Origin of the sequence: Peribacillus simplex NBRC 15720 = DSM 1321 (genome assembly GCF_002243645.1) — a bacterium.
Classification (GTDB): Bacteria; Bacillota; Bacilli; order Bacillales; family DSM-1321; genus Peribacillus; species Peribacillus simplex.
This window is the reverse complement of sequence record NZ_CP017704.1, coordinates 2,790,687-3,252,059: the sequence shown is the minus strand read 5'-3', so window position 1 is coordinate 3,252,059 and position 461,373 is coordinate 2,790,687. Positions and strand designations below refer to the sequence as shown.

The 461,373-nt window shown below is 41.7% G+C and carries 430 protein-coding genes, 23 tRNA genes, 3 rRNA genes, 1 other RNA gene, 4 pseudogenes, 7 riboswitches and 1 other annotated feature (2 of these 469 running past the window's edge); of the genes and pseudogenes, 136 read left to right on the top strand and 325 right to left on the bottom strand.

Features of this window, described 5'->3' with window-relative positions; genetic code table 11:
• A protein-coding gene (gene rsiV, locus BS1321_RS15670; RefSeq protein WP_063234928.1) for an anti-sigma-V factor RsiV crosses the window boundary here: on the bottom strand, window positions 1-572 show its 5' portion. The gene continues 298 nt to the left of window position 1, outside the view; 572 of the gene's 870 nt are visible here — the first part of the coding sequence; the start codon lies at window positions 570-572; its stop codon lies beyond the left edge, outside the window.
• A complete protein-coding gene (locus tag BS1321_RS15665; RefSeq protein ID WP_063234927.1) occupies window positions 557-1,072 on the bottom strand; it encodes an RNA polymerase sigma factor SigV in 516 nt (171 codons plus the stop codon). Before BS1321_RS15665 ends, rsiV begins: the two co-directional genes overlap by 16 nt.
• A 185-nt stretch (window positions 1,073-1,257) precedes the next feature.
• Between BS1321_RS15665 and BS1321_RS15660 the strand changes: the two genes are divergently transcribed.
• Window positions 1,258-2,664, top strand: a complete 1,407-nt coding sequence (locus BS1321_RS15660) for a polysaccharide deacetylase family protein (RefSeq protein ID WP_063234926.1) — start codon at window positions 1,258-1,260, stop codon at window positions 2,662-2,664.
• A gap of 99 nt (window positions 2,665-2,763) precedes the next feature.
• Here BS1321_RS15660 and BS1321_RS15655 read toward each other — a convergent pair whose 3' ends face one another.
• A complete protein-coding gene (locus BS1321_RS15655; RefSeq protein WP_063234925.1) occupies window positions 2,764-3,483 on the bottom strand; it encodes a YebC/PmpR family DNA-binding transcriptional regulator in 720 nt (239 codons plus the stop codon).
• 260 nt (window positions 3,484-3,743) lie between these two features.
• On the opposite strand from BS1321_RS15655, the gene BS1321_RS15650 reads away from it, so the two are divergent.
• On the top strand, window positions 3,744-4,469 hold the full coding sequence (locus BS1321_RS15650; protein ID WP_063234924.1) for a DUF4261 domain-containing protein: 726 nt from the start codon (window positions 3,744-3,746) through the stop codon (window positions 4,467-4,469).
• A 68-nt stretch (window positions 4,470-4,537) separates the two neighbouring features.
• Here BS1321_RS15650 and eutC read toward each other — a convergent pair.
• The 6 genes and pseudogenes from eutC to BS1321_RS15620 all read right to left on the bottom strand — a co-directional run.
• Window positions 4,538-5,263 (bottom strand): annotated as a pseudogene (eutC, locus tag BS1321_RS15645) (ethanolamine ammonia-lyase subunit EutC); the annotation flags it as partial.
• A 32-nt stretch (window positions 5,264-5,295) separates the two neighbouring features.
• Window positions 5,296-6,660 (bottom strand): ethanolamine ammonia-lyase subunit EutB, encoded by a 1,365-nt coding sequence (locus tag BS1321_RS15640; protein ID WP_063234923.1) that lies wholly within the window; start codon window positions 6,658-6,660, stop codon window positions 5,296-5,298.
• A gap of 18 nt (window positions 6,661-6,678) precedes the next feature.
• A complete protein-coding gene (locus BS1321_RS15635; RefSeq protein WP_063234922.1) occupies window positions 6,679-8,085 on the bottom strand; it encodes an ethanolamine ammonia-lyase reactivating factor EutA in 1,407 nt (468 codons plus the stop codon).
• 18 nt (window positions 8,086-8,103) lie between these two features.
• Window positions 8,104-9,375: an ethanolamine utilization protein EutH gene (eutH, locus tag BS1321_RS15630; RefSeq protein ID WP_063234921.1), complete on the bottom strand. Its 1,272-nt coding sequence runs from the start codon at window positions 9,373-9,375 to the stop codon at window positions 8,104-8,106.
• A gap of 145 nt (window positions 9,376-9,520) precedes the next feature.
• Window positions 9,521-10,105: an ANTAR domain-containing response regulator gene (locus tag BS1321_RS15625; RefSeq protein WP_063234976.1), complete on the bottom strand. Its 585-nt coding sequence runs from the start codon at window positions 10,103-10,105 to the stop codon at window positions 9,521-9,523.
• 9 nt (window positions 10,106-10,114) lie between these two features.
• Window positions 10,115-11,491: a sensor histidine kinase gene (locus tag BS1321_RS15620; RefSeq protein WP_063234920.1), complete on the bottom strand. Its 1,377-nt coding sequence runs from the start codon at window positions 11,489-11,491 to the stop codon at window positions 10,115-10,117.
• Window positions 11,492-11,850: 359 nt separating this feature from the next.
• Here BS1321_RS15620 and BS1321_RS15615 point away from each other — a divergent pair, with 359 nt between their 5' ends.
• Window positions 11,851-13,302 (top strand): YfcC family protein, encoded by a 1,452-nt coding sequence (locus tag BS1321_RS15615; protein WP_063234919.1) that lies wholly within the window; start codon window positions 11,851-11,853, stop codon window positions 13,300-13,302.
• 74 nt (window positions 13,303-13,376) lie between these two features.
• On the opposite strand, the gene BS1321_RS15610 is transcribed toward BS1321_RS15615, so the two are convergent.
• Complete coding sequence (locus tag BS1321_RS15610) at window positions 13,377-14,120, bottom strand: SDR family oxidoreductase (RefSeq protein ID WP_063234918.1); 744 nt, start codon at window positions 14,118-14,120, stop codon at window positions 13,377-13,379.
• Between the two features lie 163 nt (window positions 14,121-14,283).
• Between BS1321_RS15610 and BS1321_RS15605 the strand changes: the two genes are divergently transcribed.
• Window positions 14,284-14,403: a DUF4023 family protein gene (locus BS1321_RS15605; protein ID WP_061465287.1), complete on the top strand. Its 120-nt coding sequence runs from the start codon at window positions 14,284-14,286 to the stop codon at window positions 14,401-14,403.
• A gap of 50 nt (window positions 14,404-14,453) precedes the next feature.
• Here the strand turns inward: BS1321_RS15605 and BS1321_RS15600 are convergent, their stop codons facing one another.
• The 4 genes from BS1321_RS15600 to brnQ form a co-directional block, all read right to left on the bottom strand.
• Window positions 14,454-15,149, bottom strand: a complete 696-nt coding sequence (locus BS1321_RS15600) for a hypothetical protein (RefSeq protein WP_063234975.1) — start codon at window positions 15,147-15,149, stop codon at window positions 14,454-14,456.
• 230 nt (window positions 15,150-15,379) lie between these two features.
• Window positions 15,380-17,296: a vWA domain-containing protein gene (locus BS1321_RS15595; RefSeq protein WP_063234917.1), complete on the bottom strand. Its 1,917-nt coding sequence runs from the start codon at window positions 17,294-17,296 to the stop codon at window positions 15,380-15,382.
• Between the two features lie 15 nt (window positions 17,297-17,311).
• The gene (locus BS1321_RS15590) at window positions 17,312-18,160 is read right to left on the bottom strand and encodes an ATP-binding protein (protein WP_328103885.1); all 849 of its coding nucleotides are present in this window, start codon (window positions 18,158-18,160) and stop codon (window positions 17,312-17,314) included.
• A 150-nt stretch (window positions 18,161-18,310) separates the two neighbouring features.
• The gene (gene brnQ, locus BS1321_RS15585; RefSeq protein ID WP_063234915.1) at window positions 18,311-19,642 is read right to left on the bottom strand and encodes a branched-chain amino acid transport system II carrier protein; all 1,332 of its coding nucleotides are present in this window, start codon (window positions 19,640-19,642) and stop codon (window positions 18,311-18,313) included.
• A 342-nt stretch (window positions 19,643-19,984) separates the two neighbouring features.
• Between brnQ and BS1321_RS15580 the strand changes: the two genes are divergently transcribed.
• The gene (locus BS1321_RS15580) at window positions 19,985-20,551 is read left to right on the top strand and encodes a sugar O-acetyltransferase (RefSeq protein WP_063234914.1); all 567 of its coding nucleotides are present in this window, start codon (window positions 19,985-19,987) and stop codon (window positions 20,549-20,551) included.
• A 44-nt stretch (window positions 20,552-20,595) separates the two neighbouring features.
• On the opposite strand, the gene BS1321_RS15575 is transcribed toward BS1321_RS15580, so the two are convergent.
• Entirely contained in the window at window positions 20,596-21,240 is a 645-nt protein-coding gene (locus BS1321_RS15575) for an SDR family oxidoreductase (protein ID WP_063234913.1), read from the bottom strand.
• A 360-nt stretch (window positions 21,241-21,600) separates the two neighbouring features.
• Here BS1321_RS15575 and BS1321_RS15570 point away from each other — a divergent pair, with 360 nt between their 5' ends.
• The 3 genes from BS1321_RS15570 to BS1321_RS15560 all read left to right on the top strand — a co-directional run bounded on the left by BS1321_RS15570 (window position 21,601) and on the right by BS1321_RS15560 (window position 23,454).
• Window positions 21,601-21,864 (top strand): CD3324 family protein, encoded by a 264-nt coding sequence (locus tag BS1321_RS15570; protein ID WP_063234912.1) that lies wholly within the window; start codon window positions 21,601-21,603, stop codon window positions 21,862-21,864.
• A gap of 159 nt (window positions 21,865-22,023) precedes the next feature.
• Entirely contained in the window at window positions 22,024-22,659 is a 636-nt protein-coding gene (locus BS1321_RS15565; RefSeq protein ID WP_063234911.1) for a FusB/FusC family EF-G-binding protein, read from the top strand.
• Window positions 22,660-22,884: 225 nt separating this feature from the next.
• Window positions 22,885-23,454, top strand: a complete 570-nt coding sequence (locus BS1321_RS15560; RefSeq protein ID WP_063234910.1) for an MEDS domain-containing protein — start codon at window positions 22,885-22,887, stop codon at window positions 23,452-23,454.
• A 444-nt stretch (window positions 23,455-23,898) separates the two neighbouring features.
• On the opposite strand, the gene BS1321_RS15550 is transcribed toward BS1321_RS15560, so the two are convergent.
• Window positions 23,899-24,987 (bottom strand): amidohydrolase, encoded by a 1,089-nt coding sequence (locus BS1321_RS15550; protein ID WP_081113025.1) that lies wholly within the window; start codon window positions 24,985-24,987, stop codon window positions 23,899-23,901.
• Window positions 24,988-25,487: 500 nt separating this feature from the next.
• Here BS1321_RS15550 and BS1321_RS15545 point away from each other — a divergent pair, with 500 nt between their 5' ends.
• From BS1321_RS15545 to BS1321_RS15520, 6 genes are read left to right on the top strand one after another with little or no spacing between them, the layout of a single operon-like run.
• A complete protein-coding gene (locus tag BS1321_RS15545) occupies window positions 25,488-26,816 on the top strand; it encodes an LLM class flavin-dependent oxidoreductase (RefSeq protein WP_063234908.1) in 1,329 nt (442 codons plus the stop codon).
• Window positions 26,817-26,869: 53 nt separating this feature from the next.
• Window positions 26,870-27,403, top strand: a complete 534-nt coding sequence (locus tag BS1321_RS15540) for a GNAT family N-acetyltransferase (protein ID WP_063234907.1) — start codon at window positions 26,870-26,872, stop codon at window positions 27,401-27,403.
• Window positions 27,404-27,422: 19 nt separating this feature from the next.
• Window positions 27,423-28,223: an amino acid ABC transporter substrate-binding protein gene (locus tag BS1321_RS15535; RefSeq protein WP_063234906.1), complete on the top strand. Its 801-nt coding sequence runs from the start codon at window positions 27,423-27,425 to the stop codon at window positions 28,221-28,223.
• A gap of 24 nt (window positions 28,224-28,247) precedes the next feature.
• Window positions 28,248-28,919, top strand: a complete 672-nt coding sequence (locus tag BS1321_RS15530) for an amino acid ABC transporter permease (protein WP_063234905.1) — start codon at window positions 28,248-28,250, stop codon at window positions 28,917-28,919.
• A gap of 4 nt (window positions 28,920-28,923) precedes the next feature.
• Window positions 28,924-29,691: an amino acid ABC transporter ATP-binding protein gene (locus BS1321_RS15525; protein ID WP_063234904.1), complete on the top strand. Its 768-nt coding sequence runs from the start codon at window positions 28,924-28,926 to the stop codon at window positions 29,689-29,691.
• A gap of 5 nt (window positions 29,692-29,696) precedes the next feature.
• On the top strand, window positions 29,697-31,037 hold the full coding sequence (locus BS1321_RS15520; protein ID WP_063234903.1) for an MmgE/PrpD family protein: 1,341 nt from the start codon (window positions 29,697-29,699) through the stop codon (window positions 31,035-31,037).
• Between the two features lie 255 nt (window positions 31,038-31,292).
• On the opposite strand, the gene BS1321_RS15515 is transcribed toward BS1321_RS15520, so the two are convergent.
• Complete coding sequence (locus BS1321_RS15515) at window positions 31,293-32,774, bottom strand: glutamate synthase subunit beta (protein ID WP_063234902.1); 1,482 nt, start codon at window positions 32,772-32,774, stop codon at window positions 31,293-31,295.
• Window positions 32,775-32,790: 16 nt separating this feature from the next.
• On the bottom strand, window positions 32,791-37,341 hold the full coding sequence (gltB, locus tag BS1321_RS15510; RefSeq protein ID WP_063234901.1) for a glutamate synthase large subunit: 4,551 nt from the start codon (window positions 37,339-37,341) through the stop codon (window positions 32,791-32,793).
• Window positions 37,342-37,474: 133 nt separating this feature from the next.
• On the opposite strand from gltB, the gene BS1321_RS15505 reads away from it, so the two are divergent.
• The 3 genes from BS1321_RS15505 (at window position 37,475) to BS1321_RS15495 (ending at window position 39,739) form a co-directional block, all read left to right on the top strand.
• Window positions 37,475-38,377: a glutamate biosynthesis transcriptional regulator GltC gene (locus BS1321_RS15505; RefSeq protein ID WP_063234900.1), complete on the top strand. Its 903-nt coding sequence runs from the start codon at window positions 37,475-37,477 to the stop codon at window positions 38,375-38,377.
• A 137-nt stretch (window positions 38,378-38,514) separates the two neighbouring features.
• Entirely contained in the window at window positions 38,515-39,009 is a 495-nt protein-coding gene (locus tag BS1321_RS15500; protein ID WP_063234899.1) for a spore coat protein, read from the top strand.
• A 130-nt stretch (window positions 39,010-39,139) separates the two neighbouring features.
• Entirely contained in the window at window positions 39,140-39,739 is a 600-nt protein-coding gene (locus tag BS1321_RS15495) for a hypothetical protein (RefSeq protein WP_063234898.1), read from the top strand.
• A gap of 609 nt (window positions 39,740-40,348) precedes the next feature.
• Here the strand turns inward: BS1321_RS15495 and BS1321_RS15490 are convergent.
• From BS1321_RS15490 to BS1321_RS15445, 10 genes are all read right to left on the bottom strand, one after another.
• Window positions 40,349-40,987 (bottom strand): hypothetical protein, encoded by a 639-nt coding sequence (locus tag BS1321_RS15490; RefSeq protein WP_063234897.1) that lies wholly within the window; start codon window positions 40,985-40,987, stop codon window positions 40,349-40,351.
• Window positions 40,974-41,615, bottom strand: coding sequence for an ATP-binding cassette domain-containing protein (locus BS1321_RS15485; protein ID WP_063234896.1), 642 nt, complete (start codon window positions 41,613-41,615; stop codon window positions 40,974-40,976). The genes BS1321_RS15490 and BS1321_RS15485 overlap by 14 nt, the downstream gene beginning before the upstream one ends.
• 11 nt (window positions 41,616-41,626) lie before the next feature.
• Complete coding sequence (locus BS1321_RS15480; protein WP_063234895.1) at window positions 41,627-42,349, bottom strand: DUF2705 family protein; 723 nt, start codon at window positions 42,347-42,349, stop codon at window positions 41,627-41,629.
• The gene (locus BS1321_RS15475; RefSeq protein ID WP_063234894.1) at window positions 42,342-43,073 is read right to left on the bottom strand and encodes a WxPxxD family membrane protein; all 732 of its coding nucleotides are present in this window, start codon (window positions 43,071-43,073) and stop codon (window positions 42,342-42,344) included. The genes BS1321_RS15480 and BS1321_RS15475 overlap by 8 nt, the downstream gene beginning before the upstream one ends.
• Window positions 43,063-43,659 carry a hypothetical protein gene (locus BS1321_RS15470; RefSeq protein WP_144479250.1) on the bottom strand — a complete coding sequence of 199 codons (597 nt, stop codon included), beginning with the start codon at window positions 43,657-43,659 and terminating at the stop codon, window positions 43,063-43,065. Before BS1321_RS15470 ends, BS1321_RS15475 begins: the two co-directional genes overlap by 11 nt.
• 254 nt (window positions 43,660-43,913) lie before the next feature.
• On the bottom strand, window positions 43,914-44,399 hold the full coding sequence (locus tag BS1321_RS15465) for a DUF2712 domain-containing protein (RefSeq protein ID WP_063234892.1): 486 nt from the start codon (window positions 44,397-44,399) through the stop codon (window positions 43,914-43,916).
• A gap of 299 nt (window positions 44,400-44,698) precedes the next feature.
• On the bottom strand, window positions 44,699-47,866 hold the full coding sequence (locus tag BS1321_RS15460; protein ID WP_063234891.1) for a S8 family peptidase: 3,168 nt from the start codon (window positions 47,864-47,866) through the stop codon (window positions 44,699-44,701).
• A 339-nt stretch (window positions 47,867-48,205) separates the two neighbouring features.
• Window positions 48,206-50,620: a leucine--tRNA ligase gene (leuS, locus tag BS1321_RS15455; protein ID WP_063234890.1), complete on the bottom strand. Its 2,415-nt coding sequence runs from the start codon at window positions 50,618-50,620 to the stop codon at window positions 48,206-48,208.
• A 53-nt stretch (window positions 50,621-50,673) separates the two neighbouring features.
• Window positions 50,674-50,905, bottom strand: a binding site (T-box leader).
• Between the two features lie 155 nt (window positions 50,906-51,060).
• A complete protein-coding gene (locus BS1321_RS15450) occupies window positions 51,061-51,324 on the bottom strand; it encodes a DUF2524 family protein (RefSeq protein WP_034310579.1) in 264 nt (87 codons plus the stop codon).
• Window positions 51,325-51,419: 95 nt separating this feature from the next.
• A complete protein-coding gene (locus BS1321_RS15445; protein ID WP_063234889.1) occupies window positions 51,420-51,926 on the bottom strand; it encodes an SMI1/KNR4 family protein in 507 nt (168 codons plus the stop codon).
• 168 nt (window positions 51,927-52,094) lie between these two features.
• On the opposite strand from BS1321_RS15445, the gene mnmL reads away from it, so the two are divergent.
• From mnmL to BS1321_RS15430, 3 genes are all read left to right on the top strand, one after another.
• Window positions 52,095-53,054: a tRNA modification radical SAM protein MnmL/YtqA gene (gene mnmL, locus BS1321_RS15440; protein WP_063234888.1), complete on the top strand. Its 960-nt coding sequence runs from the start codon at window positions 52,095-52,097 to the stop codon at window positions 53,052-53,054.
• Window positions 53,051-53,623: a tRNA 5-(aminomethyl)-2-thiouridylate-methyltransferase MnmM gene (mnmM, locus tag BS1321_RS15435; protein ID WP_063234887.1), complete on the top strand. Its 573-nt coding sequence runs from the start codon at window positions 53,051-53,053 to the stop codon at window positions 53,621-53,623. Before mnmL ends, mnmM begins: the two co-directional genes overlap by 4 nt.
• 137 nt (window positions 53,624-53,760) lie before the next feature.
• Window positions 53,761-54,156 (top strand): hypothetical protein, encoded by a 396-nt coding sequence (locus tag BS1321_RS15430; protein WP_063234886.1) that lies wholly within the window; start codon window positions 53,761-53,763, stop codon window positions 54,154-54,156.
• A gap of 70 nt (window positions 54,157-54,226) precedes the next feature.
• On the opposite strand, the gene BS1321_RS15425 is transcribed toward BS1321_RS15430, so the two are convergent.
• Entirely contained in the window at window positions 54,227-55,030 is an 804-nt protein-coding gene (locus BS1321_RS15425) for an alpha/beta hydrolase (protein WP_063234885.1), read from the bottom strand.
• A gap of 210 nt (window positions 55,031-55,240) precedes the next feature.
• Here BS1321_RS15425 and BS1321_RS15420 point away from each other — a divergent pair, with 210 nt between their 5' ends.
• Window positions 55,241-55,759 (top strand): gamma carbonic anhydrase, encoded by a 519-nt coding sequence (locus BS1321_RS15420; protein ID WP_063234974.1) that lies wholly within the window; start codon window positions 55,241-55,243, stop codon window positions 55,757-55,759.
• Window positions 55,760-55,982: 223 nt separating this feature from the next.
• On the opposite strand, the gene metK is transcribed toward BS1321_RS15420, so the two are convergent.
• Entirely contained in the window at window positions 55,983-57,176 is a 1,194-nt protein-coding gene (gene metK / locus BS1321_RS15415) for a methionine adenosyltransferase (RefSeq protein WP_063234884.1), read from the bottom strand.
• Window positions 57,177-57,339: 163 nt separating this feature from the next.
• Window positions 57,340-57,502, bottom strand: a riboswitch (SAM riboswitch).
• A gap of 430 nt (window positions 57,503-57,932) precedes the next feature.
• On the opposite strand from metK, the gene pckA reads away from it, so the two are divergent.
• Window positions 57,933-59,522 (top strand): phosphoenolpyruvate carboxykinase (ATP), encoded by a 1,590-nt coding sequence (pckA, locus tag BS1321_RS15410; protein ID WP_063234883.1) that lies wholly within the window; start codon window positions 57,933-57,935, stop codon window positions 59,520-59,522.
• 400 nt (window positions 59,523-59,922) lie between these two features.
• Here pckA and BS1321_RS15405 read toward each other — a convergent pair whose 3' ends face one another.
• From BS1321_RS15405 to BS1321_RS15395, 3 genes are read right to left on the bottom strand one after another with little or no spacing between them, the layout of a single operon-like run.
• Window positions 59,923-61,224, bottom strand: coding sequence for a nucleotide sugar dehydrogenase (locus BS1321_RS15405; protein WP_063234882.1), 1,302 nt, complete (start codon window positions 61,222-61,224; stop codon window positions 59,923-59,925).
• 41 nt (window positions 61,225-61,265) lie between these two features.
• A complete protein-coding gene (locus tag BS1321_RS15400) occupies window positions 61,266-62,582 on the bottom strand; it encodes a glycosyltransferase (RefSeq protein ID WP_063234881.1) in 1,317 nt (438 codons plus the stop codon).
• A gap of 24 nt (window positions 62,583-62,606) precedes the next feature.
• Window positions 62,607-63,812, bottom strand: coding sequence for a glycosyltransferase family 4 protein (locus BS1321_RS15395; RefSeq protein ID WP_063234880.1), 1,206 nt, complete (start codon window positions 63,810-63,812; stop codon window positions 62,607-62,609).
• Between the two features lie 196 nt (window positions 63,813-64,008).
• Here BS1321_RS15395 and wecB point away from each other — a divergent pair, with 196 nt between their 5' ends.
• From wecB to BS1321_RS15380, 3 genes are all read left to right on the top strand, one after another.
• A complete protein-coding gene (gene wecB / locus BS1321_RS15390) occupies window positions 64,009-65,145 on the top strand; it encodes a non-hydrolyzing UDP-N-acetylglucosamine 2-epimerase (RefSeq protein WP_063234879.1) in 1,137 nt (378 codons plus the stop codon).
• Window positions 65,146-65,405: 260 nt separating this feature from the next.
• A complete protein-coding gene (locus BS1321_RS15385; protein ID WP_063234878.1) occupies window positions 65,406-65,576 on the top strand; it encodes a hypothetical protein in 171 nt (56 codons plus the stop codon).
• 150 nt (window positions 65,577-65,726) lie between these two features.
• Window positions 65,727-66,134, top strand: a complete 408-nt coding sequence (locus BS1321_RS15380; RefSeq protein WP_063234877.1) for a VOC family protein — start codon at window positions 65,727-65,729, stop codon at window positions 66,132-66,134.
• Between the two features lie 73 nt (window positions 66,135-66,207).
• Here the strand turns inward: BS1321_RS15380 and BS1321_RS15375 are convergent, their stop codons facing one another.
• The 4 genes from BS1321_RS15375 to BS1321_RS15360 form a co-directional block, all read right to left on the bottom strand.
• Window positions 66,208-66,978: a sulfite exporter TauE/SafE family protein gene (locus BS1321_RS15375; RefSeq protein ID WP_063234876.1), complete on the bottom strand. Its 771-nt coding sequence runs from the start codon at window positions 66,976-66,978 to the stop codon at window positions 66,208-66,210.
• 42 nt (window positions 66,979-67,020) lie between these two features.
• The gene (locus BS1321_RS15370; protein WP_063234875.1) at window positions 67,021-67,485 is read right to left on the bottom strand and encodes a 2-thiouracil desulfurase family protein; all 465 of its coding nucleotides are present in this window, start codon (window positions 67,483-67,485) and stop codon (window positions 67,021-67,023) included.
• A gap of 435 nt (window positions 67,486-67,920) precedes the next feature.
• Window positions 67,921-68,163, bottom strand: coding sequence for a DUF2584 domain-containing protein (locus BS1321_RS15365; RefSeq protein ID WP_063234874.1), 243 nt, complete (start codon window positions 68,161-68,163; stop codon window positions 67,921-67,923).
• A gap of 38 nt (window positions 68,164-68,201) precedes the next feature.
• Window positions 68,202-68,993 carry an alpha/beta hydrolase family protein gene (locus BS1321_RS15360; RefSeq protein WP_232522695.1) on the bottom strand — a complete coding sequence of 264 codons (792 nt, stop codon included), beginning with the start codon at window positions 68,991-68,993 and terminating at the stop codon, window positions 68,202-68,204.
• Between the two features lie 180 nt (window positions 68,994-69,173).
• On the opposite strand from BS1321_RS15360, the gene BS1321_RS15355 reads away from it, so the two are divergent.
• The 3 genes from BS1321_RS15355 to BS1321_RS15345 are packed head-to-tail and all read left to right on the top strand — an operon-like array spanning window position 69,174 to window position 71,709.
• The gene (locus BS1321_RS15355; protein ID WP_094246702.1) at window positions 69,174-70,130 is read left to right on the top strand and encodes an ABC transporter substrate-binding protein; all 957 of its coding nucleotides are present in this window, start codon (window positions 69,174-69,176) and stop codon (window positions 70,128-70,130) included.
• 27 nt (window positions 70,131-70,157) lie between these two features.
• Window positions 70,158-70,928 (top strand): ABC transporter ATP-binding protein, encoded by a 771-nt coding sequence (locus BS1321_RS15350; RefSeq protein WP_063234871.1) that lies wholly within the window; start codon window positions 70,158-70,160, stop codon window positions 70,926-70,928.
• Window positions 70,918-71,709, top strand: coding sequence for an ABC transporter permease (locus tag BS1321_RS15345; protein ID WP_230160637.1), 792 nt, complete (start codon window positions 70,918-70,920; stop codon window positions 71,707-71,709). Before BS1321_RS15350 ends, BS1321_RS15345 begins: the two co-directional genes overlap by 11 nt.
• Window positions 71,710-71,806: 97 nt before the next feature.
• On the opposite strand, the gene ytkD is transcribed toward BS1321_RS15345, so the two are convergent.
• Window positions 71,807-72,277, bottom strand: coding sequence for an RNA deprotection pyrophosphohydrolase (gene ytkD / locus BS1321_RS15340; protein ID WP_063234869.1), 471 nt, complete (start codon window positions 72,275-72,277; stop codon window positions 71,807-71,809).
• 114 nt (window positions 72,278-72,391) lie between these two features.
• Window positions 72,392-72,742, bottom strand: a complete 351-nt coding sequence (locus tag BS1321_RS15335) for a hypothetical protein (protein WP_063234868.1) — start codon at window positions 72,740-72,742, stop codon at window positions 72,392-72,394.
• Between the two features lie 226 nt (window positions 72,743-72,968).
• Between BS1321_RS15335 and BS1321_RS15330 the strand changes: the two genes are divergently transcribed.
• Window positions 72,969-73,235, top strand: coding sequence for a DUF6154 family protein (locus BS1321_RS15330; RefSeq protein WP_375781431.1), 267 nt, complete (start codon window positions 72,969-72,971; stop codon window positions 73,233-73,235).
• Between the two features lie 95 nt (window positions 73,236-73,330).
• On the opposite strand, the gene BS1321_RS15325 is transcribed toward BS1321_RS15330, so the two are convergent.
• Entirely contained in the window at window positions 73,331-73,771 is a 441-nt protein-coding gene (locus BS1321_RS15325; RefSeq protein WP_063234866.1) for a Dps family protein, read from the bottom strand.
• A gap of 124 nt (window positions 73,772-73,895) precedes the next feature.
• On the opposite strand from BS1321_RS15325, the gene ytzI reads away from it, so the two are divergent.
• The gene (gene ytzI / locus BS1321_RS15320; RefSeq protein WP_081113018.1) at window positions 73,896-74,051 is read left to right on the top strand and encodes a YtzI protein; all 156 of its coding nucleotides are present in this window, start codon (window positions 73,896-73,898) and stop codon (window positions 74,049-74,051) included.
• Between the two features lie 37 nt (window positions 74,052-74,088).
• Here the strand turns inward: ytzI and BS1321_RS15315 are convergent, their stop codons facing one another.
• The gene (locus BS1321_RS15315; RefSeq protein ID WP_063234865.1) at window positions 74,089-74,562 is read right to left on the bottom strand and encodes an S-ribosylhomocysteine lyase; all 474 of its coding nucleotides are present in this window, start codon (window positions 74,560-74,562) and stop codon (window positions 74,089-74,091) included.
• Between the two features lie 209 nt (window positions 74,563-74,771).
• Between BS1321_RS15315 and yidD the strand changes: the two genes are divergently transcribed.
• Together yidD and BS1321_RS15305 are read left to right on the top strand one after the other, a co-directional pair.
• Window positions 74,772-74,993, top strand: a complete 222-nt coding sequence (gene yidD / locus BS1321_RS15310; RefSeq protein ID WP_375781434.1) for a membrane protein insertion efficiency factor YidD — start codon at window positions 74,772-74,774, stop codon at window positions 74,991-74,993.
• A 121-nt stretch (window positions 74,994-75,114) separates the two neighbouring features.
• The gene (locus BS1321_RS15305; RefSeq protein WP_063234973.1) at window positions 75,115-76,062 is read left to right on the top strand and encodes a metal ABC transporter solute-binding protein, Zn/Mn family; all 948 of its coding nucleotides are present in this window, start codon (window positions 75,115-75,117) and stop codon (window positions 76,060-76,062) included.
• Window positions 76,063-76,112: 50 nt separating this feature from the next.
• On the opposite strand, the gene BS1321_RS15300 is transcribed toward BS1321_RS15305, so the two are convergent.
• On the bottom strand, window positions 76,113-77,177 hold the full coding sequence (locus BS1321_RS15300) for a DctP family TRAP transporter solute-binding subunit (protein WP_063234863.1): 1,065 nt from the start codon (window positions 77,175-77,177) through the stop codon (window positions 76,113-76,115).
• A gap of 140 nt (window positions 77,178-77,317) precedes the next feature.
• On the opposite strand from BS1321_RS15300, the gene BS1321_RS15295 reads away from it, so the two are divergent.
• Window positions 77,318-78,928, top strand: a complete 1,611-nt coding sequence (locus BS1321_RS15295; RefSeq protein ID WP_063234862.1) for an ATP-binding protein — start codon at window positions 77,318-77,320, stop codon at window positions 78,926-78,928.
• Entirely contained in the window at window positions 78,921-79,616 is a 696-nt protein-coding gene (locus BS1321_RS15290) for a response regulator (protein ID WP_063234861.1), read from the top strand. The genes BS1321_RS15295 and BS1321_RS15290 overlap by 8 nt, the downstream gene beginning before the upstream one ends.
• 53 nt (window positions 79,617-79,669) lie before the next feature.
• Here BS1321_RS15290 and BS1321_RS27535 read toward each other — a convergent pair whose 3' ends face one another.
• From BS1321_RS27535 to BS1321_RS15255, 8 genes are all read right to left on the bottom strand, one after another.
• The gene (locus BS1321_RS27535) at window positions 79,670-79,819 is read right to left on the bottom strand and encodes a hypothetical protein (protein WP_155726498.1); all 150 of its coding nucleotides are present in this window, start codon (window positions 79,817-79,819) and stop codon (window positions 79,670-79,672) included.
• Window positions 79,816-80,175, bottom strand: a complete 360-nt coding sequence (locus BS1321_RS15285) for a hypothetical protein (protein WP_063234860.1) — start codon at window positions 80,173-80,175, stop codon at window positions 79,816-79,818. The genes BS1321_RS27535 and BS1321_RS15285 overlap by 4 nt, the downstream gene beginning before the upstream one ends.
• Window positions 80,176-80,338: 163 nt before the next feature.
• Window positions 80,339-81,442: an o-succinylbenzoate synthase gene (gene menC, locus BS1321_RS15280; protein ID WP_063234859.1), complete on the bottom strand. Its 1,104-nt coding sequence runs from the start codon at window positions 81,440-81,442 to the stop codon at window positions 80,339-80,341.
• Window positions 81,442-82,920, bottom strand: coding sequence for an o-succinylbenzoate--CoA ligase (locus tag BS1321_RS15275; protein WP_063234858.1), 1,479 nt, complete (start codon window positions 82,918-82,920; stop codon window positions 81,442-81,444). Before BS1321_RS15275 ends, menC begins: the two co-directional genes overlap by 1 nt.
• Before the next feature lie 86 nt (window positions 82,921-83,006).
• Window positions 83,007-83,819, bottom strand: coding sequence for a 1,4-dihydroxy-2-naphthoyl-CoA synthase (gene menB / locus BS1321_RS15270; protein WP_370029151.1), 813 nt, complete (start codon window positions 83,817-83,819; stop codon window positions 83,007-83,009).
• Between the two features lie 2 nt (window positions 83,820-83,821).
• Window positions 83,822-84,646: a 2-succinyl-6-hydroxy-2,4-cyclohexadiene-1-carboxylate synthase gene (menH, locus tag BS1321_RS15265; RefSeq protein WP_063234857.1), complete on the bottom strand. Its 825-nt coding sequence runs from the start codon at window positions 84,644-84,646 to the stop codon at window positions 83,822-83,824.
• Window positions 84,643-86,394 (bottom strand): 2-succinyl-5-enolpyruvyl-6-hydroxy-3-cyclohexene-1-carboxylic-acid synthase, encoded by a 1,752-nt coding sequence (gene menD / locus BS1321_RS15260; RefSeq protein WP_063234856.1) that lies wholly within the window; start codon window positions 86,392-86,394, stop codon window positions 84,643-84,645. Before menD ends, menH begins: the two co-directional genes overlap by 4 nt.
• Complete coding sequence (locus tag BS1321_RS15255) at window positions 86,387-87,796, bottom strand: isochorismate synthase (protein ID WP_063234855.1); 1,410 nt, start codon at window positions 87,794-87,796, stop codon at window positions 86,387-86,389. The genes menD and BS1321_RS15255 overlap by 8 nt, the downstream gene beginning before the upstream one ends.
• 299 nt (window positions 87,797-88,095) lie before the next feature.
• On the opposite strand from BS1321_RS15255, the gene BS1321_RS15250 reads away from it, so the two are divergent.
• A complete protein-coding gene (locus BS1321_RS15250; RefSeq protein WP_063234854.1) occupies window positions 88,096-89,016 on the top strand; it encodes a 1,4-dihydroxy-2-naphthoate polyprenyltransferase in 921 nt (306 codons plus the stop codon).
• 145 nt (window positions 89,017-89,161) lie between these two features.
• Entirely contained in the window at window positions 89,162-89,911 is a 750-nt protein-coding gene (locus tag BS1321_RS15245; RefSeq protein ID WP_063234853.1) for a TraR/DksA C4-type zinc finger protein, read from the top strand.
• 41 nt (window positions 89,912-89,952) lie between these two features.
• Here the strand turns inward: BS1321_RS15245 and BS1321_RS15240 are convergent.
• From BS1321_RS15240 to BS1321_RS15125, 24 genes are all read right to left on the bottom strand, one after another.
• Window positions 89,953-90,024 (bottom strand) — tRNA-Glu (locus BS1321_RS15240).
• 3 nt (window positions 90,025-90,027) lie between these two features.
• Window positions 90,028-90,118: transfer RNA gene (locus BS1321_RS15235), tRNA-Ser, on the bottom strand.
• Window position 90,119: 1 nt separating this feature from the next.
• A tRNA-Asn gene (locus BS1321_RS15230) sits at window positions 90,120-90,194 on the bottom strand.
• Between the two features lie 12 nt (window positions 90,195-90,206).
• A tRNA-Ile gene (locus tag BS1321_RS15225) sits at window positions 90,207-90,283 on the bottom strand.
• A gap of 5 nt (window positions 90,284-90,288) precedes the next feature.
• Window positions 90,289-90,362: transfer RNA gene (locus BS1321_RS15220), tRNA-Gly, on the bottom strand.
• Window positions 90,363-90,366: 4 nt separating this feature from the next.
• A tRNA-His gene (locus BS1321_RS15215) sits at window positions 90,367-90,442 on the bottom strand.
• A 17-nt stretch (window positions 90,443-90,459) separates the two neighbouring features.
• Window positions 90,460-90,535: transfer RNA gene (locus BS1321_RS15210), tRNA-Phe, on the bottom strand.
• A gap of 23 nt (window positions 90,536-90,558) precedes the next feature.
• Window positions 90,559-90,634, bottom strand: a tRNA-Asp gene (locus BS1321_RS15205).
• Window positions 90,635-90,640: 6 nt separating this feature from the next.
• Window positions 90,641-90,714, bottom strand: a tRNA-Met gene (locus BS1321_RS15200).
• A gap of 103 nt (window positions 90,715-90,817) precedes the next feature.
• A tRNA-Ser gene (locus tag BS1321_RS15195) sits at window positions 90,818-90,910 on the bottom strand.
• Between the two features lie 21 nt (window positions 90,911-90,931).
• A tRNA-Ile gene (locus BS1321_RS15190) sits at window positions 90,932-91,008 on the bottom strand.
• A gap of 10 nt (window positions 91,009-91,018) precedes the next feature.
• Window positions 91,019-91,095, bottom strand: a tRNA-Met gene (locus BS1321_RS15185).
• 28 nt (window positions 91,096-91,123) lie between these two features.
• Window positions 91,124-91,199: transfer RNA gene (locus BS1321_RS15180), tRNA-Ala, on the bottom strand.
• A gap of 17 nt (window positions 91,200-91,216) precedes the next feature.
• A tRNA-Pro gene (locus BS1321_RS15175) sits at window positions 91,217-91,293 on the bottom strand.
• Between the two features lie 11 nt (window positions 91,294-91,304).
• Window positions 91,305-91,381 (bottom strand) — tRNA-Arg (locus BS1321_RS15170).
• 9 nt (window positions 91,382-91,390) lie between these two features.
• Window positions 91,391-91,479: transfer RNA gene (locus BS1321_RS15165), tRNA-Leu, on the bottom strand.
• A gap of 12 nt (window positions 91,480-91,491) precedes the next feature.
• Window positions 91,492-91,566: transfer RNA gene (locus BS1321_RS15160), tRNA-Gly, on the bottom strand.
• 8 nt (window positions 91,567-91,574) lie between these two features.
• Window positions 91,575-91,656 (bottom strand) — tRNA-Leu (locus BS1321_RS15155).
• 8 nt (window positions 91,657-91,664) lie between these two features.
• Window positions 91,665-91,740 (bottom strand) — tRNA-Lys (locus tag BS1321_RS15150).
• 20 nt (window positions 91,741-91,760) lie between these two features.
• Window positions 91,761-91,836: transfer RNA gene (locus BS1321_RS15145), tRNA-Thr, on the bottom strand.
• A 10-nt stretch (window positions 91,837-91,846) separates the two neighbouring features.
• Window positions 91,847-91,922, bottom strand: a tRNA-Val gene (locus BS1321_RS15140).
• A gap of 11 nt (window positions 91,923-91,933) precedes the next feature.
• Window positions 91,934-92,049: ribosomal RNA gene (gene rrf / locus BS1321_RS15135) — 5S ribosomal RNA — on the bottom strand.
• Between the two features lie 118 nt (window positions 92,050-92,167).
• Window positions 92,168-95,100: ribosomal RNA gene (locus BS1321_RS15130) — 23S ribosomal RNA — on the bottom strand.
• 176 nt (window positions 95,101-95,276) lie between these two features.
• Window positions 95,277-96,827, bottom strand: a 16S ribosomal RNA gene (locus tag BS1321_RS15125).
• Together the 16S, 23S and 5S rRNA genes with 21 tRNA genes alongside form the textbook arrangement of a ribosomal RNA operon.
• Before the next feature lie 439 nt (window positions 96,828-97,266).
• Between BS1321_RS15125 and BS1321_RS15120 the strand changes: the two genes are divergently transcribed.
• The gene (locus BS1321_RS15120; protein ID WP_034310479.1) at window positions 97,267-97,452 is read left to right on the top strand and encodes a hypothetical protein; all 186 of its coding nucleotides are present in this window, start codon (window positions 97,267-97,269) and stop codon (window positions 97,450-97,452) included.
• A gap of 32 nt (window positions 97,453-97,484) precedes the next feature.
• Here BS1321_RS15120 and BS1321_RS15115 read toward each other — a convergent pair whose 3' ends face one another.
• On the bottom strand, window positions 97,485-98,390 hold the full coding sequence (locus tag BS1321_RS15115; RefSeq protein ID WP_094246617.1) for a DMT family transporter: 906 nt from the start codon (window positions 98,388-98,390) through the stop codon (window positions 97,485-97,487).
• Between the two features lie 144 nt (window positions 98,391-98,534).
• Here BS1321_RS15115 and BS1321_RS15110 point away from each other — a divergent pair, with 144 nt between their 5' ends.
• Window positions 98,535-99,242, top strand: a complete 708-nt coding sequence (locus BS1321_RS15110; protein ID WP_063236278.1) for an MgtC/SapB family protein — start codon at window positions 98,535-98,537, stop codon at window positions 99,240-99,242.
• 115 nt (window positions 99,243-99,357) lie between these two features.
• A tRNA-Ala gene (locus BS1321_RS15105) sits at window positions 99,358-99,430 on the top strand.
• A 249-nt stretch (window positions 99,431-99,679) separates the two neighbouring features.
• On the opposite strand, the gene BS1321_RS15100 is transcribed toward BS1321_RS15105, so the two are convergent.
• The 4 genes from BS1321_RS15100 to BS1321_RS15085 all read right to left on the bottom strand — a co-directional run bounded on the left by BS1321_RS15100 (window position 99,680) and on the right by BS1321_RS15085 (window position 102,930).
• A complete protein-coding gene (locus BS1321_RS15100; protein WP_232522809.1) occupies window positions 99,680-99,916 on the bottom strand; it encodes a tyrosine-type recombinase/integrase in 237 nt (78 codons plus the stop codon).
• A gap of 197 nt (window positions 99,917-100,113) precedes the next feature.
• A complete protein-coding gene (locus BS1321_RS15095) occupies window positions 100,114-100,569 on the bottom strand; it encodes a hypothetical protein (RefSeq protein WP_063236279.1) in 456 nt (151 codons plus the stop codon).
• Between the two features lie 14 nt (window positions 100,570-100,583).
• A complete protein-coding gene (locus tag BS1321_RS15090) occupies window positions 100,584-101,195 on the bottom strand; it encodes a helix-turn-helix domain-containing protein (RefSeq protein ID WP_063236280.1) in 612 nt (203 codons plus the stop codon).
• 526 nt (window positions 101,196-101,721) lie between these two features.
• Complete coding sequence (locus BS1321_RS15085; RefSeq protein WP_063236297.1) at window positions 101,722-102,930, bottom strand: aminotransferase-like domain-containing protein; 1,209 nt, start codon at window positions 102,928-102,930, stop codon at window positions 101,722-101,724.
• A 576-nt stretch (window positions 102,931-103,506) separates the two neighbouring features.
• Here BS1321_RS15085 and BS1321_RS15080 point away from each other — a divergent pair.
• Entirely contained in the window at window positions 103,507-103,737 is a 231-nt protein-coding gene (locus BS1321_RS15080) for a helix-turn-helix transcriptional regulator (RefSeq protein ID WP_063236281.1), read from the top strand.
• An 809-nt stretch (window positions 103,738-104,546) separates the two neighbouring features.
• On the opposite strand, the gene BS1321_RS27530 is transcribed toward BS1321_RS15080, so the two are convergent.
• Window positions 104,547-104,711: a hypothetical protein gene (locus BS1321_RS27530; protein WP_155726545.1), complete on the bottom strand. Its 165-nt coding sequence runs from the start codon at window positions 104,709-104,711 to the stop codon at window positions 104,547-104,549.
• Window positions 104,712-105,119: 408 nt separating this feature from the next.
• Between BS1321_RS27530 and BS1321_RS15075 the strand changes: the two genes are divergently transcribed.
• The 4 genes from BS1321_RS15075 (at window position 105,120) to BS1321_RS15060 (ending at window position 110,621) form a co-directional block, all read left to right on the top strand.
• Complete coding sequence (locus tag BS1321_RS15075) at window positions 105,120-106,037, top strand: proline dehydrogenase family protein (protein ID WP_063236282.1); 918 nt, start codon at window positions 105,120-105,122, stop codon at window positions 106,035-106,037.
• A gap of 57 nt (window positions 106,038-106,094) precedes the next feature.
• Window positions 106,095-107,636 (top strand): L-glutamate gamma-semialdehyde dehydrogenase, encoded by a 1,542-nt coding sequence (pruA, locus tag BS1321_RS15070; protein WP_063236283.1) that lies wholly within the window; start codon window positions 106,095-106,097, stop codon window positions 107,634-107,636.
• 210 nt (window positions 107,637-107,846) lie between these two features.
• Complete coding sequence (putP, locus tag BS1321_RS15065; RefSeq protein ID WP_232522808.1) at window positions 107,847-109,268, top strand: sodium/proline symporter PutP; 1,422 nt, start codon at window positions 107,847-107,849, stop codon at window positions 109,266-109,268.
• Window positions 109,269-109,400: 132 nt separating this feature from the next.
• Window positions 109,401-110,621 (top strand): PucR family transcriptional regulator, encoded by a 1,221-nt coding sequence (locus BS1321_RS15060; RefSeq protein WP_063236285.1) that lies wholly within the window; start codon window positions 109,401-109,403, stop codon window positions 110,619-110,621.
• 134 nt (window positions 110,622-110,755) lie between these two features.
• Here the strand turns inward: BS1321_RS15060 and BS1321_RS15055 are convergent.
• The 6 genes and pseudogenes from BS1321_RS15055 to BS1321_RS15030 all read right to left on the bottom strand — a co-directional run.
• Window positions 110,756-111,032 (bottom strand): annotated as a pseudogene (locus BS1321_RS15055) (sodium:alanine symporter); the annotation flags it as partial.
• Window positions 111,033-111,056: 24 nt separating this feature from the next.
• Window positions 111,057-112,709: a glycerol-3-phosphate dehydrogenase/oxidase gene (locus BS1321_RS15050; protein WP_063236286.1), complete on the bottom strand. Its 1,653-nt coding sequence runs from the start codon at window positions 112,707-112,709 to the stop codon at window positions 111,057-111,059.
• A 308-nt stretch (window positions 112,710-113,017) separates the two neighbouring features.
• A complete protein-coding gene (gene glpK, locus BS1321_RS15045; protein WP_063236287.1) occupies window positions 113,018-114,508 on the bottom strand; it encodes a glycerol kinase GlpK in 1,491 nt (496 codons plus the stop codon).
• Between the two features lie 21 nt (window positions 114,509-114,529).
• Complete coding sequence (locus BS1321_RS15040; protein WP_063236288.1) at window positions 114,530-115,354, bottom strand: MIP/aquaporin family protein; 825 nt, start codon at window positions 115,352-115,354, stop codon at window positions 114,530-114,532.
• Window positions 115,355-115,580: 226 nt separating this feature from the next.
• Complete coding sequence (locus BS1321_RS15035; RefSeq protein ID WP_048683275.1) at window positions 115,581-116,123, bottom strand: glycerol-3-phosphate responsive antiterminator; 543 nt, start codon at window positions 116,121-116,123, stop codon at window positions 115,581-115,583.
• 174 nt (window positions 116,124-116,297) lie between these two features.
• Entirely contained in the window at window positions 116,298-116,726 is a 429-nt protein-coding gene (locus BS1321_RS15030) for a hypothetical protein (RefSeq protein WP_063236289.1), read from the bottom strand.
• Window positions 116,727-116,902: 176 nt separating this feature from the next.
• Window positions 116,903-117,004, top strand: a riboswitch (SAM riboswitch).
• Window positions 117,005-117,086: 82 nt separating this feature from the next.
• Between BS1321_RS15030 and BS1321_RS15025 the strand changes: the two genes are divergently transcribed.
• From BS1321_RS15025 to BS1321_RS15015, 3 genes are all read left to right on the top strand, one after another.
• A complete protein-coding gene (locus BS1321_RS15025; protein WP_063236290.1) occupies window positions 117,087-118,190 on the top strand; it encodes a 5-methyltetrahydropteroyltriglutamate--homocysteine S-methyltransferase in 1,104 nt (367 codons plus the stop codon).
• Between the two features lie 211 nt (window positions 118,191-118,401).
• Complete coding sequence (locus tag BS1321_RS15020; protein ID WP_057278291.1) at window positions 118,402-118,704, top strand: ArsR/SmtB family transcription factor; 303 nt, start codon at window positions 118,402-118,404, stop codon at window positions 118,702-118,704.
• Between the two features lie 156 nt (window positions 118,705-118,860).
• Window positions 118,861-120,036 carry an MFS transporter gene (locus BS1321_RS15015; RefSeq protein ID WP_063236291.1) on the top strand — a complete coding sequence of 392 codons (1,176 nt, stop codon included), beginning with the start codon at window positions 118,861-118,863 and terminating at the stop codon, window positions 120,034-120,036.
• Window positions 120,037-120,137: 101 nt separating this feature from the next.
• On the opposite strand, the gene BS1321_RS15010 is transcribed toward BS1321_RS15015, so the two are convergent.
• The 3 genes from BS1321_RS15010 to BS1321_RS15000 form a co-directional block, all read right to left on the bottom strand.
• On the bottom strand, window positions 120,138-120,662 hold the full coding sequence (locus BS1321_RS15010; protein WP_063236292.1) for a hypothetical protein: 525 nt from the start codon (window positions 120,660-120,662) through the stop codon (window positions 120,138-120,140).
• A 275-nt stretch (window positions 120,663-120,937) separates the two neighbouring features.
• Window positions 120,938-122,038 (bottom strand): CaiB/BaiF CoA transferase family protein, encoded by a 1,101-nt coding sequence (locus BS1321_RS15005; RefSeq protein ID WP_063236298.1) that lies wholly within the window; start codon window positions 122,036-122,038, stop codon window positions 120,938-120,940.
• A 233-nt stretch (window positions 122,039-122,271) separates the two neighbouring features.
• Window positions 122,272-123,753: an amino acid permease gene (locus tag BS1321_RS15000; RefSeq protein WP_063236293.1), complete on the bottom strand. Its 1,482-nt coding sequence runs from the start codon at window positions 123,751-123,753 to the stop codon at window positions 122,272-122,274.
• A gap of 443 nt (window positions 123,754-124,196) precedes the next feature.
• Here BS1321_RS15000 and BS1321_RS14990 point away from each other — a divergent pair, with 443 nt between their 5' ends.
• The gene (locus tag BS1321_RS14990; RefSeq protein ID WP_063236295.1) at window positions 124,197-125,822 is read left to right on the top strand and encodes a M4 family metallopeptidase; all 1,626 of its coding nucleotides are present in this window, start codon (window positions 124,197-124,199) and stop codon (window positions 125,820-125,822) included.
• A 154-nt stretch (window positions 125,823-125,976) separates the two neighbouring features.
• Here the strand turns inward: BS1321_RS14990 and BS1321_RS28175 are convergent, their stop codons facing one another.
• The gene (locus tag BS1321_RS28175; protein ID WP_063236593.1) at window positions 125,977-126,264 is read right to left on the bottom strand and encodes a hypothetical protein; all 288 of its coding nucleotides are present in this window, start codon (window positions 126,262-126,264) and stop codon (window positions 125,977-125,979) included.
• Window positions 126,261-127,208: an IS110 family RNA-guided transposase gene (locus BS1321_RS14985; RefSeq protein WP_232522694.1), complete on the bottom strand. Its 948-nt coding sequence runs from the start codon at window positions 127,206-127,208 to the stop codon at window positions 126,261-126,263. The genes BS1321_RS28175 and BS1321_RS14985 overlap by 4 nt, the downstream gene beginning before the upstream one ends.
• Before the next feature lie 683 nt (window positions 127,209-127,891).
• On the opposite strand from BS1321_RS14985, the gene BS1321_RS14980 reads away from it, so the two are divergent.
• Window positions 127,892-128,290, top strand: a complete 399-nt coding sequence (locus tag BS1321_RS14980) for an SET domain-containing protein (protein WP_063234132.1) — start codon at window positions 127,892-127,894, stop codon at window positions 128,288-128,290.
• Between the two features lie 201 nt (window positions 128,291-128,491).
• Here BS1321_RS14980 and BS1321_RS14975 read toward each other — a convergent pair whose 3' ends face one another.
• Window positions 128,492-128,680 carry a hypothetical protein gene (locus tag BS1321_RS14975; RefSeq protein WP_063234131.1) on the bottom strand — a complete coding sequence of 63 codons (189 nt, stop codon included), beginning with the start codon at window positions 128,678-128,680 and terminating at the stop codon, window positions 128,492-128,494.
• 91 nt (window positions 128,681-128,771) lie between these two features.
• Window positions 128,772-130,007: a beta-N-acetylhexosaminidase gene (nagZ, locus tag BS1321_RS14970; protein ID WP_232522693.1), complete on the bottom strand. Its 1,236-nt coding sequence runs from the start codon at window positions 130,005-130,007 to the stop codon at window positions 128,772-128,774.
• A 181-nt stretch (window positions 130,008-130,188) separates the two neighbouring features.
• Between nagZ and BS1321_RS14965 the strand changes: the two genes are divergently transcribed.
• Window positions 130,189-130,542: a hypothetical protein gene (locus BS1321_RS14965; RefSeq protein WP_063234130.1), complete on the top strand. Its 354-nt coding sequence runs from the start codon at window positions 130,189-130,191 to the stop codon at window positions 130,540-130,542.
• Between the two features lie 329 nt (window positions 130,543-130,871).
• Here the strand turns inward: BS1321_RS14965 and BS1321_RS14960 are convergent, their stop codons facing one another.
• Window positions 130,872-131,312, bottom strand: coding sequence for a peptidylprolyl isomerase (locus BS1321_RS14960; RefSeq protein ID WP_063234129.1), 441 nt, complete (start codon window positions 131,310-131,312; stop codon window positions 130,872-130,874).
• 162 nt (window positions 131,313-131,474) lie between these two features.
• Here BS1321_RS14960 and BS1321_RS14955 point away from each other — a divergent pair, with 162 nt between their 5' ends.
• The gene (locus tag BS1321_RS14955; protein WP_063234128.1) at window positions 131,475-132,467 is read left to right on the top strand and encodes an NADPH:quinone oxidoreductase family protein; all 993 of its coding nucleotides are present in this window, start codon (window positions 131,475-131,477) and stop codon (window positions 132,465-132,467) included.
• Between the two features lie 37 nt (window positions 132,468-132,504).
• Here BS1321_RS14955 and BS1321_RS14950 read toward each other — a convergent pair whose 3' ends face one another.
• The 3 genes from BS1321_RS14950 to BS1321_RS14940 form a co-directional block, all read right to left on the bottom strand.
• Window positions 132,505-133,971: a PAS domain-containing sensor histidine kinase gene (locus tag BS1321_RS14950; RefSeq protein WP_063234127.1), complete on the bottom strand. Its 1,467-nt coding sequence runs from the start codon at window positions 133,969-133,971 to the stop codon at window positions 132,505-132,507.
• Between the two features lie 146 nt (window positions 133,972-134,117).
• Window positions 134,118-134,546: a cell wall hydrolase gene (locus BS1321_RS14945; protein ID WP_063234126.1), complete on the bottom strand. Its 429-nt coding sequence runs from the start codon at window positions 134,544-134,546 to the stop codon at window positions 134,118-134,120.
• Window positions 134,547-134,769: 223 nt separating this feature from the next.
• Window positions 134,770-135,039: a DUF1292 domain-containing protein gene (locus BS1321_RS14940; RefSeq protein ID WP_063234125.1), complete on the bottom strand. Its 270-nt coding sequence runs from the start codon at window positions 135,037-135,039 to the stop codon at window positions 134,770-134,772.
• 322 nt (window positions 135,040-135,361) lie between these two features.
• On the opposite strand from BS1321_RS14940, the gene BS1321_RS14935 reads away from it, so the two are divergent.
• Entirely contained in the window at window positions 135,362-135,748 is a 387-nt protein-coding gene (locus tag BS1321_RS14935) for a VOC family protein (RefSeq protein ID WP_230160594.1), read from the top strand.
• Window positions 135,749-135,974: 226 nt separating this feature from the next.
• Here the strand turns inward: BS1321_RS14935 and rpsN are convergent, their stop codons facing one another.
• From rpsN to purT, 9 genes are all read right to left on the bottom strand, one after another.
• Entirely contained in the window at window positions 135,975-136,244 is a 270-nt protein-coding gene (gene rpsN / locus BS1321_RS14930) for a 30S ribosomal protein S14 (RefSeq protein WP_063234123.1), read from the bottom strand.
• A gap of 594 nt (window positions 136,245-136,838) precedes the next feature.
• Entirely contained in the window at window positions 136,839-136,988 is a 150-nt protein-coding gene (rpmG, locus tag BS1321_RS14925; protein ID WP_034310390.1) for a 50S ribosomal protein L33, read from the bottom strand.
• A 22-nt stretch (window positions 136,989-137,010) separates the two neighbouring features.
• Entirely contained in the window at window positions 137,011-138,204 is a 1,194-nt protein-coding gene (locus tag BS1321_RS14920; RefSeq protein WP_063234122.1) for a GTP-binding protein, read from the bottom strand.
• Between the two features lie 427 nt (window positions 138,205-138,631).
• Window positions 138,632-138,802 (bottom strand): hypothetical protein, encoded by a 171-nt coding sequence (locus tag BS1321_RS27525; protein WP_155726482.1) that lies wholly within the window; start codon window positions 138,800-138,802, stop codon window positions 138,632-138,634.
• 166 nt (window positions 138,803-138,968) lie between these two features.
• Window positions 138,969-139,349, bottom strand: coding sequence for a nucleotide excision repair endonuclease (locus BS1321_RS14915; protein WP_174524179.1), 381 nt, complete (start codon window positions 139,347-139,349; stop codon window positions 138,969-138,971).
• Window positions 139,350-139,554: 205 nt separating this feature from the next.
• Window positions 139,555-139,707: a YpzG family protein gene (locus BS1321_RS14910; RefSeq protein ID WP_081112966.1), complete on the bottom strand. Its 153-nt coding sequence runs from the start codon at window positions 139,705-139,707 to the stop codon at window positions 139,555-139,557.
• A 103-nt stretch (window positions 139,708-139,810) separates the two neighbouring features.
• Window positions 139,811-140,458 carry a DUF4352 domain-containing protein gene (locus tag BS1321_RS14905; protein ID WP_063234120.1) on the bottom strand — a complete coding sequence of 216 codons (648 nt, stop codon included), beginning with the start codon at window positions 140,456-140,458 and terminating at the stop codon, window positions 139,811-139,813.
• A gap of 22 nt (window positions 140,459-140,480) precedes the next feature.
• Entirely contained in the window at window positions 140,481-141,848 is a 1,368-nt protein-coding gene (locus BS1321_RS14900) for an alkaline phosphatase (RefSeq protein ID WP_094246615.1), read from the bottom strand.
• A 663-nt stretch (window positions 141,849-142,511) separates the two neighbouring features.
• On the bottom strand, window positions 142,512-143,669 hold the full coding sequence (gene purT / locus BS1321_RS14895; protein ID WP_063234118.1) for a phosphoribosylglycinamide formyltransferase 2: 1,158 nt from the start codon (window positions 143,667-143,669) through the stop codon (window positions 142,512-142,514).
• A gap of 275 nt (window positions 143,670-143,944) precedes the next feature.
• On the opposite strand from purT, the gene BS1321_RS14890 reads away from it, so the two are divergent.
• Entirely contained in the window at window positions 143,945-144,271 is a 327-nt protein-coding gene (locus BS1321_RS14890) for a hypothetical protein (protein ID WP_232522692.1), read from the top strand.
• A gap of 443 nt (window positions 144,272-144,714) precedes the next feature.
• Here the strand turns inward: BS1321_RS14890 and BS1321_RS14880 are convergent, their stop codons facing one another.
• The 3 genes from BS1321_RS14880 to katA all read right to left on the bottom strand — a co-directional run bounded on the left by BS1321_RS14880 (window position 144,715) and on the right by katA (window position 148,139).
• Window positions 144,715-145,908 (bottom strand): M14 family metallopeptidase, encoded by a 1,194-nt coding sequence (locus tag BS1321_RS14880; RefSeq protein WP_063234116.1) that lies wholly within the window; start codon window positions 145,906-145,908, stop codon window positions 144,715-144,717.
• Window positions 145,909-146,139: 231 nt separating this feature from the next.
• Window positions 146,140-146,292, bottom strand: coding sequence for a hypothetical protein (locus BS1321_RS14875; protein WP_155726481.1), 153 nt, complete (start codon window positions 146,290-146,292; stop codon window positions 146,140-146,142).
• Between the two features lie 392 nt (window positions 146,293-146,684).
• Entirely contained in the window at window positions 146,685-148,139 is a 1,455-nt protein-coding gene (katA, locus tag BS1321_RS14870; protein WP_063234114.1) for a catalase KatA, read from the bottom strand.
• Between the two features lie 620 nt (window positions 148,140-148,759).
• Here katA and BS1321_RS14865 point away from each other — a divergent pair.
• The 4 genes from BS1321_RS14865 to BS1321_RS14850 all read left to right on the top strand — a co-directional run bounded on the left by BS1321_RS14865 (window position 148,760) and on the right by BS1321_RS14850 (window position 153,298).
• Window positions 148,760-149,650 (top strand): TetR/AcrR family transcriptional regulator, encoded by an 891-nt coding sequence (locus BS1321_RS14865; RefSeq protein WP_063234113.1) that lies wholly within the window; start codon window positions 148,760-148,762, stop codon window positions 149,648-149,650.
• Window positions 149,651-149,902: 252 nt separating this feature from the next.
• Window positions 149,903-150,250, top strand: a complete 348-nt coding sequence (locus tag BS1321_RS14860) for a phage holin family protein (RefSeq protein WP_063234112.1) — start codon at window positions 149,903-149,905, stop codon at window positions 150,248-150,250.
• A gap of 206 nt (window positions 150,251-150,456) precedes the next feature.
• Window positions 150,457-151,614: an endonuclease gene (locus BS1321_RS14855; RefSeq protein WP_063234111.1), complete on the top strand. Its 1,158-nt coding sequence runs from the start codon at window positions 150,457-150,459 to the stop codon at window positions 151,612-151,614.
• Window positions 151,615-151,930: 316 nt separating this feature from the next.
• Window positions 151,931-153,298, top strand: coding sequence for an amino acid permease (locus tag BS1321_RS14850; RefSeq protein WP_063234110.1), 1,368 nt, complete (start codon window positions 151,931-151,933; stop codon window positions 153,296-153,298).
• Window positions 153,299-153,343: 45 nt separating this feature from the next.
• Here the strand turns inward: BS1321_RS14850 and BS1321_RS14845 are convergent, their stop codons facing one another.
• The gene (locus BS1321_RS14845; RefSeq protein ID WP_063234109.1) at window positions 153,344-154,207 is read right to left on the bottom strand and encodes a DUF4349 domain-containing protein; all 864 of its coding nucleotides are present in this window, start codon (window positions 154,205-154,207) and stop codon (window positions 153,344-153,346) included.
• A 142-nt stretch (window positions 154,208-154,349) separates the two neighbouring features.
• On the opposite strand from BS1321_RS14845, the gene BS1321_RS14840 reads away from it, so the two are divergent.
• A complete protein-coding gene (locus tag BS1321_RS14840) occupies window positions 154,350-154,808 on the top strand; it encodes a TspO/MBR family protein (RefSeq protein WP_063234108.1) in 459 nt (152 codons plus the stop codon).
• 66 nt (window positions 154,809-154,874) lie between these two features.
• On the opposite strand, the gene BS1321_RS14835 is transcribed toward BS1321_RS14840, so the two are convergent.
• The 4 genes from BS1321_RS14835 to BS1321_RS14820 all read right to left on the bottom strand — a co-directional run bounded on the left by BS1321_RS14835 (window position 154,875) and on the right by BS1321_RS14820 (window position 160,923).
• Window positions 154,875-158,693 (bottom strand): bifunctional 2',3'-cyclic-nucleotide 2'-phosphodiesterase/3'-nucleotidase, encoded by a 3,819-nt coding sequence (locus tag BS1321_RS14835; protein ID WP_063234107.1) that lies wholly within the window; start codon window positions 158,691-158,693, stop codon window positions 154,875-154,877.
• A gap of 319 nt (window positions 158,694-159,012) precedes the next feature.
• A complete protein-coding gene (locus tag BS1321_RS14830) occupies window positions 159,013-159,471 on the bottom strand; it encodes a DinB family protein (RefSeq protein WP_063234106.1) in 459 nt (152 codons plus the stop codon).
• 41 nt (window positions 159,472-159,512) lie between these two features.
• Window positions 159,513-160,340 carry a GNAT family N-acetyltransferase gene (locus BS1321_RS14825; RefSeq protein ID WP_063234105.1) on the bottom strand — a complete coding sequence of 276 codons (828 nt, stop codon included), beginning with the start codon at window positions 160,338-160,340 and terminating at the stop codon, window positions 159,513-159,515.
• 418 nt (window positions 160,341-160,758) lie between these two features.
• A complete protein-coding gene (locus BS1321_RS14820; RefSeq protein ID WP_081088496.1) occupies window positions 160,759-160,923 on the bottom strand; it encodes a YvrJ family protein in 165 nt (54 codons plus the stop codon).
• 156 nt (window positions 160,924-161,079) lie between these two features.
• On the opposite strand from BS1321_RS14820, the gene BS1321_RS14815 reads away from it, so the two are divergent.
• Window positions 161,080-161,703: a sigma-70 family RNA polymerase sigma factor gene (locus tag BS1321_RS14815; protein WP_063234104.1), complete on the top strand. Its 624-nt coding sequence runs from the start codon at window positions 161,080-161,082 to the stop codon at window positions 161,701-161,703.
• Window positions 161,696-161,914 (top strand): hypothetical protein, encoded by a 219-nt coding sequence (locus tag BS1321_RS14810; RefSeq protein ID WP_063234103.1) that lies wholly within the window; start codon window positions 161,696-161,698, stop codon window positions 161,912-161,914. The genes BS1321_RS14815 and BS1321_RS14810 overlap by 8 nt, the downstream gene beginning before the upstream one ends.
• A 54-nt stretch (window positions 161,915-161,968) precedes the next feature.
• Here BS1321_RS14810 and BS1321_RS14805 read toward each other — a convergent pair whose 3' ends face one another.
• The 3 genes from BS1321_RS14805 to BS1321_RS14795 all read right to left on the bottom strand — a co-directional run bounded on the left by BS1321_RS14805 (window position 161,969) and on the right by BS1321_RS14795 (window position 166,136).
• Complete coding sequence (locus BS1321_RS14805) at window positions 161,969-164,338, bottom strand: penicillin acylase family protein (protein ID WP_063234102.1); 2,370 nt, start codon at window positions 164,336-164,338, stop codon at window positions 161,969-161,971.
• Between the two features lie 318 nt (window positions 164,339-164,656).
• Window positions 164,657-165,094, bottom strand: a complete 438-nt coding sequence (locus tag BS1321_RS14800; protein WP_063234101.1) for a hypothetical protein — start codon at window positions 165,092-165,094, stop codon at window positions 164,657-164,659.
• 178 nt (window positions 165,095-165,272) lie between these two features.
• Window positions 165,273-166,136 carry an STAS domain-containing protein gene (locus BS1321_RS14795; protein ID WP_063234100.1) on the bottom strand — a complete coding sequence of 288 codons (864 nt, stop codon included), beginning with the start codon at window positions 166,134-166,136 and terminating at the stop codon, window positions 165,273-165,275.
• Window positions 166,137-166,281: 145 nt separating this feature from the next.
• Between BS1321_RS14795 and BS1321_RS27520 the strand changes: the two genes are divergently transcribed.
• A complete protein-coding gene (locus BS1321_RS27520; protein WP_155726480.1) occupies window positions 166,282-166,425 on the top strand; it encodes a hypothetical protein in 144 nt (47 codons plus the stop codon).
• 106 nt (window positions 166,426-166,531) lie between these two features.
• On the opposite strand, the gene BS1321_RS14790 is transcribed toward BS1321_RS27520, so the two are convergent.
• The 4 genes from BS1321_RS14790 to BS1321_RS14775 all read right to left on the bottom strand — a co-directional run bounded on the left by BS1321_RS14790 (window position 166,532) and on the right by BS1321_RS14775 (window position 170,823).
• Window positions 166,532-166,861: a hypothetical protein gene (locus tag BS1321_RS14790; RefSeq protein WP_063234099.1), complete on the bottom strand. Its 330-nt coding sequence runs from the start codon at window positions 166,859-166,861 to the stop codon at window positions 166,532-166,534.
• A gap of 99 nt (window positions 166,862-166,960) precedes the next feature.
• Window positions 166,961-168,154, bottom strand: coding sequence for an MFS transporter (locus BS1321_RS14785; protein WP_063234098.1), 1,194 nt, complete (start codon window positions 168,152-168,154; stop codon window positions 166,961-166,963).
• 146 nt (window positions 168,155-168,300) lie between these two features.
• Window positions 168,301-169,620 (bottom strand): APC family permease, encoded by a 1,320-nt coding sequence (locus BS1321_RS14780; RefSeq protein ID WP_063234097.1) that lies wholly within the window; start codon window positions 169,618-169,620, stop codon window positions 168,301-168,303.
• 375 nt (window positions 169,621-169,995) lie between these two features.
• Window positions 169,996-170,823, bottom strand: a complete 828-nt coding sequence (locus BS1321_RS14775) for an undecaprenyl-diphosphate phosphatase (RefSeq protein ID WP_063234096.1) — start codon at window positions 170,821-170,823, stop codon at window positions 169,996-169,998.
• A 153-nt stretch (window positions 170,824-170,976) separates the two neighbouring features.
• Between BS1321_RS14775 and BS1321_RS14770 the strand changes: the two genes are divergently transcribed.
• Complete coding sequence (locus BS1321_RS14770) at window positions 170,977-171,720, top strand: glycerophosphodiester phosphodiesterase (RefSeq protein ID WP_157732813.1); 744 nt, start codon at window positions 170,977-170,979, stop codon at window positions 171,718-171,720.
• A 60-nt stretch (window positions 171,721-171,780) separates the two neighbouring features.
• Here the strand turns inward: BS1321_RS14770 and BS1321_RS14765 are convergent, their stop codons facing one another.
• Window positions 171,781-171,984: an alpha/beta-type small acid-soluble spore protein gene (locus BS1321_RS14765; protein ID WP_063234094.1), complete on the bottom strand. Its 204-nt coding sequence runs from the start codon at window positions 171,982-171,984 to the stop codon at window positions 171,781-171,783.
• Between the two features lie 165 nt (window positions 171,985-172,149).
• On the opposite strand from BS1321_RS14765, the gene BS1321_RS14760 reads away from it, so the two are divergent.
• Both BS1321_RS14760 and BS1321_RS14755 read left to right on the top strand, forming a co-directional pair.
• Window positions 172,150-173,436, top strand: coding sequence for a glycoside hydrolase family 18 protein (locus BS1321_RS14760; protein WP_063234093.1), 1,287 nt, complete (start codon window positions 172,150-172,152; stop codon window positions 173,434-173,436).
• Window positions 173,437-173,698: 262 nt separating this feature from the next.
• Window positions 173,699-174,691 (top strand): potassium channel family protein, encoded by a 993-nt coding sequence (locus tag BS1321_RS14755; protein WP_063234092.1) that lies wholly within the window; start codon window positions 173,699-173,701, stop codon window positions 174,689-174,691.
• Here BS1321_RS14755 and BS1321_RS14750 read toward each other — a convergent pair.
• From BS1321_RS14750 to BS1321_RS14735, 3 genes are all read right to left on the bottom strand, one after another.
• A complete protein-coding gene (locus BS1321_RS14750; protein WP_063234091.1) occupies window positions 174,688-175,092 on the bottom strand; it encodes a YugN-like family protein in 405 nt (134 codons plus the stop codon). The two genes, BS1321_RS14755 and BS1321_RS14750, sit on opposite strands and share 4 nt — an antisense overlap.
• Before the next feature lie 243 nt (window positions 175,093-175,335).
• Window positions 175,336-176,682 carry a glucose-6-phosphate isomerase gene (locus tag BS1321_RS14740; protein WP_063234089.1) on the bottom strand — a complete coding sequence of 449 codons (1,347 nt, stop codon included), beginning with the start codon at window positions 176,680-176,682 and terminating at the stop codon, window positions 175,336-175,338.
• Between the two features lie 147 nt (window positions 176,683-176,829).
• Window positions 176,830-177,993, bottom strand: a complete 1,164-nt coding sequence (locus BS1321_RS14735) for an iron-containing alcohol dehydrogenase (protein WP_063234088.1) — start codon at window positions 177,991-177,993, stop codon at window positions 176,830-176,832.
• 205 nt (window positions 177,994-178,198) lie between these two features.
• Between BS1321_RS14735 and BS1321_RS14730 the strand changes: the two genes are divergently transcribed.
• Window positions 178,199-178,432 (top strand): DUF378 domain-containing protein, encoded by a 234-nt coding sequence (locus BS1321_RS14730; protein ID WP_063234087.1) that lies wholly within the window; start codon window positions 178,199-178,201, stop codon window positions 178,430-178,432.
• Window positions 178,433-178,568: 136 nt separating this feature from the next.
• Here the strand turns inward: BS1321_RS14730 and yugI are convergent, their stop codons facing one another.
• Entirely contained in the window at window positions 178,569-178,973 is a 405-nt protein-coding gene (gene yugI, locus BS1321_RS14725) for a S1 domain-containing post-transcriptional regulator GSP13 (protein WP_063234086.1), read from the bottom strand.
• Window positions 178,974-179,318: 345 nt separating this feature from the next.
• Here yugI and BS1321_RS14720 point away from each other — a divergent pair, with 345 nt between their 5' ends.
• Both BS1321_RS14720 and BS1321_RS14715 read left to right on the top strand, forming a co-directional pair.
• On the top strand, window positions 179,319-180,662 hold the full coding sequence (locus tag BS1321_RS14720; protein ID WP_063234085.1) for a sodium-dependent transporter: 1,344 nt from the start codon (window positions 179,319-179,321) through the stop codon (window positions 180,660-180,662).
• Window positions 180,663-180,803: 141 nt separating this feature from the next.
• The gene (locus BS1321_RS14715; RefSeq protein WP_063234084.1) at window positions 180,804-181,157 is read left to right on the top strand and encodes a helix-turn-helix domain-containing protein; all 354 of its coding nucleotides are present in this window, start codon (window positions 180,804-180,806) and stop codon (window positions 181,155-181,157) included.
• A gap of 161 nt (window positions 181,158-181,318) precedes the next feature.
• On the opposite strand, the gene BS1321_RS14710 is transcribed toward BS1321_RS14715, so the two are convergent.
• Both BS1321_RS14710 and BS1321_RS14705 read right to left on the bottom strand, forming a co-directional pair.
• A complete protein-coding gene (locus tag BS1321_RS14710; RefSeq protein WP_063234083.1) occupies window positions 181,319-182,488 on the bottom strand; it encodes an aminotransferase in 1,170 nt (389 codons plus the stop codon).
• Entirely contained in the window at window positions 182,485-182,985 is a 501-nt protein-coding gene (locus tag BS1321_RS14705) for an Lrp/AsnC family transcriptional regulator (protein ID WP_063234082.1), read from the bottom strand. Before BS1321_RS14705 ends, BS1321_RS14710 begins: the two co-directional genes overlap by 4 nt.
• A gap of 306 nt (window positions 182,986-183,291) precedes the next feature.
• Here BS1321_RS14705 and BS1321_RS14700 point away from each other — a divergent pair, with 306 nt between their 5' ends.
• Window positions 183,292-184,134, top strand: a complete 843-nt coding sequence (locus tag BS1321_RS14700; protein ID WP_063234081.1) for an alpha/beta fold hydrolase — start codon at window positions 183,292-183,294, stop codon at window positions 184,132-184,134.
• 36 nt (window positions 184,135-184,170) lie between these two features.
• On the opposite strand, the gene BS1321_RS14695 is transcribed toward BS1321_RS14700, so the two are convergent.
• Complete coding sequence (locus BS1321_RS14695) at window positions 184,171-184,431, bottom strand: DUF1871 family protein (protein WP_063234080.1); 261 nt, start codon at window positions 184,429-184,431, stop codon at window positions 184,171-184,173.
• A 102-nt stretch (window positions 184,432-184,533) separates the two neighbouring features.
• Here BS1321_RS14695 and BS1321_RS14690 point away from each other — a divergent pair, with 102 nt between their 5' ends.
• The gene (locus tag BS1321_RS14690) at window positions 184,534-185,709 is read left to right on the top strand and encodes a MalY/PatB family protein (protein WP_063234079.1); all 1,176 of its coding nucleotides are present in this window, start codon (window positions 184,534-184,536) and stop codon (window positions 185,707-185,709) included.
• Window positions 185,710-185,748: 39 nt separating this feature from the next.
• Here BS1321_RS14690 and BS1321_RS14685 read toward each other — a convergent pair whose 3' ends face one another.
• Window positions 185,749-186,504: a TraR/DksA C4-type zinc finger protein gene (locus BS1321_RS14685; RefSeq protein WP_063234078.1), complete on the bottom strand. Its 756-nt coding sequence runs from the start codon at window positions 186,502-186,504 to the stop codon at window positions 185,749-185,751.
• Window positions 186,505-186,645: 141 nt separating this feature from the next.
• Here BS1321_RS14685 and BS1321_RS14680 point away from each other — a divergent pair, with 141 nt between their 5' ends.
• The gene (locus tag BS1321_RS14680) at window positions 186,646-187,503 is read left to right on the top strand and encodes a manganese catalase family protein (protein WP_063234077.1); all 858 of its coding nucleotides are present in this window, start codon (window positions 186,646-186,648) and stop codon (window positions 187,501-187,503) included.
• 40 nt (window positions 187,504-187,543) lie between these two features.
• Here the strand turns inward: BS1321_RS14680 and BS1321_RS14675 are convergent, their stop codons facing one another.
• The 4 genes from BS1321_RS14675 to BS1321_RS14660 all read right to left on the bottom strand — a co-directional run bounded on the left by BS1321_RS14675 (window position 187,544) and on the right by BS1321_RS14660 (window position 189,795).
• Window positions 187,544-188,158, bottom strand: a complete 615-nt coding sequence (locus tag BS1321_RS14675; RefSeq protein ID WP_063234076.1) for a PH domain-containing protein — start codon at window positions 188,156-188,158, stop codon at window positions 187,544-187,546.
• Window positions 188,159-188,198: 40 nt separating this feature from the next.
• Window positions 188,199-188,675, bottom strand: coding sequence for a GNAT family N-acetyltransferase (locus BS1321_RS14670; protein WP_063234075.1), 477 nt, complete (start codon window positions 188,673-188,675; stop codon window positions 188,199-188,201).
• Window positions 188,676-188,844: 169 nt separating this feature from the next.
• On the bottom strand, window positions 188,845-189,069 hold the full coding sequence (locus BS1321_RS14665) for a hypothetical protein (RefSeq protein ID WP_063234074.1): 225 nt from the start codon (window positions 189,067-189,069) through the stop codon (window positions 188,845-188,847).
• A gap of 135 nt (window positions 189,070-189,204) precedes the next feature.
• Complete coding sequence (locus tag BS1321_RS14660) at window positions 189,205-189,795, bottom strand: peptidylprolyl isomerase (protein ID WP_063234073.1); 591 nt, start codon at window positions 189,793-189,795, stop codon at window positions 189,205-189,207.
• Between the two features lie 178 nt (window positions 189,796-189,973).
• Between BS1321_RS14660 and kapB the strand changes: the two genes are divergently transcribed.
• Entirely contained in the window at window positions 189,974-190,360 is a 387-nt protein-coding gene (gene kapB, locus BS1321_RS14655; RefSeq protein WP_063234072.1) for a kinase-associated lipoprotein KapB, read from the top strand.
• A gap of 40 nt (window positions 190,361-190,400) precedes the next feature.
• Here the strand turns inward: kapB and kapD are convergent, their stop codons facing one another.
• The gene (gene kapD, locus BS1321_RS14650) at window positions 190,401-191,024 is read right to left on the bottom strand and encodes a 3'-5' exonuclease KapD (protein WP_063234071.1); all 624 of its coding nucleotides are present in this window, start codon (window positions 191,022-191,024) and stop codon (window positions 190,401-190,403) included.
• Between the two features lie 270 nt (window positions 191,025-191,294).
• Between kapD and BS1321_RS14645 the strand changes: the two genes are divergently transcribed.
• A complete protein-coding gene (locus tag BS1321_RS14645; RefSeq protein WP_063234070.1) occupies window positions 191,295-193,154 on the top strand; it encodes a transglycosylase domain-containing protein in 1,860 nt (619 codons plus the stop codon).
• A 35-nt stretch (window positions 193,155-193,189) separates the two neighbouring features.
• On the opposite strand, the gene BS1321_RS14640 is transcribed toward BS1321_RS14645, so the two are convergent.
• Window positions 193,190-193,747 (bottom strand): DUF5366 family protein, encoded by a 558-nt coding sequence (locus tag BS1321_RS14640; protein WP_063234146.1) that lies wholly within the window; start codon window positions 193,745-193,747, stop codon window positions 193,190-193,192.
• A gap of 332 nt (window positions 193,748-194,079) precedes the next feature.
• Between BS1321_RS14640 and BS1321_RS14635 the strand changes: the two genes are divergently transcribed.
• The 7 genes from BS1321_RS14635 to mnhG are packed head-to-tail and all read left to right on the top strand — an operon-like array spanning window position 194,080 to window position 199,808.
• Window positions 194,080-196,485: a Na+/H+ antiporter subunit A gene (locus BS1321_RS14635; RefSeq protein ID WP_063234069.1), complete on the top strand. Its 2,406-nt coding sequence runs from the start codon at window positions 194,080-194,082 to the stop codon at window positions 196,483-196,485.
• Window positions 196,482-196,904, top strand: coding sequence for a Na(+)/H(+) antiporter subunit B (locus tag BS1321_RS14630; protein ID WP_063234068.1), 423 nt, complete (start codon window positions 196,482-196,484; stop codon window positions 196,902-196,904). Before BS1321_RS14635 ends, BS1321_RS14630 begins: the two co-directional genes overlap by 4 nt.
• Window positions 196,904-197,245, top strand: coding sequence for a Na(+)/H(+) antiporter subunit C (locus tag BS1321_RS14625; RefSeq protein ID WP_063234067.1), 342 nt, complete (start codon window positions 196,904-196,906; stop codon window positions 197,243-197,245). The genes BS1321_RS14630 and BS1321_RS14625 overlap by 1 nt, the downstream gene beginning before the upstream one ends.
• On the top strand, window positions 197,238-198,719 hold the full coding sequence (locus tag BS1321_RS14620) for a Na+/H+ antiporter subunit D (protein WP_063234066.1): 1,482 nt from the start codon (window positions 197,238-197,240) through the stop codon (window positions 198,717-198,719). Before BS1321_RS14625 ends, BS1321_RS14620 begins: the two co-directional genes overlap by 8 nt.
• Window positions 198,720-198,725: 6 nt before the next feature.
• The gene (locus BS1321_RS14615; protein WP_063234065.1) at window positions 198,726-199,202 is read left to right on the top strand and encodes a Na+/H+ antiporter subunit E; all 477 of its coding nucleotides are present in this window, start codon (window positions 198,726-198,728) and stop codon (window positions 199,200-199,202) included.
• A gap of 11 nt (window positions 199,203-199,213) precedes the next feature.
• The gene (locus BS1321_RS14610; RefSeq protein WP_370023645.1) at window positions 199,214-199,486 is read left to right on the top strand and encodes a Na(+)/H(+) antiporter subunit F1; all 273 of its coding nucleotides are present in this window, start codon (window positions 199,214-199,216) and stop codon (window positions 199,484-199,486) included.
• Window positions 199,470-199,808 (top strand): monovalent cation/H(+) antiporter subunit G, encoded by a 339-nt coding sequence (mnhG, locus tag BS1321_RS14605; RefSeq protein WP_063234064.1) that lies wholly within the window; start codon window positions 199,470-199,472, stop codon window positions 199,806-199,808. Before BS1321_RS14610 ends, mnhG begins: the two co-directional genes overlap by 17 nt.
• A 53-nt stretch (window positions 199,809-199,861) precedes the next feature.
• On the opposite strand, the gene BS1321_RS14600 is transcribed toward mnhG, so the two are convergent.
• From BS1321_RS14600 to BS1321_RS14575, 6 genes are all read right to left on the bottom strand, one after another.
• A complete protein-coding gene (locus tag BS1321_RS14600; protein ID WP_063234063.1) occupies window positions 199,862-200,581 on the bottom strand; it encodes an MOSC domain-containing protein in 720 nt (239 codons plus the stop codon).
• Between the two features lie 97 nt (window positions 200,582-200,678).
• Complete coding sequence (locus tag BS1321_RS14595; RefSeq protein WP_094246698.1) at window positions 200,679-201,077, bottom strand: hotdog fold thioesterase; 399 nt, start codon at window positions 201,075-201,077, stop codon at window positions 200,679-200,681.
• Window positions 201,078-201,193: 116 nt separating this feature from the next.
• The gene (locus tag BS1321_RS14590) at window positions 201,194-201,757 is read right to left on the bottom strand and encodes a 5' nucleotidase, NT5C type (RefSeq protein ID WP_063234061.1); all 564 of its coding nucleotides are present in this window, start codon (window positions 201,755-201,757) and stop codon (window positions 201,194-201,196) included.
• A 15-nt stretch (window positions 201,758-201,772) separates the two neighbouring features.
• On the bottom strand, window positions 201,773-202,870 hold the full coding sequence (locus tag BS1321_RS14585) for an FAD-dependent monooxygenase (RefSeq protein ID WP_063234060.1): 1,098 nt from the start codon (window positions 202,868-202,870) through the stop codon (window positions 201,773-201,775).
• Between the two features lie 23 nt (window positions 202,871-202,893).
• Window positions 202,894-203,988, bottom strand: a complete 1,095-nt coding sequence (gene ribD / locus BS1321_RS14580; RefSeq protein WP_063234059.1) for a bifunctional diaminohydroxyphosphoribosylaminopyrimidine deaminase/5-amino-6-(5-phosphoribosylamino)uracil reductase RibD — start codon at window positions 203,986-203,988, stop codon at window positions 202,894-202,896.
• A gap of 13 nt (window positions 203,989-204,001) precedes the next feature.
• Window positions 204,002-204,751: a GTP cyclohydrolase II gene (locus BS1321_RS14575; protein ID WP_063234058.1), complete on the bottom strand. Its 750-nt coding sequence runs from the start codon at window positions 204,749-204,751 to the stop codon at window positions 204,002-204,004.
• Window positions 204,752-205,005: 254 nt separating this feature from the next.
• On the opposite strand from BS1321_RS14575, the gene BS1321_RS14570 reads away from it, so the two are divergent.
• Complete coding sequence (locus tag BS1321_RS14570) at window positions 205,006-205,401, top strand: YuzC family spore coat inner layer protein (protein ID WP_063234057.1); 396 nt, start codon at window positions 205,006-205,008, stop codon at window positions 205,399-205,401.
• 59 nt (window positions 205,402-205,460) lie between these two features.
• On the opposite strand, the gene BS1321_RS14565 is transcribed toward BS1321_RS14570, so the two are convergent.
• Window positions 205,461-206,966, bottom strand: coding sequence for a leucyl aminopeptidase (locus tag BS1321_RS14565; protein WP_063234056.1), 1,506 nt, complete (start codon window positions 206,964-206,966; stop codon window positions 205,461-205,463).
• Between the two features lie 270 nt (window positions 206,967-207,236).
• Here BS1321_RS14565 and BS1321_RS14560 point away from each other — a divergent pair, with 270 nt between their 5' ends.
• Together BS1321_RS14560 and BS1321_RS14555 are read left to right on the top strand one after the other, a co-directional pair.
• The gene (locus BS1321_RS14560) at window positions 207,237-207,719 is read left to right on the top strand and encodes a divergent PAP2 family protein (RefSeq protein ID WP_063234055.1); all 483 of its coding nucleotides are present in this window, start codon (window positions 207,237-207,239) and stop codon (window positions 207,717-207,719) included.
• A gap of 9 nt (window positions 207,720-207,728) precedes the next feature.
• A complete protein-coding gene (locus BS1321_RS14555) occupies window positions 207,729-208,532 on the top strand; it encodes a cobalamin-binding protein (protein WP_063234054.1) in 804 nt (267 codons plus the stop codon).
• A gap of 62 nt (window positions 208,533-208,594) precedes the next feature.
• Here the strand turns inward: BS1321_RS14555 and BS1321_RS14550 are convergent, their stop codons facing one another.
• From BS1321_RS14550 to BS1321_RS14535, 4 genes are all read right to left on the bottom strand, one after another.
• Complete coding sequence (locus BS1321_RS14550) at window positions 208,595-209,287, bottom strand: 3D domain-containing protein (protein ID WP_063234053.1); 693 nt, start codon at window positions 209,285-209,287, stop codon at window positions 208,595-208,597.
• Window positions 209,288-209,417: 130 nt separating this feature from the next.
• The gene (locus BS1321_RS14545; RefSeq protein WP_063234052.1) at window positions 209,418-209,735 is read right to left on the bottom strand and encodes a YuiB family protein; all 318 of its coding nucleotides are present in this window, start codon (window positions 209,733-209,735) and stop codon (window positions 209,418-209,420) included.
• 107 nt (window positions 209,736-209,842) lie between these two features.
• The gene (locus BS1321_RS14540) at window positions 209,843-210,322 is read right to left on the bottom strand and encodes an NUDIX domain-containing protein (RefSeq protein ID WP_063234051.1); all 480 of its coding nucleotides are present in this window, start codon (window positions 210,320-210,322) and stop codon (window positions 209,843-209,845) included.
• 226 nt (window positions 210,323-210,548) lie between these two features.
• Window positions 210,549-211,763, bottom strand: coding sequence for an NAD(P)/FAD-dependent oxidoreductase (locus BS1321_RS14535; RefSeq protein WP_063234050.1), 1,215 nt, complete (start codon window positions 211,761-211,763; stop codon window positions 210,549-210,551).
• Window positions 211,764-212,235: 472 nt separating this feature from the next.
• Here BS1321_RS14535 and BS1321_RS14530 point away from each other — a divergent pair, with 472 nt between their 5' ends.
• A complete protein-coding gene (locus BS1321_RS14530) occupies window positions 212,236-213,228 on the top strand; it encodes an NAD(P)/FAD-dependent oxidoreductase (protein WP_063234049.1) in 993 nt (330 codons plus the stop codon).
• A gap of 154 nt (window positions 213,229-213,382) precedes the next feature.
• Window positions 213,383-214,024: an SDR family oxidoreductase gene (locus tag BS1321_RS14525; RefSeq protein ID WP_063234145.1), complete on the top strand. Its 642-nt coding sequence runs from the start codon at window positions 213,383-213,385 to the stop codon at window positions 214,022-214,024.
• Between the two features lie 72 nt (window positions 214,025-214,096).
• On the opposite strand, the gene BS1321_RS14520 is transcribed toward BS1321_RS14525, so the two are convergent.
• Entirely contained in the window at window positions 214,097-214,459 is a 363-nt protein-coding gene (locus tag BS1321_RS14520; protein WP_063234048.1) for a HesB/IscA family protein, read from the bottom strand.
• A 138-nt stretch (window positions 214,460-214,597) separates the two neighbouring features.
• Here BS1321_RS14520 and BS1321_RS28760 point away from each other — a divergent pair, with 138 nt between their 5' ends.
• Together BS1321_RS28760 and BS1321_RS14510 are read left to right on the top strand one after the other, a co-directional pair.
• The gene (locus BS1321_RS28760; RefSeq protein ID WP_081112963.1) at window positions 214,598-214,783 is read left to right on the top strand and encodes a DUF2225 domain-containing protein; all 186 of its coding nucleotides are present in this window, start codon (window positions 214,598-214,600) and stop codon (window positions 214,781-214,783) included.
• Window positions 214,771-215,139, top strand: a complete 369-nt coding sequence (locus BS1321_RS14510) for a DUF2225 domain-containing protein (protein WP_063234047.1) — start codon at window positions 214,771-214,773, stop codon at window positions 215,137-215,139. The genes BS1321_RS28760 and BS1321_RS14510 overlap by 13 nt, the downstream gene beginning before the upstream one ends.
• Before the next feature lie 53 nt (window positions 215,140-215,192).
• On the opposite strand, the gene BS1321_RS14505 is transcribed toward BS1321_RS14510, so the two are convergent.
• Window positions 215,193-215,429 (bottom strand): YuzB family protein, encoded by a 237-nt coding sequence (locus BS1321_RS14505; RefSeq protein ID WP_063234046.1) that lies wholly within the window; start codon window positions 215,427-215,429, stop codon window positions 215,193-215,195.
• A 289-nt stretch (window positions 215,430-215,718) separates the two neighbouring features.
• Between BS1321_RS14505 and BS1321_RS14500 the strand changes: the two genes are divergently transcribed.
• Window positions 215,719-216,786 (top strand): NAD(P)/FAD-dependent oxidoreductase, encoded by a 1,068-nt coding sequence (locus BS1321_RS14500; RefSeq protein WP_063234045.1) that lies wholly within the window; start codon window positions 215,719-215,721, stop codon window positions 216,784-216,786.
• A gap of 90 nt (window positions 216,787-216,876) precedes the next feature.
• Here BS1321_RS14500 and BS1321_RS14495 read toward each other — a convergent pair whose 3' ends face one another.
• On the bottom strand, window positions 216,877-217,206 hold the full coding sequence (locus BS1321_RS14495) for a YuzD family protein (protein ID WP_063234044.1): 330 nt from the start codon (window positions 217,204-217,206) through the stop codon (window positions 216,877-216,879).
• Between the two features lie 167 nt (window positions 217,207-217,373).
• On the opposite strand from BS1321_RS14495, the gene BS1321_RS14490 reads away from it, so the two are divergent.
• Complete coding sequence (locus BS1321_RS14490) at window positions 217,374-217,610, top strand: NifU family protein (protein WP_034310199.1); 237 nt, start codon at window positions 217,374-217,376, stop codon at window positions 217,608-217,610.
• Between the two features lie 194 nt (window positions 217,611-217,804).
• On the opposite strand, the gene thrB is transcribed toward BS1321_RS14490, so the two are convergent.
• From thrB to yutH, 5 genes are all read right to left on the bottom strand, one after another.
• Window positions 217,805-218,749, bottom strand: a complete 945-nt coding sequence (thrB, locus tag BS1321_RS14485; RefSeq protein ID WP_063234043.1) for a homoserine kinase — start codon at window positions 218,747-218,749, stop codon at window positions 217,805-217,807.
• Window positions 218,746-219,807, bottom strand: a complete 1,062-nt coding sequence (gene thrC / locus BS1321_RS14480; RefSeq protein ID WP_063234042.1) for a threonine synthase — start codon at window positions 219,805-219,807, stop codon at window positions 218,746-218,748. Before thrC ends, thrB begins: the two co-directional genes overlap by 4 nt.
• A complete protein-coding gene (locus BS1321_RS14475; RefSeq protein WP_063234041.1) occupies window positions 219,804-221,102 on the bottom strand; it encodes a homoserine dehydrogenase in 1,299 nt (432 codons plus the stop codon). The genes thrC and BS1321_RS14475 overlap by 4 nt, the downstream gene beginning before the upstream one ends.
• 189 nt (window positions 221,103-221,291) lie before the next feature.
• Complete coding sequence (locus tag BS1321_RS28170) at window positions 221,292-222,206, bottom strand: L,D-transpeptidase family protein (protein WP_232522691.1); 915 nt, start codon at window positions 222,204-222,206, stop codon at window positions 221,292-221,294.
• Window positions 222,207-222,311: 105 nt separating this feature from the next.
• Window positions 222,312-223,313: a spore coat putative kinase YutH gene (yutH, locus tag BS1321_RS14465; RefSeq protein WP_063234040.1), complete on the bottom strand. Its 1,002-nt coding sequence runs from the start codon at window positions 223,311-223,313 to the stop codon at window positions 222,312-222,314.
• 205 nt (window positions 223,314-223,518) lie between these two features.
• Between yutH and BS1321_RS14460 the strand changes: the two genes are divergently transcribed.
• The gene (locus tag BS1321_RS14460) at window positions 223,519-224,016 is read left to right on the top strand and encodes a phosphatidylglycerophosphatase A family protein (RefSeq protein ID WP_063234039.1); all 498 of its coding nucleotides are present in this window, start codon (window positions 223,519-223,521) and stop codon (window positions 224,014-224,016) included.
• 60 nt (window positions 224,017-224,076) lie between these two features.
• Here the strand turns inward: BS1321_RS14460 and BS1321_RS14455 are convergent, their stop codons facing one another.
• Both BS1321_RS14455 and BS1321_RS14450 read right to left on the bottom strand, forming a co-directional pair.
• Entirely contained in the window at window positions 224,077-224,844 is a 768-nt protein-coding gene (locus BS1321_RS14455; RefSeq protein WP_063234038.1) for a TIGR01457 family HAD-type hydrolase, read from the bottom strand.
• A 23-nt stretch (window positions 224,845-224,867) separates the two neighbouring features.
• A complete protein-coding gene (locus tag BS1321_RS14450) occupies window positions 224,868-225,305 on the bottom strand; it encodes a DUF86 domain-containing protein (protein ID WP_063234037.1) in 438 nt (145 codons plus the stop codon).
• A 371-nt stretch (window positions 225,306-225,676) separates the two neighbouring features.
• Here BS1321_RS14450 and BS1321_RS14445 point away from each other — a divergent pair, with 371 nt between their 5' ends.
• Entirely contained in the window at window positions 225,677-225,943 is a 267-nt protein-coding gene (locus BS1321_RS14445; protein ID WP_063234036.1) for a DUF3055 domain-containing protein, read from the top strand.
• 66 nt (window positions 225,944-226,009) lie between these two features.
• A complete protein-coding gene (locus BS1321_RS14440; RefSeq protein WP_063234035.1) occupies window positions 226,010-226,300 on the top strand; it encodes a hypothetical protein in 291 nt (96 codons plus the stop codon).
• Window positions 226,301-226,327: 27 nt separating this feature from the next.
• Here the strand turns inward: BS1321_RS14440 and BS1321_RS14435 are convergent, their stop codons facing one another.
• Window positions 226,328-226,603 (bottom strand): YutD family protein, encoded by a 276-nt coding sequence (locus BS1321_RS14435; RefSeq protein ID WP_034310177.1) that lies wholly within the window; start codon window positions 226,601-226,603, stop codon window positions 226,328-226,330.
• Between the two features lie 113 nt (window positions 226,604-226,716).
• On the opposite strand from BS1321_RS14435, the gene BS1321_RS14430 reads away from it, so the two are divergent.
• The gene (locus tag BS1321_RS14430) at window positions 226,717-227,379 is read left to right on the top strand and encodes a YhcN/YlaJ family sporulation lipoprotein (RefSeq protein WP_063234034.1); all 663 of its coding nucleotides are present in this window, start codon (window positions 226,717-226,719) and stop codon (window positions 227,377-227,379) included.
• A 39-nt stretch (window positions 227,380-227,418) separates the two neighbouring features.
• Here BS1321_RS14430 and lipA read toward each other — a convergent pair whose 3' ends face one another.
• Window positions 227,419-228,333, bottom strand: a complete 915-nt coding sequence (lipA, locus tag BS1321_RS14425; RefSeq protein ID WP_063234033.1) for a lipoyl synthase — start codon at window positions 228,331-228,333, stop codon at window positions 227,419-227,421.
• Window positions 228,334-228,520: 187 nt separating this feature from the next.
• Here lipA and BS1321_RS14420 point away from each other — a divergent pair, with 187 nt between their 5' ends.
• Together BS1321_RS14420 and yunB are read left to right on the top strand one after the other, a co-directional pair.
• Window positions 228,521-229,510: a M23 family metallopeptidase gene (locus BS1321_RS14420; RefSeq protein ID WP_375781418.1), complete on the top strand. Its 990-nt coding sequence runs from the start codon at window positions 228,521-228,523 to the stop codon at window positions 229,508-229,510.
• A gap of 85 nt (window positions 229,511-229,595) precedes the next feature.
• A complete protein-coding gene (gene yunB / locus BS1321_RS14415; protein ID WP_063234032.1) occupies window positions 229,596-230,345 on the top strand; it encodes a sporulation protein YunB in 750 nt (249 codons plus the stop codon).
• Window positions 230,346-230,367: 22 nt separating this feature from the next.
• Here yunB and BS1321_RS14410 read toward each other — a convergent pair whose 3' ends face one another.
• The 11 genes from BS1321_RS14410 to BS1321_RS28900 form a co-directional block, all read right to left on the bottom strand.
• Window positions 230,368-231,465, bottom strand: coding sequence for an HD-GYP domain-containing protein (locus BS1321_RS14410; protein ID WP_063234031.1), 1,098 nt, complete (start codon window positions 231,463-231,465; stop codon window positions 230,368-230,370).
• A 178-nt stretch (window positions 231,466-231,643) separates the two neighbouring features.
• Window positions 231,644-231,946 carry a YunC family protein gene (locus BS1321_RS14405; RefSeq protein ID WP_063234030.1) on the bottom strand — a complete coding sequence of 101 codons (303 nt, stop codon included), beginning with the start codon at window positions 231,944-231,946 and terminating at the stop codon, window positions 231,644-231,646.
• Between the two features lie 61 nt (window positions 231,947-232,007).
• Window positions 232,008-233,393, bottom strand: coding sequence for a bifunctional metallophosphatase/5'-nucleotidase (locus tag BS1321_RS14400; protein WP_063234029.1), 1,386 nt, complete (start codon window positions 233,391-233,393; stop codon window positions 232,008-232,010).
• 16 nt (window positions 233,394-233,409) lie between these two features.
• A complete protein-coding gene (locus BS1321_RS14395) occupies window positions 233,410-234,237 on the bottom strand; it encodes a sulfite exporter TauE/SafE family protein (RefSeq protein ID WP_063234028.1) in 828 nt (275 codons plus the stop codon).
• An 84-nt stretch (window positions 234,238-234,321) separates the two neighbouring features.
• Window positions 234,322-235,170 (bottom strand): DUF72 domain-containing protein, encoded by an 849-nt coding sequence (locus BS1321_RS14390; RefSeq protein ID WP_063234027.1) that lies wholly within the window; start codon window positions 235,168-235,170, stop codon window positions 234,322-234,324.
• A 193-nt stretch (window positions 235,171-235,363) separates the two neighbouring features.
• The gene (sufB, locus tag BS1321_RS14385; protein ID WP_061465485.1) at window positions 235,364-236,761 is read right to left on the bottom strand and encodes a Fe-S cluster assembly protein SufB; all 1,398 of its coding nucleotides are present in this window, start codon (window positions 236,759-236,761) and stop codon (window positions 235,364-235,366) included.
• A gap of 55 nt (window positions 236,762-236,816) precedes the next feature.
• Window positions 236,817-237,245, bottom strand: a complete 429-nt coding sequence (gene sufU, locus BS1321_RS14380) for a Fe-S cluster assembly sulfur transfer protein SufU (protein WP_034310148.1) — start codon at window positions 237,243-237,245, stop codon at window positions 236,817-236,819.
• Entirely contained in the window at window positions 237,235-238,464 is a 1,230-nt protein-coding gene (locus BS1321_RS14375) for a cysteine desulfurase (protein ID WP_063234026.1), read from the bottom strand. Before BS1321_RS14375 ends, sufU begins: the two co-directional genes overlap by 11 nt.
• Window positions 238,464-239,765: a Fe-S cluster assembly protein SufD gene (gene sufD, locus BS1321_RS14370; RefSeq protein WP_063234025.1), complete on the bottom strand. Its 1,302-nt coding sequence runs from the start codon at window positions 239,763-239,765 to the stop codon at window positions 238,464-238,466. The genes BS1321_RS14375 and sufD overlap by 1 nt, the downstream gene beginning before the upstream one ends.
• Before the next feature lie 15 nt (window positions 239,766-239,780).
• On the bottom strand, window positions 239,781-240,566 hold the full coding sequence (gene sufC / locus BS1321_RS14365) for a Fe-S cluster assembly ATPase SufC (RefSeq protein WP_034310141.1): 786 nt from the start codon (window positions 240,564-240,566) through the stop codon (window positions 239,781-239,783).
• Between the two features lie 453 nt (window positions 240,567-241,019).
• The gene (locus BS1321_RS28900) at window positions 241,020-241,160 is read right to left on the bottom strand and encodes a YuzK family famiily protein (protein ID WP_472673127.1); all 141 of its coding nucleotides are present in this window, start codon (window positions 241,158-241,160) and stop codon (window positions 241,020-241,022) included.
• Between the two features lie 517 nt (window positions 241,161-241,677).
• Between BS1321_RS28900 and BS1321_RS28165 the strand changes: the two are divergent.
• Window positions 241,678-242,025: pseudogene (locus tag BS1321_RS28165) on the top strand (IS5/IS1182 family transposase); the annotation flags it as partial.
• Window positions 242,026-242,136: 111 nt separating this feature from the next.
• Here the strand turns inward: BS1321_RS28165 and BS1321_RS14355 are convergent.
• The 11 genes from BS1321_RS14355 to BS1321_RS14305 all read right to left on the bottom strand — a co-directional run bounded on the left by BS1321_RS14355 (window position 242,137) and on the right by BS1321_RS14305 (window position 254,137).
• The gene (locus BS1321_RS14355) at window positions 242,137-242,973 is read right to left on the bottom strand and encodes a MetQ/NlpA family ABC transporter substrate-binding protein (protein WP_063234024.1); all 837 of its coding nucleotides are present in this window, start codon (window positions 242,971-242,973) and stop codon (window positions 242,137-242,139) included.
• A 15-nt stretch (window positions 242,974-242,988) separates the two neighbouring features.
• Entirely contained in the window at window positions 242,989-243,657 is a 669-nt protein-coding gene (locus BS1321_RS14350; protein WP_063234023.1) for a methionine ABC transporter permease, read from the bottom strand.
• A complete protein-coding gene (locus BS1321_RS14345; RefSeq protein ID WP_063234022.1) occupies window positions 243,650-244,684 on the bottom strand; it encodes a methionine ABC transporter ATP-binding protein in 1,035 nt (344 codons plus the stop codon). Before BS1321_RS14345 ends, BS1321_RS14350 begins: the two co-directional genes overlap by 8 nt.
• Window positions 244,685-244,851: 167 nt before the next feature.
• Window positions 244,852-244,964, bottom strand: a riboswitch (SAM riboswitch).
• 118 nt (window positions 244,965-245,082) lie between these two features.
• Window positions 245,083-246,393 carry an O-acetylhomoserine aminocarboxypropyltransferase/cysteine synthase family protein gene (locus BS1321_RS14340; protein ID WP_174524175.1) on the bottom strand — a complete coding sequence of 437 codons (1,311 nt, stop codon included), beginning with the start codon at window positions 246,391-246,393 and terminating at the stop codon, window positions 245,083-245,085.
• A gap of 101 nt (window positions 246,394-246,494) precedes the next feature.
• Window positions 246,495-246,600, bottom strand: a riboswitch (SAM riboswitch).
• A gap of 145 nt (window positions 246,601-246,745) precedes the next feature.
• Window positions 246,746-247,054, bottom strand: coding sequence for a thioredoxin family protein (locus BS1321_RS14335; protein ID WP_063234141.1), 309 nt, complete (start codon window positions 247,052-247,054; stop codon window positions 246,746-246,748).
• A 3-nt stretch (window positions 247,055-247,057) separates the two neighbouring features.
• Window positions 247,058-247,423: a toprim domain-containing protein gene (locus BS1321_RS14330; RefSeq protein WP_063234021.1), complete on the bottom strand. Its 366-nt coding sequence runs from the start codon at window positions 247,421-247,423 to the stop codon at window positions 247,058-247,060.
• A gap of 91 nt (window positions 247,424-247,514) precedes the next feature.
• The gene (gene gcvH / locus BS1321_RS14325; protein WP_034310122.1) at window positions 247,515-247,898 is read right to left on the bottom strand and encodes a glycine cleavage system protein GcvH; all 384 of its coding nucleotides are present in this window, start codon (window positions 247,896-247,898) and stop codon (window positions 247,515-247,517) included.
• 95 nt (window positions 247,899-247,993) lie between these two features.
• The gene (locus BS1321_RS14320) at window positions 247,994-248,350 is read right to left on the bottom strand and encodes an arsenate reductase family protein (protein WP_063234020.1); all 357 of its coding nucleotides are present in this window, start codon (window positions 248,348-248,350) and stop codon (window positions 247,994-247,996) included.
• Between the two features lie 289 nt (window positions 248,351-248,639).
• Complete coding sequence (locus tag BS1321_RS14315) at window positions 248,640-250,427, bottom strand: acyl-CoA dehydrogenase family protein (RefSeq protein WP_063234019.1); 1,788 nt, start codon at window positions 250,425-250,427, stop codon at window positions 248,640-248,642.
• A 69-nt stretch (window positions 250,428-250,496) separates the two neighbouring features.
• Window positions 250,497-251,675 (bottom strand): acetyl-CoA C-acetyltransferase, encoded by a 1,179-nt coding sequence (locus BS1321_RS14310; protein ID WP_063234018.1) that lies wholly within the window; start codon window positions 251,673-251,675, stop codon window positions 250,497-250,499.
• 71 nt (window positions 251,676-251,746) lie between these two features.
• Window positions 251,747-254,137 carry a 3-hydroxyacyl-CoA dehydrogenase/enoyl-CoA hydratase family protein gene (locus tag BS1321_RS14305; RefSeq protein WP_411836533.1) on the bottom strand — a complete coding sequence of 797 codons (2,391 nt, stop codon included), beginning with the start codon at window positions 254,135-254,137 and terminating at the stop codon, window positions 251,747-251,749.
• 202 nt (window positions 254,138-254,339) lie between these two features.
• Here BS1321_RS14305 and BS1321_RS14300 point away from each other — a divergent pair, with 202 nt between their 5' ends.
• Window positions 254,340-254,474: a YuzL family protein gene (locus BS1321_RS14300; RefSeq protein ID WP_072273724.1), complete on the top strand. Its 135-nt coding sequence runs from the start codon at window positions 254,340-254,342 to the stop codon at window positions 254,472-254,474.
• A 49-nt stretch (window positions 254,475-254,523) separates the two neighbouring features.
• Here the strand turns inward: BS1321_RS14300 and BS1321_RS14295 are convergent, their stop codons facing one another.
• Entirely contained in the window at window positions 254,524-255,441 is a 918-nt protein-coding gene (locus BS1321_RS14295) for a proline dehydrogenase family protein (protein WP_063234016.1), read from the bottom strand.
• A 149-nt stretch (window positions 255,442-255,590) separates the two neighbouring features.
• On the opposite strand from BS1321_RS14295, the gene BS1321_RS14290 reads away from it, so the two are divergent.
• Entirely contained in the window at window positions 255,591-255,869 is a 279-nt protein-coding gene (locus BS1321_RS14290; RefSeq protein WP_063234015.1) for a hypothetical protein, read from the top strand.
• 13 nt (window positions 255,870-255,882) lie between these two features.
• Entirely contained in the window at window positions 255,883-256,218 is a 336-nt protein-coding gene (locus BS1321_RS14285; protein WP_063234014.1) for a spore coat protein, read from the top strand.
• Window positions 256,219-256,300: 82 nt separating this feature from the next.
• Here the strand turns inward: BS1321_RS14285 and BS1321_RS14280 are convergent, their stop codons facing one another.
• The 5 genes from BS1321_RS14280 to BS1321_RS14260 all read right to left on the bottom strand — a co-directional run bounded on the left by BS1321_RS14280 (window position 256,301) and on the right by BS1321_RS14260 (window position 261,124).
• Entirely contained in the window at window positions 256,301-257,473 is a 1,173-nt protein-coding gene (locus BS1321_RS14280) for an FtsW/RodA/SpoVE family cell cycle protein (RefSeq protein ID WP_063234013.1), read from the bottom strand.
• A 147-nt stretch (window positions 257,474-257,620) separates the two neighbouring features.
• The gene (locus BS1321_RS14275) at window positions 257,621-258,502 is read right to left on the bottom strand and encodes a metal ABC transporter permease (protein WP_063234012.1); all 882 of its coding nucleotides are present in this window, start codon (window positions 258,500-258,502) and stop codon (window positions 257,621-257,623) included.
• Window positions 258,499-259,425, bottom strand: a complete 927-nt coding sequence (locus BS1321_RS14270) for a metal ABC transporter permease (protein WP_063234011.1) — start codon at window positions 259,423-259,425, stop codon at window positions 258,499-258,501. The genes BS1321_RS14275 and BS1321_RS14270 overlap by 4 nt, the downstream gene beginning before the upstream one ends.
• Before the next feature lie 7 nt (window positions 259,426-259,432).
• Window positions 259,433-260,188, bottom strand: a complete 756-nt coding sequence (locus BS1321_RS14265) for a metal ABC transporter ATP-binding protein (RefSeq protein WP_063234010.1) — start codon at window positions 260,186-260,188, stop codon at window positions 259,433-259,435.
• A 12-nt stretch (window positions 260,189-260,200) separates the two neighbouring features.
• Complete coding sequence (locus BS1321_RS14260; RefSeq protein WP_063234009.1) at window positions 260,201-261,124, bottom strand: metal ABC transporter solute-binding protein, Zn/Mn family; 924 nt, start codon at window positions 261,122-261,124, stop codon at window positions 260,201-260,203.
• A gap of 721 nt (window positions 261,125-261,845) precedes the next feature.
• Here BS1321_RS14260 and BS1321_RS14255 point away from each other — a divergent pair.
• Window positions 261,846-262,808, top strand: a complete 963-nt coding sequence (locus BS1321_RS14255; protein WP_063234008.1) for a LacI family DNA-binding transcriptional regulator — start codon at window positions 261,846-261,848, stop codon at window positions 262,806-262,808.
• Window positions 262,809-263,063: 255 nt separating this feature from the next.
• A riboswitch (Lysine riboswitch) is annotated at window positions 263,064-263,248 on the top strand.
• A 96-nt stretch (window positions 263,249-263,344) separates the two neighbouring features.
• A complete protein-coding gene (locus tag BS1321_RS14250) occupies window positions 263,345-264,796 on the top strand; it encodes an amino acid permease (RefSeq protein WP_063234007.1) in 1,452 nt (483 codons plus the stop codon).
• Window positions 264,797-264,846: 50 nt separating this feature from the next.
• Here BS1321_RS14250 and BS1321_RS14245 read toward each other — a convergent pair whose 3' ends face one another.
• From BS1321_RS14245 to BS1321_RS14215, 7 genes are all read right to left on the bottom strand, one after another.
• Window positions 264,847-266,526: a glycoside hydrolase family 13 protein gene (locus tag BS1321_RS14245; RefSeq protein WP_063234006.1), complete on the bottom strand. Its 1,680-nt coding sequence runs from the start codon at window positions 266,524-266,526 to the stop codon at window positions 264,847-264,849.
• Between the two features lie 85 nt (window positions 266,527-266,611).
• Window positions 266,612-267,694 carry a Ger(x)C family spore germination protein gene (locus BS1321_RS14240; RefSeq protein WP_063234005.1) on the bottom strand — a complete coding sequence of 361 codons (1,083 nt, stop codon included), beginning with the start codon at window positions 267,692-267,694 and terminating at the stop codon, window positions 266,612-266,614.
• Window positions 267,691-268,791 (bottom strand): GerAB/ArcD/ProY family transporter, encoded by a 1,101-nt coding sequence (locus BS1321_RS14235; RefSeq protein WP_063234004.1) that lies wholly within the window; start codon window positions 268,789-268,791, stop codon window positions 267,691-267,693. Before BS1321_RS14235 ends, BS1321_RS14240 begins: the two co-directional genes overlap by 4 nt.
• Window positions 268,792-268,814: 23 nt before the next feature.
• Entirely contained in the window at window positions 268,815-270,323 is a 1,509-nt protein-coding gene (locus tag BS1321_RS14230; RefSeq protein WP_230159857.1) for a spore germination protein, read from the bottom strand.
• Window positions 270,324-270,484: 161 nt separating this feature from the next.
• The gene (locus BS1321_RS14225; protein WP_063234002.1) at window positions 270,485-271,009 is read right to left on the bottom strand and encodes a YhcN/YlaJ family sporulation lipoprotein; all 525 of its coding nucleotides are present in this window, start codon (window positions 271,007-271,009) and stop codon (window positions 270,485-270,487) included.
• Window positions 271,010-271,063: 54 nt separating this feature from the next.
• Entirely contained in the window at window positions 271,064-271,384 is a 321-nt protein-coding gene (gene sugE, locus BS1321_RS14220) for a quaternary ammonium compound efflux SMR transporter SugE (protein WP_063234001.1), read from the bottom strand.
• Between the two features lie 48 nt (window positions 271,385-271,432).
• A riboswitch (guanidine-I (ykkC/yxkD leader) is annotated at window positions 271,433-271,531 on the bottom strand.
• Between the two features lie 40 nt (window positions 271,532-271,571).
• Entirely contained in the window at window positions 271,572-271,901 is a 330-nt protein-coding gene (locus BS1321_RS14215; protein WP_063234000.1) for a DUF948 domain-containing protein, read from the bottom strand.
• 119 nt (window positions 271,902-272,020) lie between these two features.
• Between BS1321_RS14215 and BS1321_RS14210 the strand changes: the two genes are divergently transcribed.
• Together BS1321_RS14210 and BS1321_RS14205 are read left to right on the top strand one after the other, a co-directional pair.
• A complete protein-coding gene (locus BS1321_RS14210) occupies window positions 272,021-272,200 on the top strand; it encodes a hypothetical protein (RefSeq protein WP_063233999.1) in 180 nt (59 codons plus the stop codon).
• A gap of 416 nt (window positions 272,201-272,616) precedes the next feature.
• Entirely contained in the window at window positions 272,617-273,237 is a 621-nt protein-coding gene (locus tag BS1321_RS14205; protein ID WP_063233998.1) for an RraA family protein, read from the top strand.
• A gap of 62 nt (window positions 273,238-273,299) precedes the next feature.
• On the opposite strand, the gene ltaS is transcribed toward BS1321_RS14205, so the two are convergent.
• The 5 genes from ltaS to BS1321_RS14175 form a co-directional block, all read right to left on the bottom strand.
• Entirely contained in the window at window positions 273,300-275,267 is a 1,968-nt protein-coding gene (gene ltaS / locus BS1321_RS14200) for a lipoteichoic acid synthase (RefSeq protein ID WP_063233997.1), read from the bottom strand.
• 1,123 nt (window positions 275,268-276,390) lie between these two features.
• Entirely contained in the window at window positions 276,391-277,335 is a 945-nt protein-coding gene (locus BS1321_RS14190; protein ID WP_174524176.1) for a siderophore ABC transporter substrate-binding protein, read from the bottom strand.
• Window positions 277,336-277,547: 212 nt separating this feature from the next.
• The gene (locus BS1321_RS14185) at window positions 277,548-278,306 is read right to left on the bottom strand and encodes an iron ABC transporter ATP-binding protein (RefSeq protein ID WP_063233995.1); all 759 of its coding nucleotides are present in this window, start codon (window positions 278,304-278,306) and stop codon (window positions 277,548-277,550) included.
• A complete protein-coding gene (locus BS1321_RS14180) occupies window positions 278,300-279,247 on the bottom strand; it encodes an iron chelate uptake ABC transporter family permease subunit (RefSeq protein ID WP_063233994.1) in 948 nt (315 codons plus the stop codon). The genes BS1321_RS14185 and BS1321_RS14180 overlap by 7 nt, the downstream gene beginning before the upstream one ends.
• Entirely contained in the window at window positions 279,240-280,190 is a 951-nt protein-coding gene (locus BS1321_RS14175) for an ABC transporter permease (RefSeq protein ID WP_063233993.1), read from the bottom strand. The genes BS1321_RS14180 and BS1321_RS14175 overlap by 8 nt, the downstream gene beginning before the upstream one ends.
• Before the next feature lie 265 nt (window positions 280,191-280,455).
• On the opposite strand from BS1321_RS14175, the gene BS1321_RS14170 reads away from it, so the two are divergent.
• From BS1321_RS14170 to shc, 3 genes are all read left to right on the top strand, one after another.
• Window positions 280,456-280,797 (top strand): DUF1450 domain-containing protein, encoded by a 342-nt coding sequence (locus tag BS1321_RS14170; protein WP_230159839.1) that lies wholly within the window; start codon window positions 280,456-280,458, stop codon window positions 280,795-280,797.
• A 219-nt stretch (window positions 280,798-281,016) separates the two neighbouring features.
• Window positions 281,017-282,666, top strand: a complete 1,650-nt coding sequence (locus tag BS1321_RS14165) for a M14 family metallopeptidase (protein WP_063233992.1) — start codon at window positions 281,017-281,019, stop codon at window positions 282,664-282,666.
• Between the two features lie 168 nt (window positions 282,667-282,834).
• Window positions 282,835-284,730 carry a squalene--hopene cyclase gene (gene shc, locus BS1321_RS14160; protein WP_063233991.1) on the top strand — a complete coding sequence of 632 codons (1,896 nt, stop codon included), beginning with the start codon at window positions 282,835-282,837 and terminating at the stop codon, window positions 284,728-284,730.
• A gap of 225 nt (window positions 284,731-284,955) precedes the next feature.
• Here the strand turns inward: shc and BS1321_RS14155 are convergent, their stop codons facing one another.
• The 17 genes from BS1321_RS14155 to BS1321_RS14075 all read right to left on the bottom strand — a co-directional run bounded on the left by BS1321_RS14155 (window position 284,956) and on the right by BS1321_RS14075 (window position 301,609).
• A complete protein-coding gene (locus BS1321_RS14155; protein ID WP_174524174.1) occupies window positions 284,956-285,438 on the bottom strand; it encodes a tetratricopeptide repeat protein in 483 nt (160 codons plus the stop codon).
• A 309-nt stretch (window positions 285,439-285,747) separates the two neighbouring features.
• Window positions 285,748-286,296, bottom strand: coding sequence for a PepSY domain-containing protein (locus BS1321_RS14150; protein WP_063233989.1), 549 nt, complete (start codon window positions 286,294-286,296; stop codon window positions 285,748-285,750).
• Window positions 286,297-286,361: 65 nt separating this feature from the next.
• Window positions 286,362-287,717, bottom strand: a complete 1,356-nt coding sequence (locus BS1321_RS14145; RefSeq protein ID WP_063233988.1) for a sensor histidine kinase — start codon at window positions 287,715-287,717, stop codon at window positions 286,362-286,364.
• A complete protein-coding gene (locus tag BS1321_RS14140) occupies window positions 287,714-288,409 on the bottom strand; it encodes a response regulator transcription factor (protein WP_063233987.1) in 696 nt (231 codons plus the stop codon). The genes BS1321_RS14145 and BS1321_RS14140 overlap by 4 nt, the downstream gene beginning before the upstream one ends.
• Before the next feature lie 440 nt (window positions 288,410-288,849).
• Window positions 288,850-289,371, bottom strand: coding sequence for a peptide-methionine (S)-S-oxide reductase MsrA (gene msrA / locus BS1321_RS14135; protein ID WP_063233986.1), 522 nt, complete (start codon window positions 289,369-289,371; stop codon window positions 288,850-288,852).
• 105 nt (window positions 289,372-289,476) lie between these two features.
• On the bottom strand, window positions 289,477-290,085 hold the full coding sequence (locus BS1321_RS14130; protein ID WP_034310044.1) for a response regulator transcription factor: 609 nt from the start codon (window positions 290,083-290,085) through the stop codon (window positions 289,477-289,479).
• Window positions 290,086-290,097: 12 nt separating this feature from the next.
• Window positions 290,098-291,219, bottom strand: a complete 1,122-nt coding sequence (locus BS1321_RS14125) for a sensor histidine kinase (protein ID WP_063233985.1) — start codon at window positions 291,217-291,219, stop codon at window positions 290,098-290,100.
• A 94-nt stretch (window positions 291,220-291,313) separates the two neighbouring features.
• The gene (desA, locus tag BS1321_RS14120; protein ID WP_063233984.1) at window positions 291,314-292,372 is read right to left on the bottom strand and encodes a Delta(5) desaturase DesA; all 1,059 of its coding nucleotides are present in this window, start codon (window positions 292,370-292,372) and stop codon (window positions 291,314-291,316) included.
• 303 nt (window positions 292,373-292,675) lie between these two features.
• Complete coding sequence (locus BS1321_RS14115; protein WP_063233983.1) at window positions 292,676-293,383, bottom strand: response regulator; 708 nt, start codon at window positions 293,381-293,383, stop codon at window positions 292,676-292,678.
• Window positions 293,380-294,972: an ATP-binding protein gene (locus BS1321_RS14110; protein WP_063233982.1), complete on the bottom strand. Its 1,593-nt coding sequence runs from the start codon at window positions 294,970-294,972 to the stop codon at window positions 293,380-293,382. Before BS1321_RS14110 ends, BS1321_RS14115 begins: the two co-directional genes overlap by 4 nt.
• A 79-nt stretch (window positions 294,973-295,051) precedes the next feature.
• Window positions 295,052-296,578 carry a tripartite tricarboxylate transporter permease gene (locus tag BS1321_RS14105; RefSeq protein WP_063233981.1) on the bottom strand — a complete coding sequence of 509 codons (1,527 nt, stop codon included), beginning with the start codon at window positions 296,576-296,578 and terminating at the stop codon, window positions 295,052-295,054.
• Window positions 296,579-296,596: 18 nt separating this feature from the next.
• Complete coding sequence (locus tag BS1321_RS14100; protein WP_063233980.1) at window positions 296,597-297,052, bottom strand: tripartite tricarboxylate transporter TctB family protein; 456 nt, start codon at window positions 297,050-297,052, stop codon at window positions 296,597-296,599.
• A 58-nt stretch (window positions 297,053-297,110) separates the two neighbouring features.
• Window positions 297,111-298,133 carry a Bug family tripartite tricarboxylate transporter substrate binding protein gene (locus tag BS1321_RS14095; RefSeq protein WP_063233979.1) on the bottom strand — a complete coding sequence of 341 codons (1,023 nt, stop codon included), beginning with the start codon at window positions 298,131-298,133 and terminating at the stop codon, window positions 297,111-297,113.
• Window positions 298,134-298,292: 159 nt separating this feature from the next.
• Window positions 298,293-299,219 carry an AEC family transporter gene (locus BS1321_RS14090; protein ID WP_063233978.1) on the bottom strand — a complete coding sequence of 309 codons (927 nt, stop codon included), beginning with the start codon at window positions 299,217-299,219 and terminating at the stop codon, window positions 298,293-298,295.
• A 154-nt stretch (window positions 299,220-299,373) separates the two neighbouring features.
• Window positions 299,374-300,246 carry a LysR family transcriptional regulator gene (locus tag BS1321_RS14085; RefSeq protein WP_063233977.1) on the bottom strand — a complete coding sequence of 291 codons (873 nt, stop codon included), beginning with the start codon at window positions 300,244-300,246 and terminating at the stop codon, window positions 299,374-299,376.
• A 148-nt stretch (window positions 300,247-300,394) separates the two neighbouring features.
• A complete protein-coding gene (gene fdhD / locus BS1321_RS14080) occupies window positions 300,395-301,177 on the bottom strand; it encodes a formate dehydrogenase accessory sulfurtransferase FdhD (protein ID WP_375781420.1) in 783 nt (260 codons plus the stop codon).
• A 69-nt stretch (window positions 301,178-301,246) separates the two neighbouring features.
• A complete protein-coding gene (locus BS1321_RS14075) occupies window positions 301,247-301,609 on the bottom strand; it encodes a Na-translocating system protein MpsC family protein (protein ID WP_063234138.1) in 363 nt (120 codons plus the stop codon).
• A gap of 332 nt (window positions 301,610-301,941) precedes the next feature.
• Between BS1321_RS14075 and fdhF the strand changes: the two genes are divergently transcribed.
• Window positions 301,942-304,881, top strand: a complete 2,940-nt coding sequence (fdhF, locus tag BS1321_RS14070) for a formate dehydrogenase subunit alpha (protein WP_063233975.1) — start codon at window positions 301,942-301,944, stop codon at window positions 304,879-304,881.
• Window positions 304,882-304,899: 18 nt separating this feature from the next.
• Window positions 304,900-305,376 carry a helical membrane plugin domain-containing protein gene (locus BS1321_RS14065; protein WP_063233974.1) on the top strand — a complete coding sequence of 159 codons (477 nt, stop codon included), beginning with the start codon at window positions 304,900-304,902 and terminating at the stop codon, window positions 305,374-305,376.
• A gap of 560 nt (window positions 305,377-305,936) precedes the next feature.
• On the opposite strand, the gene BS1321_RS14060 is transcribed toward BS1321_RS14065, so the two are convergent.
• From BS1321_RS14060 to secG, 6 genes are all read right to left on the bottom strand, one after another.
• Window positions 305,937-306,905, bottom strand: a complete 969-nt coding sequence (locus tag BS1321_RS14060) for a nuclease-related domain-containing protein (protein WP_063233973.1) — start codon at window positions 306,903-306,905, stop codon at window positions 305,937-305,939.
• A gap of 214 nt (window positions 306,906-307,119) precedes the next feature.
• Window positions 307,120-307,481: a transfer-messenger RNA gene (ssrA, locus tag BS1321_RS14055) on the bottom strand.
• A gap of 123 nt (window positions 307,482-307,604) precedes the next feature.
• A complete protein-coding gene (gene smpB / locus BS1321_RS14050) occupies window positions 307,605-308,072 on the bottom strand; it encodes an SsrA-binding protein SmpB (protein WP_057912049.1) in 468 nt (155 codons plus the stop codon).
• 67 nt (window positions 308,073-308,139) lie between these two features.
• Window positions 308,140-310,497, bottom strand: a complete 2,358-nt coding sequence (rnr, locus tag BS1321_RS14045) for a ribonuclease R (RefSeq protein WP_063233972.1) — start codon at window positions 310,495-310,497, stop codon at window positions 308,140-308,142.
• 33 nt (window positions 310,498-310,530) lie between these two features.
• Window positions 310,531-311,277, bottom strand: coding sequence for an alpha/beta hydrolase (locus BS1321_RS14040; protein WP_063233971.1), 747 nt, complete (start codon window positions 311,275-311,277; stop codon window positions 310,531-310,533).
• Between the two features lie 140 nt (window positions 311,278-311,417).
• A complete protein-coding gene (secG, locus tag BS1321_RS14035; protein WP_063233970.1) occupies window positions 311,418-311,651 on the bottom strand; it encodes a preprotein translocase subunit SecG in 234 nt (77 codons plus the stop codon).
• A gap of 176 nt (window positions 311,652-311,827) precedes the next feature.
• Between secG and BS1321_RS14030 the strand changes: the two genes are divergently transcribed.
• The gene (locus BS1321_RS14030) at window positions 311,828-312,370 is read left to right on the top strand and encodes a hypothetical protein (protein ID WP_063233969.1); all 543 of its coding nucleotides are present in this window, start codon (window positions 311,828-311,830) and stop codon (window positions 312,368-312,370) included.
• 55 nt (window positions 312,371-312,425) lie between these two features.
• Entirely contained in the window at window positions 312,426-313,247 is an 822-nt protein-coding gene (locus BS1321_RS14025; protein WP_063233968.1) for a M15 family metallopeptidase, read from the top strand.
• A 75-nt stretch (window positions 313,248-313,322) separates the two neighbouring features.
• On the opposite strand, the gene BS1321_RS14020 is transcribed toward BS1321_RS14025, so the two are convergent.
• The 10 genes from BS1321_RS14020 to BS1321_RS13975 form a co-directional block, all read right to left on the bottom strand.
• Window positions 313,323-313,661: a hypothetical protein gene (locus BS1321_RS14020; protein WP_232522690.1), complete on the bottom strand. Its 339-nt coding sequence runs from the start codon at window positions 313,659-313,661 to the stop codon at window positions 313,323-313,325.
• A gap of 266 nt (window positions 313,662-313,927) precedes the next feature.
• The gene (gene eno / locus BS1321_RS14015) at window positions 313,928-315,223 is read right to left on the bottom strand and encodes a phosphopyruvate hydratase (RefSeq protein ID WP_063233966.1); all 1,296 of its coding nucleotides are present in this window, start codon (window positions 315,221-315,223) and stop codon (window positions 313,928-313,930) included.
• Between the two features lie 30 nt (window positions 315,224-315,253).
• Window positions 315,254-316,789: a 2,3-bisphosphoglycerate-independent phosphoglycerate mutase gene (gene gpmI / locus BS1321_RS14010; RefSeq protein WP_063233965.1), complete on the bottom strand. Its 1,536-nt coding sequence runs from the start codon at window positions 316,787-316,789 to the stop codon at window positions 315,254-315,256.
• Window positions 316,782-317,543, bottom strand: a complete 762-nt coding sequence (gene tpiA, locus BS1321_RS14005; protein ID WP_063233964.1) for a triose-phosphate isomerase — start codon at window positions 317,541-317,543, stop codon at window positions 316,782-316,784. The genes gpmI and tpiA overlap by 8 nt, the downstream gene beginning before the upstream one ends.
• 46 nt (window positions 317,544-317,589) lie before the next feature.
• Complete coding sequence (locus tag BS1321_RS14000) at window positions 317,590-318,774, bottom strand: phosphoglycerate kinase (protein ID WP_063233963.1); 1,185 nt, start codon at window positions 318,772-318,774, stop codon at window positions 317,590-317,592.
• Between the two features lie 249 nt (window positions 318,775-319,023).
• Window positions 319,024-320,031, bottom strand: coding sequence for a type I glyceraldehyde-3-phosphate dehydrogenase (gene gap, locus BS1321_RS13995; protein WP_063233962.1), 1,008 nt, complete (start codon window positions 320,029-320,031; stop codon window positions 319,024-319,026).
• Between the two features lie 32 nt (window positions 320,032-320,063).
• Entirely contained in the window at window positions 320,064-321,098 is a 1,035-nt protein-coding gene (locus tag BS1321_RS13990; protein ID WP_063233961.1) for a sugar-binding transcriptional regulator, read from the bottom strand.
• A gap of 139 nt (window positions 321,099-321,237) precedes the next feature.
• Entirely contained in the window at window positions 321,238-321,480 is a 243-nt protein-coding gene (locus BS1321_RS13985; RefSeq protein WP_230159818.1) for a glutaredoxin family protein, read from the bottom strand.
• Window positions 321,481-321,494: 14 nt separating this feature from the next.
• Entirely contained in the window at window positions 321,495-322,832 is a 1,338-nt protein-coding gene (gene rpoN / locus BS1321_RS13980; protein WP_232522689.1) for an RNA polymerase factor sigma-54, read from the bottom strand.
• Window positions 322,833-323,149: 317 nt separating this feature from the next.
• Window positions 323,150-323,221: transfer RNA gene (locus BS1321_RS13975), tRNA-Arg, on the bottom strand.
• 289 nt (window positions 323,222-323,510) lie between these two features.
• Between BS1321_RS13975 and clpP the strand changes: the two genes are divergently transcribed.
• Window positions 323,511-324,119 carry an ATP-dependent Clp endopeptidase proteolytic subunit ClpP gene (clpP, locus tag BS1321_RS13970; protein ID WP_063233960.1) on the top strand — a complete coding sequence of 203 codons (609 nt, stop codon included), beginning with the start codon at window positions 323,511-323,513 and terminating at the stop codon, window positions 324,117-324,119.
• 97 nt (window positions 324,120-324,216) lie between these two features.
• Here clpP and BS1321_RS13965 read toward each other — a convergent pair whose 3' ends face one another.
• The 15 genes from BS1321_RS13965 to BS1321_RS13895 all read right to left on the bottom strand — a co-directional run bounded on the left by BS1321_RS13965 (window position 324,217) and on the right by BS1321_RS13895 (window position 337,792).
• On the bottom strand, window positions 324,217-324,474 hold the full coding sequence (locus BS1321_RS13965; protein WP_048688029.1) for an HPr family phosphocarrier protein: 258 nt from the start codon (window positions 324,472-324,474) through the stop codon (window positions 324,217-324,219).
• A 20-nt stretch (window positions 324,475-324,494) separates the two neighbouring features.
• Entirely contained in the window at window positions 324,495-325,448 is a 954-nt protein-coding gene (whiA, locus tag BS1321_RS13960) for a DNA-binding protein WhiA (protein ID WP_054398715.1), read from the bottom strand.
• Window positions 325,449-325,515: 67 nt separating this feature from the next.
• Entirely contained in the window at window positions 325,516-326,502 is a 987-nt protein-coding gene (locus BS1321_RS13955; protein WP_063233959.1) for a gluconeogenesis factor YvcK family protein, read from the bottom strand.
• Complete coding sequence (rapZ, locus tag BS1321_RS13950; RefSeq protein ID WP_063233958.1) at window positions 326,477-327,391, bottom strand: RNase adapter RapZ; 915 nt, start codon at window positions 327,389-327,391, stop codon at window positions 326,477-326,479. Before rapZ ends, BS1321_RS13955 begins: the two co-directional genes overlap by 26 nt.
• A 45-nt stretch (window positions 327,392-327,436) precedes the next feature.
• Window positions 327,437-327,895, bottom strand: a complete 459-nt coding sequence (locus BS1321_RS13945; protein ID WP_063233957.1) for an NUDIX hydrolase — start codon at window positions 327,893-327,895, stop codon at window positions 327,437-327,439.
• 554 nt (window positions 327,896-328,449) lie between these two features.
• Entirely contained in the window at window positions 328,450-329,397 is a 948-nt protein-coding gene (trxB, locus tag BS1321_RS13940) for a thioredoxin-disulfide reductase (protein WP_063233956.1), read from the bottom strand.
• 103 nt (window positions 329,398-329,500) lie between these two features.
• Complete coding sequence (locus BS1321_RS13935; protein WP_063233955.1) at window positions 329,501-331,003, bottom strand: tetratricopeptide repeat protein; 1,503 nt, start codon at window positions 331,001-331,003, stop codon at window positions 329,501-329,503.
• A gap of 213 nt (window positions 331,004-331,216) precedes the next feature.
• Complete coding sequence (gene hisIE, locus BS1321_RS13930) at window positions 331,217-331,873, bottom strand: bifunctional phosphoribosyl-AMP cyclohydrolase/phosphoribosyl-ATP diphosphatase HisIE (RefSeq protein ID WP_063233954.1); 657 nt, start codon at window positions 331,871-331,873, stop codon at window positions 331,217-331,219.
• Window positions 331,870-332,628 carry an imidazole glycerol phosphate synthase subunit HisF gene (gene hisF / locus BS1321_RS13925; protein WP_063233953.1) on the bottom strand — a complete coding sequence of 253 codons (759 nt, stop codon included), beginning with the start codon at window positions 332,626-332,628 and terminating at the stop codon, window positions 331,870-331,872. Before hisF ends, hisIE begins: the two co-directional genes overlap by 4 nt.
• Window positions 332,629-333,363: a 1-(5-phosphoribosyl)-5-[(5-phosphoribosylamino)methylideneamino]imidazole-4-carboxamide isomerase gene (hisA, locus tag BS1321_RS13920; RefSeq protein ID WP_063233952.1), complete on the bottom strand. Its 735-nt coding sequence runs from the start codon at window positions 333,361-333,363 to the stop codon at window positions 332,629-332,631.
• Window positions 333,360-333,992, bottom strand: coding sequence for an imidazole glycerol phosphate synthase subunit HisH (hisH, locus tag BS1321_RS13915; RefSeq protein ID WP_063233951.1), 633 nt, complete (start codon window positions 333,990-333,992; stop codon window positions 333,360-333,362). Before hisH ends, hisA begins: the two co-directional genes overlap by 4 nt.
• Window positions 333,993-334,580 carry an imidazoleglycerol-phosphate dehydratase HisB gene (gene hisB / locus BS1321_RS13910; protein ID WP_063233950.1) on the bottom strand — a complete coding sequence of 196 codons (588 nt, stop codon included), beginning with the start codon at window positions 334,578-334,580 and terminating at the stop codon, window positions 333,993-333,995.
• A gap of 92 nt (window positions 334,581-334,672) precedes the next feature.
• Window positions 334,673-335,959 (bottom strand): histidinol dehydrogenase, encoded by a 1,287-nt coding sequence (gene hisD / locus BS1321_RS13905; RefSeq protein ID WP_063233949.1) that lies wholly within the window; start codon window positions 335,957-335,959, stop codon window positions 334,673-334,675.
• 26 nt (window positions 335,960-335,985) lie between these two features.
• Window positions 335,986-336,615, bottom strand: coding sequence for an ATP phosphoribosyltransferase (gene hisG / locus BS1321_RS13900; RefSeq protein ID WP_063233948.1), 630 nt, complete (start codon window positions 336,613-336,615; stop codon window positions 335,986-335,988).
• Window positions 336,608-337,792 (bottom strand): ATP phosphoribosyltransferase regulatory subunit, encoded by a 1,185-nt coding sequence (locus BS1321_RS13895; protein ID WP_063233947.1) that lies wholly within the window; start codon window positions 337,790-337,792, stop codon window positions 336,608-336,610. The genes hisG and BS1321_RS13895 overlap by 8 nt, the downstream gene beginning before the upstream one ends.
• A 494-nt stretch (window positions 337,793-338,286) precedes the next feature.
• Between BS1321_RS13895 and BS1321_RS13890 the strand changes: the two genes are divergently transcribed.
• From BS1321_RS13890 to BS1321_RS27515, 3 genes are all read left to right on the top strand, one after another.
• The gene (locus BS1321_RS13890) at window positions 338,287-339,345 is read left to right on the top strand and encodes a processed acidic surface protein (RefSeq protein ID WP_063233946.1); all 1,059 of its coding nucleotides are present in this window, start codon (window positions 338,287-338,289) and stop codon (window positions 339,343-339,345) included.
• A 1-nt stretch (window position 339,346) separates the two neighbouring features.
• Window positions 339,347-339,985, top strand: coding sequence for a class D sortase (locus tag BS1321_RS13885; RefSeq protein ID WP_174524173.1), 639 nt, complete (start codon window positions 339,347-339,349; stop codon window positions 339,983-339,985).
• Between the two features lie 70 nt (window positions 339,986-340,055).
• Window positions 340,056-340,199, top strand: a complete 144-nt coding sequence (locus BS1321_RS27515) for a YwzD family small protein (RefSeq protein WP_155726479.1) — start codon at window positions 340,056-340,058, stop codon at window positions 340,197-340,199.
• A gap of 36 nt (window positions 340,200-340,235) precedes the next feature.
• Here BS1321_RS27515 and BS1321_RS13880 read toward each other — a convergent pair whose 3' ends face one another.
• The 10 genes from BS1321_RS13880 to BS1321_RS13830 form a co-directional block, all read right to left on the bottom strand.
• Window positions 340,236-340,754 carry an acyltransferase gene (locus BS1321_RS13880; RefSeq protein ID WP_063233944.1) on the bottom strand — a complete coding sequence of 173 codons (519 nt, stop codon included), beginning with the start codon at window positions 340,752-340,754 and terminating at the stop codon, window positions 340,236-340,238.
• Entirely contained in the window at window positions 340,751-341,419 is a 669-nt protein-coding gene (gene ppaX, locus BS1321_RS13875) for a pyrophosphatase PpaX (protein WP_063233943.1), read from the bottom strand. Before ppaX ends, BS1321_RS13880 begins: the two co-directional genes overlap by 4 nt.
• Window positions 341,409-342,353: a nucleoside recognition domain-containing protein gene (locus tag BS1321_RS13870; protein WP_063233942.1), complete on the bottom strand. Its 945-nt coding sequence runs from the start codon at window positions 342,351-342,353 to the stop codon at window positions 341,409-341,411. Before BS1321_RS13870 ends, ppaX begins: the two co-directional genes overlap by 11 nt.
• Before the next feature lie 27 nt (window positions 342,354-342,380).
• The gene (lgt, locus tag BS1321_RS13865; protein WP_063233941.1) at window positions 342,381-343,193 is read right to left on the bottom strand and encodes a prolipoprotein diacylglyceryl transferase; all 813 of its coding nucleotides are present in this window, start codon (window positions 343,191-343,193) and stop codon (window positions 342,381-342,383) included.
• 26 nt (window positions 343,194-343,219) lie between these two features.
• Window positions 343,220-344,155, bottom strand: a complete 936-nt coding sequence (gene hprK, locus BS1321_RS13860) for an HPr(Ser) kinase/phosphatase (RefSeq protein ID WP_063233940.1) — start codon at window positions 344,153-344,155, stop codon at window positions 343,220-343,222.
• A gap of 358 nt (window positions 344,156-344,513) precedes the next feature.
• Window positions 344,514-345,614, bottom strand: coding sequence for a DUF4097 family beta strand repeat-containing protein (locus BS1321_RS13850; protein WP_063234135.1), 1,101 nt, complete (start codon window positions 345,612-345,614; stop codon window positions 344,514-344,516).
• 230 nt (window positions 345,615-345,844) lie between these two features.
• The gene (gene uvrA, locus BS1321_RS13845) at window positions 345,845-348,724 is read right to left on the bottom strand and encodes an excinuclease ABC subunit UvrA (RefSeq protein ID WP_063233938.1); all 2,880 of its coding nucleotides are present in this window, start codon (window positions 348,722-348,724) and stop codon (window positions 345,845-345,847) included.
• 6 nt (window positions 348,725-348,730) lie between these two features.
• Window positions 348,731-350,716, bottom strand: a complete 1,986-nt coding sequence (gene uvrB / locus BS1321_RS13840; RefSeq protein WP_063234134.1) for an excinuclease ABC subunit UvrB — start codon at window positions 350,714-350,716, stop codon at window positions 348,731-348,733.
• Between the two features lie 218 nt (window positions 350,717-350,934).
• Window positions 350,935-351,165 (bottom strand): CsbA family protein, encoded by a 231-nt coding sequence (locus BS1321_RS13835; protein WP_034309928.1) that lies wholly within the window; start codon window positions 351,163-351,165, stop codon window positions 350,935-350,937.
• Between the two features lie 190 nt (window positions 351,166-351,355).
• On the bottom strand, window positions 351,356-352,963 hold the full coding sequence (locus BS1321_RS13830; RefSeq protein WP_063233937.1) for a catalase: 1,608 nt from the start codon (window positions 352,961-352,963) through the stop codon (window positions 351,356-351,358).
• Window positions 352,964-353,170: 207 nt separating this feature from the next.
• On the opposite strand from BS1321_RS13830, the gene BS1321_RS13825 reads away from it, so the two are divergent.
• Entirely contained in the window at window positions 353,171-355,393 is a 2,223-nt protein-coding gene (locus BS1321_RS13825) for an MMPL family transporter (protein ID WP_081112968.1), read from the top strand.
• Between the two features lie 195 nt (window positions 355,394-355,588).
• Complete coding sequence (locus BS1321_RS13820) at window positions 355,589-356,122, top strand: YceI family protein (RefSeq protein ID WP_063233935.1); 534 nt, start codon at window positions 355,589-355,591, stop codon at window positions 356,120-356,122.
• A gap of 56 nt (window positions 356,123-356,178) precedes the next feature.
• Here the strand turns inward: BS1321_RS13820 and BS1321_RS13815 are convergent, their stop codons facing one another.
• Both BS1321_RS13815 and BS1321_RS13810 read right to left on the bottom strand, forming a co-directional pair.
• Entirely contained in the window at window positions 356,179-357,234 is a 1,056-nt protein-coding gene (locus BS1321_RS13815; RefSeq protein ID WP_063233934.1) for a FecCD family ABC transporter permease, read from the bottom strand.
• Window positions 357,231-358,235 carry a FecCD family ABC transporter permease gene (locus BS1321_RS13810; RefSeq protein ID WP_063233933.1) on the bottom strand — a complete coding sequence of 335 codons (1,005 nt, stop codon included), beginning with the start codon at window positions 358,233-358,235 and terminating at the stop codon, window positions 357,231-357,233. Before BS1321_RS13810 ends, BS1321_RS13815 begins: the two co-directional genes overlap by 4 nt.
• A 190-nt stretch (window positions 358,236-358,425) precedes the next feature.
• Between BS1321_RS13810 and BS1321_RS13805 the strand changes: the two genes are divergently transcribed.
• A complete protein-coding gene (locus tag BS1321_RS13805) occupies window positions 358,426-359,412 on the top strand; it encodes an ABC transporter substrate-binding protein (protein WP_063233932.1) in 987 nt (328 codons plus the stop codon).
• Between the two features lie 452 nt (window positions 359,413-359,864).
• Window positions 359,865-360,854, top strand: a complete 990-nt coding sequence (locus tag BS1321_RS13800; RefSeq protein ID WP_063233931.1) for an ABC transporter substrate-binding protein — start codon at window positions 359,865-359,867, stop codon at window positions 360,852-360,854.
• Window positions 360,855-360,936: 82 nt separating this feature from the next.
• Here BS1321_RS13800 and BS1321_RS13795 read toward each other — a convergent pair whose 3' ends face one another.
• The 9 genes from BS1321_RS13795 to secA (BS1321_RS13755) form a co-directional block, all read right to left on the bottom strand.
• The gene (locus BS1321_RS13795; RefSeq protein ID WP_063234133.1) at window positions 360,937-362,130 is read right to left on the bottom strand and encodes a PDZ domain-containing protein; all 1,194 of its coding nucleotides are present in this window, start codon (window positions 362,128-362,130) and stop codon (window positions 360,937-360,939) included.
• A gap of 213 nt (window positions 362,131-362,343) precedes the next feature.
• Entirely contained in the window at window positions 362,344-363,768 is a 1,425-nt protein-coding gene (locus tag BS1321_RS13790) for a S41 family peptidase (RefSeq protein ID WP_063233930.1), read from the bottom strand.
• Between the two features lie 141 nt (window positions 363,769-363,909).
• Window positions 363,910-365,307, bottom strand: coding sequence for a murein hydrolase activator EnvC family protein (locus BS1321_RS13785; RefSeq protein ID WP_063233929.1), 1,398 nt, complete (start codon window positions 365,305-365,307; stop codon window positions 363,910-363,912).
• A 95-nt stretch (window positions 365,308-365,402) separates the two neighbouring features.
• A complete protein-coding gene (gene ftsX, locus BS1321_RS13780) occupies window positions 365,403-366,296 on the bottom strand; it encodes a permease-like cell division protein FtsX (RefSeq protein ID WP_063233928.1) in 894 nt (297 codons plus the stop codon).
• Window positions 366,286-366,972, bottom strand: a complete 687-nt coding sequence (gene ftsE, locus BS1321_RS13775) for a cell division ATP-binding protein FtsE (protein ID WP_063233927.1) — start codon at window positions 366,970-366,972, stop codon at window positions 366,286-366,288. Before ftsE ends, ftsX begins: the two co-directional genes overlap by 11 nt.
• A 292-nt stretch (window positions 366,973-367,264) precedes the next feature.
• Window positions 367,265-367,606: a cytochrome c551 gene (cccB, locus tag BS1321_RS13770; protein ID WP_063233926.1), complete on the bottom strand. Its 342-nt coding sequence runs from the start codon at window positions 367,604-367,606 to the stop codon at window positions 367,265-367,267.
• A gap of 49 nt (window positions 367,607-367,655) precedes the next feature.
• Complete coding sequence (locus tag BS1321_RS13765) at window positions 367,656-368,471, bottom strand: YitT family protein (protein WP_373459006.1); 816 nt, start codon at window positions 368,469-368,471, stop codon at window positions 367,656-367,658.
• Between the two features lie 201 nt (window positions 368,472-368,672).
• Window positions 368,673-369,771, bottom strand: a protein-coding gene (prfB, locus tag BS1321_RS13760; protein ID WP_230159762.1) for a peptide chain release factor 2 whose coding sequence is annotated in 2 segments (ribosomal slippage) — window positions 368,673-369,707 and window positions 369,709-369,771 — 1,098 coding nt in all. Because the reading frame shifts where the segments join, the coding sequence is not laid out codon by codon here.
• 171 nt (window positions 369,772-369,942) lie between these two features.
• Window positions 369,943-372,456: a preprotein translocase subunit SecA gene (secA, locus tag BS1321_RS13755; protein ID WP_063233923.1), complete on the bottom strand. Its 2,514-nt coding sequence runs from the start codon at window positions 372,454-372,456 to the stop codon at window positions 369,943-369,945.
• Window positions 372,457-372,875: 419 nt separating this feature from the next.
• Here secA (BS1321_RS13755) and BS1321_RS13750 point away from each other — a divergent pair, with 419 nt between their 5' ends.
• A complete protein-coding gene (locus BS1321_RS13750; protein WP_063233922.1) occupies window positions 372,876-373,199 on the top strand; it encodes a helix-turn-helix domain-containing protein in 324 nt (107 codons plus the stop codon).
• Window positions 373,200-373,347: 148 nt separating this feature from the next.
• Here BS1321_RS13750 and BS1321_RS13745 read toward each other — a convergent pair whose 3' ends face one another.
• From BS1321_RS13745 to flaG, 6 genes are all read right to left on the bottom strand, one after another.
• A complete protein-coding gene (locus tag BS1321_RS13745; protein WP_081112956.1) occupies window positions 373,348-373,488 on the bottom strand; it encodes an anti-repressor SinI family protein in 141 nt (46 codons plus the stop codon).
• Between the two features lie 31 nt (window positions 373,489-373,519).
• Window positions 373,520-373,605: riboswitch (cyclic di-GMP riboswitch) on the bottom strand.
• A gap of 670 nt (window positions 373,606-374,275) precedes the next feature.
• On the bottom strand, window positions 374,276-374,833 hold the full coding sequence (hpf, locus tag BS1321_RS13740; protein WP_063233921.1) for a ribosome hibernation-promoting factor, HPF/YfiA family: 558 nt from the start codon (window positions 374,831-374,833) through the stop codon (window positions 374,276-374,278).
• 252 nt (window positions 374,834-375,085) lie between these two features.
• Window positions 375,086-375,430, bottom strand: a complete 345-nt coding sequence (gene fliT, locus BS1321_RS13735; protein ID WP_063233920.1) for a flagellar protein FliT — start codon at window positions 375,428-375,430, stop codon at window positions 375,086-375,088.
• On the bottom strand, window positions 375,430-375,831 hold the full coding sequence (gene fliS / locus BS1321_RS13730) for a flagellar export chaperone FliS (protein ID WP_063233919.1): 402 nt from the start codon (window positions 375,829-375,831) through the stop codon (window positions 375,430-375,432). Before fliS ends, fliT begins: the two co-directional genes overlap by 1 nt.
• A gap of 24 nt (window positions 375,832-375,855) precedes the next feature.
• Window positions 375,856-377,367 (bottom strand): flagellar hook-associated protein 2, encoded by a 1,512-nt coding sequence (locus BS1321_RS13725; RefSeq protein WP_063233918.1) that lies wholly within the window; start codon window positions 377,365-377,367, stop codon window positions 375,856-375,858.
• 14 nt (window positions 377,368-377,381) lie between these two features.
• Window positions 377,382-377,744, bottom strand: a complete 363-nt coding sequence (flaG, locus tag BS1321_RS13720; RefSeq protein ID WP_063233917.1) for a flagellar protein FlaG — start codon at window positions 377,742-377,744, stop codon at window positions 377,382-377,384.
• A gap of 177 nt (window positions 377,745-377,921) precedes the next feature.
• Here flaG and BS1321_RS13715 point away from each other — a divergent pair, with 177 nt between their 5' ends.
• On the top strand, window positions 377,922-378,764 hold the full coding sequence (locus tag BS1321_RS13715; protein ID WP_063233916.1) for a DNA endonuclease: 843 nt from the start codon (window positions 377,922-377,924) through the stop codon (window positions 378,762-378,764).
• A gap of 722 nt (window positions 378,765-379,486) precedes the next feature.
• Here the strand turns inward: BS1321_RS13715 and hag are convergent.
• The 15 genes from hag to BS1321_RS13635 all read right to left on the bottom strand — a co-directional run bounded on the left by hag (window position 379,487) and on the right by BS1321_RS13635 (window position 392,451).
• Window positions 379,487-380,416: a flagellin Hag gene (gene hag, locus BS1321_RS13710; RefSeq protein WP_063233915.1), complete on the bottom strand. Its 930-nt coding sequence runs from the start codon at window positions 380,414-380,416 to the stop codon at window positions 379,487-379,489.
• Between the two features lie 141 nt (window positions 380,417-380,557).
• Entirely contained in the window at window positions 380,558-380,791 is a 234-nt protein-coding gene (gene csrA / locus BS1321_RS13705) for a carbon storage regulator CsrA (protein WP_063233914.1), read from the bottom strand.
• Window positions 380,791-381,234 carry a flagellar assembly protein FliW gene (gene fliW, locus BS1321_RS13700; protein WP_063233913.1) on the bottom strand — a complete coding sequence of 148 codons (444 nt, stop codon included), beginning with the start codon at window positions 381,232-381,234 and terminating at the stop codon, window positions 380,791-380,793. Before fliW ends, csrA begins: the two co-directional genes overlap by 1 nt.
• 114 nt (window positions 381,235-381,348) lie before the next feature.
• Window positions 381,349-382,524, bottom strand: a complete 1,176-nt coding sequence (gene tnpB / locus BS1321_RS13695; protein WP_094246613.1) for an IS200/IS605 family element RNA-guided endonuclease TnpB — start codon at window positions 382,522-382,524, stop codon at window positions 381,349-381,351.
• Between the two features lie 88 nt (window positions 382,525-382,612).
• Window positions 382,613-383,254: a DUF6470 family protein gene (locus BS1321_RS13690; protein ID WP_069981778.1), complete on the bottom strand. Its 642-nt coding sequence runs from the start codon at window positions 383,252-383,254 to the stop codon at window positions 382,613-382,615.
• A 44-nt stretch (window positions 383,255-383,298) separates the two neighbouring features.
• Window positions 383,299-384,177, bottom strand: coding sequence for a flagellar hook-associated protein FlgL (gene flgL, locus BS1321_RS13685; protein WP_063235713.1), 879 nt, complete (start codon window positions 384,175-384,177; stop codon window positions 383,299-383,301).
• 15 nt (window positions 384,178-384,192) lie between these two features.
• On the bottom strand, window positions 384,193-385,752 hold the full coding sequence (flgK, locus tag BS1321_RS13680; protein ID WP_063235712.1) for a flagellar hook-associated protein FlgK: 1,560 nt from the start codon (window positions 385,750-385,752) through the stop codon (window positions 384,193-384,195).
• Between the two features lie 30 nt (window positions 385,753-385,782).
• Window positions 385,783-386,271 carry a flagellar protein FlgN gene (locus BS1321_RS13675; protein ID WP_063235711.1) on the bottom strand — a complete coding sequence of 163 codons (489 nt, stop codon included), beginning with the start codon at window positions 386,269-386,271 and terminating at the stop codon, window positions 385,783-385,785.
• 77 nt (window positions 386,272-386,348) lie between these two features.
• Window positions 386,349-386,612 (bottom strand): flagellar biosynthesis anti-sigma factor FlgM, encoded by a 264-nt coding sequence (gene flgM / locus BS1321_RS13670; protein WP_063235710.1) that lies wholly within the window; start codon window positions 386,610-386,612, stop codon window positions 386,349-386,351.
• A gap of 219 nt (window positions 386,613-386,831) precedes the next feature.
• Window positions 386,832-387,245 (bottom strand): TIGR03826 family flagellar region protein, encoded by a 414-nt coding sequence (locus BS1321_RS13660; protein ID WP_063235708.1) that lies wholly within the window; start codon window positions 387,243-387,245, stop codon window positions 386,832-386,834.
• Window positions 387,246-387,343: 98 nt separating this feature from the next.
• Entirely contained in the window at window positions 387,344-388,036 is a 693-nt protein-coding gene (locus BS1321_RS13655; protein WP_063235707.1) for a ComFC family protein, read from the bottom strand.
• A complete protein-coding gene (locus tag BS1321_RS13650; RefSeq protein ID WP_063235717.1) occupies window positions 388,029-389,420 on the bottom strand; it encodes an ATP-dependent helicase ComFA in 1,392 nt (463 codons plus the stop codon). The genes BS1321_RS13655 and BS1321_RS13650 overlap by 8 nt, the downstream gene beginning before the upstream one ends.
• A gap of 123 nt (window positions 389,421-389,543) precedes the next feature.
• Window positions 389,544-390,386, bottom strand: coding sequence for a DegV family protein (locus BS1321_RS13645; protein WP_063235706.1), 843 nt, complete (start codon window positions 390,384-390,386; stop codon window positions 389,544-389,546).
• A gap of 191 nt (window positions 390,387-390,577) precedes the next feature.
• Window positions 390,578-391,261, bottom strand: a complete 684-nt coding sequence (locus tag BS1321_RS13640; protein WP_063235705.1) for a response regulator — start codon at window positions 391,259-391,261, stop codon at window positions 390,578-390,580.
• A 47-nt stretch (window positions 391,262-391,308) separates the two neighbouring features.
• Window positions 391,309-392,451 (bottom strand): sensor histidine kinase, encoded by a 1,143-nt coding sequence (locus BS1321_RS13635; RefSeq protein ID WP_063235704.1) that lies wholly within the window; start codon window positions 392,449-392,451, stop codon window positions 391,309-391,311.
• 617 nt (window positions 392,452-393,068) lie between these two features.
• On the opposite strand from BS1321_RS13635, the gene BS1321_RS13630 reads away from it, so the two are divergent.
• Both BS1321_RS13630 and BS1321_RS13625 read left to right on the top strand, forming a co-directional pair.
• Window positions 393,069-393,704, top strand: coding sequence for a YigZ family protein (locus BS1321_RS13630; protein ID WP_063235703.1), 636 nt, complete (start codon window positions 393,069-393,071; stop codon window positions 393,702-393,704).
• A 178-nt stretch (window positions 393,705-393,882) separates the two neighbouring features.
• Window positions 393,883-394,905 carry an LCP family protein gene (locus BS1321_RS13625; protein WP_063235702.1) on the top strand — a complete coding sequence of 341 codons (1,023 nt, stop codon included), beginning with the start codon at window positions 393,883-393,885 and terminating at the stop codon, window positions 394,903-394,905.
• A gap of 221 nt (window positions 394,906-395,126) precedes the next feature.
• On the opposite strand, the gene BS1321_RS13620 is transcribed toward BS1321_RS13625, so the two are convergent.
• The 3 genes from BS1321_RS13620 to BS1321_RS13610 all read right to left on the bottom strand — a co-directional run bounded on the left by BS1321_RS13620 (window position 395,127) and on the right by BS1321_RS13610 (window position 398,139).
• Window positions 395,127-396,185 (bottom strand): glycosyltransferase family 4 protein, encoded by a 1,059-nt coding sequence (locus tag BS1321_RS13620; protein ID WP_063235716.1) that lies wholly within the window; start codon window positions 396,183-396,185, stop codon window positions 395,127-395,129.
• An 88-nt stretch (window positions 396,186-396,273) separates the two neighbouring features.
• Window positions 396,274-397,377 (bottom strand): glycosyltransferase family 4 protein, encoded by a 1,104-nt coding sequence (locus BS1321_RS13615; protein ID WP_063235701.1) that lies wholly within the window; start codon window positions 397,375-397,377, stop codon window positions 396,274-396,276.
• An 18-nt stretch (window positions 397,378-397,395) separates the two neighbouring features.
• On the bottom strand, window positions 397,396-398,139 hold the full coding sequence (locus BS1321_RS13610; protein ID WP_063235700.1) for a WecB/TagA/CpsF family glycosyltransferase: 744 nt from the start codon (window positions 398,137-398,139) through the stop codon (window positions 397,396-397,398).
• 111 nt (window positions 398,140-398,250) lie between these two features.
• Between BS1321_RS13610 and BS1321_RS13605 the strand changes: the two genes are divergently transcribed.
• Genes BS1321_RS13605 through BS1321_RS13595 form a run of 3 tightly spaced genes read left to right on the top strand, consistent with a single transcriptional unit; the run spans window position 398,251 to window position 402,403 of the window.
• The gene (locus tag BS1321_RS13605) at window positions 398,251-399,681 is read left to right on the top strand and encodes an O-antigen ligase family protein (protein ID WP_063235699.1); all 1,431 of its coding nucleotides are present in this window, start codon (window positions 398,251-398,253) and stop codon (window positions 399,679-399,681) included.
• A gap of 4 nt (window positions 399,682-399,685) precedes the next feature.
• Window positions 399,686-401,212 (top strand): murein biosynthesis integral membrane protein MurJ, encoded by a 1,527-nt coding sequence (murJ, locus tag BS1321_RS13600; protein WP_063235698.1) that lies wholly within the window; start codon window positions 399,686-399,688, stop codon window positions 401,210-401,212.
• A 24-nt stretch (window positions 401,213-401,236) separates the two neighbouring features.
• The gene (locus BS1321_RS13595; RefSeq protein WP_063235697.1) at window positions 401,237-402,403 is read left to right on the top strand and encodes a glycosyltransferase family 4 protein; all 1,167 of its coding nucleotides are present in this window, start codon (window positions 401,237-401,239) and stop codon (window positions 402,401-402,403) included.
• Window positions 402,404-402,440: 37 nt separating this feature from the next.
• Here the strand turns inward: BS1321_RS13595 and tagH are convergent, their stop codons facing one another.
• The 5 genes and pseudogenes from tagH to BS1321_RS13570 all read right to left on the bottom strand — a co-directional run bounded on the left by tagH (window position 402,441) and on the right by BS1321_RS13570 (window position 410,366).
• Entirely contained in the window at window positions 402,441-403,238 is a 798-nt protein-coding gene (gene tagH / locus BS1321_RS13590) for a teichoic acids export ABC transporter ATP-binding subunit TagH (protein ID WP_063235696.1), read from the bottom strand.
• 17 nt (window positions 403,239-403,255) lie between these two features.
• Window positions 403,256-404,053 (bottom strand): ABC transporter permease, encoded by a 798-nt coding sequence (locus tag BS1321_RS13585; protein ID WP_063235695.1) that lies wholly within the window; start codon window positions 404,051-404,053, stop codon window positions 403,256-403,258.
• A 3-nt stretch (window positions 404,054-404,056) separates the two neighbouring features.
• A pseudogene (locus tag BS1321_RS13580) lies at window positions 404,057-405,247 on the bottom strand (CDP-glycerol glycerophosphotransferase family protein); the annotation flags it as partial.
• Between the two features lie 154 nt (window positions 405,248-405,401).
• Entirely contained in the window at window positions 405,402-406,940 is a 1,539-nt protein-coding gene (locus tag BS1321_RS13575) for a glycosyltransferase family 2 protein (RefSeq protein ID WP_063235693.1), read from the bottom strand.
• A 96-nt stretch (window positions 406,941-407,036) separates the two neighbouring features.
• Complete coding sequence (locus BS1321_RS13570) at window positions 407,037-410,366, bottom strand: CDP-glycerol glycerophosphotransferase family protein (protein WP_063235692.1); 3,330 nt, start codon at window positions 410,364-410,366, stop codon at window positions 407,037-407,039.
• A gap of 956 nt (window positions 410,367-411,322) precedes the next feature.
• On the opposite strand from BS1321_RS13570, the gene tagD reads away from it, so the two are divergent.
• The 4 genes from tagD (at window position 411,323) to BS1321_RS13550 (ending at window position 415,424) form a co-directional block, all read left to right on the top strand.
• Window positions 411,323-411,721: a glycerol-3-phosphate cytidylyltransferase gene (gene tagD / locus BS1321_RS13565; protein WP_063235691.1), complete on the top strand. Its 399-nt coding sequence runs from the start codon at window positions 411,323-411,325 to the stop codon at window positions 411,719-411,721.
• Complete coding sequence (locus tag BS1321_RS13560) at window positions 411,714-412,877, top strand: CDP-glycerol glycerophosphotransferase family protein (protein ID WP_063235690.1); 1,164 nt, start codon at window positions 411,714-411,716, stop codon at window positions 412,875-412,877. Before tagD ends, BS1321_RS13560 begins: the two co-directional genes overlap by 8 nt.
• 294 nt (window positions 412,878-413,171) lie before the next feature.
• Window positions 413,172-414,212 carry a C40 family peptidase gene (locus tag BS1321_RS13555; RefSeq protein ID WP_063235689.1) on the top strand — a complete coding sequence of 347 codons (1,041 nt, stop codon included), beginning with the start codon at window positions 413,172-413,174 and terminating at the stop codon, window positions 414,210-414,212.
• 285 nt (window positions 414,213-414,497) lie between these two features.
• A complete protein-coding gene (locus tag BS1321_RS13550; protein WP_063235688.1) occupies window positions 414,498-415,424 on the top strand; it encodes an LCP family glycopolymer transferase in 927 nt (308 codons plus the stop codon).
• Window positions 415,425-415,473: 49 nt separating this feature from the next.
• Here BS1321_RS13550 and BS1321_RS13545 read toward each other — a convergent pair whose 3' ends face one another.
• From BS1321_RS13545 to secA (BS1321_RS13530), 3 genes are all read right to left on the bottom strand, one after another.
• Entirely contained in the window at window positions 415,474-417,240 is a 1,767-nt protein-coding gene (locus BS1321_RS13545; protein ID WP_063235687.1) for an LTA synthase family protein, read from the bottom strand.
• Between the two features lie 243 nt (window positions 417,241-417,483).
• A complete protein-coding gene (locus BS1321_RS13535) occupies window positions 417,484-417,945 on the bottom strand; it encodes an SLAP domain-containing protein (protein ID WP_063235685.1) in 462 nt (153 codons plus the stop codon).
• Window positions 417,942-420,323 (bottom strand): preprotein translocase subunit SecA, encoded by a 2,382-nt coding sequence (secA, locus tag BS1321_RS13530; RefSeq protein ID WP_063235684.1) that lies wholly within the window; start codon window positions 420,321-420,323, stop codon window positions 417,942-417,944. Before secA (BS1321_RS13530) ends, BS1321_RS13535 begins: the two co-directional genes overlap by 4 nt.
• A 260-nt stretch (window positions 420,324-420,583) precedes the next feature.
• Here secA (BS1321_RS13530) and BS1321_RS13525 point away from each other — a divergent pair, with 260 nt between their 5' ends.
• Window positions 420,584-422,017, top strand: a complete 1,434-nt coding sequence (locus BS1321_RS13525; protein WP_169803989.1) for an alkaline phosphatase — start codon at window positions 420,584-420,586, stop codon at window positions 422,015-422,017.
• A 249-nt stretch (window positions 422,018-422,266) separates the two neighbouring features.
• Here BS1321_RS13525 and BS1321_RS13520 read toward each other — a convergent pair whose 3' ends face one another.
• The 3 genes from BS1321_RS13520 to BS1321_RS13505 all read right to left on the bottom strand — a co-directional run bounded on the left by BS1321_RS13520 (window position 422,267) and on the right by BS1321_RS13505 (window position 428,439).
• Complete coding sequence (locus tag BS1321_RS13520; protein ID WP_063235683.1) at window positions 422,267-424,336, bottom strand: SpoIID/LytB domain-containing protein; 2,070 nt, start codon at window positions 424,334-424,336, stop codon at window positions 422,267-422,269.
• A gap of 262 nt (window positions 424,337-424,598) precedes the next feature.
• Window positions 424,599-426,605: a penicillin-binding transpeptidase domain-containing protein gene (locus BS1321_RS13510; RefSeq protein ID WP_063235681.1), complete on the bottom strand. Its 2,007-nt coding sequence runs from the start codon at window positions 426,603-426,605 to the stop codon at window positions 424,599-424,601.
• Between the two features lie 397 nt (window positions 426,606-427,002).
• Window positions 427,003-428,439: a hypothetical protein gene (locus tag BS1321_RS13505; protein WP_063235680.1), complete on the bottom strand. Its 1,437-nt coding sequence runs from the start codon at window positions 428,437-428,439 to the stop codon at window positions 427,003-427,005.
• Window positions 428,440-428,898: 459 nt separating this feature from the next.
• Here BS1321_RS13505 and BS1321_RS27510 point away from each other — a divergent pair, with 459 nt between their 5' ends.
• On the top strand, window positions 428,899-429,042 hold the full coding sequence (locus BS1321_RS27510; RefSeq protein ID WP_155726526.1) for a hypothetical protein: 144 nt from the start codon (window positions 428,899-428,901) through the stop codon (window positions 429,040-429,042).
• Between the two features lie 28 nt (window positions 429,043-429,070).
• Here the strand turns inward: BS1321_RS27510 and BS1321_RS13500 are convergent, their stop codons facing one another.
• Entirely contained in the window at window positions 429,071-429,388 is a 318-nt protein-coding gene (locus BS1321_RS13500; RefSeq protein ID WP_063235679.1) for a hypothetical protein, read from the bottom strand.
• Between the two features lie 543 nt (window positions 429,389-429,931).
• Between BS1321_RS13500 and BS1321_RS13495 the strand changes: the two genes are divergently transcribed.
• From BS1321_RS13495 to BS1321_RS28160, 3 genes are all read left to right on the top strand, one after another.
• The gene (locus tag BS1321_RS13495; RefSeq protein WP_063235678.1) at window positions 429,932-430,825 is read left to right on the top strand and encodes a helix-turn-helix domain-containing protein; all 894 of its coding nucleotides are present in this window, start codon (window positions 429,932-429,934) and stop codon (window positions 430,823-430,825) included.
• A 536-nt stretch (window positions 430,826-431,361) separates the two neighbouring features.
• Window positions 431,362-432,987, top strand: coding sequence for a hypothetical protein (locus tag BS1321_RS13485; RefSeq protein WP_063235676.1), 1,626 nt, complete (start codon window positions 431,362-431,364; stop codon window positions 432,985-432,987).
• Complete coding sequence (locus BS1321_RS28160) at window positions 432,980-435,952, top strand: DEAD/DEAH box helicase (RefSeq protein WP_063235675.1); 2,973 nt, start codon at window positions 432,980-432,982, stop codon at window positions 435,950-435,952. The genes BS1321_RS13485 and BS1321_RS28160 overlap by 8 nt, the downstream gene beginning before the upstream one ends.
• Window positions 435,953-436,115: 163 nt before the next feature.
• Here the strand turns inward: BS1321_RS28160 and BS1321_RS13475 are convergent, their stop codons facing one another.
• The gene (locus BS1321_RS13475; protein ID WP_063235674.1) at window positions 436,116-436,724 is read right to left on the bottom strand and encodes a LysE/ArgO family amino acid transporter; all 609 of its coding nucleotides are present in this window, start codon (window positions 436,722-436,724) and stop codon (window positions 436,116-436,118) included.
• Between the two features lie 124 nt (window positions 436,725-436,848).
• Here BS1321_RS13475 and BS1321_RS13470 point away from each other — a divergent pair, with 124 nt between their 5' ends.
• Entirely contained in the window at window positions 436,849-438,294 is a 1,446-nt protein-coding gene (locus BS1321_RS13470) for an aminotransferase-like domain-containing protein (protein WP_063235673.1), read from the top strand.
• A gap of 144 nt (window positions 438,295-438,438) precedes the next feature.
• Here BS1321_RS13470 and BS1321_RS13465 read toward each other — a convergent pair whose 3' ends face one another.
• From BS1321_RS13465 to ssb, 8 genes are all read right to left on the bottom strand, one after another.
• Window positions 438,439-438,855, bottom strand: coding sequence for a hypothetical protein (locus tag BS1321_RS13465; protein WP_063235672.1), 417 nt, complete (start codon window positions 438,853-438,855; stop codon window positions 438,439-438,441).
• A 212-nt stretch (window positions 438,856-439,067) separates the two neighbouring features.
• Entirely contained in the window at window positions 439,068-442,805 is a 3,738-nt protein-coding gene (locus BS1321_RS13460) for a S8 family serine peptidase (protein ID WP_094246612.1), read from the bottom strand.
• A gap of 207 nt (window positions 442,806-443,012) precedes the next feature.
• Entirely contained in the window at window positions 443,013-443,915 is a 903-nt protein-coding gene (locus tag BS1321_RS13455) for an ABC transporter permease (protein ID WP_063235671.1), read from the bottom strand.
• A gap of 12 nt (window positions 443,916-443,927) precedes the next feature.
• On the bottom strand, window positions 443,928-444,932 hold the full coding sequence (locus BS1321_RS13450) for an ABC transporter permease (protein ID WP_063235670.1): 1,005 nt from the start codon (window positions 444,930-444,932) through the stop codon (window positions 443,928-443,930).
• Window positions 444,933-445,047: 115 nt separating this feature from the next.
• Window positions 445,048-446,664, bottom strand: coding sequence for an ABC transporter substrate-binding protein (locus BS1321_RS13445; protein ID WP_063235669.1), 1,617 nt, complete (start codon window positions 446,662-446,664; stop codon window positions 445,048-445,050).
• Between the two features lie 42 nt (window positions 446,665-446,706).
• Window positions 446,707-447,675 (bottom strand): ABC transporter ATP-binding protein, encoded by a 969-nt coding sequence (locus tag BS1321_RS13440; protein WP_063235668.1) that lies wholly within the window; start codon window positions 447,673-447,675, stop codon window positions 446,707-446,709.
• Window positions 447,656-448,660 carry an ABC transporter ATP-binding protein gene (locus tag BS1321_RS13435; RefSeq protein WP_148358363.1) on the bottom strand — a complete coding sequence of 335 codons (1,005 nt, stop codon included), beginning with the start codon at window positions 448,658-448,660 and terminating at the stop codon, window positions 447,656-447,658. Before BS1321_RS13435 ends, BS1321_RS13440 begins: the two co-directional genes overlap by 20 nt.
• Before the next feature lie 546 nt (window positions 448,661-449,206).
• Window positions 449,207-449,569 carry a single-stranded DNA-binding protein gene (gene ssb, locus BS1321_RS13430; protein WP_063235666.1) on the bottom strand — a complete coding sequence of 121 codons (363 nt, stop codon included), beginning with the start codon at window positions 449,567-449,569 and terminating at the stop codon, window positions 449,207-449,209.
• A gap of 358 nt (window positions 449,570-449,927) precedes the next feature.
• On the opposite strand from ssb, the gene BS1321_RS13425 reads away from it, so the two are divergent.
• Complete coding sequence (locus BS1321_RS13425; RefSeq protein WP_063235665.1) at window positions 449,928-450,362, top strand: YwpF family protein; 435 nt, start codon at window positions 449,928-449,930, stop codon at window positions 450,360-450,362.
• Between the two features lie 115 nt (window positions 450,363-450,477).
• On the opposite strand, the gene BS1321_RS13420 is transcribed toward BS1321_RS13425, so the two are convergent.
• The 8 genes from BS1321_RS13420 to BS1321_RS13385 all read right to left on the bottom strand — a co-directional run bounded on the left by BS1321_RS13420 (window position 450,478) and on the right by BS1321_RS13385 (window position 457,065).
• A complete protein-coding gene (locus BS1321_RS13420; RefSeq protein WP_063235664.1) occupies window positions 450,478-450,768 on the bottom strand; it encodes a hypothetical protein in 291 nt (96 codons plus the stop codon).
• A gap of 308 nt (window positions 450,769-451,076) precedes the next feature.
• Window positions 451,077-451,505: a 3-hydroxyacyl-ACP dehydratase FabZ gene (fabZ, locus tag BS1321_RS13415; protein ID WP_034315755.1), complete on the bottom strand. Its 429-nt coding sequence runs from the start codon at window positions 451,503-451,505 to the stop codon at window positions 451,077-451,079.
• A gap of 127 nt (window positions 451,506-451,632) precedes the next feature.
• Complete coding sequence (locus BS1321_RS13410) at window positions 451,633-451,887, bottom strand: DNA-directed RNA polymerase subunit beta (RefSeq protein ID WP_063235663.1); 255 nt, start codon at window positions 451,885-451,887, stop codon at window positions 451,633-451,635.
• Window positions 451,888-452,055: 168 nt separating this feature from the next.
• A complete protein-coding gene (locus BS1321_RS13405) occupies window positions 452,056-452,898 on the bottom strand; it encodes a flagellar hook-basal body protein (protein ID WP_063235662.1) in 843 nt (280 codons plus the stop codon).
• A gap of 52 nt (window positions 452,899-452,950) precedes the next feature.
• Window positions 452,951-453,790, bottom strand: a complete 840-nt coding sequence (locus BS1321_RS13400) for a flagellar hook-basal body protein (protein WP_063235661.1) — start codon at window positions 453,788-453,790, stop codon at window positions 452,951-452,953.
• Window positions 453,791-454,069: 279 nt separating this feature from the next.
• Window positions 454,070-455,071, bottom strand: coding sequence for a rod shape-determining protein (mreB, locus tag BS1321_RS13395; RefSeq protein WP_063235660.1), 1,002 nt, complete (start codon window positions 455,069-455,071; stop codon window positions 454,070-454,072).
• Between the two features lie 308 nt (window positions 455,072-455,379).
• Complete coding sequence (gene spoIIID / locus BS1321_RS13390) at window positions 455,380-455,652, bottom strand: sporulation transcriptional regulator SpoIIID (protein ID WP_034315767.1); 273 nt, start codon at window positions 455,650-455,652, stop codon at window positions 455,380-455,382.
• Window positions 455,653-456,087: 435 nt separating this feature from the next.
• Entirely contained in the window at window positions 456,088-457,065 is a 978-nt protein-coding gene (locus tag BS1321_RS13385; RefSeq protein WP_094246611.1) for a stage II sporulation protein SpoIIQ, read from the bottom strand.
• A 152-nt stretch (window positions 457,066-457,217) separates the two neighbouring features.
• On the opposite strand from BS1321_RS13385, the gene BS1321_RS13380 reads away from it, so the two are divergent.
• On the top strand, window positions 457,218-457,643 hold the full coding sequence (locus BS1321_RS13380; protein WP_063236473.1) for a VanZ family protein: 426 nt from the start codon (window positions 457,218-457,220) through the stop codon (window positions 457,641-457,643).
• 20 nt (window positions 457,644-457,663) lie between these two features.
• On the opposite strand, the gene spoIID is transcribed toward BS1321_RS13380, so the two are convergent.
• The 4 genes from spoIID to BS1321_RS13360 form a co-directional block, all read right to left on the bottom strand.
• Window positions 457,664-458,701 (bottom strand): stage II sporulation protein D, encoded by a 1,038-nt coding sequence (spoIID, locus tag BS1321_RS13375; protein WP_232522788.1) that lies wholly within the window; start codon window positions 458,699-458,701, stop codon window positions 457,664-457,666.
• A 205-nt stretch (window positions 458,702-458,906) separates the two neighbouring features.
• Window positions 458,907-460,208, bottom strand: coding sequence for a UDP-N-acetylglucosamine 1-carboxyvinyltransferase (murA, locus tag BS1321_RS13370; RefSeq protein ID WP_034315774.1), 1,302 nt, complete (start codon window positions 460,206-460,208; stop codon window positions 458,907-458,909).
• A 32-nt stretch (window positions 460,209-460,240) separates the two neighbouring features.
• Window positions 460,241-460,990 (bottom strand): YwmB family TATA-box binding protein, encoded by a 750-nt coding sequence (locus tag BS1321_RS13365; RefSeq protein ID WP_063236472.1) that lies wholly within the window; start codon window positions 460,988-460,990, stop codon window positions 460,241-460,243.
• A gap of 157 nt (window positions 460,991-461,147) precedes the next feature.
• Window positions 461,148-461,373: the 3' portion of a DUF1146 family protein gene (locus BS1321_RS13360; RefSeq protein ID WP_034315776.1), read on the bottom strand. The gene runs 17 nt beyond the window's last position; only the last 226 of its 243 coding nucleotides appear in the window; its start codon lies off the right edge, out of view — the gene reads right to left on this strand; its stop codon occupies window positions 461,148-461,150.

Below are 461,373 nucleotides of genomic sequence, written 5' to 3'. Positions count from 1 at the left end.
GTTAATAGCACTTCGTTTTTCTTGTCGACTGTATCGAATTGACTTTCTGTAGAACTGGAAGCCTGAATCGTATCCGTATAACGCTGTACGGATAATATCGTTTCATTATCAGTCAATATCACATATCCGCTTTCCACCGAGATATTGCCCTTTTCCCCTTCCTTCAGTTTTGACATGGAGTCAGTGAATTCCTTATAAAGCTGCTTGCTTTCCGATAAATATTTATCATTCAAGCTATCTTCGAGCTGTTTATTCTCCAGACCGGATATAGCTGGTGTTTTGATTACTGCCGAGGAATTATTCGCTTCTTCTTTCCATTCGACGAAGGTAATCACTTCGATGACCTTATCGACTATCGGAATATCACTCATGGCTTTCGCCACTGCCGGACTGATGTTTACGGAAGCTGTCACAATCAGAAGCGCTGCAGCCGCTGATACGAGGATATTCCCGCCAACCCTTGGCTTCCTCCTGGGCTTTTCATTCAAGGCTGCTTGAACGACATCATTCAATTCCTTTGGTATCGGTGTTTTAAGATATTCTTCCCGCAGATCTTTTAATTTTTTTTCCATCTTTTCGTTTCCTCCCGTTCAGTCATGTTGATCCGCAATAGTTGCAGCGCTTTATATAATCTCGTTTTAATCGTGCTTACGTTCTCTTCCAGCGCTTCCGCTATCTCTTCCAACTTCAGGTCCTCAAAGAAACGGAGAACGACTACCGTTTTGTACTTGACCGAAAGTCCTTCCAGGGCCTTTTGCAAATCCAGGTCAGGATAGTGATCTTCCTCACCGCTGCGTAAGTATTCTATTGTTTCGTCATCGGCGACGGTCAGTTTCTTTTTCTTCCGCAAAACATCCAGTGCCGTTCGGACGATGATCTTATATAACCAACTATCTATAGAAGCAGCGTCTTTGATTTTGCTGCTGGAGGCTAGCGCTTTCCTGATCGATTCCTGCACGATATCAAGGGCATCCTCTTGATTTTTGACATAGTAAAAAGCAAGTCTGTACAAATTTTCTTGCCGTTCGGTTATCCGGGCCGCTATTAATTGATTCATATCTAGATTTTTCATTGCATGATAGAGCTCCTTACATTTAAATTACGTATCCTAGGTACAAAGGATAGACGCTCGTACAGCCATAAAAGTTTGAAAATGAACGAGGAAATATATAAATATAAAAAAATGAAATTTTTTACAAACTTTTAAGACTTTTGGCGCGTCTATATAGTAGAATGATTATCGAGGTGGAGTGCATCATGAGGAAATTAAATTATAAAAAAGTCTTTATTTTTCTATTTTGTCTAACAGCTGCTGTGGGAACATTGGGGTTAGCCATCAAAAGCCTTGCTTTTGATAAGAAAAGAACCGTTTCGGCCTATACAACCGATAAAAATTACCCAGAAGCCGATATACAAACGTATGTGAAAGATAATACGAAAGGCGGATATTCAGCCAGCAGACCCGTTCTGCATTTAGAAAATATCGACAAACAGCTAGAAGCCTACATAAAGAAAGAAATTAAAGATTATGAAAAGAAATGGAAAGCATCCGACGGAAAAGCTTCCGAGCTTAACCTCACCTATACGATCCTCCATTTCAGCAAACAGACCATTACGATTTCCTTCGATAAATATGAGCAAGTGGAAGGAAAGAAGCAGTCTGGATCCCAGATCTTCACTTATGATATTCCATCTCAGCAAAAGCTCTCTATAGAAGACATCTTTGCCACGGATACTGATTATTTATCCGTTTTATCCGATATTGTTTTTGAAGAGTTGACGGAGAAGGAAGAAGAAGGCATTTCAAACAGTCTCATTAAAAAGGAAAACAAACTGAAGGCAGCCAACTTCAATTCTTTTTCAGTCTTGAAAAATACGCTTGTATTCTACGTTAAGACTGATGATTCAACTAAGACCCATACAATAGCCATCAAGAAGGAACTTTTTAAAGATAGTTTGCTAGATTCATATCAAAGTCAAGATTTGAATGAGGATCGTGTAAAGGAATGGCAGCCGAAACATATCGTCGCCAAACTACCCGTGCAAAATGAATGGATCGACCCTTCAAAAAAGGTCATTGCCTTGACGTTCGATGACGGGCCACATCCAAGTCATACCATGTCCATTCTTGAAGACCTGAACAAGTATGATGGACACGCGACGTTTTTCGTGCTTGGAAGCCGCGTTCAGCACTATCCGGAAGTTTTGCAAAAAATGCTGCAGCAAGGAAATGAGATCGGCAACCATTCATGGGATCATCCGCAGCTGACGCGCTTAAGCAAGAACAAAATCAAAAGTCAAATCGAAAAGACCCAAGACGCTGTAGAAAAAGCTACAGGTGCTGAGCCAAATCTCGTCCGTCCCCCATATGGAGCGATTAACAATAATGTTCGTGAATACATGGAGGATATGAAAGTCACACTTTGGGATGTCGATCCCGAAGATTGGAAAGAACGCAATGATAAAAAAATCGTAAATAAAGTGATGAGCAAAGCCAAAGATGGCAGTATCATATTAATGCATGATATCTATCAAACTAGCGCCCAGGCTGCAGGAAAAATCATCAAACAACTGCATGACCAAGGTTATCAACTCGTCACAATTTCGGAATTGGAAAAGGTAAAGAAAGACCGTGAACTTTCCGGAATCACCATAAATGAATAATCAAAAGGAAAGAGCCTGTTTCGTGATTCGGAACAGGCTCTTTGCATTCAAATAAAATAAGCAGGCCTTTGATCATATAGCAAAGGTCTGCTCGTTTTTTCATTCACCAAGATCTACATTGTGATAAACTTGTTGAACATCTTCCAAATCTTCCAATGCATCAATCATTTTTTCGAATTGTGCTTGTGCATCTTCTGGAAGGGTCAGGTCATTTTGTGCAAGCATCGTCAGCTCTGCCACTGTAAAATCGCTGATTCCTGCATCCTTGAATGCTTGTTGTACAGCATGGAATTGCTCAGGTTCGGCATAAACGATGACACTTTCTTCTTCTTCAATGATATCACGTACATCAACGTCCGCTTCCATTAACAGTTCAAGAACATCATCAGCCGTTTTACCTTCAATCCCGATGACAGCCGTAGCATCGAACATATAAGCAACAGATCCGCTGACACCCATATTCCCGCCATTTTTCCCAAATGCGGCACGTACATCAGATGCCGTCCGGTTCACGTTGTTTGTCAATGCATCCACGATGACCATTGAACCATTTGGACCGAATCCTTCATAACGAAGTTCGTCATAGTTTTCTTCAGAACCGCCTTTGGCTTTTTCAATCGCACGGTCAATGATCGTTCTTGGAACATTGTACGTTTTCGCACGTTCAAGTACGACCCTTAATGCCTGATTGGACTCTGGATCTGGTTCACCTTGTTTTGCCACTACATATATTTCCCGTCCGAACTTAGCATAAATTCGACTAGTATTAGCATCTTTTGACGCTTTTTTTTCTTTAATGTTATTCCACTTACGACCCATTATATTCCACTCTCTTTCATCAATGATATATACGAATAGATTATTAAGATACTGCCCTACGAGAAAACCCACCAGGGGAATTCCTTTGAAGTTAGGCTATACGTTTACTAGATTATATTATACATCAATTGTATAATTTTGAAAAAGTCCTGTACATCCCTCACTGGCATTTATCGGAGCTTAGCGCAAATTTTTATGAAATACTATGGAAAAGATCAGTAGTGGTATAGTATGAAGTGATCGGAAAGGAGAGATGATCCATGAAGGACAACCAAATCATCATCGGGATACCCGGTAAATGGAAGGACCGGACAGAATTGATTCAAACGGTCGCTTCCCAAAGCGAAGGGTATCTGCTAGCCGGGAATGTTTTTCATAACAAGGATAAGAACATTACTTTTCAGGCGGAGATCCATGATTATGAACCCACTTTAAAAGATAGCTTTTCTTACGCCAGTAAAGACGCCTTTTCAGAGAGTGCATTAGAGGAAATCAATCATCATACCTTTACCGTTTATATAATAGCCGATGTATCCGATACCGGAACTGTTATCGATTTGATCGATGCCGGGGCTGCGATCCTAAGGGCAGGCGGAATGGCAGTGAAAATAGAAACGGCAGGAATTGCCCATTCAAAGGAAGATTGGCAGCATCTTCATCATAGCCCGGATATTCTCTCGGTATATGCCCATTTTGTCACGATCATCGGGGAGGAAGATTATTATTGTTCATTCGGAATGAAAGCTTTTGGTCTTCCGGATGCCGTGACACTTAACACAATGAGTCCGAAAGAGGCGGCTGCTCTGCTTAACACATTTAATTATTACCATTTAGGTGAACGGCCTCTCTTTAAGGATGGCGAAACCTTTAGCATTCAACAAGATGCACCCGACTTTATATTGACTGGCCTTCAGGACTTTAGATATGAAGAGGACCTTCCCTTCTACAACCCGTTTGGATTATGGAATTTAGGGACAAGTAAATAGAGGAGCAATTCGCTCCCCCCTTTTTGAGGACAAACTGAGAGGAGCTATTCGCTCCTCCTTTTATTTTTTCAACCGAGTTTTTCACGCTTTTCTTCTTCATGTTCTTTCTTCACGAGGGACATGCCGCTCGCTTGGTATTTGAGGATCTTTTGAATGACCGTCCCAAGATGTGCTCCAGCTTCAACGGGGGGGATCCCTCCTTTATGGATGTTGGAAATGACCATCCTCTCTGCTTCGATTGTGCCCAAACGTGGTTTATAGCAAATATAAGCGCTCAATGATTCAGCACTGACTAGACCAGGCCGTTCACCGATCAATAGGACAATGACCTCAGGTCCAAGGATTTCACCGATATCATCCATCACGGCAACCCGGCCCTTTTCAATATAAAAAGGTGTACCTGTATCCAGACCTGCCACCACCAAAGATTGTTTGAAAGATAAATAGACGTCCTCCACATTTTCTTCGATCGCCTTGGCACTTAAGCCATCGGAAATGATGATTTGAACCGTTGGGACCTTTATGCATTTGGCTTCTATCACCCGCTTTGCTTCATCCGAAAGCTTCCTACCATAGTCCGGACGCCGTAAATAGACTTCCTTATCATCGGCCTTCGTTTTCACTTTGAATAAATCCAAGCGTTTCAAAAGAATATCACTGACCTCACCATATACAGCATCGACGGCCGCCGCATGGTCAAAACGGAATTTCAGCCAAGAATCCGTTTTCGGCCGGGTGCCTGACCTGCCTACCCCTATCCGCGCAGGGGTTTTCGCTATCAAGGCATCCAAATCTTCCTTATTATTCATTCCCATATCATCCACTCCTAATGGTTAAATATAGTTGGATCACCGGCACGCTTCGTTAATTTTCCATTCTCCATAATCCCCATCTTCTCCAGCCAAGCTTCATATAATGGGGCAGGCCGCTTATCCAGCGTTTGCCTCAAAGTCGCTATGTCGTGGTAACTCAAAGACTGATAGTTTAACATGCAGTCATCCCCCATCGGAGTTGCGATGATGAAATTCACACCAGCCGCCGTTAAAAGTACACCCAAGTCCTCAATATCATTTTGATCCGCCTTCATATGATTCGTATAGCAAATATCCACACCCATCGGCAGTCCATGCATTTTTCCCATGAAATGATCTTCTAACCCGGCGCGGATGACCTGCTTGCTGTTATATAGATATTCAGGTCCGATGAATCCGACGACCGTATTGACAATGTACGGATCAAAATAGCGGGCAAATCCATAGTTCCTGGCTTCAAGCGTGACCTGATCGATTCCGAAATGCGCTTCCGCCGATAACTCTGAGCCTTGACCCGTTTCAAAATAAAGGTGCTGCGGGCCAGTGCCGGTCCCATAGGCCTTCGCGACCTCATTAGCTTCTTCGAGCAATTGAACGTTAATTCCAAAAGAACGATTGGCCGTTTCCGTTCCGGCTATGCTTTGAAAGATCATATCAGCAGGCGCACCCTGCTGTACGGCCTTAATTTGCGTGGTCACATGCGCAAGCACACAATTTTGGGTCGGGATGTTCCACTTCTGGATGACATCCTGTGTCGCATGAAGCAGCCGCTTTACGCTTTCGACTGAATCATCGACAGGGTTGATTCCAATGAGTGCATCCCCGATTCCATAGGAGAGTCCTTCTTTTAAAGAAGCCAGCATGCCATCCACATTGTCAGTCGGGTGGTTAGGCTGAAGGCGCGAAGCAAGCGTTCCTTTGTATCCGATCGTGCTATTATTCTTGGTGAGCACTTCGATTTTATTGGCTGCATGGATAAGGTCGAGGTTCGACATTAACTTGGCTGCCGCAGCAATCATTTCACTATTCAATCCCCTGCTTAATCTCTTTAAATCCTCGCCGGTCGTTTCGTCACTCAAAATATATTCACGCAGCTCGGCAACGCTCCAATTCTTCACAGATTGATAGATGGTTCCATTGATGAGACCATCTATGATCCGCGACACCTCATCCTCTTCCGGGGAGAGCAGGGGATAGTTCCTAATGTCCGCCAAAGTCAATTCGCTAAGCACCGCTTTCGCAGCAATCCGTTCTTGAACCGAATCTGCTGCAATTCCCGCAAGCCTATCTCCTGATTTCTCTTCATTCGCTTTGGCCAAGACTTCTTTCAACGATTTGAATTGATGGATTTCCCCAAAATATTGAGTGGATAATTTCATCGTATAATCCTCCTTTTCCTAACTGTGAAAGGTTAGCGTTTTTACTACAACCGGAACCACCCCTGTCCGCAGCAGCCTTCCTATATCTAAATAATCACCATGTTCCACTTCTGTCTGATCAATGCAGATGACCGGAAGATCCGGTTGGTTTGCTAGAATGGTTTGACCAAGTGCCTTCCCATAATCACTATCCATGACAATGATCAGAGGCTGCTGCCGATTCGGTTTTTGCTTTAGTGCCTCGGTAAAAGCGACTGCGAGCTGGTGGATGTCCCGAAATGATTGGTAAGGTAAATTCGTTAAATAAAACGCAAAGTTTAGGCCCTCCTGCTGGGGATCGTATATCGTGATCGCATCCTGAACAGCTTGTGCCATTCTCGCGGTTACATCATCAAGCACACCATGAAAATCGAGCCGATAGACTGGGATATTACGAACTGGCAGATGAGAATCATTCACCTCGATGGTAGCTCCGCTGATTTCAGTTGTATGTGCTCCTGCTCCAAGGACAGTCGCCCGAACCGTTTCAACGGGCTGTTCCCACTCCCATGCAGTCAATTCTTCATTTTCCTTAATAGAGGCGGCAAGCATCATGCCGATATCCCGGAAGCTTTTATCCTCCCGTTCTTCATGATAAATGCAATCACTGACACCTCCTGAGAACATCAACACATCTATTGGTCCGGTCCAAGATGGCTCCTTCCCCACTAATAGAAGTTCATCTTCTTTTGTGAATGAACCAGCCAAAAACCTCGAAAGCACCTCCGCCATTTCATTTGCGATGATTGCCCCATCACCAATCAAAGGAGAGAACCCCTTTGATTTCAGCCAATTCCCTATTGAAGGAGCAACATTCACCTTCGCTCCCTCCCACTCCACCAAACGGCCTCCTACATGCAGCGTGCAAGTTCCACAAAGCATGCCAGAACGGTATACGGCAATATTCGCCGTTCCCCCGCCAATGTCTATGTTCGCTACAGTCTTTCTTGTCTTAATGGAATGTTGATAGGCGCCGGATCCCTTGGCGGCAATGATTCCCTCCAAATCCGGACCGGCTGCCGCTACAAGAAATTCCCCCGCCGCTTTAGATAACCGGTATACCATTTCTTCTGCATTTTGTTTGGTTGCCGTTTCCCCCGTGATGATGACAGCCCCTGTTTGTATGTTTTCGATCGTAATCCCTGCTTGATGGTATTCACTTTCCACCATTCTTTGAACAGCCGGTATATCAATTACCGTCTCGGATAAAAGCGGGGTCCTGAATATGGGACTTCGATACAGAATTTCCTTATCGGTAATTTCGATTTTTGGCACCTGTCCGCCACCCGCCACATTCCTAAGCGAAAGCTCGCTGATAACAAGTTTCGTCGTACTGGTGCCAATATCAATTCCCGCACTGATGATTCGTTCCACCTGTTCATTCATTAAAATCACACCCCAGTTTTACACCACTTGGATTTCATTGCTTTCTTCCTCCTCGTTTTTCGTTTTATATTCATTAATGCCGATAACTCCTGCTGCACGATCCTTTTCCTCTAATTCCAAAGCTTTCGGAACGGACAGCCAGTAAGCAAGACCGATTCCAATCGCTCCGGCAGATAGCTTACCGACAATGATCGGTAATATTAAGGAGGGCTGAAAGTTGGCTGTGAATGATAAATGATCGCCTAATAGGAAGGCCGCACACACAGCGAAGGAAATGTTTATGACCTTATCCTTCGGCGGCATATCTTTAACAAGCCTGAACATCGCTAATATATTGGCAACCGTGGCTAATATCCCAGCACTCCCCGCTTTGCTCAATCCGATTTTTCCGCCCATCGCTTCAAGCGGCTTGCCTGCATATTTTTGAATCAGGTAAATCATTGGAAAAGCACCTGCCAGCATTATCCCGATATACCCCGCCGTTTCCAGGGCACGGAACTGGTCAGCCTTATCGGCCATGATCGGATGGAACCCCCAAGCACCAAATACATTGGAAAACAGTCCGGTGAAAATTTCCACGATCGAAAACACGAGTACAAGTTTAATCGCTGCATCCAATATTTTTCCAAACCACATGAAACCTTTGATCATCAAATCCGGCAGGAAATAAAGACCTAACGCGAGCAATACCACAAAAATAAGAAGGGGGGAAAGATTCAGGGCAATTTCCAAATAGCTCAATGCGAATTCGTATGTAGAATCCGCATTCGTGGAAATCACTTCGCGGATTTTCGAATTCGTTGCCACTACCAGCACGCTTGAGATAAAAGCGCCAATCGGAATCGTCAGGATTCCTGACATAACACCAAGTGCCATGTATTTATGATCACGCTTCTCCAGCATCGCAAGCCCCATTGGAATCGAGAATACAATCGTTGCCCCAGACATAAAGCCAACAATCATCGCCATGATCCAGCCTTCATATGATTCCTGCAGCTCGGCAGCTAATTGGTAACCCCCCATATCCGTTGCCAAAATCGTTGTTGCGGCGAGGGCAGGATCTGCACCGATCGCAGCGAAAACCGGGCCGCATACTGTATTGATGAACCATGATAAATAAGGGATCGAGGCCATGATTCCAGCTGCCGGGATAAATATATGGCCAACGGTATGCAAACCTTCCATGAACTGTTTCCCCAAGCCTTGCTCACTGTCTTTAATCGATGCAATAGCACCGACAACGGCACACACCATAATGATATAAATTACGAACTTACCTACCATCTCCATACATATTCCCCCTGAATTCCGATTTGATTTGGCCTATCGACTTTAAAAAAAGGGTATAAAAAAGACGCCTCTTATAGCCCAAACTTAGGTTTTTCGGCAGAAATGCCTACCTACAACCAATTTGGTCCATCAAAGCGCCATTGCTTCATCTATTTACTTGTTTTTGATCATTTGCAATGATTCGGCGTGCCACCGTCTCCATGGAAAGCTGCTTATCCATACTTAGCCTTCTCAACTTATTGTAAGCGATTTCCTCTGTTACATTCTTCCTTTTCATGATGATTCCTTTTGCCTTTTCAATGACTTTACGATTTGTGAGCGTTTCATCCAATTGAGCATTTCGTTCCTGATACTTCTTTGTATTGGCTGCTTGCAGCAAAGCTATTTCCACTGCCGGAATCAAATTCGCCTCCGTAATTGGCTTTACAAGATATCCGACGATATTCGCGCGCTTCGCCTCGTCGATATAGTCACGCTGGCTGAATGCAGTTAAAAGCAGGACCGGAATCTGAAAGGTATTGGATATCACATCGCTAGCCTTAAGCCCATTCATTTTAGGCATTTTTATATCCATCAAAACGAGATCCGGCTGTAGTGCATGCGCCAATTCAATCGCCTTCTCGCCGTTACGGGCATGTCCAACCACATCGAAACCTGCATCCTTGAGCATAATCGTTATATCAAGCAGAACAATCGATTCATCCTCCACGACCAAAATCCTCTTGACCACTTCTCCCACCTACCTCTTGTATGGAAATCTTACAGAAGCCAGGGTACCTTCTTTAATCTGATGAATCGAAAACTCCCCTTCCAAATCATTTTCCACCGTCATGCGGATGATATCCAGCCCCAAAGAAGGTTTCGAAGCCTGAGAATATCCGATGCCATCATCTCTTACTTGAATTTCCAATTCAGGACCATCCTTTTGAAAGCATACGGTAATCTTCCCTTCCGTCCCTTCCTTGAAAGCATGCTTCACACAATTTTGAATGAGCTCATTCACCACCAGCGCGACAGAAATGCCAATGTCGGAATCAATGGAATGAAGCTCACCACCACTATATTCAATGCTTAGGCTTTGACGGGCATGATCCTCCGTATAAACAATCATATCGCCTATTTTCCTAATAAGCTCCAGCAGATCCACATGGTCGACCTGACTGCTTGCCAAAATGATTTCATAAACCGAGGATATGCTTAACACCCGATTCAAACTGACCAATAAATGAGGCTTGCTTTCTTCAGGTGCTCCTAACCTCATTTGCAGCCGAAGTAAACTGGCAACTGTCTGCAAATTATTCTTCACCCTATGATGAATTTCACGAATGGCTACCGACTTGCTAATCAGCTCTCTCTCTTTATCCCGCAGTTCAGTCAGGTCCCGGATAATGATGAACGTTTCATTGGAATTCTTGTTGCCCAAATGGAATTTCTTTATTTGGAAAATCTTTTTACCAATGTTCATTTCCTTCATTAAAATGTCCTCTTTTGAAGCAAGAACATCGGCAAGGCCAGGAAAATAATCGAAAATGGATTCACCTAAGACACAGTCCGTCAAACATATTTCCGATACTAAATTAATGGCAGCAGGATTCGTATAAACAAGTCGGTTCTGGTTATTAATCAGGAAAATGGACTCCTCGATAAATTCAGGAACTAAGGAATTTTGTTGATCTTGCCTATCAAACTGATTTGACGTTTCAGGTTCTTCATGAATCACCTTTTCCATGATCAAAACGGCGATGACCCGATTGCATTCCCCCTTGATTGGAACGACACTTTGCTGGACCATTGCCCCCTCTTGAGTCAACGCCCGATTCACGAACATGTCCTTTCCGGTGCGCAATACATAAAATACTGCCGGTTCAAAAGCCTCATAGGCAAATTTCCCGACAACCGGATGATCATAAACCGATTTCACGGACTGTCCGCATGCCTCTGCCACGACAATGGCATGCTTCCCTTCACGCACCGGACAATCAATGAACACATTCGCTTTATTCAAATTGGCTATCAACGATAAATTCGTTGATAGATTTTCAAGAATTTGAATATCCTTGTCCAGTAAGTGTGTATGCAACTCACATAATTCTCGGACAGTCATTGTCCGTTCCATAGGCAAAACCCCAATAAACGTTTATTCGGATATTATTATTGATTATTATAGATACCGCCCCTATTTTTGTCAATATTCAAAATATTCGAATGTGATGTATTCTTACATTAGATAGCGATATTTAAATAGTATTCCCCTATAAAAAATCATCCCTAAAATAGCCCTTTTATCTATTTTGCATTTTTGTTCAACGAACTATTTTTCCATATCATCTAATTTGTCCAATTGTTTTTAGTGAATATGAACAATGACAATCCATTATCATTAAATTAATATGTAATAAATAGATACATTCAATGTCATTTAACATAACACCTGTAAGAACATGCTAATAAACTAAAGATGAAGGGGGAAAAATAATGGCATTAGAAAATGATTCAAAAAAAATTGTCCGTATCGATGAAGTGACTAAATTCAAAAAAAAGAAGTTTAATATGCCGCATATTTATGTCATATTATTCGTATTTATCTTCCTTGCAGCACTCGCAACTTATTTCGTTCCTGCTGGTGTTTATGAGCGAATTCCAGGTCCTGAGGATCGATTGACGATTGATCCAAATTCCTATCGACTCGTTGAACAAACACCTATTACTCCAGTAGACTTCATGACAGCTATACCAAAAGGCTTGGTAGCTGCAGGAGAGATCGTTTTTTTCACATTCATCATCGGAGGAATATTTTCAGTACTACGGAAAACAGGACTTATTGAAATAGGAGTGGATAGATTAGCAAGGCGATTTTCAACAAAAAGCATGATGTTAATTCCTATCCTCACAGTAGTATTTGCTATTATTTGCAGTTTGATTGGAACACAGGAATTAAGTTTAGTGTATGTACCTGTCATCCTTCCCCTAATGATTGCCTTAGGATTTGATTCTATGGTTGCCGTCTCTGTAGCTTTAGTCGCAACTACTGCTGGATTCATGACAGGCTTTCTTAACCCCATTAACACTGGGTTAGGTCAAAAAATTGCAGGTCTTCCCCTTTATTCCGGTATCGAGCTAAGGATTATCGCTTTTATCATTTTTGTTACTGCAGGGATGGCTTACATTATGCGGTATGCTAAAAAGGTTAAAAATAATCCAAAGTGTAGTTTTGTATTTGATGAGGATCAAGCCAAACGGACACTTTACTTAAATAAGCCAGGATCTGAAATATATAAGGTGAATAAAAAACAGAAAATTGCATTAATTTTAACGTTCGGTTTCTTGTTTCTACTAATATATGGCGTTTTAGCAAAAGGTTGGTTTATGTTGGAAATGGCAGGCCTCTTCATTATCATGGGAATCGTTGTCGGTTTAGTTGCCGGGTTAAACTTATCGGAAATTTGCGAAGGATTTAATGACGGATTTCGAGAAGTTTTGGTCGGTGCCATGATTGTGGGTGTTGCAAGAGCTGTCTCTGTTGTTATGGAGGATGGTCAAGTAATGGACACGATCGTTCATAGTCTCGGTAATCTTGTCGGCGACTTCCCCGCTGTATTTAGCGCTCTTGGCATGTTCATTGTACAAATGTTATGTAGTCTTTTAATTCCCTCCGGCAGCGGTCAGGCCTTAGTTACCATGCCCATCATGGCTCCATTGGCCGACATCATCGGTGTTACAAGACAAACAGCCGTGTTAGCTTTTCAGCTGGCAGACGGAATCGGCAATATCTTATATCCAACATCTGGGTATTTCATGGCTACCCTTGCTTTAGCAGGAGTCGCCTGGCAAAAATGGGTTCGCTTTTACCTGCCTTTGTTTTTTATCTGGTTCCTCTTATCTGGGGCTTTCTTGATCATCGCTCAAACCATTCACTGGAATGGTTAAATTCAAATTAAAGATATTACAAAATACTAAAGCAACGTTGGATTATTACGTTGCTTTAGTTGAATTACAAGCTATTAAACGAATCCACCATTTACCCTAATCGTCTGACCCGTAACCCACTGGGCTTGTTCACTCACCAAAAACGATACCACATTGGCGATGTCTTCCGTTTCACCTAAACGCCCGAAGGCATTCATTTTTTTCATTCCTTCGATTTGCTGCTCCGATTTCCCTACATTAAACAACTCTGTGTTAACCGGTCCTGGAGCAATTGCATTGATCGTAATCCCTTTTGGACCGAACTCTTTGGACAGATGTCTCGTGAATTGTTCAACTGCCCCCTTTGTGCCTGCATACACGCTGTATGAAGGAAACATTTGGCCTATTACAGAGGTTGAAATATTGACGATCCTGCCATCGGCCTCCATATATTTCAGGGCTTGTTGGCAAGCGAAGAATGTCCCCTTCACGTTCACTGCAAATTGTTTATCAAAGTCTTCCTCCGTTGCTTCGGAAAGTGGTTTATTTATCATCAGTCCCGCATTGTTCACTAAAATATCGATTTTCCCAAACGTATTGACCGTTTCCTCGAAAAGATTTTCAATATGGGAAACCTGGCTGATATCGGCTTGGATAGCAACAGCTTCCCCGCCCTTTTCCTTAATGCACTCAACAACTTCATCTGCTTTATGTACACTGCCTGAATAGTTGATCACCACTTTTGCACCCAAATCTGCAAGCTGTTCTGCTATGGCGCGACCGATCCCTCTTGATGAACCTGTGACCAATGCAACTTTTCCATCCAACCGATTTTCCATTCATTTCCCTTCTCTCTTTTCTGGTTTCATTTCATAAAAAAAGCTTTTCACCCCATATATTACCACCTTCCCTTTTTACAAGGTAGTAAGATCCCTGGCATACTCATGAAATTCACCACTTCTGGTTATAGTAAAGAAGAAAATATCGGAGGAGGTACATTCCATGAAAAGTTCAAAGGAATTCGTTGAAAGCATTCAAGAGCAGCAGAAAAAGGAAGAAGGCAATTTCCGCCGCCAAGGCAATGGGAATCCCGCTCAGAAATTACCGAATAAAAAACATTAATGAAGCCCATCTTCAAAGATCCCAGCCTTAAAATGAGGCTGGGATTCTTTTCAGTCCGATGTACTTTCTTTTTTCTTCATTACTTCGATTTCTTTTGAAAATGTATCCTCTATCTCTTTTTTATTTCCATATAAAAAGAGGTTATCCCCTAATTTAATTTTATACTCATATAACTCTTTCCTGATTTTCACTTCACCTCTTCCAATAAATAAAATATTGATGTCGGCTCCATGTGATATGACATCAATCGCTTTGACATCTATGAATTCGGAGTCCTCATAAATATCGATTTCCATGACCACGTCTTCATCTTCTAAAAACAGGACCTCCTCTATCGGGTGTTCCCATAATTCATAATGATTGTACATTTCACTGTGCATCTTATTCGATATTCTATTATTTAGGAACGGAGCTTTCACTAAAACGGTTAAGACCACCAATATTCCAATAATGATGCTTAACTCCATCAAGCGTAGATCATCTGTAAGCAATGTACTAATCGATGAAATGATGACAGCAAGTGAAAAAGCACCAAATAAAATTAAAAACATGCTTATTTTCCTTCGAACAGGATGATCAATAATGGATTTTGACTCGTCAGTCGTAAAACCAGTACCTGTCAGCATGGAGATAACCTGAAATCTTGCCACTGTGCTTTTTAATCCAGTCGATTTCAGCAAGGTCACCGATATTTCAATAACAAGAACAATGATTATAAAATAAAGCAACATAAATACTAAATTCATCAAAACCATCACTTCCTCATCTATCGTTTACCCACATCCCGCCAAAAGAAATCACATTCGTTTTTCTTTTCAAGTTTCCATCAATATATTCACTTACTGCGAATAACGCTGACATTATATAAAAAAACACAGTAAGATCGATTGGATCCTACTGCGTTTTTTACTATATACAAATCAGGATGCATTTTTTCCCGTTCTAATCTTATGCTTTCCGTCTGGAACTTGATTTCTCAAATGGTCTTCAACAGCAGTTTTTTTAACAGCGGTGTAAATTGCTCTGGCAAATCCGCTACACTCGGAATCATTAGGCGTTCTTTGCCATAGATGTTTTTCATCGTCATTTCTTCACTTTCATCGATGCCTCCATCCGCTAAAAACAGGCCGATGACTTCTATGCCTTTTTTCCTGGCTTCCGAAACAGCAAGATGTGTATCGACAATGCCATTTTGATCATAATCGCTTGCTGCCGGCTCACCATCGGAAAATACGAGCAAGAATCGGTTCTTTTCCCGTCTTTTTTCCAATTCCATTGTGGCAACCCTGATACTGTATCCGTCCCGGTTGTCTTCCTCTGGTTCAAGCTGCATGATTTTAGCTCCTGAGTTTAGATAAAGAGAATCGGAATGGGACTGGATCACATGGAAGTAGTTCGGCTGATATCCTTCTCTCACTTCATTTGCATCTTCCCAAAATCCCACGATCGAGTGGGGGATCCTTAATTTTTTCAGTACTTCATGAAACAGGACGACCCCTCGTTTCGTTTCATCCATTTTGTTATGCATGGAAGCCGAGCAATCGATAAGCAATGTGAATACGGCATCCATTTCATTTGAATCCTGGTTCTTTTTATAAAAGACCCTTGGATTTTCTTCAAATACAAGCGGCAGTAATTTCTTCGATAAACGGCCAAAAGCCAAATCTTTTCTTGGTGCGTTCTTTTTATTTTCCAGCGTCTTTTCAATTGTACTGGAGAGTTTTCTCTTGAACGGCTCGATATCCGCAACAAACTCACGGTAGCGTTTCTCTTCCGAAAGTGTTGGTATTTTTGCTTCTTTGATTACCTGAACGACGTCTTTATTTTCTTCACCAAATGGATGTTCACCACTTTTGCCCATATTGGTTTGTTTCTTCTCCAGCGTTTCTTGCTGATTGTATTCCTTTTGTTGACTTTCCCCTGATGAACCCTGGATCGAAGCCAGTGCTTGGTCGGCATCTTCCGCTTCACGCGCACCTCCGCCCATCATACTTGTTTTCGTTCCCTGCTCCAATTCAAATTGAAGAAAAGTCGAATTACTCTCACCGTTCTTATTCTCCCGGTGCCAAGTCGAGAATTTTTCATCAATGAATTCACTTTTATCTTCATCAATATCTTCTGTATCATCGTTCAACAGTTCATCATTTCTAGTCAGTTCATCAAATAAGGTATTTGCCTTATACTTCTCCACATTCGCAATGGGGAAGATGAAATATTCATTCATCGTATCCTCGTATCGATCGTTCACACGGAAAACGATTTGCTCGCAAATCCTCGTGATATCACTGGTTTTAGTGGCTTCAAAGACAGAATGGATGAACGGTTTGAGTTTCTCAAGTTCTTCCAGCTGCCTTACATTGGCTCTTGGAAAAATCGGATCCGGTCTGTCAGATTGAAGCAGTAAATATATGAGGCAGTATAATTCATCCAGTGCAAAACTTCTTGTGACATTCGTCGCCAATTGGCTTTCGAAATATTGTTTAAGGTAAGCACCCCTTACCGAAAACCATTTTTTCGTGCCTGGCCTTTCTTTCTTCACCAATTCTTCCAATCGCAAATCTTCCAGTAAAGCGAATAATTGGGCTGCAAACTTCGGAAGTGAACTTTCCCCGATAATGTCCTGGTACTCCTTCATGCTCTGGATTGTTGAATGATGCAGCGTACCTATCGTCCTAAGGAGCACGTCCGTTTTCAGCCCCGCTTCCTTCACTTCCCTATTTCCATTTTCCCAAAAATGGCTGGCTGTGACCTTATTCTCGATCAGATCAATGAAGGAGCCATAATTGTATTCGAATTCCAGCTCAGGAATGCCGGATAACACAGTCGAGAGATCCTGAAGCTGTAAAAAAAGAGCCGTATCTATTATTGAATCATTGAACCGGATATACTTCATGAGGCATTCTCCTAGTTAGAATAATGTGTCAGCCAAGTTCTTCACAAACTCACGCTCCCGCTCCTCGTCCAACTTATCCACAATGGAACGAAGAATCGCCCGTTTTGGCGGGATCAACACACTTAGATCGCAAGCATCAAGCAAAGCCCTGATCGATGCCGCATCTTCAGCTACCTTCCCTTGATTCACGGCATTTATCAAATCACTCGACAGTTTAACGAACAATTCGATACTTCTTGGGTCCTTCAACTTTGTATTCGTTTCTATCAATTGTCTTAACTGCTCCCCTTCGATATAAGGAACTTCAATTACGACAAACCTATTTTTTAGCGCTTCATTCAGCGGCACTGTACCGACATACCCTTCGTTGATTGCAGCAATCACATTAAAGCCTTCTTTTGCCGTTATGACTTCATTCGTGAACGGATTCGTTATCGTCCTTCTGTAATCAAGCACACCATTGATAAGCGGCAGAGTTTCCGGTTTTGCCATGTTTATTTCATCTATATATAGGAAGTGACCGTGATTCATCGAATTGGTCACTGGTCCAGGTACGAATTCTATCACTTGTTTTTCTTCTTTGTAAGCCAACGTCTTGAAGCCCAATAAGCTTTCGGCATCCAAGTCGACTGAGCAGTTGACACTGAACATCGGCTGGTTGAATAAATTTGATAATGTCTCGGCAAACTTTGTCTTCCCTGCCCCTGTCGGACCCTTCAAAAGGATATTCTTCCCCATGCTTAAGGCCGTGATGGCATCTACCATCAACTCCATTTCGGGAGGCAGATATCCGCCGCTCCTGATCAATTCCTCAAATTGAACAGGATTCTTTTTGCTTGCTTGTAATATATTTGCGATTTCCATTGGTAATCTATTGATCATTGTGTTCCTACACCCCTTTCTGAACATTTTAAGGCTCTTTCCCATTAAAAACAAACACTAAGAAAAGGAGCTGTCATCAAGACAGCTCCTTTCATGATTCGAAGTTCATTCTCATATAGTGAATGATGACCCTTAATAAGCTTCCTTAGGGTCGCCTTTTATTAGGTATATCATATAGCCCAATACACCGCCGATGATGGCAGGAATCACCCATCCTACCCCTACACTATATAGTGGAAGGTATTGAGTGAAAAGGTCCGAGACAACTTCCATTTTAATGCCTGATGCCACTATTCCATCCATAACGCTAATGATGGCCGTTAATAATAAGCTTCCTAAATATACCTCCGATTTCCCTTTGAAAAAGGAATGGAAGAACGTAAGAACAATCAAAACGATCGCCACGGGATAAAGCGCCGTTAACACAGGCACTGTAATGGAAATGAGCTTGGCCAAACCTACATTGGCAACTGCCGCACTAAAAACAGAGAAGATGACGACATATGATTTATACGATACAGTAGGCAGTATTTTATTGAAATACGTAGAACAAGCCGTTATCAAACCGATGCTTGTCGTTAGGCATGCAGCGATCACAATCAACCCTAACAGCACAGCACCAGCCGGTCCGAAAAAATGATTCGAGGCTTGAGCCAAAACGTCTCCGCCATTACCCAGTTGACCCAGTTTCTCCACACTTGTTGCCCCGACATAAGTTATGGACGTATAAACGATCACCAACAAAGTGGCAGCTATTAAGCCGGCTTTCATACAGAAGCCCAACACTTCTTTTCTTGATGTTATCCCTTTATCTTTGATTGCATTAATGACAATGATCCCAAATGCAAATCCGGCCAGCGTATCCATAGTCAAATATCCTTCTTTAAATCCATTGAAGAAAGAATTATCTGAATATTTTGCCGTTGGTGACTGGATTTCACCCATTGGGTTAATAATTGCGACCACAATGAGAATCCCGATGAAAATCAATAATAACGGTGTTAATATTTTTCCGACGATATCCAGCATTTTTGATGGGTTGATTGATAATAAACAGGCAATTCCAAAGTATATGATCGTGAATATCAGCAATGGTAAAAAACCGACATCATTAGATAGGAAAGGTTTAATCCCTATTTCGTAGGATACACTTCCCGTTCTAGGAAGCGCGAAAAGCGGCCCCAAAGATAAATAAAGAACGACCGTGAAAATGATGCCGAATAACGGGTGTGCTCTGCTTGCAAGCGATTGAACATCATTTTTTCCTGAAAAACCAAATGCCAATATTGTAATGAATGGCAATCCAACACCAGTAATGATGAATCCTAAACTGGCCGACCATAAATTGGTCCCAGCGGATTGACCGAGCATGGCAGGGAAAATTAAGTTTCCTGCACCAAAAAATAAAGCAAAAAGCATTAATCCTGTTACAATGACAAAAGAAAGTGGTGCTTTCTGTGACATATAGAGCCCTCCATTGTTTTGATTATCTTAACGAAGAAAAGAGTTGTCCATCAATTTCCAGTAAAAAAGTGACATGAACCTTCAAACTGTTCTATCTATCTGTTAAAATGTACCTTCATGAAACTATGAATCATCTATAACACTCCTTACTATAAAATCAGGCGGAATGTTTGTCAAAGCTATTTCATTAATTATTCGGAAAAATCTTTCTTTTCTTACTATTTCCCAAAAAACTGAGAGAGGGATAGAAAAGTTGAGTAAAAAGTACTGCAATTTATTTTGCGGGAAAAATATTTTAATATTTATCCAAACTATATAAAAACAAGAAAATAGGAGGTAAACATGAATACTGAAAAAGAAAAGATGGTGAGCGGGGAACTTTACATCGCCGCTGATCCGGAATTAATAAAAGATAGGGAAAATGCCAGAAAGTTGACCCGGTTATACAATCAGACAACTGAAAGTGAAGGGGACGAACGAACTGCACTGCTGAAACAGCTTTTAGGTTCCACTGGGCTAAATGTATATATTGAACCCACTTTCCGTTGTGACTATGGATACAACATTTCTGTCGGGGAAAACTTTTATGCTAATTTCGATTGTGTCATTTTGGATGTTTGTGAAGTGAAAATTGGCAGGGACTGCATGTTGGCTCCCGGAGTGCATATCTATACAGCCACACATCCGCTGGATCCCTTTGAACGCAGTTCTGGAGTGGAATACGGAAAACCGGTTACGATAGGGGATCATGTATGGATTGGCGGAGGGGCCATCATCAATCCTGGCGTAACAATAGGGAATCATTCCGTCGTCGCTTCAGGGGCCGTCGTAACAAAGGATGTTCCTGAAGGCGTAGTTGTCGGCGGAAACCCAGCGAAGGTCATCAAGCATATTGAAGGAATTAAATAAGGCAGAGCTCACTCCCCCTGAGTGGCTCTGCCTCCTTTTTTTCGTTATATTTCCCTTAATGCTTCCGCGATTGCAGTATCACCAGAGATTAAATCAAATGAACGCTTGTAGGTATTTTCTTCAGTTAAAGAAGCAAGAATAGTTCGAGCCACATCTTCACGGGCAATCGAACCTCTTTCCAATTCTTCGGCGGCGGTCACTTTGCCCGTTCCCGGTTCATTCACCAGACCCCCTGGCCGAATGATGGTATAATTTAAATCGCTTTGTAACAATGCCCTATCCGCATAGTGCTTGGCCACATAATACGGTTTGATGGCTTCATTCCAGTTTTCGCGATTATTGGCCTGAAATGCACTCACCATGATGAATCGGTTGATTCCCAAGTTTTCTGCCGCTTCAATCGTTTTAACAGCACCATCCAGATCAATCAACAGCGTTTGATCAGCACCGGTGCTTCCACCGGATCCTGCTGTAAACACGATGGCATCACAGCCTTTTGCCGCATTCGCAATCTCATCCACTGATCCAGTTAAACTGACGACCGCAGATTCAATTCCATTTTTCTCTAAATGCTTACTTTGTTCTTCTTTACGAACCATTGCCCGTACACTATGTTCCGGGCTATCTTTTAATAAATCCACAAGATGTTTACCGATCTGCCCATTTGCCCCAACTACGAATACTTTCATAAAGGTCAGCTCCCATAATGGTTAGTTTGGTTTTCCAATCAAATTATTTCATGGAGTCAGAACATTATCAAACAATCAGCCCGTCGATTCAGCTTTAACATTGGAAAAAGTTTGGCAACCACCCTTATATATTTTATAATAAGAACAATACGTGTTCTTCAGAAACACAAAGGGGAGGTGTAAAGATGGCAATAAGAATGTTAATGCCACCTTCTGCAGCGTCTCATGCAAAGCCTAGTATTGGAGGCGATACTTTGCATGGGGTTGAATTAAGCTAAACTTAATCGCCCGCCTTATCATTTCTAATATTCGGCTTTGCACCTTATTTCATTCTTAATAAAGAATAAGGGGCTGGCAGAAATGAAATATGTAAAAGCGACGGCCGTTTTGCCTGAAAAGCTGATCGTTGAAATTCAAAAGTATGTGCAAGGTGAAACCATATATATCCCTAAACCTGAAAAGGACCATCACAAATGGGGAACCCGTTCGGGATCAAGGGAATTGATTGATGACCGGAATGCCTCTATAAAATATGCATTCAAAGACGGGCATACCATCCATCAATTAGCCGAGGAACATTTTCTCTCCGTGGAAACCATCAAGAAAATCGTTTATTCTAAATAGATTTGCATCAGTAGCACTGATAATGATATCAGTGCTATTCGTATGCCCAGTATGTTTCTTAGTCGTTTTCCCCCTTTTAAAGCAGATGCGATTTCTGTAAGGTAAATAGAAACGGTATCATGTGACAAGTATCGAGCAACAGAAACAGGAGTGAAGAAAATGGAACCTTTTATCAGGAGCGAGCAGTATAACTTCATAAAATCTCAAACACAGATTCTCATAAATGGACACGCGACTGCCAACGATAAGGATGTGATCAACACCCTGAAAACAGTCGCCAAAGAAAGAGCACTAAGCTTATTCAGTGACTTGAGCGAAGAGCAAAAACAATTGCTGGATCCAGTGGATACCATAAAAGATCCCGCACAAGCCGAAGCCTTTCTCTTACAGGTAAAACCATTTGTGATCCCATTTAAAGAAGTAACCGAAAAAACGATAAAAAAATTGTTTCCTAAAGCAAAGAAATTAAAAACCCCTTTGTTGGAGAACATCGATTTGAGAGAGATTTCATATTTGGGATGGGATGATGTCGGATCCGGAAAGAAATTCATCATTGCACCCCATCATAATAAACTCACCGGATTGCATGGAACCATTAAACCTTCAAACAAAAAAGGGATCTGTGCCATATGCAGCCGATTTGAAGAAACAGGGATGTTCATGTCTGAAACAAAAGGAACCGTCCAAGGGACATTCATTAAAAAAGGGAATTATATTTGTCTGGACAGTATGAAATGCAACCAGAACATAACCACTTTGGATAAAATGACCGACCTAATCGAGCGGCTGAAATAATACGGAAAAGCAATCCTTCAATGGCGAAGGATTGCTTTTTAGGCGTGTTCAAACATCTCCTGAGCACGTGATTGATCTGTTGTGAATGCCGTCAAAGAACATGCTTAAGAACCCGGCAGTTTAGATATATTCCTTCTCCCTTCTCCCGCTAAAAAAATTCTCATTTTGTCCTGCTTAAAGAATTCAAGTATAATTAAAGAGATACATGAAAGAAGGAATGATATATTGAAAAGCAAAATGAATCAGTTGTTCAAAGACCAAAAGAGCGTTCATGTGCTGTATTCCTATAATGAAATGGAAAATTACATTATACAAGTTTTGAATTTTATCCAAGACGGCATCGCGGCAGGAGATTATATTATTCTTATTGAAAATGACCGTATTTACCCCATTATTCATAAAGAACTGAGCACTCGGTTAACGAAAGATCAAATGGAGTTCATTCACTTTGTGAACAACTTCGATTTCTATTGCTCAAGCGGCAGTTATCATCCTCCTGCAATCGAAGAGTACTTTAATAAAACGGTACAACCCTATGTGGATAATAAAATCTCTTTCCGATCATGGGCACATGTGGAATGGGCAACCATGGAAGAGCCGCTGCATATCATAGAGGATTTTGAGAGAACAGTAGATGAAGCTGTAAATCAGCTGTCGTTTCCATTAATTTGTGCTTACAAAGGTGAGAGGATGCCAGACTACCTCAAAACCATATTGTTGGAAACACATCCTTATGTTCTAAAAGACGATGATGTCATCATCTCTGAACAATACTTGCCATCTAGTTTGAAATAATAAACAACACGCTTAGTAATTCTCCTAAGCGTGTTGTTTTCCGTTGCATTATTGAATTATCATCGTGAATACCTCGTGTATTTATACGGAAGTCATTCACCGATTTTCACCTTGACCCTTCCCCATAAACAGTCAGTATGACAAAGCAGTCTTTTGCATAATCCGAGATTAATTCCCGACACATTCCACACAGGCTAACCACTTTTAAAGCACTGTCTTCATTATCGGAATAGGGATGCTTAACCGCCACGATTGTCTCAAATCCCTTTTCGCCGTCCGATGTCACCTTCCCAATTGCAATGGCTTCTGCACATACGGTTATCCGCCAATATATGCTTCAATATGTACGGCAGCAACGATTTTTCCTGACTTCGTTTTTAATGCAGCACCAACATGATGCCTATTTTCCTCGTAAATGATCGGCCCTTCTCCTCTTCTAATATTTCATTTAGGGATTTTTTTTAACGCTTCTAAAGCCAATAAGCGGAAATAAGAAGCCGCTGGAAAAAGTGCCGTTTCATCTACTATAAACTTAGGGTGATGCAGGTCATACGGACCGCCTGAACCTATCATCACGAAAGCACCTGGTATTTTTTCTTGGTAAAAAGCGAAGTCTTCCCCTATGGAGCTAGCTTCTAACGTTTTTGTCGTGTAACCTGCTGTGTCTCCAACCTGAAGCGCCAAATCTGCCCATTCAGGAGTATTATCAACTGATGGGGGGCCTGGATGCCATGATAATTCAACATTTGCATTGAATGTTTCGCTTATACCGTGCAGGACTTGTTTCATACGTTTCTGAATGAACTCTCGTTGAGTTTTACTGAAGGTGCGGACGGTTCCTTCCAAATATGCACTATCTGGGATAACATTCCATGTTGAGCCACTATGAATTTGAGTGATGCTCAAAACCGCGGACTCTTTTGGCGCCACATTTCGGCTGATGATGGTTTGCAACGTTGAGATAATATGTCCTGTTATGATAATCGGATCATTTCCCTCTTCCGGTTTGGCCGCATGTGAGCCAGTTGCTTTAACATGCACTTCAAAGCGATCGACTCCCGCTGTCAGTGCTCCATGTTTTGTCCCTAGCTCCCCAACTTTCAATGTCGGATCATTATGAAGACCAAAAATCACATCCACATCATCCAACACACCGGTTTCCATTAAAGCACTTGCACCATGTCCCGTTTCCTCCGCAGGTTGAAATATCAACCGAATCGTTCCGGACAGATCTCTTTCTTCTTTTTTCAATAAAAAAGCAGTCCCCAAAATGACAGAAGTGTGAAAATCATGACCACATGCATGCATCACGCCGACATGCGTTGAAGGAAAATCCACCTCAGATTGCTCCAAAATTGGTAAAGCATCAATATCGGAGCGAAGTGCTATCGTAGGTCCCGGCTTGCTGCCTTTTATCTCAGCTACGACACCAGTTTTTAATGAAAAATCAAGGATCTTAATATTTTGAGATTGAAGCGCTTCTTTAATTTTTTTAGTCGTTTCAAATTCTTGATTTGATAATTCAGGTGTCATATGAAGATCACGTCTGAATTCCAATAGATAATTTTCCAATTCTACATTGCTTTTAGTCACCGGTTGTCCATCTCCTTAAAAATCCGAATATTAAAGAACGAAAGCTATCCAAGCAATATCAAATGAAACAGCTATCAAATAAGCTATTTGATAAACGTGTAAAGCATGAGTTCTAATTTAAGTCGCATCGCAAGCATCATAACTATGAATTCCCTGAAATGAAAAGTGTTTATTTCGAATATTCAGCATTGACAATTTATTATACAAGATGCTACCATGTGAAGTAATTTACTATATTATAGTAACGTATCAATACAAAAAAGGATTAAATTTCTATAGTAGAAAATAAGTAAAGACATACATACACATTGGTCGGAAGGAACCCTCTTCTAAACTGGAAGCGGGTTTTATTTTAACATTAATTCATAGTAAACCAGTAAGGATATACTATTATACATCCCCTGCGTTTAAAAGTGAAGACACAAAGGAGCATTTGACATATGAAAAAGAAAACAGTAAAACTGGGTGTATTTTTGGCCGGAACAGGACATCACGTTGCTTCTTGGAGACATCCTAACGCCAATCCGAAAGCAAATATGGACATCGATTATTTTAAGGGGTTGGCGCAGACTGCCGAAAAAGGTTTATTTGATTTATTATTCTTGGCAGATAGTTTGTCAGTTGCAAAGGACTCGCATCCTAATATTCTGACTCGATTCGAGCCATTGACTTTGTTATCTTATCTAGCCTCGGCGACTTCCAATATTGGTTTGGTTTCAACGGCCTCCACCACCTACGAAGAACCCTTTAATGTTGCTAGAAAATTTGCTTCTTTAGACCATATTACCTCCGGCCGTGCTGGATGGAACGTAGTCACAACGTCCCTTGCCTCCACTGCAGTAAACTTCAATAAATCTGAACATTTAGAACATAGTCTCCGTTATAAAAGGGCGACTGAATTTGTTGAAGTTACCAAGAAATTATGGGACTCATGGGAAGACGATACGTTGGTTATCGATAAAGAAACAGGCCAATTCATTGATGAAAGCAAGTTTCATGAAATCAATCATCAAGGTGAGTTTTTCTCTGTAAAAGGACCATTAAATATTTCTCGCTCACCTCAGGGGCATCCGGTCATTGTACAAGCAGGTTCTTCTGGCGATGGTCAATTGCTTGCAGCAAAGCACGCAGAGATTGTCTTTACCGCCCAGGAGAACAAGGAGGACGCGGTTTCATTTTACCATGAGTTAAAAGGTCATTTGGCCACTTTTAATCGGGAGAAAAGCAGCTTGAGTATTATGCCAGGTTTGTTCCCGATTGTGGGACAGACTGAGAAGGAAGCCCAAGAAAAGTACGAGGCATTGCAGGAGCTGATCATTCCCGAAATAGGATTGGCTGTTATGGGAAGGTATTTTGGAAATGTGGATTTTTCAAATATCCCTTTGGATACACCGTTTGCTGATATTTCGTTACCAAATAATGTAGATAGCATCCAAAGTAAATATGATTTGATCGTTAAACGGGCGACCAATGAAAATTTGACGTTACGTCAGACATATCAGTGGGTTGCAGGATCACGTGGACATCATATCGCAATTGGAACACCAACGCAGATTGCGGATAAGATTGAAGATTGGGTGAATGGAAATGCAGCTGACGGCTTTAATATTATGCCAGCCCTCTTGCCTGATTCTTTAACGGATTTTGTTGATCTTGTTGTCCCTGAACTGCAATCAAAAGGAATTTTCCGTACGAAATATGAAAGTAACACATTACGAGGGAATCTTGGCCTGGATAAACCGGTCAACCAATATTCTCATAAGCTTTAACTCAAGGACAGAATCACCCAACCGAAGAAGAATTAGTGTATAGGAGGCGCAAGATGAGTCAAATATTTCGTGAAGTACGTGAAGAAGATGTGGATAAATTCCTTCATTTAACATTGGATGCTTATGCGAGTATAAGAGAGTTGGATATTCACTTCTCTGCGGCAACGGCCACGAGAGAGGAAGCAATTAAGCACATATCCGAAAATAAGGTATATGTTCTGGAGGAAAATGGGACATTTATTTCCACCGTATCGATTCGGTTACCGTGGGGCCCCAATCCTGGCCCGCTCGTATTGCCGCACATAGGCTGGTTCGCTACTAACCCTGCATACAAGCGTCAAGGCATAGGGAAAAAGGTTCTGTCATGGCTCGAAGAAGAAATTTTGAAGAAGCAGCTGAGAGCCCCCGCGGTTACACTCGGAACCGCGGATAATCATCCATGGCTAAAAGAAATGTACGAAAAAAGTGGATTTGAAGAGATAGGTCAAAAAGATTTAGGCAAAGGTCATCTCACGATATATTTGAGGAAAATCTTGCAACCGGAACAATATCAAGCTTGGACTGAAAAATATAATCAAACTATTTAAAAATAGGAGGAAAATAACGATGAAAAAAATACTTTCCCTTGGACTCTCTTTACTTTTCATATTAGTACTTGCAGCATGTGGCAATTCAAAACAAGAGGATACGGCTAAAGATTCCGAACAAAAAACAATCAAAGTGGGGTCAACTGGCCAAAGCTACCCAAATGGTTATCAAGAGGATGGTAAATTAACAGGTTTTGACGTAGAACTTACAGAACGCATCGCTAAGGATTTAGGATACAAGGTAGAGTGGGTCACTTCTGATTTCAGTGGGATAATGGGGCAATTGGGATCAGGTAAATTGGACACCGTTGCGAATGCCGTTGCCATTACAACAGAACGACAAGAGCAATTTAATTTTACAGAGCCATATAGTTATTATGGTGCACAAATTGTATCAAGCACAAAAAACAATGATATTAAAAGTTTGGATGATCTTAAAGGCAAAACCGTTTCCGGTGTGTTGGGGTCTAATAACGTTGCAAACCTAGAAAAATATGATAAAAACGGCGATATCAAAATACGAACCTATGAAACTCGGGATGGCGCAATGCAAGATGCCATTAACAACCGTGTAGATGGATATATCAATTCCCGCCCAATCCTAGTTGCAGAAATAAAGAAAAATGATCTTCCGTTAAAACTAGTCGGTGATCCAGTGGCCTATGAAAATGTAGGATATCCATTTCCCAAAACAGAAAAAGGTAAAAAATTAAATGAAGAATTCACGACAGAAATAAAAAAACTTAAAGAAGATGGTACATTAGCGAAGCTTTCCAATAAATATTTTGGTGAAGATATCACCACGAATTCCGGCGAATAAGCATAGCGGAGGTTTTAAAGCATTATGAATTTTGATTTACAATATATGTTGGAAATTTCCCTACAAATCGCAAAATTTATTCCAATCACTCTGGTTTTAGCCATCATATCGATGGTTTTAGCCATTATTATCGGACTTGTAGTAGCCTTAATAAGAAATAGTAATATTTTTGGAATCACCCATTTGGCAGGCTTATATATCTCTTTATTTCGAGGAATGCCAACATTGGTACAATTATTCATCATTTACTACGGTTTACCACAGTTATTCCCGTCGTTGTCAACGATGGAAGCAATCACGGCGGCGATCATTGGATTTAGTTTGAAAGAATCCTCTTATTTAGCAGAAATTTTCCGAGCTGGATTGAATTCCGTGGACAAAGGTCAGATGGAAGCTGGCCTTGCAACTGGCATGAAAAGAGTGCAGATTTACTCGCGAATCATTTTACCACAAGCTGCTTTAAATGCATTGCCAGCAACAGGGAATACGTTTATATCTTTGATTAAAGAAACGTCCCTTGCCTTTACATTAGGAATTACGGAACTATTTGCAGAGGGGAAAATGATTGCATCCGCTAACATGCGCTTTTTCGAGACGTATTTGGTGGTTGGCTTGATTTACTGGCTATTGGTTATTCTTTATTCTTGGATACAAAAATATCTGGAGATTTGGCTCAGCAAACCACTTAGAAGGTGATCATATGATAAAAGTAAGAAACTTAACCAAATATTTTGATGATAAACAAGTATTGAACGATATTAACTTGGATATAAGAACCGGGGAAGTTGTCGCCATTATTGGGCCATCCGGTTCTGGAAAATCAACGTTATTACGCTGTCTGAACTTGTTGGAAAAGCCCAACAGCGGCACCATCGAAATCAAGGATGTAAAATTGGATACCCAAAAATATAAAGAGAGAGACGCGTACCAATTAAGACAGCAAACAGCGATGGTATTCCAACACTATAACCTTTTTAAAAATAAAACAGCTTTAAAGAACGTGATTGAAGCATTGCTTGTCAGCAAAAAGATGAAAAAAGAGGAAGCCATTCAAATCGGCGTGGATTTATTGAAACGGGTTGGCTTAGAAAAACAAGCCAACCAATACCCCGCTACCTTATCTGGTGGACAACAGCAGCGTGTTAGCATCGCTAGAGCATTAGCTGTAAAACCACATGCCATTCTATTTGATGAGCCTACCTCCGCTCTAGATCCCGAATTGGTTAATGAGGTTTTACAAGTAATACGGGAGTTAGCGAAAGAGGATACCACAATGGTGATCGTGACGCACGAAATGCAATTTGCGAAGGAAGTTGCTGACCATGTCATATTCATGGCAGATGGACATATTATCGAACAAGGCACCCCAGAACAAGTTATTGAGCATTCCCTTAATCCGCGAACCCAGCGTTTTTTACGGCAAATGGGAGATGAAACGGACGGATCTGCCAGGCAAATAAGGAAGTGAAGTGCATGAACACGGAAAGGTTATCTGAAATGATTTATCATTCCACTCCGTTGGTAAATGAAGTAGTATTACAGGCTGCAATCGAAGGACTTCTTGATTATCTTGCTGTTTCCTATCAAACAAAATCCGAAAAGGAAATTACGATTTTAAAGCAAATCATTTTGGAAGAAGGCGGAAATGGGACGAGTTACTTGATTGGAAGTCACATACATGCAACAAGATCCCAAGCAGCACTCTTCAATGGCTTTCAAGCCCATTTACTAGATTATGATGATGTACATTCAGATGTACGAGGTCATCCAAGCGCAGTCATCTTGTCTGCTTTATTAGCAGTTGGAGAACCTGAAATGTCCGGGAAACGCTTTTTAGCTGCCTATGTGGTTGGTGTGGAGATCATGGCTCGGTTTGGAGAGGCTATGAATCCCTATCATTATACAAAAGGTTGGCATAATACAGCTACACTTGGCGTAATAGCTGCAGCTGGTGCGGTTGCCTATTTACGGGAATACTCACCACGCTTAATAGCTGAAACCATGAGTCTTGCCGCTACCCAATCGGCGGGTTTACGACTCCAATTTGGTACTGTGGTAAAGCCGCTCCATGTAGGGATTGCTGCTAAAAACGCTGTGGACTCCGCCGATTGGATTCGGATGGGTTTACATAGCAACCCCGACTTTTTGAACGATAAGAATGGTTTCTTTGAGGTATATGCAGAAAATAGAGTTCCAGATTTGACGGTGAACTGGGGAAAGACATGGCGGATAGTAACACCAGGATTATGGTTTAAACAGTACCCTTTTTGTTCTGCTGCGGCACATGGCGCTGATGCAGCTGTCTTTTTACATAAGACGTATGATTTGTCGGAAGATGATATTGAGTCGGTGAGTGTTTGCTTTCCTCCAAATGGTGATTCCGCTTTGATCCACCATAACCCATCGACTGGTGAAGAAGGAAGATTTTCGATTGAGTATATTGTATGGCTCGCACTAACAGGCAAACCCCTGACCTTTGCTTCTTTTGAATCGAAACCTATTCCCCATTCATGGAGAGAATCCTTTCAAAAAGTAAATAGAGAGACGGATGCAACGATCAAGCCTTCCAAAGCAGCACTCCCAGTGGGACGATTTACAATTGTGACCGTGACCACAACGAATGGGGATGTACTTTCGAAACGAATCGATACACCTAAAGGAAGTCCTGGAAATCCATTAACAAAATCCCAGCTAAAAGAAAAATTGCATAAAGCCGTAGGAGATGAAGTAGAGACAGAAAAAATAATAGCAGCTGTCCATGCACTGAATCACACATCCCTTGGTGTTCTTCAAGAAGCTGACTATAGAAACTAGTAAATTAGGCGAACAGTATTTATATACTGCTCGCCTAATTTGTATACCATCAATCCTTGACGTCCCTCTTCTTTAGCAAGGTATCTTTACTCGTGTGTTTCGGCGTTTAATCGTGAGTTTCGACCGTTTACTCGTGAGTTTCAAACTCGTGAGTTTAGCCATTTTACTCGTGAATTCCGGGCATTTACTCGTGAGTACCACATTTCCCATCACAAAAAAAGAAGCACCATTATGGCACTTCTTTATTTAAAATAATTAAGGCAATACCGTTGCGCCCATCAAGTAGCGGTCAACTTCCCGCGCTACTTCACGGCCTTCATTGATTGCCCAAACGATGAGGCTTTGCCCTCTCCTTGCATCTCCGGCAGCGAAAACTCCTTCGACATTCGTTCTGTACTCGCCATAAACGGCATCAATTTTTTGATTGACTGTTTCTACGCCAAATTGAGTTAATAGCGGCATTTCCGTTCCTTCAAATCCGATTGCGATGAAAACGAATTGTGCAGGCCATACTTTTTCAGTTCCTGGAACTTCCCTGAAAATGTACATTCCGTCATCGCCTTTGATTTTTTCCATTGAGATTGTGTGCAGTTCTTTAACGTTGCCATTTTCATCGGCTACGATTTTTTTTGTTTGGATTGAATATTGACGCGGATCTGCACCGAATTTCGCTTCCGCTTCTTCATACGCATAATCAAGGGAAAAAACATTCGGGTAGGCTGGCCACATATTATCGGATGTACGGGCCGTCGGAAGGATTGGATGCTTCCCGAATTGTACGACGCTCTTACATTCCTGGCGAAGGGCAGTCGCGACACAGTCAGCTCCTGTATCCCCGCCGCCGATGACGATGACGTCCTTCCCCTTAGTGTCTAAAAACTTGCCGTCTTCAAAATTGGAGTCCAACAGGCTTTTAGTCGAAGTCGTCAAGTAATCCATTGCAAGGTGAATGCCTGTTGCTTCACGTCCTTCAATTTTCAGGTCACGCTGCTTTTGGGCACCTGTGCAAAGGATGACTGCATCATATTGATCTTGCAGTTCTTCAGCTGAAATATCTTTGCCTACTTCTGTATTGGTAATGAAGTCGATGCCTTCCTGGGTCAATAATTTGATTCGGCGTGCAACGACATCTTTTTCAAGTTTCATGTTCGGGATGCCGTATGTCAACAGCCCGCCTGCACGGTCTGAGCGCTCATAAACCGTGACCGAATGACCTGCTTGATTCAACTGGTCGGCACTCGCCAATCCTGCCGGGCCTGAACCGATGATGGCAATTTTCTTGCCGGTCCTGCTTTCAGGGATGCGAGGCGTGATCCAGCCATTTTCAAATCCTTTATCGATGATGGTCCGTTCAATGTTCTTGATGGTAACGGCAGGATCGCTTATCGCCACCGTACAAGACCCTTCACAAGGGGCCGGGCAGACGCGCCCGGTGAATTCAGGGAAATTATTCGTTTTCGATAAACGGTCCAATGCTTCTTTCCATCTGCCGCGGTATACCAAATCATTCCACTCCGGGATCAGATTATGAATCGGACAGCCTGTCGTTACCCGGTTCAATTCCATGCCCATATGGCAGAAAGGGGTGGCGCAGTCCATACACCGCGCTCCCTGTGTACTTAACTTTTCATCAGAGAAAGGAGCTGTATATTCTCTCCAGTCGCTTAAACGAGTGAGAGGATTCCGGTCTTTTGGTTTTTCTCGCGGATAATCCATAAATCCTGTTGCTTTTCCCATCTTTCTCTCCCCTTCCTTACTGCATCACAGCTTGTTTAGTGATTTTTTTATCTTGAACGGCATTTGCTTGAAACGCACTCATGATTGCTTCTTCATCCGTTAGTCCTGCACGCTTCTGCTCATTGATGCTTTTCATCATCCGTTTGTAATCTTTCGGAATGACTTTTACGAATTTTTTAGCGAAATCCTCCCAGTTCTCCAGTACATACGATGCTTTGGCACTCTCTGTATAATGAAGGTGGCTGTAAAGCATTTCTTTTACCTCGTTTGCATCATCCATATTCTCAAGCGTCTCGAATTCTATCATTTCGCCATTGCATAATGCCTTGAATTCTTCTGCATCATCAGCAAGTACATAAGCGATGCCGCCTGACATGCCTGCCGCAAAGTTTTTGCCGACGTCGCCCAGGATGACCACGCGTCCGCCTGTCATATACTCACAGCCATGATCTCCAATTCCTTCAACGACGACATTGACTCCACTGTTCCGTACTGCGAATCGTTCTCCCGCACGGCCATTAATGTAGGCCTCGCCGCTTGTTGCACCGTATAAGGCGATATTTCCGGCAATTACATTGTCCCCAGCCTCAATCTGATTGCCAGCAGGTGCCGTGACAATGATCTTTCCGCCAGATAAGCCTTTCCCAACATAGTCATTGACATCACCTGTCAAATACATCGACATCCCTTTTGGAATGAACGCACCGAAGCTCTGGCCCGCCGATCCCGTAAAACGAAGTGTGATCGTATCTTCAGGCAACCCCTCTTCCCCATAGCGTTTGGATACTTCACTGCCGACAATCGTTCCGACCACACGGTTCACGTTTGTAATCGGGAAGCTGACATCCACCTGGGTTTGATCATTTAAAGCAGGCTCCACAACTGGTAAAATCTCACGTATATCCAAGGATTCTTCAATTTTATGGTTTTGAGGAAGTTGATACGTACGTATCCCCTCCGGTTGGAAAAGAAGTGTCGTCAAGTCCAGATGCTTCGCTTTCCAATGGTTTTGTGCCCGCTCGCTCACTTGTAAAACATCAGTGCGGCCGACCATTTCTTCCAGTGTTCTAAAACCAAGCTCAGCCATCGTTTCCCGCACTTCCTCAGCGATGAAGCGCATGAAATTCACGACATGATCAGGGTCTCCAGTGAATTTGCTGCGAAGCTCAGGGTTTTGAGTAGCTACCCCGACTGGACATGTATCCAAATGGCAAGCACGCATCATGACACAGCCAAGGACCACAAGCGGTGCTGTAGCAAAGCCGAATTCTTCCGCTCCAAGGATAGCTGCCATGACCACATCGCGTCCCGTCATTAACTTTCCATCCGTTTCAAGGACTACACGGCTGCGCAGGCCATTCAGCATCAATGTTTGATGTGCTTCGGCAAGGCCCAGCTCCCAAGGAAGACCTGTATGTTTGATACTCGTTTTTGGTGATGCACCCGTACCGCCATCATACCCGCTGATAACAATGACATCTGCGGCTCCTTTGGCCACACCGGCCGCAATTGTGCCTACGCCTGCTTTTGACACAAGCTTGACGCTGATCCTGGCATCACGGTTCGCATTTTTCAAATCATGGATCAGCTGTGCCAGATCTTCAATCGAATAGATATCATGATGCGGAGGCGGTGAAATCAGGCCGACACCTGGTGTGGAACCACGGACCTCTGCGACCCAAGGATATACTTTGTTTCCAGGCAGCTGGCCGCCTTCACCCGGCTTTGCACCTTGCGCCATTTTGATTTGAAGTTCATCGGCATTAACAAGGTAATGGCTTTTCACTCCAAAACGACCGGACGCAATTTGTTTAATTCCGCTGCGGCGGTCATCGCCGTTTTCATCCAGTTGGTAACGGCTAGGATGCTCCCCGCCTTCACCGCTATTGCTTTTTCCGCCTAAACGGTTCATCGCAATCGCTAATGTTTCATGTGCTTCCTGACTCAATGAACCGAATGACATCGCACCCGTTTTGAATCGGCTGACGATGGATTCCACGGATTCCACTTCATCTATGGAAATGCTTTGGCGTTTTTGATCGAACGAGAATAAATTCCGTAAAAACCCGAGTCTCTCTTCATTCGCCAAGTTTGAATATTGCTTAAATAAATTATAATCGCCTTTCCGGCAGGCCCATTGCAGTGTATGGATCGTTTTAGGATTGAAAGCATGATGTTCCCCTGTTTTTCTCCATTGAAAATCACTTCCGCTTTCAAGAGTTTGGTCAAGGGAATCGGCTGCAGCTTTCCTATGGCGAATCAACGCTTCATCTGCGATCGTTACCAAATCGATCCCACTAAGCTGCGATGCCGTACCGCTGAAATAGCGCTCGATCACTTCAGCACCGATTCCGACCGCTTCGAAAATTTGTGCGCCGCGATAACTTTGAATCGTTGAAATCCCCATTTTCGACATCACTTTTACGATGCCTTCTGTCAACGAGCGTACATATTTCCTTACCGTTTCTTCGTAGCTGATGGCCAAACTGCCTTCCAATACCGCCTGCTTATATGTTTCATAAGCAAGGTACGGGTAAATCGCATCCACTCCATACCCGATTAGGGACGCATAATGATGGACTTCCCTTGTTTCCCCCGATTCAACGATAATGCTCACTTTCGTACGGTTCCCATGACGGATTAGCTCTTGATGAAGGGCGCTCGCAGCCAGCAGGGAAGGAATCGCAGCTTTTTCTTTGCTCATATCCTTGTCAGATAAAATCAAAAGGCTGACACCATCAGCGATCGCTTGTTCCGCTTCACGGCAGATGCGATTGAGTTCGCTCTCTAAATCTTCTGAAAATAAAGTGTGAATGACTTTGCTCCTGAATTCAGGATAGGCATTTTCTTTCAACTGCTGCATTTGACCTGGCGTCAAAACAGGTGAATCCAATTGAATGCGGCGGCTATTCGTTTCATCCGGTTTCAGCAAATCTCCTTCCGCACCCAGAAATGTCATCGTTGACGTGACGATCTGTTCACGAAGCGAATCGATTGGCGGATTGGTTACCTGTGCAAAGGATTGCTTGAAATAATTGAAAAGCGATTGCGGGCGATCTGATAAGACCGCTAACGGAATGTCATTCCCCATGCTGCCCAGTGGATCTTTGCCTTCATTAATGACCGGCAGTAAATATTTTTGGACATCTTCATACGTGTATCCGAACGCTTTTTGCCTGAATAACAAATCACTCAATGGCTCCCCTTCGAGCACAGGTTCTTCGTCACTTAATTGAACAAGCTGTTCGTCCAGCCATTGCTGGTAAGGATTTTCCTGAGCCATTTCCGACTTGATCTCTTCATCGGAAACAATACGGCCTTCCTCTAAATCTATTAAAAGCATTCTGCCTGGGCTTAAACGATCTTTATATAATACATTCTCCGGCTCCACATCGATCACGCCGACTTCAGAGGAGAAAATGATGTAATCATCTTTTGTCACATAATACCTTGCCGGCCTCAAACCATTTCGATCCAGGATGGCACCGATTTGCTTGCCATTCGTAAAGGATATGGCCGTCGGACCATCCCATGGCTCCATGAGCATGCTATGATATTCGTAAAATGCCTTCTTTTCCTTCGTCATATGCGGATTTTCCGTCCATGGTTCAGGAATGAGCATCATCGCCGCATGTGCCGGTTTACGCCCGGCAAGCACGAAGAATTCAAGTGCATTATCAAGAATCGAGGAATCACTGCCGTCTATATCCAGAATAGGCAGGACTTTTTTCAGGTCATCCCCGAATGCTTCAGAAACAAACTGCTGCTCACGAGCTTTCATCCAATTCACATTACCTCTAAGCGTATTGATTTCGCCATTATGGATCAGGTAACGGTTAGGATGTGCCCGTTCCCAACTAGGAAAAGTATTCGTGCTGAAGCGGGAATGCACTAAAGCGAAAGCCGAAACGAAAGACTCCTGTTGAAGGTCAAGATAAAAAGCATCCACCTGCTCTGGCGTCAACAATCCTTTGTATACGATCGTAGCACTTGAAAGGCTGGCAAAATAAAAACGATTGCCGCGTTCACGAGCCCAGTTTTCAGCTTGTTTTCTGATAATGAACAATTTACGCTCAAAAGCTAAATCATCGGTCATCTCATCGCTGGCCCCGATGAATACTTGGCGGATCGTCGGACATGTCTCCTTGCCGACCTCCCCGATTTTCGTTGCATCAACAGGAACCGTTCTCCAGCCTAATAGCGTTTGGCCCTCTTGTTCGATAAATGCATTCAAACGAGCTTCAATTTCATTCCGTTCATCATCATTGTTAGAGAAAAAGAGCATGCCTACACCATAGCGTCCTTTTGCCGGCAAGTTCATTTCCGGGCATGCCAGCCTGAAATATTCATCAGGAATCTGCACCATTAATCCTGCGCCATCTCCTGTAAGGGGATCGCTGCCCTGTCCGCCGCGATGATCTAATTGGCACAGCATATTCAGTCCTTGTTTGACGATGTCATGTGTAGCAAGCCCTTTTAAATGAGCGTATAAACCGATCCCACATGCATCATGTTCAAATTCAGGATGGTAGAGCCCTTGTGCTTTTGGTATTTGATTGTATGTCATATTAATCGCCCCCATCGTATTCTTACACCGTTATGTCACTTACATTTATTCTAGGTTTTCAAATCGATATAAACAATATATAATTCTAATAGAATCTATCTCAATTTGAGATGAATGGCAGGAGGATGAATAAATGGAACTACGACAATTACGTTATTTTGTTGAGGTCGCCGAGAGAGAACACGTCTCTGAAGCCGCAGAGCACCTGCATATTGCACAATCAGCAATCAGCCGACAAATCTCCAAACTGGAAGATGAGCTTGGCGTACTTTTATTCGAGAAAATCGGCCGGAATATCCAGTTAACTCCAATTGGTAAGATTTTCTTGATTCATGCCAAAACGGCGATACAGGCGATAGAATATGCCAAATATCAAATTGAGGAGTTTTTGGACCCTGAACACGGAAGCATTAAAATCGGGTTCCCGACCAGTCTTTCCACCCATTTACTGCCTACAGTCATTTCCGCTTTTAAAGATGAGCAGCCGAATATCGGCTTCCACTTAAGACAGGGATCTTATTCCTCTTTAAAGGAAGCTGTCAAAAATCGCGAAATCGGATTAGCCTTCCTTGGACCGATTCCGACAAACGATCCAGATATCGAAGGTCATATCCTGTTCACGGAAAACATTTCCGCTTTACTGCCCATAACTCACCCATTAGCTGAAAGGCAGAGTCTGCGTCTAAGTGACTTACGAAATGATCCCTTCGTCTTGTTTCCAAAAGGATACATCTTTCACACTATCGCTCTCGAAGCATGCAAAGCAGCCGGTTTCACACCGAACATCGCCTCGGAAGGTGAAGACATGGATTCCATAAAAGGGCTCGTATCTGCGGGAATCGGAGTCAGTCTGCTCCCTGACAGTACCTTTTATGAAGTCATTCCAAGACTGACTGTCAAAATTCCGATCGATACTCCCGAAGTCAAACGGACTGTCGGCATCATCACTCCCAAAAATAGGGACTTGGCTCCATCAGAAAAACTTTTTTACCAATTTGCCAAAAAGTTCTTCTCTGTTCTCGAGCAATATCAATAAAACATGGCGATCCTTCTAAACTGTGAATGTGAATCGAAGATGGGACAGCTCTTCCTATAAATGATTTCACTAAACAACTTACAAATAGCCCACTGTTCGAATAACGTATCAAGATTATTCGTTCAGGAGGAATTTAAATGAAACCCACCCATTCACATCTTGCTTGGCATGAAACACTCGAGCTTCATGAATTGGTCGCCGCCCAGTCCAATGCCCTAATGAAATTTAAAAAAGCTTATCCAAAGATAAAAGACCCCATTTTAAAAACGATATATAGGCAAACGATTGATACCCTTACCCAAAACATCATGGAGCTTCTGAAATTTTACCCATTGACGCCTAAGACAGGCCGGGATGACGATGTATTAAGGGATGACGCATCGGCCGCTGCTGCCGGGGAATTGCTTGGCTTTGCCAAATCATCCATCAAAAGTTATGCACTTGCCATTACTGAAACAGCCACACCTTCTCTTCGAAAAGTATTTAAGAAACATTTAAATGGTGCCATCGATACCCATGCCAAGATTTTCAACTACCTTTATGAAAGAAACCTCTATCCTGCTTACGACTTGAACCAATTGCTTCAAAGTGACGTCGATGTTGCCAATAAGGCTCTTTCCCAACCATTCTAAATGCAACAAAAAGGCAAGCATACGATTGCTTGCCTTTTTCACCGCGTTCCGATTCCGGTTTTCATTATAATGTTATAATATATAACAATTGGTTTTAATTAGGTGAAAAAATATTAAAGAGGTGAAAATCATGAAAAAGATCTTTTTATCCATCATCCTATCCCTGCTCTCACTTTCTTTAGTCGCCTGTAAGGCTAATGATCCAAAATCCGAGAATAACCTTTCAGTTCCTGAGCTGACAGCAAGGGAAAAGGCCATCCTGGAGAATACAGCTGAACATTCCTTTCTTATCGATTTCAATATTGATGATACATACAAGGAGATGTCCGTCTGGGTCGAAAAATATGAATTTGGTAAACTTGTTGAAGATGAAAAAGGCCGCATGACAACTGGGGTTGAAAAGAATGGGACAATCATCTTCACCACCTCCAAAACGGATGAGGAACAAGATCAATCGATGTTCAATATCAGCATTCAAAACGATGATGGTATAACTACGGCTACTTATCCTGAAACCATTGATGAAAAGGATTCGAGCGTGTCGGGCAGTGCTGGCCAACTCAATATAAACAGTACAAACAAGCTTGCATTGGCGAGTATATGCTACTCAAGCGGAAATGAAGGCATACGTTCACTTTCCACTGATTTTTATGGTGATATGGATGGCCATATGGAAGAGTTAAAGGAATACGATGTTGTCTACCTCCTGAGAAGTGAATTCACTAAATGAGCTGACATATGCAGGTGCAAGTTGAATCAAAACTTGCACCTGCACAGTTTGTTTTAGCACGATGATACTGCAAAACTGGAATGTTCAACTCTATGATTTCAAGAAAATAAATGAGGCATTTGAAGAATCAAAAAAGGCTTACCATCAAATTAGTGAAGTGAAAAAGTCCAAGCAAATGCTGGTTTTGCTCATTCGATATATGAGCAAGTCCAAATTATGGGTATGGAAAAATTTTAATAAAGTAAATTTTTCTATATTTTAAAAAGGGGTTGAAGGTAGAGGTATTTGGGTGTAATCTTTAAAAATAAAAAAACGGAAAGAAGATTATAAATTTGAAGAAAATCATCCTCCTCTTTGCAGCAGTAGTCATTGCGAGCTCTCTCGGACATCAAATAACCGGCGGATATAATGACCCTCGAAAATCCCGCCCTAGGTATATACATTTAAAATAAGGAATCCGCTTTTAGCTTGATTCCTTATAATTTCAAGTCAATAAATATTAACATTTTAAGAAACGATCATGGGATTTGAATCTGTGCATAAAGACAATATTGATTGATAGGATTTCAAACTTATCTTTCAATTAAGCTTGTATTAAATACACTTAAATTACTCATTATTTCTCTCCAATATCAGATCACCCTCATTTGATATATAACCATCTTTCCCCATTTTTTCGATATATATGTTATACCCATTTTTCAGTTCAATTTCGATTGGCTTTTTTACTTTTTCATCAATTTCCCATTGAATGGTTTGCAAACTTTCGGTTTCCGTTCTATCCTTTATATCGACAAACACTCCGATCGTATCGGATGTCCCTGATAGTACATACTTCCCAGCTTGTATTTCTGTACCGACCTTATAATAACCGGGATCTTTAATGATGATTTTTTGACCCTTTTTCTCTACTTCTTCAAATTCAGAAGGCTTGAATTCTAATTTTCCTTTAATCGAGAAATTTTCATTCATATGAAAAGGCACCGCATGCAAAACATCATTTTTATGCATTTTATCACCAAAAAACTCCGATTCCTTATCGAGAGATTTAATATCATAATAGCCCTGATCGATATCTTTCCCAACAATAATTTTCTGTGATTGTAACACCTTATAGGAAGCAGTATTATTTTCAGTATTTCTGGTATCTTCACTATCAGATGAAGAAACAAAGTACACTTTATATATAAGGAATCCGCCTACTAATACTAGTAAGCTTAATACTGCTATACTTTTATTTAGAGTCAAGAACGATTCCTCCATTATCCATTTTTATATATTCATCCGCTAATGCTTCTAAATCCTGTTTATGATGACTTGTCAAAATGATGAGTGCCCCGCGCTCTTTTTCTTCATTCAAGATTTGATAAACTTGAATGACACCTTCTTCATCAATTGCATTTGTTGGTTCATCCAATAATAAAATATCCGGTTTTTCAAATATCGCTTGGGCGACACTTAATCGTTGTTTCATTCCTAACGAAAACTTTCCTACCTTCATTTTTGAATCAGGATCAAGACCGACTCTTTTTATCGCCAATTTAATATCCTCATCAGTGGCGATGTTCCTGATTTTTGATAATATTTTCAGATTTGTATAGGCGTTATACTGGTGAAGCAGGGAAGTGTTTTCAATAATGACACTAATGTTAGAAGGAAATGAAAACTCCTTATGAAGAATTTTTTCGTCTATTGAAATTTCACCTGAGCTCGGCATGATTAACCCTGCAATCGCTCTAAGCAGCATCGTTTTACCAGAGCCATTTCTTCCATACAAACCATAGATTTTCCCGCCGCAAAACTCATAATTAATATCATGTAAGAGCGTCTTCTTCTTCTTCCGTTTATTTAAAGAGCTAATTCGTATTTTTGTCATTTTGCACCTCATTAATTTAAATCCATTTTCTTTAATCGTATAAATGATAAAACACTTAAAATGATTATTACTACGGTTAAAACCATATAAGCAATTACCGGCGATAATCCAACTGATTCAGGTAGATCCACCCTTACATACATTCCGAAATTGGGAATCAAAAAATATAAAATCCACGTCAGCTTTTGTACAGATAAAAGAACTCCGCCTAATGTAACAGAAAAAAGCACATAAACATTTATCAGCAATAAAGATACTTGTTCCGTTAGGTAAAGCTCGAGTGCCATTTGAATAAAAATAAGGACAAAATTAGACATAATATATAGACCTGCAATACAAATAAATGATTGGAAATCATGATAAAAAAAGGCCTGGTCCTCATTATTTATATAAGCGAATACGATAGAGACAAGAAGTTGGAACAAAGATAACCCAGATATAAGGATCATTAACTTCGTGATTCTGCTAATCCCAAGTCTCACCTTGCTTTTTTCCCTGATCATCAGGTATATCCCATAACCGGAAATATATTGCCTCAAATAACCTAACGACAAAAAACTCACCATAGAAAAGAAGATATACCATGCTCCCAATAGAACAAATTTATTATTAATCGGAACTCCGCTAACGATCATGAATCCCGTAAGATCGGCTTTAGAGCCATCAAAATGATTAAATAAAAAAATTTGCAAACTGATTACAAACAACATGGTTAAGAAGATTCGGTTAGTCATTTGAAACCTCAACAATGAAATCTTTTTTCTCGATGGCAAATAGCCCAAGTAAAATCATTACAATAGATAGCAATAACTCTTTTCCAATCATGATCAACGATTGATGCCCTGACATTCCGCTGCTTAAAAAAGGATCTATAATATTTAATGCACTGGCAGGTGTCCAATGAATATTCAGATAACTCTTCATCATATATAAGAGAAAACATATAAAAAAGGTCCCTGCCATCGCAATGATTGAATTGGAAAAATCAAAAATGAAATAATAAAGCATTCCAATCGAGAAATAAATACACGTTAATAGTGCTAGATTAAGAAGGCATATGTTCCAATAATTTGAAGAGATAAAATGAAATCTATCGAATAAGAAAACACCTGCGAAATTAATCAATAAAATGCTGAATGCATATATAAATGAACTTATAAAAACTTGGATTGTCCTTCTCCGATAAATGTGGACTCTTGATGTTAATCGAACCATTATGTGCGGATGCTCATCTTCAATAAAAAAGCGATAAAATAGTAATAAAGGGATAATATAAGTCATCATCAAATTTTTACTCGAGAGATAGCCATCTACACTCGCACTTACATCAATGATTAATGGATACGATGGGTCTACTTGCTTTATTTTCAGATAATGAATATTATAGATCATCCATAAACATCCAAATAAAAGTAAAAGCAGCATTGATAAATATACTTTTTTTTGATTAGACTTCATCACTTTTCACCTTATAAATGAACCCGACCGTGATTATCGCTAAAAAAAGGATTGTAGATTTAAAGAAAATAAAAATGAAATCTTCTAAGTTCACTTCGTTAAAAGGTTGGATAATCAATGCTAATGAATGATGTAATCCCAAAATTTGCGAGAACCAAAAAACAAAGCTTAATGGATACGTATACTTCATATCAGGGAAACACCAACTAAGGACGGTAGCCATCCCTGCGCATAAACTAGTGAAAAAACCAAAAAAGATTATATAAATGACATTACTAATAGTAGGCATTGAATTAACAAGGATATATAAAGTATTTTCTGGGAACAGGTCTGGTGCCAACCCCTTGTCAAATTCACCATTCATAAACACCAAATATGCAATAAACATGTTCAATAACAAGCAACAAACAATGACTAAAAAGGAAAACGACATATTTCCGAATAGCATGGTTTTATAATAAGAGAATCGCCCTTTTTTGGTCGCGACGATATATCGGTATCCTGTTCTGTATTCTTGGATATAACTATCAGCACACATAATTAATAGAAAAATGGGCAAAAACCATATTAGGATTATTTGCATCATATGGCCTAATGAACTTCCCGCTAAAAAAGTGGCTAAATGGGGTGCTAACGATTCTGATGAATACAGTGTTGATGAAAAATTCCCCAAAAGAATAAATATATCAATAATAACAATCGCAACAATACATAACACTATGAACTTTGTTTTTTTATTATTTCTTAATCTATAGTAATAACTATTCATATTGTCTCCCTTTAGGAAGCCACCTTGAATAAAGAATCATCCAAGATGGCTTCACCATGATCATCATTTTTTTATTTATTATACTCAGTGGTGTAATAAGTATTATACTGTGAAGGTAATATTCTCCCCGTCTCCTCATCCCAATATCCGTTTACGGAATAGCTGCTAGAACTTAAATTATTATTCTCTGCCGTTAATCTTACATTAGCGGCATTAGCACCTGAATTGCCTTTAATATAATAATTACGCCCACTATTTGAACCGCCACTCCCTGCTTTAACATCCACTGTAGGAGATACATTCGTACCATTGCTTTTTTCCAACCAATAAGTAGTTAAAGTATTAGTTCCTTCTGTTGATTTATACATTCTCACTTTCCATGTATTCCGTTCCGTAGTCGTTTGGCGATACTCTGTACCTGTGTACGAGTTAGCTTGCTCTTTCTTAATCGTAAAGGAATATGACGTATTGTCATTCCCAGCTTCAACCGAAAGCGTTCCTAAGCCAATTGAACAAGCTAGAATAGTACCTAATGCTATTACTCTTCCTTTTTTCATTTTATTTCCTCCTGAATTTAGGTATTACTGCACTTTGACTTTTACTCTCTCTCTTCTCCTTTTCTCTAATAAAGATTTATCGTACAAGAAAAAAGCGAAGGTTTTATTTCAGAATTAAAACGCGAAACTCCATATCTGACATCATGCAATGACAACGCACAGATGAATACTCTTAAATAAAGCTTGGCAAAAGACACGCTCATGGCAAAAACACCGCTCATCATCGAGCGGTGTTTTCATTCGTTTTCTCAAAAAAAAGCCGTTTAACATGTAAGTTAAACGGCCTTCACCTCTTATTGCTATTTAGATTTTTTAACTGTTACTTTTGTTGCTTTTCCTGTATTGCCCGCTTTGTCTTTTGCTGAGACGTATAATGCGGACCCTGCTTTTTTCTTGCTGATTTTGATGGAGAAGTTCCCCTTACTATCAGCTTTTGCAGTTCCGATGTTTTTATTGTTGTACTTTACGGTAACAGTTGAACCGATTTCCGCTTTACCAGTTACTTTTGTTGCTTTGTCGTTTACTTCATTCACTTTCGGTGCACCTGGAGCGGTTTTATCTTTAACCGTTACTTTTGTTGCTTTTCCTGTATTGCCCGCTTTGTCTTTTGCTGAGGCATATAATGCGGACCCTGCTTTTTTCTTGCTGATTTTAATGGAGAAGTTCCCCTTTTTATCAGCGGTTGCAGTTCCGATGTTTTTATTGTTGTACTTCACGGTAACGGTTGAACCGATTTCCGCTTTACCAGTTACTGAAGTAGCTTTATCGCTTACTTCATTCACTTTCGGTGCATCTGGGGCTGTTTTATCGAGAACAGTCACGGTTGCCGCCTTGCTTTCACGTTTTGCTAAGTCTGTAGCTGTGACTGAAAGTTTAGTGCCAGCCTTTTGCTTGCTGATTTTCACTTTGAAATTCCCTTTGCTGTCCGTGTTACCTGAACCGATCACTTTTTTCGCACTGTTTTTGACCGTGACTTTCACCTCGGCTTGCGATTGACCCGTTACATACACGTCTTTGTCACTGACAGGCTTAACAGTTGGATTTTTAGGGGTTGCACCTTTATTCACGAATACTTTAATCGAAGATACTGCTAGTTTAGCAGAATCAGAGATATTCACAGTAAGCATCTGCTCCGCTTTTTGGACCGGAATTTTGATTGTGAACGTTCCGTTAGCTGCAGCTGTTGTTTTACCTAGTGATTTACTTCCGCTTTTCACTTCGATTGCCGAACCTTTTTTAGCCGATCCAGTCAGTGTTGTTTTGTTATCGAATACAGGATTGACTTTCGCTTGTAGATCCACTGCACTTAGTGCACTGTACGCATTCAATCTTCCATATCCTGATACTAAATCTTTACCGACAGGCAGTTCTTCTTCTGGTAAGATGATTTCCCCATCTTCATCTTCATATTCCTCATAAGGGTATGCATTATCTTCTTCTTCAAATTTCACATATTCCGATGTCTCATGAAGGATTTCCCTTACTTCATTCACTTTCAACCCAGGGTTTCCGGATAATAACAAGGCTGTAGCTGCCGCAACATGCGGAGCTGCCATTGATGTACCATCCATGTAGGTAACATTCCCATTAGGTACAAGACTCGGTATGCCTGTCCCTGGAGCGACCATGTCCAATTTCGATCCATAATTGGAATAATCGGATACTAAATCAAGGGCATTGGTTGCACCGACGGATATCGCGTATTTAGATGATGCAGGATAAGATAGACCATCCATCCCATCATTACCGCTTGCTACGACAACCATTACATTCTTGGCAGCGGCATGTTTCAAGGCATATTCAATCGTCCTGCTATATTCTCCGCCCAAGCTAAGGTTAATGACCTTTGCACCATGATCCACGGCATATTTAATGCCTAGTGCAATTTTCTCATTGTCTCCAAACCCTGAAGAGTCCAAGACCTTCACAGGCATGATTTTAGCTACTGGATTGATTCCTTGCATGGAATAACCATTATCTGCTTTGGCAGCGATAATTCCGGATACATGTGTACCATGGCCATTGTCATCGACTGCATCTACTTTCTTATCAATGAAATTCTTGCCTAAGTCCATGCGAACCGTATCTTTCAAATCCGCCAGTGAATCATCGACACCTGTGTCGATAACCGCTACCAATGTATCTTTTAAATTACGCTTCTTAATAAGGTTCTGCAGTTTTTCGTTATCGATGTCCGCTCCCTTTATGCCTTCTTCCCCACCGGCGTTATCTAAAGACCATTGATACGGTGATTGAATGTCGGCAGAAAGTGCTTTGTACGTTTTTACCGCTTCGATATATTCCACTTCTGGAAGTTTTTCGATAGTGGATAGAGCTGCTGTGCTCATTTTAGCTTGGTTCTTTAACTCTACGACATACATATCATCATACAGAACCTCTTGTTGCTTAGGTGCCGATAATGTTCCAAATCCTTTTCCACTTACCTTGGATTGGACAGCGCTTAATGACTTCCCAGGTTTAAGTTTGACGATATATTTGTTCTTTATATTTTTCGAAGCCGGAAGTTCGATTCCCGCTTTACTTGCGATATCGACGATTCTTTCACCCGCAAGCTTATCAAGATTGATTTTCTTTGCAATGCCGTCCATATCCTTTTTCAATCCAGCTGGAGCGACGTCTGCCGACTTATTGAATAAGGCCTTAATCGCTTCTTGCTGCTTGTTGCTAATGACTGCCGTGCTGCTTGCTCCATTTTCATTAAGATCCTCAATAAGGGGCTTAATCTCGACTAAGTGATTATATACCGCTTCCCTTGCCGTTTTATTACCAGCAAGATGAAGAGCCAGGAATGGCGAAGCCTTATAGTATAAAGAGGAAAGGGTGCGTCCCTCAGACGACTTCGTGAGAACTTCATCTCTAAACACGCGGAGTGTTTTCAACATGGATTCTCCCGTTTTCTTATCGTTTACACTCACTTCAACCGGGCATGATTCGAGTTCTTCGCCTTCGTCCCCGGCAGATGGCGGCAATGTCACTGAATGCGCATTGATGGAGTATTCAGCTACATTTTCCGCATCCGGGATAGGATTTCCCTCATCATCCGTATCGCCGAAATATTCAACTTTAACATAATATGTGCCTTCCCAAGCATATGGGAAATCGACTACAGCTTTTTCATCAGGATAAGAAGAGACAAAATAATTGCTCTCATCTTTTTCTGCTTTTTCTTTATCTTGATATACGGAAATATTCAAGATTTTGTCCGAATTGACTTCGAATTCAATATGGGAGAACTTTTGTATTTCCTCTGTTGTGGGACTGATTTGATACCATTGAACATCCGGTTTTTCAAACTTCCCGTCCAGAGTGTCCCCATTTTTAATCGTTTTTACATTTTCAATGGGTGTTACAGCTGCAGCTTGAGAATTTAGCGGAACCATCAAGCTGAAAATCAGTGCAAAAATTAGTACACACGCCGTAATTCGACTCACATTCTTAAATTTCACGTTTTTCCCTCCAATAATTGGTTAAAAAATAACAGTACTATACCAAACTATCACACTGTAAAATTTTATCAACCAATTTTTTCCCTTTTTTATGTCAAACGCTTGATTTATTTGGCCATTGAGCCGAAAAATGATTCCCATGTACCAATTAAGCTAGATATTTGAGTTCCGATGGGCATCTCATGACGATAATAAATTCCAACATTCGGCAGATTCATATTAATAGATTTAAATCGGTGAAAATCCTAACATGACCTAATCCCTACGTTCAGCCAATTTCTGCAAAAAAAAGCTGTCCCAGCAGTAAAAACATGCGGGACAGCTTCCAATCATTTTTATTTAGTTTGCGACGATATTGACTAATTTGCCTGGTACGGCAATCACTTTACGAATGGTTTTCCCATCGATTTGTTCTTTGATGGAATCATCACCCATCGCGATTTCTTCCAGTTTTTCTTTCGTAGTGTCAGTCGGCACCATTAATTTCGTTTTGACTTTTCCGTTGATTTGGATGACGATTTCGACTTCGTTATCCACTAACTTCGCTTCGTCGAAAGCCGGCCATGTTCCGTACGTGATGCTCTCGGAATGGCCCAGTTTAGACCAAAGTTCCTCGGCGATGTGCGGTGCAACTGGTGCAAGCAGCTTTACGAAGCCTTCGATATACACCTTAGGAAGCGAATCAGCTTTATAAGCATCATTAATGAATACCATCAATTGTGAAATCGCCGTATTGAATTTCAATTCCTCATAGTTCTCAGTCACTTTTTTAACAGTTTGATGATAGACTTTTTCGAGCTTGCCCGTGTCATCCGTCTCTGTCATCTTATCTGTGATCGCACCGTCATCGTTGACTAATAAACGCCAGATACGGTCAAGGAATCTGCGGGAACCGTCCAATCCATTTGTGGACCAGGCAATCGAAGCATCCAATGGTCCCATGAACATTTCGTACATGCGAAGTGTATCGGCACCATGACTTTCAACGATATCATCCGGGTTCACGACATTCCCTTTGGATTTACTCATTTTTTCATTATTCTCGCCAAGGATCATTCCTTGGTTAAATAGGTTTTGGAATGGTTCCTTCGTTGGCACGACACCGATATCGTACAGGAATTTATGCCAGAAACGAGCGTAAAGCAAGTGAAGCACCGCATGCTCAGCGCCGCCAATATAAATGTCGACCGGCATCCATTCTTTTAATTTTTCAGGATCTGCAAGTGCTTCCTTGTTGTCAGGATCGATATAACGAAGGAAGTACCAGCTGCTTCCTGCCCACTGTGGCATCGTGTTTGTCTCACGGCGCCCTTTACGTCCGTTTTCATCCGTTACATTCACCCATTCCGATATGTTCGCAAGTGGTGATTCGCCTGTACCTGAAGGCTTGATGTCCGTAGCTTTCGGTAAAATCAATGGAAGCTCTTCTTCCTTAACTGCAGACATCGTGCCGTCTTCCCAATGGATGATTGGAATCGGTTCACCCCAGTAACGCTGACGGCTGAATAACCAGTCGCGAAGGCGGTATGTTACTTTCTTCGTGCCGATTTCTTTTTCTTCCAGCCATTTGATCATGGTGGAAATGCCTTCTTCTTTATTCAATCCATCAAGGAATTCCGAATTCACATGAAGTCCATCGCCTGTATATGCTTCACTTGTCACATCTCCGCCAGCTACGACTTCCTTGATCGGCAAGTCGAACTTGACTGCAAATTCATAATCACGCTCATCATGGGCAGGAACGGCCATGATCGCTCCTGTTCCGTAGCTGATCAACACGTAATCGGCAATCCAAATCGGCATTTTTTCGCCGTTTACCGGGTTAATGGCATAAGCCCCCGTGAACACGCCTGATTTATCCTTTGCCAAGTCTGTTCTTTCCAAGTCGCTTTTATGTTTCACTTCATCTAAATAGGCTTCAACTGCCGCCCTTTGATCAGCCGTCGTAATTTTATCGACAAAGTGATGTTCAGGTGCCAATACGGCATATGTTGCACCGAATAACGTATCCGGACGAGTCGTGAACACCGTGAATGATTCACCAAAGCCATCGATATTGAATGTAACCTCCGCTCCCTCGGAACGGCCAATCCAGTTACGCTGCATATCCTTGATGTTTTCCGGCCAATCCACATCATTCAGATCGTCGATTAAGCGGTCTGCATACGCCGTGATACGAAGCATCCATTGTTTCATCGGACGGCGCTCAACCGGATGGCCCCCACGCTCACTTTTCCCATCGATGACTTCTTCGTTAGCCAATACCGTGCCAAGTGCCGGACACCAGTTAACGGCCACTTCATCAATATATGCAAGGCCCTTTTCATATAATTTCAAGAAGATCCATTGCGTCCATTTGTAATAGTCGGGATCTGTCGTGTTTATTTCGCGGTCCCAGTCATAAGAAAAACCAAGGGCTTTGATTTGGCGGCGAAACGTGTTGATGTTGTGCTCCGTGAATTCAGCAGGATCATTTCCCGTATCGATCGCATATTGCTCTGCCGGAAGTCCAAAAGCGTCCCAGCCGATCGGATGCAATACATTATATCCCTGCGCCCGTTTCATCCGTGCTAGAATATCGCTTGCGGTATAACCTTCCGGGTGCCCAACATGAAGACCGGCCCCTGAAGGATATGGGAACATATCCAGCGCGTAGAATTTACGTTTGCCGCTTTCTTCACCCGTTTTGAATGTCTTATTGCCTTCCCAATACTTTTGCCATTTCGTTTCTATGCTTCTATGGTCAAAACTCATTTGATTTCCTCCTAATTTCCGTATAAAAAACAATAAAAAACCCCTCATCCCAAAATAGGGACGAGAGGATTATGTATATCTTCCCGCGGTACCACCCACATTGGCGATAGCTAAAATCCGCCCAGCTTAAAACATCCGTAACATGGATTAAAACGCCAGGCATTACTTTTTACCTTCACACCCGGAACTCCAAGGCGAGTTCACGACCATCCCAGGTTGACTTGCACCATCCGTCAACTCTCTTTACTGGTTTAAACCGTTACTATTCCTCATCATAGTCTTTATGAGAATATTTCATTTTATTTCATTCTAGTCAATTTCACCGATAAATGCAATAGCCGTACATAAACATTATCGACAGGTTTTTCATTATATATGCGAATTCAGGAAAATTCGTGCAAAAAAAGGGAGCTATGCATTCATAGCTCCCTTGCTTCCCTTTAATGTCGCAGTAAAATCATTTCATTCCTCAATTCATTCAACTGCTGCTTCATCCGCGAAAGCATTTCTCGTTGCTGGTCATTCGAACTGGCATACAATCGTTCCATATCCGTCAAAGCCTCTTCGATATACCTTTGCGAATTTTGAAATTGTTCATCATCATAATGCTCCTGCCGTGAGGCCTCGTTAAATTCAAACTCTGCAAAATGGAGAGCCCCTTCACATTGCTCTAAAAAATGATCGACGGATTGTCTGGTTGCCATTTCAAACCCTCTCCTTCGCGTCTCATTTGGATGATTCGGAATCATCTTTTCTAGTTTGAGCAAATAACGGGTGAATTATCATTTTTTTTGAGAAATCAACCTTTATCCCAAAACTTCTCACCTTGATGGGAAATGAACTGCTCGATCCATTCGGCAAAGCCCATATGGAGCTTCTCGCCTTCTTCAAAATCATCGATATGGCCTTTTACCATTAAATACTCCTTATCGCCTTTAGCGACGGCTTCCCCATCGATGACGATATTATCTTGATAAATGCAGGCCACTTTATAGCATCCCTCGTAGGAATTTTCATATGTGTAATTTATAATATCATCAAGGCTGTATAAATCATTTTCCCCGCCCGATTCGACATTATCGAACAGACGGCATCCATTGGTTATTTTTAAAAACTCCTTATAATCCTCGGGCAGAAGCAGTCCGGTTTTCTTTTCAAAGGAATGAATTTGTTCATCCGAAGCAGGTGAATTGAAGGTGCAAGTGGCTTTGTATATGAACCCATCTTCATTTACTTCGATCACCTGATTATTTTCGGCTAATTTCTTTTTCATTTGATTAATCGCTTCTTCAACTTGACCGGTCATGTCCATCAGCTCCCGATAGGATATAGTCATTCAAAGATATACTGGAAATAGCAGCAAAATGTTTAGCCTTCAAGTATACAGTATACGCTTTTTTTTCAAAAAAAGACCTAGCTGCGAGAATGTTGTATAATATATGTTGCGATTTATTTTATTTAGGAGGTTGCTGATTTGAATCAAGCAAACCCGTTTATATATGCAACGGATAACAAACGATATCATACATGGAATTACCACCTTAGGGAACATTTTGGTCATAAGGTTTTTAAAGTTGCTCTTGATGGCGGTTTTGACTGTCCGAACCGTGATGGCACCGTCGCACATGGCGGCTGTACCTTCTGCAGTGCCTCAGGCTCTGGTGACTTTGCTGGCAGCAGGGTTGAACCCCTCGACGTCCAGTTTAAGAAGATCAGCGAACGGATGCATCATAAATGGAAAGATGGAAAATATATGGCCTATTTCCAAGCGTTCACGAATACGCATGCACCCGTGGCAGAGCTTCGTGAGAAATATGAAAGTGTATTGACCCAGGAAGGTGTCGTCGGACTCTCGATCGCGACGCGCCCGGATTGCCTTCCAGAAGATGTGGTCGAGTATTTAGCGGAATTGAACGAACGCACTTACCTTTGGGTGGAACTAGGTCTCCAGACGGTCCATGAAAAGACAGCGACGATGATCAACCGTGCCCATGACTTCGATTGCTACAAAGAAGGCGTCGACAAACTGCGCAAACACGGCATCCGCGTATGCTCCCATATCATTAATGGCCTTCCTCAGGAAGATTACGGCATGATGATGGAAACAGCCCGTGAAGTCGCCAAACTCGATGTGCAGGGGATAAAGATCCATTTACTTCATTTATTAAAAGGGACACCGATGGTCAAACAATATGAAAAAGGCCTGCTCGAGTTTCTTGACCGTGACGATTATGTCAGCCTGGTATGTGACCAGCTGGAAATAATCCCTCCAGAAATGATCGTTCACCGCATTACGGGTGACGGTCCGATCGATTTGATGATCGGTCCAATGTGGAGCGTCAATAAATGGGATGTCTTGAATGCCATTGACGCCGAATTGAAACGCCGCAACAGCTGGCAGGGGAAAAATCATCACATGGAGGTACAATCATGAAGCTTGATCGAATTTTGCCATTCGCCAGGATTCTGCTGGAAAAAGCGGTCCACCCCGGGGATATAACTATAGATGGGACGATGGGCAACGGCTTTGATACGGTCTTTCTTGCAGGACTTACAGGTGTAGACGGACATGTCTATAGCTTTGATATTCAGGAAGAAGCGATCCAAACCACAACGGCGAAACTGAACGCCGAGAATTTACAAGAGCGCTGCACCCTCATTCACGATGGGCATGAACATTTAAGCAAATACATCAGGAACGAACATTCCGGAAAGATCACGGGTGCCATTTTCAACCTAGGCTACCTTCCTGGCGGAGACAAATCAATCATCACCCAAGCCGATACGACGATATCAGCCATTGAACAGCTGTTCGAATTGCTGGCGCCTGAAGGCATCATCATCCTCGTCATTTACCATGGTCATCCAGGGGGATCGGCAGAACGGGATGCATTGATGGATTATGTACAGAACTTCCCTCAACAGAAAGCCCATATCCTTAAATACGGGTTCATCAACCAAGCAAACAATCCGCCATTCATTGTCGCGATTGAAAAGAGATGATGACTTTTGACACCGTTCTATACGAACGGTGTTTTTTCAATCCACACTCGCATGCAGCAGAATTACCAATCATAACTTTTTGAATTTTTCGTCTACAATGATTATAATGATAGAAAATAGATAAGAGGGTGCAGAAAATGAAACATTTGCCTACTTCAATACTGACGGATATACTGACTGAAAAAATCAAAAGGAATTCAAGTGAGCAATACGGGAATTTTGTCAGCTCGCTTAACTCGTTGACAGAAAAACAAAAAACCATGGAGGACCTCAAACAATTCGATCATCATTTTGATAAGTTCCTGCCACAGCTCGATTTAATGATTTCCACCCAAAACCATGAAGCAATCATGAATATGAAAGCGACGCTTTTGGACCTATTCGCCAATGATTTGACCTTCAAATCCATTTATCTTCTATCGATCGCATTATCCAATAAAAAAGAACTTACACATTTAAACCAATTTATGTATCCGGTTACTTTCTGGGCACCGGTCATCAAATCGAATGAAATGCTTAAAAACGCAGGCTGAACCAAATAAAAACAAGCCGCCGAGATCTAACTTCGGCAGCTTTTTCATTTATCGTGACAGTATGTACTGATCAAACGACATACCCTAAAATCTTTAAACGGTTTTCAACAAAACTCAGCGCATATTGAAATACATCATCACGCTCTGGTTCATTGAAGATTTCATGATAAAGCTTCGGCCATTCCTTATATTGCTTTTCACTGGCCAAGTTATAATTAAACCACTCACGAACCGCCTTCTTATTCACGATTCGGTCATCTCCGCCCTGCATGACCAAAAGCGGCACATCCTGAAATTCAGGAATCTCTTCAAAAGCATCCTTCATGGCCTGTGCCAACTCGCGATACCAGCGAATCGAAACCTTTGTGATATATAATGTATCGTTTCTATCGGATTCACGAACTTCCGCACTTCTCGTCGCCATTTCAGGTGTCAATCCGGAATCTACCCTGAACATAGGCATCACGAAGTTCAAACCATGCGAGATGGTTGTAAGGAACTTCCGCGGCTTCGTCACGAGGCCCAAGCATGGAGAAGAAAGAATCACCCCTGCAATGTCCCATTCCTCTTCCTGAAGAAGGCGTATCGAAATCAAACCACCCATGCTGTGTCCAAGTAAAAAGACCGGCAACGAATATTCGTAAGCCTCTTCTATCCAGCTTTTCACTTCGTCCAAATACTCATCAAAGGAATCGATATGTCCCCGGTAGGCGCGAGTTGTCATACCCTGCCCTGGAAGGTCGCCCATGACGACATGGTATCCAGCTGAAAGCCACATTTGTGTTACCCACTTATAACGTCCGTGATGTTCCATTGCCCCATGAATGATGACAATGACGCCCTTTGCGTCTCCTTCTGTCTCCCATTTCCACATTCGAAATCCCCCTTTCACTTTTCACTTGTTGTGTACGATCCATGATAGTTAAAATAATATATATAAATTATAACCATATTCGTGATTTTCGACAAAAAAGAAATCTAACAAGTTGTACATTGCTATTATAAATAGCCAAGTGTATTTGCATACGGTATATTAAAATAATACATAAAAACATTCACTTCGGAAAGGAAATGATTGAAAATGATTATTTATCCGTATAAAGGCAAAGAACCTGAAATTGCTGAAAGCGCTTATATTGCTGAAAATGCTGTCGTGACTGGTGATGTCAAAATTGGCGACGAAACATCAATTTGGTTCAATTCCGTCATTCGCGGTGATGTATCCCCAACCATCATCGGGAAAAAAGTCAGTATACAGGATAACAGCGTCCTGCACCAAAGCCCAAATAATCCATTGATCATCGAGGATGAAGTAACCATTGGCCACCAGGTCATTTTACATAGCTGTAAAATCCGTAAAGGAGCTTTGATCGGCATGGGATCGATTGTACTTGATGAAGCCGAAATCGGCGAAGGGGCCTTCATCGGTGCCGGCAGTCTCGTTCCCCAAGGTAAAGTCATTCCACCGAACATGTTGGCATTCGGGCGCCCAGCTAAAGTCATTCGCGAAATCAACGAAGAAGATCGCCAGGATATGGAACGCATCGTACGCGAATACGCCGAAAAAGGACAATACTATAAAACGGCGGAACGAATAAAGTAACTCACGAGCAATTGACTGAAAGTTACGAGTATTGTACTCAAACTCATGAGTAAAAGTTCCAAACTCATTAGTAGTTGACCCAAACAAACTTGTAATCGCCCCTAACTCACGAGTATTGCACGTAATTTGAATTTCTTTGGGATTTCTTGAATTATTCCCGCTGACGGCAAAATTAATCCATAAAAAAGGTGCCCCGCTATTGCGGGACACCTTTTTTTATGGATTACGCTTGTGCTTTTAATGTTTCTGCTTTGTCCGTGCGTTCCCATGGAAGATCGACATCTGTACGGCCAAAGTGTCCGTAGGCAGCTGTTTGTTTGTAGATTGGGCGACGAAGGTCAAGCATTTTGATGATTCCAGCTGGACGAAGGTCGAAGTTAGCGCGAACTAAGTCAACAAGGACTTCTTCGCTAACTGTACCAGTTCCGAAAGTATCAATAGAGATTGATACAGGCTCTGCCACACCGATTGCGTATGCCAATTGAACTTCCGCTTTGTCGGCAAGGCCGGCTGCCACGATGTTTTTCGCAACGTAACGAGCAGCGTATGCAGCAGAACGGTCAACTTTAGTAGCATCCTTACCAGAGAATGCACCGCCGCCGTGACGAGCGTATCCGCCGTAAGTATCAACGATGATTTTACGTCCAGTAAGACCAGCATCACCTTGAGGTCCGCCAATTACGAAACGGCCAGTCGGGTTGATGAAGTACTTAGTTTCAGCATCGATCAATTCAGCTGGAACGACTGCTTTGATCACATGTTCTTTTAGATCGGCTTGAATTTGTTCAAGCGTAATTTCTGCATCGTGCTGTGTAGAGATAACGATCGTATCTACACGTACAGGAAGGTTATTCTCATCATACTCCACAGTTACCTGTGTTTTACCATCAGGGCGTAAGTAAGGAAGAGTTTCATCTTTACGTACTTGAGCCAAGCGGAATGAAAGTTTATGCGCCAATGAAATCGGAAGCGGCATAAGCTCTTCTGTTTCATTACAAGCAAATCCGAACATAAGACCTTGGTCCCCTGCACCGATTGCATCGATTTCTTCCTCTGACATGTTTCCTTCACGAGCTTCCAATGCTTTATCGACACCAGCTGCGATATCGGCAGACTGCTCATCAATGGAACTCAATACGGCACAAGTTTCAGCATCGAAACCGTATTTCGCACGTGTGTAGCCAATTCCTTTAATCGTATCACGAACGATACGCGGAATATCCACGTAAGCGGACGTTGTAATTTCACCGGCAACAAGTACAAGACCTGTTGTTACACTAGTTTCACACGCTACACGTGCATTTGCATCCTTAGCAAGGATAGCATCTAAAATGGAATCTGAAATCTGATCACAAATTTTGTCCGGATGGCCCTCTGTAACAGATTCAGAAGTAAATAGACGTTTCTTTGACATCATATTTCCTCCTTGGAAGTTAGTATGTTGTAGGCATAAGCCTGTTTTTTACGGAACTCGTTTCCCTCATTAGTTTCAACTATAGACACAGAATTACTTATAAAAAACACAAAAACCTTCCCTGGCAAATGAGGAAAGGTTTAAAATTCTGTCTTCTATCCTTTCACTCTTATCGTTCAAGGGTTTTTTACCTTGCTCAGGTTAGCACCATCACCACTATTCCTTGAAGACCTTCGCTTTATTTTCGGCGATCGATCTTGGAGTCAAGTTCAATATGGCAGGTTGCTGGGTTTCAAAGGGCCTGTCCCTCCACCAACTCGGGATAAGAGAATCCGTACAATTTAAGATATTATCGTATCTAGCTGGAATTTGTCAATGCTTTTCTAAAAAGAACATTTCCACTCAGAATGGCGTTCATTTAAAAAAACATGTTGATACAACGTCCTAGAAGGGTTTACAATGCAAAATACGAATAGAAATGTTGTAAATTGCCATTAATAATAAAGTATTGAGCATACGAAAAGGAACGACATCCTGACTTTCCCAATAGACATGTATTGCTTACTTACTTCCTATTAAAATAAAATTTTCTTCATGAAAGTATATGCGATAATCCTGACTCGGTTCCTGCCGGATTAAAATGATTAACGCGACCAACTGAAAATAATCACAAATTAAAAGAAATAGTATAGACTAATTAAATGAATGTGTTATACTAATTGTAATCTAAAAACTTAAACAAAGGAAGGTACCTCATATATGAATTCTGTAGATGTTTCTAATGAGTTACACCAATTATTAACAGGAAACAATGTGCAAACTCAACTTTCAGTTCCTCAATTGGTCGAAAAAGTATTAAGCAGAAGTGAAGGCGTTTTAACATCAACCGGCGCGGTAAAAGCTGAAACTGGCAAATATACTGGTCGATCACCTAAGGATAAATATATCGTGGAAGAAGCATCAGTTAAAGATAAAGTTGATTGGGGTTCAGTGAACCAGCCAATTTCCGAAGATGTGTTCAATAAACTATATAATAAAGTAGTTGACTACCTAAAAGCAAAAGAAGAGATCTTTGTTTTTAAAGGTTTCGCTGGTGCAGACGAATCATCACGTCTTCCAATCCGTGTTGTTAATGAATATGCTTGGCATAACCTTTTCGCCCATACTTTGTTCATCCGTCCAAACGAAGAGGAACTAAGAGGTCACGAAGCAGAATTCACAATCCTTTCTGCACCTAACTTCAAAGCAGACCCAGAAGTGGACGGAACTTCATCCGAAACTTTCATCATCGTTTCATTTGAACGCCGTACAATCCTGATCGGCGGAACGGAATATGCAGGAGAAATGAAAAAATCGATCTTCTCGATCATGAACTACTTACTTCCAGAGGCTGGAATCCTTCCAATGCATTGCTCTGCTAACGTAGGACGTGAAGGGGACGTCGCTTTATTCTTCGGACTGTCCGGTACAGGCAAAACAACTTTATCCGCAGACACTAGTCGTAAACTGATTGGTGATGACGAGCACGGCTGGTCTTCTAACGGTGTATTCAACATCGAAGGCGGCTGCTATGCGAAAACGATTAATCTTTCACGTGAAAAAGAACCACAAATTTTCGATGCGATCCGTTTCGGTGCCGTACTGGAAAATGTTGTTGTTGATCCGGATACACGTGAAGCGAACTATGATGACAGTTCATTGACTGAAAACACTCGTGCTGCTTACCAAATGCAAGCGATCGATAACATCGTGAACCCAAGTATTGCAGGACACCCTAATACAATCATTTTCTTAACAGCTGATGCTTCAGGCGTTCTGCCTCCAATCAGCAAGCTTTCGAAAGAACAGGCAATGTTCCATTTCCTAAGTGGATACACTAGTAAATTGGCTGGTACTGAAAGAGGCGTAACTTCACCGGAAGCTACATTCTCCACTTGCTTCGGTTCACCTTTCTTACCGCTTCCCGCTCAACGCTATGCTGAGATGCTTGGTGATAAAATTGACGAGCACAATGCAAAGGTATACCTTGTCAACACTGGATGGACTGGCGGAGCATACGGAACTGGAAGCCGTATGAAACTTGCTTACACTCGTGCGATGGTACAAGCGGCACTTGAAGGTGAATTAGCGAACATCGAAACGATCAAAGATGAAATCTTCGGTTTGGATATTCCTCTTCATGTTCCTGGGGTTCCAGACGAAGTGCTTCAACCAATCAAGACTTGGGCAGATCCTGCCGCTTATAAACAAGCAGCAACAGCCCTCGCCGCTCAATTCCGTGCAAACTTCAAGAAATTCGGCAGTGTTCCAAGTGAAATCGAAGAACTTGGCGGACCGACAGCTCAATAAATTGTACACAAAAGGACCAAGCTCTTGCTTGGTCCTTTAAGTTTTTCGACAAGAAATGTTTCTTCCCGAAACATGATTTTAAACCAAGACTAGGTTATCCTACATGGTTTTTTTACTGTAATCCTTATTGGATTGAAGATAATTGCGACACTCCTGCCGAATAACTGGCTAGCCAAGCCCCCGCTAGATGCTTTCGGCGAGGAGGCTTGGCGGAAAGGGAGCGGATTTCCGAAACCAACTGGAACGCTTTTACATTCTGAAAGGACCAAGCTCTTGCTTGGTCCTTTTCTTCATTGGTTTAATGCCCGTCCCTCCAGTCAGATCATGATATTCAAAAAGGGCGCTGTCATGGTCAGCGCCCCCTTAATCCTTATTCCATTATCTATGTCTGTCCAAATTTTTAGATGATCGCTTTATTCCTGGCTTTTTTCATGGACATCGTTTTGTATTGATATATATTGCCCAGGTTGGCCACCGGTACATCGGTTTTAGTTGCATCAATGCAATTGCGTGTATCCAAAATCAATTTATTGCTCATGAGATTCGATAGCTTATCATAATCCATCTGTTTAAATTCATCATGGTCAGTCAGGACAAGTATCAAGTCTGCATCATTTACAGCGTCTTCAACTGATACGACTGGCATCTTTCCAGATTGGACATGCGGGTCATGCAAGGCTACATCCATGTTTTCCATCCCCATCAAGATATTGACGACATCAATGGCGGGACTTTCACGAATATCATCTACATTTCCTTTGTATGCAAGACCGAAAACAGCTACTTTTGGCTTCCGGATCCCCTCTAGCATCATCCTTACACAATTAACGATATAATAAGGCATCGATACGTTGGTATCACGGGCCAATTTAATGATTTTCGCATACTCTGGTGACTTTGCAACGACGAAATACGGATCGACCGCTAAACAATGGCCGCCAACTCCTGGTCCTGGTTGGTGTATATTGACTCGAGGGTGTTTGTTTGCCATTGATATGACATCCAAAACATTGATGTCCAGTTCGAAACAGACTTTCGTCAGCTCATTCGCAAGGGCGATATTAACATCCCTGAAAGTGTTTTCCATCAGTTTGGACATTTCAGCCGTTTTCGCATCCGTCTGAATGATCTCCCCCTGAACAAAGGTTTTGTAAACAAGACTTCCTTTATATGAGCATGTTTCCGTGATGCCCCCGACGATACGGTTATTATGAACCAACTCTTCAAGAATCCTTCCAGGTAAAACACGTTCCGGACAATGAACGAGGAAAATGTCCTTTCCGATGGTAAGGCCCGTCCTCTCGATCATCGGTCTAATATGATCATCCATGCTTCTTGGCGCAATCGTCGATTCGATAATGATGACATTCCCTTTTTTGATGAAAGGAAGAATGTTGGAGGTTGCATCCATGACATGAGTTAAATCACAGGATTGATGCATGTCCTTTTTATTTGGAGTAGGCACCGCGATAATGAAAACATCCGCATGTTCCGGGCTTAACGCAGCTCGGAACTTATTGGAAGTAATCACTTCTTCTAATACCTCATCCAATCCAGGTTCTTCGATATGGAGCCTGCCGCTATTCAAATTGGAAATAATCTCAGGATGGATATCCACGCCGACAACATCGACACCGTGTTTCGCAAACATTAAAGATGTTGGAAGTCCTATATAACCAAGTCCGATTGTACAAAGTTTCATATAAACCACTCCTATCTATTTTTCTGCTGCACTCAAATTTGTTAGGCTGTTTGATAGATTTCGATAAAGATTTCCTTCTCTTGTTTCCAATTGTATTTTTGCCGCGCCTTCAGGCAGTTATTGCTCATTTCCGCCCTTTTTTCAGGATGTTTCAATAAGTAATTGACGCCTTCGGCAATTGATTTTGGATCATGTGAATCGACGCACACACCGATTTTTTCCGTATCGACAACCTTTTGAATTTCAGGAAAGCTGCAGGCAACCACAGGCACACCGCTCATCATGTATTCAAACAATTTATTTGAAGATGCGGAGTAGTGATTAAAGCAGACATTATTCAATATCTGAAAACCTAAATATGCATTTTTTGTATAATGAAGCAGCTCGTCGACCGGAACCTTCGGCAGGAACTTCACACGATGCTCCAGATTCATGTCGCTTACTTTTTTCATTAATTCATCCTTGATCCTTCCATCTCCGATAAAAACTACCGTCCCGCCCTCGATCATCGGTACAGCATCAACCAATTGCTCTAACCCTCTTCCCATTTGAACGCCGCCTTGGTATAACAATATCGGTTCATTCTCTGGCAAATCGAGCAGCTCATGCAAATTCACGGCCGTACTTTCCTCAGGATTGGTTGGAATCGGGTAGTTATGGACCACCTTGGGATACAGACCATATAAGTCTTCGTTATACTTAGCTCTCGTATGGTTTTCGGCAATCATTTCATCGACGAATATTAATAGGAATTTCTCCATCATCCCGTAAATTCGGCTATTATATCCCGTTCTACTCGTTTGTACCTCATGCGAGTCATAAATCAATTTTTTTCTTCTCAACCATTTACTGCTAATCGCTCCCTGCATGAGCGTATTCAAGTCATTCGAATGATAAAAATCATATTTCCTTTTCCGGCCATGATAGATCATTTGACCAAAAATGTAGCTCCTTGTTAATAGTGTCGGCAGCTTCGTTTTAGTGATGATAAGGGTGCCCATCGCAAGGAGCGCAAGGGAACCGAACAGTATTGCCGATCCCAACCAACCGTTGATCAAGTTCAAATTCCACAACGTATTCCAGACCAATAAGGCCAATAGAACGATTTCAAACTTCTTTTTCTTTAATTTACCTACGACCCTGAGAATCCTATTAAGCGCCTCCCAGCGGTTATTCACCCTAGTGACAGAGAAACCATTTTGGTGCTTCTCCTTTTTGGGCAAATCCTTGATCTTCCAGTTATGAATGGCAATTAAATCGACTTCATAACCCGCTTCAGTAAGTGCTGTGCATTCTCTTAGAACCCTCGCATCGTTCGTAAAGTGATTCCACACGAACATACATACTTTCTTCGCCATGTTGTCCTCCACTTCCGGATTTTTTCAGCCTGACGCTTCCATCACATTGATGAGACCTTTAATATTTTTAGACCATTGAAAATGTTGTTTAGCATACCGATGGCCGTTTTCTCCCAGTTCTTCACGAAGTGCTGAATCTGAGGCCATGGTCAATATATGCTGACAGATTTCATCAACATTTCTGCTCTCTGCCACCAACCCGCATTTCGCCTCTGAGAGTATCTTCTTGGCCCTGCCGTCCACATCACCGACAATGGGTTTTCCGACACACATATAATCGATGATTTTACCAGGCAGAACCTTATTGAAGACTTCTTTTTCAACCAAGCTCACATAGGCAATATGGGACGTTGAAACTTCATGAAGAGTCACTCTTCGATTCATCGCATTAATCATTTTTATATTAGTCAGCCCTCTAGAGCTTATCTCCTTCTCCACTTCGGATATTCGATATCCATATCCAATCATCGAGAACTCGATTTGTTTATGTTCCCTTAGCTTTTCAGCTACGGCTATCAGTTTTCTCAAGTCCTGAGCCAGTCCGATATTCCCCGCATAAACGACCTTGATTACTTTTTCCGATACGGGTGTAAGCAAATTCCTTAACGTCAGCTCATCCGCAGTAAGCGAATTAGGGATGAATTGGATGGTCTCTTCCTTGACTCCCTTTGCAACGATATAATCCCTGAAACCAGGACTATTGATGATAATAAAATCTGAATGCCGATATAGCTTCCTTTCCAGGAAGAAAGCGATTTTCAAAACCCACTTATTAGTAAATACTCCTACACCTATCAACGATTCCGGCCATAAATCCCTGACATCGGTAATGAGTTTCGCCTTCATCTTTTTCTTGGCGATCAACGCTGCCAATGTTGGGAAGATCGGCGGGGTCGTGGCAAACACATAATCATATTTTTTTTCGAGACGGATGATTGTATAAATGAAAAGCCACATCGCTTCAAGATAATGAAGCAACCGCTTCCCCATATTGCTTGTATACCTCTTCACTTTGTCCGGTTTAATCCTGATGACATCTTCTTCAATGCTGTCTTCATCCCAAAACTTTGTATCTTGATATAAACTTTGATTAGGATAACTCGGCTTCAATGTGATGACCGTTACTTCAAATCCGTTTCTTTTCAAATGGAGATATATATTTTTCATTCTATTTCCCGCACTTCCGATTTCCGGATAAAAGTTTTGCACGATCATCAGGACGCTTTTCATATTCGCCTATCACCTCTATTCTGCTTTGCTTTACTTCCTGCTTTATATTGTAAATGCCAGATATTAACTGAAGGTTAAAGAAATATAAAGTCCTCATTAATATTGTAAAAATTCTGTAAATTATTGTTTCGTTTTTATATTTCCCATGAACTTCCCGTTATAATGGGGGAGACATTCAGAAGAGGAGGAAATGAGCATGCCTAAACAACGTATAAAGGTCATGACCGTATTTGGTACAAGACCAGAGGCTATCAAAATGGCACCAGTCGTTTTGGAACTGAAAAAGCATCAAGAAGAAATAGAAACCATCGTGGTGGTCACCGCCCAGCATAGGGAAATGCTCGACCAAGTCTTGCAATGTTTTCAAATAAAGCCAGATCACGATTTGGATATGATGAAGGATAGACAAACATTAGAAGAGATTACAACGCGAGGCATTGAAAAATTGAGTTCCCTCATGAAAGATATAAAACCAGATATCGTCCTCGTACATGGCGATACAACGACAACTTTCATCGCGAGCTTGGCCGCGTTCTATAATAAGATACAGATTGGTCACGTTGAAGCTGGTCTTCGTACTGGTAATAAGTATTCTCCATATCCTGAAGAAATGAATAGGCAGCTGACAGGCGTTTTAGCTGATTTGCATTTTGCCCCAACAAATCAGGCGGCAGAGAATCTAATTTTGGAAAATAAAAAGAGTGATTGTATCCATATTACTGGCAATACGGCTATCGATGCTTTGAAAACAACCGTACGGAAAGACTATGAACATCCCATTCTATCTGGTTTGAATGGAGATCGTATGTTATTGATGACAGCGCACAGACGAGAAAATATCGGAAAACCAATGGAAGAAATATTCCGTTCCGTCAAACGGCTGCTTGAAGATCACACGGATATCCAAGTTGTTTTCCCACTTCATAAAAACCCAGTAGTCCGTGAAATTGCTTACCGGATTTTTGGTGAAACGGAAAGACTTCACTTAATAGAGCCGCTTGAAGTGCTTGATTTTCATAATTTTGCGGCGCACGCCCATCTAATATTGACAGATTCCGGAGGGGTGCAAGAAGAAGCTCCCTCACTTGGTGTTCCTGTCCTTGTGTTACGCGATACGACGGAACGGCCAGAAGGAATTGAGGCTGGTACCCTTTTATTGGCGGGAATTGAGGAAGAACGAATTTATCAATTAGCAACAGACTTACTTACAAATGAAGAAACCTATAAAAAAATGGCGACAGCTTCCAACCCGTACGGTGATGGATTCGCTTCAAGGCGGATAGTTGAAATCCTATTAAAGCATTGCGGAATGAAATCCCCTCTTCCATTATGAAAAAAGCTCAAGAAAAATAAGATAATGAGAAAAGCCTGTCACGTAAGCGGCAGGCTTTTTCTATTCAGTCAGACTTTGAAACGGCTACTTCCTTTTTCATTTGCCCTTTCATTAGCGCCAGATTAAAGCAGTGAGTAGAAAACTAATCCTAATTCGAATTTGAAAATGTTAGATCCATATGTGATAGTTTGGGCAGATTAAAGTTTCATTGAAGTCTATCGCATTAGATTGAAAACTTTAAATTGCTTGGAGGTGTTTAAATGTTTGGGGAAGATCCCAAGTGTGTTAATTGTGGCAAAGAAATTAAAGGAGACGAAGTCGTTCTTGTGAAATTGCGTTATCCAAAGCGTAAAGGGATGACTGAAATAAAGGCATATTTAAAAAATGAAGGAAGTTTCATCTGCGAAGCTTGTTTTGATAAGGAAATATGATTTTAATTTTTTTTATAGGGAACTGAAGATGATTCACATTCGAAAATGCAGCTAAGCCATCAGTGCCTGCATGCTTTTCCCAGTGAATATAAAGGAGGATAAGATCTCCCTGTCGAATTGATAGTCATGACACGAAGCAGGAGGATTAGTATGAAAAATCAAGTTACCCCCTATTTAATTTTCGATGGTCAAGCAAAGGGCGCATTAGCCTTTTATGCAGAAGTATTTCATGCAGAGATTACCGATATGCAAACCTACGGGGAAGCTGATTTCCCAACACCTGAGGAAGCGAATGACCTTGTTTTGCATGCCAAAATCAAAAAAGGCGATATGTTGATCATGGTATCTGATACGTTTCCAGGCAATCCCCTTGAAGTCGGGAATAATGTAGCGCTGGTCCTTGAATGTGAAAGCGACTCGGAAATCCAGCATTTATATGATGTTATGTGTGAAAAAGGATTATCCTTAATGGAACTGCAAGATACCTTTTGGGGAGCAAAGTATGGTAAGGTCAAAGATCAATTTGGCATTCACTGGGACTTGAATTTCACAAAATGAATGTAAAAATGGCCGAAAATACAATTTGTATCCCCGGCCATTTTTAATAGGAATCATTCGCTGAAACCATCCATCATAACACATGAAAATAATTAAGGACATTTTTCCCAATCAATAAAATCGTGACGCAAATGAATAATATACGTACATAGGAAGCGCCTTTTTTAATTGCGAAATTCGTTCCTACCAATGCTCCTGCGACCATTGCAAGACCCATCGGTATTCCATAGGTAAAATTGACGGTCCCCATAGATAAGAAAATGATAAGTGCGGCAATATTGCTTCCAAAATTCAATATTCTTGCATTCCCGGCAGCCTGGACAAAATCAAACCCAATGATCAAAAATGAAAATAATAAAAAGGAACCTGTGCCTGGTCCAAGAAAACCATCATAAAAACCAATCGCAAATATTATGACTATCAAAAGAATCATTTTCTTCCTTTTCAGCCCTTTATACTTTGCATCTTTACCCCAATCCTTTTTTACCAACGTATAAATTGCGACAATAACCAACAAAATCAAAATGAGGGGCTTCAGTATCTCTGCGGAAACGAAATGAACAACGTATGCTCCTAACGCCGCTCCAATTACAGTAATCGGAAACAGCTTGATGACGAATTTGAAATCCACTTTTCCAGCCCGAATGAATGAAATCGTACTCGTTAAAGATCCCATTGTACCCGCCAGCTTGTTAGTGGCAAGTGCCGCTGAAGGCGAAATCCCCGTGAACAATAAAGCCGGAATGGAAATTAAACCGCCCCCGCCCACAACGGAATCGATGAATGCGGCAATAAAACCCGCAAGTACTAAAAATAGCAAAGTATAGAGATTGATATCCTCCATGTATTCCCCTTCTTTCAAAAGCACCTTCTAAAATGCCATTACTCATTTTTCATCCAGATAATCGAATAACCTTTCCTCTGAAATGACCGTGAATCCATGCCGCCTAAGCAAAGCCGCGGTCACTCCATTCCCGACCTTCTTCTCCCCCTTGAATTCCCCATTATAAATCGTGGCACTCCCACAGGATGGACTATTTTCTTTTAAAACGACTAACGTCGCCCCTACCTCCTGGGCTTTCAATAACGTAAGATTCGCTCCCTTTATGTACAATTCCGTTACATCCCTGCCCGACTTTTCGATGATCTTCGCTTTTCCATCAAGGACATCCCCACCTTCACCGCCAACTATCTCAGCAGGTTCCCTCGGTGTCGAAAAACCCCCAAGCAACTCAGGACAAACCGCTATAGCCTTTTTCCCCCTCATTAATTCCATAATTCCATCATCCAAGCTGTGTGTACCATTGTATCTCACCTCAAGACCCGCTAAACAAGAACTCACCAAAATCATCAAATCACCCCACCCGATGCGCTTTACACCATTTTACCACTCTTTTAGTGACAATCATTTCGAAGATTGAATATCCAGGATTTTGCGCTGACAAGTCGTAGGTTGGATTATTGGTGCGGAGGTCGAAATATGGGCGTGTCGGTCGAATTAGTTGGTGCATTGGTCGATTTATAGGCGTGTAGGCTGAATTATTGGTGCACAGGTCGATTTATGGGCGTGTCGGTCGAATTAGTTGGTGCATTGGTCGATTTATGGGCGTGTAGGCTGAATTATTGGTGCACAGGTCGATTATTGGCGTGTAGGGTCGGATTAGTTGGTGCATTGGTCGATTTATAGGCGTATACGGCCAAATTAGTTGGCGCATCTGATCAAATTCTGCAACACAATTAACAAAAGCGCTTGCTGCGAGACGATTCCCGGCAAGCGCTTGTCTATTTAGTTAGTTGAGTTCAGTGATAGTAGTTGGTACGTAATGATGGTCTTTCCACTTGTCCATTCAATTTTTTGGATAACGGCTGTTCCGCTTGAGTCAGATTGAATCGTCTTGCGGACATCGATTGGAATATCGATAGGGTATAACCTGTAACCATCTTTCGACAGCCGAAAAATGTTTTCTTCTTCACGGGTTTCGTTCCCTTTTGTAACGATCATGGTATTCAGCTCCATAGGCATGCCCATGTGTATCTCCTCCTCTTGCCAATATATACTTCATTCTATCATTTTTCGGTTTTACTTTTCATCCAAGATGTTAAATCTTCGACTACTTTTCTATTCACGGCCGGTGGGAAGTAATGCGTGAATTGAGGGAAATACCAGCTTTCGACCTCTTTGTCGTGCATTTTCAATCTTTTTTCCAAACGGTACGCGTGTTCAATGGCGACATTGTCATCTTTTTCACCATGAATGATCAGGATGGGTACATTCAAATCTTCAATCGCAAACAATGGCGTACGGTATTCATATTGATCAGGGCATTTTTTAGGTGTTCCGCCGATGACCCGCTTCATCATCCGTCGCATATCGACACGTTCGACATATGTTAAAAACATATCCGACACACCTCCCCATGTGACAATCGACGCGGCATTCCTGCAGTATATCCCAGTCCAAAGCGCCATGATGCCGCCACGGGAAAATCCGAGGATATGAATGTGGTCCTTGTTCACTCGGGGGTGCTGTTCAAGAAGATTGAATCCTGATATCGCATCGAATCTATCTTCGCCTCCAAAATCCTCATCTCCCTCTCCGCCTTGATTTCCACGGTAAAAAGGGGCAAAAACGATGAAACCTTCTACGGCATACTGCACGATCCTTGCGGGCCTCACCTTGCCGACATTTTTAATCCCGCCGCGTAAATATAAGAAGGCATCATGTATTTCGCCATCAACCGGTTCAGCAAGCAACCCCTTTACCTTCAAGCCTTGTGATATGTATGTAACTGAATAAAGATGGATTTGTGGATGCGGTGATGGAAACCGCCGTTTTGAAATAATCGTTCCGTTCTCCAATTTCCACTCTCCTTTCTCTTTAATCTTATTGTAAAACATCCGCTTGTTTTTATCCCCCAAGAGGCATTCACATTTTTTTCTTCCGTTCATACGATAATGTAGGCAAAATACCTATATATCAAGGAGGAAGGAATTTTGAAAAAATGGTATAAAGCAGGTGTCGTATTTTTACTTCTGTGCATGCTGGTGATCCCGCTTGGAGCATGCGGCAACAAGGAAAAGGAAACAACGAAAGTCAGGGTGGCCGAAGTAACCCGCTCCCTTTTCTATACACCGCAATATGTAGCGATTGAAAAAGGATTTTTTAAAGATGAGGGTCTAAGCATTGATTTGAAAACGACGGCAGGCGGCGACAAGACGATGACCACGCTTCTGTCCGATGGGGCGGATATTGCTCTCGTTGGCTCTGAAACATCGATTTACGTTCGGGCACAAGGTTCGAACGACCCCGTCATCAACTTCGCTCAATTAACACAGACGGATGGAACGTTTCTTGTTTCACGTGAAAAAATTGAAAACTTCAATTGGGATATGCTGAAAAACTCTACATTCCTAGGCCAGCGAAAAGGCGGGATGCCGCAAATGGCCGGCGAGTTCGTATTGAAAAAACATAACATTGACCCGAAAAATGATTTGAACCTCATCCAGAATATTGATTTTGCGAATGTCGCAACTGCCTTCGCTTCCGGAACCGGCGATTTTGTTCAATTGTTCGAACCAACGGCAAGTGTGTTTGAAAAAGAAGGAAAAGGCTATATCGTCGCTTCTTTCGGCACCGAGTCCGGGCATCTTCCCTATACAGTTTATATGGCTAAGGAAAGCTATTTGAAAGAAGACAAAGAGACTGTCGAAAAATTCACGAGGGCATTGAAGAAAGCACAGGATTGGGTTCAGGAAAATGATGCTGCCGAAATCGCTGAAGTCATTCAGCCGTATTTTGAAGATACCAATATCGAGACGATGGAAACAGTTATCAATCGCTACAAAGAACAAGGATCCTTTGCCACGGACCCCATTCTTGATGAAGAAGAATGGAACAATCTGCAAAACATCATGGATGAAGCAGGCGAGCTGCCTTCACGTATAAGCCATGAAGAGCTGGTCAATACCGATTTTGCTGAAGAAGTCACAAAATAGCATAGCTAAAGGTAAGGAGGATGTCCGATGAGCTTTTTAAAAATCCAAGACATTCACCATACTTATTTTTCAAATCAGACGGCAGCGACCGCACTAGCGGACATTTCCCTCGACATTGAAAAAGGTGAATTCGTCTCTTTTCTAGGTCCGAGCGGCTGCGGAAAAACCACCCTGCTTTCCATCATCGCCGGGCTATTTCCGCCCACTGCGGGAAAGATCCTGCTCGAAAACAAACCGCTGAAAGCCAACAGTGACCTTTCAATTGGCTATATGCTGCAGCAGGATTATCTATTTCCATGGAAGACGATAGAAGAAAATATATTATTAGGATTGAAACTGATTAAAAAAGATGAAGGCCTTGAGAGAATAAAAACGCTGAAACTTTTAAGTGACGTTGGATTGGGAGGCACCGGAAAATTATATCCGCGCGAACTCTCAGGAGGAATGAGGCAAAGGGCTGCACTGGCACGGACACTGGCGGTCGACCCAAAAATCCTTTTGCTTGATGAACCATTTTCGGCTCTTGATTACCAAACGAAGTTGAAGCTTGAAGACCTTGTATTTGAAACCCTGAAATCCTTCGGAAAGACAGCCGTGCTCGTCACCCATGATATCGGTGAAGCCATTGCAATGAGTGACCGCATCTATCTGTTTTCCGCAAACCCGGGAAGCGTGCACAAAACATTCAAGGTGCCCGATGAACTGCGTGAGCTCACGCCTTTCCATGCACGCAACCACCCACAGTATCCGATGCTATTCCAAACGATCTGGAAGGAGCTTGAGAGCCTTGAATATTGAACAGCTTCATAACCAATATAAAACCTCATTAAAAAAAGAAAACAGGCTCATTCGCTTTTATCAGATCCTGATTTTCATCGTTTTTTTCAGCAGTTGGGAACTTTTATCCAGGATGGAAGTGATCGATCCGCTCATCTTCAGCTCCCCAACAAAAGTATGGCATCTTTTCATACAGAAATTAGGTGATGGAACACTGCTATCCCATTCCGGAGTGACGCTATTCGAGACTGTTCTCGGCTTTATCATAGGGACACTGCTTGGAACGATCCTGGCATCCCTGCTTTGGTGGTCGCCAAGATTATCCAAAACACTTGACCCCTATCTCGTCATTTTAAATGCCATGCCGAAAGTGGCACTCGGCCCCATCATCATCGTAGCATTCGGCCCTGGCTTTCCATCCATCATCTCGATGGGGGCGATCATCTCCATCATCATCACCACCATTGTCGTCTACACAGCATTTCGCGAAGTGGACCCGAACTACCTGAAGGTACTCCAAACTTTTGGCGCCACAAGAACACAAGCTTTTCGGGAAGCCATATTACCCGCCTCCTTCCCAACGATCATCTCGACTTTGAAAGTGAATGTCGGCCTCTCCTGGGTCGGCGTCATCGTAGGGGAATTCCTTGTTTCGGCGAAAGGACTCGGCTACCTCATCATTTATGGCTTTCAAGTTTTCAACTTCACCCTCGTAATGCTTGCCTTGATGATCATTGCCGTCTTTGCCACAATCATGTATCAACTAGTCGAACTGCTCGAGCGAAAATTAATCAAAGACTAACCAAACTGCCGATAACCCTCGGCAGTTTTTCATACATGCTGAGATAAAACATGAATTTAGTTTAGTTTGGGCGATTTACTCGTGAGTTCCCGGCGATTCACTCGTTTCTCAGCAAAATACCATCATCCAGTCTGGATAAGCTCAACGGTACAATCTCATCTTTCATGATGAAGCTAAACTCCTCACCGAGTACATCCGGCAATGCTTCCAAAAAAATCGGACCTTCCGTTTCCAGGTAATTCTGTTTCTCCTCTACTTCACGCAATGCAGCATAGTATATTGATTTAACGAATGGCTTCACTGGATCATGTACTTTATATTGTCCCAAAAATTGCAGTTGGCCCACCACACCTCCTGTTTCTTCATACACTTCCCGTATGGCCGTCTCTTCAATCGATTCCCCAGCTTCCCGCTTTCCTCCGGGGAACTCCAATCCCCGCTCACTGTGTTTGGTCAATACCCACCTGCCCTTATATCTGCTAAGCACAAAAACATGCCAAGACTCTCCAAAGACAGGATCCTCGGAGAATTCCACCTTATATCCGTTCTTATCAAGAAAACGTTTCATTTTTCCCCTTCTCTCCATATAAGAAATAGTGCTATGACCCTTCATTCATTATATGGGTTAAAAAAACCACTATCCAGCCAGAATCTGCAACACATCAAAAAAAACGATGGACCCTCAATATTCGAGGCCATCGTCTGTTGGTTTTGCCTGTAAAATCCCCATGCTTTCTATATGCCGTCTTCCTTCTTCAGTACCCAGAGCATGAATCATCTCGTAAATTTTTTGGAGAGTGATATCCTGTTTATCATTTTCACGGTCAAAATGATATTGAAGGTATGGGACATGTGCCCGGTAAAAATTTTCTTCCCCCTCTGAATAATTATAATCAAATAATTCACGTAATTTGATGATTTCATTATCTGTCGCCTCGATCTCGAAATTCCATGGAGAACTTTCCCTATCTTGTGTTATCTGTCCATTTGGAATCCAAATGTAATATTTTTTCCTTTTTTCAGACACATTCATCCGCCCTTTCCATATTTCCTACGCTTATTTTTCACGTATTTCCCTACTTCATACAATGGAAAATTTTGTTTACAGAAGAACAAAGATGTTAAATAATAGATTAAAGTATCTTTCAAAGGGTAAAACATATAATAAGCCCAAGCATCCCTTAAGATTTTTATATGCACCCAGAGGTTTTTTTGATAACCTACATATAAAGAGATAACGGATTTCTAATAAATGTGAGGTGAGAGTTTTGAAGTTAATTGAAGAATTATACAATATGTACCGTGATAAGTTGACTGGTGATGAAGAAGATATTGATATGCTTACTTTTGCGGTTCTGGAACAGCTTGACCGCAAGGAAATTTTCGAATTGCTTCAAGAGATGGATGATCAAGAACTAACCAATCTAATGGGCCTTTACATTATTGAAACGTTAAAAGGGAAGTTCGCTCAAAATAGTATGAACGACACGAAACCTACACATTTTCCGCCTAGGAATATTCATTAATACATACCTTGTCAGGTGTCCCTCTTTTGATGGATGCCTTTTTTATTGTTTTAACCAAAAAAAAAGCCCTACCGAAGCAGGGCTTTTCCTATATCTTAATGTCCTAAATACGCACGCAGCATCCAAGCATGTTTGTTTAAGCTTTTCTTCATGCCTGTCAGCATATCAGCCGTAACCGGATCTTCTGTTTCGGCAACTTCGATGATTTCCAGGAACTCTTCGGAAAGCTTCTCAAAATCATTGATGACGCTTTGAACCATATCTTCTGTATTTTCCTTACCTGTCGCTTCTTCAATCGTAGTTAATTCCATGTACTCTTTAAGGGTAGCAACCGGCTTTTCACCAATGGCCAATAGTCTTTCAGCCAATTCGTCATAGTTGGATGTCACTTCTTTGTATAATTCTTCTAATTTTTGGTGAAGTTCAAAGAAGTGCGGTCCATTCACGAACCAGTGGTAATTATGAATTTTCGTATAAAGAACACTGAAATTTGCAATTTCCTTATTTACTAAAGTTCCTAATTTTTTCTGAGCCATAAATATCTACCTCCGTAAGTTGGTTATACCTTTATAATTCCCTCTATTCGAAAATTGAAACATTATCTGACTCGGTTCTTATGCTAAAATGAATCTAAATTGTGAACGTTAGGAGCTGTAAAGTATGATTACGGTTTTAGTTATCTCCATTATTGTGATTCTGATTGTATTGGCCTTATCGGTCCTAACAATCGGAAAAGGTTACAGCTACAAGCATACAGTGGATCCGGTCGATCCTTTGCCTGAGGATGAGGGGAAAAAAGAAGAACCCGAAAAATAAAAAAAGTTCCTGTCACAAATGGACAGGAACTTTTTTATTAACCGAAAACTTTATGAAGATCTTCTTTATCTTGTGTAAGCCAGAAATTCATTAATTTCTTAGCTCCTTCAAGATCATGCAATTTTGCTTGGCCGCATTGTTTTTCGTTTGCAGCAGGAATTTCTGTAATTGTAACAGCATCCTTGAATGTATCTTCAAGAACATCGATGATTTCCGTCACTGTCGGCTCGCCGCTGACCACAAGGTAATATCCTGTTTGACATCCCATTGGTGAAATATCGATTATATCAAAGTGATCGTAGCGCTCGGAATGCTTACGGATATTGAATGCAAGCAAGTGTTCCAGGGTATGGATCGTATCCGGCTTCATCGCTTGTTTATTCGGTTGGCAAAAACGGATATCAAATTTATTAACAACACCATCTGTTCCTACCTTATGGACACCGCAATGTCTAACATATGGGGCTTTAACAGCATTATGATCTAATTCAAAGCTTTCAACTGAAGGCATTTAATTCACTCCTTAATTGTATGTCATATCTATTTTACCTTGAATAACAATATATTTCATCCTTTAAAATTAATTCTCATTATATCAATCGGATTACCAATATGCTTATTCCTTTTTTACCCTTATTGGAAATTTAGAAAATATGCTATAATGGAGGGTAGTGAATTTACTCGAAAAGAGATGAAAGCATTGTGTTGAAAAAAATATTAATGGGAATCATCCGTTTTTACCAAGTTGCCATTTCTCCATTAAAACCGCCTACCTGCCGTTTTTACCCAACTTGTTCCCATTATGGTTTGGAAGCGATCAATCGTTTCGGACCTATTAAAGGAAGCTGGTTAGCACTCATCCGGATTCTTAAATGTCATCCGTTTCATCCAGGAGGCATTGATCTTGTGCCTGAAAAAAAAGAAAAAAGTGAGGACCATTAGAAAAAACCCTTGCTTTCTTTTGCAATCTTTTGTATCATACAGAAGTCAAATCGTAATCATTTCGTTTTTACCACATAAAATTCAAATCGTAATCAATACGAATTATAAAGGAGCATTTCATATGAAAATTCGAGCATTGCTCTCACTTTTCCTTGTTACTGCGCTATTTCTGTCAGCCTGCGGCAACTCAAAGGGAGAATCGAGTAAAGAAACCAAGGATGCCTTAGATATATATACCACAGTTTACCCTTTACAATACTTCACGGAGGCCATTGGCGGGGAGTACGTAAACGTCGAGACGATTTATCCTCCCGGAACGGATGAACATTCATTCGAACCTTCTCAAAAAGATATTGTAAAAATGGCTGAGTCAGACCTATTTTTCTATATTGGCTATAATCTTGAAGGCTTTGTAACCAAGGCTGAACCAATTCTAAGCAAAGAAGGCGTCAGTACAATCGCGGTGGGGGAAACGGTTCATCTTGATGAAGGTGAGCATACACATGAAAACGAACATGCTCATGAAGAAGACGGTCATGACCATGGAGGCGTCAATCCGCATTTGTGGTTAGATCCCATCTATTCCATTGACATGGCTAAAACCATCAAGGACGAATTAACAAAAAAAATGCCGGAACAGGAAGAATATTTCAACAGCCAATTCAATAAGCTTTCCGAAAAGCTTAAGGCACTTGATGAAAAATTCGCGACGACGATCGAGTCGGGCCGTACCAATAAGATCATCGTTTCCCATTCTGCATATGGTTATTGGGAGGAACGCTACGGATTGGAACAAATTGGCGTCACAGGACTAACATCTTCAAACGAACCTTCTCAAAAGGAACTGGGGAAAATCGTAACGATGGCTGAAGAAGAAGACTTGAACTACGTCATCTTTGAGCAAAATATCAGTTCTAAACTAACCGAGATCATCCAAAAGGAAATGGGAGCGAAATCACTTGAGCTCCATAACCTTTCCGTGTTGACGGATAAAGATATTGAAGCCGGTGAAGATTACTTCAGTTTAATGGAAAAAAATATCAAGACACTGCAAACTGCATTGCAATAGGAAAAAAGCGGGCCCTTTTGGGTCCGCTCCTTTTTTTCCCTGTCATTTAGTTAGTCCTTTAAATGCTTCTCACGGATTTTTTCCATTTTCGTAATCAATTCTGTTCCAATCGTTGATTCGAATTCCGGATAGATGACGGTCATCTCATCCATCCATTCTTTCTTTTCTTCATCTGACAGTGTATAGATATCGATATTCGATTTTTGCTGGATTTCCGTAAGCTGTTCCTGATTCAATTCATTTGATTTGATCCATAGCCATTTCGTTGTATCATCCATCGCCCGTTGGATTTGCTGCTGAATATCCAACGGGAGTTTGTTCCAAAACGGCTTGTTTATCATGACTACATACCCTAAATAGCCATGATCACTGATCGTTAAATATTTTTGCACCTCATATAATTTCTTGGAATAGATATTCGAAATCGTATTTTCCTGGCTGTCCGTTTCATTGATTTCAAGGCTTTTAAACGTTTCATTAAACTCCAGCTCAGAAGTTGTCGCCCCAAAATGCTTGAATTGGCTTTCCAGGACTGCACTTGGCATGATTCTAAAATTCTTCCCGGCAAAATCACTTGGATGCCGTATCGGTTTACTGCTTGTAATCTGCTTAAAGTTATTCGACCAAAATGCAAGTCCCTCGATATCGATGGTATTCAGCTGCTTTAGCAGCTCTTCCCCCACTTCCCCATTTAACGCTTCCTGCAAGGCAGCGTCCGTTGGAAAGACGTAAGGAAGGTCCAATAGCATCCATTTCTTTGATATGCTCGTAATTTTAGATGTAGTTGGAGCAATCATCTGCACCTTGTTTTCTTGTAATGCTTCGATTTCTTCATGATCACTATATAATGACTGATTAGGATAAACTTCAATTTTGACACGATGATCTGTATATTCATCGACTAGTTTGGCAAATCGGTTCGCAGCTAGCCCTTTAGGTGTATTTTCGGCAACGACATGACTGAACTTAATCACGATTTGATCCTTCATCCCGACCTGCTCCTCATCCTTCGGCAAATTGAAACCAAAGCTTGTAAAGAACGACTGAAACGATATATACACTGCTATCAACAGCCCCAAGCCAATTAATAAGAAGTACCCCCATAATGCACGCATACCGACAACTCCTCACCGCTCACTTCACATTATCACTATTCTATCACAGCTTTTTACTGTCGTAATACAATGCGTGAAAAATAGCGAAAAGTGATAGAAATTCTGTTACTATAAAGTATAGAAGTAATGGAGGAAAAACAATGGATAAATCCTTTCATATGCCCATTCAAATTAAAATCACCCTGCTATCATTCGTAATCGTCGCTTTTTCGATACTAATAGGCGGGATTTTTATATTCGGAAATATCGTTTCGGTCAGGGAAGATGAAATCGGCAAACGATCCATGATCACTGCCCATACCATTGCCGAACTCCCTGAAGTACAAAAATTGGTCCGTGAGCCTGAAGGATGGACGCAGCTTAATCCGATTATTGAAAACTTAAGGAAAATCCATCAAGCTGATTATATAGTTGTGCTCAACAATCAGCATATACGCTATTCACATCCAGTGTTCAGTCAATTGGGAACCCCCTCGGGCAGCAGCGACGAAAGCGCTGCGTTCGCTGAACACGAATACCTTTCAAAGGCTGCTGGCGAACTTGGCATTTCCGTCCGCGCCTTTGTCCCAATCCTTGATAAAGATAGAGAGCAAATCGGCGTCGTACTGGTTGGGAATATCTTGCCTACGATACCGGAATTAATCAAGGACCTGAAAGGCGAAATAGCGATTATCCTGGTCCTTACACTTCTATTCGGTGTATGCGGCTCATGGCTCATGGCAAGAAGGATAAAAAAAGAGACCTTCCAACTTGAACCACATGAAATTTCACGGATGTTGGTTGAAAGGACAGCCGCTTTCAATGCCATGCATGAAGGGGTCATCGCCATAGATAATAATCAGACAATCACGATTTTCAATGAAAAGGCTAAGCAAATATTTAATATTAACGGTGCGGTCATTGGTAAGAATATCAATGATATTATACATGATACCCGTCTCCCGGAAGTACTGGACCGGACATCTCCCATCTTCAATCAGGAAATCTCCGTTCAAAACAGGAATATTGTAAGCAACCGGGTACCAATAAAGATTGCGGATAAAACGATTGGTGCCGTGGCCATATTCCAGGATCGCACCGATGTGACGAAGCTAGCTGAAGAGTTGACTAGTGTCAAAGCATTCGTTGAAGCCCTGCGTGTTCAAAACCATGAACATATGAACAAACTTCATACGATAGCAGGATTGATCCAGCTAGGTAATCTTGACGAAGCGCTGCATTACATTTTTCAGATCACGGAAGAACAGGAGGAATTGACCAGGTTTTTAACGAAGCACATTCACGATGATAATTTAGTGGGGCTGATATTAAGTAAGATCTCCTTGGGACGGGAACTCGGAATCGAGCTCATCATGGACAAGCACACTAAATTGGACCTTTTCCCCGCTGATTTGGATCATCACGATTTTGTTTTGATAATTGGAAACTTGATTGAAAACTCATTCGCAGCGCTAAAGCATTGTTCAGAGGAAACAAAACAGGTTTATCTATCCATCTACCAGGATGAACGTCATTGTCAAATCGTGCTTGAGGATAATGGGCCCGGCATTCCCGAGGACATTCATAAAGATATATTCGAGTATGGTTTTACAACAAAAGGTGCGGAAGGATCAGGAATTGGTCTTTATCTAATAGACCAAATTGTAAAGAAAGCGAACGGCGAAATGAAATTCACGACACGCCCTAACGAAGGAACAAGCTTTTTTCTTTCTTTTCCGATGCACGATATAGAGGAGAACCAAAATGACTAACGAAATTCGTGTACTTTTAATTGAAGACGACCCAATGGTCCAAGAGGTCAACAAACAATTCATCGAGCGTCTGCCTGCCTTTAAAGTCGTTGATACAGCTTCCAATGGGCTTGAAGGTCTGGAAAAAATCAGGCAGTCTAAACCCGACCTTGTCATTTTGGACATCTTCATGCCATCTTTAAACGGGGTTGATACACTTTATCAAATCAGAAAAGAGCAAATTGATGTGGATGTCATCATCATTTCAGCGGCAAATGATCAGAAAACGATCAGAAAAATGATACAGAACGGGGCTTTTGACTATTTAATTAAGCCATTTAAATTCGATAGGCTAAAACATACTCTGGAACAATACTTTGCTTTTCGGATGGAGGTTGAACCTGACCATCAAATTTCTCAAAATCAGCTCGACCGAATTCTCTTTCAAAATAAAACAGTTTCTGAAGCGAGCCCGAAATATGATGTTCCCAAAGGATTGAATGGCGCGACTCTTGAGCAAGTGACGAAGTTCATAAAGACCCAGCCTGGGTCACTATCTGCAGAAGAAGTGGCTGATGGGATTGGAATCGCCAGAGTTACAGCAAGGCGCTATCTTGAATACTTGCATGGCGAAGAGGTCCTTCAGCTTGACGTACAGTATGGCAGCATAGGCCGTCCAGTCAATAGGTACCGGCTTAAAAAACCTTAAAGCTCTTGGGGACCGGCCAGAACCGAAACGGTTCCCTTTTTACTTTTATTCATTTACGCACCTGTTTTCCGGTCATATAGGCCCCACTTTCTCTTCAAAAGAAACAGCTCGCACTCTTCCAATGCCGTCACTTCTTTAATGACAAAGTCCGGCATGCCTCTTCTTAGTAGAATTTCCGCAATAAGGTACGGTTTTTTCTTCATACACTCTCCCCTCCCTTTTCCTTGGTTGCCATTCTTTTAATTTCATTATACAAAATAATCCAATAAAGAAAAAATAGACAAAGCCCCAATTTCCTAAAAAAATATGATTTATCCGCCCATTTAAATGATTTTTCTAAAATCTGTAGACAAATTAAAAAAAGTTCCAGGTTGATTTCAGAAATCCGCTCCCATTCCGCCGACTGTCTGCCAAGCCGCATCAAAGCAAGCGCCTGTGGTGTCTCAGCTAGCCCGTTATTCGGCAGGAGTGTCGCAAATTTCTTCAATCCAATGAAGGGTTCACTTATATAAAACCATGAAGGCGGAGCCAGACCAATCGAACCTTCTTTTGTCGACAAACTAATATTTGTTATTTATCCTATTAAGATCATTTTCCAAAAGGGTGGGGTGTCCGTCCAAAAAAATACTAATGGGTGAGTTACATAGACAAGGGGGCAAAAGGATAAAGAGGATTATCAATATTTGATCAAAAGAGGTGGTATTGCACCTCCTTTGATGTTTTCACTTGTACTGTTTACTATATGTAGTCAATTCCTTTAGCCGCTTTTCATTGATGGCAAAACCGATTCCGGCTTTATCAGGTACTTGGATCATGCCATTTTCGACAATGACTTCAGGATCGATTATATCTTCATCCCAATAACGGGATGAAGATGATATATCCCCGGGAATCGTGAACCCTTTTAATGTGGCAAGTGCAATATTATGTGCACGTGAAATGCCAAATTCAATCATACCGCCGCACCAAACGGGCACACCATTTCCCAGGCATAGATCATGGATTCTTACAGCTTCCATCCAGCCGCCGACTTTAGCCATCTTAATGTTGATCACCCCACAACTCTGGAGCGACAGCGCACTTTTGGCATCATGAAATGAATTTATGCTTTCATCAAGGCAAATGGGTGTCTGCAGCTGTTTCTGCAAAAATGAATGTTCCACAATGTCGTCATGTCCCAGCGGCTGCTCAATCATCATCAGCTTAAACACATCAAGCTTCTGAAGATGTGGGATGTCATCAAGAGTGTAAGCTGAATTGGCATCTGCCATTAGCGGGATATCGGGATAGGCCCGACGTATTTCCGCTAAAAACTCCAGATCATTTTGAGGATTGATTTTTATTTTATAACGCTGATAACCAGATCCGGAAAAATCCTCGATTTGGCGCATCGTATCTTCAATATCATTGGATGCAACAACTACACCAGCGGCCACTTCACTTCGTTCGCCGCCAAACAGCCTTCCGAGGTAAACTCCTTTCTGCTTCGCATATAAATCGAGGATTGCCTGCTCTAAAGCTGACTTCGACATCGCATTCCGTCTAATTCCGCTCCATAAGTTCGGCAGCTCATCAGGATGACTGATCTGACTGGCCAATGTCAGCGGGATTAAGAAGTCACCCAACATATGGAAGCATGTTTTGATCGTTTCCTCGGTATACCAAGGACTTGTAAAAGGGACAGCTTCCCCGTATCCAATCAATCCGTCTTCATCCATGGCTTCGACAATTATCACTTCCCGGTCGCTTACCGTTTCGAGATGCGTCTTGAATGGCCGCTTTAAAGGGGCCTTAATGAGCTTTAAGGAAATGGAGGATAACTTCATTACCATTCCCCCATTTCCTTCTTCAGTTCCCGTCTCAGAAGCTTGCCTGCACCATTCCGCGGAAGCTCCTCCCAAAAAATAACGTTTCGGGGAATTTTATAGGATGCCAAGTACTCTCTGCAATATTCCAGCAGTTCGCTCTCATCAAGCTCTGCACCTTGATGCAAGACGACAAAAGCGAGTGGAACCTGTCCCCATTTTTCATCGTCAGTCCCCGTCACTCCCGCTTCGAAAACATCAGGGTGCTTACTAAGGACATTTTCAATCTCGGCCGGATAGACATTTTCACCGCCGGAGATGATTAAATCTGAGCGTCGGTCAAGCACATATAAAAAGCCTTCCTCATCGAGATAACCAAGGTCCCCAGTATAAAGCCATCCATCGGTAATGGCCTGCTGTGTAGCGTCCATCCGATTAAAATAGCCTTTCGTCACATTCGGACCTGAAACCACGATTTCACCCACTGCACCCGGTTCACACATAGTGCCGTCTTTCTCTATCCGTAACTGCGAAGGAAACAAAGGCTTTCCAGCTGATCCGATTTTTGTCATGCTATACTCCGGTGCCAGCGTCACAATCTGTGAAGCCGTTTCGGTCATCCCATATGATTGATAGACAGGAATCCCTTTCTCTTTACATGCTTCAAGTAAATGAACGGGTGCTGGGCCGCCGCCCAACAGGATACAGCGAAAGGTTTTTGGATAGCTTGTTCCCTTCAAATCCTGCACCATCCTATTCAGCATCGCCGTCACGACCGAAATGATTGTCACGCCACTTTCCTGGATGCTCCGGTTTGTTTCCCGTTCATCGAACCGTTCCTCCAAAACGACCTTCATGCCATAAATCACATTTTTCATCAGGATGGATAAGCCGCTAATATGAAAGATCGGAACCGCACAATACCAAGAATCCTCCTCATGCAATCCAAGGTTCAGAACCGAACCTACGGCACTCCACCAATGGTTGCCGAATGTTTGGATCACGCCTTTTGGATTTCCTGTCGTACCTGATGTATACATGATCGTAGCGGTATCCTCAAGGTAAAACTCTTGAAGAATCTCTGCCGTGCCTTCATTCGGCAATTCTTCCATTAAATGAAGGTTCAAATCCGGGAGAATCCCACCAATATCAGAGAGTTTGCCGGAGAAGAATCCTTCTGAAACCAGATAGGCAGTTCCACTATCCTCGATCTGCCAGGACAGCTCTTTTGACGTTAGCTTATTATTCAGCATCACAATCTTCACACCGAGATAAAATAGTGCATGGATAACGACAACACCATCTATATGGTTACGGAGCAAAACCGCGCATGAATCGCCAGCTCCCAGACCAATGCTTGCCAACTTGCCAGCCATCTTCTCCGATAATGTATGCAGTTCAAGAAAGCTATACGTATGACCTTCAAACTCAATTGCCGGGCGATCCGGTGAAAGATGCGCCCGATTTTTCAGCCAGTTCGGCAACTTTTCTTCTGCCATTGCTGCTTACCCTCTTCCATTTTGATATAGAAAACAGCCCGGCGATTTTCCGCCAAGCTGTCAGTCTCATCGATTCACGCGTTTCATTAAGGGAAACGAGGGAATTGCCCAAAGTCCGGAGTGCGTTTTTCTTTGAATGCATCGCGGCCTTCTTTTGCTTCTTCTGTTGTATAGTATAAAAGTGTAGCGTCACCAGCCAATTGTTGAAGACCTGCAAGGCCATCAGTATCAGCGTTCATTGCCGCTTTCAAGAAACGAAGTGCAGTCGGGCTCTTCTCAAGCATTTCTTCACACCATTTAACCGTTTCCGCTTCTAATTGGTCTAATGGTACAACCGTGTTGACCAATCCCATATCCAATGCTTCCTGTGCGTTGTATTGACGGCATAGGTACCAGATTTCACGCGCCTTTTTATGACCCACGATACGTGCAAGGTAGCCAGAACCATAACCAGCATCAAAGCTTCCCACATTCGGTCCAGTTTGTCCGAAAATTGCATTGTCAGCAGCAATCGTCAAGTCACATACCACGTTCAAGACATTACCGCCACCAATTGCATATCCTGCAACCATGGCTACCACTGGTTTTGGAATTACGCGAATCAAACGTTGCAAATCAAGAACATTTAGACGCGGAATGTTATCTTCACCCACATATCCGCCATTTCCGCGTACTTTTTGGTCTCCGCCTGAACAGAATGCTTTGCCGCCTACACCTGTTAAAATAATGACACCAATGCTGGAATCATCACGAGCCCTTGCGAATGCATCAATCATTTCAGCAGTCGTTTTTGGCGTGAATGCATTATGTACATGTGGTCGGTTGATGGATACTTTCGCAATCCCGTTATATTTTTCATACAAAATCTCATCATACTCACGTATTGTTTCCCATTGTATCGTCACCTTAATTCCTCCTTCTTTCGCTTTAAAAACTCACTTATTATTTTACCAAACTTTTCTCCAACTTCCACATGAATCGCATGTCCCGCATCATTTATTATTTTCCATTCGGCGCGCTTCAGCTTTTTTTTCATCGAGTCCGCAATTTCACAAAACTTCCGGTCAAGTTCACCGGTTACAAGGAGTACAGGAAAATCAAGGGTTTGCAGTTGTTCCCAGTATGAAGCCTGGCTGCCGGTCCCCATACCAAGAAGACTATTGGAAAGGCCGGAAGGGTCATTTGCCAACCGCTGTTCCCGAATGGACGACCTGGCTTTGGCCGACAATCGTTTTTGACTTTCAAACAGCGGGATGTTTTCCCATTGATCCACAAACGCTTCCATGCCATTTTCAAGAATCCGTTCGGCAAGCTTCTTATCATTTCCCCTTCGGATTTCCCGTTCCTCTTCTGTTAAAAGGCCTGGTGAAGCGCTCTCCAAAATCAATGTATCAACATACTCAGGATACAAACAGGCAAATCCCAATCCGAGCCTTCCGCCCATTGAGTATCCAAGGATATGGGCTTTTGGGAAATGTAGCACATCCAAAATATACTTGATATCCTCAGCCACACGCTCCATCTCATACCTTCGATAATCGGCTGGTGACGCAGACATGCCATGACCGATGATATCGACCATTATCATGGTATACCTGTCACTCAGTAACGGAATGAGGAATTTCCATGTATCCCGATTTCCCGTAAATCCATGCAAAAGTACAAGAGGATCTCCATTTCCCGTTATTTCAACAGCATAATTGACATCCTTGCTGACAATATTCATGATATTTCCCTGTCTAACACCATTTTTATTTCCTGGGAAACAAAACTCCACAAATTTCGATGCTTTTGTAAATTGGACTCTCTTTCTGTCGGTACTTCGATGATTTTCAGACCTTGAATTTCGAATGACTCTGTAAATACCTTCTCTAACTCATCCCAACTTTGCACCTTGTTGTATTTACCGCCATAAAGCTGGGCAGTATGGGAAAAATCAAGCCCATGAGGCGTGCCGAATAGCGTTTCGAAATGTTCCCTCTCATTCGCCTGCGGCAAGAAGGAGAATATGCCGCCGCCATCATTATTAACTAGCAATATCGTGATATTTTGTTTTTGAAGTTTTGCCGCAAGCAAGCCATTCATATCATGGAAAAAGCTTAAATCCCCGATTGCCAGCACAGTATTTTTCGATACCGTGCTTACGCCAAGCGCAGTGGAAACGACACCATCGATGCCATTCGCCCCGCGATTTGCAATGGTTTTGATTCCTTTTCCATTATTCAAAAAGAAAGTATCCAAATCACGTATGGGCATACTATTCCCGACAAACAGCGTGGATTCCAATGGCATCATATCAGCAAGCAGGGCGAACAGCTTGCCTTCACTTAACTCCGCTTCATCCCTGACGGAGGCTAAGGCATCCTTTGTCGCTCCGTTGACGGTTTGCCATAAACCAAGCCATTCATCATCAGGGAAAGAAGTAATTTTATCAGCAATTCGCTGACAAAAATCCTTCTCTTCGCTGTAAATCATATTCGTTGCCAATCCAGCTGGTTCGCGCCAGCCTGCTCCGCCATCGACGACCAAAGTGATTGCCTGTTTTTGTTTTTTCATAAATAACAATAAGGGTTTAGAAACAGGCATTGCCCCGAAACGCAAGATCACTTCCGGCCTGAAAGCCGCCTTTGCCGCTTCATCGCGTAGAAACGTATCGTACGCATCAATTACGACGGCTTTGTCGTGACTTCCGCTCCTTAACTGTGAAAGAGGATCAGCCAGTACCGGAAAAGCAAGTTTTTCAGCTAATGCGACGATGGCTTCCTTCATCTCTGGATGCGGTAATTCGCCACATACAATCATACCTTGCTTAGCTTGTGACAATGTAGTTGCAACTGCTTCTATTTGTGATGCGGACAGTGACCGTTCGCCACTGTCAATCAAAACTGCAGGCTTCATTTTATTTTGCCTGTACTCCTTTGCTTGTTCCAGGTCCGGAATCAATGGTTCACGAAGCGGGAAATTCAAATGTACAGGCCCTGCAGGTTCAGTTGCCGCTGTAGCCACTGCCCTTGCACCGACCGTTCTGGCATACCGCATCATCCCATCCGTGCTTTCAGGAAGTGCCATTTCGACAAACCACTTTACATGTCTCCCATAAAGATGTATCTGATCGATCGCCTGCGGGGCTCCGACATCACGCAACTCATGCGGGCGGTCAGCAGTAAGTACAATAAGCGGCACTCTTGAATAGAAAGCCTCAATGACGGCTGGATAATAGTTTGCAGCTGCTGTACCGGACGTACAAAGAAGTCCGACAGGTACTTTTAAGGCCTTAGCCAAACCAAGGGCAAAAAAAGCAGCCGAACGCTCATCCACATTAATATGAATTTCAATATCAGGATGTTCCACTAGCAGTAAAGCTAGGGGCGTGGATCGTGAGCCTGGGCTCACCACCACATGCCTCACCTCATTTTGTGCCAGCTCATCGACGAATGAAGCAGCATACGCTGTCAATGCATCTCGGTCATTCATTAAGATTTCCTCCTAAAGCACTTAACATCGGATTGAATTTAATCCCCGTTTCCCGGAATTCACTTTCGGGAGTCGAATCTTCCACTACTCCGCATCCGGCAAAGAGCGATGCCTCATTGTTCTGTATTAGGGCAGAACGTATCCCTACAGCGAATTCCCCGTTTCCATACGTATCCACCCAGCCTAAAGGACCAGCGTAAAAGCCGCGTTCAAGACCTTCCATTTCCCGAATTCGGACAACGGCCTTATCTTTTGGAAGTCCGCCCATAGCAGGTGTAGGATGGAGATTCTCGACGAATTCAAAAATCGTGACACCTTCCTTTGATAGACCGCGGACCGGTGTGTATAAATGCTGGATATGACGGTTTTTCATAAGTTTCGGTTCGGCCGGAACCATCACCTTTTCGCATACAGAATCAAAAGCATTAGAAATCATCGACACGACATATTGATGCTCTTGTAAATTCTTTTGGTCATGAAGCAATTCTTCACCAAGACGAACATCTTCTTGCTCATCTTTCCCTCGCCCCATCGATCCAGCAAGACAGGTAGAAAAAACTTCATTTCCCTGTTTCTTAATTAAACGTTCAGGGGTGGCACCGACAAAACAGTCACCACCAGCCTCCAAACTGAAAATATAGCTTAATGGCTGCTCAGCAATCAATTGTTCAAGCACTTTCCCTGAATCGATGGAACATTCAAAAACAAGTCGAAGCTCCCTTGCCAAAACGATCTTGTCGAGATCTGTCGTCTTGATTTCCTGAACAGCCTCTGCGACCGTCCGCTTCCATTCCTCAGGTTCGACTTCCCTCTGTCTAACCAGGGAATTTGCCCCCAATCCATTGCTATCCAAGCTTTCGAAAAGGAAAGCTTCCCGTTCATTTATCATATCTATGAAGAGTTTTTCTGAATCATCAGGCGAACAAAGTAAGTTTGTCGTCAAGTAAGCTTGTTTCCCCACTATTGACAGCATGAAGGCAGGTATATAAAACAGGTTGTCCCCGAACTGATTCCAAAGGAGCGTACTGTCATTTTCATAATCAAAAGAAAAGCCCCCAAACAGTAAGGGACCTGTCGCTTCTAAATCGGTCACCCCTGTTTTGACAGCAGTATTCTGCAGTTTGATCCAGCTCTTTTCGACTTCTCTATAACGTTCGGCATTCGATGCCGCTTTGAGTTTCTTAACATTGCCTAAACCGGTGATGGTTATTTCCTTTGCAGGGTCCTCCCAGAAAAAGCGTTCACCCGCGTACCGTTCTCTTCCAGCTTGATAAAATGAAAGGGGGTTGTTGCAATTAATTTTCTTAATATGACTGAATAGAACTTGATCATTCAAGTCCTTCGCCTTTTGTATAGCTGAAGCCAGTCCCTGAAACTGTTCAGTTTCCTCTGAGATAGCCAAAAAAATCCCCCCAAATGTACATTTTAAAAGCTTTTTAACCTATTTAAAGATACACCTCCATTCAACCTCATGTCAATAAAACGCCCCTTTACCGAACGATTCTTTCCTGCTTTTTTCCTTATTATATGAATCTTAGCGAATGTAGAGAAATATCCTTGATTTTGGAAATTGATCATCCATTAATTCCTATTATCACCCTTACCCACTTTTCCTGTATTTATTAGGATAACCTTTTGTGCAACATTTCAATATTTGTTATAATTTCGAGAGAACCAATAATGATTTTGAGGAGAGAAATAATGCAAACAGAATATGACGGACTTCCCCTTAAACGGACCTGGAAGATTTGGTGGGAGTTAATTCGTCCACATACACTAACCGCAGCTTTTGTCCCAGTTTTACTTGGAACTGTGATTGCACTTTTGGAAGATGGAGTGAATTGGTTACTATTCGCTGCCATGATGATTGCAAGTATCCTGATTCAAGCTGCAACCAATTTATTCAATGAATACTATGATTTCAAGAGAGGCTTGGATACAGAGGAATCCGTAGGCATCGGCGGCGGGATCGTCCGTCATGGGATGACCCCCAAACTAATCATGACCTTGGCCCTTGGCATGTATGCCATCGCCTTGTTACTAGGCATCTATATCTGTGCCGCATCATCTTGGTGGCTTGCTGCAGTAGGACTGGTTTGCATGCTTGTCGGCTATCTTTATACAGGCGGTCCCCTGCCCATTTCATATACACCATTCGGGGAACTTTTTTCTGGATTGTTCATGGGCTTTTTGATAATTCTGATCGCCTTTTTCATTCAAACCGGTTTTGTTTCTTCAACAGCCATCTTAATTGCCATTCCAAGTGGAATATTGGTCGGGTTGATCAACTTATCCAATAACCTACGTGACCATGATGGGGATAAGGCACATGGCCGAAAAACGATGCCAGTAGTGATGGGCAGGAAAAACGCCCTGACATTCATGGCAATCATGTTCGCCTTCTCTTATCTATGGCTTGTTGGACTAGTCCTTACTGGTAGCGTAACGGCATGGATTCTCCTTGCCTTCCTAAGCATCCCAAAAGCCATGGCCGCAATCAAAGGCTTCGTAGGTAAAACGCAGCCGATCACGATGGTGCCAGCAATGAAAGCCACGGCCCAAACGAACACCTTCTTTGGCTTACTCATGGCCATTGGATTATTCATCAGCTATCTTATATAATCTCCAAGGACTGAGCTCATCCGCTCAGTCCTTTTTCCTATCATCGTTCCATATTGTTTTCCTATACTCCGATTTGGGTAATAGATAATACAACCATCTTACCAATAAAAAATGAGATTTGGATTTTAAAAGGAGTGAATCGGATATGGCAACAAAACAACAAACGCAAAAATTCAAAAATGAACTGCTTCAAGAAAAAAATGAGCTAAGTAATCGAATTCAAAATGATGAACAATCCGTTCTGGATAAAAGCCAGACGGAATCGGTAGGGGAATTATCATCCTATGATAATCATCCTGCTGACCTAGGAACCGAATTATTCGAGATGGAACGGAATCAAGCACTCGATGAGCATGCACAATCCGAAATGGAGAAAATCGATGAAGCTTTGAAAGCCATAACAGAAGGTTCGTATGGCCGTTGTAAAACCTGTAATATGGAAATCCCCATCGAGAGGCTAGAAGCGATCCCAAGCACCCTCTACTGTGTCGAGCATGCCCCAGAACGGCCACTTTCACAAGAAAGGCCAGTGGAAGAGGATATACTGATTCCATCCAAGGGTGATCATTTTGAAAATCGTCATGGAATCGAAATAGTTGATAAAGAAGATAGCTTTGGTGAAGTTGCCAAATTCGGTACATCCGAAACGCCATCTGATTATACCGGCGATCATGGCAATTATAATGATCTTTATAAAACCGAGGATGAAACGAACGGATTTCCTGAAGACTATGAAGGATTTGCCGCAAATGATATCGAAGGAAAAAATAGAGTGGATATACCGAACAAAAAGCAAAAGGAATATGAAGATACACTGAAAGAAGAAAATATAGAATCCAATCTTGGAGACATTCCCTATAAACAAAAAGATAGTTATATCAATGAAAAGAAATGAAAAAAAGAAGCATACATGAATGTATGCTTCCCTTTTTGTTATGACCCGTACGGGATTCGAACCCGTGTTACCGCCGTGAAAGGGCGGTGTCTTAACCGCTTGACCAACGGGCCAACTGGCGGAGAAGGAGGGATTTGAACCCTCGCGCCGCTCGCGCGACCTACACCCTTAGCAGGGGCGCCTCTTCAGCCTCTTGAGTACTTCCCCATGGCTCCGCAGGTAGGACTCGAACCTACGACCGTTCGGTTAACAGCCGAATGCTCTACCACTGAGCTACTGCGGAACAATATGAATATGGTGGGCCTAAATGGACTCGAACCATCGACCTCACGCTTATCAGGCGTGCGCTCTAACCAGCTGAGCTATAGGCCCATATTTGGAGCGGGTGAAGGGAATCGAACCCTCATCATCAGCTTGGAAGGCTGAGGTTTTACCACTAAACTACACCCGCGAAATGGGGCGACTGATGGGAATCGAACCCACGAATGCCTGAACCACAATCAGGTGCGTTAACCACTTCGCCACAACCGCCGTAATATTATAAGATATGGTGGCTCAGGACGGAATCGAACCGCCGACACAAGGATTTTCAGTCCTTTGCTCTACCGACTGAGCTACTGAGCCACAAATGTATTGAATTTAAAGAATGGCGGTCCCGACGGGAATCGAACCCGCGATCTCCTGCGTGACAGGCAGGCATGTTAACCGCTACACCACGGGACCTAATAATTGCGGGGACAGGATTTGAACCTGCGACCTTCGGGTTATGAGCCCGACGAGCTACCGGACTGCTCCACCCCGCGACGGTAATAATGAAACGATTCGCATCAAGTTTTCGTGTATATTGTTTCGTCCGCTTCCTTTATGTAAGGCTGTTTCAAAACAACTTGCTGCTTTTTAAAAAAATGGAGGAGGTAGAGGGATTCGAACCCCCGCGGGATTTGACTCCCCTGTCGGTTTTCAAGACCGATCCCTTCAGCCGAACTTGGGTATACCTCCACGGCTTTAAAAAAATGAATATGGTGGACCTTGTAGGACTCGAACCTACGACCGGACGGTTATGAGCCGTCTGCTCTAACCAGCTGAGCTAAAGGTCCTTATATTTATTGGTAGCGGCGGAGGGGATCGAACCCCCGACCTCACGGGTATGAACCGTACGCTCTAGCCAGCTGAGCTACACCGCCAATATAATATAAGTATCTGATTGAAAAATGGTGGAGCCTAGCGGGATCGAACCGCTGACCTCCTGCGTGCAAGGCAGGCGCTCTCCCAGCTGAGCTAAGGCCCCATTCATTAAAAATCACGTGGTCGGGAAGACAGGATTCGAACCTGCGACCCCTTGGTCCCAAACCAAGTGCTCTACCAAGCTGAGCTACTTCCCGCAATAAAAACATGGTGCGCCCGGCGGGAGTCGAACCTACAACCTTCTGATTCGTAGTCAGATGCTCTATCCAATTGAGCTACGGGCGCATATTAAGATGGTGCCGAGGACCGGAATCGAACCGGTACGGTAGTCACCTACCGCAGGATTTTAAGTCCTGTGCGTCTGCCAGTTCCGCCACCCCGGCACATACGAAAAGTGGAGCGGAAGACGGGATTCGAACCCGCGACCCCAACCTTGGCAAGGTTGTATTCTACCACTGAACTACTTCCGCATGAAAGATGCGGGTGAAGGGACTTGAACCCCCACGCCTTGCGGCGCCAGATCCTAAGTCTGGTGCGTCTGCCAATTCCGCCACACCCGCATATAAAATGGTGAGCCATGAAGGATTCGAACCTTCGACCCTCTGATTAAAAGTCAGATGCTCTACCAACTGAGCTAATGGCTCGTGCTTGTACTATCTTAAAATGGTGCCGGCAAGAGGACTTGAACCCCCAACCTACTGATTACAAGTCAGTTGCTCTACCAGTTGAGCTACACCGGCAGGTGTAAAATGGTGGAGGATGACGGGATCGAACCGCCGACCCTCTGCTTGTAAGGCAGATGCTCTCCCAGCTGAGCTAATCCTCCATATAAAACCTGCTTGGCGACGTCCTACTCTCACAGGGGGAAACCCCCAACTACCATCGGCGCTGAAGAGCTTAACTGCCGTGTTCGGAATGGGAACGGGTGTGACCTCTTCGCTATCGTCACCAAACAATGTTAACATTTTTTCAAGACATATATTATTATAACGTCTTTTTGAGAAAATGCAAGAAGAAATTTTCATTCCTTCAAAACTAGATAATAAGAAGGTATTTCATTTTTTTAAAGCGTTGGTTAAGTCCTCGATCTATTAGTATCAGTCAGCTCCACATGTCGCCACGCTTCCACCTCTGACCTATCAACCTGATCATCTTTCAGGGATCTTACTAGCTTGCGCCATGGGAAATCTCATCTTGAGGGGGGCTTCATGCTTAGATGCTTTCAGCACTTATCCCGTCCGCACGTAGCTACCCAGCTATGCCTTTGGCAAGACAACTGGTACACCAGCGGTGCGTCCATCCCGGTCCTCTCGTACTAAGGACAGCTCCTCTCAAATTTCCTGCGCCCGCGACGGATAGGGACCGAACTGTCTCACGACGTTCTGAACCCAGCTCGCGTACCGCTTTAATGGGCGAACAGCCCAACCCTTGGGACCGACTACAGCCCCAGGATGCGATGAGCCGACATCGAGGTGCCAAACCTCCCCGTCGATGTGGACTCTTGGGGGAGATAAGCCTGTTATCCCCGGGGTAGCTTTTATCCGTTGAGCGATGGCCCTTCCATGCGGAACCACCGGATCACTAAGCCCGACTTTCGTCCCTGCTCGACTTGTAGGTCTCGCAGTCAAGCTCCCTTGTGCCTTTACACTCTACGAATGATTTCCAACCATTCTGAGGGAACCTTTGGGCGCCTCCGTTACTCTTTAGGAGGCGACCGCCCCAGTCAAACTGCCCACCTGACACTGTCTCCCACCCCGATAAGGGGCGCGGGTTAGAATTTCAATACAGCCAGGGTAGTATCCCACCAACGCCTCCACCGAAGCTAGCGCTCCGGCTTCTCAGGCTCCTACCTATCCTGTACAAGCTGTACCAAAATTCAATATCAGGCTGCAGTAAAGCTCCACGGGGTCTTTCCGTCCTGTCGCGGGTAACCTGCATCTTCACAGGTACTATAATTTCACCGAGTCTCTCGTTGAGACAGTGCCCAGATCGTTACACCTTTCGTGCGGGTCGGAACTTACCCGACAAGGAATTTCGCTACCTTAGGACCGTTATAGTTACGGCCGCCGTTTACTGGGGCTTCGGTTCAAAGCTTCGCTTGCGCTAACCTCTCCCCTTAACCTTCCAGCACCGGGCAGGTGTCAGCCCCTATACTTCGCCTTGCGGCTTCGCAGAGACCTGTGTTTTTGCTAAACAGTCGCCTGGGCCTATTCACTGCGGCTTTTCTGGGCTATTCACCCTAAAAAGCACCCCTTCTCCCGAAGTTACGGGGTCATTTTGCCGAGTTCCTTAACGAGAGTTCTCTCGCACACCTTAGGATTCTCTCCTCGCCTACCTGTGTCGGTTTGCGGTACGGGCACCTTACATCTCACTAGAGGCTTTTCTTGGCAGCGTGGAATCAGGAACTTCGGTACTATATTTCCCTCGCCATCACAGCTCCGCCTTAATGGAAACGGGATTTGCCTCGTTTCCGGCCTAACTGCTTGGACGCGCATATCCAACAGCGCGCTTACCCTATCCTTCTGCGTCCCCCCATCGTTCAAACGATGTATAGGTGGTACAGGAATATCAACCTGTTGTCCATCGCCTACGCCTTTCGGCCTCGGCTTAGGTCCCGACTAACCCTGAGCGGACGAGCCTTCCTCAGGAAACCTTAGGCATTCGGTGGAAGGGATTCTCACCCTTCTTTCGCTACTCATACCGGCATTCTCACTTCTAAGCGCTCCACCAGTCCTTCCGGTCTGACTTCAACGCCCTTAGAACGCTCTCCTACCATCGACACCATACGGTGTCAATCCACAGCTTCGGTGATACGTTTAGCCCCGGTACATTTTCGGCGCGGAGTCACTCGACCAGTGAGCTATTACGCACTCTTTAAATGGTGGCTGCTTCTGAGCCAACATCCTGGTTGTCTAAGCAACTCCACATCCTTTTCCACTTAACGTATACTTTGGGACCTTAGCTGGTGGTCTGGGCTGTTTCCCTTTCGACTACGGATCTTATCACTCGCAGTCTGACTCCCAAGAATAAGTATTTGGCATTCGGAGTTTGACTGAATTCGGTAACCCGTTGGGGGCCCCTAGTCCAATCAGTGCTCTACCTCCAATACTCTCATCTTGAGGCTAGCCCTAAAGCTATTTCGGAGAGAACCAGCTATCTCCAGGTTCGATTGGAATTTCTCCGCTACCCACACCTCATCCCCGCACTTTTCAACGTGCGTGGGTTCGGGCCTCCATTCAGTGTTACCTGAACTTCACCCTGGACATGGGTAGATCACCTGGTTTCGGGTCTACGACCTCATACTCATTCGCCCTATTCAGACTCGCTTTCGCTGCGGCTCCGTCTTATCAACTTAACCTCGCATGAAATCGTAACTCGCCGGTTCATTCTACAAAAGGCACGCCATTACCCATTAACGGGCTTTGACTACTTGTAGGCACACGGTTTCAGGATCTATTTCACTCCCCTTCCGGGGTGCTTTTCACCTTTCCCTCACGGTACTGGTTCACTATCGGTCACTAGGGAGTATTTAGCCTTGGGAGATGGTCCTCCCTGCTTCCGACGGGATTTCTCGTGTCCCGCCGTACTCAGGATCCACTCAGGAGGGAACGAAGTTTCAACTACAGGGTTTTTACCTTCTTTGACGGACCTTTCCAGATCACTTCATTTACCCCGTTCCTTTGTAACTCCATGTTGAGTGTCCTACAACCCCAAGAGGCAAGCCTCTTGGTTTGGGCTAATTCCGTTTCGCTCGCCGCTACTCAGGAAATCGCATTTGCTTTCTCTTCCTCCGGGTACTTAGATGTTTCAGTTCCCCGGGTCTGCCTTCAGTACCCTATGTATTCAGGTAAAGATACTGTTCCATTACGAACAGTGGGTTTCCCCATTCGGAAATCTCCGGATCAAAGCTTACTTACAGCTCCCCGAAGCATATCGGTGTTAGTCCCGTCCTTCATCGGCTCCTAGTGCCAAGGCATCCACCGTGCGCCCTTTCTAACTTAACCGTTAAAAAAGATCTTACAGATGCTTTGAAAAAAATTAATTGCCTTCTATCTATTATCTAGTTTTCAAGGAACAAAGCAGAAAGAATCCATCACATCGTGATGTTTGTCTTTCCTATTTGAATGAATTACTCATTCAAAACTGAACAAAACAAAAGCGCTCTCGTAATTATCCTTAGAAAGGAGGTGATCCAGCCGCACCTTCCGATACGGCTACCTTGTTACGACTTCACCCCAATCATCTGTCCCACCTTAGGCGGCTGGCTCCATAAAGGTTACCTCACCGACTTCGGGTGTTACAAACTCTCGTGGTGTGACGGGCGGTGTGTACAAGGCCCGGGAACGTATTCACCGCGGCATGCTGATCCGCGATTACTAGCGATTCCGGCTTCATGTAGGCGAGTTGCAGCCTACAATCCGAACTGAGAATGGCTTTATGGGATTCGCTTACCTTCGCAGGTTTGCAGCCCTTTGTACCATCCATTGTAGCACGTGTGTAGCCCAGGTCATAAGGGGCATGATGATTTGACGTCATCCCCACCTTCCTCCGGTTTGTCACCGGCAGTCACCTTAGAGTGCCCAACTGAATGCTGGCAACTAAGATCAAGGGTTGCGCTCGTTGCGGGACTTAACCCAACATCTCACGACACGAGCTGACGACAACCATGCACCACCTGTCACTCTGTCCCCCGAAGGGGAAAGCCCTATCTCTAGGGTTGTCAGAGGATGTCAAGACCTGGTAAGGTTCTTCGCGTTGCTTCGAATTAAACCACATGCTCCACCGCTTGTGCGGGCCCCCGTCAATTCCTTTGAGTTTCAGCCTTGCGGCCGTACTCCCCAGGCGGAGTGCTTAATGCGTTAGCTGCAGCACTAAAGGGCGGAAACCCTCTAACACTTAGCACTCATCGTTTACGGCGTGGACTACCAGGGTATCTAATCCTGTTTGCTCCCCACGCTTTCGCGCCTCAGTGTCAGTTACAGACCAGAAAGTCGCCTTCGCCACTGGTGTTCCTCCAAATCTCTACGCATTTCACCGCTACACTTGGAATTCCACTTTCCTCTTCTGCACTCAAGTTCCCCAGTTTCCAATGACCCTCCACGGTTGAGCCGTGGGCTTTCACATCAGACTTAAGGAACCACCTGCGCGCGCTTTACGCCCAATAATTCCGGACAACGCTTGCCACCTACGTATTACCGCGGCTGCTGGCACGTAGTTAGCCGTGGCTTTCTGGTTAGGTACCGTCAAGGTACCAGCAGTTACTCTGGTACTTGTTCTTCCCTAACAACAGAACTTTACGACCCGAAGGCCTTCTTCGTTCACGCGGCGTTGCTCCGTCAGACTTTCGTCCATTGCGGAAGATTCCCTACTGCTGCCTCCCGTAGGAGTCTGGGCCGTGTCTCAGTCCCAGTGTGGCCGATCACCCTCTCAGGTCGGCTACGCATCGTCGCCTTGGTGAGCCATTACCTCACCAACTAGCTAATGCGCCGCGGGCCCATCTATAAGTGACAGCGTAAACCGTCTTTCCATCTTCTCTCATGCGAGAAAAGAACGTATCCGGTATTAGCTCCGGTTTCCCGAAGTTATCCCAGTCTTATAGGCAGGTTGCCCACGTGTTACTCACCCGTCCGCCGCTAATCTCAGGGAGCAAGCTCCCATCGATTCGCTCGACTTGCATGTATTAGGCACGCCGCCAGCGTTCGTCCTGAGCCAGGATCAAACTCTCCGAAGAAATGTTTGACTTGCTCATTTGCTTTTTTGATAGTGTGTGCTCACTTAAAATTTAACGTTGGCGCTTTGTTTTGTTCAGTTTTCAAAGAGCAATTTGTTGTCGTTTCTCTCAGAAGCGACTCCTATAATGTAACACATTCTGTCACGTTTCGTCAACAACTTTTTAAAAAATGTTTTTCAACAACTTGTTAGCTGTTTGAGTTGCTGTCTTAGCGACAAGAAATAATATACCATGTACTAAAAATGTTTGCAATACGTTTTTTAAAACTTTTTCAAAAAAAAACATTTTCACCTATTTCCTTCTATATATTCTTTACATCATCATCACACCCTTTCCCCTGCTATACGGGCCAAGCTCATGTTTTATGAATAAACGAAGCATATTTCCAAAGAAAAACAAATATTCATATATAGATATCTTTTTTCCATGAGGTGAAGCAATGAATCTGCCATTAATCGGATTACTCATTTCTTACAGTATGGCCCTTTACTTATTCAGTACCGCTTTTTATGAAGCCATCAAGTTCAGCAGAGAAAAAGGTAAGGTGAATGGTACGACGTTTTTATTCAGCTTTACTTTTGCTTTGATTTTCACACGGATCACCTATTTGTTTCACCCCTATTAAATAAAAGCAGTAAGTCGGGAGACTTACTGCTTTTATACGGAGACTTTCGCTTCTTTATGTACCTTGCTTTTCTTTTCATCCTTTAAGAACATCATCAAACCACCCAATATGATGGTACCTCCCAGGACCTGCGTCCAGAGTATCGGTTCATCTAATATGAAGTAAGCCAGAATTGTCGCTCCCACCGGTTCAAGTAAGATTCCCATCGAAAGCGTCGAAGTGCTTAACCACTTTAGTGACCAATTGAATAAAGAATGCCCTAATAAAGTCGGGAAAATGGCAAGCAAAACGAAATAGAGCCAATCGGAAGCAGGATAAGGCGCCAATGCCTCTCCCTTAAAGATCACATAAAAAAACAATGCGACAGCGCTGATTGCATACACGACAAATGTATATGTTATAGAAGAGATGCGTTTTCGAACATTTTGACCAAACAGTAAATAACCAGTTACCAGCGCACATGCGACAAGCGAAAGAATATCTCCCCAAAGTGCCATACCGCTGATTCTCAAATCGCCCCAGCTAATGACAAGGCTGCCGGCAATCGCAATGATGCCGCTCAATATCGCCTTCATTGAAAATCTTTCTTTAAAAAACAGGTACGCTCCGGCAAAAGCGAATAAAGGCTGGAGTGTGACAAGCACAGTTGAACTCGCGACCGATGTGTAATTAAGCGATTCAAACCATAAAATAAAATGAAAAGCCAAAAACACTCCTGCCGCAATCGAATACAGCCAATCCTTTTTTTCAATGAATTTAAGTTCATGACGGTATTTCACCAAGAAAACCGGCAACATAAGAAGGACAGTAAATAATAAACGGTAAAAGGCGATAATACCCGATGGAGCGGTCGCCAATTTAACAAGGATAGCCGAAAACGATACGGATGCCACACCGATCGCCAACGCTACATAGGGATTCACTTTTGGCATTTGCACTTAAATTCCTCCTTTCAACGAAATACGTTTCATAGAACTCTATTCTACTATGTTAAAATTATTAGGGTAGTTATTTTTGAAAAACGGGTATATGGCAACAGACGATCTTATTCTTCGATAATAATTTGGAAGTGGTGAATCAAAATGGAATGGACATTCGACCCTCAATCGGAACTGCAAATCCTTATCAAATTGGGGATTTCAGCTCTCCTTGGACTAATTATCGGACTAGAGCGAGAAATGAAACGAAAACCCGTTGGATTAAAAACAAGCCTGGTCATTTCAATCGTCAGCTGTTTATTAACGATCGTTTCCATGGAATCCGCTTATAAGTTCCCGGGGAGCAACGATGTAAATATTACAATGGACCCCTTGCGTTTAGCTGCTCAGATCGTTTCTGGCGTCGGCTTTATCGGTGCAGGCGTCATTCTCCGGCGGGACAACAACAGCATATCCGGTTTAACGACAGCCGCCATCATCTGGGGAGCTGCGGGAATCGGGATCGCCGTTGGAGCTGGATTTTTTCTCGAGGCCATAGCCGGCGTAATCCTATTGATCATAAGTGTCGAATTGGTGCCCGTACTCGTCACCTGGCTCGGACCTATGAAGTTACGGCAAAAAGAAATCTTTCTGCAGCTGGTCGTGCAAAATAAAGATGACATTGGCGTCGTACTGAAAAAAATCAAAGACGAAAAAATATTCATCAAAAACCTTAGAATCAAAGATGTGGCAAATGACAACCACCTTTTGACACTTAAAGTTCTGGTCGACCATAAAGTTAGAACATCGGAAGTGTATTATACCGTCTCCAATCTTAAGGAAATTGCACGGGTAGAGATCGAAAATGTATAATAAAAAAAACCGTTTGACTACCCTCAAACGGTTTTTTTATCATTTTTGCAAAAATCTCATATTTTATATTGACTTTTCACCAAAATCCGATAAAATAATTATTGTACCTCAATTCGGGGCATTAGCTCAGCTGGGAGAGCGCTACGCTGGCAGCGTAGAGGTCAGCGGTTCGATCCCGCTATGCTCCATATATATAGAACGACATGAAACCTTGAGAAATCAAGGTTTTTTCTATGTAACAGATTATTGGATTTTTTATGTTACAGATAGTTTGGGGACTGTTATTGGATTTTAAGAGATTTTAGAAGTAAATTACGCTTCTAGGTCTCTTTTTTTGTTACTGATAAACAAATCTTCGAAATGATTCGCTACTTTTCTATCCGCTTCCTGTAAAGCATGTCCATAAGTATTCATAGTCGTTCTAATGTCAGCATGTCCTAAACGATTGCTGTTATTTTTGCGTGCACTCCTTTGTTGATTAATAATGTAGCTGAAGTATGACGGAAATCATGAAAACGTATATACCGCACGTTATTTCTTTTTATAAACCTTCTCCACCATGTTGTAACATTGGATGGATGCATTGGCTTACCATTCCAAGAGGTAAACAAAGTCCCCTCCTTTCCATCTTTTCTGAACCCATCAGCTTCAAGAGATTTTACAAAGCTTAAAATATGCGTTTTTCTCTCGTCTCCCCATTGTCCACGAGGTCAAAATCTTTCAATGTAACGGTGAAGGTTACTGCTCATACAATATCCCCTCTTTAATTTCTCCGTACCGAAAAATGCTGTTAAGAATGACTTATTTATCGCTCAAGTCCATTGTTCAACGTCATCACTCAGAATATTCCAGACTTGATACGGCTACTGAACTAAACAGTTTTACTCTTACCCTTACCTTTTTCCTTCTCTCGTAGTTCTTCGTGCCATTTTTTAAATCCAGTAATATGTTCATCAAGAAGTTGACGATAACCAAACCATGTATGTGATTCAACTTTCGATGTATAATCACTTAAATTTTTCCAATCAGATATTAATTCAATAGTAGATTCTATATATTTTTCCTCTTTAGCTGCTATATCAATTAAATTAGTTAAAACCCTTTTTGTCCAATTTGATGTTTCGTATTTATTATCCGAAGATTCTTCATTTGGTATTCCAATCAAATCGAAAATATGGTCAACCATCTCATTCATTCCAGTATCAAAAACCTCAACAGCTTTTGACATCACTGGTTCATTTAAGAAAACTCTTTTAAATGATTTTTGTTTTTCATAATAATTTGATAATGACTCAATTACATTTTTTAATATTTCTTTCTGCTCCATATGTAACTCCTCTTTTATTCTTCTTTTGCCCCACGCCAAATAGCAAATTGTTCTTTACTTTCAGCCTTCTGTTCATTTGATAACTTGTGCCAAATATAAAACTCATAAATATGATGCATATACGTACTATGAACCCCCCCACCAGAAAGCAGTTCATCCATCATCCTATTTCGAATATCTTGCTGAATTAAAAAGGGGAAAAACTCCAAGCAGTACCCCGCTTCTTCTAAATTACGAATATTAGCATGCCCCTTTGTATCTGGGTTAAATAATTTACTTTCAGTTTTTGATCTATTAATGGCTTCAGATATGGTTTCATCATCATATCCATGATAATCAAGTATGTAGTGGTCTATCCTTTGATAACCTTCCATATCACCTTTGTATACCAAAAGTTCATCATAAGATTCCCCTAAAATCCTGGAGAGTATTATTAAATCGATTTTATCAGGCAGAGATTTCCCACAATAATAATTAGAAATCGTTTTTGAATCTCTTCCTAAAATTTTTCCTAATTGTGATTGTGAGAAACCTGCGTTCTGTACTAAGAATTTAATTCTTTGTCCAGTTGCCTTAATATTAATCTCGTCCAATTGTGAAAAGTCTTCTTTTTTTTCACTTGTCAAGCTATGAGCCTCCTTAAAAGTAGATATCAGTATTATAGTTACATTTTGTTGGCAAAAGAAGTAGAAAAATTCTTTCTAGAGTCATTAAATTTCCTTCATTTTATCTTTGAGATTGTTAAGATAGTTTCAAACTCAATCTGTTATAATCCGAAACAATGTCTATCTCTAGCAGCGTAGAGGTCAGCGGTTCGATCCCGCTATGCTCCATATCCGAAAACCCATGCGTAGCAAGGTTTTTTTTCTTTGGCTTTTTATAAAAATAAACGTGCGGATTATACTTTGGTCAAAAACATTCATTAGTTCCTTTCAAGAATTAATCTTCATGGTGATCATTTAAATCATCACAATCTACATATACACATTTTTTTGTGTGCTTCAGTTGGGCTTTGTCTACGGTGCCTTATCATTTCAGGAAGTTTGAAACAATTTGCGATAAAATCATCGCGAAAGAGATAAAGAATCCTTTTAAAACAAAAACCTACCCCCTTTAAGGAAGTAGGCGCATTCAAATATTTTAAATTTAAAACTAACAATCCTTCAGGACATTAAAAAAAGATGCGATAAGCTGTCCAAGTCTTCTAGTACCCTCGATTATTTCTTCCTCATTAGCATAACTGAACGAGAGGCGGAGAAACTCGGTTCCATCGTTTTGATCCAAGAAAAAGTATTTCCCTGGAACATATGAAACACCCTCAGCTAGAGCCTGTGATAATAAATGCGACGTATCAATACCTGGAATTTTCACCCATGCAAAGTAACCACCATCTGGTACATACCAGGAAACGGATTCTGGAAGAAATTTTTCCATCGAACGGATTAACGTAGTACATTTAGAACGATACACATCTTTTAGAAGGTCGAGTCGTTTCTCAAAATCGGTGTTTTCTAAGTATACAGCCATTGTACTTTGAGCAAATGGATGGTCTAAATCTTTTTTAAACCACTCTAAAGCCTTAATGAATTCACTTTCTCCTGCTATCCATCCAATCCGCATTCCTGGCGCAACAACCTTGGATAATGACCCAACTTGGAGGACTCGCCCGCATTTATCAATAGATTTTATTGGCACCGGATTTTTATCGAAGGATAATTCTCCGTATGCATCATCCTCTAGAATGAGGAAATCAAACTCGATGGAAAGCTCCATTAAATGCTTCCGGCGCTCAATTGTCATAGTCGTCCCAGTTGGATTTTGAAAGGTTGGGATTGTATATAGAAAACGAGGGAGGGTTAGACCTGTACGTTTCCTTTCATCCAGCATTTCTTTTAATCGGTATGTTTGGAGACCTTGTTCATCTATAGGTATACTAATAATCTGCTTCGTATAGTTTTGAAAAATCTCTAAAGCCTCCATATAGGTGGGAGACTCTACCGCTACGACCGCTTTATCATCAAGAAGAATGCGGGCAATAAGATCAATCCCCTGGCAAGCTCCAGATGTAATCAAAAGCTGTTCTTCCGAAACGCAAATTCCACGCTCTCCCAATCTTTTCTGGATTTGGTGCTTTAGTCTTGCTATTCGTGGACTTCCGAGATAATGGAGCGGCAAATCCTGCTCCTCATCAAGAAGTCTGGCTACAGATACCTTGAGCTCCTCAGCAGGAACAAGAGCAGGATCAGGATAGCCTGAACTCAAGCGAATACAACCATCTGGCAGATCTGGCATCCATGCACCGGGCGGATCATTCTTAAGTGCCGCTTTAATGTTTTCAGAAAAAAAAGATTCAACATTCACTTCAACCATACACCCTTTCCTTCAATCGAGCCTTGATTGATTCTCACAATTTTTGTAGATAGCTGTTTTTTAAGAGACAAATCATAAAATTCCATCCGTTAGCCTTTGATCTCCATCCGCATTAATGTAAAGGTAGACTGACTTATTGGTAATAAAGAATTACCATATTCACTTCTTCATCACCCTCACTTTCCATACAAAGCTAGGCCAATTGTTACCTTCAAACAAAAATTATCTTTCTTATTTACTGTTTGTCTTTTTTTAATATATTTTTAAATATTCTGATACCTTATGTATTATAACATTTTTCACTAATCATTATTTACTACTATTATTATTCTTTTTTAAGATGCATGGAGGAATAGAAACATAGTTCATTCTAAAACTTGCCCCTTCGCTATTCATACAATTTCCGAGGGTAAAAACACGCCGATATACGAAACTATACTTTAACACTAAATTCTCGTACTAAGCAGAAACCTTGACGTCCGTGATACCAAATATTTGCGAAACTATGTGTATATTTTTGTGAAAGTTGGACGAGACTGTTAGTAAATAATTCTAGGAGGTTATCAAATGTTTAGATTCGGGAAGAGAAAGCTGCGGAGCAAGGTCGGTAAATTAATCGATAAGCACGGATATTCACAAGAGGAGTTTGTAAGTGCGTCAGGAATCTCACGCAATACGATAAGCAGAGTTTGCAGCGATCCTAAGTATGTGCCGTCAGCCGGAGTATTAAAGAAAATCATGAAGGCGGTTCGAAGTATAGATGCCAACGCAAAGGCAGATGACTATTTTAATATTTAAGGAGACAGCAAATGTTCGTATTAGGAACACGCATCCTCACCCTTATAATACTCTTGATAAGCCTCGGTCATTAATCCATCAAGGGCCAGTGGGTCGCTGTTCCTTCACTTCCTTTTCAGGTATATTCTATAAATCGGAATAGACATAAACCGTAGTACCCCCCATATTTATACTGCTTCGCAAATGGTGCTCCATAAAAAAAACAGGTTTCAGACAGTAGACAAACTCGATAATAATTGAGTTTGCCGAAATGGTTATTTTCCACTCCAGGCACTCGCTATCCGGTCCGCACTTGGACGCGCTTTTCCCGCAGGAGTCTCGCACACCCATTCCAATCAACTTTGCTTTTAAAATTTAGATGGAACTCCTTTTGTCTGTGATTGATGTATATCAGATCAAAGTTGATCGAATTATTATGATGCTTAGTCTTCATCCATCATATAAAATGCTCCCATAATTTAAGCTTCCTTTCGCTGGAATGACGTCATCCAGCTGCTGCATGTCCTTAACTTCCCAAGCATATCCTCCCACTTTGAAATCACCTAAAAAGAAAAATTGGTTATATTTTTTCACTTTTTTATTCGGATGAAATCAACTGCAATTTTTAAATAAAAAAACTGTAGACAACCTCGCTTTTCCTTCAAATTTATCTACAATCTAAAAACCCCCACTTCCATTAGAAGCGGGGGTTTTCGGATGATATGTATATCTTGCCGGTTCTTTTGTCCCTTTTAGCCAGACCTGCAGAGATTTCTTTAAATAAGGGCTTGTTATCGATTAGGGACAAAAGGTTATGTATTCCGCTTGAACTATTTTCGACTAACCATTTTCTTTATGAACTGAACCACAGGTGACACAATGGATTCATGTACATTCGTAAGGGCATAACCGATCAGCCCCATTATTACCAAAACCATTATTAAAGCTATTATCAAACCTGATGTTTCTCTAAGTTCTTCAAGTACAGCATCCATTCCTTATCCTCCCCGGCTTGCTGATGCGACTTATTTTACGGTTTTACATCCATTTTACTTCTGAAAGCTTCATTTATCGTTTTTTCTTGGACATTGATCCATTCTGTTAAATAAGGTTCATTATATCGCATTGGATGATTATGGTCGAGATGCCACTTTTAAACGTATTTATTGATGTCATTCACATCATTGTTTCCTGCTAAAGGCTTTACCTCTAGCGTTTCTCTTTAAGTTAAAATATAAACCTTCGTTTAATCCGATCATACAAGAAAAAATGTAAACCTTTTCATTTGTCCAAAACCGACAAACAAATGACAGAATTATTGTTTTTTTAGAACATTGAGAATATTGTCGAAAAATCGTAAGCTTAATTTATTGAAATACATCTTCTTAGGGGGTGCGCTTTATATGGAAGCCATTACAAGGGACTTTTTCTTATTTTTATCTAAAAATAATCTGCTTAATAATATTGCTAAAAAAAGCGGAGGAAATTTTGCTGCTGGAAAGATCATTGGGGGAACTGATTTCCAAAGTTCCATTAAATTCATTAAACAACTTAATAATAGCGGCTTGTCGGTTACAGTTGACCATCTTGGGGAATTCGTTGATTCTAAGGAAGTGACTCAGGAACGGACGGCAGAATGCATCGAAACCATCGAAATGATCAGCAGGGAAAAACTTGATTCACAGGTTTCTCTGAAGATGACTTCTTTGGGACTTGATATCGATCATAAACTCGTGATTGAGAATATGACGAAAATTCTTGATACAGCCGAAAAACATAAAGTCATGGTCACGATCGATATGGAAGATGAAGTTCGCTGTCAGGCAACAATCGATATCTTTAGACAGTTCAAAGAAAAATACAGCTGCATAAGCACTGTTCTACAAGCATATTTATTCCGCACAGAGAAAGATTTGGAGGACCTTGGCCAATATAAACCATTCCTGCGTCTCGTAAAGGGTGCCTACAAGGAATCTCCCGAGGTGGCTTTTCCCGAAAAGAATGATGTAGATGAAAACTATAAAAAGTTGATTAAGCAAAGTCTTCTTAACGGTAATTATACGGCCATTGCCTCACATGATGACAAAATCATCGAATATACAAAAGAGCTGGCTAAGAAGTTTGACATCCCAAATACACAATTTGAATTTCAAATGCTTTATGGCATGAGAAACAAAACTCAATACGAATTGGTCAAGCAAGGTTACAAAATGCGCGTCTATGTACCATATGGTCTGGATTGGTATGGATACTTCATGAGAAGGCTTGCAGAAAGGCCATCCAATATTGCCTTTGCTTTCAAAGGGATGGTCAGAAGCTAAATATACATTCAACATTATTAATTGCTACAAAAAATCTATTAAAAGGTGTGATTATCAATGATTTCATATAAACACGAACCATTTGTTGATTTTACAAACGAGGAAAACAAAAAGGCATATCAGGAAGCACTTCAAACTGTTGAGGGCTACTTAGGGCAAGACTACCCTCTTTATATCGGGGCAGAGAAAGTGACGACTGATGAGAAAATCGTTTCATATAACCCTGCAGATAAGCAAGAGGTCATCGGCCGAGTATCGAAAGCGAACAGGGATCTTGCTGAAAAAGCCATGCAGGAAGCTGTTACCGCTTTTGGAAGCTGGAAAAAAGTGAAGCCGGAAATCCGTGCTGACGTATTGTTCAAAGCTGCTGCCATCATTCGCAGACGCAAGCATGAATTCTCTGCGTTATTGACGAAAGAAGCGGGAAAACCTTGGAATGAGGCTGATGCGGATACAGCGGAAGCGATCGATTTCCTTGAATTCTATGCCCGTCAAATGCTGACGCTTAAAGATGGTGTGCCTGTTCAAAGCCGTCCGGGTGAATTTAACCGCTATGATTACATTCCATTAGGGGTAGGCATCATCATTTCTCCTTGGAACTTCCCATTTGCGATCATGGCAGGTACAGCTGTTGCCGCTATCGTTACTGGTAACACAATCCTGTTGAAACCAGCTTCGACAACTCCTATCGTTGCTGCAAAATTCGTTGAAGTGATGCTTGAAGCCGGCCTACCAGCAGGTGTATTGAATTTCGTTCCTGGAAGCGGAGCCGAGGTGGGCGACTACCTAGTTGACCATCCTAAAACACGTTTCATTTCCTTCACAGGTTCACGTGATGTAGGTCTGCGCATTTACAAACGTGCTTCAGAAGTGAACGAAGGCCAAATTTGGCTGAAGCGTGTCATCGCTGAAATGGGCGGAAAAGATACGATCGTCGTTGACAAAGAGGCAGATCTTGAATTGGCTGCTCAATCGATCGTGAAATCTGCATTTGGCTTCTCTGGACAAAAATGTTCTGCTTGCTCCCGTGCTGTCATTGTAGAAGATGTATACGATCAAGTATTAGACCGCGCTGTTGAATTAACAAAACAACTAACAGTTGGTAATCCTGTAGAAAATCATTTCATGGGACCAGTTATCGATCAAGCTGCTTTTGACAAAATCATGAGCTATATTGAAATCGGGAACCAAGAAGGACGCATTCTGACTGGAGGAGAAGGAGATAGCACTAAAGGCTACTTCGTTCAACCGACAATCGTTGCTGATGTCGATCCGCAAGCACGCTTGATGCAAGAAGAAATCTTCGGACCAGTCGTTGCCTTCACAAAAGCTAAGGACTTTAACGAAGCTCTTGAGATTGCCAATAACACTGAATATGGTTTGACTGGGGCTGTCATTACGACAAATCGCCTTAACATGGAAAAAGCACGCGAAGAATTCCATGTGGGGAACTTGTATTTCAACCGCGGCTGTACTGGTGCAATCGTAGGTTATCAGCCATTCGGCGGGTTCAACATGTCAGGAACCGATTCCAAGGCAGGCGGACCGGACTACTTGCAGCTTCATATGCAAGCCAAAACAACATCAGAAACATTCTGATAATGTTCGATTAAGCAATTTGAAGATGATTTGAATCCCCTATGGTTATGTATCCTCCATTCTGGATACGGAAACCAAAATGAGGTTAAATGGAGGAAGTGACAAATAGGTTGCTTCCTCTTTTAAAACAAAAAATTATAAATTTCAACCTGAAGGGAGTCTTTTATGGATTACGCATTAATAATTTCGATCAGCATTTACATGGCTGGCATGCTTTTCATCGGTTACTTCGCTTACAAAAGGACTTCCAATTTAAATGATTATATGCTGGGCGACCGGGGTCTTGGACCAGCTGTCACTGCTTTAAGCGCCGGTGCTGCGGATATGAGCGGTTGGCTTTTAATGGGGATGCCTGGTGCCATGTTCGCAACAGGACTAAGTTCCATCTGGATCGTAATCGGCCTTACGTTAGGAGCCTATGCGAACTGGCTGTATGTTGCACCAAGATTAAGAACCTATACGGAAGTCGCCAATAACTCCATTACGATCCCCGCTTTCCTGGAAAATCGTTTTGGCGAGGGTTCACGGATCCTAAGGCTCATTTCCGCTTTGGTTATCCTGATTTTCTTCACCTTTTACGTTTCTTCCGGAATGGTATCCGGCGGAGTCTTATTCCAAAGTACATTTGGCCTTGATTACCATACAGGCCTATGGATCTTAACAGGCGTCACCGTTGCCTATACTTTATTCGGCGGATTCCTGGCAGTAAGCTGGACAGACTTCGTTCAAGGAATCATCATGGTCGTTGCCTTGGTTCTTGTACCGATCGTCACCCTTTTCCATGTTGGCGGTTTCGGTCCTTCCATAGATACGCCACGTTCCATTGATCCAGCTCTATTGAATATTTTCACGGGGACGAGCTTTTTAGGAATCATCTCATTATTTGCTTGGGGATTGGGTTACTTCGGACAGCCGCATATCATTGTCCGCTTTATGGCGATCAGTTCTATTAAGGAAATCAAGAAAGCCCGTACTATCGGGATGGGCTGGATGATTTTCTCCAGTATCGGTGCCATGCTGACTGGATTCATCGGTATCACGTATTTCCATCAGAACAACCTTAAGTTAGATGATCCAGAAACGATTTTCATAGAGTTAGGTGAAATACTATTCCACCCACTTATCACTGGTTTCTTGATTTCAGCGATACTGGCAGCCATCATGAGCACGATTTCTTCGCAGCTTTTGGTTACGGCCAGCTCTTTAACGGAAGATATGTACAAAACTTTCTTCCGTCGTTCCGCTTCAGATAAAGAGCTTGTTTTCCTGGGCAGACTTTCCGTACTGGCCATATCCATCATAGCGCTCATTCTCTCTTGGGAACAGAATGACACGATCCTTGGACTTGTTGGCTATGCATGGGCTAGATTCGGATCTTCATTCGGTCCATTGGTCATACTAAGCCTCTGCTGGAAACGGATGACAAGATGGGGAGCTTTAGCAGGGATGATCGTAGGTGCAGGGACTGTAATTTTCTGGTCCATGGCAGGATTATCCGATACGCTTTATGAAATGATTCCTGGTTTTGGCGCAAGCTTGATTGCCATCATCCTGGTCAGTCTTCTTACAGCGAAACCATCAAAAGAAGTAGAAGCGCAATTCGATGAATTCGAAAGAACATTAAAACAATAATAACCCCCCTAAAAGGAACGGTATTTTTCATATACCGTTCCTTCTTTTTTCTTCCCCCTATACACATCATTACTTTAAAAGTATTATTAAACTAACTTGTCATATACTTCAAAAAATAACAGGGGGCCATATATGTCATTAGAAAAAATCCTGACTCTTACAAACATCAACGATATAACGGATATGGTCAGCACTTATTTAAAAAAACCAGTCGTCATCGAAAATGACCAATTTTTATTGCTGGCATATAGTTCATATTATATCGAACACTTCGACCAAGCCAATCGGCAAACCATCTTCACAAAGCATTGGCCGATTCCAATTCTGGAAAAATTCATGGATGAAGGCATTGTCGAACAGCTTAAAACCGTGGAGCATCCATTTAGGGTGAAACAAATCGAGGAAATCGGATTAAATCAAAGAGTCGTTGTAAGCGCCGTTCACAAAGGACAGGTCTTCGGATTCATTTGGGTCCAAGAAACGGAAATGATGACTGATTCCGATTTGGAATTCTTACATGAAGTTTCCCATCATATCGGCAAGCTCCTTTATCAGAAGAAACAGATAAACATGAAAAAAGATGAAGAAAAAAATGAGTTTTATCAAAAGGTCATTGACGAAGTCTATCAAACAGAAAACCAAATAAAATGGGAAGCTGCTAATATGAGTCTTCTCATTCCGGAAACTTTCCTTGTCAATGTCTTTACCATTGCTCAATCCGATGCGGAACATTTCGATGAATTAGCGGATACAGTCAGTCTATTCGCCAATGCATTAAATCATTTTACCCATGTATTCACAAACCAATTGAAGATCATCGTCTTGATTGGCAGCAACGGAAAAGGGAAAGACCTGCTTACCGATAGCGCCAATGATTTAACGAACACCGTTCTTTCCCAATTCAATGACAAAAAGGTATTCCCGGGAATCGGAAATGAGTATTCTTCGATTCTTCAATTAAGAAAATCCTATCTCGAAGCCCTGGAAGTGATCAACGCAGCCAAGTTCATCGGCAAACCTGAACAGCTTCCTTTCCAATATAGCAAGCTTGGGATTTTCCGTTACCTCGAAATGATCTCCAACCATCATACTAAAACGAATTATATCAATACGGATTTAGAGATGCTTCAAAAGAAGGACCAGGAAAGCCAGACCAAACTCCTTCAAACACTGGAAATATATTTGTTGAACAATTGCCGGATCAAACCGACAGCTGAACAGCTATACATTCATACCAACACATTGAAATATAGATTGAATCAAATAACCGATCTCACCTCAATCGATTTTGATGACTTTCATTCGAGAATGCAACTATACATCGATTTACAGCTTATAAAGCAGAGATCTTAAAGAACGTCCCCGGTTTTTGAGTTTTGGAGATTCAATAAGCTAAGGAGAGAAGAAACGCGGCTAGGTCTGCCGTTTTCCTCTCTCCTTATATATGTTTCACCTATTATCTTTCTAAAGGGTAACAGTTTCTTATATTAAATTAATTTAAGGGCATTTTCTTTGTCGCCGGTGTATTCACGCTCCCAGAAATCAGCGTTTTTTTATGCCTAAAGCTTTTGGATTGAAAACCGGATCGACCCCTGCCTTCGTAATAAGCGCCGATTTAGCCAGAATTGAAATGGCAATGACATTGAGCCATACCATTATGCCTAATCCAGCTCTGCCGTACGGATCGATCCGTAATAACTGGGCCGCCAAGATGATGAGCGAAAGAAGAAAAGGGCTATTGAAAAAACGCCAGCGATTCCGCCGGCGTCATGTTTTTTTGCATATAGGTCAAGATACTCTAATCGCACCCAATATTTCCTGTTCCAATTGATTGGTTCTCTCCATTTTTGTTGATTCCGTCCATCCAAAATATCCAGCCATATAATCGATCACTGCATGTTTATGCGTTTGGACTAAATCTATATCGAATAATAGCGTCCCCGTCCTGCGGAAGAAGAAATCCACTGGAGTTGCGGCCATTTCATGATCTAGTGCGTATTTCAGCTGTACGAACAATTTCTTTGGAACGCCACTGCTTGCTCCTCCGTCTCCTTCGCTTTTTGCGATATCGAATAACACAGATGCGTTGGACCCGTACATGGCCAATATCTCTTCGGAGTCCTTAACATCGAGTCCTGATTCAACTCCCATTTGAATATGTTGCTTGATATAATCGGAGAAGTTGCTTGATCCCCCGACATCACCTCCGGAAATCGGCATGCCTTTAGTGCTGCTGGCTGGGTAAGTTTTATTGTATTGCTGGGCAAGCTTCCCTGCCAAAAGGTCAACCGTCGTTTTGGCCATTTTGCGATAACCGGTCAATTTCCCTCCCGCAATCGTGATAAGGCCAGAATCGGACTCCCATATTTCATCTTTCCTTGATATCTCAGAAGGATCTTTTCCTTCTTCAAGAATCAACGGCCGTACCCCAGCCCAGCTTGATTCGATATCATCATCCGTAATGTTCACTTCTGGAAACATATAATGTATGGACTTTAATAAATAGGCACGGTCTTCAGAAGTAACGGTCGGCACTGCAGGATCCCCATCATAAAAAGTGTCCGTAGTCCCTACATAAGCTTTACCAGCTCTCGGGATGGCAAAAATCATCCGGCCATCAGGCGTATCAAAATAAAGCGCCTGCTTCAAAGGGAATTTCGATTGGTCGATGACCACATGAACACCCTTGGATAACTTCAGCGTTTTCCCTTTTTTCGATTGGTCCTTCTCACGAATGGAATCCACCCACGGACCTGCTGCATTAATAACTTTGTCTGCGTATATTTCAAAAGAATCACCTGAAAGTAAATCTGCAACTAGGACGCCGTTCACCTTTCCATTTTCATATAACAATTTATCTACTTTTGTATAATTTATCGGTGCGGCACCTTTATCGACAGCCGCCTTCATGATTTCAATCGTAAGACGTGCATCATCTGTCCGATATTCAACATAGTAGCCTCCGCCCTTCAGTCCCTCTTTCTTAACGAGAGGCTCCCGTTTTAGTGTTTCATCCGCCGAAAGCATTTTCCTGCGTTCAGCTTTTTTAACCCCCGCAAGGAAATCATATACCCGAAGTCCAATGGAGGTACTGAATTTCCCGAAGGTGCCTCCTTTATGCATCGGTAACAGCATCCATTCAGGCGTGGTCACATGCGGTCCATTTTCATAAACGATTTCTCGTTCTTTACCAACCTCGGCAACCATTTTTATTTCAAATTGCTTCAAGTACCGCAATCCGCCATGAACAAGTTTTGTCGAGCGGCTTGAAGTACCTGCTGCAAAGTCCTGCATTTCAACTAATGCCACTTTCATTCCGCGGGTCGTTGCATCCAGGGCGATCCCTGCACCGGTAATTCCCCCACCAATGACAACCACATCATATTTTTCTTTTTTCATAAGTTCGATCGTTTCTTCCCGATACATATTTGAAAACCTCATGCCTGACTCCTCCTTTAAGTATTGCATTCTATTTTTTTTCGTGAATTTGTGCTGTTAACTTGTCAATTCAATTCGTGCTGTTTACTCGTGAATTCGGTCATTATATTCAATTGGTTCATTTGTTCGCATAGTTTATATAGATATTAATATCCCTAATCCGCCATTAAAAACAAAAAAAGAGACCATAAATGCACATTATCGAATTAACGATAACGCATTCATGGTCTCTCCTGTTCTCCGGCCGAGTTATTAACTTGATTTCATTATAGCATACTCCAGCTCATTTGAGAAAGAATACATCTTGTTTTTTATTTAAACGCCATAGCGGCATGTACAGCTTTTTTCCAGCCTTCATATAATTTTTCACTATCTTGCTCTTCCATGGATGGTTTAAAGGTTTTGTCTACTGCCCATTGCCGGGAGATTTCTTCTTGATCCTTCCAATACCCGACAGCAAGGCCAGCTAAGTATGCAGCACCTAATGCTGTAGTTTCGTTTATGGTAGGCCTCTCGACTGGCACCCGTAATAAGTCGCTTTGGAATTGCATCAAGAAGTCATTCTTGACTGCCCCGCCATCCACTCTTAATGTCTGCAGCTCGATTCCTGAATCCGCCTCCATTGCATCAAGGACATCCTTCGTTTGATACGCAAGTGATTCAAGTGTGGCACGAATGAAATGTTCTTTGGATGTGCCGCGCGTCAAACCAAAAACGGCTCCCCGCACTTCGCTGTCCCAATATGGAGTTCCAAGTCCTACAAAAGCCGGTACAACATATACTCCATCCGTACTTTCCACCCGTTTTGCATAGGCTTCGCTGTCCTTGGCATCATGAAGCATCCGCAGACCATCGCGCAGCCATTGGATTGCGGAGCCAGCTACGAATATACTGCCTTCCAGTGCATATTCGACCTTCCCATTCAATCCCCAAGCAAGGGTCGTCAATAGTCCGTGTTCGGAACTGACGGCTTTTTCACCTGTATTCATGAGCATGAAACAGCCTGTTCCATACGTATTTTTAGCCATTCCTTCATTAAAGCAAGCTTGGCCGAATAATGCTGCCTGCTGATCACCGGCTGCCCCGGCGATCGGAACTGATTGGCCGAAGAAATGATATTCGATCGTACGTGCATACTCCTCAGATGAAGGCCTTACTTCCGGTAGCATTGACTTTGGTACAGTCAATATCTCAAGCAGTTCTTCATCCCATTTCAGTTCATGGATATTGTACATCAATGTCCGGGATGCATTGGAATAGTCCGTTACATGAGCCTTGCCCCCTGATAGCTTCCAGATCAGCCAAGTATCGATGGTACCGAATAACAGCTTGCCTTCTTCCGCCTTTTGTCGTGCCCCTTCTACATTATCGAGGATCCATTTCACTTTCGTTCCGGAAAAATATGCATCTATCAACAATCCCGTTTTATCCCGGAATAGATCATTAAGTCCCTTTTCCTTCAAATCATCACAGATTTCACTTGTTTGCCTGGACTGCCATACAATCGCATTATAAACAGGGGTACCTGTTTCCTTATCCCAAACGACTGCCGTTTCACGCTGATTAGTGATCCCGATACCAGCAATTTGCTCTGGCTTTACACCGGATTCAGATAGTACACCGGCAATCACCGCCAGGATCGATCCCCAAATCTCATTGGCGTTATGCTCGACCCAGCCTGGTTTAGGAAAATGCTGCGTGAATTCCTTTTGAGAGGAATGGACGATTTCCCCCTTTTCGTTAAATAAAATCGCCCGCGAACTTGTTGTTCCTTGATCTAATGATAAAATGTATTTTTCCATTGTGTGTGCCCCTCCTTTTAATTAACTAGCGATATTTCTGCTTTCCAATTCATGTGACTGTTTTTTACCAAAAGCATAGGCTAATATCAATAGTACCAGGCTTGCACCTAAAACAGACCAAAATCCTGCTGTTATTTCCCCCATAAAGAAGGCTTTATAACAAACGGCACCAAGTGAACCTCCAACAATCGGTCCAACGACCGGAATCCATGAATAGCCCCAATTGGAATTGCCTTTACCCGGTATCGGCAGCAAAAAGTGTGCGATGCGCGGCCCCAGGTCGCGGGCCGGGTTAATGGCGTATCCGGTCGTTCCCCCAAGTGACATCCCGATCACGACAATCAATAACCCGACTGCGAATGGGTTTAGACCCTCTGTAAAATCATTGGCACCTATAAATAATAAACCAAGAATAAGGATGAAAGTTCCAATCATCTCACTTAATAGATTTGAAAATGTGTGCGGGATCGCAGGTGAAGTCGCAAACACACCAAGCTTCGTTCCTGGATCATCAGTTGCTTTCCAGTGTGGCAAATAGTGCAGGAATACTAGAGTTGCGCCCAGGATTGCGCCAATCATTTGGGCCACGATGTAACCGGGCACATCACTCCAAGGAAACTCTCCAATAATGGCAAACCCTACTGTGACCGCCGGGTTTAAATGCGCCCCGCTTATGGAACCCACTGCAAAAACACCCATGGTAACAGCCAATCCCCACGCTATCGTGATAACGATCCAACCGGCATCCTTTGCATAGGAACCCTTTAAGGATGAACCCGCCCCAATACCTGCTCCGAATAAAACTAATATCATCGTGCCTAACACTTCTCCCCAAAATGGAGTCATGATAAAACCCCTCCCCTGATAAATGTTTAAACCTTTACAACAAATAAAAGGAGATCCACAGCAGAACTATCTTCATAAAAAAATTATGAATAGATCTGTTGTGAATCTCCTAGTCTCCGTCACATATATTAACTTGTACTGTAAAATATACTAGGTTATGAAAACGCTGTCAATATTTTGTGAAAAATTAATCTATTTTTCTGTAATTTTTTTCAATTCGTCCCTATCAGACGATATCCCATAATTCAGTTTTGGAAGTGGTGATTGACGACGCTCCAGCATCAAGGGCGTTCAGGACTTCATCCGAAGTACGTATGAGTCCACCTGCAAAAATGGGTGTCTGCAATCGTTCCTTCACTTCTTTTATCATCCATGGCATGGCGCCCGGCAATACTTCGATATAATCCGGCTTGGTTTTCTGCACCAGCTTATAACTTTTCTCAAGCGCATGTGAGTCTATTAAAAAGATTCGCTGGATGGCAATGACCCCTTTTTGCTTCGCTTTCAATATAACGCTTGATTTAGTCGAAATCAGCCCATAGGGATTATACTCCTGACAAATAAACTCTGTCGCGTACTCATCACTTCTTATGCCATGAATCAAATCGACATGATAAATCATTTTCTTATTATGCTGCTTTGCCATCATACTTACATTTTTCAATTGTGATATATGCAAATCAAGAAACACACCTATTTCATAGGAACTTTCTAGAAATCTTTCGAAATCCTTCATGCTTGCTGAAGCAGGCAAAATCTTCTGATCCATTATTATCCTCCTCATTCCCAGAAAAACTCAAAACTTCAAGTCATTTAGTATATTTTAAAGAGCTTGATTTATCAAACACATTTTTTTTCATGTCCAATGTCACCATAACACTAACATACCTGGCACTCCCTTTATAGATTGCAGTTAAGGATGTATGTAAAATATCCCCTTAAATCATAAAGAAAGTTTCATTTTCAATGCACCTTCGACAAGTTCATACGATTTAATTGTGCCCACCGGAATTATTCTCACGATGTTCCAAGCATTAACATTCATTTTGATCGTTCTATTTTCAAATTCAAAAAACGGCGGTCTGTTAAATATCCTTTGGTTGATGAAATTCCTGTCAATTGGTTCCATTTCCACTAATCCAAATGAAATCGTTCTATTTTCGACGTGTACCGGTTTTAATGTAATCCGGAAAGCTACGTTTTTCTTAAACATCATTTTTTTCACATCCATCGTTCCGGAAAGCACGATATGCTTTGGCGTAATCTCGACTTTAATATCGTGACCATCTGATTTCATTTTTACAATTCTCTCTATCATGGCTTCTGTTACCGATATCGGTATGCCATTTTTGAATGGACTGAATGTACTCATCCTCGCATTCCCCTCCTGCCATGCATATGAAATGTCGGTTATAGCATATGCCGGGTTCCCCGATGCAGTTAACATTTTCTGCCCAAATTAATAATTGGTATATTCAAAATCTTCCACCTTCAACGCTTGTCCTTTGTACAAACTACCTGTATAGTCATACTTAATTTAATAGACAACTCTTATCCAGAGAGGTGGAGGGACTGGCCCTATGATACCTCAGCAACAGACTATTCATGTACTGTGCTAATTCCAGAAGTGTAAAAACTTGAAGATAAGAAGAGTATATAGCTTTGTTGCCAACACCTCTTCTTATTTTTAAGAAGAGGTTTTTTATTTTTAAAAGGAAAGAAGGAATACAACATGTCAATCACATTAACGAAAGCACCATTCAGGGCCGATCACGTCGGAAGTTTATTAAGACCGGAACGTTTACATATTGCCAGAAAGCAATTTAGGGAAGGTACCCTTTCAGCAGAGCGGCTTCGTGAAGTTGAAACCGAAGAGATCAATCGGATTGTCGATAAACAAATTGAAGTTGGATTAGAGGCCGTTACGGACGGTGAGTTCAGACGAACATGGTGGCACTTTGACTTCCTCGAACATTTAAATGGCATCGAGGGATATGTGACTGAAAAAGGTCTCACATTCGATGGTGTGGAAACAGAGAGATATAACGTTCGCAATACCGGGAAGGTTTCATTCAATCCTGAACATCCCTTCATTCGTGATTTCATTGAATTAAACAAAATCGTGAACGGACGTGCCGTTGCCAAGCAAACGATTCCCAGTCCGAATCAATTATTTGCTGCTGGCATTCATAATGAAGACATCTACCCTGATATTGAAGACTATGCAAATGATATCATCAAAGCCTATCAGCATGCTTTGAAAGCATTTTATGAAGCAGGTGTGCGTTATCTTCAATTGGATGATGTATATATTGCCAGACTTTCAGCTCCAGATTTCCAGTTCAAAGATGGAAAATATACGAGGGAACAATTAATTGATCTAGCACTTCGAGTCATTAATGGCGCATTGGAAGGCAAACCAGAAGACCTTGTCGTCACTACACATCTATGTCGTGGAAACTACCAGTCGACATGGGCGTTCGAAGGAAGTTATGCCCGTATCGCCCCAACTTTATTGGCAAAAGAAAAAGTCGATGGATTCTTCTTGGAATACGACGATCAACGCTCAGGGGACTTCAAACCATTGGAATACATACCAAATGGCGGAGCCCGTGTCGTCCTAGGAGTCGTCACTTCAAAAGATGGAGAAATCGAAAACAAGGAAGCTGTTAAGGCACGCATTAAAGAAGCCTCGCACTTCGTTCCTCTCGAGCAATTATGCTTAAGCCCGCAATGCGGCTTCGCCTCTACCCATCACGGCAACAAGCTAACGGAAGAACAGCAATGGGAAAAGCTGAAATTCGTCGTTGATGTAGCAAAAGAAATATGGGAATGATTTTTTTCCGGAGACTTTAATTCTGATTTACAGGATTCGAATAACCTAATCGGCAGCACTTATTAGGGAGCCGATTAGGTTCTTGCAATAATACATTTCCATTCCTTTACTGACTCCTTTGAATAACGGTATCAAGTTTTGCTATTTATGAAACTAAAGATGAATGTTAAAATCATTTGACATATCGATAATTCTCGATATAATGAAATGTATGAAAACAATCGAGATATTTAAAGCATTATCCAATGAATCCAGGTTGCAAATCTTACAATGGCTCAAGGCGCCTGAACTCCACTTCACCCCTCATGAGGGAATAGACATGAAGGAAACCGGCGTTTGCGTTAGTCAGATTACGGAAAAATTAAACATGACCCAGTCCACGGCCTCTCAATACCTCTCGATGCTTCTTAGAGCAGGATTGATTAAAACGGAGCGGATAGGAAAGTTTACGTATTACAAACGAGATGAAGATGCAATCTCAAAAATTACTGATTTCTTGAAAGAAGAAGTATGAAAATGAACCTGATCCGTACCTTAGAGGGTTGGGTTCATTTTTCTCCCTAACAGTTCGATATTTCGCGATATGTTTATTTTTTTATTCATACACATTAACATATTACGATATGTCTTTATATAAAATTAATAATCATTAATGAGGAGTGAATCTATTTTGCTTAATACATGGAAAATTTACATGTTGGCGATAATCAGTTTTTTAGTAGGAACATCCGAATTCATCATATCCGGAATTTTGGATAAGATTGCGGATTCTCTTGGAGTGACCCTTGCTGCCGCAGGACAGCTCATTACAATTTTCTCCCTTGTCTACGCAATCGGTACACCCATTCTTATGGCTTTGACAGCAAGTTTAGACAGACGAAAATTAATGTTGTATTCCCTTGGACTATTCATAGTGTCCAATCTGCTTGCCTTTCTATTACCAGGCTTTGGACCGTTTGTATTTGCACGCATAATCATGGCACTTGGTGCAGGATTGGTTGTAGTCACCGCTCTGAATATTGCCGCTAAGCTTGCTCCGCCAGATAAACAAGCAAGTTCTATTGCGACAGTTGTCATGGGGTTTACAGCTTCCCTTATCATTGGCGTACCTCTCGGAAGAATCATGACGGATGCATTCGGGTGGAAATCCGTCTTTGGCGGAATCGCCCTATTCGGCCTGATTGCCATGATCGTTTTATTCTTTACCATTCCTCCTACCAAAGGGGATAAACCAGTACCACTTCTCCGGCAGCTGGCCCTTCTTAAAAAAAGGAAAGTTGCCCTTGGATTATCGATAACCTTCTTCTGGCTTGGCGGATACTCGATAGCTTATACCTATCTATCCCCTTACCTGCTATCCGTATCAGGGATAAGTGACTCTCTACTTAGCACGGCCTTGCTTATATTCGGTATCGCAAGCCTGATCGGATCAAAGTTTGGCGGATATAGTACGGATCGATGGGGTGTATCATTTACACTAATTGGCGGTATGGCGCTGCATATTGTGATGATCATCATGTTATCCATCGTTACGAATTCATTGATGGGCGTTTTGACAATCCTTACATTATGGTCGTTCGCAGCATGGTCATCAGGGCCGACACAGCAATATCATTTAGCGACCCTTGAGCCTGAATCATCAGGAGTCATGCTCGGTCTGAATCAGTCGATGATGCAATTGGCCATGGCGGCCGGTGCTGGAATTGGTGGTGTTGCTGTAGAACAAGTATCCCTTGCATCCATAACCTGGATCGGTGCAACAGGGGTTGCCATTGCCATGGTCATTGTTCTGGTCCTTTCGAGTTCATCGTCAAGCAGTAAAATAGCACAGTCCATAAAATCCTAGACCGTTATATATACATTCATCATAAGGCTAGATTTTAGCCTTATGATAAATCCTAAAGCTGAAAGCAACAAAAAAAGAACGCCCACCAGCACGTCCCCTTTTTACTTGCAGCTATCTTCATCATCCATTTTCTTCACAAATATATCATCCGTCACCCTATCTTCCAGCTTGTTCCTCAATGCCAATTCCGCAGCCTTCCCATCACTAGGCGACCCGTCCGAGAAATACATCGGAAACAAGGAGAAAAACAAAACATAAAAAGAAAAATAGATAAATTGATACCAGATTACCGAGCTGTCCAGGATATTCTGATACACTAAGCTATATATGATCAGCATGCTGACTAAATTAAAGATAGCCCCCCCTAAATAAATCAGCGTATTCGTCAATCGATTATCATGTTTCAATCCCTTGAACTCGCAAGTCCCATTCCAAAAATAATATTTCCTCACCTCTATGTTCCGAAAGGCGAAAAGTTTATTACCACAACCAATCAAGATTTTCTTTTCTGATCCCCCAAAGATCGTAACAAAGAAAATATGCCCGCTCAAATGTATCAGCGTAACGATCGGCATGATCAAAAAAAAGGAAAATAGAAATTTAATGATATCAGAGAGACCAAACATGTTTAATCAACCCTCCTTACCAGAGCAATTTTCTCAAAAACCCTTTTACAGGGATGTTACTCTGATACCCTGTCCAAAATAGATATAACTGGCAAATTTTCACAGTGGTAATATATTGCTTTCCACAAGTGATAAGAGGATAATTTGTTCTCTTTCTGCTTAATACGAGCTGTTTCCAACTTATTTAGTCCTTCCACCTCTTTTTTTCGGCCTTCAAAAAGACAGGCTATCTCTTTCCAAAAAACTCGGAAAAGTGATAGCCTTTACATAATTATTTAGCGATTGGGGGTGTGAAGAATTTCTGCGTTGTTTTGTCCTGGCCTCAAGCCTGCATGTTTATATTCAGGGGTGAAAACCGATGTTTTGATTGGGCAGGCGATTTGCTTCTGGGCATTTCCTTTTCCGTCAGGTACCTCGACGATCATTCCCCTCTCCTTCAATTGGGGATGTTCGGCCGCTTCAGTGAAGGTCAGCACTGGTTCTGCGCAGGCCTCGAAATCAGCGAATATTTCCTGCCATTCATGAAAATCTCTTTCAAGAAAAGCAAGTCGGATGGCCGTTTTAAACCTGGTTCCGCTTTCTTCATCGCTTTTCATGCTCAGTTCATACAATTCGGGTGCACCGATCGCTTCACATAATGCTTTTCGAAAAGGGGGCTCAAGGCTTCCTACCGAAAAATAGCGTCCATCTTTCGTTTCATAAAAGTCATAAAAGGACCCTCCGTTTAACATCAGTTTTTCTGGTTCAAGCTCGAGGCCCCCTTGTAAATTCAGAGGTGCGGATATGGCATTCAAGGCAAAACTGCAGTCGGTCATGCTGATGTCGATGGCTTGGCCTTCTCCTGTTCTTTCCCTGTGAATGACTGCAGATAATATACCGATAACAGCATGCAGTGAGCCTCCGGCAAGATCTGCTATTTGGGTTCCGTTTTTTGCCGGGCCGTCCTCTTTCGTACCGGAATAGCCTGATAAGCCTGCAATCGAAATATAATTGATATCATGTCCCGGTCGGTCTTTATAGGGACCAGTCTGGCCGAAGCCCGTGATGGAACAGTAAATCAGCTTCGGATTGATCCATTTTAATGCCTCATACCCCAGTCCTAGGCGTTCCATGACACCTGGCCGGAATTGTTCAATGACGATATCGTATTCCTTCACTAGATTTTTAACAGATTCGATGGACTCAGATTGTTTTAAATCAAGTGTGATCGACTTCTTCGATCTGTTAAGATATTGGTTCACACCCCATGAATCCATTGCTCCCGGCCTCTCTACTTTCAAAACGTCCGCTCCTAAATCCGCTAGCATCAAAGTGGCAAATGGGCCTGGCAGTAACGTTGAAAAGTCCAATACTTTTAAATGAGTCAATAAGGTCATCAGCCGTGCACCTTCCCTTTCCATTGGAAATATTAAAAGCTTTCCCCGTCGTTCTGTACATGCAATTTAGCAGAGTTTACGATTATCATATAACACCTCCTACAATATTTGTATAAATTTCCATTTAATAAAAATAAAAAGCTAGGAATCAGCTTCCTAGCTTTTTATAATGAGCCTATAGAAAACAAGTAAAAGCCGGACACATTGTCCGGCTGATTTTACTTTAAGCTTGTTCATTCATATTTTTTGTCAAAGTCAAATTCGACTTCATCAAGTTTAACGAATTTAGTTTTTCTTACCAGTTTATATCCAAGCCATAGACCAAGGAAAAGCGGGATTCCCAGGTATGCAGCTACAACACTGCCCCAATCGATGTGGTCTGAGAAAAAGGCTTGGATATTTTGGGACAGGATGACGATCATCCCAATTAGAATGGCAAAGATCGGTCCAATCGGGAACCATAATGCCTTATATGGCAGCTTCTCCAATGAATGGCCTTGTGCGATGAATGCTTTCCGGAAACGGTAATGGCTGATGGAAATGCCCAGCCAAAAGATAAATCCTGTAATTCCAATGGCATTCATTAACCAAATATACACTTTACCATCACCGAATACGGAGGCTAAAAAGGCCAGCATGCCGATGGAACATGTCAAAATCATTCCTGCAACCGGTACTCCGCGTTTATTAAGTTTTGCAAAAACACGAGGTGCTTGCCCATCTTTTGCCATTGAATATAACATACGCGTAGATGCATATAGACTAGAGTTACCTGCAGACAATACCGCTGTTAAAATGACGGCATTCATAAGCGAAGCAGCAAAGGCCACTCCAGCTTTTTCAAAAATGAGCGTGAATGGGCTTACCATGACGTTATCACCTTGTAAACTTGAATTCGTATAAGGGATAAGCAGTCCTATTACAGCGATTGCCAATACGTAAAAGAGCAGGATTCTCCAGAAGACACTTTTAATAGCCTTCGGTATATTCCGTGCAGGATCTTCACTTTCCCCGGCAGCCACGCCGACAATTTCGGTACCTTGAAAAGAAAAGCCAGCCGCTATGAACACGATGAAGACACCCATGAACCCACCCGGGAAAGGAGCGTCATCGACGGTGAAGTTTTTAAAACCTACTGCTTCGCCGCCCATAATGCCGACGATCATTAGCAGCCCAACGATTATAAAAATAACGATGGCTGTTACTTTTATGAAGGAAAACCAGTATTCCCCTTCACCATATCCTTTAACGGATAAATAGTTCAATAGGAAAATGAGCACCAAGAATGATGAACTCCACAACAATGATGGACTATTCGGAAACCAGAATTTCATGATCATTGTCGAGGCTGCCAACTCTGCGGCTATCGTCATCGACCAATTGAACCAATACGTCCATCCCAAGGCAAAACCAAATGCCGGATCGACGAATTTCGATCCATAGGTACTGAAAGAGCCGCTTGTCGGCATAAAGGCTGCCAATTCCCCTAAGCTCGTCATCACAAAGTACACCATTGCCCCAACTAAGGCATAAGCAAGTAATGCGCCGCCTGGCCCAGCTGTATGAATGGCTGCCCCGCTGCTGAGGAACAGCCCGGTGCCAATAGCCCCGCCAATGGAAATCATCGTTAAATGGCGAGATTTTAAACCGCGCTTTAGTTCTTGTCCTTCTTGCTGTGGAGGATGCAAGATGTCATTTTCTTGTTTTGGTATCATAAATTTTCATCCCTTTCTATATAAGCGCTTTCATATATGGGGAAATCCATTTAATAAATTTTCCTATTTCATAGACTTTCAAATAGATCTAATTTACAATTCGAATTCCTTTTCTGAATATATGCAATTTTCATGCCAGGTTTACAAAAACGCAATTTTCAACAAATTATCAAAAAAAACGCCTTCAATAGACAAATTTTTTTGCACTTTACGCCACGTTTTTTTGCACATTATGCCATGTTTTTTTGCACTTTTATTCATTTGGTTCAATTTAAATACATTCCAAATATTACTAAAAGAATATATTCAAAGAATATTTCTATCAAAATCCATTTTTCTCCATTTTATTCCTTTAAATGTCATATTTTTTGCGAGTTTTCTCCATTTGATAATAATATGAAACGATGTGAAAATGAGGTATTCTCATGAAGGAGTTGAGTGTTATGAAAGGTAAGGTATTTTTAGGAACTGCACTATCCATCGGTCTATTATTTTCTGCTATTCCCCACCAAGAAGCTTTAGCGGCAAAAAATGTGTTAAGTGTTGAAAAGTACAATAAGCATAAGGATTCGCTAGAATACAAGTCTGGGAAACTTACGGACCCATCAAAGCAAACGGCAGAAGATATCATTCTTACCTTTTTTGATGAAAACAAAAAGTCTTACAAGCTAGAAAAGCAAAAGGCGAAAGACTCCTTCACGATCGAGAAAGAAAGCAGGGATGAACTGGGCAATACCGTCCTTAAATTGCAACAAACCTATAAGGGCGTGCCTGTATGGAATTCCACACAAGCAGTATTGATTGACGCTAAAGGTGTATTGACCGTCGTGTCCGGTACGGTTGAAGCCAATCTAAACACAAAATTAGGGAAAAAGGCTAAAAAAGGCATCAGTAAATCCGAAGCTATCAAAATAGCTGAAGCGGATCTTGGGTTCACTCCTGCCTACGACCAATCACCTGAATCTGACCTATATGTATACGCAAATGAAGGCAAGGCCGATTATGTATATAAAGTCAATTTGAAATTCTTAAGTCCGGAACCAGGAAATCATAATTATTTCATTTCAGTCAAAACGGGGGAAATCCTGAATAAATATAATACACTAGATGAAGTGACGGGGACCAATTCCGTCGGAACGGGCACCGGCGTCTTAAACAACACCGTGTCACTGAACACTACCTTATCCAGCGGCAAATACTATTTACAAGACAATACACGTGGCAAAGGCATCTACACATATAATGCCAATAACCGTTCAAGATTGCCTGGTACACTCTTTTCCAACACAACAAATGCTTTTACTGCTTCTACCGATAAAGCTGCGGTGGATGCCCATTATTATGCGGGTAAAACCTATGATTATTACAAATCCACATTTGGTCGGAACTCTTATGATGGAAATGGAACCATCCTGAAATCAACCGTTCATTATGGCTCAAGATACAATAATGCTTTCTGGGATGGCACCCAAATGGTTTACGGTGATGGAGATGGCACGACGTTCATCCCATTGTCCGGCGGTCTCGATGTCGTTGCACATGAACTGACGCATGCCGTGACTTCCTCGGAATCGAACCTTACCTACCAATATGAATCCGGTGCTTTGAACGAAGCGATATCTGATATTTTTGGCACCGTTGTCGAATTTAAGAATCAAAGTGCCAAAGCCGATTATTTAGTCGGAGAAGATATTTACACACCTAACATTTCCGGTGATGCACTCCGCTCGATGGCTAATCCAACATTGAATGGTGACCCTGACCATTATTCGAACCGTTATACAGGAACGGGTGATAATGGCGGAGTCCACACGAACAGCGGAATCATTAATAAGGCAGCTTATTTAATCTCTGCAGGCGGAACCCACCATGGCGTGACCGTATCCGGAATCGGCATCGATAAACTAGGAACCATCTTTTACCGGGCAAACACAACTTATTTAACTTCCTCGTCGACTTTTTCACAAGCCAGAGCGGCGGTCATACAATCGGCCTCTGATTTATACGGTTCAAGCAGTGCAGAAGTCACGGCTGTCAAAAATGCCTTTACAGCTGTCGGTGTGATTTAAGAGTTTTATCTATATGAACGACACCTCCCTAGCTTCACTTCTAGCGGAGGTTTTTTTTGTATGAAAATATATTCGTAAAAGGCCATACAAAATAAGCCCACCATATTCTAATTTTTTGAAGGACGTAAATGTGCCATATCGTTATATTAACTGGTTATGCAGTTTGTTGTTCAGATGGAGCGATTGTATAGCCTTTCTTTTTTAGGTATTCGATCATTTTTAATTCTTTGTTATTTTGTTTTTCTTCAAGGTAATTTGAACCTAGTTCATGATAGGGTTCTCCTGTTTTTAAGATGTTATAAGCGATCGTTAATAGTAAATGAGCAGAAGCGATTCGTCCCTTCATTTTTCCCTGGCGTTTGGTAATCCTTTTTCGATGTGAAGCAATTCGATTATTTTGCCTTGATGTCGCTAGTACACACTCTACAGCCATCGTTTTCAAAGCTTTGTTACCTTGTGTGGTTTTACTCGTTTTTTTTTACCAGCACTTTCGTAATTTCCGGGACTCACACCAGCCCAAGAGGCAAGATGTTTAGCCGACTTAAATACGGACATATCAACGCCCATCTCTGCAATAAAAGTAGCTGCGGCAGCTTTGTTAACACCAGGTATACCATCCAATAATTCTACTTCCTTACGATATGGGGACAGGAGTTGATCGATTTGTTTTTCCAATTCTTCTATGGCTTTTTCTAAATAACTCATATGCTCCCAATGGTAACGCAACATATCACGGTGATGACGGCGAATACGACCATTAATTGCATTTGCAATGTCAGTAATACTTGCTTTTGTTCGCCAATCCACCATTTTTCGAAGACCATCGGTCTCTATTTTTTCACCGTTTAGAATCGCTTCAAGGATACGGCGTCCCGATACACCAAAAATGTCTGATAATACGGATGTTAGCTTGATATTAGCATCTTGAAGAATTTTGTGAATGCGATTCTGCTCTGAAGTGCGATGATGAATCAATTTTTTTCGATAACGAGTAAGATCTCGTAAATCACGAATATCCTCCGGTGGAACAAAATTACTTTCAATAAGTCCACATCTTAGAAGCTTGGCAAGCCATTCGGCATCTTTCACATCAGTTTTACGACCTGGAACATTTTTGACATGTCTGGCATTGGCAAGAACAAGGTGAAAAGAACCCTCAAGTATATTCCATATTGGTTTCCAATAGACTCCGGTACTTTCCATCACAATATCGGATACCTGAAGGGTAGCTAGCCAATCACTTAAAGCCAAGAGTCCCGTTGTTGTAGTTGAAAACGTTTCAATAGAGGTTTTTGGCTTTTTATCTAATGGACCAAATAATACACAGGCTACTACTGTTTCTTGGTGTACATCTAGGCCAGCACACCGTTCAATCATTGCTTCCATAGGAGAATCACCTCAAAAAAAATTAACAATACATATGACAGGAGATTTGTTACAAAAATTTTTGTATACGTACTAGCAGTACACTAAATGGTTCTTCAATACTGTCACAACCAGTTTCTTATACAGGGTATCTTCCTTAAGATCCACCAAAAAAAGTTCAGCCTGGTTGTATTGTTATCATCCATTATCGTCAAGGAGTTAAAGGGTTAGACTCTATTTTGAGTTTAGATTTTCGTAGTAGATGGTGGCGGCGAGGAGCGCCGTCATAGGAGTTTCTTATGTATTGTAATGGATAAACCAATTATTCACATTCATCTTGGAATAACAATGGATTTTCCGATACATCATAATAAACAGTAAAAATCGGACTCACAGGTTATACTATATTCCTTCATGATGGTGCTTCCCGCTCCACGAAGATGGTCTGCTTTCGTCCTTCTGAGGATTTATTCGAACCATCACTACCTTTTTTCGACCCTCTGAGGATTATTTTGGCCGTTCGCTACCTTTTTTCGGCCTTCATGTGCAGAATTCCGTCCTACGGTAGAGGTAGAGCATCAATAAAAAATAATCCTGTTGTTTGCTAAAAATGATTAATTCCGTAAAATAGTTGCTTTTCTCCTTATTAACTGTCAAGCTTAGATGATCTGGACTATATTGAATAGAACAAGTAGGTGACGAACATGATTGAAGTTAAAACTTCCACACTCAGTGATGGTGAGTTCAATAGAGGCGTATTCGCAACACGAGATATTAAAAAAGGTGAGCTTTTGCATGAGGCACCTGTCATTGCTTATCCAAACGAGGAGCATGTTTTCATAGAGAAGACATTGCTGGCTGATTATGCGTTTGAATATGGAATTAACCATACTGCCATGCTTTTAGGTTATGGCATGCTGTTTAATCATTCTTATACACCCAACGCTACGTATGACATAAACTTCAAGAATCATACGTTTGATTTCTTTGCTTACACCGACATAAAAGCAGGAGAAGAAATCCTGATTAATTATAATGGTGAAGTCGATAATGAGGATCCGCTTTGGTTCAATAAAGAAGATGACGGTGAAGAAGAAGCTTAATGATCATTGATCATTCATGAAAGCACTTGTACTTTTGAAAACCTGTCCAAGGTTTTTCGAAAGAATCGGGTGCTTTTCCTTTTTCCCTTCACCGGCTTGATGAATTCACTGCTGGATTTTAATCGTTTTAATTGTTTACCAATAGGATGTTAAGCAACAAAAAAAGCCCCATTAAGAACAACTTAATGGGGTTATTTCACCTTAACGTACGGATGGGTTACTTGATTTTGTTTTGGTTATTGATTGGAATTGGCTCTTAACCTTATCAATGGTTTCTGGTGTGGCCAAGGATCTTATTTGACCCATGGTTTTTTCACGGGTTTTCTTATTGCGCATTAAGAATGCGGCTGCTCCTATCAGGACGGTTCCAAGCATTTTGTTTGATGGCATGTTAGTTTCCTCCTTCAAGTTAGTCATATATAGTATTCCCTCTATCAGCTGATTTAAACAAAAGCATCCTTTTGAGAGATTGGTTTCGCTTTTATTTATCCTCGCTCAGGCTTTCGATATACTTTATGCTTTCGGGATTTTTCACGACTTTTTCAGCTTGGTCCGGGTCAGCTTTCGTTTGCTTCATATTGTTAAGTTTATATGTCAGCACTCTTTTCACTGACTCGTTTATTCTATCCATTGGAACTTCCCCTGCCTTTACTGCTTGCAGTAATCCGTTATATACCTCAAGCTCATGGGAATATTCATGACAGACAAGTAATAAATCAGCTCCTGCAAGGATTGCCTGCTTCCCCATATCTTCATAGGAGAAATACTTGTTCACAGCACCCATTTCCAAATCGTCGGTAACGACTAGTCCTTCATATTTGAGTTTCCCCCGAAGTAGGTCCTCTATGATGATTTTAGAAAGGCTTGCTGGTTTTTCTTTATCATAGGCTGGATATTTAATGTGGGTCACCATCACGAAAAACTTTTGGTTATCCATTTCACTTATGATTTGCTTGAAAGGATAAATATCCGAGTTTTCCAGATCAAGTTGGTTTGCCTCCACGGAAGATGTTTCGACATGCGGATCGATTTCGCTGCGTCCGTTTCCTGGAAAGTGCTTCAGTGCACCAGTTATCGATACATCGTTCAATCCTTGAATGGCTTTCTTTCCGTATTGATAAACCTTTTCCGGATCTTGCCCAAATGAACGCTTGTCCGTTTTCGATAGATCAAGTACAGGGGCGAAATTAATGTTAATCCCCATGGAGCCCAGTTCTGTCCCATTCAATTTGGCCACTTTGTATATGTCCTCAACAGATGCATTTTTTCCAATGTCCTGTTGTGCAGGGAGGGGCGATACCCGTTCCTTCATCCTGATGATGTCCCCGCCTTCCTGATCGATGGCCACCATCAACGGAAGCGAATGTGTACTTTGATCGGCCGTTTGTTGAAGCGAATTGGATAACCTGGCCACTTGTTTAGGGGATTTCATATTACGGTCAAAATAAATGACGCCCCCTATATGTTTTTGTTCGATAAGCTCTGTAATTTCACTGCTCTTTTCAGTTCCCTTGAAACCAACCATCATAAGCTGTCCGATTTTTTCTTCAAGCGTCATTTCTTTCAGCAATTTTTCTATTTTTTCATGACTATCCACATCGGCATCTTTCCCTTTTTCCGCTCTGGAATTCACATCCATATTCAACTGAATGAACACCACTGAAAAAGCGAGGATTGCGATAAGGAACAGACCCCAATATATTTTTTTATTCTTCATGCTTTGACCTTCATTGACATTTTCTCTGTCCTTCCTTGTTTGTCCTTTTATTGATTTCGTTGCACACTTCTTAATCATGTTCAAAAACGGACAATTCTATATCATCATTGCGTATTTTTTTGCATAAAGCATTAGCCACGTACCATACTACAAACAAAGCCTAATTAAAAGGAGACCCCCCATGAACGGAATCTTGAAGAATATTGCTGTCACCTTCAGTCATGCAGTCGACTATGCAAAAGAAAAAATAACAGCCATTACAGGAACAACCTCTGTTACGATAGCGGAATTGAGTGAGCGAATCATCAATCAGCCTGAAACAAAACTAATCAGCAAGGACCTTTTAGGAATACCTTTTTCTTTTTATCATTTACAAAAAGAAGACGTTACGTATTATTTGGAAATGAAAAGCTCACAGGTTCTCCAGTTGGATGTTCAAGCGCATAACCATACGATTGTGTCTTACAGGTCTTATCGAGATAATTCCAACTTGCCCACGGCCATTAGATTTCCTAAAACCCTTCTATCCGAATGACTCTGGTACAAAAAATAAAAAAGCTGATATCCCCGGCATATGGGGTTATCAGCTTTTTTTAATCTATAAGGAGAAAAAACGGTCTCTTTCGCTTGAAATCCATTTCTCGGCATCTTCTTCATCCTTTTTAACCAAGCGGTTAACGAGGATATCATGTCAAATGTAATTTTCGAGAAAATTGATATGAATGGGATCATCTGTGTTAAACGCCGTTTCACTGAAAGCATTACACCAAAGTGACTCTATATTCCCCCGGTTTTCGCAAAAAATGCCTCCATGGATATGGCAAAAAAAAAGAGGGAGCATAATGCCCCCTCTTTTCGCTTTCATCATTCAGCGTCAAAAACTTCTACTTTTTCCATTTTGTCGCCATTTTTCATAGCTTTGGCTGTTTCAAGTCCAGATGTCACTTTACCGAATACTGTGTGAACACCGTTAAGATGCGGTTGTGGTTCGTGCACGATAAAGAATTGGCTTGAGCCCGTATCTTTTCCGGCATGTGCCATCGATAGGCTTCCTGCCTCATGTTTGTGAGGGTTGCCTTCTGTTTCACATTTGATTTGCTTGCCGCTTCCGCCTGCACCTGTACCTGTTGGATCTCCGCCTTGGCTTACGAAACCAGGGATGACACGGTGAAAGACTACACCATTATAAAAGCCTGTATTTGCTAAGTTTTCGAAGTTAGCCACTGTGTTCGGTGCTTCGTTCGGGAAAAGGTCGAATTCGATCTTTTCTCCATTTGCCATAAGTATGTATCCTTTTTTAGCCATGTAAAACATCTCCTTTAATATGAACTGAATCAAATCTAATAGTACCATTTTTAGTAGCAGAAAGAAAAGCAAGCGCTACTTATTTAGAATTGTATCATTATACATTCCGATATTTTTTCTTTTATAATGGGATAGATACATTATTAAAAGGGGGAAAGAACCATGATACAGCAATTTGATGCATTAGTCGTGAACAAGCAAGATGATCAATTCACCGTTAACATTCAGCAACTATCACTTGATGATCTACCTCAAGGCGAAGTGCTCATCCGTGTCCATTATTCCGGTGTGAACTATAAAGATAGCCTTGCCAGCATTCCTAATGGAAACATTGTCAGCAGCTATCCTATCGTTCCGGGAATTGATATGGCTGGTGTCGTCGTTTCATCTGAGGATTCGCGCTTTAAAGAAGGGGACGAAGTCATTGCGACCTCCTATGGGATTGGCGTTTCGCAATCCGGCGGCTACAGTCAATTTGCCCGTGTTCCGGCTGAGTGGATCGTCCCGCTTCCTGATGGCCTTACAATGAAGGAGGCAATGATCATCGGTACGGCCGGTTTCACTGCAGCCTTATCGGTTCTGAGATTGGAAGAAAATAACCTCACCCCTGAGCAAGGGAGCATTCTCGTCACTGGTGCAACTGGCGGGGTTGGCAGTTTCGCTGTCTCGATCCTTTCCAAACTTGGCTATTCCGTGGAAGCGAGTACTGGAAAAGAATCGGAACATGGTTACTTGAAGGAAATCGGTGCGAAGACTATTGTCTCGCGGGAAGATGTATATGATGGCAAGCTGCGGGCACTGGGCAAACAGAAGTGGAGCGGTGCGGTGGATCCCGTCGGCGGTGAACCGCTAGCGTCGGTCCTTAGCCAAATCAAGTATGGCGGAGCTGTTGCGGTCAGTGGATTAACGGCTGGTACAAGCCTTCCTGCCACTGTCTTTCCATTCATCCTAAGGGGTGTTAATCTACTTGGGATCGATTCGGTCAATTGCCCGATGGATACAAGATTGAAAGTTTGGCATCGCCTTGCTACCGACTTTAAACTCGATCATTTAGAACAGCTCGTTCAACAGGAAATTACACTTAAAGAATTGCCTGACGTCCTTCCTACCCTATTAAAAGGGGAAGCTAGAGGCAGAACGATCGTTAAGCTATAAACCAAAAAGTGACGAGAGCATGGCTTCTCGTCACTTTTCATTGTGAACTTTCATTGATAGGGAGACTGATATCTACAATCGTCCCTTCTCCCACTTCGCTGCTGAAATGAATTTCCCCATTATGCTCATGGATTATTTTAGTACTGACCATGAGCCCAAACCCAGTTCCTTTTTCAGAGGTGCTATAAAAAGGCTGCCCTAGATGCTTCATGCGCTCAGTTGAGATTCCGCAGCCTTGATCAATGAATCGGATCATTGCAGAGTCTCCTTCATGGTTTAACTGTATATGAAGTTTGCCGCCATTCGGCATGGCTTCTATCGCATTATTGACGACATTCGTGAATACTTGTTTTAACTGATTCGGTTCGCCAAAGACAGATGCCGAATCCATATTATATTCCTTGATGATTTCAACATCATTCAAAATCGCTTGAAACTCGGCTACCGTAATCACACTATCCAATATATCGTTAAGCTGAATGAATTCACAAACCTTCACTTCAGGCTCTGCTAAACTTAAAAATTCATTGGCAAGGGTTTCGATTTTTTCAACTTCACTGACCGTCATTTCAAGATAGTCCTTTTGCTCAGGGTCTTCTCTTAATAATTGTAAAAATCCTTTGACCGCAGTTAATGGATTTCTAATTTCATGTGCGATGCCTGCAGCCATCTGTCCTACCGCCGATAACATATTGGATTTACAGAGCAGCTCTTCGGTCTTTTTACGCTCCGTAATATCCCTACAGAATACCTGTATGGCTGGTTGACCTTTATAAATAATCGGAAGACCGAGTGTTTCTCCATAAAATACTTGTCCGTCAAGCCGAATGAACTTTTGTTCCAGTAAACCAACCGCCTGATGATCGTCCCTCATGATCTCGATTCTTTTTTGTACACTTTCCCGGGACTCCAGGTGAACGAACTGAAAAACCGATTTACCGATAATATCTTCCACACTATCCATCCCAAGCATTTTTGCCCCCATGGGATTCATATACTCGATGATCCCATTGCGATGTACAAAAATCGCTTCAGGTGACACCTCCACTAAACTGCGATACCTTTGCTCACTTTCCTTCAAGGCAGCTTCAGCAAGTTTTTGATTCGTGATATCCCGATAAACGAAAACCAATGCACACGGTTCATTTTCATTATCGCGGATATTAAACAGGGAGATGCTTACATCGATTAACTGTCCATCCTTCTTTATCCTGACCGTTTCAAAGCCTTTCTTTTGTACCCCTGACTTAATTTGGTCATGCAATTCATTGACTGACTCCTTCAAGAAATCAGGAATAATTGGAAACGGCATGCCTATGAGCTCATCATTCGTCCAACCGAAAAACTCTTCAAAAGCTGCATTCACTTGAAGGGTCTTTCCTTCCAGATCAACAATGGAAATGGCGTCCGGGTTGTTCTCCATGAAAGACTTAAATTTCTCGGTATTATCCTCCGGCTGTTCCCCCATTTGCCCTTGTCCATAATTAATAAGCCTTTTACTCATCTATATTTTTATTCCTTTCTTATCCGGAAATTTACAGTCTCAATTTTACAGTATCAGTAAATCATTTGCCAGTTTTATCATATGATTTCTCCAAGTTAAGGATTGATGCACAAAGAGGCCAAACCCCATAAGGTTCAGCCTCTTCCTTAAAATGTATTATAAATATTTGGACATTCTGTACCTGTTGGTTCATAAAAGCAATGGAGCTTGAAACGCCCAACCAGGGGCTGATTATACCAGGTTGCCGGACAATCTCCCGGTGGTCTGAAGTACCATAGGCTAAATTTCGAGGGCCATATCCTTTCACCATTTACACTGCGGCGTGCAAGTCTTTTTTCCCTGTCCCTTGCTCGCTGATAAAAATACCCCTTCTGTACTGCTTCAAAGGCATGCTCCTGATAAATCATGTCTGGAATCGTCCTCAACCCTTTGAAATCGGAACAATTCGACCTAATCCGATTGACTCCTACATTACCGATCATCAACATGCCTTGATCCCCTTCACCTTCGCCTTCCGCTCTAAGCAATCTTGCCAATAAGGCAATATCGGCATCAGTGTGCTTTACAACGGCCATCCCATCACCCCCATTTTTTTTATCCTATGCCTCGGGGATGGAAAAATACTCCGTTTATTAACAAAATCTTCATATGGAGTACACGTCCTATCAATAAAACAATCCTATACTTAAGTAAGGCTGGATAGCACGCGTGGCTATCATGGTATTTGGCGAAGGCGGGGCTAATACTTTCTTTATACATATAAAAAAGACGGCACAAATTGTGCCGTCTTTTATCTTGTCATTCTTTCGCTTCAAATGCCGCTTCAAACGCCAATGATACCTTTTCGAACTCTTCATCCGATTGGATATCGAGCAGTTCACCTTCGCCTTCGACCCTGAAAAAGAAAATATCGATATCTTCATCTGTATCCTCTTCAATATCTTCAAGCAAACCTACTGCAACATATTCCGTTCCTTCTACATCCAATGATCCTAAAACCTCAACTTCATGGCCTTCATCACTGTCATCAGTAAGGGTGAAAACCTCACCTTCACGAATTTTTCCCATACTACCTCTCCTTTCATATCCATTAATAATGGAGTTGTTTCCATAGTATATCGACTATTCGATTTATAAACAAATTTTAGCCCTGGAAAATTATAATACCATTCTTTCCAAGAAAAGAATCAATCAAGAGATATTATGGAAGAAAAGTATTATCCCATAAGCCACTTGTCATTTTTTCATTATTTACCAATACTTTCCCTTTTTTAACATCATTTAAAAAATTATCTAATAACGGCTATAAAAATGTGATTTAATTCCGAATAATCTTATATATACTAATATTAGCGTATTGCACCTGGATATAATGAAGGAGGAAGATTTCTTGGCTGCGAAAAGGGTCGATCACATTGGCGTTGTTGTAAGAGATCTTGAAAAATCCATCGCTTTTTATCAAGATGTGCTGGATTTAAAATTAAAAGCACGCATGACTCATACTAATGGGGTAATCGAACTGGCATTCCTCGGTTACGAAGAGTCGGACGAAACGGAAATAGAATTGATTCAGGGATATAGCGACACACTGCCATCCGAAGCAACGATCCACCATTTTGCCATTACCGTGGATGATATCGAAGAAGAATATGCCCGGATCAAAAGCTTGGATAACACCGAGCTGATTGATGAAGAGATAGTCACCCTTCCAAATGGTTATCGCTATTTCTACGTATATGGACCGGAAAAAGAGTGGATTGAATTTTTCCAAAGGTAAAAAGCATACTAAAAAAAGCAGAGTCTTAAAGACTTCTGCTTTTTTACGTTCACTCTAAAGGCCGCTTCTTGAATGTTCAACAAAATTTACAGATAAAAAACCTTTCTTTACTTAACTGAAGTAATTTCTTAATACACTGCATTTATCCTAATATGTAATAATTATATTTTTTTTGTAAAGGGCTACTTTTCACTATTATCCTTAAATCCCCTTTCTTCTCCCTGCATCACCAGCTTGACTTTTTAACACCCGGCAGTTGCCCTTTATGAGCAAGTTCCCTAAAAACGATACGTGACATGTTGAATTTGCGCATATATCCACGGGGCCTCCCCGTTACTCCACAACGATTGTGGACCCTTGTCGGTGAGGAATCACGAGGGATTTTGGCTAATGCTGCATAATCCCCTTTCTCCTTCAATTCCTTTCTAAGTTCTGCATACTTTTCGACCATTGCCAACTGTTTTTCCGCTTTTATTACCTTGGATTTTTTCGCCATTTTAATTCTCCTTTTTTTAAAGATGTTGATTTAATAAATTCTATAAACTATTCACAATTCGTTCCGCTGCCTGTCTTGCTCCCGATATATTCCTGGATATCGGCCCCATTTCAAGTTCAGCCAATGCTCCCGTGACATATAAACCAGGACTCCACTGCAACGACTGCGATACAATCGGATAACCACATTCCGCGCAGCGTAAATCATCCGACCGGATGACTGGCGTTAGCCAATCCTTCCCCTGGCATATGACTTAAAGCCGGTCTCTGAAAGGATTGTCCCTGTTTGTTGAATGACCTTTTAGTTTTTATCTTTGAGGCTAATATGCCCGTCCCTCCACACAGCGCTTATCACTTCAACATCCATGAAACGCAATAATCCCTGTTTAACTTAATTCATCAGCGCTTTATGTAAGTCAGGTGGGATGGATCCCTTATTCCGGGCCTGGATAAGACTTAAGTAAAAATGCAGCCATCGTCATACCTTGAATGCCTCCGCCAATAATGATCCATTCCAACATGAAAACATGAACTTACCTCCTTTTACATCCATCCTCTTCAATAAAACATAATCATTACGATTTAAATCTCAAAATTACTTCGTTTCACGGTGAAGCGTGTGTTTCTTTAATCTCGGGCAGTACTTTTTCAATTCGATCCTGTCCGGATTATTCCGCTTGTTTTTTGTCGTGATATAATTTCGGTCCCCTGATTCTGTGCATGCTAAAGTAATGTTTACTCTCATTTTTGTTTCCTCCTAAAGTTTTTTAATGAACGATTTCCGAAAATGCAGGCAATCGATCTTCATACAGAGACCAATCTTGCTGCAACTCAATTTCCGTCAATAAGCATTGATCTAATTCATTTTCGATTTCCTGTTGATTCATTTGAATGCCAATCATCACCAGCTCCGTCATCCTGTCACCGTATACTGCATTCCACCGTTCCAATAATTCAGGTGCTTCCTTTAAAATTTGGCGCTGTTCTTCCTCAGGGTAAGCTGCAATCCATTTACCGGCTGCTTGTAAAGTTAATGACGGTCCTGCCTGCGATAGCAAGCCTGCCGTATCATTTCTCGATGCCAGCCAAAGGAAGCCCTTTGCCCTCACCACTTGTACGGGCCAGTTTTCTAACCACGCCATCAGCCTCTCGGGATGAAAGGGTATTTTCCTTCTGTAAACGAAGGAAGAAATCCCGTACTCCAGGGTCTCCGGGATATGCTCTTCATTCAATTCCTTTATCCAGCCAGCTCCTTGGCTTGCCTCTTCAAAATCAAATAAATGTGTATTCAATACATCCTTTAGCGGCACCTTGGAATGGTTTGTTTCGATGATCCTCGCATCCGCATTCATCTTATGAAGAACCGCTTTCAATTCCTCAACGGCGTCAGCATCCATTAGATCGATTTTATTTAACAAGATGACATTGGCGAACTCTATCTGATCTATTAATAGATCGACCACTTCCCTGTCATCCGCGGTATCAGTTGCCTGCATCCTGTCGATAAGTGTTTCTCCGGAAGTGAAGTCTTGCCAAAAGTTATACCCATCAACAACGGTAACCATCGTATCAAGCCGGCAATATTCCGATAAATCAATTCCCATGCTTTCATCGACATAAGAGAAGGTTTGGGCTACAGGTACCGGTTCGCTTATCCCAGTCGATTCAATCACGATGTAATCAATATCCCCTTGTTTCGCCAATTTCTCCACTTCAATCATCAAATCCTCACGAAGCGTACAGCAAATGCAGCCATTCTGCATTTCCACCAGTTTTTCATCCGTCCGGGTAAACCCTCCCTGTTTGACCAGCGAGGCATCAATATTGATCTCACTCATATCATTAACGATTACGGCAACCTTCAGATCATTCCGATTTTCAAGAATATGATTCAAAAGCGTCGTCTTTCCCGCACCAAGGTATCCACTCAATACCGTAACCGGAATTTTCTTCATCTCCATCCTTACCACTCCTTTGCCTGATTTCTTCGCTGCACATAAATCAAAATCATTACGATTTAAATACCAAAGCTATCACCCATGTAAAAACACTCTTTAATAATAAAACGTAATCATTACTATTTGCAAGTTTTTTTCAAAATTACCTCCGAATACTTTTCCCGATCGAATGTTATCACGATTGCTCCAATACTGCTGCATGGGCAATCACGGATAAATGAAAGGTGCTGACATTCTTCATAAAACTAAAAACAAAAATTAAATGGAAGCCAATTACACATAACATCACGTGTAATGAACCTCCATTGCTGTTTTATCATGTATTGTACTCCATATTGACAAGCAGCTGATCATCAACAACGTTTCATAATCCAATACATTTTTCTTTTTCTTTGTTGCAAATCGAGAAAAAAATTATTGGTTACTATGCTTATTCCGCCATTTCCCACCCTGAAGATTTTACTGTCTCTTGTTCAAAAGTTTCAATCTCTCTCTGTTTCGCCAATTTAGAAGCTTGTGACACGGACCACGTTAAATTCCCAAAGGCAATCACTGTCCCGATCGAGATAACTAACACCTTTTTACAAAGTATTTTCTTCAATAGCTTCCTCCTGAGAATGTATTGGAATACTCTAAATATAAACCAACATTGTTAACCTAATATGGAGCAGCTGTAAATGTACGAAATTGTTTTTGTACATATGTAAACTTAAGTTTGCACACAAAAAAGCTGAGTGCATATGCAGTCAGCTTTTCATAGGTACTTCTTATTTATAAAACACTTTGTCGACGTTGTATTTAGCATGAAGGTTATTGATCATGTACGTTTCATAGATTTCACGTTCCATAGCGTCTTCGACTAAAAGAATGTCAATTTTCTTGACTTCATTACGATGCTCTTTAATCGGCGAAACATTATCCTCGAAATGCTTCTTGACCCTTGGTCTTAATTTACGAGCTTTACCGACAAAAATCAGCTCATCGTTTTCATTGTAAAACAAGATGATGCCGCCTTTATCACGGGGAATCAAATGAAAATCGATAAACCCGTAAATTTCAGGAATGACAGCTTCGTCTCCTTCTATAACTTGCTTTCTTTGTTTGATGCTTATATCCGCTGCAGGGATTTCAATTTTAATCATTACAATTCACGTCCTCTATTTGTATAAGGTGAAACTTCAATCGGAATCAAAACTCCGGTTTCACGCCAGGCTCATCGCTTTAGTCTTAAAGGTAAATGGTATCATAATTATGAATGAAAAGCCATGTATGCCTTGATCGGTTTAGATGATTCTGGATTAAATATAAAGAAGAAGGCTCGCTGAGAGCCTCCTTCTTTATCGGAAATATCCGTTACCACCTGTGAGCCTTTGCATTGCTTCTTAGTATAATGTTTGTTTGCGATTCTTGCGTATGGCCATTAACTTGAGAATTTGAACGCTTAGGTCTTGTCCAATTATGGTGAAACTTTTGAGAATGTGGATCTAATTGACCTTTATAGCTCATTCTGTGTCACCTCATCATTAGGATTTGGATATTCCGTTCAGTGATAGAAATCCCTATCACTTGTACTAGTATTTTATTTTTCCAAAGCATTTATACATATTCTTTAAAAAGCGAATTCAGCTGACTTGCCTTTTGCAAGGCCTTCCCCTTCTTCATCCACCGCATCACTTGTCATGAGGGATATGCCCTTTATGTTTCCATCATTTAGAATGAAACCAATGTTTCCGCTTTTTGAACCGTTTCCTTCTATCTCACCAGTAAGTTCTTCTAAGTAGATCTCATCTTCCCATGTCAGATGTTCTCCGCTGTCCGTTTCAAGGAAAGCAACTGGGGAAAACTTAATTTTTTTATCCGTATTGTTTTTGATTTCCACTTTCACTTTTACGATATCGAAATCTTCATCATGCGTATAGCCGTGGAAGAAATCAATCATGCTGTAATCCGGAGTGGCATGCATCACTTTCATTTCTTTGACTTCAACCTCGATCGGGCCAACATTCAACGTTTCATTCACTTTTTTATAGGCCTTCAAAGTTAATTCGCCTTTTGCATCGGAAACGTCCTGACCGATCTGCTTCAAGTTTATATCATCAGGAAGCTGTGGATTCGGAACATAGACATCCTTTTTTTCCAGTGGTCGGGCAATTTCCTCTGTTTTTTCTTTAGCTGTCGTTTCTTCTTCGTAAGCTGGTTGGGTATTAAGAGCACCAAATGCCGTCAATAACAGGGCACCAATCATCAGTCTGTTCATTGAATCCCTCCCTGAAGTGTTATTACTTCTTTAATAGATCAAAGATGATTTTGGCATGATCCGTGTTATCGACCTGACCGGCAAAACGTTCTTTATATGGCCCGTATGCATAGACCGGAACATCTTCACCCGTATGTCCCCCGGTAGTCCATGCAGTATTGGTCCGATTGTCGAATATGGCTTCAATGGCATTATCGACGTTCGTCACATTTTTTGATTTGGCAGCTTCTGTTACCGTTTTGATTTCATCGTCAGTTAGCTTCACTTCATTTTGGTTAATATATTGCTTTAAAGTCTTTTCAACATCGGCCCCTTTGACGATGGCATCCGCCATGAAGTCAGGGGTGCGTTTGGCTGCCTTGATCGGTTCACCATACCAGTTATATATTCCTTTGGCTCCGATCGAGAATCCTCCTGTAGAGTGATCCGCAGTAGCCACCACTAAGGTATGTTTGTCTTTCTTCGCGAATTCGATGGCTGCTTTGTATGCTTTTTCAAAGTCCTCCATTTCACTCATTGCACCTACGATATCATTATCATGTCCTGCCCAATCGACCTGGCTTCCCTCGACCATAAGGAAGAATCCATCTTTATTTTTATTCAAACGCTTAATCGCCGAACTTGTCATGTCTTCCAAAGAAGGCGTTTCACTTGGGCGATCAATCATTTTCGGGAGTCCTTCAGAAGCGAATAAACCAAGGACCTGTTCATTTTTGTCCTTAAGCATTTGATTTTTATCAGTCACATAACTGTAACCGTCTTTTTCGAAGGCTTTCGCCAAATTGACATCAGGCCGGACAAAATTGGATTTCCCACCGCCCAATAGGACGTCGATTTTATGTTTGCCCTTGATTAAGTCATTATAATAATCGTCTGCGATTGAATTCATGTTTTTCCGATTTTCATCATGGGCGCCAAAAGATGCAGGTGTAGCATGAGTGATTTCTGAAGTGGCAACCAATCCCGTCGCTTTTCCTTTTTCCTTTGCTGCTTCCAATACGGTTTTGACTTCAGATTTATCATTATCCACTGCAATGGCAGCATTATAAGTCTTCACCCCGGAAGACATTGCCGTTGCGGCCGAAGCTGAATCCGTTATATTTTGAGCAGAGTCCTCAGGGTAAGTCATCTGCTGGCCAACCAAGTATTTATCAAACTCTGTCCGTTCTGCCACCTTCGTACCAGGGTTATCTTTTAAATACCGGTAAGCGGAGGTATAGGAAACACCCATGCCGTCACCGATCAGAAAAATCACGTTATTAATTTCTGGTTCTTTTTTTGCATTCCCCTTTGCCGAAACACGATCCGCAGCGGACCATGATAAACTTCCAAATGCTAATGCAGAAACGAGCGTGATGGGTAAAACCTTTTTACTCCATGTGCGATTCAAATGAATGACCTCCCATTAATGTTTTCTCTTTAATTAAACTATAAGTGAAGAAAATGAACTCAATGTCAAGGCTATGTAAAAATGCAGTAGGATAATTGTTAAGACAAGGTAAAGGCAGCATGACTCGGAATTGTATGCCACTTTTATGAAGTTGTTGGTTATTCAGGAGAATCATCAGTAGTGGGGTCATATTACAGGTTTTAGAGGAATGAAAAAGATTTAGTTAACACCAGCGAGGTAAGTGATCTTGAACAAAGTTCTTTTCATTCAACGTCTTCAAATCGGGGTAATTTGTTAGGAGTTTGAAAGTGCTAAAGAATTAATGGAGAAAAGAAAAAAAATTCCGGTTGTTTTCAGAAATCCGCTCCCTTTCCGCCAACTGTCTACCAAGCGTCTAGCGGAGTCTCGGCTAGCCAGTTATTCGGCAGGAGTGTCGTAAATTTCTTCAAACTAGTGAGGGTTTCATAAAACAAGAAAAAACCATAAAGTCCAACCTTCTTAAACATGGTTCGGGATGGGACCCTTCCGAATCCCCTATTGTCGATAAACTGAAGCATTCAATCAGGATGCTTTATTTTCGCTTATAGAACTCTGTCGGGGGCCTGGTTATGGAGGTCATGCTATATTAAAAAGCGCTCCATTCAAAGAGCGCTTTTTTCACTATTATTTCTCTACAACTAAGCATTCCAAAGCACGGGCCGCATTCACTCTCGCCAACTCGATTGAATCGGCAGACGACAGGGCGACTGCGACCCTTCTACCTGCCTTTGTTACAGGTTTTCCGAAAAGACGCACTTGTGTATTCGGTAAAGCCAAAGCTTGTTCAACACCGACTATAGAATATTCCGATAACTCATCTTGCGCTTTTAATGGACGGCTGGCACCTGGGCTGATCAGCTTGATTTCCGGGATGGGAAATCCTAGAATCGCACGAATATGAAGGGCAAACTCGGACAAATTCTGAGTCACTAATGTCACTAGCCCCGTATCATGCGGACGTGGGGAAACTTCACTGAAATAGACTTTATCCCCTGAGAGGAAAAGCTCAACCCCGAATAATCCGTACCCTCCAAGTTCATCTGTAATGGCATGGGCAATTCTTTTCGCTTCCATTATTTGCGCTTCTGTCATATTATGCGGCTGCCAAGATTCAATATAATCCCCGCCCTGCTGAATGTGACCGATTGGAGCACAAAACATGGTACCATTTACGGCCCGGACAGTAAGCAGCGTAATTTCCGAATCAAAACGGATAAATTCTTCAATGATCACCCGTCCATTTTGAACCCGGCCGCCTTCCATCGCGATTTTCCAGCAATCCTCCAGGTCACCTTCCGTTCGGCACACACTTTGCCCTTTACCTGAGGAACTCATCAGCGGTTTTACGACATTGGGAAAACCAACTTCCTTGGCAGCTTGGACAAATTCTTCATATGTATCGGCGAATTTGTAGGCTGCGGTCGGAATCTCCAGGGTTTCAGAAGCCAACCTCCTGATTCCTTCACGATCCATAGTCAATTTAGCCGCTCTTGCCGTCGGAATGACATGAAAGCCTTCCTCTTCCAATTTGACTAGTTCAGATGTAGCGATGGCTTCGATTTCCGGTACAATCAAATCGGGTTGTTCTTTTTCTACAACTCCCCTTAGTTGCTCCGCATCCAGCATATCGATCACATAACTGCGGTGAGCGACTTGCATGGCAGGGGCATGTTCATAGCGGTCTACAGCAACGGTCTCCACACCCAGTCGCTGTGCTTCAAGTATGACCTCTTTCCCCAATTCACCCGAGCCCAATAATAAAATCTTTTTCGATTTATACATTCAGTCTCTCCTCCTTAATACTTCAAAATCATTATATACGAACTATAAACGAATAAACATAAATATTTATTCGTATTTTCATTTAAAATCACACTGAAAACTGGAAATGAATATATTCATTTTAGTTTTCGAATACCAACTTGACAAATGGGATTAATATACTTTATACTACTTTTATATAAAGTATATATATAAGCTGACTAGTTCACTGGAGGCTCTCTATTCAATAGGAATAGGGGGTTTTTTCGTTTTTATCAATGAGGGAGGAGTTTACTATGCAAAAGGAAATGCTACGGACCATTTCCCCTGTCATGAATGAGAAGCAAAATGGGGGCTTAGAAGATATGGAGTACCTTAATCTTCCTGACAGACTATTTTTCCACTGGTGCCAGCAGAAATATAGACTGAATAGAGGGGTTTACAACACGATCGATCATTGGTTCTATGAATATGGCATTGTCCATATTCTTCACCGCCGGATCAACCTTTTAGCCTTTTTGGATTTCGCTTCTACCTCGGAACAAGAAGCCGGAAAGACAAAGTTCATTAAATTCGGCAATGGTGGCCTAAGGCAAAAGTTACAGGAATTCATTGCAAATTGACCTGAATCTTATAGGGCCCTTATCAGTAATATGCCCATTCTCCACCTACTGGTAAGGGACACTTATATGAATGTCGAAATTTGCATTACGATTATTTTTGTAAATGTAAGCGCTTTCTATTATAATGAAATTAGGTTGGATGGCATGCGTGGCCGTCAAAGTATATGGCGTAGGTGGGGCCAATACTAGCGCTAAGGAAGTCAAAGAACTTCTTTACTGCAAAACTATCAGAATACCTTTTGGTAGGGGCTGCAACATTACTGGGACATGGAGAATGTCCGTTAATTTTAGGCTAAAAGGCGAGTTAATCATGCAATCGATAAGTAAAGCATAACTTTACTTATTTTTTGCAGCAGCCCTCATCGTTTCAAGTCTAAGAGTTTATAAGACTAAAAAGCTCTTCCCCATGGTAACGGAGTTGAGCTTTTTCATTTGGTCAAAATTCACATATATAACCCAGCTAAGAAAATCCCAAGCGACTTCTGATAAATCTCATCGAACTGTGATATAGGCAGGGGATTGGTTCCTTTGCCCAGCTCCACGGTAAACCCCGGCCTTCGCCAATCCTGAATGTACCAATCCTTATACCCTGCATAACTATTGGCGGATTTGACAGGCTCATAACCACTGACCCTCGCAAACTCATTGACTATCGTTTCCGACTCGGGTGGTTCCAAATCTTCAAACCCCCAATAAATGACCTCTCCTTGGGTATGGAAAGCAAGAACTTTGCCAAAATCACGTTTTTTTGTCAACTCTGACATTGCAATAGCTTCTGGCTGTGTAAGCGGCCCTTCCCCGGAATAATTTGCCGGACCTGGATCCGTTACATTATTGCGTGCTTGTTCCAGTTCCCATTTGGCTGGAAATTGATCATTCAGATCCACCCCGTTAATATTGGCTTTCCAGCCAGAGAAGTCTTCGCTGCCATTATTCCATTCGACGAGCCGTCTTCTCAATGACTCATCTGCAGGAGGGCCTTTCAGAACCAACTCCACTCCGTCCGGATTCACCATTGGGACGATCGACAGCATCGTCTGTTGATAAAAGGGAAACATAGATAGACCGCGGATGTCAGCCTGATTCGTGATTGCGAGTAAATAATCATTTAAAAAGGTCATGATCACAGGCGTCGTTATCCACTCATTCGCATGAAAGGAACCATTATAGTGAACTCGTTTGTTACCATTTCCAATCAGCACTTCGGGGATATCCCTTTCAAGCACCGAGTCCCCGATGGGGGAGTTTTTAATAAATGGATAGATATTTTTCAAACGTCTTACATCGGTCATCATCGTCTCATAATCATATTCTCGGTTTCCTTGAATTAGCCTCCACGTAATCCTTAATGGCACAGAAATTGTCTGGCCAATTTGCAGGGCATTCGGGTTGAGATTGGGATTAACCAAAAATAGGGCATCCAATGAAAGATTACGTGACCTGGCAATTGCCCATAACGAATCACCTTGCTTAATGCTATAACTGGTAGTCGTAAAGCCAGGAATTTTGATTTGTTGACCAAGCATAAGTGCAAGTGGATCAATCCCATTATTGGAATCAATGATAAGTTGGTAATTCACCTTGAATAATTGGCTATAATACCACAAGGAATCATTCTGCCGCACAAAAACGTCCATACTGCACCTCCTCTTAACCAAATGTATGCTGATTCGATTTAATTATTGCCAAAGCACCCTGTTCTGGACTACATGATTATTGAAAAGTCACTCCTCAAAATGAACCAAAGTGGGGCATCATCCAGAATGCTTAGATATGCTCAGTACTTCCAAACTTACCCTCAGGTTCTAATTTTCGATATCTTTTGAATTTCGCCATCCGATCTTTTTCTTTAATCCAGCCCAGATGCTTCAAGCGAATGTCGGATAACTTGTGAGGCAATTCAAAGACATTTTCTGCAAATCTCCCACAATGCTGAGGCCTATCGTTCCATTTGCATTCATATCCCTCCCGATACCTGACCAGGAACGGCCAGTCATACCGGTGAGCGCACCAGCGTTCATCCTCCCTGTAATGGGTTTCATTCCAAAAGTCATATAACCGGATTTTCTTGATCGCTCACCTTCATTTCATCAATTAAGAAAATGCTAAGCTCATTCCCTACATCCAATCTTTTAAGAACTTTTGTAAAATATGTGGTTTCTGGTAAATTGGACTGCCTACTAAATCCCGATTCTTTTACCAGTCATTAATTCCAGCCTTTACCGATAATCTAAGTAACTGGCCCCCCATTAATCTGACAGCATGACTTCCTTTCAAACTTTTATAACTATATATTCTTACCGAACTTGTCGGGTGTCATTTATATAACGGTGCCCTCCATAAACAAACAAAACAGGCATCCATTCATGAATGGATGCCTGTTTGCATTTTAATAGATTGGGAGTCCCCTATTTTACGCTTCTTGCGGTACGGGCAAACCTAAACCTTCGGCTATGCGCGTTCCGTATTCTGGATCGGCTTTGTAAAAATGACCGATTTGACGAAGCTTGATTTCTTCCAATTCCACAGGTTTCATTGCGCCCACGATCGTGTCAACAAGGCGAGTTTTCTCTTCGGCACTCAATAGACGGTATAAGTCACCCGCTTGAGTGTAGTGATCATCACTATTATGACCAACTTGTTCAGCTTGCCCAGTCACCTCGAAAGGAGTGACTTTATTTTCCGTTGATTCGGCAGGGCCGCCAAAACTATTCGGCTCATAATAAACAGATCCCTTGCCATTGTCGTCTGCACGCATGAAGCCATCACGCTGATAGTTGTTCGCTTCCACTTTCGGACGGTTCACCGGAAGCTGGTTATGATTCGAGCCCACACGGTAACGGTGTGCATCTCCATATGCGAATAGACGTCCTTGAAGCATCTTGTCTGGAGAAGCTTCAATCCCTGGTACGAATGTTCCCGGTGAGAACGTGGCTTGCTCTACTTCAGCAAAGTAGTTTTCAGGATTTCTGTTCAATTCCATACGGCCAAGCTCGATCAGCGGATAATCTTTTTGAGACCATACCTTCGTCACATCGAATGGATCGAAACGGTATGTATCCGCATCTTCCAGAGGCATGATCTGAACATATAATTTCCATGCAGGGAAGTCCCCTTTTTCAATGGCATTGAAAAGATCTTCCGTATGGTAATCAGGGTTTTCACCTGCTAGTTTTGCAGCTAGATCCACATCAAGGTTTTTGATGCCTTGTTCTGTTTTGAAGTGGTATTTCACCCAAACTCCTTTTCCTTCAGCATTCACCCATTTAAATGTGTGGCTTCCGAAGCCATGTGTATGACGAAGTGTAGCAGGAATGCCCCGGTCGGACATCAGGATCGTTACTTGGTGCAAAGATTCCGGTGAATGTGACCAGAAATCCCAAACTGCCGTAGGGTTTTTCAAATGTGTTCTTGGATCTCTTTTTTGTGTATGGATGAAGTCGGGGAATTTAATCGCATCGCGAATAAAGAATACAGGCGTATTATTACCGACGATATCGTAGTTTCCTTCTTCCGTGTAGAATTTAACAGCAAATCCACGCGGGTCACGGACTGTATCAGCAGAACCCAATTCACCTGCAACTGTGGAGAAACGGATAAAAAGATCTGTCTTCTTGCCCACACCATTGAAAAGTTTAGCTTTCGTGTACTGAGAAAGGTCGTTCGTTACTTCGAAAGTTCCGAATGCACCGGCACCCTTCGCATGAACTACACGTTCAGGCACACGTTCACGGTTGAAGTGGGCTAGCTTTTCCAATAAGTGTACATCTTGAATGAGTACCGGGCCTCGTTCGCCGGCAGTGATCGAGTTCTGATTATCTCCAACTGGCGCTCCCCAGCTTGTAGTAAGGTTTTTTTTATTCGACATAATTGAACCACCTTTTCATTATTATTTATGTATATAATGATAAAGCTTCTCAAAAGCTTCTCAGAAAAAAATCAATACTTATTTATAATAATTTTAATATAATAATTAATTCATTGTTTTTTGTTTGATGATATAATTCCTCACTCATCCATAATGTGGTTAATCTAATAGATATAAACGTTGACGGAACAGCATATTGACATAATTTAATTCCTAATAATGGTATACGACCCTTATAACCAATATTCCTTCATGACAAGTGATTTTATCATTTCTCCTACTAATGGGATAGTAATCGAGAATGATTACGAATATTCATAGTTACTTTGCGCTACTTCTCCTATTTCCTTCTATCTTATAACAAACCGAATTGTTCTCCTGTGACTTTGTTCACTTCATCAGCCTTTATTTACATGACAATAGAAGGATGCATAGAAACTGATTTTTTCATTGCTTTTGTGAACCCTATCTTCAGCAGAACTCTCCATAAATTGAATGAAACAAAAGGCATTCACCCTAATTTCGCTAGAGAAATTGTAAACATGCTGGTTTGTGTTCGTATAGAAAATAAGATACTATTACGTTAAAATGACCGTCCAATAAGAGTAAGGGTGATATATATGAATGAGCGCAAACAACTGGTAGTAAAATATGCACACCAATTATTTATTGAAAAGGGTTATCAAGCAACTTCCATTCAGGATATTTTAGATTATAGCGGCATTTCAAAAGGAACATTTTATAACTATTTTTCTTCTAAAAGCGAATTGCTTAAGGCAGTCTTCCTAACTTCGCAAGAAAAATTCGAAAAAGAGCGGAATGAATTGCTGATTGGGCAAAACCTTGCAGATATTGAAATATTCATCAAACAATCCGAATTACAAATGCACTCCAACAAAAATAATAAAATCTTTTTCTTATATGAAGAAGTAATGATTTCAAATGATACCGAACTTAAGAGCTTCATAACACATGCTAAATTCCAGCATATCCATTGGCTATCAAAACGGTTTCTCGACATTTTCGGTGCTGATAAAAAACCTTATATTTTGGACTGTGCCATTCTTTACTCGGGGATGATGCATCAAACGATTCATTTTAATGCCTTGGCTAAAGAGCCAGATTTCAACCCTACTGAAATTATCCGTTATTGTGTCGATAGGATTAAATCGATTTTCGAAGATGTCAGCACGTCAAAAGCACAGCTTTTGGAACCAGATCTCATCAAGCAATGGCTGCCTGAGTGCTTCCATACACAGCAGGATTTTCATACAGCACTCCTGCACTCTGCAAATGACCTAAAAAAATTGATCTTGAGGCTCTGCCAAGATGATGAAGCGGAACGGGTTAAAAACTTAAAATTGATTCACTTTATTCAAGAGGAATTATTACAAAACGTTGAACCGCGAATCTTTCTCATCGAAAGTGCCCTGCTTTCCTTAAACACCAATCCAAAATTGAAAAACACATTGGAATTAGGTGAATTCGAAAAGATCATCGCCAACAACTAAATAGAACCTAATGGGTCCCGTTTTGTAGACAAATGGGGTTCTTTCGGCGGAAAGGGAGCGAATTTCTGAAACAACTGGAACGTTTTTAATAGAAAAAAACTGCTCTGAGACCCTTAAATGGGTCTTTATCCAATCTGGAGGAATACATATCGTATTCCTCTTTTTTTTGTGACAATTCTGCAACATATAACTGAAATTCATGAAACTTTAGTATAATGACTTGTAGTAAAGTGACTGCAGGAGGAGTTTTTCATGAACATAATAATGCGTTTTCTTACCAACGGGCTGGTATTGCTCGTTATTGACTGGCTTCTCGACTCCATCACGATTAAATCTTACGGAACTGCCCTGCTGGCGGTTTTAATATTATCGATCATGAACTTGCTTGTTAGACCCATTCTCCAACTTATCACATTGCCGATCACCATCCTGACGTTCGGGTTGTTTTCTTTCATTATAAATGCCTTCACATTCCAAATTACTTCCTATGCCGTCAGTGGCTTTGTAATAGATTCATTTTGGGGAGCTTTAATCGGATCATTGTTATTGAGTTTCATTCAAAGTCTTCTTATAAAACAGAGTAAAAAAAACCGTCAGTAGCATGCTGACGGTTTTTCGTATCCATTTCATTTCCATAACAGCCTTCGATATTTCCCGGGCTATTTCCCTAAATTCCGCCAAGCTTCACTAGCTGTTTTCTCTCATTTTTGACATTTCAGAAGGAGACAGCGCCTAATATCCATAACTTTACATATACATGCCGATTTCTCTGGAAATGGGTATGAATCGATTTATGGAGGAATGACATGTTCACAAAACATGAACCAAGATTTGCTCTGCCCATTTTACTCGTGCTCGCTTTCTTTATTTCCGCTCTTTTCATCACCCCATCACTAGCCGCGGCTGGCGATGGCAGCTTGTCATCTCCTTACTCCGTTTCCCAAGCCATTGCGAATCAAAACAGCACGATTAAAACGGTCAGTGGATATGTGACGGGGCAGCCCACGTCAGCCAATACCGTCGTCACGAGCAGCTATCCGAATGATTATGCCCTAGCATTGGCAGACAGCTCTTCGGAAACAAACATTGCCAATATGGTATATGTTCAGATTCCAACCTCCTTCCGCTCTGAATTTGGGTTAAAAACACATCCTTCTTTGAAAGGAAAAAAAGTCACCGTAACCTGTACACTGAGTGCGTATTTCACCCATCCAGGCTTGAAAGATATATCTGCCATGTTTTCAGGGAATGATTCACCAGAACCGGAGACACCAGGGGGTGACTCATACTATGATTCAGCCGTTGGAAAATCAGGGTCTTCGCTAAAGAATGCCCTCCATGAAATCATCGATGACCATTCGGAAATATCGTATTCAAATGTCTGGGAAGCTTTACGAAAAACCGATGAGGACCCGAATAACGCCAATAATGTCATTCTTCTTTATACAGGGCGTTCTCAAGGAAAAACGATGAACGGATCTGGTGTTAATGATTGGAATCGTGAGCATGTATGGGCGAAATCACATGGTGATTTTGGTACCACTTTAGGACCCGGCACCGATCTGCATCACCTTCGGCCGACTGATGCTTCTGTCAACAGTACAAGAAACAACCTGGACTTTGATAATGGAGGTTCTGAACATACCGAAGCGATAGGAAATTACTATGACTCCGATTCGTGGGAACCTCGCGATAGTGTCAAAGGTGATGTCGCCCGGATGCTGTTTTATATGGCGGTTCGTTACGAGGGTGATGCAGGGGAAGTGGATTTAGAGTTAAATAATCAAGTGAACAATGGTACCGCCCCTTATCATGGTAAATTGGCTGTCTTACTTGAATGGAATGAACAGGATCCTGTAGATGCCTTCGAGCGTAATCGAAATGAGATCATTTATAATCAATATCAGCATAATCGCAACCCTTTCATAGATCATCCTGAATGGGCCTCCGCCATCTGGCGATGATAAAACGAAAAAGCTGTTCCTTTTTATGAGGACAGCTTTTCATCATTTAAAAGTCTAAATTTTTAGAAAAATCACATAATTATATTTTGTTTAAATAGCATTACAATTAGTTTTGGAAGATTATTATTTGATGAAAACAGATGGGATCACTTCCATAGTAAGCGTTTTCATTTTTTTCTTTACATTCTTTCTATTAAAATATATTATTTAGTTGTAATATTATGTGAAAAATCAATAAATAATATGTATTCTCCTCTACTAGTGATAAAATGCTAGATAGAGAAAATTAAACTCCAACATAGAAAAGGGGAAAATTATGCAAAACTCCAAAGAATCTCAACTACATAGAGGTTTGGAAGAAAGACATATCGCATTAATGTCTCTTGGCGCAGCCATTGGAGTCGGTTTATTTCTCGGCTCGGCATCTGCAATTAAATTAGCTGGTCCAGCCATCATCATTTCTTATGCCATTGGCGGGCTTATGATCTATCTTATCATGCGTGCACTTGGTGAAATGGCGATAAAAAATCCAGTCGCAGGCTCTTTCAGTCGCTACGCAAGCGAATTTGTCGGTCCTCTTGCCGGATATATAACCGGATGGAATTACTGGTTCGTTTGGATTGCCACCTGTATGGCTGAAATTACGGCAGTCGGAATCTATATGCAATTTTGGTTCCCTGATACTCCGCAATGGGCTTGGGCGTTAGCCGCACTTGCCATCATGACAACGGTTAACTTTCTTGCTGTAAAAGCTTACGGTGAATTGGAGTTTTGGTTCGCCCTAATTAAAATCGTTACGATCATCCTTATGATCGTCCTTGGCTTCGGAATGATCATCTTTGGTCTGGGGAACGGCGGAATCGCGGTCGGTTTCGGCAACCTTGTTGAAAATGGAGGATTTTTCCCTAATGGGATTTCCGGTGTCATCCTCTCGTTCCAAATGGTCATGTTCGCTTATTTGGGAATTGAAATGCTCGGTGTAACCGCAGGTGAAGTTAAAAATCCTGAAAAATCTTTAAAAAGAGCCATCGATACCGTTTTTTATCGGATTTTACTTTTTTACGTTTTGGCTCTGACAGTCATTTTATCGATCACTCCATGGGATGAAATGAATGGAGAAAACAGCCCATTCGTTATGATGTTTGATAAAATCGGTATTCCAGGAGCAGCAGGAATCATTCAGTTTGTCGTACTGACAGCGGCCCTTTCATCTTGTAACAGCGGGATCTTCAGTACAGGAAGAATGTTATTCAACCTAGCGCAGCAAGGTGAATCACCAAAAAGTTTCGAGCGTACAACAAAGTCAGGCGTTCCTGGCGTTGCCATTATCGTTTCGGCTGTCGTGCTTCTTTTCGGTGTTTACCTTAACTACATGGAAGCCGATAAAGTTTTCACTTACGTCACAAGTGTCGCTACATTCGGTGCCCTCTGGACATGGGGAACCATACTTGTCACACAGATTATGTCTAGACGGAAAATGAGTCAGGGAGAAAAACAAGGCTTGTCTTACAAAATGCCTCTTTTCCCATTCACTTCTTATTTCACTTTAGCCTTTTTAGTATTCGTAATGGTAGTACTCGGTTTTTCAGCAGATACAAGAATCGCTCTAATCGTTGGTCCGATTTGGATCTTACTGCTGGTAGCCCTGTATTATGTGACCGGCTTGCATAAACGGAATAGATAAATGTCAGAGGGTGTCCAATCTAATTGGCACCCTCTAATTCTGCCTTCACCTTTTACCCCTTCTTTTGATCACCCAATGGACCACCGCACCAGCTCCGCCTAAAATAATGAGGATAGGCAAGTTTCCTATTATAAAAACAATGATTCCTGAACCAGCTTTAAGTAATAGATTCGCACTCGTTGCAAGTTGTTTCTTCGTTCTCTCCCATGTATTCAATTCCTTATTATCAATGCCCGGCACAACTATCCGGTCCTGTGATAACGTGATGGTAACCGTCGAATATGAGGTCTGGTTTTCAAGATACTTCATTTGCCCGGTCAGCTGCTCTATTTCTTCTTGCACCACGGCAAGATCGGATGATATTTTCAGCAAATCTTCCGTCTTCTCAGCATCCTTCATGAATGCAAGTAACCTTTCCTCTACTGCCCTCTTTGACTTCAATCTTGCTTTTAAATCTACATATTGTTCCGTTACATCCTGCCCTGTCACATTCCTTCCGACCACTTCTGAAGCCTCGCCCTCGCTATCGGCTAAAAAATCCTGGAAATGGGCTTCAGGGACCCGAACAGTGATCGTTCCTTCCACCAGTTCTTCATCTTCCCTGTATACATTGGACTCGACAACATATCCGCCATATTCAGCCACCTTATTCTCAATCTTTATTTGTGCCTTTTCAAGGTTCTTCACCTTCAACTCAAGCTGGGCTTGATGGATGACCTTTCTTTCATCCGTCATCCCTTCCTTTTCCGCTACTTCTTCCTGCACTTTATTCCCAGAAATTGAAGCGTCCATTTTACTCTCCGCCTTTTCATCCTGTACTTTAGATGCTGAATCATCCTTTTCATTACTGCTGCATCCAGCAAGTAAAAGGTACAGACTGAACATAAGCATCATTATTTTACGGTTCATCGGTATCCCCCCTTTTCTTAATAGTACCGACGTAAAGTTTGGAAGAAAGTTACACTTCTTGATTAAAGGGCATGTTTTATTTTCAGATGAAAAGGTAAAGGTATAAGAACATCCAAATTATGAAGAAAGAAGTGTATCCATAATGAACTACGGAAAATTAGCTAAAAGTGTATTGGTACCTGTGGTCGGAGGTTCACTTGTGGGGATATTCGCCACAAGGAATTCAAAAGAAATTTATGACAAACTCAAGAAACCTGCTTTTGCTCCTCCTTCCTGGACTTTCCCCGTTGCTTGGACCAGCCTTTATACGATTATGGGCATAGCGAAATATCGCATTGCATCCAAAGAAAAAGAATCGAAGTCCGCTGAACTCCTCTACGATACTCAACTGGGGTTGAATTTCTTATGGTCTTTTTTATTCTTCAAATGGGGCCTGCGCGGAACAGCATTTATTGAAATGGCTGCACTGCTGACTTTGATTACATTAGCGGCATTCGAGTTTTATAAAATAGACCGTACATCAGGTTTAGCGATGATTCCCTATATCGCATGGGTCACCATGCTATTTGGATTAAACTTTTCCATCTTCAGAAACAATTAATCACAAAAAGAAGCGCCCCTTGTACTAAGGAGCGCTCTCTTTTATAGTTTCACGAGTAAACCTCAATTAATTATTGATATTCGTAATTCTGCCTTCAATTTCTGCCGTGATCTTCCCGCCTTTAAACGTTTCTTTCACATAGTTAACGAAAGCTTCCAGATCAGCATGCCCAAACACACGCTCTTTTCCTTTCAGGACGGTATAGTTATCACCGCCGCTTGCCATGAAATCATTGACGGCCACCGTATATGTTTCGGTATCCTTGATCAGTGTTCCATCCGCTTTCTTCAATAAAGTGACACGTTCCGTGACAGGTTTACTGAAGTCGGCTGTATAGCTCAGTCCAGAAATTTGCAAAGTTTTCGGAGATCCTTCAACGATCCATTGCTGTTGCAGCAGCGTTTTCACTTCGGCTCCAGTCAGTTCCAGCTTAACCAATACGTTTCCGAACGGCTGGATTTTCGCTAAGTCGGAAAAAGTGACTTCTCCCTTTGGAATATCTGCACGAATTCCACCTGGATTCATGAAGGCAAAATCGGAATTCAAATCTGCCTTCATCGAATCGGCAATTAAATTCCCAAGGCCCGTTTCCTGTGTATAGGCATTGGTTCTTAAAATTTTCTCATCCGTTGTCCCAAGCGGGGCCTTCAACTCGGGAAACATGTCTAGGTAGTCGTTAATGAATTTCGTCGTCCCGGCATCCGGTGTGATGCCGTCTTGTGTAACCGTGACAATCTCAGCTGACCGTTTGACAATATCCTTTGTGTTTGGATCGATTTCCAAATCCACATCTTCAAAAGCAGTTCCATAAGAGTAAGCCTGTACAATTAATTTATTATCCACATAGTTGTTGACCTTTGCATGATTATCTCCGGCTAAGATCACATCTACTTCATCATCCACGGCATTAGCAAGATCAGCTACTTCGCCTGTGATGACCCCATCCTTTTCAGTTCCTGGGTCATGGGAGATGATCACAATCGATTTGACGCCCTTTTCTTTCAACTCATTAACCGCCTTATTTACGGCAGGTGCCTGTTCTATGAATTCCACATTCTTAATGCCATCCGGACTTACTTTTTGAGGTGTGGCATTCGTGACTACACCTATGAACCCAATATCAATCCCGCCGACCTTTTTTATGACGTAAGGGTCCAAAATCGGTTTTTTCGTGTCTTTATATACGACATTGGCTACTACATACGGAAAGTTCAATTTATCGAATACCACATCGGATGTTGGCGACTTTCCGCCATTGATTTGAGCCATCAGGGTTTCTACCCCTTTGTCGAATTCATGGTTCCCGACAGTTCCAACATCGAATTTCATATTATTCAAAAACTGAAGCGTCGGTTTGTCCTGAATCAAAGAAGAAACGGGAGCACTTGCCCCAACAGCATCCCCTGCCGAAAGTAAAAGTGTATTTTCAGGGTTTTCAGCTTTACGCTGCTTCAAGTGCGCAGCTAAATAATCAGCACGCCCTTGTTTGATACCGCCAAAATCGGAAGTGGTATCAAGCTGACCGTGAAGATCATTGATTCCGAGCAGTTGCACCTTAACGTTTTCTTTCCCCAAATTGAATTTGTAAATGCCAAAGCCTTTATCATCCTTTTTGCCTGTATAGGAAATCGGGCTGTCTTCATTTAAATACTCAGCACCTTTTGGTGATGAGGTGAAAGTAACGTTCACCTTGCCTGAAATCGGGGCGATCGACCAGTTATTATCAGCGGTTGGATTGATTTCACCCTCTTGTGTGATGTAATCCATCAAGATCTGGCGATTTTCATCCGCAGAGTCGACTATATATTCGCTGCCCTTGACTCCCGGGAAGTTCCCTCCGCCCGAAGCACGGTAATTATTCGTCACGACGATGAAATCTTGATTCGGGTCCACTGGTTCACCATTATATTTCAAATCTGCAATCCTGCTTGAATCCGACACTTTTATCCCTTTTTCATCATAGCGCGGAGCCTTGGTGACATCGATTTGATACGTAACGCCGTCAATCACATCAAAATTATAGACGGCAAACTTTCCATTAAGCAGCTCCTGTTCCTCAGACTTGGCAGGATCGATTGTATTATATTTTCCTGCAGACATCTCAAGCCACTCTTTAACCACGGACCCTTTGATCTTGATTGCCTTCAAGGTATTATCGTATAAATATAAATCACCGGCGCTGCGAATGGTCAGTCCGCCTTCCTTGATTTCGGTGAATTCCTCGACTCCATTGCGACCCGCTTTGAAAGGGGCTCCTACAGAGAGAATGGGCAAGACTTTGTATTCAGGGCGGTTGCTTTGGATGTATTTTTCTACATACCATTTCTGTGCGCTCGTCACGACCTGTACGGAAGGATCGTCTTGCACAAGGGCGAAATAACTATGAATTGGAGCTGTAGTCGTTCCTATTGGCGTGTTAACATACTTGATCGTTCCTTCGTGATCCCTCTTCACGGCTTTGACGACAGATGCATCTTCAGCTGCTTTTTTTCCTGTTATTTTGTCGTTGATTGCCCGTGTTGATGAATCGGAGTTGACGACTTTCCATTTCCCCTTGATATTCTGGATATCAAGATCGATGATCCCGAGATTACTGCCGCCATATCCTGCTTGAACGGCTGGTACACCATTGATGGTACCCTTTTTATTATCCACGCCTTTAAGGATTTTTCCTTGGCTATCCTTAAATAGGCTGTCTAAAGAAGCTTCATCTTGTGCCGGAAAGACCTTATGCGTGTGGGAGAACGTGATGGCATCGATGCCGGACACCTTGCTTAATGAATAGATGACATCCTCGGTATTCTTGGTATCGCCATTAAACCCGGAATGTGTGAGCGCCACGATGACATCCGCGCCCTTTTTCTTCATTTCAGGTACATATTTTTTTGCAGTCGTGACGATTTCTTTTGTAATGACCTTCCCGTCAAGATTCGCTTTATCCCAATCCATGATTTGCGGTGGGGCAAATCCAATGTAACCTATTTTCACTGATTTTTCTTTTCCATTGATGTCCTTTACTTTCTTCGTGACGATTTTATAAGGAGTATATTTATTTTTATCATTCTTTGGATTATTGTCTTTATCTTTTTTATAAACATTGGCATTGACATAAGGGAAGTTCGCATCGTTGGTGGCCTCGTCCAAATAAGATAAACCATAATTGAATTCATGATTTCCGAAAGTGGCCACATCATAGTCAAGCAAGTTCATCGCTTTATAAACGGGATGGACTTCACCTTTTTTCAGAGGCGCTATTTTCGCTTTGTACGTACCTAGGGGGGTCCCTTGAATAAGGTCGCCGTTATCCACTAAAACGCTATTTTTCACTTCTTTTCGTGCCTGTTTGATTAAAGATGCCGTACGAGAAAAACCGACGGAGTCCGAAACGGCATCCTTATAATAATCATAGCTCACCAGATTAGTGTGTATATCTGTCGTTTCCATGATCCTTAGTTCAAATGGTGCATCCGAAACGGAGGCTGCCAAGCTGTTGCCGAAATTACTCGTATTGCCGTTATACTTGGAGACAACCGATACTTTTACCCAATAACCAGATTTGTATGTGTTAAAGTACGCAGAGAACTTTTGGGCCGATTTAATATCCGCCTCAACGGCTGATTGTGAAATGACCTTCGTCCCACTCATTAATTGGAAGACAACGGTTTCATTTCCTTTGTTCCCTTTTTTCGGGGTGACCGTTACAGTCGCTTTGGTGCCTTTTGTGTAATTAACAGTAGGAGCTGAAATGATAAATGGTTTAGTCGTGACCGGTTTCTTATTAGCCTCTTTGGCGGATGTCTCCCCCGGTACGGTAAATGGGGCTGTAATCAAACTCACAGCAAGAATCGGGGCGAGCATCTTATTAACATGCATCTTGAAAGACATACTTCACAACCCTTCTATTTTTGTAAAATGCTAGAATAATATATCATGATTTTGTCGAATAATCCCCAATATTTACCTTAATATTACGAATTTTGAATAAATGGTACTTTTTATCTATTTTCATACAGTACACATAGCTCGATATACCTTCAATTATGTATATAATCATTATCTAATCTCATTGAATCCTTAGGGAGAAAGTTTAATAAAAAAAAAAAGCTGGCCCATTTAAATGAACCAGCCTGCTAACATCGTATGGATTTCAAAGATCGTTCCTTACGCTCTTTATTTCAGGGTAACCTTTTTGAAAACTGCAAATCTATAAATCCCGATCTATTAAACTGGCGGATACCGGTTCGATACCCATCTCCCTAGACCAGATGGACAGCTGGCCTATATGGTGAATTTCGTGCGCTATCAGATGGCGCAGTATCCTGCCTTTTTCGTATTTTCCCTCTATCCAAGATGGCTGAATCATTCCATTCTCATCATCAATTGAATGCGAGTTCAAATAGTCCATGGCCTCAGACTGATAACAGTTAGATAAATCTTCCACTTTTTCGATCGTATCATAAGCGTCCAAATCGATCGCGACATCAGGCTTCCCTTGTATGGCCCTGATCCAGCTGCATTCGACATCGATAATATGGGCAAGTGTCTTCAATATATTGCCCATCCCTCCTGTGCGCTGCCGTTTCAGCTCCTCACTCGGTAAGGACCGGCACCACTTGAACCACTCACTTCGCACCTGCCAGTTATAATTGAATAATGTCAACATCCACCCCAGCCCCCTAACACTCAATGTCGTCGAAGTATCCTTTAGCACTGTCCTCCTTTGTATTGATAATAATCTTGTCTTTGAATGGTTTTGAATCCACAAGATTCATAGAGTCTTAAAGCATGCTCATTAGTCGCCTCAACCTCGAGAAAAATATCATATCCCAGCTGGCATTGTTCGGCTACAACCTTTTTCAATGCCTTTCTGCCAAGTCCTTTTCCCTGGTATTTTGGCAAAATGGAAAATCCATAAATCCACGCTTCCCGGTCTGAGTGATCAACACGGATCTTACCGACCGCTCGGCCATCCTTTTCAATCATCATGGTTTTCAGAGTATCCTCATATAGGATGCGCTGATAATAATCCTTCGCCTCTTGTTTCGTAAATTGGAAACATTGAATATCCAGCTGAATTTCCGTTTCCTCATCATCTCTCCGTGAAGGGCGAACGACTGCATCAACATAATTATCAAGCTCCGTTTCGGACCATTTCATTTGAAACTCAGAAAAAGCAAACTCACATGGGAGCTGTTTCAAAAATTCTGTCCCTGAATGGGATTGAGCAGGTGAGTTCAAGAGAATCAACTTATAGTTGCGCTCCACGGCACTCCTTATAGCATCTTCCAGCAGCTTTGTAAAAATGCCTTGCCTCCGGTAATCAGGATGCACCATCCCGCACATCTCCACTTTGTTTCCAAAATCGTAAAGACCAAGAAAACCAACAAGTTTTAATCCATCATAGTGAAGAAAGTCATTCTTATTCACACCGTTTCGACTGCGAAGCGTTTCCCAGTTCAGCTTTAAAGTAAATCCTTCCCGTTCACATTCTTGCTGTAGGATCCGAATATCTTCTAGCTGTTTATCCTTCAAATTCGCCACCCCTTTTCCATATTATCAGTTTATTACCAAAAAATAAGAAAAGCAGCACCCTTTTTTTACTCGGATGCCGCATACTATTCATAAGTTTTTTAATGAAGTTGTTTTTTTAAAAGTATTTTCACTTTAATCTATAAAACTAAAATCGTACGAGGGGAGGATTTCCTATCTAATTCCATTGGCGGATGAATTATAGTAGTAAAATGATTCCAAATGACGATTATTTTTTACCTATTTTGTGCTATATTCCAAATAATGGTTTATCATTATTTTATTTGAGTTTAAGGGAGGGATTTAACAAAGTCTTGATTTTCAGATAGTACCCATTTCTTTATACCCGAATTCCGGACCCTTTTTAGAATAGAATCCGAAATTCGGTGTTTAACACCTGGCGGCACATTACGTCCTGAGGTTATCGTTTTTTCGTTTTATGAGCGGACTTTTTTAAGTTCTCTACGTCCGTTGTCAGTTCTTTTAATTGTTTACCGAAGCGGAAGAGCAAAAACATAGAAACGACGAATGGATAGCCAAATTCGCTAACTAATGAAACCCACATAGTAGCATCCTCAATCATCATCCTCTTCACCCCTTTTCTTGTATCTGATATCTAAAGTGAAACTTGTTTTAAAAAATCAATCTAGCACTATTGATTTATGGAAAAAAGAACGAATGTTCCTATATAATTGATTTATTCCCCTTGTCTATCACTTTATTAATTAAAGGAGGGATAACAATGAACCAATTAACTTCTCATTTTTTTTCTCATTCATTGGAGTTTCTGCAACAACAGTACTCATCTTTCTTTGAACAACCGATCATTCAAGTATTTTTACAGAACCCAGAGCATTTAAAGATTTTCACTGAAACTCTTGATTCCCCTTCTCCCCACAACATTTGTCATCTCAACGAGACTTTCAAAATTTTCTATTACCGGGCTAAAGTATATAAATACATGTGCTCCTTAATTTACTTTTTCTCTGTTGACTTTGATAAAAGGGCACGGAAGCAGCGGGAACGCTATCGAATGGTACTTGATGCGACACCAAGGGATACTGGCGGATTGTTCGATCGAATCGGCACTTTGGACGTTCACCTTGAAAAGATGGGGGAAACGAATGAACTCGCTTCACACATAAGTGATGAAGAGATGATAAAAGCCTTGAAGAAGTTAACAGCCAAACAAAACCTGGTGCTGACCATGAACTTTTCCTACGGCCTATCCAACAAGGAAATTGCTGCCTATTTCCATGAGTCGCCACAGAATATCTCAAGCATCCGTAAACAAGCTCTAAAAAAACTTCGAAAGCACTATATGGATGAGGTATATGTTAGAAAGGAGAAAAGCCATTGTGGATAAAAAACTGTCAAAAGAAGAATTGATGGATCTAATCGACTCTTTGAATCCTAAAATAAAAAAATCGTTAAAAAACACGAACTATCAAGACCGGAATGATCTGGAGCAAGAAATTAAACTCAAGATCATTGAATCATATGAAAAAATCGCAGCAATCGAGGCCCCTAATTTCGAGGAGTTCCTTGCAGAATTCTTTACTAAGCAAAAACAATGAAAAAGTACCAAGTCCAGAGCAAGGATGCTGGACTTGGTACTTTTTTTCTGAATATCAGTATGATGGTTTCAATGTCAGCTTATCACCTTTTGGATCGTCCAATGTGGTTTTGTGATAAGTACCTTCTGCCCAATCATCAAGCTGATCATGGTACCACTCACTTTTAACGTTACCTGATTGACCCGGGCCAACGAGGTGATACCCTTGATTCATGTCGGCTAGGTCGATGACAAATCTCCAGGAGCCACCATGATTAACGGTTCCATCATCTAAAAATGCCGCCGCTTGTACGGTGACACTGCTACCGCCTACCGGCATTCCGCCGCCGCTGTTAAATAAATAATTTAACGGGGCGACACTCGATAGCGGGTGGTTAAACCTGACTTGATGAAAGTCTCCCCATTCCCAATCAGCTATATCGTTACCTTGTGATTCTTCAAGTTCCGTTAACGTCTCCTGTAACGACTTGGCAAGCACCTGCTCAAGTCCGCCTGCCTCTTCAATCCAAGGGCCTGGCTTACCGTCCAGTGCCCGCCTTAGTAGTTCATCAACGGCCGAACGCCTTCCATTAAAGAGGTTGAGGGTTTCCTCCGGTATTTCTTCTGTAAGCAGAACATCCCCTATTTTTCGCATCCAGACATTAAAAATCATCGGTGCCGCTTCATCAACGGAATCAATATGATTCCATTTCTTCAGAATCGTTAGTGCCTGGTCTTCCCGTTTCCCGGATGGACCTTTCAATACATCCACGAATTGAGGAACAAACTCCTTAGCTTGCAAATTTACTTTATCCATCTGCAGGCTTTGCATATCCTCGGCCGTAAGCTTTTTATTGGCTTTTAAAAACTCCTGTATCCTCATCTGACGGTACGGCTGTGCCCAGTTATTGCTGATGTGGTAAGGATAATCATCTGAGATGACTTTATTATTCGCTGTCGAAATGAATCCCTCTTCCGGATTCACCGTTTTCGGAAGTTCATCATAGGGAATATAACCTTTCCACTCAAATTCATCCGTCCAGCCAGGTACTGGCAGCATACTATCGCCTTTTTTCCGGATTGGGATTTTCCCATTCGCCTTATAGGCAATAGTCCCATCGACTGAGGCAAAGACGAAATTCTGTGCCGGCGTTTCGAATTTCAAGAGGGCCTTTTCGAATTCTTTCCAGCTTCCCGCTTTATTCATATTCAGTACCGCTTCAAGCTCGGCAGATGGATCAAGTGCTGTCCATCTTAATGCAAGTACGGTATCTTTTCCGCTTTTCCCGGCAAACTCGGAGACAACAGGTCCATGTCGGGTAACCGTCACTTGATAGTCAAGTGTTTTACCATCCTTCACCTTGATAGGTTCGTCCAGGATTTCAGCTTTTTCCCATTTACCTTTGTAGGAGAATTCTTTCTCGTTTTCCGGATTTCTCCTCTCAATATACAGATCCTGAACATCCGGACCGGTATTGGTCACACCCCAAGCGACCTTTTCGTTATGACCTAGTATGATTCCCGGAATCCCGGCAAAAATAACACCGCTAACATTGACTAACGGGGCCTCCAAATGCATTTGATACCAAACGGACGGTGTTGCTAATCCCAGATGGGGATCATCCGCCAATAACGGCTTTCCGGAATCCGTTTTCTTGCCTGAAACGACCCAGTTATTGCTGCCGTTGAATTCATAAGGAATAACGGCGCCAGCAAAACTTTTTTCAATATCCAGTTCTTCTTTGCTGATGATATATGGAGCGCTCTTTGGATAATTAGGAAATAAATCATATGCTTTTTCCTTTGGGAACGTTTGCAGCAAATACTGCCTAAACGCCTGATCTTCCCAGTTCCCGCCTAAATCAAAGGCCATATATTTACCGATGGTCAGCGAATCGATGGGTGTCCACGGCTCTGGTTCGTAACCAAGCAGAGTGAACTCCGCCGGCCATTTCCCATTCGCCTTCAATTCATCGATATAAAGATTTACCCCCTCGGCAAACACATCCAAGGCTTCTTTCCCGTCACTTGTATATGCTGCATAAGAGGCTTCAGCCGCCCGCCTCAACCCAAGTGTGCGGAAATACTTATCGTTTTTGACGGTTTTCTCACCAATCACTTCACTCAATCTTCCTGACGCCTGACGCCTGCTTAAATCCATTTGAAATAAACGGTCCTGTGCTTGGATATACCCTTGAGCTAAATACAAATCATGATCATTCGCTGCGTTGATATGCGGGACCCCACTTGAATCCCTCACCACCGTAACCGGTTTCAAAAGACCTGGAAGCGATATTTCCCCCTTTGTTTCCGGCAAGGATCTTGAAAGAAATACATTTGCAGCAATCAAGACAGACAGCAAAAGTATAATCAGGATTCCAAAACTCCATAGAGCACGCTTTCTCCACTTCCGTTTTGGCTTTTGCTGAGGTACGGCAACTTCCATCGATTCATCTTCCTCTCCCCTTAAAACTCTCTTTCTCTTTCTAATTAAGATATTCCGCGTTTCTCCCCATCTTTCCTACCAACTTCCTTACTTTCTCTCTTTTTATTTCAAGAAGGTAGAAAGGTGCAAGGACGGATTTTACTCGCACAAGGTCGGATTATTCCGAGCAAGGTCGAATTGCAACGCACAAGGTCGAATTATTTCCGCTTAAAGTCGAATCATCCCGCTCAAGGACGGATTATTTCCGTGAAATTGCTGCGATAAACCTTAACTCAAATGCAAAAACACCGATACAATGTATCGATGTGGCAGGGGATGCTAGCTATTTGCAATAATGTATTCAATCACTTTATCTGCATCGTCTGTATAAAAGAGAGCTTTATCAAAGTCATGGGCCGCCTTCGTCTCGGCTTCCATGTATTCAATCGGTGAGAGGAGACCAAAGAGCCTCTTCCATTTATGAGTTTTCTCCAGAAGTTTTCTTTCCTTTTTTATATCCTCTGGTATGAATTCATTAATGATAAAACATGGGTCGGAAAATGAAGGGTCCTGAAAACGTTCGTTCAAGGCTCGCAATTTATCCATATCCCATTCCACCCTTACCAAGTCCGATATGACCGATACATTTTGGACCGAGTCGAGAATGCGTTTGGACAAAATATCATATTCTTCATCCTCCAGCCCATTATCCGTCATGATTCCTACACAATACCATTTTTCGTTATGATCAAGTTCTTCATTTTTCTTGAAAAACACTCTTCATCCACCTTCCTTACACGCTTTACATGTCCTATTTAATTTAAATGAAAATCAACATGTCCGCCGACGTCATTTCACTATAACATGGAGAAATATCGATGGGCGAAAAATATGAAAGTTGCAGGAATGGTAGGCTGACATAGAAAAAAAGATACCCTGAAAAAGGATACCTCCATCATACTGGCTGAAGAGCCAGCCCTCTTTGTTTAAACAAATATTCCAGGGCCTGTCTGAACGATAGAAAGGATTTTACCTGATTTGCGAAATCAAGTTTGACGATCTCTTTCACGACATCAGGGGTAAAACCGACAAACATCGTTTCCGTTCCCATCAGCGCCAGTGCCCCCACTAATTGATCCAACAGGGAGAGCATATTGCTTTCCTTCGTAAAGGTAATTCCCGAGAAATCCATGATCAATACTTCCGCATGCAGATCTGCACATTTACGCAGTACCGTCGATTGCATCGACTCCATTCTCCAATCGTCAATGCGTCCAATCAATGGTAAGAGCAGCACATCCTTTAATATGGTCTGAACAATCGGGGTGGACAATTCTTCCATGACTTCTTGGTTTTCTTTTATCTTCTGCAAAGAATCGTTTGCCATTTTCGCCATTTCTTTATAATGATTCACGTAACTGATACTCACACAGTGTATGAACTGGTCCAGGATTGCATCAATTATCGAGCTTGCCTTTAACAGAATTTCAATGGAGTAATAGCGATTGCTTACCTCTTCTTCAATGAAACTCCAGAAAAGGTTACGCACAAGCTGTGCTTCCTCAATATTCTTATCTAAAGGAATACCCATATCCACGATGCGCTTACCTATTTCCATACCCGTTATTTTCATACTTTCCATCGCTTGTGCCTTTCCATGAATCAAGGCATCTGCATGAATTTGAATAAGCTTTGACCGTACCTCTTTACTGGTTTCAAAATCATAGAGCGGTTCCTCTTCTTCAAACAACTCGATATGCTCCACTAAGATATATTTAAATTTTTCAATTTTTTCACCGATCATTCTTAATTCTTCCATATGGACCTCCCATACAGGGCTTTTATCATATTTTATCAAAAAATTAATGGTTAAGGATATAAAATCCTTCTATTACCAATATGATAATAGACGTTTACCCTTTTCAATATAAGGGTATTATGATATATGACTTGGAGGGATTACCATGAAAAAAGATCAAAAAGACTTCGAATCTGAAAACATGAGCGATTTAGTCGAACTCATAAACAGTAAAAATAACAGCCGCAGAATCTTGGATGTACTTCGGCGTAATAAAAAGGATAAAAGTAAAAGCAAAGATAAAAAATGAAAAAACCCAGTCCAAAACGGCCTGGGTTTTTTCATCGATAAAATAAAAGAGCTGAGTTTGTTTATTAAGTAAACTCAGCTCTTTCGTCATTAAATATTGATTGCCACTATCTTTTTCTCCGGATTTCCTTCACATGGTTCCCTTCAGTAGTAATATAGACTGTTTCATCAATTTTGTATGTTAAATAACGGTCACAATCAATTTCCAACGTTTTCCCATTGTTGAATTTCATTGCGCAATTGGATCCCTCTTCGGTTTCCGTCACATCAATGACTTCGTTCGTCTTAAAACCGACTGCCTTGCCATCGGAGAAATGAGGATAGTATTTTTCAACAATCTCCACCTTTTTCAATCTGCTTGGACTTGTTAAGTATACAACGAATAATATAATTAAAACGGCTATTAACCCAATGAGAATTACAGCTTTTCGTTTCACTCTATCTATTACCCTCTTCTCTTATCAATCTATTATTCAATCTCCATTTTCACTAGATTATATTCAGGATTCCGGAAAAACATGATAGAAAAGATCATTTTATTTAACGATTTTCACTTTTTCAACCATCATCGCACAAGCGGCAGCCAGGAGGATGAGAATGGATACAGCCGAGATGACCCCTCCCCATCCGAACTTCATCAGGAATAAACCGCCTGATGCCCCCACTACACTTGATCCTGCATAGTAAAACAGGAGATATAATGCGGATGCTTGAGCCTTTTCACTCTTATCAGCCAACCTTCCGACCCAGCTGCTCGCAATTGAATGGGCTCCAAAAAAGCCAAATGTAAACAAGGCAAGCCCCATTATTTTCAGCAAAAGCGGATCCAATAAGGTTAAAAGGGCGCCCATCAGCATGATTGCAATTCCGATAAGAAGTACAAGCCTCCGACTATATTGATCAGCAAGCTTCCCCATCCATGTAGAACTAAATGTCCCCACAAGATAGATAATGAAAATGAAGCCAATCAATGTTTGTGATAAATGATATGGTGGTCCCATTAAAGGTATACCCACAAAGTTATAAATGGTAACAAACGAGCCCATTAATAAGAAAGCCATACCGAATAAGAGTACTAGTCTGCCATTCCTAAAGTTATTGATAAGGGAGGTTTTGATTCTCGACAATGAGACTCCTACGCGGACGGTATGCTGTGAAGCCGGAAGCATCCACCAAAAAGCCAGACTGATGATCAAACTTAAAGCCCCAAGGCTTCCAATCGCTATGTTCCATGAGAAATGGTCGGTCAGCACCCCGACAATCAGCCTGCCAGCCAATCCGCCGATACTTGAACCACTCACATAGATCCCCATTACATAGCCTAGGCTTTTCGGATGAAATTCTTCATTGATATAAGCCATCGCAATTGCCGGGAAACCTGCAAGCACCGCTCCTTGAATCGCCCGTATTGCGATAAGGATGTATAAATCATCCTGGATGAAGCTGACACATATGGATAACAATGCAGACAGAGTGAGCGCCGTCCCCATTATTTTTTTCCTATCGATATTTTCTGAGAAAAAGGAAACAAGCAATAAACAGATGGCAAGCGTTCCAGTTGCGAAAGATAATGTAAGACTTGCCATTGCAGGAGAGACTCCGAATTGCTTTGCGAAAACCGGAATGACCGGTTGGGTACTATACAGATCCGCAAACGTTACAAAGCTACCAAGAAATAAAGCCAAGATTGTTTTCCTGAATGATTTACCAGCAGGCTCAATATAATTCACTTTTGTTCAGACCCTTCACTATTTAACTTTCCCCCTATGTTAATACGAACTTCCCGAGTTGTCTATTTCGCAGTCCAAAGGAAAATTTCATTCCAGCAATTTATAAAAAAAACCCTTCACTGCATGCAGTGAAGGGTTTTTCATTATTATGAACGTTTATCATCCCGCTCACTTTTTTTAAGGAGCCAGTATACTGGCATACCTATAATGAGGATGATCACAGAGTACAAGGCATTTAAAGGTGTATCGATTAATGTGCTTACAACAATGTATATTGCGCCAGCAATCGCGACGATGGGGATGAATGGGTAAAACGGCACTTTATAAGTCTTCGCATCCGGATCTTTTCTGCGTAAGATGAAGACCGCATAGAAGGCCAATCCATAAAAACAGAAGACAGAGAATACAGCCATATTGGTAAGTTTGTCAGGGTCTGTTGCAACCATCATGATGATTGCAATGATCACTTGCAATATCGTAGCATTTATTGGCGTTTTAAACTTAGGTGATATTTTCCCGATTTGTTTATGGCCTGGCATCATTTTATCAGTCGCCATCGCCAAGGTAATGCGCGGAAAGGTCAGAAGCTTTCCGTTCAAGCAACCGAAGATTGAAATCGCTATTCCGATTGAAATCAATTTCCCGCCCAATTCACCGAATAGCATCGTTGCCGCAACATTCGCTGCATTCGTACCATGGGCTATGACTCCCTCCGCCCCCAATACATGAAGCATGGCAAGGTTCACAGCCAAGTAAGCGACCATGACCACGACTAATCCCGTTATGATTGCTCGCGGCAACGTTTTCTGCGGGTTTTTCATTTCCCCTGCCATGAAGCCGACATTCATCCAGCCATCATACGCCCAGAGCGTAGCCAAAATCGCACCGGCCATACTGATTTTCATTGAACTTTCACTTTGGATATTGAATACAGGCATATCACCTTGTGCGATACCGAAAACCGCTATGAAAATGATGGGAATCAATTTAGCAACGGTCGATAAGGTTTGGATGATACCGCCGTATTTTGTCCCCAGAAGATTCATGCCTGCTATAAATACGATCGTAAGAATCCCTATCGCCAAAGTGTAGCCTGAAGGGATATTAAATATTCCTGCAACTAATAACCCGAAGTATAAACTGAGTGCGCCCATGACTGCAGGCCCATATACCAATGTTTGAACCCAGCCGCATAGGAATCCCCATGCTTTTCCGTACACTTCTTCCATATAGACATATAAGCCTCCAGTTTTAGGAATCCGTGTACTCACTTCCGCAATCGTCAACCCGCTTGCAAGGGTAATCAGACCACCTATCAGCCAAGCTAACATGGCCATGGTTGAATTACCGCTTAATTCAAGCACGTCTCCAGGTCTCATGAAAATTCCAGAACCGATAACTGTACCAACTACAATAGATGTTCCAACCCAAAAGCCAACCGTTTTCTTCAATTGGTCATTTCCCATGTTGTCCTCCCCAGGTGTACACATGTACTTTATTTATACTAAAATTATATCATATAAATTATACGAGAATAGTTTATGTAATCATTTGAATATTTAAATAACTACCAAAACTCATTGGTATCACTACGCTCAGGGAGCTTTATTACATTTATATTTTTTTTACTAATTATGTCTGAAACTGCATCAAAAACCGAATATTTTTTTATTACAAAAGGATTTATTGATAATTACCTCGATAATGACGAATTAAAAACAATAAAACTCAATTATCATTCGTGATGAATTTTCTGGGATTCCAGCTTTTTTTCGGCCACAAAAAAAGCCACCCCGAATCAACGGGGTGGCTCCTCTCCAATTTCAACGCTTCATTTCGTATTACCAAATAATGAATAGAAGCACAATCGCCAAGACGATCCGGTAAATGGCAAAAGGAGTCAATTTAACTTTATTGATTAAAATCAAGAAAAAGCGGATACAGAATAACGCAAAGATAAATGCACTGATGAAACCTGCAATAAAGAATGGCAGAACTTCAGGCGTGAAGAACTCCCAGTATTTCACGATTTTCAAGAGACTGGCACCAGCCATGATCGGCACTGCCATGATGAACGTGAAATCGGAAGCAGCGCGATAGCTCATTCCTAAAAGCACTCCTCCGGAAATGGTTGAACCTGAACGCGAGAATCCCGGCCACAGTGACAAACATTGAATTAACCCTACACCGAAAGCTTGTTTATAAGTGATTTGGTCAACCGTTTCTGCAGTCAGTTTTGGACGGAATTTATCCGCAGCAATCATCAATAACGCGCCAAGGAACAATCCGACGATGACCGTCTTCATCGTAAATAAATGTTCATCAATGTAATCTTCGAATAATAGACCTAAAACGCCAGCCGGCAGCAATCCGATGAATATCTGCAATAGGTTAAGCTTTGGTCCCTTCACAGCACCTGTATCTTTCAACTTCCTTAACCCAAGCAAGTCCATGAACCGTCCCCAGAAGAGCACGACGACGGCGAGTATCGAACCAAGCTGGATGACCACCTTAAAGGCATTGGCTACTTCACTCCCGAAGATCTCGGTCGATTTCAACCATAAATCATCGACGATGATCATATGCCCTGTAGACGATACAGGAGCAAATTCAGTTAATCCTTCTACAAGACCAAGGATAACTGCAACAAAAATTTCCCACATATTCATTTTATTCACCTCATATTTCGAACACCTATTTATGGAAATACCATATGTATTTTACTCGTTGTTTAAAATATTGTCTATTAAACATTGCTGAAACAATTCATTGATACATGTATGATAGGGTTCAAGATAAAGTTTAAAGGGGATGTGATGATTTTGCAAAACATACTGATTTTTGCCCATAGGGGGTCCAAGGGGACGCATCCTGAAAATACCATGGCTGCATTTCAAAAGGCGGCAGAAATTGGGGCCGAAGGGATCGAGTTCGATGTCCATCTCAGTTCTGATGGGGAATTGGTCATCATCCATGACGAAACACTTGATCGAACGACCACCCTTACTGGTTATGTAAAAGAGCATTCAGCACAAAGGCTGAAAACGGCTGATGCCGGGAGCAAATTTTCCAGTGAATTCCTTGGGGAGCGGATTCCTTTTTTAATGGACGTTTTCGACTGGGCTAAGGGAAATGCTTTATTGATGAACATCGAAATCAAGACGGATAAACTCGCTTACGAAGGAATTGAACAGAAGATCATTGATTTAATTCGTCAATATCAAATGGAAAATCGGGTGATCCTCTCTTCCTTCAACCATCAATCCATTGAAAAAGTGAAGATGCTTGCCCCAGACCTTGAACGTGCATTATTGTTCGAGGGGCTTCCTGAAAACTTCGAAGAAATCTTACGTGATAAAAAAGAGGCCGGTTTCCATCCAGATAAAAACAGCCTGACTCCAGCAGTTAATGAAAAAGCGAAAGAACTTGGATATAAAATCCGGCCTTGGGTCGCCAATGATGAAGCCGACATCGTCAAGCTCGCTAAGTTGGGAGTCGACGTTATCATGACCGATTTCCCTGAAAAGGCAATCAAGGTTTTAAAGGCTTGGCAGGCAACTAGCTGAACAATGCGAAAGAGAAGGAGCGATGCTCCTTCTCTTTCTAATCCATTTTTATTCAGTTAATTAACGAGCATACCCGCCTAATTGTTGCTCAGCCATTTGCACTAAACGTTTTGTGATTTCCCCACCAACAGATCCGTTAGCGCGAGAAGTAGTGTCAGCACCTAGGTTTACACCAAATTCACTAGCGATTTCATTCTTCATTTGTTGTAGAGCTTGCTCTGCACCAGCTACTACTAGTTGATTGCTGTTATTGTTGTTTGCCATGTATTTTCACCTCCTACTAATATTAATTAGCATTTTAGGCTTAAATTATTATTGCCAATTTATTGAATTTTTTCGTTTGGGGTTCTCTCAATTCTAAGCTCTTTATCATGAATTTCTTTTTATGCTCATAAACTGTTAGGAAACTTTCAGTAGGAGGGAATAGAATTGCAAATTCATGTGGTTAGGCCAGGCCAGACGTTATATGGCATCGCCCAGACGTACAGCGTAACCGTTGACAGGCTCGTGGAATCAAATAAGATCCCTAACCCAAATAATCTTGTTTCGGGGCAGGCCCTTGTCATTCCAATCGTCGGCAGTTATTATTTCGTTCAACCGGGTGATAGTCTTTATTCCATTTCCCAAAGGGTTGATGTCCCTGTTCAAGAATTGGCAAATATAAATGGCATTTCCGAAAATCAAATCCTATCGGTTGGATACCGGCTCTATATTCCGGCACGGAAGAAAAGGACCGCCGAATTCAACGGTTATGTCGAGCCGCGGGGTACGACGGTTGCACCGGCCCTTGAAACGGCTGCCAGGGAAGCTGCGCCCTATTTAACCTACTTAGCCCCTTTCAGCTTCCAGGCGCTACGAGACGGCTCCTTAAAAGAGCCATTACTCAATGAATTCCCTGCCATCGCCAGAGAAAATAAAAATGTCCTGATGATGGTGATCACGAATCAGGAGAATGACCAATTCAGCGATGAGCTCGGGCGAATCATCTTAACGAATACTTCCGTTCAGAATAAGTTCCTGAACAATATCGTTACAACGGCAAAGAAATATGGATTCCGGGATATCCACTTTGACTTTGAGTTTTTAAGGCCGGCAGATAAAGAAGCCTATAATCAATTTCTCCGAAAAGCCAGGGACCGTTTCAAGAAAGAAGGATGGTTCATTTCCACGGCACTTGCCCCTAAAACAAGTGCTGAGCAAAAAGGCCGTTGGTATGAGGCACATGACTATAAAGCACATGGTGAAATCGTCGACTTCGTTATCATCATGACTTATGAATGGGGATATAGCGGCGGACCCCCAATGGCAGTGTCACCTATTGGACCTGTTCGGGAAGTTCTCGAATATGCCGTCACCGATATTCCTTCCAACAAGATCCTGATGGGGCAAAATCTATATGGCTATGATTGGACCCTGCCTTTTGTCCAGGGATCCACTGCCAGGGCCGTGAGTCCGCAGCAGGCCATCCAGATTGCGGCGGACAATGATGTTTCCATCGAGTATGATGAAACCGCACAGGCCCCGCACTTCAATTATACCGATATTGAGGATAGGCAGCATGAGGTGTGGTTTGAAGATGCCAGATCCATTCAGGCAAAATTCGATTTACTCAAAGAATTGAATCTAAGGGGAATGAGTTATTGGAAGCTCGGCTTAGCCTTCCCCCAAAACTGGCTGCTTATCAGTGATAACTTTAACGTGCGGAGAAGAGTCTAAAAAAAAGATTGAGCCCTTGGAATCCCGAAACTCAAACGGACATATAATCAATTATCGAGCATGAAGTCCAGTTCAGGATACGTGACTCAGAGCACTAAAAGCCTTCCGACATCATCCGGAAGGCTTTTATCATTTACCCTAAATCGACTGGCAGCTTTCCAGGTAATATGCCGAATTCATTCAAAGTTTGTCTGTCTGAACCCTTATGAGCCAAGCCTTTTTTGAACATACTAAAAGGAACAGCTTAAGGGGTGTGAAAAACATGATTCGAATCGGTCCATACATGAGCACCGTTCCCAGATTTCCGCGTTTCATCAGATTGCTTTCTATAATCGCATTATTTTTACTCTCATTCGGGGTCTTGATCCACATTGTGGAGCCGAAGAGATTCCCTACTTTACTTGATGGCATCTGGTGGGCAATCGTCACTATGTCAACGGTGGGTTACGGAGATTTCACTCCCGTTACTAATCTTGGAAAAGTCATTGGGATGGTCCTCATTTTGTCGGGAGCCGGTCTGATTACCTCTTATTTTGCGCACATTGCTAAAATTTCCATTTCCAATGAACAGCAATTTCTAACAGGAAAGAAAGTATTCGGCGGCGGCGGTCATATTATCATTGTAGGCTGGAATGGCCGGTCAAAGAGAATCATCCAAAACATTCATGATCGTAAACATCATCTATCCATTGTCCTTATAGATGATACACTGCAAAAGCACCCGCTTCCAAGAACGAATATCCACTTTGTCCAAGGAAAAGCTACATTGGATTCCGTTTTGCAGAAAGCCAATATTAAACAAGCCATGCGCGTCCTTATTACGGCTGACCTTAAGCAAGACGAGCTACAAACGGATATGTTCTCGATATTAACGTTACTGGCCGTCAAAGGGCTGAATCCGCATGTATATTGTCTTGTGGAAATATTAACGCATGAACAAAAGGAAAATGCTTTACGGGCTGGAGCGGACGGTATAGTGGAAACGAATAAATTTGCAAGTGAATATATGCAGGATTGCTTATCGAAGGGGATTCTTGCGGAAACCGAAGAGCAAAAAGAGCGTAATGGATTGAACATCAAACAGCTGCCCATCCAGGATGACTGGGTTGAATTGGCGTTTAAACAGTTGAGCGTTAAGCTATTCGATCAAGACATTTTATTGGTCGGCATCATTTCAGGAGGCAAGACATTAATCAAGCCCCCTGGAGATGTAATCATACAACGTGATGACACCTTGCTCATCATTGAAGATTAATGTAATAAAAGCTTTTCCAAATCACGGACAAGCGTTTTTCCATATGAAATATAGTTTTCCGGAAATTCGGCATCCGGATTTTCAGGCTCAGCAAACTGATTGAAGGAAGCGGAGAGGTTTCCGATATTTCCTTCATCGTCATTCCCGTCCTCGTACTTATGAGATAACAAAAACGGTTGTAAAAGTTCAACCATTACCCCATCCTTATCCAGTGAACCATCAACGGCCTTGAAAGGGACTCGCAGGAATTGGTATCCATCACTGTCATCAATCTTATAATCAAAAGAACCATGGTCGTAATCCCATCCTCCGCCTATCACATAGCCTTCCGGTTTTAACTTCGTCTCCAGATCGAACAAACCGAACGTTTTCCCTTCCAACTGAGAAGAAATTTTAATCATTGTATAAAACCTCTTTCGCTAATTTTTCTATTAGCTTAACCAAAGTGTCTTAAAAAAAACCTGGAATGACTCTATTGTTCCCTCGATTGGCAAAAGGAATTTGGCTTCCGCATTGTTTTCCAAGCTATCCCTTATGCTTTTGTGAAGTTTCTTTCTCTTCGCCGCTTCCTTGATGGCACTACTATAGCTTTCAACAAAAAAAGCCATCAAGCTGGATATTATTCCAGCTTGATGACTTTAATATTATAAGCGCTGTTCGAGCTCCGCTTTTTTCTTTTCATAACCTGGCTTGCCTAAAAGAGCAAACATGTTCACCTTATAGGCTTCCACTCCAGGCTGATCAAATGGATTTACACCCAGTAAGTATCCGCTCATTGCACAAGCTTTCTCGAAGAAATATACAAGGTAGCCAAAAGTATAAGCATCGAGCTGAGGAACCGTTACGATCAGGTTAGGAACGCCACCGTCCGTATGGGCTAACAGCGTACCCTCAAATGCTTTATTATTCACGAATTGCACCGTTTCACCTGTTAGGTAATTCAGGCCATCCAAGTCATTGGCCGCTTCCTCAATCAAGATTTCATGACGGGCCTTTTCCACTTTGATGACTGTTTCAAAAAGATCACGCCGCCCTTCCTGAACATACTGCCCTAATGAATGCAGGTCAGTCGAGAAGTTAGCCGATGAAGGGAATATCCCTTTTTGATCCTTTCCTTCACTTTCTCCAAATAATTGTTTCCACCACTCAGAGAAGTATTGAAGTCCAGGCTCATAGTTTATCAGCATTTCAATCGTTTTCCCTTTATTGTAAAGGATATTCCGAACCGCCGCATATTGGTACGCTTGATTCTCACCTAGCTCGGAAGAACTGAAGTCCACCCTAGCACGCTCGGCTCCCTCCATAATTTGATCGATATCCGCCCCACTGACCGCAATCGGAAGCAACCCTACAGCCGTTAAGACCGAGTAACGTCCTCCAACATCATCAGGAATGACGAAAGTTTGGAAACCTTCCTCCGTCGCTACCGTTTTTAATGCGCCCTTCTCTTTATCAGTGGTGGCATAAATGCGGCCCTTAGCTTCTTCAACGCCGTATTTTTGTTCCAGCAGTTTCCTGAAAATCCTGAAGGCCAGTGCAGGCTCCGTGGTCGTACCGGATTTAGAGATAACATTGATCGAGAAATCCCTATTTTCCAATAGGTCCATTACGTCCTGCATATATGTAGAGCTTATATTATTACCCACAAATAAAATTTGCGGTGCATTTCTTTTATCCGACGGTAAAATGTTATAAAAACTATGTTGAAGCATCTCAACTGCTGCTCGTGCTCCCAGATATGATCCACCGATTCCGATAACCAGCAGCACTTCTGAATCTTCTTTTATTTTCGCGGCCGCTTTTTTGATTCTTGAGAACTCTTCTTTATCATAATTGGCCGGTAAATCAAGCCAGCCAAGATATTCATTGCCTGCCCCTGTCTGCTCATGCAGGGAATGGTGTGCCACTTTTACAGCATCCTGTAAATAAGTAATTTCATGCTCCCCGAAAAACGGCAGGGCTTTTGAATAATCGAAACGAATATGGGCCATTCAAATTCCTCCTTGAATTCTTTAGTCTCCCTTTCACTTTATCTGATGTAATTCTCATAATCAAGAAATCGATTAAGTAAATAACGAATTATGCATATAAAGTAATCTCCCACCTGACAAGGTAGGAGAATGGATCATATCACTTGTTTATAATGAAGCCCGTAAAATGGCAAGGACATCTTCACGGTTCAGGACTTTGAATCGTCCAAATTCCCCTCTGCTCATCGCTTTATCAGCCATGACTTCCAATTGTGAGTCATCGATGCCATAATCTGAAAGATTGGTCGGCGCCCCTAAGCTGCTCCAAAATGACCTAAGTCTTTCAATACCTTCAAGGGCCGCTTTCTCATCCGTTTTACCTTCCGGATCTACATGGAATACACGGACTGCAACTTGTTTAAAGCGTGCGACATTTTCATGGAGCACATGCTTCATCCAATTTGGGAATAAGATGGCCAATCCTCCTGCATGCGGGATGTCATAAACAGCTGAAACGGCATGTTCAATGTTATGCGTTGCCCAATCTCCGCTGTAACCGACCCCAAGCGACCCATTCAAGGCTAGGTTCCCGGCATACAGGATAGTAGCCCGGTGCTCATAATCCTCCAGGTCTTCCAATAGTTTAGGTGCCGTTTCAATCACCGTCAATAACAGCGATTCACAAAAACGGTCTTGAAGCGGCGCATGCGTTTCCGGATGGAAGTACGTTTCGAACACATGTGACATCATATCGACCATTCCGTATACCGTTTGGTCTTTTGGTACTGAAAAAGTATTTTCAGGATCCAAAATGGAGAATTGCGGAAATACCAATGGACTTCCCCATCCATATTTCTCTTTTGTTTCCCAGTTTGTTATGACAGATCCGGAATTCGCCTCAGAGCCGGTTGCAGCTAAAGTCAGCACCGTTCCGAATGGAAGGGCCCCTTCGACTGGTGCCTTCTTAATGACGAGATCCCATGGATCTCCCTCGTATTTAGCACCCGCAACGATGGCCTTTGTAGCATCTATAACGCTTCCTCCTCCAACAGCAAGGACAAAGTCGATACCATGTTCTTTACAAAGATCAACACCTTTTCGGACTGTTGAGATGCGTGGATTCGGTTCAACTCCGGAAAGTTCGTGCACCTCTGCATCGATATCTTTCAAGGCATTGACCACTTTTTCATATAAGCCATTTTTCTTTATGCTTCCTCCACCGTATACAAGTAAAACTTTATCGCCATAAGCAGGAATTTCAGTTTTTAAGCTTTCAAGCTGATTTTTCCCGAAAATTACTTTTGTAGGATTTTTATAAGTGAAATTCTCCAATGGATATCTCTCCTTTAATGCCACATTGACTCCGTTTTTGGAATTGTCCACAGTGCCAATGGATAGTTTTTCTTTTATTCATTATGACCAATGTTCCATTTAAATACAAAGTATCCGCCCGGAACTTTTGTAGTGATGTATATTTTCATGATGAAAAAGCATGATAAGTAAAGAACTGATTTTTTCAAAAAAAGGAGGCTTCACATTGAGTGGAATACAAAGAACTGCACTTGTTCTTACAATAATCGGGGCAATCAACTGGGGTTTAATAGGTTTTTTCCAATTTGACTTGGTCGCTTCGATTTTCGGAGGGCAAGATGCTGGATTGGCCCGTATCGTTTATGGATTGGTCGGAATCGCCGGTCTCATTAATCTTGGTCTTCTCTTTAAACCAAGCCCTGAAATTTCCAGAGAGCCTGAAACCAAACCGACTCGTTGATGTCATGCCATTGACATTGTTTATGTTCTATAAAATAAAGCCGGACCATGGATAAACACATGACCCGGCTTTATTTCATTCATATGCCCCTGAACAAAAAAAACCGGCTGATCGAAGGATCTGCCGGTTTCCAAAATTATTTTTTGATTAAGTCTTCGCGTTGAGATTGTTCAATCCACTCTTGAAGTTTGTCTTTCAATGTGTTGAAACCTTCAGTAGATTCGATGTGAGATGTCGCTTTAACAGATGCTTGGCGTTTTTTCGGAGCTTTTTTCGGAGCTTCAGTACGCTCAGGAGCTTCTTCTGTAGCGCGGATCGATAAGCCGATTTTTCCAGCAGCTGAATCGATGGAAAGCACTTTAACTTTCACTTCATCGCCCACTTTTAAATGTTCGTTGATATCTTTAACGAAGCCGTGAGTAATTTCAGAAATATGAACTAAACCTTGAGTTGAATCATCTAGAGCAACAAATGCACCGTATGGTTGAATACCAGTTACTTTACCAGCAACTACCGCACCAATTTCGAATTTTTCAGACATGGTAACACTCCTATTTTATATATATTTTTTCGTCTTTTCACGCAATAAAAAATTATATCACATAATTGGAAAATAATCAAAGTTAAGTATACCATACTTTTTGGGATTTTACTCATTAAAAATGTTTGTTTTTTGGAAATAATAAATATTATAAGATCTTTATTTATAACTTATCCTAAAAATTTGCAAATAACCTCTATTTCCCTTAAATATTCACTCATTTTTCTAAAGATTGTAATATTAAAACACTATCCAATCCCTCATAATCATAGTAAGATGAGAAAATATTTTAACAAAAGTAATATACAGCTAGATATTCTTTACATCTAAAGGAGTTTTACCATCATGTCAAAACAAGATCAATGGACTTCAAAACTTGGGTTCATACTGGCAGCCGCGGGATCCGCTATTGGATTGGGTGCCATCTGGAAGCTCCCATATATGACTGGGGCAAATGGTGGAGGGGTCTTTTTCCTGCTCTTCATTTTATTCACCCTACTTATCGGTGCACCGATATTAATAGCGGAATTCACGATTGGCCGCAACGCACAGAAAGATGCCATTAGCGCATATAAACATATCGCCCCGGGAAAACCTTGGGCATTGATTGGATATGGCGGTGTCGTCGCTTCAATCATTCTGCTTTCCTTCTTCAGTGTTGTAGGAGGCTGGATCATCTCTTATTTAGCAAGAAGCTTTACAGGTTCCCTTTCAAACTTGACTCAAGAGGAATATGGGAACTTCTTCAATACGATAATCAGTAATCCTTATGAAACGGTTATCGCTCAGTTATTATTCATGGTCTTTACCATTTGGGTCGTGCAAGGCGGCGTTTCAAAGGGAATTGAAAAGGCGAATAAATATATGATGCCTTCCTTGTTCATTCTTTTCATCATTCTTCTGATCCGTTCCTTGACTCTGGATGGAGCAATCGAGGGTGTTAAATTCTTCTTGAAGCCGGACTTTTCCGCATTAACTGGGGAAACGATCCTATTGGCACTGGGCCAATCCTTCTTTGCGCTAAGTGTCGGTGTTTCCGTGATGGTAACCTACGCATCCTATTTAAGTAAAAAAGAAGATATTACAAAATCGGCCTTTTCAGTAGTTGGCCTGAATATCTTCATTTCCTTGCTGGCAGGTTTGGTCATCTTCCCGGCTGTTTTCGCACTAGGTTTCAGCCCTTCAAGCGGGCCTGGACTAGTTTTTGTCGTGTTGCCTGCCGTCTTCAATGAAATGGCGCTTGGCGGGATCTTCATGTTCATTTTCTTCATATTATTATTATTTGCCACCCTAACGACGGCATTCTCCATTCTCGAAATCGTCGTTGCAGCCATGATCAAGGGTGATGCTGCAAAGCGGAAGAAGGCTTCTTGGATAGCTGGTATCACCGTTTTCCTGATTGGGATTCCAAGCGCATTATCCTTTGGGGTGCTTTCGGATGTGAAGATTTTCAATTTATCCATATTCGATTTCGCTGATTATCTGACAAGCAATATCGCGCTGCCCGTCGGTGCCTTGTTCATATCCCTTTTCATCGGCTATCAAATGAAAAGGATCGAGGTACAAAAGGAGTTCGAATCTGGCGCTGATACCGGCCGATCACTTTTTAAACTTTGGTACTTCCTGATTCGCTACATCGTGCCGATCATGATCATACTCGTATTCCTTAAGTCAACTAACCTCATTTAACATTCATCGTGCCGTTTCGATATTTCTCGATGCGGCATTTTTTTTCACAAAACCTACATATTCTGTTACTTTCCTTAAGTAATAATATGGTAAAATAATTACATAAAGAAAATATATTTCCTGAAAAAGGAGTGTCTCACTATGTCAAATATCGCGAAGAATATCCGGCAATACCGAGAAAATCACAACCTCACTCAACAGGAACTGGCTTTAAAATTACGAATCGGCACGAAGAAAATTGAAAAATATGAATCGGGTGAATCGGTTCCTGATACACAAACCATTTTACGGCTTTCCACCGTTCTTGACATTCCAGCTTCAGAATTCCTGAAGGATGCCCAAACTGGGAACGCCGCTGGTATCGACGAGGACATAAAAAAACTGATTGAAGAAATCGGAACCAAAAAAGCGGAGCTCATTCTAAGAACAGCTAAGGACTTTAGCGAAGAACAAATTCTGAATGTTATGCATACTTTATATAATACACAAGCTTAATTCAAAAAATGGGTCGTAGTATGTGTATTTTTCTTCAGGATACTGGATATACTATGATTAACACTTTCTATGTTAATCCATTAGATTAACTCTTTTTTCTAATTCCCCCTATGGAAAGGGATCCGGCTGCTTAAAACGGCCGGATCCCTATTTTTTTGCTTTTATTGGCAATGATTCTTCATGAAACGTTCCATCCTTCTAAGCGCTTCTTGAAGCTGTTCCATGGAGGATGCATACGAACATCGGATATGCCCTTCACCGCTTTCCCCGAACACATCACCCGGTACAACGGCCACAAGTTCTTCCGTCAGAAGTTTTTCAGCAAATTCCATTGAAGTCATCCCCGTTTTCTCAATTGAAGGAAAAGCATAAAAAGCCCCGCCAGGATTATGACAATCAAGACCCATCTCATTAAATGATTTCACGATATAATTTCGCCTTCTCCGATAACTCCGACGCATTTCTTCCACATCCTGCATACCGTGCTTTAAAGCTTCCAATGCAGCATGTTGCGCAACGGTCGGCGCACACATCATCGCATATTGATGAAGCTTAAGCATCGCTTCGGAAATTTCCTTAGGTGCACAAACGAACCCAAGACGCCATCCAGTCATCGCAAACCCTTTCGAAAACCCATTGATGACAATTGTCCGCTCAAGCATGCCGTCAATGGCAGCAAAAGAAGTGAATTTCTCATCATAAGCAAGTTCGGCATAGATTTCATCGGAAATCACCAGCAAGTCATGCTTTTTAACGATGTCAGCAAGCATCACTAATTCTTCATGCCCAAGCTGTGTTCCCGTCGGGTTATTCGGTGAACAGATTAAAACTGCCTTCGTTTTAGGCGTGATCGCCGCTTCAAGCTGTTGGGGAGTCAACTTAAAGTCATCTTCCTTGGATGTTTGGACCGTGACCGGTATTCCCCCTGCCATGGTCACAAGCGGTGCATAGGCGACGAAACAAGGTTCGACGACAATGACTTCCTCACCTGGATTCAAGATGGTCCTCAGGGCAATATCGAGGGCCTGGCTTGCTCCGACCGTGACAATGATTTGATCCTCTGGCCTATAAGAAACATGGAACTGCTTCTCCATATACCCGCTGATTTCCGACCTCAATTCATATAATCCGGCATTGGCCGTATATGAGGTATATCCTTCCTCCAAGGAGTTGATCGCCGCTTCCCTTACTGCCCAAGACGTAACGAAATCCGGTTCACCCACACCAAGAGAGACTACCCCTTCCAAATTGGCAGCCAAGTCAAAAAAGCGGCGGATGCCTGATGGTTTAAGCTCTGCAATCGTTTTTGAAACATAACTCGTTTTAATCATGGTGACACCACTATCCGCTTATCTTCTTCAGTTTGATCAAAAATGGTGCCATCATGCTTGTATTTTTTCATAATGAAGTGAGTCGTCGTAGAAATGACGGAATCCAGTGTCGAAAGCTTTTCCGAAACAAAGCTTGCTACTTCGTTCATCGAACGTCCTTCGACAATGACTGAAAGATCATAAGCCCCAGACATTAAATAAACGGACTCGACTTCTTTGAATTTGTAAATTCTTTTTGCGACCTCATCGAAACCGACGCCGCGTTTTGGAGTGACTTTTACATCGATCATCGCTGTGACACCATGGTATTCATCCACTTTTGCCCAGTTAATGACCGTTAAGTAACGTACAATAACCCGCATATCTTCTAATTTCTTCAATGTTATTTCAATGTCCGAATCTGATTGATCGGTCATTTTAGCCAAATCCTTCAGATCAATCCGGCTGTTATTTTCAATGATTCTCAAGACTTCCAATTCCTCTTCATTCAAGTGCATTGGAAAACCCCCCTTTTGGAATTCACTAATTTTTAGATGTGATGGTTTGGCTGGCAGATAGTCTCACGAATTACCTTATTAGACTTTTAAAAAAACCTATATGACAATATAATTTAATAAGTCCTATTCTGTCAGGATAAACTTACACTATTATATCAAAATTGGTCGGTGACCTGTTATAGTAATTGTCTTTTTTCATCGTTATTATTACAATTACTGTTATGCAACAGTATTAAAGGACCTTTTTTGGAATATTCAGGGTAGCATGGGTTTTTATCATTGACCAATAACGGAGGTGGAGCTTTTATGGAAAGTCATACAATCAAAGGTGTCGAACGGGTGGGTAATATGGAAATCTATTTTGAATATGACCGAATCGATGATTCCCTCCCCACCCTTGTCCTGCTTCATGGATTTTTGTCATCGAGCTTCAGTTTCCGTAAATTAGTGCCCTATTTAATCAAGGAGTTCAATGTGATCTCAGTAGACCTCCCCCCATTCGGGCAAAGCGGAAAAGAATATCGATATACATATTCATTCCGGAACATCGCTAAATCCGTCGTTATGTTCTTAGAAGGAAAAGGCATCAGGAAATTCAGTACCATCGGCCATTCCATGGGCGGGCAGATTTCCCTGCAGCTCATCAAATCATATCCTGATCTTGTCGACCATGCCATTCTTCTTGCAGGTTCAGGCTATCAGCCCGGATATTCGGAAAAAATGAAGATGGTCAGTTACCTGCCTTTCTTTTCATTCGGGATAAAGCGGTATCTACAAAAATCAGGTATCGAAAAGAACTTGAAAAATGTCGTCCATGACCCGGCCATGATTGACGATGAAATGCGACAGGGATATCTAGGACCATTCATAAAGAAGCATGATATTTTCCGGGCATTGGGGAGGATGCTTCGAGATAAGGAAGTCGATTTGTTGAAGGAGGACCTAAGTGATATTCATACACCATGCCTGCTTATTTGGGGAAGGCATGACCGAGTGGTGCCATTGAATATTGGCCAAAGGCTCCATGAAGACCTGCCTAATTCCGAGCTTGTTGTCATTGAGGATTCCGGGCACCTTCTTCCAGAGGAGAAACCGGCAGAAGTGTATCAATTAATCAAGGGGTTTATTGGAGTAGCCACCCCAACGTAAAAAAGGTGCCCCTGATGGGTACACCCTTTTACACCTTTAGATCGAACAGCTGGCATCATTTTTAATGATGAGCAGCTGTTGTGCAACTTCCAGGCACTTTTCCATCTGAACGGATTCATCGAACGCGAACTCGTAAATGGATTTTATTTTTTCCGCCAGTTCCTTTGGGTCATCTAGATCCCGGATTGCTACGACCGTATCTGCAATTTCCGGCTCATATAGATCCCATCCTATCTTGAATGGGTCCCATTCTTGTAAAACGGCAACCAACGCTAAATTCATTTGCTGTGTATCCATATAATCATCACCTGCTCAATATTTTCAAAGAACATGATTTCATAGTATCATAACAACAGGCTTTTCGCGAAGACGACAAATTTTTATTCGGCGGTGGATATTTTGAACAAGTCAATATTTGAAGAACAAATAAACAGGGAAAATTCAGGGTCTGCAAAATGGGATAAAAACTCGCTCACATCATTGTATGGGCGCGAAGATGTTCTGCCAATGTGGGTTGCCGATATGGACTTCCCATCTCCTGAGGGCATTCAAAAGGCATTGATGGAACGCTTGAACCATCCAATTTTCGGCTATACCGTCCCTTCTGAAAAGGTATTCACAGAAATTCAAAGCTGGCTTAGAGACCGGCACTCCTGGCAAATCGATAAAGAGTGGATCTCATTCAGTTCCGGCGTCGTTTCCGCAATCGGTACAACGATCCAAGCATTCACGAACCCGGGCGATAAAATATTGTTACAATCTCCAGTCTATACCCCATTTTTTGATATGATCAAAAATAATGACCGGGAAGTGGTCAATAGTCCCCTTATCATGGAAAAGGACCGCTTCGAGATTGATTTCACCGATTTTGAGGACAAGCTGAAAAGCGGAGTGAAACTATTCCTTTTTTGCAGTCCGCATAACCCTGGCGGACGCGTTTGGACAAAGGACGAACTCTTGCGAATCGGTGAGCTATGTGAAAAATATGATGTTGTCATCGTCAGTGATGAGATACATGCTGACTTATTCCATACAACATCAAGGCATTATCCGATCGGCTCGCTTTCAGAAAAATTAGCGGACATAACCGTTACATTGATGGCGCCAAGCAAAACATTCAATATTGCCGGCCTTCAGGCTTCATTCCTGATCGCCAGTAATGAAAAATTGCAGAAGCAACTGCAAAAGGCGCAAACGAAACTGGCCTTCCATGGTCTTAATATCTTTGCCTTAACAGCAATGGAGGCCGCTTATCGAGAGGGCCTGGAATGGCTTGAAGACATGATTGTCTACATTGAGGAAAATATAAAAGTGGCAGAGGAATTCATTGCTGCTGAAATTCCTTCACTGCATGTCATGCATCCGGAAGCCTCTTACCTTTTATGGATTGACTGTCGAGACCTTGGATTGACCGACAAGGAAATTAAGGATCGACTGATCCATCAAGGGAAGCTCGCATTGGAGCCTGGTTCAAAATATGGACCCGGAGGAGAAGGTTTCGTTCGAATGAATCTCGGTTGTTCACGCAGCGTCATGATGGAAGGGCTAAACCGTTTGAAATTGGCTTTTTCATAATAAAAAAAGAACCAGGTTTAGAATCCTGGTTCTTCTTTTTCAATCTTTCTCTTCATCAACATAAGGATCATGCTCATATCGTGGCAAGTCCCCAAACGAGGTTTGAATATTTTCTTCAAAAAGTTCTTCCTTTAATTCTTCATATTGGGAATTCGGATAAACCGTTATCTCTTTACCGTATATATCCACACCAACGAAATTTTCATAATCTTCGACATATCCGATATTTTCTTCGGACTCGACATACATATCTTCGTAATCGTTTGGCGGATTTACAAAATCGGAAGGCGATTCAGATGTTCCATAACTGGCAACATCTTGCCAAGAATCCTCCGCATCGTATGCAACTGATTCGTGCCGGTCATCATAATCAAACTTTCCAAATGGGGGTCCCAGCACTTCCTCTTCCACCGGCCGATTGTTCGAAGTTTCCTGTGATGGGGTATGCTCGACACAATAAGTCGTGGTAGGGACGGCTTTCAAACGTTCAAGAGGTATTTCCTTTGAACAAACCTCGCACTTTCCATACTCACCTGCCTCGATGGCAGAAAGCGCTCGTTCAATATCCCTTATTTCATCCCGATCATGTTCGGAAAGGGCCAAATCCTTTTCCCGTTCATATAACTCGGTTCCTTCATCTCCGGGATGATTATCGTAACTCGATAACTCACCTGTCGAATCCTCCAAGCTTCTTCTTAAATCGTGGTTGCCTGAATCATTTAATCGCTCTTCCAACTCTTGCTTCGTTTGCTGCAATTGCTGTTGAAATTCTTTAAGCTGCTGATTGGATAGCATGTGCAACATCCTTTCAAAATCGTTCTTCCCTCTAGTATTTCTCTCATCCCGCCATTCCATAAAGGTACTTTTTACCTTAGGAATAAATTAATTCAGATAACAGAGGCTAACTTAGAAATAATAATTTAAGGGGGCTTCCATTTGTATTTCTATAAAGAAGACTTAATCAATATGATCGTTCCCGATAAGCCTGATCCGAGTGCGGCAAAAGTACTTCAAGAAGCTCTTGGAGGGCAATTCGGTGAAATGCGGACGATGATGCAGTATTCTTTCCAAAGCGCCAATTTCCGCGGCAAGGCTAAACAATATCGTGATTTAATCCGTGGAGTCTTCTTGGAGGAGCTTAGCCACGTTGAACTTGTCCAATCAACCATCAACCAGCTGCTGAATGGTGCTGGCGGGAATATGCCTGGAGATTCCGCTATCGATGGCGCCCCATTGGATGAAGTCATCAAAGGCGGCGCAAACCCCCATCACTTCATCATCGGTGCGAAAGCATCCCTGCCCGTCGATGCTGGCGGCAATCCATGGAATGGATCATGGGTTTATGATCACGGTAATCTTGTGGCGAACCTTTTGAACAATGTCGTGCTTGAATCTACGGGAGTCCTGCAAAAGTCCAGGATTTATGAAATGAGTTCCAATAAATCAATGCGCGAAACACTGGCATTTTTAATGGTTCGCGACAATGCCCACCAAAATGCATTTGCCAAGGCATTGGAAACTCTTGGGGTTGACTGGGGGAAAATCTTCCCTGTACCTAATTATGATTTGAACAAATATCCTGAATGCCGCAAATATGTGGATTTAGGCTACCATAATGCCCAATTCAATTTCAGGTTGGATCAAACTCAAATCGGCGAAGTTTTCCAAGGGGAGACACCGAGCCGAAATGGCGGAAACCTTGCTGTTACAGAGCCGCCAAAAGGATTCCCTGTCCCTGAAATGCCGGATATGCCAAATGAACATAGCCCTGGCTTGAGTGATTTGAACAATTAAAAAAGAAGGCGGACACATCATTCTGTGTCCGCCTTCTTTTTTAATTATTGATATATTTCTCAAAAACATAGCCAAAATCTTTAACATGGTACTTTTTCCGGCTGTCCATCAACCATTCGAAAGCTGCCGAATTAATTTCCTTGAAACTTGCAGCCATTTGGCTTCCGTCAGTGCGAACCTGGTTCAAAGTGGAAGAAGCAAGGTTTACGCTTTGCTGGGCATATTGAAGGGCAAACTCATTCTCATGGCAAATTTCTGATATTTTCACGAGTGATTTGAACAAGTCCTTTAATTCTTCAATGAATTTCTTATGGACATCAATGGAGAAAGTCTTTGCACCGATCGAAAATTTAATTTCCGCATCTAAATCCACGGTCCCCGCGGTTTCAAGTGTGGCGTTGGAAATAGTATACTGGCTGTAGCTATATCTTGTAAGTGTACGCTTTTTACTTATGGCACTTGTGCCGTCCAAATGTATGAATGCTTGATTCGTGAAACAGTACTCATCGGTTTTCGATTTAATCAGGAAATAAATTTTTTCCCCATCCTCATGCATGATATAGTCATCTGCATCCACCTTGTCATAATCGGCAGGACTAATCACACTTCCAATATCACTAAGACCAAGGGCATCAGCCGCAATTTTCTTGAACATCCCTATTCCCCCTATCAAAATTCAGGTGAATTACACCTTATTATAAGTATTTCTCCAATATTATCTCGTCTCGGATCGGAATTCCATCAAAACTGTAAAATGGTATTTCAGGCTTGATTTTCCTTGATTCTTCCACGGCGTTTTTAACGATTTCCGAAATGACATAACCACGCTTTTGAAAAAATTTCATTGCCTGTAAATTATCGTTCGTTGTAATCGCTTTAATAGTATGGCAATTTTTTTCCTTAGCGATATTTTCCATCACATAAAGCAATGAAGAGCCCACCCCTTGATTCTCATGCTCACTATTCAAAGAGATGATCTGACATACATGGTCGGATATTTTGTATGTTCCCAGCCCCGTGATTTTTTCATTCTCGTTCATCACCCCAAAACCTTCAAGTTCCGCATAATGAAACAAGCCTCTTGAAAAAACGACTTGAGTCGTCTCCCAGTGCTGAATGAAAAACTCCTTAACCGTATCTGCCGCAATCATTCTTTTCGCTACGATTTGCATAACCAATTACGCCCCCAAAGTTTCTATCTCTATGCTTATAGTATAAAATGCTTATGCTGATAAGGGAACATTTTATTCTTTACGACCTTCTAACAAAACATAATACCATTCATATTCAGATAATCAATATTAAAAAACGGGGTCTCGTGATGCACATCATCTTCCGGGATCAAGAAATAGTATCATCCTTTATGCGCTGGTTCCTTTTGGTGACCTCATCTTCGAATTGCTTGGTTTTCATTTCTTCCTTCTTTGAATATCTTATAATTGCCCTCATCGTAAAAACGGCTGCCACTAAAAAAATGAAGCAAGTTATACCAGCCGAGATATATTCAGTCTTGTCTTCTGGAAAGTAAAGAAACAAACCCAGTAAAGCATGATTGAGAAAGTCCATCCGATACATCCTTCCTGATAGGGAATTAAACTGCATTATCCCATTATATCAATTACCAGAACAATCCACTAGTGGGCCTAATCGACTAAAACCTAAAAAAAACGAGAGGCACTGAGCCCCTCGCTTCTCTTTTATTTATAAAATGGTGATCCCTTTAATGACTACGTCCACTGCAGGTTTGTCTCCCGCAACTGTCTCTACGTTAGCAATCGTATCGACAACTTCCATGCCTTCGACCACTTGTCCAAAAACAGAGTGTTTATGATCCAGCCATGGTGTGCCTCCTTGTTCCATATAAGCACTGATGATTTCTTCCGGATAACCGGCTTGCTTCATTTGCTCACCCATCCTGCTGTCCACATGCTGGGCTTGCACGACGAAGAATTGGCTCCCGTTTGTTCCCGGGCCTGCATTTGCCATGGAAAGAGCTCCGCGCAAATTGAATAATTGCATGGAGAACTCATCCTCAAATGGAGTTCCCCAGATACTTTCTCCACCCATTCCAGTCCCTGTCGGATCTCCGCCTTGAAGCATGAAATCCTTGATGACACGGTGGAAGATGATTCCTTCGTAGTAACCGTTCTCAGCATGTGTCAAGAAATTTTCCACTGTCTTTGGAGCCAGTTCAGGGAAAAGTTTAATTTTAATATCGCCCATCGTCGTCTGCATGATGACCGCTTTTTCATTTTCCAAAACTTCACTTGTTAATTGTGGAAAGTTTGTCATTGTACATAACCTCTTTCTTTTTAAAATAAAATGGCATGAAACACCATTTTCCATCTTCATTTGTACACTTTACACGATTTTCTTAAAAAAAGCATCTTTACGAAATTGAACAAATTCGCTGTGAAAAATCGTTGTTCTTATGTATCATGAAGGAAGTTAAAAGAAAGGTGGTAGTGGAATGTCAGAACAGGATTTTAAAATCGGCGATAAGGTTACCGCCATATATAAAACTGGAAAATACATCGGGGAAGTCACCGATATCAGACCTGCTGCATATCTTGTTAAAGTGTTGGCTGTCTTGAAGCATCCCATGCAGGGAGATCTTCATAACCCTAAGCAAACGGAAGTGTCCATGTTCCATCAGCGGCGTGCTCTTGCATTCCGGGAGCAAACCAAAGTACCAAAGAATATGGTAAGGACCTTTGATGAGGAGATTCCTGAGTATAAGGAATCCTTAAGAGAAGCTGTTGAGAAAATGAAAGGCACTTTAAGCGAAGCCCAAACAGAGTGGAATGACAAAAGCTTACAGTTGCTGGAAGATCTAGCGGCGGATTATTTCAAATAAAGCATGATAAAAGCCAAATCAGTAGTATATGATTTGGCTTTTATAACGCTAAATGATTCAATACCTTTGATAAATCAATGCGATCGCCAATTGTCGTCGGTTCATGATTTTTCATATAACTTTTATCTTTCTCTACTAACTTAAAGATATTATATGTCGTAATCGCATCATCCAGTGCCCTGTGATGCTTGCCTGTCCCTTCTTTGCCATAGGCCTGTACAGCTTTCCAAAGCCCGGTTTGATTTTGATCACCGAAAAAGCGTTTATACTCCAGGCAAAGATCACTTTGTTTCCCTGAAAAAGGGAAATCCAATCCTGCTTTCTGACAGTTCTGGCGAAGCACCTTCATGTCCATATTTCCCCAGGTTACAATCGTCGTCGGGTGCTGCTCATCTATTTTCTTCAATAAAGTAACCAGCTCTTCAAATGAAATCCCCCTGTCCACCTGATCCTGGGTAATGTTCAAGAACTTCTTGCATCTTCCCGTTAAAACTTGAAATTTCGATGGGTTAACAAAAGATGAGAATTGTTCCTGAATGGTCTCATTAATGACGGTGACTAAACCAACCTCAATGATTTCCGGATAAAACCCTACTGGATTGGCTTTTCCTTCCGGCATCGTAAATTCAAAATCAATGAATACAAATTGCTGTTGTTCCTCCATTTTTATGACCCCCTTCATATTCCTGACATCAACATATAAACAAAAAATGGTTTTTTTCTCACGAGAATATTATAACAGAAGATTTAGAAAGTTTTTTTAGGATCGTTACACACCATTCAGATATGGCTCCTGCAGTCATACCTAATTTACCCAAAACTCTTTATTGTCTACCTTATTTGGATTATGATGGATGAATGAACCAAAAGTACCATTTTTTCATCCCTTCATTCCAAGGACATACTAAAAATATATTAGTTAGGAAGTTGAACTATGCGCACGTATGTTGGTTATATCACGATTTTCCTCTTAGTTCCCGTATTGATCCTTTTCATTTTCCTTTCCTATCAGGAGTGGTCCTTAGCGCAATCTCCCTATCATGTACTCGACGAGCGAATTCCCATTGAATCGATAGAACTGGCTCAGAATAGTTACATGAAGGCAGCAAATGGAAAGGTCATCAGTGAAATTTCCACTGGTGGGAAACGGACTTACCTAAAACTTGAAGACATCCCCCTTTTCCTGGAAAATCTGTTCATCGTTACGGAGGATCAGAAATTTTATGATCATGCAGGCGTTGACCTATCCGGCATAAGCAGGGCGCTTCTTATCAATTCACAAAATAAAACAATCGAACAAGGCGGCAGTACCATAACCCAGCAACTTGCCAGGAATGTTTATCTTTCACATGATAGAACGTATAACCGAAAACTCAGTGAACTAATTTACGCCTATCAAATAGAGCGAAAAAAATCAAAACCGGAAATCATGGAGCTGTATTTGAATGCCATATATTTCAGTAATGGAGCTTATGGAATCGAAGCTGCTTCCCAATATTATTTCAGTAAACCGACTGGAGAGTTATCCAAGGCGGAACTTGCCTTCCTGGCCGCAATCCCTAATAATCCGGAAAACTATAATCCTCTTAAACATTTCGATGCGACGAAAAAGCGTCAGGAGAGATTACTGAAACAAATGGTGGCCGAAGGTGATTTAGGACAGGCCGAGTACGAAAAGCTTATCAAAAGTACGATTAAATTAGACTTGTCCACCCCGGTCGACTTATATCCCGATTACGTGACGTATGTTCATCAGGAATTGAAAAACCTGGTGGCATCCTCCGAGGGTCTTGACAAATCCCTGCAAAGCCCTGATGTCGCTATACGTAAGCAGGCGGAAGCTGAGTTGGATATAAAGGTCGAAAAGCTTTTGAATTCCGGTGTAACCATCCATACCGCACTCGATACTAAGCTGCAAACACAGTCAAAGACTGCCGTACAATCAAAAATCGGTGTCAATGATATCGAGGGAGCTTTAGTGGTTATACAGCATCATACGCACGAGCTTGTCTCTTTGATTGGGGGAAAAGATTATAAAAAAAATTCTTTCAATCGGGCCTACCAAGGCTATAGGCAGCCAGGGTCAGCCATTAAGCCACTTCTCGATTATGCTCCCTATTTAGAAGAAACGGATGCTGACATCAATCAGCTCGTTAGCGGAGCAAGCTATTGCAGCAATAGCTATTGTCCAAAGAATTATAGCGGCGACAGCTACGGGATGGTCACACTAAGAACTGCCTTCGCTCAGTCCTATAACACACCCGCCATAAGGATTTTTGAAAAAACGGGGGTGGAAACGAGTTTCAAGTACCTGGATGCTTTCGACTTTAAAAAGGTGAGCAAAAAAGACCACCATACAAGTTCTGCCATAGGCGGATTCGAATATGGCATGAGTCCCCTTGAACTGACAAATGCCTATACTTCCTTCAATGACGGAAACTATCAGCCAGCGCGCGCCATTATTAAAGTCACCGATCAAGAAGGTAAAGTCCTTTATAAATGGAAAGACCGCTCCAAGGAGATATGGAACAAAAGCACCGTAGCCAAGATGCGGCAGCTGCTCCATGAAACAACCCTTTCCGGGACAGCCCGCAAAGCCTACTTTCCTACAGATTATGTCGGCGGTAAAACCGGTACGACCAATGATGTGAAAGACATGTGGTTTGTCGGTCTGACCGCAAACTATACAACGGGGGTTTGGATCGGAAGGGACAAGCCATCCAATCTACAATCCATTTATTCACATACACCCCATGTATTGATTTGGAAAGATATCAGCCAGACTGCCGAGTGAAAAAAGAAGGTGCCGAGATGGCACCTTCTTTTTTGCTATATGGGAAGACTTGCAATAACGCTGTTATAAAGCTTCAATCCCGCATAAGCGACTATTGAAATTAGTGCCGTCCAAACAAAGATTGGAAAGAAAACCAATCCCACTAGCCTCGATAAATTCAAACTCGGGCTTAACTTATTGACAAAATAAATTAAAGCCACAATATTCGTTGCGATAAAGATGGATCCAAGCCCGATGATGAATTGAACACTGAACAATGAACAGGCACCGCCAATCACATATATGACAGATCCCTTTCTTACACTGTTCAGGGCTTTACCCTCCGAATCCTTGGAAAAGAATAATAAAGACAGCTCCAATATCGTATCGGAGATCAGCTTCAATGCGGCAAAAACCATGAAGAATAATAGGAGCAATACGATCAGCAGTGCCAGCTTAATGCCGGTTTCAGAAAAAAACTCCAGCATTCCTTGGTAGATTCCCAAATTCCCAAATAACTTGAGCATTTGCATTTCCCCATAAATGGCAAAGGAGAGGCTAAATAATAGAATTGAAATGATTGGTAAATAGCTAAGTAAATAAGTGTTTTTCATGATTTCTCCATCCATGCGTCTTTTATCCTATATTATGCAAGATAATCCACCATTTCACAATGGATACTCTACTAATTCATCCTTGAAAAACTTTTTTTAATAAATTTTTCAGGATGATTCCCCCTCCTTTTCTACCTATATATAAAACATCATTTAAGTTGGCCTTCACTGTTTTTAAAGCCATGCAAACCCACATAAATTGCGTTATACTTTTAAGCGAGACAAGTATTCGATAAAAAAATACATATTCAACGAAGATTTCCAAACGTCTAGGATTGCGTGAAAAAAGCATAATAAGACGACTGACTTCGTTTTAAAAAGGGGGGGAGTTTATGTCTTTACTTCATTGGGCGGTATTATCACCGTTTCTATTCGCACTTATTGTGCCAATATTGTACAAACTATTTCGACAAATACATACAGGATGGTTTGTATTGATTTTACCGGTTCTCCTTTTCACTTATTTTTCAAGGTTCATTTCCTTGACCAAACAAGGGAATATCATTATGGAAAGGGCAACATGGATTCCTTCTCTCGGAATTCATGTTGATTTCTATGTAGATGGACTAGGGCTTTTGTTCACCTTGCTCATTACAGGTATAGGTTCACTCGTCGTTCTGTATTCAATTTTCTATTTATCGAAGGCGAAAGAAAGGCTGAACCAATTTTACGTCTTCCTTTTGCTTTTCATGGGAGCGATGCTTGGTGTCGTCCTATCCGATAATCTAATTGTCCTTTATTCGTTTTGGGAATTCACGAGTTTATCATCTTTTCTATTGATAGGATATTGGAATGAAAGGGAGCGTTCACGTTATGGAGCGCAGAAATCACTGCTGATCACTGTGCTTGGCGGCTTAGGTATGCTTGGAGGTATCATTCTCCTTTCCATTATGGGGAACACATTCAGCATACGTGAATTGATAGCCCAAAGCGGGGAACTTATGGACCACTCGCTCTTCATTCCTGCACTTTTGCTTGTGCTGCTTGGTGCGTTCACTAAATCCGCACAGTTCCCGTTCCATATCTGGCTTCCTGACGCGATGGAAGCCCCAACACCAGTCAGTGCTTACCTTCATTCGGCCACAATGGTCAAGGCCGGAATTTATTTGGTTGCCCGATTAAGCCCTGTTTTTGCAGAATCGGGATTATGGTTCTGGCTCGTTTCGATCACCGGATTGATCACCCTGTTCTGGGGCTCATTCTCTGCAATCAAGCAGACTGATTTAAAGGGGATTCTAGCTTTTTCCACCATCAGTCAGCTCGGATTGATCATGTCGCTTTTGGGACTTGGTGCGGCGGCACTCCACTATGAAGCTTTAGGGGAAAATATATACTTGGCAGCCACGGTTGCAGCAGTATTCCACTTGATTAATCATGCGACCTTTAAAGGCAGCCTTTTCATGGTTGCAGGCATCATTGATCATGAAACCGGTACGCGTGATATCAGAAAGCTTGGCGGATTGATGCAGTTGATGCCTATCACTTTCACCGTCGCTGTCATAGGTGCTTTTTCAATGGCTGGACTTCCGCCCTTCAATGGTTTTCTCAGCAAGGAAATGTTCTTAGCCAGCATGGTGAATGTATTGGAATTGAATATCTTCAATATGGAGACGTGGGGGGTTTTGTTCCCTGTGGTGGCATGGGTAGCCAGTGTATTCACTTTTATTTATAGCATGATCGTCGTGCTCAAACCCTTTACAGGCAAACTTCAGTTACAACTATTGGAAAAGAAGCCCCATGAGGCACCGATCGGGATGCTGCTATCCCCAATCATCCTTGCTTCGTTGGTCATCGTTTTCGGTATTTTTCCAAACTTGCTATCTTCGTCGATCATTAAACCTGCGGTAGCCGGCATACAGCCAAGCTTGGTGGGTCCGGATTTCCAAGTCCATATCGCCTTCTGGCATGGATTCAATACTGAAGTATGGATGACCGTCGGCATCATAGCATTTGGAATCCTTTTATACAAAACGCTTCCGAAGTGGCAGAAGATCACTCAGTGGATTCCTGAACGCATATCCCTGAATGCTTTGTATGATAACGGGGTAAGAGGGCTCGAACGCTCAGCTTCCTCCGTCATGAAAGTATTAATGACAGGTTCGATTCGGACGTATTTGCTTTCAATCTTCCTTTTCTTCATTCTTTCCTTGGGCTTTACGCTCTATTGGAAGGATGCATTTAAATTGGATACAGTGAATTTTGCCCCGATCGGTATATATGAATTGGTATTGGCTGCGATCATCGTGATTGGCTCGATCGCCATTCTGTTTGCAAGATCCCGTTTAACTTCCATTATCATCTTAGGCGCCGTCGGTTATACGATTTCCTTATTTTTCGTTTTACTGCGGGCACCGGATTTAGCCCTGACTCAACTAGTCATCGAAACTATTTCGGTAGCGCTGTTCTTGCTCTGTTTCTTCCACCTTCCGTTAATGGCAAGCAGAAAGGAAGAACGAATGAAATTCAAGTTGAATAATGCCCTGATATCCATTGGTGTAGGAGTTATCGTGACATTGATTGCCTTATCGGCACACAGCAATAAACTATTTGATTCCATATCCAATTACTATCTTGAAAATGCTTATAAGGAAGCAGGCGGGAAAAACGTCGTAAATGTCATTCTCGTTGATTTCCGCGGACTTGATACGATGTTTGAAATCAGTGTCCTTTCCATCGCTGCGCTCGGAATATTCGCGATGATTAAATTGCGTTTGACAGGGGGGAAAGATAAATCATGAAGCAAAATGACCTGATTCTCCAAACGGTTACGAAAGTCGCCGCCTTTGTTATCCTGCTGTTTGCGGTAGCCATTTTTTTAGGGGGACATTATTCGCCAGGAGGCGGGTTTGTCGGCGGTTTAATGACTTCAGCCGCCATAGTCCTGCTGTTGCTCGCTTTCGACATTAAAACCGTCACCGGCATCTTGCCGATTGACTATAAGCTAATGATCGGTACAGGCTTGTTCATATCAAGCCTGACCGTAGCTGGTGGGCTGGTGTTCGGGGTGCCTCTCATGACACATGTGTATCATTATGTCGATCTACCGCTTCTTGGGCACATCTCACTTCATACCGCGGTACTTTTTGATCTGGGTGTTTATCTTGTGGTTGTTGGTGTAACGATGACCATTATTCAAACGATAGGGGAGAGTGAATAATGGAACTTTTAATGGCCATTGTCATTGGAATACTATTTATGTGTGCGACCTACTTAATGCTTTCCAAAAGCATTTTAAGAATCATAATCGGTACTGGGCTGCTCAGTCACGGCGCCCACCTATTGATTTTGACGATGGGCGGTTTGAAAGGCGGTTCCGTTCCATTGCTAAGTGATAAAGCTGCATCCTATGTCGATCCGCTTCCGCAAGCGCTTATCTTAACGGCAATCGTCATCAGTTTCGGAGTCACATCATTTCTGCTGGTACTTGCTTATCGGACCTACCAGGAACTCGGTACGGATGACATGGAAGAAATGAGAGGTACGGAAGCGAATGAATAATCTTACTTTCATGCCTGTTTTATGGCCGCTTTTCACAGGCATCTTTCTCATTTTCTTTGCAAAAAAAATCAAGCTGCAAAGAGGGATATCCCTTTTTTCCTCTCTTATCGGAATTGCGATTTCCCTTTATCTTGTGTTTACGGTCCATACTCAAGGTATCTTGGCTTTAGGTGTCGGCAGCTGGGATGCGCCATTCGGGATTGTGATCGTCGCAGATATGCTTTCTTCGCTGCTTGTACTGACCACGAATATCATTGGATTGGCTATACTGCTTTACTCGTTTTACTCCATAGGGGAGGAACGTGAAAGACATTATTATTATCCTATATTTCAATTTTTGCTGATTGGTGTAAACGGTGCCTTCCTTACGGGGGATCTTTTCAATCTATTCGTTTTCTTCGAAGTCATGCTGATGGCTTCCTACGTGCTGCTTGTACTGGGAGGGACGAAAATCCAACTGAGGGAATCATTGAAGTATATCATCGTCAATGTGCTTTCCTCTTCCTTTTTCGTCATCATGGTGGCGTATCTTTATTCAGTTCTAGGAACATTGAACATGGCGGACATCAGCCAGAGGATAACGGAAGTCAGCCAGCCTGGAATCATCTCGGTGATAGCGATTGGCTTTCTGATCGTATTCGGTTTGAAGGGTGCCATTTTCCCGCTCTTCCAATGGCTGCCTGGGTCCTATTATGCTCCACCCATTCCTGTGATGGCTTTATTCGGGGCATTGCTGACAAAGGTCGGGATATATTCCATTTTCAGGACCTATACACTCATGTTTTACCATGACCAGGATTTCACCCATACTTTCCTTGCGATACTTGCAATCTTGACCATCATCATCGGTGTCATTGGTGCGATAGCTTATTGGGATGTAAAAAAAATCATCATTTACAATATCATCATCGCCGTCGGGGTTATCCTATTCGGCATCTCCGTCATGAATGAACAGGCCTTATCGGGCTCCATTCTATATATCATTCATGACATGCTGATCAAGGCTGCTCTCTTCCTGCTAGTTGGCATCATGATCAAAATCAGCGGATCGGATGATTTGCGGGAAATGGGCGGCTTGATCAAGCAATATCCGGCCGTTGCATGGACCTTCTTCATAGCTGCCATATCATTGGCCGGAATTCCGCCGTTCAGCGGTTTTGCCGGCAAGCTCCTGATTCTTCAGGGAGCTGCAGAAAAAGGAGCCTACTTTGGAATGGCCGTTGTCTTGCTTTCAAGCTTAATGGTCCTTTATTCCGTCATGAAAATATTCATGAATGGCTTTTGGGGAACTCCAAAAGCTGATTATGCCTTAACTAATGAAACGGTTAATAAAATGCTGGTTCCTGCCGTCCTCCTTGTCATCATTTCCGTTTTATTCGGAGTAGGAACAGAATCGATTTACCCATTCATTACACAAGCTGTAGATTCATTAATGAATCCAGAAATCTATAACAAAGCGGTTTTAAAGGAGTAGTGCCTGATGTCATTCCAAATTTTACTGAATGTGTTCCTTGCGGTTATCTGGATGTTTTTGAAAAATGAGTTTAACGGGAGCACTTTTATCATCGGATATTTATTGGGGCTCGGCATCATGTTCGTCTTCCGTCATTTTTTCAATGATCGTTTTTACTTGAACAGGGTGAATGCCGTCGTTCTATTACTGCTCATATTCGCAAGGGAACTCATACTTTCCAACATTAGCGTCCTTAAGGTTGTGCTTAAACCGAGTCTGGATATGAGACCTGGCATATTCGCATTTGAAACCGTGCTGACTAAGGATTGGGAAATTACGATACTATCGAATTTAATTACACTGACACCAGGGACACTTGTCGTTGAAGTATCGGAAGATAATCGGATTCTTTATATCCATGCGATGGATATTGCCGACAAAGATGAGGCCGTGGACAGCATTAAAAATACATTTGAAAAGGCGATTATGGAGGTGAGCAAATAATGTTCGATCTAATGCTTAAAATCGCGTTGCTCGGTGTTTCGCTTTCCATGATTGGATTCTTATACCGTTTAATCAAAGGGCCTTCCGTACCGGATCGGGTCATCGCACTCGATGCGATGGGAATCAATCTTATCGCAATCGTTGCACTTGCCTCCATTGTCATGGATACAAGCGCATATCTGGAAGCCATTCTTCTGCTCGGAATCCTATCATTCATCGGAACGGTCGCTTTCGCCAAATTCCTTGAGAAAGGGGAGATTATCGAAGATGACCGCAATCGTTGAAATCCTATCCGCCCTATTCCTATTAATGGGGGTCTTTCTCTTTTTAGTCTCGGCTTTCGGCATCATCCGGCTACCCGACGTCTATACAAGAAATCACGCTGCCTCAAAAAGCTCGACACTTGGGATCATGTTCATCCTGATCGGCACCTTGTTATATTTTTATTATAAACATAGTCATTTCGATTTCCGGGTCGTGCTCGCGATCATCTTTATCTTCATGACCAGCCCTGTTGCCGGACATTTAATCATTCGCTCGGCTTATCATACTGGCGTAAAAATGTGGGATCGGAGTGTCCAGGATGATTTAAAGAAAACCCGGTGATCCATGCCATTGCAAAAGAGCTGCCCTGATTACAGGTGCAGCTCTTTTCTGTCTCAATCCTTTAAAAATACTTGGTCGCCCACTCTGATTTCACCCGTTTGCATGACCGATGCATATACGCCAAAATGATTTTTCCTTTCCTTGACGACAGTTTTCAGGAGTGATGGATCTCTATGGGAATCGCTTGGATCGACAGTTATGATCATACAACGCTCACAATACCTTTTGATTTCCAATTCCACTTCATTTCCGATTAGAATCCTTTTTCCGAACCATCGCTCTTCTAAAAAAGGCGTTTTGTTCACTAAGGATAGCACCAAATTTTGCCTGAATCTCCTGCCATCCAGTTCTTTTCCCCAAAGCTTTGTCAATTCGCCAATCGAGGCATCACTGACAAGCAGGATGTTTTCTTCTTCAATCGCACCTAAAGGAATATGTGCAGGGTGATAAACAACGGGTGCTGCCTCCTGTTTTAACAACCGTTCCATTTCCTCCTGAAAGGCTTCCTCTCCCCATGTCAGCACGTTTCCTGAAGGGGTCTTCACTTTAATTTCCGGATATTGATCAAGGGTTTCCTCACCAGAAAAAACAGCTTGATAACGGACCATTTCCGGTACTTGGGTTATCGTCAGGAACTTCCCATTTTTGTCTTTAAAGGCATGGCTGCGATCTCCATATAGTCCATAGTCCATCACCTTCGTTTTCTGTACCTGTTCACCAGTGAATGATTTTACAGGATGACGGGTGATTTCTTGTATATGACCCACAAGCATAAAAAACCTCTTTTCATACAATAGTCTACTGCCATATTATACTTAAACCGGACACTGTAGAATTATTACGCCACTTTATTGCATTTGTCCTTTTGATTCACTTTGACTTTGGTAAGTCGATAACGGCCAATGTACAGCGTGAAATGCAGATAAGATGATCCTCTTCATCATGGATTTTCACGTCCCACACCATCGTCGTCTTTCCACGGTGGATGATGTTCCCTTCAGCGGTAACAAAACCGGAACGAACGCCCCTTACATGATTGGCATTGATTTCAAGGCCTACGACAGCTTGTCTTGTGCTATCTACCAGCTGCATTCCGCCAAAGCTTGCAACGGATTCCGCAAGGGCAACGGACGCTCCGCCATGCAATAAACCGTACGGCTGCCTAGTTCGTTCATCCACCGGCATCGTCGCAATGACTTTCCCATCACCGACTTCTTTCATTTCTATCCCAAGCATGCCTATCAATGACCTTTCAATATTTCTCTCCATCCCATTACCCCCAACTCTCATAATTTTTCCACCAAAAAATGAATCACTATTCATAATAGTATACATAAAAAGGATGACCCAAGTCTATCAAGTCATCCGTCATTATGTGAATTCGATTATTTGGAGAGGATTTCTTTTAATTCAAACCAGCTTGTCAGTCTTGGAATATCCAATTCCCTGTTATAGGAGTTATCCATTGCATACACTTTTGTTGGAATATCCAATAAAGTTTCCAGCACTGCCGGTTTATCATCAAAATAATAATCCATTTCCAATTTGCGAATCGTATCAATTTTTTCATGATCCTTCATCCCGCAGTAAAAGTGGTCATCCTTAACCGGAAAGCCGTTTTCAATCAGCCATTTTTTCGTCCGTTCACCATGCTCCGCTTTTCTGGCTGTGATGTAATAGATTTCATGACCATCGCGTTCAAGCTCCTGCAGCGTTTCCACTGCGCCCTCGAAGGCTGGACAGGATGAATAATACACTTCATCGGCAAGGCTGTTCCACATCTTGCCCCCAGCCTCTTTATCAAGCCCGAAAGCTTCATGGATCTCCAACGTCTTTAAAGCTCTGAATTTCGTTAACTCTATGTTCGTATTAAGCTTTTCATTATAAAGATGGAATGCGAACTCCCTCAAGTTAATAAGGGTATCGTCAATATCAAAACCGAATTTCATATCCTTCACTCCTATTCAAACATAAGCGGCGGCAAACTGTGATGCGAAGGAAATTTCCTTGTCCACCTGAATGGCCTGTAATCTTTCAATTTCGGCTTTTCTTTTTGGCTCAGCCATCTTAAGTCCAAGGAAGCCAGTATCCCCCTGCAGGATGCATCCAGAAATAAGCTTGGCTAATATATCGGCATCCTTCATGGCACAATTGAGTCCGAACGCACCTGTAGGCGTCATCGTATGTGCTGCATCACCCAATAAAGCAACGCCATCCTTTGTCCACGTTTCACAATAGCTGCTGTAAACATCCAATAAAATGAAGTCCTGCCAAGAGCGGATATTTTCACACACAACCTTTTTTAATTCAGGAAAGGCAAAAAGCAAATCTTCAATGAACGGATCAAAATGCTGTTTTCGCAAATGGGGAAATGAACCATGTTCTATATTCCAGCCAATTTGGATGAAACCTCCAGCCTGAGTGAAGAGGGCAACCTGTGAGCCATTGACCAATGCCATCTTGATCGAAGGCTTCCACCCCTCCGGAGCAGGAATTTTTGCCCACAGTAAATCATAGCCATGATCTTTAATCACGGCCGGTATTCCCGCTTTTTTTCGAACGATGGAAAATCTGCCGTCCGCTCCGATTATCAATGAACTTTGCACTTCCAGGTCATCTCCGCCATTTCGAGCCTTGACACCTGTAAAACGGCCCATTTCATTCTGTATCAAGTCCGTAACCCTCGTATTCATCATCAATTGAAAAGAGTCCAGCTTTTCGGCCTCATTCAATATAGCTGTAAGCAGATGATTTTGAGGGACATGTATCCCAACATGATCGACAGGCCATTCAGGGAGTATCCTTTTAAATATGTGGCCGTCATGCCAATATTCAATTTGTTCCATCATAAGCAAGCCAAGTCTTTCCACACTTTCGAATAAACCGTGCTTTTTAAGAATGGCCTCTCCTTCATCGTTCAAGAACTCGCCCCTGAACTCTCTTGAAACCTCAGAATGCCTTTCAAGCAATACGACTGAAATGTCCTGCTTAGCCAATAGGTAAGCCAGCAGGGCTCCTCCAGGTCCTGATCCGACTATGCATACATCTGATTTAACCACCATGCCTCTTCACCTGTTGTCTATTTTTATTTAGGATAAGCCGTAATGCGTATGTCCTCACCAAACGTTTCCACGCCAGAGAAGGAAACATCCATCGCTTCATCCATCGTATCCACATTCATTCCAGTATACGGTGTTAGTGAGTTTCTTCCGCCCAATAGTTTAGGAGCTATATAAATCAAGTATTTATCGATGAGCCCTTCCCTAAGGAAAGAGGCATTCACTTCGCTTCCGCCTTCCAGCAAGACATCCGTAACCCCCTTTTTATACAGCTCTTCCATCAAAGCCCTTAGATTCAGTCCCGTCTCGTTTTTGGGGACGAAAATGAATTCGATCCCTTTTTCACGTAAAAGGTCCATTTTATCAGCAGGTGCATTTTCCTGCGTTACGATCAAGGTTTTCGTATCTGATACTTGTACAACATTGGCATCCAAGGGAACACGTAATTCACTGTCTAATATGATCCGGATCGGACTTTTCCCTCCGCCCCCCGGAAGTCTGGTCGTAAGTGATGGATCATCGGCCAATACAGTCCCGATACCAACAAGAATGGCATCCACCTCATCACGCAGCAAATGAACGGAATGACGTGACTCTTCTCCTGTTATCCATTTTGAATGGCCTGTGTGGGTAGCAAGTTTTCCATCGAGCGTCATTGCATACTTCGATATGACAAATGGACGATTCGTCAGCATATTGTGAATAAAACGCTCATTCAGCCTTTGAGCTTCCTTTTCCAGGACGCCAACTTCCACTTCAATGCCCGCATCCTTTAGGATCGATATCCCTCTGCCGGCTACTTCCGGATTCGGATCTTGAGTAGCCACCACAACTCGCCGGACACCTGATTCTTTCACCAAATTTGCACAAGGAGGTGTCTTTCCATAATGGGAACAGGGCTCAAGAGTCACATATAGCGTTGCACCTTCTGCATACTCACCCGCCATTTTGAAAGCATGTACTTCCGCATGCGGTTCACCCGCTTTACGGTGGATTCCTGTCCCGGCTATCACACCGTCTTTGACTATGACTGCCCCGACCACTGGATTCGGATTCGTCTTTCCTTTAGCACTGGCAGCCAAATCCAGTGCCAGCTTCATGTAATATTGATCATCATTCATACTATAGCTCTCCTTATACAATCAAAGTAGGCTTCTTTTTGGGAATATGTCCAGACTTCTTAACCTTTGTATCCAGATAGAAACTATTATCTTCCGTCAAACCGCCCCAAAGCGGAATATGGTTCTTTGCCGCAAGTCCATGCTTCATGAGGGCGTCCAGCTTTTTGGGGTTGTTCGTGATTAAAGTCACCGGATCCTCGCGCAGTTCCCTCAACACTCGAATGGCTCCCTCGTAAGATCGCGTATCGTCTTCGAATCCTAAAGCCTCATTCGCCTCGACCGTGTCATAACCTTCTTGCTGAAGCAAATAGGCAAGAGATTTGGAAAACAGGCCGATCCCTCTTCCTTCATGGTCCGCAAGGTAAAAAATTGCCCCGCACCCATGCTCGGCTATCATCTTCATCGATTGGTGAAGCTGGTAGCCGCAATCACAGCGTTTACTGCCGAAGATATCACCTGTGTGACAGATGCTATGCATCCGGACAAGTGCATCCTCCGACTTTTTAAAATCACCATACACCAATACGGAGGATTGCTGTCCAAAAGCGAGGTTGGCTTCCGAAAGCGAATCAAGCACCGCTTCCTTGTCATTATCCGCGCCGTCAAGCTGAAGCCATGTATACCATTGGAAAATCGTTGAGAAATCTCCTTGTTCAACAGGCAGGTTCACAGGCCCCACAAGGCATATATCAGCTTTTCCCGGAGTTTTGATTATATTCATTTTATCTATTAAAAGGTTTTTTGTTTCCTGGGTTATTTTCATGTTAACATCACCTATTTTATAATTTATAGTGTGCCTTCTCCTTACTTTAGGTAAGTAAGTATATTACTATACACTATACCTGTCAATGAAGCAGTTTACAAATAATAGTGTGTCTTTGATCATAATTTTCAAGAAGTTATTTTGCAAAAGAAAGCCATTCACAAACCGATATCATATCGGCTAGCCTTTATACATATTTTAACGTATAACGAAAACGTGTCTATAGACAGACTTAAGGAAAGGAAGGAAACCTTTTGGAGGATTTCCCTTATTTTTTATATGACCCTATCCTATTTCCGCCTCATGCCGGGGCAATGAATATGTATCGGGAACGGGAAGGAACATTGCGTCCCTACTCGGCAACCAATCCAGATGTGCTAGTTAAATCGGCAAAGACATCACAATCTATATTGCTTGATGTAAAAAAAGTCATGGATACTTTAGCCACATCCAAGCCCTTCTCGAACCGGTTGATGACTGCTGCCCAAGCATCGCAAACGAGTGTCGTGATCGATATGATCCGAAAGATAGGAATTAAGAACGAACCTGATATCACATATAACCCCGATGGGATCCGTTTTGATTTCTATCCTAAAGCAGAGGAAGAAAATTGTCATATCATCGTCAGCTTGAAATGGAGGGATGTATAACGTCCAACACCTTTTTGGTAAAAAAACCGAAGCCTTTTTTCGGCTTCGGATATTTGGGTTCATCTCGTTTTCGATTCAAAGGTTTCAACCAATAGTGCAAGCGTTCGTGCCATGACACCGGTAGCCCCCGCCGTGCACAATTCGGAGCTGCTCGAGGTTGTGGATGTTCCGGCAATATCCAGATGGACCCACGGAGTATCTTCGGCAAATTCGCCGATGAAGGCCCCGCCCATGATCGCATGTCCTGCCCCTCCAGGTGAATTATTCAAATCTGCTATTTTACTATTGCGTACTCGCTCTTTATCCTTTTCTGTAATCGGCAATCTCCAAATGGGCTCCCCGGCCTCCTCTGAGGCTTTGACCACTTGTTCATAGAATTCCGTGTCATTTGTCATTGCACCCGTCATATCCATGCCTAGCGCCGTTATGACACCACCCGTTAAAGTAGCAACGTCAATAAGATAATCAGCACCATGATGTTTAGCGTAAGTCATGGCATCCGCCAAAACTAGCCTGCCTTCCGCATCCGTATTCAATACCTCTATCGTCTTGCCGCTCATGGCAGTGATCACATCATCCGGTTTGAATGCTTCACCGCTGATCATGTTATCAGTGGAAGGAATGACAGCAACGACATTTTTATCCGGTCCTAATTCGCCGATAATTTCCATTGCACCTAAAACAGCTGCCGCACCGCCCATATCCGTCTTCATTCCAACGATTCCGGCCTTCGTTTTCAAAGAATATCCACCCGTATCGAATGTGATGCCTTTACCGACCAACCCGATAACATCCTTCCATTCATCCTTACCTTGATACTTCAGGACTATCATTTTCGGAGGCTCGACCGAACCTTTATTGACAGCAAGGAGTGCACCCATTCCCAACTTGAGCATATCTTCCTTCTCAAGGATCTCCACTTCAAAACCATAACGTTCGCCCAAGGCAGATGAATAATCCGCCAAATCCGTGGAAGTCAACAAATTGCCTGGTGTGTTGACCAATGTTCTGGCGGAGTTCGTCGCCCTTCCGAAGACTCTCCCTACATGAAGCGCGGCACCGACCTCTTCTTGATCGTATTCACTGTATACCGTAATCGATTCAAGGCTTTTTTCGACCTGGTTCGATTTTTGCTTGTATCCGTCAAATTTATAGGAAGCAAGTTCGAAAGCCTCGGAACAAGCGTGCGCTGCGTCCAATGCATCCAGATTTTCAGTCGTGAATGTATCCAAAGCGATCGAAAGTGTCGTAATCTTGGATTCTTTAACCGTCTTACGCGCTTTTCCCAACGCTTCGCGGAGCGTTTCAAAGGATAGCTCCTTTTCCTTGCCCAACCCTACAAAAATCAATCTCTTTACGCTTAATTTACCTAATGTATGTATTTTGACCACTGATTTTTTCTTGGAAGAGATTTCTCCCGCTTTCACTAACTCTGTTAGCTGGCCGTCCAATCGTTCGTCCGCTTGTTTCCCTATGCCTGTGAATTTTACGGGTCTGTCAAATACGCCTAGAATCAGGCATTCGTCAATCAAATCTATATTCAAGGAATCTTTTACTGTAAACATTCTGCTACCTCCTCCATTCGATTACATTCATTATAACGAAATCTTCAAAAATTTTCGAATAAGGCCCGCAAAAATATTAATAACAAGGGATATTGTTTAGAATGAGTGACTTTAGAGTAATAGTATAAGAAAGATCATATTTATACTTATACCAGCAGGTAATAGACAGGACTGAATGGAACTAATAATAAGTGCCTTATTCCGAGCAGGATGTATTTACCCATATAAGGATTTCATCTTTACTTATAACTAGAAAGAAGGCTGATACTCTTGGAATTATTACTCAACTTCCCTTTAATCGCAGCATTGATTGCCATTTTCTTTGCTCAATTCATTAAAGTGCCTATCCACTTCATAGCATTTCGTAAAGTGAACTGGTCACTTATTAACTCCACAGGCGGTATGCCAAGCTCCCACTCTGCGGCCGTGTCAGCCCTAACCGTGGCGGTAGGGATCGAAAACGGGATGGATTCCCCTGTATTTGCCGTTGCCACCATCTTTGCAGTCATCACGATGTTCGATGCAACAGGAGTGAGACGGCAGGCAGGAGAACAGGCAGCCGTCTTGAACCAGCTCGTTACCGACTTCAATACATTTGTCGAGCAAGCAAAGAACTGGCAGAAAAAAGCAGATAAACAGAAACAGCAACAATTAAAGGAACTGTTGGGCCATAAGCCAATCGAGGTATTTTTCGGAGCCTTGACCGGAGTATTCATTGCGCTGGCACTTCACTTTTTCATCTTTCAAGGGTAGGTGTTCAATTTGAAAATAATCTCTCTTTGCCCCAGCAATACGGAACTTTGCACATATCTAGGGATTGAAGATCAGCTGATCGCCATCGATGACTACTCTGATTGGCCTGAAACCATACAGCACCTTCCTAAGGTGGGGCCCGACTTATCGATTGATATCGATCATGTACAATCACTAAAACCCGATTTGGTGCTGGCTTCACTGAGTGTACCGGGCATGGAAAAAAATATTGAGGGGCTAAAAGAACGGAACATCCCTCATATCATCTTCAACCCGCAATCACTTGAAGATATCGCAAATGATTTACTGACCTTAGGCGAGGCCATGGATCTTAAGGAAAAAGCAGAGGAACAGGCTGCCCAATTCCGTGATGCCATCCTTCAATATAAACACGTCGCCGACAAAATCGAAACAAAGCCGTCCCTGTATTGGGAATGGTGGCCTAATCCCTTATTCAGCCCAGGGGGAGTTAATTGGTTATCCGAGATCAGCACGCTTGCGGGAGGATATAACCTTTTCGAAGATGTCGACATGGCAAGCATTCAAGTCACTACCGAAGAGGTCCAAAAAAAGGATCCCGACCATATTTGCTTAGCTTGGGTCGGTGTCCCTTTACGAAAAGTAAACCCAGAACTGGTCAAGAAACGGAAAGGATGGACCGATATGAAGGCAATCCGGAATAACAATATTCACATCATGGAAGAACCTTTATTCTGCCGGCCTTCCCCGCGGTTACTGGATGGGCTTTCCAAATTGGCAAAGACTCTGCATCCTGAAGCATACAAAAGCATGGCCCAAGGGCGTCCCAAATGAAACAGACAATCAAAAAGGCTGCCTCAATTGAGGCAGCCTTTCACTTTCCTTTTTGCTCATCATTAAAAAGCAAAGGAAGCTACATTCCCGTTCAATGTTTTCTCAGCGATTTTCGGCTTGAATACCTGCCTGATCTTGGTTTCATTCAACTTGCTTAAATGTTCTTCAGATAACTCGCCGCTTCCTTTTTGCACAACATATACTTCAAGGGTTTTCTTTCCCCAGTTCTCGTATACATCTTGTACCGTTTCGTAGTATAGGTCCAGGTGGTTTCCTTTGATCGCACCACCCTTGTCCGCTACAACCCCATATCCATAGCCCGGAATCCAAAGGATGGTTCCGAGAGGGAATACGGCAAGATCGGCGGCAATGGTGGAAAACAGATCCCGTTTCACCTTCACCCCTGAATAAGTGATTCCATAGGATGGGCTTTCCGGGTACTTTCCGGTTGATTCATAACCTGCTGTATATCCTGTAGCCAAAACTTCATGCTTCGGGTATTTCGATAGCTCGATTGCCTCAGCTATCGTCGTGGGACCATTGCTCGCAGATGCCGATGCCATTATCGTTGCCACTTGACCTCCACTATGGATGGCTTTATATTCGAGACCAAGCATTCGATGTTGTCTCATTGCCTCTTCAAAAGGATGATCTTCAGGCACAGCCCCAAAAACATGATTTAAGGTTGAGTCGATGGCCAAGATAAATAATATGATAATAGCAACCCTCAAAAATAATGCCTTTACAATCTTCATATGTATTAGTTCCACTCCTCTCACAAGGATATTTGTTCCCTTTCCAGAGAGAAAGTATTCATAAAGCATGAAAAGATCCAATTTTTCTTACAAAAAAAGGACCGTCCATAAATGACGGCCCTTCCCATTTTCAAAACATTTGATATCCTTTATTCCTTAGAATCCTGATGACCACACCAGCTAAAACCGCGCCAAGCAGCCCGCTTGATAAAATAATGATGTCTGCAGTATGTAAGGATGTAAGGTTCGTTCCAAGATTAGAAAAAGAGATTCCCGGATTTCTAAAATATTCTATTAGCTTTGTTTCATTGACAATGATGATGAAGACGATTGGAAATAAGATGACCATGATCCACGAAGAACGAAAGAGCATATTCAGCAAAAAGCCAATTCCGAAAAACAATATGAAAAATAAGAGTATTGAGATAATTAAAACAGGCAATGGCATGTTATTCTTGACCCTCCTTAAAAGCGACACCTTTAGTTTACTGAAAAAATAATTGCTGCGTCAACGACTTATTCCAAATAATACCGAAGAAAAGATAATTACCCAAATCACATGAATAATTTATATGATGTATATCCAAATTGATCTCCCGGGTTCAACCCGTCAAGCATCGTCTGCATTCTTTCCTTTTTAAAAGCTAAAAGCTGTTCCAATAGTAATGATTGCTTCCCCTCCTGCATGAGTAAATCAGGGTCATAAAATTTAGCTTCATATAATTCATCCAATTGAGCGGTTATTTCAAAACTGATCGGTTTAAGTAAAAATATCAACATATTATCACTTATATCCCCTTTGATGACTCCGCTTCTCACTCCTACAATGCCTTCGATTTCTGTATGAATACCGGTCTCCTCCAACACTTCCCTTACGACAGCTTCATCGACGGTTTCATCATTTTTGACAAAACCTGCCGGAAGCGACCATTGTCCTTTCAATCCGCCATACCTTTTGTTCACGACCAGCCACTCACCTTTATCAGATATCACAAGGCCGGACACTGCCAGCCAAACATTTTTGCATCGTTCCATAAAACCCACTTCCCCACATTCATTATAATTAGTGTAAACTCCAACCAGCAGAAAAACATAAGATGATGCCAAAGGTAACTTTCTTGATTAAACCTCATCATCCCCATTATATTCCACATAATAACAGTGCATACTACACTATGACACACTCATCGATAGATGAGATGCCATTGAAAAAGCCATTCAGGGACAATCCCCAAATGGCTATTATTGATCTATCGAAAAATTATAGGACGTTGAATTTACCTTTTTTAGCAACCAGGGAAGCTCCGCCAATCATTAACAATGCTCTGTTATCAACCATTTTCTTCATGAATGATGCAGTCTTACCTGTAACTTTCTTGCCGAATACAACACCAATCGCGTTATCTTCACCAAGCGAACATACCGTTCCTTTGTTTTCGAAAGTGAACGTTTCAAGGTCGCTTTCGTTACGAACCAATTTAGTCAGGTTCTTCGCAATGACCTCTCCTTGCTGCATCGCGATTTGTGCAGTAGGTGGATATGGACGATTAATTTCCTCGTTGATGATTAAAGCGCAATCCCCTACGATGAAAATATTGTCATGACCCGGTGCCCGCATGTCTAGGTTCACTTTTATACGTCCGCGCATAGCTTCAAAACCGGAAGCCTCTATCACGGAGTTACCACGTACGCCAGCTGCCCATACAACGGTGCCCGCTTTGATTTCTTCCACTTCATCTTCGCCTTTTGCCACGATGATGCCTTCAGGAGTCGCCCCCTTGATCGGTGTACCGATTTTGAATTCCACACCTTTTTTCTCAAGGTAAGATACTGCATAATCCACTAATTCCGGATCGAAGCCAGGGAGGACGGCTGGTGCTGCCTCCACACAGTACATACGAACCTTTTGGAAATCGATGTCGTATTCTTTACAAAGTTCAGGGACACGGTTAGCCAATTCGCCAAGGAATTCGATACCCGTAAACCCTGCTCCTCCAACAACGATTGTCAAGCGGTCTTCATTCTTCTCGACCTCAGTACTGTACGTAGCGAATTGCAATTGGATATGGTCACGGATTTTACGTGCAGTGTTCACGTTAGAGATAGAGAAAGCATATTCTTTCAGCCCTTGGATTCCGAATGTTTCCGATTCAGGTCCAAGTCCAATCACTAAGTAATCATAAGAAATTTCGCCGTTTTCAAGGATGACTTTTTTGTTCTCTGTTTTCACTTCCAAAACAGAAGCCTGGATGAATTTAACTTTGCTGTTAATGACACTTTTGATTGGATAACGCACACGATCATGATGAAGCGTTCCAGCGGATGCTTCATGCAGCCATGTTGTTTCATAGTGGTAATCATTTTTGTTAACTAATACGATTTCTGCTTCATTTTGACCTAATGCCTTCTGTAAGCGAGTAACAGTCATCAATCCACCATAACCTGCTCCTAAAACAACGATTGTTGGCTTTTTCAAAAGTATTCGTCCACCTTTACGATATTTTCTTGTGATGCTTTCCATAACTAAAATATATTGTCTATCTTATTAATTTCCATTATAAAAAGCACTCTTATACATTTGTGACGTTTTTCACGTAACACTTCGTAATTGTCATATAAAATTCATAAAAATTTTACCAAATGATGTCTAAGTAAATATTAGTCTTTTTCCATACCTTTTTCAAGTAACAAACCGAACTTTTTCGGGTTAAAACAAAGCTGAAAAACGTTACTTTTCACCCAGTTTCGAACCATATTTATACGATATGATTAACATTGGTAAAGAGTAATTTTACCCAATTATGAAAGAGGATAAAGAACATTCATCATGGAACCGCCTATATATAGTCAAAACTTTCTCACTTTTCTAACTTTATCCGTTTTTTAAAAGATCATCTATGTTAAAATAAGAGAATAAATTTCAGCAAACCTATATCGGAGGGATAACGTTGGAAGTTAATGAAAAAGTTTATGATATTACCATCATTGGCGGAGGCCCAGTTGGATTATTCACTGCATTTTATGGGGGAATGAGACAGGCATCCGTAAAAATCATCGAGAGCCTACCACAATTAGGCGGACAATTGTCGGCCCTTTATCCTGAGAAATATATCTATGATATTGCTGGTTTCCCCAAAGTGCGCGCTCAGGAGCTAGTGAATAATTTGAAAGAACAAATGGCAAAGTTCGAACAGGATGTTGTCCTGGAGCAAGCCGTTCAAGAGGTGGAAAAGCAAGCCGATGGAGTTTTCAAGTTAACGACTGATAAAGAAATCCATTACTCCAAAACGATTATCATCACAGCTGGAAATGGGGCTTTCCAACCCCGCCGCATCGAAATTGAAGATGCAAAAAAATATGAAAGCGGCAACCTTCACTATTTCATCGACGACCTCAATCATTTTGCAGGCAAAAAAGTGGTGGTCTTCGGAGGTGGGGATTCAGCAGTGGACTGGGCCCTAATGCTAGAGCCGATCGCCGAGAAAGTAAGCATCATTCATAGAAGAGATAAATTCCGTGCCCACGAACATAGTGTAGAAACACTTAAAAATTCAAAAGTTGAAATAAAGACTCCTTACATACCTTCAGAGTTGATTGGTACAGACGGACGGATCCATACAATTGTCATCAAGGATACAAATGGTGAAGATACAGAGACGATGGAGGTAGATGCAGTCATCGTCAATTACGGCTTCGTTTCTTCTCTTGGTCCCATTAAGGAATGGGGACTTGATATCCAGAAGAACAGTATTTTGGTGAATTCCAGAATGGAAACGAATATCCCAGGAATTTATGCAGCAGGTGATATTGCAACATATGATGGCAAAGTAAAATTAATTGCAAGTGGTTTTGGTGAGGCACCCACTGCCGTCAATCACGCCAAACAATATATTGACCCAAAAGCAAAAGTTCAGCCGATGCACAGTTCTTCCATGTTTTAAAATGACGCAAAAAACCGGCTTTCATAGCCGGTTTTTTTGTTGTCCCCAATTCAATGTTGTGGATAACTTTTTTCACATAAGTTATCCACAGTGCTTACCCCTGCCATTCTAAGGGTAAAGAGTAGGAGAAGCCATGAAAGGGGAATGCACCTATATGAATATTTTAATTGCAGGAGCCAATGGAACGACCGGAAAGCAGATCATTGGGGAATTATCAAAAAATCCGCAAATGAATGTATACGGAATGATCAGGAAAGAGGAACAGGCTCAAACGATAAAAGAACTCGGCGGGCATCCAATTCTTGCGGATTTAGAGGGAAATGTGGATAAAGCAGTGGATAACATGGAAGCCATCATTTTTGCCGCCGGATCTGGGCCAAAAACAGGGCCGGATAAAACAACAGCTGTGGATAAGAATGGAGCCATTAAGCTGATTGATGCCGCCAAGAAGAAGGGGATCGAACGTTTTGTCATGTTAAGCTCTGTCGGTACTGATAATTCGGAACAAGCCCAAGCAGGAATGCGCCATTATCTCGAAGCAAAGCATGATGCCGATGAACATTTAAAAGCAAGCGGGCTGACATACACGATTGTCCGGCCGGTTGCTTTGACAAATGAACAAGCCATCGGAAAAATCTTTGCGGATGAGAAAGTGGATCATACTAACAAGTCCATTCCAAGAGCAGATGTCGCCGCCGTTCTTGCCCAATCAGTCACAGAGGATATAACATTCAATAAAACATTCGAGATTTTCAGCGGCAACCTCCCAATCAAGGAGGCCCTGAACAATATTTAAGGCAGCACATAAGCATGAAAAAGGGGGGCACTTGTTAAAGTGAGCCCCCCTTTTCTAAAGTATTAGAGTTTCTTAGCAGTTCTCCGGTGTACCGGCGTTTTTTGCCGTTTTGAAGGAAGACCCGCAACCGCATGAAGCGATAGCATTTGGGTTTTCGATCGTAAAGCCTCCACCCATCATCGTTTGTTTATAATCAATTACCGTTCCATTCAATATATCCGCATCCTCGCCATCAACAAGGATCTTAATTTCAAACTGTTCCAGCTGGCTATCTTTTTCTCCGGGTTCTTGTTCAAAACCCATTCCGTAGGATAATCCACTGCAGCCTCCGCCTTTAACGGCCACTCTTAAAAAGGAACCCTCTTCACCATTTTGTTTCATCATTTCTTTTATCTGAAAAGCGGCAGCTTCCGTTATTTGAACAACATCACTCACAATAAATCCCTCCCTCTTCTGATATGTGAGATAGAACTATTTCTCTTTATAGTATATACCAAAGAAAATCCCGCGCTCAATTTTCCAGCTTGAAAAAATTCATATTCCCGTACCTATTTTACCAAAAAAAATTAGTTTATAATTGTTTGCCCTCACTGCGGCTTTTCTTATTCCGGGGATTCCTCCCGGTACTTCCCCCCTACTACGATGGAAATCATTATGGAAAAAGTCAGCTCCCAGTCGATTCCCCATCATTTTAGCAAGGAGAGATCCATTAAAGACGCAATCAATACATACATGCTGGCGAGTTATTGCGGAGCTTAAAAAAGGAAAAACATATTATCCTTGCTGGAATCTGTTTACGGATAGCCTGGTTATATAGGATCAACCAAACCAAGGAACAAGAAGAAAGATTTTTGAAGTTCGCCCTAAAGGAATATGAAGCATCCTATTCAACAGGGGAATTCAGCGGAACCCAGGTATCCGAAACCAAAATCCTTTATCTCGCTGGCGACATCTCAAGAAGGATAGGAAATGAAAAGGCAGCCATCAAGTATTTTTCATTAGTGTTCGAAAAACAAAAAAATGCCCGGGAAGCCTCAATCATCCAGATGGCCAGGGACCGCTTTCAGGAACTCAAGCAGAAACATGAAACATCCCACCCAATGTTGCTGCACTGATAATAAAAAAGGCTGTTCCTTTCAGGAACAGCCTTTTTATTCCCCGTTGATGATTAAAACATTTCAAATTCATCAATGTACTTATATATTTTATCTACCAATTCATCCGTAGTGTCACCGAAAACCACTTCACCATTCACAAGCGCATATAAGTTACTGGAGCATCTACCGCAATATCCCAGACAACCATATTCTATGATATCTAAATTCGGATCCCGCTCCAATCTTTCCAGAGCCTCCTGAGCGCCGCTGGCCAGATTGCTTACACAAAATTCAATAATCGGGTACATCGTTTCACCTCACAGTTACTAACAAACCATCTTATTACTTTTCCCATTTGCAGTCAATATTTACGCATAAAAAATCAGCCGATTTCAAGATATCGGTTGTGATTTCCTTTTATATTCGTTATACTTTTGTCGGGGTACGTAAAAGAAAGAAAATGATCTAATTTTTTATTCTTACTACTAATTGGGGTATATATATTTAATTAAACTTTAAAGGGGACCATTTGGGGGAATCCTATAGTTAAATGCTAGTCAAATTTTTTCAAGAGATCAAATAAAGGGGAAAAATCATATGAAGAATCTAGTCATACTTGGTGGCGGGTATGGTGGTATGCGCATGTTGCAAAGATTGCTGCCTAATCAGCTTCCTGAAAATGTGAGCATCACGCTTATCGACCGTAATCCTTATCACTGCTTAAAAACGGAATATTATGCTTTAGCAGCAGGTACCATTCCAGATCAGCACATCCGTGTTGCATTTCCTGAACACCCTCGCTTGAAGAACGTATACGGAGAAGTACTTTCCATCGATATGGAAAATAAACAAGTCATTATAGAAAATCAAGATCCTGTCGTTTATGATGATTTAGTCATTGGCCTTGGCTGCGAAGATAAATACCACGATATTCCTGGTGCAGACACACACACTTACAGTATTCAAACTATCGATAAATCACGCCGGACATATTCAGCTTTGAATAATTTAGGTGCCGGTGCAACCGTTTCTATCGTTGGTGGCGGACTGAGTGGTGTTGAGCTTGCAAGTGAATTGATTGAAAGCCGTTCAGATTTAAACGTTAAGCTATTCGACCGTGGCCCGCATATTCTATCTGCTTTCCCAGAAAGATTAAGTACCTTTGTTGAATCATGGTTCGATAAACATACAATCGAAATCGTCCATCATTCAAATATAACGAAAGTTGAACCAAACCTTCTTTATAATGGCGACGAAGCCGTTCAAAGCGACGTCATCGTTTGGACAGCTGGAATTCAGCCAAGTAAGATCATCCGCGATATGAATATTGAAAAAGACCGTCAAGGAAGAGCTGTTCTGACTCCTCAGCATTTCCTTCCTAATGATGACAGCATCTTTGTGGTCGGCGACTGTGCGAGCCTGCCTCATGCACCTAGTGCTCAATTAGCGGAGTCCCAAGCTGAGCAAATCGTCCAAGTTCTTGTGAAGAAATGGGCAAATGAACCACTTCCGGAAAGCTTCCCTACAATGAAATTAAAAGGAACATTAGGTTCTCTTGGGAAAAAACAAGGTTTTGGTCTTGTTGCAAATCGCCCAATCACCGGTAGAGTGGCACGCCTGATGAAATCAGGCATTCTCTGGATGTATAAATACCATAACGGTTGATTCTCATCCATGCTACATTTCATAAACTGGCCCAATGAGCTGCATGCAGCTCATTCATGGGTCAGTTTTTCTTATTTCTTCTATTATATATCACACTCGCATCGTATATCCGTATTTTTCCATCGTTTCCACCACTTTTTTGAGACGCACATTTCCTTCTGCAATGATTTCACCTTCGATGAGGACCAGTGGATAAAATAAATCTTCTTCGATCATCTTCGCAGCAAAGTTCTTTTGCTTCAGCGTTTCTGGGGGATTATACATATCTATGTACGATATTTTGAATTTCTGCTCAGGAAACTTTCTCGTTAAAGCGGCTTCAAGCCACTCACAGGTATCTTTCGAAGAGGGGAGATTCACACAACTCGCGCAAATTTGCTCCGCTCCATACACTTCTATCTCAATTTCTTTCATTACCATACTCTTCCTCCTTCATTTTAGTATATTTGCTTCATTTTGAATAATGTTTAAAAAACTTCACCTGTTTCCATCATACCAGAATAATATAGATTATATTTCCGCAAAGTTACAGTTGGATTTTTTACTACCTTCGCTTTATAATATGATTAGGAAAGGAGTCGATTGCAATGTCTGAACAAACAATGGAAGTTCAAGTTCAAGAAGTCCTAGATAAGCTTCGTCCGTTTCTTCTTCGCGATGGCGGTGACTGTGAACTAGTTGACGTAGAAGATGGAATTGTAAAATTACGATTACTAGGAGCCTGCGGAAGCTGTCCTAGTTCGACCATTACGTTAAAAGCTGGGATTGAGCGTGCCCTTCTTGAAGAAGTTCCTGGTGTAGTGGAAGTGGAACAAGTCTTCTAATAGCCCTTTAAATAACATGCAGCGTATGGATGAAGGATCACTTCATCTATACACGTTCAACTTTTTTCATACAGTCCGGAACTTTTCCTGGTCTGTAATAAAAATAAAGCTGACTCGGCTTTTGCCCTATCAAATGAATTGATACGGCTTGACGCGAGTCAGCTTTTTTATATGGACAGTAAATGAAGCACGGCTCACGATTTCAAAAATTTCAATTCCTTTTTTTCCTGTTCTGAAAGGATTGCCGTATAACTGCCATCATTATCTATTTCCAATTCTTTCACAAGATATTCCGGAAATTTCCCCTTCAATCCAGTGAGCAAACTTTCGCTTACTTCTGCGGATGCCAAGCATAAAACAGTTGGACCTGCTCCGCTTAGGGCTGCACCAAATCCACCTTCATTGAGGACAACTTCTTCAATAAGCGCTAAATGAGGGACCAACTCCGCTCTATATGGTTGATGGAAACGATCACTTTGCATCATTTCACCAACAAGCTTCCAATCTTTAGATAGAACTCCTGCCAGCAAAACATTTGCGGCTGCACTTCCGCTTATAGCATCTTTATAGGAAAGCGAATTCGGAAGGACATTTCTTGAATCCTCCGTAAGCAATTCAAAATCGGGAATGACAGCAATCACCTTAACTCCCTCGATCGGAAACGACACGACATCCGTTCTTTCATCCGTATGAAGGCCCACAACCAATCCACCATACACAGATGCCCCCGCATTATCCGGATGCCCTTCAAAGAGGGACGCATGCCTATTCTTCTCCTCATCGGATAAATGAAGTTCACCAACGATGTTCGCCAATTCAATCCCCGCCACAATGGCAGAGGCACTGCTTCCAAGACCCCGCGCCAGTGGAATTTCGCTAGAGACGAAAAGCCGGCATGGGGAAAGTTCCTTTCCATAGGAAGCCGCCGTTTCCTTGGCAATTTGGACGATATAATTACGATCATCCCTTGGAAAAACAGACATTTCCTCTGAAAGTGGAACGACTTCCCAATGATCTGATGAAGATCCGTGTATTTCCAAGTAAAGTCCTAGCGCCAAGCCGATGGAATCGAATCCTGGTCCTAAGTTGGCCGTACTTGCTGGTACACGGATCAAGAACATCTCTGATTCCGCACTCATGCCTGTTTCACACCCTGCAGATGTTCTAAAATGACCTCTTCATCCATTGGCAGCAATGTCGGTTGAATCGTGCTTGTATCGACTGCAACATTCGGATCTTTCAATCCATTTCCAGTCAATACAGCAACAATCTTACTTCCTTTTTTGATTTCACCGCTTTTTAATTGTTTATAGATTCCTGCAATGGAAGCACATGATGCCGGCTCTGCAAATACCCCTTCTTTTTTAGCGAGGAAATGATAGGCTTCCAGAATTTCTTCGTCTGTCACCTCATCAATTTTGCCTTTGGATTCATTTGCAGCTTCCACAGCAAAGTTCCAACTTGCAGGATTTCCAATCCGGATGGCTGTTGCAATCGTTTCTGGATTTTCAATAATGCTATCCCGGACAATTGCAGCCGCACCTTCAGCTTCGAACCCTCTCATTTCAGGAAGGCCCGTTTGTTTCGATTCGTTATATTCTTTAAACCCTTTCCAGTAAGCAGTTATATTACCAGCATTCCCGACTGGAAGCGCCAAAATATCCGGCGCGGAGCCGAGGGCATCACAAATTTCGAAAGCCGCTGTCTTCTGCCCTTCAATCCGGTATGGGTTGACCGAATTCACAAGAGTTATCGGTGAGCTCTCACTAAGTGAACGGACGATTGTTAAAGCCTGGTCGAAGTTCCCTTCGATTGAGATGATTTCCGCTCCATACATAACGGCTTGGGCAAGCTTGCCCATGGCTATTTTGCCTTCCGGGATGACAACGATACAGCGCAGGTTGGCACGGGCCGCATAAGCGGCTGCAGCTGCTGATGTATTCCCGGTGGAAGCACAGATGATCGTGTCGCTGCCCTCTTCTATCGCTTTGGCGACGGCCATGACCATTCCGCGGTCTTTAAACGACCCAGTTGGATTTGCGCCTTCATATTTTACATGTAAGTCGATTCCCCACTCTTCGGATAATCGATTCAGTCTGATTAAAGGTGTATTACCCTCCAAAAGGGTTAATGCAGGTGTGTTTTCATTAACGGGTAAAAAGTCTTTATACGTGCTTATAAGTCCTTGCCAGCTCATTTGATGTCCTCTCCTTCAACTCTGTATGTGCTTTTCACTTCTCTTACCATATTGTAATCATGTAATTTCTTTATTATTTGCTCAAATGCAGCCTTTGTCGCAGTATGCGTAACTAATACGATTTCGGAAGATTCCTTTTCATCCAGAGGCAATTGAAGGATTTTATCGAATCCTACCCCATGCTCGGCAAATAAATTCGTGATTCTGGCTAAAACGCCAACTTCATCTTGAACATGTAATCGAATAAAGAACTTAGCGAAAATCTCAGTGCCATCCTTTAATTGTTTCGGGTACTGAGGTGAAACGGCACTGCGGCCATTTACTCCCAGCCTCATATTTTTGATGACCGTCACCATATCCGAAACGACTGCAGTCGCAGTAGGAAGACTGCCAGCCCCCGGTCCGTAAAACATCGTTTCCCCTACGGCTTCCCCATAAACGTATACAGCATTATACTCATTATTTACCGATGCTAACGGATGTGCTTCCGGAAGAAGTGCAGGCTGGACACTTACTTCGACCCTATCCCCTGCCCTGGATGCGACGCCGATCAATTTCATTGTATAACCAAGCTTCTTACTATATCTCAAATCCTCTTCGGATATCTCGGTAATGCCCTGTACCTCAACATCATTCAAGCCAATGTTCATTGAGAACCCGAGTGTTGATAGGATCGCCATTTTACGGGCCGCATCCAATCCGCCTACATCGGCTGTCGGATCGGCTTCAGCAAATCCCAGCTCCTGAGCTTCCTTCAATACGTCATCATAAGCTCTGCCTTCCTTGCTCATTTTCGTTAAAATGAAGTTTGTCGTTCCATTGACGATTCCCATCATTTTCGTGATGCGGTCAGAAGATAGTCCATCGACAAGACCGCGTAAAATCGGAATTCCCCCTGCAACACTTGCTTCATAGAATAAATCACATTGATTCTCGGTGGCCAATTCCAGCAGTTCCGGTCCATATAAAGCCATTAGGTCTTTATTGGCCGTAACGATATGCTTTTTATTTTTTATCGCTTCTATCAGATAACCACGTGTTTCTTCGATTCCACCCATCACTTCTATTACAACATCAATCTCGGGATTCGAAAGGATATCCTCAGGATTGTCAGTTAACATTCCTTTATCGACCTCGACAAGCCGCTCCTTCGTCGTGTCTTTGACTAGTATCTTCTTAATGGATATGGAACAGCCCACTTGATGCATGAGCTTGTCCTGATGACTTTCAATGATTTGTACGACTCCTGATCCGACTGTACCTAACCCCAATAAACCGATCGAGATGGCTTTCATATTTGGTTCCCCCTTAAAAACTGTTTGTCTGAAGAAAACATTTGTATTTGTATAGTAGACATTATAAGTTTAATTCATATAATTATCAATAGTTAGAAAAGATGGATGCATGAACTTTTTTCATCCATCCCTTGAACGAGTAAGAACGGGTAAAGCTAATTTTTTTATGGGAAACCATTTTGATGATTATTAATTAACGCTCTTCAATGAATCATTTGTACCCATTACAATATGTGGCTTTTGCACGGGATCCATCCATTTCAGTAAACTGAGGACATTCTTTTCGGCTGTGGCTGTACATCCCGCCGTCGGCTTTGTAGCACCTCTCCATATATGAAGAAAGATTGCACTGCCTTTTCCTTTTTTGATGGGATTCGTATTATAATTGATGACCGCGCCATACCTATAGAGTTCATGATTCATCCTTTCAAAAGACTTCCATTTAACTGCAGGATTTCCTTTATAGGTTTTCCACTTGTTATAATCCTTGGATGTCTGATCATCAATCCAGTAGTCATATTTGGTCGTTTTCTTATAACTCATTTTCATTCCGGCCGGCTTCGTTTCGCTTCCAAAGGCCGTACCAAATGAATAAATACCAACCGGGGATTTCCCATCACCCTCTTTTTTGCTCTTCGTGAAGCCGTTCTTTCCAATGACACCCTCCATCTTCTTCAATGCCCGGCGCCATTCCCCTTGTTTCTTCTCATAAGTTTGGATCGTTACCTTCGTATCACTCATTGATTTACCTGTCACCGATACAACTTGGTTAACGCCTTTTCTCCTATCGAATTTCTTCAGATTAGCTTTTTCATCGGTACTGAAAACCTCTTTTACATCTGCCATATTGATATATGCGCTCTTTTTTGAGTGACAGACTTTATACCAGTTTCCAGTTCTCCCGCTTGCTGATAATTCTTTATTTTTCTTATAAGTTTTTAATGTTTTGCTTGCAGCCGACGCCTTTTCTTTCACATCCGCAGCAGACTTCATGACAATCTTGAATTGAGTTGCTTCGCAACTTGTTTTCGTTTCAGCTTTCGCAAGATTCGTCGTTTGGATGATTAAAAGGACTAAAAGGGCGGCCATCATCAATCTTTTCATGATCCCAACCTTCCGTAGTGATTAAATATCTAATTATTCTAAAAAATCTTGTTATCATCATAACATAGTAAGCAAGGATGAATCATATTTCTTTCCCGTTTTTATCTAAATCCAGTCAATTTTGGGCAAATCATATTGCTTGGCAGGGACCTCTGCCAATTCATAAAAATGTTTGAGGAAGGACTCATATTGTGGGGAGGATTTCGTGATCGAAGATATTTTATCCTCCAATTCATTAGACCTTGATTCCGACGTTTTTGAAAAATACTCTTCCACAGTTTCAAAATAATGAATGGGAAACAGCATCCTCGAATATAACAACCGCGCTGAAAAACTGGAGAGCGGTTCTATGGATTGATATTCGTGAAAGAAATGGCCAATGCCCCGTTGATGGGTATGCACATTTTGAAAATAGTGTTCCCTCACCCATTCCGCAACATCCCTGGTTCCATGGTCGAATACCCAATCGAACGGATTTTTGATCCACTTATTGCTTTTCCAGGTATCATGTAAAAAACGTTCATAACATACGGTTCCACTATCGACAATTTGCGGGGTATCATCAATTTCAGTGTCGACTAAATATTGAATCGCATTTTCACCTAGGACCATATAATAGGGAAAGGTTTCTATAAATAATTTTTCAAACTGGTTATCAGGATGGGCGTTGAGCTTATCCCGCCAAATCTTTTCTAACTGATCGATCCTTTGTTCCCAGAGTTCTTTCCATTTACCGATCCTTGAACATGTTCGAATCGTTTCATTAATATTTCTCCCACGCTGATGAAATCTTGCCAAACGTCTTCCTGGGTTGAAGTTTTTCGGACCTTCCAATGCCTGATTGGCAAGAAGGATGAATAATTGTTCATCCGCTTCCGAAACATAACTTCCATGATTGGCAAGGACAAAGGCGGATACGTGACGATCTCCTTGTGAAATCAGATGTTGAGACATTATATGCCGTTCAACTAATTCTTCCTGCTCCATATTTTCAATGGGAACGATGCTGTAAATCATATTCCCTGAACGGAAGCTTGGAAACCTGTTATTGGCCTCTTCAAGCTCCACCTGTATGCCATAATTATTAAAAATGATTTCTTCTATCATGGAATGGCCCCCTTCATCAAATGGATATAATAGAAATATGGACATCATATACTTATATATATGTGGAATAACCCGTTTTCTGAATGATTATCGAAACCTTATTAGAAATTCGAATCAAAACATCCTTCATGGGTTTTCATTTTAATCAAATCAAACTACCTGCATTAGAACTATCACTTTAAAATATAGAGAAATGGGTGATGACATGGCTAATATTGAACAATCAATGTCTGAAAAAACGGCTCGAAGATGGCTAATTGAACGAGGAGTGAAATTGGAGGATATCGCTGAGCTTGTCATGTATTTACAATCTGGCTACCATGAAAATCTCCAAATGTCCGATTGCCTTCACAATGTCGAACGGGTCCTTTCAAAACGCGAGGTCCAAAATGCCATCCTTACCGGCATTCAGTTGGATATTCTAGCTGAGAAAAAACTGCTCGAGGAGCCTCTGCTGAGCATCATTGAAATAGATGAAGGTCTATATGGGGTCGATGAAATATTGGCTTTTTCAATTGTGAATGTTTATGGATCCATCGGCTTTACCAATTATGGTTTCATCGATAAACAAAAGCCGGGTATCTTAAAATATTTAAACGATAAAAGCACAGGTAAGGTGAACACATTTTTAGATGATATCGTTGGGGCAATTGCAGCTGCCGCTTCAAGCCGGCTTGCCCATAGAACCGAAAATGCGGAATAGTAAACTTATGATATTCACGACATAAAAAAACCAGGGCTGCATTCGCAGGCCTGGTTTTTTTCATTCGAAGCGCCATAAGTCGAGGGTGTTCACCACATACGTCGGCTGCTCCTTATATTGCTTTAAGCGTTCTTTTGTCGTTACGCCAGTATGTACAAGCAGTGTATCAATCCCTGCATTAATGCCGGCAAGGATATCCGTATCATAGTTATCGCCAACCATGATTGTCTCTTCTTTAGGTACCCCTAATACTCTTAGTGCTTGCTCCACTATTACGGATTCAGGTTTTCCAATGAAAATCGGCTGTACCTGCGTCGAAACGGAAACAACGGAGGTCAAGGCACCATTCCCGGGCAAAAGGCCTTGCTCAGTAGGAATGGCAATATCACCATTGGTCGAAATGAAAACAGCGCCATTTCTTACAGCAAGACAGGCTTTTGACAACTTTTCATAATTGACGCCGCGGTCGATGCCCATTACCAGAAAGTCTGGATGCTCTTCCACAAGCGCCATTCCTTTTTCCTTAAGAGCCTCGATGATGCCTTCCTCACCCACCACATAGACCGATGCATCTTTCTTTTGTTCTGCTATGTAATTGGCAGTGGCCATGCTTGTCGTGAAAACCTGGTCATCTTCCGTCGATATGCCGATGCTTCTCAATTTATCCGCTACCTGTGCCGGAGTCCGGGATGAATTATTGGTGACGAATAAATAAGGGATATCCCTTTTCCTTAGGTCATTAATAAACCCTGCCGCTTCCGCAATTTGTTCAGTTCCGCGATACATGGTGCCATCCAAGTCAATTAAATATCCTTTATACGACTTCATTTGAATTCGCCTTCCTAACGCTGCTAGTTTTTAAAAGCTGATACAGGACCCAATTCATTTGTTAAATAGTTCCTTACCAAATCAGGGAATTGCTTGAATGCCTCTATATTTTCCGAAAATACGGCATGCAGTTCTTTGTGATTCACTTCAATGAAGTCTTGTACCAGCATTTTCCTTAATGGCAAAACCTTTTTGAATTGTATCGCTTTTGCTTCTGAAATCACTTTTTCATCTTGAAGGATATCGATAATATCTTCATAACTTCCTGGATCACGCATAATAAAACCATCAATTACCGCATTTCCTACATCCAACACGGAATCGATGGAAGTTTGTATGAGCCTTTCAGCGATAAGTTCCGAAAGGTCTCCATCCCAATTATCATGCCCTTCGAAAAGTCCAAGCTGCTTTTCAAGAAAACCTAATATTTGTTCAATCTTTTGGCGGTCTACAAAGTACATTTTTTTCCAGATCCTTTCTGATCTAAGATGATATAGGGAATCATTGGTTGAATGAGCGGCATAATTAAACCCTGTGCCGAACCAACCTTATTCCTTGATAATACCATAGCTTCTCCCTTACTCTCAATTCCTTCAACCACAACCTTTGTACCATCCAATTACTAACAGGAGCAGAATCTCCAATTCACGATCCCATTTATATTCTTAACCATTTTCACTTAATCGATGAACACCATGGTTGCTGGCGGTTCCTTTAGGATCATAAGGAAGGACGAAGTTCAGCCGGAAGCCCCGAAAAATGTCTGTTCCCCTATTGAAGTCACTTTGTTATGATGGAACTACAAATGTGAAGATAAGAAGGGAATGATAATATGGAAGATCGTTTTTATTTATACAATGACGTCATCGATTCAAAAACCCGGTTCATAAGTTTCATGGGAGAGGAATCAAGATTCGATTTGGCCATTACGACAACCGATCGTTTTTATGGGAAGAAGCTTGTATTAAATATGCAGAGTAATCGTTTCGCGATTATTGGACCTGATGATTTAGAAGAAGAAGGCTATCTTGAGCATGCCTTTCAGTTGTCAGAAGCGGAAGCCAAAGAACTAAGTCACTTTTTAATGGAAATCGTCTGAAAGCTGAAGCTTTTTTTCTTAAAAGGGGAACCTACTGAATGTACGATTACATGAGGGGGGATTACCTTGGGCAAAGAAGAAGAATACCACGATTTTTCCAATGTCGAAAAACAGAGGGATTATTTAATTCCTGAAGAATTTCCCGAAGGACCTTTTGGATCATCCATAGCAAAAGATGCACCAGTTCAGAATAAAAGCACCCCCTGGCAGGAAGGGCAACGATATCAGAGTGCCTTTAATTATGAAAATAAATCGTTACATGAAGGTATACCTCGAAATTATCCTGGTGCTCATCCGACACATGATGATTCAGAAAAAGATGAACAGCCTCCATATAAAGGATATGGAAACTCTTAACATGGAAGGCCAGAGTGAATTCTGGCCTTATTTCTTTATTTTCTTCACGACGAAATATGGACAGCCAAAATTGCAGTATTCATATAAATATTCACTAAGCGTGCTTATTTTCGTATCGAAGGTCGCTTTCTGATTAGAATCATCAAAAAATCCACGCAACCTCAATTGCCCGTAACCCCAATCCCCTACTATATAATCATACTTCGTCAAAATCTCACTGTATCTGGCTTTAAAAGCTTCTTCGTTATAGCCTTCCCTTTCATCCTCGATTATTTCATAGGTCATGTTATTGATGTTAATCATTGTTTTCACCTCTCATATAGACATTCCTTCTTTAAATTATAACTGATTCCCCATCAATTACTAAGCGAAAAATAGAGAAATATGTTCATCCTAAAGTTATGGGGGTGTTATTGATGAAAAAAACGATAATAACGATAGGTTTAAGCTCGATTATTGCACTAACCGGATGTGCTGACAAAGAAGAAGATCAGGGGCTCGGTGCAAAAAACAATGCCGGTAACCCAACAAACGTAAATAATCCAACTCAATATTATGACGAGGATTATCGTAATAAAGACAATAAAAGTGATGATTTCGGTTTTACCCGCACCAATAGTGCAACCATTGACGGCCGTAACATTTCCAACAAAGCTGCTTCCATTGACCGTGAACAACTTTCTGATGTCATTTCTAAACTGAGTGTTCAGATTCCAAATGTCAATGATGCCGCTACCCTCGTTACTGATGAGGAAGTGCTTGTCGTATATGATACCAATACCAAGGATCGGACGGAAACCGCAGACCAAGTTAAACGTACTGCCATGTCTATCGTACCTCGCTACTATCATGTCTACGTCAGTGATGATTATCAAGCCCTTGCCCAAGATGTCGAGAATTTCTCTACATTGAAATCCGGCAGTAAAGGGATCGACTATACGATCGAACAAACCATCAAAAGAATGCTGAAATCGCCTCAAGGATACAAAATGAGTGACGAAGAAAATGAAAACGGAGAAATGGTTAACGATAAAAGAGATCATCACGATAACATCCATCAAAAAATGGATAACCGCTGAATAAAAAAGGACCGAATTTTTTCGGTCCTTTATTTCACTCTATTTCAATAATTCTTCACCTTTGTTTTGCTTATGTTTTGCCGCAGCATTAACCTGTTCGTCTGCATGGTAGGAAGAACGGACAAGCGGACCGGATTCACAATGACTGAAGCCTTTTTCCAATGCACGTTCTTTCAATTCAGCAAATTCCTCAGGCGTGTAGTATTTCAGCACCTTTAAATGCTTTTTAGTCGGCTGCAAATACTGGCCGATCGTCATGATATCCACATTATTAGCCCGTAGGTCATCCATGGTCTCGAGGATTTCCTCCCGCGTTTCACCCAGACCTACCATTAAACTGGACTTTGTCGGGATTTCCGGATACAGTTCCTTGGCTCTTCTTAAAAGCTCCAATGAACGCTCGTACTTGGCCTGAGCCCGTACACGGTCGGATAAACTTCTGACAGTCTCTATATTATGGTTCAGGATATCTGGTTTAGCATCCATCAAAGTCTTGATATTTTCAAACACCCCGCCCATATCAGACGGTAATACTTCAATTGATGTAAATGGATTTTTGCGTCGGATGGCACGGACCGTTTCAGCGAAAACTTCAGCGCCTCCATCCTTTAAATCATCACGGGCAACAGCTGTAATGACGACATGCTTTAAATTCATCAAAACAACGGAATCGGCAACACGCTCCGGTTCAGCCCAGTCCAATTCGTTCGGACGTCCGGTTGTAACAGCACAAAAACGGCAAGCCCTTGTACAGATTTCACCTAAGATCATGAAAGTAGCCGTTCTTCTCACTGCCCAGCATTCGTGAATATTCGGACATTTTGCCTCTTCACAGACAGTATGAAGATTTTTCTCGCGCATCATATTTTTTAAACCGAGGTAATTTTCGTTAGTATTAAGCTTTATTTTCAACCAATCTGGTTTACGAAGAATTTCTTTATTTGTAGAAGACATGAAAATGCCACTCCATTCTATAGAAATTAACACACCCTACTTTAACAATAAAAAAGCATTTATACAAGTTATAGTTGGTTTCCCATTATTTATTTTTCATGTTTATAGCTAAATCAGCAAAACTATAAAAGATGGATGGACTGATGTCTTTTAATTATGGAAAATGTCATGAAAGGAGCCTGCCCCGTTGAAAAAATTATTCCTTCTTACCATAACTTGTTTGTTTATTTTGAATGCACCAGGCAAAGTGGCCAATGCTGCCGATACCCCAGATGCATATGCCGGGAGAATGGCGCTATATAAAAATATGGAGGCTACCCTCCAAATCCCGTGGTATTATCTTGCTGGAGCTGATCAATATGAGCATAGCCTTAGGGCTGCACGAAGAGATTTAGAGCCGGCAAAGGGTTTAATAGGCATCCACATCGAGCCTTCAAAGTGGAGCGGGGCTCTCAATCCTGACTTAAACGACGTGAACCCGCTCACGATCACATTTTTTGATGGGTTGGGCCAGGATGGCAATGGTGATGGAAAAGCTGATATCACTAATGATACCGATCGATTGTATGCTTTTTCGAAGCATCTCCAATCTTATGGTGCAGATGAAGATAATATCCGGATCGGCTTGTGGGATTATTATAAACGAGATAAAGCCGTCAGCATCATTATCGGCAATGCCGAGATTTATAAGAAATATGGCCGGCTGGATTTACAGGAAAAGGCCTTCCCGGTTCCAGTACGGACCCACTATACGTATTTAAATACATGGGGAAGCGCTCGTGGATGGGGCGGAAGGAGAATCCATGAGGGCACTGATATTTTTGCGGATTATAGCCTTCCCGTTCGTTCCACGAGCTATGGAATCATTGAAATGAAAGGCTGGAATAAATTTGGCGGTTGGCGGATTGGGATACGGGATTTAAATAATACCTATCATTACTTTGCCCATTTAAGCGGCTTTGCCAAAGGGTTGAAAGTCGGACAAATCGTCGAGCCCGGACAAGTCATCGGAGGTGTCGGCAGTACAGGTTATGGCCCTCCAGGAACTTCCGGAAAATTCCCTCCGCATCTTCATTACGGGATGTACAAAGACAACGGAATCACAGAATGGAGCTTTGACCCTTACCCCTATTTAAGATTGTGGGAAAGGAAAGATCTGGCTAAAAGGCAAAGGTGAGCGGCGTGATTTTACGCTGCTTTTTTTTGATTCGAACATAAACCCCTGAACTTGATGCATAGGTATTAGTAAAGGGGGCTAAAGCGTGTTCCGAAAAAGATTTCGACCGAAGAAATTCAAAAAAAAGGGGCCTCTTCCCACCCGAAAAGTATTTCTCTATTCTTTTATCCTGTTTATCATATCAAGCATCATGACTCTTTGGTACGTGGACAAATCAATCGAACCCGTGATCATGAGTGTAGCCGAATATGAAATCAAACGGATTGCAACGGAAACGATTCATGAATCGGTTGATGAGAATATAGCGAAGGTTGATATGAACAAAATCATCACCAACAACAAAGGTGGTAAGGACTCCAGTTCTTCCTATAGCTTCAATCCGGTCATATACAGTGAATTGCGGGCTAACATTACGAAGGATATTCAAAAGAAGCTTGGCATCAAACAGGGAAATCCCTTTAAAACAGGTTCAGCCAAAATAAATGATGAACAATATAATAGTGTGGTCTATTATATACCATTTGGTGTCGTAACCGGGAATAACCTCCTTTCCAATTTCGGACCTGAAATACCGGTGAAAATGTCAGTCATCGGAAATGTTGAATCGGATTTGAGGACAAAACTGACAAACGCGGGCATCAATAATGTTTATTATGAATTGATTGTGGATTTTGATGTCAATATTCAAATCGTCATCCCCTCTTTTACAAAGGAGACCAAGGTGAGTCAGGAAGTGACAGTCGGAAGCCTGCTGATCGAAGGTGATGTTCCAAGTTATTTTAGTAACGGAAACGGTTCGGTGGCACCTGCCATCATGAAGGAAAACAAGGAATGAAAAAACCAGCTTATCCTTGAGGTTAGGCTGGTTCTTGTATATTGAGACATTTCATGATTAGCAAATGCAGGTTTTTATTCAAGTCCACTTCATAAGGCTCTTTTATCTGCTCCCCATCTTCTTCAAGTATCCTTATCATGGGGCGGTCTCCTATCCCCTCATTTTGAGCGGATACTACCCCTTTTCTCCCATCATTCAATTCGACGGATAGACCATTTGGATAAATGGCAACCGCTCGGCGGAAAGCCTCGATGATCGTATTGTCGAACTTTTTCCCGACGCCGGCATAAAGGACTTCCAATCCCTGATGCGGCAGCATGGCCTTACGGTAAACCCGGTTGGAAGTCACGGCATCAAACACATCGGCAACAGCAATGATCTTGCCGAAATAATGAATTTCATCCCCTTTTATCCCACGGGGATATCCAGATCCATCTAACCGTTCATGATGCTGATAGGCACAATTCGCAACTAAAAGTGAAACGGTATGAACATTTTTGATTAGATGAAATCCATAATCCGCATGTTTTTGAATTTGTTCAAACTCCTTTTCAGTCAGCTTACCGGGTTTACGGAGGATTTCCAAAGGCACGAGCATTTTGCCGACATCATGTAAAATCGCTCCCAGCCCAAGAATTTCGAGGTTTTTATTATTGATATTCAATTCCATCCCAATCGCCAAGGTATATAAGGTCACATTGAAGGAATGAGTAAAGATATAGTCATCGTATGTATAAACGTCGGCCAATAAAGTCATTAACTCTTTATTCCTTTTCAGTTCGTCCATGATGTTTCGGACTATTTGAGTGAACTTGACGTTAGCCTGCTCTATCGCGAATGATCCATCAAGGTTCATTTTGTTTTTCATGTCCAGGAAAGTGGTTTCAATCGTATTAATGGCTTCTCTTCTTAGTTTCCCGGCCACTGGGGGCATTGGAATAATGTCATCCGTCCTGGAATCTTGAATGTAAACAAAGGGAATATTAAGGGACACCAGTCGATTGATCATTTTCTGCGTTAATGTAAGACCCTCGCACAATAGGATATGGCCCCGCTCATTATAGATGTTTTTACCGAGCCTTGCTCCAGGGCTTAGGGACTTTGTAATAGCTAGCCTCATACTTGTACTCCATTTCCCCATTCAATATTTGTAAATCAAACCGTTTCCTTCCTTTATAAGGATTATCGGAAAATATCTTTATAAATGAATCTGTTTGAACATATTTATTGAAAAAATATCAGCATTTTCTTTGATAAAAAAATAAGGCCCCCTTCTGGAAAAAAGAAAGCCCACCTTTTCAAATCATTTTGATTAATGCGTCTTTAACAATCATTCCTGGATAAATTCCCTTTTCCACAGCCTCCCAGGTGACTGATTCAAGCGGCGCTTCCAATAGCTCTTCAATCGATTTAACTCCTGTAGCCCTCCCTGCAAGGATTTTACGATCTTTCAATTTATCATTCAGCAGTCCAACATCTAACGCACCGCACATTATATACCCTTTTTCGGACGTGACAGCAAGTAAATTCGTTTTGGGAAGTCGGACAGAAATGGCTAGGAATGTATGATTATCAAGAATTATTGGTATCATGTTAATCAATTGGTTTCGCCCCTTTCTTCCCCATACTTTATGAAAAAAAGGGCGAAACCGTGATTTAGCGTTAGGCGTTTGTGTATATCTTTTTCAGCTTCCATAAAAGGATATCCCGTAAGAATTCCGGTAATAGGTAATTCTTGCGATTGGAGCGCTGGATACTAGGAAAGAAGTGCCCAAACGTGAACATATCAGGTATTGCCAGTTTATAGGACTTATCCGTCTGCAGTTTCTCTCCTTTTATAAGGATCCCTTTTACGATTCCATTCTCCATTTCGTTAAATTCAATTTGATCATAATGCATGGCTCCCATGATTTTTCCGCGGAAACCGAAACCTTTCACCTGAATATGAGGCCACTCCTCATTTCTCGATTGCATTAAGATTTCTTTTAATTCATTCCCATTAACTTCAACGACGCAAGGATTGATGGGATGTGGACAGATTCTGTGAATATCCCCTATTGTGACAGGTCCCTTCGGCAGCCCTTCGAGCAGAAGACCAGCATTCAAAAAGGAACAATCCGCCTGACTCCACTCCCTTAGGGCCTCCCCAAGGATTTCCGTCAATGGACTTCCTTTGAACCAATCATTATCCAGTGCTTTTGGTAAGTCCACTGCAACCTGTTTTAGCGTTTCCCCTCCGGCCTGGTGTATCTCTTCAATCCATGCCCGTTCATTCTCCAATTCTAAAAAGTCATTGGTATCATAAAGAATGGCACTCTTCTTGCTAATTTTCTTTTCCTGATTGACGGTCATTTCCACCTGTCCAACAAAGAAACCATATTTCCCTGCACCGCAAAGGAGTGTATCATTGATCAATTTACCCTGGTGGAGGATGTGGTGGGTATGCGCGCCAAGTATGATGTCAATCTCCGGAAAGTCCTCTGCCATCCTCTCATCATCATGGATGCCCAGGTGGGAAAGGATGATGATTACATCCGCCTCTGTTTTGACCCTTTCGAGCTGTGCCTTTAACTCCACGAATGGTTCTGTTATTTCCCAGCCCATCGCAGAATAAAACTTTTGAAAAAAGGCTGTCAAACCTATCATGGCAATCTTGGTGCCTTTTACCGTTGTATGTATCCAATATGGCAGCGCCCATTCCGGCCTTTCATTATCACCGTAATAAATATTGGCTGCCAAGACCTTGAACTTTGCATGATCATATAAGGAGTCTAACGCATCATGAGGTAAAGTGATCCCTTCATTATTGCCGATGGTCACATATTGGTAGCCCGCTTCATTCAGCAGTTCAATATTTCCTTTACCCAACGTACCTTCTGTATATGGATGCCAGCGGTCCACATGATCGCCTAAATCAAGTATGATCGCTTCTTCTCCCGTTTCTTGATGAAGTTGTCTTCTTTCTTTAAGAAACTTATCAATACGAGGCCAATTCTCAAAATGACTATGGAGATCATTGGTGTGATATAAATGAATGATTTCTGACATCATTTCTCCTCCTCGTTCATCCTGTAATACCTTGGTATATTAGTCGTAAACCAATGATTATCAGCACTATTTTCAACATATTTTCCAGCGAAGCACTCTTTAGACGCGTATTGATGAGTGCCCCCAATTTAGCACCGAACCATGCACCCGGAATTAGGGCAAGAGCATATGGCCAATTTACATTTCCAAGGGAAATATGCGTAATCGAATTAGTGATGGAAGATAGAAATACCATGAACATCGAAGTCGCTACAGCCATATGCGGAGGAAAGAAGAAAAGAAGCATCATGACGGGAACCATTAGGGCTCCACCGCCAATTCCAAATAACCCGGAGCTGAATCCCACGACAAAAGATATCAATACAGCTAACAGGGGGTGGTAACCATAAGAAAATGAATGTCCATTTTCAGTTTTATACGTCTTAACTATTTTCCCTTTTCCAGGCTTGAAAAGCATTGGCTTCAAACGATTTTTCACTAATAACACGATAGCCATGAAAACCATGAAAATTCCAAAATACAAAGAAAAAGCTTCGGCGTTAAGGTTTTTATTCACATAGGCCCCTATTATTCCACCAGGTGCACTGCCAATAAAAAAGATTAAGCCGGCCTTATAATCCACCACTTTATATTTTAAATAAGATAAAGTGGAAGATAAGCCGGTAAAAATCATGATTACAGTTGAAACACCTACGGCGACCTGAGGAGTCAGCTCATCGATAATATTTGTAGATGTACCTAAATATAAAAGAGAAGGCACAATGATGATGCCGCCGCCCAGACCGACAAGAGCGCCGATGGATCCCGCTAATAATCCAATACCCACTAATACTAACCAAACCATGAAGAAATCCGCCTTTACCTGTTTGTGAGGATATAACCTCTACTAGCTTGTCACATCATCTCTTTATTAATTATATAATTCCTTTTAAAACAAACCAAGCTGCTTAGGAGCCAGTCCTTCATATTCTATACCAAGCAACTCAATCATTTGTTTGGCATTATCAGCGGCATCTCCGCCTGAGTTATTATTGAACAGGACATATATCTCCTTGGATTCCTTTTCCAATATCCTGATTTTCTCCACCCATTCAATCAATTCCTGATGATTATATCTATATAAGTACCTGACCTCACGCCAATTATCCCCCGAAGAAGGCCTTTGCCAACCATGCAGGTTACGGCCATGAAAGCGTATCAGGGTTTTATCTTTATGGGTAGCATGCAGAACGACAGGAATGGATCCCTCTCCAGCCTGCGGCTCATCGCATACAGTATGGATCCAGCCTTCCTTTTCGATAAAGTCCAAAGTTTTCTGGGCTACGCCGGGTCTGTACCAGCTTTGATTCCGAAATTCTATAGCAGCTGGAATATTGCCCATTTCAGCTTTGCACCATCGCAGGTAATTCACATTTTCACGTTTACAATCAAACCATGGCGGAAACTGAAATAAGACCATCGCGAGCTTGCCGGACTTCTGATATGCTTCCAGAGAGTCGCGAAATGCCTTGAACATTTCCTTCTTACTTTCAAATGGGATTTCCCCACGCTGATGTCCTGTCATCCCTTGATAGGCTTTTACGACAAACTGGAATGATGCAGGCGTCTCGGATACCCACTTTTCACTGTTCCTCTTTGGCTGGACTGCATAAAATGAGGCATCCACCTCCACAACGGGAAAATGAGCCCCGTACTCTTTAAGTTTATCACGTTGGGACACACCGCCATGATACAAACTATCTTGATCACCCCAACCGGTCACACCAACATAAATCATCTGCATCATCACTCCTTCGGGACAGGCCCCATTTCCTGACTTCTTTCTTTTGTTATTTTTTACCCTTATTGAGCCATATCTAATCTTTAGACTAAGGTGTCGAATATCAAAACAAAAAGCCTGCCAGACAGACCCGGCAGGCTTTTGTATGAATGGTTATCCTAAATCGCCTTACAGGCAGGCCAGTCGGTTATTAGCCGATGGATCCTTCCATTTCGAACTTGATCAGACGGTTCATTTCGACCGCATATTCCATTGGAAGTTCTTTTGTAAATGGTTCGATGAAGCCCATTACGATCATTTCCGTTGCTTCTTGCTCAGAAATTCCGCGGCTCATCAAGTAGAACAATTGTTCTTCAGATACTTTGGAAACCTTCGCTTCGTGTTCAAGGGAAATGTTATCATTCAAGATTTCATTGTAAGGGATTGTATCAGATGTAGACTGATTATCCATGATTAATGTATCACATTCAATATTGGAACGAGCTCCATCCGCTTTACGTCCGAAATGAACGATACCACGGTATGTTACTTTACCGCCCTGTTTAGAAATTGATTTTGATACGATAGTTGAAGATGTATTTGGCGCTAGGTGAATCATTTTTGCTCCAGCGTCTTGGTGTTGGCCTTTGCCGGCAATGGCAATGGATAATGTCATACCGCGGGCACCTTCACCTTTCAAGATGACAGCTGGGTATTTCATTGTCAATTTGGAACCGATGTTACCATCGATCCATTCCATTGTTGCGTTAGCGTCACAAACCGCACGTTTCGTAACAAGGTTAAACACGTTGTTTGCCCAGTTTTGGATCGTCGTGTAACGGCAGTAAGCATCTTTCTTAATGACGATTTCAACAACCGCACTATGAAGGGAGTTAGTTGTATAAACCGGAGCTGTACAACCTTCTACATAGTGAACGGATGCGCCTTCATCAACAATGATTAGCGTACGTTCGAATTGCCCCATGTTTTCAGAGTTGATCCGGAAATATGCTTGAAGCGGAGTATCCACTTTAACGCCTTTTGGTACATAGATGAAAGATCCACCTGACCAAACTGCCGAGTTCAATGCCGAGAATTTATTGTCAGTGGGCGGGATCGTTTTTCCAAAATGCTCACGGAAGATATCTTCATTTTCACGAAGTGCTGAGTCCGTATCTTTAAACACGATACCTAAATCTTCCAATTCCACTTTCATGCTATGGTAAACCACTTCTGATTCATATTGAGCAGATACACCAGCAAGATATTTCTGTTCGGCTTCAGGAATTCCTAATTTATCAAAAGTCTGTTTGATTTCTTCAGGAACTTCATCCCAAGACTTCTCTGATTTCTCTGATGGTTTAACATAGTATGTGATTTCATCAAAGTTCAGGCTCTGCATGTCGCCGCCCCATTGAGGCATTGGCATGTTGTAAAAATGCTCCAATGATTTCAAACGGAAATCAAGCATCCATTGCGGTTCATCCTTCATTCGAGAAATTTCTTCCACGATTTCTTTTGTCAGACCACGCTTTGAACGGAAGATGGAAACATCTTTATCCGCAAAGCCATATTTATAATCGCCGATTTCAGGCATTTTCTTTGCCATAGCTCGTATTCCTCCATTTCAAATGGCTGAATTACAACAGCTCATTTTAATTTAATTATTCCTTCAATCCCTTTTCCATGGCTTTCCAAGCTAGGGTCGCACACTTGATTCGGGCTGGGAATTTAGAAACACCTTGAAGGGCTTCAATATCCCCAAGGTCCATCTCATCGTCGTATTCTTTTCCCTGAATCATTAAGGAAAAAGTCTCGGACATCGCTAGAGCAGTATCAACGTCTTTGCCCTTAATAGCTTGAGTCATCATGGATGCCGAACTCATGGATATCGAACATCCATCACCATCGAATTTAACATCGCTGACCTTGCCATCTTCAATCTTCATCGTTAAACGAATCCGATCGCCGCAGGTTGGATTATTCATATCGATCGTCATGCTTCCATCTTCTAGCATGCCCTTATTACGTGGTTTCTTATAGTGATCCATAATGACTTGACGGTAAAGTGTATCTAAGTTATCAAAAGACATTACTGAAATACTCCTTCGTTTTAACAAGCCCGGACACAAGCTTATCAATATCTTCTTCCGTGTTATATAGATAGAAACTTGCTCTTGCTGTCGATGATACGTCAAGCCATTTCATTAATGGCTGTGCGCAATGATGACCGGCACGGACAGCAATTCCATCTGCATCAAGAACGGTAGCGACATCATGTGGATGTACATCATTAATATTAAAGGTTACTACACCCGCACGCTTTTCTGCATCTTTAGGACCGTATATGGTCAGCCCTTCAACTGCTGACATTTTCTCCATTGCATAAGCGGCGAGTTTATGTTCATGCCGTTCAATATTATCCAAACCGATTTCTTCCAAGAAATCAATTGCAGCCCCAATGCCGATGGCTCCGGCAATGATCGGGGTACCGCCTTCGAATTTCCACGGGAGTTCTTTCCATGTAGACTCATACAAACCTACAAAATCAATCATCTCTCCGCCGAATTCAATCGGCTCCATTTTTTCCAGAAGCTCTTTCTTGCCATATAATACGCCGATACCAGTTGGACCGACCATTTTATGACCTGAGAAGGCAAAGAAATCACAATCCAAATCACGGACATCCACTTTTAGATGCGGCGTGCTTTGTGCCCCGTCCACTACCATTACAGCATTGTGTTCATGGGCAATTTTTGCGATTTCCTTCACAGGATTGATAACACCAAGTACATTCGAAACCTGCATGATGGAAACGATTTTCGTTGCATCCGTAATTGTTGCCCTCGCATCATCAACGGAAATCGTTCCATCCTCTTGAAGTGGAATATATTTCAGTACAGCGCCTTTTTCTTTGGCAAGCTGCTGCCACGGAATGATATTACTGTGATGCTCCATGTAAGAGATGACAATTTCGTCACCCTCTTTAACATTTGCTCCACCGTAACTTCTTGCTACAGTATTTAAAGAAGTCGTTGTGCCTCTAGTGAAGATGATTTCTTCTGTAGAAGAAGCATTAATGAATTTACGTACCTTTTCACGTGCACCTTCATACGCATCCGTAGCTTTTGTTCCTAGTGTATGCACCCCGCGGTGAACATTCGAGTTGTATCCGCGGTAATATTGCTCAATCGCTTCAATCACTGCAGCCGGTTTTTGAGAGGTTGCAGCACTATCTAAATAAACTAATGGCTGACCATTGACTTCTTGATCTAATATTGGAAAAAGCTTACGAATTTCGTATGGGTTCATTACTGTACTTTCCTTTCAATGACCGCTACTAATTGTTTTTTAACTCCCTCAATTGGAAGCTGGTTAACAACAGGGGCCAAGAATCCGTGAATGACAAGTCTTTCTGCTTCTTTCTTTGTAATACCACGGCTCATTAAATAATACAGTTGAAGCGGGTCAACACGACCGACGGAAGCAGCATGACCAGCCGTTACATCATCTTCATCAATCAAGAGGATTGGATTGGCATCTCCGCGTGCTTTTTCACTTAACATCAATACGCGTGATTCTTGTTCGGCATTAGCCTTTGTAGCACCATACTCTATTTTCCCAATTCCATTGAAAATGGAGGATGCTGCGTCTTTCATGACACCGTGCTTAAGGATATAGCCCTCAGAGCGTTTGCCAAAATGAATGATGGCTGTCGTAAAGTTCTGTTTTTGTTCCCCGCGTCCAACTACAACGGATTTAGTATCACCGTGTGAGCCATCGCCCATTAGATATGTTGTATTATCTGAAATCGTATTTCCATCGTTCATCAGGCCAAGTGCCCACTCAATACGAGCGTCACGTCCTGCCACTCCACGACGGTTAACATATGTCGTGAAGCCTTTTGAAAGGGTATCGACCGCTCCGTATTCCACTTTGGCATTCGCATTTGCAAATACCTCCGTTACGATGTTGGCAATCCCTTCGTTAGACTCAACGCTTGAGAAGTAGTTCTCTACATATGTGACAGAGCTATTATCTTCCGCTACGATCAAAACATGGTTGAAAAGTGTAGTATCTGGATTATCCAACAGGAATACCGATTGAATCGGTTCTTTGATTTCTACATTTTTCGGAACATAAAGGAATGCTCCCCCATTAACTAATGCAGCATGAAGTGCTGTTAAACGGTGTTCATCTATTTTAACGCCGTCTTTCATGAAATATTTTTGCACGAGCTCAGCATGGTCACGAGCCGCTGTTAAAATATCCGTGAAGATGACGCCTTGTTCTTTCACATTTGCTGACAGATTGATATGTGCCGGCGTATTATTGCGTTGAATGTATAAGTTTTCATTTTCTTCAATGATGGATTTAATTTCTTCCGGAAGCTCCTCTAAAGAGGCAAAAGCTTCACTGTCAACAGTATGTGTCTGGAAAGAAGTAAAATTCCATTTATCGATTTTCGTTTTATCCGGCTTTGGCATCGGGAGCTTTTCTAATTCAGAAAACGCTTGAATCCGAAGCTCGGATAGCCAAGCTGGATCATTATTTTTAGTTGAATAGGAGCTTATATCCTCTTGTTCAAACGGTAATTTCGTTTCTGTAGTCATTGCAAATCCTCCTACTTACGCTTCTTCGCCAACAGTTTCGTCTTCAATGCCCAATTCTTGTTTAATCCAGTCATAGCCTTCCGCTTCCAAGCGGGCAGCAAGTTCAGGACCGCCTGATTTTACGACACGTCCTTGCATCATAACATGTACAAAATCAGGAGTGATGTAATTTAATAGACGTTGGTAGTGAGTGATGATCAAGCATCCAAAGTCTTCTCCGCGCATTTCGTTGATTCCTTTTGATACAACTTTAAGTGCATCGATATCTAGACCTGAATCAATCTCATCCAAGATTGCAATTTTAGGTTGGATCATCATTAATTGAAGAATCTCGTTACGTTTTTTCTCTCCGCCTGAGAAACCTTCATTCAAATAGCGTTGCGCCATATCTTCATCCATTTCAAGGAATTCCATTTTTTGGTCCATTTGACGAATGAATTTCATCAATGAAATTTCATCGCCTTCTTCACGGCGTGCATTAATGGAAGAACGTAAGAAGTCAGCATTTGTAACACCGCTGATTTCACTTGGATATTGCATAGCTAGGAATAGACCGACACGAGCGCGCTCGTCTACTTCCATTTCCAATACATCTTCACCATCGAATGTGATGCTTCCGCTAGTTACTTCATATTTAGGGTGACCCATGATCGCTGATGATAAAGTGGATTTACCAGTTCCATTTGGTCCCATGATCGCATGGATTTCTCCACCTTTGACTTCAAGGTTTACCCCTTTTAAAATCTCTTTACCTTCAATTGATACGTGAAGATCTTTAACCGTTAATGTAGAAGCTGACATAATAATACCTCCGTGAACTAATTCCAATTTTATTACCAGAAAGTAAAGATTACTTTCTTACCTATAAATTTACGTAAAAGCATTCTCACTTTATTCTCATTCCAATTTTATAACAAATCCAATTTAGAATCAACTATATAGATAGGGGTTTCCACTTCTTCCATGTTAAAAACCTGTCCTAATCTTACCATACTAACAGATATAGCCTTATTACTGCATATTCATACTTATTTTAGCCTTTGTTAAAATTATCTTATTATTCGGCAAATCTCCGTCCTTATTAATATATGTTCGAAGAATTCGATTGCAAGGTATGAACGTACTGCTTTAAAAAGAAAAAAAATCGGACTGTTAGGTATTATGTAAGTTTATCCAATAAGGAAACCCTTATTTTATGGACCACTTTCCATTTTACCTCTACAGACCGATCTTTTAAAGAACTCTTTTATATGCTTAGCCGTGAATTTTGCGTTGTAGGTCCTGGACCATTTTGTTGCACTTTACATGTTCCCTATCCCGTTCTTTCTCAACCTCGATACGGAGGTCTAAGTTTCTACTGTACTCACTGTAGCCAATCCCATGTGAAGACTGCATCGCCTTTTCCATTTCGCTTGTTACATTTAAATCTAGAGTATTGATAGTGAACCATCCTTTCAAATTTGTGTATCATTTTATTACCTTCATTATCTCTATACCCTTCACTTTCATGATTAAACATAAAAAAACGACCTGAATTAAATCAGGCCGCACACTGTAGATAAACTGGATGATAATTGAGTTTGTCTACAGTTTTTTTAGGTTTTTATAATTTGAACGTTACTTGGAACGTAGGGCACTCGCTTTCCGCGGGCGGTCCGGGAGCCTCCTCGGCGTTTAAGCGCCTGAGGGGTCTCCCTTGGACTCACTTTTGCCGCAGGAGTCTCGTACCTTCCGTTCCAATCCACTAAGATTAAACAATCAGATAGAACCACTTTTGCACACAGTCTTTATTTGTTCCATGCGTAAAACGATGGAAGAAGTTGAAATCAACATGATACCGTTGGTTTTTAGGTTACGGTTCCCATGATAAAGCGCCTCACTTCTCTAAGTTGGGGAAAAATTATGAGCGACGTATTATGTGAATGATGAACGAAAAAACAGTTTGCCTATTCATTTCATGCGGCAGCAGACCGTAACGGATTTGTGTAGGGGACGATAGTAACACCCGGAAATACGCCTGGTAGTCGTATCTTAGAGCCTCTGGTTGAACATGTGATTGAGTATGGTGGAAAACCTGAAGCTGTTGCTGCAGATGCAACAAAACACCAGCTTTACCCTATACACGTCCTCAAACAAAGGAAGAATTCTTCCGCAATCATGACTATATGTAATATGAACGTTTTGATTGTTATCTCTGCCCATCGGCGATATTTTAAAGCACTCAACAACAAATAAAGAGGGCTATCGTGAGTACACATCGCTTTAACTGCCTCAAATCCAATAAAATCAAAAAGGTTTCGGAATGAGACTATTCCGAAACCTTTTTGTCTACAAACTGCGACCTGAATTAAATCAGGCCGCTATCCTTGAATTATTTATCCGCCGGTACAACTGCACCTTTGTATTCCTTTAGAATAAAATCTTGAATTTCTTTAGAATGTAATACTTCTACTAGCGTTTTGATTTCTTCTTTATTTTCATCACCTTTGTTTACAGCAATAACGTTAACATATGGTGATTCCGAATCTTCAATTGCAATCGAATCTTCAAGCGGATTCAATCCAGCGTCAATCGCATAGTTGGAGTTGATCAGGACGGCATCGCCTTCGCCGCTTTCATATATTTTAGGAAGCAGGGCCGCTTCATAATCAGCATCGAATTTAAGGTTTTTCTTATTTTCAACGATGTCTTTAGTTGTAGCTGTCGTTTTATCGATGCCTTCTTTTAATGTAATCAGGCCATTTTTTTCTAATAGAGATAACGCACGTCCGTGGTCAGCAACAGAGCTGCTCATAATAATTGTTGCGCCTTCCGGAAGTTTATCAATGCTTTTATACTTTTGTGAATATAGAGCAATCGGCTCGATATGAATTCCGCCAGCATTAACGAAGTCATATCCATTTTCTTTAATTTGCCCCTCTAAATATGGAATGTGTTGAAAGTAGTTAGCATCCAATTCCTTATCATTCAACGCCTTATTCGGTAAAACATAGTCCTGGAATGTTTCGATTTCCAATTCGATTCCTTTTTCTTTAAGAAGCGGCTTAGCTTCCTCAAGGATTTCAGCATGCGGAACATTGGATGCCCCTACAACTAATTTCTTCAATTCTTTTTCCGTATCGCTGCCGCTTTTATCCTTTTCACTTCCACAAGCAGCCAAAGCGAAAGATAACACTAAAATTAATGCAAATCCTAAAAACTTTTTCATCCTATTCATCTCCCTTTATCTTTTGTCCAATTTAGATGTAATCACATCTCCAATAATTTGAATTATGAAGACGATAATTAGAATAACGATAGTCGCTACAAGCGTAACGTCATTTTGATTTCTTTGATAGCCGTCCAAATAGGCTAGATTACCAAGCCCGCCTGCGCCGATGACCCCGGCCATTGCGGTATATCCAACCAATGCAATCGACGTTACCGTAATCCCGGAAATAAGGGCAGGCATCGACTCTGGAAGAAGGACCTTCCAAATGATCGTGCTCGTTTTTGCCCCCATCGATTTAGCGGCTTCAATTACACCTTTATCGATTTCACGAAGGCCGATTTCAACCATACGCGCATAAAATGGGGCCGCACCGATAATAAGTGCCGGCAGTGCAGCGTTCTCTCCGATCATGGAACCGACAAGCGCTTTAGTGAAAGGAATGAGCAGCACGATCAAAATAAGAAATGGAATGGAACGGAATATATTAACGACAGCACTCATGATCCCGTTGACTGCCCGGTTTTCCCACATATTACCCTTCCCTGTCAGGAACAGGATCAATCCTAATATTATGCCTATAAAAAAGGTTGCTACTACAGAGATGCTTGTCATGTAAAGCGTTTCTTTCGTTGCTTCAATAATGTCTTCCCAATCAATATTCGGCAATAATTCTTCAAGCATGAGTAATCACCTCCACGCCTACCTGCTGTGCTTTAATGAATTCGATTGCGCGGAGCATTTCATCCTCTGTGCCATCAAGATGGATAAACAATGTTCCATATGAACCGCTTCTTGTTTGGGATATCTTACCTTGAACGATATTGACATCCAACTCGAAGTTACGTACAAGCTTGGTGATCAACGGGCTTTCTGCATGATCACCTACAAAGGTCAATTGAATCACTTTGCCTGCAGGATAGCGTTCGAGCAAATGGTCCATCGTTTCTTTCGTTTCTTCTGGTTCCGTTACTTGTTGCACGAAACGCTTCGTCATTTGTTCTTTAGGATTCTTGAAAACATCAAGGACAGGACCCTGTTCAACAACTTGCCCGCTTTCCATCACTGCGACGCGATGACAGATTTTACGTATTACATGCATTTCATGTGTTATCAAAACGATCGTCAATCCCAGGCGCTGATTGATGTCAACAAGCAATTCGAGTATTGAGTCGGTAGTCTGTGGATCCAATGCAGAAGTCGCTTCATCACAAAGCAGCACTTTAGGATCATTTGCCAGAGCCCTGGCTATCCCCACCCTTTGCTTCTGCCCTCCGCTTAATTGTGAAGGATAGGCCTTTTCCCTGCCTTCCAGTCCGACTAACTTGATCAATTCGTTCACACGCTTGGTTCGTTCAGTTTTAGAAACTCCTGCAATTTCCAATGGGAAAGAAATATTCTCCTGAACGGTCCTTGACCATAATAAATTGAAATGCTGGAAAATCATGCTGATTTCTTGACGGGCCTTACGGAGCTGAGCCCCTTTAATTTTTGAAATTTCCTTCTCAGCCACCACAACGGATCCCTCTGTGGGTGTTTCCAATCCATTGAGCATTCTGATCAAAGTACTTTTCCCCGCACCACTGTAACCGATGATACCGAAAATCTCGCCTTTATTTATTTCAACATTCACATTATTTACAGCCTTGATCGTCTCACTGTTTCCTTTTCCTGTACGGAACAGTTTACTGACTTTCGTCAATGTAATCATTAATCCTCACCTCTTTTATCCAATAAAACCTATGAACTTAGTTAATTTCTCTACATTATTAATTTGTTTCCACTACCATTTTTTCTGTTCATACAAAAGTTTTCCCCAATTAAAATAGAAAAAACCTTTCTGCATGAGCAGAAAGGCAGGTGAAGAAACAGGCCTTCCTCTCATCTTCCAAAGTGATTAAACTTTGTGTGAATTGGCACCTTTCCAAGGAAATCTCCTTGTCGGTTGCCGGGTTTCATCGGGCACATCCCTCCACCTCTCTTGATAAGAGCTAATATATAGAATATTTTGTACATCATTAAGTTCTTTAGTATGGTGAAATTTTATCATAGATAAAAAAGGAGCGCAATGTATATTATTTCTAGTACAAGAATGAACAGGAACTTTGCTTAAACCGTTTTGGAAGACAAGGAGACGATATTCGTCGCTTTTTCAATGGCCTGCTCCAAATCTTCTATTAAATCGGCTACATTTTCAATCCCAATGGATAAACGGACTTGATCAGCACTCACACCCGCTTTCGCAAGCCCCGCCTCATTCAATTGTTGATGGGTCGTACTGGCTGGGTGAATGATCAAGCTCTTCGCATCCCCTACATTCGCTACATGGGACCATAATTCCACCGAATTGATAAGTTTTGCCCCAGCTTCGCGATTACCTTGAATTCCAAATGTAACGACCGATCCAGCTCCCTTTGGCAAATATTTATCCGCAAGGGCTTTATCGGGATGATCCTCATCACCAGGATGTGAAACCCAGGTCACGGCAGGGTGGTTTTTTAAATACTTAATGACAGACTTGGTGTTTGATATATGTTCTTTCATCCTTACATGCAGCGTTTCAAGTCCAAGCGTAAACTGGAATGCACTTTGGGCACTTAGCGCAGGGCCTAAATCACGAAGTAACTGGACTCGGGCTTTCGTTATGAATGCGGCAGGTCCAATTGCCTCGGCGTATACCAGACCATCGTAACTTGGGTCAGGCTCCGTGAAGCCAGGGTAGTTTGGCGAGTTCCAATCGAACTTCCCTCCATCCACGATGACACCGCCCAGCGTCGTTCCATTTCCCAGAAGCCATTTTGTAGCAGAATGGATGACAATATCCGCTCCAAAATCAATTGGTCTGCATAGATATGGTGTCGCGAAGGTATTATCAATGATTAAAGGTATGCCTGCATCATGGGCGATTTCCGCTACCGCTTCAATATCGAGCACCCTCAAACTTGGATTTCCGATCGTTTCAGCAAAAATGGCTTTAGTTCTTGGCGTAATTGCCCTTTTGAAATTTTCAGGGTCATCGGGAGAAACGAACTTCACTTTTATTCCATATTTAGGAAGAGTATTTTCAAAAAGGTTATACGTACCGCCATATAATGTAGAGGCTGAAACAATCTCATCCCCTGCAGCGGCAATATTCAGGATTGAAAGTGAGATGGCAGCCATTCCGCTTGATGCTGCCAATCCACCGATACCGCCTTCCAATAAGGCCATTCTTTCCTCAAAAACGCTTACCGTGGGATTATGGAGTCGTGTATATATATATCCATTCTCCTTTAGGCCAAATAAATTCGCTGCATGGTCGGTGTCTTTGAACAAGTATGCATTGCTTTGGTAGATAGGAACTGCACGGGCACCTGTTTCATCAGTTTGCAGACCGCCATGAACACTCAATGTTTCGAAACGCAACTTTTTCTCTAACATATGTTTTCTCCTCTTTTTCTATGGATTTAGTTAGAATTATATGAAATCTGGCCTTTTATAAACAAAAAAACCACTTCAATAAGAAGAGGTTTCAAGAACACACCTCATCTACCAGAGCCAACACTCTGCTGGAATTAGCACCGTATATAAATTTATACCGGTTGCCGGGCTTCGTCGGGCCAGTCCCTCCGCCACTCTTGATAAGAACTATTAAATTCTGCCGTTACTTAATTCAAAATATAGCATTTTAGAATAAATCAGTCAATGAATTGTTAGAATATTCTTTGTTTAATTTCAATCTCGCATTCAAATCTCCGCAACAAAGAAACCAACCACTGTTCTGATTGGTTTCTTAGCTGATTTCCTTAAGCAATCCGTACAAATAGGGAACGGATTGAAAGGCATATATTTTTTTGTGCAGCTGTCCTTCTTTGAAAAGCAATAAACATGGAACACTTTCGATTTCATATGATTCGGCAATTCCTTGGATATAGTTCATATTCATTTTGCCTGCCTTCAATTCCGGGAAAAGCTCCAAGGATATCGTCAGCATCTTGGAGGCAACCTGACAGGTGCCGCATAAAGGCGTATATAAATATAAGCAAAAGGTTTCCCCATTTTCAACAGCAAGCTTACACTCTTCTTCTTTCCATTCCTGCATCAATTAGTCGTTCACCCTTTGACTTAAAAATTTCATTTTCACATTCATATTGGCAGATATAAGCACAGTTGCGATATGATGTTCTGGTGAGCTTTCCACTTCTTTGTACATTTTATTAATATACAGGTGGTTCGCTTCCGGCATTTCCCTTCGGAATTGCTTTCGCAGCTTTTCTCCTGATTCATCTGCGTCAAAAAGGAGATAAACATCACGGTCCATCAATTCATCCACTAATTCATCCAGCTTAGTTAATGATATGGTTCCATTCGTACATCTTATTTCCACATCTTCATTTAAAACGGAGGCAACTTTTCTTCTATCGGAACTGCCTTCTACAATGATCACTTTATCGAATTCGCCCCACTCCATGTCATCACTCCATCTCACGAATTATGTGCGCAACTGCCACTGTACAAAATGAAAAGAGAGCAGGCCTTTTCAGTCCCCCTCTCCTTCTTTTTTAACCGTTGATTAAACTCTCATATTCTTCAGCACTCATCAGGTTTTCAATATCACTGCTATTAGATGGTTCAAGCACGACCATCCATGCCTTTTCATAAGGAGACTCATTTACATATTCAGGGTTGTCACTTAAATCTTCGTTTACTTCTACAACCTTGCCACTGATAGGAGCATAAAGCTCAGAAACGGTCTTAACGGATTCAACGCTTCCAAATGGTTCGTTCGCTTTCAATTCATCGCCGATTTCCGGAAGCTCAACGAATACGATGTCCCCAAGCTCGGATTGTGCGAAAGCTGTAATTCCAATGCGCACTGTTCCATCTTCCGTTTTGACCCATTCATGTTCTTTAGTGTAACGAAGTTCTTTTGGTGTTGTTGTCATTATTAACCCTCCATATGTACAGCTTATTTTATCTATACCATTATAAGGTAGATTGTTTGTTTAAGTAAGGAATTAACCAAATATTTTGTGAAATTTTAGTTCCAAACCTGTTCGAATTGCTCTTCTTTGAAACCTACCGTCACTTTGGTGCCATCCGTAACAATCGGCCTTTTCAGAAGCATGCCATCTGTGGACAATATATCAAGCATCTCTGCTTCAGAAGCTTCTTTCAGCTTATCCTTTAAGCCCAGCTCCCGATATTTTTGACCGCTAGTATTGAAAAACTTCTTCAATTCCAAATTACTGATTTTATATAGTTGTTCTATTTCAGTTCGCGAAGGCGGATTTTCCGCTATATGGATCGCTTCATACTGCAGTTCATGATTATCCAGCCACTTCTTCGCATTACGGCATGTGCCGCATTTTGGGTACCAATATAATGTTAAGCCCATCATTTCACCACCTATCAATAGAATACCCGTTTTCAGCACGCAATACAATGAAATGTCTTTTGAATTTCCAACGCGATTTCATCAAAGGAAATAAAGGGGTTATACAATCTGAACGTTGCCTCCAGGCACTCGCTTTCTTCGGGCGCTCTACCCTGGACGCGCTTTTCCCACAGGCGTCTCGCAAAAAGTTCCAATCTACTTTGTTTTAAAAATTAGATAGAACCCCTTTTGCCTACAAACTGAAGGGAATGCCTTTACGGCATTCCCTTTACAGATTCTGATTCATTGCTTAAAGAGCATATTTTTCCGCTTCGATTACCTTGATGGAAGCTTCACGTTTTTTCGCAATGACATTGATTGGATTGTGTCTTGTCAGCTTGCGGAGCGACGATAGCATGATGCGAAGAGTATCGCCTGTTTCCACCGCAATTAACGTTTCCTTTGCATGCTGTTCTATTTCATTGAAAGCTTCCTGAACGAAGATTTCTGTGTAAAGCACTTTTTGTTTGTTCTTCTCCAGACCTTTAACTGCAATTGCTTTTTCCGTACGCAATACCACGGATTCCGCTGCATAGGCAAGGGATGCGATATCAGCAATGTTGGAGAGGATTTCTTGTTCTTGATCAAGATTTTTGCCGTATTTCTGCGCAGCAAGGCCAGCTGCCAAAATACCGATTTTCTTAGCGTTTCTAACAAGCATTTTTTCTTGTGCCAATGGCTCATCGCCAGGTTCTTCCGGCATCATCATCATTAATTCCTCTTGCAGGCCTTGAGCCTTTTGAAGAAGCGGCAATTCCCCTTTAAGTGCTTTCTTCAGGAAAGTTCCCGGGACAAGCAATCGATTGATTTCATTTGTACCTTCAAAGATCCGGTTAATACGGGAATCACGATATGCTTTTTCAATTTCATACTCCTGCATGAAACCATAGCCGCCATGAAGCTGTACGCCTTCGTCCGTAACATAATCCAATACTTCGGAAGCGAAGAATTTATTCAAAGAACACTCAATGGCATATTCAGCGATTGCAGCCGCCATTGATTTCCCATCTTTCACTTGCTCATCCGTCAATTTGCTTTGTCTTTGATCATAAAGGCCAACGGTACGGTATACAGAGCTTTCTGCTGCATAAATTTTAGATGCCATTGTTGCAAGTTTTTCTTTCGTCAAGTTAAAATCGGAAATTTTCGTTTTGAACTGTTGACGTTGATTCGTATAAGCAGCTGTAATCTCAAGGGCACGTTTAGATCCGCCGACAGCACCGACGCCTAATTTATAACGGCCGATATTCAGGATATTGAAAGCGATGACATGCCCTTTTCCTGCTACACCCAAAAGGTTTTCAACTGGGACATGTACATCTTCGAGGATTAAAGTCCGAGTAGATGAGCTTTTGATCCCCATTTTCTTCTCTTCAGCCCCAGTTGATACGCCTTTATAATCACGCTCAACAATGAAGGCGGAGAATTGTTCGCCGTCGATTTTGGCGTATACACAGAAGACATCTGCAAAGCCTGCATTTGTAATCCATTGTTTTTCACCATTTAAGATATAGTGTGTTCCCTCTGCATTCAATTTCGCTGTCGTTTTTGCTCCCAAGGCATCGGAACCTGAGCTTGGTTCCGTTAAGGCATACGCAGCAATCTTCTCACCCGTTGCAAGTAATGGGAGGTATTTTTTCTTTTGGTCTTCATTCCCGAATAATACGATCGGCAAAGATCCGATACCTACATGTGCACCATGCGTAATTCCGAAGCCGCCTGCAAGTGCCATTTTTTCCGTAATCAATGCCGAACTGATTTTATCAAGACCCAATCCGCTGTATTCCTCAGGAACGTCAGCACCAAGTAAACCGATTTCACCTGCATGCTTCAGTAATTTAACGGAACGGTCAAATTCATGGTTTTCCAAACGTTCAACCTGCGGCAGAATTTCATTCACTACGAAATCCTCGGCAGTTTTGGCAATCATTTTATGCTCATCAGAATAATCTTCCGGTGTAAACACTTGATCATACGTAATATCTTCTACTAAAAAGGCTCCGCCTTTAATAAGGTTATCTGTAGTTTGATTGGACATGTTATTTCCTCCTAAGTATTTAAGATAGTAAACCCGCCGGAAGCATGACAGCTTCCGGGAGGGGTGGGATTACGCCAATAATTCAAATACTCCAGCAGCACCCATTCCGCCGCCGATACACATTGTCACGACTCCGAACTGTTGGTTTCTGCGCTTCATTTCATGAAGCAGGCTTAATGTCAATTTTGCTCCTGAACATCCTAGTGGATGGCCTAAGGCAATGGCTCCGCCATTCACATTGACAATCTCTTCATTCAATCCGAGCTCACGAATGATTTGAATGGATTGGGAAGCAAAGGCTTCATTCAATTCAAATAAACCAATATCGGATAACTCAAGACCCGCTAGCTTCAAAGCTTTTGGAATGGCCGCAATCGGTCCGATGCCCATGATTTCAGGCGGTACCCCTGCTACAGCAAAGGAACGGAACTTACCCATCGGTTTCAACCCTAATGAAGAGGCCTTTTCCCCATCCATGACCATGACCGCGGCTGCACCATCACTCGTTTGTGATGAATTCCCTGCTGTTACGGATCCTGTAACAGAGAATGCGGGTCTTAGTTTTTTTAGCACTTCAGCAGTCGTGCCTGGTCGAACGCCCTCATCCTGTGTAAAAGTAAATGATTTTTCCTGCAACTTAAGATCTGGTCCCACTGAACGAAGCGTTACGTCAACCGGTACGATCTCATCCGAAAACTTTCCTTCTGCAATGGCCTTAGCCGCCTTTTGATGACTTCTAACAGAAAATGCATCTTGATCGTCACGGGAAATTCCGTATTTTTTTGCAACGGCTTCGGCAGTGTGACCCATACCCATATAATATTCCGGTGCCGTTTCCGCAAGTCTCGCGTTCGGACGTGTTACATGGCCCATCATTGGCAAAAGGCTCATGGATTCCGCTCCGCCTGCAATGACTGTATCACTTTGGCCAAGCATGATCCTTTCCGCCCCATAAGCGATACTTTGCAGCCCGCTTGAACAGTAACGATTAATCGTTATGGCGGGTACTGTATAAGGCAATCCTGCCAACGCTCCGATGTTACGCGCCATGTTCAATCCTTGCTCCGCTTCAGGCATTGCACAACCGATAATCAGGTCATCTATGGTGCCTTCATAATTCCCTGCGCGCTTTAACGTTTCCTTTACAACAAGAGCCCCTAAATCATCAGGACGTACACTAGCAAGAGAACCTTTTTTCGCTCTTCCTACCGGAGTCCTTGCTCCAGCTACTATTACCGCTTCTTTCATGAGGATCCCCCTTACTCATTTTTAAGCTATCGATCTATTAATCTTCGTTTTCGCTTATCTTCATCTATTCATCAATTACGGAGTGGTTTCCCTTTAATAAGCATGTGCTGCATCCTTGCCTGAGATTTCGGAGTCGAAATCAGTTTTAGGAATGCTTGTTTTTCTAAGTTCAAGATATACTGTTCATCTACTTCCGTGCCAAATGGGAGTTTTCCCCCTGCAAGGACGTATGCAAGCTCTTTGGCTATGACAAGGTCATGATCTGATAAGAATCCTGAAAGGCGCATGGATTCCGCTCCTAATAGAAGTGCGGCATATCCCGTTTCACCTACGACAGGGATCTTTGTGCGGGCTGGAGCGGTATAACCTTGTTCATGCATGGAAAGTACCGCCTGTTTCGCATCATATAGCTGATGATCCGCATTCACGCTTATTCCATCAGCTGAATTAAGGAAATTATTACCTTTTGCTTCCTCGGCGGAGGTCGAAACTTTTGCCATGGCGACCGTTTCAAATACTTGGTTGGCCACTTTCTGTAAGTCAAAGTCGACGCCCTTCGGCATATTCCTCAACGTCTTCACATAAAGTTCTTTAGTCCCTCCGCCGCCTGGGATCAAGCCTACACCAGCTTCCACTAGTCCCATATACGTTTCAGTCGTTGCCTGGATGCGCGCAGCCGGAAGAGATACTTCAGCACCCCCGCCAAGTGTCATATTAAACGGGGCAACCACTACAGGAACTGCACTGTACTTGATTTTAAGCATCGCCTTTTGGAATTGGCTGATGACCATATCGAGTTCAAAAATATTGTCATCTTGCGCTTCCATTAGCATCATTGCAATATTAGCGCCTACACAGAAATTCTTTCCTTGGTTTCCGATGACCAGGCCTTTGAAATTCGCTTCCGCTTCGTCGACCGCAGCATTGATCATTTGTATGATATCCAGACCGATTGCATTATTCGGTGAAGTGAATTCAAGAAGAGCCACTCCATCGCCGATATCCATCAAGCTTGCACCACTGTTTTTCTTGATTACGCCTTTTTGCTTCTTGATCGCTTTAAGATTGATCACTTTAGGATTTTCGACAAGTTCTTTATATTCACCATTATCATAATAGTGAACTATGCCATTTTCTTCTTTATAGAAAGAAGTGATGCCTTTAGCGAGCATATCCTTCACCCATTGCGGAACGGTGATGCCTTCAGCTTCCATTCGGGCTACCGATTTTTCTACACCTATCGCATCCCAGGTTTCAAAAGGACCTGTGGACCATCCGAATCCCCATTTCATCGCTTGATCGATCCCCACGATGTCATCCGCAATGTCCCCAAGCAGCTGGGCAGAATACACAAGCGCCGGATTCAGAACATTCCAAAGTAATTGGCCGGCACGGTCTTCGCTATAAACAAGCGCTTTCATTTTATTTTCCAAGCCCTTGGCCTGTTTAGCCATTTCGATGGAAGGCGTTTTTAATCTTTTTCGTGCTTCATATTCAAGGGTTTCGGGATTCAGTTCAAGGATTTCCTTGCCTTTTTTCAAGAAAAACCCTTGGCCTGACTTGCTTCCAAGCCACCCATTCTTAAGCATTTCATTCATGAAATCAGGTATTTTGAAAACGTCCTTTTCTTCTCCATCCACCTGGTCATATACGTTTCTGGCAACATGTGCAAAGGTATCCAATCCGACTACATCAAGTGTCCGGAAAGTTGCGCTAGTTGCCCTTCCAATCAACGGACCTGTAACCGAATCGACCTCACCAACACTGTATCCGCCTTTTTGCATTTCCCGCAGAGTGACCAATAAACCATAGGTTCCAATACGGTTTGCGATGAAGTTAGGGGTATCCTTGGCTTCGACGACACCTTTTCCCAGTACATCTTCGCCGAATCGTTTCATGTATTCGAGCACTTCTGGTGAAGTTGCTTTAGTAGGGATGATCTCCAACAATTTAAGATAACGCGGCGGATTGAAGAAGTGTGTTCCCAGGAAGTGCTTTTGAAAGTCCTCCGAACGGCCTTCTGCCATCGCTTCGATTGAAATTCCAGATGTATTCGATGAAACGATGCTTCCTGGTTTACGATGCTGATCAACCTGGGCAAACACGCTTTGCTTCACCTCAAGTTTCTCAACGACCACTTCGATGATCCAATCGACATCCTTTAAACGACTTATATCATCTTCCAGGTTTCCCGCCTCGATCAACGCAATGTTTCCCTTAGCAGAAAGCGGAGCTGGTTTCTGTTTTAAAAGTTTCGTAATCGCAGTTTGACTGATGCGGTTACGCACTTGTTTATTATCTAATGTCAGTCCCTTTTTCTTTTCATCCTCAGTGAGCTCACGAGGTACAATATCCAATAATAAAGTCGGAATGCCGATGTTAGCAAGGTGTGCAGCAATCCCTGATCCCATAACTCCTGACCCTAGAACAGCAGCCTTTCGTATTTGTCGAACCAAGTTCATATCCCCCTTACACAATTTATTGAATGAATGCTCATTCATTTTTAATCCAAAAAAATTTTGAATATTTTTTCTTATTACTAATATAGAATATATTTGGAAATTCCGCAATGATTTAAACAGGAAAAAAATATTTTTTTCTCCGAGTTCTTTTGGTTATTTCTCCTCCTTTCAGTAAAAAATAACCTGGTAGGAGGTGACTTATATAATGAAGCGTAAAGATAATCCTTCTAAAGCAGCCGTAAGCGCAGCAAGCGTTAAAGGCAATGCCGGCCCTGGCGCTGAACGTCAACATGGAATCAATAAAGTGAACAGCCAGAACAATCAGTTCAAAAGATAATCCTTCTTAATTTGAGCAGCCGTTCCTTTTCCGGGGCGGCTCTCGCTTTCTATTTCTTGAAAAGGCCTTTTAAAACGAAAGCAATATTGGCCGGTCTCTCCGCAAGGCGGCGCATGAAATATCCATACCAATCCGTACCGTAAGGAACATACACCCTTACCTTATATCCTTCTTTAGCAAGTTCAAGCTGCTTTTCATTACGGATGCCGTATAACATTTGAAATTCAAAGCGATCCCGGGGAATTCCGTGATCTTTGACCAAGTCCCTCGTATAATCAATGATTTTATCATCATGTGTGGCAACGGCAGTGTAATTGCCATTTTGCATATGCTTCTTGATGATTTTCTTAAAATTCTCATCCACATCTTCTTTCTCGGGAAAAGCCACTTCCCTTGGTTCTTTATAAGCCCCTTTAACAAGTCTTAGATTCGGATGGTATGCATCCAGCTCCTCAATATCCTTCTCAGTCCGATACAGATAAGCTTGGATAACAGTCCCCAATTCATTATATTCAGACTTTAGGTTTTTGAATACATCCAAAGTTTGCTGACAGCGCGGAAAATCTTCCATATCAAGCGTCACGAAAACACGATGGGCTTTAGCTTCATCTAAGATCCTCCGCATGTTATTCATTACGACTCGTTCGGACACATCCAAGCCCATCGATGTCAGCTTCAGGGATAACTGTGAATCCAGTTCATTTCTGCCTATCATGCGGATCGCTTCGATGCACTCATCTGCCATCTTCCTTGCTTCTTGTTCATCTTCAATGAATTCACCTAAATAATCAATGGTGACAGCAAGCCCTTTCCGATTAAGATCTGCAATCACTTCACATGCCATATCCAAGGAATCTCCTGCGACGAAACGAGATGCTCCAAACCGCAGCCCGTATTTTTTCGCTCCTTTTGTCATGCCTTTGTTCTTTGATAAAAAAAGGAATAGATTTTTCAATATTCTTTCCATCTGCATTCCCCTCCAAATCATTTTGGAAAATAGATGCACAAGATTATTTTACCATTTAATTCATTTTTCAGATATTTAGAATCAAGAATAAAAAAAATTCATGAAGGGAAAATTAAGCTCGTTTAAAGAACACTTAAGGAGGTAGAATGATGGAACAGCAAAATTCGTTTAACAGCCAACAGCAGTCCACCGTCTTTATGAAGCAGCCGCCGGAAATGGTTTCGGTGAAAGATAGCTTATACTTAACCGATATGCTTGCATGGAATCTGAATGCGGTTAAAAAGGCACATTTTTTTGCCACACAATGCAAGGACCCGCAAATCATTGATGCATTAAATCGGTGCGGTCTCATGCATCAACGCCATTACGATACCATCTTGAAACATTTGAACCCGGATCAAATTCAAGGTCAACAACAATTCCAGTAAAGGAGGGTTCTTGATGCCCAATGAAAACAAAGTCCAAAATCCAGAATCTCCCGTGGCAAAGACACCGCAAATGAATGAGAGGGATTTCATAAATGATATGCTAACAACTGAAAAATACTTTTGTAACTCCCTTTCCGTTACCCTACACGAAATGAGTAACCAAGCACTTTTCCAAGACATTTTCTCCATTTCCAAAGAAAATCAGGAGATGCAGCGAGAACTCTTTAACCTTATGTTCGAAAAAGGCTGGTATAGTTTAGAAAAGGCGCAAGCTACCAGCTTAAGCCAATCGTATCAACAATTTTCCGGTTATAAAAATCAATTTCCAGCTGGAACGAACATTCAATAAGTAAACATTCAGGGGGGTGGATTCTGCTCCTTTTGTTTTTTTGCTACAAATAAAGCCGGCCCAAGGCGGGCCGGCTTTATATTTAGATATCCGTTGAAAACATATACTTCTTATAGTGATACCGAATGCTGAATATTAAGCCCATGGCCATCATGTTCCCCATTAGCGAGCTTCCTCCATAACTGACAAATGGAAGCGGAATCCCCGTAATCGGCAAAAGGCCTACAGTCATGCCGATGTTTTGAAAAACGTGAAACGTCAACATGCTTATAACGCCAACACAGATATATGTATAGAAGTTATTTTTCGTGTCCATTCCCGTTTTTGTTATGTGGTAAATCAATAGGAAAAACAAGGAAATTATAATACTTGATCCGATGAAGCCGAATTCTTCACCGATGATGCTGAAAATGAAATCTGAATGACTCTCAGGCAAATACACTTCCCTCGAACCGATTCCCTTGCCTGTAGTCTGGCCGGAGCCGATGGCCAGTAAGGATTTGGTTAAGTGATACCCTTCGGAGCTGGCATAATTATATGGATCCAGCCAAGAATAGATACGGCCGAATTGATAGGATTTTACCCCTAGGTATTTTTCCAAGATCTCCGGCTTCCAAAGGACAAAGTATAGGACCGTTGAAGCGACGACAATTCCTCCTGAAACGATCGGCAGCAGGATCTTCCATGTTACCCCTGAAATGAAAATCATTCCGAGCATGATTGACATGATGACAAGCGAGGTACCCAAATCTGGCTGTTGCATGATTAACAATAAGGGGGCACCGGTCACAAGACCGATTTTAATAAGCAGCCATATATCCGTTTGAATTGTTTTCAGCGTGTTTTTGAGATGATGGTTTGAGATGACATTTGCTAAAGCCAAAATCAGGAAAACCTTCATGAATTCCGATGGCTGAATCGAACCGATTCCTGGAATGACGAACCAGCTTCTTGCACCATTTATATTAGGTACGATGTTACTTGGCATAACGATCAGCAAAAAAAGCAAAAATAATCCGAAGCCATAGGCATACCAAGATATTTTTTTCAACTGATCCGAATCCAGGGTGATGAACCCTAATACGATTCCGATTCCTACTATATACCAAAAAATTTGTTTAATTAAGAAGTTTTCAGCGTACTGTCCAGTCGTTTGGGCACTATAGATTGCTAAGCAACTTCCAACGCATAATAACAGCAATATTGTGACCAAAGAAAAATCTATCCGTGATGAAAATTTATTTTGTTCTTCCATACTTAACTCTCCCTTAAAAAGGCTCCTGCGATACTTCTATAAATACACTTATTCATTATACTTTAAACAAATAAAATCACAACTATATAGAAGAATAGTTTACAGGCTTCATGGAGTTTTTTCCATGAAGCCTGTAGGCAGGGGGAGCTATGCTTGTGATTCCTTTGATTTTCTCCGTTTCAGCAATCTGCTGACCAATCCATGGCTTGGGGAAAAGAGAAAGGCCAATCCGAATAATATGGCGGCCGAACCCACCATGCAACCTGATATCGAAGCATCCAAAATGGTGGCTGAATAGTAGCCAATGACGGAACTTAGCACCCCGACCCCGATACTGACCAATATCATGCGGCTTAAACGGTCTGACAGCAGATAAGCCGTTGCCGCAGGTATGATGAGCATTCCAACTACTAAAATGGAACCTACACTATCAAAAGAAGCTACAGTTGTCAGTGAAATGAGGCTCATCAATAAGTAATGAAAGAACAGTACAGGAATTCCCATTGCAGCAGCAAGTGATGGATCAAATGACACGAGTTTAAACTGTTTGAAGAAAAGGAAGATCAGTATGAGGTTCAGGATAAAACAACTGCCAACTATCCAAACAGCTTTTGGTCCAACTTCGATTCCCGCGATTGTCATTGTGTTCCAGGGAGTATAGGCTATTTCGCCATAAAGGACATGTTCCAGGTCAAAATCTATTTGTTGCGTATACAAGCTCACAAGTACGATTCCCGTTGCAAAAAGGGAAGTAAATACAATCCCGATCGCTGCGTCAGCTTGAACGCCCGACGATTGGAAAAGCTGAATCAAGAATACGGTAAGCAAGCCGAGCGCAGCAGCCCCGATCAGCATTGGAACCGAATCACGGGTCCCCGTTATTAAAAACGCTAATACGATTCCCGGCAAAACAGAATGACTGATGGCATCCCCAATCAACGTCATTTTCCTGACTATCAAAAAGCATCCTAATACACTGCAAGAACCCGCCACTAATGCTCCGACTAAGATAATCCAAAAATCATTCATGATGAGTGGCTCCCTTTCCTTCTATCCTGTTCGAGAGAATATTTCTTTTTCGTCGATACCCTTCTCCATATAGATGAAAGCACTCCGCGTTTAGGTGCAAAAAGCATGGAAAAGAAAAACCATACCGTCGCGGATAAGACAATTAACGGTCCTGTTGGCAAATCATTGACAGATGTACTGATCAACGTTCCAGACACACCGCTCAACATTCCGAATACACCAGACAGGATGACCATGATATGCAGCCGCTCCGTCCAATACCTCGCAGAAACCGCAGGAGTTATCAGTAAAGATGCCATCAATACGACGCCTACAGCCTGGATACCGATCACTACAGCTGCCACGATCAGCATCATGATGAAATAATCCAGAAAAACAACCGGCAATCCCATCCCCTTAGCAAACCCAGGGTCAAAGGACAGTAATTTGAATTCTTTAAAAAATACGGTACAAGTGAAAATGAGAATAAAGGAAACCGTCATCATCATATATACATCGGACATGACCATTGACGCCGTCTGTCCGAATAAAAAGGTATCCAATCCACTCTGGTTTCCATACTCGCTCTGCTGGATCTGCGTAAGCATGACAATTCCGAAGCCAAAGAAAGAAGATAAGACGATTCCCAAGGCCGCATCCTGCTTGATCTTACTGTATCTCGTAAGCACACTGATCAAAAAGACAGCCACTAAGCCTGCCAAGGCAGCACCTATTAGAAAGTAGGAAGTGGATTTCACTCCAGTTAACATAAAGGCGACACAGATACCTGGTAACGCTGCATGTGCGAGCGTGTCGCCAAGCAAGGACTGCTTTCTGAGGTAGGCAAAGCTGCCGATGACCCCGCTGCTTAATCCGAGGAACATCGTGCCAAGCAATATCCACCTTGTATTTGGATCAGTAATAATATCCAGTATGTTCATCATGTACACCTCATTTTAATAAAAGGCCGGACTTAGTGTCTGATAGTATTGCTAGGCGGCCTCCATATGTTGCCTGTAAGTATTCGGGAATGAACACTTCTTCTGTCGGACCTATTTTCATCACCTTTTTATTCAATAACATCGTCCAGTCGAAATATTCCTTCACAGTGGATAGGTCATGATGCACAACCAGAACTGTTTTGCCTTTTTCCTTCAATTCCATCAGCAATTGTATGATTGCTTTCTCAGTTGCCGCATCCACCCCTACGAACGGTTCATCCATAAAGTAAATATCCGCTTCCTGTGCCAATGCACGGGCCAGGAATATCCGTTGCTGCTGTCCACCTGATAGCTGGCTGATCTGGCGGTTAGCGTATTCAGCCATTCCCACCTTATCCAGGCACTCCATCCCCTTCTGCCTCTCGGACTTCCCTGGTCGCTTCAGCCATCCGAGATGACCATATCTGCCCATCATCACGACATCGAGTGCGTTGGTTGGAAAATCCCAATCCACTGACTCACGCTGTGGTACATAGCCAATACTCTTCCTCATCGATTTATAAGTCGAACCCTTTATTGTGATTTGCCCCGATATTTTTGGGATCAATTCCAGTATTCCCTTTATCAAAGTGGACTTCCCTGCTCCATTGGGGCCTATGATACCGATTAAATTCCCTTCCGGCACCTCAAATGAGACATCTTCGACAACCGGCTTCTTATGATATGCAATCGTTAAATTCTCGACCTTCAAAGCTGCTTGATTCATAGTTTCTCCCCCTTATTTCAAAGCATGAACGATGGTGTCGGTATTATGACGGACCATCCCGATATACGTTCCTTCTTCCGTCCCTTTTTCACCCATTGCATCCGAGAACAATTCACCGCCGATTTCAACTTTGTGGCCCTGCTTCCCTGCACCTTGAATGACAGCCTCGATAGCCTTCCTTGGTACGCTTGACTCAATGAAAATCGCTTTTATTTTGTTCTCCACAAGATAATTCCGCATATCAGTAACATCTTTTGATCCATATTCCGATAATGTATTGATTCCTTGGAGACCCCTTACGTCCAGGCCATATGACTTACCGTAGTATCCAAAAGCATCATGTGCTGTAACGAGCACCCGTTGATCTTCTGGAATTTTATTAATTTCATCTTGAACATATTTATCAAGTTCCTCCAATTGCAGGACGTACTCTTCATAATTTTCACGAAACTCCGCTTCATGGTCCGGATCATTGGCAATCAACTCTTTCTTGACTGTGTCCGCCGCTACGATCCAAAGCTTTACATCAAACCATACGTGGGGATCATGCTCCGTAGCACTCACTTTGCGAAGCTGGTTCTCCTTGAAGTCCTCCGTTACGGCAATCGTCGGTTTATCCTTGCTCATCATTTCGAATATATCCGTCATTTTCCCTTCAAGATGCACACCATTATAAAAAATCATATCAGCCGAATCCAGTGTCTCCACATCACCCTGTGTCGCTTTATATAGATGGGGGTCGACTCCCGGTCCCATTAAACTGGTGACCTCGACATGTTTACCGCCGATATTCTCAACCAAATCCCCAATCATTCCCGTCGTTGTAACGACGTCCAACTTGCCATTGCCGTTATCCTTTTCGACCGTATCATTGCCGCACCCTGTTAAAATCAGCAATGCAGCAAGCACGCCCCCAATAGATTTTAGAAAACCCATCCATATTCCCTCCCTTTTTCATCTCTCTAAAATAGTTTGCCATGTGCAAAACTAAGTGCAAATTTTTTTACATTGTCGTAAACGCTAAAAAGTTTCCTCTATACAACTTAATTTATACTATACACAAATATACTAAAAAAGTGCAACTATTTTTCAAACATTTCAAAAGTCCAATGACTTTTACACACAGCAAAAACTGTCTGGAATCTCTACTAGGGAGCTTCCAGACAGTCAGTCATTTCTATGGAGAGTACTTCTTCCCTTCCGTACATGAAACGTAACGATGAAGTTATATTTATATTGTGGAGTTTTAATGGTGAATATAAACTAGGGGAGCTTTTTTTAATGTTTATAGCGGGACGACGTGAAATTCACGAGTAAATGCGCGGATTTCACGAGTAAAGTACCAAAATACACGAGTAAACGCGGAATTCTTGACGGGCATCAGGCATTTCAAATGCATTGCCACTTATTTTTCCTGTTTCAAGGAAATTGCCAAGTACGCAAATCCCAATTCGATTCCACAAAGCACAAACAGGGTGATTAAAGTTTGGAACATCATGATCCCCTCCTCCTCTAAGATTTAAACCAATCTTAAAGGATGAAACCCATACCAGAACAAGACCTTATTTGAAGAATTCTTCAACAGCCTCACTCTGTTCACTTGCCCTGAAATGGGTTTCATACTGTACAATATAAAAAAAGAAAAAACGGTGATACCATGACAAATATTAAAGAAATTGCTCAATGTGCTGGTGTATCTGTCTCAACAGTGTCTCGTGTATTGAATGATCATCCTTATGTAAGCCCCGATAAAAGAAAGAGCGTTTTAGAAGCCATCGATCGTTTGAATTATTCGAGAAACATCAACGCCATTCATCTTTCAAAAGGCAAAACTAATCTTATCGGCATCATCATCCCCTTCAACAATCACCCATATTACGGGGCAATCGTTAACGGAATCACTAAACAGGCAAATGCAATTGGCTGTCATATAGTCATCTTTCAAACCAATTATGACAGAGAGAAAGAAATCCAGGCTTTGAATATGCTGCAAATGAAGCAGCTCGATGGCATTATCGTTTGTTCAAGGATTTCGGAAATAAAAATCTTTTTGGATTATCAAAAATACGGACCGATCATCTTATGTGAAGATACAGCCCAGGCTGAATTCTCATCCATCAGCATTGATCATTATGCAGCTTTCTCCTGTGCACTTGAGTACGTGATTGCAAAAGGATATAAGAAAATTGGATACAGCCTTGGCCGTAAAAAGAGCAGAAATAGTTCTCATCGTACAAAGGCCTTTAACGATATCATGAATAAACATCAACTGATAAACAATAAAGAATGGCTGTTTGAAGGCAGTTACCACATTAAAGACGGTGAACAATTGTTTCAGGAATGGAATTCAATGTCAGATAAACCTGAAGCCATAATCATCACGAACGATGACACGGCGGCAGGCTTCATTCTTACCGCTAAGAAATCGGGTATAAGGGTACCGGAAGATGTGGCCATTCTCGGCTTCAATAATGATAGCCTTAGTGAAATGCTCGACATCACGACCATTTCCTTACCGCTGGAATGGATCGGGAAAATGGCAGTGGACTTATTTGAGAATCCTGAAGTGGTCAAACATGTAAAACTAGAATACGCTCTAATTAAAAGGAGGACCGTCTAGTTATCAGGATGCTTTATTTTAGTATATCGACATTTGAATTCTTCATTACTGCCATCATTCAATAACTAGGAAAAAATAACCACACAAAATAATCATTGCGATATCCTAGAAGTTATTTTATAATTTTGATATAGTAAAGTTTACTCAGTTACTAGCAATCTACTAGCGATTGCATGAATTTCATGAGTACAATCGTCCGACGTCATTTACAAGCTGGCGCAACGATTTTAGAAAATTGAATACTTCCTCATTTACCGATGAGTTAGAGGCTGCAGCTTATAAAAGTAAAACGGACGAGATTCTGGAAAATTAAAGACTCCGTTTGAAAGGATAAGTTGCCGAAGTTAGGGTATATTCCATGTATATTCTTGCTGGCGGTGTTACCGAACAGGAACACCACTGTCACGTTTTTTCAAAAAGCGTGGGGAGCTATCTTCGGAAGGATAAACGGGTTTATTATAAACAGCCGTCGATCTTTTTCGACTGCTGTTTTTTTATTTTTCGTTCCCTTCCAATAAAAAGGAGTGTAACATCAATTGTCAAATTCACAATCAGCATCAAGCCCTACTGAACTTAAAAGGAGCCTGAAAGCGCGTCATTTAATGATGATTTCATTAGGTGGAACGATTGGAACAGGTTTATTTTTAGCAAGTGGCGGTGCCATTCATTCAGCCGGTCCCGGCGGTGCCTTGGTGGCATACGCGATCATCGGCATCATGGTTTATTACTTAATGACAAGTCTTGCAGAAATGGCAGCGTTCATGCCAGTGGCCGGTTCGTTCCGGGTCTATGCATCCAAATTCGTCGATCCGTCTTTCGGTTTTGCGATTGGTTGGAACTACTGGTATAACTGGGCAATCACCATTGCCGCTGAATTAGCAGCCGTTGTCTTAATTATGAAGTTCTGGTTCCCGGATAGCCCTTCATTTATCTGGAGTGCCATTGCGTTAATCACTATGTTTCTTATCAATTACATGTCAGTTAAAGGTTTCGGGGAAACAGAATTCTGGTTTGCCATGATCAAAGTCGTGACAGTCGTCATTTTCTTGATCACGGGTGTTCTGATCATTCTCGGAATCATGGGTGGGAATGACCCAATTGGTTTTTCCAATTTCACAATGGGCGAAGGTCCCTTTAACGGAGGGTTCTTCACGATTCTAGGCGTATTCATGGCTGCCGGCTTTTCATTCCAAGGAACGGAATTGCTTGGAGTGACTGCTGGTGAAAGTGAAGATCCAGAAAAAAATATCCCTAAAGCGATCAGATCCGTTTTCTGGCGCATCCTCTTGTTCTATATTCTTGCAATTTTCGTTATTGGAATGATCATTCCGTTTACGGATTCACGTTTATTGAGTCAAGATGTTGCCGTAAGTCCATTCACGCTTGTATTTGAACGTGCTGGCCTTGCATTTGCTGCATCCATCATGAACGCGATAATTTTATCGTCCGTACTCTCTGCCGGTAACTCTGGCATGTACGCTTCAACCCGTATGCTATGGGACTTGGCACGGGATGGGAAAGCACCGAAATTCCTTGGCAAGTTAGATAAAAGAGGAGTACCCGTAAATGCACTTATCGTGACTTCTTTAGTTGGCTGCGTTGCATTCTTAGCTTCGTTTTTCGGGGATGGCGTCGTTTATATCTGGTTATTGAATGCTTCAGGCATGGCGGGGTTCGTCACCTGGGTCGGAATTGCGATTGCCCATTATCGGTTCCGCAAAGCCTACGCAGCTCAAGGCCTTGATATGAATGCTTTACCATACCGAGCAAAAGGCTTCCCATTCGGGCCTATATTCGCACTTGTCCTTTGTATTATCATTATCATCGGACAAGGGTACCAAGCTTTCAGCAGCGATGGGATCGACTGGAATTCAATGTTTGTTTCCTACATTGGCTTGATTCTATTTTTCGTCCTATGGTTCGGCTATAAAATTAAGCATAAAACGAAAATCATTCCCCTTGAGGAATGTGACCTCAAATCAAAATAATAAGCAAAGGACCTGTTCTTCTCTAATCGGAGAAGAACAGGTCCTTTTTTTCATTTCAAATGATAAACACGGCATTCATATGGACGCAGGGGTTTGCTGGAGATTCCTTCTTCCTCCTGATCATAATTGCCGATCAGCCTTGTGGCAGAATAAGCATGCAGCTCCTCAGGCAAAGTAAAGGAGGCCTGCTCTTCTTTAAAGTTGCATAGTACCAACAGCTTTTCTTCTTCAAACGATCTCGTATAGGCAAATATTCGTTCATCATCTGGCCAAAGCAGTTCAAAACGGCCGTAAACGACGATTTCATGTTTCTTGCGTAATTGGATAAGCTTTTTATAAAAATGAAAAATGGAATTCGGATCATTGTAGGCCTTTTCTGCATTAATCTCGGGAAAATTGGGATTAACCTTAATCCAAGGAGTCCCATTCGTGAATCCTGCGTTCCGGGAGTCATTCCACTGAATCGGTGTCCTCGCATTATCCCTGCTGCGGGCGTGAATGGCTGACATCATCCGCTCTTTTGACCAGCCATGTGAATTGACGAATTCGTCATATGAATTCAATGTTTCGATATCCCGGTATTCATCAATGCTCTCAAATGCAACATTGGTCATGCCCAGCTCTTCCCCTTGATATATATAGGGTGTCCCTTGAAGCAAATGAAGGCAAGCCGCAAGCATCTTTGCGCTTTCAATACGATACTTTCCATCATTACCAAACCTTGAGACAACCCGGGGCTGATCATGGTTGTTCCAGTATAAACTGTTCCAGCCATCCCCCTCCAAACCAGTCTGCCATTTGGAGAGTATTCGCTTTAAATCGGTTAGCTTCCATTTATCGTTACTCCATTTACCTTCCGGTCCGCTCCCCAGATCCATATGTTCGAATTGAAAGACCATATGTAGCTCACCACGATCTTTACCTGTGAACAATTGCGCTTCCTCCGGTGTAACGCCTGGCATCTCCCCAACCGTAATCACGTCATATCTAGAAAGTGCCCGTTGATTGATTTCCTGTAAAAACTCATGTATGCGTGGCCCATTCAGGAAAAAGGGGCTTCCATCACCATACAGCTTTTCATGATGAACGGCTCCATCTGAATAGCTTTGATCTTTTGAAAGGAAGTTGATGACATCCATCCGGAAGCCATCGACACCCTTATCCAGCCACCAAGTCATGATGTTGTAGATTTCTTCACGGAGCTTAGGGTTCTCCCAGTTTAAATCCGGTTGTTTCCTGCTGAATAAATGTAAATAATATTCATCGGTTCCTTCATCATATTCCCATGCTGAACCTTTAAAAATGGACTCCCAATTATTTGGTTCTTTCCCATTCCTGCCAGTTTTCCAAATATAATAATCACGTTTCGGATTATCTTTTGAGGATCGGGATTCCTTGAACCACGGATGTTCATCTGAAGAATGGTTGACCACCAGGTCCATCATGATCTTCATTCCACGTTCATGAACCGCCTTCAACAACCTATCGAAATCAGCCATGGTCCCGAATTCAGTCATGATTGATTTATAATCACTGATATCGTACCCATTGTCATCATTTGGAGATTGATAAACGGGGGATAGCCATATCACGTTCACTCCCAGCTCTTGTAAATAATCGAGCTTCATCAAGATCCCGTTTATATCCCCTATCCCATCACCATCACTATCCATAAAACTCCTTGGATACACTTGATACACAACTGCCTCTTTCCACCATGCTTTGTCCATACCTTTCCCCCTTTTTAGCCGCATTGATATAATCATTACACCAATACCCCTATTATAAAGGGGGAAACTTCAGAATATTCTACTTTTATTCAGCTATTCCCGTTTGAATCATTTCAATATCCAGATCCACCTCGATTGGAATATGGGGATATGCCTTCTCCCAATGTTTTTGATCGAAATTTCTTGTTTTACTTTTTGCGTGATCACCGAGTGCAATCGGATCTATATTGTTCTCCTGAAACATAATTACCATCTCATTTAATTTTTTACCAATGACATGCTCCGCCCTAGCCTCTATTTTATTCAGGTCCAAGGCTTTTCCCAAGTCATAGCCTTGGACCTCTAGCAGACTCGCCTTTAATTTCACTTCAATCCTGACCTTGGGGTCTTGATTGGCATTAGAAATATGATAATGGACACGTGACTCCACGTTATTGATATCTGTAAAGTCATTTTCCTTCCATTTAATTTCATAACTCCCCAGCTTAAAGTTTTCACTAAGGACTTTAAATAAAAATCCGTCCTCATATGGGATATATTTACCGATATAGCGATCCTTTTTAAACAAGGCGATCCCTTTTACCCGAATTTGATCTCCTGCCGTTTCCAATAAGGGCAAGACCGGATCGATTCCTATACCATGACACGCATATAAATACCTGTGCAAATCTACATCAGGCAAATTAGTCCTAATATTCTGTTCGATCAGCTCTTTCACTTGAACCCCTGGAGTTTTGATCAACTTCGGCTCCATTTTAACTACATCCTCCGCTTTGCCATGAACGACCGCTAAAAACAAATCCCTTCCCACCATCGGGTCACGCCTATACGTATCGACATAATCATTTAACCCCATACCTGCCAATTCTGCACCATAGAGAATGACTGTCAGTCTCCCGCCGACTATCGGGAATGGTGTTTTTGCATTTTCCTGCTGGCGGGCTGCCTTTATATCATGGGAGATCGCTTCATATACTTCTTTACCTAGATTTGCTTCCTCCCCAGGCTGAGGAACGCTGACAACGACCGTACCTTTGACTTTCTTATCTTCGGCATCATCATAACCTACGACTTCAGCAATTAAAACATCTTCCAATATTTGCTTTTCCACACCGCACGCCGTCATCAAGAAACAAGCTAATGTTATCAATAGGAGTATGATTTTCATGATTTATGCCCCCTAACTTTATAGACGATCGACTGCCATATGAATAAGAGAGGAAGATACAAATAAATGATATAAAAACCTATTTGCGAACTGATCGTGTTAAACTTATCGATTCTATAGCGATTATCCAAAAAAATGCAGGATATTAAGATGATAAGCAGAATGAAAACTACCATCCTTTTCTGTCTAAATCCAAATACTCTTTTCGCTGTTCTGCTTGCTGCCCAAACCCCTATGCAAACATTCGGCAGCACCATGAACAGCCAAACGGAAATACCTATGTATTCAAACCTTTCAATGAATGGAAGGTCTACAATTTTCCATAACGTCAAAGTGGCCCAAATTACATCTTTCAGCTGATCTTGATGATAGTAGGCTAATGAAACAATAATAGATACCAAATATATCGACATAGTAAATAACGCCCCTAAGTGGGCCCACTTTTGAGATTTTTCACGATTTTTAATGAATGGGTAATAAATCAGGAGTAATTCAAAACCAAGGTAATTCAGGGTCATTTTCTTGCTGGCCTTCATGATTTCCCAAAAGGAATGATCAAGAAAGGGACCCAAATTTTCAAAGTGGGCGTACTTCAATGGGAAATAATTCAAAAGGAATAGTGGCGATCCGATAAAAAGCCCGATTATACAAAAACCAGTAATGGCCCTAAACCCTCCACCCACAAAACTATACACGAGAATAAGAATAAAGGTTAATAACATCAGGACATTGACACCAGGGAACATCCAAACCTGAATGACTTCTAAATAAGTCCTGATAAGAATGATGGAGATCATTATAAAGTAGAGGATGAATAAAATATTGAAAGCATTTCCTACCCATTTGCCAAACAAATCTTTGTGGATGGCGATCAAATCAAGAGTTTTGGGGCCCCTGCCTAATAGCTTGAAACACATCCAAAGCAGAACATTTATGATTAACCCTGATATAAGGACCGCTATCCATGCGTCTTGACCAGCCTCTTTCGCTATGACCCGTTCAAACCCCAATATCCCTACTCCAATCTGCATGCCGGGCATGAGGAAAAAAACAAAAAATGGAGATATTTGTTTAGTTTCATTTGGTTTTAGTTCCATACCTTCTCACCGCTTTCTACGCCTTATTCATCAATATCGCTATAGGGGGTTGGAGTTTCAGTCTCCTTCCTTATCCTTAGCGGATTTTCCGTCCGCAGAAATTGCGGGCGTTTTTTCTGCTTTGAAAAAGGGAGGCGAATCAGACTATCTTTAAAGTCATGAATTCTTAACGGGTAAAGAGGGTCTAAATATGGACTGCCTAGCGAAGTCAATTTCAATAAATGACTTAAAATGAATGCACTGCATAAAGCTATTCCAAACAGTCCGTATAACTGGGCTGCAATTAGAAATGGGAAGCGGATAAGGCGAATCGTATTACTGATTTGGTAAATCGGCACCGTAAATGAAGCCAAGGCAGCTAAAGCGACAAGCATCAACAAGACATTACTGACAAATCCCGCTTCCACAGCGGCTGTACCGATGACTATACCGCCAACAATGCCGATGGTAGAGCCAACCTTAGCAGGCAGCCTGACCGCCGCTTCCCTAAGCAATTCGATCGTCCCTTCCAGCACGATCGCTTCCAATATCGGCGGAAAAGGAATCACGCCCCTCGATGATATTAAGATTGGCAGCAAATCCGTTGGAATCACTTGATAATGATACGTTAAAACGGCAACATACAGAGGTGATGACAAAACGGAAAACAGTACTGCGAAAAGCCGAATCAAACGGAATGATGTACCGAGATTCCATATTTGAAAATAATCTTCAAATGACGAAAAGAATGAAATGATGGTATTGGGACCAACTAATGCATGAGGAGATCCATCCAGCATGATCCCTATTTTCCCTTCCGATAACACACTGGCCAGATGATCAGGCCGCTCCGTATCAATCAGTTGCGGAAACATCGAATTCCGATTATCCGTAATCATTTGGCTCACAAACGAAATATCGACGATCGTATCATATTCTATATCTTCTATTCTCTGCATGACTGTCTTAATGATCTGTTGATTTACTATACCATCTATGTAGAGTACCGCTAACCTCGTTTGCGAGATGCTTCCGACCCGAAATTCCTTGGACTGCAATTCAGGAATGGGCAGCCGGTTACGGATCAGATTCAAATTCGAATCAAGCGATTCTACAAAGGCCTCCTTGGACCCAACGACAGTATACTCCGACTCGGGTGTGGAAATTTGCCTTTTCACACTGTGAACACATGGAATCAGCAAACACATTTCATCATCTTTCTTGTATTGAATCATTACCGATCCGGCCAATACTAACCTTTGAATGTCTTTTATATTTGTCGTCAATTTCATATCTTCCATCGGAATATCGCTTTTTAATTGCTTTAGATCCTGCTTAGGTTGATTCGAAATGACAGACAGTACTTGTTCATGGAGCTGTTGTGCACTAACCAGTGAATTGAAGTAGGAGATGGTATAGCCATCATCATCCGGGAATCGGAAGGTAAGAAAATCATTAGATGCTTTAAACTTTTTAAGGAGTTCTTGAAAATCCTTCGAATTTACCTGAAAGGATGCTGCATCCATTTCCCTCCTGCCCTTAAACAACCTCACCATTCCACCCCCATTACCTATCGAAAATTTTTAGTTCACTCGATTATTGTAACCACCCTATTTAAAGTTAGTCATGATCCACCGATATCCTTAAAATAGGAAAAGACCTATCCGGCATCACCGGATAAGTCTTTACGTCTCTATTCTTTAACAATTACCAATTACCTTGGACTTGGAAAAATGCGTGTTACAAGTTCACGGAACTCTTCAGCAAATCCTGCAACGGGTTTTCCATTCTCGATATCATTCGCATACCCTTTCATTCTTTGAACAAAGTCCGGGTTTGCCGAAACATAAACTTGGTCTACCGATGGATCGGCTCCCCTTACTGCATCAGCAACCTTTTCTTTAAGGTCATTCGGGATATCCTTATCCCCGCCGTCTTTTAATACTGCCCCTACATAGGCATTATTTTCAGTCACGATGACACTTGCATTACTTACTTCCTTCAAGTCTTCAACTCGATTCGAGATATCCTCGGAGACCCTCATATCGTTTATGCCATTATCATTATTATCATCATTAACATTTTGCCTAGTGTCGCTTACATTCATCGGATTATCTAAATTATCCTGATTAGTACGATTCAGGCCAAGATTTTCACTGGCATCTTCTTTATCATTAGGTGAACAACCTGTAATCACTAAAGCCATCATTGCACTTGATACCATCGCTTTATAATTCATTTTCTTCACTCCTCTAAAATTATTTAATATTAATATTTGCGAGGAGACGATAGATTATTCAGAAGAAGTGACCTTCAATCCGATAATTCCAACCAAAATAAAACCGACGAATACCAAACGCATCGCATCCTTAGGCTCGTTAAATACAATGATGCCTACCAGAACAGCCCCAAGAGCCCCAATTCCGGTCCAAATTGCATACGCTGTTCCCATAGGCAGGGTTTTTATCGCCGATGACAAATAATAAAAACTAATAACCATTCCAGCAATCGTTATGAAAGAAGGTAATAATTTCGTAAAACCCTCGGTATACTTTAAACTTGTTGCCCATACCACTTCAAATAATCCTGCAATCACCAATTGAACCCAAGCCAACTTTTTTCCCTCCAATTACAGAAAAAGCCCGAAAGGTCATAAATCATAACCTCCCGGGCTTTTTTCCCTCCGTGTACGCAGATTCCTGCGCGTTTCTCTTGGACCATTCCGGTAAAATTCAACCGAGGAACCCTAGAAACTTCTTATTTCCATACTATATCATGTACATTTCAAATCGGTCAAACGCTTATGAATCACTTCTGTTTCTAAGCTCCCACTTGTCACCTTTAATTGAAAACCAAATATTTTTAAAGGGTTCAGGTATTTCTTTAGCCGCATCAACCGTATATTGTACGGCCTCTTTTTTATATTGAACATCTTCAGTGATTTCATGCTGTGTCATGGTGAGTTGGTCCGTCTCTGATTTAATCTGATCCGTTTTTGCCTGAATGCGTGTAACGGTTTCGGTCACATTATCAATAGTCGGTTTGGAATCCTTAAATGCTTTAAAAGCAAAAAACGCCAAATAGATAATCGATCCGATAAAGAGGGCAAGACTAATATATACAATGACCACCTATGATTCCTCCTTTTATTTTACCTTTACTATACCCGTAATAATTGAGCGGAAAACGAATCCCCATGTATTTTCTTTTATGCCTGGTCATATTATTGAAAGAAAAGGGAGGAATGAAAATGAATCAAATGCCTCTGCTTAAAGCCTGTTTTAAAGCTGGAATACACTTCATTAGACATATGACCATTCAGCAGGCTGCCACTATTGCAGGAATCATTTTTTTAATCATTCATCCAGAAGTTTTTAGCCCCATTTGGCTTACATTGGCAACCTCAGTCTTGATTCTGCTCCTGCTTTGAAGATTGTTGATAACCCCTTTAGTGACCTCCAGCATCTGTTATGGTTTTCTTCGCTAACATCGGCATCCAGATCAGGAAAAAACCAAGAATATACACCAACATTCTTCTCTTGATCTATAGAAGAATGTTCCTGCACGGATCGGTGGCCATCATTTGATTGATATAATCATCAGGAAGGAACCTGCAATGCGTGACTCAATTAATGAACATGAAAAAACGCGTCGTATTAATTTAATCAAACGATTGATTAAAAAGGCATCTGCCTTGAAACCCCTTGTGTCAGCAGAACTTCCCTCCCCCTTCATTTAATGATTACACCACATTTACCATTTTATCAAACACTAAACTATTAGAAAATTACAAAATTTGTGTATAATTAGGCTATATTCATTAACTCTCAAGGAGGAATCATAGTCATGGATGCTCTCATTCAACAGTTCAAGAATTTGCCCACCACCGCGATTTCAGATGCAATGGAAGGGTTGAACAATCTGGAATCAGCGATTAAACCCTTAAAGGAAGAATTTCGTCTGGCCGGACGAGCTTTGACCGTACAGATGCCCGTCGGTGATAATTCAGCCGTGTTAAAAGCAATCGGCGAAGCAAAGGCTGGGGATATAATAGTCGTTGACAGCAAGGGTGATACATACCGGGCTATAGCAGGAGACTTTGTTGTCGGCATGATGCAGACCATGGAAATTGGCGGCCTCGTTGTCGATGGAGTCATTCGTGATCTTGAAGCCATTAAAGAGATGAATTTCCCTGTTTTCAGCAAAGGGACGACAGTTGCCTCAAGCGGCAAGGCAGGTGTAGGACAAACTAATATCCCCATTTCCTGTGGAGGTGTCACCGTATTTCCAGGGGACATTATCATAGGGGACATAGATGGAGTCGTGGTCGTACCCCAAGCCATGGGTGAAGAAATCCTGATCAAAGCAAAGGATAAAATCATAAAAGATGAACAGCGTGCTGAGAAATATGCAGGGAATCCTGATGAAATAAGAAAGTATATTGCACTGATGACCAATAAAGGATGATCTCACGCATATAAAAGAACAGGCAGGAAGCGATGGCTTCCTGCCTGTTCTTTTCATTAGCCTTATTTATCGGTCTTATCTTCCTTTGAACCTTCTTCATCATATGTGTAATCATAATCAGTAGGGTCAATCGGTTTAAAGCCATTTGGAGTATAGAAACGGAGTAAGTCGCCGTTCACTACTTGGTCGGATAAATTGAGCATCGTTTCAGCTCTCTTTTTATAATTGAGGATGGCATCATTTTCCTCGACCAATTCCCCTGTATCCGTATCGTAGTATTTCCCTTTAATGGAAGTGACATCCGGTGTTACAAAATCACCATTCCTGAAAGGTACCACTTCATTATGATCTTTTGACAATAAATCCGAACCGAATTGTACATAATCTTTAGATTCGATTCCTAACAGATGCAATAAAGTCGGGAGAAGGTCAATCTGTCCTCCGTATTGGTGCATATCCCCGCCTTCAACACCTGGAACATGAATCAATAATGGTACACGTTGCAATTGGGCATTCTCAAATGCGCCAACATCCTCGCCAAGCACTTTTGACATGGCTTCTTTATGGTTTTCGGAAATACCATAGTGATCACCATACATAACGATTACCGAGTTATCATATAGACCGGATTCCTTCAGATAATCGAAAAACTCTTTAAGCGCCTCATCGGCATAGCGTGCAGTTTGGAAGTAACTATCAACGGAAGCATCGCCTGTCGTATGCTTACCGATTGTTGCTTTTTCCTGGTCCATGGCATATGGGAAATGATGAGATACCGTTATGAATTTTGTATAGAAAGGCTGTTTAAGCGTTTCTAACATAGGAATCGATTCTTTAAAGAAAGGCTTATCCATTAAACCATAACTTAATACTTCTTCTTTATTTTCCATATTATAATGGTTTGCATCGAAGAACTGATTAAAACCAAGAGACTTATACATATTATCCCGGTTCCAGAAAGATTTGTAATTACCATGGAACACAGCCGATGTGTATCCTTGTTGTCCTAAAATCGCTGGTGCTGCTTGATACGTATTTTGGGATCTATTTGTGAATGCTGCCCCCTGCGGTAAACCGAACAAGGAATTTTCAAGCATGAACTCGGCATCCGCCGTTTTACCTTGGCCTACTTGATGGAAGAAGTTATCAAAGTGCATGAAATCTGACTCATCTGCTGCAAGTGAGTTCAAAAATGGAGTTACTTCTTCCCCATTCAACTTATAATCGATCAGGAAATTCTGCATGGATTCCAAATGCAAGTAGATGACATTCTTACCTTTAGCTGCACCAAAATATTCAGGGTTTGGTTCAGCGCTTGTTGCCTTCGTATAGTTGACCACTTCTGCGATATCCGTGCTATTAGCAGTCGCACGCTGAGCGTATGTTTTAGTATTCTGAACGGCATCATAGACCGTATAGTTAAACATGCCCAAATATTTGACGATATAGTTCCGGTCAAATGTTCTTGATAATAATTGCGGGCGATCCTTTTCAGCAAGTCCCAAATTGATGGCGAAAATTGCAAGTCCCGCTAGGTAAACCATTCCAACTGTACGGCGTTTGACTTTGAAGTCTTCCACTTTAAAGTCTTTGAATCTGTACAATACGATCAAAAGAACCGTATCAAGGAAATAAAATACATCATGGCCTTTAAATAATTCTAAAATACTCGGCCCCAAATCCCCGGCGTTTTGCACTTGCGTCAAGGTTGGCAATGTAATGAAATCGGTAAATGACCGGTAGTATACAATATTGAAGAATAACCATAAGGACATCAATAGGTTCAACCTGATGATCCATTTAAACGATTTTTTGCCTCTAGCCAATAGTGCCAAGCCAAAGAATAAAATGGCTGAACTAATCGGGTTTATGAATAGCAAAAACTGTTGCAGGCCATTTTCAATACCTAAGTTAAATTCAACTCGATATCCAATATAAGTTTTAATCTGAAACATAACTACTGCAATAAAGAAAAAGCCTAGTATGTTATTTGCAAATAAATGCTGGCTTTTTTTGAGAAAATTATTCATGCTTTCACCTCTATTAATCTAGTGGTTTATTTATATAAATTCTTACAAACTTACAGAAGACGGAAAAACGGAAACCTTATAATAGCATTCTTACACTCGGATAGTCAAGATTGTGAAAACCACCTTTTGTCACATCCATGACTCTTATATCCAGAACACTTTTTTAGCTTATGAACAAGCGTTTGAAAAAATAAACAGAGCTTCGCCCGTCTCGAATGCTTAGTGCACCTATAACAAATATATAGGAACTCCATGTCTTAATCCAATAAATATCACCGTAACTTTTTGGGGTTAATGCGGATGACAGTCACGATTTAATTTTACGTCCTTCAGGCTTTTACCATTATAAACGACTCTTTATAAAAAAACCAGTACATTACAAAATATGTAAAGATATAAATCTTCAATTATTGGAAGCTATTGATATAACCAGGGTTTTCTTTCCCGATAATTCGACAGTTTAAAATTGATTGCCGGTTACATGGATGCCCCTCTCTTCCGCACTTTTGATACCCCATTCAAAATCGAAGCCTGCAAAAGTTTGGACCCGTTTATTATTGCGTCCTGCCGCTCCGAAATCCCATAAAATAACAAATGTAATTCGCCTAATATCGACATCATTCCCCTCAGGCTTATTTGATTAGCTTTTTTCAAATAATTTTTCCTAAAAATTAATCCACCCAATTCTCCTCTATCATTTGAAGTGATTTGAAGTGATGATCATATTAATTTTTATTTTTACTTTCCAGGATAATTTTATCATCCATAAAAGATTCAATTTACCAAAGTTCACTTAAATTACAATTTTAAAACCACTTCTGGAACCGGAAAGGATGCAAATGACATTATAATAGGAAGAAACTGAATTTTTTCATATTGGCTGAAGGGTTATATTCTTGCGAAAGGAGCCCATATGAGCCATAGCAGTGCAACGGGTGTGATTATGGCCCTTGTCCCTTTCATTTCCCCTTAATTGGGCTGTAGGGGCTTATAAACTTACCTGTGTTTTGTAATAATTCTTTTCGTCCCCTTTGTTAGTATATTTGTTTCTTCCAGCTTTATTATAAAAAATAAAAAATCCTGCCCTCAATCGAGGACAGGATTTCCTTTAACCATATTTATATTACTTAATGCCTTCTGAAACTTCTTTAACCATAGCGTCAACAGATTCTAAACCGCCGCCTGATAAGTACCAGTAGTTAGGGTCTAGATAAATGATGTTACCTTCTTTAAATGCTTTTGTATTTTTCACAATGTCATTTTCAACAGTTTCTTTCGCTGCAGCTCCATCACCGGCAACCGCATCTCTATCTACAACGAATAGGTAGTCAGGATTCTTTTCAGCAATGTATTCGAAAGAAATACTTTGACCATGTGTCGATACTTCCAATTTATCATCTACTGCAGGGACTCCGAATACATCATGGATGATTCCAAATCTTGAATCCGGTCCGTAAGCACTTACTTTTCCACCGCTAGAAAGAACGATTAAACCAGTTTTGTCAGTTGGGGCTTTTTCTTTCAAAGCATTGATGTTTTCTTCAACACTTGCCAATTCTTTAGCAGCTTCGTCTTCTTTATCGAAGATTTTACCCAAAAGTGTTACGTTTTCTTCAAATGATTCCATATACTTTGTTGTATCTACACCAACAAAAACAGTAGGAGCAATTTTGCTTAATTCCTCATATGCTTCAGATTGACGGCCAGAAATAAGGATTAAGTCAGGAGCAATTTCGTTGATTTTTTCGAAGTCAGGTTCTTTTAATCCGCCGGCATTTTCAGTTGTACCTTTATATTTAGAAAGGTATTTTGGAAGGCCATCATGAGGAACAGCTGCCACTTCCACACCCAATTTATCAAGAGTATCAAGAGCACCCATATCGAATACAACGACTTTTTCAGGGTTTGTTTTTACTTTCGTTTCTCCTAGTTGGTGCTTAACTGTAATTTCTTCGCTTTTAGCATTTTCTTTTTTCGCGCTTGATTCTTCTTTTTCCTTATCTGATCCACAAGCTACAGCCACTACAGCCAGCATTGCAACCAAAAGCAGTAAAGATAATTTCTTAATCATTATGGTCACCTCGAAAAGTATTTTTTTATTTAAAATTACATATTGAATCCTCACCTTCACAGAGTTTACCTTCATCACTTTCCCTGCCATATGAACAGGAGGCGGCTAAAGTCCTGGGCGCCCGCCAACTCTTAACAGCCTAATGAGCGTTTGAGATATTCTGGGACGGCTACGAATACTGAAGTAATTTAAAACCAAATGGAATCGTCTTAAGTGAAGTACACACAGATCTTATTGTCATTGATATTTTGGATTTCAATATCCATATCATAGATTTCCTTTAATACATTGGAATTGATGACTTGTTCGGTAGGTCCATTATGAACAACCTTGCCATCCTTCAATGCGACTATATAGTCGGAATAACAGGATGCAAAATTAATATCATGAATGACGATAATGACCGTTTTCCCTAATTCATCGGCCAATCTCCTCAATACCTTCATGATTTGGACGGAATGCTTCATGTCAAGATTGTTCAGGGGTTCATCAAGAAGTACATACTCCGTGTTCTGAGCAATAACCATGGCAATGAAGGCCCGCTGTTGCTGCCCGCCGCTAAGCTGGTCAAGGAACTTATCCTGCATGTCTGCAAGTTCCATATATTCAATCGCTTCATCGACATATTCCCAATCCTCTTTGGTCAGCTTGCCTTGTGAATACGGAAAACGGCCAAAGGCGACGAGTTCACGAATCGTTAATCGGATATTGATGTGGTTAGCCTGCTTTAAGATGGCAATCTTCTTCGCAAGTTCATTGCTATTGAATTTCCCCATATCCTTACCATCGATCAAGACTTCTCCTGAATCCCGGGTAATGAGCCGGCTGATCATCGAAAGGACGGTACTTTTCCCTGCTCCATTGGGACCGATGAAGGATGTGATTTTGCCTTTCATTATTTCAATGGAAACATCCTCGACAACCGTTTTACTATTATATTTTTTGAATAAATTTTTCACTTCTACCATGATTTATTCTCCTTTAATAGAAGATAGATGAAATAGACACCGCCGACAAAGTTGATGATGACACTCAATGTGGTAGTGAACGTAAAGATCCTCTCCACAATGAATTGGCCGCCGACCAGGGCAATCACACTGATCAGCATTGCACCCGGGATGATATGTTTATGCTGATAGGACTTAATGAATTGATAAGCCACATTTGCAACAAGCAATCCAAGGAACGTGATCGGACCGATCAGGGCAGTCGAAATGGAGATTAAAACCGTAACGACGATTAAAACCCGCTTCGTGACAAAATCATAATCCACACCCAAGTTTATGGCTTGGTCCCTCCCTAGGGACATGACATCTAAATACTTCAAGAATCTCATGAAATATATCATTGCCGCTATCATAAGGATAATAGCTAAAGTTAACAGGTCCGTGTTGACATTATTGAAGCTGGCGAACATTTTATTTTGAATGATTTGAAATTCATTCGGGTCAATCAATACCTGCATGAATGAGGACATGCTGCCGAATAAGGTTCCGAAGATGATACCGATCAGCAATAGGAAGTAAATATTGCGGTTTTTCTTGAACATGAACTTGAACAGCAGGCTGGAAAAAATAAGCATGGCCGCAAGTGTAATCAGGAAATTGAGATTTTTATTCACGATCATGATATGCGTTGAACCGAAGAGGAAAATCACTCCCGTTTGGATCAGCATATACATGGAGTCCAACCCTAAAATGCTTGGTGTCAAGATTTTATTATTCGTGACCGTCTGGAAAATCACTGTTGAAAAAGCTATTGCACAACCAACCACGATGATGGCGATGATTTTTATAACCCTTCTTGGCAGTGCATAATCCCAATTCGGGCCAAGGTCCCAGAAGATATAACCTGCCGTTAAAGCTGCTGCAAGAACAGCCAATATAATGATCCTACTTTTATTATTCATATGCCTTTCTCCTCAGTATCAGATAGATAAATACGGCGCTTCCTATGACACCAACCACGAGTCCGATCGGGATTTCAAATGGATATATGAGGATCCTGCCCAGAATATCGCAGATCAATAGGAATACTGCCCCTAGTAATGCTGTATGAGAAAGACTCTTTTTCAAATTGTCACCAAGGTAAAGAGATACAATATTTGGTACGATCAATCCTATGAAAGGAATCGTTCCCACCGTTAACAAAACGACAGTGGAGGATAATGCCACGATGATCAACCCAAAATTGACTATAAGCTTATAATTGAGTCCTAGATTGATAGCAAACTCCTCACCCATCCCTGCCACAGTGAATTTATTGGCAAAGAAGTATGCGAGAATGACTAGAGGGATACTTACATATATAAGTTCATACCTTCCCGACATGATCATCGAGAAATCCCCATTCATCCAAGTGTTGAGGCTTTGAATCAAATCATATTTATAGGCAAAGAAAGTCGAGATGGATCCGACGATATTACCAAACATCAAACCAACCAATGGAATGAAAATCGTATCCTTATATTTCACTTGATCAAGAATTTTCATGAACAAGAATGTACCTGCCAAAGCGAATATGAAAGCGAATGCCATTTTCTCAATAAGTGCTGCCGATGGAAAAATGATAATGGCAAGAAGAAGTCCAAGCCTTGCAGAATCCATGGTTCCGGCAGTCGTCGGGGATACAAATTTATTGCGGCTCAATTGCTGCATGATCAGACCGCTTATACTCATCACAATACCGGCAATGACTATGGTCACCATTCTGGGGAAACGGCTTTGCAGCATGATTTGCACTTTATCATCACTTAGATCCAATAAATCCAAGGGGGTAATATCTTTTACACCAATGAATAATGACGTAAATGATAAAACAACTAACGCCATGACTAAATATCTTATCTTCATCTACATTTCCTACTCTTCCTATCTCAGTTAATACAGCGATAATATTTTTAATTAAAGATATTTGAATAAAGACTATCGCAAAGTCACCTATTGAAGTGGAAATCATGAAGTTGCAATAGTTACAAAGTTCTTCCATTCGTGATAATGAGATTCATTATCATTCATTCTTATTCTATCATTTCTTAGACATGTGTCAACATATACAAGGGAATTACTTTAATAAACTCCGGCTAGTCATATTGTAATGAATTTGGATGAATCAATCATGCATTTCGTTAAAGGAAGTGATAAAATCAAAATAACAAATATTTACTCCTCCAATGAAAGAAGCGATATGATGAAAAATTTGCTATCCAAAGTGTTCTCAAAAAAGGCGAAAATCCAGATTGAATTTTGCCAAAATAATCTTGACCGCTTCCTTAATGAACAAACAGTTGCCGATTATGGTAAATTCTTATCGAATCCAAGGATTCAATATAAGGAATATGAATGTTTGAGTGAGTGTAAACTTTGTAAGAAAACCCCCTATGCGAAAGTGAACGGCCAGATAATGAGTGGCGAAGATTCACAGGACCTTTTGAATCAGTTACATGATGAATTGAAATGATACGGGCCAAGCAAATTGCTTGATCCGTATCATTTTGACTTTCTACCTGTAATTATACAGAATACAGGTGATGAACATCTATTAAAAGGAATTGCGAAATGTGCTATGGAATCATTAATCTAGTCATTACTTCCTGTTTTTTACTATCCTCTATGTTTTCACTGTATAAATAGCTTAATATATGATAATTTATGGAAAAAGATAGACAGGAGGACGTCCATGAAAAAAATCATTCCTACCATCGTATCAGTCGTAACACTAGGTCTTGTCACTGGATTGCCTGGCCCCATAGCCGAAGCAGAAGAATTCACCCCTTATTATGGAAATGGTCCAAGCTACATTCAACCAGATAACCTCTCCCACCTTTTCCCTGACCCTAATGTATCTTTTAATACCCCTGCCTTTAAACAAAACAAGATCGCCTTTACGAGCCAGGAAGAAATGTTGGATCATATCAAGTCCCTCTCTCATAAAAACAAGAACATCCAGGTCAAGACGATAGGTAAATCCACAGAAGGACGCGACATTCCGATGCTTCTTTTCAGCAAGGATTCAAAAAGACTGAATAAGGGTTCTCATAAACCATTGATTTGGATCCAAGGCCAGATCCATGGCAATGAACCCGCATCAGGTGAATCAACATTAGTCCTTGCACAATGGCTGGCTGAAGGCAAGCTTGGTGATGTCCTTGATAAAGTGAATATTGCCATCGTCCCACGCGTCAATCCTGATGGCTCTTATTATTTCAAACGATATACCGCAAATGACATGGATGCGAATAGGGACTACTTAAAAGTGGAGTATCCTGAAGTACAGGCGATTCATCAGTCAATCGATGATTATGAACCGGAAGTCATTCTGGATGTACATGAATATACAGTGAATCCCGCCCCCCTCAAAAAGGTGGGAGCAAATGGATCGATCGCTTCCTATGATTTACTCATCTCCTCAGCCAAGAATTTAAATATTCCCGAACCGCTTCGAAAAGCTTCCGATGAACTGCTTTTACCTAATGTTTTTAAAACATTGGATAAAGAAAAGCTTTCCTATCACGATTACTATACACTGGCTACTTCTGATGATGGAGTCCTTACCGCCACAGAAGGCAGCACAGAAGCCCGGATTGGCCGAAACGCCCTCGGTTTGAAAAATACAATGACCTATTTAATTGAAACAAGAGGAATCAATATCGGCCGTACGGATTTTAAACGACGTGTTTTTGCACAAGCTACAGCACAGGCAGCATTCATCAAAACGGCCGCCGAACAGGCCAGTAAAGTTAAAAAGGCCGTTAAACAGGCCGAAACTGAAGTCGTGCAAAAAGGGCGAAAAGCAAATGATAACGATAAAATTGTCATCACCAGCGAAAATAAATTGGTTAAGGATCAAAAATTGACAGTAGTCGATTTAGCGAAAGCTAAAATGGTCGATGCCTCCATCGATTGGCTGGATTCTACAGATGCCTACCCTACCCTTGTTAGAGATCGTCCGACAGCTTATATCCTTCCACCAGAATATAAAAATATCGCCCAGAAACTTCAGCTATTGGGAGTAGAAGTGAAAAAATTAAAAAAACCTATGAAAGTAGCTGTTGAAAGCTATAGCGTCAAGGATTTAAAAGTTTCCGCTGAACTGGAAAGCGGACATTCCACAAGGGAAGTAACGACCACGGTTACTTCAAAAACCCGGGATTTCCCAAAAGGAAGCTATGTTTTCGACATGGCCCAGCCTGATGCCAACTTCATCTCCCTTGCCCTCGAACCAGAAGGCATAGACAGCTATGTGACATTCAATTTCATCCCGGCTGACAAGGGAAAAGAACTGCCGATTTACCGCTATATGCAGCCATCTTCCTTACCCGTTAAATGATGCATAGTATCTAAATGACGCTTTGGCAGCTTTCATTGCCAAAGCGTTTTTTATTTCCACCCTCCTTTAATCATGTAGGACGATATGCCTGACATGATTTCTTGAATGCAACGACAAGTTTTGAATATACATATAAACGGAAAATGTGTTTTTAGAGGAGGAAAGTCTTTGAACCAACATGTACAATTGGAAATCAATCGCCTTGTTCATCGCTTGAAACAAGACCAATCCGCTGATGGTTCGTGGAATTATCCCTTTGACACCGGGATAACGGCAGATGCCTATATGATTATTTTATTGAAAATTTTAGATATGGAAGATGCTCCTCTTATAGAGGCTTTAGTAAAAAGAATCGAAAGCAAGCAAACGGAAAACGGTTCATGGAAACTTTTCCAAGACGAGAAGGACGGCAATGTTACGGTTACGATCGAGGCTTACTATGGCCTTCTTTTTAGCGGACTCCGCAATAAGCACGATCCCCATATGAGGAAAGCCAAACAGTTCATTCTTTCCAAGGGTGGCATCAAACAGGCCAAGATGTTAACGAAAATGATGCTTACTGTCACCGGACAATATCAATGGCCGCTCCTATTCCCCATTCCTCTCGAAGTGGTCTTACTGCCTCCGACCTTTTTCGTCAGCATTTATGATCTTTCAGTATATGGGCGGGTCAACATGATTCCATTGCTATTGCTTGGCCATAAAAAGTTTCAGCTCAAGACCCCTGCCACTCCAAGTTTAAAAGATTTATTTCTAACAAGAGAGGACCGTTCCGAAGAGCATATGTGGGAAGAGTATCGTACCGAAGAATATCGTTCCTTTTTCTCTAAACTTCAAAAAGGCGTCAAAACTTTGATTGGTTATCCGGATTATTTGCATTCCTTAGCCTTGGATTCAACGAAAAGGTTCATGCTCGACAGGCTGGAACCAGACGGGACACTGTACAATTATTTCGGCTCTACCTTTTTCATGATCTTTGCCCTCCTTTCAATTGGATATTCGAAAAAGGATCCAGTGATTCTAAAGGCAATTGCCGGTCTGAAGGGGATGGCCTGCTCCATTGAGGGCCACACACATATCCAATTCACAACGCCCCATGTTTGGAATACCTCCTTAATAAGCTACGCCCTTCAAGAATCGGGCATACCTTCCAAAGACCCAACGGTTAAGGCCGCCAATCAGTACTTACTGTCACGCCAGCATTATATGTATGGAGATTGGCTGATCCATAATCCTAACGCGATTCCAGGCGGCTGGGGGTTCTCGGATTTCAATACCATGAATCCGGATGTCGATGATACGACTGCCTCACTGCGGGCGCTAGCTAAGCAATTGCAAGCAAAACCGGATATTTGGGACAGCTGGCAGCGCGGTGTCTCCTTCACGATATCCATGCAAAATGATGATGGTGGATTTCCAGCCTTCGAACGGAATAACGACCATCAATGGCTGCACCTTCTCCCTATAGAGGGTTCGAAATATCTCCTGACTGACCCTTCTACCGCTGATTTGACAGGAAGAACGCTTGAATTCCTGGGGAACTATACAAATATGAAGAAGCCGGAAGAAGTTAGTAAAAGAGCGGTGGAGTGGCTATTGGAGGACCAGAAGCGTGATGGCTCCTGGTACGGGCGCTGGGGCATCTGCTATCTATATGGCACATGGGCTGCACTGACCGGCATGAAGGCAGCAGGGCAAGCCACTGGACATCCATCCATCCAAAAAGCCTTAACTTGGTTGAAGAAAATTCAAAATAAAGATGGTGGCTGGGGTGAATCTTGTTACAGTGATATCAAGCAACGATATATCCCCCTCGGAGCAAGTACACTGACACATACAGCTTGGGCTGTGGATGCGTTGATATCGGCATCTGATAGGCCGACAGCCGAAATAGAAAAAGGCATTGCCTATCTCATCCGTGCAGGTCAACAAGAAAGCTGGACCAATGATTATCCTGCAGGCCAGGGAATGGCAGATTTTTTGTATATCCATTATCATAGCTATCGCTATATTTATCCCCTTTTAACCTTAAGTCATTATAATAAAAAATTCCTGAAGACTTAATCGCCAGTGTTTTTTATCATATAAAGGTGAATATGTGGATTACCTGTGGAAAAGTAGTGAATAACACGGGAGAGTTATCCACAATCCGAGGTTATCCACATTCATTTATCCGAAAAGTGCTAAATGTAAGAAATTTTCCGTCATTTTTGTTGATAAATTCATTTCGGATATGTAAGAATGACTTGTTTTATACAGGCTTTGTGGATAGTTTGGGGATGACCACTATTATGTGAAAACTTTATCCAGTTTATCACTATAAAATTCTATGGCCTTCGCATAAGATTGTATTTCTCGATCCTTAGAGGTTTCGGCAATTATCTTCAATAGAGATTCCATTGCAAGATCATGTATGCCCAAATTATAAAATGCCATGGCCCTGAATACCAATAAAGCCTTATCCTCAGGAAACTTCGCCAGCCCAGATTCCAATGTCTGTCTAGACTTTTCATACTCCCCTATGGTGCGATATGTGCTCCCCAACCCTAGGTAGGCCCCTTTTGCATCCTCCTCCGGCAGACCTAATTTGAGTGCCGCTTCATAATAGGGCACCGCCTTTACCTCATGTCCAAGAATATCCAAACTCCAGGCACACCGATACTGTATGACTGCATCCATGGGATTTTGCTTTGCCAGATCCATCAATAACCGATTGGATTTTTCGAATTCTTTCTTTCCCCTTAATGACAGTGCCATTTCCAAATTTCCCATTGCCATTCCTCCATTGAATAAAATTCCTTATTGCCCCTATTCGCGATTCCCCATTTTAATTCCTTCTTAATCATTTATATCTCTAAGCACCCTCTCCAAACAAAGGCAGGAACCAGTGTGCTGTTACTGGAGATGATTTAATGGGCGGAATTTCAATTAGTTTATGCATGATTGTTAAGGATGAGGAAGCTACACTACCTAACTGTCTTGGCAATTTAAAAAAAGGATCTGCCACTTGGCAAATCCTTTCATACACTTCAGTTCAAGATCATTCATATATCACAGATTACTATCGACATGTCATATTGATTAATCATCCAACTGGTTTTTCAATACTTTTCCCGTGGTGGCATCTACCACTACATCATATTCCTTTAGTCCTTGTTTTATTTCCAGCTCGTACACAAGAGTGCCATTCTCCGAATCCAGCTCAGCATCCGTTACTTGGCCATCCACCGCTTTCAAGGCAATCTTTTCAGCTTGATCACTACTGATTTTTGCAGTTTCCACCGCTTGTTGTGTGCTCATGTCCTCATCGTCATCGTCTTCCATCTCCTGAGAAAGAATCTCTCCTTTTTCAGCATCAACGTCAACGTCCTGATAGCCTTCTTTCGTTTTAACGGTCATCTCATAGGTCATCGGCTGGTCCCAATCCTTTTCAAATTGAGTAACTTCCCCGCCTAGTTTTTCTGAAATCATTTTGATAGCCTCATCCTCGGATATGTTCCCCTTATTGACTGCATATACCGCCGTTCCAGCAGCACCGCCGAAAAGCAATACGGAAGCTATGGACACTGTCATAATTACCTTTTTCCTTTGAATGATGCCTTCTTTAATCGTACTCCACTGTTTTTTCATGAATGAATTCCTCCTTTAAGTTGTTACCTTAATAATAAGCACCCTTCATGAAACGAACATGAGCGTTAGATTAGAATTTGATGAGAAAGAATAAGAGTCACCAACGTTCCCTCTCCGACTTCGCTTTGAATCTCCAATTTACCGTCGAATGACTCGACAAGCGTCCGGGCGATGGAAAGCCCGAGTCCATTGCCTCCCGTTTTCCTTGCCCTCGATGAATCCACGCGATAAAAACGTTCAAATACATGGGGGAGATGTTCTGGTGATATCCCTGCGCCGTGATCTTTCACACCGATGTGAATTTCATCGGCCTGACGTTTTATCATGATCTGTATACTTGATTCACTGTATTTCATTGCATTGTCCAATAGTATGACAATCACCTGTTCAAGCTTACTGGAAATGGCCATTGCATGTATTTCCTTAAACTCTGATTCTATCTTTATTTCACGATTCCCCGTCCTTCTGAATGTTTGGGCAATCCCTTCACAAAATGAAATAAGTTCTATTTTCCCTTCCACATCTGCTGAAGGTTCCGTTCGGGAAGCTGACTGCAGTAGATGTTCCGTCAGTTTTTTCATCCGGACGGCTTCATGATGGATTGCCTCCACCGCCTCTTCCTGAATCGCTTCATCCCTCATTCCCCATCGTTTCAATAGAGAGGAGTAGCTTTCTATGACCGTAATCGGTGTTTTCAATTCATGTGAAGCATCTGAAAGGAACTGCTGCTGTTGGTTATAATTCCGCTCCAGCCTTTCTATCATCCTGTTAAATGCCACTCCCATCACCTGCAGCTCGTCCTTTGATTGATCCGATAGCGGTATCCGTTTGTATTCCCCGCTTTTCTCAATATCCTTCATCGTTCCGCTCATGATCGATATGGGTTTGAGAATTAGATTGGCCAGCCACTTACCGGCAAGAATGGATAAAAGAATGACAAAAAGGGATGCACCGCCTAAAACGAGGGCAAGCGTCGATAAATTATCAAGAAGGGTATCCTGAGGCTGTGTGACCTCGATCATCCCTAGCTTCTTCCCTTCATCAGGATAAGGGTAACGGTAGGTCAATACATATTCCCCGTCAGCTTTGGTAAAATCATATCCGTTCTCGTTAATGGCTTTAACCGCAAGCCCCTTAAGGTCCTCTTCATCCGTAAATGTTTTTACCAACCTTCCATCAGTGTCGAATATCCTCACCATTCCATCGTCCGGGATATACGGCTCCATTAAATCGGAATCACCGGAAATCAAATCTTTCGTCAGGATATTTTCTTCAATTAATGAAGCTTGGTCATCAAGCAAATCCCGTTCCCTCTCTACCGATATCCAAAGAAAGGCGATTAAAACGATGATACTCAACAATATAAGCATGACACTTAAAAAAAGACTGGAATACGATTGGATTTTCGTCCGAATCTTCATACTGGCTCCTTCAAGCTGTAACCTACACCGCGGTAGGTATGTATGAGCTGCAACTCAAAGGGATAATCTATTTTTTTGCGTAAATAACGGATATACACATCAACCACATTCGTATCCCCTGCAAAATCATATCCCCATACATGGGTCAGGATTTGCTCCCTCGAAAGTACTTGATTTTTATTTTGCAAAAGATAAACCAGCAAATCGAACTCACGGGAGGTCAGCTCAATCCTTTTGCCTTGCCTGTGAATGTCCCTTGTACCAAGGTTCAACTTCAGATCATGGATCTTTAGTCCATCCACTTCCCCTTCTGATTGGCTCTCCCGTACATTGGTACGAAAACAAGCACGGATCCGTGCCAGCAGCTCTTCAATTTCAAACGGTTTCGTTACATAATCATTCGCACCATGGTCCAGGCCATTCACCTTGTCTGGCACAGCATCCCTTGCGGTTAGAAGGATGACCGGTGTCGATCCATTCTTTTTCCGGTAACGCCTAAGTACTTCTATGCCATTCAGCTCGGGCAGCATCACATCCAATAAGATTAAATCCCACTCTTCGGCTTCTGCCCTTTCCAGCCCTGTCTTTCCGGTAAAAGCCGATTCTGTTTGATAACCCTCATGATTAAGTTCCAGCTGGAGAACCCTCGCAATTTTTTCTTCATCTTCTATTATTAAAATTCTTTTATTCATGATTATCACCACCTACCCCTTAGTGTACTGAAGAAATATGAAAATATCATGAGAAATTGAACACTCCGTATAAAAACCCCATGAAAAAATGACTATATTTTTTTCTATATCATGCCTTTAAAAGGTCAAAAAATGAACCGGATGTGTAAAGTCCATGCCAGACACATACAGAGATTCCCCACAATCATAAAAAATTTCCCCATAGCTAAATTATAAAAGCCTAAGTATCAATGGCTAACCATAATAAAAAGACTATGGAATATTTCCATAGTCTAGGATGAATAAGCCGAAAATAAAAACTAAATCCAAATGACACTCCTGCAAAATAACTGGCTAGCCGAACCCACCGCTAGATGCTCGCGGCTAGGAGGCTTGGCAGACAGTCGGCGGAAAGGGAGCGGATCTCTGAAATCAACTGGATCGTTTAATAATGATCCAGTTCATTCACCGGTCCAATGCTGGTCAATGAATTCATCGCGTCCCGATTTCGCACGGTCCGCTTTATAATCATCTTTGTTTTTTTTATGATAGCCTTGATGGTATTCTTCGGCAGGATAAAAGGTTTGAGCCGGAAGGATTTCCGTTACGATGGGTTTCTGGAATTTCCCGCTGGCCGCTACCTTTTCTTTCGCCTCAAGAGCCAGTTTCTCTTGTGCTTCATCATGATAGAAGATGGCCGTCCGATATTGGCTGCCTCTGTCATGGAATTGACCGCCATCGTCGGTTGGATCAATTTGCTGCCAATATAGTTCCAGCAATCTTTCATAAGGAAATAACTGAGGATCGAAAGTGATTTCCACGACTTCATAATGTCCCGTAGTTCCCGTCTTCACTTCCTCGTAAGTCGGGTTTTCAACATGTCCTCCCGTATAACCGGATACGATCCCCCCAATCCCCGGTTGTTCTTCAAATGGTGTCACCATGCACCAAAAACAGCCTCCAGCAAATGTAGCCTTTTGCATAATGATCATCCCCTTCCCTGTATGTAATAAAAATTAATATACCATATTTCAATTCTGACACTGTGCTTTTTTGATTTGCGAAGCCGCCAGGGATTTACCCTTTGATCAATCTTTTGACCAGCCCTTTTCCTTGAATCTTACAATCGCTTCGACGCGGTTGCTTACATCCAATTTATCAAGGATGACCGATATATAATTACGGACCGTTCCGTTGGTCAGATAAAGCTGGCTTGCGATTTCCTTTGTGGTCTTACCATCCGCTATCAATTTGAGCACTTGGCTCTCTCGTTCAGTCAAAGGGTTTTCTTCTTCAAAAGCCATATCCACCAGCTCAGGAGCATAAATGCGCCGACCATCCATGATGACACGGATCGAGTTCGCCAGTTCCTCACTAGGGCTATCCTTCAGAAGATATCCACCTACCTCGGCCTTTCTGGCTCTTTCAAAATACCCAGGACGTGCAAAGGTGGTTAAAATGATGACTTTGCATTGGTGGCCCTGATCCTTGATCTCCTCCGCTACATCGAGCCCGGTTTTAACTGGCATTTCAATATCGGTTATGCAGATATCCGGCTTTAATTGATTGACGAGATTCATTGCTTCTTCCCCATTGCTCGCTTTTCCTACAACTTCCATGTCACTTTCCAAATCAAGGATGGAACCTAGCGCGCCAAGCAGCATCCGCTGATCTTCGGCAATTACGATTCGAATCAAGGTTAATCCCACCTATCCATTATTTTTTATAGCATTCGGAACCCTTATATAAAGTGTCGTTCCATCTGTTGATTTAATATCCAGGCTGCCATTAACGAATTCGAGCCTTTCTTTCATACCTTGAAGTCCATTGCCTTTAATATACTCTGATCTATGTGAAAGCCCCACTCCATTATCCTGTACTGTGATCGTCACTCCTGTTTGTAATTCTTCGATGACGATATTACAGCAGTCGGCACCGCTATGTTTGACGATATTGGTCACAGCTTCTTTCAAGCACATGCTCAAAACCGTTTCAACAAGCAATGGGGTATCTTGCAATTCCGTGGTGCCTTCCAAATAGAATTCTATCTCTGCCGCTTTCAATATTTGCTTGACCCGAATGATTTCATCGCTAAGCTTTGCCCCGCGCATTTCCGACACCATTTCACGTACTTCCTTGAGTGCCGTCCTCGCCGTTTGACGGATATCCTTGATTTCCTTCTTGGCCGACTCCGGATTTAAATCGATCAATTTCCCAGCAAGGTCACTTTTCAAGCCAATCAAAGACAGTTTTTGTCCAAGTGTATCATGTAAGTCACGGGCAATCCGCTGACGTTCTTCCATTTTGCCAAGCTCTGATATTCTTTTATGTGCGTCCTCCAATTGTTCTTCCAGCATGCCCCGTTTGTTCCGATTATACGTGTTGAAAGGGAGAAGAATCACGCCTACCACACAAATGAGCATAAAGGGAAATTGCGAAAAGAAGGTAGGGTCTTTCATGATGAAGCCAATATTGACAGACACGATGGTAGCCAATAGCTGGATCGAATATAATACGAAAAAGCCAACCTTATTTTGAACATTCCCAATAAAGAATGCTAAAAAAAGCGAAAAGTAAATGTAGCTGAAAAATATGGTCATGGATATGGATATGACTATTTGTATCGCCGTCCATACATATACGGGCCATCCCTTCGAAACGAATGAGAGACCATATGATATGAAAAACAAAATGATCATGACGATTCCAAAGACAATCTCCAACATCGAAGAAGATTTGAAAATGAAATAAAAAGGTAGGATACAAAAAATGATCCAGACATAAGGGCTCAGCCCTGTATTCTTCGGAAAGATATGATACCAACTTTGCATGGCGCCGCCTCTATTTCTTTTTACCCTAGTATATACTAAGGAGTTTCATCAAAAAACCACCCAATGGAAATTGAATGGTTTTTCGATGAACTATTTATTTTTCTTGAAGACTTGGACGTTTATTATTGATTTCCACCTTAGATTTTGTTTCATTTAGACGTTCCTTAATCTCTTTAAAACTTACAAACGTCTTGTTTTCTCCATCATAAAGGCGGAAGCGAAGCGATTTTAAACTTGAACTAAGGGTGATTGTCGTTGCCTGCTGCAAAGGCAAGGTGGAATCATGGACTTTTTCTAGATTATAGTTTGGCACTCTTGGACTAAGATGATGCACGTGGTGGAAACCGATATTACCGGTTACCCATTGCAAAACCTTCGGTAGTTTATAATAAGAACTTCCATCAATGGCAGCCTTCACGTAATCCCATTCCGATTCCTCTTCGAAATAAGAATCTTCGAACTGATGCTGTACATAAAACAGCCAGATGCCTAGTGATCCCGTTACAAAAAGCATCGGTACCTGAATCATAAGGAATGCCTGCCATCCGATAGCCAAGCATAAAAGACCATAAATTGCCAAGATTGCGGCATTTGTCAAATACGTATTCATCCGTTCTTTCTTTTTAGCGCCCTTTTTATTCAGACGGTTCGAAACAAGAAATAGATAAAATGGACCTAATCCAAACATGACGATCGGATTTCTATATAAACGGTAAGCCAGACGCCCCCAGAATGAAGCGGCGGTATATTCATCAACGGTCATGATCCAAATATCTCCTGTACCGCGTTTGTTTAAATTACTGCTTGTTGCATGATGTATGGAGTGGCTATGCTTCCATTGCTCATACGGAAATAATGTAACGATTCCACTGATTGTACCCAGGATGCTATTCGCTTTCCTGCTTTTGAAAAACGATTGATGACAGCAATCATGGAAAATGATGAAAATCCTGACTACGAATCCTGAAGCCAGGACGGCCAATGCAAGGGTCAGCCAGTATGAAATGGTTAAGCTTTGATAAGCTAAAAACCATAACAGGAAAAATGGCGGAAATGTATTTATGAGCTGTTTCACACTTGATTTAGTATTGGATTTTTCAAAAGGGGCAATATCTTTTCTCAATTGTTTTTGATTATGATTATGATTACTCATGATTTCCTCCTCATAATATATAGGAATGAAGTGTTTATATGGATTGGTTTTGCTTCCATATTTCGAAACTTTGGCGGCATCTCTTCTTTAAGTATAGGAATAATAACCGATTTTCTATAGTCATAAACGTCAATTCCCTGCCATGACACTTGTCATATACTTGTCTGCTTCAACACTTTCCACACCTATTTTTTCCTCTTTCATCATTTTTACACTTCAAAAAAAAGATGAAATCCAATTCCAATAAAATGCCTGACATTTATTCGGTCAAATAAAAAAAGATCCGCCGTTTGGCGAACCCATTTATAACTTGATCGCATAAACCCGTTCTGGACGGCCTACCGTTCCATATGTTAAATCGGCATCAATTTTTTCCTCGGACATCAAGTGCTCCAAATAACGCCTTGCCGTTGTCCTGCTCACCCCGATCTCCTTTGCCACTATTTCGGCAGTTAACCCCGGGGAGGATTTCCCCAACACAACCATCACCTTCTCCAAAGTCATCCGATCGATCCCCTTTGGCAGTGAAGTTTGTTCCCTCTCTTTTTCTTTCATTTCCTTTCGCAAAAGCTTATCCACCTGTTGCTGCGTTACGGGAAAATTGCCCTTTTCCAATTCAGACAGTTTAACGTGATACTCTTGATACCGGAGTAAGGACTGCTTGAAACGTTCAAATGCGACAGGCTTGATAATATAATCAAATATGCCGATTTTGATGGCTTCCTGGACTTTTTCGATTTCTTTAGCCGCCGTTATCATAATGACATCCATTTGTTTGCTTTGCTGCTTGATTTCTTTAAGGATATCGAGCCCATTCATATCCGGAAAATACATATCGAGCAGCAATAAATCCGGCTGCATGATTTCAATGAAGCTTTTAGCCTCGTCATAGCTTGACGCGATACCGATCGTTTGAAAACCCTCAAGCTTTTCAATGAATAGCTTTTGTATCTCGGCAATCCGCAGGTCATCTTCTACGATTAAAACTTCTATATCGCGAGTGGCCATCATTTTATCCCCCCTCTGTTTTTTGGTATGGCAACAGTAAAAATCGTATATTCCCCTTCTTTCGTCGAAAAAGTGATATATCCCCCTAATCCATCAATCGCTTCCTGAACAAGGCTCAAACCTATACCTGAATTGGTTTGATGGCTTTTCGTCGTAAAACCGTTCTGAAAAATCAGTTCGGTAACATCTGAGTTCATCCCTTTCCCATTATCTTCAACCTCTATGATCAACTCTTTACCCAAGTCCGTGACGAACAACGATACCCTTTTTTCCTCCCTTTCGTTCTCCCGTACAGCTTCGAAGGCATTATTGATGAGGTTGCCGATGATCGTCACTAATAAATCCCGATCTATTTCGGACGGAATATCTTTAAAACTGCTTTCTCTATCAATTGTAAAATCAATTTTCAGCTCGCTGGCTAAACTAACCTTCCCTAAGATGAACCCAGCAATAATCGGGTCAGGCACCTCCTTCATTAGAAAGTGTATGAAGCCTTGGGTGACATCTACTTCCTTCGATATGAAATCCATCGCTTCCTTATGTGAACCGAGTTGAATCAAGCCTAGCAGAGTATAGAGCCGATTCGAATATTCATGTGTCTGAGCCCTAAGCCCTTCTGCATACGCCTTTACATGTGACAGTTCTTGAAGAAGATTGGATAGTTCCGATTTATTTCTCAAACTTGCTACTGCACCGATGATTTCACCCTGTACATTCAAAATGGGGATCCGGCTTGCCAAAAAAACTTCACCGTCAATCATGAATTCCTGATCATACTCGGCCCGTGCCGTGCTGACTACATCAAGCAAATGTGTATGCGTTATGACTTCTTCGATTTTTTGCCCGCGAAGCATGACGTCTTTAGGGATATGAAGGATTTTATGCGCCGTTTCATTGACGACCGTGATTTTCCCATGAACATCAATGGCAATGATGCCTTCATGAATGGATTCTAAAATGGCATGCTTCTCTTGAAACATCCAGGCGATCTCTTTCGGCTCCAGACCGAATATCGCCTTTTTTATATTGAATGAAATGAAAAAGGCTATCAATAAACCGCCGATTAATATAAAAGAGATGATCCAGACTATCTTTCTTTGTATACTGGACAATTCTTTTTCAATATCATCCTGAAGGTAGCCGACGGAGACTACACCAATGACTTTTTCATTTTCGACTATCGGGGATTTCCCCCTAATGGAAGGACCCAATGTGCCAGTGGACTCCGTGATGATGGATTTCCCATCCCAAACCTCGGCGTTATCTCCCCCTACCATTTTCTTACCGATCAAGCTGGGATCTGGATGGGACAGCCGTGTTTCATTCTCATCTCCTATTACTATGAATTCCGCATCGATCTGCCTGCGAATTCTTTCCGCGATGGGCTGAATGATTACAGAAGGATTATCCGTTCGAAAAGCTTGTTTAATTTCTGGCAGCAAAGAAATGGTCTGGGCAACCGACAATGCTTTTTCCCCTGTTTCCTGCTTCAGGTTATTTTCCAGGATATTTATGAAAATAACTTCAAAGATTCCACCCATTAAGATGATTAACGTACAGATGCCCAGCATCAACTTGGTGTGTAAACGCATTCAATCACCTCTATTTACATCATATAAAAAAAACCCCTTTAAAAAAGGGATTTTTTTCACAACATTCAGAAAATAATGGTTAACCTTCAATATTGATGACAACATCCTTCCCTCTCTTCTTAAGTAAAACAGGAATGAGCAGCCATAATGCCGTTACGATCAGGAATGTCAGGGAAAGCGGCCGAGTGAAAAACAAACTGTAATCACCATCGGATATCGTCAGGGCTCTGCGCATATTATTTTCTATCATCGGTCCTAAAACCAGTCCTAATACCAACGGGGCGATTGGATAATCATTTTTACTTAAGAAATATCCCAAGACCCCGCATCCCAGTAATAGCAATAAATCATAAGTAGATACTTGTACCGCATAAACGCCAAAAATGGAAATCGCGATAATGATCGGAATCAAATATTTCTTTGGCGTTTCAATGATTTTCGCAAAAACCTTAACGAGCGGGAGATTAAGGATGAGAAGCATCAGATTCCCGATGAACATACTGGCGATAAGTCCCCAAGCCACCTGAGGATGGTCCTCGAATAATAATGGACCTGGCTGAACATTGTACATCATGAGCGCACCCATTAAAATCGCCGTTGTACCGGAACCCGGAATTCCCAGCGTCAATAATGGAATCATCGCTCCGCCAGAAGCTGCGTTATTGGCCGTTTCAGGACCAGCCACTCCAGCGATCGCCCCTGTACCAAATCTCCCGGGGTTTTTTGAAATCCGTTTTTCCATAAGGTACGAGAAGAAAGAAGCAAGAGTAGCCCCTGCACCCGGCAGGATTCCTACAAAGAAACCTAAGAGCGACCCCCTCGCAATGGGCCCCGCAGATTCCTTGAATTCTTCTTTGGAAGGAATCAAATTATTGATCTTTGCAATTTCCCCATCATCCTCGTCTTTTTCCAAGATTGTTTTAAATACTTCTCCAAGTGCAAATAGACCGACCGCGATCGTCAGGAATTCGACCCCTTGATACAGCCAAGGAATGTCGAATGTAAAACGGGCGATCCCGGATACGTTATCAATGCCTATCGTCCCGATCAACAAACCGCAAACCGTCATGATCAGTGCCTTGGTTACGGATTTTCCCGCGAGGCCGCTGACTGCCGCCAACCCTAGAAGCATGAGCGAAAAATACTCAGCCGGACCGAATTTAATGGCAATCGTCGATAATGGCTGAGCCAAGGCAATCATGGCGATAAGGGTGACGATCCCTCCGACGAAAGAACCGATTGCCGAAATAGATAATGCACTCCCGGCTCTTCCCTTCTTCGCCATTTGGTAACCATCCAATGTGGTGACGACAGAAGAAGATTCGCCAGGTGTATTCAATAGGATGGAAGTTGTCGATCCTCCATACATCGCTCCATAATAAACACCTGCAAGTAAAATGATGGCGCTTGTTGCCGCTTGCTCTGGTGGAAGTCCCCCTGTAATCGAAGCGGTTACCGGAATTAATAGAGCCACACCGCTCATCGGCCCGATTCCCGGCAAAACGCCGACAGCCGTACCGATCAATACTCCGACAAATGCAAAAAGGATGTTATACCAAGTTAGTGCCGTTTCAAATCCATGAATTAAATAATCAAAAGTGCCCACTTCACATCCCCCTTCCTTTTATGAAAACCAGATTGGCCAGCCTGGTAGTGTTCCCTTTAGCACATTCACGAATAAATAATAGATGATCCCGGAAAATCCTGCGGAAATGATGAGCGAGGTCACCCACTTATTCCGTTCCATCGTTTGAAAGCAAACAAACAAAAAGAGAAAGGTCGTAATGACATACCCTATCGTTTCCAATGTCAAAATATAAATCAAGGTGGAGAGTAGAATGATGATAAAGGGTTTATATTGCAGTTTTTCCTTACCCGATTCCTGTACCTTGCTCCGAAATGCCTCATAGAACAGGCGAATACTTAAAACAGCAAGAACGAGCCCCAATACAAAAGGGAAAATGTCCGGTCCTACCGAACTTCCATAAGAAGAACTGGCCAGTTTCCTGCTTCCTATCATAAACAGCACTCCGACAGCCAGAAAGGCTACAGATGCAAAGCGATCAAATTTAACATCCATCATAATCCCTCCATTTCAGAAAATAAGAAGAAGGTGAAAGCACCTCCTTCTCCTCCGATTATTTTTCCATGCCTAAAGCTTCTAATAATTGCTGCACCTGTTTCTCCTGTTCTTCTAAAAACTTGCTGAATTCTTCACTATTTTTATATTCTTGTTCCCATCCTTGAACTTCCACTTCCTTTTTCCATTCAGAAGTTTCAACTAGCTTTGCAACGATTCCGTCCCAAAAGGTTTTCGCTTCATCAGACATATTTTGAGGTCCAAAAACGCCTCTCCAAATCGTGAATTCAGCATCAACACCCTGTTCCTTTGCCGTTGGTATGTCCTTTAGATCTCCACCCAAACGTTCAGTCGAGGTTACGGCCAACACTCTAATCTTTCCTGCTTTTAAAAATTCCCTGACACTTGATGCATCCGTTCCGATCACATCTGCATTTCCGCCAAGCAATGCCGTAATCGCTTCCCCGCCACCGTCGTACGAAACGTATTTGAGTTCAGTTGGATTCAAGCCATATTCATAGGCTGGAAGAATGGAAATCAAATGATCCATGGATCCCGGAGCCGATCCTCCTGCAAAGGTCAACTTACGCGGATCTTTCTTCACCGCTTCCAGCACTGATTTCAGATCCTTGAATTCAGAATCCGCCTTTACCACTATCGCCCCATAATCTTTTGTCAGCTGCGCCAAAGGAGTCGTATTTTTATATCCATAAGGACTGTTGCCTTCTTTTTTAAGGTTATTGATGATGACAGGCGGTGAATTCACGAAAAGCATGTCATTGTTATCCGCTTGCTGTGTTGCATAATCCGCCATGAAGACTGCGCCCCCGCCACCGGGTTTGTTTTCGACGGTCAATGGCTGGTTCACCAGTTTTGTCTCACCCAAGACCTTTGTAAATGAACGGGCGGTTAAATCCCATCCCCCGCCTGCGCCCGAAGGAGCAACGATCGTTATCGCTTTTTTCGGATAACCTGTACTTTCTTTCTTTTCTCCTGATGTATCCGAACTGCTGCATGCACCTAAACTTAAAGCTAACGAACTTGCCAATATGATCGCAGAAATCTTTTTACGAGAAAACATGATAATCCCCCTTTTGAAAGCGTTTTCTTAATTCTACAAAAATATCTTCGTTTTCTTTGATTGCCCAACTAAAATGCATAAATTCCATAACTTCCATATTGTTCATAAAGTTTTATGGACGGACATGGGGAAAAGGCCCGCCCATTAAGAGCAGCCCTGCTAGAATAATATTTTTGATAGATATACGACCATCGTTACCGTTATGCTGCTGAATAAAGTCGACATCAATACCGCCTGTGCAGCATATTCCGGATGGTTGTCATATTCCAAAGCGAATAATGCGCTGTTTCTTGATGTTGGAAATGAGCTTGCGATAAATAATCCCTGAGCGACAGTCCCTTCCAAGCCCAGCATGAGAATGATCAGGAATGCGATGGATGGTGAAAGTATTAACCTTCCAACCAAGCTAAGGATAAGCGGAAGCGGGAAATGCGTTATTTTCAAATAGGCACTCTGTGCACCCAATGTAATCAATGCAATGGCTATGAAAGCACTCGCGATATTATCAATCGGGGTCCATAAGAACAGAGGAATATCTAAAGAAGCGGCCTGTAATAGAAAACCGAGTAATAGAGCATAAATGACGGGGTTCTTCAAGAATTCGCGAATGGCACCCTTTGCACTTTTTGTATGGACGGAAACGGAATTCATCAATCCATAGGTATAGGTCAACAGGTTTTGAAAAATGATCACGATGACTTGGATCGACAGGCCAAGGGGATTTCCATGAAAAACCATCTGGCTGACCGGTAACCCGAAATTTGCCGAGTTATTCAAGACTACACTATTTTTAAACGTGGCAGAAAGACTTTGATCAAACCTGGCTAGTTTAGCTACCACTGTACTCACGATGATGAGGCTTACTGCTTGAAGAGCAAGGAAGCTGAATATCTGGACGATCATCCCACCACCCATGTTACTTTGATAGATATTGACAAAGCTAATGGCCGGCATGAGCAGGAAGTGATTCAATTTAGACAGTGTATTCATATCCAACTTGAATTTACGATGCAAAATGGCCCCAGCCCCTATAAGGAAAAAGACCGGCACAATGACATTCAATACGATCAGTAACAGGACACTCACTTGACTTCCTCTCCATTCCTTAGGCATATACCTGATGATTTACATCTCACATCTATCATAATGCCGGGATAACCATAATTAAAATACCAATAAATTATCGTTAACCATTCAAAAAAGGAATGATAAAAAAGCACAGAGGTTTCTGCGCTTCCTTTTAAATATCACTCATGAAATCAACGTCTTTGACAAATTCGACAAACTCCTTGACCAGTTTTAATTCCAGCGATTTTTCATGATATAACATCCACGTATTCCTGATAAGGGGATTGCCTTGCTTATCCTTAAGGTCCATTTGACGGAGATTTTGGTCTTTCTCCAATAAAACACTGGGAAGGATGCCATATCCCAGGCCATTCTTGACCATTTCTTTACATGTATCACCTTTATCCACTTCCATCCCCACCAAAGGAGGTCCAGAAAAATTGTCTCTCCACCAATTATCGATCATTGTTTTCAAAAGAGCATCTGTCCCATAATCGATCCTCGGCAAGAAAGGTAGGTTCCGGACTTCTATTTCTTCCTTAGAAGCAATACAAATCGTTTCCTCAAAAAGATGATGCCTTGATCCTGACCATTGATAGTCCCCCCGAACAATCCCGACATGCACTTCTTCCTTATAAATGAGGTTCAGCACTTCTTTACTCCATCCAGTTGTCACATGGAAATCCACTTTAGGATATCGCTCACGAAATATTTTCAGCAGGCCTGGCAATTTATGCAGCGTAATATAGTTGGAAACACCCAGCCGTAATGTTCCACTGATCTCCTGACCCATATTGAATGCTGTCTCTTTTATCTGCCGGAGCCTGATCAGCATCTCATCTGCACAGATGGCCAAATATTCCCCTTGAGGGGTGAACTGCACTCCCCTTGTACCACGCTCCACTATCTTTAGATTGAACTCCTTCTCGATTTGTTGAATTCGTTTCGTTAAAGAAGGTTGCGAGATATATAAACTTTGCGCCGTTTTAGTAATATTCTTGTTTTCATGCAACACCTTTAATATATGCCAATCCCTTTCGTTCATAACCCTTCCCCCGATACGCTTTTCCTTGAATATATTATCCAAACTGTACCACAAAAGGCCTGTTGGATATATCCTTTTACAAGTACAAAAAAAGCCCAAGCCATGCCGGCAAGGACTTTCCCACAAGCATCTCTCAAGCGGAGGACGCTCAGTCATTCAATTGAATTCTTTCAGGGCATGTGTATATATTCAGTGAATCATTACGAATGAACCCGACCGTGGTGATTCCCAATCCTTCAGCCAACTCCAAAGCCAATTCGGTTGGAGCGGATTTCGAGAGTATCAGTTCACAGCCGATTTTCGCCACTTTCAAGAGAATTTCGGATGAGATCCGGCCGCTGAACACGATAGCTTTCCCTTCTATCGAAATGCCATTTTTCAAGCAATGGCCGTATATTTTGTCCAAGGCGTTATGCCGTCCGATATCCATCCTGCTTAATACGAGGCCATCGACATCACATAATGCGGCATTGTGGACTCCGCCTGTATTCTGGAAGGTGACAGCGGAATTTTGTAAATCCTTCATCAAGCGGAAGCAGTCATCAGGAGTCAGTCTCACCGAAACATTATCCATTTTCTTGGCAGTCAATGCATCATTCACAAAGACGAACCCTTGTCTGCTCATTCCACAGCATGATGTAATATACCGCTTATTTTGAAAGTCCTGGAAGTAGGGATTCACTTTGTCCGTCTTCACATGAACAAAGCCTTCTTTTTCCTGGACCCAGATTTCTTTTATCTCATCATATTTTTTGATGATGCCTTCCGAAGCCAAATAGCCAATCACCATATCCTCGATGTATTCAGGTGTACAAACCATCGTGACGAATTCCTGGCCATTTATTTTGACTGTAACGGGATACTCCGTCACGATCGTATCCTCCGTCCGCTCGATCTTACCTTTGGTTATCCGGATGATGTCCCTTTTCATTTCAATCGCTTTCATGTTCCCACTCCTTTTAATATCCAGGAGCCAATTGACCAATATGTAAGGACATGGTCAATGCCCGTTGAGTTTGTCAGCTATATTCTTATCAAATACAAATACGGAAATCGCTATGTTCTCTTTGATTTTGATGTCTGAAAACAAATGGACCAGTTTAGCTCCAACCAGTTCTTCCATTCCATCAGGAGGACTCTCCGAATACACATCCTGAACCATTTTGGTTCGTGCTGAATGGACCATATCCCTTCCTTCCTCTGATCTTGATATGAACATTTCCGTAGGAGTCAAATTCCCATATAACGTAGAAACGGCCATATTTTCCACGAATACCGTGTGTATGCGTTCTGGTCCTTTACCGAATAGTTCCTTGCGCAGCTTACGAATCATATCATTGAATTCATGGATAACTTTAGACACCGTTACGTCACTCCAATTCAAGAAAAATAAGTTCTCAATTTTCTTATCATAAATCAAAGCGAAGAAAAACGAAAGGAATTTGGGAATGATAACCTCTTTCAAGGATTGTTTCTTGTTAAAATTAAAGGTATAATATCGAAGAGGAAAGTTGGGAGCATAATAGTGTACTGTTGTGTCCTATCTTTTTTAAAATCATCCATTATGGTATGGATTGGTATATTGGCAAGCTTTGCTATTAAACTATTCCACCATGACCTACATTTCCGTTCAGAGCCGGAGGTGTGATCATGGTGGTTTTTTGCGTGTTTTTGGCTATAAAAGGGGGAAATATAATGAGCGATTCAAACATCACTATCAAAATCAATGGGAAGGATTATACCGCTGATGAAGGAGCGACAATACTGGAGGTCATCAACCAAAATGAGATGGCCCATCCACAGATTTGTTATGTTCCTGAAGTGGATCCGATCCAAACATGCGACACATGCATCGTCGAAGTTAATGGGAAACTCGTCCGATCATGTTCGACAAAGGCAGTGAGCGGCATGGATATAGCCTTGGACTCGAGCAAGGCCAAAGAAGCCCAAACCGAAGCCATGGACCGGATCCTGGAAAACCATTCTTTATACTGTACTGTATGTGATAATAATAACGGAAATTGCAAACTGCATAACACAGCAGAATTAATGGAAATTGAACACCAAAAATATCCTTACACGCCGAAAGTGGAATTGGGTGCCGTCGATATGTCCCATCCATTTTACCGCTATGATGCCAATCAATGCATCGCATGCGGGCAATGTGTCGAAGTCTGCCAAAACCTTCAGGTCAACGAAACGCTGTCCATCGACTGGGAAGCAGAACGCCCTCGGGTAATATGGGATGCTGGAACGGAAATCAATAACTCATCCTGTGTGGGCTGCGGACAGTGTGTAACTATTTGTCCATGTAATGCATTAATGGAAAAATCGATGCTGGGTGAGGCTGGCTTCATGTCAGGTTTGAAAAACGATATGCTTGAACCAATGATTGACCTTGTTAAAGAAGTGGAACCTGGATACAGCGGGATTTTTGCCATTTCGGAGATTGAAGCGGCAATGCGTGATACCCGGACGAAGAAGACAAAAACGGTCTGTACGTTCTGTGGGGTAGGATGCACATTCGAAGTCTGGACAAAAGGCCGTAAAATCCTTAAAGTCCAACCTACTCATGAAGCACCCGTCAATGCGATTTCCACATGTGTGAAAGGAAAATTCGGTTGGGACTTCGTAAACTCTGAAAAACGTTTGACAAAGCCCCTGATTCGGAAAAATGGAAGATTTGTTGAATCAAGCTGGGATGAAGCACTTGATTTGGTTGCATCCAGACTCGGTTCGATCAAACAGCAATACGGCGGAAATTCAGTAGGCTTCATTTCCTCATCCAAGATCACGAATGAAGAAAACTATGTGATTCAAAAACTGGCACGGCAAATGTTCGAAACGAATAACGTCGACAATTGCTCGCGTTACTGTCAATCCCCAGCAACAGACGGACTTTTCCGTACTGTCGGCATGGGCGGAGATGCTGGTACGATCAAAGATATCGCCGCAGCAGGTCTTGTCATCATCGTTGGAGCTAACCCGGCAGAAGGCCATCCCGTATTGGCGACACGCGTAAAACGGGCACACAAGCTTCACGGACAAAAACTGATCGTGGCTGACATCCGAAAAAACGAGATGGCCGAGCGTTCCGACATCCATATCAGTCCAAAACAAGGAACAGACCAAGTTTGGTTGATGGCGGTTACAAAGTATATGATCGATCAAGGCTGGCATGATCAAGAATTCATCAATGAAAATGTTAACTTCTTCGACGATTATAAAGAAGTACTTGAAAAATATACCCTGGAATATGCAGAAACACACACAGGTATTTCAAAAGAAACATTGATTCAAATAGCTGAGACCATTCGTGATGCAGACGGAACGTGCATTCTCTGGGGAATGGGCGTTACACAAAACACCGGTGCTTCCGATACTTCGGCTGCAATTTCCAACCTGCTATTAGCCACAGGTAACTACCGTCGCCCAGGAGCGGGAGCTTATCCACTTCGCGGCCATAACAATGTACAGGGCGCTTGCGATATGGGCACCCTTCCAACATGGCTTCCAGGATATCAGCATGTTACCGATGACGTGGCACGTGCTAAATTCGAAAAAGCTTATGGAGTGAAGATCGATGGCAAACCAGGCTTGAACAATATTGAAATGCTTAAAGCGATAGAAAAAGGCGACATGAAGGCCATGTATCTAGTAGGTGAGGATATGGCACTTGTTGATGCGGATGCAAACCATGTAGATAAAGTGTTATCCGGCTTGGATTTCTTTGTTGTCCAGGATATTTTCCTTTCAAGGACAGCCCAATATGCCGACGTGGTATTACCCGGAGCTCCATCTCTTGAAAAAGATGGAACGTTCACCAATACGGAGCGCCGTGTACAACGTTTATATAAAGCCCTTCCCACTATGGGAGATTCTAAAGCCGACTGGGAAATCACTCAAGAGATCGCCAACCGCTTAGGTGCGAATTGGAACTACACACATCCTGGTGAAATTTATGATGAAATGGCAAGCCTGTCACCGATATTCAGCCAAGCGAATTACGATGTGCTGGAAGGATGGAACAGCTTCCTCTGGGGAAGCCATGATGGATCAAACACGCCGCTTCTTTATGTGGATGGCTTCAACTTCCCTGATAAGAAAGCGCGCTTTGCACTGGCTGACTGGGTAGAACCGCATAAATTCCCAGAAGAATATGACCTTCATATCAATAATGGTCGCATGCTGGAGCATTTCCATGAAGGAAATATGACGAACAAATCCAATGGAATCCAATCGAAAGTACCTGATATTTTCGTTGAGGTTTCACCAGAACTTGCACAAGAACGTAAAGTCAGTGATGGCGGACTCGTTCGCTTAGTGTCTCCATTCGGGGCCGTTAAATTAAAAGCCCTGATCACAGACCGTGTTAAAAATAATGAGCTATTTTTACCGATGAATTCCGTCGATAAAGACTCAGCCATTAACTTCCTGACTGGTCCTATCTATGATCAACGCACAAGCACGCCTGCTTACAAGCAGACGATGGTCCGCATGGAAGTATTAAGCGCAAGCGGGGATATCCCATTACCGGGTACAAATCCACGGAACAAAAAACGTCATCCTCAAAATGGTGTCGAGGTAGGACGTAAGTGGGCCCGTCCAGGGTATGTTCACTTAACGGATAAATAAACAAGGAGGGTGAAGATCATGGCAGCTCCTATTACGGAAATCCATAATCCCATTACTGAGGAAGAAATAAAGCTACAAAAACTAGAAGAACTGAAAACACTCATCACCAATAATGAAGATGCCTTAAACAATATGTTTAAAATCGTCAATGAACTGAATGACTCGGGAGTATTCGAAGCCGCGACCTCCATGCTTCAAGGAAAAGAACAAATTGCGAAAATCGCTCTTCAACAAGTCACTAGGCAACCTGTAACAAACCTGATCAATACCCTTATGGGCGCAACAGGAGCCTTGATGAATGCTGATGCCGCACAATCCACGAAACTGCTTAACAGTGCACTTGCAGGAATCGATGAAGGAAACAAATTTCTTCAGGCCGATAAAAAGATCGGCGTTTTGGATTTAATGAAAACATTGAATGATCCAGACATAAACCGGGCAATCGGTTTTGGCGTCCACTTCCTAAAGGGAATGGGCAAGGAATTAAAAGAATAGAATCGGAACAAAGACTTAAGAGAAGTTCATGCTTCTTTTGAGTCTTTTTTCTGTACTGGATGAATGCTAACATATGTAACACGTTGAAGATCATGAATTGGGATAACGTAATTCAATTGATAAAGCTACACCTACGTTAAATAATGTTATAGGCATTGGAGTGGATGATTTAATGAATCAAGAAGAAAAAATTAAGGAATTAGAATACGAATTGTTTTTATTGAAGCATGCATTTTTTAAATTACATGATAGTATGGCCCCGAATTTAAAGTCTAGGTATTATGAGTTATTATCACATGGCTTTACATAGCAAGAGGTTAGTGAGTTAGATAGATTTTTCATGTGGGTTTACGGCACAAAAAATTATCCCACTAAGGAAGAAATGAGAAAAAACGACAGATGTAAAAAAAACGGAAATTAAAGAATTGCATATTGCCTCAGTAAAAAAAATCTTATTAGCTTATCAAGCTGATGGAGTTTTTCCAGTAATAGATATTATTTTGGAGGATTTCCAAAATGTTGATGTAAATATAGAGAAATGATTTAAGATGAGGGCCAGATCACTCATCAAAATAAAGGCTGTACACCCTCCCCTTATTCGCACCACGGCTTGTCAGATTCAATGATTGTAAGATCCTCGTTGCACTGGATGCAGAGGAAATGTTTAAAAAATCCCTCAACTGCCGATTCGTTATGGTCGAGCCTAATAGGTAAAAATAATCTCGTAAAGCCTGGATATGTGCAGTTTTACTGGGTTGTTGGCATTGATTGCAAATCCATGTACCATGCCTTCTAAATAACTGATTCCCCTTGCAATTTTGGCATATCACTCCTTTTATTAGGTCCTCTTCGGTAAGATTGTATCGTTCCAGTATGGAATAGTCCGCATCGATGTGGTGTTTATTCATTAGGCGAATTGCTTTCTTCAAATCTTTTTCACTAAAACTGGAGTCTGTTATGGAATCTTCCATTTGCTTAATTTTAGATGGAAGTGCATCGCGATGGATGACTTTATAGTAGAGTTTATGGTTTTCAGGAGATGTACGGATGATTGTTTGGGGATTACTGATGACAATTAAAGAAAGGATGGGTAATGAGGGAAAACCATTTTTCAAGAACCAATTCGTCAACTGTGATTCCTGGCGGCTGACTTGTATGATGGGATCTGGAAATGCCGTCTCTTTTCCTTCTATCGTTCGAATGAGCTGATTGAAATGCGGATCAAAATAGATTGCCCCTGCAATGTTCTTCACTTCAATGATAAGCGCATATTTTTTGGAGACTAATAAGGTATCCATTTGAAAATATCTTGCTTGATCCTGCAGCCTTAAATCGTGGAAGATGAAATAGCTTTTCGGTTCAAGAAAGCTTAATGGAAAATCAATGGAACATTCCCCTTTATAGCCCGCTTCCCTTTTTTTGAGATCGTTCATGATTACGGGGATTTTAGGGTGATTCGGAGGTAGCCTGCACGCTAATGCACGTAATTTACGTATGGCAAGAGGAACTTTTCGTTTTTTTACAATCAATTACATCGCTCCAATCTTGGTTTCTCCCAAAGGATTCTACAGCAGTAGGGAATATTCCTTTAAATGATAGCGATTATACAGTTTATCTGCGAAATCGGGAATATATCTTCGAAAATAAAGATATATCATCGAAAACTCCTGATATATCTACGAATTATTCGATTTATCGATTTTTCGACAAAAACAACAAATAAAAAACCACCAATATATGTATTGGTGGAGACGGTGGGAGTCGAACCCACGTCCAGACATAACGGCACTTAAGCTTCTACGAGTGTAGTCGATATATTCGCATTTCGCGAACTCATTAGCCTATCGACAGGCGGCAGAGCAGCTAGTCTGATTGGTCTCTTCCTTCATCCTCAGACGGTGGATTCCGGCGTATCCCACTTAGAGTGAGTCCCTTACCCTACCACGTGGGCCATGGAGGGAGGAACAGCTATCGACTGTTGTTACGCAGCGAAAGCTAGGTTGTTGTTTTGTTTGCCAGTTATAGGCGTTGACGTTTTAACGAGGCCGATCCCCTCGACTCGCAACTTAAGCTCGAACTATCCCTGTCGAATCCGTAACGTCCCCATGATAGAAATGGAGCGTACGAGAGAAGAATAGTCAGCAAGTTGGCTGATATTCAATTGTCATCGGTACAGGATTAATTATAACAGATTGGTTCAAAAAATCAATTGTAAGGTCTTGGCAGTTTTACATCTTCTGACGATCACGGAAAGCACGTTCAATATCACGCTTCGCTTCCTTCTTCTTCAGGTCATCACGCTTGTCATATTGTTTCTTCCCTTTTCCAAGTCCGATTAAAACTTTGGCAAAGCCATTCTTTAAATACATTTTCAACGGGACGATGGTGTAACCTGTTTCCTTTGTTTCACCGATCAGTTTACTGATTTCTTTCTTATGCAAAAGAAGCTTCCGTGTCCGCAACGGGTCATGGTTAAACTGGTTTCCCTGCTCATACGGGCTGACATGCATATTATGAAGATAAATTTCACCATTTTCTATTTTAGCAAAGGCATCCTTCAAATTCACTCGGGCCGCACGGATTGCTTTGATTTCGGTCCCTTTTAAAACGATTCCCGCTTCAAACGTTTGTTCAATAAAAAAATCATGATAAGCTTTTTTATTTTGTGCTAGTTGTTTACCTGAGCCTTTTGGCATCTAACTCTCCCCTTTTTTACATCCAATCGCGGCGAGAGGATGAAATGATCATCCCCCGCCTCAATCTTTATCTCTTTTTTGGTTTTCTCTTGCGCTTGGCAGCTGGCGCATTTTCAAAGAATTTTTTCTTGTTTTTCGATTTTCTCCCAGAAGAAGCCGAATCTCCATTACGGCCGCCGCCTTTTCCTTCATTACGTCCCCCATTGCCGCCTCGGCCGCGTTTACGTTCACCTGAATTGGCTTTGAATATTTTCTTCTCGCCAGAAGGACGCGGACGGCTTACCTTCATGCCGATAATTTCAAAATCGATGGCGCGTTCCTCTTTATTAACGTTGGAAACACGTACGTCGATTTCATCGCCAATCCGGAACACATTACCTGTCCGTTCCCCGATCATTGCAAGCTGACGCTCATCGAAGCGATAATAATCATCCGTCATGAAGCTGACGTGGACAAGTCCTTCAATGGTGTTCGGCAATTCTACAAACATCCCGAAATTCGTAACCGAACCAATGATCCCGGTATATTCTTCGCCGATTTTATCAAGCATATATTCCGCTTTCTTCAGATCATCCGTTTCCCGTTCAGCATCGACTGAGCGACGTTCACGTTTCGATGTATGATCGGCAATCTCAGGTAAAATGGCATTCCATTTCTCCTTCGTAGCTTCATCGAGTTTACCTTCCACCAAGTAGGTCCTGATCAACCTGTGTACGATTAAATCCGGGTATCGGCGAATCGGAGATGTGAAATGTGTATAAAATTCAGCTGATAATCCAAAGTGGCCTAAGCTCTCCGGGTCATATTTCGCTTGTTGCATGGAACGAAGCATGACGGTGGATATGACCGTTTCTTCCGGTTTGCCGGCAACCGCCTCAATGATTTCCTGTAACGCCTTAGGATGAACGTCATTGGCCGATCCCCGTACAATATATCCGAAGTTCGTAATGAATTCGAAGAAACGCTGCAGTTTTTCCGGCTTGGGATCTTCATGAATACGGTAAATGAACGGAACCTTAAGACGGTGGAAGTGCTCAGCAACGGTTTCATTGGCCGCAAGCATGAACTCTTCAATCAGCTTTTCCGCAACCGACCTTTCACGTAAAACCACATCAGTGGGATGGCCCTCTTCATCAACGATAACTCTCGCTTCATTGAAATCAAAGTCGATCGCACCGCGGTTCATCCGGTTTTTACGAAGGATAGCCGCTAACTTCTCCATGTCCTGGAACATCGGCACCAACGCCTCATAGCGTTCGAGCTGTTCTTCATCTTTATCCACAAGTATTTTGTTCACATTGCCATATGTCATACGTTCCGTCGTCTTAATGACACTTTCAAAAATCTCATGGTTGACGACTTGGCCATCCGGCGTGATTTCCATTTCACAAGATAGTGTAAAACGATCGACTTGTGGATTCAAGGAACAAATACCATTCGATAAACGATGCGGGATCATTGGAATAACCCTGTCCACCAAATAAACGCTCGTCCCTCTTTCCAAAGCTTCCTTATCGATTGGCGAGCCTTCCGTCACATAATGGCTGACATCAGCAATATGAACACCCAGCTTGTAATTGCCATTTTCAAGTTTAGAAACAGTGACCGCATCATCCAGGTCCTTTGCATCCGCTCCATCAATCGTGACCAAAACGTCATTGCGCAAATCCCTGCGATTGCCAATTTCACTTTCTTGAATGGTATCCGAAACGGCATTGGCTTGCTCCATGACATCATCCGGGAACTCCATCGGCAAACCATATTTATGGATCACTGAAAGAATATCTACACCAGGATCATTTTTATGCCCAAGAATCTCAATGACTTCGCCTTCAGCACTTACGCGTCCTTCAGGATAAGAAGTAAGCTTGACGACAACTTTATGGCCCTCTACCGCTCCATGTGAAGCATGCTGTGGAATGAAGATATCGTTTGCGATCTTTTTATCATCAGGGATGACGAAACCAAAACTTTTACTTTCGGAGTATGTACCTACCACTTGTGTAATTCCGCGTTCAAGTATTCTGATGACCGTGCCTTCTTGCCTTGAGCCGGATGTTTCCGAAGATACTCGTACCATGACGACATCTCCATGCATCGCTGTGCCCGTTTCATTTGGCGGAATGAAAATATCGTCCATTCCTGGGTTATCTTCAGGCGTCACAAAAGCGAATCCCTTTGCATGTCCTGTTAATTTACCGCGGAACAAATTCATTTTTTGCGGCAGGCCGTAACGATTGCTCCTCGTTCTGACCACCAATCCCTTTTCTTCCATCTTTACTAAAGCCTTAACGAAATTCTTGAAATCTGCCGAGTCTTCGATTTTCAAAGCCTCTTCCAGTTCTTGTACCGTTAACGGCTTATACGCTTCATCGGTCATGTACGTCAGAAGCTTATTAATATGTTCTTGAATGTTATCTTCCATGAAAACCCTCCTATTCAGGGTATGATAAATTTGTTATTCGGACCAATCCAGACTTTCTAAAAATTCCAATACATCTTCATGCAACTGGTTTTTTTCTTTATCAAGAGTTATGACATGACCGGATTCTTCATACCACTTGATTTTTTTGACCGGTGATTCAATGGCGTCAATAATAATATCGGCACTTTTTGGATTGATAACATCATCATGCCGACCCTGCACTACAAATGTCGGCGCGTAAATAAGGTCGACGTGCTCTCTTACATCCGTTATCAATTCCTGAAGGGCTTTCAATGTATTCATGGGTTTATCGGCAAGGAGGTCCATTTCAAGCTCTATTTGCTCTTGAGTTTTCCCTTCATACTTCTTAAATTCTCTGGCGTACTCCAATACTCCTTTAAACATCATTTCTTCACTTTTGATATACATAGGCGCACACATTGATACGATACCCTTTATAGGTACAGTGTAACCTAATTTTAGAGAAAATACGCCTCCTAATGAGAGTCCGGCAACAGCAATTTCTTCATAGCCTTTGCTTTTCAGAAAATCGTAGGCCATCATGACATCTTTCCACCAATCTTCCGGACCCGTTTTCACCAGCTCCTCTGGCGGAACGCCATGTCCTTTATAGTGCGGGGCATGGCAGGTGTATCCCTGTTTCTCCAAATAACGGCCAAGCATCCGCACATCCGCTGAATTCCCCGTAAATCCATGTAAAAGTAAGACAGCTCTTTTTCCGCCTTCAAAAGTAAAGGGCTGCTGCAGCTTGATTTTCATGACTTTATGCTCCTTTATCAGTAAATAGAATGAAAAAAATCCCTATCCTATAATTAAGTACTAAAATCACTATATCTATTCATGCAACTATTGTGCAAAGAAAAAAGCCTAGCTATTTAGCTAGACTCATTTTTGATCCATTACACATCAAAGAATGCAACAAGTAAAGTTAAAGCAAAGAATAAAATCGCCAATACTATCGTTGCGCGATGTAAAACCAGATCCAAACCGCGTGCCTTTTGCTTTCCGAATAGCTGCTCAGCACCGCCGGCAATCGCACCTGATAAACCTGCACTCTTACCTGATTGAAGCAATACCGTCACAATGAGGGCGATACTGACAATCACTAAAAGCGTTATGAGAAATGCATGCATGCAATTACACCTCCTGAAGAACCAATAAACAATTACTTTAACTTTACCACACCCACTAAATATCCACAATCTTTGTTATGCTATGATGGTAGGAATTCCTAAATATCCATAGTCATTTATTTCTTTTTGGATCAAAGTTTGAGATAATTTGCATAAATTGAGAAAGAGGTGTCAACATGTTTAAGTCCATACTTCGGATTCTTGATCTCCTGACCATCCTATTCTCGGCGGTTGCCGGCTATTCTTTATGGACAGGCGGAAGCAATCTTATCAGTGTCCTATTAATCATCCTATCACCGCTTTTATTGCTGCTGGCAAAGTATCACGGAAATCGATACTTATTATTTGCTGCATATATCACGACAACCGTTTATTTTACTGCTATTATTTATAATGGACTTTCCAATAGCGGTACCGACTTTTTCCAATCCAGCTTCAATGTCCTCCTGATCGGGGCAGCAGCCGCCTTGCTGAGCGTTATAGCAGCGGTCATTGGGTTTGGGACCAATACTCTTACGATTCTTTGGTTATCGCTGCACGCCCTTGTAACATTCGAGACAATCAAGATGTCGTCAGGTTTCCTTTCGAACTTTTGGTCTGATCCCGTCGTGGAAACCGCAGTCCGTAATGATTACCCTTTTTTGTTGATGGTCGTCTGGATTGGCTTATTTCTTGATAAATATCAAAGTGAATTAACAAGGGATTACTTATCACGATAATTTTTCAAAACTACTTTTATTGGAAATCTTATATTAAAAGCAAGGGGCCTTTCATATGTTAAAACCTATATTTGCAGCAACTGCTCTATCATCTTTCATTCTATTGTCCGGATGCTCATTCGACCAATCAAACGAGGATAAAAAAGAGCCAAAAGAAGAACAGCCGAGCTCCCAGGATACGGAGACAGAAACTGATAAGAATAATGATTCAAAAGAAACGGCCCAACGCCAGGTGGAAGTTAATGAAACGGCTGAACCCGCACAGGCTGGCCTTCAGACGTTAGCCAACCCGGAAAGCATACCTGTACTTGTCAATAAACAATACAGCCTGCCGGAAGATTACAAACCTGATGACCTTATCTATCCAAAAGTGGATTTCATCTTTCAAGATAAAATTGAAAAAAGAATGATGCGAAAAGAAGCGGGAGAAGCGCTTGAAGAGATGTTCCAAGCTGCTGAAAACGAAAACATGCACTTTGCCGGTGTTTCCGCTTATCGTTCACATCAAACGCAAATCGCTGTTTTTAACAACTATGTGGCTAAGGACGGGGAAGAAAAAGCGAAAACCTACAGTGCAATGCCTGGGACAAGCGAGCATGAAACGGGTCTAGCGATTGACGTCACGACCCATGACGGTGCATGTGCCGCCCAGGACTGCTTCGGTGACACGAATGAAGCGGCCTGGCTTGCTGAACACGCCCATGAATACGGATTTATCATCCGCTATCCGGAAGGCAAGGAAAACATCACAGGCTATAAATACGAACCATGGCACATCCGCTATGTCGGTGTTGATGCTGCAACTGAAATTTTTGTAACGAAGAGTACATTAGAAGAATACTATAATGCCGTACCAGTGGAAGCTGTGTCGGATTAATAAAAAAAGGTGCCCGGATGCGGCACCTTTTTTTTATGAAATGGTATTAATCAAACGTTTGATTAATACCATTTATCAGCCCTGAACCAAGCTCAGAAAATTGACTGGACGAATTCCCGCTGACTTTATAAGCATAAAAAACCTCCTATTCAATGTGGATTGCCACATTGAAGCTATTTTGTCTGTAAATGTTTTGATAACGATCTTGTCCTCTTTTAACAATTTTATCTTTGCTAATGCATTGAGACTGACGTATTCCTCATTAACTAAATAACTATAAAAAGCCCTCAAAGACTTAATTATTGTATTAATGTAGTTGGGCTTGTTCCCTATTTCTTTTTGATATTGAATAAACTTCTTAATGTGCAAGGAGGAAACATCCTCAACATCTGAAATATCATGATGTGTTTCCAAGAAATTAATCAATTGACCGACATTGTAATTGTACGTTTCAATCGTCCCTTAGAGTAGTTCTTAATCTGCAAGTCAAATGTAAACTCCTTCAGCAAATCTTTAATAAACATAAAAAAACCTCCTATTTAATGCGGATTTCCACATATAAATAGGAGGTTAAAAGCAATAAACTGTACGACAAAGTTCATGTTTCTGTATGACTTAATTCAAGCCCCTTGAATTTGCCTTGTACGACAAAAATTCAACTGCTTATAACATGAATTAGATTACTTCTTCAAGTTATAGAAAGATTTCAAGCCGCCATATACAGCCAAGTCACCAAGCTGGTCTTCGATGCGAAGAAGTTGGTTGTATTTAGCGATACGGTCTGTACGGGACATGGAACCTGTTTTGATTTGTCCTGCGTTTGTTGCAACGGCGATGTCAGCGATAGTTGCATCTTCCGTTTCACCGGAACGGTGGGAAACGACTGCAGTGTAGCCTGCGCGCTTAGCCATTTCGATTGCTTCAAACGTTTCAGTCAGTGTACCAATTTGGTTCACTTTAATCAGGATGGAGTTACCGATGCCTTTTTCGATGCCTTCAGCCAATTTTTTTGTGTTCGTTACGAATAAATCGTCACCAACTAATTGGACTTTAGAACCAATGCGTTCAGTTAAAAGTTTGTGGCCTTCCCAGTCATTTTCATCCAAGCCGTCTTCAATAGAAAGGATCGGGAATTCATTCACTAGCTCTTCATAGAACGCAACCATTTCTTCGGATGTAACGCCATTGCGGCCTTCGCCTGCAAGGTCATATTTGCCTGTTTCTTTGTTATAGAATTCAGATGATGCTACGTCCATACCAAGGTAGATATCTTCGCCTGCTTTATAGCCTGCTTTTTCAATTGCCTCGATGATGACTTGCAGCGCTTCACGGTTTGAACCAAGGTTTGGCGCAAAGCCGCCTTCATCGCCGACTGCCGTATTCAAGCCTTTTGCAGAAAGGACAGATTTCAATGCATGGAATACTTCAGCACCCATACGAACTGCTTCTTTGAAGCTAGGAGCGCCTACAGGAAGGATCATGAATTCCTGGAAGTCAACATTGTTATCGGCATGTGATCCGCCATTAATGATGTTCATCATTGGAGTTGGAAGTTGTTTCGCATTGAACCCTCCAAGGTAACGATACAATGGTAAACCTGAAAATTCCGCAGCAGCATGGGCAGCAGCCATTGACACACCAAGGATTGCATTAGCTCCCAAGTTCCCTTTGTTTTCAGTACCATCCAATTCAATCATAGTAAGGTCAAGTCCTGCTTGGTTCGTTACATCCAAACCAATGACAGCATCAGCAATGATATCATTTACATTATCAACTGCTTTTTGTACCCCTTTACCCAGGTAACGAGATTTATCTCCGTCACGAAGCTCAACAGCTTCGTGTTCTCCTGTTGAAGCACCTGATGGTACGATTGCACGTCCGAAGTAACCGGACTCTGTTTGGATTTCTACTTCTATTGTTGGATTACCACGGGAATCTAGCACTTCACGTGCATATACATGTTCGATGTACGGCATTATAAATCTCTCCTTTTCCAATTCACAATTTTATTTAGATAATAGGGATTTCCCTGTCATTTCAACAGGTTTTTCGACTCCAAGCAAATCAAGCATCGTTGGAGCTAAATCGCCTAGGATTCCACCTGTTCTTAATGTTACCTGATTTTTAGTGATAATGACAGGCACAGGATTCGTTGTATGGGCCGTCATGGGGTTGCCTTCGAGCGTTACGACTTCATCAGCATTCCCATGGTCAGCTGTAATGATGGCCGTACCGCCTTTTGAGACGATTAAATCGACTATCCTGCCTAGGCATTCATCAACGGTTTCAATCGCTTTAATGGTAGGCTCAAGCATCCCTGAATGACCAACCATGTCCGGATTGGCAAAATTCAAGAGGATCGCATCGAAGCGGTCAGCCTCAATTTGTTCCATCAATGCATCAGTCACTTCATAAGCACTCATTTCCGGCTGTAAATCATATGTAGCTACTCTCGGAGAATTAATCAAAATCCTCTCTTCACCAGGAAACTTCTCTTCACGTCCGCCGCTCATGAAAAACGTCACATGCGGATATTTTTCAGTTTCAGCGATACGAAGCTGGGTAAGCTGGTTTTGGGAAAGTACTTCCCCTAATGTATTATCAAGATTTGTCGGCTTAAAAGCAACATATCCGTCAACTGTTTCCGAAAAATGTGTCAAGCAGACAAAATGGAGATGCTTCGGATGTCCAGGACCACGGTCAAATGAGCGAAAGTCTTCGTTCGTGAACGTATTCGAAATCTGGATTGCCCGGTCTGGACGGAAGTTATAAAAGATGACGGCATCATCATCTTTAATCGTCGCCACCGGTTTACCATCTTCCGCCGTTATGACTGAAGGTATCACGAATTCGTCAAAAATACCATGTTCATAGGAGTCCTCGACACATTCCATCGCAGAAGGGTAAGAAGGTCCATCACCATACACCATAGAACGGTAGGATTTCTCCACACGCTCCCAGCGTTTATCACGGTCCATCGAATAATACCTTCCTGAAATGGTCGCGAACTGACCAACACCGATTTCCTTCATTTTCGCTTCCGCTTCCTTAATATAACCTTGCGCCGTTTTAGGTCCGACATCACGTCCATCTAAAAATGCATGTACATATACATTTTTAACTCCTTCTTTAGCGGCCAATTTCAGCAGGGCATACATATGTTCAATATGACTGTGAACGCCGCCATCTGAAAGAAGACCGAAAAGATGAAGATCCGTCCCTTTTTTCTTGGTATGGCTCATGGCATCGACCAAAGTTGGGTTTTCTGCAAACTCCCCTTCACGGATTGCCAGGTTAACACGGGTCAGACTTTGATAAACGATCCGTCCTGCCCCGATATTCAAATGGCCCACTTCAGAGTTACCCATTTGACCGGCAGGCAAGCCGACCGCTTCCCCGCTTGCAGTTAAATGGGAATGCGGATACTTTTCCCAATAACGGTCAAAGTTCGGTTTTTTCGCATAAAAAACAGCATTTCCTTCTTCTTCGTTACGGCAGCCAAAACCGTCCAAAATGATAAGTGCCACAGGCGACTTACTCATAGTGACCAGCCTCCAGCAATTGTAAAAAGGAATCGGTTTTCAAGCTAGCCCCGCCTACCAACGCACCATCTATATCAGGTTGTGCCATGTACTCTTTAATATTCTCAGGTTTTACACTGCCACCGTACTGAATACGGATGGCTGCAGCTGCTTCATTTGAAAATTTGTCAGCAACCACAGAACGGATATGTGCACAAACTTCATTTGCATCTTGAGCAGATGACGATTTTCCTGTTCCAATCGCCCAAATCGGCTCATATGCAATGACGGCTTGTGTCAATTGTTCGTCAGATAATCCAGCTAAGCCTTTTTCAATCTGGCTGCCAACGAAATCATTCGTTTCGCCAGCTTCCCTTTGCTCAAGTGTTTCACCGCAACAAACGATAGGGGTCATCCGGTGGGCAAAAGCGGCATGCGCTTTTTTATTAACGGCTTCATCCGTTTCGTTGAACATTTCCCGGCGTTCGGAATGACCAAGTATGACGTAGGATACACCAAGATCAGCTAAAGCGATCGGGCTGATTTCTCCCGTGAAAGCACCACTTTCTTCAAAGTGCATGTTCTGCGCCCCGATTTTCACATCGGTTCCTTTTGCTGCTTGAACCAGTTGATCCAAAAACAAGGCTGGAGCACATACAACCGTATCGATTAAATCTTGCTTCGGAATCAAATTGCTCACTTCTTCTAAAAAGGCAGTCGCCTCAGATAGTGTTTTATTCATTTTCCAGTTTCCTGCAATAATCGGTTTACGCATTTGGTTTCTCATCCCTTCTAAAGTTGAAATATGTAACGGTTTACGCTTATTTATCGTTCAAGGCCACAACGCCAGGCAATTCCTTGCCTTCCATGAACTCAAGAGATGCACCGCCGCCTGTTGAAATATGGGACATCTTTTCTGCTAAGCCAAACTTTTCAGCAGCTGCGGCTGAATCCCCTCCGCCTACAATGCTGTAAGTATCTTTTGCTTCCGCCAATGCTTCAGCAACCGTTCTCGTTCCATTAGCAAATTTATCGAACTCGAATACTCCCATTGGTCCATTCCATATGACAAGCTTGGAACCTTTGATTACATCCGCAAATAATCCACTTGTTTTTGGACCGATATCCAGAGCCATTTTATCACTTGGAATAGCATCGATATCGACATTCTCTGTCTCTGCATCAGGTGAAAATTCAGCTGTTACAACCGCATCGATAGGCAAATGCAATTTTACACCTTTTTCTTTTGCGCTTTCGATGAAAGACTTGGCCAATTCTATTTTGTCTTCTTCCAATAATGAATTACCGATTTCATGACCTTGCGCTTTAATAAATGTATAACCCAGTCCACCACCAATGATCAAGTGATCGACATTTTCCAAAAGGTTTTCGATAACGCCTATCTTATCCTTTACTTTTGCTCCGCCAATTATAGCTGTAAAAGGACGCTCCGGGTTGGATAACGCTTTTCCTAGCACAGAAAGTTCTTTTTCCATCAGCAATCCGGCAACAGCTGGGAGATGGTGTGCTATTCCTTCAGTTGAAGCATGTGCACGATGCGCAGCTCCGAATGCATCGTTAACATAAACATCAGCCAGTGCAGCAAATGACTTCGCCAATTCTTGATCGTTCTTCTCTTCTCCTGTATAGAAACGAACGTTTTCCAACAACAGGATCTCGCCATTTTGCATGTTATCAATGATTGATTGAACGGTCTCGCCGTAAGCTTCTTCTGCCTTTTGCACATCTTTGCCACTAAGTTCGCTTAGTCTTTCCGCAACAGGTGCTAAACGCAATTCTTCAACTACTTGTCCTTTTGGACGGCCAAGGTGGCTAGCTAAGATGACTTTAGCGCCTTGTTCTGTCAGATAGGAAATCGTCGGCAGTGCAGCTTTGATTCTCGTATCATCCGAAATCTTTCCGTCCTGCATCGGAACGTTGAAATCAACACGGCAAAATACGCGTTTCCCCTTTAATTCAATATCTCTAATCGACTTTTTATTCATAATCCAAGAACCCCCTTAGATATTGTTATCATATTTTTGATTCCTTTAGTCAAAAAGGGAGAGGGTAAATTTCCCAACTCCCCTTTTTCTCTTTTTCATTATAGTCGGTTTCCAGGAAATTATCCAAAAACAAGAAATGTAAACGCTTGACTGATTAATGACTTACTAATAATATCATCTTCTGCCAAGTTTTTTTAGAGGTGTGATAAAAAAAACCTCACCTTGGTGAGGTTTTTTTTATTATTCTAATTACAATCCTTTTTTAGCCAAATAGTCGATTAAATCAACAACACGGCTAGAATATCCAGTTTCATTATCATACCAAGATAATACTTTAACCATGTTTCCTTCCATTACCATTGTGGAAAGGGCATCAATGGTAGATGATGATGGGTTACCGTTATAGTCAGTTGATACTAGCGGAAGTTCGCTGTACTCAAGAATTCCTTTTAATTCGCCTTCAGAAGCCTTTTTGAATGCTGCATTAACTTCTTCAACTGTTGTGTCTTTTTCAAGCTCTGCAACAAGGTCGACTACAGACACGTTTGGAGTAGGTACGCGCATTGCCATACCATTTAATTTCCCTTTAAGTTCAGGAAGAACAAGTGCAACAGCTTTTGCCGCCCCAGTTGTTGTAGGAATGATATTCTCGGCAGCTGCACGTGCACGGCGGTAATCTTTATGAGGCAAATCAAGGATTTGCTGATCATTTGTATATGAGTGAACAGTAGTCATCATACCGCGTTTGATTCCGAATTGTTCATGAAGCACTTTAGCAAATGGAGCTAAGCAGTTCGTTGTACAAGAAGCATTAGAGATTACATGGTGGTTTGCTGCATCATATTTGTCTTCGTTTACACCCATGACAATTGTGATATCTTCATCAGATGCAGGAGCAGAGATGATTACTTTTTTCGCGCCAGCTTCTAAATGCTTAGCTGCATCTGCACGTTTTGTGAAACGTCCTGTAGATTCTACAACTACTTCTACTCCTAGTTCACCCCATGCTAATTGTGCAGGATCACGTTCAGCCAATACTTTGACTTTATGACCATCAACAACAAGGTACTCCCCATCAACTGTTACTTTTTCATTAAGAGATCCATGAATTGTATCGTATTGAAGAAGGTGCGCTAACATATTAGCATCCGTTAAGTCGTTAATAGCAACAATCTCTACCCCAGGATTACTCAATGCTGCACGAAATACATTACGTCCAATACGTCCAAAACCATTAATACCAACTTTTACTGCCATGAAAAATTCCTCCTTTTAAGTTCGCAAATATATTAAGGGGTGTAATTCCCCTGAATTAACTCTTGTGCCGCCGCTTCATCAGTGATCAACACTGTTGATGAAGGTGCGCCTTTCATGTAGGAACGGATAGCCTTTGCTTTAGTTTTACCACCTGCCACAGTTATCACTCGCTTTTCAGGGCTAAGATCATCTAACTGGATGCCGACTGTCAAAACTTTATGAACAACTTTACCGTTTTCATCGTAATAATAACCGAATGCTTCTCCTACAGCATTTCCATCTAACAGCTTCTTTAACATTTCTGGCGAAGAATTTCTTCTCTCAGCCATCGCCATGGCATCACCGATTCCATGAATGATCATATCGGCAGATTTGATTTGGGAAATCACTTCTTTAATTGCAGGTTCCTTCTGAAATGAAGCATAAACCTCACCGCTTAATTGATCGGGTACATATAACACTCTGTATGAGGCTTGTGCCTTCTGTGCCATTTTTTCGACAATGGTATTGGCCTGATTCTGTACTGCTTCACCAATTCCCCCGCGGGCCGGGACAAATGTCAATTTCTTCGACGCTTCATCAGGTGACAACGAATCAGCCACTTCGGCCATTGTGGATCCGCCAGTAACCGCAATGATATTCTTTGAGTTCCATTCTCGTTTCATACGGTTTGCACAAGCTTTACCCAATTCTTTTTTCACCCATGGGGTCTCATCACAATTTCCTGAGACAATAATGACTTCATCCACTTGTAACAAATCCTGCAATTGCCGTTCCATTATGTCTATACCCATTACTTCACGCATTATTCCTTCTAACTTATCCAGGATTTCAATCCCTTCATCAGTCAGCGTCATGCCAGAGCTGAATATGTTAACCAGGTTCTGACTTTTCAGAAAATCAACCTCACCTCTAAGCGTCCGCTCTGTCAAATTAAGGCTCACGGACAGACTGCGCCTTCCAACCGGCTGCATCATTTTGATATAACGCAGGATATCATATCTTTTTTGCATAACCATAAGGAAATCTGGTAATAATTTTCTTTGTACCTCAAGTAATGTACGCATAGTTAAAACTCCTAAAAAGTTAAGTTGGACATTTAATGTCCCGCGTAGTCATTTTCTGTCCCACTTAAAACAAAAAAATATTCCTGCTACATATTTTATTCTAGCAGGAACGGAATGTTTCTTCAAATGATTTGAAAAATTATTTTTCCAAAAGCTGATTTAGAGCTGATTTATCAACATTTCCGAATTGAACGATTTCATCTTTCCATTCTACTACAGGAATCATCAGCCCGAATTTCTCAAGCAAATCATCATCTGTATGGATATCGATTTCCTTATAGCCTATGCCTGACTCCTCTTTCACTTCTTCTAGTACCAGCTTGGCTTTATCACATAACGGGCATTTATCCCTACTATATAAAACAAATGCATTTGATTCCAAACCACTCATCCTTTTCAATCATATCTTTTTCGTTTAGATGAAGAAGGGATCCCTAATTGTTCACGGTATTTCGCAACGGTTCGGCGGGCAAGGATAATTCCATGCTCCTCTTTCAACCGTTCTGCCAGGTCTTGATCCGAAAGCGGCTTTTGTTTATTTTCCCCATTGATGGCTGCCTGTAGGCTCTTTTTTGCTTGCATGCCCGACATATCCTCATCAAGGCCAACTGACTGTAAAGAAGTAGTGAAAAACACCCGCATCTCTATCGTGCCAAATGGTGTCTGCACGTATTTCCCTTTAACCGCCCGGCTTACTGTGGACTCATGTATACCAAGTTCGTCAGCGACTTCTTTCATCGTCATCGGCTTCAAATAGTTCAGGCCATGATGAAAGCACGCCGGCTGTTTATCGACGATGCACTGAATGACCTTCAATATAGTTTCCTTCCTCTGTTGAATCCCTCTGGAGATCCATTGGTATTCCTGCCACTTATCCTGGATAAACCGTTGAACACCCTGATCCTTATGGCTCTTCATTCGGTTTAAATACCCTTTATCCACATTAAGATTGGGAGTGTTACCATCATAATTCCCGACAAGCAGCATGCCATCCCGAGCTTCCACGACCACATCCGGCACTATATAAGAAGGTTTTTCCTGAAAAAAGAGTGAAGCCGGACGCGGGTTCAACGTCTGGACATAATCAAATACTTCTTGTATCTCCTTCATTGTAACACCGATTTTCTTACTTAAGTCTTTCCAGCGCTTTTCAGCAAAACCGAGGAAATGGTTTTCTATGATCGATTCTGCCAGCAGATTCACCCCTTCTGCTTTCACCTGAAGCAAAAGGCACTCTTGAAGATTTCTCGCTCCAATTCCATGCGGCTCGAGTTGCTGTAAAATTGTGAGGCTTTCTTCCAAAACGACCGGAGATAAACCTGAGATACATATATCATCCAGCTGCGTCCTCAAGTAACCGTTTTCATCAAGGTTATGAATTAATAGCAGCATTGCCTTCTGTTGCTCACCGGAAAACTGCTGGTGATTAACCTGGGACATGATATGCTGTTCAAGCGATATTGTATCTTCACTGATCTGTTCAATCCAATAGTTGGCATCATACGTATTCTTAAGGGTCCGTTTACCCTTTTTCCGGTCAAAAGTTGGCTGAAATAAAGCAGATGTTGGCTGATCTATGGACAGTAATGGATTCTCCACCATTTTATTTTCTAAAAAAGCCGATAGCTCCTGCGAGGAGTATTGCAGCAATGTAATAGCTTGCATAAGCTCTTGGGTCATTGCCATCTTTAATGTTTGCTGTTGAAAAAGTCCTGCTTTCATATTCATACTCATCGATTCATCCCTCCCCCACTCCATTTTACATTATCAGGAGAAAATTCTACACAAAAACCCATGAAAACGCTTACGTTTTTTTCTGAATAGTTTATTTGTTTTTAAATACTATATGTTAGAAATGCAAATTTAACAACTACTTTTATTGAAAAATAACCATTTTTCAATAGAGTGGGCGAATATTTTCACGACAGGACTGACATTCCAGGATTCGATGAAATATTACGGAAAACGAGTAAATTCACCAAAAATCTTAGGACCACTCTTAAAATTGACCAATAAAAAATCCCCCACTTTATTAAGCAGAAGATTAGTAATGCCCTCGGCAGGAATCGAACCTGCATTTCAAGCTTCGGAGGCTTGCGTTCTATCCGTTGCACTACGAGGGCGTAATAGAAAATATTTTTTCAACAGACTTCATTATATGATAGAATCCCCTCCTTTGCAAGGGTTATCAGGTTTAAAACTTCTTCTTTTGGGTATTATGGGTAATGTGGAAATTCATCCCTGTGCGGCATAATATATAAAGTAATCTATCAGGAAGGAGCCTTAGCCAGAAAATTGTCGAACAAATTATCCATTATAGGGTTTGTTTTGTTTGACCTAAATTGACCAAAAAGTGTATCATACATACATAAAGAATTTAAATGATTCTCTTAATCGAAGGAGGAAATGAACATGAATTTAATTCCTACAGTTATCGAACAAACAAGTCGTGGGGAGCGTGCCTACGATATTTACTCCCGTTTATTAAAAGACCGGATCATTATGCTAGGAAGTGCAATTGACGATAATGTTTCCAACTCCATTGTTGCTCAATTACTATTTTTAGAAGCGGAAAATCCTGAAAAAGATATCACTCTATACATCAACAGCCCTGGTGGAAGCATCACTTCCGGTATGGCCATTTACGATACTATGCAATATATCAAACCTAATGTATCCACAGTATGCATCGGTATGGCCGCTTCCATGGGTGCTTTCCTATTGGCCGCTGGCGAAAAAGGCAAACGTTATGCGTTGCCAAACAGTGAAGTCATGATTCACCAACCACTTGGAGGAGCTCAAGGTCAAGCTACTGAAATTGAAATTGCTGCCCGCCGTATCCTTCACTTGAAAGATAAACTGAATCAAATATTGGCAGAACGTACTGGTCAACCTATTGAAGTCCTTCAAAGAGATACGGAGCGTGATAACTTCATGACTTCCGAAAGAGCTCTTGAATATGGCTTGATTGACAAAGTCATCACGCGCAGCATCCTTGATGATAAAAAAGACTCTAAATAATCATGCAACAAAAGGCTCCGGAGATCGCCTTAAGCGACTTCCGGAGCTTTTTTTACATCATAAAAGAAAAGGATGCACTTTTAGGCATCCTTTTCTTTTAACCCTCTTGCTGAACGAACTCTTCCAATGCCTCTAACGCTTCTTTTTCATCGCGTCCTTCGACAATTAACTTCACAGACACGCCAGAACTGATGGCAAGGCTCATTAACCCCATTATACTTTTTGCATTCACTTTCTTTCCTTCTTTTTCAAGAAAAACATCTGAATGAAAGCGGTTAGCTTCTTGTACAAAAAGAGCTGCCGGCCGCGCTTGCAAACCCGTTTTCAATTTTACCTCAACTTGTTTTTCCACCATCTTGATCTCCCCTGTTAGCTTTATTTTTTCGCAGCAATAGCCTCTCCCCCACGGAGCCTGTCAGCTATTTCATCAATCTTTCGTAATCGGTGATTAATCCCGGACTTACTGATGGTTCCCCCGGATACCATTTCCCCAAGTTCCTTTAAGGTTATATCCTGAAATGCTATCCTAAGCTCCGCAATTTCCCGAAGCTTATCCGGTAAAATGCTTAGCCCTACCGTATCCTCGATATAATGGATATTTTCAACCTGGCGCAATGAGGCCCCGATTGTTTTGTTCAAATTGGCTGTTTCACAATTCACAAGCCGATTCACTGAATTACGCATATCACGGACAATCCGTACATCCTCGAACCTTAATAAAGCTGAATGGGCGCCAACTATACTTAAAAACTCGGCAATCTTTTCGGCTTCTTTCAAATAAATGATGTACCCTTTCTTGCGTTCAAGCGTCTTGGCCTTCAAGTCAAACTTATTCATTAGCTCACAAAGGGCATCATTGTGCTCTTTATAAAGTGAGAAAATCTCAAGGTGATAGGAAGACGTTTCCGGATTATTTACCGAACCCCCCGCAAGAAATGCACCTCTTAGGTATGAACGCTTACAGCATTTCTTCCCAACAATAGTATCGGATATATCATGGAGAATTTCAAAGCCATCGCCTAAAATTTCCAAATCGGTTAAAACCCGCTGCCCTCCGGATGACATCCTGACAATATATACATTATTCTTTTTAAGCTTCATCTTTTTACGGACCAACAGCTCGACCTGGACCTCATAACTCTTTTTCAGCAGCGTATAAATCCTTCTGGCAATCGCAGCATTCTCAGTTTGAATATCCACAACAAGCTTCCGATTAGAAAATGAAAGGGATCCGTTCATCCGGATAAGCGCACATAATTCCGCTTTACCGCAGCAATCCTTTCCCTCTAATGTAGTAAGTTCTTTTTTCGTTTCTGAAGCAAAAGACATCCATTTCACCCCCAATCGAACGCAGGTAATCTATTTTTATCAATCAAAAAACCGTCCCCGCTTATATCTACGGAACTATGTGGCTTTTTGTTTCATTTACAAGCATATTATAAAGCAAATCCGCCACTTTTTTTGTGTCATGGCGTATTACATTCCCTTCAAAGCTGAAAATGCGTTCTTGTATGATTTCAAGCCCCATCTGTTTTAAACTTTCCACATCATACATGACCGGTTTGGCATATTCAGCTTGATAGCGTTGCTGAATCTCGGTTGGTATTTCCTCATTATTAACAAGTATCCTGTCAATATATGCATTTCCCATATGGTCATATATCGCTTTTATATGATCGCTCGCGCTATAATCAAGCGTCTCGCCGGCTTGTGTCATCAAATTGCAAATGTACACCTTCTTAGCCTTGGAACGGCCAACCTCTTCTCCTAAACCAGGGACAAGTAAGTTAGGCAGAATGCTAGTATATAGGCTTCCTGGACCTATGACAATAAGATCAGCCTGCTTGATTTCCTGGAGAGTTTCACTAAGCGGCTTTATATGATGAGGAGACAGAAATACTTTTTTTATTTTCTTTCCTGAGAAGGGGATCTTGGATTCTCCTGTAACAATCGTTCCGTCATCCATCTCCGCATGGAGAACCACACTTTGGTTGGCAGCTGGAAGCACTTTACCGCGGACATTAAGAAATTTACTCATTTCCTGGATCGCATGGACGAAATCCCCGGTCAACGAGGTCATTGCCGCGAGTATCAAATTCCCCAGCGAATGCCCGGACAACTCATTTTTACTCTGAAAGCGATGTTGAAACATTTGTTCAACAAGGGGCTCTACATCCGATAACGCAGCCAGCACGTTACGAATATCACCCGGAGCGGGAATATCCATATCCTCGCGAAGGCGGCCTGAACTTCCACCATCATCAGCTACCGTTACGATTGCCGTTATATCCACCGGATGCTTCTTTAACCCTCTCAACAAAACGGGAAGGCCGGTTCCCCCTCCAATGATCACAACCTTAGGTTGTTTCTTTTTTACTAACATCTGCTTTCCCCTTACTTTTATCGATATCGCGATGTGATACTTGAACCCTGTAATCCTTTTTGAAGTGGTTTGAAATATACTCCGTCAATGCTACAGATCGGTGCTGCCCGCCTGTACACCCTATCGCAACAACAAGCTGTGCTTTTCCTTCACGTTTATAATATGGAAGCATGAAGGCAAGCAGATCGGTCACTTTTTCCAAAAACTTTTGCGTCTCACTCCATTTTAAAACGTAACTCGACACTTCCTGTTCCAAGCCAGTCCTTGGCCTCATATGGTCAATATAATATGGATTTGGCAGGAAACGCACATCAAACACAAGGTCGGCATCTATGGGCAGGCCATGCTTGAACCCGAAGGACATGACATTGACTGTAAAACCTACACTTTTATCGGCAGAAAATTCCGAAGCGATTTTCTCCCTCAATTCGCGCGGTTTCAGTTGGGAAGTATTAAAGATCAACTGAGCCCTTCCCTTCAATTCGTCCAAAAGTTCCCGTTCCATTTTAATGCCTTCCAATGGCCGGCCTAATGGAGCAAGCGGATGGGTCCTTCGCGTTTCCTTATATCTGCGGACCAAGGATTCATCATCAGCTTCAAGAAAAAGGATTCTTGGTGATACTGCAGCTGTATCCGTTAAATTATCCAGTGCAAGAAATAAGGAATCAAAAAACTCCCTTCCCCTCAAATCCATGACAAGGGCCACTTTATTCATCTTATTCCCGGAGTCCTTCATTAACTCCAAAAACTTTGGCAATAGCGTGGGCGGCAAATTATCGACGCAAAAAAAGCCGAGGTCTTCAAAACTTTGAACCGCCACTGTCTTACCTGCTCCGGACATTCCGGTAATGATGACCAATTGCGTTTCACTCATCTGCCCTGTACTCATAGTTTCTCCGCCCCCATGTATAGCAATCTTTTTTATATATGAAAATTAACCTGGATCCAATCGGTAAGAAAGTAGCTTAAACTCAGGCGTATAGGTAAAGGTTCCATAGATGATCCCACTTCCATGAACCATATAGTCCAGGATGTGAAAATCACCTTCAGCCATCATCAGCTTTTTAACATCTTCAACCGGATGCCAGCTAAGTTCCCCTTCTTCACAAACATCCACATTTACACCATCGGAATCCGTTGCAAAGAAAGTGAACATCATCCATTCTGACAAAACCTTATCTCCGTCCTTCATAATGAAGGTGAAAATACCTTTGATGGAAGGGTTTTTTAAATAAACGCCCGTTTCTTCGCGATATTCCCTAATGCAAGCATCGCGTACAGATTCCCCAGGCTCCATCTTGCCGCCTGGAGCTACCCACCATCCTCGTCTAGGCTTTTTCAATAAGAGGATTTGATTATCTTTGATCAATACACAGTTTGTGACACGTTGCACGTTCTTCACCTCAATTGGCTCTGCTCGACTATAGAAACCTTCACCCCCGGTGTTGAAGAGATTCAGTTTATATCCTTAAACCGCCGCTAGATATCCATTTGGCGATTTACAAATGCTAATAGTTCAAACAAGTTGTATTTTTCATCTTCTTACCATTATGAAAGATATATATGTTTAGTATATCTTATCATTATACTATTTTTGAAATGAGCTAACAATAAAGTAAACTTCCTGCATTGGGGGAATATTCATTCGCAAGGAATCACGGAGGTAAGCCTTTATCCTGCTTAACTCCTATTCTTCTCCACTTTCGCTGCCTAAATGCAAAGGGTTGGCTTACTTCACATTAAAAACCATTTGAAAACATCCTAAAAATTGGAACTAAAGATATAGTCTCAAAGCAGGAAAACAAAAAAAAGACACAGAAACTTAATCTGTGTCCTTAAACGTTTATAATAAAGGGGGTCAACTTCTACCCATACTATACCCAATCATTATTTCACACGTGTTACAACATCGTTAAAACGGAATTACGATTGTATATTCTTATGAAATCAAGCCTTTGGCTGCAATTTTTCTTGAAGTTCCTCAACAAAATGCTGAGCGGATTGAGCGGCAATGCTACCATCGCCTGTAGCTGTAACGATTTGGCGCAATGTTTTTTCACGAACGTCACCAGCAGCAAAAATACCAGGGACGCGTGTTTCCATTTGATCATTCGTTTCAATATAGCCTGTGGAATTCAAAATGCCCAAGTTCTCAAATGGTTTAGTTAGCGGAAGCATTCCGATATAAATGAATACACCGTCTGCGTCCATCACTGTCTCTTCTCCGTTTTCAGTGGAAACTAGAGTGACACCGCCGACTTTGCCGCCTTTTTCATTGATTTCCTTCAAAGTATGATTCCAGATGAAGTTAATTTTCTCATTGGCAAATGCACGATCTTGAAGAATCTTTTGAGCACGAAGTTCGTCACGTCTGTGAACTATAGTCACTTTTGAAGCAAAGCGGGTTAAGTACACACCCTCTTCAACCGCAGAGTCTCCGCCGCCGATAACGAACAGTTCTTTTTGCTTGAAGAATGCACCATCACAAACTGCACAATACGATACACCGCGGCCGCCCAATTCTTTTTCGCCAGGAACGCCGATTTTCTTGTATTCGGCACCAGATGAAATGATGATTGAACGTGCTTTGAATTCCTTGGAACCGGCTTTGATCGTTTTATACTCTTCACCGTCAATGATTTCCTTAACATCCCCATATGCATACTCCGCACCGAATTTCTTTGCATGGTCAAACATTTTCGTTGAAAGTTCAGGTCCGAGTATAGTGTCGAATCCAGGATAATTTTCAACTTCCTCAGTATTGGCCATTTGCCCGCCCGGTACTCCGCGTTCTAACATCAATGTTGAAAGGTTCGCACGTGATGTATAGACAGCCGCCGTCATCCCTGCTGGACCAGCTCCAATAATAACAACGTCATAAATTTTTTCAGACATGTTTTCACTCCTCCATATTCCATTACAAATGGAACCTTCACTACGGTTAGTGTTCCCTACCTATTATCCTATATAACAAATAATTTTTCGTCCAAATATCTGCTCATCCCAGTAAGTTTTGAACCAACTTTACGTACTTCGATAAGGTGGACACCGATATGAAATGTTTGTCTGCGATTGCCTGTTTGCTCGCCTTCTCATTTTTAAGCTGATTCCACACGTACTCCACCGCAGATGCCCAGCCTGCTGGATTATTTAACTTCTGCTCGGATTTTACCGCTTCGATAAAGACGGAAAACCACATTAAATAGAGCCCGGCTTCATTTAATTGTATCGGTTGGAAATGCTGATATAATAACTCAGCTGTGCGATCGGCAAAATCAATCGGTGTTAATTGGCGATCTTTAGCAGGAACTTGAACAAGTTCGGCATAATCACGTTCCAAATCAGTGAAATTCTGATTTAGGTTGAGGACCTGGTTTTTCAATAGCTTCTGTTTATGAACCGAATGTTTCAGAAGGAAAATGGCAAACAGCCTTTCTTCGATGAATTCACTTTCCAGTCTTTTTATAATAGAAGGAAAATGATGTTCAAACCCATCTGAAGTTTCATTCATATCTCCCCAAGGCTCCATGCCTTCCTTTTCCGGGTTCATTTCCACGACTTTTTTCCATGCCTTTTTGGCAGCCTGTTCATGGCCTAAGTGGTAAGCGGAAACGGTAAGCCAATAGTAGAAGGTTCCATCTCCCTCGAACCCTTGCTTTTGGAGTACTTTCAGCCATTTATATGCAGAAGCATAGTTTCCGATCAAAGCGAAGGTCGCTCCAAGCTTGAAACGATGTTCGGATAGCATCGGCCGAATTTTCTCCAGCATCTGTATGAGCTCTTCAACCTTTGCCTCATCCTGTTGATAATGATGAAAAACAACAAGGTTACAAAGCGCATGCAGGTTTCCCGGACTTTTTTCCAGTACCTCATCAAGTGTTTCAAAAGCTTCACTTACTTGACCAAGATAGAAATAGGCAAGTGCCAGGTTATTATAAGCGGACCAGTAATCCTCGTACTCGGCAATCGTTTCTTTCAACACTTCGATTGCCTTCGGAAAATTGCCTGATTCAAGGTACTCACGGGCTTGTTCCTGTTTGGTAATGAGCCCATCATGCTTAAAGGGATTTTCTTCTGACTCATCCGACTCAAAAGTTATCAGTTCAAGCAGATCCTCTGCGTCATCGCTGAACTCCCCGTCTTCTTCTTTATCAAGATAAGCACTGGCGTGACGATAAGCCTCCTTGAACATGCCTAAGTGGGCATAATTATTCGCCAGGAAGTAATGACATTCCGACATATAGGGATCCATCACATCCAAGATGTTTTCCAAGAGGTTGTTTGAATAATTATATTCACCGATTTCCGAGCAAGTGATTGCCAATTGACAGGCTATCATCGGTTCAGCAGGTTCAAGTTCCAGCGCACGTTCCAGGTATTTTTTTGATTTAGGTAATTCTCGTCTATGATAAGCTTTTAAACCCTTGGTGAAATAATACTCACCTGTTGGGTGAAAGGTTAGAATTTTTGCCTGTTGGCCAAATTTAGAGTCTTTACTCATGTAATCCTCCATCTACAAGTTGATTAACCATAGTATTATAACATATTGGTGTAAATTTGCCGAACAATTCAAGAAAATGGAAAATGGGAATTACCTTGCTTTCTTTTAGAAAAAATTGAAATATATTCTTAGTCAAATGAGAAGTAAAGATTGCGCTCATAGTAGTCGTAGATACACAAAAAAGCCCTCCTATTGACGGAGGGCAATCACCATTCATTCGGTTTCTTTCGGTTCGTCCTTATCGGCATGTCTAGCCTTCAATACATCAAGCACTGCTTGGAAAGGCAGCTCCTGCTCCTGAAGAAGAACGAATAAGTGATAGAGGAGATCGGCACTTTCCATCGAAAGTTCCTCTGCATCACGGTTCTTGGCAGCAATGATCACTTCTGCCGCTTCTTCACCGACTTTTTTCAGGATCTTATCAACGCCCTTATCGAATAGGTAGGTAGTATATGAACCTTCAGGCATTTCCGATTTTCTTTTTTCAATCAAATTTTCCAATTCCGTCAAGAAATTCACATTCGCCTTCACGTCTTGTCCGGCTTCACTGTTTTGGTAAATCGTTTCGCTAAAACAGCTTGTTGCCCCTGTATGGCACGCAGGACCTGCAGGAACGACCCGAACGACCAATGCATCTTGATCGCAGTCATACTTCATTTCGATGATTTTCTGGGTATTACCGCTCGTTGCTCCTTTATGCCATAATTCATTGCGCGAACGGCTGAAGAAAACCGTTTCACCTTTTTCAATCGACAATTGCAGTGATTCTTGGTTCATATAAGCAAGTGTCAGCACTTCACCGGTTCCTGCATCTTGAATAATTGCTGGTATCAGACCTTTTTCGTCGTATTTAATAGTTTCAAGATTCATCGTACAACCACTCCTTGTTGTTTGAGAAACGCTTTGACTTCTTTGACGGATGTTTCTTTGTAATGAAATATCGATGCGGCTAATGCTGCGTCGGCTTTACCTTCTTGGAAGGCTTCCTGGAAATGCTCAGCGTTACCTGCCCCGCCTGAGGCAATGACCGGCACTGAAACGGCTTCAGATACCGCTTTTGTCAAAGCGATATTAAACCCTTGTTTCTCGCCGTCACAATCCATGCTTGTCAATAAAATTTCACCTGCACCGCGGATTACGGCTTCCTTCGCCCACTCGATCACGTCCCATTCAGTCGGTTTCCGACCGCCGTGAGTATATACACGCCATGAACCAAGCTCTTCATCATACCGGGCGTCTATGGCGACCACAATACATTGGGAACCAAAATAATCAGCACCTTCATTAATTAAATCAGGGCGCAGAATGGCTGCTGTATTTAAGGATACCTTATCGGCACCAGCTCGTAAGATCTTCTTCATATCCGCCAATGAATTAATGCCGCCGCCCACCGTGAACGGGATTGCCAAGCTTCCCGCTACCGCTTGAACGACGTCGACGATCGTTTCCCTGCCTTCATGTGAAGCGGAAATATCCAGGAAGACAAGCTCATCGGCACCTTCTTGGTCGTAAAAGGCTGCAAGTTCGACAGGATCTCCAGCATCCCTAAGGGAAACAAATTGGATGCCTTTGACTACGCGCCCATCCTTTACATCGAGACATGGAATAATTCGTTTAGTGAGCATTTAACCACGCACCTTTTCTAGTGCTTCTTCTACAGTGAAACGATTGGTATAAAGGGCCTTGCCAATGATTGCCCCTGAAATGCCTTGGGCTTCATACTCCTTGAGAGTGATGAGGTCTTCGAGTGAACTAATGCCTCCCGAAGCAATCACGTTTTTACCAGTTGCCTCCGCCATGGCCAATATACCTTTCACATTCGGACCTGAAAGCATGCCATCCGTCGCGATATCAGTCACGATAAAGGTCTCTGCACCAGCATCGGCCAGTAATTTACCAAGATCTATCGCAAGGGTTCCAGACGTTTGAAGCCAACCATGAGTGGCAACCCTGCCATCCTTCGCATCGATTCCGATTGCGATATGGCTTCCATATTTCCTAATCATATCTTTAGTGAAATCAGGGTCTGAAACGGCCGTGCTGCCTAGAATGACACGTTCCACTCCATTATCCAGGTAATGGGCTATATCCCGTTCCGTACGGATTCCGCCGCCAATTTGAATGCGGGCCCCTAACTCACTTGCAGCTTTAATTACGTATGAATCATTGATGCGTACTCCCTCTTTAGCTCCGTCAAGATCGACCATATGTATCCAATCGGCTCCTTGGTCAGCAAAGCTTTTAGCCATATCGAAGGGGGAATCACCATAAACGGTTTCCTGATTGTAATCTCCTTGGATTAAGCGGACGCATTTGCCTCCGCGCATATCAATCGCCGGGTAAATAGTAAAGTTGCTCATGCTTCTTCCTTCCCTTCTACTAATGACAGATAGTTTCTCAAGAGTGACATGCCCATCTTCCCGCTTTTTTCCGGATGGAACTGCATGCCGAATACATTCCCTTTACCGACGATCGCCGGCACTTCCACATCATACTTCGCTGAAGCGGTAACGAATGATTCATCCGTATCGACGTAGTAAGAATGTACGAAATAAACATGTTCCTCTTCCAGCCCCTCATTCACTGGTGAAGCGTGTTTAAATTCAAGACGATTCCAGCCCATGTGCGGCACTTTATAAGCCTGGTCATTCGCATCCACTCCCTTAAAACGAACGACTTTTCCTGGAATGAGGGATAATCCTTTTGCCGGTCCATTTTCTTCACTTTCATCAAAGAGAAGCTGCATACCAAGGCAGATGCCTAATAGATAACCTCCATTGGCTACGTATTCCCTCAGGAATTCATCCAGCTTTTGTTTTTCCAATAGACTCATGGCATCCCTGAAAGAGCCAACGCCGGGAAGTATGATCCCTTTCGACATTGAAAGTTCTTTTGGGTCATCGGAAATGAATGAATCGGCACCAAGGCGCTCAAGCCCTTTACTTACAGAAAATAAATTCCCCATGCCATAATCTACGATCCCGATCATTTACAACATTCCTTTCGTCGAAGGGATGCCTTTGACACGTGGATCGATTGTCGTAGCTTCATCCAAAGCACGTCCAAGCGCTTTGAATATTGCTTCGATCATATGATGTGTGTTGTGACCGTAATGAACGACTACATGCAGGTTCATCCTGGCTTCAAGAGCGAATTTCCAAAGAAACTCGTGCACCAGTTCAGTATCGAAAGTACCGACCTTTTGCGAAGGAAACTCAGCCCGGAACTCTAGATGCGGACGATTGCTTAAATCGATGACAACCTGGGCGAGTGCTTCATCCATAGGTACGAAAGCATTTCCGTAACGCTTTATTCCGCGCTTGTCTCCAAGGGCCTCCAATAACGTCTGACCCAAGCAGATGCCAATATCTTCAGTTGTATGGTGATCATCCACGTCTGTATCCCCATTTGCATCTACTGTCAAATCAAACTTCCCGTGTTTCGTGAACAAATCCAGCATATGCGTCATAAACGGAACGCCCGTCTTAATGGAGGAATTACCTTCCCCATCCACACCAAACTTCAAACTTATTTCCGTTTCATTCGTCTTTCGCTCCACACTAGCAAAACGTTCCATTACAACTCCTCCTCAACGGGGTAAGACCCCTTTTCCCAAGATGTAAAAGCATGTCAAAGTCTTTATATCAGTGATTTCACTTATTTAATAATTCAGGACTTTTTCCCGGATTCATTCACACCACGTGATTCAATGGCACGGGCGTGAGCCTCAAGTCCTTCCATTCGGGCAAATGCTGCGATTTTTTCTGCATTTTTGCGGAAGGCTGTTTCACTATACATGATGATGCTCGATTTCTTTTGGAAATCATCCACATTCAGCGGGCTGGAAAAACGGGCGGTTCCATTGGTAGGCAACACATGATTGGGACCTGCAAAGTAATCCCCGACGGGCTCCGAACTAAAGCGGCCAATGAAGATTGCCCCGGCATGGCGGATTTTAGCCATGATTTCAAGTGCATCTTTAGCCACAATTTCCAAATGTTCCGGTGCAAGTTCATTAATCGCTTCAACAGCTTCGGCCATACTCCCGCACACAACGATTCTTCCATAATCCCTTATGGATGCTGCAGCAATATCATGGCGTGGAAGTAACGCCACCTGCTTGGTCACTTCTTCTGCCACTTCTTCTGCAAGAGACGTTGACGTCGTGACCAAAACACTGCAAGCTCGGGCATCATGCTCCGCCTGTGATAGCAAGTCTGCCGCAACTTCTGCAGCGATGGCTGATTCGTCCGCCAATATCGCTATTTCACTTGGACCTGCAATCATATCAATGGCGACATCTCCGAATACTTCTCGCTTCGCTAACGCCACATATATATTTCCTGGACCCACTATTTTATCCACGTTCTTAATTGTTTCCGTCCCATAAGCGAGAGCAGCTATGGCCTGAGCCCCGCCAACCTTATAGATTTCCTTAACTCCGGCAATTTTGGCAGCTGCCAAAACCGCTGGCGATAATTTCCCATCTTTCCCTGGAGGAGAAACCATAACGATCCGTTCCACCCCAGCGGCCTTCGCAGGCAACGCATTCATCAATACTGACGAAGGATATGCCGCTGTGCCTCCAGGTACATAAATACCTACAGCATCAAGAGGTGTCAATTTTTGTCCTAGCATCGTTCCCGTATCATCAGTCGTAAACCATGAATTTCGAATTTGTTTCTCGTGAAACATTCGGATATTATTCGCAGCTTCTTGAATAATATCAAGCTGCTCAGCAGTTAAGGCCGCTGTCGCTTCTTCCATTTCCTGTTCCGATACAAGTAATTCCTCTGGGCTGACACCATCGAAACGTTCGGTATAGGTATGTAAAGCGGCGTTTCCGCTTTTCCTGACATCATAAATAATATCCTGAACCGCTTTTCTTTGATCGGCAGTACCTGCTTCAACCGAGCGTTTCAGTGAAATCCCTTCAGCAAACCGTTCTATTTTCATACCTTCACCTCATTAGCGATTCTTTACTATTCAATAATTTCTGCTAGTCGTTCCACGATTTCAGTAATCCTTGCTTCTTTAATTCGATAGCTGACAGGGTTTGCCACAAGCCTCGAAGTCACATTGGCGATTTTTGCATATTCCACAAGACCGTTTTCCTTCAATGTCCGCCCCGTTGAAACGATATCGACGATTCGTTCAGCTAAACCAATTAACGGTGCTAACTCAATAGACCCATTCAACTTTATAATCTCGACTTGCTCCCCCTGCTCGCGAAAATAACTGGAGGCAACATTCGGATATTTACTGGCTATTTTGGGGGCGATGTCACTTATTTTCGTACCAGGCAGTCCAGCTACAGCTAAATAGCAGGCACTGATTTTCAAATCAAGTAACTCATAGACATCACGTTCTTCTTCTAACATGACATCTTTCCCTGCAATTCCAATGTCAGCGACGCCGTGTTCCACATAAGTTACGACATCCATCGGTTTAGCTAAAATGAACCGCAGATTCTCCTCTTCCACTTCAAGGATCAATTTCCGGGAATCATCAAACTCGGGAGGGAGACGAAAATCGGCCCTTCTTAATAGCTCTGCCGCTTCTTCAAATATTCTCCCTTTCGGCATCGCAATCGTTAAAAAGCTATTATTCATCTTTTCCATTCCCCCCATTCCCTACGAATAAATGAACTTCAGAAAATGTCCGTGTAAAAGCATCGACATTTTGGACGACTGTAATATCTTGAATCGTTACTAATTTCTCTTCGGAGCGTTTCATTCTTGCAAATTCAATTGCTTCCAATCTCCGTTCGGGACTGAATAAAATACATTCTGGTGCGACAGGCTGAATCGGCTCCCCAAGAGCTTCTGCAAGACGATCCACCCGGATTGCAAAACCTGTGGCCGAAGCATTCCAGCCGAACTTCTCAAGCAGATTATCATACCGGCCGCCATTGCCGATCGGCGAACCAACTTGTCCGGCATACACTTCAAATAAGGTTCCCGTGTAATAACTCATATGACTGACCAATGTTAAGTCGAAGCTCACATATTGTTCTACGCCAAATTCTTTCAGCTGCGCAGACAATTCCTTCAGTTCAGCCAAAGAATCTTGCCCTTTATTATTTTCAACCAACCCTAGCGCCTTTTCCAAGGTTCCTTCACTGTCCCTTAATGAGGTAAATTCGATAAGCCGTTGTTTATCAATCGATGAAAGCGGCAGTGATTTAACATGCTCGCGATAACCAACATAATTCTTTTCATACAAAAACTTCCTTAATATAGAGGCTCTTTCCTCCGTACCTAGAATGCTTAAGAAAAATTCTTGCAGAAATCCAATATGTCCAATGGAAATCTTAAAATCCTGAAGTCCGGCAGCCTTTAAAGCATCCGCGAGCAGGGCAATCATTTCAGCATCGGCACTTATAGACTTATTTCCGATACACTCAATACCAATCTGTTCGAATTCTGCAGGCCTGCCTCCTTCACGCTGCTGTGCCCGGTATACATTCGCGGAATAGGCCAAGCGAAGCGGAATTTGCTGTTTTAACAGTTTGGATGCTGCGACCCGTGCAATGGGGGCTGTCATCTCTGGACGGAGTACTAGCGTATGCCCCTGGGAATCAAGAAGTTTAAACAACTGTTGATCCAATATTGCTGAAGCCTCTCCAATTGTTTCATAATATTCCAAAGCAGGCGTTTCAATAAATTGATAGCCCCACTTCTTGATTTCATCACTCATTTTATTTCTGGCCAACACTTTCGTTTCATACAGCACCGGCAATGTATCTCTCATGCCTAATGGTTTTTCAAACATAAATGGCTTTGTCACGACTGCACATCCTTTTGAAATATTGATTACTATCTATATCCAATCGGTCCGCCTATAGGCAAAAACCGATGCACCCATTCATTATTTTGTTTATCCCTTTATCTTTCCAAGGTTTCACGCTTAAATCCAAATTTCGGATAACATATAATAAAAATAGTATCAAATAAAATGACATAATCATATAAATACTCGAAATAATCTATTAAATCACTTTAGTTCGCTAATATGGTAGCAGGTTGAAGTTATTAATAGTTTACCCCTGCCCCCACCTTACGTCAAGGAAAATATGCCTAACCCCATTACTTCAATACCACGGTGGTCATGGATATTCTTCATGATTGGTTTAAGTCCTATCGGAAGGAATTATACCTTTTTCCCCGGATAATTCTTCCTATCTTTAGCCATTTATCGTTATTAATGTATACCATTTGGTTTAGCTGTTTTATAATATTTAGGAGTTTGGTAACATTATAAAATTTTAGGAGGAACTGGGAATGAAGAGATTTTTTACATTTTTTGTGGCACTTATCGTTCTTTTTTCACTGGGTTTAAGCGGAACGAAGGGTTTTGCGGCAACTAAGATCAACCAGGATGAGCTTAATGCATACCTTTCTGAAGTTAGAATGACGCAAGTAGAATTGGAAGAGTATTTATCCTATTATGACTTAACATTGAATGAACTGGAATCGGTAGAAGAGTTGCGTGATACATTAGGACAGACCGTCACCCCTGAGACCTTACAGAATCTACTTAATGAATATGAAATGACAGAAGCTGAACTTACGGAATTATTAATAGAATACGGCGAACTGGAAGAGGGAGATTCCATCATCGATACCTTCCATTTCATTTACGACATTGAGGATATCATCGATTTAGAAATGGGTTATGATGAGGAAGAGATGGAATATGATGAGGAAGAAATCATCGATTTAATGGATGGTCTCTTTACTGAGATCGGCCTTACAGACGAAGAGCTCGACAGATTCATGAACCATCTTTTACCTATCGTCGAAGACCCTTCTTTTGAAGATCGTTTAATAGCGATCTCCGATAGGATGGATCAACTCGAGTATTTTGAAACAATTGATGAATTGTCAGCAGAACAAGTGGCTGAGTTGCTTTCTATATATAAAGATCTTCAAAGCTTGCTGCAAATTCAATTCAAATTCGCCTTAATTCAGGATGGTGTCACGACAAACCTATCCCTTGAGGCTTTATTCCAGCTTAAGGAATTGACGAATGCTAGTTTACTAGTTTCCATTTATGATTTAAACAGCAATTTTTTGCTCGATTTCACATTGACAGGTGAAATGATCGGTTCTGATTTAGTGAAAGAAACCGGTAATGACATTAAACAGTCCACTGAGGTCATTTCTAAAGTGGCTGAGGTAAAAAAAGAAAAGAAGAAACCCGCAAAACCTGAACATAAAACGGAAAAAGGCGGAGTGCTTCCTAAAACGGCTGGTAATTACTTATTCGGTGCTTTAATCGGTTTAGTGTTGATGGGTATCGCTTTCGGATTAATTAGAAAAGCGAGACTCACTAATTAAGATGAGCAAAAATAGGCAATCCAGGCATAAGAAAAAGTGGTTACTTATCACTGCTGTTTGCTTTTTAACCTTAGGCTTTTATTTTACAACGACAAACGCCTATACGCTGTTAAAAGGCTATGCCCTATATAAAATGAAATCTGACACAACGGAAGTGACGGCTAAGCTCCCCGAACCGAAGACGAAAGCAGATATTCCCGCTCGGCTTGAACTATATGAAGAACGACCGGAGAAAGGTGATTTGATGGGTGAGCTTTATATTCCAAAAATCGAGGCAACACTCCCAATTTATCACGGAACGGACGAAGATGAACTCGAAAAGGGTGTCGGTCATTATGCGGGGTCCGTCCTCCCCGGTGAAAAGGATAATTCCGTTTTATCCGGTCACCGAGATACAATTTTCAGAGATCTAGGTAAAGTCGGCGAGGGCGACTTGCTGATTGCCAAGACAGAAGCCGGTTCGTTTACATATAAAGTGAGGAAGGTTCGTATCGTCGATGCAGATGACCGTACCGTGATCGTTCCCAAGCCTAAAGCTACACTGACAGTAACAACCTGCTATCCTTTTTCATATATTGGTAGTGCACCGGAACGGTACGTATTGGTTGCCGATTTATTGAAATCGGAAATAGATAAATGAGATATGGGGCTGAAGTTGTTCAGCCCCATCTTCATAAATCTTTAATAGATGATAGGAGGACATGCTCAATATGGATAAACAGGCACAGGAAAGTTTTTTTCGAATTTTAAAAGAAACGTATGAAGCGACGGTGAACCAGGAAAATGTATCAATCAACGAAGTGATAGGGCATCTAAAGAATGAACTGACTCCGTTATACCCAAAATGCCATTAAAAAGGACCTGCCGCATATATGGGCAAGTCCCTTTTTTCATAAGGAAGTTTGCTGCTCTCTCTCAAGCATTTCCTCTTTGGTATATATGATTTTCATTGGATTTCCCCCGACGAAAGCTCCCTCCGGAACATCCTTATGGACAAGCGTCCCCGCAGAGACAATCGCCCCATTACCAATTGAAAGTCCTGGAAGAATGGTCGAATTCGCTCCAATCAATACTTCATCACCAATGACTACATCTCCTAAACGATATTCATGAATCAAATATTCATGAGCAAGGATCGTCGTATTATAGCCAATGACAGTATTTATTCCAACCGATATTTTTTCCGGAAACATCACATCCGGCATGACCATCAAGGCAAACGAAGTATGCTTCCCGACTTTCATATGTAAAAAAGTCCTGTATAGCCAATTCTTCATGCCCAGAAAAGGCGTATAACGCGCCAACTGTATCACCACAAAATTCTTTACGACTTTCCAGAATGGAACGGTCTTATATACATGCCATAGTGAATTGGCCCCTTCAACTGGATAGCGGGACGTGCGTCTCATTTTCTTGCCTCCGTGAGCTTGTCAACCTCAACGATATTCAATAAATCTGCCATCTGCTCAAGCATATAATCAGGGTGATAACTTTCTAAGAATTCACGGCCTTTAATGGACCATGAGACCCCTGCCGTTTTTGTACCTGTATTTTTCCCGCCCATAATATCATGATAACTGTCGCCAATCATGATCGATTCTTCAGGAACCGAACCGAGTTGATTTAAAGCTTTTACCAAAGGCTCTGGGTCCGGCTTTGCCTTTTCCACCTCATCCAGCGTGACCACCACTTCAAAGAATTGATCCAGTTTGCTTAAACGCAGGCCCTTTTCGACGACATCACGTTTCTTTGTCGTAACGACTGCTAATTTATAGCCGCTCTGCTTCAATGTTTGAACGGTTTCGAACACTCCGTCAAATTGTGTCACAAGCAAATCATGGTTCCTCCAATTATGCTCCCGATAGTATGCAATCATTTCATCCACTCGTTTTGGATCAATGGAAGAGAAAGTATCAACCAAAGTCGGTCCGATAAATGGAATGATATCTTCCCGATTGAACTTTCCAGGACAAAAGTGGTTTAAAGTTTCTGTAAAAGAGGCGATGATCAATTCATTTGTATTGATCAACGTCCCATCAAGATCAAATAATAATGTAGTTATGTTACTGTTCATATACAGCTTCCTTTCTCTGTACCCTGTCAGTCCGATTCCATATATACGCAACGGCCATCGTTAAAACAATGGCAGTGAGTACCCGAATAAGTAACAACGGCAAGACCGGAATCCCCAGCGGAATAAAAATCAGTGTGTCTTCTACAACAGCATGGCAGGCAACTAAAAAGATAAATGCAATCGTCATATCCTTCTTCGAAACATTATCCTCTTTAGCCGCTTGAATCATTACGCCTGCTCCATATGCCAAACCGAGAGTCAGGCCTGTAACGAAAGGCATGGAGGCATTCGGCTTCATCCCCAGGACCTTCATGAAGGGAGCCAGGGCTTTCGAGAAGGCTTCCAGCCATTTTAAATCTTTCATGATTTGAACCGCCACCATGAGCGGAATAACGATGACCGCCAGCTGGCCGATTCCTGAAAGGGCCTGGATGACCCCATGTAAAAGGATTGCACCCGCTCCGTTAATCTCTGCAGCCTCCCCGATAGCCACTCCTTGGGCCATTTCAGATCCGCCCTGCCAAACAAGATTGATGACGACCGCCGATAAAAGCGCAAGCCCGATCCGTACAGTTAAGATGATCCACAGCTTGACACCGGTTTTCATAGCCACACCTGACTCGATCAATAAATTATGTGAAAAAGATAGCATCATAGCGATAATAAAAACTTCTTTCACAGTTAAATCAAGCGTTAATATGCCAGCGATCGCTGCGTACAAATTCAGGAAATTCCCTAACACGAGCGGAATTGCCGCATCCCCTGGAAGACCGATGAGATTCATCAAAGGCGCTATCAAGTTAATGATGAAGGGCAAGACAGGCGTATATTGAAGCACAGTGACGATCAGAGTGACTGGGAATATCACTTTTCCCAAAGACCAAGTTGTATTCAAGCCTGAAAGAAGTCCCTTTTTAATCGAATCCACTAACACTATGCCCTCTCCCTTTACACATATTCCCTATGCATCTAAATATTTTTTGTCTGCATGCCCGCGGACCCTTCTATAGACCACTAAAGCAATGGCTACAGCTACCAACACAATCGAGATCACTTGTGCGATACGCAGCGATTCCGTCAGCATCAAACTATCCGTCCGCAATCCTTCAATGTAAAAACGGCCGATGGAATACCATAATACATAGGTTAAAAATAGTTCCCCCCTGCGCAAGTTCACCTTCCGTAAACTTAAGAGAATAATGACACCGACGATATTCCAAATCGATTCATACAAAAAGGTTGGGTGATAATACGCACCATTTATGTACATTTGATTAATGATGAATTCAGGCAAATGCATATTTTCCAGGAATGACCTTGTTATTTCTCCCCCATGCGCTTCCTGATTCATGAAATTACCCCAACGGCCAATCGCCTGCCCCAACAATAAGCTCGGTGCAGCAATATCCGCCAGCTTCCAGAATGAGACTTTTTTGACCTTGGCAAAGACGATTGCAGTCAGCACCGATCCAATCAACGCACCATGTATGGCAATTCCGCCATTCCATATTTTTATGATATCCCCCGGGTTTTGTGAATAGTACTCCCATTGGAAGATCACATAATAAATACGGGCACTAATGATCGCGATTGGGACAGCAAACAAAATCATATCCGTAAATATTTCCTTATCAAGACCTCTTCGCTCAGATTCCCTTAAAGCGATAATAAGACCCAATAACACACCGAACCCGATGATTAGTCCATACCAATGTACCTGGATGGGGCCTAGATCTATCGCTATTGGATTCAGCGGCTGTATTCCTTGTTCCATTTTGTCCCCTCATTTCCTATAACCTTTTAAAATTCATCATGTTCCGGATCTGCAATGGCATGGTTCAAGCGATCTGAAAACTGTTCTGCAGCATTTACTCCCATTCGTTTCAGGCGGTAATTCATGGCTGCCACTTCAATGATAACGGCTAAATTTCGCCCTGGACGGACAGGAACGGTAATTTTCGTCACTTCCGTATCGATGATTTTCATTTTTTCTTCATCAAGACCAACCCGGTCATACTGCTTGTTTTTTTCCCATAGTTCCAGATTGATGACGATTGAGATCTTTTTATTGCTCCGAACTGCACCAGCTCCAAAAAGTGTCATTACATTAATGATTCCCAATCCTCTTATTTCAAGAAGATGTTCGATTAAATCCGGTGCATTCCCGACTAGCGTATCTTGGTCTTCCTGCCTGATTTCGACGCAATCATCGGCTACGAGACGATGACCCCGTTTCACTAATTCCAAGGCTGTCTCACTTTTACCGACTCCGCTTTTCCCGGTGATCAACACCCCTAACCCATAGATATCCACCAATACACCATGAACAGCAGTGGTTGGTGCCAACCTGCTTTCAAGGAAATTGGTCAGACGGCTGTATAACCTTGTTGTCTTCATACTAGATCTCATCACAGGAACCGATTCCCGCTCAGAAGCTTCGATCAACTCTATCGGCACTTCCTGACCACGCGTAATGATGATGCCTGGAGTAAAGTCCCTGCATAACTCTTCCATCCTCTGTATTCGATCCGGTTCATTCAACCGATTAAAAAAGGACATCTCCGTCATACCTAAAAGCTGTACTCTATCCGCGGGATAATAATCAAAAAAACCGGCTATTTCAAGTCCGGGACGAGATAAATCACTCGTTACGATTGGTCGGTTAATTCCTTCTTCCCCACTGATAAGTTCTAGACCGAACGCTTCTACTATATCCTTTGTACGGACTTTTGCCATATATCTTTCCTCCTTTTGGAGCGATGCTATTTTTTGAGATACTTTTTCTATTTTAGCATTTTTCTGTTAATAACCAAACAAAGCATTATCGATTTATTGTTTTTTTATTCACTCCAACCGGATGACGGCAGTGGGAAGGTCCCTGTGAATAGGAAAGAGATGAGAGGAACATACAATACTTCAGAATCCTTTCGCTTGTTTCATCCCCAAAAATTGGTGGGCTCACCTTGCAGACAAAAGGGGGCGGAAATCAACATCCAAATTGTACAAACCATAAAAAAAATGTAGGCAAACTCGTTTTCCATCGAGTTTGCCTACAGTCTAGCCCGCCAGTTATATCAGCGGGCTTTCTTCTTCATCAGGAAACCGTTATCGCTGCAGTCTTGGTTTCTGCAAAGACATGAAGCACAGGAACCTCTTCTTTAACCGTCTTAAACTTAAGGACCTTCTGAACCACATCACTTTTCTCTTCGATGATGGTCATCCCTTCCAAAGTAACATTAAAGCTTCCTAAATTTGATTTCAACTCTCCTTCGATCGCCTTACCTGGTGGCAGGGTCAGCTGGACTTTTCCAGTGACTGACTTAGCATGGATCGAATCGCAATCCATCCCTGAATTCGTACAGATGATTTCCCCATTGAAAGTTTGGACATCCAATTTCTTGAAGTACCCATCGGCATTAATCGGTCCATTCAGGGTCTCGGCTTCCAAGTCATTAAAGTTGGTATCTGAAATGGTGATCAACCCATTACCTGTTTCAAGCTCACACGATTCACCCGTACCCTGCATGATATGAATGGCACCATTCGCCGTTTTCGCTTTAAGGTTCTCTGATTTCAATGATTCAGTCGTGATTGCTCCATTGAACATCCTTACATGAATGTCCTCATATTCCTTCCTTGGAATGTACATGATCGTATCAACCTTTATGGATTTTTCACGAACCTTGAACTTCAATTTTCCATTTTCAATCGTAAAATCGACCTCTTCTAAAAAGTTTCTCCTGGCTTCTTCTATATCTTCCACACGGTATACCTTAGCTTGGCATTCAACCCGGACATCATTATGGTCCCATGCGGCGATTTTTATTTTCCCATTTGCTATATCTACATCAACAACATTCAGGAAATCATGATCATGCTGGAAAATATGACTGACCTCCACAGATTTCCCGAAATTGAAATCTAGGTCCGTTTCTTTGATTTTCTTAAAAGCACTTTCAACGAAATCAATAATCTTTTCTTTCGATGACTGGATATTCTTCTTAAACGTATCCTGAGTGCTTCCTTCGCTTTTCTTATCCACGACTACCGTCGATAATTCATTTTGCAATTTCTGCTCTTTAGCTTCACTTTCCTGACTGGCTTTATCTAATTCTTCCAATAGGCCCATGGCTTCTTCCGCTGATAACTTTCCATCCTGAATCATTTCTAAAATCTTCTTTCTTTCCTCCTGCATGAACATTCCTCGCTTTCTTCTATCATTTTATTCATACATACGCCTAGATATCTAAAAAGTTTCATAAATACCGTTTTTCCCATCATTCGACAAAGGGAAATGACAATTTCCGAACAGGAAGATGTATGATTTCCCCGGAAATATCTTGTTTTCCTACTCTTTAATCAAATGATTGATTAAATGCACACCGTCATTTTTCTACAAAAAAACAAGCCTGATGGCTTGTTCTTTTAAGCATGTTCATGCTCAGTTTCTTTTTCTTCAATCCAATTTTCCATGCGAATTTGATCACGGGTAAGTACAGGTTTTAAGTATTTTCCCGTATACGATTCGGAAACTTCACATATTTTTTCAGGTGTTCCATAAGTGACGATCGTACCGCCCTTATCTCCGCCTTCCGGTCCCAGGTCAATAATATGGTCCGCCGTCTTGATGACATCCAGATTATGCTCGATCACCAAAACTGTATCCCCATTGTCAACCAGCCGCTGCAGAACCTGGAGCAGCCTTGCTATATCGTGGACATGAAGTCCGGTTGTTGGTTCATCCAAGATATAAAAGGAGCGCCCAGTGGAACGACGATGCAATTCAGAAGCAAGTTTCACCCTTTGTGCTTCACCGCCTGATAAAGTGGTAGCAGGCTGTCCAAGCTTGATATAACCCAAACCAACGTCAAAAATCGTTTGTAGCTTCCGTTTGATTTTTGGGATATTTTCAAAGAAACTAACGCCTTCCTCAACTGTCATATCGAGAATGTCGGAAATGTTTTTCCCTTTATATTTCACTTCAAGAGTTTCACGGTTATAACGTTTCCCATGACAGATTTCACACGGGACATAGACATCAGGGAGAAAATGCATTTCAATCTTGATAATGCCATCACCACGGCATGCTTCACAGCGGCCGCCCTTCACATTGAAACTGAACCTTCCTTTTTTATAACCGCGGATTTTCGCTTCATTAGTCGAGGCAAACACGTCACGAACATCATCGAATACACCCGTATAGGTAGCTGGATTCGACCGTGGGGTTCTGCCGATCGGTGATTGGTCAATATCAATGACTTTATCTAAATGCTCAATACCCTTGATCTCACGGAAATCGCCTGGTCTGGCTTTTGCCCGATTCAGCTTTTGAGCCAATGATTTATGGAGGATCTCATTCACTAATGTACTTTTCCCTGATCCAGAGACTCCTGTAACGGCTGTAAAGACCCCAAGTGGGAATTTCACATTAACGTTTTTCAAATTATTTTCCTTGGCACCTTTTATCTCAATTACACGACCATCATTTTTCCGGCGTTCCAATGGCAATGGAATGAATTTCTTCCCTGCTAAATATTGGCCCGTTAAGGATTTAGGATTATTCATGACCTCTTCCGGAGTACCAGCGGCCACGATTTCTCCTCCATGTGCTCCTGCTCCAGGACCAACATCGATCAAATAATCCGCAGCAATCATCGTATCTTCATCGTGCTCGACAACAATCAGGGTGTTCCCGATTTCGCGCATATTCTTCAATGTTTCGATTAATCGATCGTTATCCCTCTGATGCAGCCCTATTGAAGGTTCATCCAAGATATAGAGGACTCCCGTCAATCGGGAACCGATCTGCGTCGCCAATCGTATTCGCTGCGCTTCACCGCCTGATAATGTTCCCGCTGCCCTGCTCAACGTCAAATATTCCAAACCTACATTAGCCAGGAAACCAAGCCGCTCACGAATTTCACGTAAAATCAATTTCGCAATTGCAGCTTCCTTTTCAGTCAAATCAAGCTCATCGAAAAATACTAACGCATCTTCCACTGATAAAGCTGTCGTTTCACTTATATGGACCCCTTGAATGAGCACGGAAAGACTCTCTTTTTTCAATCGATGACCCTTACAGGTTGGACAGTGATGTTCTGACATATATTTCTGCATTTGCTCACGAATATAGTCTGAACTCGTCTCCTTGAAGCGCCTTTCGATGTTTCTTAAAACACCTTCAAAAGGAATATATCCTTCTTGCACTCTTCCAAAATCGTTTTTATAACGGAAATATATCTTATCTTTACCTGAACCAAGCAAGACCTTATCCATTTTCTCTTCCGGTAAATCTTTAACGGGCACATCCATATCTATCCCATAATGGTTGGCTACCGCTTCAAGGAGCTGCGGGTAATATTGAGAACTCGTCGGCTCCCATGGCGCAATCGCATGTTGACGGAGGCTTAAATCCTGATTCGGGATGACCAGATCACGGTCCACCTCAAGCCTCGCCCCCAAGCCATCACAATCAGGGCAGGCCCCAAACGGGCTATTGAAGGAAAACATTCTCGGCTCTAACTCTTCAATAGAAAATCCGCAGTATGGACAAGCATGATGTTCACTGAACAGCAGCTCTTCCTCACCCATGACGTCAATGATGACTTTGCCTTCGCCAAGCTGCAAAGCACTTTCCAATGAATCTGCAAGCCTAGCCATGATACCCTCTTTAATGACGATCCGGTCTATGATGACTTCAATCGAATGTTTTTTATTTTTTTCGAGAGTGATCTCCTCACTGAGATCATGCATTTCCCCGTTCACACGAATGCGGACATATCCTTGTTTCTTAACTTCCTCCAAAACTTTTGCATGTGTCCCTTTTCTGCCTGAGACAAGCGGTGCCAATACCTGAAGCTTGGTTCGCTCAGGGTAATCAAGAATGCGGTCCACCATTTGCTCAATCGTTTGTGAGGTGATTTCAATATTATGGATCGGACAGGTCGGTCTTCCGACCCGTGCAAATAACAGCCTTAAATAATCATAGATCTCCGTAACAGTCCCTACGGTTGAACGAGGATTTCGACTGGTCGTTTTCTGGTCTATGGAAATGGCTGGTGACAAACCTTCAATCGCATCGACATCCGGTTTATCCACTTGGCCTAAGAATTGACGGGCATAAGCGGAAAGTGATTCTACATAACGTCTTTGCCCTTCTGCATAAATCGTATCAAAAGCCAAGGAAGACTTTCCAGATCCCGATAATCCGGTCAGCACAACAAGTTTGTCTCTCGGTATCGTGATATCAATATTCTTTAAATTGTTGGCCCTGGCACCTTTTATCACAATTTTATCCATTGCCATGTTTCGTCACCCTTCCGCTTTTAACTCTAGTAATAAATCACGCAGCTCGGCAGCTCGCTCGAAGTCCAGTGCCTTTGCCGCTTCTTTCATTTCTTTTTCCATGCTTGCCATCACTTTTAAACGCTCTTTTTTAGGAAGCTTCGCGAGGCTTGGTGCAAGGTCTTCCTTATACTCTTCGCTTTCTTCGGCTACATGAGTCGCCCTTATGGAGTCACGGATATCCTTTTGAATGGTTTGAGGCATTATTCCATGCTCTTTATTATAATTTCCCTGGATTTCACGACGCCGGCTCGTTTCATTGATGGCAAGTTCCATCGAATTCGTGATGCGGTCTGCATACATGATGACGTGGCCGTTGGAATTACGGGCTGCACGGCCCATCGTTTGAATAAGCGAACGTTCCGAGCGAAGGAACCCTTCTTTATCGGCATCCAGAATGGTCACTAACGACACTTCCGGAATATCCAGGCCTTCCCTTAAAAGATTGATTCCAACGAGTACATCATATTTGCCCATTCGAAGTTCCCGAATGATTTCTATCCTTTCCAAGGTCTTCACTTCCGAATGAAGATATTGGACCTTAATGCCGATTTCCTTTAAATAATCAGTTAAATCTTCAGACATCTTTTTCGTCAAGGTCGTAATGAGCACACGCTCGTTCTTTTTGACGCGCTCATGTATTTCACCGATCAAGTCATCTATCTGCCCTTCAATAGGCCTCACTTCTACCGTCGGATCCAGCAATCCGGTAGGACGGATGATCTGCTGAACCATTTCTGGCGTATGTTCGAGTTCATATGGTCCCGGAGTTGCCGAAACGAATATGGATTGATGGACCTTTTTTTCAAATTCTTCAAATCTTAGCGGGCGGTTATCTTTTGCAGACGGCAGACGGAAGCCATGATCGACTAGCACTTGCTTACGCGCCTGATCGCCATTGAACATTCCGCGGATTTGCGAAAGGGTTACGTGTGATTCATCCACGACCAATAGGAAGTCCTCTGGAAAGTAATCTATTAAAGTGTATGGTGTCGCACCTGAGGGACGAAGGGTTAAATGGCGGGAATAGTTCTCGATCCCTGAACAAAAGCCCATTTCCCGCATCATTTCCAAATCATAACGGGTCCGCTGCTCCAAGCGCTGTGCTTCAAGGAGTTTTTCATCTTCCCTTAATTCCTTCAATCGCTCTTCCAATTCCGTTTCGATATTTTGAATGGCTATCCGCATTTTCTCTTCGCGGGTTACGAAGTGGGAAGCCGGGAAAATGGCGATATGTTCACGTTCACCAGTAATTTCACCAGTCAGGGCATCGACTTCACGGATACGGTCAATCTCATCCCCGAAAAACTCCACCCGTACGCAATGTTCATCACGTGAGGCCGGGAAAATTTCGACCACGTCGCCGCGAACGCGGAAAGTCCCCCTTTGGAAAGCAATATCATTCCTCTCATATTGAATATCCACGAGTCTGTGCAGCAAGGCATTCCGTTCTATTTCCATGCCTGTTCGGAGGGAAACAACCATCTCCCGGTACTCTTCAGGAGAACCGAGTCCATATATGCACGAAACACTGGCAATGATGATGACATCTTTCCTTTCGAACAAAGACGAAGTTGCCGAGTGACGCAGTTTATCGATTTCATCATTGATGCTTGCATCTTTTTCGATGAAGGTATCCGTGGATGGAACATAAGCTTCTGGCTGGTAATAATCATAATAGCTAACGAAGTATTCAACGGCATTATTAGGGAAGAACTCTTTGAACTCACTGTAAAGCTGCCCTGCCAACGTTTTATTGTGGGCAATGACAAGAGTCGGTTTATTGATTCTTTGGATCACATTGGAAACGGTGAACGTTTTCCCTGTCCCCGTTGCACCCAATAACGTCTGCATTTCCTTGCCTTCCTTAATCCCTTCGACCAGCATTTCAATTGCTGCCGGTTGATCTCCTTGAGGAGAGTATTTTGAGACTAACTCAAACTTATCCTTCACCAAGCATAGCCTCCTATTGAAATATTTTTATATGAAAACGGGACATGCCTATATCCCTTCTATTTATTCCGGTTTAATAAAGCATATATACACATTCTACCACAATAGCCTTAAAACAAACCAGTAATAAGCGAACATCCATTCTATTTTTAGGTTACGGACTTCATGATGTGTTGAGGGGAATGACACGTTTGAGTACAAAAAAAGCACCTTTAGTGTCAGGCGCTCTTGGATGTACGTTTCATCATTCTTTTTGATAACCAAAATCCCACTGTCAGGGATAAGGCATCGACGATGATCAATAAGTTTGTATGCGTATAACCTTTATATGCGGAAGCTGTAATCAAGGCAACAGTTAAAACAAGGCCTACGACATTGTTATAGGTGACTCTTGAAAATAGCATGACAAGTAGACAAGGAAGGAAAAGGGCAGAAAGAATTTTAATCATTTTTTCATCTCCTTTATAAGAGAAAAATAGAGTAGTTTCAGTTTAAATGATTATGAGGTTTTTTGCCAATCAATTTCCCACTTGATTTTCAAGGCATCATCAGGAGAACATTCCACACATCCATCAATTATGCCCATTAAAAAAAAGAGGCAAACCCCTTTAAAGGGAAGTTTGCTTCTTTTCACTCCAATCAATATGGATCCGCTTCATGTCCTTTTTTAACGGCGTCCTCAGGGTTATCCGTCCCACCCAAAGGTTTTGAAGAGTCCGTATGTTCAGAAGCCGTGGCCAGTCCCTCTTTCAATCTGCGGCCATACTCTTCATCGGCTTCTTCGGCAAGTGCTATCATTTTTTCCTGAATGCGCTTGTCGGCAGGAGCCAATGCCGCCACTAAATTGGAAATTAAATCGTCTTTTTCCCAATCCTCGAATTCACGGAATGTTTCACCAGCCTGTTTCGTATTGTTCTGGCGATCGATTGTCTCACGAACAAGCTTCCCTTCCACCATAGGTGTATACTCCTTGCCCGTCTGCTTGGCTTCTTTCAAGCCGCCGACGGTTGATGGTTCGTAGTTGATGTGCGGGCTTTGACTGCCTCTGCCAACTTCATATTGCATCTGTCCGCCAGTCTGATTCGTGGCTGTTGGTTTCTTTGGAGCATTAATTGGCAATTGCAGATAATTCGCGCCAACACGGTGACGTTGTGTATCGGAATAAGAGAATGTACGTCCCTGTAACATCTTGTCATCAGAAAAGTCCAGTCCATCCACTAGGACACCCGTGCCGAATGCAGCCTGTTCGACTTCAGTGAAATAGTCTTCAGGGTTTTTATTCAATACCATCGTACCGACATGCAGCCATGGGAACTCATCTTTCGGCCAGATCTTCGTATCATCCAGCGGATCAAAATCCAACTCAGGATGATCATCATCACTCATGATCTGTACGTTGAGATCCCATTCAGGATAGTCCCCGCGTTCAATCGCTTCATATAGATCCTGTGTGGCATGATTGAAATTCGTAGCTTGAATTTCATTTGCCTCTTGCTGTGTCAGGTTCTTGATCCCTTGTTTCGGTTCCCAGTGATACTTGACAAGCACGGCTTTCCCTTCCTCATTCACCCATTTATAAGTATTGACCCCTGATCCTTGCATCATGCGGTAGTTAGCTGGAATGCCCCATGGGGAAAACACAAAGGTAACCATATGGAATGTTTCAGGCGAACTCGAGCAAAAATCGAAAATCCTCCTGCCGTCCTGAATATTCGTGACCGGATCCGGTTTGAAGGCATGAATCAAATCCGGGAATTTCATGGCATCTCGGATAAAGAAAATTTTCAGGTTATTTCCTACAAGATCCCAGTTTCCATCTTCCGTATAAAATTTGACGGCAAATCCCCTGGGATCACGTAACGTTTCCGGGGACGTCCCTCCATGAATAACGGATGAAAATCTCACGAATACCGGGGTTTTTTTACCTTCTTCCTGAAAAACCTTCGCTCTCGTATATTTTGAAGTCGGCTCGTCCCCCGCTTTACCGGTCGGAACGAAATAACCATGTGCACCTGCACCACGGGCATGCACAACCCGTTCAGGGATACGCTCCCTATCGAAGTGGCTGATCTTTTCCAGAAAATCATAGTTCTCAAGTGTACTAGGTCCTCTGTTCCCTACAGTTCTAAGACTCTGGTTATTCGTTACCGGGTGCCCTTGCCTGTTCGTTAATGTTTCTTTCGATTCATCATTTGGTTTTTTGGATTTATCGGACAAAAAAATCCCTCCTCTGTTAATAAAAGCCATACCATACTTTCCCCTATTCCCTATATTTCACTCTTCAATCTTCAAATTTAATTGAAATTAGTTAAATAAGTACTTTTCCCCTCATGCCATTAACAACTTGAAGCTTCTAGTAGAAACATGGAGTAAGCATACCCATTTTTGTATATGTCAACAGCACTCCATTATAATGAACTAAGGATAAATAATTCAAAAAGCGGGGTGCCTTCATTGGACGAATCAATATTAGGAAGACTTGGCAGGATGATGACCGGAAAAACCAGTCGTTGGGTTGTCATTGCTGTGTGGATAATTGCAGCAATCGCATTAACCTTCACATTGCCTGCCGTTAATGATCGAACAGTAAATAATGCCGCAGACTTGCCTGAAGACTCACCTTCAGTCGTGGCTGATGAACTTATTAAAGAAGAGTTTCCTAACTCCTCTGGATTACCTGCCCTACTTACATGGCATCGGGAAGGTGGACTGACAGAAGCCGACTTGGCCGAAATCCAGTACCTTTCCAAAGAACTGACAGATAGACCATTGACACAGCAATCTTTTTTACCGCCGCTCCATGAAATTCCGTTGCCTGCTCTTCAAGAATCGGTTTCAGAAGATGGAACGACTTTCGTACAGCCGCTTTTCTTTAAAGAAAAGACCGAGACTGAAATTCTCGAAAAAAATCTTGAGAGCATTAATGAAGCCGTATCGGAACACATTGGATCGGACCCATTCAAGGTCTCGACGGATTCAGATGAATTATCCCTTCGAGTGACAGGTCCTGTAGGGATATCCGTCGATGCAACGGGTTTATTTTCAGGTGCAGATTTCAAATTGCTATTAGCGACAGTAATACTTGTACTTGTCGTGTTATTACTCATTTACCGCTCCCCGCTTTTAGCCATCATTCCTCTAATCGGAGTTGGCTTCGCCTATATTGTCACGAGCCCGATCCTTGGATTCATGGCAGATCATGGTTGGATTACAGTCGATTCACAGGCCATTTCAATCATGACCGTATTATTATTCGGTGCCGGAACGGATTATTGTCTATTTTTAATTTCTCACTACAGAAGTGAATTAAGAAATCATGAAAGCAAACGGAAAGCCATGATCGCCGCATTTAAAGATTCATCAGGCGCCATTGCGATGAGCGGCCTTACGATCGTCATCTCCCTGCTAACATTGCTTGTAGCCAAATACGGAGCCTACCACCGTTTCGCTGTACCATTCAGCTTGTCCATTTTAATCATGATACTGGCAGCTTTAACACTTGTACCGGCATTGCTTTCTGTATTCGGAAGGGCTTCGTTCTTCCCAATCGTTCCGCGTACACCAGAAATGGAAGAAGCACGGGCAAGGAAAAAGGGAAAAGCCGTCAAAAAGCATAAAGAAGGACGCATCGGTAACTGGATTGGACATATCGTCACAACCAAGCCATGGACCGTCATTCTTACATGCCTGATCATTTTCAGTGTTTTAGCTGGATATTCTTCACAAATAAAATATTCATATGATATTCTCTCTTCCTTCCCTGAAGATATGAACTCCCGTGAAGGCTATTCTGTCATTTCCGACTCGTACTCACCTGGCGAACTGGCACCGGCCAAAGTGGTTGTCGATACGGATGGGGAAGATATCGATTTAGCGCCGGCATTAGAGGGGATGAATATTGTTGAAAGTGTTGCCGATCCAGTCACAAGTAAATCCAATAAAGATCTGCAATCCTATGAGGTCACATTCAACATCAACCCATATGATATCGATGCCATTGATTCCATTCCGGAAATCCGCACAATGGCGGAGAAAGAATTGAAGGCCGCCAATATATCTTCCGTCGATGAAAAGGTTTGGATTGGCGGGCAAACTGCGACGCAATTCGATAAAAGGGATACCGTAAAATCCGATGAATTCATGATCATCCCGATCATCATCGTCCTGATTTCCTTGCTCCTTTTAGCCTACTTGCGATCTGTGACAGCGATGGTGTATTTAATGGGGACAGTCATTCTCTCATTCTTTGCAGCTATGGGCTTAGGTTGGATAATCCTGCACTATTTCATGGGTGTCGATGCCATAGAGGGGACAATTCCACTTTATTCTTTTGTATTCCTGGTTGCACTTGGAGAAGATTATAACATTTTCATGGTTTCAAGCATTTGGCGTAAGAAAGAAACAATGCCCATCAAGCAGGCCATCAGAAAAGGCGTTGCCGAAACTAGCGGTGTCATCACATCCGCCGGAATAATCTTGGCAGCCACTTTTTCCGTTCTTGCCACACTTCCGATTCAAGTATTGGTTCAATTCGGGCTCATTACTGCTCTTGGTGTGTTAATGGATACATTCATTGTGCGCCCGTTCCTTGTTCCTGCGATCACCGCCCTACTTGGCCGCCATGCATTTTGGCCGAGTAAAGTGACCAATCAGGAAGAGAAAGAACATGCCAATTAATATAGTTAGTCAGCTTTAAACTTCTACATAAGAAAAAACCCTGTGCCCCATAAATACACAGGGTTTTTCATATTTTCTAAATTAAGGAAAACTTTCAGTTGACACTATTGCTTCCACCTCTTATAATTACATTAAGTTAAGATATCTCAAATTAAAGATATATAAATTCAAGATTATTAATTAGGAGGAATAAACATGACAAATACAAAATGGACAGTCGACCCGACTCACAGTGCTATTGAATTTTCCGTAAAACATATGATGATCGCTAAAGTAAAAGGAAGTTTTAATAAGTTCGAAGCAAGCATTTTAGCAAACCCATCGGATCTAACAACTGCTGAAATCGATTTTACCGTTGATGTGGCCAGTATTGACACACGGAATGCAGATCGGGATAATCACTTGCGTTCCGCTGACTTTTTTGATGTAGAAAAAAATCCTACATTAACATTCAAATCAACAAAAATCGTGAAAACGAATGAAGATGAATACGATGTAACTGGAAATGTGACTCTTAATGGAATCACACAAGAAGAAACTTTCAGCATCACCTTCGAAGGCCAAGGGAAAGATCCATGGGGAAATGAAAAAGCAGGATTTAGCGGAAAAGGGAAAGTAAAACGCAGTGATTATGGCCTTACCTATAACGCGGCATTAGAAACAGGCGGCGTACTGATCGGCGATCAAATCACGCTTACCATTGAAATCGAAGCAGCTAAAGAAGCTTAATGAAAAGAAGAAGCAGCCATCCCTAGGATGGCTGCTTCTTTCTACATTTACCGGATTTATGAATTCCTCGTTTTATATAGTAAATAAATGAAGTATGGTGCCCCGATGCTCGCTGTGAAGACGCCAGCCGGTATTTCCAAAGGTGAGAATAAGGTCCGCCCAATCAAATCCGCCACCATAACCAGGATGCCACCAAGCAAAGCTGAAGTGGGCAGTAACACTCCAAAACTCGAACCAACCAGCCTTCTGGCCATGTGTGGTGCCATTAATCCCACAAATCCTATTCCTCCAGCAAAAGCGGTAGAACCACCAATCAAGGCCGTACTGATCATCAATAACGTAAACCGCTGTTTTTGGACATGTCCCCCAAGCCCCGTTGCAAGGTCATCGCCTAGCTCCTGTAAATTAATATTTCTGGCATACAGGAAGGCGATTAACAGGAATAGAATCGTCCATGGTGCCAGTACAGCGATATTATTCCAGGTGGAGTTAGACACTGACCCCGTGATCCAAAGGTTTGCCTGGCTCGCTTGATAGACGGGGCCAAGAATCATCATTATCGTAGTGAGTGCCTTCATTAAAGCCATCACCCCAATCCCGATCAACACAAGTCTTATCGGGGGAACTCCATTTTTCCAGGCTAAGGAATAAACAAGAAAGGCCACGACTGTCGCCCCAATGAATGCAGCTAACGGCAGCCAATTGATGCTCACTGTTAAAGAATGATTCTTATCGCTAAAAATGGCCAAGAATCCAACGACCGCTACAGTCGCTCCTCCTGTTATCCCCAAGATATCAGGCGAAGCAAGTGGATTTCGAATCATCCCTTGAAGGATTCCTCCAGCTACAGCAAGGCCCATCCCTACCAACAGGGCAACAATTATTCTAGGCAGACGGAAAGATTGGATGATAAGCCGATCACTCTCCGTCCCCCCTCCGAAAAGGACTTGGAGGACACTTAACGGATTTATATTCATTTCACCCAATCCAGTACTAATCACAAACACTAGTGAAGTGACTAAAAATAATATAAAAATCACGATCATAGCTTTTTTATCCATCAAGAATGAAATTTTTTCATTAAACAAACGAAAGCTCTTATATGACTTCATCGACCGCTGAACCCCTTTCTGGCTATATAAATAAAGAATGGGGTCCCGATTATGGCTGTCATGACTCCAACCGGAACTTCTTGAGGCATCAGGATATACCTGGATATGACGTCGGCTGCAATCAAAAGCACCGCCCCGAAAAGTCCGGAGAACGGAATCAACCAGCGATGATCGATGCCTACTATAGAACGGGTAAGATGCGGAACGACGATTCCTATAAAGCCAATCGGACCCGCAACCGCTACTGATCCGCCAGCGAGCAGGATGATTGCCAGCCCCAGAACCAGTTTAAGGAATACTATATTCAGTCCAAGACCTTTTGCAACATCTTCACCCATGGACAAAACATTCATTTTACCGGACATGATCAAGGCAAGGCCCCAACCTACGACAAGATAAGGCAGGACAGCAACTAAATTGTCCAGACTTCTGCCGGAAACGGATCCGGCAAGCCAGAATAGGACTTGGTCTAAAAGGGCCTCATTAGAAACAAGAAGACCTTGTGTAAGTGAAGCTACCATGGCCGTCATGGCTGCACCAGCCAATGTCAGCTTCATCGGTGTCAAGCCGCCGCGTCCCATGCTTCCAATCATATATATGCTTATCGCGGCTATGGCCGCCCCTATGAATGACAGCCATGTGAATACTTGAAGATTACTTATCCCAAAAACGGTGACCCCAGTGACCACCGCCAATCCCGCCCCGGCGTTGACCCCGAATATATCTGGAGAGGCGAGGGGGTTTTTAGTTAGCGTTTGCATCAAAACCCCCGAGATGGCTAAACTTGCACCAATTGCCGAAGCAATCAAGGCACGCGGAAGTCTGACTGATTGAATGACAATGTGTTCATTCGTCCCATTGAAATGGGTAAAAGCATCGATGGCCATTTTCCAGGTTGTATCTGTATAACCGTATACAATGCTTGAGCACAGTAAAAACAGCAGCAAAAGAATGGTAATGAACAGCCCCATCCATTTCTGCCATGAATTTTTTAATAACATATCCAGTTACCTTTCCAATCACGTTTGTATATCATCATTTAATTCAATTGTACTGGCGTAAACAGGATTATGTCAACGAATTTGAGAATCATTTTCAATTATATATTGACAGAAAAGTATATTCATTTTATGATGGTGCTGTTAAGTGCGAATGATTATCATTTGCCGGAAAATTGGGAGGGATACATAGATGTTTAGATTTAAGTCATTATTAACGATTTTTACAATATTTGCAGTCTTCCTTCTAGCAGCTTGCGGGAATTCGGATGATAAAGCCGAAAATAAAGCTGAAGACAAGAAAGAAGAGAAAAGCTACACAATTGAGCATGCCATGGGTACTGCCGAGTTGAAAGAAACACCTAAAAGAGTGGTCGTTCTAACAAATGAAGGCACTGAAGCATTGCTTGCTTTAGGAATTAAACCTGTTGGTGCCGTTCAATCATGGCTTGGTGACCCTTGGTACGACCATATTAAAGATGATATGGATGGGGTCGAAGTTGTTGGTGTTGAACATGAAGTTAACTTAGAGAAAATCGCATCACTGAAGCCTGACTTGATTATCGGAAGCAAGATACGCCAAGAAGCTGTATATGATAAATTAAATGCAATCGCCCCTACCGTTTTATCGGAAACGCTAAGAGGAGATTGGAAAGAAAACTTTAAACTATATGCAAAAGCCTTGAACCTTGAAGAAAAAGGTAACGATGTAATTGCAGAATTCGATAAACACACAGAAGATCTTAAAGCTAAATTGGGTGATAAAGTAAATCAAGAAGTTTCCATTGTTCGTTTCATGGCTGGAACTACTCGTATTTATTACACAGATTCATTCTCTGGAGTGATTTTCGATCAATTAGGATTTAAACGTGCAGAACAACAGAAGGAACTATTCACTGCAGATAATAAATTAGGTAACCTTGCCATTGAGGTAGGGAAAGAAGTCATCCCTAAAATGGATGGAGATATTCTCTTCTATTTCACATACGCTCCTGAAGGGGACAAACAAGCCCTAAGCACTGCAAAAGAATGGACCAATGATCCACTTTGGAAAAACCTTGACGCAGTTAAAAATGGAAAAGCTTATGAGGTTAGCGACGCTACTTGGAATACAGCTGGCGGCGTAATTGCAGCTAATAAAATGCTAGATGATATAGAAAAAATCATGCTTGAAAAGTAATATTCATACTAAGAAACGGCCTTTCTCGATATATAAATCGAGAAAGGCCGTTTCATTTTTTCAAATTCATTTCAATTGAGGTTTTGTCTCTTCATCGAAATAAAAGTATATTGTAATTATTATTAGCCTACATGAAATCGTCTCGGCAACTATTTACTTCTATAACGATCACATCAAGAATAATAGGTCCGAAAAAAATTATTAGCTTGGAATTACGACAGTATTCCAAGTGATTATGAAAAATCACAATTACCCTGCTTGTCCACTTTCTTTCAATTGATCGTCAACAAACAGTATGCCTAATTCGTAATGCTCGCCGTCAAATTTGTATATGTCAATGAATTTGAGAATCATTTTCAATTATATATTGACAGAAAAGTATATTCATTTTATGATGATGCAGGTAAGTGCGAATGATTATCATTTGCTCTAAATTTGGAGGGATACATAAGATGTTTAAGATTAGATCACTTTTTACTATTATTTCTTTATTTGCAGTCTTCCTACTAGCAGCTTGCGGAAGTTCGAATGATCAAGCAGAAGGAAACAAGGTTGATGACAAAAAAGAAGATACAAGCTATACAATTGAGCATGCAATGGGAACTACAAAATTAGAAAAACAACCTGAAAGAGTCGTCGTTCTTACAAATGAAGGTACAGAAGCATTACTAGCTTTAGGAGTAAAACCAGTTGGAGCTGCTCAATCTTGGACTGGAGATCCTTGGTACGATCATATTAAAGAAGATATGGATGGCGTTGAAGTTGTTGGTGTTGAGCATGAGGTAAACTTAGAGAAAATTGCAGCATTAAAACCTGATTTAATTATCGGTACTAAAATTCGCCAGGAAGCCGTATATGACAAATTAAGTGCCATTGCTCCTACTGTTTTTTCAGAAACACTTAATGCAGATTGGAAAGGAAACTTTAAATTATATGCAAAAGCATTAAACCTTGAAGAAAAAGGAAACGATGTAATTGCTGAATTCGATGCCCACACAGAAGATGTAAAAACTAAACTGGGCGATAAGGTAAATCAAGAAGTTTCTGTAGTTCGTTTTATGGCTGGAACAACACGTATTTATTACACAGATACATTCTCTGGAGCAATTTTGGATCAATTAGGATTTAAACGTGCAGAGCAGCAGAAAGAACTATTTACTGCAGATAATAAACTTGGAAACTTTGCTATTGAGGTAGGAAAAGAAGTTATACCTAAAATGGATGGAGATATTATTTTCTACTTCACATACGCACCTGAAGGTGACAAACAAGCCCTAAGTACAGCAAAAGAAATGACAAATGATCCTCTTTGGAAAAACCTAGATGCAGTGAAAAAAGGAAATGCATATGAGGTTAATGACGCATTTTGGAATACGGCTGGCGGTGTTATTGCAGCTAACAAAATGCTAGATGATATAGAAAAAATAATGCTTGAAAAGTAATAACACAGGTTTAAAATCCTGCTGAAAAAGGCCTTTCTCGATATAATTCGAGAAAGGCCTTTTATTTTATATTAATATGTCATTAACCCACTTGTCCGCTTTCCTTCAATTGATCATCAACGAACAAGATGCCCAATTCGTAATGCTCCCCGTCAAAAAGAGCTCTTTGCACAAAACGAATCTGTTCATTATTATCGATGACCTCAAGCTTGCAATGTGCCCTGTTTATTTGGAGCGCCCTGTATAACTCTTCTTCTTCCCTGACGACGACCCCATTTATTTTCGAAATGACCTCGCCTTTTAGCAACCCCATTTTATCTGCCGGAGATTGAGGGATAACGCCTAAAATCTGGACACCCAGCTTACTTTTCGAAAAATAAAAAGGAAGCTTTTGATCCATTGCCTTTTGGGAATAATGCAGGAATTCACGACCGAGGATTGCTAAAACGGCCGTTATTATTGCCAATGGAGGGTACCAGTAACCAACTGCCGCCAATAGCGTAATCACAAATCCCAATGCCCCTACCTTTTTGCCTTGCGCCCTAATGGCCAGTTCCGGGAGCGTCCCTTGAACTTTTTGCTTAAAGCCGATTAAAATGGGCAGTACGATCGGCGACAGGGACATATCCCCGATTGAAAAAACCGGATACCATTCGAAAGGCATCGGAAGTTGTCCTCCAGGAATCAAAACGAACATGGGAATTAGCCAGATTCGCTGTGAAACATACACACCTATCGGCTGCCCCCTCCTGGATACCTCCAACTGAGGAGAGACCTTTTTACTTCCATTGCCAACAATCAAAAACCCTTCAACAATCAGTAATAACCCTATTAAAATGACAAGTGTCGGATATACGGACCGATCCAGCTGATTAAAAGCATCCTGAAATAACGTCAGCTTGATATCTCTATCATATAAAAAGAAAAGGATAAAGAAGGTGAGCCCCACTGTATAAACGGGGGAAACAAACCTCTTTTTCATGGATAGCATGGACAAAACCGTAACCACTAACATGATGAACAGCGCCGCCAAAGGAATGGCGAGTCCAGTAGCCAGCGTGAGGAAGGAAAGGATCAATCCCCATACCAATCCTTGAGGTAACATCGAACGCAGCTCCATGGAAAAACTGTAGATCTTCGTATTAAAATCATGGCGTTCCCGTTTAACGCGAAGATAGCCGATGAATAAACAATAGGCAATCGAAACATAAAGCAAAGGATGAAGGAAGAGTTTTCCTAATCCCATTAAGCATGCAATCAGCCAATCCGTTGTCAATTTCTTTCCACCATCCTCAAAAGTAATCAAAATTTTGTAAAATCTCGTTCTGGTCAGTTACCTCCTATTCTATCAAAAATGTAACCTTCATGCCTATTAAGATGCAGAAAAAGTAGCATTCCCTTAAGTTTCTTCTATACTGCCTTCATGTTCGCAGACGGGGCTCGATCAAATGCAAAAAACACCGCCCCAAAGGGGAACGGTGCCATCGAGTTATTTCACTAAATAATTCAAAGCCGTGCGTAACTGAATATCATTATCTTCATCCTGGATTTTTTCCAGAATGACGGATTCCAAATGTGCTGCGGTTTTAGCGTCCAGCTTACCCGTCACTTTCAGGCCAAATTGTTTTTGGAATGCTTTTACTGCGATTTCTGTACTCCAATCATAATATCCATCCTCACGACCCGGTTCAAATCCAAGTCCTTTCAGAATGCTTTGGGCATACTGGATTTGTTCATCATTCATATCCCGCTGCAAGACCTTCTCAATGGCCAGCTGATGGGCACCAAAATAATCCGGCTGTTTTACTTTAATTGTCGGTTCGATCCCTTTTTTATGGATCCAGTTCCCTGAAGGCGTCAGCCACTTATATAACGTAAGTTTAATCTTACTGCCATCACCCATAGGAACAGCTTGCTGTACTGTCCCTTTCCCGAAGGTCTTCTCGCCGACCAATGGATAGCCTCCAGCCTCTTGCATCGCGCCGGCAAGGATTTCCGAAGCTGAGGCGCTGCCTTTATCCGTCAAGACGGCAATGGGATAACTTTTCGCTTTCTTAAGGCTTGTAAAAAACGATTGTGTTTCCCCCGTTCTTTCCGCAATTTGCAAATAGGGCTTGTCTTTTGTGATAAACTCTCCAAGAATCGTTTCCACACTAGAAAGAAGGCCACCTGGGTTGCCGCGTACATCTATGACCAAGCCCTTGATTCCCTTCTTTTCCAGCTCCTTCATCTGCTTTTTGAAATCACTCGCAGTATTTTCCGAGAATGTGGTCAACTCGATATAACCGATTTGTTCTCCGGCGACTTCCTTAATTGATGAAAATACGGTATCCAATGGAATTTCGGCACGCACCATATTGAATTCAAGTGAATTATTCACCCCTGCCCGCTTTATTTCCATTTTGACGGGTGACCCTTTTTTGCCGCGGATTTTCAGGCGTGTTTCATATAGATCCAAACCTTCTACACTCTCACCATTCACCTTAAGGATTTGATCTTTCGGCTTTAATCCAGCTTTTTCAGCAGGCGAATCTTTGTAGGGAGAAACAATTATGACCTTACCATCTTCCATTCCAATTTCAGTCCCTATCCCTTCAAAAGATGAGTCCAGGGTTTCGTTGAACTGCTTAGCGGTATCCTTGTCCATATATACGGAATAAGGATCTTTCAGCGCAGACAGCATGCCTTGGATGGCACCCTCTACCAGGTTGGAACCATCCACCTGTTCTACATACTGACTTACGATCAAACCGTAAGCTTGTTCCACCTTTGCCCATTCCTTATCCTTTAATATTGCTTGGCCTTCATCCTTTGCTTCATTCTTGGCCGGAAGGCTTGTCCAATATATGCCCCCCACTGCTCCAATGGCTAGTGACATGACGATTGCTAGAGGAAGTACCCATTTTTTGACCATATTTATCCCCATTTCTGACCTGATATGTATTTCACTATATGAGGGGATATGAAAGAATATGCATATAGAAAATGGTGACACCACACAAAAAAACAGACAAGGAATTTATCCTTGTCTGTTTTTCCATTGATATATTGGGTATTAAATATTTATATAGTTTAATGGATTAACAGCATTTGACTTGCTATAATTCCATGGGCCTTTATGTAGCTCAAAGTGTAAATGCTGACCGTATGAATGTCCTGTGTTACCCATGATGCCAATTTGTTGACCTTTGGCAACAACAGCACCTTCGCTTGCTTGTCTAGAGCTTAAGTGTGCATACACAGTAGTCCATTGCTGACCGCCGATTGAATGGGTAACGAAGACGACGTTACCGTATGAACTTGAGAAGTAAGAACGGCTTACGACTCCGTCCGCTGCCGCTACAACTGGAACCGTTCCACTAGCAGCGATATCGATGCCGGCATGCTGTTTATTCCAACGTTCACCCATTGTTGAAGATACATATCCTGCACTTGGTCTAGTGAAAGTACCCGATGATACAGCTGGCACTGAGCTTACATTAGACGATGAGTGTGAAGGTGATGATGATGATGAACTGTTGCTTTTTGCACTATATCCTGAAGAGGACGATTGTTTTTTTGATTCGGATGTTTGTGATGCTGCTTGGGCTGCTTGGGCTGCCGCTTGTGCCGCTTCTTGCTCTGCACGTTTTTTCGCTTCGGCTGCCGCTTTTTTACGAGCTGCTTCCAATTCGGCAAGACGTTGATGCTCTAAGCTGATGGCTGATTTGATGGCTTTTTCTTGAGCAGCAAGATTCGCTTTCTCTTCCTCTAGACCCATCTTCTCATCTTCATGTTTTTTAGTTTGTTGCTTTAATTTCTTAACCAATGCATCCTTTTCTTGCTTCTGCTGTTTTTGTTGCTTTTGAATTTCCAATAGTTCAGCTTTTGCCACTTCTAAACTGGCAAGCTTCGTTTCAACAGCTTTTTGCTTTTCTTCCAGATCCTTTTTATCCAGCTCATGCTCTTTTAAAATATCCCGGTCGGCTTCAGCAATTGTCGCTACAGCTCCGACACGGTCAACTAAATCTCCAAAACTGGATGATCCGAATAATACTTCAAGGTAGTTCACGTCCCCGCCAGTCTCCTGGAAAGAAAGTGCCCTTTCTTTCAATACTTCATTACGTTTGGCGATCCGCTCTTTTAATACTTTAATCTCTTCTTTCAATGCCTCGATTTCTTTTTTCGTTTGTGTAATTTCAGCATTTTTAGCATCGATTTTTTTTGCGGACTCTGCAATTTTCGCTTCAATAGCAGCGATTTGTTCTTCTGCTGTCATTTGCTTATCTTGCAGGTTATCGATTTTCTTCTCCGTTTCGGAAATATTCGATTCAACACCCGAACGTTTTTCCTGGATCGATTCTTTCTGTTTTTCTAAGTTCGAGATCGACTCGGCATAAACCGAAGGTGCCGCTAAAATGCTTCCCAACCCGATCATAATGGAGGCATTCATGGCAATGATATTTTTTTTCAACGTTTCATTTCCCCTTTCAACCCGTTACATCCTTGCCTTGTAACGTCTCTCTATTTATATCCGGCTTCTTTTGGCTTTCGAGTAAACATACACTTTTATACTTTCAAGAACTTCCTGACGGACATCAAGCTGCCCCATATCCCGATAACGGCACCAATTACGATGAGGATGGCTGAAACTTGATAAATAAACGGATTTGCTGGCAGGAAATCTATGAATTTGAACGTAATCTGCGGTGCTGCATATTTATAAAGATTGTAGTAGAGTACTGCAACCAGACCTATGGGAATGATGGAACCGAGGACTCCCAACCAGAGTCCTTCCAAGAAGAATGGCCAACGGATGAACGTATTCGTTGCTCCTACCAATCTCATGATCTCAATTTCTTTTCTTCTAGCTACAATGGTAATTTTAATCGTATTCGAAATCAGGAACATTGCAGTAAATAGTAAACCTACAATAAGAACGATCCCTATGTTTCTAGCAATATTAACAAAGCTGAATAGTTTCTCGACGTAGCCTTGTCCATATTTAACACTTTGGATATACTCAAAACCTTCGATTTTTTTTGCCACCTTGATGACATCTTGCGGAGATTTCGTTTTGATAACATAAACGTCCCTTAATGGGTTATCTTGTTCAAATGGTTTAAAAGCCTCACCATTATCTCCTAAATCATCTATTAAATTAGTAAGCTCTTCATCTTTAGGAGAGAAAATCACTGATTCAATGCCGTCCATCTCCGTAATTTGCTTACCGATAGCTTTTATATCGTCATCATTCGCCGCATTATCAATATGTGCACGAACTTCGACATCTTTCTCCACATTTCCCGCGATATGATTTAAATTCATCATGAGCACTAAAAAGACGCCAACCAATGTTAGAGTGACCGTTACTGCACTGACTGAAGCAAACGTCATCCATCCATTACGGCCAATATTTTTAAAACTTTCACGGAAGTGACGGAGCAATGTTCTAAATTTCATATCCGTAATCACCTCGATGTTCATCGCGAACTATTTTTCCACTTTCAATGGCAATGACACGTCGTTTAATATTGTTGACGATGTCCCTATTATGAGTGGCCATGACAAGTGTAGTTCCGCGTTTATTAATTTCTTCAAATATGTTCATGATTTCCCATGATGTTTCGGGATCAAGATTACCTGTAGGCTCGTCGGCTATGACTACCTTAGGATCATTGACGATCGAACGGGCTATTGCAACCCTTTGCTGTTCCCCACCAGATAACTCGGAAGGCAGCATTCTTGCTTTATGTTTAATGCCTACCAGATCAAGGACTTCCATGACTCTCTTTTTGATTTCTTCTGGTTCCTTTTCAATAACTTCCATGGCAAAAGCAACATTTTCATATACAGTGAATGTTTGAAGGAGTTTAAAATCTTGGAATACCATACCGATATTACGGCGGAATAGAGGAACTTTCGAATTGCGGATACTTGGCAGGCTAAGGCCATTGACCAAGATATTACCGCTTGTAGGCTTTTCTTCCCTATACATCATTTTGATGAAGGTCGATTTTCCGGCACCGCTCGGACCCACTACATAAACGAACTCGCCTGCCTTTATTTTCACATTGATTCCATTAATGGCAATTACGCCATTTGGATATGTCTTTTTCACATCTATCATTTCTATCATTCTAAAACCACCTAATTTGCTTGGATTATCACTATGTACCTACAGCTTTTTCGACAATTTTCATTGAAATCTGACAGGAATCTCTCTTACTTGAGCACAGGAACATTATAACATCATATTTTGTCAAATTAAGCATAAAAAATATTACAGTTTCATTTCAGTTAGACATATATCAACATCTATGTAATAATTCTAAGATTTGATTGCTTGATAAGGGGTTAAATGTGAGTTTTTTCGAGGTTTAATGGAGGCTAAATGAAACGTCCTGCTAAGCAGAACGTTTCATTAATCATTACTTATGTCCAGCAAGCCATTCAGCGACCATGCTCGCTTCCTTACCCTGGATTATTCCTTTTGGCATTCCACCTTGGCCATTAGCAATGACTTTTTCGATGTCTGCTTTCGATAGCTTCGAACCGACCTTCGTTAAATTCGGTCCAACGCCGCCTTCAAGATTCACTGCATGACAACTTGAACATTTGTTTTCATAAATTTTTGCGGCATCACCAGCACCTGCCGTAGTCGTTTCATTATTTTCACCTGCAGGCTCTTTATCTGCAGCATCATCGTTTCCACCGCATGCAGCCAAGGTCAAAGAAGTACCCAAAACTAAGGCTAACCATTTCTTTTTCATTGAATTTACCCCCTCTGATTTATACCAGCACAAGAACATTATACCAATTTCAATCCAGTTTAAAACCCTCCCCGAGTACCTCCGATGCGTCCATTACAATTACAAACGCTTTAGGGTCAACGAGTTTCACCAATTGTTTCAATTTGGTGAATTCCGACTGGTCTATTACGCACATCAAAATTGGACGAGTATCATCCGTATAGCCGCCATACCCGGATATGCCTGTTACGCCCCGGTCCAGCTCATGTATGATAGCATCCCTTACTTCCATTTCTTTATTCGTGATAATTAGTGACATCTTGGACCGGTTCAATCCAATCTGGACGAGGTCGATCGTCTTGCTTGTCACATATAATCCTATTAATGCATAAAGCCCTTTTTCAATATCAAAAACAATGGCAGCACTTAAAACGATGATTCCATCAATGACAGCCACACAGGTCCCTAATGACAGATGGGTATACTTATGGAAAATCTGTGCCGCTAAATCGGTCCCCCCTGTGGAACCCTTTCCGCGAAAGACGATCCCCAGCCCCAGTCCGACCATCATCCCCCCGCAAATCGAACCAAGCAATGCATCATTCGTCCATGCATCCCAATCCTTTGTCAGAAATACCACTAAAGGCAAAAATAAGGTTCCAATCAGGCTTTTGGCTCCGAAATGTCTTCCAAGGATAATAAGCCCCGCTATGAACAAAGGGATATTAAAACCCCAAAGTACATAGGCCGGCTCCCAACCGAGGGTTGAATCCAGTATCGTGCTAATCCCGCTGACCCCGCCAGATGCGACCTGGTTAGGCAGTAAGAATACATTAAAACCAATGGCAATTATGGCCGAACCGACAATCACCAATCCATACTCCATTAACTTTTGAATTAAAGGGTGCTTCCGCTCCCGGTATCTTTTCTTCATTTTGCATAAGTCTCCTCGAACCATCATTATTATCTAGTATTGGCCGAACGAGGTAGAGCATCCCTTTTCAATCCTGTAAATGTCAGCCAGAAGATTCATTAAAAAGGAAAACATAAAAAAGCCGGACCGGGAAACCGGTCCGACTGGCTGATCTTATAATTTTGAACGCAAGTACGCATCAATGAACATATCGATATCTCCATCCATGACTGCTCCCAAGTTTCCGGTCTCGGCACTAGTACGGTGATCTTTAACCATGGAATACGGATGGAAAACATAAGAACGAATTTGGCTTCCCCAGCCAATTTCCTTTTGCTCACCACGGATTTCATCCAAATCCGCTTGTTGCTGTTCAATTTCACGTTGATACAATTTGGCTTTTAGCATATTCATGGCTTGGGCCTTGTTTTTGATTTGAGATCTCTCGTTTTGGCACGTTACCACGGTGTTCGTAGGTATATGGGTGATCCGGACTGCCGAGTCAGTTGTATTGATATGCTGACCGCCTGCACCACTTGCCCGGTACGTATCGACTTTCAAATCTTCCGTGCGGATTTCTATATTAATCGTTTCATCGAATTCCGGCATGACTTCACATGAAACGAATGAAGTATGGCGTCTCCCTGAAGAATCGAAAGGAGAAATCCGGACAAGACGGTGTACTCCTTTTTCCGCTTTCAAATAACCATAGGCGTTATGGCCTTTGAAAATTAAAGTGACACTCTTGATTCCAGCTTCATCACCTGGAAGGTAATCAAGGGTTTCCACTTTAAAGCCTCTTTTTTCACCCCATCTGGTATACATACGCAGCAACATGGAACCCCAATCCTGGGACTCCGTTCCGCCTGCACCAGGATGCAGTTCAAGAATGGCATTTTTCGAGTCATATTCTTCACTTAGTAAAAGTTGAAGTTCAAAGTCATTCATCTTTTGTGAAAGAACCGTGATTTCTTCTTCCAGCTCAGCCAAAAGTTCTTGATCATTCTCCTCTTTCACTAATTCATATGTCAAATCCAGATTTTCATATGATTCATTCAGATCGGACAATTGATTGACTTGTTCTTTCAAAGCATTCGTTTCATTGATGACAGTTTGTGCTTTTTGCTGATCATTCCAAAAATCGGGATGTGTCATCTCATTTTCAAGCTGTGCGATTCGTGCCTCTTTTTCATCTAAGTCAAAGAGACCCCCTAAAGTCCGTTAATCGTTGCGCTGTCCGTTCAAGTTCATTTCTTATTTCTGCTAATTCCATTTCTCTTCACCTCATTAAGTATGTTAAAAAAATCCCTGAAGAAGGATTCGCTTCATTACACAAATAAACCTCTTCAAACTATATGCAAATATATTGCTTTATGCAAACTAAACATGAAAAGAGGCGGCAAGCCTTACACTTAACCGTCCCATAATCATTATACACCTAACTTTAGCCTAAATTGCCATGGCAATTCTTATATTTTTTTCCGCTGCCGCACGGGCATAAAGCGTTTCGGCCAACGTCTTCCTTTTTACGGGCAGGGGCTTTTTTCACTTTTCCCCCGTCTTCTTCCTTCGGATTGACCGCTTGTCCTTTTATGACTTCCTTACGCTCCAAATTGTTGCGAATTTCAGCCTTCATGATGTATTTGGCGACTTCATCTTCCATTGAAGCAATCATGGCTTCAAACATTGCGAAACCTTCTGATTGATATTCACGTAACGGATCGATCTGGCCATAAGCACGAAGGTGGATCCCTTGGCGCAATTGCTCCATTGCATCAATATGGTCCATCCACTTACTATCGACTGCACGAAGAACGATTACTTTTTCGAATTCACGCATTTGTTCTTCAGATAGCTCTTCTTCTTTTTGGTCATAGCTTTCTTTCACTTTTGCTAAAATGAAATCAACCAATTCCGATTCATTTTTCCCTTCCAAATCAGCTACAGTGATTGAACCTTCATTGAATAGGTTACCATTCAGGTAATCGACAAGGCCTTGTAAATTCCAGCCTTCCTCATCGCCCATTGGTGCAAACGCGACAACATTTCGCTGGATGGATGCCGTAATCATCGTTTCGACGATTTCACGTAAGTTCTCACTTTCCATGACATCGAAACGCTGTTTATATATAATTTCCCGTTGTTGACGGAGAACATCATCATACTGCAGCAATTGCTTACGTGAATCGAAGTTATTGCCTTCGACCCGTTTCTGTGCAGATTCAACGGCCCTTGTCACCATTTTACTTTGAATTGGCTGGGAATCATCCATTCCAAGGCGTGCCATCATGTTTTTCATGTTATCCGAACCGAAGCGGCGCATCAATTCATCTTCCATTGATAAATAGAATTGAGTGACCCCTGGGTCTCCCTGACGGCCTGACCGACCACGAAGCTGGTTATCTATACGCCTGCTTTCATGACGTTCCGTGCCGATGACAGCAAGGCCTCCAAGCTCCTTGACACCTTCACCAAGCTTGATATCCGTACCGCGCCCTGCCATGTTCGTAGCAATCGTAACTGAACCTTGATTACCTGCATTCGCAATGATTTCCGCTTCACGCTCATGGTTCTTGGCATTCAAAACATCGTGAGGGATTCCTTTTTTGGATAAATAAGCAGATATGACTTCAGATGTTTCGATGGCAACCGTACCGACAAGCACTGGCTGACCCTTTGTATAACGTTCGGCGATGTCTTCCACAACAGCCTTGAATTTCCCATCAGTTGTCGCGTATATAAGATCTGCCCTGTCATCCCTGACGATATTCCTGTTTGTCGGGATCGCAATGACATTCATATTATAAATATTGCGGAATTCTTCTTCTTCCGTTTTCGCTGTACCGGTCATACCTGAAAGTTTTTCATACATCCTGAAATAGTTCTGGAATGTGATCGTCGCAAGCGTCATGCTTTCATTTTGAATTTCAAGTCCTTCTTTCGCCTCGATCGCCTGGTGGAGACCTTCACTGTAACGGCGGCCTTTCATCAAACGGCCAGTGAATTGGTCAACGATGACTATCTCGCCTTCCTGGACCACATAATCCACATCTAAATGCATGGAAACATGCGCCTTTAACGCCTGATTGATATGATGATTCAAAGTAACGTGATTAATATCGAACAAATTATCGATATTAAACGCTTTTTCAGCTCGATTCATCCCATCTTCAGTCAGCTGAACACCTTTTGTCTTTTCATCATATGTGTAGTCCGTTTCTTTTTTTAAGGTTCTCACAAACGCATTGGCCTGGATATAAAGCTGAGCCGATTTTTGTGCGGAACCGGAAATGATCAATGGCGTTCTCGCCTCATCGATCAAAATCGAATCGACCTCATCAATAACAGCAAAGTGCAGCGGGCGCTGTACCATTTGTTCTTTATATAACACCATATTGTCACGAAGGTAATCAAATCCTAACTCATTATTCGTGCTGTACGTAATGTCCGCATTGTACGCCTCTTGCTTTTCTTCTTTGGAATGACTGTTCAAATTCAATCCGACGGTCAAACCAAGGAAATCATACAATACACCCATCTCGGTGGCATCACGGTGTGCCAAGTATTCATTGACAGTAACGACATGTACACCTTTACCGGTAAGCGCGTTTAAATAAACCGGCATGGTAGATGTTAAGGTTTTACCTTCCCCTGTTTTCATCTCGGAGATATTTCCATCATGAAGGGATGCCCCACCCATGATTTGAACACGGTAAGGGTATAAGCCCAGAGCACGCTTTGCCCCTTCACGCGCAACTGCAAAAGCCTCAACAAGCAAATCATCAACGGTTTCGCCATTTTGATAACGCTCTTTAAACTCACCCGTTTTGGCACGCAACTGTTCATCCGATAACGCAGCCGTCTCATCAGCCAGCGCTTCAACCTGATCAGCGATTTTTTCCAAACGTTTGATTTCTCGCTTATTCGGATCAAAAACTTTATTTAATATATTAAGCATTCAATAACGCTCCTCTATTATGGTAATGATCGTTCAATGACAAAATTCATATAAGTAAGAAGAAACACATCTTCTATTATTACTAATGCACGCTTAATTTTACCACTTCTATCCTAGAGGTACAACTTCATGTCACTTCCCTGGTATAGACCTGAATTCAATTCTTGCGAAAAACAATGGATAAATGAGGAGTAAAACTGTTAAAATAGAAGGAAGTATAAAAAATATGTTGCAAACTCCCCACTATTCCATATGCAAATGAGAATTATCCATAACCTTCCATCACTAGATGCTGTGTCCTCTCTAGAGATAGCATGTCAAGGTAATCCAACCTTACAGGCTTCATGTTTTGAATGATAAGGTGGGCTACTGAAACTTAATAGCGGAAGATAAATAGATCATGTTTCGAGGTGGTATTGATGATTGGTGAACGTGTAAAAAAACTGCGAGAAGAAAAAAAAATGTCGATGACTGAACTTGCCGATAAAGCGGGTGTGGCAAAGTCTTATTTAAGTTCGCTCGAGCGGAACTTACAAACGAATCCTTCTATTCAATTTCTTGAAAAAATCTCCGCCGTACTTAACATTCCTGTTGATGCCCTGCTTTATGATGCACCAAATAAGGAAACCTTGGACACTGACTGGATGAAAATCGTTGAGGAAGCTATGAATTCGGGTGTTTCAAAACAACAATTCAGGGAATTCATCGAGTTTAATAAATGGAGAAAAGATAAAGAAGAGTAGAGTGGTAGTGCACTAGTTTACCTACATAATCCTGAGAATAAAGTTTGAATAAGCTAGACTCACTAGAATCTCAAGGAAGAATAAACCCTATAAACAGCTAATGAATCGAACCACTGTTTATAGGGATGTTCTCGATCTTGTTCGGAACCTAATTTCCATCGTTCTTCTCAAATGTTACCTCAAGGGTTTCCCGTTTAAAAAAAGCACTGATTTCCTCTTTTTTGAACCCCAAGCTTCTTGCTTCTGAAATCAATTTCACCCATTCTTGATCCATTTTCACATTAGCCACCTCTTCTACCTCCTAAAATACTCTTTGTATTTCAGGCAGACCAGCCATCATAGTCACAAAGACCTTAGACCTGTGCCTTTGCGCCCTCATCTTTCAATAAGTTTGCCTTTGTCGTGGTATTTATTACCAAATACATTACTTATAATCATATTATAACGGATACCCACTCCATATATTGCTATTTTATGTCGGTAATCCACATAAATGCAAAAACTTTTATCCGACAAAATATTACAATATTAAGAAAATTTGAAGTTCTGGTGATTTATCATAGACTAATTCAATTTCGTTTTTTTGTATAATAGTAAATATTACTCTTCTTAATATTTCGTTGGGGTGTATTGATTCTCTCAATTGTAAGTGCATCCAGTGCTTTTTGCGCAGTTAAGTCCTCACCGCAGGTCGGGCAAAGCCACTTTCCATATTCCGCACTGCTAAAAGAATCCCTATGGCATGTATGGCAATTCTTTCGATACAAGTAATCCAACCCCTCTGCACCTTGATCAAATTGTTTTTTATAAATAACTATTTGTTCTTTTTAAAGAACTAACAATTCGGGTATAGTTCAAAAGATTGGGGTGATTAAATAGGTAATACTAACTATTTATCTTAATGAAGAACAAAACCGTTCTTTAAAATGGATTTTTAATAAATTTGTATTCTTTAGAGAACAAAAGAAGCAATCATTTTTTTAACTTTTCTAGTAAATCCAACAGCCAACGAATTCTATCAACATGCATTAAAAAAGCACAACCCAGGGGCTGTGCTTTTGATCTTAGATTAATATTTAACTAGGTTCAATCAATCCATAGCGTCCATCTTTTCGGCGGTACACTACGTTCGTTGTATTAGTATCCGCATTCGTGTAAACGAAGAAACTGTGACCAAGCATATTCATTTGTAAAATCGCTTCTTCACTGTCCATCGGCTTTAAATCAAAGCGCTTATTGCGGACCACTTCAATATCATTATCGTCTTCGAATTCATCCACCACTTCGTCAACTTCCGTATTGAAGGCGAATGCATCGGGTGTAGTCGATAGATTGTTCCGGAATTTACGATTGACCTTCGTTTTATGTTTACGAATTTGGCGTTCAAGCTTATCATTGATCAAGTCAATGGCAGCATACATATCCGCATTTTCCTCTTCAGCACGAAGAACCAAATTCTGCATAGGAATCGTCACTTCGACCTTTGATGTATTATTGTTCACTTTTAAATTCACTAACACATTTGCATCTGGTGTATTGTTAAAATATCGTTCTAACTTGCCAATTTTCTTTTCGACGTATTCTCGAATTGCTGGAGTTACCTCAATGTTTTCACCGCGTACGTTGTAATTCATAAAGTGAGTCCTCCTTAAATTAAGACTATACAGTTAGATTCTACAATACCCCTCCGGTTTCCTTTAGAAACACATCATGAAATATGTCGAAATAATGAAACAATTGTCGGAAGGTTTGGAAAGGGTTGATGTCTGCCCTAGCTTCATTATATCAAATGCTATGCCATAAAGAAAAAATTAAGCCTATATTATTTACAGAAAATTTAAAAATAATTAACATAAAAACCATTTGGAGTCCAAACGGTTGGGTAATCAATTTCTTTTATCGTAGAACATGCCATCCACTGATAGACTCTCATACGGGTTCGTGTATTTATTAGATGATTGTTTCTTCTTATTTATTTCCTGGATATCCCGCTGTATCTCCTGCTTTTGAAGCTTCAGCAAGTGATCGACCTGTTGGTTAAGCAACACGGTTGCACGGCCCAACTGCTGCTCTTCAACAGTTAAAGGCAGTTTGATTCGAGAAAGAAGTCCATCTCGCTGATCAATCAGCTGTGTGACCCTTTCTATTTTATCATCACGTTCTGTAATCGTGCGATCTTCCAGAACGGCAAGTAATTCAGCAGTCAAATCATGAAAGGTTCGAATCACCATTACACTTGACCGCTTTGGGTAAATTGTTTTTTCCGATTGATCAGAATTACTTCCTTCCAAGTATTCCGGAACTCAGTAACAAGTACCTCCACCTCTTCCAAAGCAGCAACATCATTTTTGATATTTGCTTCTACCAGACGCCGGTTCATGAAATCATACAGACTCATCATATCTTTGGATACTTCCGCATCCATATTCAGCGTTACCATCAATTCATGGATAATATTTTGAGCCTTAATGATGTTCGTATTCTTCGCTTCGATATTACCAGCTTCAATGGCTTTCTTCCCAACCATGATGAACTTCAAGCAGCCATTATAAAGCATTAATGTAAGCTCTCCCGGTGATGCTGTATTGACTGAATTTTGCTGATATGATTGATATGGATTATTTATCGCCATATTTAACTTCCTTTCCGCCTTACCTTAACTAAAATAAGAAGCCAACGATGCACTTTGGCTGTTTGCCTTTTGAATCGCTTTTTCCATCGCCGTGAACTGGTTGTAATAGCGTGTTTCCAGTTTAGTTAACTTTGCTTCAAATGCTGAAATCTTCGTATCCAATCCATTGACCAATTTCCCGATTGTAAAAGTGTTGTTAACAAATCCTGCTTTTCCTGCTTTTTCAGTAATGACCTTCATGGATGATTCTATATCATCCCTTAACCGGCGCGCGAGACCTTTGTCGCTCTTTTCCGTTCCATTGGCCATGAACATATCATAAATCGCATTGGGATCCTCACTAATGGCTGCCCGGAGCTTGTCCTCATCAATCGTTAATTTACCGCCCTCCAAGTAATTCTTGGTCGTGGTGATTCCCAAACTGCTGAGATTGCTTTTTCCTGCGATCCCATCCACCGAGGTGTATAGAGATGACCTCATTGTGGTCAGAAGACTTTTTAATGTCGAATCGCTTTTTAACGTTCCGCTCTTCGCTTTTTCTTCCCACTGCTTCACTTCGTCCTCTGTCATTGCCTTCTTTTGCTCAGAGGTAAGCGGGGTAAAGGAGCGATATTTCGCTTCACCCGTTTTATCTTGAACCTTTTTAATGATTTCATTGTATTTATTCACAAACTGTGTGATTGTATCCAAGATAGCATCCACATCAGTTGTTGATGAGAATGTGACGGTATCCGTCGTTTTCTGCTTTATCGTTATTTCCGCTCCATTAATCTGAAAAGTATTCGAAGGCCGGGAAATTTCCAATTCATTAAAAACAATCGACGCATTTCCCCCTTTTGAGCCGCCAGTTCCTTCATTGTTACTGCTCATTTTTAACGTAGCAAAAAAATCTCCGGTGCCTCCCAATTCAATTTCAGCTCGATCTTTAACATCACCGGTATTTTTAGCAGTGATGGAAAATTTCTGGGACGTTTCATCGAAAAATAGAGTCACTCCCGAGTTAGCATTAATTTTATTTATAACACTCTCTAACGTATCGTCCGCATTAAGGGTAAGCGTGTACGGTTTTTCCACTGTTGCTCCATCTTTTACTTCCGTATCAAAACCGCCGTCTTTATTGATGGCCAGTATCGTAATATCTTGTGGTGTCGTGAAACCCAATTCCGATAATTTCTTTTTGGGGTCAGTAACAGCTGATTTTTCCGTACTTGTCATGGTAGCTGCTTTGGCAAGTCCATTCACTTGTATATTCCCGGAAAAATCACTGGTCGAATTCACATTTCTCACTGATACAGCATCTGGATTCGATACCGACACCTTCTTTTTAATAAAGGAAGACTGCTTCCCTATTCCATCACGAATGAGCGTATCCAATTCTGATAAAGATGTATTTATCAAGCGGTAATCATCCCGTTGCCACTCGGAATACTGCTTTTTCTGTGTTAATTTATCCAATGGCACTCGTTCTGCCTGCATCATGCTCTTAACTAATTCATCAATGTCCATTCCGCTTGCTAAACCACTGATTCGTACCAAAATTGATCACCCGCCTATATTTTTTCATCCACCATGATTCCGACAAACTCCGTCATTGCCGCATAGAAATCCAATAACTTCTTAGGTGGGATCTCCCGAATCGTCTCATCCGTTACATCATCCACAACCTTGACATAGTACTCATTCAACTTCTCATGATATTCAAAACGAACGGCCGTATGTATTGGATCCAGGAAAGTGTTCAAACTATCCACAACTTCCTGCACCTTTTCTTTTGAAGGCTCATCAGTAGATTCCACACTTCGTTCCGAATAGGCAAGCGTATTCATATCCCGCTGATAATATGAACTGATTCCTTCCGAGATTGCTGTTCTAAGTTGTGAGGAAAGAATATTCGTGGACAAACTCTCCAACATCTAAAAAGCCCCCAATTATGATATCTTTACTTTTTATATCGGTTCTAAAACGGAACTTTACAGTGTCCTACAAAGGATTTATTATTAAATAGAGAACAAACATTCTGATATTGGAGGGGATAACAATATAAAATGGGACTAAGAAGAAGAGCTTACACTCTATATAAGGAGGTTTTCATGATTGATCTTACTGAAATCCAGAAAAATATATTATATGCCAGCGTTATAAGTGACGGTGAAATCACGAAAATTTATAAAAATAGCAGGAGAAAGAACAATAGCTATCGGGAACACTACGGCACATCTCAGGAAGATTATCGAAAATGGAAAATTGCCTTTTTTGATGGATTATTGTATATCACTCCGGCAAGCCAATGTGTCCGTTCCGCTTCTTTAGAATTATTTACGAATTTATTCCCACACTTTTACAGCAATGATGGAACTAAACATCTCCCTTTCACATTACTGGAAAATTGCCTTTTACCACATTTCCTAACTATTCTATACATGGATGATGGCTCATTAAGCATCTCATACAGGGTAAATCATAATAAAAAAATTATATACCTCACACCGCATATTTATCTTTACCTTCAATGTTATCCTAAAGACGAATTAGAGAAACTAAAGGAACATATATTTACCACATATCATTTATCCTTAAAGCTGAGTTCTCGTAAGGATGGATATGGATATATTCTAAAAACTACTTCTGTTAAAGAAACTTTTCGTTTCCTCGAACTAATCGAACCTGTAGCAAAAACTTGTCCTTCTATGTTATATAAAACCTCTTGGGAATTCCGAAATCAAAAAGAAATACTCAGATGGAAATCTAAGTATCCGGATTACACGATTCTTACCAGCAGTTCAGATCGCTCTAAACCCTATTCTCCAGATGAAATTAAATTACTAAGACAACTTAAAAAAAATGGTTTTACAACAAATGAAATTGCAAAGATGCTAAAAAGAAGTTATTGGTCCGTTACTTACAAATGGCAAGAAATTAAAAAACAAAACTAACGCCACCTCGTGATAATTTGGGTGGTATGCTGTGTGCTCCCCTTTTCATTTCATAACCTCACTTCCATCTCGACCAAAATAAGAACCTGTTCCTTGATCGCTTTTAAGATGTTGTTAGAATAAGTTCTTCTGTGCTTGTTGGTCTTTATCCGTCCTGATTCCCTCCTAGTTGTAATTTTGGCTGTTCATGATTAGCTCTGTACATAAAATTACTATCACCAATGTAACTTCCATTCTTTTTAGATCTTTTCATTTTCACCATCCTTAACTCTACTTTTCCCCATGGTTCTTTCTTTCCATAAATACAAAAGAGACCCTAGTATAACTAGAGTCTCTTTCAAGTAATCTAAAATTAACGAAGAAGTTGTAAAACTCCTTGTGGCTGTTGGCTCGCTTGCTTTGCGACTATGTCTTTCGAACATAGAATAGACTATATCTTCACCCTTATGTTATAAGGGGCTGGGCACTTCGAATGGCTACCGCCACCCTACGGATTTCATTGTCATAGCCTTCGCCTTAGACTGTATATCCTAGTCGTTGAACCTTCTCCAGAGTTTCCTCAAAGGAGCTTGGCTGCTGATTATCCATTATGTCATCTCCACCATTTTCAGACCTTCACGCTTACCGTTTCCAGTTACGTTGTGGTTGATGCAGCTTTAGGAAGTTCCAGCAATTCACCCAGTCATAATTTTATCCATTACTAGATAAAACGCCCTTCAAATTTACCTTAGAAGTTGTAAGACTCCTTGAGGTGCAGAATTTGCTTGAGCCAACATTGCTTGTGAAGCTTGCGCCAAGATAGAGTTTTTAGTTTGCTCCATCATTGTTTTAGCCATATCTGTATCACGAACACGTGATTCAGCAGCCGTCAGGTTTTCAGAAGAAGTACCTAGGTTGTTAATAGTATGCTCTAAACGGTTTTGGTTAGCACCTAATTTAGAACGTTCAGCTGATACGTTATCAATTGCTCCTTGGATTGCTGTGATTGCAGCTGATGCATTAGCAGCACTAGAAACATCTAGTCCAGCTTCACTAGCGGTAGAATTAGTACCGTCACTTACGCCATTAGCAGCCGTGAACCCTGGATCATTAGCAGTACCAGTCAATCCAAGAGCAGCAGCACGCATATCTTTAATTTCAAGTGTTAGACTTTGGTTCTCGTTTGCTCCAATTTGGAATTGAAGACCTACACCTGCAACTCCTGCACTTGTACCATCAGGATTATTAGAGTCTTTTGAGCCATTCAATAATTTCTGTGTATTGAATTCAGTTGTATTACCGATACGGTTGATTTCAGATGTTAAAGAATCCATTTCCTTTTGGATTTCTCCACGGTCACTAGTTGTATTAGTATCCGTTGATGCTTGAGTAGCAAGTTCACGCATACGTTGAAGGATATCAGTAGTTTCGTTTAATGCACCTTCAGCTGTTTGGATCAAAGAGATAGCATCTTGTGAGTTACGGGAAGCTTGGTCCAATCCGCGGATTTGTCCACGCATTTTTTCAGAGATTGCAAGACCAGCAGCATCATCGCCTGCACGGTTGATGCGCATGCCCGATGCAAGTTTCTCCATTGATTTGGATTGTGCATTCGTTGCACTTGATAATTGACGGTGCGTGTTTAGAGCTGAGATATTGTGATTGATAATCATTTATGTTTCCTCCTTGAGTCTTAAGTCCCCACGTCCATGTGGTTGTTTACGATGGGCGGCAGTGAATAAGTCGGCCGCCTATTTCACTGCCCATCGTTGTATATTTAATATCGACCTGCTTGGAAACATATTTAGCGGATATTACGATTTTTTCTTGAAATACTCATTTATATCTTCCAGAAGATTGGTTTCTGTTTTGGAAGCTTCACTATTTTCCTGCAGGATGGACAGGTAGACTTCCTTCCTATGGATATCCACGTTTTTAGGGGCATTGATCCCCAGTTTGATTTGTTCTCCTTCAACGGACAGGATCGTAATTTCGATATCATCGCCAATCATGATCGCTTCATTTGGTTTTCTGGTCAATACGAGCATCATTTCCCCCCCTGTTCTACTGGAGGTTCAAACAGTCTATGCTTTGTACGGTATTCACTAGCATTCATGATAAATTGCTTGCCCGTTTTTTTAGAACTATTTATGATGATGGGGGCCTGAAGATTCGCCGTCGTTTCATTGAAAGGATCCTGGATCGTTAATATGACGAACGTAATGACTTCCAGTTCCGTTTCTATGTTTAAAGAAGATAATACCTCATCCGTAAGCTTCACTTCATAATCACGAAACACATCAAAAGGATTCGTTACAATGAAGGCAATCTGTTTTTTTTCTGTCGATTGGAGGACGAAAAAGGGCGTGTCATCCAAAGTTAGCAAGCAAAACTGTTTTTCTTCTAAAAATCCTGGTATCCCGCTTTCAAATACATAAATCTCTTTCTCTGCCAATTCGATTTCGCCATGAAATTTTGTTTGTATGATCATCTATGTTTTCACTTCCCTATCTCATCCGGAATTGAACTCCCCCCACTTATCGACCTTATGGTCTGATTGAAGTGGGGGATTCCTAAGAACATTAGCCTATCGGCCAATTTTTAATTAGGCTATCCCCGTCATTCCTACGGTTAGAAGCCTTATGGCTTCATTCATTAGATTAAGTCCTGCGTTAATATCTCGATCGTGGTGAGTAGAACAAGAAGGACAATCCCATTCACGAAGATTCAAATGTTTAACTTCTTTATTTTGGTACCCGCAGCTAGAACACAATTGGCTGGAAGCAAACGTTTTAGATACGGTCACGATTTGTTTACCATACCATTTTGCTTTGTATTCCAACATTTTTTTGAATTGGTACCAAGATACTTCACTAATCACTTTAGATAGTTTGTGATCTTTCATCATATTGGACACTTGCAAGTCTTCCATTCCAATAACATCGTGGTTTTTGATGATTTCGGTTGAGACTTTATGTAAGTAATCCATTCGGGCATTTAAAATTTTTTCGTGTAGGATGGCCACTTTTCGTTTTTGTTTTTGATAGTTTTTGGCTTCAGCCAATGGTTTATTTTGATTCAAGGCTATTTCTTGTCGCCTTGAAAGAATCCGTTGTGCTTTGGCCAATTTTTTTTCGACCGTCCGGAAGAATTTTGGGTTTTGATAAACCGTACCATCTGAAAGAATGGCAAAATTCTTCAAACCAAGATCTACACCGCACGAACGATTCGTTTTAGGAAATACTGGTACATTGGTTTCCGCTAAAACAGAAATGAAATATTTACCCGAAGGGTTCCGCCTTATTGTGGCATTGATGATTCGCCCTTCGACCTCGCGGCTTTTAGCAAAACGAACGAAACCGAGTTTGGGCAATTTAATTTGGTTTCCAATCATTCCGATATTTCCATTCGTATGTTTAGTCGTGTAGGATTGGACCGGATTCTTTTTCGATTTGAAACGTGGAGACTTGTTTTGTTTTTTATAATATCGACTATAGGAATCTGCTAAATTTTCGACTGATTTCTGTAAGGCAATACTGTCTACTTCTTTTAGGAAAGAATACTCTTTCTTTAAAGCTGGAAGTTCTTTGATTGTTGCGTATTTATTCAGAAAAGAACCTTTCCATTCATTAGAGGGTAATTGGCCGTTTTGCTTCATTTCTTCACAGATATACCAGTAGGCATCTTTCTCATTTTGTTTGCCTAAAAAGAAGTTATAGACAAAACGGGAGCAGCCGATCGTTTTATTGATGAGAACTAGTTGTTCTTTCGTTGGATAGATTCGAAATTTATAAGCTTGTTTACTAACATTGGTTTCACCCCATTATTATTAACCAGGGAATGTATGTTTGTAAAAAGATTACTTTGGCTTATGCCAACCGCCATTCATCTCCCCCCCTTACCTTTGGGGTCTCCCCCTTCAGCGCATGAAGAGGGAGACTTCTGGCGGGAAGTGATAAATTGATGAAATCTATATCCAGCGCATTCTTTTGTAGAATTTCTACATCCACACTGCCTGGTGTGTATGTATGGTTCATCCTATTGATTTGAGCATCAATGATCGGTTTTTGGGCGGTTGCTTCAATCTTCACTTCGGCTGGCTGGTAGTCAAGCTTGACACTGAATGGAGAAGGGATCCAGCCGAGATTGAACTGCTTCTCAGGCCCTTTGCTGTTTTGCCTCGCCTGTTCAGCGAGTGGGTTACCGCCTTTTTCAATATGCCTCAGCTCAGTTCCCTGCTGGGCACGTCTTGCCATACCCGCCAGCCAATCTTGATATCCCTGCTGCGCAAACTCATCAACTCTTCTTGAGAGGCTTTTCAAATCCATGTCTTCCCTTGCTTTTGACTGATCGATCGTCAGCTTGCCTGGAGTCGTTTGAATCTCCAGGATCGCTTTCGGCTGTTCGATTGATTGGACCGCCGCCTTCTGTTCGATTTGCTGTACAGGCTGCTCTATATTCAATCCAATCTTCATTGGGGTGGATTGCAATCTAATTTGTGGAATCTGCATCATCAACACTCCTTATAGAAAAAAGCTATCCATTTAAGAATAGCTTAGCGAAGAAAATCCAATAAACTTGGTTGCATGATTTTTGCTCCGATACTTAATGCAGCACTATGGACACTTTCCTGGGTAGTCAAGTCCATGATCGCTTTTTCGATATCGACATCCTCATTTTTCGAAAGGATTTCAGTGGCAAAAACCTCCTGCTGCTTGAGACGGTCCGTCATCAGCTCAATCCGATTCTGCCTTGCGCCAACCTGGGCCTGCATGCCTAAGAAGGTATTTATCGTTGCGTCAAGTCCTTCAAGCATGCCGCTCACGTCGCCTCCGTTTTCCAGTGCATCGATTGTTTGGTCGATGCTTCCGCCTGAAGCAAGTGCATCTCCAAAAGTATTGGAACCGTCTGTATTGATTTTAAGGGAAATCCCGGAAAACACTTCAAGGTTTATGTCCCCTGTACCATACACCGTATTCCCATTTCCATCTTTAACGGAAGATGGTCTCACATTTGTATTTTGACCGTTGAAAATATATTTCCCGCCTATTTGTGTGTCTCCAAGAGTTATGAGATGTTCTTTTAATTGTTTAATTTCTTCAGTAATGGTTTTCAGTTGTTCCCCTTCATACGTCCCATTGCTGCCCTGAACGGTTAATTCACGAATCCGCTGCATGGCGGAAACCGCTTCACCAATAGCATCATCCGTGCTGTCGATCCAATTGGTCGCCTCGGCAATGTTACTTTGATACTGCCCTATTTGATTGAGATTTGTCCGGTACCCCATTCCCATCATGGCCGCAACAGGGTTATCGGATGGTTTGGAAAACTTCTTTTGAGAGGAAACCTGCTCTTGCAGCTTGGACATCTTTTCGTAACTGCTGCTTAAATTACTCAACATATTATTGGTTAGCATCGATTGCGTTATTCGCATGTTAGTCCCCTCCTATTATCGGCCTACTGTACCCATTCCGTTAATGATTTTATCGAGCATTTCATCCATCATCGTCATCATTCTTGCAGATGCGTTGTATGCCTGCTGGAATTTGATCATGTCAGTCATTTCTTCATCAAGGGATACGGAACTGACAGACTCCCTATTTTGATTGACTGAGGCAGCAAGCACGACAGAGTTGGAAAGGTTTTTTTGGGCGCTTTGGGAATCCACACCAAGCTTTCCGATGATACCGGAATAATAAGTGTCGAAGCTACCTGTCAATTCGTCAGAGTTTTGGTCTTTAGTCGAGTACTCACTAAACGCCTTCTTTTTAAGGTCAGCCAGGAGTTTGGCATTTTCGTTATCTCCGGAGGCACCTCCGCTCTTACCGCCTGCGGCAATTTTTGTGGGATTTTTTACGATTTCACCATTCACCTTGATGCTTTGGGCGGCACTCTTACCAGGTTCAAGTTCAAAGAAGTTCAATGTTGAAGTGTTGTCATCACCCAAGGCATAACCTTGTTTATGTATGGCATTGAACTCATTCACAAAAGCCGTCGTCATATTATCGAGCTTTTTCAGCATATCAGGATAGGCGCCTCCGATCGTGCCATCAGCCTTCTTATAGCCGAAGCTTTTGATCAAACCGGATAGTTCTCCCGAAAATTTGTAATCGGTCAATGTTCTCGAACCAAACTTCAATCCGTCTACCATACCTGTCGTTTTATCATGGCTAACCTCAACTTTCGAAGTTCCCACCATCCCAGTTTGGTTAACACTGACTAGATTGATGGGCGGTGCAAAAGACGAACCGTCTTCTTGCATCAATTCGATGTTGTATAGCCCTGTAGCCACATCGCTGGCTCTGCCGTAATCCGTCGGAATGACATTATTCACTTTAATGCTGACAAGCTGTGATAGATTGTCTACGAGTACATCACGTTTATCATAAAGGTCATTGGGGATATAACCATGCGGCTCCACTTTACTGATCTGTTGATTAAGCTGATCTATACTGCTGATGAGCGTATTGATTTCGTTCGCTTTGACGTTTATCTGATTGCTGATATCCGTTTGAACGCTCGTTAGCGAGTTGTAGTAGTAGTTTAGTGTATCCGCGACCATGACACCCGTCGAGGCAACGACTTCACGCGCCCCGGAGTTTTCCGTATTCGCCGTCAGACCCTGCAGCGAATTCCAGAACTTCTCCATCGTGGCGGCTAATCCGCTGTCTTTCGGTTCGTTCATGACGCCTTCCATTTTCGTCAGGGATTCACTCATGGCCCCGTAATAACCGATTTTATTACTTTGGGTCCTGTATTGTGCGTCCAGAAAACTGTCGCGGATCCTTTGAACCGTTTCTGCTGCCACCCCTGTCCCGATTTGGCCGGCAACGCGCGGGCTGTTCAAACCGACAGTAGGGAAGCCCGAAGTCTGGATCAGGTTGACCCGCTGCCTTGAATATCCTAATGTATTGGCATTGGCCACGTTATTTCCTGTTGTATACAAGGCCCCTTGCGAGGTGGATAATCCGCGTTTTGCTGTCTCAAGACCCATAAAGGTTGAAATCATTTGCTCGCACCTCCATCTTTTTTCTGCTTCTTATGCTTTGGAATCAAACATTCCCATGCCGATTTTCGCCGTTTTCCTAACCGAATCCCCGTAATTCAGGTTCTGGTTCTGCGGCCTCAGAATATCCAAAGAGACATTGATAAATTGAAGGGACTGATAGATCAATTGCTGATTTAAACCGTTCCTCTCCTTCAGCTTTGCCACTTCATCAATCAATTCCGCTTTTAGCATTTCAAGGACTTCCGTTTCTTCTGGTCCTGCCAGTTCCGTTACGGTATGGATGGAGGCCGGCTGTCCCGCCGTTCCATTTGCAGCAAGAAATTCCTCGACTTCCCTTTCTCTTTCCTTATCCGTTTGACTGATCGCTTTAATATGCTTTTGTTCCAAAATCAGCAGGGAAGTAATCGCTTCGGTATCATTTGCTTTCAAAATGGCCGTTTTTCTTATCGCTAATTGATTGAGGCTTTTATGAAGCTTGATCAATTTTTCAAGCGATCCGATGATGTTCCGTGCAGACATTTTGCTGCCTCCTCCGCTCATAAATAAAGGACGGAAAATGGCTCCGTCCACTTCATTCAAGCTTTTTCATTGAAAATTCATTTCCGGTAAAAATCGATGAGACCCTTAGCCGTTGCTTGTGCATTCAATTTATAATTACCTTTTTCAACTTGGATTTTCAGTTCGTCCACTTTTGCTTGTCTTGCAGCAAGAATCGGAGATGATTGCTGCATTTCTTTTGCCGCTGAAGAAATTTCAACTTTATCCGAGGGTTTGACCTTGGATTCTTTGATATTCCCCGTTTTATTGGCTTGAAGATTATAGGGGTTAACACCTGTCATACCGACGTTATTGATTTTCATATTCCAGATCCTCTCCTTCGGTCGATTTTATAAATCCCATTATGTTTCGATTCCTAACACATAAAAATGGCTCTGGACTGTGTTACTCTCCCTATCTTTATTATCGACAAGGAATGGATTTCTTTAATTGTTTCCTGTAATCTTTCCTTCGACACCCATTGTCGAATCTTGTTCTCAATATCGAATATTTTAACAAATACCGTATCATGTTTCCATGATTTATCCTTTTTGATCAACATTCATGTAGTACGTATTTTTTTTATCATTTCCTTGAATTTCAGTCAGCCGCTTTTCCTCATTTTCAAATGCCTGTAAATCCGATCGCAATGAATCGCCGCATTTGCCGCATAACCTTCCGCTCTTGATGTTAGCGCCGCACTTTTCACATGGAATTCCTAGATTAGGGAACTGCGCCAGCTTTCCGGTTCTCACAAATTTAATTATTAACGTTTTTTCAACGCCAGTGCCCTTAACCACCTGCATCATGGACGCCGTTCTATTTATTTTCTTTCGAATATATGCATACACTTTATCATATTGGGCTTCTTCTTCTTTATAACAAGCATCGCATACATCACGGAATTTCGTCATAACGAATAACGAATTACAGTTTGGACAATTGAATACTTCCATCGAGGCCCCTCCTTCACCATCAAGCGATTATTCTTCAGTACTGTATATATCGAATAATCCCGGCGATACTTTAGGGATGTTTATTAAAATAAGCTGTTTCACCTAGCCAGGGTAATGGATGATACTTCTTTGGCCCCAGCAGTTATTAAGGCTTTGGCTGCATGCCTGAGAGTTGTGCCTGTTGTGTAAATGTCATCGATGATCAAAATAGATTTGTGCTCCAGCAAATCAGATTGCACGGCCTGAAAAACCTGTGGTAATGACATTCTCTCTTGACGTGATTTTTTTGATTGTTTTTCCGTATGGATTCTTGTCAAGGTCTCAACCGTGTGAAGTCCAAGAAGATCTGCCAAAGCCTGTCCCTGATTAAATCCCCGCTCCCTAAGCCGTTCATGACTAAGCGGGATGGCCGTTACCAGGTCAAATTCCATGTCCTTTAACCTTTCTTTCAAAAAAGGGACGAAAACCTCAGCTAATGCATAATCTCCCCGGTACTTATATTTAGCAATAATGTCTTTTAAGTATTCATTATAATGAAATAGCGATATGTTCTTCGACAAATAGCCTCCCCATTCCCTATTCCTTTCCCATCTTGAACAATCCAGACAGAGGTCACCGGTGGTATGATCCCCGCCCAGCTCCCTTGAGCACATGGAACATGTTTCTCCGGTTATCCTATTAAGTTTCCCCTCACATCCTGCGCAGATTGCCCTTGCATCGTCTTGCGCAAAAAGGCTCCTCCATGTCAATGCTTGCTTCATTCCTTCATCACAAACAAGGCATCTATTCATCCAGCAGCCCCCTTTTCATGGCATCTTTATTCATCATTTGTATATGGTGAATCGCCTCGACCATCGCTTTACTTTTACCGTAATGAAAAAAGGTAATCGTCCCGGCAGGGTTAGCAAAGCTTCTCCCTACCCTGCCAGCTATCTGAACGAGGGCACTATCAGAAAACACTTCATGTTCAGCACCAATCACGGCTACTTCCAACCGCTCAATGGTCACGCCGCGTTCCAGGATGGTCGTGGTAAGTAATCCTGGAACCATTCCATTCCTTAGTGCCATTACTTTTTCCTTTCGATCAGGGTGCCGGGAGTGGACAATCGATAATTTAGGGGACAGCTTTTGAAACAGCGGAATGACCTGCTCCATCACTTGAATGCTTGGAAAAAACAATAGGAAGGGGATATTCCGCTTAAGGCGTTCACTTACCCATCCGTTGATTGCGAGGGGAACTTTTTTTTGAAGAAATAGTTTTTGCCAATTGCCGCTCCACTTCATTTCAGGGACCGGGATTGGCTGACGATGATAACGGGCAGGGATTATGACGGCTTTCAATTTGCCGCTTCGATATAGCCGCTGCATCCGTTTCGAAGGTGTGGCGGTCAAGTAAATGGTTGCCGCAGAAACCTTTTTCGATTTATTAACCGCATAATGCAGCGAATCATCAATTGAGTAGGGAAACGCATCGACTTCATCAACGATGATGACATCGAAAGCCTCAATAAAACGGAAAAGCTGATGTGTCGTGGAAACGGTTAGCGGCGAAAAGCCATGTCGATCGGCACTGCCGGCATAGAGGGTCGTGACTTCAATCTCAGGAAAAGCTTTTTTTAACCTCGGGGAGAGTTCGAGAACCACATCGGTCCGCGGTGTTGCCAAACAAATCCGTTTCCCGGCATGCAAAGCTGCCTCAATCGCTGGAAATAGGACCTCCGTCTTCCCTGCCCCGCATACAGCCCAGACCAGAAATTCATCTTTTCCTTTTACGGCTTCAACGACACAGTCGGAGGCATTTTGTTGACCTGCCGATAAAGTGCCTGCCCACCTCATCACATTGTCAGGAATCGTAAACTGAATGCTGGGACCGGTCCACCTATAAAGCTTTGCACATTCACTGACCCGTCCCATCATGATGCATGAGCGGCAGTAAGTGCAATCTTGATTGCAAATCTTGCACGGGAATGTATAAAACAAAGTTTGTTCTTTGTTACCGCAGCGTACACAGTGATAACTGCCATTTCCAGATTGCACGCCGCAAGTTTCCGAGACATACCCATTCTTGAGGTGCTCTGCGAGGAGTTCTTGGGAGAAGGGGATTTCGAAGCCCAAAAGATGTTTGCCGGTGAGATGGTTCTGAAGTTCCGGGGAATAAGGGGGGGAAATGCTCATTTTTTCCAAACTGCCACCTCCATTTCTTGATAAATTAGACTCCTCCTTATCATTCGCTTTTTACTCCTGAATTCCTTTTTGCTCCATAAAAAAATGCCTTTCACTTATGAAAGGCGTCACAACTTAAATTTTATACCAGCCCATCCCCATTGAGCCTTCGCCCAGATGCGTTCCGATTACTGGACCGAAGTAGCTGATGTCGAATTCGACATTTGGGAACCGAGCTTCAAGTTCGGCTTTCCAGTCTTTAGCTTCACTTTCCCGTTTTGCATGAATAATGACGGCTTTATATTTCTCGCCGCTCGCCGCGTCTTCTCCAAGTATATCGGCAATCCGTTTCATCGCTTTTTTTCTAGTACGGATTTTTTCGAATGGGACGATGACTTTATCAACAAAATGGAGGACCGGCTTCACTTGAAGCAGACTGCCAATCAATGCTTGAGCACTGCTTAAGCGGCCGCCGCGCTGCAGATGGGATAGGTCATCTGCCATGAAGTATGCCCTGACCGATGGTTTCATTTCTTCGAGCCTGGCCATGATTTCTTCTGCACCTTTACCATCAAGGGCCATCTTTGCCGCCTCGATCACGTAAAACCCCTGTACCATGCAGCTGATTTCCGAATCAAAGGCATGAACCCTAATTCCCTCGACCATTTCACCTGCAGATACCGCTCCTTGATACGTTCCGCTGATGCCGCTCGATAAATGAATTGAAATAACATCATCATATTCGTTTTGCAGCTCCTCGAACTTCTCGACAAACTTCCCGATTGGAGGCTGTGAAGTGGTCGGCAATTTCTCCTGCCTCTTTACTTCCTCATAAAACTCATCCGCAGTAATATCAACTTCCTCCCGATAAGCTTCATTGGAAAAAATGACATTAAGCGGCATCATATGTATATGTAAACGATCACGTATTTCCTTGGGTATATATGCAGTGCTATCTGTTACGACTGCGGTTTTCATAATAGTACCATCCTTATAAAAATTTACTCTGTATCATATTCACCATTCTATCTGAAAATACCTTTATTTGCATTACATTACCAAAAATATGAAACCATATATTTGAATAGAGTCATCCTTCCAACAAAAAAAATCCAGCCCTTCAGCACGCATTGCGGAATCTGAAGAGCCGGACTTATCAAACGCTTTAATTACTTCACTTCTACCCAGCCGTTTTTAATAGCTAGGACAACCGCTTGTGTACGGTCATTCACATTCATCTTCTGAAGAATGTTACTCACATGGTTCTTGACTGTTTTTTCACTGATATATAGAGTTTCGCCGATGGCACGGTTACTTTTCCCGTCCGCTAAAAGTTGAAGCACTTCACATTCGCGTCGGGTCAATAGGTGAAGCGGCCTCCTGATTTCTATTGTATGTACGGAATCACGATCAGCACCCTCTTCAGCTGCTAAGCGGCGATATTCTTTAACTAAATTATGGGTCACCTTCGGATGAAGGTATGAGCCACCTTCAGCAACTACACGCACAGCATCAATCAACGCATCTGCGTCCATTTCTTTCAACAGATAACCTTGTGCACCTGTTTTCAATGCGTGCTGCACGTAGTTTTCATCATCATGAATGGAAAGGATGATCACTTTTGTTTCAGGGAAACGGTTCACGAGCATTTTTGTTGCTTCGATCCCATTCATATTCGGCATGTTGATATCCATGATAACAACATCGGGTTTATGTGTTTCAACGAGATCCATAGCTTCGCTTCCGTCATCACCCTCGGCAACAACATCAAAGGATGATTCAAAATCTAATATGCGCTTTACGCCTTCACGGAAAAGCTGATGGTCATCGATAATGATGATACTAGTCTTCAACGGCTTCTTCCTCCTAGTTTCTATTTAATATGTCTAATCTCTATAATTTATAAATGGTAGGGAATTTGTATAAATACCAAAGTGCCTGCCCCCGGTTGTGAATCGATCGTCATTTCACCTTCCAGCAGCTCGACTCTTTCTCTCATTCCTACCAAGCCAAATGAACCTTCTTTTTGAATCGAAGAGTCAAACCCCTTTCCATCATCTTTGACGACGACGGTCACCATCTCCTTGGAAATGGACAGTTTAACTTGAACCTGTTTTGGATCCGCATGCTTCAATGAATTTTGTACGGCCTCTTGAACCAGCCTGAATAAAGCGACCTCCATATCGGAAGGAAGCCTTTTGACCTGTCCAAGGTTGACGAAATTCAGATTCACGCCATTATTATAGTCTTCGGTCGTTTGCAGGTACTTTCTGAGGGTAGGAACAAGGCCTAAGTCATCAAGTGCCATAGGTCTTAGGTCATAGATGATTCTGCGCACTTCATATAAAGCATTCCTTACCATGACCTTTAAACTGCGGATTTCCACTAACGCTTCATCAGGACCTCTCTCCCGTTGCACTCGTTCTATCAAATCTGAGCGCATCATGACGTTTGCCAGCATTTGCGCCGGACCATCATGAATTTCCCGTGAGAGCTTTTTACGTTCCTGCTCCTGGGCTTCGATTATTTTCAGGCCGAAGTCCTGTTTGCGTTTCGCTTCTTGAAGGGCTTCCCCCACAAATTTAAGATCCTGTGTCAAATAATTCTGAACTACCGATATTTGCGAGACAAGATGCACTGCTTTATCGATCGTCTGTTGTAAACCCCTTAACCTTAACTCAAGCTCATCCCGGCGATTGCGGAGCTCTTTCTCCAATTGCCGGTTAATTTGTAAATCGACTTGCAGCTTATGTGCCCTTTCATAAGCATCGCGCACCTGTTCTTCAGAAAAATGGTTGAAGTGCATACTGACTTCTGAAAGCCTCTTTCGAGCAAACCTGGCTTTTGAATCCAGTGCATCGCTGTCGGTTATCACAATGGCAACCCTAATTTTTACATCATCAAGCTCTTTTGTTAATGATTCGAAATCCTTTCGGCATTGTTCGCCGATATCAAAGACTTCATCCTTACTTTCACTAACAGTGCTCACCATTGTTTCTAAGATCTTGTCCAATGCTTTAGCATCAACCTTTTTTATGGACATTAAGATCCCTCCACTTAAATCAAAAGACTTAAACAATTTATTGTCTTAAAGACTATGTATATGGGGAAAAATTCTTTTCCCTTTTCATGAATGGTTAAATTTCAGGTAACTTTTGTATGAAGTAACCTTCATGAACATATTGTACCAAAAAAAGATTAAAAATACGTTAATTCCCTTTTATGATTTCCATAAAATGTACATATTTACTATACATCTCATATTCCCGGCCATTAAGTCTGCCTATTAAAGGCAGAAAGCCATTTCTATTATCCTAATACAAAATATCCTTTTCAATCAAATGGGATATTCCTCTCCATTGATTATCATATGAAACAGATGCATTTATTAAATGGCAAAATCCTTGAAATGAGAGGACACGTTAAGGTAAAACCAGGATAATGGCACAGAACTCATGTTTTTCCTACAATGTTATTCTTTTAAGCATATATGACCAGCTAATAACAATAACAGGCAATGAAATTAATTATAACACGTACAGCTTTATCTTATATTAAAGTTTCTTTACACATGCGGTATGTAAATGAATCGTCATTGCCACTTTTTCCGCAAAGCCTTATAATAAATCAACTAATAGGAAGTACGAAGGTGGAATAGTAATGCTCACTCAATATTTAACGGTGGCAGGCCGCGGCGAACATGAAATCGTCATTGAAAAATCCCGTTTTATTTCCCACATCGCCCGGGTCGAAACCGAAGATGCCGCACAGGCCTTTATCCAGGAAATCAAAAAAAAGCACAAAGATGCTACACATAATTGTTCAGCCTATATGATCGGGGAACAAAACCAAATCCAAAAAGCCCTCGACGATGGAGAACCGAGCGGAACGGCAGGCGTCCCTATCCTAGAAGTGCTTAAGAAAAAGGAACTGAAAGACACCGCTGTTGTGGTCACACGGTATTTTGGCGGCATCAAACTTGGTGCTGGCGGTCTCATTCGCGCTTACAGCAAAGCGACTTCAGAAGGAATAAATACCACTGGTGTGGTCATCAGAAAACTAATGCGGGTCATTTCGACAACTGTCGACTATACCTGGCTTGGAAAATTGGAAAACGAATTGCGATCTTCCATTTATCAAATAAAGGAAATTCAGTACCTGGATCAGGTCAATATCCTTGTATATGTTGAGGAAACACAAAAAGAGACATATACCGCTTGGATTACAGAGCTGACAAATGGTCAAGGCCACATCACTGAGGAAGAAATGCTTTATTTGGAAGAGGAATTCGCCTGATATACTCCTGCATATTTTTCCTTTTTTATGCTGTAATATAATTGAAAAGAAATATTTATTTTACGAAATTATTAAATCATTGTAAAATTAGGTGTAATATATGACGAAATATAAACTGCAGGATTCGAAAAATAGCGATATATGTCTGATGTTCGCTATTTAAAAGGAGAATAAAAAGATGTCTACTACTAGGCGTGTTTATAAAATTAAAAAAACAAAGAAAAAAAGGCGAAAGAGGCTTTGGTTATTGCTTGTTCCCCTGCTGGTACTTGGTCTGGGAGCTTCTACGTATGCAGCAACCCTGTATATGAAAGCCCAGAATGTATTCAATGATTCCTATGACCCTGTGGAAGCATCAGCAAAGCGAGGTGCAGCGATCGACCCGCTCGAAGATAATTTCTCGATCCTTTTCATAGGAATCGATGATAGTAAGGACCGTGACTTAAAAGGAAATTCCCGTTCGGATGCTTTAATGCTGGCCACATTCAATAAAGATCAAAAATCTATAAAACTATTAAGCATTCCACGTGATTCATATGTGTACGTGCCAGCCAAAGGCGTAACCACGAAAATCAACGCGGCCCATGCAGCCGGCGGACCAAAAGCGACAATGGATACCGTAGAGGAGTTACTCGATGTCCCCGTCGATTATTATGTTCGCATGAACTTTAATGCTTTCATAGATGTCGTAGATTCATTGGATGGTATCGAAGTCGACGTCCCTTATGAAATGTATGAAATCGATTCACATGACAAAAAGAATGCCATCCATCTCGAAGAAGGATTACAAACCGTTAATGGTGAAGAAGCATTAGCGTTTGCACGGACACGTAAAAAGGACAGTGATATCCAACGTGGTGAGCGGCAGCAGGAAGTCCTAAAAGCCATCATTGCCAAAGCAACCTCTGCTGGATCACTGACGAAATATACAGACGTAATGGAAGCTGTCGGTGACAATATGACAACGAACCTTAAATTCTCACAAATGAAAGGTTTCATAAAATATGTAACTACCGATAAAGGCCTCAATCTTGAAACCATCAAACTTGAAGGTCAGGATTCTACCATTAACGGAACCTATTATTACCAGCTGAATGAAACATCATTAGCGAACACTAAGCTGTTACTTCAATCCCACTTGAACCTGGGATCAGATGAAAGCAATCAAACTGAATCAGTTCAATCACAAATACAAGAATAAAGTGAACCCCCCACTCATCATGAGTGGGGGGTTCCTTTTTTGGTGCATTCTGCCCCATATAGTTATCTTATATGAAACCACATGCTGCGCAGATAGCCTTTATATGATCAAGCCCTCCAGTCAGCAGCAAAAAAAGCCACCAACCGTTCTTTAAACGATTGGTGGCTTTTCATATACACACTAGCAAATTTAGCTAATCTAGTAATCTATTTCCAAAACGATCATGGCTTGTTTTTAAAGTTGAGCATCTTAAGCAACGGCTGGTAGTTTGAATTGACCAAACCAATTTTCTCCACAAAAATTTCTATGATCAGCAGGAGTCCCGTTACAAGGATCAAAGCTCCCCACATCGTTGCAAATGAAAAGATTATGGCCGCTAAGCCAAAGCAAGCAGCTAAAGCGTAAATGAGCAAGACAGTCTGCTTATGAGTGAATCCCAAGTTTATCAAACAGTGATGTAAATGGGATTTATCAGCAGCCGAGATTGGCTGTTTATTGACGACCCTGCGGATAATCGCGAAAAATGTATCCGAAATGGGAACACCCAAAATGATGATCGGTACGATCAATGAAATCATCGTAACATTTTTAAATCCTAGCAGGGACAGAACGGCAATGATGTAACCTAAGAATAATGCGCCTGTATCTCCCATGAAGATCTTTGCCGGATGGAAGTTATATTTCAAAAAGCCAAGAGTGCTTCCAATCACGATCAATGCGACCATAGCAACAAATAGGTCCCCTTTAATAAGGGCCATTGTTGCAATTGTCACTAATGCGATCGTTGAAACACCGCCTGCAAGACCATCCAGTCCATCTATTAGGTTAATTGCATTAATGATGCCGACAATCCACAAAATGGTTATCGGTATACTTAAAACACCAAATTCAAGTGTATCGGTAAAGAACGGCAAATTGATGAATTCCACTTCAAGCCCGCCCCATAATACGATAATGAGGGCAGCCAAAACCTGGCCCAGGAATTTGGGTGCAGCTCTTAATTCAAAAATATCATCAGCCATCCCGATCAAAATGATGACAAGGGCTCCCACCAGAAGGGGCAACTGTCCCCCAAAATCATTCATGAAAAGTAAGAAGGGTAAGAAGGTAATGAAAAAACTCAAAAATATAGCTAAACCGCCCATGCGCGGCATAACTTTACTATGCACTTTTCGCTCATTCGGTTTATCGGTAGCTCCTAATTTAAAGGCCAGCTTTCCGACAAAAGGAGTCAAAAAAATGGATAATAAAAAGGATACCAACAAGGCCCCTATTAACATCAGGAACGACATCAAAAACCACCTCAATTCAACTAAAAATCTAATACCCGTAACGATCTATAAGAAAACCTATATATAAATGCTTATTTTAATTTTTCATCCTCAAATAAACATTATATACGTTATTGGCTAAAATCTCTATAGAAAAGTTGTTTTTTGCAAATTTTTGTAAATCCGCCCCTATCTTTGTCAGGTTCCCGGATTTTTTTAATTCTAAAGCATTGCAGATGGCCAATTTCAGCTGTTCGACATTGCCGATATCCGTAATCCAGCCCTTGCCCCGATCGGGAATCAATTCCTTTACACCGCCGACATCACTTGTGATTACCGGAAGACCTGATCTTGCTCCTTCAAGTAAAACCAGTGGAAAACTTTCGCTTAAGGAAGTCAATAATGTGATATCCCCCAACGGGTAGATTCGATCTAAATCTTCACGATACCCTAAAAAGTAGACGTGATCGGATAATCCCTTTTCCGAGACCATCTCTTCCAGAGCAGATCTCCTGCTCCCGTCCCCTGCAAGCAACAGCTTTACATGGGGGAATTCCGATACAACTTCGCTTAATGCCGATAAAGCAAATTCATGACCTTTCACCGGTTCAAGCCTTGCAGGCATAATGACGATGAAATCGTCTTTCCCAAACCCAAAATCTTCTCTTTGAAATGGGAAAGGCAATTCCTTTTCAAAGTCAATTCCGTTTAGGATCTTTGTTATTTTGGACGAATGGATTCCTTGGTCAATCAAGTCCTGCTTAAAGCGGTCGGAAACTGCCAGTATATGATCGGCATATTGAAATGACCTTACATGAAGGCCCGTAAACAATTTTCCTTTTACACCCTGCCCCAAAAAGTCATGATGAGGTGAACTGTGAACAGTAAGAAGCCAAGGGCATTTAACGAGGCGCTTTATGAAGGCACCATATATATTCGCCCGCGGACCATGTGTATGGATGATGTCTATATTATTTAGACGGATAAAGTCCCTTAAAGGTTTCAAAATTGAAAGGTCATATTTGGAATGTTGCTTGAAAAGTTCAGTTTGTATCCCGGAGGACGTGGCCCGCCGGTAAAGTTCACCATCTTCAAATAAACCAAGCAAACACTCCTCTTTATTCAATTGGTTCAGTAAGGACATAATATGAAACATACCGCCGCCAGTTTCATTACCAGCATTTAAGTGCAAGATTCTCATCCAGTCCACTCCTTATGTTCAGGAACGCTGCACCGATTTCCTTAACCGCCTAACCTTTAATACGAATCTTGGCAGAGCAAGCATCCGTTTCCACCGTGAAGGTTGCTGGATCAGTCGGTACAACCATTCAAGACGCATCTTTTGCCAGAAAACCGGGGCGCGGTTCACCTTTCCCGCAAGGACATCAAAGCTTCCCCCAACTCCCATGAATAACCCCTTATTGAATAACGCATAATGCTTGGAAACCCATTTTTCCTGCCTAGGGAACCCTAATGCAGTCAATATGATGTCAGGTTCAAGTTCCGCTATCGACTTAGGCAGGGTATCGTCCTTGATATCAATGTAACCATGGTTGTATCCCACTAACTCGAGTCCCGGGTATAATTCTTTTACTTTCAGGGCCGCTGCTTCAATCACGTTTTCCTCCGCTCCAAGCAGGTAAACCTTCAGCGCTTTTTCATCAGCAACCCGAAATAATTCATTCATCAAGTCGAATCCTGTAATCCGCTCTTGTAAAGGTTGATTTAGCCATTTAGAGGCCATAATAATACCAACGCCATCCGGAGTGATGTAATCAGCCGATATAATGATGTCTTTATAATCCTGATGTTCATTTGCATATTCAACTATTTCCGGATTTGCCGTAACGATAAACGTTTTTTCCTGATTCATCAATCTTGGATAGATCATTCCATTCATGAATTCATCCATATTGCTATCAATGAATGGTATGGATAGTATCTCAACAAACTTTTCTGTCATTTCACTTCAGCCTTTCATATGTACTATACATCTAAAGGGTGGGGTATTATTCAAGAAATTTTTTCATACACATCATAGAACGTGATTTTTGATTCAAAGGTGGTTAATCAATTGAAATTTATAGAAAAACAATCGTTACCCATTCTATTTCTGTGCCTGCTCGTCCCATTGGCAGTGCCTCACCCTATCGCCGGTTACATAGCAACGGCGTTGATGCTCGCTTTTATCGGTATAAATAAAAAAAACCTGTTATTAATTCTATTCATTTATTTCCCTGCCCGTCCCTTATTGATGGAACTGAATAGCGGCTTAACCTATACAGGTGACCTGATTATCCTCACCTTATTCATTTCTTTGATTATTGAAAGGTTCAAAAAGGACGAATGGCAATTTTCGAAATATCATTTTACTGCGCCCTTTTGGTTGTTTTGTTTAATTGGTGCCGGGGCTGCACTCATAAACGGAGTAGGAATCCTCCCCATCCTATTTGAACTCCGTGCATTGCTTATTACATTCTTGCTTCTTTACATTATCGGTGAATTAAATCTAGAAAGAAAGGATATCTTTCGCTTTTTGAAGGTAATCCTAATATTTACAATCTTACTTTGCCTGCATGGCATAGTGGAGAAAATCTTTTCACGTACGATACTGCTTCCCCATGCATGGGAAATGTGGAATCTTTCTCCAACAAACCGGATGAGGATTTATGGAGCACCTGCCAATCCTAATGTATTTGCCTTATTCTTAAGCATCCAGTTATTCCTTAGTTTCTTTCTATTTCAGTCGCTTAAAAAATATAAATGGATCATCTTTCTGGCAGCCATCCTGCTCTCCGGAACGTTACTGCTTACCTATTCCCGGGGCACGATGATTGCATTCGGATTCGCTGCGCTTGTCTTTATGATATGGACTAGAAATAAACCATTTCTCAAATATGCTGTAGGAGCATTTTGTCTCGGCCTGCTTCTTATTTATTACCCAGTTTTATTTGCATCAAGTAAAGTGGAGGTATCCGCATCGGTCCCGATGGAAAATGTGGTAATTGGCAGCACCCCCCCGTCTGAAAACGAAAATGCCCTTTCCAATCGTTTTTCAGAAATGTTCTCTGATAAGACTCTGCACCAGAGTACAGAATGGGGCCGGTTATATGTCCTAATCAAGGGAATTGAAATTTTTAAAGATCACCCGATAATAGGTACAGGGCTAGCTACCTTCGGAGATTCAGCCACACTTTCCTTTTCCTCACCAATTTATCAGGAATACCAAATTGGTGAAAGGATGTATACCGATAATCAATATATCCAGATTCTGGTCCAAACTGGTGTACTGGGCTTTCTTGCGGTTCTTGCATTCATCTTTTTTTCCTGCCGTAAAATCCTTAAATCGGGAAATGGCACTTTGGCAGCGTTCACCATCTGCCTGATGTTGGCCGCATTATTAGCAGGACTTTTCTACAATATTCTCGAAGATAAAACGTTTACGCTGATATTTTATAGTTGTTTGGGACTCTGTTTACAGAAGGACATCATTTTAAAGGATTGAAAATATGCCTACTCTTTCACATGTCATTAAATCGGTCGGGCTCGTCACTATTATTGCGGCCATTGGAAAAGTCCTCGGATTCGGGCGGGAATCGATCATAGCCGCCTATTTCGGGGCATCATCAATGGCAGATGTTTTTTTCGTGGCAAGCCTCATACCAACCATTCTTTTTACGGCTCTCGGCAGCGGTCTTCAGGCCGGCGTTATTCCTATTTACTTGGAAAAGAAGGCCGATAACCCATTGAAAGCTGATGAATTCATCAGTGTTTTAGGTTCATTTTTTATGCTGTTAGCCGGAGTCATGACCATTGCCTGCATGATTTTCATAAAGCCTCTCGTCATGTTGACAGCCCCGGGTTTCTCTGATTCAGAGCTTGCCCTGACAGAGTCACTGACCCGGATCATGCTGCCAAGTTTACTATTTTTCACGCTTTCTTACATGGCCACGGGGGTCCTCAATGCGAATAAGCGTTTTATTCTGCCGGCACTCACTTCCACTGCACAAAACACGGTCATTATAGCAGCCACCGTATTGTTCGCTGCTCCGTTTGGGATTGAAGGGTTGGCTTGGGGGTTTGTGTTCGGTGCAGCAAGCCAGTTCCTTATCCAATACCCATCATTGAAGAAATACGGAATCCGTCCCATCGTCTCTTTCCTGCCTCATAAACGGCAGATCGTGCAAACACTGTTCACCTTTTATCCAATCATTATCGCCGCTTTGGCAATCCAGTTGAATAGTGTCGTCGATCGAATTATTGCGACTTCGCTCGAAACCGGAAGCGTATCGGCCCTGAACTATGCGAATCGCCTGCTGTGGCTGCCATTAAGCATTGTCCTCACGCCGCTGATTACCGTATTGTACCCTTCAATCGTCGAGCGGGCGCTTATAGGCTATCAATCTTTCCTTAATTTGACCTTAAAGGGGTTGAAATCGCTATTATTTTTAGCGATTCCGTTCATGGTCGTCATGTTAATCAGCGGAAACAGCTTAATCACTCTGGCTTTCCAGCGCGGGGCTTTCGATGCTTCAGCAACCGAAATGACGTATAGAGCATTCATCTTTTATTCAGCTTGCCTCCCGTTCTTTGCACTGAGGGATTATCTGATGAACGCCTTCTACGCCTTGAAGAAAACGAAAGTGGCGATGTATTCCTGCCTGATTGCCGTATTGCTTAACGTCCTGCTTAGCTGGGTCCTATCACGTTATCTCGGCGTCGGTGGAATTGCTTTAGCATCGGGCATTTCCATGCTCCTGCAATCTCTCTACCTTTTCAGCTACCTATGGCTAAAGACAGAAAGAACGGACAAGGCCGCTTTCAGAGATGTTTTCCAGGAAAGCAGCAAGCTTGCCATCATCGGAACCATCATTTACGGAATCGCTCTCTGGATCCATCCGCTTACACTCACGTTGCCCATCATCATGGAATTAGTGCTCATCTCGCTGCTGGTATTCGGATTATATCTCGCATTATCCATTCTTTTTAAAGTAAGCAGCCTGCAAGCGATGAAAAGGATCAGATCATCAAAGTAATACATTAGAAGAAGGAGTGCCATTATGGAAATTTTAATCACAACGATTTTCAACTACCCTCATGAAGGAGGGCTATCGAGCCATATCACTACGTTAAAAAAAGGTTTAATGTCGCGGGGCCATAATGTGGACATATTATCTTTCTCTCAATTACCACCTTTCAAGAGGAAGATGCTCGCCCAGGCTCCAGGATTTTTATTAAATAAAGTAAAACAGGGAAGCGGCCAGCTTTTCAATGACCGACAACGCCAAAAATTATTGGCTTCATCTATTAAAGCCTTGAAAAAGAACTATGATGTCATTAATGCTCAAGACATTTTCGCAACGCTTGCCTCCATCGAATCCGGGATACCAACGGTGCAAACCGTCCATGGTTATTATTCATTCGAGGCAGTCAGCAGGGGCGCCCTTCTTCCGGATAGTGAAGAAGATTTGATAATTCGCGAGCTAGAAAGAAAAGCTTATCAGTCTGCTGCAAAGGTCGTGACTGTCGATCAAAGGATCAAAGACTATATAAATCATTTGGCACATATAGAGGCGGATACGATCAAGAACTTCATTGACGTGTCTGCTTTCAAACCGGAAATGGCAAAGCGGGAGCAAACTCGCCGGGACTTTCAAATACCCCTACATAAAAAGATGCTTTTCGTTCCGAGAAGAATGACGGAAAAGAACGGTGTCATCTACCCGCTCCTTGCTCTGCCTGAGGTGCTGGAAAACCATCCTGAAACGGTATTGGTCTATGCAGGTACAGGGGAACAGCTAAGCCGGCTTGAGGACACTGCAGCCAGGCTCAGAATATCCGATTCCGTACTTTTCCTTGGTTCAGTGCCTTTCGAGAAAATGCATAACCTCTATGAAGCATCGGACATCGTACTCATCCCAAGCGTTCATTCCCATGGGGTGGAAGAAGCTACTTCCATTTCTGCATTAGAAGCGATGAGTTGCCGCTCACCCGTCATCGCAAGCGCGATTGGAGGTTTAAAGGAGATTCTCATTGATGGTGAAGATGGTCTGTTAGTAGAGGAAAAAAATAAAGAAGCACTTGCACAAGCCATCTCCATTCTGCTTAAAGACACTAAATATGCAACAAAGTTAGCTGCGAAAGCAAGATATAAAATGGAAAGCGAATACTCCCATCTTACGGCTGCCGAGCGGTTTGAGAAAGCTTATGATGAAGTGCTTAACTAAAAAAAGCAGACCCGAAGCCCGGGTCTGCTTTTCACTATCATACCAATGCTGAACTACGCCTTTTCATTTGTTCTTCACGGTATTTTTTCTGTTCTTGTTTAGACATGGCGTTATATTCTTTTAAGAATGCTTCATATTGCGGCATTACTTCGTTCATGGCACCGTATGCCTTTAACTCTCCATATTCAAGCCATAAAGCCTTTTGACAAAACTTTTTCATCTGACCGATTGAATGGCTGACAAAGAACATCGTTTTGCCCTTCGCCTTAAATTCGTTCATCTTCTCTAAACATTTTTCAGCAAAGTTTTTATCCCCGACAGATAAGGCTTCATCAATAATAAGGATATCTGGATCGATATGCACGGAAATGGAAAAACCAAGCCTGGATTTCATGCCGCTTGAGTAGGATTTCACCGGTTGGTCAATGAACTTACCAAGTTCTGAAAACTCAATGATCTCAGGCTCAAGTTCTTTGATCCGATTTTTATCGAATCCTAGCATCAGCATTTTCAGCTCGATGTTTTCTCTGCCCGTCAACTGATTATTCAGACCCGATGAAACGGCAATCAAAGCCGTTTTCCCGTTAGTTTGGACATTTCCGTCCGTAGGCGGGATAATGCCTGCAATAATATTGGACAATGTGGATTTACCTGATCCGTTGACCCCGACAAATCCTATTACATCGCCCTTTTCTGCTTCAAAACTTACATTCCTCAGAGCAAAATACTCTTCCCCATAGCTTTTGGGCAAAAGGAGATCCAATAATTTTTCCGAGTTTTTATTATATAATTTATATTTTTTCGTTATATCTTTGACTATTACCGATTTTTCCAACTTTTCTCACTTCCAGTTTACTTAAAGTCAACAAAGCGATCTCTAAACCTGACATGCAGCGAGGAACCTATCAAAAACAAGATGATAACGACTGCCCAGAAATAAAGGGTATATTCCCAATGCGCTATTAGATACCATGATTCCCCCAACAATGAAGCTCGATACCCATCCACGATATAATATAGTGGATTCAGCTTCATGATATTGACTATGATAGGGTGCTCCTTAGCATCCAATACCCAAAGGATTGGTGTTAAATAAAACAAGACTTTCATTAAGGACACGATTATATTATGAACGTCACGAATAATGGTTGATAATGTTGAAGAGATTAAGCCAAATGAAAATAGCAGCGCAACCGTCGCGGCAACATAATACGGCAGTTGTATGATATAAACTGTTGGGAGGTATCCAGTAAAACCTAATAGGATGATGATGACTCCCAGCAGCATGAGATGCTGATACAACTTAGCAAAGATGACATACGAAGGAATGACACTCATCGGAAAGCTCATCTTGGATACCATATTCAGTCGGGAATAAACGGATTTGGACGTTTGGGTTATTGAAGGATTCACAAAAAACCAGACAACGATCCCTGCCATCAGCCATGGAAGGAAATTTTCACCGCGATTTAAAATTATAAATCCGAATACAAACCAATAAATCGCAATCTGTATCATCGGATTGATGATTTCCCATAGGATTCCCAGGTAGTTATTGCTGTTGGCACTTTTCATCTCATAAACAGATAAACGCCTTACCAAATAAAAATTATTGATTTGTTCTTTTAAAACGGTCAAAGCTGAACTCATAAATTACACAGACCTTCCTAAAAACACTTTTTCTACGACACGGCGTGAAGCCTGGCCATCCTCGAGTGCACAAAACCGCTCGTGAAAATGATTGATATCATTGGTATTTTCATATTTCATCGTCTTGATACTATCAATGACCGCATCAGATGTTTTTACTAACAAACCAGGTGCATTCTTTTCAAAATCAAAGTAAAACCCGCGAAGCTTGTCCCTGTAATTTTCAATATCATATACATAGAAAAGCATCGGACGCTGTAAATTTGCGTAATCAAAGAATACGGATGAATAATCAGTTATTAATAAATCCGAAATAAGATACAAATGACTAATATCTTCGTAACTGGATAAATCATAGGCGAATCCTTGATACGCCGATAAATCCAAGTTCTCAGAAACCAAATAATGAAGACGGAGCAAAATGACATACTCCTCCCCCAATTCCTGTTTCATTCGATCCAGATCCAGTTTTATTTCAAACTTATATTTTCCCTTACTATAAAACTCATCGTCCCTCCAAGTTGGGGCATATAAAACGATCCTTTTCTCTATTGGTATACCCAACTTCTGTTTCAATGAGTCGATTGTATCACGATTATTCCCATTGTAAAGTATATCATTCCGAGGATAACCGGTTTCCAGAATTTTAGAAGTATCGACATTGAAGGCACGGGCAAAAATTTCACTTGAATAAGCGTTCGGTGAAATTAAATAATCCCATTTACTTGATTCGGCATGGAAATTTTCTTTATATTTATCCGTCGTTGTTCCAGGCATATGAACTTCATTCATATCCGCCGCAAGTTTCTTTAATGGAGTCCCATGCCACGTTTGCAAATAGATCGTGTGCTTCGGCTTCGGAATCCAAAGCGGGAGCCTGCTGTTCGTTACCCAATAATGGGCTCTTGTCATTTTGAGGAGCCAACTAAATGAAAAACGATTGAGATATGGGATACCTGCCTCTTCGAAATGAGCTGTATATCTTTTATCTACGCTCCAATACATTTTATATTCAGGATGGTTACTCTGCAAGTATTCATAAATCGCCCGGGGATTGCAGCTATACTGCTTGCCCAAAAAGCTCTCAAAAATAACAAGTTTCCGGTCCACTGGCAATACTGTCCCCGCCAATGCAAAAGCCATTTTATATCCTCTTAAAATAATTGCTATAGCCTTATTTTTAACAAGCGATAGAAAGGAAGGTCTCTTTGAGGTTTGCATTTTTTCATTTGACATATCCGATCTCCCTTTTTATTGATTAATGATATTGGAACCATGCTAATAAATCGAATTAAAAATAAGCTCGCCCAATAGAAGGGAGAGCTTATTTTTGGTGTACTTCTAACAGCTACTCCAAAGACTTTATTGCCAGTCCCAAATTATTTGCCACTGTTGTATAAAACTCCACATTTTTCTTATTATACGTCATCTTATTTTTCAGGATCCTTTTAATATTCACCAATTGATAATCATTGTAGCGAATGAACACCGTAAATAATGACTTTTCCATTTTTTCAATTTCATCTAATGAAACAGTGAAATGGCCTCTATTACCTTCTATTTGAACTCCGCAATTGATTTCATTGTCAATTCTTGTTCTATCACGTATCAATACAGAATCTATGTTGTTTATATCATCACCATAAATCTCAAAACTTTGGTGGTAAACATTATCCATAATATAAGAATCCAATGCACGAGCAAGCATCGGTATCCTTACGTAGCGATATTCACCTTCCAGAAATGGAAGTTCATAATAAGGTAAACCATCTTTTATATAATATTTTTTATTGGAATCTCGCTTTAACCATTCAAACAACTTTACGAAATCATCGATACGATCCTCCATGAATAATTCAAGTGCTAATTTATAAATAGGTACTTTAAATTCATTCTTGAAGTCATATGACAAGTTTTTCGCAGTTTCGACAACTTCCCTTAATATTTCAATAAAATCTTCTTTATTCTTGGATTTCACAAAGGTTTGACTGTCGAACGTTTTTACAATATCGTACTCATAAATCCGGTTAAGAGCCACCCTTTTCAATTCAATTGCAATATCCTTGGATTGAATATACTTTATTATGTCAACATCCGCTTTTCTTTTGTCCAACACATTGGTAATACGTGTTAAAGAAGTTGAGTTTTCCGAAGTTCTATTGACATAATAAATAGGTTTTGTAGTAGTTGATACTGCTCTAACTTTAAAGAAAACATCTGTAAAAAACCATTTATCTTCACCGAATTTCATATTCGGAAAACCAATTTCATTTTCTTTAACCATAGGCAGATTCATCATCCTAGCCGTTGGACCCATATGATAGAAAAAGTGCGGAACATCCATTGGGGTGATGCTTCTTCTTTCTTTAATGGAAGCAAACTCACCGATAACACTCTCTGACTCAGATTCGACTTTTACCGTTTTGCCCACTACATAATCATCACCGGTTTCCTCCAGGATGTTATAGAGGCTTTCCAGTCCATCATGGGCAAGCCAGTCATCCGCGTCTAAAAAAGTTATATATTTGGATGTTCCCAATTCTATTCCAATGTTTCTGGGGGTCCCCGGTGACCCATTAGTTTCTTTAAGGGTAACTAAACAGATATTTTTATATTTAGCTGTATACTCTTGAATGATTTTATTGGTGCCATCAGTCGAACAATCATCAATGATGATATATTCAATCTGATCTATGCCCATGGTTTGATTTATTACTGATTCAATCGTTTTTCTGATGAATTTTTCAGCATTGTATGCAGCAGTGACTACAGTGACTTTTTTTCCTTTTCCTAAAAATTTATTTCTTAAGCTTACAGGATTATTTTTAATTGGAATCTTACTGCACTTTAAAAGTTCCCTCGCTTTTTGACGTACCAAGAAATTCATACGATTCCTCTCCTTTACTAGAGGTAACATAGATGTTTCGACCAGGCAGCCAGTTCACCAGTTACTTAAAGGCAACAATACCCTTTATTTAAGGAATCAATCATTAAAAAATTTATCCACGATTCTCTGTGTAGCTTTACCATCCTCTATTCCACAATACTTCTCTCTAAATAAACCATATCTCTCTTTGTATTGCATGTTTATTTCATCAATATTGGTAATAGTATCGATAATCTCCTCAGTTGTTTTTAAAAATGGACCTGGTGCTTCCTTTTCAAAATCCATATAGAATCCACGGATATTATCTCTGTAATCTTCCAAATCATAAGTGTAGTACAAAATCGGCCGAGCAGTATTAGCAAAATCGAACATCACTGAAGAATAATCCGTAATCAATATATCAGAAATCAGGTAAAGTTCCTGAATATCTGAATAATTGGATACATTTATCACGAAATCCTCAAATTCGCTCGGGATGCTGAGATTATTACTTATAACAACATGCATCCTTAACAACAGGATATATTCATCCCCTAGTTCTTCCTTCATTCTTTCCAAATCAAATTTCAGCTCGAAAATAAATTTATTGTTTTTCGAAGTTTGATTATCCCTGAATGTAGGAGCATATAAGATGACTTTTTTTCCTTTTGGTATCTTCAGTTTTTCCATCACTGACTTGGCAATTATTGAAGCATCTTCCCTGTAAAACAAATCATTTCTTGGATATCCCGTCTCTAATATTTCCCCTTCATATTTGAAAGCACTTCTGAAGGCCTCGGATGCGTATGGACTTGGTGATATTAAATAATCCCAAGTTCTCGTTGCACCATGCACTCGATTTAAGTACCCCTCGTCTCTTCCTTGAATATTGTCTATATCAAACAGCATTTTTTTCAAAGGGGTACCATGCCAAGTCTGAATATATGTCGTTTCCTTCCTTTTGCTTAAATAGGTAGGGAAGTTTTGATTGTTTATCCAATAACCTGCTTTGGCTAAATAATAATAGTATTCCGGACTTAAGCGTTTTACCAGCTTCGTATTCTTTCCTTTTATCGGTAAATTACCATTATACACCCAAACTTTTTTATATTTATTATCCCTTTTGACCAGTTCTTCATAAATATACTTGGGGCTATCGGCGACTTGCTTCCCTATCCCACTTTCAAAAAGAATAAGGTTCCGGTCAACCGGGATAAGCTTAGACATAATTTTATAAACTTTTTTCATGACAGGGAAATACTTATCACTTTTCCTAAATCGATTCAAAATGAGTTTTGATATCGGATGGTTATATAATTTAATTAGTGAATTTTGATCTTTTTCTGCATTTTGAATCACTTCGAATATCCTTGAATTAGAATGGACATCGCGATATTTAATAAAACGGTTGGCCTTATCCATATACTTTTTCTTCATGACAAAATCAGTGTTGGCATATTCGGCTAATACACCTAACAATTCATCCAATTCATCAACGATTTCACCCGGAAGATCGTTATCCAAATCCAAATGTGACGGTCTTTTCCCTATGAAACGATCTCTATCAAATTGATAGTAAATAACCGGTTTATGCAGGAAACTAAAGTCAAAAGCTACACTTGAATAGTCCGTAATCATAATCGCACTTTCCTTAATTAATCTTTGGACATCCACTTCACCCTGACTAATCACCCGAACTGGAGCATCCTTAAAGTAAGATGTGAATTTCTGCATATTAGGGTGAAGGCAAAAAATGATTTCAAACCCAGTGTTTTTAGATAACTCATGTAAAACCGGGTGATTCACTAATTTCTGATACCTTTCAAAATACTCGCTTTCCAAAAATATTTCATCGGATGTAATCCAATCTCTCCATGTTGGGATGATCAATAATTGCCGCTTTGTTAAAACATCATCCTTAAACAGTGAGTCGAACCTAGAAAGTCCTGTTGTGAATACTTCCTTTTCGTTGTATCCAAAATCAGTTACAATCATATCCTTTTCGAAGTCTGAACTTACTAGAAAAACATCCGTACTAAAACCGGAGACTGCATTTTTCCCGTAGTTTGCCACCATATTCTTAGTGCCCATAACACCATGTTGAAGAAATACCTTAACTCCCTTAACACGATTTTTAAATTCAGATGTTCTTAAAGGATATAAATAATCCGGATGATGTGATGATATAATACGTGTCGATTCCATTGTCTTTTTAATATGATCCTTTGACTTGAAATAAAGTATATTTCCAAAGGGCTCGACGTTTTTGGCTTCCACGGAACCTTCTTCTATTACATAATACACTTCTTTTTCAGGGTGGTTTTCCCTCATATATTTAAAAAAGTGATATCCAGTATCTTGGGCTTTATAAGTTCTTTCACCAATTAGCCAGACATCCTTTTTCTTTTTAAATAAAGCCAGAAATCGCCTCCACCCCATCATCCTTTTTAAATATCGATAACTTTCTGTGGAGAAGTTAAACACTTCCAAAGATAAATTGGATGCTTTAAACGTATAATATGGATTGACGATAGCAACTCCATTATTCGAGCTGACATCGGTCTTTTTAGTAAATAATTTAGTTCTGGTGGTTGGTCTTCCGACGCGTACCATTTTCGGCTCTTCCTGATCATGTAAATGTAATTTCATGTAAATGTCATAAATATCATCTTCCAAATCCGCACTGACTAATTGTTCTAAATCCAATTTCAAATCATATATATAACGATTCAGTCCATATTTCTTAATATTCATTTCCTTATTATGAATAAAAGATATATTCGCCTGATATTCTTTGTCACTTTGTCTTCCTTTTACTAGGCCCTCACCTTTTATGATCGTTGAATGCTTGGTGAAAATTTGACCATTAATTTGCATGGTTTTCGAATTGTTTTTGATTTTTTCAATTTGAGACTTAATCTGAACTTTAGGGTACTTATTGAAGTAAAGAGATAAATTCCCTTTATTCGTTATAGAGAATATACTTTGTTTATCTTCATAGTTGTAAATACTCAAATTGTTCATGTGCGTTTCCTGAAAACGCCCTAGACGAAGTGGGTATTCGATATTAACCCGTTCGTTCACTTCTACATATTCAGCTTTATGTTCGATACTAAGTATTGTTTTTTTGCTCAGCTTTTCAACCGGAACGGCAACCTTTATATAACAGTCATAAACAGTCGGTTCATCATCTTCTAATTTCCGTATTAAATCTTTCATATCTACATTAAACTCAAATTTAGATGAGCTCACTGATTCAGCTATTTTTATTTTTTGATCTTCGTTTTCCCTAGAATATAGCCATAGTTCTTTTGCGCAATAATGTTCTATTGAAAATTCCCCTTTTATCAATAGCATATTTTCCTCTTGCGCAATGGTCAGAACTTGTTTCAGCTTAATTTTAGGAGTTTTTTTTGCTTTCCCTTTTCCAAGAAGCTTTTTAATCATTTTAGACCACCTATAACAAATTATTTATTTAAATAAAAATGAATCATTCATTGTACTTTAAAATCATAAACTTTTTTCAGTTTTTCCTCAATATCATTAAACAGACAGGTGAACTGTCCATATATTACCTATAATTCCTCGAATGAACAAAAGAGACAATATTGGTTAGTTTAATGTCGGAAACGAACCATGCTAAAACTAAAAAACATTCTGTAAATATAGGACCTCCGAGGAAGTACTGCCGTAAAAATCATTTGCACGTCCTTCCATGTTGCCAGAATGGAAAGGGAATAGCAAAAACATGTCTTTTAATTGCAAAGAAGTCTTCTTGACATCAAAGTGAACGCTTTCAAAACAGGTATTATAGGCTCCAGATCATCAAACTGTTTTTACTTGCACTTCATTAATTGGGCTATTAAATGTTAAGCGTTAGATTGATGGCCTATACATGACCCATCCTCTGTCTTCATGCGATCCTGCCACTTCACCTTCACTATTAGAAAACAGGGATTTATGAAGCTCCTCTAGTTGTTCTCTCCTAAACGTGGTAAAATTGTGAATGGCTTATTCTGATTGCAGCAAGAATGAAATATTTCTTATAATATCGTTCATCAGCTTAATTATTGTATAAACCCTTACATTAACTATAGACATTTTATTATGCCCTACAGAGTAATACAAATTAGTCAACATTTAATTTTAACTTAAAAATTAATATTTACAATAATCATCAATGTAAAAAAATGTGGTTTATTTGTAAAAAAATTGTGGTTTATTTGTAAAGCTATTAAGTTATAATTAGTTAAGAGAAAGTCATTGCCTAAAAATATAAGAAAACAACAAGCAGAATTGAAATGCTAGTTGCCTGTTTGATTGTTCCATTTCATATTCTAATAGACCAAATATATATTAATTTTATTTAATTACAGTTTAAGAGTTTTAAAGGAGGAATAAAAATGAAGAAAGTAATCACTTACGGAACCTTTGATTTACTTCATTGGGGTCATATCAATCTATTAAAACGCGCTAAAGATTTAGGGGATTATCTGATCGTTGCTATTTCCACGGATGAATTCAATGCTTTAAAAGACAAAAAAGCTTATCATAGCTTTGAAAACAGAAAAATGATCCTTGAATCAATTCGCTATGTGGATGAAGTTATACCTGAAGACAAATGGGAACAAAAGAAGGAAGACATCGTTCGTGAGGGTGTAGATATCTTTGTAATGGGTGATGACTGGAAAGGCCAATTCGATGAATTATCCGAAGTTTGTGAAGTGGTCTACCTTCCAAGAACAATCGGCATTTCGACTTCCCAAATTAAAGATGACCTTTTACAAGTTACTAATGGCTAAAGAATTCGCGATAGGGATTTATCTTTTTTGTTTCAAAGTTTTATTCTCTATCTTTAAACTTTTCCCTTTATATGACAAAACGACCTTTGTCACATCATTCGGGGACAATTGCCAATATATCGCAGATGAAATGGACAAGCAGGACATTTCCGTTCAAAAAGTATTTTTAATGAAATCAAGCAGTTCTATACAAGTTAAGGACGATGGGAAAACCATCGTCCTTCCGTTTGAATCAAAGAATATCATGCCCATGATCCGATCGATTTATCATCTGGCTACATCAAAATGGATTATCATCGATAATTATTTTGGCTTTCTTTCTGCTATTGCATTCAAAAAGGAAGTGACATGTGTCCAAGTGTGGCATGCGGCCGGTGCAGTAAAGCAATTCGGGGCAAAAGACCCTTCCATTCAAAACCGTTCAGCCGGTGCAAGGAAAAGATTTTTAGATGTATATAATAAATTCGATTATGTTACGGCAGGTTCAGAGAGAATGGCCGAGATTTATCAAGAAAGTTTTCAACTACCGGCTTCCCATATCCTAAGGACCGGGATACCTCGGACCGATTTCTTTTTTAATGATGAATCAAAAAGAACTGCCCGTAATGCTTTGCTGGCCAAGTTTCCAGAACTTGAGCATAAGAAAATCATTTTATATGCCCCTACATTTCGTGATGACGGCTTGAACAACGGAGAGATTGCACTTGATTTGGAATTGCTCTACAAGGAACTTCAGGGCGAAAATTATGCGTTATTACTAAAACTGCATCCCGCTGTAAAAGCAGAGCATGATTTACAAGATAAATTCCCGGGGTTCATTTACCCTGTCAATAGTGAATTTCACGTTAATCAGCTGCTGATCAGTACAAATCTTTTAATAACCGATTATTCTTCGATTCCATTTGAATTCTCTTTTTTGGGAAGACCCATGATATTCTTTGCATATGACTTAGATAAGTATGTGCAGGAACGGGGATTCTGGGAGGATTACTCTTCTTCCATGCCCGGACCCGTGGTATCTACCACAGAAGAGCTCTTAAAGGAAATCCGTACCGCCGATCATTCATTAATGAAGATCGCTTCCTTTAACCAAAAATGGAATGAATACTCTAAGGGAAATTCAAGCAGGAATTTAGTTGATTTCCTTTTTAAATAAAACCACCCACTTCGTAAAACGAAGTGGGTTTTCATTTTTTTCAATAACCCCTCAATGAAAATGCACATCCCAAAAACAGGGACATTTTTACAGAGAATGACAAATGAAAACACTAAACTCCACAATGTGAAAAAAGGCTCACAATATAGAAAATATTGTAGATTATAATACTCAAACCCAACCAATATAAACCAGTAAAATACTACTATTTTCCCCTTGTAACAAAAATGTAATATGTTTTAATCCATTTATTTTGTTAGAATAGGGAAAAAGACATATTAGAGGTGGAAAACCGTGAAAAAAAGTGTTGTCGCATTTTCGACATTAGCCATTTTATCTTCGACTTTTGTTTCTCCTGCCCTTGCCGGTACATATACAGTCAAAAGCGGTGATAACTTAAGTAAAATCGCCCAGAAGCATAATACGACGGTAAAAGACTTAAAACAGCTTAATAACTTAAAATCAGACTTTTTGAGAATCAATCAAAAATTAACTACACCCAACTCCAAAACAACATCAAATGCTTCTTCAGTTTCCGTGAAAAAAACAAAGAAAACCACATATACCATTGTTTCAGGTGATACCTTAACCAGGATAGCAAACAAGCATAACCTTACACTTGCTGAATTGATGAAAATGAATAACTTAAAATCCGATAGAATTTATGCAGGCGCCAAACTTATCGTATCCAAATCAACCACCACCACTACCATTGATTTACCCGGCAGCTCCAAACCATCAAATGTTACACAGACCCCAGCCAATTCGTCTACATACATTGTGGTAAAAGGTGACTCTCTTTCCAAGATATCTAGAAAAACCAACTTGACTGTAGCCCAGCTTAAATCAACCAACTCGTTAACGTCCGATTTAATCAGAGTGGGTCAAAAACTAAAATTAAGTAAATCGGCAAGCACTGCCCCTGCAGATAAAAACGATGATGGAAAAGTGGAAGCCCCAAGTTCGGGGAACAAAGTGGCCAAGCTCGTTTCCGAAGCAAAGAAATTAATTGGTACACCTTATTCGTGGGCGGGTGCCTCCCCATCAGGTTTCGATTGCAGCGGATTTATTTACTATACGTTCAAGAAGGCTGGGTATGAAGTGCCGAGGCTTTCATCTTCCACATATTATGATATGGGTAAAAAAGTTACTTCACCAAAAAGCGGCGATCTTATCTTCTTTGCGACAGGTTCCAATAAAGCAGTGGTAAGCCATATGGGAATCTACTTGGGCGGCGGGGAATTTATTCATGCCTCATCAAGTAAGGGAGTAACAATCAGTACTACTTCAAACTCTTATTTCAAAAGTAAAATCATCGGTTATAGAAGTTTATAAGATTTACTTGCCAGACTTTCTCTTAAAGTCTGGCAATTTTATGTAAAAGAATCACAGTCTTTTATCTATAGTTATACAATTAAGGAAAAATTCTAATGATATACCAACGAAAGGATTCGGTTTTTGAGAATCCTTCGTTTTTTTGGATAAAAAAAGGAAAATATGCACTCTAACTACAAAAAGAAACTATTCTATTTTTGACAAAAAAAAGGTATAGTTAAAAATACCGACTAGGTACTTTTTCACACCTTCCATTTTGTGGGATGGTTAAGGGAGGAATATTAAATGAGATCCGAACATAAAAAAAAGAAAAAGAAACGCAAAGCGTTTAAAATAATCAGCTTCACCCTTCTTATCCTTTTCATTGGCGCAGGTGTTTATGGCGCTTCAGTTTATAAATCATTAGCCGGTGCGGTTAACACTATGCAGGGTACAGCCCATAAAACGGATAAGCGAGTAGAGGACATCAAGTTTAAAAGCAAAGATCCATTTTCATTACTAATTCTTGGTGTGGATGAAAGAGAAAATGACTCAGGTCGATCAGATACGATGATTGTCATGACGGTTAATCCTAAAAAAGAATCGATTGAGTTATTGAGTTTACCGAGAGATACGCGTACAGAGATCATCGGTAAAGGTATAAATGATAAAATGAACCATGCCTATGCATATGGCGGAGTTGCCATGTCGATAAATACAGTGGAAGCCTATTTGGATATTCCAATTGATTATTACGTCAAAATGAATATGGAAGGCTTTCAGGATATTGTGAACGCAGTTGGCGGTGTCACAGTCGATAATGATATGGACCTTGCCTATAAAGGATATACCTTTAACAAAGGCACGATCGACTTAGATGGTAAAGAGGCATTGATTTATTCCCGAATTCGTAAAGAAGATCCCCGCGGGGATTATGGACGGCAAATGCGGCAACGCCAGGTTATCCAAGCTGTCATGAAAAAAGGGTCAAGCCTATCAACACTTACCAATTATGACGATATATTCGAAGCTCTAGGTAAAAACGTGGAAACCAATTTAAGTTTCAATGAAATGTTGAGTATCCAAAATAACTACAAATCATCCCTCAAAAATATTGAACAATATACACTTGAAGGTGACAATCAACGGGTAAATGGCGTTTGGTACAACATCGTTCCAGAAAATACAAAGCTTGAAGCCCAAAATCGTGTGAAAGCACATCTGGGATTATAATGGATGGAGGATGGCTTTTATCAGTCATCCTCTTTTTTTTACCTTTTTCTCAATCCTTCATTTGTTTAAAGTAATCGGAACGTATCACTTGATCACTCAGATCAATCTCCTTTTGGTCTACTGGTGAAAATCCATCGACCTTGCCTTCCCCATTTATTTTCATTTGAGAACCATAATCCCCTTTTAATATCAAAGCATCGCCTTCTTCGCCATTTAGCATGCTCTCTCCAAAGTATGAAGAACTCTTAATATTGAACAAATCATATAGAGTTGGTAGAATATCGATTTGGCCTGCTACCTTATCAATCGTTCTTCCTTCCATATCCTCCTGATAAATGATCACGGGAATGGGCATATATTTTTCAATCCACTCTTCATCGCTAATTTTACTGCCGTAATACGCTTCAACCTCGTGTTTATCTTTTAAAAATAGCCCATCATGATCTCCGTAAATGACAATCACGCTGTCTTTCAATTTCCCGTCATCCTTCAACTTCTTTACAAAATCCCCGATGGCTGAATCTGTATAATGAATTGCTTCAAAATATTTAGTCAGGTAACTGTTCTCTTTTCCAACTTCAGGCTTCAATGTTATCTGTTCCGTCGGTAATGAAAAAGGTACATGGCTGGTCAAAGTAACGAAAAAAGCGTAATAGGGATTTGGTTTATCTTTTAAGAAATCATAGCTTTGATTGAAGAAACTGCGGTCTCCCAAGCCCATCGAAATCATCTCATCCTGCTGCATATCCTCTATGGAAAGATAATCATCAAACCCTAGCGAGGGATATGCATGCTGCCTATTCCAAAAGTCTTCTTCATCTCCGTGGAAAGCAAAGCTTTGATAATCCGACTTCTTTAATTCCTTAGCAAGACCCGGAAAATCATTATAAGGGAATCGAAAAAAGGTCGCGCCCTGCTTTAAAGGAAATAGTCCAGTATTCACAATAAGCTCTCCGTCAGATGAATTTCCAAATACCGTCTGTGGATATACACGGGGGAAGTACAACCCCCCTTTCGCCAGTTCATTCATGAATGGCGTGACCTCCTGCCCGGCACTGCTTTGAAATAGCGGAAACGCCTGTAAAGATTCTACCTGGATGATAATGAGATTCTTCCCCTCCAACGAGCCTGAATGGGCATTTTCCTTTCTTTTCTTTTTATTGAAGTAATCAGAAACGTCCTTCTTTTCTTCCGAAGACATTCCATGCCTTCCCGAGTCAGAAAAATAGGCATACGTATCCAATGCGTGATGACCGATTGGGCCCCAGTTTCGCAAGAAGGTATTCGCCTCATAACGCCGAGTTATATCTACTTTGTCGATAAAGATATTCTTGACCGGCTTTAATCCTGCTATCAACAGGAATATTACGGCAGGCACAAGTGCCATATGCTTGAGGGGGTATTTTTTCTTCACAAATGACTCAGCAATTGGAATTCCTATCAGCAGAAAGATTGCATCCTTCATTTCCATCATACTGAATATACTTTCACCAAGCCCATTCAGATTGCTTTTTTGCATCCACATATAGGAGGTTATAGGTGTCGAATAATAGCGATAAAACCAGATGTCCCCAAGGAAAAAGACCATGATCGAAAGAAGGAAAACTGAAAAAATGATGCCCTTTACGATCCGATTCGGTATTATTTCCTTCAGATAAACAATAAAACCGGCAACACCGATGATTATCGTAATTATCCCAATAGAAAGATCATTACCCATCCTATCATTCGTATAAATGAAAAGTATGGCCACGATTGAAAATGACAATATCTCAAATAGCCTCTCCTTCAATCGTTGATTCAGGTTATTCTTCATGCTCCTGCCACTTTCCTCTTCATTATTTCCAAGCCTTGGTTAAGCCTGATTGCGGAAGATTACTTATAAATATTACTTAGCGTTGCCATTTATGAGAAATTGCACACAGAAAACAGTATAAATATTTGGCACTAATGACTTCCATAATTATCAAATAGCCTTCATCACTAAAAGGATGAAGGCTTTGCTTTGGCACTCTGGCATAGAAACTACCAGATGCCGACAGATCATGCGGTTGTTTTTCTACTTTCTCTTCCATTCAAAAGCAATCTTCCAACCTTGGTCAGGAATCGATTCCGCCAATATATCACCTTCCTCGAATAAGAAACGCCATGGCATGCTTGAAAGTGCCGGAATCTCACCAAGCTCTTTAAGATCGAATGCCTTTTTCGCGAGAAATTTTCCATCTCCATCCACTAACAGTAAATCCACGATATCAAACATGACAGCTTTCTCTAATGAATTTCGTAGAAAAGCCACTATGATTACATCGTCTTCCACCCTAGTCAGCTTGATGCCGGATATGGAAATTTGGTTCGGTTTTAATGCAGGCAGCCTTTGATGATGGAATTTATATACATATTCCTCTTGCTTGGAAGTTTCCCACTCCTTGTGAAACATCAGGGCAGTATGAACGGTGTCATCCTGATCTAGTAACTCATGTACATCTGAAGCTGCATTATCCCTTTTTCCATATAAACTCATCGTTCCTCACCCTCCAAAGCAGCTGCATCTTCCTGATTGCTTTTCATATATTCCATAAAACGGATGCTTATCTCTGACTCAATTTTACTTAATAGAAGGTTGAATTGATTGAGAGCGATCCTTTCAAACACCGTATATGGGTCCTGCTGACCATATCCGCTTAAACCAATGCCTTCCTTCACACTGTTCATTTCATCTAAATGGTTCATCCAACTTGTATCAATGTGCTGCAGCATGAAAGCGCGCAACTGGTTTCCCCATTCCACATCGTCTTGAAAGATCACCAGTCTCGATTCCAATTCACCTAAAGCGTCCAACGCATTTCCTTCAACTATATGACCTTCTAAATCCTGCAAATCACTTGCCTGCCAACCCAACGTCATGAAAACAAGGGAAAGCTCTTCAATAAAGGCAGAGGGATCAGGTTCCACTATATGTTCAGGGAAATATTTCGCTGTGAGCCGAGTAATGTATTTTTCGATATATTCAAGTAAAATGGTCGACATCCGTCCAGGCTCCATATCAAGAATCCTATCTCTCATTGCATAGATGATTTTACTCTGCTCATTTAATGCATGTTCTAACTTTAATAAATGGTAACGGCTTGATTGATGCATCTGCTCAACCGTTTCCTGAACCCTTTTAACGAATTTATCAGGAGCAGGGCCCAGCACCAATCCATTTTCATCCGTTTTGATTTTCTTGATATAACGTTCGATTTCTTCTTCATCATAGTAATCAAACAAATCATCTTCCAAAGAAATGATGAATTGTGTTGAACCAGGATCGCCCTGCCGGCCGGAACGTCCTCTTAGCTGCATATCGATTCGATGGCTCTCGTGTCGCTCCGTACCGATAATATGAAGGCCGCCCAATTCCTTGACATCATTACCAAGTATTATATCCGTTCCTCTCCCAGCCATGTTCGTAGCCAGCATCACTTGACTTTTTTGCCCGGCATTCGCGATGATTTCCGCTTCATCCTCTTCCGTCTTTGCATTAAGGATTTGATGTTTAATTTTCCCCTTCTCTAGTTGAACCGAAATTTTTTCAGATTGTTCAATGGAGGTCGTTCCGATCAGAATAGGTCTACCTCCATCATGAATCCGTTTTACTTCCGTGACGATTTTGCTGATTTTGCTGGTTTCATCTTTATAAATTAAATCAACCTCATCAACTCGAATAATAGGCTTATTAGTTGGAATTTCAATGACAGGGAGCTGATATATTTCCTGGAATTCAGCCTTTGATGGCATGGCACTGCCTGTCATCCCAGACATTGAATGATATAATCGAAAATAATTTTGGATGGTAATCATAGCCTGTGTTTCATTCTCTTCCGAAATCTCCAAGCCCTCTTTTTCCTCAATCGCTTGATGAAGCCCATCACTGAAGCTTCGCCCTTCCATCACCCTGCCTGTGAATTTATCGATGATTGCAATCTTTCCATCGATGAGAATGTAGTCCACATCCAATTTCATGATTGCATGGGCTTTTAACGCCTGTGTAACATTATGTAATAACACTTGATGTTCCATTCCATACAGATTGTCGATACCAAAGGCCCCTTCAATCTTGGACGCCCCTTGATCCGTGAAAAAGGCAGACTTTGACTCGACGAAAATCTCGTAATCATCATTTTCTATAAATGACTTCATGATTTGTGCCGTGATCTGGTGAAGCTCGGTACCGTCGCTTGCCCTGCCAGCAATGATTAATGGTGTCCTCGCTTCATCAATCAAGATGCTGTCAATCTCATCGACAATGGCAAATTGGTGTCCTCTTTGAACCTTTTCTTCTCTTCGGTAAGCCATATTATCACGCAAATAATCAAAACCGAACTCTGTTGCCGTCCCATACGTGATATCTGCAGCATAAGCTTCACGTTTTGCGGAAGGCCCCATTGGGGAAATGTTCAAACCAACCGTCAATCCTAGAAATTCATGAACTTGTCCCATTAACTCTTTATCACGTCTGGCCAAATATTCATTGGCCGTTATAATATGGACACCATTCCCGTACAGTGCATGTAAATAGCTAGGCAAAGTAGAGACAAGCGTCTTCCCCTCGCCCGTATTCATTTGTGCAATGCCCCCTTCACTCAGGACAAAACCGCCTGCAAGCTGAACATCATGGTGCCTAAGATTCAACACTCGTTTAGAAGCCTCGCGCACGACCGCAAAAGCTTCGGCTTGTATATCCAATATATCATCGCCTGCATCCAATAAGCTTTTAAATCTATCCTTCATCCCGCATAATTCTTGATCTGAATATCTTTCATATTTACCCTCTAGCCGATTCACATCTTCTACCAACTTATAAATTCTCTTTAAGTCTTTTGAGCTTTCATTGAAGAACTTTTTCATACTGGATAGCATAGGGTTTTCTCTCCTATTATTTCAATTGAACTTTAATGAAATTATATCAGTTATATATTTACTGTTTATAAATTATCGCCTGCACATTGTAATTATATAGAAATTCTTTCTTTTTTTGAAAGATTAAATTACGCAAAAGGCGACTGGATGCCCGTCCATAAAAGGCTAAAAAGATTAGCCCCATCCTGAATATCAGGAAGGGGTTTTTTTATAAATTTAAACAAATAATAGGAAGACTTTCACCCAAGGGAGGATTACAGATGAATAAGACATCCAGAAAATTCATTCATAAACTTGCACAACAGCCTCATCAATTAGGATTATTCGTTCTTATCTGCCTTATTTGCATGAGCTCCCCTATTCAAGCAGAGACAAAAACCACCCCCAAGAATGTCATATTGCTGATTGGCGACGGCATGGGATTAGGGGCAATAGAAATTGCCCGGCAATTGGAATATGGAAAGACAGGTGTTTTACATTTAGAAAAACTGGAACACGTTGCCCTGATGCGCACGTATTCCGCCAATAATTTCGTCACCGACTCTGCAGCAGGAGGGTCCGCGATTGCCACTGGTATAAAAACCAACAATGAATCGATCGGTGTCGATGCCAATGGTTCCGAGGTTGATAGTGTATTGGATGCATTTCAAACCAATGGAAAAAAAGTCGGGATCATCTCAACAAATATGGTAGTTGATGCCACACCAGCTGCTTTTGGTGCAAGTGTCCCTAACCGCTGGACAGGTGGCGCAAATATCGCGAGACAGCTCTTTGATAACCGGATCGACATCATTCTCGGCGGAGGTGCCAGCTATTTCGAGGCAAAAAAGCAGAATGGCGAGGATTTAATCGCTAAATTTAAACAAGCTGGCTATGGAATTACTACCACTAAAGAAGGACTTAGTTCCATTAATAATTCGGAAAAACTTTTAGGATTATTTCACCCTACCTATATGAATTTTAAACTGGATAAAGAAGTATTACATTCTCAAGAACCATCCCTGCCCGAAATGACAGCCAAAGCAATGGATATTTTGTCCCGTGGTGATAAAGGATTCTTCTTGATGGCCGAAGGTGCTCGTATTGACCATATGGAGCATGCAGCCGATATCACTGGAATATGGAAAGAAACGATCGAATTTGACCAAACCGTGAAAGAGGTTGTAAATTGGGCAAAGAATCGAAATGATACGTTGATTGTTGTACTTGCAGACCACGAAACGATGGGGACCTCCGCTTCTGAAACAATGGATATCACTGCACTGAAAAAAATCAAGGTTTCATCTGAATATATGTCCAAACAGCTTACATTCGATAAAAATAATGAAATCAATCCGGAAAGTGTCGTTTCAACATTCAAGAAGTATGCACATATATCCCTTACGGATCAGGAAGTCGATCAATTCATCGATAACGTAAGAAAAAATAGAACGCTTGTCTATCCACAGCATCAAATTGATTGGGAAATCGGAAGCACCATCGCCAGGCATCATAAAGCGGGTGTAGCTGATCGAAGCATACGGGCGGCCAGTTCCACAGGAGGGCACACAGCCAATATGATTCCCGTTTTCGCTTCGGGTCCAGGTAGTGAAGCCTTTGATGGAGTCATTGAAAATACGGATATTTCGAAAATCATCACAAAAGCCGCCGGTGTTCCGTTCACACCCGGTCAGCATAAATCAAAAGAGGAATGAATTCATTCACTCCTCTTTTATATTCTATTAACTGGATTTTTTCGGTATTCATTTCTATTGTGGCCCGTTAACTCAAGTTTCGGGGAATTCCCCCGAAGTTTTGGGTCATTTACTCACGAAATTGTGCGATATCCCTGAGTTTAGTGAATTTACTCGTGAATTCACGCCGTTTACTCGGGAGTTTGATGAAGAACCTTAATACCATTTATACAAGAACAAAAAAGACGCCATAATTGACGTCCTACTCATTCATTTTTTTACATGGTTTTTTAAAACATACCCAATCTGGCTTCCCTTTTTCACTTTATACCATTCATCTTGTTGAGCCAGGATCGTTACGGCTTGGTCCCTGTATAGATTCCCGACCGTTTCAGAAGATGCATTTCTATTTTCTTTAATATATAGTTCGCTTGCTGTCACTACTCCTGTCGTCTTCTTAATGGAGATTTTCGTTGAAATGGTTTTCTGATTGTCACTCTCATCCTTGGCGGAGATTGTCACCGTAAACATCCCGTTGGACATATTTTTAAAATCCCAGGTTGCGGATTGCCTGCCTTTATTGAGCTGCCTTTCAGAAAGGATGCCAACAACCTTACCTTTACTGTTCTTAATTTCCACTGTTACATTAGCGTTTTCATTAATTGTATACGTTATGTTCGCTTTCTCGGTACTATAATCACCCGATGTATTGACATCGGTGATTTCCGGTACCGACGTATCTCTACTGATCTTAATCGTCGTTGTTGCCAAACCTTCCTTCCCGCTTTGGTCCATTGCTGATATTTCTGCTTTATATGTACCGTTACTTACCGCTTTTGTGTTCCAGATTGCTGAATGGGTACCCTTTTTCATTGTTTGGTCACGGACTGGGGTAGCTAAGGCTTTCCCCTTACTATCTTTAATCGTGAGTATTACCACAGCATCTTCTTTTAGGGAATATGTGATTCCTACCTCATCATTTAAATGATCCGTCTTCGCTTTCAAGTTTACTGAATTCGGTTCCGCCTTTACGACAAGATCCGTTTTAGATCCAGCACCTGGTCCATATTCCTTTTCTATAGTTGTGTCAGGATAATAAAACCCCAAAATATCTTGATATGATTGTCCTGCTTCAGCTCTGTTTTTCGCCCCAAACTGACTTAGCCCGACTCCATGCCCATATCCTGACCCTTCAATAGAAATTTTGGAAGGACTGGAGGATGAATGGTCAACCAGATAGCTTTTCATCACCTCTTGCCCCACCATGCCCCTGATTTTGGAAGCCGCTACATTAGTAAGCTTAACCGTTTGCTGCAAAAGTTTCCCCTTGTCATCAACGAGATCCCTTACATAGAAATTCAGTTGGATGGAGCCTTTCGTAACACGGCCCCCCGTTTTTTCATCGGTAAATGTTAATAAGGGAATCTCCGTTATTTTAATATCTTTCTTCGCATATCCATTATTCTTCAGCCAAACTTTCAGCTTCGGCACAACCGTTTTATCTTTTTCCTCTACACTTGTCCACCATTCTTCCGGTTTAGATAAATCTATTTTTGACAGGTCGATTTGCTGCTTATCCAGCGTTATCTCCCAATTGGTTTTCGGATCATAGAAATCTTCTTTTATAGATAAATATGCAAGAGGGTTGCCTCTTGACCAAACATTTGAATTCGATTCGGTCATTCCTCCATTGCTTGAGGAAAAGAACGCTTCGATTATTTCTCCATCATGTTTAATTACCATGCCCTTTGTCTGTTCGATGGCCGAATTAGTTCGATAGTGACCGGCAGCCCCGCCATATACTTGGTAAGAAACCGTATCATCAATTATTGTGGATTGATGGCGAAGTGCATAAGTCCGGGCGGCAATCGCCTGTGCTTTTAAGGCTTCGGCATGCCATAGTGCGGGCATCTCCAGCGGGACAACGCCCTTTAGATAATCTTCCATGTAAACATGATTGATTGGCCTGATGTAACCGTCCTCCGCTGTAAAGGAAAATGAGCCTTGATAGGGACGGCCGTTTATGGACAATGAAGCATCAGGTTTAACTGGCATTACCTTGAAGGAAGCATAAGATCCCGTTTTCTTAGAACCTTTGTAAACGGCAAGTTTAGCCGACTCCACTTTCAAAGTCAGATTTTCACCCGCCTTGATGAATATCTCTCCCCCTGAAGTACGGTAGTCCCCGGTTGCATTTATTTTGACGCTGGTTCTATTCCCCAAATAATTCTTCAGTTTCACTTCCATCGTTGTATTCTCTTCCGCTGCCGTTGCTTCATGAGAAGGAAATGCAAAAAAAATGATAAAGAAAGCAATAAACCAATACTTTAAACTCCTCATTCCTTTTCATCCTCATTCCTATTCCATTTAACTTTTAAAGGACCACATTGAGATCGCGGGCTTACTTGTAGGTTACTGAACTCTCTTTTTACATTCTGTATGTACGGCTCATTATCCTTCAAATCCAGCTTTATTGTCGTAACAAATTGGAATTCACAACGTGTGAAAAGATAAAAGCAGGACATGGAAGAAACCATGTCCTGCTTTTTAATGGTAAATACTTGCTGCATTTTTACCCATTTCTGATGGGTGACTTTTTTCTTTACTTCAAATACTTCTTCAACACCGGTTTCATATGATCGACAGCGACATGGCTGCCGCCTCGTCCTTTTACATCTTCAATCATCCATGCCATGAGAAGTTCCGGGTCTTCTGTGTCCATGGCAACGAACCAGCCATTTTCTGTTCCGTCTGCATTTTTGGATGCCTTGATTTCAGCAGTTCCCGTTTTGGCAGCGATTTTGATGCCAAGGTCGTTTATTCCATGTCCGCTTCCCTTAGGATGTTCCACTACTTGTGTCAGCATCTTGGTGACCTGATTTGCTTGGTCTGCTGATATCGCATTTTCTTTCCATATTTTCTTTTCTATTTTATCTCCTGTTATTAACGAAGGTGCCAGGATGTTTCCTTCATTCAAGAAGGCTGAATAGGTCATGGCGAGATGGAGCGTGCTCATTTGGACTTGTGCTTGACCATATCCAGCGTCTGCCAAGCGTCCCTCACTGTCGATCTTACCGATGCTCGATGCTTTGATTGGATAATCGTAATTCAAAGACTCATCAAATCCGAATGCCTTGAGTCCATTTGTGAATTTTTCCTTTCCAAGCCCCAAAGCTTTTTGGGCAAAGTAAATATTGTCTGAATAAATTAGTGCCTTTTCCATATCTATTGGAACACCGGGGTCCGAAACCCTTGTAATGGAATGATCTTTCCATGTCGATTTGGCCCAAGTTTTCCCTTGGATATTGATTGACTCTTTCGGATCCACACCATTTTCCAAAGCGATTGCCGCGGTGATGGCCTTAATGGTTGAACCAGGTGCAAACGTCGAACTGAAGCGGTTCAGAAGTGGTTTTTTCGGGTCTTCTTCAAGTGCTTTTTGTTCCGCTTCTGTTATCCCGAAAATATATTTATTAGGATCGAACGACGGACTTGAAACAAGCGCAAGCGTTTCTCCTGTCTTCGGATCAAGTGCCGCTGCCGATCCAACTTCGTTCTTATATTGCTTGAAGATATCCTTTTGAAGCTCGGCGTCGATGGTCAATGTAATTGTTTCTCCCTCTTCAGCAGGCTTTTCAGCAATCACTTTTTCTTCGCCATCTTCGGTTTTAATAAAAATTTTACCGCCAGGTTCACCTTTAAGCCTCTCTTCCAACACTTCCTCAAGACCTCGCTTGCCAATAACGTCACTTGCGGTATAACCTTTTCCTTTCAATTTCTCCAGATCTTCGGCCGATGCCTCACCGACATATCCAATTAGATGGGCAGTCGCCTCTTTATATGGATATATACGTTCTTCCGTATTATTGACAGATACCCCAGCAATGCTCAATAGCTTTTCCAAGGTTGCGTTATTGTCATTTGACATTTTCTTGATGGGCACGAAATAACTTGGCTTTACCCATGACTGTTTTAATTTCTGATTCACTTCGTCGGTGGACATATTGAGGATTCCAGCGACCTTTTTAACCGTTTCGGATTCGTTGGCCATTTTCTCTGGCACGATTCCCACTTCTGCTACCGTTCCATTCATGGCAAGGCCGCGTTCATTTCGATCGACGATTTCCCCGCGAATGGCTGGATACGATTCAACCGATACCTTCTCGCCAGCTTCCAATTGAGGGAATATGTAACTTTCATCCCACTTGATGTACCAATTTTCTTCCTCGCCTTCCCCTTCCTTGACAAGTGTCGCTTTATGGTCAGAGCTGACAGCACCCGCCATAGTGGACATATCAACGGTATATGAAAGGCTTACCTTTTCTCCATCTTTATGATCTTTTTCTTCTTTTGGCTGTTTATAGTTCACCTTTAATTGGTCGGCTTCTATGCCCGTATAGATTTTTTCATAACGCTGCGCAAATTCATCCGCACTGATTTTCTTCTTTGTCTCAGGTGACAGATACTCGTACATCTTCGCAAAATCCTGTTTATTCCAAAGCTTCGTGTATGCCGCAAAGCGATCTTCGGGTCTTGGCTCATCCGAGCATCCGGCCAGAAACAATACGCTCATCAACAATAAGCTGGAAACTAAAGCTAGTTTCTTCATAATTTCCTCCTAATGAATAGTTAGAATGATATACCTATAGTTTAGCAAAATATTAGGGGAATGGGGGATTTTACATACCAAATTTCTTCATTTTTCTAATTAAACATGTTTTTTCTAAAACAAAAGTCCTGTACATTGTGTACAGGACTATAGACTGAAGACAAATTGGCAGAAGAGCCAGTTGATTCCAGAAATCCGCTCCCTTTCCCCCGACTGTATGCCAAGCCGCATCAAAGCAAGCATCTATCGGGGGTCTCGGCTAGCCAGTTATTCGGCAGGAGTGTCGCAAATTTCTTCAACCTAAAGAGGGCTTTATCCAAAAAAAACAAGGATAACCAAGTTTCTTTTAAAATCATGGTTTGGGTAAGGTCATTCCTAAAACCCCCTTGTCAACAAACTAAAGCATTCTTTTTTTTCGGCTTTTCTTCTCTTGCAGCCATTTTTTCAAGAAGAAAAAGCCCAAGATGCCAGAAATGACTAGACCGCTTGTCGTAACAATGACTGCTACCCATTCGTATAAGGTGTAATTCATATAAGCTTTCCAAGGTAATTTCCCTTTCCAATCTTCAATATATAGGTTCATTCCGAATATCCCGGAGACAACCGTATAAATCGTTAGTATTTGCAAGAGATAATTACTGCTTTTACCAGACAGTTTATCCTGATTTTGATAAAGGTAGGAAAGTGTTTCCTTCACTTCATTATAGAGTGGGGTAATCCTGAAGGTTTCATCCGTTTTTTTGAATAGCTCCTTACCGATAGCCGTACTATTGACTTCAGTGAATAAGTACTTTGCAGTAAACTCAGTGATCATGAAAATCAGCTGTTCCGTACCCGATTGATCTTTTTCCACATCTATCTGGGAATGCTCATGAGCCAATTTGAGCAGTACGATCTTATAATAGAAGAAAAGCAACACTGTATAAAAATGCTGGCCATACATTTCGCTTGCCAGTTCCTCTTCCAGTTTACCTGTCGCTTTCGTGACACACGCGAAATGATACATGCTTGTTACATAATAGGTTTCCTTGCCCCACCTGTCATATACCCTTTCTTGATAATACTTTTCTATATAATCAGGGTTTAATGCGCCTATATATGGCTCACCATCATTGTCATACCCGTTCAGCTCACTGATCCGGAATAAGTCATTTTTAGAAATATCACGATTCTCAGGGAATGCAATATAACTGATCACATACATTCTTTCATCGATGAAGAAAGGCAAACTGCCAAAATATGTCGGATCTGTTTGTTCTTCATCCATATATTCCTCAATTGGCGGCAATAGTTCATTGAAGATGAAATCCTTCACCTGTTCATACTGATTTTCACGACAGCCGACTTTCGTTTTTTCCTCATCATCAGCAATCGGTTCGAGGATTCGGAATGTATCACCAAAATAGAGCACATCATCATGTGAAAGCCCTTCAGGTAAAGTAACACGAAGATTCATCATCCCAATATGAAATGGGCATATGAAGATATCTATAGAGTTAATAATAAATGGGGTATTTAGATAGGGTGATTCGAAGGTACAATCAATTTCCAGTTTTTTCGTGAAACGCCGCAAGCCTTCTTTCTGTTTTGCATTACCCGGAAATAAAATCGGCTCGATATAAGGCATGAAATACTTTTCCAATTTACGGTGCGAAACTTTATGGCCACCGTAAAATTGATTTTGTTGTTCCATATCTTTCAAGTTCAAAAAAATGAAATTGTCCTCAATCAACTTTTTCGCAAACTTTTCAATCATATTTCCTTCAAGCGTAAACGGAAAAATGTACTGCTGGAAAGTTCGCTTCGTGGGATCATTCTTTACTTTCACATCCATAAAATATATTCCTCCGATTAAACTGCTAAAAACAGGTTTATATCATCTTGTTTCTTATATTTACCCATGTATATACAAACAAAACGAAACATAATATAGAAATAAAGTGGACAAATTATCCAAATAAAAAAAGATCCCCCAAGCAAGTGCTCGGGGGCAATCGAAAAGAGTTCTTCAACCCTCTTCACTTTAGGGTACTAGAAACTGATGTTTCTAATGAAAAATCCGATATTCGGACCATTTTAGCATTTATTTTAAGTATGATAAAACACGAAATACCTCCATATTTAGGCTTTACCACTTATTATTATCTAATTAATCCTCATATACAGGGATTCACATATGAAAATATAACTATAGGAATAATTACAAGATTTCTTTATTTCCTCCCTTTATCATGGAAATCACGTTTTAACTAAAAAAAAGATGGGTAAATAAAAAAGACAAAGGAGAGACATCATGAAATCCGATAGCAATAAACAACACTTTAAATTTTTTGAAAGAACAAATAACGCTAAACCAAGTGCACGGAAACAAATGAGCGATTTCATCAAAAAGAAAATGAATGCTCAAAACTCTCATTTAAATGGTAAAAACTCATGACATGTGGGATGTCATGAGTTTTTATCGTTTAAAACGCGATTTCATTTCCCTGAAGGTTTTGCTTCACACATTTCTTGATACCGATTACATTCAGAAAATGTTGAATTTTCTTCATCGAGGTTGCCTGATATTCATCAACAATGGAAAACTCTTTAAGATAAGCGATTTTTTCTTGTACATCTGTATCTATATGATCTTGGCTGTATTCTTTTTCATCTGATTTTTGGCATGTGTACACCACAGCTTCACCAATTTTCCTTGTTGCCTTATCAAAATAAAAAGAAAACACAATGGCACATTCATCATCGTAAAAAGAGGGCTGAACTTTCATATTAATATCAATCATTAACCTTACACCTCTCTCCGTTTCGTTATTTACACTATAACAAAATCATTAAAAGGAAATAGGCGTTACAAACTACGCTCACGTTTCTTCCACACCTTCCAAACGGACCTTACACTCCCCATTCATAGATAATTATAACTACAGGAATATGCGCAAAAGAATAATCATTTAAAATAATAAAAAAACATCTTCAATTGAAGATGCTTGAATGATTAATAGAAAGCTTCATTACTTATTTATATAAACCTGGAAGTTCTGCGTAAAGGCCTGGTAATTCGCTTGGGACAATAACAAAAGCAGCGATGATAAGAAAAGATACGACTAATGCTTTAGTACTTTTTTTCATAGGTCATTCCTCCTTTTCTTTTAAAAAAAATATTGGTTAAAATAGAAATTAATTCTATAGTTATATTTAACCACACTTCTTAAAATCATTTATTTCGACTAAAGAATCTATTTAAACCGTTCAGGACCTGTACATACCGCTTTCACCGATTTTTCATAACAAAATATAACTCTAGGCATATTTTAAGGAGAATCAAAATGGATTTTTTTGCAGTTGGACAAAAGATCAAAGAGCTACGTAAACAAATCGGGCTTTCCCAGGAAGAGTTGGCATCCGGTATTTGTACACAAGCACAGATCAGTAAGATTGAAAAGGGCGATGTCTATCCATATGCATCCACTCTCTATTTAATTTCCCAACGTTTAGGCGTGGATGTAAACTATTTTTTCGATATTGGAATGACCCCTAGGCTGGATTACGTGGAAGAAGTGATTTATCAATTAAAAATAGCCAGAAGAACCCGAAATTATGAGGAAATGCAGCAAATTGTAAAGGCTGAGGAAAACAGTCCCCTCTTTCTTCAGAATAAAAAGAATCATCAATTGATTCTTTGGCACAAGGGAATATACGAATATGAAAAAAATAAAGATTTAGATAAAGCCATAGAATTCATTAATCGGGCCATCGCTATTACTCATACGACAGACAAAATTTATTCGGAACGGGAGCTTGAAATCTTAAGCAGCCTTGGTGTAATGTATGTTGCCGAAGAACAGTACGAAAATGCATTCGCCTTGTTAAGGAAAGCTTTAGATCACTTGAAAGCCCTGCCCTTTTTGACGGATAAAACGCTAAAGACACGACTATCCTATAATTTTGGCAGAGTGTTAACACGCCTGGTCCGATATGAAGAGTCCATTGCCTGCTGCCAAGATGCCATAAAGTGGTGCCTCGAACATGATCAATTATATGCTTTAGCTGATTTACATTACCATTTAGGTTACAATTTTGAACTCGTGGGTAACTTTGAAGAGGCAAAAGAGTACTTGGAAAAGTCAGCGTTTCTATTCAAATTACAAAAAAATCATACCTTTGTTACATTCATCAACAAAAAGTTGGACAGTTGGAAGAACGAAATGAAAATAAACTAATTCTTTAATTTATAGCCATTCCCCACGGGAATGGCTCTTCCCATTCACCAAGAATATGTATAATCTCACACTCATCATTTCCAAAACCTCAATTCTACATTTTAAATTCCAAGCCAAAATGAAGTATAATAAAGAGATGCTTCAAAAACGCACTTTTAAAAAAAGTTCCGGACCATCATCAAGTAGTTTTGTGAAGCGTGATGAGGAAGAAGGATTTGAGGCATGGTTAACGTGAAGGCCAGTTATTCCTGTTTATATCCGAACCGCTTATATTCAAGGGGATTTTTGACGATATTGACTTTTACAGGGTAATAATGAATATACGGCTAGAAGCAGTGATGGTTTGTTCGATTAAATGGATTAGAACGTAAAGAGAACGGCCATGGAAAAAGTCCGGCATTCGATCTCGGGACTAAATATATGCACGGCCCACGAGTGTAAAATCGGCTTGACTACGATAAGTTAAAGAACTGTTGGTTCTGATCATACAAAAATATATTTTTGGTAAACAGGGCTTGTCCCTGAAGGAGGAGAGTATGGAGCGGGAGTTGTTGTTAGTTGGGGAACGGCTGGCGGAATTTTTGGAGGCCGGGAATCCGGAAGATTCGGACGTGGTGAATCAAGGGCTCCAGTTATACCGTCAGGGGCTCGTTGATATTAAAGAAGAAGCGGTGGATACGATTGCGGCTGAGGTACAGGATGAGACACGCTTCAAGGCCAGGCTGAACCTGCTCTTCCCTCAGGATGGAAGCTGTACTTGTGATTCAAGGTTCATTTGCCGGCATCAAATGGCCATTTTCTTTTCTGCGTATTCAGAACACGCTAGTGTTTCCGAATGGCTGAGCGAATGGAAAGCACCAAAAAGCACCTCAACCGCCCAAGCACTGCAGCAAGTGAAACGGGCGAGTGAATTACTGAAACAGGCGGCGGAGAAATCCATCACCTTAGATAAAAGCTATCCATCATGGAAGCAATTCGTGAGTGATGCCTTTGCGGAACATGTCGAGCCTCATATAGGCGAGCCTACTTATATGATTGAAAATCATATACAAACTTACTTTAAACGCCTTAGCTCAAAGGCTCCGATGGAAAGGGAATGGAAATTGCTTTATCATTTTGTTACGCAATTTTGCACGATGCAGCAGACACTGAGAATGATTCAGCTGCATAAAAGTGAGACGCAAACGACCAGGGTCTTTTATGCGCTTGCCGTGGACCTGGCAGAAGAGCTGCACGAAACGGTACAGCCGCTTAGCAGGCAAGCTAGGCCCTTCGCCTTTGATCCATTCGTTTTCAGCATCAAGGAAGATGTAGCTAAACTACTGGATGGAGGAGAAGGTCTGGAATACGAAAAGATCGACCTCTATCGGGAGATATGGAGCTACTTATTCTCCAATTCCTCATGGCGTAAAGAGGAACTGGAACGAATCAATAAAGAACTTCCCGAGAAGTATATGGGCACCACTGAGAGGACGTCCTATTCACTCGCAGCCATTCACCTATCCCTTTTGGAGAACCAGAATAAACAAGCGGTTGAGCTTCTTCATGAATTGAAGAAGGATGCCTGTCCATACATTTTTTATTGGCTGAATCTCCTGGCTGAATCAGAAAACCGGTCACGAGCCATCCCTTTCATTGAATTCATCAATAATAATGTCCAGGAGTTCCTTGCCGGTTTATCCGATTATTATAAACGGGTAGATTTCGTCCGGACCTTTACGACTTTAATTAACAGTTCCTGTTATAAATTAAAACGGACCGATTTGCTTGAGAAATTTTACAGGGCCACCCTTCCGCACAGCTATTGGAACTATGCAAATTTCCTTTTTGAACAAGGACAATATAAAAAATGGGTGGAGATGCATATTTACTCTGAAATCAGCATTGACTTAATCAGCAGTGAATCCATCAAAGAAGTGGTCTCAAAAGAACCGGAACTAATCCTGCCACTTTATTATCATGCGGTCCAGGAAAAAGTTTCTTTGAAAAATCGGCCTGCTTATAAGCAAGCTGTCCGTTATTTGAAAAGGATGCGCACCATCTATAAAAAGAGCAAAAAGGAAGACGTATTCGAACGTTATATACTTTATGTAGCAGATTCAACCAAACGGCTGCGCGCTTTCCAAGAAGAACTAAAAAGGGGTAAGCTTATCGATGTTTAATCCAGGGAAATTAAAAATCAAAATAGCAGCTCTCGAAAACGGAACTTACGCCCTTGGTGTCGTCAATGAAGAGAATACCTTCCTCACTACGAACTATATACGCAGGCTGTTATTCAACTGGGATGACACAAGCTTTTATGGTACTAAAATGACTACCGATATAGTGGATGGAAATCAAGTATTCATTCTTGACGCCTGGGGACTTCTCAACTTTTTTGCGAGGGAGAGCTTTAACTCCTTCATAGAATGGGAATGGTCCGAGATATCCTCCCTTTGCCTGTCAGCAGCGCCCGTTCTTCATGAATCCATTGAAGCTGGAATCCCCGTACCGGATTTCACTAATCTTCAGTTGGACTCCATCGGCTGGAAGCTGCCGGAAGAAGTGGAAGAGGAATTCGTCCCTTCCTTTTGGGAAGAAGAAATATCTTTGGATCTCCCTTCACCTGAACTGGAAACCAACCGTACTTTTATCGAAAAGTGGTATAACGGTGCCGCTAATATGTATTTAAAAAACTATTCACCCATGCAGCATAAATGGAGTGAAGCCGTCGGGGCATTAAAGGATACACGACTTTCTCCCGAAGAATTGCAAGCCTTTTTTGACAAAGACAGCTGGCAGGAATGGCTCGGTACCCAATCCGATCCCAAACCATTCACTATAGGTCTCCGTTTAACTGAGCCTCCTGATGGTAATGGGCCTTGGATACTCGATGTTACCCTTCGCTCCAAAAGGGATGAGAATATCATTGAAACATATACAGGAAAAAAACTGCCGCGCGGCTGGAATAAGTATGCAAGTGAAGTGGTGCGCGCTACGAAACGCTGGCAACTCGTCGTGCCATGGCTTGGGGAGAATGGTCGTCTGAAAAGGGAGATTTCGGAAACGGATGCATGGGAGTTCTTGACCGACGCAAGTGAAAAACTCCTGTTTCTTGGCGTCGAAATTCTCCTTCCATCGTGGTGGCTTGCCTTGAAGGAGTCCTCATTGAAGGTCAAGGCGAAAGTGAAGAGCCAATCGAACCGCGGCCCTTCTTATGTCGGGTTAAAAGCTTTAATGGACTTTGATTGGCGGTTCTCATTAAATGGAAAAGAGCTCACTGAGGCGGAGTTCGAGGAGCTCGTCAATGAAAAAAGGCGGCTTGTCTTCATCCGCGGCCAATGGGTCAAGCTTGATCCAGCTTTCATTAAACAAATTCAGGAGCTAATGGAAACGGCTAATGAAAAAGGCATCCAACTGACTGACTTGCTGCAGCAGGAACTGTTGAATGGCTTAAATGAAGATGGCGATAACGATTCTGAAAACGACGAAATGCTCCGGATTCAATTTGAATTGAACCAGGAGCTCCGTAAAATGGTGGGAAGACTCCGAGAAACCAAAAACATATCCATCCTGCCCGTCCCTAATGCACTTCAAGGTGATTTACGCCCCTATCAAAAACTTGGCATGAGCTGGCTCCTTTTTTTAAGAGAGCATGGTTTTGGTGCTTGTCTAGCCGACGATATGGGACTTGGAAAAACCGTCCAGATGATTGCCTACCTACTTCATGTGAAAGGTAAAGAAGGAACCGGTAAAGAGCTGCCCACTGCCCCCAAGGACGAACAAAAGAGTGAACCGATCATTGTCGAAGAGGATAGTAGCGCAGAGAGCAGTGATGAGGCTGAGGTCATTACCACTGCTCCCGAATCCGTCCCTGTACAATCGGCGCTCATCGTCTGCCCGACATCGGTCCTTGGCAACTGGCAAAAGGAATTGGAAAAATTCGCACCATCACTTAAAGTTCACCTTCACTACGGATCGAATCGTGCTAAAGGTGAAGCATTTACTAAACTGGCAGCTGATCATGATATTGTCTTAACATCATATGGACTGACCCACCAAGATATGGCAGAACTGACCTCCATCCATTGGAGCAGCGTAATCCTTGATGAAGCACAAAACATCAAGAATTCCCAAACGAAGCAATCCAAAGCGGTCCGCAAGCTAAATGGCAGACATCATATCGCCTTATCGGGTACGCCGATGGAAAACCGTTTAAGTGAGCTATGGGCGATTTTCGACTTCATCAATAAAGGTTATCTCGGAACGCTAGGTCAGTTTCAGGAAAAATATGTGGCGACCATTGAGCGTGATGAACAGAAGGATAAAATCAAGGAATTGCAGCGTTTGATACAGCCCTTTTTGCTTCGCCGTACAAAGCGCGATAAAGAAGTCGCTCTTAATCTTCCGGATAAGCAAGAACAAAAGGAATTCGTACCGCTTACCACCGAGCAAGCATCGTTGTATGAACAACTGATAAAAGATACATTCACTGATATCGAACAACTGTCTGCCTTTGAAAGAAAAGGCATCATCCTTCAGATGCTGAATAAGCTAAAGCAACTTTGCAATCATCCAGCTCTTTACTTAAAAGAGACGGAAAAGGAAGACATCATGAAGGCGCCTAACCGATCAGGCAAACTCGAGAAGCTGACCGAGCTTATCGATGCTGTCCGCGAACAGGATGAAAGCTGTCTCATTTTCACACAATATATCGGGATGGGCAATATGATTAAAGAATTGCTGGAAAAACGATATGGCTTTGAAGTTCCATTCCTGAACGGGAGTGCGAACAAGAAGCAGCGCGATGAAATGATCACCCGATTCCAAGATGGAGAATTCCCTATTTTCATACTCTCGTTGAAAGCAGGCGGCACTGGTCTTAATCTTACAGAAGCAAACCACGTGATTCACTATGATCGCTGGTGGAACCCAGCTGTAGAAAATCAAGCCACCGACCGTGCTTACCGAATTGGGCAACAGCGTTTCGTTCACGTTCATAAGCTAATCTGCACAGGGACCCTGGAAGAAAAAATCGACCAGATGCTTGATAAAAAGCAAGCCCTGAACGATGAGATCATCAGCAGTGACAACTGGATTACCGAACTTTCTACAGAGGAAATCAAGGACTTGGTTGCTCTTCAATAACCCGCTCTAACGATATGAAGATCAATGAGAGCAGGTTGTTAGCTTATCAAGTCAAAAAAAGGGAGAATGCATATCGTATATGCATTCTCCTTTTTTTATATATCCTGTAACTTTTAAACTCTCGAATATCTGGTATGGTCTAGTTCGAATACGTTTATCTGATTCAAAAAAGTGATTTAACCATATAAAGAGCCGTGATCCAAATGATGATTGCAGAAATTTTATTTAATATTACAAGGAATTTGCCAGATGTATCAACCTTTTTCAGCAAACGGCCCGCAAGACATAATCCATGGAACCAGCACCATGACACAAAGATGCAGGTTATGGTAAAGATCATTTTATCTTTTCCTGAATAAACAAGTGAGCTCGAACCGATTACACCTATCGTATCCAAGATTGCATGCGGATTCAGTAATGATACGGATAGAGCAAATACAATTTGTTTTTTGGTGGACATCTGCATAGATTGGGCACCTGACTGTGAGTTTGATTTGGTAAACCAAATCTGAAACCCCATATACAATAAAAATATAACTCCGATTATGATTAATGCAAGGCGCAACCAATCATATTGCATGACAATCAACGAAACACCTAAAACGGCTAACAGAATGAGCACCGTATCACAAATGGCAGCTGTAATCGTTGCTGGCAATGCTTTTTTTATGGTAGGTTGGATTGCTCCTTGATTAAAAATGAATACATTTTGCACTCCCAAAGGAAGTATAAGCCCTAAAGCCAATAATAATCCATGAAAAAATGGTCCCATACGAATACCCCCTCCCCTCATATTCAGTATAATGAAAAAAACAAGGGATTGACCATCCAATTGGTTGGTTTTCAAACCAACCAATTTATAATGAATAAAGAACATGAAAGGAGTGTTTTTTCGTATGTTTATCGAATGGAGACCAAACCGGACTTCCGAACAATCACTTCACCTACAGATAGTAGAATGGATCAAACAACAAATTACACGAGGGGAATGGCCAGTTGGTACTAAGCTTCCATCACAACGCTCATTGGCCGATTCTTTTGGTGTAAACCGAAGTACCATCGTCACAGCCATAGATGAGCTGATTGCAGAAGGATTATTGGAAACTAAGGTTGGGTCCGGCACATTCGTTTCGAACAATACATGGAATGTGCTCGTCTCCAGCAAACAGCCCGACTGGAAAAACTATGTCCGGAATGGCCTTCATGAACCTAATTTAAAAACGATTCAGGACATTAATCAGTATGAAACGGACACTGCCATCATCAGATTAGGCACGGGCGAACTATCTCCATCTCTATTGCCTACAAAACAAATCGAAAAGACGTTGCGATCCACTTCTTTTGATGCTCACTCATTAGGTTATTCCGAGCCCAAGGGTGATAAGAGGCTTCGCCAATGTATAAGTGTTTATTTAGAAACAAAAGGGATCAACGCAAGTCCCAGCTCCCTCATGATCGTTTCTGGCGGGCTTCAGGCACTCCAGTTGATTTCAGTTGGTTTACTTCAAAAGGGTTCGATGATTTTACATGAATCCCCTTCTTATTTAAATTCCGTTCACCCTTTTCAATCTGCGGGCATGCATTTAGTAGGTTTATCAATACAAGGCCGGGAAAGTATCCCGACACAAATAAAGCGCATCAACGGAAGGAAGAAAGCGTCACTGTTTTATACTGTTCCTACGTTTAACAATCCAACAAATACTACATGGACAAAAGAAGAAAGACTAAACCTATTATCACTATGCAAAAAAGAACAGATCCCGATTATTGAAGATGACGTATATAGTGATTTGTGGTTTGAAAAGGAACCTCCGCCGCCTTTAAAATCCCTTGATGCAGATGGCCTTGTATTGCATATTGGCAGTATGTCCAAAACATTAAGCCCCGGATTGCGTATCGGATGGATTGCTGGCCCAATAACCGTGATTGAACGTTTAGCGGATATTAAAATGCAAATGGATTACGGTTCCAGTGCACTTTCCCAACACCTTGTAGCAGAATGGTTAGCAAATGGTCAATATTCAAAGCATTTAGAGTGGCTAAGGCATGAGTTGATAGCACGTAGAGATTTTACATTAACTCTTCTCAATCAATATTTTAAGGGACTGGCTGAATGGCAAATACCTCAAGGCGGGTTTTATATATGGTTAAAATTATGCAAACCCATCGTGAATCCAAACCTTTTCAAGCAAGCGATAAAGGAGAACATACTTCTTAATCCGGGGTACATATACGATCCAAATAACCATACACATATACGGCTTTCATATTCATACGCCTCGGAGGAACAATTAGCTTATGGCATCCAAACCCTTTCAAAGATCATTCGGCAGTTGGTTTGACATCTTGAAGGAATGGAGACGATCATCGTTTTGAAACAGTAACGGAGCTGCCGTGGCAGCTCCATCCTTATTGAGTAAAGTATCTTTTCGAATTACGTTACACTTAACGGAAGTCTTATACCTTACAATGCCTAGAAGATGATATCACGGAGTAGCAGCTTTCATTTTTACGTTCCGCTCTTTTTGCTGGATGATGAAAAAAGAATGGTGTTTGCCATGATTGATCATGATATGATCGAGGATTGCAGTAAGCGCCTCACCCTTATTCGTCTGATATGCCTCTGAACTTTCCTCAATGATGATTTTTTCTTGGTGGGGGTCATAATTAATAGATGTTTTAGCACCTCTTTCAAAAAAAGAAAGGGTTATCTCCTGACATAGTGGAAAATCCTGATAGGGTGAATCTGAGCGGGGATCCTTTTCAAAGGGAGAATTGACGTGCTGAAGTGCATCAAAGAAACTCGGCTTTGTAAGATTTGACCTGCCGCATCCTCTCCTTTCGAATTTCACTGTAATTCCACGAATAGTTACTTTATTGCTAGATTTCTTCTTATAATTCATAGATACCCTCCTTTTAATAGGTTCTTTATACCTAATTCTTTTATACTGCATCATATACCTGCCGGATAATGAAAATACTTCCTCAATAATAGATTTCCATATTAGCACGGTGAAAACGCAGCAAACTACTCCATAATCATCACGAAAGAATTCAAAATCCGGAAATCTTATTACGCAAAAACAGCCCTCTTGGATAAGAGGGCTTCCTTTCGTTATTTTTTTGCTTTATTGATGTTAAAGGATTTCTTCGATTCATTTCCTGCAAGATCGGTCACCTTAAATTCAAACTTGTTGTTGCCTGATTTAAGCGGCAGCTCCAAATCCTCTATCTTCTTCTTATAGGCACGCATTTTGTATGGTTCCTTGAATTCATGATAGAATACTTCGCTTCCGTTCAGGTAAAGGCGGATTTCATCGAAATTATCTTCTACCGTCACATCCACTTTTGGATTTTTGCCTTTGACTCCCACAGTTTCCGGTACACCTTTAACTTTTAAACCTGGCTTAGTTGCATCGATCATAATCGTCCGTTTAAAGGAAACCGTGTTATCCCATTTATCGGTTGCTTTAACCGTGAAGCTTTGGACGCCATCTTCAAATTTCTTTTCATATGAGAATTCATATTTATTATTCGTCTTGTTATACGTTACAGGTACCGTTTTATTGTCGATTTTAAATTCCTTTATTTCCGACGCTTCTTCAATTTCTCCTGTTATTTTGATTTTATTTTTATTGTTCACGCTCAAGGCTTCAGGACTTTTGATCTTTACAGCCGGTGCATGATTATCGATTGGAGCTGAATCACTGGCTAATTCGGTTTCAGCCGTTTTTTCATTACCTGCAAAGTCAATTGCCACAACCTGAACCTTTTCCCCTTTTACATCAGGTAGGGTGAATTGTTTTGCATTCGCCGGGAGCGGTTCTTCCATGATGGATGCTCCATCGACTTGTACATCGTAATAAGCAAGCCCTGAACCATTCAAATTATCCTTACCTTGGATGGTTAATACATTGCCTTTTTTCGAAATCTTGACTGTCGGCTTTACCGTATCGATTTTGATAGGCATTTTAAACGTCTGCCATTTTGCACCCTCGTAATCTATCATCGCTTTGATTTCAAAATAATAGACCCCATCCTTAGCGAGTGCATTATTTATTTTACCGTCCCATTTACGGGCTGGATCCAGGGTGTATGCGGTCCCCTGTCCGCCATCATAATAGTCTTTACGTACATTATTCTCTGTGCGAAGTTTCCGGATTGATTTGTTTTCACCATTCAATATATTGTATTCTACCTTTTTCGCATTCCTTAAGAATGATAGGACCGGAACGAAGTCATCCTGTGCACCATCACCATTTGGGGAAATCGCAATATTTTTGCCATTGAATGTTTTTCCCGCAGGGTCATAGCCAAGATAAGTGAAATCTTCGCCCGCTGTCGATACTCCTCCTGCCATGCCATAGAAAGACTCTTTGTCATATTTAGTGCCATCCAGGATCGGAGCTTTGTCCCACTCCCCCTTAAACCCTACATACGGTACATGCAGTTCCGGATTCGTATCGGCTGGATCCTTCAATGAAATGAACCCTTCAACAAAGTATCCGTTTGGAAAGACCTTGTCAATGTCTACAAGAGTCTGAAGGTCATCGCCAAGTACCTTTGCATCGGATATGTCCACTTTCACTTCGAATGTAACCGATTTTTTTGCAGGAACGGTAATCTTATTTGTATTTTTATTATTGATTTTAATTGAAGCGTTCTTAATTTCCTGCGCTTCCAGCTCATTAGCCGAATAACCCAGTTGTCCCTGGATTGCATAGTCTGTTTGGATATTTCCTTTTACATCATACTTGACCGCTTTGTTGCTGAAGTTTTCAACCTTTAAAGTAAAGGCGAACTTATTGCCGATCTCCTTCATTGCAACCTTCGCTTCTTTCGTGAACGCCTCGGTCACGACAGCAGGTGTGGACAATGCGGATTGCAGCTGCATGACTCCGGCTCCCTGCCTGCGAGGCGAATAAGGGTTTTTCCAGTCAAGGGCCTTATTGACGACACCTTGATCCGTTAATGGTTTTGATGTATTCATCATCAGGTTCTTAGCTAAATTTGCCCGGGCAGATCCGTCTAATTTAAACTCTTTATCCACTCTTTCAAGAACCAATGCCGAGCCGCCGGAAACATGTGGTGCCGCCATCGAAGTACCGCTCATCATTCCATATTCATCGTTGTTCAGCGTCGAATAAATTTGTCCGCCCGGAGCAGTGATTTCTGGTTTGAAATCCAAGTTCGGTGCGACTCCCCATGAACTGAATGAGCTCATTTTCCCTGCTTCTGGATTTACAGCTTTTGTTTTATCACCATTAAAGGTAATCTTAACCTTTTCTCCATCCGTTAAGGCCGCTTTCAGCTTTGCACCATCCGACTTCAACATGAACAGCTGTGGAATGGTAATGCTTGGATCTGTGGCCATGGAAATATATCCGTCAGCATTATTGTAAATAATGACTCCTGTCGCGCCTGCTGCCTGGGCATTTTGCGCTTTTTCTATAAAAGAAAGCGTGCCGCGTTCGATGAGGGCGAACTTGCCTTTAACATCCACTTTGGAAAGCTCCTCTGGCGTCCCAAGACCTGCAGCCACCAATTCATGTGTTTTATCCGATAATGCATTGGGATGTACGCTTGAAGCCGACATGAACGGAGCTTTTCCTGCTTGTCCGTTTATATCATAAGTCGCTGCATCCAAATCCATATAGTTATTCTCTACCGATGCCACTTGTACCGAATCATAAGCAAGTCCCGGTGAACCTGAAACGCCAATATCCGGGTTCGAGGCTGATGGGTTTGCAAATCCATTTCCAAAGTGTGCCGAGTTTCCTGCTGAAATCGACATGAGGATCCCATTATCAACAGCTCTGGATACCGCCTGCTGCTCCGGATCTTCTGCCGATACAAAACCTGCAGTGGAGCCAAGGCTCATATTCAGCACATCCGCCCCAAGGATGATGGCATCGTCAATCGCCTTAATATATATATCGCCCCATGTTGTCTGCATGTCGGGATCATTCCCGAAGACCTTTAAAGCAAGCAGCTGGGCTTCAGGAGCAACCCCTTTAATACCGCCATTCTCTTCATCTCCATTGGCACCAGCCGTACCTGCTACATGCATTCCATGCATGGAAGCCCCTTCACCAAGGTCAAGGATTTCTTCATTTTCATCCATGTAATTGTATCCATAAGGTACCTTCGCCGTATAATAGTTGCCTACTAGATGGCTAGATTCCTTCATCCCGGTAATTTCACTTTCAGTCAGTTCAGCCTTATTCTCGTCGTTCAGGACCATATCACGGTGAGCTGGGTCGATCCCAGTATCAATAATCCCGACGACCATCCCTTCCCCTTTATATCCATATTCCCGCCAAGCTTCCTGGGCTTGGACAAGTTCTTTACTATAAAGCATCTCGGGTTTTTCTACAGGACGTTCATATTCATTCGCAATATGTACTTCAGCAACTTCAGGCATGGCTTCCACCTTTTTGATTTCACCATACTGAAGTTCACCACTGAACCCGTTGACGACTGTCGTAAAACTTTCAAGTTCCTTGAAAGCTATTTTTTTCTCTTTCACCTTTTTTTTCAATTTCTTCTGATTAGCTAGCTTTTCAGACTTTAATTGTTGTTTCTTATTTTTCGACAGCTGTTTAAAAAGTTTCCCTTCTTTCGAAGCTGTTTCTATTGCCGGGGCTTCCTTCATCTCTACGATGACCCTGACCTTCTCGTTGCTTTTGTAATTCTTCCCCAAATCATTTTTCTTCAGCTTTATAATACTTTCTTGATTCTTCTTCCCCGCTCCACCCGAACCGGTCGGGGGATCTGGGAGCTTGGCTGCGGAAACGCTTGCAGTAAATACTAATAGAAAGATTGCTAGAATGGACAAGCTACGTTTAATCAATGAACTTTCCTCCTCTAAAATAATCAATTTTTGGAATATTATTACTGAGTATAAAAGTATCACAACTTTTGGGGTGATTTTAAGAGGTAATAGTCACTATTTTCCTATTTCCAACTAGGATTTTGTTATTATTTTTCATATTTTAATAGTTTTGAAAGCTAAACGAAAAAAAGATGGTGATGTTAAACTAACACCACCCTTATACTTCTAGTTTTTCATTCTTGGATCCAAGGCATCGCGCAGCCCATCCCCCATTAGGTTAAAGCCGAGTACCGTAAGCATGATCGCAAGGCCAGGGAATAGAACCGTCCATGGTGCTTGAATGATGAACGCCCTGGAATCGGCAAGCATTTTTCCCCACTCTGGTGCTGGAGGCTGTGCACCGAGTCCGAGAAAGCCGAGTGCTGCACATTCAATTATGGCAGTTGCGATCGCCAAGGTACCTTGAACGATAATCGGTGCAAGGCTATTCGGAAGGACGTGATGAAGGAGAATGCGTCCATCCCCCATACCAATTGCCTTCGCAGCCGTTACATATTCCTCTTCTTTCACCGTTAAGACCCGTGAACGTAAAAGCCTGCCGAATATCGGGACATTGACGATGGCGATGGCAATAAGTGCGTTGCGAAGGGAAGGCCCCAAAACGGCTACTACTGCAATGGCAAGCAAGATACTTGGAAAGGCCAGAATGATGTCAAAGACCCTCGATATGATCGTATCTATCCACCTGCCGTAATAACCGGCAATGATTCCCAAAAAAGATCCAACCACTACAGACCCGGCAACAGATAAGAAGCCGACCCCTATTGATATGCGCGAGCCATAAATGACCCGGCTCAAAATATCACGGCCGAATTCATCCGTTCCAAACCAATGCTCCGCAGACGGGGCCAAATGTTTATCACTTAGCTTTTGCCCCTCAAATGAATAGGGTGCTATAAGGGGTGCAAAGATGGCGATTAAGATGAAAAATGTAACAATCCCCAGACCAACAAGGGCTACCTTATTTTTCCTAAAACTTTTCCAACCTTCCTTCCAGGGAGAGATGACTTTTTCCTCTGCCTCTTTGGGAGGAAGGATTGGCGATGTATTCGTTGCTATTTCAGGCATGAGTTTCCCTCCCTATTTATACTTAATCCTAGGATCGATCGCTGCATACAACAAGTCCACAACCAGATTAATCATGACAAACAAAAAGGCAATGACGAGAATTCCGGACTGTATAACCGGATAATCCCGAGATAGTATTGCATCATAAATATATGTACCGATACCCGGCCATCCAAAAATGTTTTCCGTTAAAATGGCGCCGCCTAAAAGTAATCCCGTCTGCAGGCCGATAACCGTAACCACTGGAATCAGGGCATTCTTAAAGGAGTGCTTGTAAACAACCCAAAACATTCTCATCCCTTTAGCACGAGCCGTACGAATGAAATCCGATCTCATAACTTCCAGCATGGACGAACGTGTCATCCTTGCAATAATGGCCATCGGAATGGTCGCAAGCGCAATCCCCGGCAAAATGAGATGTTTGATCACTTCGAAAAATTGATCAACCCTGCCCTGTATGAGTGTATCTATCAAATACAGGCCGGTTATGGCCTCAACGGGATCCCTGATATTGTCCCTCCCTGTCGTCGGAAGTAAATCCCATTGAATTGAAATGATGTATTGCTCCATTAATCCAAGCCAGAATATAGGCATGGACAAACCAATTAAAGCAATCACCATGGCGACATAATCAAACCATGAGTTTTGGAACCAAGCTGATATTATCCCTGCATTCACACCTATGACAACTGCGATGATCATGGCGATCAATGCCAGCTCTATCGTTGCCATTAAGTATGGCCCAATTTCTTCCGAAACCGGACTATTCGTTTTTAACGATACACCCAGATCACCCTTTAACAGGCCTGATAAGTAATCCCAAAATTGAATGAACCAAGGTTTATCCAGACCAAGTTCCTTTGTCATTGCAGCGACTGCCTCTTCTGTTGCTTGCTGCCCTAGAATCACCTGTGCTGGGTTTCCAGGAATCGCCCGAATCATCATGAATACAATAAACGCCATTCCGAGTAACACTGGAATGAGAGATCCTAAACGTCGTACGGTATAGGAAAACAAAACAATCACCCGCCTTTTAAATAAGGGTACTTCGAAGCGCCCTCGATCATTTTGAAATGCATTCCATAACAAAACCGGGAAGCATGCAAGACTCCATACTACCCGGTTCGTACGGTTAATTTTCTAGAGAAACATTAACAAGGGATTGTGAACCAGTCGGATGTGGAACAAACCCTTTGACCGTCTTAGATCCGGCTAGCTGCGGTAAAGAGTGGACAAGCGGTACCCATGGTGCTTCATCATGGATGATTTCCTGGGCTTTTCCATATAACTCATTACGCTTGGCTTCATCTGCCGTTGACTGAGCATCAATCAATAGGTCATGCACTTCATCGTTTGCATAACGGGCATAGTTGTTGGAGCCGATATTATCTTTATCCAATAATGTATAAAGGAAGTTATCTGCATCTCCATTATCGCCTGTCCATCCCATCATGAAGGATTGGGCTTCACCAGCCTGCACTTTCTCTAAATATGCAGCCCACTCGTACGAAACGATATTCGCTTCGATGCCGACTTGTTTTAGGCTTGCTTGAATGGCTTCAGCCACTTTTTGACCATCTGGCATATATGGGCGCGGTACCGGCATTGCCCAAAGGTCCATTTTAAATCCGTCTTCAAGTCCAGCTTTTTTCAGCAGTTCTTTCGCTTTTTCTACATCGTAATCATAGTCTTCGACTTTGTCATTGTAGCCAGAAACGGATGGCGGCATAGGATTCTTGGCAGGCTCTGCTGTGCCTTCATAAAAATTATCAATGATTTCCTTTTTGTTGATCAAATGCGAGATGGCTTGACGCACTTCTTTCTTGTCGAATGGCGCTTTCTCAACATTGAAAGCAAAGTACCCGACGTTCATGGATGCACGTTCGAATATTTGCAGTTTTTCATCTCCTGTAACTTTACTGATATCACTTGGGTTCAACCCGTCCATCAGGTCGATTTCACCCTTGATTGCAGCATTTAGTCGCGCAGAGTTATCTTTAATGACCTTAAACGTGATTCCATCAAGTTTTGGCAGTCCATCTTGCCAATAGTCATCGTTTTTCACCACTTCAATCGTATCGCCAGGTTTCCATGATTTGAATTTGAAAGGACCTGTACCAGATGGATTTTTAGTGAAGCCGTCACCCTCTTTTTCAATTGCAGCCGGACTGGCTATTGCAAATGTAGGCATGGCAAGGTTTTTCAGGAACGGCGCCTGCGGACGGTTCAACGTGAATTCCACCGTGCTGGCATCGATCGCTTTAACTTCTTTGATCACATGGCCCTCATCACCTTCAAACCCTCCGAACATGGACGCATAGTAAGCGAATTTACCCTCATCCTTACTTTGTGCCCAACGTTGAAAGTTTTTTACGACCGCATCTGCATTGAAATCCGTACCATCATGGAACTTGATGCCGGTTTTCAATTTGAATGTGTATGTTTTTGCATCATCGGACACTTCCCATGATTCTGCAAGACCTGGATTGATTTCCGTATTATCTTCCCCATATTTCACAAGCGTTTCAAAGATCTGCTGTGTGACGATGAATGATTCCCCATCGGTTACGATAGCTGGGTCAAGACCGACAGCATCTCCACCTTTACCGTATATCAATACGCCGCCCTTGGCTTCACTCGTACCCCCTTTACCCTCATCTTTCTCTTTTGATGTAGACGAGGAGCATCCTGCAAGCGCTAGCGAAAGAGCCAGGATACCAGTCAGCAATAATGCCAATGTTTTCTTCATATTCTTCCCCCTTATTATTTGCGAATTTATGTATACGTCGTGTCAATTGTATAGATGACAAGCAACGTAGTGACCAGGTTTATGTTCATTCAGGATTGGCTTTTCCGTTTTGCATTCTGCCATCGCCTTCGGACACCTCGTATGGAATGGACAGCCAGCAGGCGGGTTTGATGGGCTTGGAACATCTCCCTGCAGGATTACCCTATCCCCCTTGTATTCCACATCCGGGATCGGCACGGCTGATAATAAAGCCTGCGTATATGGATGAAGCGGATCTTCATAAAGACCTTCACTTTCCGTCAATTCAACTATATGCCCAAGATACATGACACCGACACGGTCGGAGATATGCCTTACCACTCCAAGATCATGGGCAATAAACAAGTAGGTCAAATCAAAATCTTCCTGCAAATCCTGCAACAGATTCAAGACCTGGGCCTGAATCGACACATCCAGTGCAGATACCGGCTCATCGGCAATAATCAGTTTCGGGTTGACTGCAAGTGCCCTCGCGATGCCAATACGCTGCCGCTGGCCCCCGCTGAATTGATGAGGATACCTTTTAGCATGGTAACTGCTTAAGCCAACAACCTTAAGGAGTTCCTGTACACGGGCCTTTCGCGCCTTTTTATCTTTAACCCCATGAACGATGAGCGGTTCTTCCAATATTTTTTCAATAGTATGCCTGGGATTGAGGGAAGCGAATGGATCCTGGAAGACCATCTGCATTTCACGGCGCATCTTTCTCATTTCACTGGAAGATAAAGCCGTCAGGTCCTTTCCTTCGAAATAAACATTACCCTCACTCGGTTCAAGCAATCGAAGCAATAATCTTCCCGTCGTAGACTTTCCGCAACCGCTTTCACCGACAAGTCCTAAGGTTTCCCCTTTATAAATGGAAAAAGACAAACCATCCACTGCCTTGACCTCTCCAATGGTCTTTCCTAGAACTCCTCCTTTAATCGGAAAATGCTTCTTTAGGTTTTCTACCTTAACCAATGTTTGATTCATGCAAGGCAGCTCCTTTCCCATCTTCATACAGCCAGCAGCGTACATGCTGACCCTCATCGAATTTCAAAAGAGACGGGGTCTCATTTATACATTGCTCCATGGCATGGGCGCACCGAGGGGCAAACTGGCACCCGAGGTTGCTTGTCCCAGGTTTTGGCACATTACCCGGTATTGAGTAAAGACGCTCTTTCTTTATTCGCATATCCGGAATCGACTGAAGTAAACCGACAGTATAAGGATGCTTAGGGTTTTGGAAAATCGTTTGCACATTTCCTTCCTCTATTACCTTGCCGGCATACATGACAATGACACGTTCACACATTTGCGCCACTACCCCAAGATCATGGGTAATCATCATGATTGCCGTGTCAGTTTCTTTATTTAAATTCTTCATTAACTCTAGGATTTGTGCCTGGATCGTCACATCCAAAGCCGTTGTCGGTTCATCGGCTATAAGGAGTTTCGGCTCACAAATCATGGCCATTGCTATCATGACCCTTTGTCTCATTCCGCCTGAAAGCTGATGCGGATATTCTTTGAGCAATTCCTCGGCACGGCCAAGCCCAACCAGCTTCAACATTTCCACCGCTCTATGTCGTGCCTGTTTTTTGTTCCATTTTTTATGTATTCGAAGCGTCTCGATCAACTGCTCGCCAATAGTGAACACTGGATTCAAGCTTGTCATCGGTTCCTGAAATATCATCGCTATATCATTCCCGCGAATTTTTCTCATTTTCGCTTCAGAGGCATTTGCGATGTTCTCTCCTTTAAAAAGGATTTCCCCCTCCACCTTACCAGCCGGTGAAGAAACCAGACCCATGATGGACAGAGAAGTTACGCTTTTTCCGCATCCCGATTCTCCTACAATCCCTAAAACCTCACCAGGATTGACATGAAAATCGATTGAATTCACGACAGGGATCACCCCATCGTCAGTACGAAAACTGGTTCGCAGCCCATTCACCTTAATAATTGGTTCGTCCATCAAATCACTTCCTATATATAACTTTTTTTCCAATTATATTATTGGGTTTATTATTGCATCAAAATTAAAATATTACAATATATTTTCTAAAAATTCTAATTTAACAGAATTATTTTTTTATTTTTTCTATTTACACACATTTTGGCACAAAAAAAAGACTGCTTATTTGCAGTCAATACAAGGGGGAAATCAGATATCTCGATTTTATTGAGGGTAAATCGGGGTTTCCAGCGGGGAAAAAGCTATATTAGCTTTGGGGAATAAATGGATGAAAATGAATTATATATACTACTATCAAGTTTTATTAAATAGTGCTGAAATTCTTTGCATTTATTTTTCATTATGGTCATATAAATACTTTTTTGTGTTTCCAATTGAGTAAGCATCAAATGAATCCGTCCTAATATTCATTATTAGAAGTTTTCACATTGGCCTTCACCACATGACGGAATAAATCACTAAGTTTATTCCACTCTTACATATTCTTAAAAACAATCTTGCTTCCGTCCTTAGGCAAGCTATCATACCTAACCTCTCCACGTATCACTATAAACCAATATGTTCAAAATCCTTGGGCTTAACATCAGTTTGTTTAGACCCAATGAATTGAACTCTCTCGGCGACCACCTCAGTTACATATACATATTTACCCTCCTGATTTTCGTATCTCCTTGTTTGTATTCTGCCAGTTATGCCGATTATGGCACCTTTTTTACAATATTGAGCAGTATTTTCAGCCGACTTTTTCCATATGATACACTGTACAAAGTCTGCCTCATAGTTACCGACAGTATTACGGAAGTTCCGGTTGACTGCTAACGTGATATTGGAAACAGCCTTGCCATCGGATGTGTATCTTAATTCGGGATCCTTCGTAAGCCTGCCGACGAGGGTAACTTGGTTAATCATTTTTTCACTCCTTCCTCTTTAATATGCTTTAATCATACTCTTTCTTCCATCGATTAAAAAATGAAGGAAATGGCCTTATTACACCCTTTTTCTTCATAAAAAACCGTTAGAATGGATGCAAAATCATTTTTTTTCGATTAAAGTCAGTTGAAAAACGAATAGTTAACAAAATTAAATATTTTGCAAATTTTTATTCTATCCTTCATAATTTAGACAAATGTTGGGTTTTCATTTCATTAAGAGACTTTTTTTTAGTATGATATAATTACCTTTAAAAGGATTAATCGATATGTACATTTCAAAATTTACGATTAAGAGAGGTAATTACCGCTCTTCTGGCAAGAAACGGAGGAATTAGATGAAATCATTTAAATTGATCACGTTGCAAATTGTTACTGAGAATTTAAACTTGATTGATATTGCATTAACAGATGGACTGATTATAAATAAAGAAAACGACGCTAGAACATGGTTATTGGAAGCCTTTGTAGAAGAAAACCATTTCAAGGAGCTTGAATCCTCACTTCCCAATATTGACGGAGAGGTGTATATCCAGGCCGTCATTACCAAAAAGGACAATGAACCGGCTTTGTTTCACACTGTTTTACGCACAATAAGAAAAGTGGGCAACCATTATAGCCTTTTATTCGTTGGTCACATCCAAAAAACACGGAGCAAATATGCAGAACTCCTTCTTGAAGATTTGGTTCAAAAAGGTCTATCCGGCGATGAATTATTAAAAGAGTTCAAGCAAAAAATCCGCTCAAAGCCTAAATTAGCAACTAATAAATAAAAACCCTTCCCTTAATTCCCATTCCCTAATCGAATGCACATAAAAAAGACTGACTTAGACGAATAAGGATATTAATCCTCTTCTTATCTAAGCCAGTCTTTCCATTTTGTGCTAATTACTTATTTTTGTCGTCATTTTTATCATTGTCTTCAATCAAGTCATCGGCATCATTATCGATGTTATCATCAACGTCATTATTGTCGTTATCAAGCACTCCATCATCGTTATCATTCATGTCGTTATCATCCTTGCCGTTGTTATCATTTAGATCATTGTTATCATCTTCAATGATGTTGTTATCATCTTCTGGTGCGGGATTGTTGTCATTATCATCAGTTCCACATCCAGCAAGGAACATAATAGATAATAAAGATCCCCCAATTAGTGCAAAAATTTTCTTCATCATTTTTGGCAACCTCCCTTCTTTCTTAATCATTAGCTATTTTGCCCGAATGTGAAAATAACTTGCGCCCTATTTTAAATTTAATAAGAAAATCCGCTTAGCTCGTATTTATTGGAACTTAATCAATAAAAAATGCCGGACATTTAAAAATGTCCGGCATTCAAAGGGAGAATAGAAAGTTCTAAAAACCGCTCTTGCTTTAAAAAGCAATGCAGTGCTTTATATACACCGCTTCACGATTCCTTAAACCTTTTTTTGAGAAATATAATTAAAATATTCTATTTCCCTTTCAAGGAAAATGAATGCACTTCTTATTTGTCACCAAAAGCAAACATGATATCGGCTTCACATGCTGTTTCTCCATCTACCGTTGCCACTGCTTTCCCTTTACCCATTGACCCTCTCATACGCACTATTTCCACTTCCAGACGCAGCTGATCACCTGGTTTAACTTGCTTTTTAAAGCGGCAATTATCAATCCCAGCGAAAAATGCAAGCCGTCCTTTGTATTCTTCTTGCTTCAAAACGGCTACAGCGCCAACTTGCGCTAATGCCTCAACAATTAAAACACCAGGCATTACTGGATAATCGGGGAAATGACCATTAAAGAATTCTTCATTTGCTGAGACATTCTTCAATCCAACCGCTCTTTTCCCTTCATCTATTTCTATGATCCGGTCGACTAATAAGAATGGGTAACGATGCGGAATAATTTCCTTTATTTGTGTGATATCAAGCATACTTGTTCCTCCTATGACTTAAATATTTCAAACATAACGTAAACTCGCCCCTGTCATGAGGACAGAGGCGTAGTTGCCATGTAATATAAATTCGATAACGACAGCAACTACCTCAAAAAACATGGGACTACGCGCCCTTGTTCACTATATCAATAATATGGGTCCATGTGGATTTTTGGAAAACATCCATAGCATTTCCTCCACCAATCACACTGTATCCTAATAGTGCCCCGGATAATACAGCAATGAAAATCAATCCGATAACAATGAGTAAACGAAGCCAAATTGGCAAAAGACGGACCTTGATTCTACGATTCGGTTTCGTCTCAACTTCCTTTATCTCTTCTTCAATTTGTTGTCTCATTACACGATTTTGTTCCATATAGAATGTGAAAGCTCCTTTTAAGAAAACTCGCCGACTGAACTTCCCTATACACCAGAAATTCAGCAGCTATGCAAAATGATCGGCACGAATGATTCTCTTTGTTATGAATTCATTATAACCGATTTGCTCTAATTCCGCAGGGAGACATTTTATTTACCAGATACTTTAACGGATTCCATTGACTAATCCGCTCATTTGATCAGCCATCGTTACCGCCCGGGATTGAAATTGGTAAGACCGCTGAACATTGATTAGATCCGTCATTTCTTTGGAAAGATCGACATTTGAGGCCTCCAGAGTGCCTTGACGGACTGCTGCCTGGTTGCGGGAATCCCCAGTTAATGAAGTCATGATATCGTCTTCAGTGACACCCAAGGCATTGATGTTTTCCGGCAGGCCAAGTAAATTTCCGCCTAGCCGCTCAAGAAACTGCGGTTTCTTTACCGAGACGATTCCGAGCCCAAAACTCTTTTCGCCATATTCTTCCGTATCCACTATCAATAAGCCATTTTCCGAAATCTTAATGTCTTTAATATTTCCCTCAATGAGGATCGGTTCACCATTTTCATCAAGGACTTTATGTCCAGCAGAGGTAACGAGTATCATTTGGTCGTTAGCATTAGGAGATAAATAAAAGGACCCATCCCTTGTAAACCTTGTATTGACCCCATTGCCGTCCTGAACGCTTACGGTGAAGAATTGGCCCTCCCGGATGAATGAAGCATCAAGGTTGCGGTCCGTCGTCTTTAAGGCTCCCTGTGAAACCACCAATTGAGATTGGCTTATCATAGCACCTGTTCCCTGCCGGATGCCAGGTGTGGTCAGCCTTCCTTTTTCCTTGGTCTCACTCGGTTGATTATTGAAACTCTGAGTCAATAAGTCATTGAAACTCGTTTGGGTCTTTTTGTAGGCAGTCGTGTCCACATTCGCGATATTATTACTTATTTGGTCGATTTTACTTTGAAGTTGGTTCAGCGTATTCGTCGCCGTCATCATCGTCCGATTCATGGTTTTTCCCCTTACATGTTCAAATTTCCAAAATCATTTTTCTACTTTTCAATTAAAGCCTGCCAACTTCATTGACCGTTTTATCCAAACTTTTATCATATGCTTGAAGAACCTTCTGACTCGCTTCAAAAGAGCGGTATGCCGACATCATTTCTGTCATCGTTCTCGATTGGTCAACATTGGAGCCTTCAAGAAAGCCTTGCTTAGTAGAAAAACCAACATCTGCAGCCGCGTATGCGCTAGGTAAATCACCATCATTCACAGCCTTATATAGGCCTTCCCCATCCTTCATGAGCTGTAATGACGGATCATCCGAATAGCCGATGCCCATACGTGCCGTTTGAACATTCCCTTCCAAAATAACACCGTTTTCCGCTACTGTGAACTGATCGCTATCAAGCTTGATCTTTTCATTATTTTCGTTCAATACATAATGACCCGAAGGCGTAGTCAGATAACCTTGCCCATCCAGGGTGAAACTGCCGTTACGCGTATATCGGATAGCACCATCACCATCCTGGACAGTAAAAAACACCGACCCTTGCCGGCCCGTTTCTTCATTGATCGGAAGATTTTCATCAACCAAGGAAATATCCGTATTAAGTTGGGTTTCCTCCAATGTGCCCTGGGTAAATAAAGGATTCGCCTCCTGTACGTAAGCACCCGTACTGAGCCCCCCAACCTGGGATAAGCTAGGCATGCTCAATTTGTTCTCCGTAGGAACCGTTTTACCACCTATGTTGCTGATAAGCATTTCCGGAAAAGACCTTACACTCATTTGATCCGCTTTATACCCTGTTGTATTCGCATTGGACATATTGTTTGTGAGCAATTCTGTGCGCCTTTGTTGTGTAAGCATCCCGGAAGCAGCCGTATAAAAACCTCTTAACATCTTCTTCACTCCTCAATCTACATAACTTACCCCGTTCAAGTTCTCATATTTATTTTATCGGTCATGAACGTCAGTATCTTAAGGAAAAGGAAAAGCATTAGGCAGAAGAATTTGTCTATATCGTAGGCTAGGTCAGATTTAAAGGAATGGTGTTAAATTCTCGACTAAAAGAAGAGGGCCTATTGCTCATCTGTACTAGAACTGCACGCACTTTCACTATGCCTCACGTTTGTCTGAACCTTAGACCCCTATCTTATGATGCGGAATTCCATCCGCTTTTTAGTTGAATTTGTGCCGTGGCAATTTATCCATATTATCAAGCATGATACCAGTTCCGATTGCTACACAATCCATTGGCTGCTCGGCAATGAGTACTGGGACCTTAAGTTCTTCAGCAAGGAGTAAATCAATCCCGTGAAGCAATGCTCCCCCACCAGTTAAAATGACGCCGCGGTCGATGATATCAGCAGAAAGTTCTGGAGGCGTCCGCTCAAGTACGCTTTTTGCAGCTTGTACAATGATGGAAACCTGCTCGCGAAGAGCTTCCTCAATTTCTTCCGAATTGACCGAAATGGTTCTAGGCAATCCCGATACCATATCGCGTCCACGGATATCGATGACTTCATTACGAGATCCTGGGAAGACGGTTGCAACCTGGATTTTAATGTTTTCCGCTGTACGTTCACCAATCAGGAGCTTATACTTCCGCTTGATATAATGTAAAATTTCATTATCGAATTTGTCACCGGCCATTTTAATAGAAGAAGATGTAACGATATCCCCCATTGAAAGAACGGCAATATCCGTTGTACCCCCGCCAATGTCTACGACCATATTGCCGCTTGGTTGAAAAATATCCATACCGGCACCGATTGCAGCCACTTTTGGTTCTTCTTCAAGAAATACTTTCTTCCCGCCGCTTTTTTCAGCAGCTTCTTTAATCGCCTTTTGTTCGACACTTGTTATGTTAGTCGGGCAGCAGATTAAAATTCTAGGCTTTGAAAGGAAGCCTTTCACATTCAATGTATTGATAAAATGCTTAAGCATCGATTCTGTTACATCAAAATCCGCAATGACACCGTCTTTTAAAGGACGGATTGCGATGATGTTTCCTGGAGTACGGCCTACCATTTTACGAGCTTCTTCCCCGACGGCAAGAACACGGTTCGTATTCTTATCAATCGCAACTACTGAAGGCTCATTTAACACAATTCCTTTACCTTTGACATGTATAAGAACATTGGCTGTTCCAAGATCTATCCCAATATCTCTAGCAAACATTTCTTAAATCCTCCTTGAATATCCTCACATATAACCTACTTCTGTCCTAATTGTTTATTTTACCATATTGCATTGACACAAGTAAGTATGAATTATAAATAAACGCTAATACAGACTATCTTTTCCTATTTTTCCAATTTGTAAAAAAAATCAATGCCTTATGTACTATCTTACCACATTTTCCCATAAAAAAATCCCGGCATGGAACCGCAATCAAGGTTAAGAAAAAAGCTGACACTCACTTTCATGTCCCCTTATTCATTCCCCGATTGCCTGATTCACTTCCAATTGCCGGAATGATTCATGTATCATTTAACGATTTCTTCTTCTCTTTCAGAACGTTTATATTTTAATTTTGTCGCTTCTCCACCTCTAAGGTGACGAATGGATTTATGATAATCCAATATATCCTTCACTTCGTTAGCCAAATCAGGATTAATTTCTGGCAGCCTCTCAGTTAAGTCTTTATGCACTGTGCTTTTAGAGACTCCGAACTCTTTTGCAATGACACGGACTGTTTTTCTAGTTTCCACGATATACTTTCCTATCTTGATAGTTCTTTCTTTGATGTAATCGTGCACACCACTCGACCTCCCCAAATTGGATGTGAGAAGTGTGAAATGAGATTCGTATTTTTCGAATCGAATACCGCTGCCCTATAAACAATGAAAGATAGAATTATTCACCTATTAGATAATTTGTAATAAACGATTCCTCACCTCAAACACTCTCTTTGCATGGTTTATAACATCTTATTAGCTTGGTTAAGAATATATGCCTAATGGGACAGGAGGTTTGTATTTATTTCTGATTTTCATCTGTTTATTTTCATAAAGCGCAAATTATTTCCCGAGAAATTTGTCAGAAATTCAAAGGTTTCAGCATATTGGCCAATATTTCCTCGAAAGAAAAAAAGGAAGCCGTTCAAAGTGAACGGCTTCCTTTTACCAAATTTTCAGTTGTTGTCATTCGTAACGCTCTAGGTTTTTGTTTTGATTTTATTAAAAATCTTAATCTTAATTAGATTGATTTAACGAATCTTTTAAGGAATCGCTTTCTTCAGTTGTATCTTCACCAGGGACAGAGCCTTCTTCATCAGTGCCACTCTCTAAATCAGTGCTCTCGTCAGTTTCGTCAACTGCAGGCGCTTCTTCCGTGCCAGTTTCAGATTCTTCGACTGCAGGTGTTTCTTCTTTATCAGCTTCAGATCCTTCGACTGCAGGTGTTTCTTCTTTATCAGCTTCAGATCCTTCGACTGCAGGTGTTTCTTCTTTATTAGCTGAATCTTCAAGTTCGCTGCCTTCGGTTTCAGTTGCCGATTGGATCGCAGAAGCTTGTTTATCAACAAAATCAAGTGGGTTTAACGCAATGTTATCTTTTCTGATTTCGAAGTGGACATGTACGCCAGCCTCTTCATTGATTTGGCTTTTTCCAGCTGTAGCAATTGCTTGTCCTTGTTTCACTTTGTCACCAACTGCAACCTTAATGTCCTTAACAGATTGATAACGAGTAACCACGCCATCCTCATGCTCTACTTCAACTAAATTTCCAAGTAACGCATCGTCTTGAACTTTCGTTACATTTCCACTTAAGGAAGCTTTTACATCGAAAGACTTTCCATCTTCCATTGCAATATCTATACCTTTGTTCTGCTCATATCTATTGTTGTAGAAAACCAATGCTTCTTCTTGTGCCTTTTCATCCGCATTCACATCATAAAACTGTTTCTTGATAACCGTTTTGTCTGCATCGGCTACAGGCATCTTGATTGTCTCAAGATTACTATTAACCTCTACAGAAGGCTCACCATAGTTTTTTCCTGTTTCAGCTGATTCCTCTTTGCCATCTTTAGCTGAATCGTCAAAACTATTTTGTAATAAGAAGGCCGCGGCTAAGATTATGGCTGCACTTGCGATATAGATTGCTGATAATGCCCAACGTTGTTTTAGTATACGTCGGATTGTGGAAGTTGGTTTCTTTTCTTCCTCTCTCATATTAATCACCTCAGCAATCATTCTGAACATTTTGTTAAGATTATATACATTCAGGAAAAAATTTTTTTAGATTTATTTTGTGGAAATGAAACCGATTTTATTCGTAGAATGGTAAAATGTTTGGTATCTTACTGTTGAAGGATGTTTAAATCATGAAAAAAGCTTTTAAACTTGTGTTAACGTTATTGCCTTTTCTATATATGATTGCCATTTGGATAATGTCGAGCAACCCCGATGATATGATTCTTGATCTTCCCTCATCCTCAATTGACCGATTTATCAAAGAGGCACTTCATCTGGTCGAATTTGCCCTTTTGTATATATTATTAGTTTCCGCCCTTGCTGCAAACCAAAAACTGAAGCCTGGTTTAAGCCTGTTGGCGGCACTTGTGGCTTGTCTTTACGGAGTTATTGATGAATACCACCAATCTTTCGTCCCATACCGCTCCTCTACCTTAATAGACCTCATAAAAGATATCATAGGAGTAGCTGCAGTCTATTTTCATGTCCAATATCATTATTTCAAGCGTGAACGGGGCTTTTTGACCATTATAGAGAAATTAAACGAAAAAAAATGAGAGATGGGAATCCCCATCTCTCATTTTTTTGCCGTCATCGTATTCAGCCACTTACTTGAAGACTGAACTTTGACGCCTTTATAATAATATTTCACGATGTCTTCATAGGTTTTCCCTTCCCTGGCCATGCCATTAGCACCGTATTGACTCATTCCAACTCCGTGTCCGGATCCTTTTGTCGTGATGACAATCTGGTTGCCTTGACGCTCCCAGTCAAAATCGGATGATGTCAGCCCGAGCTTCTCACGAATCTGTTTTCCTGTCATTTTCTTTCCTCCGATTTCCACTACACCTACGCGATTACCTGATGTTCTTTCAATGACGGTCCCTATTGATGTTCCCGAAGAAAGACTTACACCCAGTTTTTTTTCAAAATCTGCAGTATCGACTACAACTTTATTATAAAATTTTGGTGATTCTTCTTTATCCCACGGACTGGATACACTTTTTAAATAGGGATAATCAGCTTGCCAATAGTCCTCGGAATTCTCCGTGTAGCCATTACTGGTCGAAAAAAAAGTGGCAGTAATCGGTTTTCCTTCATAGGTTAAGATTTGACCCGCCGTTTCTTTTATAGCCTTGTTAATTTTTTGCATCTTCGATTTATAATCAGAGCCCCACTGTTTTTTCAGCTCATCATTATTCTTATAAACTTGGTGCATGACCGTATCGCTTACATCGGCACCATCCGGCAAGCCTAATCGGCTTTCGCTTATGAGCTGATTGACAATGTAAGTTCTCGCTGTCAATGCTTGAGCCTTTAGCGCTTCCTCTTCAAAATCCGCTGGCATTTCAGCCGCAACCACACCAGTCAAGTACGATTCAATCGGCAGTTTTTCAATCTTTTTTGCAGATGTGCGGTAAACCGCAACTTCTACGGAACTCATTTCATTTGCAGCTACCTCTTTACCTTCATTCTTCACTTTCTTTTCTAATTGTTCGGTCAACTGCCCACTTGTCTTATCATTTGAAAATGGAAGCACAAGCACTGCTGGAATCATGATAATTACGAATGCTACTGCTATGAATAGTACGATCATCGGTTTGATTGCTTTCAAATTCCTGAGCCTCCCTACACTTGTTTTCTCTGCCGTATAATCGTATCCAGCAGGTATCTTTACATAACAAATGTATGTCGAAGGACAAGCTTTTATGAATAGAAAAACGACAACTAATTAACTGTAGGCGGATGAATCCGGAACAAGACAAAAAAAAACCATTCACGGTTCAATGACTCGAACGTGAATAGTTTTATAAACTTTCTTATGCGTTTAGATCTGCAATTTTTTTTGTTTCAGCAGGTACATCTTCGTTAATACGTTCCACATCAGCACCTAGAGATGCCAATTTACCATGGAAATTCACGTATCCTCTGTCAAGATGCTTCAATTCTGTAACACGTGTAATGCCATCTGCAACCAATCCAGTCAGGATGAGCGCTGCTGCGGCACGTAAATCTGTTGCAGCTACTTCAGCACCTTGAATATTAGTTGGTCCATTAACGATAACGGAACGACCTTCTATTTTAATATTGGCATTCATGCGACGGAATTCCTCAACATGCATAAAACGGTTTTCGAAAACGGTCTCCGTAATCATACTAGTTCCTTCAGCACGCAGTAATAATGCCATCATTTGCGATTGCATATCAGTCGGGAAACCAGGATGCGGCATTGTTTTGATATCAATGGCCTTCAAGGTTTTTGGACCGATAACGCGTAATCCATCTTCTTCTTCAAGAATTTTAACGCCCATTTCCTCCATTTTAGCAATAAGGGAAGTAAGGTGTTCAGGTACAGCCCCTTGAACAAGAACATTGCCGCCAGTAAGAGCGGCCGCAGTCATGAATGTACCAGCTTCGATACGGTCAGGTATAATCGTATGTTCAGTGCCATATAATTTATCGACACCTTCGATTCTCATCGTACCAGTACCGGCACCTCTAACTTTGGCTCCCATTTTATTAAGGAGATTCGCAAGATCTACAATTTCAGGCTCTTTGGCCACATTTTCAAGAATAGTTATACCTTCAGCAAGTGTTGCTGCCATCATGATGTTTTCAGTGGCACCCACACTCGGGAAGTCAAGATACACTCTTGCACCCTTAAGTCTGCCTTCTACTTCGGCATCAATGAAACCATTGCCGACCTTCACTTTTGCTCCCATCGCTTCAAAGCCCTTTAAATGCTGGTCGATAGGACGTGATCCGATGGCACAGCCACCAGGAAGAGCAACGCGGGCCCGGCCATTCCTTGCTAGTAATGAGCCCATCACTAAAACGGAAGCTCTCATTTTACGTACATATTCAAATGGTGCTTCTTCTAATAACTCTCTTGATGCATCTACAGTTACTTGATTGTCATGAAAGGCAACATCTGCATTTAAGTTGCGCAATACTTCATTGATTGTATATACATCGGAGAGCGTAGGAACATCTTTAATGATACTTTTCCCATCACTTGCTAATAATGTTGCAGCGATAACTGGCAAAACGGCGTTTTTAGCACCTTCTACTTTAACTGTCCCGCTAAGCCTTTTTCCGCCGCGGACGATGATTTTTTCCAAAAGTATTCCCCTCCGCGTCCATTTTCTCTATATTAATATTCAAACGTTATGATTGGTGTGCCAACTACAAAGTTCGTTCGGTCACCCAATCCTTCTGTCCGTAGCCCAAACTGCAAATTTAATTTTTCTTTTGTCAAAGGTTGTTTAAACAATGTTGAATGTGCAGATATAGATGTAAAGTTTGTTTCATGCACACTCTCAATTTCCCTTGCTTGGAACATATCTAACAGGTCTTCAGTTTTAGAGTTTAAAACCGAATCCATATTATCATTGATAGACCCTTTAATACAAGAAAAAATTGAAGGAGTCCCTATAAATAGGTCATTCACCCTGTTTTGGAACGTAGCAGTAAAAAATGCCGCATTAGCTTTCTTCCACTTTTTCCCCTTCACTTCGTAAATAACATAGGTAACTTTATCAAATTTCTCTTCCGTTGTCATTATTTTGATAGACTCGGTCAGACCTGAATCGACATTGTAAGTTAACGCCTCAGCCTTCCAGCCGGAAGCATCATCTTTCCGGTGCCATTGAAATTGAGGGTATTTTCGTTTTAAAGCTGTAACTTTGCTTTCAAACTCTTGTTTAGTTGTAATCTCTTTATTTATTTCTCTAGTGAGTACAGACCAATCCCCTATGTCTAAATCTTTATCATTTTGTAACAGTCCAACCAATTTAACTATATCTGGTTTATTTTCTGCCACAATCGTACTATTCCCAATTAAAATCACCATCAAACCGAGAAATACTATGTATGTTAACATTTTTTTATTTAAAAAATACATGTTAAATCCCTCCCCTTTTACACATTCTTTCCATAAGGAGAGAGATCATACTTCGAGTTTTCCGACAATTGGTGACATCTTCCCCTTAATCTGGCAGGAAGCATGGCGAATACAAGAGTAGAATCATATTTTGCTATAAGAAAAGTCTTACAGCTTATCAGTCATTACTAAACATATACGGGAGTTGGTTTGCAAATCCCAGGTAGTCAAGGAAGAAATTACTTACAACTGAACCGATGGCAACCGTTAATAAAATATATAAAACCCTGGCCTTGATGACCGAATTGGATCTTAACATTTTATCAAAATGTAATGCCTGTAAAGCCCACCAGGTAACTGCGATGAAAAACAAGTGTGCAATTATTCCCGTTAAAGCCTGCTGT

Excerpts from the sequence above, each read along its gene's own strand:
- BS1321_RS15665 (WP_063234927.1), bottom strand. The coding sequence starts at position 1,072 with ATGAAAAATCTAGATATGAATCAATTAATAGCGGCCCGGATAACCGAA.
- BS1321_RS15660 (WP_063234926.1), top strand. The coding sequence starts at position 1,258 with ATGAGGAAATTAAATTATAAAAAAGTCTTTATTTTTCTATTTTGTCTA.
- BS1321_RS15655 (WP_063234925.1), bottom strand. The coding sequence starts at position 3,483 with ATGGGTCGTAAGTGGAATAACATTAAAGAAAAAAAAGCGTCAAAAGAT.
- BS1321_RS15650 (WP_063234924.1), top strand. The coding sequence starts at position 3,744 with ATGAAGGACAACCAAATCATCATCGGGATACCCGGTAAATGGAAGGAC.
- BS1321_RS15640 (WP_063234923.1), bottom strand. The coding sequence starts at position 6,660 with ATGAAATTATCCACTCAATATTTTGGGGAAATCCATCAATTCAAATCG.
- BS1321_RS15635 (WP_063234922.1), bottom strand. The coding sequence starts at position 8,085 with ATGAATGAACAGGTGGAACGAATCATCAGTGCGGGAATTGATATTGGC.
- eutH (WP_063234921.1), bottom strand. The coding sequence starts at position 9,375 with ATGGAGATGGTAGGTAAGTTCGTAATTTATATCATTATGGTGTGTGCC.
- BS1321_RS15620 (WP_063234920.1), bottom strand. The coding sequence starts at position 11,491 with ATGGAACGGACAATGACTGTCCGAGAATTATGTGAGTTGCATACACAC.
- BS1321_RS15615 (WP_063234919.1), top strand. The coding sequence starts at position 11,851 with ATGGCATTAGAAAATGATTCAAAAAAAATTGTCCGTATCGATGAAGTG.
- BS1321_RS15610 (WP_063234918.1), bottom strand. The coding sequence starts at position 14,120 with ATGGAAAATCGGTTGGATGGAAAAGTTGCATTGGTCACAGGTTCATCA.
- BS1321_RS15605 (WP_061465287.1), top strand. The coding sequence starts at position 14,284 with ATGAAAAGTTCAAAGGAATTCGTTGAAAGCATTCAAGAGCAGCAGAAA.
- BS1321_RS15600 (WP_063234975.1), bottom strand. The coding sequence starts at position 15,149 with ATGAATTTAGTATTTATGTTGCTTTATTTTATAATCATTGTTCTTGTT.
- BS1321_RS15595 (WP_063234917.1), bottom strand. The coding sequence starts at position 17,296 with ATGAAGTATATCCGGTTCAATGATTCAATAATAGATACGGCTCTTTTT.
- BS1321_RS15590 (WP_328103885.1), bottom strand. The coding sequence starts at position 18,160 with ATGGAAATCGCAAATATATTACAAGCAAGCAAAAAGAATCCTGTTCAA.
- brnQ (WP_063234915.1), bottom strand. The coding sequence starts at position 19,642 with ATGTCACAGAAAGCACCACTTTCTTTTGTCATTGTAACAGGATTAATG.
- BS1321_RS15580 (WP_063234914.1), top strand. The coding sequence starts at position 19,985 with ATGAATACTGAAAAAGAAAAGATGGTGAGCGGGGAACTTTACATCGCC.
- BS1321_RS15575 (WP_063234913.1), bottom strand. The coding sequence starts at position 21,240 with ATGAAAGTATTCGTAGTTGGGGCAAATGGGCAGATCGGTAAACATCTT.
- BS1321_RS15570 (WP_063234912.1), top strand. The coding sequence starts at position 21,601 with ATGAAATATGTAAAAGCGACGGCCGTTTTGCCTGAAAAGCTGATCGTT.
- BS1321_RS15565 (WP_063234911.1), top strand. The coding sequence starts at position 22,024 with ATGGAACCTTTTATCAGGAGCGAGCAGTATAACTTCATAAAATCTCAA.
- BS1321_RS15550 (WP_081113025.1), bottom strand. The coding sequence starts at position 24,987 with ATGACACCTGAATTATCAAATCAAGAATTTGAAACGACTAAAAAAATT.
- BS1321_RS15545 (WP_063234908.1), top strand. The coding sequence starts at position 25,488 with ATGAAAAAGAAAACAGTAAAACTGGGTGTATTTTTGGCCGGAACAGGA.
- BS1321_RS15540 (WP_063234907.1), top strand. The coding sequence starts at position 26,870 with ATGAGTCAAATATTTCGTGAAGTACGTGAAGAAGATGTGGATAAATTC.
- BS1321_RS15535 (WP_063234906.1), top strand. The coding sequence starts at position 27,423 with ATGAAAAAAATACTTTCCCTTGGACTCTCTTTACTTTTCATATTAGTA.
- BS1321_RS15530 (WP_063234905.1), top strand. The coding sequence starts at position 28,248 with ATGAATTTTGATTTACAATATATGTTGGAAATTTCCCTACAAATCGCA.
- BS1321_RS15525 (WP_063234904.1), top strand. The coding sequence starts at position 28,924 with ATGATAAAAGTAAGAAACTTAACCAAATATTTTGATGATAAACAAGTA.
- BS1321_RS15520 (WP_063234903.1), top strand. The coding sequence starts at position 29,697 with ATGAACACGGAAAGGTTATCTGAAATGATTTATCATTCCACTCCGTTG.
- BS1321_RS15515 (WP_063234902.1), bottom strand. The coding sequence starts at position 32,774 with ATGGGAAAAGCAACAGGATTTATGGATTATCCGCGAGAAAAACCAAAA.
- gltB (WP_063234901.1), bottom strand. The coding sequence starts at position 37,341 with ATGACATACAATCAAATACCAAAAGCACAAGGGCTCTACCATCCTGAA.
- BS1321_RS15505 (WP_063234900.1), top strand. The coding sequence starts at position 37,475 with ATGGAACTACGACAATTACGTTATTTTGTTGAGGTCGCCGAGAGAGAA.
- BS1321_RS15500 (WP_063234899.1), top strand. The coding sequence starts at position 38,515 with ATGAAACCCACCCATTCACATCTTGCTTGGCATGAAACACTCGAGCTT.
- BS1321_RS15495 (WP_063234898.1), top strand. The coding sequence starts at position 39,140 with ATGAAAAAGATCTTTTTATCCATCATCCTATCCCTGCTCTCACTTTCT.
- BS1321_RS15485 (WP_063234896.1), bottom strand. The coding sequence starts at position 41,615 with ATGACAAAAATACGAATTAGCTCTTTAAATAAACGGAAGAAGAAGAAG.
- BS1321_RS15480 (WP_063234895.1), bottom strand. The coding sequence starts at position 42,349 with ATGACTAACCGAATCTTCTTAACCATGTTGTTTGTAATCAGTTTGCAA.
- BS1321_RS15475 (WP_063234894.1), bottom strand. The coding sequence starts at position 43,073 with ATGAAGTCTAATCAAAAAAAAGTATATTTATCAATGCTGCTTTTACTT.
- BS1321_RS15470 (WP_144479250.1), bottom strand. The coding sequence starts at position 43,659 with ATGATGCAAATAATCCTAATATGGTTTTTGCCCATTTTTCTATTAATT.
- BS1321_RS15465 (WP_063234892.1), bottom strand. The coding sequence starts at position 44,399 with ATGAAAAAAGGAAGAGTAATAGCATTAGGTACTATTCTAGCTTGTTCA.
- leuS (WP_063234890.1), bottom strand. The coding sequence starts at position 50,620 with ATGAGTTTTGACCATAGAAGCATAGAAACGAAATGGCAAAAGTATTGG.
- BS1321_RS15450 (WP_034310579.1), bottom strand. The coding sequence starts at position 51,324 with ATGGCAACCAGACAATCCGTCGATCATTTTTTAGAGCAATGTGAAGGG.
- BS1321_RS15445 (WP_063234889.1), bottom strand. The coding sequence starts at position 51,926 with ATGACCGGTCAAGTTGAAGAAGCGATTAATCAAATGAAAAAGAAATTA.
- mnmM (WP_063234887.1), top strand. The coding sequence starts at position 53,051 with ATGAAGCTTGATCGAATTTTGCCATTCGCCAGGATTCTGCTGGAAAAA.
- BS1321_RS15430 (WP_063234886.1), top strand. The coding sequence starts at position 53,761 with ATGAAACATTTGCCTACTTCAATACTGACGGATATACTGACTGAAAAA.
- BS1321_RS15425 (WP_063234885.1), bottom strand. The coding sequence starts at position 55,030 with ATGTGGAAATGGGAGACAGAAGGAGACGCAAAGGGCGTCATTGTCATC.
- metK (WP_063234884.1), bottom strand. The coding sequence starts at position 57,176 with ATGATGTCAAAGAAACGTCTATTTACTTCTGAATCTGTTACAGAGGGC.
- pckA (WP_063234883.1), top strand. The coding sequence starts at position 57,933 with ATGAATTCTGTAGATGTTTCTAATGAGTTACACCAATTATTAACAGGA.
- BS1321_RS15405 (WP_063234882.1), bottom strand. The coding sequence starts at position 61,224 with ATGAAACTTTGTACAATCGGACTTGGTTATATAGGACTTCCAACATCT.
- BS1321_RS15400 (WP_063234881.1), bottom strand. The coding sequence starts at position 62,582 with ATGGCGAAGAAAGTATGTATGTTCGTGTGGAATCACTTTACGAACGAT.
- BS1321_RS15395 (WP_063234880.1), bottom strand. The coding sequence starts at position 63,812 with ATGAAAAGCGTCCTGATGATCGTGCAAAACTTTTATCCGGAAATCGGA.
- wecB (WP_063234879.1), top strand. The coding sequence starts at position 64,009 with ATGCCTAAACAACGTATAAAGGTCATGACCGTATTTGGTACAAGACCA.
- BS1321_RS15385 (WP_063234878.1), top strand. The coding sequence starts at position 65,406 with ATGTTTGGGGAAGATCCCAAGTGTGTTAATTGTGGCAAAGAAATTAAA.
- BS1321_RS15380 (WP_063234877.1), top strand. The coding sequence starts at position 65,727 with ATGAAAAATCAAGTTACCCCCTATTTAATTTTCGATGGTCAAGCAAAG.
- BS1321_RS15375 (WP_063234876.1), bottom strand. The coding sequence starts at position 66,978 with ATGGAGGATATCAATCTCTATACTTTGCTATTTTTAGTACTTGCGGGT.
- BS1321_RS15370 (WP_063234875.1), bottom strand. The coding sequence starts at position 67,485 with ATGATTTTGGTGAGTTCTTGTTTAGCGGGTCTTGAGGTGAGATACAAT.
- BS1321_RS15365 (WP_063234874.1), bottom strand. The coding sequence starts at position 68,163 with ATGGGCATGCCTATGGAGCTGAATACCATGATCGTTACAAAAGGGAAC.
- BS1321_RS15355 (WP_094246702.1), top strand. The coding sequence starts at position 69,174 with ATGCTGGTGATCCCGCTTGGAGCATGCGGCAACAAGGAAAAGGAAACA.
- BS1321_RS15350 (WP_063234871.1), top strand. The coding sequence starts at position 70,158 with ATGAGCTTTTTAAAAATCCAAGACATTCACCATACTTATTTTTCAAAT.
- ytkD (WP_063234869.1), bottom strand. The coding sequence starts at position 72,277 with ATGAAACGTTTTCTTGATAAGAACGGATATAAGGTGGAATTCTCCGAG.
- BS1321_RS15335 (WP_063234868.1), bottom strand. The coding sequence starts at position 72,742 with ATGAATGTGTCTGAAAAAAGGAAAAAATATTACATTTGGATTCCAAAT.
- BS1321_RS15325 (WP_063234866.1), bottom strand. The coding sequence starts at position 73,771 with ATGGCTCAGAAAAAATTAGGAACTTTAGTAAATAAGGAAATTGCAAAT.
- ytzI (WP_081113018.1), top strand. The coding sequence starts at position 73,896 with ATGATTACGGTTTTAGTTATCTCCATTATTGTGATTCTGATTGTATTG.
- BS1321_RS15315 (WP_063234865.1), bottom strand. The coding sequence starts at position 74,562 with ATGCCTTCAGTTGAAAGCTTTGAATTAGATCATAATGCTGTTAAAGCC.
- yidD (WP_375781434.1), top strand. The coding sequence starts at position 74,772 with ATGGGAATCATCCGTTTTTACCAAGTTGCCATTTCTCCATTAAAACCG.
- BS1321_RS15305 (WP_063234973.1), top strand. The coding sequence starts at position 75,115 with ATGAAAATTCGAGCATTGCTCTCACTTTTCCTTGTTACTGCGCTATTT.
- BS1321_RS15300 (WP_063234863.1), bottom strand. The coding sequence starts at position 77,177 with ATGCGTGCATTATGGGGGTACTTCTTATTAATTGGCTTGGGGCTGTTG.
- BS1321_RS15295 (WP_063234862.1), top strand. The coding sequence starts at position 77,318 with ATGGATAAATCCTTTCATATGCCCATTCAAATTAAAATCACCCTGCTA.
- BS1321_RS15290 (WP_063234861.1), top strand. The coding sequence starts at position 78,921 with ATGACTAACGAAATTCGTGTACTTTTAATTGAAGACGACCCAATGGTC.
- BS1321_RS27535 (WP_155726498.1), bottom strand. The coding sequence starts at position 79,819 with ATGAAGAAAAAACCGTACCTTATTGCGGAAATTCTACTAAGAAGAGGC.
- menC (WP_063234859.1), bottom strand. The coding sequence starts at position 81,442 with ATGAAGTTATCCTCCATTTCCTTAAAGCTCATTAAGGCCCCTTTAAAG.
- BS1321_RS15275 (WP_063234858.1), bottom strand. The coding sequence starts at position 82,920 with ATGGCAGAAGAAAAGTTGCCGAACTGGCTGAAAAATCGGGCGCATCTT.
- menH (WP_063234857.1), bottom strand. The coding sequence starts at position 84,646 with ATGAATATTGTCAGCAAGGATGTCAATTATGCTGTTGAAATAACGGGA.
- menD (WP_063234856.1), bottom strand. The coding sequence starts at position 86,394 with ATGAATGACCGAGATGCATTGACAGCGTATGCTGCTTCATTCGTCGAT.
- BS1321_RS15250 (WP_063234854.1), top strand. The coding sequence starts at position 88,096 with ATGCAAACAGAATATGACGGACTTCCCCTTAAACGGACCTGGAAGATT.
- BS1321_RS15245 (WP_063234853.1), top strand. The coding sequence starts at position 89,162 with ATGGCAACAAAACAACAAACGCAAAAATTCAAAAATGAACTGCTTCAA.
- BS1321_RS15120 (WP_034310479.1), top strand. The coding sequence starts at position 97,267 with ATGAATCTGCCATTAATCGGATTACTCATTTCTTACAGTATGGCCCTT.
- BS1321_RS15110 (WP_063236278.1), top strand. The coding sequence starts at position 98,535 with ATGGAATGGACATTCGACCCTCAATCGGAACTGCAAATCCTTATCAAA.
- BS1321_RS15095 (WP_063236279.1), bottom strand. The coding sequence starts at position 100,569 with ATGGAGCAGAAAGAAATATTAAAAAATGTAATTGAGTCATTATCAAAT.
- BS1321_RS15080 (WP_063236281.1), top strand. The coding sequence starts at position 103,507 with ATGTTTAGATTCGGGAAGAGAAAGCTGCGGAGCAAGGTCGGTAAATTA.
- BS1321_RS27530 (WP_155726545.1), bottom strand. The coding sequence starts at position 104,711 with ATGGATGCTGTACTTGAAGAACTTAGAGAAACATCAGGTTTGATAATA.
- BS1321_RS15075 (WP_063236282.1), top strand. The coding sequence starts at position 105,120 with ATGGAAGCCATTACAAGGGACTTTTTCTTATTTTTATCTAAAAATAAT.
- pruA (WP_063236283.1), top strand. The coding sequence starts at position 106,095 with ATGATTTCATATAAACACGAACCATTTGTTGATTTTACAAACGAGGAA.
- putP (WP_232522808.1), top strand. The coding sequence starts at position 107,847 with ATGCTTTTCATCGGTTACTTCGCTTACAAAAGGACTTCCAATTTAAAT.
- BS1321_RS15060 (WP_063236285.1), top strand. The coding sequence starts at position 109,401 with ATGTCATTAGAAAAAATCCTGACTCTTACAAACATCAACGATATAACG.
- BS1321_RS15050 (WP_063236286.1), bottom strand. The coding sequence starts at position 112,709 with ATGAGGTTTTCAAATATGTATCGGGAAGAAACGATCGAACTTATGAAA.
- glpK (WP_063236287.1), bottom strand. The coding sequence starts at position 114,508 with ATGGAAAAATACATTTTATCATTAGATCAAGGAACAACAAGTTCGCGG.
- BS1321_RS15040 (WP_063236288.1), bottom strand. The coding sequence starts at position 115,354 with ATGACTCCATTTTGGGGAGAAGTGTTAGGCACGATGATATTAGTTTTA.
- BS1321_RS15035 (WP_048683275.1), bottom strand. The coding sequence starts at position 116,123 with ATGGATCAGAAGATTTTGCCTGCTTCAGCAAGCATGAAGGATTTCGAA.
- BS1321_RS15030 (WP_063236289.1), bottom strand. The coding sequence starts at position 116,726 with ATGAGTACATTCAGTCCATTCAAAAATGGCATACCGATATCGGTAACA.
- BS1321_RS15025 (WP_063236290.1), top strand. The coding sequence starts at position 117,087 with ATGTCAATCACATTAACGAAAGCACCATTCAGGGCCGATCACGTCGGA.
- BS1321_RS15020 (WP_057278291.1), top strand. The coding sequence starts at position 118,402 with ATGAAAACAATCGAGATATTTAAAGCATTATCCAATGAATCCAGGTTG.
- BS1321_RS15010 (WP_063236292.1), bottom strand. The coding sequence starts at position 120,662 with ATGTTTGGTCTCTCTGATATCATTAAATTTCTATTTTCCTTTTTTTTG.
- BS1321_RS15005 (WP_063236298.1), bottom strand. The coding sequence starts at position 122,038 with ATGACCTTATTGACTCATTTAAAAGTATTGGACTTTTCAACGTTACTG.
- BS1321_RS15000 (WP_063236293.1), bottom strand. The coding sequence starts at position 123,753 with ATGATACCAAAACAAGAAAATGACATCTTGCATCCTCCACAGCAAGAA.
- BS1321_RS14990 (WP_063236295.1), top strand. The coding sequence starts at position 124,197 with ATGAAAGGTAAGGTATTTTTAGGAACTGCACTATCCATCGGTCTATTA.
- BS1321_RS14985 (WP_232522694.1), bottom strand. The coding sequence starts at position 127,208 with ATGGAAGCAATGATTGAACGGTGTGCTGGCCTAGATGTACACCAAGAA.
- BS1321_RS14980 (WP_063234132.1), top strand. The coding sequence starts at position 127,892 with ATGATTGAAGTTAAAACTTCCACACTCAGTGATGGTGAGTTCAATAGA.
- BS1321_RS14975 (WP_063234131.1), bottom strand. The coding sequence starts at position 128,680 with ATGCCATCAAACAAAATGCTTGGAACCGTCCTGATAGGAGCAGCCGCA.
- nagZ (WP_232522693.1), bottom strand. The coding sequence starts at position 130,007 with ATGAAGAATAAAAAAATATATTGGGGTCTGTTCCTTATCGCAATCCTC.
- BS1321_RS14965 (WP_063234130.1), top strand. The coding sequence starts at position 130,189 with ATGAACGGAATCTTGAAGAATATTGCTGTCACCTTCAGTCATGCAGTC.
- BS1321_RS14960 (WP_063234129.1), bottom strand. The coding sequence starts at position 131,312 with ATGGCTAAAAAAGGATACATACTTATGGCAAATGGAGAAAAGATCGAA.
- BS1321_RS14955 (WP_063234128.1), top strand. The coding sequence starts at position 131,475 with ATGATACAGCAATTTGATGCATTAGTCGTGAACAAGCAAGATGATCAA.
- BS1321_RS14950 (WP_063234127.1), bottom strand. The coding sequence starts at position 133,971 with ATGAGTAAAAGGCTTATTAATTATGGACAAGGGCAAATGGGGGAACAG.
- BS1321_RS14945 (WP_063234126.1), bottom strand. The coding sequence starts at position 134,546 with ATGGCCGTTGTAAAGCACACTGATGCCGATATTGCCTTATTGGCAAGA.
- BS1321_RS14940 (WP_063234125.1), bottom strand. The coding sequence starts at position 135,039 with ATGGGAAAAATTCGTGAAGGTGAGGTTTTCACCCTTACTGATGACAGT.
- rpsN (WP_063234123.1), bottom strand. The coding sequence starts at position 136,244 with ATGGCGAAAAAATCCAAGGTAATAAAAGCGGAAAAACAGTTGGCAATG.
- rpmG (WP_034310390.1), bottom strand. The coding sequence starts at position 136,988 with ATGAGAGTAAACATTACTTTAGCATGCACAGAATCAGGGGACCGAAAT.
- BS1321_RS14920 (WP_063234122.1), bottom strand. The coding sequence starts at position 138,204 with ATGGAGATGAAGAAAATTCCGGTTACGGTATTGAGTGGATACCTTGGT.
- BS1321_RS14910 (WP_081112966.1), bottom strand. The coding sequence starts at position 139,707 with ATGAGCTATAAAGGTCAATTAGATCCACATTCTCAAAAGTTTCACCAT.
- BS1321_RS14905 (WP_063234120.1), bottom strand. The coding sequence starts at position 140,458 with ATGAACAGACTGATGATTGGTGCCCTGTTATTGACGGCATTTGGTGCT.
- purT (WP_063234118.1), bottom strand. The coding sequence starts at position 143,669 with ATGTATAAATCGAAAAAGATTTTATTATTGGGCTCGGGTGAATTGGGG.
- BS1321_RS14890 (WP_232522692.1), top strand. The coding sequence starts at position 143,945 with ATGCAAAAGGAAATGCTACGGACCATTTCCCCTGTCATGAATGAGAAG.
- BS1321_RS14880 (WP_063234116.1), bottom strand. The coding sequence starts at position 145,908 with ATGGACGTTTTTGTGCGGCAGAATGATTCCTTGTGGTATTATAGCCAA.
- BS1321_RS14875 (WP_155726481.1), bottom strand. The coding sequence starts at position 146,292 with ATGAACGCTGGTGCGCTCACCGGTATGACTGGCCGTTCCTGGTCAGGT.
- katA (WP_063234114.1), bottom strand. The coding sequence starts at position 148,139 with ATGTCGAATAAAAAAAACCTTACTACAAGCTGGGGAGCGCCAGTTGGA.
- BS1321_RS14865 (WP_063234113.1), top strand. The coding sequence starts at position 148,760 with ATGAATGAGCGCAAACAACTGGTAGTAAAATATGCACACCAATTATTT.
- BS1321_RS14860 (WP_063234112.1), top strand. The coding sequence starts at position 149,903 with ATGAACATAATAATGCGTTTTCTTACCAACGGGCTGGTATTGCTCGTT.
- BS1321_RS14855 (WP_063234111.1), top strand. The coding sequence starts at position 150,457 with ATGTTCACAAAACATGAACCAAGATTTGCTCTGCCCATTTTACTCGTG.
- BS1321_RS14850 (WP_063234110.1), top strand. The coding sequence starts at position 151,931 with ATGCAAAACTCCAAAGAATCTCAACTACATAGAGGTTTGGAAGAAAGA.
- BS1321_RS14845 (WP_063234109.1), bottom strand. The coding sequence starts at position 154,207 with ATGAACCGTAAAATAATGATGCTTATGTTCAGTCTGTACCTTTTACTT.
- BS1321_RS14840 (WP_063234108.1), top strand. The coding sequence starts at position 154,350 with ATGAACTACGGAAAATTAGCTAAAAGTGTATTGGTACCTGTGGTCGGA.
- BS1321_RS14835 (WP_063234107.1), bottom strand. The coding sequence starts at position 158,693 with ATGTCTTTCAAGATGCATGTTAATAAGATGCTCGCCCCGATTCTTGCT.
- BS1321_RS14830 (WP_063234106.1), bottom strand. The coding sequence starts at position 159,471 with ATGTTGACATTATTCAATTATAACTGGCAGGTGCGAAGTGAGTGGTTC.
- BS1321_RS14820 (WP_081088496.1), bottom strand. The coding sequence starts at position 160,923 with ATGATGATTGAGGATGCTACTATGTGGGTTTCATTAGTTAGCGAATTT.
- BS1321_RS14815 (WP_063234104.1), top strand. The coding sequence starts at position 161,080 with ATGAACCAATTAACTTCTCATTTTTTTTCTCATTCATTGGAGTTTCTG.
- BS1321_RS14805 (WP_063234102.1), bottom strand. The coding sequence starts at position 164,338 with ATGGAAGTTGCCGTACCTCAGCAAAAGCCAAAACGGAAGTGGAGAAAG.
- BS1321_RS14795 (WP_063234100.1), bottom strand. The coding sequence starts at position 166,136 with ATGGAAGAATTAAGAATGATCGGTGAAAAAATTGAAAAATTTAAATAT.
- BS1321_RS27520 (WP_155726480.1), top strand. The coding sequence starts at position 166,282 with ATGAAAAAAGATCAAAAAGACTTCGAATCTGAAAACATGAGCGATTTA.
- BS1321_RS14780 (WP_063234097.1), bottom strand. The coding sequence starts at position 169,620 with ATGGGAAATGACCAATTGAAGAAAACGGTTGGCTTTTGGGTTGGAACA.
- BS1321_RS14775 (WP_063234096.1), bottom strand. The coding sequence starts at position 170,823 with ATGAATATGTGGGAAATTTTTGTTGCAGTTATCCTTGGTCTTGTAGAA.
- BS1321_RS14765 (WP_063234094.1), bottom strand. The coding sequence starts at position 171,984 with ATGGCAAACAACAATAACAGCAATCAACTAGTAGTAGCTGGTGCAGAG.
- BS1321_RS14755 (WP_063234092.1), top strand. The coding sequence starts at position 173,699 with ATGATTCGAATCGGTCCATACATGAGCACCGTTCCCAGATTTCCGCGT.
- BS1321_RS14750 (WP_063234091.1), bottom strand. The coding sequence starts at position 175,092 with ATGATTAAAATTTCTTCTCAGTTGGAAGGGAAAACGTTCGGTTTGTTC.
- BS1321_RS14740 (WP_063234089.1), bottom strand. The coding sequence starts at position 176,682 with ATGGCCCATATTCGTTTCGATTATTCAAAAGCCCTGCCGTTTTTCGGG.
- yugI (WP_063234086.1), bottom strand. The coding sequence starts at position 178,973 with ATGTCTGAAAAATTCGAAATTGGTGCGGTAGTTGCTGGTAAAGTAACT.
- BS1321_RS14720 (WP_063234085.1), top strand. The coding sequence starts at position 179,319 with ATGTCAAAACAAGATCAATGGACTTCAAAACTTGGGTTCATACTGGCA.
- BS1321_RS14715 (WP_063234084.1), top strand. The coding sequence starts at position 180,804 with ATGTCAAATATCGCGAAGAATATCCGGCAATACCGAGAAAATCACAAC.
- BS1321_RS14710 (WP_063234083.1), bottom strand. The coding sequence starts at position 182,488 with ATGATTAAAACGAGTTATGTTTCAAAAACGATTGCAGAGCTTAAACCA.
- BS1321_RS14705 (WP_063234082.1), bottom strand. The coding sequence starts at position 182,985 with ATGCACTTGAATGAAGAGGAATTGGAAGTCTTGAGAATCATTGAAAAT.
- BS1321_RS14700 (WP_063234081.1), top strand. The coding sequence starts at position 183,292 with ATGGAAAGTCATACAATCAAAGGTGTCGAACGGGTGGGTAATATGGAA.
- BS1321_RS14695 (WP_063234080.1), bottom strand. The coding sequence starts at position 184,431 with ATGGATACACAGCAAATGAATTTAGCGTTGGTTGCCGTTTTACAAGAA.
- BS1321_RS14685 (WP_063234078.1), bottom strand. The coding sequence starts at position 186,504 with ATGCTATCCAATCAGCAGCTTAAAGAATTTCAACAGCAATTGCAGCAA.
- BS1321_RS14675 (WP_063234076.1), bottom strand. The coding sequence starts at position 188,158 with ATGTTCAAGAAAATTGCGGCTGATGCCCTTGGTCTTAGTGATATTGGA.
- BS1321_RS14670 (WP_063234075.1), bottom strand. The coding sequence starts at position 188,675 with ATGCAAATCGTAGCGAAAAGAATGATTGCGGCAGATACGGTTAAGGAG.
- BS1321_RS14665 (WP_063234074.1), bottom strand. The coding sequence starts at position 189,069 with ATGGACTTTCTCAATCATGCTTTACTGGGTTTGTTTCTTTACTTTCCA.
- BS1321_RS14660 (WP_063234073.1), bottom strand. The coding sequence starts at position 189,795 with ATGACAAACTTTCCACAATTAACAAGTGAAGTTTTGGAAAATGAAAAA.
- kapB (WP_063234072.1), top strand. The coding sequence starts at position 189,974 with ATGTCAGAACAGGATTTTAAAATCGGCGATAAGGTTACCGCCATATAT.
- kapD (WP_063234071.1), bottom strand. The coding sequence starts at position 191,024 with ATGGAGGAACAACAGCAATTTGTATTCATTGATTTTGAATTTACGATG.
- BS1321_RS14645 (WP_063234070.1), top strand. The coding sequence starts at position 191,295 with ATGCGCACGTATGTTGGTTATATCACGATTTTCCTCTTAGTTCCCGTA.
- BS1321_RS14640 (WP_063234146.1), bottom strand. The coding sequence starts at position 193,747 with ATGAAAAACACTTATTTACTTAGCTATTTACCAATCATTTCAATTCTA.
- BS1321_RS14635 (WP_063234069.1), top strand. The coding sequence starts at position 194,080 with ATGTCTTTACTTCATTGGGCGGTATTATCACCGTTTCTATTCGCACTT.
- BS1321_RS14630 (WP_063234068.1), top strand. The coding sequence starts at position 196,482 with ATGAAGCAAAATGACCTGATTCTCCAAACGGTTACGAAAGTCGCCGCC.
- BS1321_RS14625 (WP_063234067.1), top strand. The coding sequence starts at position 196,904 with ATGGAACTTTTAATGGCCATTGTCATTGGAATACTATTTATGTGTGCG.
- BS1321_RS14620 (WP_063234066.1), top strand. The coding sequence starts at position 197,238 with ATGAATAATCTTACTTTCATGCCTGTTTTATGGCCGCTTTTCACAGGC.
- BS1321_RS14615 (WP_063234065.1), top strand. The coding sequence starts at position 198,726 with ATGTCATTCCAAATTTTACTGAATGTGTTCCTTGCGGTTATCTGGATG.
- BS1321_RS14610 (WP_370023645.1), top strand. The coding sequence starts at position 199,214 with ATGCTTAAAATCGCGTTGCTCGGTGTTTCGCTTTCCATGATTGGATTC.
- mnhG (WP_063234064.1), top strand. The coding sequence starts at position 199,470 with ATGACCGCAATCGTTGAAATCCTATCCGCCCTATTCCTATTAATGGGG.
- BS1321_RS14600 (WP_063234063.1), bottom strand. The coding sequence starts at position 200,581 with ATGCTTGTGGGTCATATACAAGAAATCACCCGTCATCCTGTAAAATCA.
- BS1321_RS14595 (WP_094246698.1), bottom strand. The coding sequence starts at position 201,077 with ATGGAGAGAAATATTGAAAGGTCATTGATAGGCATGCTTGGGATAGAA.
- BS1321_RS14590 (WP_063234061.1), bottom strand. The coding sequence starts at position 201,757 with ATGAAATTCGGTTTTGATATTGACGATACCCTTATTAACTTGAGGGAG.
- BS1321_RS14585 (WP_063234060.1), bottom strand. The coding sequence starts at position 202,870 with ATGGTGGTTAAATCAGATGTATGCATAGTCGGATCAGGACCTGGAGGA.
- ribD (WP_063234059.1), bottom strand. The coding sequence starts at position 203,988 with ATGAATGATGATCAATATTACATGAAGCTGGCACTGGATTTGGCTGCC.
- BS1321_RS14575 (WP_063234058.1), bottom strand. The coding sequence starts at position 204,751 with ATGAAAATAACCCAGGAAACAAAAAACCTTTTAATAGATAAAATGAAT.
- BS1321_RS14565 (WP_063234056.1), bottom strand. The coding sequence starts at position 206,966 with ATGTTTACAGTAAAAGATTCCTTGAATATAGATTTGATTGACGAATGC.
- BS1321_RS14550 (WP_063234053.1), bottom strand. The coding sequence starts at position 209,287 with ATGAAGATTGTAAAGGCATTATTTTTGAGGGTTGCTATTATCATATTA.
- BS1321_RS14545 (WP_063234052.1), bottom strand. The coding sequence starts at position 209,735 with ATGCCATTGCCTGTTTTAATTATCTCAATACTCTTATTTTTCATATTG.
- BS1321_RS14540 (WP_063234051.1), bottom strand. The coding sequence starts at position 210,322 with ATGGAACGATGCAAAAATGTTTGGCTGGCAGTGTCCGGCCTTGTGATA.
- BS1321_RS14525 (WP_063234145.1), top strand. The coding sequence starts at position 213,383 with ATGAATATTTTAATTGCAGGAGCCAATGGAACGACCGGAAAGCAGATC.
- BS1321_RS14505 (WP_063234046.1), bottom strand. The coding sequence starts at position 215,429 with ATGTACCCGATTATTGAATTTTGTGTAAGCAATCTGGCCAGCGGCGCT.
- BS1321_RS14500 (WP_063234045.1), top strand. The coding sequence starts at position 215,719 with ATGAAGAATCTAGTCATACTTGGTGGCGGGTATGGTGGTATGCGCATG.
- BS1321_RS14495 (WP_063234044.1), bottom strand. The coding sequence starts at position 217,206 with ATGGTAATGAAAGAAATTGAGATAGAAGTGTATGGAGCGGAGCAAATT.
- BS1321_RS14490 (WP_034310199.1), top strand. The coding sequence starts at position 217,374 with ATGTCTGAACAAACAATGGAAGTTCAAGTTCAAGAAGTCCTAGATAAG.
- thrB (WP_063234043.1), bottom strand. The coding sequence starts at position 218,749 with ATGAGTGCGGAATCAGAGATGTTCTTGATCCGTGTACCAGCAAGTACG.
- thrC (WP_063234042.1), bottom strand. The coding sequence starts at position 219,807 with ATGAGCTGGCAAGGACTTATAAGCACGTATAAAGACTTTTTACCCGTT.
- BS1321_RS14475 (WP_063234041.1), bottom strand. The coding sequence starts at position 221,102 with ATGAAAGCCATCTCGATCGGTTTATTGGGGTTAGGTACAGTCGGATCA.
- BS1321_RS28170 (WP_232522691.1), bottom strand. The coding sequence starts at position 222,206 with ATGAAAAGATTGATGATGGCCGCCCTTTTAGTCCTTTTAATCATCCAA.
- yutH (WP_063234040.1), bottom strand. The coding sequence starts at position 223,313 with ATGATAGAAGAAATCATTTTTAATAATTATGGCATACAGGTGGAGCTT.
- BS1321_RS14460 (WP_063234039.1), top strand. The coding sequence starts at position 223,519 with ATGGCTAATATTGAACAATCAATGTCTGAAAAAACGGCTCGAAGATGG.
- BS1321_RS14455 (WP_063234038.1), bottom strand. The coding sequence starts at position 224,844 with ATGAAGTCGTATAAAGGATATTTAATTGACTTGGATGGCACCATGTAT.
- BS1321_RS14450 (WP_063234037.1), bottom strand. The coding sequence starts at position 225,305 with ATGTACTTTGTAGACCGCCAAAAGATTGAACAAATATTAGGTTTTCTT.
- BS1321_RS14445 (WP_063234036.1), top strand. The coding sequence starts at position 225,677 with ATGGAAGATCGTTTTTATTTATACAATGACGTCATCGATTCAAAAACC.
- BS1321_RS14435 (WP_034310177.1), bottom strand. The coding sequence starts at position 226,603 with ATGATTAACATCAATAACATGACCTATGAAATAATCGAGGATGAAAGG.
- BS1321_RS14430 (WP_063234034.1), top strand. The coding sequence starts at position 226,717 with ATGAAAAAAACGATAATAACGATAGGTTTAAGCTCGATTATTGCACTA.
- lipA (WP_063234033.1), bottom strand. The coding sequence starts at position 228,333 with ATGTCTTCTACAAATAAAGAAATTCTTCGTAAACCAGATTGGTTGAAA.
- BS1321_RS14410 (WP_063234031.1), bottom strand. The coding sequence starts at position 231,465 with ATGAGGCTAGCTATTACAAAGTCCCTAAGCCCTGGAGCAAGGCTCGGT.
- BS1321_RS14400 (WP_063234029.1), bottom strand. The coding sequence starts at position 233,393 with ATGTCAGAAATCATTCATTTATATCACACCAATGATCTCCATAGTCAT.
- BS1321_RS14395 (WP_063234028.1), bottom strand. The coding sequence starts at position 234,237 with ATGGTTTGGTTAGTATTAGTGGGTATTGGATTATTAGCGGGATCCATC.
- BS1321_RS14390 (WP_063234027.1), bottom strand. The coding sequence starts at position 235,170 with ATGATTTATGTTGGTGTGACCGGTTGGGGTGATCAAGATAGTTTGTAT.
- sufB (WP_061465485.1), bottom strand. The coding sequence starts at position 236,761 with ATGGCAAAGAAAATGCCTGAAATCGGCGATTATAAATATGGCTTTGCG.
- sufU (WP_034310148.1), bottom strand. The coding sequence starts at position 237,245 with ATGTCTTTTGATAACTTAGATACACTTTACCGTCAAGTCATTATGGAT.
- BS1321_RS14375 (WP_063234026.1), bottom strand. The coding sequence starts at position 238,464 with ATGAACCCATACGAAATTCGTAAGCTTTTTCCAATATTAGATCAAGAA.
- sufD (WP_063234025.1), bottom strand. The coding sequence starts at position 239,765 with ATGACTACAGAAACGAAATTACCGTTTGAACAAGAGGATATAAGCTCC.
- sufC (WP_034310141.1), bottom strand. The coding sequence starts at position 240,566 with ATGTCAGCTTCTACATTAACGGTTAAAGATCTTCACGTATCAATTGAA.
- BS1321_RS28900 (WP_472673127.1), bottom strand. The coding sequence starts at position 241,160 with ATGCAGTCTTCACATGGGATTGGCTACAGTGAGTACAGTAGAAACTTA.
- BS1321_RS14355 (WP_063234024.1), bottom strand. The coding sequence starts at position 242,973 with ATGAAAAAGTTTTTAGGATTTGCATTAATTTTAGTGTTATCTTTCGCT.
- BS1321_RS14350 (WP_063234023.1), bottom strand. The coding sequence starts at position 243,657 with ATGCTTGAAGAATTATTGCCGAATATTGATTGGGAAGACATTATTGAA.
- BS1321_RS14345 (WP_063234022.1), bottom strand. The coding sequence starts at position 244,684 with ATGATTACATTGACGAAAGTCAGTAAACTGTTCCGTACAGGAAAAGGA.
- BS1321_RS14340 (WP_174524175.1), bottom strand. The coding sequence starts at position 246,393 with ATGTTAGAGAAAAAGTTGCGTTTCGAAACATTGAGTGTTCATGGCGGT.
- BS1321_RS14335 (WP_063234141.1), bottom strand. The coding sequence starts at position 247,054 with ATGCAGGAATGGAAAGAAGAAGAGTGTAAGCTTGCTGTTGAAAATGGG.
- BS1321_RS14330 (WP_063234021.1), bottom strand. The coding sequence starts at position 247,423 with ATGGAGTGGGGCGAATTCGATAAAGTGATCATTGTAGAAGGCAGTTCC.
- gcvH (WP_034310122.1), bottom strand. The coding sequence starts at position 247,898 with ATGACAACAACACCAAAAGAACTTCGTTACACTAAAGAACATGAATGG.
- BS1321_RS14320 (WP_063234020.1), bottom strand. The coding sequence starts at position 248,350 with ATGGGCTTAACATTATATTGGTACCCAAAATGCGGCACATGCCGTAAT.
- BS1321_RS14315 (WP_063234019.1), bottom strand. The coding sequence starts at position 250,427 with ATGTCCAATCAAACTACAGATAACCTTATTAAAGGCGGAGCCTTTTTA.
- BS1321_RS14310 (WP_063234018.1), bottom strand. The coding sequence starts at position 251,675 with ATGAAAGAAGCGGTAATAGTAGCTGGAGCAAGGACTCCGGTAGGAAGA.
- BS1321_RS14305 (WP_411836533.1), bottom strand. The coding sequence starts at position 254,137 with ATGAACTTGGTTCGACAAATACGAAAGGCTGCTGTTCTAGGGTCAGGA.
- BS1321_RS14295 (WP_063234016.1), bottom strand. The coding sequence starts at position 255,441 with ATGGAAAGAATATTGAAAAATCTATTCCTTTTTTTATCAAAGAACAAA.
- BS1321_RS14290 (WP_063234015.1), top strand. The coding sequence starts at position 255,591 with ATGGAACAGCAAAATTCGTTTAACAGCCAACAGCAGTCCACCGTCTTT.
- BS1321_RS14285 (WP_063234014.1), top strand. The coding sequence starts at position 255,883 with ATGCCCAATGAAAACAAAGTCCAAAATCCAGAATCTCCCGTGGCAAAG.
- BS1321_RS14280 (WP_063234013.1), bottom strand. The coding sequence starts at position 257,473 with ATGGAAGAACAAAATAAATTTTCATCACGGATAGATTTTTCTTTGGTC.
- BS1321_RS14275 (WP_063234012.1), bottom strand. The coding sequence starts at position 258,502 with ATGAATGATTTTTGGATTATCTTAGTCGGAGCATTAGTGGCGGGTTCT.
- BS1321_RS14270 (WP_063234011.1), bottom strand. The coding sequence starts at position 259,425 with ATGATGAACATACTGGATATTATTACTGATCCAAATACAAGGTGGATA.
- BS1321_RS14265 (WP_063234010.1), bottom strand. The coding sequence starts at position 260,188 with ATGAATCAAGCAGCTTTGAAGGTCGAGAATTTAACGATTGCATATCAT.
- BS1321_RS14260 (WP_063234009.1), bottom strand. The coding sequence starts at position 261,124 with ATGGGTTTTCTAAAATCTATTGGGGGCGTGCTTGCTGCATTGCTGATT.
- BS1321_RS14255 (WP_063234008.1), top strand. The coding sequence starts at position 261,846 with ATGACAAATATTAAAGAAATTGCTCAATGTGCTGGTGTATCTGTCTCA.
- BS1321_RS14245 (WP_063234006.1), bottom strand. The coding sequence starts at position 266,526 with ATGGACAAAGCATGGTGGAAAGAGGCAGTTGTGTATCAAGTGTATCCA.
- BS1321_RS14240 (WP_063234005.1), bottom strand. The coding sequence starts at position 267,694 with ATGAAAATCATACTCCTATTGATAACATTAGCTTGTTTCTTGATGACG.
- BS1321_RS14235 (WP_063234004.1), bottom strand. The coding sequence starts at position 268,791 with ATGGAACTAAAACCAAATGAAACTAAACAAATATCTCCATTTTTTGTT.
- BS1321_RS14225 (WP_063234002.1), bottom strand. The coding sequence starts at position 271,009 with ATGAATTATAAAGCGATGGTATCAAGTGCAATGATGGCTTTAGTGATT.
- BS1321_RS14210 (WP_063233999.1), top strand. The coding sequence starts at position 272,021 with ATGAATCAAATGCCTCTGCTTAAAGCCTGTTTTAAAGCTGGAATACAC.
- BS1321_RS14205 (WP_063233998.1), top strand. The coding sequence starts at position 272,617 with ATGGATGCTCTCATTCAACAGTTCAAGAATTTGCCCACCACCGCGATT.
- ltaS (WP_063233997.1), bottom strand. The coding sequence starts at position 275,267 with ATGAATAATTTTCTCAAAAAAAGCCAGCATTTATTTGCAAATAACATA.
- BS1321_RS14185 (WP_063233995.1), bottom strand. The coding sequence starts at position 278,306 with ATGGTAGAAGTGAAAAATTTATTCAAAAAATATAATAGTAAAACGGTT.
- BS1321_RS14180 (WP_063233994.1), bottom strand. The coding sequence starts at position 279,247 with ATGAATAATAAAAGTAGGATCATTATATTGGCTGTTCTTGCAGCAGCT.
- BS1321_RS14175 (WP_063233993.1), bottom strand. The coding sequence starts at position 280,190 with ATGAAGATAAGATATTTAGTCATGGCGTTAGTTGTTTTATCATTTACG.
- BS1321_RS14170 (WP_230159839.1), top strand. The coding sequence starts at position 280,456 with ATGCATTTCGTTAAAGGAAGTGATAAAATCAAAATAACAAATATTTAC.
- BS1321_RS14165 (WP_063233992.1), top strand. The coding sequence starts at position 281,017 with ATGAAAAAAATCATTCCTACCATCGTATCAGTCGTAACACTAGGTCTT.
- BS1321_RS14155 (WP_174524174.1), bottom strand. The coding sequence starts at position 285,438 with ATGGGAAATTTGGAAATGGCACTGTCATTAAGGGGAAAGAAAGAATTC.
- BS1321_RS14150 (WP_063233989.1), bottom strand. The coding sequence starts at position 286,296 with ATGAAAAAACAGTGGAGTACGATTAAAGAAGGCATCATTCAAAGGAAA.
- BS1321_RS14145 (WP_063233988.1), bottom strand. The coding sequence starts at position 287,717 with ATGAAGATTCGGACGAAAATCCAATCGTATTCCAGTCTTTTTTTAAGT.
- BS1321_RS14140 (WP_063233987.1), bottom strand. The coding sequence starts at position 288,409 with ATGAATAAAAGAATTTTAATAATAGAAGATGAAGAAAAAATTGCGAGG.
- msrA (WP_063233986.1), bottom strand. The coding sequence starts at position 289,371 with ATGCAAAAGGCTACATTTGCTGGAGGCTGTTTTTGGTGCATGGTGACA.
- BS1321_RS14125 (WP_063233985.1), bottom strand. The coding sequence starts at position 291,219 with ATGCAAAGTTGGTATCATATCTTTCCGAAGAATACAGGGCTGAGCCCT.
- desA (WP_063233984.1), bottom strand. The coding sequence starts at position 292,372 with ATGAGTAATCATAATCATAATCAAAAACAATTGAGAAAAGATATTGCC.
- BS1321_RS14115 (WP_063233983.1), bottom strand. The coding sequence starts at position 293,383 with ATGATGGCCACTCGCGATATAGAAGTTTTAATCGTAGAAGATGACCTG.
- BS1321_RS14110 (WP_063233982.1), bottom strand. The coding sequence starts at position 294,972 with ATGCGTTTACACACCAAGTTGATGCTGGGCATCTGTACGTTAATCATC.
- BS1321_RS14100 (WP_063233980.1), bottom strand. The coding sequence starts at position 297,052 with ATGGATGTTAAATTTGATCGCTTTGCATCTGTAGCCTTTCTGGCTGTC.
- BS1321_RS14095 (WP_063233979.1), bottom strand. The coding sequence starts at position 298,133 with ATGTTTTCTCGTAAAAAGATTTCTGCGATCATATTGGCAAGTTCGTTA.
- BS1321_RS14085 (WP_063233977.1), bottom strand. The coding sequence starts at position 300,246 with ATGAACGAAAGGGATTGGCATATATTAAAGGTGTTGCATGAAAACAAG.
- fdhD (WP_375781420.1), bottom strand. The coding sequence starts at position 301,177 with ATGAAAAGGGACATCATCCGGATAACCAAAGGTAAGATCGAGCGGACG.
- fdhF (WP_063233975.1), top strand. The coding sequence starts at position 301,942 with ATGAGCGATTCAAACATCACTATCAAAATCAATGGGAAGGATTATACC.
- BS1321_RS14065 (WP_063233974.1), top strand. The coding sequence starts at position 304,900 with ATGGCAGCTCCTATTACGGAAATCCATAATCCCATTACTGAGGAAGAA.
- smpB (WP_057912049.1), bottom strand. The coding sequence starts at position 308,072 with ATGCCAAAAGGCTCAGGTAAACAACTAGCACAAAATAAAAAAGCTTAT.
- rnr (WP_063233972.1), bottom strand. The coding sequence starts at position 310,497 with ATGGAAGATAACATTCAAGAACATATTAATAAGCTTCTGACGTACATG.
- BS1321_RS14040 (WP_063233971.1), bottom strand. The coding sequence starts at position 311,277 with ATGAAAATCAAGCTGCAGCAGCCCTTTACTTTTGAAGGCGGAAAAAGA.
- secG (WP_063233970.1), bottom strand. The coding sequence starts at position 311,651 with ATGCATGCATTTCTCATAACGCTTTTAGTGATTGTCAGTATCGCCCTC.
- BS1321_RS14030 (WP_063233969.1), top strand. The coding sequence starts at position 311,828 with ATGTTTAAGTCCATACTTCGGATTCTTGATCTCCTGACCATCCTATTC.
- BS1321_RS14025 (WP_063233968.1), top strand. The coding sequence starts at position 312,426 with ATGTTAAAACCTATATTTGCAGCAACTGCTCTATCATCTTTCATTCTA.
- eno (WP_063233966.1), bottom strand. The coding sequence starts at position 315,223 with ATGCCGTACATCGAACATGTATATGCACGTGAAGTGCTAGATTCCCGT.
- gpmI (WP_063233965.1), bottom strand. The coding sequence starts at position 316,789 with ATGAGTAAGTCGCCTGTGGCACTTATCATTTTGGACGGTTTTGGCTGC.
- tpiA (WP_063233964.1), bottom strand. The coding sequence starts at position 317,543 with ATGCGTAAACCGATTATTGCAGGAAACTGGAAAATGAATAAAACACTA.
- BS1321_RS14000 (WP_063233963.1), bottom strand. The coding sequence starts at position 318,774 with ATGAATAAAAAGTCGATTAGAGATATTGAATTAAAGGGGAAACGCGTA.
- gap (WP_063233962.1), bottom strand. The coding sequence starts at position 320,031 with ATGGCAGTAAAAGTTGGTATTAATGGTTTTGGACGTATTGGACGTAAT.
- BS1321_RS13990 (WP_063233961.1), bottom strand. The coding sequence starts at position 321,098 with ATGCGTACATTACTTGAGGTACAAAGAAAATTATTACCAGATTTCCTT.
- rpoN (WP_232522689.1), bottom strand. The coding sequence starts at position 322,832 with ATGAGTATGAATATGAAAGCAGGACTTTTTCAACAGCAAACATTAAAG.
- clpP (WP_063233960.1), top strand. The coding sequence starts at position 323,511 with ATGAATTTAATTCCTACAGTTATCGAACAAACAAGTCGTGGGGAGCGT.
- BS1321_RS13965 (WP_048688029.1), bottom strand. The coding sequence starts at position 324,474 with ATGGTGGAAAAACAAGTTGAGGTAAAATTGAAAACGGGTTTGCAAGCG.
- whiA (WP_054398715.1), bottom strand. The coding sequence starts at position 325,448 with ATGTCTTTTGCTTCAGAAACGAAAAAAGAACTTACTACATTAGAGGGA.
- BS1321_RS13955 (WP_063233959.1), bottom strand. The coding sequence starts at position 326,502 with ATGTTAGTAAAAAAGAAACAACCTAAGGTTGTGATCATTGGAGGGGGA.
- rapZ (WP_063233958.1), bottom strand. The coding sequence starts at position 327,391 with ATGAGTACAGGGCAGATGAGTGAAACGCAATTGGTCATCATTACCGGA.
- trxB (WP_063233956.1), bottom strand. The coding sequence starts at position 329,397 with ATGTCTGAAAAAATTTATGACGTTGTTATTATTGGAGCTGGTCCAGCA.
- BS1321_RS13935 (WP_063233955.1), bottom strand. The coding sequence starts at position 331,003 with ATGAGTAAAGACTCTAAATTTGGCCAACAGGCAAAAATTCTAACCTTT.
- hisIE (WP_063233954.1), bottom strand. The coding sequence starts at position 331,873 with ATGAATCTTGAAACTATTAAATACGACGAAAAAGGTCTGATACCAGCA.
- hisF (WP_063233953.1), bottom strand. The coding sequence starts at position 332,628 with ATGCTCACTAAACGAATTATTCCATGTCTCGATGTAAAGGATGGGCGC.
- hisA (WP_063233952.1), bottom strand. The coding sequence starts at position 333,363 with ATGAGCAACTTTACTATTTACCCGGCGATTGATATGCGCGGAGGCAAA.
- hisH (WP_063233951.1), bottom strand. The coding sequence starts at position 333,992 with ATGATCGGGATCGTAGATTATGGCATGGGGAATTTATTTTCTGTAAGT.
- hisB (WP_063233950.1), bottom strand. The coding sequence starts at position 334,580 with ATGGAACGTTTTGCTAGTGTGGAGCGAAAGACGAATGAAACGGAAATA.
- hisD (WP_063233949.1), bottom strand. The coding sequence starts at position 335,959 with ATGAAAATAGAACGGTTTGCTGAAGGGATTTCACTGAAACGCTCGGTT.
- hisG (WP_063233948.1), bottom strand. The coding sequence starts at position 336,615 with ATGAATAATAGCTTTTTAACGATTGCGATGCCGAAAGGGAGAATATTT.
- BS1321_RS13890 (WP_063233946.1), top strand. The coding sequence starts at position 338,287 with ATGAAGAGATTTTTTACATTTTTTGTGGCACTTATCGTTCTTTTTTCA.
- BS1321_RS13885 (WP_174524173.1), top strand. The coding sequence starts at position 339,347 with ATGAGCAAAAATAGGCAATCCAGGCATAAGAAAAAGTGGTTACTTATC.
- BS1321_RS27515 (WP_155726479.1), top strand. The coding sequence starts at position 340,056 with ATGGATAAACAGGCACAGGAAAGTTTTTTTCGAATTTTAAAAGAAACG.
- BS1321_RS13880 (WP_063233944.1), bottom strand. The coding sequence starts at position 340,754 with ATGAGACGCACGTCCCGCTATCCAGTTGAAGGGGCCAATTCACTATGG.
- ppaX (WP_063233943.1), bottom strand. The coding sequence starts at position 341,419 with ATGAACAGTAACATAACTACATTATTATTTGATCTTGATGGGACGTTG.
- lgt (WP_063233941.1), bottom strand. The coding sequence starts at position 343,193 with ATGGAACAAGGAATACAGCCGCTGAATCCAATAGCGATAGATCTAGGC.
- hprK (WP_063233940.1), bottom strand. The coding sequence starts at position 344,155 with ATGGCAAAAGTCCGTACAAAGGATATAGTAGAAGCGTTCGGTCTAGAA.
- BS1321_RS13850 (WP_063234135.1), bottom strand. The coding sequence starts at position 345,614 with ATGCAGGAGGAAAGAAAGAAGATTTTAGAAATGATTCAGGATGGAAAG.
- uvrA (WP_063233938.1), bottom strand. The coding sequence starts at position 348,724 with ATGGCAATGGATAAAATTGTGATAAAAGGTGCCAGGGCCAACAATTTA.
- BS1321_RS13835 (WP_034309928.1), bottom strand. The coding sequence starts at position 351,165 with ATGATTAAAATTCTTTCTGCCCTTTTCCTTCCTTGTCTACTTGTCATG.
- BS1321_RS13830 (WP_063233937.1), bottom strand. The coding sequence starts at position 352,963 with ATGGCTTTTATTAACAGAGGAGGGATTTTTTTGTCCGATAAATCCAAA.
- BS1321_RS13820 (WP_063233935.1), top strand. The coding sequence starts at position 355,589 with ATGACAAATACAAAATGGACAGTCGACCCGACTCACAGTGCTATTGAA.
- BS1321_RS13815 (WP_063233934.1), bottom strand. The coding sequence starts at position 357,234 with ATGAAGTCATATAAGAGCTTTCGTTTGTTTAATGAAAAAATTTCATTC.
- BS1321_RS13810 (WP_063233933.1), bottom strand. The coding sequence starts at position 358,235 with ATGTTATTAAAAAATTCATGGCAGAAATGGATGGGGCTGTTCATTACC.
- BS1321_RS13805 (WP_063233932.1), top strand. The coding sequence starts at position 358,426 with ATGTTTAGATTTAAGTCATTATTAACGATTTTTACAATATTTGCAGTC.
- BS1321_RS13800 (WP_063233931.1), top strand. The coding sequence starts at position 359,865 with ATGTTTAAGATTAGATCACTTTTTACTATTATTTCTTTATTTGCAGTC.
- BS1321_RS13790 (WP_063233930.1), bottom strand. The coding sequence starts at position 363,768 with ATGGTCAAAAAATGGGTACTTCCTCTAGCAATCGTCATGTCACTAGCC.
- ftsX (WP_063233928.1), bottom strand. The coding sequence starts at position 366,296 with ATGAAATTTAGAACATTGCTCCGTCACTTCCGTGAAAGTTTTAAAAAT.
- ftsE (WP_063233927.1), bottom strand. The coding sequence starts at position 366,972 with ATGATAGAAATGATAGATGTGAAAAAGACATATCCAAATGGCGTAATT.
- cccB (WP_063233926.1), bottom strand. The coding sequence starts at position 367,606 with ATGAAAAAGAAATGGTTAGCCTTAGTTTTGGGTACTTCTTTGACCTTG.
- BS1321_RS13765 (WP_373459006.1), bottom strand. The coding sequence starts at position 368,471 with ATGGAGTATGGATTGGTGATTGTCGGTTCGGCCATAATTGCCATTGGT.
- secA (WP_063233923.1), bottom strand. The coding sequence starts at position 372,456 with ATGCTTAATATATTAAATAAAGTTTTTGATCCGAATAAGCGAGAAATC.
- BS1321_RS13750 (WP_063233922.1), top strand. The coding sequence starts at position 372,876 with ATGATTGGTGAACGTGTAAAAAAACTGCGAGAAGAAAAAAAAATGTCG.
- hpf (WP_063233921.1), bottom strand. The coding sequence starts at position 374,833 with ATGAATTACAACGTACGCGGTGAAAACATTGAGGTAACTCCAGCAATT.
- fliT (WP_063233920.1), bottom strand. The coding sequence starts at position 375,430 with ATGGTGATTCGAACCTTTCATGATTTGACTGCTGAATTACTTGCCGTT.
- fliS (WP_063233919.1), bottom strand. The coding sequence starts at position 375,831 with ATGGCGATAAATAATCCATATCAATCATATCAGCAAAATTCAGTCAAT.
- flaG (WP_063233917.1), bottom strand. The coding sequence starts at position 377,744 with ATGTTGGAGAGTTTGTCCACGAATATTCTTTCCTCACAACTTAGAACA.
- BS1321_RS13715 (WP_063233916.1), top strand. The coding sequence starts at position 377,922 with ATGATTGATCTTACTGAAATCCAGAAAAATATATTATATGCCAGCGTT.
- hag (WP_063233915.1), bottom strand. The coding sequence starts at position 380,416 with ATGATTATCAATCACAATATCTCAGCTCTAAACACGCACCGTCAATTA.
- csrA (WP_063233914.1), bottom strand. The coding sequence starts at position 380,791 with ATGCTCGTATTGACCAGAAAACCAAATGAAGCGATCATGATTGGCGAT.
- fliW (WP_063233913.1), bottom strand. The coding sequence starts at position 381,234 with ATGATCATACAAACAAAATTTCATGGCGAAATCGAATTGGCAGAGAAA.
- BS1321_RS13690 (WP_069981778.1), bottom strand. The coding sequence starts at position 383,254 with ATGCAGATTCCACAAATTAGATTGCAATCCACCCCAATGAAGATTGGA.
- flgL (WP_063235713.1), bottom strand. The coding sequence starts at position 384,177 with ATGCGAATAACGCAATCGATGCTAACCAATAATATGTTGAGTAATTTA.
- flgK (WP_063235712.1), bottom strand. The coding sequence starts at position 385,752 with ATGATTTCAACCTTTATGGGTCTTGAGACAGCAAAACGCGGATTATCC.
- BS1321_RS13675 (WP_063235711.1), bottom strand. The coding sequence starts at position 386,271 with ATGTCTGCACGGAACATCATCGGATCGCTTGAAAAATTGATCAAGCTT.
- flgM (WP_063235710.1), bottom strand. The coding sequence starts at position 386,612 with ATGAAAATCAATAACGTCGGTATGACAGGTGTTAACCCCTATAATCTT.
- BS1321_RS13660 (WP_063235708.1), bottom strand. The coding sequence starts at position 387,245 with ATGGAAGTATTCAATTGTCCAAACTGTAATTCGTTATTCGTTATGACG.
- BS1321_RS13655 (WP_063235707.1), bottom strand. The coding sequence starts at position 388,036 with ATGAATAGATGCCTTGTTTGTGATGAAGGAATGAAGCAAGCATTGACA.
- BS1321_RS13650 (WP_063235717.1), bottom strand. The coding sequence starts at position 389,420 with ATGAGCATTTCCCCCCCTTATTCCCCGGAACTTCAGAACCATCTCACC.
- BS1321_RS13645 (WP_063235706.1), bottom strand. The coding sequence starts at position 390,386 with ATGAAAACCGCAGTCGTAACAGATAGCACTGCATATATACCCAAGGAA.
- BS1321_RS13635 (WP_063235704.1), bottom strand. The coding sequence starts at position 392,451 with ATGTCCATAAAAAAGGTTGATGCTAAAGCATTGGACAAGATCTTAGAA.
- BS1321_RS13630 (WP_063235703.1), top strand. The coding sequence starts at position 393,069 with ATGCTCACTCAATATTTAACGGTGGCAGGCCGCGGCGAACATGAAATC.
- BS1321_RS13625 (WP_063235702.1), top strand. The coding sequence starts at position 393,883 with ATGTCTACTACTAGGCGTGTTTATAAAATTAAAAAAACAAAGAAAAAA.
- BS1321_RS13620 (WP_063235716.1), bottom strand. The coding sequence starts at position 396,185 with ATGTTAATAGGGGCCTTGTTGGTATCCTTTTTATTATCCATTTTTTTG.
- BS1321_RS13615 (WP_063235701.1), bottom strand. The coding sequence starts at position 397,377 with ATGAGAATCTTGCACTTAAATGCTGGTAATGAAACTGGCGGCGGTATG.
- BS1321_RS13610 (WP_063235700.1), bottom strand. The coding sequence starts at position 398,139 with ATGACAGAAAAGTTTGTTGAGATACTATCCATACCATTCATTGATAGC.
- murJ (WP_063235698.1), top strand. The coding sequence starts at position 399,686 with ATGCCTACTCTTTCACATGTCATTAAATCGGTCGGGCTCGTCACTATT.
- BS1321_RS13595 (WP_063235697.1), top strand. The coding sequence starts at position 401,237 with ATGGAAATTTTAATCACAACGATTTTCAACTACCCTCATGAAGGAGGG.
- BS1321_RS13585 (WP_063235695.1), bottom strand. The coding sequence starts at position 404,053 with ATGAGTTCAGCTTTGACCGTTTTAAAAGAACAAATCAATAATTTTTAT.
- BS1321_RS13575 (WP_063235693.1), bottom strand. The coding sequence starts at position 406,940 with ATGAATTTCTTGGTACGTCAAAAAGCGAGGGAACTTTTAAAGTGCAGT.
- BS1321_RS13570 (WP_063235692.1), bottom strand. The coding sequence starts at position 410,366 with ATGATTAAAAAGCTTCTTGGAAAAGGGAAAGCAAAAAAAACTCCTAAA.
- tagD (WP_063235691.1), top strand. The coding sequence starts at position 411,323 with ATGAAGAAAGTAATCACTTACGGAACCTTTGATTTACTTCATTGGGGT.
- BS1321_RS13560 (WP_063235690.1), top strand. The coding sequence starts at position 411,714 with ATGGCTAAAGAATTCGCGATAGGGATTTATCTTTTTTGTTTCAAAGTT.
- BS1321_RS13550 (WP_063235688.1), top strand. The coding sequence starts at position 414,498 with ATGAGATCCGAACATAAAAAAAAGAAAAAGAAACGCAAAGCGTTTAAA.
- BS1321_RS13545 (WP_063235687.1), bottom strand. The coding sequence starts at position 417,240 with ATGAAGAATAACCTGAATCAACGATTGAAGGAGAGGCTATTTGAGATA.
- BS1321_RS13535 (WP_063235685.1), bottom strand. The coding sequence starts at position 417,945 with ATGAGTTTATATGGAAAAAGGGATAATGCAGCTTCAGATGTACATGAG.
- secA (WP_063235684.1), bottom strand. The coding sequence starts at position 420,323 with ATGCTATCCAGTATGAAAAAGTTCTTCAATGAAAGCTCAAAAGACTTA.
- BS1321_RS13525 (WP_169803989.1), top strand. The coding sequence starts at position 420,584 with ATGAATAAGACATCCAGAAAATTCATTCATAAACTTGCACAACAGCCT.
- BS1321_RS13520 (WP_063235683.1), bottom strand. The coding sequence starts at position 424,336 with ATGAGGAGTTTAAAGTATTGGTTTATTGCTTTCTTTATCATTTTTTTT.
- BS1321_RS13510 (WP_063235681.1), bottom strand. The coding sequence starts at position 426,605 with ATGAAGAAACTAGCTTTAGTTTCCAGCTTATTGTTGATGAGCGTATTG.
- BS1321_RS13505 (WP_063235680.1), bottom strand. The coding sequence starts at position 428,439 with ATGGATGTGAAAGTAAAGAATGATCCCACGAAGCGAACTTTCCAGCAG.
- BS1321_RS27510 (WP_155726526.1), top strand. The coding sequence starts at position 428,899 with ATGAAATCCGATAGCAATAAACAACACTTTAAATTTTTTGAAAGAACA.
- BS1321_RS13500 (WP_063235679.1), bottom strand. The coding sequence starts at position 429,388 with ATGATTGATATTAATATGAAAGTTCAGCCCTCTTTTTACGATGATGAA.
- BS1321_RS13495 (WP_063235678.1), top strand. The coding sequence starts at position 429,932 with ATGGATTTTTTTGCAGTTGGACAAAAGATCAAAGAGCTACGTAAACAA.
- BS1321_RS13485 (WP_063235676.1), top strand. The coding sequence starts at position 431,362 with ATGGAGCGGGAGTTGTTGTTAGTTGGGGAACGGCTGGCGGAATTTTTG.
- BS1321_RS28160 (WP_063235675.1), top strand. The coding sequence starts at position 432,980 with ATGTTTAATCCAGGGAAATTAAAAATCAAAATAGCAGCTCTCGAAAAC.
- BS1321_RS13475 (WP_063235674.1), bottom strand. The coding sequence starts at position 436,724 with ATGGGACCATTTTTTCATGGATTATTATTGGCTTTAGGGCTTATACTT.
- BS1321_RS13470 (WP_063235673.1), top strand. The coding sequence starts at position 436,849 with ATGTTTATCGAATGGAGACCAAACCGGACTTCCGAACAATCACTTCAC.
- BS1321_RS13465 (WP_063235672.1), bottom strand. The coding sequence starts at position 438,855 with ATGAATTATAAGAAGAAATCTAGCAATAAAGTAACTATTCGTGGAATT.
- BS1321_RS13455 (WP_063235671.1), bottom strand. The coding sequence starts at position 443,915 with ATGCCTGAAATAGCAACGAATACATCGCCAATCCTTCCTCCCAAAGAG.
- BS1321_RS13445 (WP_063235669.1), bottom strand. The coding sequence starts at position 446,664 with ATGAAGAAAACATTGGCATTATTGCTGACTGGTATCCTGGCTCTTTCG.
- BS1321_RS13440 (WP_063235668.1), bottom strand. The coding sequence starts at position 447,675 with ATGAATCAAACATTGGTTAAGGTAGAAAACCTAAAGAAGCATTTTCCG.
- BS1321_RS13435 (WP_148358363.1), bottom strand. The coding sequence starts at position 448,660 with ATGGACGAACCAATTATTAAGGTGAATGGGCTGCGAACCAGTTTTCGT.
- ssb (WP_063235666.1), bottom strand. The coding sequence starts at position 449,569 with ATGATTAACCAAGTTACCCTCGTCGGCAGGCTTACGAAGGATCCCGAA.
- BS1321_RS13425 (WP_063235665.1), top strand. The coding sequence starts at position 449,928 with ATGAAATCATTTAAATTGATCACGTTGCAAATTGTTACTGAGAATTTA.
- BS1321_RS13420 (WP_063235664.1), bottom strand. The coding sequence starts at position 450,768 with ATGATGAAGAAAATTTTTGCACTAATTGGGGGATCTTTATTATCTATT.
- fabZ (WP_034315755.1), bottom strand. The coding sequence starts at position 451,505 with ATGCTTGATATCACACAAATAAAGGAAATTATTCCGCATCGTTACCCA.
- BS1321_RS13410 (WP_063235663.1), bottom strand. The coding sequence starts at position 451,887 with ATGGAACAAAATCGTGTAATGAGACAACAAATTGAAGAAGAGATAAAG.
- BS1321_RS13405 (WP_063235662.1), bottom strand. The coding sequence starts at position 452,898 with ATGAATCGGACGATGATGACGGCGACGAATACGCTGAACCAACTTCAA.
- BS1321_RS13400 (WP_063235661.1), bottom strand. The coding sequence starts at position 453,790 with ATGTTAAGAGGTTTTTATACGGCTGCTTCCGGGATGCTTACACAACAA.
- mreB (WP_063235660.1), bottom strand. The coding sequence starts at position 455,071 with ATGTTTGCTAGAGATATTGGGATAGATCTTGGAACAGCCAATGTTCTT.
- BS1321_RS13385 (WP_094246611.1), bottom strand. The coding sequence starts at position 457,065 with ATGAGAGAGGAAGAAAAGAAACCAACTTCCACAATCCGACGTATACTA.
- BS1321_RS13380 (WP_063236473.1), top strand. The coding sequence starts at position 457,218 with ATGAAAAAAGCTTTTAAACTTGTGTTAACGTTATTGCCTTTTCTATAT.
- BS1321_RS13365 (WP_063236472.1), bottom strand. The coding sequence starts at position 460,990 with ATGTATTTTTTAAATAAAAAAATGTTAACATACATAGTATTTCTCGGT.